Origin of the sequence: Acidianus manzaensis (assembly GCF_002116695.1) — an archaeon.
Taxonomy (GTDB): domain Archaea; phylum Thermoproteota; class Thermoprotei_A; order Sulfolobales; family Sulfolobaceae; genus Acidianus; species Acidianus manzaensis.
Genome location: NZ_CP020477.1, coordinates 607,501 through 1,068,873 on the forward strand (window position 1 = coordinate 607,501; position 461,373 = coordinate 1,068,873).

General features: G+C 30.2%; 449 protein-coding genes, 1 tRNA gene and 4 pseudogenes (2 of these 454 cut by a window edge). 225 read left to right on the plus strand and 229 right to left on the minus strand.

Annotation, left to right across the window (positions count from 1 at the left end):
• Positions 1-88, minus strand: the start of a protein-coding gene (gene sul7d, locus B6F84_RS02800; protein ID WP_148690819.1) for a Sul7d family chromatin protein. 101 nt of this gene lie to the left of the window's left edge; only the first 88 of its 189 coding nucleotides appear in the window; its start codon is at positions 86-88; its stop codon lies beyond the left edge, outside the window.
• A gap of 220 nt (positions 89-308) precedes the next feature.
• Here sul7d and B6F84_RS02805 point away from each other — a divergent pair, with 220 nt between their 5' ends.
• Positions 309-1,889: a B12-binding domain-containing radical SAM protein gene (locus tag B6F84_RS02805; RefSeq protein WP_148690820.1), complete on the plus strand. Its 1,581-nt coding sequence runs from the start codon at positions 309-311 to the stop codon at positions 1,887-1,889.
• On the opposite strand, the gene B6F84_RS02810 is transcribed toward B6F84_RS02805, so the two are convergent.
• From B6F84_RS02810 to B6F84_RS02820, 3 genes are read right to left on the minus strand one after another with little or no spacing between them, the layout of a single operon-like run.
• Positions 1,890-2,507, minus strand: a complete 618-nt coding sequence (locus tag B6F84_RS02810) for an HAD family hydrolase (protein ID WP_148690821.1) — start codon at positions 2,505-2,507, stop codon at positions 1,890-1,892. It lies immediately after the preceding gene.
• Between the two features lie 17 nt (positions 2,508-2,524).
• Positions 2,525-3,976, minus strand: a complete 1,452-nt coding sequence (bax1, locus tag B6F84_RS02815) for an endonuclease Bax1 (RefSeq protein WP_148690822.1) — start codon at positions 3,974-3,976, stop codon at positions 2,525-2,527.
• Complete coding sequence (locus tag B6F84_RS02820) at positions 3,963-5,297, minus strand: DEAD/DEAH box helicase (protein ID WP_148690823.1); 1,335 nt, start codon at positions 5,295-5,297, stop codon at positions 3,963-3,965. The genes bax1 and B6F84_RS02820 overlap by 14 nt, the downstream gene beginning before the upstream one ends.
• Positions 5,298-5,444: 147 nt before the next feature.
• Here B6F84_RS02820 and B6F84_RS02825 point away from each other — a divergent pair, with 147 nt between their 5' ends.
• Positions 5,445-6,371, plus strand: a complete 927-nt coding sequence (locus tag B6F84_RS02825; protein WP_148690824.1) for an MBL fold metallo-hydrolase — start codon at positions 5,445-5,447, stop codon at positions 6,369-6,371.
• Here B6F84_RS02825 and B6F84_RS02830 read toward each other — a convergent pair.
• The 3 genes from B6F84_RS02830 to B6F84_RS02840 form a co-directional block, all read right to left on the minus strand.
• Positions 6,352-7,089, minus strand: a complete 738-nt coding sequence (locus tag B6F84_RS02830) for a VIT1/CCC1 transporter family protein (protein ID WP_148690825.1) — start codon at positions 7,087-7,089, stop codon at positions 6,352-6,354. The two genes, B6F84_RS02825 and B6F84_RS02830, sit on opposite strands and share 20 nt — an antisense overlap.
• A gap of 70 nt (positions 7,090-7,159) precedes the next feature.
• Complete coding sequence (locus tag B6F84_RS02835; protein ID WP_148690826.1) at positions 7,160-7,639, minus strand: AAA-associated domain-containing protein; 480 nt, start codon at positions 7,637-7,639, stop codon at positions 7,160-7,162.
• A gap of 231 nt (positions 7,640-7,870) precedes the next feature.
• Positions 7,871-8,242: a hypothetical protein gene (locus B6F84_RS02840; RefSeq protein WP_148690827.1), complete on the minus strand. Its 372-nt coding sequence runs from the start codon at positions 8,240-8,242 to the stop codon at positions 7,871-7,873.
• Between the two features lie 86 nt (positions 8,243-8,328).
• Between B6F84_RS02840 and B6F84_RS02845 the strand changes: the two genes are divergently transcribed.
• From B6F84_RS02845 to B6F84_RS02855, 3 genes are read left to right on the plus strand one after another with little or no spacing between them, the layout of a single operon-like run.
• The gene (locus tag B6F84_RS02845; protein WP_148690828.1) at positions 8,329-8,571 is read left to right on the plus strand and encodes a hypothetical protein; all 243 of its coding nucleotides are present in this window, start codon (positions 8,329-8,331) and stop codon (positions 8,569-8,571) included.
• Positions 8,572-8,593: 22 nt separating this feature from the next.
• Positions 8,594-9,901: an APC family permease gene (locus tag B6F84_RS02850; RefSeq protein WP_148690829.1), complete on the plus strand. Its 1,308-nt coding sequence runs from the start codon at positions 8,594-8,596 to the stop codon at positions 9,899-9,901.
• A gap of 13 nt (positions 9,902-9,914) precedes the next feature.
• Positions 9,915-10,343, plus strand: coding sequence for a hypothetical protein (locus tag B6F84_RS02855; RefSeq protein ID WP_236749026.1), 429 nt, complete (start codon positions 9,915-9,917; stop codon positions 10,341-10,343).
• Here B6F84_RS02855 and B6F84_RS13810 read toward each other — a convergent pair.
• From B6F84_RS13810 to B6F84_RS02865, 3 genes are all read right to left on the minus strand, one after another.
• Complete coding sequence (locus B6F84_RS13810; protein WP_187152738.1) at positions 10,337-10,495, minus strand: hypothetical protein; 159 nt, start codon at positions 10,493-10,495, stop codon at positions 10,337-10,339. The two genes, B6F84_RS02855 and B6F84_RS13810, sit on opposite strands and share 7 nt — an antisense overlap.
• Before the next feature lie 27 nt (positions 10,496-10,522).
• Positions 10,523-12,430, minus strand: a complete 1,908-nt coding sequence (locus B6F84_RS02860; protein WP_148690831.1) for a COG1361 S-layer family protein — start codon at positions 12,428-12,430, stop codon at positions 10,523-10,525.
• A 111-nt stretch (positions 12,431-12,541) separates the two neighbouring features.
• Complete coding sequence (locus B6F84_RS02865) at positions 12,542-13,438, minus strand: mechanosensitive ion channel domain-containing protein (RefSeq protein ID WP_187152739.1); 897 nt, start codon at positions 13,436-13,438, stop codon at positions 12,542-12,544.
• Between the two features lie 144 nt (positions 13,439-13,582).
• On the opposite strand from B6F84_RS02865, the gene B6F84_RS02870 reads away from it, so the two are divergent.
• Positions 13,583-14,173, plus strand: a complete 591-nt coding sequence (locus tag B6F84_RS02870; RefSeq protein WP_148690832.1) for a hypothetical protein — start codon at positions 13,583-13,585, stop codon at positions 14,171-14,173.
• Here the strand turns inward: B6F84_RS02870 and B6F84_RS02875 are convergent.
• Positions 14,120-15,331 (minus strand): MFS transporter, encoded by a 1,212-nt coding sequence (locus B6F84_RS02875; RefSeq protein WP_148690833.1) that lies wholly within the window; start codon positions 15,329-15,331, stop codon positions 14,120-14,122. The genes B6F84_RS02870 and B6F84_RS02875 overlap by 54 nt on opposite strands.
• 90 nt (positions 15,332-15,421) lie before the next feature.
• Between B6F84_RS02875 and B6F84_RS02880 the strand changes: the two genes are divergently transcribed.
• Complete coding sequence (locus tag B6F84_RS02880) at positions 15,422-16,069, plus strand: DUF3834 domain-containing protein (protein ID WP_148690834.1); 648 nt, start codon at positions 15,422-15,424, stop codon at positions 16,067-16,069.
• Here B6F84_RS02880 and B6F84_RS02885 read toward each other — a convergent pair.
• Positions 16,066-16,791, minus strand: coding sequence for a molybdate ABC transporter substrate-binding protein (locus B6F84_RS02885; protein WP_148690835.1), 726 nt, complete (start codon positions 16,789-16,791; stop codon positions 16,066-16,068). The genes B6F84_RS02880 and B6F84_RS02885 overlap by 4 nt on opposite strands.
• Before the next feature lie 214 nt (positions 16,792-17,005).
• Here B6F84_RS02885 and B6F84_RS02890 point away from each other — a divergent pair, with 214 nt between their 5' ends.
• Together B6F84_RS02890 and B6F84_RS02895 are read left to right on the plus strand one after the other, a co-directional pair.
• On the plus strand, positions 17,006-18,442 hold the full coding sequence (locus B6F84_RS02890) for an L-aspartate oxidase (RefSeq protein ID WP_148690836.1): 1,437 nt from the start codon (positions 17,006-17,008) through the stop codon (positions 18,440-18,442).
• Between the two features lie 6 nt (positions 18,443-18,448).
• On the plus strand, positions 18,449-18,910 hold the full coding sequence (locus B6F84_RS02895; RefSeq protein ID WP_148690837.1) for an NUDIX hydrolase: 462 nt from the start codon (positions 18,449-18,451) through the stop codon (positions 18,908-18,910).
• Here the strand turns inward: B6F84_RS02895 and B6F84_RS02900 are convergent.
• On the minus strand, positions 18,902-20,254 hold the full coding sequence (locus B6F84_RS02900; protein ID WP_148690838.1) for a RuvB-like helicase: 1,353 nt from the start codon (positions 20,252-20,254) through the stop codon (positions 18,902-18,904). The two genes, B6F84_RS02895 and B6F84_RS02900, sit on opposite strands and share 9 nt — an antisense overlap.
• A gap of 160 nt (positions 20,255-20,414) precedes the next feature.
• Between B6F84_RS02900 and B6F84_RS02905 the strand changes: the two genes are divergently transcribed.
• Positions 20,415-21,263 (plus strand): PfkB family carbohydrate kinase, encoded by an 849-nt coding sequence (locus B6F84_RS02905; RefSeq protein WP_148690839.1) that lies wholly within the window; start codon positions 20,415-20,417, stop codon positions 21,261-21,263.
• On the plus strand, positions 21,260-22,321 hold the full coding sequence (locus B6F84_RS02910; protein WP_148690840.1) for a Y-family DNA polymerase: 1,062 nt from the start codon (positions 21,260-21,262) through the stop codon (positions 22,319-22,321). Before B6F84_RS02905 ends, B6F84_RS02910 begins: the two co-directional genes overlap by 4 nt.
• On the opposite strand, the gene B6F84_RS02915 is transcribed toward B6F84_RS02910, so the two are convergent.
• Complete coding sequence (locus B6F84_RS02915; protein WP_148690841.1) at positions 22,298-22,735, minus strand: hypothetical protein; 438 nt, start codon at positions 22,733-22,735, stop codon at positions 22,298-22,300. The genes B6F84_RS02910 and B6F84_RS02915 overlap by 24 nt on opposite strands.
• Before the next feature lie 16 nt (positions 22,736-22,751).
• Here B6F84_RS02915 and rtcA point away from each other — a divergent pair, with 16 nt between their 5' ends.
• Positions 22,752-23,762: an RNA 3'-terminal phosphate cyclase gene (gene rtcA, locus B6F84_RS02920; protein WP_148690842.1), complete on the plus strand. Its 1,011-nt coding sequence runs from the start codon at positions 22,752-22,754 to the stop codon at positions 23,760-23,762.
• On the opposite strand, the gene B6F84_RS02925 is transcribed toward rtcA, so the two are convergent.
• From B6F84_RS02925 to B6F84_RS02945, 5 genes are read right to left on the minus strand one after another with little or no spacing between them, the layout of a single operon-like run.
• Entirely contained in the window at positions 23,752-24,750 is a 999-nt protein-coding gene (locus B6F84_RS02925; RefSeq protein WP_148690843.1) for an alcohol dehydrogenase catalytic domain-containing protein, read from the minus strand. The genes rtcA and B6F84_RS02925 overlap by 11 nt on opposite strands.
• The gene (locus B6F84_RS02930; RefSeq protein ID WP_148690844.1) at positions 24,750-26,036 is read right to left on the minus strand and encodes a glutamine synthetase family protein; all 1,287 of its coding nucleotides are present in this window, start codon (positions 26,034-26,036) and stop codon (positions 24,750-24,752) included. The genes B6F84_RS02925 and B6F84_RS02930 overlap by 1 nt, the downstream gene beginning before the upstream one ends.
• 39 nt (positions 26,037-26,075) lie before the next feature.
• A complete protein-coding gene (locus B6F84_RS02935; protein WP_148690845.1) occupies positions 26,076-26,300 on the minus strand; it encodes a hypothetical protein in 225 nt (74 codons plus the stop codon).
• Positions 26,301-26,325: 25 nt separating this feature from the next.
• Positions 26,326-27,087 (minus strand): tRNA 4-demethylwyosine(37)-methyltransferase Taw21, encoded by a 762-nt coding sequence (gene taw21, locus B6F84_RS02940; RefSeq protein ID WP_148690846.1) that lies wholly within the window; start codon positions 27,085-27,087, stop codon positions 26,326-26,328.
• A complete protein-coding gene (locus tag B6F84_RS02945; protein WP_148690847.1) occupies positions 27,059-28,192 on the minus strand; it encodes an amidohydrolase family protein in 1,134 nt (377 codons plus the stop codon). The genes taw21 and B6F84_RS02945 overlap by 29 nt, the downstream gene beginning before the upstream one ends.
• A gap of 74 nt (positions 28,193-28,266) precedes the next feature.
• Between B6F84_RS02945 and B6F84_RS02950 the strand changes: the two genes are divergently transcribed.
• The 7 genes from B6F84_RS02950 to cutC all read left to right on the plus strand — a co-directional run bounded on the left by B6F84_RS02950 (position 28,267) and on the right by cutC (position 32,333).
• Positions 28,267-29,070, plus strand: a complete 804-nt coding sequence (locus tag B6F84_RS02950) for an SIS domain-containing protein (RefSeq protein WP_148692816.1) — start codon at positions 28,267-28,269, stop codon at positions 29,068-29,070.
• Positions 29,070-29,309: a hypothetical protein gene (locus B6F84_RS02955; RefSeq protein ID WP_148690848.1), complete on the plus strand. Its 240-nt coding sequence runs from the start codon at positions 29,070-29,072 to the stop codon at positions 29,307-29,309. Before B6F84_RS02950 ends, B6F84_RS02955 begins: the two co-directional genes overlap by 1 nt.
• A 3-nt stretch (positions 29,310-29,312) precedes the next feature.
• Positions 29,313-29,900: a DUF1404 family protein gene (locus B6F84_RS02960; RefSeq protein WP_148690849.1), complete on the plus strand. Its 588-nt coding sequence runs from the start codon at positions 29,313-29,315 to the stop codon at positions 29,898-29,900.
• 21 nt (positions 29,901-29,921) lie between these two features.
• Entirely contained in the window at positions 29,922-30,644 is a 723-nt protein-coding gene (cobA, locus tag B6F84_RS02965; RefSeq protein ID WP_148690850.1) for a uroporphyrinogen-III C-methyltransferase, read from the plus strand.
• A 9-nt stretch (positions 30,645-30,653) separates the two neighbouring features.
• Positions 30,654-30,791, plus strand: a complete 138-nt coding sequence (locus B6F84_RS02970) for a YHS domain-containing protein (protein WP_148690851.1) — start codon at positions 30,654-30,656, stop codon at positions 30,789-30,791.
• Positions 30,792-30,987: 196 nt separating this feature from the next.
• On the plus strand, positions 30,988-31,824 hold the full coding sequence (cutB, locus tag B6F84_RS02975) for a glyceraldehyde dehydrogenase subunit beta (protein WP_148690852.1): 837 nt from the start codon (positions 30,988-30,990) through the stop codon (positions 31,822-31,824).
• 5 nt (positions 31,825-31,829) lie between these two features.
• Positions 31,830-32,333 (plus strand): glyceraldehyde dehydrogenase subunit gamma, encoded by a 504-nt coding sequence (gene cutC / locus B6F84_RS02980; RefSeq protein ID WP_148690853.1) that lies wholly within the window; start codon positions 31,830-31,832, stop codon positions 32,331-32,333.
• Here the strand turns inward: cutC and B6F84_RS02985 are convergent.
• A complete protein-coding gene (locus B6F84_RS02985; protein WP_148690854.1) occupies positions 32,314-32,901 on the minus strand; it encodes a nucleotidyltransferase family protein in 588 nt (195 codons plus the stop codon). The genes cutC and B6F84_RS02985 overlap by 20 nt on opposite strands.
• Before the next feature lie 37 nt (positions 32,902-32,938).
• Between B6F84_RS02985 and B6F84_RS02990 the strand changes: the two genes are divergently transcribed.
• Together B6F84_RS02990 and B6F84_RS02995 are read left to right on the plus strand one after the other, a co-directional pair.
• Complete coding sequence (locus B6F84_RS02990; RefSeq protein ID WP_148690855.1) at positions 32,939-33,361, plus strand: SRPBCC domain-containing protein; 423 nt, start codon at positions 32,939-32,941, stop codon at positions 33,359-33,361.
• Positions 33,358-33,777, plus strand: a complete 420-nt coding sequence (locus B6F84_RS02995) for an SRPBCC domain-containing protein (protein WP_148690856.1) — start codon at positions 33,358-33,360, stop codon at positions 33,775-33,777. Before B6F84_RS02990 ends, B6F84_RS02995 begins: the two co-directional genes overlap by 4 nt.
• Here B6F84_RS02995 and B6F84_RS03000 read toward each other — a convergent pair.
• Entirely contained in the window at positions 33,748-35,316 is a 1,569-nt protein-coding gene (locus tag B6F84_RS03000; RefSeq protein WP_148690857.1) for a GTPBP1 family GTP-binding protein, read from the minus strand. The genes B6F84_RS02995 and B6F84_RS03000 overlap by 30 nt on opposite strands.
• Positions 35,317-35,376: 60 nt before the next feature.
• Between B6F84_RS03000 and B6F84_RS03005 the strand changes: the two genes are divergently transcribed.
• Complete coding sequence (locus tag B6F84_RS03005) at positions 35,377-35,889, plus strand: ZPR1 zinc finger domain-containing protein (protein WP_148690858.1); 513 nt, start codon at positions 35,377-35,379, stop codon at positions 35,887-35,889.
• Here the strand turns inward: B6F84_RS03005 and hsp20 are convergent.
• Positions 35,858-36,376 carry an archaeal heat shock protein Hsp20 gene (gene hsp20 / locus B6F84_RS03010; protein ID WP_148690859.1) on the minus strand — a complete coding sequence of 173 codons (519 nt, stop codon included), beginning with the start codon at positions 36,374-36,376 and terminating at the stop codon, positions 35,858-35,860. The genes B6F84_RS03005 and hsp20 overlap by 32 nt on opposite strands.
• Before the next feature lie 50 nt (positions 36,377-36,426).
• A complete protein-coding gene (gene mce / locus B6F84_RS03015; protein ID WP_148690860.1) occupies positions 36,427-36,849 on the minus strand; it encodes a methylmalonyl-CoA epimerase in 423 nt (140 codons plus the stop codon).
• A gap of 87 nt (positions 36,850-36,936) precedes the next feature.
• Here mce and B6F84_RS03020 point away from each other — a divergent pair, with 87 nt between their 5' ends.
• The gene (locus tag B6F84_RS03020) at positions 36,937-38,595 is read left to right on the plus strand and encodes an acyl-CoA mutase large subunit family protein (RefSeq protein ID WP_148690861.1); all 1,659 of its coding nucleotides are present in this window, start codon (positions 36,937-36,939) and stop codon (positions 38,593-38,595) included.
• Here B6F84_RS03020 and B6F84_RS03025 read toward each other — a convergent pair.
• Together B6F84_RS03025 and B6F84_RS03030 are read right to left on the minus strand one after the other, a co-directional pair.
• Entirely contained in the window at positions 38,585-39,109 is a 525-nt protein-coding gene (locus B6F84_RS03025) for a phosphoribosyltransferase (RefSeq protein ID WP_148690862.1), read from the minus strand. The two genes, B6F84_RS03020 and B6F84_RS03025, sit on opposite strands and share 11 nt — an antisense overlap.
• Positions 39,102-40,193 carry an alkaline phosphatase family protein gene (locus B6F84_RS03030; RefSeq protein ID WP_148690863.1) on the minus strand — a complete coding sequence of 364 codons (1,092 nt, stop codon included), beginning with the start codon at positions 40,191-40,193 and terminating at the stop codon, positions 39,102-39,104. Before B6F84_RS03030 ends, B6F84_RS03025 begins: the two co-directional genes overlap by 8 nt.
• A 147-nt stretch (positions 40,194-40,340) precedes the next feature.
• On the opposite strand from B6F84_RS03030, the gene B6F84_RS03035 reads away from it, so the two are divergent.
• Together B6F84_RS03035 and B6F84_RS03040 are read left to right on the plus strand one after the other, a co-directional pair.
• A complete protein-coding gene (locus tag B6F84_RS03035) occupies positions 40,341-41,900 on the plus strand; it encodes a phytoene desaturase family protein (protein ID WP_148690864.1) in 1,560 nt (519 codons plus the stop codon).
• 54 nt (positions 41,901-41,954) lie between these two features.
• Complete coding sequence (locus B6F84_RS03040; protein ID WP_148692817.1) at positions 41,955-43,754, plus strand: AAA family ATPase; 1,800 nt, start codon at positions 41,955-41,957, stop codon at positions 43,752-43,754.
• Here B6F84_RS03040 and B6F84_RS03045 read toward each other — a convergent pair.
• On the minus strand, positions 43,751-44,527 hold the full coding sequence (locus B6F84_RS03045) for an inositol monophosphatase family protein (protein WP_148690865.1): 777 nt from the start codon (positions 44,525-44,527) through the stop codon (positions 43,751-43,753). The genes B6F84_RS03040 and B6F84_RS03045 overlap by 4 nt on opposite strands.
• Position 44,528: 1 nt before the next feature.
• A complete protein-coding gene (trxB, locus tag B6F84_RS03050) occupies positions 44,529-45,500 on the minus strand; it encodes a thioredoxin-disulfide reductase (protein WP_148690866.1) in 972 nt (323 codons plus the stop codon).
• A gap of 60 nt (positions 45,501-45,560) precedes the next feature.
• Between trxB and B6F84_RS03055 the strand changes: the two genes are divergently transcribed.
• Positions 45,561-47,063 (plus strand): dihydropteroate synthase-like protein, encoded by a 1,503-nt coding sequence (locus tag B6F84_RS03055; RefSeq protein WP_148690867.1) that lies wholly within the window; start codon positions 45,561-45,563, stop codon positions 47,061-47,063.
• Positions 47,044-47,445, plus strand: a complete 402-nt coding sequence (locus tag B6F84_RS03060) for a hypothetical protein (RefSeq protein ID WP_148690868.1) — start codon at positions 47,044-47,046, stop codon at positions 47,443-47,445. Before B6F84_RS03055 ends, B6F84_RS03060 begins: the two co-directional genes overlap by 20 nt.
• Here the strand turns inward: B6F84_RS03060 and B6F84_RS03065 are convergent.
• Positions 47,442-47,852 carry a 6-pyruvoyl trahydropterin synthase family protein gene (locus B6F84_RS03065; protein WP_148690869.1) on the minus strand — a complete coding sequence of 137 codons (411 nt, stop codon included), beginning with the start codon at positions 47,850-47,852 and terminating at the stop codon, positions 47,442-47,444. The two genes, B6F84_RS03060 and B6F84_RS03065, sit on opposite strands and share 4 nt — an antisense overlap.
• Positions 47,842-48,333, minus strand: a complete 492-nt coding sequence (locus B6F84_RS03070; RefSeq protein ID WP_148690870.1) for a hypothetical protein — start codon at positions 48,331-48,333, stop codon at positions 47,842-47,844. The genes B6F84_RS03065 and B6F84_RS03070 overlap by 11 nt, the downstream gene beginning before the upstream one ends.
• Positions 48,334-48,370: 37 nt before the next feature.
• Between B6F84_RS03070 and B6F84_RS03075 the strand changes: the two genes are divergently transcribed.
• From B6F84_RS03075 to B6F84_RS03100, 6 genes and pseudogenes are all read left to right on the plus strand, one after another.
• Positions 48,371-48,820, plus strand: coding sequence for a hypothetical protein (locus B6F84_RS03075; protein ID WP_236749028.1), 450 nt, complete (start codon positions 48,371-48,373; stop codon positions 48,818-48,820).
• Complete coding sequence (locus tag B6F84_RS03080; protein WP_148690871.1) at positions 48,817-49,233, plus strand: hypothetical protein; 417 nt, start codon at positions 48,817-48,819, stop codon at positions 49,231-49,233. The genes B6F84_RS03075 and B6F84_RS03080 overlap by 4 nt, the downstream gene beginning before the upstream one ends.
• Positions 49,217-49,405, plus strand: a complete 189-nt coding sequence (locus B6F84_RS03085) for a hypothetical protein (protein ID WP_148690872.1) — start codon at positions 49,217-49,219, stop codon at positions 49,403-49,405. Before B6F84_RS03080 ends, B6F84_RS03085 begins: the two co-directional genes overlap by 17 nt.
• A 5-nt stretch (positions 49,406-49,410) precedes the next feature.
• Positions 49,411-50,036: pseudogene (locus tag B6F84_RS03090) on the plus strand (6-hydroxymethylpterin diphosphokinase MptE-like protein).
• A 75-nt stretch (positions 50,037-50,111) separates the two neighbouring features.
• On the plus strand, positions 50,112-51,221 hold the full coding sequence (locus tag B6F84_RS03095; RefSeq protein WP_148690873.1) for an isopropylmalate synthase: 1,110 nt from the start codon (positions 50,112-50,114) through the stop codon (positions 51,219-51,221).
• A 14-nt stretch (positions 51,222-51,235) separates the two neighbouring features.
• Positions 51,236-51,856: an MBL fold metallo-hydrolase gene (locus tag B6F84_RS03100; protein WP_148690874.1), complete on the plus strand. Its 621-nt coding sequence runs from the start codon at positions 51,236-51,238 to the stop codon at positions 51,854-51,856.
• On the opposite strand, the gene B6F84_RS03105 is transcribed toward B6F84_RS03100, so the two are convergent.
• Positions 51,846-52,022, minus strand: coding sequence for an aCcr1 family cell cycle regulator (locus tag B6F84_RS03105; protein ID WP_148690875.1), 177 nt, complete (start codon positions 52,020-52,022; stop codon positions 51,846-51,848). The genes B6F84_RS03100 and B6F84_RS03105 overlap by 11 nt on opposite strands.
• 143 nt (positions 52,023-52,165) lie before the next feature.
• Here B6F84_RS03105 and B6F84_RS03110 point away from each other — a divergent pair, with 143 nt between their 5' ends.
• Entirely contained in the window at positions 52,166-52,462 is a 297-nt protein-coding gene (locus tag B6F84_RS03110) for a hypothetical protein (RefSeq protein ID WP_148690876.1), read from the plus strand.
• Between the two features lie 133 nt (positions 52,463-52,595).
• Here the strand turns inward: B6F84_RS03110 and B6F84_RS03115 are convergent, their stop codons facing one another.
• Genes B6F84_RS03115 through B6F84_RS03125 form a run of 3 tightly spaced genes read right to left on the minus strand, consistent with a single transcriptional unit; the run spans position 52,596 to position 54,764 of the window.
• Positions 52,596-52,826, minus strand: coding sequence for an Lrp/AsnC ligand binding domain-containing protein (locus tag B6F84_RS03115; protein ID WP_148690877.1), 231 nt, complete (start codon positions 52,824-52,826; stop codon positions 52,596-52,598).
• Between the two features lie 31 nt (positions 52,827-52,857).
• On the minus strand, positions 52,858-54,033 hold the full coding sequence (locus tag B6F84_RS03120; RefSeq protein ID WP_148690878.1) for an ABC transporter permease: 1,176 nt from the start codon (positions 54,031-54,033) through the stop codon (positions 52,858-52,860).
• Positions 54,030-54,764: an ABC transporter ATP-binding protein gene (locus B6F84_RS03125; protein ID WP_148690879.1), complete on the minus strand. Its 735-nt coding sequence runs from the start codon at positions 54,762-54,764 to the stop codon at positions 54,030-54,032. Before B6F84_RS03125 ends, B6F84_RS03120 begins: the two co-directional genes overlap by 4 nt.
• Before the next feature lie 53 nt (positions 54,765-54,817).
• Between B6F84_RS03125 and B6F84_RS03130 the strand changes: the two genes are divergently transcribed.
• Complete coding sequence (locus B6F84_RS03130; RefSeq protein WP_148690880.1) at positions 54,818-55,483, plus strand: hypothetical protein; 666 nt, start codon at positions 54,818-54,820, stop codon at positions 55,481-55,483.
• Complete coding sequence (panB, locus tag B6F84_RS03135) at positions 55,383-56,174, plus strand: 3-methyl-2-oxobutanoate hydroxymethyltransferase (protein WP_148690881.1); 792 nt, start codon at positions 55,383-55,385, stop codon at positions 56,172-56,174. The genes B6F84_RS03130 and panB overlap by 101 nt, the downstream gene beginning before the upstream one ends.
• Here panB and B6F84_RS03140 read toward each other — a convergent pair.
• Together B6F84_RS03140 and B6F84_RS03145 are read right to left on the minus strand one after the other, a co-directional pair.
• Positions 56,150-56,947, minus strand: coding sequence for a 4-phosphopantoate--beta-alanine ligase (locus B6F84_RS03140; RefSeq protein WP_148690882.1), 798 nt, complete (start codon positions 56,945-56,947; stop codon positions 56,150-56,152). The genes panB and B6F84_RS03140 overlap by 25 nt on opposite strands.
• Positions 56,902-57,636 carry a pantoate kinase gene (locus tag B6F84_RS03145; RefSeq protein WP_187152769.1) on the minus strand — a complete coding sequence of 245 codons (735 nt, stop codon included), beginning with the start codon at positions 57,634-57,636 and terminating at the stop codon, positions 56,902-56,904. Before B6F84_RS03145 ends, B6F84_RS03140 begins: the two co-directional genes overlap by 46 nt.
• A gap of 53 nt (positions 57,637-57,689) precedes the next feature.
• Here B6F84_RS03145 and B6F84_RS03150 point away from each other — a divergent pair, with 53 nt between their 5' ends.
• Positions 57,690-59,969, plus strand: a complete 2,280-nt coding sequence (locus tag B6F84_RS03150) for an FAD-binding protein (protein WP_148692819.1) — start codon at positions 57,690-57,692, stop codon at positions 59,967-59,969.
• Here the strand turns inward: B6F84_RS03150 and B6F84_RS03155 are convergent.
• Positions 59,962-60,393, minus strand: coding sequence for a hypothetical protein (locus tag B6F84_RS03155; protein WP_148690884.1), 432 nt, complete (start codon positions 60,391-60,393; stop codon positions 59,962-59,964). The two genes, B6F84_RS03150 and B6F84_RS03155, sit on opposite strands and share 8 nt — an antisense overlap.
• Positions 60,394-60,429: 36 nt before the next feature.
• Here B6F84_RS03155 and B6F84_RS03160 point away from each other — a divergent pair, with 36 nt between their 5' ends.
• The 5 genes from B6F84_RS03160 to B6F84_RS03180 are packed head-to-tail and all read left to right on the plus strand — an operon-like array spanning position 60,430 to position 64,822.
• A complete protein-coding gene (locus B6F84_RS03160; RefSeq protein WP_148690885.1) occupies positions 60,430-61,119 on the plus strand; it encodes a MoaD family protein in 690 nt (229 codons plus the stop codon).
• Positions 61,116-62,453, plus strand: a complete 1,338-nt coding sequence (gene thiD, locus B6F84_RS03165; protein ID WP_148690886.1) for a bifunctional hydroxymethylpyrimidine kinase/phosphomethylpyrimidine kinase — start codon at positions 61,116-61,118, stop codon at positions 62,451-62,453. Before B6F84_RS03160 ends, thiD begins: the two co-directional genes overlap by 4 nt.
• Positions 62,454-62,455: 2 nt before the next feature.
• Entirely contained in the window at positions 62,456-62,992 is a 537-nt protein-coding gene (locus tag B6F84_RS03170; protein WP_148690887.1) for an HD domain-containing protein, read from the plus strand.
• 22 nt (positions 62,993-63,014) lie between these two features.
• Positions 63,015-63,530 (plus strand): inorganic diphosphatase, encoded by a 516-nt coding sequence (gene ppa, locus B6F84_RS03175; RefSeq protein ID WP_148690888.1) that lies wholly within the window; start codon positions 63,015-63,017, stop codon positions 63,528-63,530.
• A gap of 32 nt (positions 63,531-63,562) precedes the next feature.
• The gene (locus B6F84_RS03180) at positions 63,563-64,822 is read left to right on the plus strand and encodes a glycosyltransferase family 2 protein (RefSeq protein ID WP_187152740.1); all 1,260 of its coding nucleotides are present in this window, start codon (positions 63,563-63,565) and stop codon (positions 64,820-64,822) included.
• 23 nt (positions 64,823-64,845) lie between these two features.
• Here B6F84_RS03180 and B6F84_RS03185 read toward each other — a convergent pair whose 3' ends face one another.
• The 7 genes from B6F84_RS03185 to B6F84_RS03215 all read right to left on the minus strand — a co-directional run bounded on the left by B6F84_RS03185 (position 64,846) and on the right by B6F84_RS03215 (position 72,046).
• Positions 64,846-66,594 carry a type II/IV secretion system ATPase subunit gene (locus B6F84_RS03185; protein WP_148690890.1) on the minus strand — a complete coding sequence of 583 codons (1,749 nt, stop codon included), beginning with the start codon at positions 66,592-66,594 and terminating at the stop codon, positions 64,846-64,848.
• A 52-nt stretch (positions 66,595-66,646) separates the two neighbouring features.
• A complete protein-coding gene (locus tag B6F84_RS03190) occupies positions 66,647-68,542 on the minus strand; it encodes a type II secretion system F family protein (protein WP_148690891.1) in 1,896 nt (631 codons plus the stop codon).
• A gap of 386 nt (positions 68,543-68,928) precedes the next feature.
• The gene (locus B6F84_RS03195) at positions 68,929-69,996 is read right to left on the minus strand and encodes a TGS domain-containing protein (protein ID WP_148690892.1); all 1,068 of its coding nucleotides are present in this window, start codon (positions 69,994-69,996) and stop codon (positions 68,929-68,931) included.
• Positions 69,986-70,624, minus strand: coding sequence for a ribonuclease HII (gene rnhB, locus B6F84_RS03200; protein WP_148690893.1), 639 nt, complete (start codon positions 70,622-70,624; stop codon positions 69,986-69,988). The genes B6F84_RS03195 and rnhB overlap by 11 nt, the downstream gene beginning before the upstream one ends.
• On the minus strand, positions 70,621-71,325 hold the full coding sequence (locus B6F84_RS03205; RefSeq protein WP_148690894.1) for a 60S ribosomal export protein NMD3: 705 nt from the start codon (positions 71,323-71,325) through the stop codon (positions 70,621-70,623). Before B6F84_RS03205 ends, rnhB begins: the two co-directional genes overlap by 4 nt.
• 5 nt (positions 71,326-71,330) lie before the next feature.
• The gene (locus B6F84_RS03210; RefSeq protein WP_148690895.1) at positions 71,331-71,627 is read right to left on the minus strand and encodes a DUF424 domain-containing protein; all 297 of its coding nucleotides are present in this window, start codon (positions 71,625-71,627) and stop codon (positions 71,331-71,333) included.
• 5 nt (positions 71,628-71,632) lie between these two features.
• Entirely contained in the window at positions 71,633-72,046 is a 414-nt protein-coding gene (locus B6F84_RS03215; protein WP_148690896.1) for a translation initiation factor IF-2 subunit beta, read from the minus strand.
• 48 nt (positions 72,047-72,094) lie between these two features.
• Here B6F84_RS03215 and B6F84_RS03220 point away from each other — a divergent pair, with 48 nt between their 5' ends.
• The 5 genes from B6F84_RS03220 to B6F84_RS03240 are packed head-to-tail and all read left to right on the plus strand — an operon-like array spanning position 72,095 to position 76,238.
• The gene (locus tag B6F84_RS03220) at positions 72,095-73,351 is read left to right on the plus strand and encodes a tRNA (N(6)-L-threonylcarbamoyladenosine(37)-C(2))-methylthiotransferase (RefSeq protein WP_148690897.1); all 1,257 of its coding nucleotides are present in this window, start codon (positions 72,095-72,097) and stop codon (positions 73,349-73,351) included.
• Between the two features lie 34 nt (positions 73,352-73,385).
• Complete coding sequence (locus tag B6F84_RS03225) at positions 73,386-74,573, plus strand: thiolase family protein (protein WP_148690898.1); 1,188 nt, start codon at positions 73,386-73,388, stop codon at positions 74,571-74,573.
• Positions 74,574-74,616: 43 nt separating this feature from the next.
• Positions 74,617-74,940: a translation initiation factor aIF-1A gene (locus B6F84_RS03230; protein WP_148690899.1), complete on the plus strand. Its 324-nt coding sequence runs from the start codon at positions 74,617-74,619 to the stop codon at positions 74,938-74,940.
• A 2-nt stretch (positions 74,941-74,942) separates the two neighbouring features.
• Positions 74,943-75,695 carry a serine protein kinase RIO gene (locus B6F84_RS03235; RefSeq protein ID WP_148690900.1) on the plus strand — a complete coding sequence of 251 codons (753 nt, stop codon included), beginning with the start codon at positions 74,943-74,945 and terminating at the stop codon, positions 75,693-75,695.
• Between the two features lie 6 nt (positions 75,696-75,701).
• Positions 75,702-76,238 carry an RNA-processing protein gene (locus tag B6F84_RS03240; protein ID WP_148690901.1) on the plus strand — a complete coding sequence of 179 codons (537 nt, stop codon included), beginning with the start codon at positions 75,702-75,704 and terminating at the stop codon, positions 76,236-76,238.
• On the opposite strand, the gene B6F84_RS03245 is transcribed toward B6F84_RS03240, so the two are convergent.
• Both B6F84_RS03245 and B6F84_RS03250 read right to left on the minus strand, forming a co-directional pair.
• Complete coding sequence (locus B6F84_RS03245; protein ID WP_148690902.1) at positions 76,209-76,748, minus strand: hypothetical protein; 540 nt, start codon at positions 76,746-76,748, stop codon at positions 76,209-76,211. The two genes, B6F84_RS03240 and B6F84_RS03245, sit on opposite strands and share 30 nt — an antisense overlap.
• Before the next feature lie 19 nt (positions 76,749-76,767).
• Entirely contained in the window at positions 76,768-77,760 is a 993-nt protein-coding gene (locus B6F84_RS03250; protein ID WP_148690903.1) for a DUF1152 domain-containing protein, read from the minus strand.
• Between the two features lie 140 nt (positions 77,761-77,900).
• Here B6F84_RS03250 and B6F84_RS03255 point away from each other — a divergent pair, with 140 nt between their 5' ends.
• Complete coding sequence (locus B6F84_RS03255; protein ID WP_236749031.1) at positions 77,901-78,416, plus strand: hypothetical protein; 516 nt, start codon at positions 77,901-77,903, stop codon at positions 78,414-78,416.
• The gene (locus B6F84_RS03260; RefSeq protein ID WP_148690904.1) at positions 78,395-78,709 is read left to right on the plus strand and encodes a hypothetical protein; all 315 of its coding nucleotides are present in this window, start codon (positions 78,395-78,397) and stop codon (positions 78,707-78,709) included. The genes B6F84_RS03255 and B6F84_RS03260 overlap by 22 nt, the downstream gene beginning before the upstream one ends.
• Here the strand turns inward: B6F84_RS03260 and B6F84_RS03265 are convergent, their stop codons facing one another.
• Genes B6F84_RS03265 through B6F84_RS03285 form a run of 5 tightly spaced genes read right to left on the minus strand, consistent with a single transcriptional unit; the run spans position 78,710 to position 83,165 of the window.
• The gene (locus B6F84_RS03265) at positions 78,710-79,840 is read right to left on the minus strand and encodes an aminotransferase class I/II-fold pyridoxal phosphate-dependent enzyme (RefSeq protein ID WP_148690905.1); all 1,131 of its coding nucleotides are present in this window, start codon (positions 79,838-79,840) and stop codon (positions 78,710-78,712) included.
• On the minus strand, positions 79,824-80,750 hold the full coding sequence (locus B6F84_RS03270; protein WP_148690906.1) for a homoserine kinase: 927 nt from the start codon (positions 80,748-80,750) through the stop codon (positions 79,824-79,826). The genes B6F84_RS03265 and B6F84_RS03270 overlap by 17 nt, the downstream gene beginning before the upstream one ends.
• A gap of 50 nt (positions 80,751-80,800) precedes the next feature.
• Entirely contained in the window at positions 80,801-82,411 is a 1,611-nt protein-coding gene (locus B6F84_RS03275; RefSeq protein WP_148690907.1) for a molybdopterin-binding protein, read from the minus strand.
• Positions 82,412-82,434: 23 nt separating this feature from the next.
• Entirely contained in the window at positions 82,435-82,716 is a 282-nt protein-coding gene (locus B6F84_RS03280; protein WP_148690908.1) for a PqqD family protein, read from the minus strand.
• The gene (locus tag B6F84_RS03285) at positions 82,713-83,165 is read right to left on the minus strand and encodes an OB-fold nucleic acid binding domain-containing protein (RefSeq protein ID WP_148690909.1); all 453 of its coding nucleotides are present in this window, start codon (positions 83,163-83,165) and stop codon (positions 82,713-82,715) included. Before B6F84_RS03285 ends, B6F84_RS03280 begins: the two co-directional genes overlap by 4 nt.
• 294 nt (positions 83,166-83,459) lie before the next feature.
• On the opposite strand from B6F84_RS03285, the gene B6F84_RS03290 reads away from it, so the two are divergent.
• Entirely contained in the window at positions 83,460-84,617 is a 1,158-nt protein-coding gene (locus B6F84_RS03290; protein WP_148690910.1) for an AAA family ATPase, read from the plus strand.
• Positions 84,614-85,975, plus strand: coding sequence for a vWA domain-containing protein (locus tag B6F84_RS03295; protein ID WP_148690911.1), 1,362 nt, complete (start codon positions 84,614-84,616; stop codon positions 85,973-85,975). The genes B6F84_RS03290 and B6F84_RS03295 overlap by 4 nt, the downstream gene beginning before the upstream one ends.
• 55 nt (positions 85,976-86,030) lie before the next feature.
• Here the strand turns inward: B6F84_RS03295 and B6F84_RS03300 are convergent, their stop codons facing one another.
• Genes B6F84_RS03300 through B6F84_RS03325 form a run of 6 tightly spaced genes read right to left on the minus strand, consistent with a single transcriptional unit; the run spans position 86,031 to position 90,983 of the window.
• Entirely contained in the window at positions 86,031-86,375 is a 345-nt protein-coding gene (locus B6F84_RS03300) for a succinate dehydrogenase (RefSeq protein ID WP_148690912.1), read from the minus strand.
• Positions 86,372-87,244 (minus strand): CoB--CoM heterodisulfide reductase iron-sulfur subunit B family protein, encoded by an 873-nt coding sequence (locus B6F84_RS03305; protein WP_148690913.1) that lies wholly within the window; start codon positions 87,242-87,244, stop codon positions 86,372-86,374. Before B6F84_RS03305 ends, B6F84_RS03300 begins: the two co-directional genes overlap by 4 nt.
• Entirely contained in the window at positions 87,241-88,197 is a 957-nt protein-coding gene (locus tag B6F84_RS03310; protein ID WP_148690914.1) for a succinate dehydrogenase/fumarate reductase iron-sulfur subunit, read from the minus strand. The genes B6F84_RS03305 and B6F84_RS03310 overlap by 4 nt, the downstream gene beginning before the upstream one ends.
• 1 nt (position 88,198) lies before the next feature.
• Entirely contained in the window at positions 88,199-89,899 is a 1,701-nt protein-coding gene (locus B6F84_RS03315) for a succinate dehydrogenase flavoprotein subunit (RefSeq protein WP_148690915.1), read from the minus strand.
• Between the two features lie 39 nt (positions 89,900-89,938).
• Positions 89,939-90,724: an HAD-IIA family hydrolase gene (locus tag B6F84_RS03320; protein ID WP_148690916.1), complete on the minus strand. Its 786-nt coding sequence runs from the start codon at positions 90,722-90,724 to the stop codon at positions 89,939-89,941.
• On the minus strand, positions 90,711-90,983 hold the full coding sequence (locus tag B6F84_RS03325) for a hypothetical protein (RefSeq protein ID WP_187152741.1): 273 nt from the start codon (positions 90,981-90,983) through the stop codon (positions 90,711-90,713). The genes B6F84_RS03320 and B6F84_RS03325 overlap by 14 nt, the downstream gene beginning before the upstream one ends.
• A gap of 29 nt (positions 90,984-91,012) precedes the next feature.
• On the opposite strand from B6F84_RS03325, the gene B6F84_RS03330 reads away from it, so the two are divergent.
• The gene (locus B6F84_RS03330) at positions 91,013-92,605 is read left to right on the plus strand and encodes a DUF2070 family protein (RefSeq protein ID WP_187152742.1); all 1,593 of its coding nucleotides are present in this window, start codon (positions 91,013-91,015) and stop codon (positions 92,603-92,605) included.
• On the opposite strand, the gene B6F84_RS03335 is transcribed toward B6F84_RS03330, so the two are convergent.
• The 4 genes from B6F84_RS03335 to B6F84_RS03350 form a co-directional block, all read right to left on the minus strand.
• Positions 92,576-93,937, minus strand: coding sequence for a digeranylgeranylglycerophospholipid reductase (locus B6F84_RS03335; protein ID WP_148690919.1), 1,362 nt, complete (start codon positions 93,935-93,937; stop codon positions 92,576-92,578). The two genes, B6F84_RS03330 and B6F84_RS03335, sit on opposite strands and share 30 nt — an antisense overlap.
• A gap of 37 nt (positions 93,938-93,974) precedes the next feature.
• Entirely contained in the window at positions 93,975-94,358 is a 384-nt protein-coding gene (locus B6F84_RS03340; RefSeq protein ID WP_148690920.1) for a DUF5751 family protein, read from the minus strand.
• Positions 94,359-94,627: 269 nt separating this feature from the next.
• Complete coding sequence (locus B6F84_RS03345; RefSeq protein ID WP_148690921.1) at positions 94,628-95,167, minus strand: metallophosphoesterase family protein; 540 nt, start codon at positions 95,165-95,167, stop codon at positions 94,628-94,630.
• Positions 95,167-95,982, minus strand: a complete 816-nt coding sequence (locus B6F84_RS03350) for an isoaspartyl peptidase/L-asparaginase (protein ID WP_148690922.1) — start codon at positions 95,980-95,982, stop codon at positions 95,167-95,169. The genes B6F84_RS03345 and B6F84_RS03350 overlap by 1 nt, the downstream gene beginning before the upstream one ends.
• 57 nt (positions 95,983-96,039) lie before the next feature.
• Between B6F84_RS03350 and B6F84_RS03355 the strand changes: the two genes are divergently transcribed.
• From B6F84_RS03355 to B6F84_RS03365, 3 genes are read left to right on the plus strand one after another with little or no spacing between them, the layout of a single operon-like run.
• Entirely contained in the window at positions 96,040-96,540 is a 501-nt protein-coding gene (locus B6F84_RS03355; protein WP_148690923.1) for a hypothetical protein, read from the plus strand.
• Between the two features lie 8 nt (positions 96,541-96,548).
• On the plus strand, positions 96,549-97,568 hold the full coding sequence (locus tag B6F84_RS03360; protein WP_148690924.1) for an NAD(P)/FAD-dependent oxidoreductase: 1,020 nt from the start codon (positions 96,549-96,551) through the stop codon (positions 97,566-97,568).
• Positions 97,565-98,044 carry an Lrp/AsnC family transcriptional regulator gene (locus tag B6F84_RS03365; RefSeq protein ID WP_148690925.1) on the plus strand — a complete coding sequence of 160 codons (480 nt, stop codon included), beginning with the start codon at positions 97,565-97,567 and terminating at the stop codon, positions 98,042-98,044. Before B6F84_RS03360 ends, B6F84_RS03365 begins: the two co-directional genes overlap by 4 nt.
• Before the next feature lie 21 nt (positions 98,045-98,065).
• Here B6F84_RS03365 and B6F84_RS03370 read toward each other — a convergent pair whose 3' ends face one another.
• Genes B6F84_RS03370 through B6F84_RS03385 form a run of 4 tightly spaced genes read right to left on the minus strand, consistent with a single transcriptional unit; the run spans position 98,066 to position 101,358 of the window.
• Positions 98,066-98,947 (minus strand): RimK family alpha-L-glutamate ligase, encoded by an 882-nt coding sequence (locus tag B6F84_RS03370; RefSeq protein ID WP_148690926.1) that lies wholly within the window; start codon positions 98,945-98,947, stop codon positions 98,066-98,068.
• 25 nt (positions 98,948-98,972) lie between these two features.
• On the minus strand, positions 98,973-99,821 hold the full coding sequence (gene gdS-2 / locus B6F84_RS03375) for a hexaprenyl pyrophosphate synthase (RefSeq protein WP_148690927.1): 849 nt from the start codon (positions 99,819-99,821) through the stop codon (positions 98,973-98,975).
• Between the two features lie 5 nt (positions 99,822-99,826).
• On the minus strand, positions 99,827-100,582 hold the full coding sequence (locus B6F84_RS03380; RefSeq protein ID WP_148690928.1) for a hypothetical protein: 756 nt from the start codon (positions 100,580-100,582) through the stop codon (positions 99,827-99,829).
• Positions 100,552-101,358, minus strand: coding sequence for an S-methyl-5'-thioadenosine phosphorylase (locus B6F84_RS03385; protein WP_148690929.1), 807 nt, complete (start codon positions 101,356-101,358; stop codon positions 100,552-100,554). Before B6F84_RS03385 ends, B6F84_RS03380 begins: the two co-directional genes overlap by 31 nt.
• Positions 101,359-101,441: 83 nt before the next feature.
• On the opposite strand from B6F84_RS03385, the gene B6F84_RS03390 reads away from it, so the two are divergent.
• A complete protein-coding gene (locus tag B6F84_RS03390) occupies positions 101,442-102,062 on the plus strand; it encodes a phosphoribosyltransferase (protein WP_148690930.1) in 621 nt (206 codons plus the stop codon).
• A 9-nt stretch (positions 102,063-102,071) separates the two neighbouring features.
• Here the strand turns inward: B6F84_RS03390 and prf1 are convergent, their stop codons facing one another.
• From prf1 to B6F84_RS03410, 4 genes are all read right to left on the minus strand, one after another.
• Positions 102,072-103,148, minus strand: a complete 1,077-nt coding sequence (gene prf1 / locus B6F84_RS03395; RefSeq protein ID WP_148690931.1) for a peptide chain release factor aRF-1 — start codon at positions 103,146-103,148, stop codon at positions 102,072-102,074.
• A 256-nt stretch (positions 103,149-103,404) separates the two neighbouring features.
• A tRNA-Leu gene (locus tag B6F84_RS03400) sits at positions 103,405-103,489 on the minus strand.
• A 247-nt stretch (positions 103,490-103,736) separates the two neighbouring features.
• Positions 103,737-104,279: a hypothetical protein gene (locus tag B6F84_RS03405; RefSeq protein WP_148690932.1), complete on the minus strand. Its 543-nt coding sequence runs from the start codon at positions 104,277-104,279 to the stop codon at positions 103,737-103,739.
• A 92-nt stretch (positions 104,280-104,371) separates the two neighbouring features.
• On the minus strand, positions 104,372-104,848 hold the full coding sequence (locus B6F84_RS03410; protein WP_148690933.1) for a dCTP deaminase: 477 nt from the start codon (positions 104,846-104,848) through the stop codon (positions 104,372-104,374).
• An 83-nt stretch (positions 104,849-104,931) separates the two neighbouring features.
• Between B6F84_RS03410 and B6F84_RS03415 the strand changes: the two genes are divergently transcribed.
• The 6 genes from B6F84_RS03415 (at position 104,932) to B6F84_RS03440 (ending at position 115,261) form a co-directional block, all read left to right on the plus strand.
• A complete protein-coding gene (locus B6F84_RS03415) occupies positions 104,932-105,840 on the plus strand; it encodes a tetratricopeptide repeat protein (protein ID WP_236749036.1) in 909 nt (302 codons plus the stop codon).
• Between the two features lie 39 nt (positions 105,841-105,879).
• Entirely contained in the window at positions 105,880-108,267 is a 2,388-nt protein-coding gene (locus tag B6F84_RS03420; RefSeq protein ID WP_148690934.1) for a plasma-membrane proton-efflux P-type ATPase, read from the plus strand.
• 294 nt (positions 108,268-108,561) lie between these two features.
• The gene (locus tag B6F84_RS03425) at positions 108,562-111,417 is read left to right on the plus strand and encodes a hypothetical protein (protein WP_148690935.1); all 2,856 of its coding nucleotides are present in this window, start codon (positions 108,562-108,564) and stop codon (positions 111,415-111,417) included.
• 53 nt (positions 111,418-111,470) lie between these two features.
• On the plus strand, positions 111,471-113,006 hold the full coding sequence (locus B6F84_RS03430) for a carboxypeptidase-like regulatory domain-containing protein (protein WP_148690936.1): 1,536 nt from the start codon (positions 111,471-111,473) through the stop codon (positions 113,004-113,006).
• Between the two features lie 54 nt (positions 113,007-113,060).
• Positions 113,061-114,680, plus strand: coding sequence for a hypothetical protein (locus B6F84_RS03435; protein WP_148690937.1), 1,620 nt, complete (start codon positions 113,061-113,063; stop codon positions 114,678-114,680).
• Positions 114,677-115,261, plus strand: a complete 585-nt coding sequence (locus tag B6F84_RS03440; protein ID WP_148690938.1) for a hypothetical protein — start codon at positions 114,677-114,679, stop codon at positions 115,259-115,261. Before B6F84_RS03435 ends, B6F84_RS03440 begins: the two co-directional genes overlap by 4 nt.
• A 245-nt stretch (positions 115,262-115,506) precedes the next feature.
• On the opposite strand, the gene B6F84_RS03445 is transcribed toward B6F84_RS03440, so the two are convergent.
• The 3 genes from B6F84_RS03445 to B6F84_RS03455 form a co-directional block, all read right to left on the minus strand.
• Complete coding sequence (locus B6F84_RS03445; RefSeq protein WP_148690939.1) at positions 115,507-116,307, minus strand: ParA family protein; 801 nt, start codon at positions 116,305-116,307, stop codon at positions 115,507-115,509.
• Positions 116,308-116,411: 104 nt separating this feature from the next.
• Positions 116,412-117,224, minus strand: a complete 813-nt coding sequence (locus B6F84_RS03450; protein ID WP_148690940.1) for an ABC transporter permease — start codon at positions 117,222-117,224, stop codon at positions 116,412-116,414.
• A complete protein-coding gene (locus B6F84_RS03455) occupies positions 117,206-118,123 on the minus strand; it encodes an ABC transporter ATP-binding protein (protein WP_148690941.1) in 918 nt (305 codons plus the stop codon). The genes B6F84_RS03450 and B6F84_RS03455 overlap by 19 nt, the downstream gene beginning before the upstream one ends.
• Before the next feature lie 76 nt (positions 118,124-118,199).
• On the opposite strand from B6F84_RS03455, the gene B6F84_RS03460 reads away from it, so the two are divergent.
• Positions 118,200-118,583 (plus strand): transferase, encoded by a 384-nt coding sequence (locus tag B6F84_RS03460; RefSeq protein ID WP_148690942.1) that lies wholly within the window; start codon positions 118,200-118,202, stop codon positions 118,581-118,583.
• Positions 118,584-119,066: 483 nt separating this feature from the next.
• Positions 119,067-120,656, plus strand: a complete 1,590-nt coding sequence (locus B6F84_RS03465) for an APC family permease (protein WP_148690943.1) — start codon at positions 119,067-119,069, stop codon at positions 120,654-120,656.
• 2 nt (positions 120,657-120,658) lie between these two features.
• Here B6F84_RS03465 and B6F84_RS03470 read toward each other — a convergent pair whose 3' ends face one another.
• The 5 genes and pseudogenes from B6F84_RS03470 to B6F84_RS03490 form a co-directional block, all read right to left on the minus strand.
• Positions 120,659-121,861, minus strand: a complete 1,203-nt coding sequence (locus tag B6F84_RS03470; RefSeq protein WP_148690944.1) for a glycosyltransferase family 39 protein — start codon at positions 121,859-121,861, stop codon at positions 120,659-120,661.
• A 526-nt stretch (positions 121,862-122,387) separates the two neighbouring features.
• Complete coding sequence (locus B6F84_RS03475; RefSeq protein ID WP_187152743.1) at positions 122,388-123,146, minus strand: ParA family protein; 759 nt, start codon at positions 123,144-123,146, stop codon at positions 122,388-122,390.
• Positions 123,147-123,257: 111 nt separating this feature from the next.
• A complete protein-coding gene (locus B6F84_RS03480; protein WP_148690946.1) occupies positions 123,258-126,704 on the minus strand; it encodes an MMPL family transporter in 3,447 nt (1,148 codons plus the stop codon).
• A gap of 45 nt (positions 126,705-126,749) precedes the next feature.
• Positions 126,750-127,586: an ABC transporter permease gene (locus B6F84_RS03485; RefSeq protein ID WP_420807171.1), complete on the minus strand. Its 837-nt coding sequence runs from the start codon at positions 127,584-127,586 to the stop codon at positions 126,750-126,752.
• Positions 127,586-128,489 (minus strand): annotated as a pseudogene (locus tag B6F84_RS03490) (ABC transporter ATP-binding protein). The gene B6F84_RS03485 and the pseudogene B6F84_RS03490 overlap by 1 nt, the downstream one beginning before the upstream one ends.
• A gap of 119 nt (positions 128,490-128,608) precedes the next feature.
• Between B6F84_RS03490 and B6F84_RS03495 the strand changes: the two are divergent.
• Positions 128,609-129,352: an ion channel gene (locus tag B6F84_RS03495; protein ID WP_148690948.1), complete on the plus strand. Its 744-nt coding sequence runs from the start codon at positions 128,609-128,611 to the stop codon at positions 129,350-129,352.
• On the opposite strand, the gene B6F84_RS03500 is transcribed toward B6F84_RS03495, so the two are convergent.
• Together B6F84_RS03500 and B6F84_RS03505 are read right to left on the minus strand one after the other, a co-directional pair.
• Entirely contained in the window at positions 129,349-130,071 is a 723-nt protein-coding gene (locus B6F84_RS03500) for an ABC transporter permease (protein ID WP_148690949.1), read from the minus strand. The genes B6F84_RS03495 and B6F84_RS03500 overlap by 4 nt on opposite strands.
• Positions 130,061-130,888: an ABC transporter ATP-binding protein gene (locus tag B6F84_RS03505; RefSeq protein ID WP_148690950.1), complete on the minus strand. Its 828-nt coding sequence runs from the start codon at positions 130,886-130,888 to the stop codon at positions 130,061-130,063. Before B6F84_RS03505 ends, B6F84_RS03500 begins: the two co-directional genes overlap by 11 nt.
• A 184-nt stretch (positions 130,889-131,072) precedes the next feature.
• Here B6F84_RS03505 and B6F84_RS03510 point away from each other — a divergent pair, with 184 nt between their 5' ends.
• Positions 131,073-131,672, plus strand: coding sequence for a sulfite oxidase-like oxidoreductase (locus B6F84_RS03510; protein ID WP_148690951.1), 600 nt, complete (start codon positions 131,073-131,075; stop codon positions 131,670-131,672).
• On the opposite strand, the gene B6F84_RS03515 is transcribed toward B6F84_RS03510, so the two are convergent.
• Positions 131,669-131,914, minus strand: a complete 246-nt coding sequence (locus B6F84_RS03515; RefSeq protein WP_148690952.1) for a hypothetical protein — start codon at positions 131,912-131,914, stop codon at positions 131,669-131,671. The two genes, B6F84_RS03510 and B6F84_RS03515, sit on opposite strands and share 4 nt — an antisense overlap.
• 53 nt (positions 131,915-131,967) lie before the next feature.
• On the opposite strand from B6F84_RS03515, the gene B6F84_RS03520 reads away from it, so the two are divergent.
• Positions 131,968-132,588 (plus strand): hypothetical protein, encoded by a 621-nt coding sequence (locus B6F84_RS03520; RefSeq protein WP_148690953.1) that lies wholly within the window; start codon positions 131,968-131,970, stop codon positions 132,586-132,588.
• Between the two features lie 221 nt (positions 132,589-132,809).
• Complete coding sequence (locus tag B6F84_RS03525) at positions 132,810-134,192, plus strand: ATP-binding protein (protein WP_148690954.1); 1,383 nt, start codon at positions 132,810-132,812, stop codon at positions 134,190-134,192.
• Here the strand turns inward: B6F84_RS03525 and merA are convergent.
• On the minus strand, positions 134,167-135,501 hold the full coding sequence (gene merA / locus B6F84_RS03530; RefSeq protein ID WP_148690955.1) for a mercury(II) reductase: 1,335 nt from the start codon (positions 135,499-135,501) through the stop codon (positions 134,167-134,169). The genes B6F84_RS03525 and merA overlap by 26 nt on opposite strands.
• Positions 135,498-135,662: a ferritin family protein gene (locus B6F84_RS03535; RefSeq protein ID WP_148690956.1), complete on the minus strand. Its 165-nt coding sequence runs from the start codon at positions 135,660-135,662 to the stop codon at positions 135,498-135,500. Before B6F84_RS03535 ends, merA begins: the two co-directional genes overlap by 4 nt.
• 167 nt (positions 135,663-135,829) lie before the next feature.
• Between B6F84_RS03535 and B6F84_RS03540 the strand changes: the two genes are divergently transcribed.
• Positions 135,830-136,162: an ArsR/SmtB family transcription factor gene (locus B6F84_RS03540; protein ID WP_148692822.1), complete on the plus strand. Its 333-nt coding sequence runs from the start codon at positions 135,830-135,832 to the stop codon at positions 136,160-136,162.
• On the opposite strand, the gene B6F84_RS03545 is transcribed toward B6F84_RS03540, so the two are convergent.
• From B6F84_RS03545 to B6F84_RS03560, 4 genes are read right to left on the minus strand one after another with little or no spacing between them, the layout of a single operon-like run.
• A complete protein-coding gene (locus B6F84_RS03545) occupies positions 136,159-136,611 on the minus strand; it encodes an Lrp/AsnC family transcriptional regulator (protein ID WP_148690957.1) in 453 nt (150 codons plus the stop codon). The two genes, B6F84_RS03540 and B6F84_RS03545, sit on opposite strands and share 4 nt — an antisense overlap.
• Positions 136,612-136,666: 55 nt before the next feature.
• Entirely contained in the window at positions 136,667-137,068 is a 402-nt protein-coding gene (locus B6F84_RS03550) for an alpha-E domain-containing protein (RefSeq protein WP_148690958.1), read from the minus strand.
• Positions 137,065-137,862, minus strand: coding sequence for a transglutaminase family protein (locus B6F84_RS03555; protein ID WP_148690959.1), 798 nt, complete (start codon positions 137,860-137,862; stop codon positions 137,065-137,067). The genes B6F84_RS03550 and B6F84_RS03555 overlap by 4 nt, the downstream gene beginning before the upstream one ends.
• Positions 137,850-139,160 (minus strand): circularly permuted type 2 ATP-grasp protein, encoded by a 1,311-nt coding sequence (locus B6F84_RS03560; RefSeq protein WP_148690960.1) that lies wholly within the window; start codon positions 139,158-139,160, stop codon positions 137,850-137,852. Before B6F84_RS03560 ends, B6F84_RS03555 begins: the two co-directional genes overlap by 13 nt.
• 311 nt (positions 139,161-139,471) lie before the next feature.
• On the opposite strand from B6F84_RS03560, the gene treH1 reads away from it, so the two are divergent.
• Entirely contained in the window at positions 139,472-141,217 is a 1,746-nt protein-coding gene (gene treH1 / locus B6F84_RS03565; RefSeq protein ID WP_148690961.1) for an alpha,alpha-trehalase TreH1, read from the plus strand.
• 11 nt (positions 141,218-141,228) lie between these two features.
• On the opposite strand, the gene B6F84_RS03570 is transcribed toward treH1, so the two are convergent.
• The gene (locus B6F84_RS03570; RefSeq protein ID WP_148690962.1) at positions 141,229-142,281 is read right to left on the minus strand and encodes an encapsulin; all 1,053 of its coding nucleotides are present in this window, start codon (positions 142,279-142,281) and stop codon (positions 141,229-141,231) included.
• Positions 142,282-142,622: 341 nt separating this feature from the next.
• Between B6F84_RS03570 and B6F84_RS03575 the strand changes: the two genes are divergently transcribed.
• Positions 142,623-143,771: a family 1 glycosylhydrolase gene (locus B6F84_RS03575; RefSeq protein WP_148690963.1), complete on the plus strand. Its 1,149-nt coding sequence runs from the start codon at positions 142,623-142,625 to the stop codon at positions 143,769-143,771.
• Here the strand turns inward: B6F84_RS03575 and B6F84_RS03580 are convergent.
• Together B6F84_RS03580 and B6F84_RS03585 are read right to left on the minus strand one after the other, a co-directional pair.
• On the minus strand, positions 143,746-144,126 hold the full coding sequence (locus tag B6F84_RS03580; RefSeq protein ID WP_148690964.1) for a hypothetical protein: 381 nt from the start codon (positions 144,124-144,126) through the stop codon (positions 143,746-143,748). The two genes, B6F84_RS03575 and B6F84_RS03580, sit on opposite strands and share 26 nt — an antisense overlap.
• 62 nt (positions 144,127-144,188) lie before the next feature.
• Positions 144,189-144,914 carry a hypothetical protein gene (locus B6F84_RS03585; RefSeq protein WP_148690965.1) on the minus strand — a complete coding sequence of 242 codons (726 nt, stop codon included), beginning with the start codon at positions 144,912-144,914 and terminating at the stop codon, positions 144,189-144,191.
• Between the two features lie 257 nt (positions 144,915-145,171).
• Here B6F84_RS03585 and B6F84_RS03590 point away from each other — a divergent pair, with 257 nt between their 5' ends.
• Positions 145,172-146,284, plus strand: a complete 1,113-nt coding sequence (locus B6F84_RS03590; RefSeq protein ID WP_148690966.1) for an MFS transporter — start codon at positions 145,172-145,174, stop codon at positions 146,282-146,284.
• Positions 146,285-146,313: 29 nt separating this feature from the next.
• Here the strand turns inward: B6F84_RS03590 and B6F84_RS03595 are convergent, their stop codons facing one another.
• Together B6F84_RS03595 and B6F84_RS03600 are read right to left on the minus strand one after the other, a co-directional pair.
• The gene (locus B6F84_RS03595; RefSeq protein WP_148690967.1) at positions 146,314-147,411 is read right to left on the minus strand and encodes an ArgE/DapE family deacylase; all 1,098 of its coding nucleotides are present in this window, start codon (positions 147,409-147,411) and stop codon (positions 146,314-146,316) included.
• Positions 147,412-147,491: 80 nt separating this feature from the next.
• Positions 147,492-148,205 carry a hypothetical protein gene (locus B6F84_RS03600; protein ID WP_148690968.1) on the minus strand — a complete coding sequence of 238 codons (714 nt, stop codon included), beginning with the start codon at positions 148,203-148,205 and terminating at the stop codon, positions 147,492-147,494.
• A gap of 382 nt (positions 148,206-148,587) precedes the next feature.
• On the opposite strand from B6F84_RS03600, the gene B6F84_RS14250 reads away from it, so the two are divergent.
• The 3 genes and pseudogenes from B6F84_RS14250 (at position 148,588) to B6F84_RS03615 (ending at position 151,951) form a co-directional block, all read left to right on the plus strand.
• On the plus strand, positions 148,588-148,803 hold the full coding sequence (locus B6F84_RS14250) for a transposase (protein ID WP_236749037.1): 216 nt from the start codon (positions 148,588-148,590) through the stop codon (positions 148,801-148,803).
• Between the two features lie 67 nt (positions 148,804-148,870).
• A pseudogene (locus B6F84_RS03610) lies at positions 148,871-150,090 on the plus strand (RNA-guided endonuclease InsQ/TnpB family protein).
• Between the two features lie 346 nt (positions 150,091-150,436).
• A complete protein-coding gene (locus tag B6F84_RS03615; RefSeq protein WP_148690969.1) occupies positions 150,437-151,951 on the plus strand; it encodes an amino acid permease in 1,515 nt (504 codons plus the stop codon).
• Positions 151,952-151,988: 37 nt separating this feature from the next.
• On the opposite strand, the gene B6F84_RS03620 is transcribed toward B6F84_RS03615, so the two are convergent.
• A complete protein-coding gene (locus tag B6F84_RS03620) occupies positions 151,989-153,614 on the minus strand; it encodes a serine protease (protein WP_236749040.1) in 1,626 nt (541 codons plus the stop codon).
• Between the two features lie 242 nt (positions 153,615-153,856).
• On the opposite strand from B6F84_RS03620, the gene B6F84_RS03625 reads away from it, so the two are divergent.
• The 4 genes from B6F84_RS03625 (at position 153,857) to B6F84_RS03640 (ending at position 158,217) form a co-directional block, all read left to right on the plus strand.
• Positions 153,857-155,215 carry an APC family permease gene (locus B6F84_RS03625; RefSeq protein WP_148690970.1) on the plus strand — a complete coding sequence of 453 codons (1,359 nt, stop codon included), beginning with the start codon at positions 153,857-153,859 and terminating at the stop codon, positions 155,213-155,215.
• Between the two features lie 150 nt (positions 155,216-155,365).
• Positions 155,366-156,376: a potassium channel family protein gene (locus tag B6F84_RS03630; RefSeq protein ID WP_148690971.1), complete on the plus strand. Its 1,011-nt coding sequence runs from the start codon at positions 155,366-155,368 to the stop codon at positions 156,374-156,376.
• Complete coding sequence (locus tag B6F84_RS03635; RefSeq protein WP_148690972.1) at positions 156,373-157,317, plus strand: NAD-dependent epimerase/dehydratase family protein; 945 nt, start codon at positions 156,373-156,375, stop codon at positions 157,315-157,317. Before B6F84_RS03630 ends, B6F84_RS03635 begins: the two co-directional genes overlap by 4 nt.
• Positions 157,318-157,527: 210 nt before the next feature.
• Complete coding sequence (locus B6F84_RS03640) at positions 157,528-158,217, plus strand: stage II sporulation protein M (RefSeq protein WP_148690973.1); 690 nt, start codon at positions 157,528-157,530, stop codon at positions 158,215-158,217.
• On the opposite strand, the gene B6F84_RS03645 is transcribed toward B6F84_RS03640, so the two are convergent.
• Complete coding sequence (locus tag B6F84_RS03645; protein WP_148690974.1) at positions 158,212-159,672, minus strand: M61 family metallopeptidase; 1,461 nt, start codon at positions 159,670-159,672, stop codon at positions 158,212-158,214. The two genes, B6F84_RS03640 and B6F84_RS03645, sit on opposite strands and share 6 nt — an antisense overlap.
• 46 nt (positions 159,673-159,718) lie before the next feature.
• A complete protein-coding gene (locus B6F84_RS03650; protein ID WP_236749044.1) occupies positions 159,719-160,765 on the minus strand; it encodes an MFS transporter in 1,047 nt (348 codons plus the stop codon).
• Positions 160,766-160,977: 212 nt separating this feature from the next.
• Between B6F84_RS03650 and B6F84_RS03655 the strand changes: the two genes are divergently transcribed.
• The 3 genes from B6F84_RS03655 (at position 160,978) to doxA (ending at position 163,528) form a co-directional block, all read left to right on the plus strand.
• Positions 160,978-162,192 (plus strand): MFS transporter, encoded by a 1,215-nt coding sequence (locus B6F84_RS03655; RefSeq protein WP_148690975.1) that lies wholly within the window; start codon positions 160,978-160,980, stop codon positions 162,190-162,192.
• Positions 162,193-162,461: 269 nt separating this feature from the next.
• Positions 162,462-163,016: a thiosulfate:quinone oxidoreductase large subunit gene (gene doxD / locus B6F84_RS03660; protein WP_148690976.1), complete on the plus strand. Its 555-nt coding sequence runs from the start codon at positions 162,462-162,464 to the stop codon at positions 163,014-163,016.
• 5 nt (positions 163,017-163,021) lie between these two features.
• The gene (gene doxA, locus B6F84_RS03665; RefSeq protein ID WP_187152744.1) at positions 163,022-163,528 is read left to right on the plus strand and encodes a thiosulfate:quinone oxidoreductase small subunit; all 507 of its coding nucleotides are present in this window, start codon (positions 163,022-163,024) and stop codon (positions 163,526-163,528) included.
• Positions 163,529-163,555: 27 nt separating this feature from the next.
• Here doxA and B6F84_RS03670 read toward each other — a convergent pair whose 3' ends face one another.
• Positions 163,556-164,665 carry an MFS transporter gene (locus B6F84_RS03670; protein WP_148690977.1) on the minus strand — a complete coding sequence of 370 codons (1,110 nt, stop codon included), beginning with the start codon at positions 164,663-164,665 and terminating at the stop codon, positions 163,556-163,558.
• Between the two features lie 234 nt (positions 164,666-164,899).
• On the opposite strand from B6F84_RS03670, the gene B6F84_RS03675 reads away from it, so the two are divergent.
• From B6F84_RS03675 to B6F84_RS03695, 5 genes are all read left to right on the plus strand, one after another.
• Entirely contained in the window at positions 164,900-165,208 is a 309-nt protein-coding gene (locus B6F84_RS03675) for a hypothetical protein (RefSeq protein WP_148690978.1), read from the plus strand.
• A gap of 45 nt (positions 165,209-165,253) precedes the next feature.
• Complete coding sequence (locus B6F84_RS03680; protein ID WP_148690979.1) at positions 165,254-165,634, plus strand: OsmC family peroxiredoxin; 381 nt, start codon at positions 165,254-165,256, stop codon at positions 165,632-165,634.
• Between the two features lie 422 nt (positions 165,635-166,056).
• Positions 166,057-167,022, plus strand: coding sequence for an ABC transporter substrate-binding protein (locus tag B6F84_RS03685; RefSeq protein WP_236749046.1), 966 nt, complete (start codon positions 166,057-166,059; stop codon positions 167,020-167,022).
• Entirely contained in the window at positions 167,023-168,003 is a 981-nt protein-coding gene (locus tag B6F84_RS03690; RefSeq protein ID WP_148690981.1) for a FecCD family ABC transporter permease, read from the plus strand. It begins immediately after the preceding gene.
• Positions 167,984-168,664: an ABC transporter ATP-binding protein gene (locus B6F84_RS03695; protein ID WP_148690982.1), complete on the plus strand. Its 681-nt coding sequence runs from the start codon at positions 167,984-167,986 to the stop codon at positions 168,662-168,664. The genes B6F84_RS03690 and B6F84_RS03695 overlap by 20 nt, the downstream gene beginning before the upstream one ends.
• A gap of 30 nt (positions 168,665-168,694) precedes the next feature.
• Here B6F84_RS03695 and B6F84_RS03700 read toward each other — a convergent pair whose 3' ends face one another.
• Both B6F84_RS03700 and B6F84_RS03705 read right to left on the minus strand, forming a co-directional pair.
• Positions 168,695-169,657 carry a hypothetical protein gene (locus B6F84_RS03700; protein ID WP_148690983.1) on the minus strand — a complete coding sequence of 321 codons (963 nt, stop codon included), beginning with the start codon at positions 169,655-169,657 and terminating at the stop codon, positions 168,695-168,697.
• A gap of 135 nt (positions 169,658-169,792) precedes the next feature.
• Positions 169,793-170,407 (minus strand): type 1 glutamine amidotransferase, encoded by a 615-nt coding sequence (locus B6F84_RS03705; protein WP_148690984.1) that lies wholly within the window; start codon positions 170,405-170,407, stop codon positions 169,793-169,795.
• An 88-nt stretch (positions 170,408-170,495) separates the two neighbouring features.
• On the opposite strand from B6F84_RS03705, the gene B6F84_RS03710 reads away from it, so the two are divergent.
• Together B6F84_RS03710 and B6F84_RS03715 are read left to right on the plus strand one after the other, a co-directional pair.
• Positions 170,496-170,918, plus strand: a complete 423-nt coding sequence (locus tag B6F84_RS03710; protein WP_148690985.1) for an SRPBCC family protein — start codon at positions 170,496-170,498, stop codon at positions 170,916-170,918.
• 380 nt (positions 170,919-171,298) lie between these two features.
• Complete coding sequence (locus B6F84_RS03715) at positions 171,299-172,768, plus strand: sugar porter family MFS transporter (protein WP_148690986.1); 1,470 nt, start codon at positions 171,299-171,301, stop codon at positions 172,766-172,768.
• A gap of 13 nt (positions 172,769-172,781) precedes the next feature.
• On the opposite strand, the gene B6F84_RS03720 is transcribed toward B6F84_RS03715, so the two are convergent.
• Positions 172,782-173,294 carry a hypothetical protein gene (locus B6F84_RS03720; RefSeq protein ID WP_148690987.1) on the minus strand — a complete coding sequence of 171 codons (513 nt, stop codon included), beginning with the start codon at positions 173,292-173,294 and terminating at the stop codon, positions 172,782-172,784.
• 96 nt (positions 173,295-173,390) lie between these two features.
• Between B6F84_RS03720 and B6F84_RS03725 the strand changes: the two genes are divergently transcribed.
• The 8 genes from B6F84_RS03725 (at position 173,391) to B6F84_RS03760 (ending at position 181,184) form a co-directional block, all read left to right on the plus strand.
• Positions 173,391-174,365, plus strand: coding sequence for a Gfo/Idh/MocA family protein (locus B6F84_RS03725; protein ID WP_148690988.1), 975 nt, complete (start codon positions 173,391-173,393; stop codon positions 174,363-174,365).
• Positions 174,366-174,398: 33 nt separating this feature from the next.
• On the plus strand, positions 174,399-175,712 hold the full coding sequence (locus B6F84_RS03730; RefSeq protein ID WP_222703216.1) for a hypothetical protein: 1,314 nt from the start codon (positions 174,399-174,401) through the stop codon (positions 175,710-175,712).
• Between the two features lie 127 nt (positions 175,713-175,839).
• Positions 175,840-177,579, plus strand: a complete 1,740-nt coding sequence (locus B6F84_RS03735; protein ID WP_148690989.1) for an APC family permease — start codon at positions 175,840-175,842, stop codon at positions 177,577-177,579.
• Between the two features lie 105 nt (positions 177,580-177,684).
• Entirely contained in the window at positions 177,685-178,410 is a 726-nt protein-coding gene (locus B6F84_RS03740) for a zinc ribbon domain-containing protein (RefSeq protein ID WP_148690990.1), read from the plus strand.
• Positions 178,411-178,546: 136 nt separating this feature from the next.
• Positions 178,547-179,404, plus strand: a complete 858-nt coding sequence (locus B6F84_RS03745) for a sulfite exporter TauE/SafE family protein (RefSeq protein ID WP_148690991.1) — start codon at positions 178,547-178,549, stop codon at positions 179,402-179,404.
• A 14-nt stretch (positions 179,405-179,418) separates the two neighbouring features.
• Positions 179,419-179,745: a DUF1634 domain-containing protein gene (locus B6F84_RS03750; RefSeq protein WP_257788614.1), complete on the plus strand. Its 327-nt coding sequence runs from the start codon at positions 179,419-179,421 to the stop codon at positions 179,743-179,745.
• 205 nt (positions 179,746-179,950) lie between these two features.
• Positions 179,951-180,811: a sulfite exporter TauE/SafE family protein gene (locus B6F84_RS03755; protein ID WP_148690993.1), complete on the plus strand. Its 861-nt coding sequence runs from the start codon at positions 179,951-179,953 to the stop codon at positions 180,809-180,811.
• Positions 180,801-181,184 (plus strand): DUF1634 domain-containing protein, encoded by a 384-nt coding sequence (locus B6F84_RS03760; protein WP_148690994.1) that lies wholly within the window; start codon positions 180,801-180,803, stop codon positions 181,182-181,184. Before B6F84_RS03755 ends, B6F84_RS03760 begins: the two co-directional genes overlap by 11 nt.
• Before the next feature lie 263 nt (positions 181,185-181,447).
• Here B6F84_RS03760 and cobB read toward each other — a convergent pair whose 3' ends face one another.
• The gene (gene cobB, locus B6F84_RS03765; protein WP_148690995.1) at positions 181,448-182,194 is read right to left on the minus strand and encodes an NAD-dependent protein deacetylase; all 747 of its coding nucleotides are present in this window, start codon (positions 182,192-182,194) and stop codon (positions 181,448-181,450) included.
• 208 nt (positions 182,195-182,402) lie between these two features.
• On the opposite strand from cobB, the gene B6F84_RS03770 reads away from it, so the two are divergent.
• Positions 182,403-184,250 carry a DEAD/DEAH box helicase gene (locus B6F84_RS03770; RefSeq protein WP_148690996.1) on the plus strand — a complete coding sequence of 616 codons (1,848 nt, stop codon included), beginning with the start codon at positions 182,403-182,405 and terminating at the stop codon, positions 184,248-184,250.
• Positions 184,251-184,335: 85 nt separating this feature from the next.
• Here B6F84_RS03770 and B6F84_RS03775 read toward each other — a convergent pair whose 3' ends face one another.
• The gene (locus tag B6F84_RS03775; protein WP_148690997.1) at positions 184,336-184,683 is read right to left on the minus strand and encodes a DsrE family protein; all 348 of its coding nucleotides are present in this window, start codon (positions 184,681-184,683) and stop codon (positions 184,336-184,338) included.
• Positions 184,684-185,008: 325 nt separating this feature from the next.
• Here B6F84_RS03775 and B6F84_RS03780 point away from each other — a divergent pair, with 325 nt between their 5' ends.
• A complete protein-coding gene (locus B6F84_RS03780; protein WP_148690998.1) occupies positions 185,009-186,238 on the plus strand; it encodes an NAD(P)/FAD-dependent oxidoreductase in 1,230 nt (409 codons plus the stop codon).
• Positions 186,239-186,319: 81 nt separating this feature from the next.
• Here the strand turns inward: B6F84_RS03780 and B6F84_RS03785 are convergent, their stop codons facing one another.
• The gene (locus B6F84_RS03785) at positions 186,320-187,855 is read right to left on the minus strand and encodes an ABC transporter permease subunit (RefSeq protein ID WP_148690999.1); all 1,536 of its coding nucleotides are present in this window, start codon (positions 187,853-187,855) and stop codon (positions 186,320-186,322) included.
• 170 nt (positions 187,856-188,025) lie between these two features.
• Between B6F84_RS03785 and B6F84_RS03790 the strand changes: the two genes are divergently transcribed.
• Positions 188,026-188,946, plus strand: coding sequence for an ABC transporter ATP-binding protein (locus B6F84_RS03790; protein ID WP_148691000.1), 921 nt, complete (start codon positions 188,026-188,028; stop codon positions 188,944-188,946).
• 407 nt (positions 188,947-189,353) lie between these two features.
• Positions 189,354-189,641, plus strand: a complete 288-nt coding sequence (locus B6F84_RS14255; RefSeq protein ID WP_148691001.1) for an IS1 family transposase — start codon at positions 189,354-189,356, stop codon at positions 189,639-189,641.
• Between the two features lie 38 nt (positions 189,642-189,679).
• Here B6F84_RS14255 and B6F84_RS03800 read toward each other — a convergent pair whose 3' ends face one another.
• Positions 189,680-189,919 carry a hypothetical protein gene (locus B6F84_RS03800; RefSeq protein ID WP_148691002.1) on the minus strand — a complete coding sequence of 80 codons (240 nt, stop codon included), beginning with the start codon at positions 189,917-189,919 and terminating at the stop codon, positions 189,680-189,682.
• A 390-nt stretch (positions 189,920-190,309) separates the two neighbouring features.
• Here B6F84_RS03800 and B6F84_RS03805 point away from each other — a divergent pair, with 390 nt between their 5' ends.
• The 3 genes from B6F84_RS03805 to B6F84_RS03815 all read left to right on the plus strand — a co-directional run bounded on the left by B6F84_RS03805 (position 190,310) and on the right by B6F84_RS03815 (position 192,421).
• Positions 190,310-191,200 (plus strand): 2-hydroxyacid dehydrogenase, encoded by an 891-nt coding sequence (locus B6F84_RS03805; protein WP_148691003.1) that lies wholly within the window; start codon positions 190,310-190,312, stop codon positions 191,198-191,200.
• Between the two features lie 247 nt (positions 191,201-191,447).
• A complete protein-coding gene (locus tag B6F84_RS03810; protein ID WP_148691004.1) occupies positions 191,448-191,888 on the plus strand; it encodes a hypothetical protein in 441 nt (146 codons plus the stop codon).
• Between the two features lie 86 nt (positions 191,889-191,974).
• Positions 191,975-192,421, plus strand: a complete 447-nt coding sequence (locus B6F84_RS03815; protein WP_148691005.1) for a hypothetical protein — start codon at positions 191,975-191,977, stop codon at positions 192,419-192,421.
• Between the two features lie 210 nt (positions 192,422-192,631).
• Here B6F84_RS03815 and B6F84_RS14260 read toward each other — a convergent pair.
• From B6F84_RS14260 to B6F84_RS03825, 3 genes and pseudogenes are all read right to left on the minus strand, one after another.
• A pseudogene (locus tag B6F84_RS14260) lies at positions 192,632-192,826 on the minus strand (DUF4143 domain-containing protein); the annotation flags it as partial.
• Between the two features lie 20 nt (positions 192,827-192,846).
• Positions 192,847-193,062: a DUF4143 domain-containing protein gene (locus B6F84_RS13815; RefSeq protein ID WP_187152745.1), complete on the minus strand. Its 216-nt coding sequence runs from the start codon at positions 193,060-193,062 to the stop codon at positions 192,847-192,849.
• Between the two features lie 364 nt (positions 193,063-193,426).
• The gene (locus B6F84_RS03825) at positions 193,427-194,470 is read right to left on the minus strand and encodes an AAA family ATPase (RefSeq protein ID WP_148691006.1); all 1,044 of its coding nucleotides are present in this window, start codon (positions 194,468-194,470) and stop codon (positions 193,427-193,429) included.
• Positions 194,471-194,681: 211 nt separating this feature from the next.
• On the opposite strand from B6F84_RS03825, the gene B6F84_RS14050 reads away from it, so the two are divergent.
• The 3 genes from B6F84_RS14050 to B6F84_RS03840 all read left to right on the plus strand — a co-directional run bounded on the left by B6F84_RS14050 (position 194,682) and on the right by B6F84_RS03840 (position 197,209).
• Complete coding sequence (locus B6F84_RS14050) at positions 194,682-194,909, plus strand: transposase (protein WP_236749048.1); 228 nt, start codon at positions 194,682-194,684, stop codon at positions 194,907-194,909.
• A 67-nt stretch (positions 194,910-194,976) separates the two neighbouring features.
• On the plus strand, positions 194,977-196,197 hold the full coding sequence (locus B6F84_RS03835; RefSeq protein ID WP_148691007.1) for an RNA-guided endonuclease InsQ/TnpB family protein: 1,221 nt from the start codon (positions 194,977-194,979) through the stop codon (positions 196,195-196,197).
• A gap of 592 nt (positions 196,198-196,789) precedes the next feature.
• The gene (locus B6F84_RS03840) at positions 196,790-197,209 is read left to right on the plus strand and encodes a universal stress protein (protein WP_148691008.1); all 420 of its coding nucleotides are present in this window, start codon (positions 196,790-196,792) and stop codon (positions 197,207-197,209) included.
• 255 nt (positions 197,210-197,464) lie between these two features.
• On the opposite strand, the gene B6F84_RS03845 is transcribed toward B6F84_RS03840, so the two are convergent.
• The 4 genes from B6F84_RS03845 to B6F84_RS03860 form a co-directional block, all read right to left on the minus strand.
• Positions 197,465-198,553 carry an MFS transporter gene (locus B6F84_RS03845; protein ID WP_148691009.1) on the minus strand — a complete coding sequence of 363 codons (1,089 nt, stop codon included), beginning with the start codon at positions 198,551-198,553 and terminating at the stop codon, positions 197,465-197,467.
• Positions 198,554-198,671: 118 nt separating this feature from the next.
• The gene (locus B6F84_RS03850) at positions 198,672-199,247 is read right to left on the minus strand and encodes a hypothetical protein (RefSeq protein WP_148691010.1); all 576 of its coding nucleotides are present in this window, start codon (positions 199,245-199,247) and stop codon (positions 198,672-198,674) included.
• A complete protein-coding gene (locus tag B6F84_RS03855; protein WP_148691011.1) occupies positions 199,241-200,905 on the minus strand; it encodes a DNA polymerase domain-containing protein in 1,665 nt (554 codons plus the stop codon). Before B6F84_RS03855 ends, B6F84_RS03850 begins: the two co-directional genes overlap by 7 nt.
• Entirely contained in the window at positions 200,851-201,132 is a 282-nt protein-coding gene (locus tag B6F84_RS03860) for a DNA polymerase II (protein ID WP_236749050.1), read from the minus strand. The genes B6F84_RS03855 and B6F84_RS03860 overlap by 55 nt, the downstream gene beginning before the upstream one ends.
• A 365-nt stretch (positions 201,133-201,497) precedes the next feature.
• Between B6F84_RS03860 and B6F84_RS03865 the strand changes: the two genes are divergently transcribed.
• A complete protein-coding gene (locus B6F84_RS03865; RefSeq protein ID WP_148691012.1) occupies positions 201,498-202,331 on the plus strand; it encodes an MBL fold metallo-hydrolase in 834 nt (277 codons plus the stop codon).
• 293 nt (positions 202,332-202,624) lie between these two features.
• On the opposite strand, the gene B6F84_RS03870 is transcribed toward B6F84_RS03865, so the two are convergent.
• Positions 202,625-203,317, minus strand: coding sequence for a protein-L-isoaspartate O-methyltransferase family protein (locus B6F84_RS03870; RefSeq protein ID WP_148691013.1), 693 nt, complete (start codon positions 203,315-203,317; stop codon positions 202,625-202,627).
• Positions 203,318-203,400: 83 nt separating this feature from the next.
• On the opposite strand from B6F84_RS03870, the gene B6F84_RS03875 reads away from it, so the two are divergent.
• On the plus strand, positions 203,401-204,696 hold the full coding sequence (locus B6F84_RS03875) for an ATP-binding protein (protein WP_148691014.1): 1,296 nt from the start codon (positions 203,401-203,403) through the stop codon (positions 204,694-204,696).
• Between the two features lie 3 nt (positions 204,697-204,699).
• Here B6F84_RS03875 and B6F84_RS03880 read toward each other — a convergent pair whose 3' ends face one another.
• The gene (locus tag B6F84_RS03880) at positions 204,700-205,608 is read right to left on the minus strand and encodes an alpha/beta hydrolase (protein WP_148691015.1); all 909 of its coding nucleotides are present in this window, start codon (positions 205,606-205,608) and stop codon (positions 204,700-204,702) included.
• A gap of 346 nt (positions 205,609-205,954) precedes the next feature.
• On the opposite strand from B6F84_RS03880, the gene B6F84_RS03885 reads away from it, so the two are divergent.
• Positions 205,955-207,829: a 2-oxoacid:ferredoxin oxidoreductase subunit alpha gene (locus B6F84_RS03885; protein WP_148692829.1), complete on the plus strand. Its 1,875-nt coding sequence runs from the start codon at positions 205,955-205,957 to the stop codon at positions 207,827-207,829.
• The gene (locus B6F84_RS03890) at positions 207,816-208,730 is read left to right on the plus strand and encodes a 2-oxoacid:ferredoxin oxidoreductase subunit beta (RefSeq protein ID WP_148691016.1); all 915 of its coding nucleotides are present in this window, start codon (positions 207,816-207,818) and stop codon (positions 208,728-208,730) included. The genes B6F84_RS03885 and B6F84_RS03890 overlap by 14 nt, the downstream gene beginning before the upstream one ends.
• A gap of 99 nt (positions 208,731-208,829) precedes the next feature.
• Here B6F84_RS03890 and B6F84_RS03895 read toward each other — a convergent pair whose 3' ends face one another.
• Positions 208,830-209,747 carry a sulfurtransferase TusA family protein gene (locus B6F84_RS03895; RefSeq protein ID WP_148691017.1) on the minus strand — a complete coding sequence of 306 codons (918 nt, stop codon included), beginning with the start codon at positions 209,745-209,747 and terminating at the stop codon, positions 208,830-208,832.
• Between the two features lie 147 nt (positions 209,748-209,894).
• Between B6F84_RS03895 and B6F84_RS03900 the strand changes: the two genes are divergently transcribed.
• The 3 genes from B6F84_RS03900 (at position 209,895) to B6F84_RS03910 (ending at position 212,374) form a co-directional block, all read left to right on the plus strand.
• Positions 209,895-211,532 carry an outer membrane protein assembly factor BamB family protein gene (locus tag B6F84_RS03900; protein WP_236749051.1) on the plus strand — a complete coding sequence of 546 codons (1,638 nt, stop codon included), beginning with the start codon at positions 209,895-209,897 and terminating at the stop codon, positions 211,530-211,532.
• A 127-nt stretch (positions 211,533-211,659) separates the two neighbouring features.
• Entirely contained in the window at positions 211,660-211,953 is a 294-nt protein-coding gene (locus B6F84_RS03905) for a hypothetical protein (protein WP_148691018.1), read from the plus strand.
• A gap of 91 nt (positions 211,954-212,044) precedes the next feature.
• Complete coding sequence (locus tag B6F84_RS03910) at positions 212,045-212,374, plus strand: winged helix-turn-helix transcriptional regulator (protein WP_148691019.1); 330 nt, start codon at positions 212,045-212,047, stop codon at positions 212,372-212,374.
• Here the strand turns inward: B6F84_RS03910 and B6F84_RS03915 are convergent.
• From B6F84_RS03915 to B6F84_RS03930, 4 genes are all read right to left on the minus strand, one after another.
• Positions 212,371-213,972: a B12-binding domain-containing radical SAM protein gene (locus tag B6F84_RS03915; protein ID WP_148691020.1), complete on the minus strand. Its 1,602-nt coding sequence runs from the start codon at positions 213,970-213,972 to the stop codon at positions 212,371-212,373. The genes B6F84_RS03910 and B6F84_RS03915 overlap by 4 nt on opposite strands.
• 99 nt (positions 213,973-214,071) lie before the next feature.
• A complete protein-coding gene (locus B6F84_RS03920; protein ID WP_148691021.1) occupies positions 214,072-214,479 on the minus strand; it encodes a hypothetical protein in 408 nt (135 codons plus the stop codon).
• Positions 214,476-215,096: a hypothetical protein gene (locus tag B6F84_RS03925; protein ID WP_148691022.1), complete on the minus strand. Its 621-nt coding sequence runs from the start codon at positions 215,094-215,096 to the stop codon at positions 214,476-214,478. Before B6F84_RS03925 ends, B6F84_RS03920 begins: the two co-directional genes overlap by 4 nt.
• Positions 215,087-215,962, minus strand: a complete 876-nt coding sequence (locus B6F84_RS03930; RefSeq protein ID WP_148692831.1) for an ABC transporter ATP-binding protein — start codon at positions 215,960-215,962, stop codon at positions 215,087-215,089. The genes B6F84_RS03925 and B6F84_RS03930 overlap by 10 nt, the downstream gene beginning before the upstream one ends.
• Positions 215,963-216,049: 87 nt before the next feature.
• Between B6F84_RS03930 and B6F84_RS03935 the strand changes: the two genes are divergently transcribed.
• The 3 genes from B6F84_RS03935 (at position 216,050) to B6F84_RS03945 (ending at position 219,196) form a co-directional block, all read left to right on the plus strand.
• The gene (locus B6F84_RS03935; RefSeq protein ID WP_148691023.1) at positions 216,050-216,808 is read left to right on the plus strand and encodes an ATP-binding cassette domain-containing protein; all 759 of its coding nucleotides are present in this window, start codon (positions 216,050-216,052) and stop codon (positions 216,806-216,808) included.
• The gene (locus B6F84_RS03940) at positions 216,774-217,805 is read left to right on the plus strand and encodes a hypothetical protein (RefSeq protein ID WP_148691024.1); all 1,032 of its coding nucleotides are present in this window, start codon (positions 216,774-216,776) and stop codon (positions 217,803-217,805) included. Before B6F84_RS03935 ends, B6F84_RS03940 begins: the two co-directional genes overlap by 35 nt.
• Before the next feature lie 89 nt (positions 217,806-217,894).
• A complete protein-coding gene (locus tag B6F84_RS03945; RefSeq protein WP_148691025.1) occupies positions 217,895-219,196 on the plus strand; it encodes an APC family permease in 1,302 nt (433 codons plus the stop codon).
• A 24-nt stretch (positions 219,197-219,220) separates the two neighbouring features.
• On the opposite strand, the gene B6F84_RS03950 is transcribed toward B6F84_RS03945, so the two are convergent.
• Positions 219,221-219,793, minus strand: coding sequence for a hypothetical protein (locus tag B6F84_RS03950; protein ID WP_148691026.1), 573 nt, complete (start codon positions 219,791-219,793; stop codon positions 219,221-219,223).
• Positions 219,794-220,120: 327 nt separating this feature from the next.
• On the opposite strand from B6F84_RS03950, the gene fdhF reads away from it, so the two are divergent.
• Genes fdhF through fdhD form a run of 3 tightly spaced genes read left to right on the plus strand, consistent with a single transcriptional unit; the run spans position 220,121 to position 224,126 of the window.
• Complete coding sequence (fdhF, locus tag B6F84_RS03955; RefSeq protein ID WP_148691027.1) at positions 220,121-223,042, plus strand: formate dehydrogenase subunit alpha; 2,922 nt, start codon at positions 220,121-220,123, stop codon at positions 223,040-223,042.
• Positions 223,039-223,359 (plus strand): helical membrane plugin domain-containing protein, encoded by a 321-nt coding sequence (locus B6F84_RS03960; RefSeq protein ID WP_187152746.1) that lies wholly within the window; start codon positions 223,039-223,041, stop codon positions 223,357-223,359. Before fdhF ends, B6F84_RS03960 begins: the two co-directional genes overlap by 4 nt.
• Before the next feature lie 2 nt (positions 223,360-223,361).
• The gene (gene fdhD, locus B6F84_RS03965) at positions 223,362-224,126 is read left to right on the plus strand and encodes a formate dehydrogenase accessory sulfurtransferase FdhD (protein WP_148691029.1); all 765 of its coding nucleotides are present in this window, start codon (positions 223,362-223,364) and stop codon (positions 224,124-224,126) included.
• Positions 224,127-224,570: 444 nt separating this feature from the next.
• On the opposite strand, the gene B6F84_RS03970 is transcribed toward fdhD, so the two are convergent.
• Together B6F84_RS03970 and B6F84_RS03975 are read right to left on the minus strand one after the other, a co-directional pair.
• Positions 224,571-224,990 carry a hypothetical protein gene (locus B6F84_RS03970; protein ID WP_148691030.1) on the minus strand — a complete coding sequence of 140 codons (420 nt, stop codon included), beginning with the start codon at positions 224,988-224,990 and terminating at the stop codon, positions 224,571-224,573.
• 349 nt (positions 224,991-225,339) lie between these two features.
• Positions 225,340-225,531: a hypothetical protein gene (locus B6F84_RS03975; RefSeq protein WP_148691031.1), complete on the minus strand. Its 192-nt coding sequence runs from the start codon at positions 225,529-225,531 to the stop codon at positions 225,340-225,342.
• A 158-nt stretch (positions 225,532-225,689) separates the two neighbouring features.
• Here B6F84_RS03975 and B6F84_RS03980 point away from each other — a divergent pair, with 158 nt between their 5' ends.
• The 4 genes from B6F84_RS03980 (at position 225,690) to B6F84_RS03995 (ending at position 228,706) form a co-directional block, all read left to right on the plus strand.
• A complete protein-coding gene (locus B6F84_RS03980; RefSeq protein ID WP_148691032.1) occupies positions 225,690-226,085 on the plus strand; it encodes a hypothetical protein in 396 nt (131 codons plus the stop codon).
• 10 nt (positions 226,086-226,095) lie between these two features.
• The gene (locus B6F84_RS03985; RefSeq protein ID WP_148691033.1) at positions 226,096-226,437 is read left to right on the plus strand and encodes a hypothetical protein; all 342 of its coding nucleotides are present in this window, start codon (positions 226,096-226,098) and stop codon (positions 226,435-226,437) included.
• Positions 226,427-226,717, plus strand: a complete 291-nt coding sequence (locus B6F84_RS03990; RefSeq protein WP_148691034.1) for a hypothetical protein — start codon at positions 226,427-226,429, stop codon at positions 226,715-226,717. Before B6F84_RS03985 ends, B6F84_RS03990 begins: the two co-directional genes overlap by 11 nt.
• A gap of 429 nt (positions 226,718-227,146) precedes the next feature.
• Positions 227,147-228,706, plus strand: a complete 1,560-nt coding sequence (locus B6F84_RS03995) for an aldehyde dehydrogenase family protein (RefSeq protein WP_148691035.1) — start codon at positions 227,147-227,149, stop codon at positions 228,704-228,706.
• A 397-nt stretch (positions 228,707-229,103) separates the two neighbouring features.
• Here B6F84_RS03995 and B6F84_RS04000 read toward each other — a convergent pair whose 3' ends face one another.
• From B6F84_RS04000 to B6F84_RS04015, 4 genes are all read right to left on the minus strand, one after another.
• Positions 229,104-232,499: a molybdopterin dinucleotide binding domain-containing protein gene (locus B6F84_RS04000; protein ID WP_148691036.1), complete on the minus strand. Its 3,396-nt coding sequence runs from the start codon at positions 232,497-232,499 to the stop codon at positions 229,104-229,106.
• Positions 232,500-232,622: 123 nt separating this feature from the next.
• Positions 232,623-233,396: a hypothetical protein gene (locus B6F84_RS04005; protein WP_148691037.1), complete on the minus strand. Its 774-nt coding sequence runs from the start codon at positions 233,394-233,396 to the stop codon at positions 232,623-232,625.
• Between the two features lie 137 nt (positions 233,397-233,533).
• Positions 233,534-234,196: an arsenate reductase (azurin) small subunit gene (locus B6F84_RS04010; RefSeq protein WP_148691038.1), complete on the minus strand. Its 663-nt coding sequence runs from the start codon at positions 234,194-234,196 to the stop codon at positions 233,534-233,536.
• 217 nt (positions 234,197-234,413) lie between these two features.
• A complete protein-coding gene (locus B6F84_RS04015) occupies positions 234,414-235,055 on the minus strand; it encodes a sulfocyanin (RefSeq protein ID WP_148691039.1) in 642 nt (213 codons plus the stop codon).
• A gap of 399 nt (positions 235,056-235,454) precedes the next feature.
• Between B6F84_RS04015 and B6F84_RS04020 the strand changes: the two genes are divergently transcribed.
• A complete protein-coding gene (locus B6F84_RS04020) occupies positions 235,455-236,315 on the plus strand; it encodes a hypothetical protein (protein WP_148691040.1) in 861 nt (286 codons plus the stop codon).
• A 139-nt stretch (positions 236,316-236,454) separates the two neighbouring features.
• Here B6F84_RS04020 and B6F84_RS04025 read toward each other — a convergent pair whose 3' ends face one another.
• Entirely contained in the window at positions 236,455-237,246 is a 792-nt protein-coding gene (locus tag B6F84_RS04025; RefSeq protein WP_148691041.1) for a hypothetical protein, read from the minus strand.
• 508 nt (positions 237,247-237,754) lie between these two features.
• On the opposite strand from B6F84_RS04025, the gene B6F84_RS04030 reads away from it, so the two are divergent.
• The 9 genes from B6F84_RS04030 (at position 237,755) to B6F84_RS04065 (ending at position 245,369) form a co-directional block, all read left to right on the plus strand.
• Positions 237,755-238,417, plus strand: a complete 663-nt coding sequence (locus B6F84_RS04030) for a sulfocyanin (protein WP_148691042.1) — start codon at positions 237,755-237,757, stop codon at positions 238,415-238,417.
• A 171-nt stretch (positions 238,418-238,588) separates the two neighbouring features.
• Positions 238,589-238,729, plus strand: a complete 141-nt coding sequence (locus B6F84_RS13820) for a hypothetical protein (protein ID WP_187152747.1) — start codon at positions 238,589-238,591, stop codon at positions 238,727-238,729.
• An 88-nt stretch (positions 238,730-238,817) separates the two neighbouring features.
• Positions 238,818-239,357: a proton pump complex quinol oxidase subunit SoxA gene (gene soxA, locus B6F84_RS04035; RefSeq protein WP_236749054.1), complete on the plus strand. Its 540-nt coding sequence runs from the start codon at positions 238,818-238,820 to the stop codon at positions 239,355-239,357.
• 1 nt (position 239,358) lies between these two features.
• A complete protein-coding gene (gene soxB, locus B6F84_RS04040) occupies positions 239,359-240,990 on the plus strand; it encodes a proton pump complex quinol oxidase subunit SoxB (RefSeq protein ID WP_148691043.1) in 1,632 nt (543 codons plus the stop codon).
• A 100-nt stretch (positions 240,991-241,090) separates the two neighbouring features.
• On the plus strand, positions 241,091-241,654 hold the full coding sequence (locus B6F84_RS04045) for a DUF1404 domain-containing protein (RefSeq protein WP_148691044.1): 564 nt from the start codon (positions 241,091-241,093) through the stop codon (positions 241,652-241,654).
• A 574-nt stretch (positions 241,655-242,228) separates the two neighbouring features.
• A complete protein-coding gene (locus B6F84_RS04050) occupies positions 242,229-242,600 on the plus strand; it encodes a hypothetical protein (RefSeq protein ID WP_148691045.1) in 372 nt (123 codons plus the stop codon).
• A complete protein-coding gene (locus B6F84_RS04055) occupies positions 242,597-243,325 on the plus strand; it encodes a Rossmann-like domain-containing protein (protein ID WP_148691046.1) in 729 nt (242 codons plus the stop codon). Before B6F84_RS04050 ends, B6F84_RS04055 begins: the two co-directional genes overlap by 4 nt.
• Positions 243,326-244,210: 885 nt before the next feature.
• Positions 244,211-244,654 carry a hydrogenase maturation nickel metallochaperone HypA/HybF gene (locus tag B6F84_RS04060; RefSeq protein WP_148691047.1) on the plus strand — a complete coding sequence of 148 codons (444 nt, stop codon included), beginning with the start codon at positions 244,211-244,213 and terminating at the stop codon, positions 244,652-244,654.
• Positions 244,629-245,369 carry a P-loop NTPase gene (locus B6F84_RS04065; protein ID WP_187152748.1) on the plus strand — a complete coding sequence of 247 codons (741 nt, stop codon included), beginning with the start codon at positions 244,629-244,631 and terminating at the stop codon, positions 245,367-245,369. Before B6F84_RS04060 ends, B6F84_RS04065 begins: the two co-directional genes overlap by 26 nt.
• Here B6F84_RS04065 and B6F84_RS04070 read toward each other — a convergent pair.
• Entirely contained in the window at positions 245,362-245,598 is a 237-nt protein-coding gene (locus B6F84_RS04070) for a hypothetical protein (RefSeq protein WP_148691048.1), read from the minus strand. The genes B6F84_RS04065 and B6F84_RS04070 overlap by 8 nt on opposite strands.
• A gap of 948 nt (positions 245,599-246,546) precedes the next feature.
• On the opposite strand from B6F84_RS04070, the gene hypF reads away from it, so the two are divergent.
• The gene (gene hypF / locus B6F84_RS04075; protein WP_148691049.1) at positions 246,547-248,778 is read left to right on the plus strand and encodes a carbamoyltransferase HypF; all 2,232 of its coding nucleotides are present in this window, start codon (positions 246,547-246,549) and stop codon (positions 248,776-248,778) included.
• 37 nt (positions 248,779-248,815) lie between these two features.
• Here the strand turns inward: hypF and B6F84_RS04080 are convergent, their stop codons facing one another.
• The 12 genes from B6F84_RS04080 to B6F84_RS04135 are packed head-to-tail and all read right to left on the minus strand — an operon-like array spanning position 248,816 to position 258,830.
• On the minus strand, positions 248,816-249,295 hold the full coding sequence (locus B6F84_RS04080; RefSeq protein ID WP_148691050.1) for a hydrogenase maturation protease: 480 nt from the start codon (positions 249,293-249,295) through the stop codon (positions 248,816-248,818).
• The gene (locus tag B6F84_RS04085; RefSeq protein ID WP_148691051.1) at positions 249,277-249,708 is read right to left on the minus strand and encodes a hypothetical protein; all 432 of its coding nucleotides are present in this window, start codon (positions 249,706-249,708) and stop codon (positions 249,277-249,279) included. The genes B6F84_RS04080 and B6F84_RS04085 overlap by 19 nt, the downstream gene beginning before the upstream one ends.
• On the minus strand, positions 249,705-249,923 hold the full coding sequence (locus B6F84_RS04090; protein WP_148691052.1) for a hypothetical protein: 219 nt from the start codon (positions 249,921-249,923) through the stop codon (positions 249,705-249,707). The genes B6F84_RS04085 and B6F84_RS04090 overlap by 4 nt, the downstream gene beginning before the upstream one ends.
• 10 nt (positions 249,924-249,933) lie before the next feature.
• Positions 249,934-250,950 (minus strand): hydrogenase expression/formation protein HypE, encoded by a 1,017-nt coding sequence (hypE, locus tag B6F84_RS04095; RefSeq protein ID WP_148691053.1) that lies wholly within the window; start codon positions 250,948-250,950, stop codon positions 249,934-249,936.
• A complete protein-coding gene (locus tag B6F84_RS04100; RefSeq protein ID WP_148691054.1) occupies positions 250,940-251,260 on the minus strand; it encodes a HypC/HybG/HupF family hydrogenase formation chaperone in 321 nt (106 codons plus the stop codon). Before B6F84_RS04100 ends, hypE (B6F84_RS04095) begins: the two co-directional genes overlap by 11 nt.
• A gap of 1 nt (position 251,261) precedes the next feature.
• Complete coding sequence (hypD, locus tag B6F84_RS04105; RefSeq protein WP_148691055.1) at positions 251,262-252,446, minus strand: hydrogenase formation protein HypD; 1,185 nt, start codon at positions 252,444-252,446, stop codon at positions 251,262-251,264.
• A gap of 18 nt (positions 252,447-252,464) precedes the next feature.
• On the minus strand, positions 252,465-253,070 hold the full coding sequence (locus tag B6F84_RS04110) for a hypothetical protein (RefSeq protein WP_148691056.1): 606 nt from the start codon (positions 253,068-253,070) through the stop codon (positions 252,465-252,467).
• Positions 253,063-253,395 carry a Rieske (2Fe-2S) protein gene (locus tag B6F84_RS04115; protein ID WP_148691057.1) on the minus strand — a complete coding sequence of 111 codons (333 nt, stop codon included), beginning with the start codon at positions 253,393-253,395 and terminating at the stop codon, positions 253,063-253,065. The genes B6F84_RS04110 and B6F84_RS04115 overlap by 8 nt, the downstream gene beginning before the upstream one ends.
• Positions 253,392-255,314, minus strand: coding sequence for a nickel-dependent hydrogenase large subunit (locus tag B6F84_RS04120; protein WP_148691058.1), 1,923 nt, complete (start codon positions 255,312-255,314; stop codon positions 253,392-253,394). The genes B6F84_RS04115 and B6F84_RS04120 overlap by 4 nt, the downstream gene beginning before the upstream one ends.
• 57 nt (positions 255,315-255,371) lie before the next feature.
• Entirely contained in the window at positions 255,372-256,733 is a 1,362-nt protein-coding gene (locus B6F84_RS04125; RefSeq protein WP_148691059.1) for a (Fe-S)-binding protein, read from the minus strand.
• A 10-nt stretch (positions 256,734-256,743) separates the two neighbouring features.
• Complete coding sequence (locus tag B6F84_RS04130; protein WP_148691060.1) at positions 256,744-257,562, minus strand: hypothetical protein; 819 nt, start codon at positions 257,560-257,562, stop codon at positions 256,744-256,746.
• Positions 257,563-257,567: 5 nt separating this feature from the next.
• Positions 257,568-258,830, minus strand: a complete 1,263-nt coding sequence (locus B6F84_RS04135; RefSeq protein WP_148691061.1) for an NADH-quinone oxidoreductase subunit B family protein — start codon at positions 258,828-258,830, stop codon at positions 257,568-257,570.
• Positions 258,831-259,226: 396 nt separating this feature from the next.
• Here B6F84_RS04135 and B6F84_RS04140 point away from each other — a divergent pair, with 396 nt between their 5' ends.
• Positions 259,227-259,775, plus strand: coding sequence for a tetratricopeptide repeat protein (locus B6F84_RS04140; protein WP_148691062.1), 549 nt, complete (start codon positions 259,227-259,229; stop codon positions 259,773-259,775).
• Here the strand turns inward: B6F84_RS04140 and B6F84_RS04145 are convergent.
• Positions 259,746-260,669, minus strand: coding sequence for a UbiA family prenyltransferase (locus B6F84_RS04145; RefSeq protein ID WP_148691063.1), 924 nt, complete (start codon positions 260,667-260,669; stop codon positions 259,746-259,748). The genes B6F84_RS04140 and B6F84_RS04145 overlap by 30 nt on opposite strands.
• 407 nt (positions 260,670-261,076) lie before the next feature.
• On the opposite strand from B6F84_RS04145, the gene B6F84_RS04150 reads away from it, so the two are divergent.
• From B6F84_RS04150 to tsaA, 3 genes are all read left to right on the plus strand, one after another.
• Positions 261,077-261,820: a DUF364 domain-containing protein gene (locus B6F84_RS04150; protein WP_148691064.1), complete on the plus strand. Its 744-nt coding sequence runs from the start codon at positions 261,077-261,079 to the stop codon at positions 261,818-261,820.
• 366 nt (positions 261,821-262,186) lie between these two features.
• Positions 262,187-263,152 carry a CBS domain-containing protein gene (locus B6F84_RS04155; protein WP_148691065.1) on the plus strand — a complete coding sequence of 322 codons (966 nt, stop codon included), beginning with the start codon at positions 262,187-262,189 and terminating at the stop codon, positions 263,150-263,152.
• A gap of 113 nt (positions 263,153-263,265) precedes the next feature.
• Entirely contained in the window at positions 263,266-263,694 is a 429-nt protein-coding gene (gene tsaA / locus B6F84_RS04160; RefSeq protein WP_148691066.1) for a tRNA (N6-threonylcarbamoyladenosine(37)-N6)-methyltransferase TrmO, read from the plus strand.
• A gap of 10 nt (positions 263,695-263,704) precedes the next feature.
• On the opposite strand, the gene B6F84_RS04165 is transcribed toward tsaA, so the two are convergent.
• On the minus strand, positions 263,705-264,382 hold the full coding sequence (locus tag B6F84_RS04165) for a class I SAM-dependent methyltransferase (RefSeq protein ID WP_148691067.1): 678 nt from the start codon (positions 264,380-264,382) through the stop codon (positions 263,705-263,707).
• Between the two features lie 349 nt (positions 264,383-264,731).
• Between B6F84_RS04165 and B6F84_RS04170 the strand changes: the two genes are divergently transcribed.
• From B6F84_RS04170 to B6F84_RS04195, 6 genes are all read left to right on the plus strand, one after another.
• Positions 264,732-265,094 carry a hypothetical protein gene (locus B6F84_RS04170; protein WP_148691068.1) on the plus strand — a complete coding sequence of 121 codons (363 nt, stop codon included), beginning with the start codon at positions 264,732-264,734 and terminating at the stop codon, positions 265,092-265,094.
• Between the two features lies 1 nt (position 265,095).
• Positions 265,096-265,713 (plus strand): SAM-dependent methyltransferase, encoded by a 618-nt coding sequence (locus tag B6F84_RS04175; RefSeq protein ID WP_148691069.1) that lies wholly within the window; start codon positions 265,096-265,098, stop codon positions 265,711-265,713.
• A gap of 195 nt (positions 265,714-265,908) precedes the next feature.
• Positions 265,909-266,157, plus strand: coding sequence for an AbrB/MazE/SpoVT family DNA-binding domain-containing protein (locus B6F84_RS04180; RefSeq protein WP_148691070.1), 249 nt, complete (start codon positions 265,909-265,911; stop codon positions 266,155-266,157).
• A complete protein-coding gene (locus B6F84_RS04185; RefSeq protein ID WP_236749056.1) occupies positions 266,129-266,527 on the plus strand; it encodes a PIN domain-containing protein in 399 nt (132 codons plus the stop codon). The genes B6F84_RS04180 and B6F84_RS04185 overlap by 29 nt, the downstream gene beginning before the upstream one ends.
• Before the next feature lie 147 nt (positions 266,528-266,674).
• Positions 266,675-267,694 (plus strand): molybdopterin-binding protein, encoded by a 1,020-nt coding sequence (locus tag B6F84_RS04190; RefSeq protein ID WP_148691071.1) that lies wholly within the window; start codon positions 266,675-266,677, stop codon positions 267,692-267,694.
• Positions 267,681-268,433 (plus strand): DUF364 domain-containing protein, encoded by a 753-nt coding sequence (locus B6F84_RS04195; RefSeq protein WP_148691072.1) that lies wholly within the window; start codon positions 267,681-267,683, stop codon positions 268,431-268,433. The genes B6F84_RS04190 and B6F84_RS04195 overlap by 14 nt, the downstream gene beginning before the upstream one ends.
• 34 nt (positions 268,434-268,467) lie before the next feature.
• On the opposite strand, the gene B6F84_RS04200 is transcribed toward B6F84_RS04195, so the two are convergent.
• Genes B6F84_RS04200 through B6F84_RS04210 form a run of 3 tightly spaced genes read right to left on the minus strand, consistent with a single transcriptional unit; the run spans position 268,468 to position 270,406 of the window.
• Positions 268,468-268,998 (minus strand): TetR/AcrR family transcriptional regulator, encoded by a 531-nt coding sequence (locus B6F84_RS04200; protein WP_148691073.1) that lies wholly within the window; start codon positions 268,996-268,998, stop codon positions 268,468-268,470.
• A gap of 32 nt (positions 268,999-269,030) precedes the next feature.
• A complete protein-coding gene (locus tag B6F84_RS04205) occupies positions 269,031-269,783 on the minus strand; it encodes a sulfite exporter TauE/SafE family protein (RefSeq protein WP_148691074.1) in 753 nt (250 codons plus the stop codon).
• The gene (locus tag B6F84_RS04210) at positions 269,780-270,406 is read right to left on the minus strand and encodes an FmdE family protein (RefSeq protein WP_222703217.1); all 627 of its coding nucleotides are present in this window, start codon (positions 270,404-270,406) and stop codon (positions 269,780-269,782) included. Before B6F84_RS04210 ends, B6F84_RS04205 begins: the two co-directional genes overlap by 4 nt.
• Before the next feature lie 77 nt (positions 270,407-270,483).
• Between B6F84_RS04210 and B6F84_RS04215 the strand changes: the two genes are divergently transcribed.
• Positions 270,484-271,446, plus strand: a complete 963-nt coding sequence (locus tag B6F84_RS04215) for a glycosyltransferase (RefSeq protein WP_148691075.1) — start codon at positions 270,484-270,486, stop codon at positions 271,444-271,446.
• A gap of 272 nt (positions 271,447-271,718) precedes the next feature.
• Here the strand turns inward: B6F84_RS04215 and B6F84_RS04220 are convergent, their stop codons facing one another.
• Complete coding sequence (locus tag B6F84_RS04220; protein ID WP_148691076.1) at positions 271,719-271,991, minus strand: hypothetical protein; 273 nt, start codon at positions 271,989-271,991, stop codon at positions 271,719-271,721.
• Between the two features lie 137 nt (positions 271,992-272,128).
• Entirely contained in the window at positions 272,129-272,641 is a 513-nt protein-coding gene (locus tag B6F84_RS04225; protein WP_148691077.1) for a hypothetical protein, read from the minus strand.
• A 177-nt stretch (positions 272,642-272,818) separates the two neighbouring features.
• Here B6F84_RS04225 and B6F84_RS04230 point away from each other — a divergent pair, with 177 nt between their 5' ends.
• The 3 genes from B6F84_RS04230 to B6F84_RS04240 all read left to right on the plus strand — a co-directional run bounded on the left by B6F84_RS04230 (position 272,819) and on the right by B6F84_RS04240 (position 275,221).
• Entirely contained in the window at positions 272,819-273,778 is a 960-nt protein-coding gene (locus tag B6F84_RS04230; protein ID WP_148691078.1) for a hypothetical protein, read from the plus strand.
• Positions 273,779-273,951: 173 nt separating this feature from the next.
• Positions 273,952-274,326: a CBS domain-containing protein gene (locus tag B6F84_RS04235; protein WP_148691079.1), complete on the plus strand. Its 375-nt coding sequence runs from the start codon at positions 273,952-273,954 to the stop codon at positions 274,324-274,326.
• A 139-nt stretch (positions 274,327-274,465) separates the two neighbouring features.
• A complete protein-coding gene (locus tag B6F84_RS04240; RefSeq protein ID WP_148691080.1) occupies positions 274,466-275,221 on the plus strand; it encodes a plastocyanin/azurin family copper-binding protein in 756 nt (251 codons plus the stop codon).
• Between the two features lie 210 nt (positions 275,222-275,431).
• Here the strand turns inward: B6F84_RS04240 and B6F84_RS04245 are convergent, their stop codons facing one another.
• The 6 genes from B6F84_RS04245 to B6F84_RS04270 form a co-directional block, all read right to left on the minus strand.
• Positions 275,432-275,743, minus strand: coding sequence for a hypothetical protein (locus B6F84_RS04245; RefSeq protein WP_148691081.1), 312 nt, complete (start codon positions 275,741-275,743; stop codon positions 275,432-275,434).
• Positions 275,740-276,102 (minus strand): succinate dehydrogenase/fumarate reductase transmembrane subunit, encoded by a 363-nt coding sequence (locus tag B6F84_RS04250; RefSeq protein WP_148691082.1) that lies wholly within the window; start codon positions 276,100-276,102, stop codon positions 275,740-275,742. The genes B6F84_RS04245 and B6F84_RS04250 overlap by 4 nt, the downstream gene beginning before the upstream one ends.
• Positions 276,103-276,804: a succinate dehydrogenase/fumarate reductase iron-sulfur subunit gene (locus tag B6F84_RS04255; RefSeq protein ID WP_148691083.1), complete on the minus strand. Its 702-nt coding sequence runs from the start codon at positions 276,802-276,804 to the stop codon at positions 276,103-276,105.
• A 417-nt stretch (positions 276,805-277,221) separates the two neighbouring features.
• A complete protein-coding gene (locus B6F84_RS04260; RefSeq protein WP_148691084.1) occupies positions 277,222-277,911 on the minus strand; it encodes a class I SAM-dependent methyltransferase in 690 nt (229 codons plus the stop codon).
• A 619-nt stretch (positions 277,912-278,530) separates the two neighbouring features.
• On the minus strand, positions 278,531-279,040 hold the full coding sequence (locus B6F84_RS04265; RefSeq protein ID WP_148691085.1) for a TQO small subunit DoxA domain-containing protein: 510 nt from the start codon (positions 279,038-279,040) through the stop codon (positions 278,531-278,533).
• A 5-nt stretch (positions 279,041-279,045) separates the two neighbouring features.
• Complete coding sequence (locus B6F84_RS04270) at positions 279,046-279,567, minus strand: TQO small subunit DoxD (protein ID WP_148691086.1); 522 nt, start codon at positions 279,565-279,567, stop codon at positions 279,046-279,048.
• 339 nt (positions 279,568-279,906) lie between these two features.
• Here B6F84_RS04270 and B6F84_RS04275 point away from each other — a divergent pair, with 339 nt between their 5' ends.
• The 7 genes from B6F84_RS04275 (at position 279,907) to B6F84_RS04305 (ending at position 289,543) form a co-directional block, all read left to right on the plus strand.
• Positions 279,907-283,023, plus strand: coding sequence for a molybdopterin-dependent oxidoreductase (locus tag B6F84_RS04275; protein ID WP_148691087.1), 3,117 nt, complete (start codon positions 279,907-279,909; stop codon positions 283,021-283,023).
• A gap of 18 nt (positions 283,024-283,041) precedes the next feature.
• Positions 283,042-283,749, plus strand: coding sequence for a 4Fe-4S dicluster domain-containing protein (locus B6F84_RS04280; protein ID WP_148691088.1), 708 nt, complete (start codon positions 283,042-283,044; stop codon positions 283,747-283,749).
• Positions 283,746-285,089, plus strand: coding sequence for an NrfD/PsrC family molybdoenzyme membrane anchor subunit (gene nrfD / locus B6F84_RS04285; protein ID WP_148691089.1), 1,344 nt, complete (start codon positions 283,746-283,748; stop codon positions 285,087-285,089). The genes B6F84_RS04280 and nrfD overlap by 4 nt, the downstream gene beginning before the upstream one ends.
• Positions 285,090-285,094: 5 nt before the next feature.
• Positions 285,095-286,534 carry a 4Fe-4S dicluster domain-containing protein gene (locus B6F84_RS04290; protein ID WP_148691090.1) on the plus strand — a complete coding sequence of 480 codons (1,440 nt, stop codon included), beginning with the start codon at positions 285,095-285,097 and terminating at the stop codon, positions 286,532-286,534.
• Positions 286,535-287,083 carry a TorD/DmsD family molecular chaperone gene (locus B6F84_RS04295; RefSeq protein ID WP_148691091.1) on the plus strand — a complete coding sequence of 183 codons (549 nt, stop codon included), beginning with the start codon at positions 286,535-286,537 and terminating at the stop codon, positions 287,081-287,083.
• A gap of 437 nt (positions 287,084-287,520) precedes the next feature.
• A complete protein-coding gene (locus tag B6F84_RS04300; RefSeq protein WP_148691092.1) occupies positions 287,521-288,012 on the plus strand; it encodes an NADH-quinone oxidoreductase subunit B family protein in 492 nt (163 codons plus the stop codon).
• 1 nt (position 288,013) lies between these two features.
• On the plus strand, positions 288,014-289,543 hold the full coding sequence (locus B6F84_RS04305) for a nickel-dependent hydrogenase large subunit (RefSeq protein WP_236749058.1): 1,530 nt from the start codon (positions 288,014-288,016) through the stop codon (positions 289,541-289,543).
• Between the two features lie 134 nt (positions 289,544-289,677).
• Here B6F84_RS04305 and B6F84_RS04310 read toward each other — a convergent pair whose 3' ends face one another.
• The 6 genes from B6F84_RS04310 to B6F84_RS04335 form a co-directional block, all read right to left on the minus strand.
• A complete protein-coding gene (locus tag B6F84_RS04310; protein WP_148691094.1) occupies positions 289,678-290,193 on the minus strand; it encodes a hypothetical protein in 516 nt (171 codons plus the stop codon).
• Positions 290,171-290,515 carry a hypothetical protein gene (locus tag B6F84_RS04315; RefSeq protein ID WP_148691095.1) on the minus strand — a complete coding sequence of 115 codons (345 nt, stop codon included), beginning with the start codon at positions 290,513-290,515 and terminating at the stop codon, positions 290,171-290,173. Before B6F84_RS04315 ends, B6F84_RS04310 begins: the two co-directional genes overlap by 23 nt.
• A complete protein-coding gene (locus tag B6F84_RS04320; RefSeq protein WP_148691096.1) occupies positions 290,512-291,780 on the minus strand; it encodes a (Fe-S)-binding protein in 1,269 nt (422 codons plus the stop codon). The genes B6F84_RS04315 and B6F84_RS04320 overlap by 4 nt, the downstream gene beginning before the upstream one ends.
• Positions 291,761-292,639: a hypothetical protein gene (locus tag B6F84_RS04325; RefSeq protein ID WP_148691097.1), complete on the minus strand. Its 879-nt coding sequence runs from the start codon at positions 292,637-292,639 to the stop codon at positions 291,761-291,763. Before B6F84_RS04325 ends, B6F84_RS04320 begins: the two co-directional genes overlap by 20 nt.
• A gap of 4 nt (positions 292,640-292,643) precedes the next feature.
• Entirely contained in the window at positions 292,644-293,951 is a 1,308-nt protein-coding gene (locus B6F84_RS04330) for a nickel-dependent hydrogenase large subunit (RefSeq protein ID WP_236749059.1), read from the minus strand.
• Between the two features lie 112 nt (positions 293,952-294,063).
• Positions 294,064-295,233 carry an NRAMP family divalent metal transporter gene (locus B6F84_RS04335; RefSeq protein ID WP_148691098.1) on the minus strand — a complete coding sequence of 390 codons (1,170 nt, stop codon included), beginning with the start codon at positions 295,231-295,233 and terminating at the stop codon, positions 294,064-294,066.
• A gap of 335 nt (positions 295,234-295,568) precedes the next feature.
• Here B6F84_RS04335 and dps point away from each other — a divergent pair, with 335 nt between their 5' ends.
• From dps to B6F84_RS04350, 3 genes are all read left to right on the plus strand, one after another.
• The gene (gene dps, locus B6F84_RS04340) at positions 295,569-296,153 is read left to right on the plus strand and encodes a DNA protection during starvation protein (RefSeq protein WP_148691099.1); all 585 of its coding nucleotides are present in this window, start codon (positions 295,569-295,571) and stop codon (positions 296,151-296,153) included.
• Between the two features lie 16 nt (positions 296,154-296,169).
• Positions 296,170-296,514, plus strand: a complete 345-nt coding sequence (locus tag B6F84_RS04345; RefSeq protein WP_148691100.1) for a Rieske (2Fe-2S) protein — start codon at positions 296,170-296,172, stop codon at positions 296,512-296,514.
• A 314-nt stretch (positions 296,515-296,828) separates the two neighbouring features.
• The gene (locus B6F84_RS04350; RefSeq protein WP_148691101.1) at positions 296,829-297,176 is read left to right on the plus strand and encodes a helix-turn-helix domain-containing protein; all 348 of its coding nucleotides are present in this window, start codon (positions 296,829-296,831) and stop codon (positions 297,174-297,176) included.
• A gap of 1 nt (position 297,177) precedes the next feature.
• Here B6F84_RS04350 and B6F84_RS04355 read toward each other — a convergent pair whose 3' ends face one another.
• From B6F84_RS04355 to B6F84_RS04370, 4 genes are all read right to left on the minus strand, one after another.
• Complete coding sequence (locus B6F84_RS04355) at positions 297,178-298,353, minus strand: hypothetical protein (protein WP_148691102.1); 1,176 nt, start codon at positions 298,351-298,353, stop codon at positions 297,178-297,180.
• Positions 298,354-299,121 (minus strand): hypothetical protein, encoded by a 768-nt coding sequence (locus tag B6F84_RS04360; protein ID WP_148691103.1) that lies wholly within the window; start codon positions 299,119-299,121, stop codon positions 298,354-298,356.
• A gap of 144 nt (positions 299,122-299,265) precedes the next feature.
• Positions 299,266-300,735, minus strand: coding sequence for an APC family permease (locus B6F84_RS04365; RefSeq protein ID WP_148691104.1), 1,470 nt, complete (start codon positions 300,733-300,735; stop codon positions 299,266-299,268).
• A gap of 169 nt (positions 300,736-300,904) precedes the next feature.
• Complete coding sequence (locus B6F84_RS04370) at positions 300,905-301,915, minus strand: hypothetical protein (RefSeq protein ID WP_148691105.1); 1,011 nt, start codon at positions 301,913-301,915, stop codon at positions 300,905-300,907.
• A gap of 195 nt (positions 301,916-302,110) precedes the next feature.
• Here B6F84_RS04370 and hypE (B6F84_RS04375) point away from each other — a divergent pair, with 195 nt between their 5' ends.
• The 8 genes from hypE (B6F84_RS04375) (at position 302,111) to B6F84_RS04410 (ending at position 306,966) form a co-directional block, all read left to right on the plus strand.
• Complete coding sequence (gene hypE, locus B6F84_RS04375) at positions 302,111-303,169, plus strand: hydrogenase expression/formation protein HypE (RefSeq protein ID WP_236749060.1); 1,059 nt, start codon at positions 302,111-302,113, stop codon at positions 303,167-303,169.
• Positions 303,170-303,178: 9 nt separating this feature from the next.
• Positions 303,179-303,436 (plus strand): hypothetical protein, encoded by a 258-nt coding sequence (locus B6F84_RS04380; RefSeq protein WP_236749061.1) that lies wholly within the window; start codon positions 303,179-303,181, stop codon positions 303,434-303,436.
• Complete coding sequence (locus tag B6F84_RS04385; RefSeq protein ID WP_148691106.1) at positions 303,436-303,708, plus strand: HypC/HybG/HupF family hydrogenase formation chaperone; 273 nt, start codon at positions 303,436-303,438, stop codon at positions 303,706-303,708. The genes B6F84_RS04380 and B6F84_RS04385 overlap by 1 nt, the downstream gene beginning before the upstream one ends.
• Positions 303,705-304,835: a hydrogenase formation protein HypD gene (gene hypD / locus B6F84_RS04390; RefSeq protein ID WP_148691107.1), complete on the plus strand. Its 1,131-nt coding sequence runs from the start codon at positions 303,705-303,707 to the stop codon at positions 304,833-304,835. The genes B6F84_RS04385 and hypD (B6F84_RS04390) overlap by 4 nt, the downstream gene beginning before the upstream one ends.
• A gap of 4 nt (positions 304,836-304,839) precedes the next feature.
• Positions 304,840-305,556, plus strand: a complete 717-nt coding sequence (locus tag B6F84_RS04395; RefSeq protein WP_148691108.1) for a class II aldolase/adducin family protein — start codon at positions 304,840-304,842, stop codon at positions 305,554-305,556.
• Positions 305,534-305,794: a hypothetical protein gene (locus B6F84_RS04400; RefSeq protein ID WP_148691109.1), complete on the plus strand. Its 261-nt coding sequence runs from the start codon at positions 305,534-305,536 to the stop codon at positions 305,792-305,794. The genes B6F84_RS04395 and B6F84_RS04400 overlap by 23 nt, the downstream gene beginning before the upstream one ends.
• Positions 305,787-306,095, plus strand: coding sequence for a hypothetical protein (locus tag B6F84_RS04405; RefSeq protein WP_148691110.1), 309 nt, complete (start codon positions 305,787-305,789; stop codon positions 306,093-306,095). The genes B6F84_RS04400 and B6F84_RS04405 overlap by 8 nt, the downstream gene beginning before the upstream one ends.
• Before the next feature lie 544 nt (positions 306,096-306,639).
• Complete coding sequence (locus B6F84_RS04410; RefSeq protein WP_236749062.1) at positions 306,640-306,966, plus strand: winged helix-turn-helix transcriptional regulator; 327 nt, start codon at positions 306,640-306,642, stop codon at positions 306,964-306,966.
• A 33-nt stretch (positions 306,967-306,999) separates the two neighbouring features.
• Here the strand turns inward: B6F84_RS04410 and B6F84_RS04415 are convergent, their stop codons facing one another.
• The gene (locus B6F84_RS04415; protein ID WP_148691112.1) at positions 307,000-307,515 is read right to left on the minus strand and encodes a helical membrane plugin domain-containing protein; all 516 of its coding nucleotides are present in this window, start codon (positions 307,513-307,515) and stop codon (positions 307,000-307,002) included.
• Between the two features lie 147 nt (positions 307,516-307,662).
• On the opposite strand from B6F84_RS04415, the gene B6F84_RS04420 reads away from it, so the two are divergent.
• From B6F84_RS04420 to B6F84_RS04430, 3 genes are all read left to right on the plus strand, one after another.
• Entirely contained in the window at positions 307,663-308,625 is a 963-nt protein-coding gene (locus tag B6F84_RS04420; RefSeq protein WP_148691113.1) for an NADH-quinone oxidoreductase subunit B family protein, read from the plus strand.
• Entirely contained in the window at positions 308,609-310,147 is a 1,539-nt protein-coding gene (locus B6F84_RS04425) for a nickel-dependent hydrogenase large subunit (protein WP_236749064.1), read from the plus strand. The genes B6F84_RS04420 and B6F84_RS04425 overlap by 17 nt, the downstream gene beginning before the upstream one ends.
• Before the next feature lie 136 nt (positions 310,148-310,283).
• Positions 310,284-310,661: a hypothetical protein gene (locus B6F84_RS04430; RefSeq protein WP_148691115.1), complete on the plus strand. Its 378-nt coding sequence runs from the start codon at positions 310,284-310,286 to the stop codon at positions 310,659-310,661.
• Between the two features lie 28 nt (positions 310,662-310,689).
• On the opposite strand, the gene B6F84_RS04435 is transcribed toward B6F84_RS04430, so the two are convergent.
• The gene (locus B6F84_RS04435) at positions 310,690-311,844 is read right to left on the minus strand and encodes a nickel-dependent hydrogenase large subunit (RefSeq protein ID WP_148691116.1); all 1,155 of its coding nucleotides are present in this window, start codon (positions 311,842-311,844) and stop codon (positions 310,690-310,692) included.
• Positions 311,845-311,945: 101 nt separating this feature from the next.
• Between B6F84_RS04435 and B6F84_RS04440 the strand changes: the two genes are divergently transcribed.
• The 5 genes from B6F84_RS04440 to B6F84_RS04460 all read left to right on the plus strand — a co-directional run bounded on the left by B6F84_RS04440 (position 311,946) and on the right by B6F84_RS04460 (position 316,599).
• On the plus strand, positions 311,946-312,179 hold the full coding sequence (locus B6F84_RS04440; protein WP_148691117.1) for a HypC/HybG/HupF family hydrogenase formation chaperone: 234 nt from the start codon (positions 311,946-311,948) through the stop codon (positions 312,177-312,179).
• Positions 312,172-312,402 carry a HypC/HybG/HupF family hydrogenase formation chaperone gene (locus B6F84_RS04445; protein ID WP_148691118.1) on the plus strand — a complete coding sequence of 77 codons (231 nt, stop codon included), beginning with the start codon at positions 312,172-312,174 and terminating at the stop codon, positions 312,400-312,402. The genes B6F84_RS04440 and B6F84_RS04445 overlap by 8 nt, the downstream gene beginning before the upstream one ends.
• Positions 312,403-312,546: 144 nt before the next feature.
• Entirely contained in the window at positions 312,547-313,074 is a 528-nt protein-coding gene (locus B6F84_RS04450; protein WP_148691119.1) for a hydrogenase maturation protease, read from the plus strand.
• Between the two features lie 553 nt (positions 313,075-313,627).
• A complete protein-coding gene (locus B6F84_RS04455) occupies positions 313,628-314,617 on the plus strand; it encodes a metallophosphoesterase family protein (protein WP_148691120.1) in 990 nt (329 codons plus the stop codon).
• 380 nt (positions 314,618-314,997) lie between these two features.
• Entirely contained in the window at positions 314,998-316,599 is a 1,602-nt protein-coding gene (locus B6F84_RS04460; protein WP_148691121.1) for an APC family permease, read from the plus strand.
• Between the two features lie 31 nt (positions 316,600-316,630).
• On the opposite strand, the gene B6F84_RS04465 is transcribed toward B6F84_RS04460, so the two are convergent.
• A complete protein-coding gene (locus tag B6F84_RS04465; protein ID WP_148691122.1) occupies positions 316,631-316,945 on the minus strand; it encodes a 4Fe-4S dicluster domain-containing protein in 315 nt (104 codons plus the stop codon).
• A gap of 336 nt (positions 316,946-317,281) precedes the next feature.
• On the opposite strand from B6F84_RS04465, the gene B6F84_RS04470 reads away from it, so the two are divergent.
• Positions 317,282-317,638 (plus strand): CBS domain-containing protein, encoded by a 357-nt coding sequence (locus tag B6F84_RS04470; RefSeq protein ID WP_148691123.1) that lies wholly within the window; start codon positions 317,282-317,284, stop codon positions 317,636-317,638.
• A gap of 197 nt (positions 317,639-317,835) precedes the next feature.
• Here the strand turns inward: B6F84_RS04470 and B6F84_RS04475 are convergent, their stop codons facing one another.
• Positions 317,836-318,318: a CcdC protein domain-containing protein gene (locus B6F84_RS04475; RefSeq protein ID WP_148691124.1), complete on the minus strand. Its 483-nt coding sequence runs from the start codon at positions 318,316-318,318 to the stop codon at positions 317,836-317,838.
• Positions 318,319-318,820: 502 nt separating this feature from the next.
• Between B6F84_RS04475 and B6F84_RS04480 the strand changes: the two genes are divergently transcribed.
• The 3 genes from B6F84_RS04480 (at position 318,821) to B6F84_RS14055 (ending at position 321,594) form a co-directional block, all read left to right on the plus strand.
• Positions 318,821-319,750, plus strand: coding sequence for a metallophosphoesterase family protein (locus B6F84_RS04480; protein WP_148691125.1), 930 nt, complete (start codon positions 318,821-318,823; stop codon positions 319,748-319,750).
• The gene (locus B6F84_RS04485) at positions 319,751-320,224 is read left to right on the plus strand and encodes a hypothetical protein (RefSeq protein WP_148691126.1); all 474 of its coding nucleotides are present in this window, start codon (positions 319,751-319,753) and stop codon (positions 320,222-320,224) included. It abuts the gene before it with no gap.
• 827 nt (positions 320,225-321,051) lie between these two features.
• Positions 321,052-321,594, plus strand: coding sequence for an ATP-binding protein (locus B6F84_RS14055; protein ID WP_236749065.1), 543 nt, complete (start codon positions 321,052-321,054; stop codon positions 321,592-321,594).
• 184 nt (positions 321,595-321,778) lie between these two features.
• Here the strand turns inward: B6F84_RS14055 and B6F84_RS04495 are convergent, their stop codons facing one another.
• On the minus strand, positions 321,779-322,624 hold the full coding sequence (locus B6F84_RS04495; RefSeq protein ID WP_148691127.1) for a hypothetical protein: 846 nt from the start codon (positions 322,622-322,624) through the stop codon (positions 321,779-321,781).
• 97 nt (positions 322,625-322,721) lie between these two features.
• On the opposite strand from B6F84_RS04495, the gene B6F84_RS04500 reads away from it, so the two are divergent.
• Genes B6F84_RS04500 through B6F84_RS04510 form a run of 3 tightly spaced genes read left to right on the plus strand, consistent with a single transcriptional unit; the run spans position 322,722 to position 324,434 of the window.
• Positions 322,722-323,495, plus strand: coding sequence for an ATP-binding cassette domain-containing protein (locus tag B6F84_RS04500; RefSeq protein ID WP_148691128.1), 774 nt, complete (start codon positions 322,722-322,724; stop codon positions 323,493-323,495).
• Entirely contained in the window at positions 323,495-324,118 is a 624-nt protein-coding gene (locus B6F84_RS04505; protein ID WP_148691129.1) for a hypothetical protein, read from the plus strand. The genes B6F84_RS04500 and B6F84_RS04505 overlap by 1 nt, the downstream gene beginning before the upstream one ends.
• Positions 324,105-324,434 (plus strand): transcriptional regulator, encoded by a 330-nt coding sequence (locus tag B6F84_RS04510; RefSeq protein ID WP_148691130.1) that lies wholly within the window; start codon positions 324,105-324,107, stop codon positions 324,432-324,434. Before B6F84_RS04505 ends, B6F84_RS04510 begins: the two co-directional genes overlap by 14 nt.
• An 827-nt stretch (positions 324,435-325,261) precedes the next feature.
• Here B6F84_RS04510 and B6F84_RS13825 read toward each other — a convergent pair.
• From B6F84_RS13825 to preA, 5 genes are all read right to left on the minus strand, one after another.
• A complete protein-coding gene (locus B6F84_RS13825) occupies positions 325,262-325,417 on the minus strand; it encodes a hypothetical protein (protein WP_187152749.1) in 156 nt (51 codons plus the stop codon).
• A gap of 250 nt (positions 325,418-325,667) precedes the next feature.
• Complete coding sequence (locus B6F84_RS04520; protein ID WP_148691131.1) at positions 325,668-328,172, minus strand: ABC transporter substrate-binding protein; 2,505 nt, start codon at positions 328,170-328,172, stop codon at positions 325,668-325,670.
• An 85-nt stretch (positions 328,173-328,257) separates the two neighbouring features.
• Entirely contained in the window at positions 328,258-329,445 is a 1,188-nt protein-coding gene (locus B6F84_RS04525) for a metal-dependent hydrolase family protein (protein ID WP_148691132.1), read from the minus strand.
• 127 nt (positions 329,446-329,572) lie between these two features.
• Entirely contained in the window at positions 329,573-330,412 is an 840-nt protein-coding gene (locus B6F84_RS04530) for a carbon-nitrogen hydrolase family protein (RefSeq protein ID WP_148691133.1), read from the minus strand.
• Positions 330,405-331,451: an NAD-dependent dihydropyrimidine dehydrogenase subunit PreA gene (gene preA, locus B6F84_RS04535; protein WP_187152750.1), complete on the minus strand. Its 1,047-nt coding sequence runs from the start codon at positions 331,449-331,451 to the stop codon at positions 330,405-330,407. Before preA ends, B6F84_RS04530 begins: the two co-directional genes overlap by 8 nt.
• 206 nt (positions 331,452-331,657) lie before the next feature.
• Here preA and hydA point away from each other — a divergent pair, with 206 nt between their 5' ends.
• Positions 331,658-333,052 carry a dihydropyrimidinase gene (hydA, locus tag B6F84_RS04540; protein ID WP_148691135.1) on the plus strand — a complete coding sequence of 465 codons (1,395 nt, stop codon included), beginning with the start codon at positions 331,658-331,660 and terminating at the stop codon, positions 333,050-333,052.
• A gap of 88 nt (positions 333,053-333,140) precedes the next feature.
• Here hydA and B6F84_RS04545 read toward each other — a convergent pair whose 3' ends face one another.
• Together B6F84_RS04545 and B6F84_RS04550 are read right to left on the minus strand one after the other, a co-directional pair.
• A complete protein-coding gene (locus B6F84_RS04545) occupies positions 333,141-334,361 on the minus strand; it encodes a M20 family metallo-hydrolase (RefSeq protein WP_187152751.1) in 1,221 nt (406 codons plus the stop codon).
• A gap of 253 nt (positions 334,362-334,614) precedes the next feature.
• Entirely contained in the window at positions 334,615-335,481 is an 867-nt protein-coding gene (locus tag B6F84_RS04550) for a polysaccharide deacetylase family protein (RefSeq protein ID WP_187152752.1), read from the minus strand.
• A gap of 311 nt (positions 335,482-335,792) precedes the next feature.
• On the opposite strand from B6F84_RS04550, the gene B6F84_RS04555 reads away from it, so the two are divergent.
• Complete coding sequence (locus B6F84_RS04555) at positions 335,793-337,253, plus strand: cytosine permease (RefSeq protein ID WP_148691138.1); 1,461 nt, start codon at positions 335,793-335,795, stop codon at positions 337,251-337,253.
• Between the two features lie 27 nt (positions 337,254-337,280).
• On the opposite strand, the gene B6F84_RS04560 is transcribed toward B6F84_RS04555, so the two are convergent.
• Positions 337,281-338,066 carry a BtpA family protein gene (locus B6F84_RS04560; RefSeq protein WP_148691139.1) on the minus strand — a complete coding sequence of 262 codons (786 nt, stop codon included), beginning with the start codon at positions 338,064-338,066 and terminating at the stop codon, positions 337,281-337,283.
• Position 338,067: 1 nt separating this feature from the next.
• Positions 338,068-339,447: a purine-cytosine permease family protein gene (locus tag B6F84_RS04565; protein WP_148691140.1), complete on the minus strand. Its 1,380-nt coding sequence runs from the start codon at positions 339,445-339,447 to the stop codon at positions 338,068-338,070.
• A 236-nt stretch (positions 339,448-339,683) separates the two neighbouring features.
• Between B6F84_RS04565 and B6F84_RS14175 the strand changes: the two genes are divergently transcribed.
• From B6F84_RS14175 to B6F84_RS04585, 5 genes are all read left to right on the plus strand, one after another.
• On the plus strand, positions 339,684-339,809 hold the full coding sequence (locus tag B6F84_RS14175; protein WP_257788611.1) for a hypothetical protein: 126 nt from the start codon (positions 339,684-339,686) through the stop codon (positions 339,807-339,809).
• A complete protein-coding gene (locus B6F84_RS04570; protein ID WP_222703218.1) occupies positions 339,790-340,959 on the plus strand; it encodes an MFS transporter in 1,170 nt (389 codons plus the stop codon). Before B6F84_RS14175 ends, B6F84_RS04570 begins: the two co-directional genes overlap by 20 nt.
• Positions 340,960-341,279: 320 nt before the next feature.
• A complete protein-coding gene (locus tag B6F84_RS04575; RefSeq protein ID WP_148691141.1) occupies positions 341,280-342,842 on the plus strand; it encodes an APC family permease in 1,563 nt (520 codons plus the stop codon).
• 89 nt (positions 342,843-342,931) lie between these two features.
• Complete coding sequence (locus B6F84_RS04580) at positions 342,932-344,062, plus strand: arginine deiminase family protein (protein WP_148691142.1); 1,131 nt, start codon at positions 342,932-342,934, stop codon at positions 344,060-344,062.
• A 322-nt stretch (positions 344,063-344,384) separates the two neighbouring features.
• A complete protein-coding gene (locus B6F84_RS04585) occupies positions 344,385-345,083 on the plus strand; it encodes an aspartate racemase/maleate isomerase family protein (RefSeq protein WP_148691143.1) in 699 nt (232 codons plus the stop codon).
• Positions 345,084-345,191: 108 nt separating this feature from the next.
• Here the strand turns inward: B6F84_RS04585 and cynS are convergent, their stop codons facing one another.
• Entirely contained in the window at positions 345,192-345,638 is a 447-nt protein-coding gene (cynS, locus tag B6F84_RS04590) for a cyanase (protein WP_148691144.1), read from the minus strand.
• A 333-nt stretch (positions 345,639-345,971) separates the two neighbouring features.
• Between cynS and B6F84_RS04595 the strand changes: the two genes are divergently transcribed.
• Positions 345,972-347,204, plus strand: a complete 1,233-nt coding sequence (locus B6F84_RS04595; protein ID WP_148691145.1) for an amidohydrolase family protein — start codon at positions 345,972-345,974, stop codon at positions 347,202-347,204.
• A 45-nt stretch (positions 347,205-347,249) separates the two neighbouring features.
• On the opposite strand, the gene B6F84_RS04600 is transcribed toward B6F84_RS04595, so the two are convergent.
• From B6F84_RS04600 to B6F84_RS04615, 4 genes are all read right to left on the minus strand, one after another.
• The gene (locus B6F84_RS04600; RefSeq protein WP_187152753.1) at positions 347,250-348,407 is read right to left on the minus strand and encodes an aminotransferase-like domain-containing protein; all 1,158 of its coding nucleotides are present in this window, start codon (positions 348,405-348,407) and stop codon (positions 347,250-347,252) included.
• Between the two features lie 5 nt (positions 348,408-348,412).
• Entirely contained in the window at positions 348,413-349,207 is a 795-nt protein-coding gene (locus B6F84_RS04605; RefSeq protein ID WP_148691147.1) for a carbon-nitrogen hydrolase family protein, read from the minus strand.
• Between the two features lie 7 nt (positions 349,208-349,214).
• On the minus strand, positions 349,215-350,474 hold the full coding sequence (locus B6F84_RS04610) for an MFS transporter (protein WP_148691148.1): 1,260 nt from the start codon (positions 350,472-350,474) through the stop codon (positions 349,215-349,217).
• Between the two features lie 63 nt (positions 350,475-350,537).
• Positions 350,538-351,152, minus strand: coding sequence for a DUF4286 family protein (locus B6F84_RS04615; protein WP_148691149.1), 615 nt, complete (start codon positions 351,150-351,152; stop codon positions 350,538-350,540).
• Between the two features lie 118 nt (positions 351,153-351,270).
• On the opposite strand from B6F84_RS04615, the gene B6F84_RS04620 reads away from it, so the two are divergent.
• The 4 genes from B6F84_RS04620 to B6F84_RS04635 all read left to right on the plus strand — a co-directional run bounded on the left by B6F84_RS04620 (position 351,271) and on the right by B6F84_RS04635 (position 355,281).
• Positions 351,271-352,665 carry an aromatic ring-hydroxylating oxygenase subunit alpha gene (locus B6F84_RS04620; protein WP_148691150.1) on the plus strand — a complete coding sequence of 465 codons (1,395 nt, stop codon included), beginning with the start codon at positions 351,271-351,273 and terminating at the stop codon, positions 352,663-352,665.
• Between the two features lies 1 nt (position 352,666).
• Positions 352,667-353,191 (plus strand): aromatic-ring-hydroxylating dioxygenase subunit beta, encoded by a 525-nt coding sequence (locus tag B6F84_RS04625; RefSeq protein ID WP_148691151.1) that lies wholly within the window; start codon positions 352,667-352,669, stop codon positions 353,189-353,191.
• A gap of 52 nt (positions 353,192-353,243) precedes the next feature.
• Entirely contained in the window at positions 353,244-354,560 is a 1,317-nt protein-coding gene (locus B6F84_RS04630; RefSeq protein ID WP_148691152.1) for a glutamine synthetase family protein, read from the plus strand.
• Positions 354,561-354,702: 142 nt separating this feature from the next.
• The gene (locus tag B6F84_RS04635) at positions 354,703-355,281 is read left to right on the plus strand and encodes a hypothetical protein (RefSeq protein ID WP_148691153.1); all 579 of its coding nucleotides are present in this window, start codon (positions 354,703-354,705) and stop codon (positions 355,279-355,281) included.
• Between the two features lie 7 nt (positions 355,282-355,288).
• Here B6F84_RS04635 and B6F84_RS04640 read toward each other — a convergent pair whose 3' ends face one another.
• Both B6F84_RS04640 and B6F84_RS04645 read right to left on the minus strand, forming a co-directional pair.
• On the minus strand, positions 355,289-356,332 hold the full coding sequence (locus B6F84_RS04640) for a sn-glycerol-1-phosphate dehydrogenase (protein ID WP_148691154.1): 1,044 nt from the start codon (positions 356,330-356,332) through the stop codon (positions 355,289-355,291).
• Between the two features lie 5 nt (positions 356,333-356,337).
• Complete coding sequence (locus tag B6F84_RS04645) at positions 356,338-357,699, minus strand: aspartate aminotransferase family protein (protein WP_148691155.1); 1,362 nt, start codon at positions 357,697-357,699, stop codon at positions 356,338-356,340.
• 103 nt (positions 357,700-357,802) lie between these two features.
• On the opposite strand from B6F84_RS04645, the gene B6F84_RS04650 reads away from it, so the two are divergent.
• From B6F84_RS04650 to B6F84_RS04670, 5 genes are all read left to right on the plus strand, one after another.
• Positions 357,803-359,287 carry an APC family permease gene (locus B6F84_RS04650; RefSeq protein ID WP_222703219.1) on the plus strand — a complete coding sequence of 495 codons (1,485 nt, stop codon included), beginning with the start codon at positions 357,803-357,805 and terminating at the stop codon, positions 359,285-359,287.
• Positions 359,288-359,512: 225 nt separating this feature from the next.
• The gene (locus B6F84_RS04655; RefSeq protein WP_148691156.1) at positions 359,513-361,126 is read left to right on the plus strand and encodes an APC family permease; all 1,614 of its coding nucleotides are present in this window, start codon (positions 359,513-359,515) and stop codon (positions 361,124-361,126) included.
• Positions 361,127-361,911: 785 nt separating this feature from the next.
• Positions 361,912-363,768: an APC family permease gene (locus B6F84_RS04660; protein WP_148691157.1), complete on the plus strand. Its 1,857-nt coding sequence runs from the start codon at positions 361,912-361,914 to the stop codon at positions 363,766-363,768.
• 110 nt (positions 363,769-363,878) lie between these two features.
• Positions 363,879-364,973, plus strand: a complete 1,095-nt coding sequence (locus B6F84_RS04665; RefSeq protein ID WP_148691158.1) for an aminotransferase-like domain-containing protein — start codon at positions 363,879-363,881, stop codon at positions 364,971-364,973.
• A gap of 254 nt (positions 364,974-365,227) precedes the next feature.
• Entirely contained in the window at positions 365,228-366,541 is a 1,314-nt protein-coding gene (locus B6F84_RS04670; RefSeq protein WP_148691159.1) for a M20/M25/M40 family metallo-hydrolase, read from the plus strand.
• Positions 366,542-366,721: 180 nt separating this feature from the next.
• On the opposite strand, the gene B6F84_RS04675 is transcribed toward B6F84_RS04670, so the two are convergent.
• Positions 366,722-368,686 carry an ABC transporter substrate-binding protein gene (locus B6F84_RS04675; protein ID WP_148691160.1) on the minus strand — a complete coding sequence of 655 codons (1,965 nt, stop codon included), beginning with the start codon at positions 368,684-368,686 and terminating at the stop codon, positions 366,722-366,724.
• A 487-nt stretch (positions 368,687-369,173) separates the two neighbouring features.
• On the opposite strand from B6F84_RS04675, the gene B6F84_RS04680 reads away from it, so the two are divergent.
• The 4 genes from B6F84_RS04680 (at position 369,174) to B6F84_RS04695 (ending at position 374,835) form a co-directional block, all read left to right on the plus strand.
• A complete protein-coding gene (locus B6F84_RS04680) occupies positions 369,174-370,772 on the plus strand; it encodes an APC family permease (protein ID WP_148691161.1) in 1,599 nt (532 codons plus the stop codon).
• Between the two features lie 162 nt (positions 370,773-370,934).
• A complete protein-coding gene (locus B6F84_RS04685) occupies positions 370,935-372,380 on the plus strand; it encodes a cytosine permease (protein WP_148691162.1) in 1,446 nt (481 codons plus the stop codon).
• Positions 372,381-372,384: 4 nt separating this feature from the next.
• Positions 372,385-373,593 (plus strand): amidohydrolase family protein, encoded by a 1,209-nt coding sequence (locus tag B6F84_RS04690; RefSeq protein ID WP_148691163.1) that lies wholly within the window; start codon positions 372,385-372,387, stop codon positions 373,591-373,593.
• Positions 373,594-374,835, plus strand: a complete 1,242-nt coding sequence (locus B6F84_RS04695; RefSeq protein ID WP_148691164.1) for an amidohydrolase family protein — start codon at positions 373,594-373,596, stop codon at positions 374,833-374,835.
• Between the two features lie 156 nt (positions 374,836-374,991).
• Here the strand turns inward: B6F84_RS04695 and B6F84_RS04700 are convergent, their stop codons facing one another.
• The 8 genes from B6F84_RS04700 to B6F84_RS04735 form a co-directional block, all read right to left on the minus strand.
• Positions 374,992-376,083 carry an FAD-binding oxidoreductase gene (locus B6F84_RS04700; protein WP_148691165.1) on the minus strand — a complete coding sequence of 364 codons (1,092 nt, stop codon included), beginning with the start codon at positions 376,081-376,083 and terminating at the stop codon, positions 374,992-374,994.
• Positions 376,080-377,303 carry an FAD-binding oxidoreductase gene (locus B6F84_RS04705; protein WP_148691166.1) on the minus strand — a complete coding sequence of 408 codons (1,224 nt, stop codon included), beginning with the start codon at positions 377,301-377,303 and terminating at the stop codon, positions 376,080-376,082. Before B6F84_RS04705 ends, B6F84_RS04700 begins: the two co-directional genes overlap by 4 nt.
• Before the next feature lie 215 nt (positions 377,304-377,518).
• Positions 377,519-378,802 (minus strand): MFS transporter, encoded by a 1,284-nt coding sequence (locus B6F84_RS04710; RefSeq protein WP_148691167.1) that lies wholly within the window; start codon positions 378,800-378,802, stop codon positions 377,519-377,521.
• A complete protein-coding gene (locus B6F84_RS04715) occupies positions 378,786-380,132 on the minus strand; it encodes a hypothetical protein (RefSeq protein WP_148691168.1) in 1,347 nt (448 codons plus the stop codon). The genes B6F84_RS04710 and B6F84_RS04715 overlap by 17 nt, the downstream gene beginning before the upstream one ends.
• Positions 380,133-380,399: 267 nt before the next feature.
• On the minus strand, positions 380,400-382,349 hold the full coding sequence (locus B6F84_RS04720) for a molybdopterin oxidoreductase family protein (protein WP_338025994.1): 1,950 nt from the start codon (positions 382,347-382,349) through the stop codon (positions 380,400-380,402).
• A 33-nt stretch (positions 382,350-382,382) separates the two neighbouring features.
• The gene (locus tag B6F84_RS04725; protein WP_148691170.1) at positions 382,383-382,820 is read right to left on the minus strand and encodes a globin domain-containing protein; all 438 of its coding nucleotides are present in this window, start codon (positions 382,818-382,820) and stop codon (positions 382,383-382,385) included.
• A gap of 368 nt (positions 382,821-383,188) precedes the next feature.
• Positions 383,189-384,451, minus strand: coding sequence for an amidohydrolase family protein (locus tag B6F84_RS04730; protein WP_148691171.1), 1,263 nt, complete (start codon positions 384,449-384,451; stop codon positions 383,189-383,191).
• Between the two features lie 170 nt (positions 384,452-384,621).
• A complete protein-coding gene (locus B6F84_RS04735) occupies positions 384,622-386,001 on the minus strand; it encodes an RNA-guided endonuclease InsQ/TnpB family protein (RefSeq protein ID WP_148691172.1) in 1,380 nt (459 codons plus the stop codon).
• Positions 386,002-386,199: 198 nt separating this feature from the next.
• On the opposite strand from B6F84_RS04735, the gene B6F84_RS13830 reads away from it, so the two are divergent.
• Positions 386,200-386,376 carry a hypothetical protein gene (locus B6F84_RS13830; RefSeq protein WP_187152754.1) on the plus strand — a complete coding sequence of 59 codons (177 nt, stop codon included), beginning with the start codon at positions 386,200-386,202 and terminating at the stop codon, positions 386,374-386,376.
• Between the two features lie 142 nt (positions 386,377-386,518).
• Here B6F84_RS13830 and B6F84_RS04740 read toward each other — a convergent pair whose 3' ends face one another.
• From B6F84_RS04740 to B6F84_RS04755, 4 genes are all read right to left on the minus strand, one after another.
• Positions 386,519-387,457 carry an aromatic ring-hydroxylating oxygenase subunit alpha gene (locus B6F84_RS04740; protein ID WP_148691173.1) on the minus strand — a complete coding sequence of 313 codons (939 nt, stop codon included), beginning with the start codon at positions 387,455-387,457 and terminating at the stop codon, positions 386,519-386,521.
• A gap of 1 nt (position 387,458) precedes the next feature.
• On the minus strand, positions 387,459-388,658 hold the full coding sequence (locus B6F84_RS04745; protein WP_148691174.1) for an FAD-binding oxidoreductase: 1,200 nt from the start codon (positions 388,656-388,658) through the stop codon (positions 387,459-387,461).
• 365 nt (positions 388,659-389,023) lie between these two features.
• Positions 389,024-390,088, minus strand: a complete 1,065-nt coding sequence (locus tag B6F84_RS04750) for an amidohydrolase family protein (protein WP_257788616.1) — start codon at positions 390,086-390,088, stop codon at positions 389,024-389,026.
• On the minus strand, positions 390,078-391,994 hold the full coding sequence (locus B6F84_RS04755) for a xanthine dehydrogenase family protein molybdopterin-binding subunit (protein ID WP_148691176.1): 1,917 nt from the start codon (positions 391,992-391,994) through the stop codon (positions 390,078-390,080). Before B6F84_RS04755 ends, B6F84_RS04750 begins: the two co-directional genes overlap by 11 nt.
• 134 nt (positions 391,995-392,128) lie before the next feature.
• Between B6F84_RS04755 and B6F84_RS04760 the strand changes: the two genes are divergently transcribed.
• A complete protein-coding gene (locus B6F84_RS04760) occupies positions 392,129-393,433 on the plus strand; it encodes an amidohydrolase family protein (protein WP_148691177.1) in 1,305 nt (434 codons plus the stop codon).
• 204 nt (positions 393,434-393,637) lie between these two features.
• Entirely contained in the window at positions 393,638-394,573 is a 936-nt protein-coding gene (locus B6F84_RS04765; RefSeq protein WP_148692839.1) for a dipeptidase, read from the plus strand.
• Positions 394,574-394,752: 179 nt separating this feature from the next.
• On the opposite strand, the gene B6F84_RS04770 is transcribed toward B6F84_RS04765, so the two are convergent.
• The 7 genes from B6F84_RS04770 to B6F84_RS04800 all read right to left on the minus strand — a co-directional run bounded on the left by B6F84_RS04770 (position 394,753) and on the right by B6F84_RS04800 (position 400,645).
• Positions 394,753-395,145: a UreE family protein gene (locus B6F84_RS04770; RefSeq protein ID WP_148691178.1), complete on the minus strand. Its 393-nt coding sequence runs from the start codon at positions 395,143-395,145 to the stop codon at positions 394,753-394,755.
• On the minus strand, positions 395,142-395,717 hold the full coding sequence (locus B6F84_RS04775) for an urease accessory protein UreD (RefSeq protein WP_148691179.1): 576 nt from the start codon (positions 395,715-395,717) through the stop codon (positions 395,142-395,144). Before B6F84_RS04775 ends, B6F84_RS04770 begins: the two co-directional genes overlap by 4 nt.
• Positions 395,695-396,312 carry an urease accessory protein UreG gene (gene ureG / locus B6F84_RS04780; RefSeq protein ID WP_236749106.1) on the minus strand — a complete coding sequence of 206 codons (618 nt, stop codon included), beginning with the start codon at positions 396,310-396,312 and terminating at the stop codon, positions 395,695-395,697. The genes B6F84_RS04775 and ureG overlap by 23 nt, the downstream gene beginning before the upstream one ends.
• 2 nt (positions 396,313-396,314) lie before the next feature.
• Positions 396,315-396,911 carry an urease accessory protein UreF gene (locus B6F84_RS04785; RefSeq protein ID WP_236749066.1) on the minus strand — a complete coding sequence of 199 codons (597 nt, stop codon included), beginning with the start codon at positions 396,909-396,911 and terminating at the stop codon, positions 396,315-396,317.
• Positions 396,912-396,919: 8 nt separating this feature from the next.
• The gene (ureC, locus tag B6F84_RS04790; protein ID WP_148691181.1) at positions 396,920-398,593 is read right to left on the minus strand and encodes an urease subunit alpha; all 1,674 of its coding nucleotides are present in this window, start codon (positions 398,591-398,593) and stop codon (positions 396,920-396,922) included.
• The gene (locus B6F84_RS04795; protein WP_148691182.1) at positions 398,590-399,249 is read right to left on the minus strand and encodes an urease subunit gamma; all 660 of its coding nucleotides are present in this window, start codon (positions 399,247-399,249) and stop codon (positions 398,590-398,592) included. The genes ureC and B6F84_RS04795 overlap by 4 nt, the downstream gene beginning before the upstream one ends.
• 271 nt (positions 399,250-399,520) lie before the next feature.
• A complete protein-coding gene (locus B6F84_RS04800) occupies positions 399,521-400,645 on the minus strand; it encodes an FAD-binding oxidoreductase (RefSeq protein WP_187152755.1) in 1,125 nt (374 codons plus the stop codon).
• Positions 400,646-400,777: 132 nt separating this feature from the next.
• Between B6F84_RS04800 and B6F84_RS04805 the strand changes: the two genes are divergently transcribed.
• Positions 400,778-402,292 carry an APC family permease gene (locus B6F84_RS04805; protein ID WP_148691184.1) on the plus strand — a complete coding sequence of 505 codons (1,515 nt, stop codon included), beginning with the start codon at positions 400,778-400,780 and terminating at the stop codon, positions 402,290-402,292.
• Between the two features lie 217 nt (positions 402,293-402,509).
• Here the strand turns inward: B6F84_RS04805 and B6F84_RS04810 are convergent, their stop codons facing one another.
• Positions 402,510-403,313 carry a nitrilase-related carbon-nitrogen hydrolase gene (locus tag B6F84_RS04810; RefSeq protein ID WP_148691185.1) on the minus strand — a complete coding sequence of 268 codons (804 nt, stop codon included), beginning with the start codon at positions 403,311-403,313 and terminating at the stop codon, positions 402,510-402,512.
• Positions 403,314-403,803: 490 nt separating this feature from the next.
• Here B6F84_RS04810 and B6F84_RS04815 point away from each other — a divergent pair, with 490 nt between their 5' ends.
• Positions 403,804-405,108, plus strand: a complete 1,305-nt coding sequence (locus B6F84_RS04815; RefSeq protein WP_148691186.1) for an aspartate aminotransferase family protein — start codon at positions 403,804-403,806, stop codon at positions 405,106-405,108.
• A 19-nt stretch (positions 405,109-405,127) separates the two neighbouring features.
• Here B6F84_RS04815 and B6F84_RS04820 read toward each other — a convergent pair whose 3' ends face one another.
• Positions 405,128-406,189, minus strand: coding sequence for a saccharopine dehydrogenase NADP-binding domain-containing protein (locus tag B6F84_RS04820; protein ID WP_148691187.1), 1,062 nt, complete (start codon positions 406,187-406,189; stop codon positions 405,128-405,130).
• A 353-nt stretch (positions 406,190-406,542) separates the two neighbouring features.
• On the opposite strand from B6F84_RS04820, the gene B6F84_RS04825 reads away from it, so the two are divergent.
• The gene (locus B6F84_RS04825; RefSeq protein ID WP_148691188.1) at positions 406,543-407,619 is read left to right on the plus strand and encodes a cupin domain-containing protein; all 1,077 of its coding nucleotides are present in this window, start codon (positions 406,543-406,545) and stop codon (positions 407,617-407,619) included.
• A 366-nt stretch (positions 407,620-407,985) separates the two neighbouring features.
• Positions 407,986-409,452: a cytosine permease gene (locus tag B6F84_RS04830; RefSeq protein WP_148691189.1), complete on the plus strand. Its 1,467-nt coding sequence runs from the start codon at positions 407,986-407,988 to the stop codon at positions 409,450-409,452.
• 187 nt (positions 409,453-409,639) lie between these two features.
• Here B6F84_RS04830 and B6F84_RS04835 read toward each other — a convergent pair whose 3' ends face one another.
• Complete coding sequence (locus B6F84_RS04835; protein ID WP_148691190.1) at positions 409,640-410,953, minus strand: aspartate aminotransferase family protein; 1,314 nt, start codon at positions 410,951-410,953, stop codon at positions 409,640-409,642.
• A 376-nt stretch (positions 410,954-411,329) separates the two neighbouring features.
• Here B6F84_RS04835 and B6F84_RS04840 point away from each other — a divergent pair, with 376 nt between their 5' ends.
• The gene (locus B6F84_RS04840) at positions 411,330-411,965 is read left to right on the plus strand and encodes a phosphorylase family protein (protein ID WP_187152756.1); all 636 of its coding nucleotides are present in this window, start codon (positions 411,330-411,332) and stop codon (positions 411,963-411,965) included.
• Positions 411,966-412,392: 427 nt separating this feature from the next.
• On the opposite strand, the gene B6F84_RS04845 is transcribed toward B6F84_RS04840, so the two are convergent.
• Positions 412,393-413,709, minus strand: a complete 1,317-nt coding sequence (locus tag B6F84_RS04845; RefSeq protein WP_148691192.1) for a class-III pyridoxal-phosphate-dependent aminotransferase — start codon at positions 413,707-413,709, stop codon at positions 412,393-412,395.
• Positions 413,710-413,891: 182 nt separating this feature from the next.
• Between B6F84_RS04845 and speB the strand changes: the two genes are divergently transcribed.
• Positions 413,892-414,803, plus strand: a complete 912-nt coding sequence (gene speB, locus B6F84_RS04850) for an agmatinase (RefSeq protein WP_148691193.1) — start codon at positions 413,892-413,894, stop codon at positions 414,801-414,803.
• A gap of 197 nt (positions 414,804-415,000) precedes the next feature.
• Here speB and B6F84_RS04855 read toward each other — a convergent pair whose 3' ends face one another.
• The 4 genes from B6F84_RS04855 to B6F84_RS04870 all read right to left on the minus strand — a co-directional run bounded on the left by B6F84_RS04855 (position 415,001) and on the right by B6F84_RS04870 (position 417,836).
• On the minus strand, positions 415,001-416,080 hold the full coding sequence (locus B6F84_RS04855) for an MFS transporter (RefSeq protein ID WP_236749068.1): 1,080 nt from the start codon (positions 416,078-416,080) through the stop codon (positions 415,001-415,003).
• A gap of 122 nt (positions 416,081-416,202) precedes the next feature.
• Positions 416,203-416,988 carry a hypothetical protein gene (locus tag B6F84_RS04860; protein ID WP_148691194.1) on the minus strand — a complete coding sequence of 262 codons (786 nt, stop codon included), beginning with the start codon at positions 416,986-416,988 and terminating at the stop codon, positions 416,203-416,205.
• 231 nt (positions 416,989-417,219) lie between these two features.
• Positions 417,220-417,609 (minus strand): type II toxin-antitoxin system VapC family toxin, encoded by a 390-nt coding sequence (locus B6F84_RS04865; RefSeq protein WP_148691195.1) that lies wholly within the window; start codon positions 417,607-417,609, stop codon positions 417,220-417,222.
• Positions 417,606-417,836 (minus strand): CopG family transcriptional regulator, encoded by a 231-nt coding sequence (locus B6F84_RS04870; RefSeq protein ID WP_148691196.1) that lies wholly within the window; start codon positions 417,834-417,836, stop codon positions 417,606-417,608. The genes B6F84_RS04865 and B6F84_RS04870 overlap by 4 nt, the downstream gene beginning before the upstream one ends.
• A 234-nt stretch (positions 417,837-418,070) precedes the next feature.
• Here B6F84_RS04870 and B6F84_RS04875 point away from each other — a divergent pair, with 234 nt between their 5' ends.
• Positions 418,071-419,756 carry an MFS transporter gene (locus B6F84_RS04875; RefSeq protein WP_148691197.1) on the plus strand — a complete coding sequence of 562 codons (1,686 nt, stop codon included), beginning with the start codon at positions 418,071-418,073 and terminating at the stop codon, positions 419,754-419,756.
• Positions 419,757-420,127: 371 nt separating this feature from the next.
• On the plus strand, positions 420,128-420,514 hold the full coding sequence (locus B6F84_RS04880) for a DUF973 family protein (RefSeq protein ID WP_236749069.1): 387 nt from the start codon (positions 420,128-420,130) through the stop codon (positions 420,512-420,514).
• A 21-nt stretch (positions 420,515-420,535) separates the two neighbouring features.
• Here the strand turns inward: B6F84_RS04880 and B6F84_RS04885 are convergent, their stop codons facing one another.
• Genes B6F84_RS04885 through B6F84_RS04905 form a run of 5 tightly spaced genes read right to left on the minus strand, consistent with a single transcriptional unit; the run spans position 420,536 to position 424,922 of the window.
• Positions 420,536-420,937, minus strand: coding sequence for a PH domain-containing protein (locus tag B6F84_RS04885; protein WP_148691198.1), 402 nt, complete (start codon positions 420,935-420,937; stop codon positions 420,536-420,538).
• Entirely contained in the window at positions 420,913-421,872 is a 960-nt protein-coding gene (locus B6F84_RS04890; RefSeq protein WP_148691199.1) for an ABC transporter ATP-binding protein, read from the minus strand. The genes B6F84_RS04885 and B6F84_RS04890 overlap by 25 nt, the downstream gene beginning before the upstream one ends.
• Positions 421,865-422,824 (minus strand): ABC transporter ATP-binding protein, encoded by a 960-nt coding sequence (locus B6F84_RS04895; RefSeq protein WP_148691200.1) that lies wholly within the window; start codon positions 422,822-422,824, stop codon positions 421,865-421,867. Before B6F84_RS04895 ends, B6F84_RS04890 begins: the two co-directional genes overlap by 8 nt.
• Positions 422,821-423,894: an ABC transporter permease gene (locus tag B6F84_RS04900; RefSeq protein ID WP_148691201.1), complete on the minus strand. Its 1,074-nt coding sequence runs from the start codon at positions 423,892-423,894 to the stop codon at positions 422,821-422,823. The genes B6F84_RS04895 and B6F84_RS04900 overlap by 4 nt, the downstream gene beginning before the upstream one ends.
• Positions 423,891-424,922, minus strand: coding sequence for an ABC transporter permease (locus B6F84_RS04905; protein WP_148691202.1), 1,032 nt, complete (start codon positions 424,920-424,922; stop codon positions 423,891-423,893). The genes B6F84_RS04900 and B6F84_RS04905 overlap by 4 nt, the downstream gene beginning before the upstream one ends.
• Positions 424,923-425,079: 157 nt before the next feature.
• On the opposite strand from B6F84_RS04905, the gene B6F84_RS04910 reads away from it, so the two are divergent.
• The 3 genes from B6F84_RS04910 to B6F84_RS04920 all read left to right on the plus strand — a co-directional run bounded on the left by B6F84_RS04910 (position 425,080) and on the right by B6F84_RS04920 (position 429,467).
• Entirely contained in the window at positions 425,080-427,044 is a 1,965-nt protein-coding gene (locus B6F84_RS04910) for an ABC transporter substrate-binding protein (RefSeq protein WP_148691203.1), read from the plus strand.
• A gap of 404 nt (positions 427,045-427,448) precedes the next feature.
• Entirely contained in the window at positions 427,449-428,630 is a 1,182-nt protein-coding gene (locus B6F84_RS04915; protein WP_148691204.1) for a mandelate racemase/muconate lactonizing enzyme family protein, read from the plus strand.
• On the plus strand, positions 428,631-429,467 hold the full coding sequence (locus B6F84_RS04920) for a bifunctional 2-dehydro-3-deoxy-phosphogluconate/2-dehydro-3-deoxy-6-phosphogalactonate aldolase (RefSeq protein ID WP_187152758.1): 837 nt from the start codon (positions 428,631-428,633) through the stop codon (positions 429,465-429,467). It begins immediately after the preceding gene.
• Positions 429,468-429,724: 257 nt separating this feature from the next.
• On the opposite strand, the gene B6F84_RS04925 is transcribed toward B6F84_RS04920, so the two are convergent.
• On the minus strand, positions 429,725-430,681 hold the full coding sequence (locus B6F84_RS04925; protein ID WP_148691205.1) for an acetamidase/formamidase family protein: 957 nt from the start codon (positions 430,679-430,681) through the stop codon (positions 429,725-429,727).
• 314 nt (positions 430,682-430,995) lie between these two features.
• Here B6F84_RS04925 and B6F84_RS04930 point away from each other — a divergent pair, with 314 nt between their 5' ends.
• Positions 430,996-433,008, plus strand: a complete 2,013-nt coding sequence (locus B6F84_RS04930; RefSeq protein ID WP_148691206.1) for a GH116 family glycosyl hydrolase — start codon at positions 430,996-430,998, stop codon at positions 433,006-433,008.
• Positions 433,009-433,084: 76 nt separating this feature from the next.
• Here the strand turns inward: B6F84_RS04930 and B6F84_RS04935 are convergent, their stop codons facing one another.
• The 3 genes from B6F84_RS04935 to B6F84_RS04945 all read right to left on the minus strand — a co-directional run bounded on the left by B6F84_RS04935 (position 433,085) and on the right by B6F84_RS04945 (position 437,462).
• Positions 433,085-434,113 carry a MupG family TIM beta-alpha barrel fold protein gene (locus B6F84_RS04935; protein WP_148691207.1) on the minus strand — a complete coding sequence of 343 codons (1,029 nt, stop codon included), beginning with the start codon at positions 434,111-434,113 and terminating at the stop codon, positions 433,085-433,087.
• 420 nt (positions 434,114-434,533) lie between these two features.
• Positions 434,534-436,417: a Sip1-related alpha-galactosidase gene (locus B6F84_RS04940; protein ID WP_148691208.1), complete on the minus strand. Its 1,884-nt coding sequence runs from the start codon at positions 436,415-436,417 to the stop codon at positions 434,534-434,536.
• Between the two features lie 391 nt (positions 436,418-436,808).
• Positions 436,809-437,462, minus strand: coding sequence for a hypothetical protein (locus B6F84_RS04945; RefSeq protein ID WP_148691209.1), 654 nt, complete (start codon positions 437,460-437,462; stop codon positions 436,809-436,811).
• Positions 437,463-437,834: 372 nt separating this feature from the next.
• On the opposite strand from B6F84_RS04945, the gene B6F84_RS04950 reads away from it, so the two are divergent.
• Positions 437,835-439,442, plus strand: a complete 1,608-nt coding sequence (locus B6F84_RS04950) for an AMP-binding protein (RefSeq protein ID WP_148691210.1) — start codon at positions 437,835-437,837, stop codon at positions 439,440-439,442.
• 93 nt (positions 439,443-439,535) lie between these two features.
• Here the strand turns inward: B6F84_RS04950 and B6F84_RS04955 are convergent, their stop codons facing one another.
• A complete protein-coding gene (locus tag B6F84_RS04955; RefSeq protein ID WP_236749071.1) occupies positions 439,536-440,723 on the minus strand; it encodes a hypothetical protein in 1,188 nt (395 codons plus the stop codon).
• Between the two features lie 379 nt (positions 440,724-441,102).
• A complete protein-coding gene (gene bgaS, locus B6F84_RS04960; protein ID WP_148691211.1) occupies positions 441,103-442,563 on the minus strand; it encodes a beta-galactosidase BgaS in 1,461 nt (486 codons plus the stop codon).
• Between the two features lie 265 nt (positions 442,564-442,828).
• Here bgaS and B6F84_RS04965 point away from each other — a divergent pair, with 265 nt between their 5' ends.
• Complete coding sequence (locus tag B6F84_RS04965) at positions 442,829-445,414, plus strand: ABC transporter transmembrane domain-containing protein (protein ID WP_148691212.1); 2,586 nt, start codon at positions 442,829-442,831, stop codon at positions 445,412-445,414.
• A 76-nt stretch (positions 445,415-445,490) separates the two neighbouring features.
• Here B6F84_RS04965 and dgoD read toward each other — a convergent pair whose 3' ends face one another.
• Together dgoD and B6F84_RS04975 are read right to left on the minus strand one after the other, a co-directional pair.
• Positions 445,491-446,645: a galactonate dehydratase gene (gene dgoD, locus B6F84_RS04970; RefSeq protein WP_148691213.1), complete on the minus strand. Its 1,155-nt coding sequence runs from the start codon at positions 446,643-446,645 to the stop codon at positions 445,491-445,493.
• 6 nt (positions 446,646-446,651) lie between these two features.
• Positions 446,652-448,085: an aldehyde dehydrogenase family protein gene (locus B6F84_RS04975; RefSeq protein ID WP_148691214.1), complete on the minus strand. Its 1,434-nt coding sequence runs from the start codon at positions 448,083-448,085 to the stop codon at positions 446,652-446,654.
• 89 nt (positions 448,086-448,174) lie between these two features.
• On the opposite strand from B6F84_RS04975, the gene B6F84_RS04980 reads away from it, so the two are divergent.
• Entirely contained in the window at positions 448,175-449,026 is an 852-nt protein-coding gene (locus tag B6F84_RS04980) for an SMP-30/gluconolactonase/LRE family protein (RefSeq protein ID WP_148691215.1), read from the plus strand.
• A gap of 31 nt (positions 449,027-449,057) precedes the next feature.
• Positions 449,058-449,807 (plus strand): SDR family NAD(P)-dependent oxidoreductase, encoded by a 750-nt coding sequence (locus B6F84_RS04985; RefSeq protein WP_148691216.1) that lies wholly within the window; start codon positions 449,058-449,060, stop codon positions 449,805-449,807.
• Between the two features lie 83 nt (positions 449,808-449,890).
• On the opposite strand, the gene B6F84_RS04990 is transcribed toward B6F84_RS04985, so the two are convergent.
• The 4 genes from B6F84_RS04990 to B6F84_RS05005 are packed head-to-tail and all read right to left on the minus strand — an operon-like array spanning position 449,891 to position 453,137.
• On the minus strand, positions 449,891-450,538 hold the full coding sequence (locus B6F84_RS04990; RefSeq protein WP_148691217.1) for a GntR family transcriptional regulator: 648 nt from the start codon (positions 450,536-450,538) through the stop codon (positions 449,891-449,893).
• A gap of 18 nt (positions 450,539-450,556) precedes the next feature.
• A complete protein-coding gene (locus B6F84_RS04995) occupies positions 450,557-451,684 on the minus strand; it encodes a mandelate racemase/muconate lactonizing enzyme family protein (RefSeq protein ID WP_148691218.1) in 1,128 nt (375 codons plus the stop codon).
• A gap of 2 nt (positions 451,685-451,686) precedes the next feature.
• A complete protein-coding gene (locus tag B6F84_RS05000) occupies positions 451,687-452,850 on the minus strand; it encodes a UxaA family hydrolase (protein ID WP_148691219.1) in 1,164 nt (387 codons plus the stop codon).
• Positions 452,847-453,137, minus strand: a complete 291-nt coding sequence (locus B6F84_RS05005; RefSeq protein WP_148691220.1) for a UxaA family hydrolase — start codon at positions 453,135-453,137, stop codon at positions 452,847-452,849. Before B6F84_RS05005 ends, B6F84_RS05000 begins: the two co-directional genes overlap by 4 nt.
• A gap of 118 nt (positions 453,138-453,255) precedes the next feature.
• Here B6F84_RS05005 and B6F84_RS05010 point away from each other — a divergent pair, with 118 nt between their 5' ends.
• Together B6F84_RS05010 and B6F84_RS05015 are read left to right on the plus strand one after the other, a co-directional pair.
• Positions 453,256-454,131: a dihydrodipicolinate synthase family protein gene (locus B6F84_RS05010; RefSeq protein WP_148691221.1), complete on the plus strand. Its 876-nt coding sequence runs from the start codon at positions 453,256-453,258 to the stop codon at positions 454,129-454,131.
• Positions 454,132-454,285: 154 nt separating this feature from the next.
• Positions 454,286-455,731 (plus strand): sugar porter family MFS transporter, encoded by a 1,446-nt coding sequence (locus B6F84_RS05015; RefSeq protein ID WP_148691222.1) that lies wholly within the window; start codon positions 454,286-454,288, stop codon positions 455,729-455,731.
• 14 nt (positions 455,732-455,745) lie between these two features.
• Here the strand turns inward: B6F84_RS05015 and B6F84_RS05020 are convergent, their stop codons facing one another.
• The 4 genes from B6F84_RS05020 to B6F84_RS05035 form a co-directional block, all read right to left on the minus strand.
• Positions 455,746-456,828, minus strand: coding sequence for a glucose 1-dehydrogenase (locus B6F84_RS05020; protein ID WP_148691223.1), 1,083 nt, complete (start codon positions 456,826-456,828; stop codon positions 455,746-455,748).
• Positions 456,829-457,760: 932 nt separating this feature from the next.
• Positions 457,761-458,699 (minus strand): ABC transporter ATP-binding protein, encoded by a 939-nt coding sequence (locus tag B6F84_RS05025; protein ID WP_148691224.1) that lies wholly within the window; start codon positions 458,697-458,699, stop codon positions 457,761-457,763.
• Positions 458,674-459,630 carry an ABC transporter ATP-binding protein gene (locus tag B6F84_RS05030; protein ID WP_148691225.1) on the minus strand — a complete coding sequence of 319 codons (957 nt, stop codon included), beginning with the start codon at positions 459,628-459,630 and terminating at the stop codon, positions 458,674-458,676. Before B6F84_RS05030 ends, B6F84_RS05025 begins: the two co-directional genes overlap by 26 nt.
• Positions 459,631-459,636: 6 nt before the next feature.
• Positions 459,637-460,638 (minus strand): ABC transporter permease, encoded by a 1,002-nt coding sequence (locus B6F84_RS05035; protein WP_148691226.1) that lies wholly within the window; start codon positions 460,636-460,638, stop codon positions 459,637-459,639.
• 139 nt (positions 460,639-460,777) lie between these two features.
• On the opposite strand from B6F84_RS05035, the gene B6F84_RS05040 reads away from it, so the two are divergent.
• Positions 460,778-461,373: the 5' end (the start) of an ABC transporter substrate-binding protein gene (locus tag B6F84_RS05040; protein WP_236749072.1), read on the plus strand. The gene runs 1,372 nt beyond the window's last position; only the first 596 of its 1,968 coding nucleotides appear in the window; the start codon lies at positions 460,778-460,780; the stop codon falls past the right edge of the window.

Consider the following 461,373-nt stretch of genomic DNA (forward strand, 5'->3'; position numbering starts at 1 on the left):
TTTTTCCTACTTTCCATACTTTCTTTACTTTTGATAGATCTACTTCTTTTTCTTCTCCTTTGTATTTGAATTTTATTTTAGTAGCCATCAACATCTACTTAGCTTCCCTTTAAATAAACATTACGATAGTATCTCAAGTATGACTTGCGTGAATATCATAATGGTATTATCGAATATAATTTATTGCTTTTATATCAGATAATTTTTACATAGTAAACAATATGTTATTTTAAAAAATCTAGATATATCGGAATATTTGAACATTTTGAAAGGAAGATTTTTATCTTAAAAGTAATAACATAAAATCTATGTACTATGACGTAGTCCTATCATCTGATAGAGGTTCGTTTACGGACTATGGAGGTTCTAGTGTATTAGGCTATGTAGCATGTATGCCATACAGGCTAGTTCCTAGAGTATTTATGGATAAATTCTTTACACCTAAGGTACCTACAGATTCAGAAGGTAAGGCATTATATGCACCTTATGCCTTAAGAAAAATTGAAGCAATATTATCAAATTCTGGTTTCTCTGTAGCGGTAGTTCCACCAGAAAATATACGTAAATTCGCTAATAGAACGAAAATAATAGGAATAACTGCTCATGATCCTTATGGATTAAACCCAGTAAGCGCAAAATTAAGCTTTATATTTGGTGGTGGTCCTACATGGACTGCAGAATTTTTCAGTGAATTTGGTCAAATGCTGAAAAAGCTAAAAACAGAGAACCATGTTAAGATAATAGCTGGAGGACCGGGAGCATGGGAGTTAAGTCTCAATGTTCCTGATTGGATAGATACTGTATTTGTTGGTGAAGCAGAGGCTGATTTACCTAGGATTATAAAAGGGATGCTAGAAAACAATGATATACCTAAGATAGTGCATGGTAAAAATGCAAAATTAGACAGCATTCCTACTATAAAGAATCCTGCTAGATTAGGTGAGGTACAAATAACCAGAGGATGTCCAAGAGGTTGTAAATTCTGTTCTATTACTCCAGAGACATTTAGATCAATTCCAATAGAGGACGTAAAAAAGGAAGTAGAAATTAATATGAAAGGAGGATGGAAAAGAGTAGAATTTATAACAGATGACGTAATGCTTTATGGTTCGTCAAAATTAAGAACTAATCATGACGCCATAGTAAAGTTATTTACAGAAGTAATGAATATGGGCGTTGACGGTATATGGTTTCCTCATATATCTGCGCCAGCAGTTAGAGAAAGCCCTAAAACAGTAAAAGCAATTTCTGAGATTGTGCATTATGATGTAGATAGGGCTGCAGCACCAGTAGTAGGTTTAGAAACAGGTAGTACTAGAATTTTCGAAAAATATATGACAGCTAAGGCTTTTCCATGGACGCCTAAAGATTGGAAAGATATAATTCTAGATTCTACTGCTATTATGAATAATTATTACATTTATCCTTGTTATACAATGACTATAGGATATCCGGAAGAAACGGAAGAAGACGTTGAGCAAAGCATAGATTTAGTTCAGTCAATTATAGATCATAAGTTAACTGCATGGATATTTCCATTACCTGTAATTCCTATAAGTACTACATACATTGCTAAGAATGCTTATCCTAAGCCAGAAAAATTACCTAAAAATTACTGGGATTTGTTATATTTATCTTGGCATTATGATTTACAGATAACAAGAGAATTGATTCCAATACTAACTAATGGAATAAAGAATTCTATAGCTAGAAGAATAGTTAAGATGATGATTGATAAAGTATTTTCTAGTATAGATAATATATTTCTAGAATTAAAGAATACTAAAGGTGAAGTGTCTAAGAATTTCTCTCAGATCAATATAAATAACACAATAGGAGTAATTAAAGCTATATATTGGCTAATTAGAATAGCAGCAAAACCTATGTAATTAGATATAATTTAATAAATAACATAAATTTTTTATTTTTTTAGCACCTAATTTGATTGCCTCTGAGAAATCTATTTTTAAATCGCTTTCAAGAATAAACATTTCTTTAATTCTAGCTTTGCTATATGCTATTATGTCTTGTAATGTGTCTCCAACTCCAAACACTTCTTCAGGTGAGATATTTAGCAAATCAAGTGCCTTTTTTACTGGCTCTGGATCTGGTTTTCCATTATTTACATCATCAGCCGATATTAATATGTCGGGATTAAAATTTATTACACTTAAAGATTTTAGTGCAGACCTCCTTAGTGATGATGTAACTACAGCTATTTTTATATTCTTTTCCCTTAATGTATTTAAAAAATCAATGCAGCAAGTAGTTGGTTTTGCCAATTTTATTACTAAATTGTCAAAATACTCATTCTTCTTTTCATAAAGGTCTTTCCACTTATCTTTTGCTATTATCTTTGCTATATCTGATGTTTTTCTTCCCATTAATGAGTCTAAATTGATTTTGTCGTTTATTCCAAGATCTCTTATAGCTAATTCCCAAGCCTTTCTATGCACGTCTACAGTAGTTACTAAAGTTCCATCTAGATCTAATATTGCTGCTTTCATAAATTATCCCATGGTAACTATTTTGTTACTATTGCATTTGTAATGTTTATCCATTTAAATTTATACCCTAAATATTCTAGAACTTCTGTGATATAATCGCCATAATCATGAATTAGTTCGTCTAATTTTTTATTAGTAAAGTCTTGTTTTGAGAGTTTTTCTATAATGCTTTTTTTAATATAGAAATTTTTTAGAAAAATATAGTCGTTGAAATTTTTTATATTCTTTTTAAGAATAGTTTCATCTATACCTAGTTTTTTTGATAATTCTTTTATAGATACAATATCACCTGAGATCTCATAATTTAGGTCAAGTTTAATTGTATTACTATTTTCCAGATTTTTAAGCCATCTATAAACTAAAGAGATATTTATTTTATTTTTATATTTAATTACATTAAAGTTGCTAAAATCTTCCTTATTTAGATCTTCATTTAATAGTATTAATAGATTTCCATCTTTAAAGTTAGAAATTTTTTCTATTTTTTCTTTAATATATTCTTTTGTCCAAAATCCTACTATTTCTATATATACTTTAAAAGGATTTTTAATTGCAACAAAATCCGGTATAAATAATCTTTGATTTATTACTAAGGTTTCTGGTTCTCTCAATAATTTCCAATCTTTAATAATATTTATAAAATCTTCATAAAATTTTTCCTCTACAGAACTATCAAATCTCTTCTGATCTTCTTCTTTGATATATGAAGTTATTAGATCAAATTTTTCTACTTCTAACTTATACGTTCTCTTAAATTTATTACCTAATACAATGTCTGCTGATATTTTCCAAAAGTTTGAAGCTACAATATAGGGTAGTAGTATAGCCATATTACGTCCGTACTTTTCAGATAATTTAAGTAAAGAAGCAGGTCCTATAATGTCAATTCTTAACGGGCTAGGATAGGCAAAATACATTAAACCTAACCATTTTATTCTCCTAATTATATCTTTCCAATTTCCTTCAATTTGTACGGTTAATTTATAACTCTTGAATAATAGCGTTTGTAACAAAGATAAGTTATATATCTTTATCAAAGTTATAGGGTCTACCTTGTTGACGTGAGTAATCTTTTTTTCTTCATCCATATCGGCAAACATATATTTTTCTACATCTATGCCAAATTTTTTATTAATTTCCGAAATAATGGCTTTTCTTTTTTCATTATCTATTATAGGACCTAAGGAGAATAATTCTCTTCTTAATATCCTGGGGTCTATTGGAGAACTTTCTAGAAATTCGCATTGCTTTAGCATTTCTCTATATAGTCCTCTTATTAATTTAATTTTTGAAGGAATATTATATATTTTTTCCATGATTTTTATATTATCTAAAATTTCTCCTACCTTTCTGTTTTCTTTGAATAAATCTATAATATTTTCAGCTAATTCTTTATCATCAAGCGTTGCAAATAAAGGAATTACTTTATCTCCTTGAATTTTGTATCTAGCTAACTCAGATGGCAGCATGTGATCTCCTCCTACTTAAATTATAGTCTGATGTACCTTTAGTTACAATTTCTATCAATAATGCTTTATTTTTATTTTCTTTTTTTCTAAGAATTCTACCAAGTCTTTGGAGCATTTGCCTTGATGTCCCGTATCCTCCTAATATTATTCCAATAGTTGCATCAGGAACATCTACACCTTCATCAAATACGCTTGAAGTTACTATCACATTGTATTTACTTTCTTTGAATTTTCTTAAAATCTCGTTTCTTTCATCTTTTGGTGTTTTATATGTAACAGCAGGTATTAAAAATTCTTTAGATACTCTATATGCCATTTCTACATCTCTAGTAAATATAATTATTTTTTCATTTTTATATTGATTAAGTAATTCTCTTAATTTTTGTATTTTTGATTCTGAATTTACTGAAATATTTACTGCATTATGCCACGCTAAGAGGGCTTCTCTAGCCCTAGCATTTCTACCTGCTAATCTTAATAATCTATGGAAAGCATATAAGCTATTTAGTCTAATTTTAGCCTTCTCTAAGAAATCACTGAGTTGTTTTCTATACATTAAATACATTTGTTTTTCTTGATCTGTTAGTTCTACATAGATCTTTTTTATTTCAAATTCAGCTAAATATTTGCCTGACAATTCTGATGTAGAAATCCTATATACTACAGGTCCAACTAGTTTAGGTAACAATACATGTTTTCCATCCTGTCTTTCTGGAGTAGCTGTTAATCCTAACCTATATGGTGCTACTAACATTTCAGCAATTTGAGAATAGCCTTCTGAGGGTAAATGATGAGCTTCATCAAAAATAGCAAAGTAAAACTTATTGCCTAATTCTTCAACTCTACTGTAAGCTGAATCATATGTCATTATTGTAATTCCTTTAAGTTCATTATATCCTCCACCAATTCTTCCTGCTTGAAAATTTAAATTAGAAGTTATTGCTGTATACCACTGGTCTATCAAATCAATTGTAGGTACTATTATAACTGTAGAAACTTTAAGCTTCGATATAGCTTTTAAGCCTACTACAGTTTTCCCTGCTCCTGTAGGTAGAACTATTATTCCTCTTTTATATTTTAGCCATGATTTTAAAGCATCTATTTGATATTTTCGTAATTTTATTTCGTCTTGAATGATTGGAAATGGTAATAAGTCTAATACATTATCAATTATTTCTGTATTATTTTCACGAAAATATGACAAAGTATCTCTATATTTATATGCTAATGCTACGTAAGATTTTAGCTCGTCATTCCATTTAAAGCCAGGAGCGTAAAAGTCGCTTAGCAATAGTCCTTTAAAGTATCTTAGATTTACCACATAGACAAATAAGACACTTGAAAATATTAGTTTTAATCTTTAATAATATCTAAGTTATGATAGAAAAATATGAAAATATTTCTTATTAATAAGTAATTAAGCTTGAGTGAAAACTCGTATATAAGTTATAGAAATAAATATTTAATAATGAAAATAGAACCTTTAGCTTTTGAGAGTCTAGGAGTAAGATCACAAGCAACATTTATAGAAACTCCAGATGTAAAAATATTAGTAGATCCAGCTGTATCTTTAGCACCAAGACGATATGGATTGCCTCCGCATCAGAAAGAAGTAGACACATTAGTAGAATTAGCTAAAAAGATAACTCAAAAAGCCAATGAAGCAGATATTATCATTATAACTCATTATCATTATGATCATCATGATCCAGGCTATATAATCCCTAAAGAAATATACAAGGATAAAATAGTATACATAAAGGATCCTAAGGAAAACATTAATCTAAGTCAGAAAAGAGTTAGAGCGCCAAAATTCATAAATTCTATAAGAGGTTTACCTAAAACACTAGAATCAGCAGACGGAAAAGAAGTAACTTTTGGATCTACAAAAATAAAATTCTCTCCTGCAGTTCCTCATGGAGCAGATGAAAGATTAGGATATGTAGTACAAGTAGCTATAACAGATAAAGATCAAACTATACTTATCACTTCTGATATAGAAGGCGCACCTAAAGATATGCATGTAAAATTTACGCAAGAAGTAAAACCTAACTTAATAATAATAGATGGTCCATTAAGCTATTTATTAGGCTATGCTTTAAAAGAAGAGGATCTAAATAATTCGATAAACAACCTAGAGAAGATAGTTAAGGAAGGCTTAGATACAATGATTATAGACCATCACGTGTTAAGAGACTTAAATTATAAAAATGTTCTAAATAATTTGTACGAAATAGCTAGAAGCGTTAACGCAAAAGTAGAGACTGCAGCAGAATATCTACATACTGAACCAAATATATTAGAAGCAAGAAGAAGAGAATTATTTAAAGAAGATAATAAACCAGCAAGAATTCCTAGAAATTTAGCTCAATTACTTACAGCAGGGGGACAGTAATGAAGTGGCTTAATATTAGTCCCGCAGCGTAACTACCTACTAATGCTATTGCTCCAGTACCTATTTGTTCTAATGCTCCTCTAGGTTTACTTAATCCAGTGAACTTTGTTGCTATGCTACCAAACAATCCTAAACTTCCTAGCATTAGTACCATGGATGCTATTAACGCAGAATAAAACGGAATGCTGATAAATAATGAAATTATGAAAGGTAAAAGTGGAATTAAACCTCCTACAATTAGGTATAAGCTCATCAAAAATCCTAATTTTACTGGATTTTCGAACTCTTCTGGAGTGATTTTTAATTCTTCCTTCATCATTTCTTCTAGTGTTATATTTCTATTTCTCATCAAGATTTCTGCAATTTTTTCTGCTTCATCTTTTGGTAGCCCCTTTTTTAAGTAAAACCCAACTAGTTCATCTTTCTCTTTTTCAGGATAATGTTCAATTTCATATTTTTCCTTTTTTATTTCGTTTTGAATTACCTGCATTCTCACTCTAGTAGAAATATACTCTCCTATGCCCATGGAAAAAGCTTGACCAATAGTGGCTATTACTCCAGTTAAAACTACTAATAAGGGTTCTCTTGAAAATCCAGCTGCACCTAAAGCTATGCTTCCTATACCTATTAATCCGTCTTGTACTCCAAATACTTTAGTCCTGAAAGTATCAGCTTCATCTGTATAATGCTTAACTGGTTCATTTATTTGATTTTCCATAAGTAAAATTTTCTTTAAAAATATTATAAGGCTTTCTTGTATTACGATTTATCGTAAAATTTTTTCACAATTACGATTTGTCGTAATTAACTTTGTACAAATCATCTTCATCTCTAGATATAAGTCCAGAATAAACTCCCCATTCTGTTATTGTCATTTGTAAATCATAAATTCCTTCGGGAGAAGCATAAATATATATTCCTTTCTTTTCTAATGCTTCTTTTAAATCGTTCAAACTAAAAGTTTTCAATTCCATGGCCGTAATAAAAGGTTCGGTTTTTCTTAAGCTATCCCTTAATAATTCCTTGCGTTTTCTTATATTTGCATTTAAGAATTCTATTCCTTTATCTGTTATTATTATATCTCCTCCTCCTACAGTGACAAATCCTAGATAATTAGCAGTATATACTATTGGCATTAAATCGTCTAAATCTACTTCCATATCTTTTTCTAACTTATATAGATCTGTTTTTCCTTCATAAGAATTTTGTAATATAGTTAATAAACCGAGAAGATCAGCTATTCTAGCTTGTGGATCTATAATGTTCATACTAAATTGTTATATTTAAAATGAAGTATTTTAAGTTATTGTTATCAACAAATACTGTTAAGTATAATTATAATTAAATTAAATCTGCCATTATACTAATATAGTTATTCTGAGATTATTATAATTCACTTATATAAAATTTTTAATAAATTTGTAATTATAGTCTTAGATACTAATAAAATAGTATAATTATAGTTTATTGAATACCAAATAGTAAAATCCTTAAATAGCTTAACTATTCTTCCTTATAAATTGAGATATCCAAAAATATAAATATATAATTGGAAATAAATAAAAACCTAAAATCATTAATATATCTAGAATAGAAATGTAAGCTGAACTGCCAAATTGTAATAATGCTTGTAAATGGGCTTCAGAAAGACTAGAGGATAATATTGCTAGTATACCTAGAAGTCCTCCTATATGTATTGCGATTTTATATCCTTTCAATATTAGGAATGATAAACTTATAAGAATTACTACTACCACAAAAGTAGAAATTGTTAAAATATATGGAACATGTCCTATTAAAAGAATCCCACCTAAAACTAATGAAATTGATGATAAAATTAATAGTAAAGGATAGATTTTGGGATAAAGCATATCATTATTTAGTTAGCCGTTATATTAAATCTTAATGATGTTTAATTGAAGAAAACTTTTTATTTTATTAAGTTAACAAAATACAAATGGATCTTCTGATACCAGCATTAGTAGGAGGATTTATAATTACTACTGCATTTATTACATTTTATCTTATAAAAAAGCCAGATTTCTCTGATACTCTAATATTTTACGCTATATATGCAGCGTATTATATGGCTTTAATTTTAATATATTTTAATGTAATACCATTAGCTATAATAACTGCATCTTTATTGATAATTGCAGTATTAGCTTGGAAATTTCTTAAAAAGATAAAGATCTTTTAAATACTAATGATTAATTGTTCCTATGCGTTTTAATAAAAATCTAGATCCGAAGAAGGAAACATTACCAAAATATTTAGTTGTTGCCCAGTCACTAAGCTCAATAGCACCATTAGGCTCAGTTTCAGCATATCTTACTTTTGCTTTTCAAGACTCTCTAGCAGGAACATTTATAGCTTCAATATTAGGCGTACTAATATACCTATTTTGGGTTTTAATAGGATATAATTATTCAAAGATTATTGCTACTACTGGAGGAATATACGATTTCGCTAAATTCTCAGCTGGAAATGTTGTAGGTAAGATTGCAGGTTGGCTATATTGGATTAGTTATGCTATATATCTTCCGTCAGTAACTACATATTTAGTAGGTATTGTATTACCAACGTTATTTAATGTTAATTATTATATTTTTGCAATATTAGAAATCTTAATACCTATAATTTTAACTTTATTATTGATTTCTGGTATAAAGCCTCCATTGTTTTATGCATTAATAACATCTAGCATAGAAATAATTCTAATTCTTATTCTAGGAACAAGAATATTGTCCATAACAGGAATACATGCTCCAGAATTTGATATAACGCAATCAGAACTATGGTCTGGAGCATTAGCAGTAGCTTTTACCTTAGCTGGAGGAGGCGCATCTTTTTTCTTAGGTTATGAAGCAAAAGGAAGAGGTAAAACAGTAGGAAGTTCTTATTTACTAGCTTTTTCTATAGCGTCAATAGTAGTTATATTTGCATCATACTTTGAGATAGCTGCAGCAGGATTTACAAATAATGGAATTTCTAATCTTCTTAATATTACATTGTATCCTGGATATTATTTATCTAAAGAATATTTAGGTTCTACTTTTTCATTAATTTTCTTTATTTTCACAATTAATAGTCTATTAGGCTCTGCAATTGCTGCTTATGTAGCATTATCTAGATTAACTTACTCCTTAGTAAATAAATCAATGTTTAAATCTATCTTAATTGTAGCTATTTTCTTTCTGTTTTTTAATATGATAGCTTCTGTTACAGGAAATTATTCAGAATTATATAATTTAACTACCGAAGCCTCTATAACCACTCTATTTTCTTCTCACTTAATCATCTCTGCTGTTTATCCATTATTCGTGAAAAAAGCTTCTATTGGAAAACTTACCATAAATCTTGGGTTAGCTATAGTATCAACTATCCTAATGGCATACGGAATATTTTCAAATATTATACCTTATGAATATCCTGACTCATTTATAGGAATTTTATCAGTTATTGCAGGTATTATTATAGCGTTAATTCAAGGTAATATTTCTAGATTCATCTTTTATAGTAAAACCTAGCAAGTATAAGAATGTGAAAGTATCAGAAGCTATTTTCCAAATAGGTAATGAAATAAGTCCTTCTGAAACCCTAGATGCATTAAAAGATAAAATTAGTAGGAATGATCTAGTAAAAATGAGATTAGAGAATTCCAAATTTTATTATGAGCAAGGATTGAGCTTGATTAACTCTCCTAGTTTAGCCAGCGAGATGTTCTATCAAAGTATTGTAGAAGGAATGAAAAGCTTAAAAGACTATTTTGGAATTCAAAAAGAACTAAGGGATGCGATTCCTGTAATTTCAGATATCTTAGGGGAATGGATAGACGAAAGCTGGAATTTAGCATTAAAATTGCATTATGATGGCTATATATTAGAGATGATAGAAAAAGAAGATTTAGATGTATATGTTTCTAAAATAAAAAGCTTTATTGAAAATTGTGAAATAGCAATAACTTATTGATGCCTATTAATGCTCATTATAAGACTTATTAAGCCTATAAATATAAGAACTACAGTTAAAATTGTAATTAAAAGAGTAGCCAAGCCTATAGCTAATTCTGAATATATTCCTTTTATATATCCTAAGAAAACTGCTATTGCATTTGAAATCATAAAAAATAAGTAGATTTTTGACTTATATTATTTTTTGCCTCTTGCTCTAACTGCTATTATGATAACTGCTATTATAAGCACTATTACTACTATTATGAGCAATAATACAAGTGGATTGGATGTTATATTGCTAGTAAATTGACTTATTGCTGATGGAGATACAGTTATGTTTACAGTCTGGCTTTCCTCAAATGGTATTAGAGAACCAGTTTGATTCCAAACCATTATTAGTGTTGCTGGATAAGTTCCAGGGGAAACTCCACCACTAATATCAACTACATACGTAACATTAATTGATTGGTCTGGTTTTAAATCACCTATATCTTGTTCTGATGCTGTAAGTGCAGCTAACTCATCTGAACTACTTACGTATGGGCTTATAACATTTGATGAACCTAGATATACTACAATGTTCTTTGCTGTAACGTCTCCAATATTTTTTAATACAAAAGTTACTGGGACTTTACTTGCTCCAGGAGTTATACTATTATATATTACTTTTTCTATAATTATATTTGCTTTAGGGTATATTGTTATTACTTCATCTTTTATTATCTTTCCGCCATCATAATTAACTGTAAATTTCAGGGTATAATTTCCTGGAGTTGTTGAGTTTGGTACGTTAATCAGAAATGTTACATTAATTGGAGAACCTATAGGAATAGCACCTATGCTAAAATTACTTGGAGATACTATTTTAAATGGAGACTGTAAGGAAATATTGGCATCTTCCGCAATTCCAGTTCCATAATTGGTTAGTATTGCTTCAATTCTTACATTGTAAAATCCAGGAAATATTTGAGGTGGCAAGGTTATCATATTAATGGAAATTTTTGGTGATGAGATAACTATTGGTACATATTCTAACGAACTTGAATCAAAATAATGTATAATTACTGGTACGTAATACACACCTGGTGTAGCATTAGCATATACATTTGCTGTTATGCTACCTAAATTTTCTTCTCCAGCTGGTATAATTCCTATATAGATGTTATTTTGAGAAGTGCTTATTGGATAATCTTTTACTATAGTTAAACTAACGTTAGTAGCTGTAACATCACCTAGATTTTTAACTATAAAAGTTAGTGGTAACTGGGTACTACCAGGAGAAGCTGTAATTGGTTCAGTGGTAGAGCCCCAAATTGCTGAAATAGAAAAATTCTCATATCCATCTATCGAAACAGGTATAGTTATTTTTTGTATAGAATTATTGAAGTAATGTACGATTATAGGTAAATTATAAACTCCGGTAGTTGCATTAGAGTAGACAGAAGCATAAACTGGTACTTCAACTGGTTCTCCAACTGGTAAATAACCTACAAAGGTACTATTCTGATCAAATTTGATAGGATATTTACTAGTAAAATTGAGACTTACATTACTTGCCATCACGTTTCCATCATTTATAAGTACTAATGTTAATGGAACATTAGTTTCTCCAGGAGAAACGATTTGCGGTGAAGATTCACTTCCCCATATACTTTCTCCAGAAATTTTGACATATCCAAGAACTGGTACTGGAAAGTATTCCTTTTCATTTCCTTCGCTTGAATTAATCATTAATGGTACTTTGTATATTCCATCTTTTGCTGAAGGAAGTACATTATATATAAATGTTACATTAACTTCGCTACCTGATGCTAATTTCGGAATGTTAATTATATCGGATGAATTATAATAATTATACACCTCCAATGGATAGTAATTCAGTGGAGTTATATTTACGTTATATAGAGTCGTACCTAAATTAATTATTGTGAAAGTTATAGGAACTTCAGTTTCTCCAGGTGCTAGTAATTGTGTAGGGTTTGCATATCCAGATATAGTAATTGATGTAGAGTTTGCAAAAGAAATTGATCCAAATGAAAAAATTTCAAGTGCTATTAGAATTGAAAGCAAACCTATAGTTAACTTTCGAACTGTTGATTTCATACATTAAAAAGATATATCTAAATATTTAAGTTCTTCTTTAATTGCTTGGGAATTATTTACAGTTCATTATCAAATTAATATATTTTAAAAAATTATATCAAATAGCGAAAATTATTTTTCGTTTTTAGTATCCCAATATGCCTGGTCAAAAGCTTTATTTATAATATCCAAGATTTTATTTAAGCTATTCATCTCATTAAAATGTATTATAACAGTAAATATATTAGTTCCACCATTTTTTGTCGTAAAATAGACCTCTGGCATTTCAACTTTTACTTTTGATAAATAATCTTTAATATAATTAGTAGCTTTTGTTAATACTTTTTCTGCAGGTACATCAGCATTAACTGTAATTTGATAAGGATAAACTAGTGAATTCTCTCCTTCTAATTTAGTAAAAACAGTATTGCCTAAAAACGCAGAATTGGGTATTCTTATTATATTTCCATTAATTGTCTTAATTTCAGTAAATAAAATTCCAACTTTAGTCGTTTCACCAATAATTGGATTACCCCATATCCAAGATATTAGACTTACATTATCTCCGGGTTTTAATGTCTTTGAACTAGTAACTAACGTACCAGACAATACATTAGATAGTACTGTTTGCGCTGCCAAACCTATAGCTATACCGCCTACTGCTCCTCCAATTGCTGCTCCAGTTAAGTTAACGCCTAATGCAGATAAAATTACTAAGATTAGTATAGCATATAGTCCTATGTCTATGAATAAGCTAATAGTATGAGCCGTACTAGCTTCCATTTTGCCTAATAAATAAACATTTATTATTTTTCTTATAATTGAAATAACGAAATATCCTCCTATACCAACTATGGCTGCATCAATTGCTAAATCTACATAATGTATGTATTCACCCAAAGCTGGAATATATGTAACAATTATTCTAGCTATAGCATGTAGCAATACTGCCACAATAGCCAATACTATAAGTATAATAAGCAGTTTTACCACTTGTGATTTCCAATTAATACTTGGTATCTTTGACATACCAAACTATTTTTAACTCGACACTTTAAAGTTGTTTTGAAAATGATACAAAATTTTTATAAAATACATAATCTAATTTTAAATATATTTATAAGGATTAATAAATATAGGTAGTTTTATAACCTAGTAAAATTGTTTAAGTTGATGCAATTCTTTAAGCCTTTCAAAACAGATAAGGATGTTAACGTAGCTTATGAGATATTCGCTGAATTAGTATCATCTAGATTAGGTTCATACATGGGTTTTCCTTTGCTTGAATTGAAAATTGGAGAAAAAGATGGAAAAAATGGATTTTTTATGGAGTATCTACCAGAAAAAGCAGATGAAAAAGTAAATAATTTAGATGAATTAAAGTCAGCATTAGCGTTTGAAGAAGTTATATTAAATATTGATTTAAAGGAAGAACATGTATTAGCTAAGGACGGTAAAGGTTATATTATTGATCATGGTCATTCCTTTACTGCTTGGAAGCCACTTTACTATATTCAAGAGATAATCGATAAAAAAGTTGCAAGATTTAACCTTTGGGCTGATATAGATTCATTTTTAGTTGGAGTAGAAAAAATAAAATCTATAGATGATAAAGAAATAAAAGAAATCATGAAATATACAGCAGAAGAAGTTCATGAACTAAATTATTGTAAATTATTTACTAAAATGCATAAAGAAGAAACTATCGACTTAAGTTTTAGAATTTTTAACTATAGAAGAGCTATTCTTGATAGGTTTTTCTGATATAACATCATCAACATATTTTACGTACTTACTTAGCATGGCTAGTAAGAGTAGAACTATTGGAATTAATACACCAAATAGATCTTTTAACCCTATTGCATTAGCTACAAATCCAGCTAAGGTAGGCGTTACTACTCCAATAATCATCATAATTGCAAAGAATTGACTATTAGCTGGATTTCTTTCTTCTTGTTTAAATGTCCTACTTATAGATATTATTGATAATGGGTAAGTTAATCCATGAGGAAATCCAAGTATTAGTAGCGCTACAATAAATAGATAAATATTACTAGATAATAATATTAATAATAAACCCAAAACTGTCATTGAAATTGCAGTATAAGCATGAAGTCTTACGCTATTTGGTGGTTTTATCGATAAGTATATTCTTGCTAGAAATGAAGTAACGAAAAACGTTGATAGTAATCCAGTAGCTCCAGCGTAACTTACATGCAAATATTCTACAGCATATATTCCTCCAAAAGCTAAAATCACTGAAAATGGTATATTATAAGCTAAGATGTTAATAACTGCTGTTTTAAAGCCTGGGTTTTCAAATACTTTAATTTTTGTAGCATTTCCTTCTTTTTTCTCTTCTGGAAATTTTATGAAGAATGATAGTATTGCTGCAGCTATTCCCAATGGTGCAAAGAACAGGAAAACAAAAGGTATGGGATAAAAGGATAATATTGCTGTCTCTATTGCAGGTCCTGCTACTAAGCTGGCACTCAAAGCTAAGGTATATATAGATAATAGTCTTTCTCTGGCTTTTCTGTCTTCTAATAATCCTGCTGAGTTTATTATATTTGGCATTATTGCTCCTAATGTAATTCCTGCTAATATAGATACTAGCCATATTGTATCTGAATTCACAAAATAAAATATTGGTAAAATAATTGCATAACCTATAGAAGATGATATGAATAATTTTCTTCTACTATTACTCTTAAGCTTAGAGTTTATTATACCGCTAGATATGAAAGTTCCCAGTGATAGAGCTCCAGATATTATTCCTACTTCTGTTTGTGTAAAATGGAAATAATACTTAGATAATAATGGTATTGTTGTCATTATCATGTTATTAGATGCTCTTATCGCAAAAGTCATTGAAACTATAACTAAAAGAATTTGAATAAATTGTAAGTTTTTTCTGTTCATACATAATAGGTAACAAAATTACCTATTTAAATTTTTCATTATAAAACCTTTTTTGAAAAGAAATAAAAATAATGGGTACTAAAATAACCTATGAAAGCATTAGTCGCACCAGGTCCAGTTTCGTATCCTTTAATAGCATCTACAATAAAAAATAAAGATATACAGATATTTTTTGGAAAAGAAGGAAATGAAAATGTAGACGTTATTTTAGATTCTACTGTATCATTAGTAAAAAGAGGATTAAAGATAGATTACGTGACTATAAAAGGTTTAATGTCAATATATCCTGATATAGGCAAGAAAATAGGTGTATGGAGAAAAGGTAGTGCAGCTGATGTATTAACAAGGGCATTAATAACTCTGAAAAACATAGAGTCAGAAATAGTATATGTTGATGATATGGAAAAGATAATGCAAATGCTTCAACAAAAACAAGTTGATAGTGCAGTAGTATCATCAGCTTTAGGTAAGGGTAAAACATTTGAAGAACTTCTTGGAATTCCAGGAAGTTGTGGGGCTACTGTATATTCTAATGAAGACGATTTCATCAGGGCATATAATGAGGGAATAGAAATTATGAAGGAAGATCCAGAGGGTTCTGCAGAATATGTTTTATCTAAGTTACCAATTAAGGTTAAGAAAGAATTTATAATAGGTAGTATTCAGAATTCTGAAGTAAAAATAGAAAAACCTAAGAATTATAAGGAATTTGAAGATCTAGTAAAAAGATTTTCTTAGGCAATCCATTTAAAAGCAAATTTTTCATAGATCTTTTTTACTTCATTACTCAATAATAATTCAAATACATTTTTTGCTTCATTAGACGAATTTTTTAGTAATGCAAAAGATAATTTTCCTATCTTATTATTTTTAGGCACTGTATGCTTAAAAGTCCAGAATATAGCCTCTGTTCTCCATACTACTCCAGCTTCTATATCGCCTAATTTTAACATATGAGGTATTTCTCTATGATGAATTTTAGTTAAATATACTCCGCCATAATTTAAAAAGTCCTCATAACTTCCGCATTGCTCTTCGTATAATTCTTTAAATAGTTGCCCTATTCCTTCTGTAGTAGGATTAGGTATAGCCACTCTTTTTCCTTTTAAGTCACACCAATCTTTAATCTCAGCTCCTCTATATACTATCACTAGATCATTTTCAACATAATCTACCCTTTTTTCTATGTCTAGACCTTCAATTAAAGAAGGAGGTAAAGATACTATTTCAGGCCTAAATGATATTTCTAAGTTTCCGACTTTAAGAGGATTACCTTCAGCTCTTTTTCTAACTAATCCTGGCGGAATGGTTTCAAGGTATATTTTATGTCCATTTTTATTTAGGAAATTTAGTAGTTCTTTAGCTACAAACCACTGATTTCCAGCAAATGATAATTTTACTCCTGAGATATCTCCCCATAAATCTTCTAGTTCGTCAAAAAGTTGTAATGTTATGTCCATAAAAATAAAGCTCTACTTATAAAATATTAAATTTCCGGTTATTCTAATTTGTGCTTACCATATAAATATTTAATATAAGTTAAATCTGCCTTTTTAGTAGTTATTAGGAATTTCAATCTTTCTCATAAAATATAGATTTATTTTTATAAGCAAATTTATCTCAATATTCTAAAGTTAAAGAAAAGTTTTTAAATGTCGAACACATGTTCGATTTATGATATATGTTATAGGAAATGGCATAGCCGGTTTAAGTGCTGCTGTATCATTAAAGAAAAATGGGTATGATGTTATCATAATAACTAAGAAAATAAATGGTGGTTCAACTTACATAGCGAAAGGAGGGATAGCTGCAGCTATTAGCCAAGAGGATTCGCCAGAAATACATGCTAAAGATACTCTAATAGTTGGTGCAGGTTTATCAGATGAAAGAGCAGTAAATTATGTTACAACAGAAGCTCCTAAGGCTATAAGAACGATGGAAGATTGGGGATTTGAATTCGCTGACGATTTACGATTAGAAGGAGGTCATTCAAAGAGAAGAGTTCTTCATAAAACAGACGAAACCGGAAGAGATGTTTATGATTTCCTAATGGGAAAAGTTAAAGAATTAAATATTCCAATTATAGAGGATAAATTATTATCTATAATAGTAAAAGATAATATATTAAAGGGATTTATTACTAAAAATAGAGGAAATATTGATGCTGAAAAACTAATACTAGCTACAGGAGGATATGCTTATCTTTGGAAGTTTACTTCCAATCAGTCTACAAATACTGGAGATGGTATTGCAATAGCTTTCAGAGCAGGAGCCTTATTAGCAGATATGGAATTTGTTCAATTTCATCCTACTGTAACTTCTTTAGATGGTGAAACGTTTCTTTTAACTGAGACATTACGTGGAGAAGGAGCAATACTATTAAACGATAAAGGAGAAAGATTTGCATTTAAATATCATGAAAAAGGAGAATTAGCTCCAAGAGATATATTATCTAGAGCAATATATTCTGAATATTTAGCTGGAAGGCAAGTATTTATGGATTTAACTAAAATTCAAGATTTTGAAGAAAAGTTTCCAGTATTTAACGCATATCTGAAAAGGCATGGAAAAGATAAGAATTTCAAAGTTCCTGTATTTCCTGGAGCTCATTTTGTAGATGGAGGAATAAGAGTTAACATAAGAGGTGAAACTAATATAAAAGGTCTTTATGCGATAGGCGAGGTAAGTGATACTGGACTTCATGGAGCTAATAGATTAGCAAGTAATTCCTTGGCAGAAGGTTTAGTCTATGGAATAAACATGCCAATGTACATAGATAAATGGGAAGGCTTATATGTAGATGATGGAGATATAATTAATATTAAATTGCATTCTGGAAATTCAAGAAAAATAGAAGAAATACGAAACATTAACTGGGAAAATGTGGGAATAATAAGGGACAAGGATAAGTTAAGTAAGGCTTTGGAAATATACTCAATATCTGATTTTATTTCTAGTAATGAAGAATCAAATGCTGCTTTAGTATCATATTTAACTGCATACGCAGCGCTTACTAGAACAGAGAGTAGAGGCAATCATTATAGAAGCTATTATCCAAATAGAGATGATGCTAATTGGAAGAAAAGAATATATTTTTCTTTACAGAAATGATATTTTATGAATTGTGATGCGGCAGTTGTACTTCTGGTTAATAATGAAAATAAGTTCTTATTAATAAAAAGAGTTGAGAACCCTAATGACCCTTGGAGTGGGAATATGGCATTACCTGGGGGTCATAGGGAAAACAATGAGAGTTGCATGGATACAGCAATTAGAGAATGTATGGAAGAGGTAGGAATAAGACCAGAAATTAAAAAATTTTTAGGAATATATTCACCAAATAATAGACCTTTGAAGGTTGCTGTATTTTTGGGATATACTCAAGAAAGCAAACTGGAAATCAGCAAAGATGAAGTTGAAAAATGCTTTTGGGTGGATTTTAATGAATTAAAAAAAGGAACTAATTGTTTTTACTATAAGGATTATGTAATTTGGGGTATGACGTATAGAATTCTAAGAGATTTCAGCCCGGCAACTGATACTTCATCTTTCCGTTCCGTCGACCAGTCATCATTTTAACATTAAGCTTTCATATTCCTTAACATATTTTATACTTCTCTTTATATCAGCGAAATATTTATTTGCTTCGCTTATGTCCTCTGCCTTTATGACGTTTCTATTATTTCTTAATGCTAAAATATTTGAAGGTTCTAGTAATTGAACAGCATATCTTAAGCTATTTTCTACGCCTATTTTAGTTAGTAATTCTAAAGCTTGCGGATCTAATTCTACATTTATTTCCTCTGCTCTTATTTTTATAATTTCTCTTATTTCATTTTCATTATATGGTCTAGTTGGTATTATAAGTAGTCTATCTAGTAAGTCTAATGGTATTCCATGTGGAGACTCTATATCTGTACCTCTTATTTTTGTTACTCCCCTATTAGTAGCAAGAATTATTATAGGAGATAATTCAGATTCTAAAGCTTTAGTTAAAAATGAGAAAGCTTCTATGTCTAGCATATGTGCATCATCAATAAATAATACGCCAGGAATTAATTCTCCTTCTCCAGAATTTATCATGTCCTTAACTAATTTATCAACTTGTTTTCTTATATCATCGCTAATTTCTCTTTCTGTCCATAAGGAAAATATAGCGTTTATACTAATTGATTGTGCAGCTAGGTTTAGGTCTAGATCGTTAAGCGTGAATGTACTAGTAAGTTCTTTTTCTTTTTTTACTGGTCCACTAGGTGTTTCTACTACTTTTCCACCTCCAATTTCATAATTAGTCTCTTCTTTAGCTCTTCCTTCCTTTACTATTTCGCCAGTTTGTGCGTCAATCCAGATTACATCGCCTTTTCTTATTCCTTTTCTTTGTATTTGTTCAGCTACTGATTCTCCAGCCGTTATTTTTAGTTCATCATCTTTTGTCTTTAAAGTAATTTCAGCCTCTCTAGGTACTTGATAATAAGGATTTATTTTACTCCTAGCTACCTTTATTCTTATTTCCTTTACTACTCCTTCATATACTAATCTTTTTTGTGTTATTCTAACTCCTATTGATTTTCTGATAACTTGAGTTAATAATTCCGTTTTCTTCAATTCTGTTGAATAAAGTTCCGTAGCGTTTATTGCAGTAAATGGCGTACCTTCTCCTAACTCTTTAGCTATTGCGATAGATAGTGCTGTTTTTCCAGTACCTGGTGGGCCTACAAGTAAAATTCCTTTACCTGCCATTTTGCCTTGTTTAACAAGTTGTACAATTAATCCAGCTGCCTCTCTTGCTTCTGTTTGCCCCACCATACCATCTGCAATCAGCTTGGCTTTTCCGTGCTCATCTAGACCTAAACCAGTTATATGACTATGAATGCTAGCTTTTTCAGTCTCTTGAATCTTCTTTATTTCTCTGATCTCTACCATCAAACACAAATATACTAATGGAAATATGAAATTAACTATCTTCAACACTAACTATGATTTTTTGGCAGAGTTGTAGTAAAGATAAATATATGATATTCCATTTAATAAAGATGTGATGATAACCTTTGGGGCAGATGAATGACGAGGTGGCGGCTAACTGATGAGGCCTTTACATTTAGCTATTGGTAAGTTTAATATAGATATAATTGTTAAACTTAGTAAAATTCCAGATATAGATAGTAAAAGTACTACTGATATTTTAGATATATTGCCTGGAGGTTCAGCCACTAATTATTCTATCGCGACAACTAGACTAGGTCATTCAGCTAAACTTCTAGCTAAAGTTGGTAAAAGTCCAATAGTTTCAGCATTGATGAGACCATTAGCAGAAGAAGGCGTAGGATTAGATTTTGTTACAGAATACGATATAAAACCTAATATGGCAATAATATTCTTAAGAGATGATGGTTCAGTTTCAATAGTTAGAAAAACTAATCAGAATTTGTTACCTACTTTAGAAGATGTAAAGAAATTTTCTAATATGTTTGATGTTTTTCATTTTGCATCTGTATCTCCTGAGATTATATACGCAGATCCAGCTGCCAAACTTATCTCTTACGATCCTGGTCCTTATGCTTCTGAATACGAAGGAGAAAAAGTAGATATATTATATGTAAATAAAAAAGAATATGAAACATTAAGATCCAAAGTAAATGCTAAACTAACTGTAATAAAGATGGGCAAGGATGGTGCTATGGTAAAAGGAGATGAAGAGTGTTATTCCTCTGGAGTAAATGTAAATGTTATAGATACTACTGGTGCTGGAGACGTTTTTGATGCTGCTTTTAATGTAAGCGTACTTAATTCTAATAATATTGAAGATAGTCTTAAGTTCGCTATAGTTTCTTCAGCGTTAAAAGTAACTAGGATAGGAGGTATTGGGTCTCCAAAATTAGAAGAAGTGGTAAAAAAGCTAAAAGAAGTTAATATTAATATAAGATGTAAATGATAGTACTTTTTGTTGATTTCGACTATTTCTTTGCACAAGTAGAGGAAATATTAAATCCGAAAATAAAGGGAAAACCAGTAGCAGTTTGTGTATTTTCAGGAAGATTTAAGGATAGTGGAGCTATAGCTACTTCAAATTATGAAGCTAGAAAACTTGGAATAAAAGCAGGAATGCCAATTCCTAAAGCTAAAGAAATAGCTCCTAACGCAATATATTTACCAATAAGAAAAGAAATATATAAAGAAGTTTCGAATAGGATAATGGACGGAATATTAAAGAATTATGGAGATAAAATTGAAATAGCAAGTATAGACGAGGCATATTTAGATATAACTCAAAGGGTAAAAGATTTTAGAGAAGCTTATATTTTGGGAAAAGAAATAAAAGACAAAATCTACGAGAAGGAGAAAATAACGGTAACAGTAGGTATAGCACCCAATAAGATATTAGCTAAAATAGTTGCGGAACTACATAAACCGAATGGTTTAGGTGTTCTTAAACCAGAAGAAGTTGAATCATTTATAAAAACTCTACCGATAGATGAGGTTCCAGGTGTAGGAAATACTATTTTGAATAAATTAAAAGAAAATGGTATATCTTATTTATATGATGTTACAAAAGTAGATTTTGAGAAATTAAAATCTGAAATAGGCAAAGCAAAAGCCTCTTATCTGTACTCTTTAGCTTTGAATACTTACAATGAACCAGTAAAAGAGAGGATAAGAAAACATATTGGAAGATATGTTACAATGAAGAATAATAGTAGGGATTTAGATTTTATATATTCTTATTTAAAGAGAGCTATTGATGAAGCATATTCTAGAGCTAATGGAGGAATTCCTAAAACATTAGCTGTAGTAGCAATAATGGAAGACTTAGATATAGTAAGTAGAGAGAAGACGTATAATTTTGGTATAACTAGAGAAAATGCTTATGACGAGGCAAAGTTACTTTTAGCTGAAATTTTAAAGTCTGACAGAAGAAAATTAAGGAGAGTAGGAGTAAGGTTAGGAAAAATATATAAAGCATCTACATTAGATAAGTTCTTCAATTTCTAACTTTATTTTATCTTTAAGTAATAGAGTATCTATTTCTCCATATCTTGATACGTAGTTTAAATAACCTTGGATACCTCTGCTATATTCGTGATTTTGTATAATCTGAACATTAACAAAAATAGGTAATCTATTAGTTTTTAGAAATTTTTCTATTTTTATATACTGTGCTAATATTTTGTAGTCATCTTCTACTCCTATAGCTTCAACAATTCCTTTATCTCCGCTTATTATTTTTGTTTTATGATCTATTTCTCCATATTTATCTTGAACTATTACAAATCTAGCAGTTCGACCTCCTTCTCTCTCCTCATAAAAATTTAAACCGAGTAAAAATGTATTATTGTACGTAATTGGTATTATGAATAGCTCTTCATGACCTATAATATTTACTAGTGATTTTATTTTGACTTTCATATCATGTATTATATTAATGATAGAAATAGATGGTTCTTTCGGTGAAGGTGGAGGAGAAATATTAAGAACTTCACTTACATTATCAGCAATTACACAAAAACCTTTTAGAATATATAATATCAGAAGTAATAGGAAAAATCCAGGACTGCAAATGCAACATTTAACTGCAGTAAGATTAATGAAAAAATTATGTAATGCAGACACAAAAGGTGATTTTTTAGGATCAAAAGAATTATTATTTATTCCTAGAGAAATTCAAGATAATTTAGAAATAACAGAAAATGTACAAACTGCTGGAAGTACTACTTTAATAGCTGTAGCTTCTATTCCAGTTATTATTAATAAAAATATAAAAATTAAACTAATTGGAGGTACTGATGTTCCTAAATCCCCTACTATCGATTATCTTCGTATGGTTTATTTAGGTATTTTAAATAAAATAGGAATAAACGGAAAAATATCTTTAATAAAGAGAGGCCATTATCCGAAAGGAGGAGGTATAATAGAATTATCTAATTTTGAAGGAGAAGGAGAAAAGTTTGAAATTGATAGTATTAGAAAAATTAATTATGTAAAAGGTATATCGCATGTGTCTTCTTTGCCTTCTCACATAGCAGAGAGACAAGCAAAATCAGCTAAGCAATTTTTATCGTCATTTTTAGGAAACATCGACATAGATATTGATATTGATGTAAGACAAGGAGAAAGCGAAGGATCAGGAATTACTCTTGCTGCTTATGGTGATAGTATATTAGGCTCTGACTCATTAGGTGAAAAAGGTAAAAGAGCAGAAAAGGTTGGAGAAGAAGCAGGGGAAAAGTTAATAGAAGATATACAGAGTAAAGCTGGAGTAGATAGATACATGTCTGATATGTTAATGTTATATGCGTCCTTATATGGTGGTCATTTTACTGGTTCAATGTATACATTACATGCAAAAACTAATGCTGAAGTTATAAAAAAGTTCCTGAATGTAGAAATTAAAATATCTGGTAATAATCCATTTAGTTTTTACGCTAAGGTATAATTACTGCTCTACCTATTATTCTTTCATTTAGAAGATCATCTATTGCCATATTTATTTCGTCTAATTTATAAGGTACTGCCAAAGTTTTTATTTTCTTTTCATTGAAAATTTTTACTAGTTCTTCTAAATCTTTTTTTGTACCATATAATACTCCTTTAATTCTAAGTCCTCTTAATACCATTAGCTGTTCTGGTACTGTAAATTCTCCACCAAATTCTCCTACTATTCTTAATTCTCCCATCCTATCGATCATCCATAATACGTCTTTTAGAGTTTCATTACTTCCAACATAATCTATTATATAATCAAATTTTTCTCTGCCTATTTTTGATGATAAATCTTCAGAATAGTTATTTTTTACTACTATTACTTTATCTGCTCCTAATTCAAGCATTTTACTTAATTTAAAATAATTTCTTCCTACTACAGTAGTTTTGGTATTTTTTAGTTTTAGAATCTGTAATGCTATCATGCTTACTGCTCCAGTACCTAAAAGTGCTACATTACTTCCTTCTTCTATATCTTTTACTGAACTATATGCTGTTAGTCCTGCATCAGCTAAAGGAGCCAAATCTATTGGATTTCCAGATACTTTAACTAAATTATCTTCTGATGGAACCTTTACGTATTCTGCGAATCCGCCATTTTCGTGAACTCCTAAAATTTTTACTTTATCGCAATACTGAGGATATCCACGCTTGCAATATTTGCACTCATTACATCCAAAAGCATTATACACAAGTACATTATCTCCTTTTTTTACGTTCTTTCCATCGTTCATAACTTGGCCTATAATTTCATGACCCAATATTATTGGTGTCTTTACGTCTACGTCAGTTTTCCAATCTCCAAAAATTATATGCAAATCTCCATGACATAATCCAGAAGCTAATACTTTGAGTAATATTTCGCCTTGTTCAATTTCTGGTTCTTTTACATTCTCTATACTCAAAGGTTTTTCAATTTCTTTAAAAATTGCTGCTTTCATTACCATCCTGCCTTTAAATACGCTTTTGTTTCCCAATCCGTTATATATGTTTCATAGCTTTGTAATTCTCTAGTTTTTAGTTCTATAAATGTATTAACCAAATCTTGTCCTAACAAGTATTTCAAGTAATTGTCTTCTTGCAATTTTCTCAATGAGTCTCCTAAACTATTAGGAATATGAGCCATTTCAGTATTTGGTTCTATATCTAGATTTTTTTCTATGCCATCTAATCCTGCAAATATTATAGATGATAAAAGTAAGTAAGAGTTGGTTAAAGGATCAGCTAATCTGAACTCTAAAAATTTAGTCTCTCTAAAATTACTTGGTATTCTTATTATGTAATGCCTTTCAGATCCTATGCCTCCTATATTAGGAGTAATTATTTCTCTATATCTTTTATAAGAATTGATTGTAGGAGAAGCAAAAGCCATTATAGCTCCTAAATGCTCTAATATTCCAGCAAAGAAGTTGTATGTAATCTTGCTTAATCCTATTCCTTTTGGATCATTTAAATCAAGCATTGTTTCTTTTCCATTTCTATCTAATAATTTAATGTAAATATCCATACTGCTTCCTGGATACTTAGAGAAAGGTTTAGGCATAAAAGTAGCCAGCATTTTATATATTCTAGCAGTATCCCTTATTACTTCTCTTCCAGTTAATAATGAGTCTGCAGCTGTTAGCACATCTTTTTGTGAGAAAGTTATTTCATATTGTCCTGGTCCATAATGTTTGTTTATAGTTTCTACCTGGACTCCAACTTCTTCAAGATATTTAATTACGTCTCTTAAGAATGTCTGCTCTTCCATTAATCCTTCTGGAGAATAAGCTTTAGCCTGGTCAGCTGGTAGATTAATATCATTATCTTTAAGTAAGTAAAATGTTGGTTCAAAAGCTACCATCATCTGTAAACTTGATTCTTCTAATTTCTCTAGCGCTTTCTTGAGTATTCCTCTACTGCAATAAGGTGACGGCGTAGAATTATCAGGATAGAAAAGAAAAGACAATACTCTTGCTGTTCTTTCTAAATAAGGTAATGTAATAAAAGTTGAAGGATCTGGAAAAGCTATTACGTCTTCGTATTTGTCTTTAATAGGATTATCTTGATAATCCAGTAACACTAACGATTCAGAATACGGTATTCCTTTTCCATTTATTAATACATCTTCAAATTCTGGTCTTCTTAGTGATCTTCCTCTTACGTTTCCTAGTAAGTCTATGAATTCTACTCTTACATAATCTATTCTTCCTGATTTTAGTGTTTCAAGCACTTCGTCTCTTGACACATTTATCTTAATAGCAAAGTCATTTTTAAAATAAAAATGTTAAAGCAAAGATAACATAATGTTTCCAGCAAATATTACAGCATTAGAATATTCCGTAAATATTCCTTTATTTTTTAACTCATTCTTATAAAATATTTCTACTAAATACATATAATCGTTTTTAGCTATTTTTCTTCTATGAAATTTTATAACATAATTACCTATATTCACATTCTTTTTTTGAGACGCATAGTATCCTAATTCCAAAATTCTAAAGTCTATCATTATACTACTTTTTCTTTTTATATTTTTAAATGTAGATGTCTAAAATGACATGATATTTGTATGGTTTCACACTTCTTACTACTCTAGCAAATTTTGCTTTAGGAAATAATTCTAAAGCCTTTTTTATAGGGTTATCGTTTTCTTTATTTGTCTCTAATTCGATAAAGAGATGGATAATTCCATTAGGTTTTATTTTTTGTAAAGCTATTTCGTAAGCTTCTTTATATTTTTCTGGAAGTGGGGAAATTATTCTATCAGCATTTTCTACTTCATATATTTTTCTAAAGACGTCGCCATAAATCGGTATAACATTATAAGTTTTATTTATGTCTATGTTTACCATCATAAAATAATATGCAAAAGGGTTAATATCAAATGAATAAATTATTTTTGGTTTTCCAATTTTTGCAGATAATATTGAAAAAGGGCCATAGCCAGCAAACATGTTAATTATAGTTTCTCCTTTTTTAACTTGCTTAGCTACTCTTAAATGTTCGTAAGATAATTTAGATGAAAAGAATACTTTAGTTATGTCTAGAAAATATTTACATTCGTATTCTTTATATAAGGTAGAACTTCTTAAGTCTCCATAAATATGATAAAAACTAGATAATCTATAGTCTCCAGAAGTATCTCTATATTGTCCCCATACTGATTTAATATACTTATGTTTGTTTAAAATTTGTTTAGCGTAGTCAACTAAATCTTCTGGTTTTTTGTTGAATGGTATACCAATTATGGCTAAATCTCCAACAATCTCAATCTTTTTCCATTTTTCTTCTTTCATCAAATTCTTTTACCTTTTCATTTGCTTCGGAAATATCTTTTTCTCCGACGTTTAAAGGCACTCCACCATCTAATACTGCTTCTCCATTAACTATTACTGTTTCTAAATTATATGAAGAAAATATTAGGCTCTCAAAAGGCATTTGCATATCTATAGGATAAGAAGGAGGTTCGTCAGCTTCAAATATTACTAAATCCGTAGTATTTCCTATATCTAATGAAGAATTTAAGTTCAATTGATTATATCCCCACTCAATAACTGACTTTACTGATTCTTCTGCAGTTAAGAGTAATCTCGATGTAGATATACTTAGTTCGTTTCTTATATCAAATTTTGGAGTTAAATCTAACGAAATTGAAGGCTTATATGAACCTAATGTGAATTTACACACTTCTAAACTTGGAGTAAATGATAATCTTAACGAATTCTTTTGAATAATTTCTAAGTCTTTTCTACTTCCTCCACCTAGCGCTATTATGTAAGGAGAAAGATCTCCTTTTACGTTAGCAAGGTTAACAGTTCTATCTACTAGAACTGGTAATTTATAATCTCTAGATATACTAAATACTTCTTCTGCTTCTGCTTCATCGCACAATTTTAATATTATACCAGAATTATCTTTAGATTTCCATTTACTATATAGGCTTTCGAAATTTCTTTTCCAGTCTCCTTTACTCCAGATGCAATTTACTTCTGCAGTAATTATTGGTCTTATGCCTACAAGCTTCATTGCTCTAGCTGCATGTTCTACAAAAGGCTCAGTTATTACTGCTGTAGTAACGCCTGATCTTAATAAATGATAAGAAGCTAATAAGGAAAAATAATATGCATCTTTTCCAGTTAGAGAAGATACTATATCGTTAGCATTAGACTTTCCCGAGAATATTCTATATCTAAAGGGATATAATTGTATAAATGTTTGAGTTGTGATAAAACCTGGAGATACTAATCTATTATCTCCACCTATAGATAATTCTGCATCGTAGTATTCTTCTATTTCTTTTTTTGAAATTGCTTCTATTTTACCATCAGACATACCAATGTTAACGTTATTTGTAGGTCCATCCTTGGTAAAAGCTATTCCAGCTTTTATAAGAATCTTCAACTTAAATCAAACATATTTAGCCTAAGGGTTTTATAACTGTTGTCCAATAATATCATGTGAATATAGTAGAGGAAATGGAAAAAGAAATAAATAAAGATTATAAAGTAAATGCAAATTTAAATTTAGATTCTGCCTTTGTTACTGGCGCAGGAGACTCATATGCTGCAGCTTTGGCGATAGAAGGAAAAACAAAAGGTAGATTTAAAGCTATAGATCCTTATGATTCTTTGGAATACGAAAATCTTGATAGACCTCTTATAATAGTTTCAGTTTCAGGTAAGCCTAAATCTAATATTTTATTAGCAAAAAAATTTAAAAATAAGACTAAAATAATTGTAGTTACCGCAAATAAAGATTCAATATTAGCAAAACTAGCTGATTATATTGTAGAATTACCATATAAATCTCCTATAATCTTGCCTGGTACATTATCATTTCTAATGAGCTTAAGTGCCTTATACTCCATTGCTAATGAAGAAGAAGATAAAGGCGAAGATAAAGAGATATTTTTACTAAATCCTTATTTTATAGGGAAAGAAAGTAACTATGGCATAGCATATTTTAGCTATTTGAAGATGGCAGAAATTTTTGGAATTAAAAGTAATTATGAAAGACTAGAACAATTTTGTCATTCTCCTATTTTCTCCTCTAGGAATAGTGAAATAATTATTTTATCAAGTAAAGATAAAAGAGAAGAAGAATTAAAATCATTAATTAATTATACTCAAGTTTATTTAACAAATTGTGAAGGAGCATTTTGTAATGCTAAAACAATTTTAAGGTCAATTATCTATACAATGAAGAAAAATAACTGGAATAAGATCTATTTTCTAGATGATAAAAACATTTTAAGTATAAGTTCAACAATGATATATTGATGAATGAGTTAGATTTAACTAAATCTTCTGGGGGATGTGGTGCAAATTCGCCATCAGTGTCTTTAATGAAATTCTGGTTAGAAGTAGGAGGAAATCAAGAAGTTAAAATAATAGTAACACAAGGAGTTCAAGCTGATCAAGTAGATATGTGGGCTGCCGCAATGCAAGATAAAGGAGTAAAAATATTGAATAAAGAAATTAAGGAGGATAGGGTTATATATACTGTATACCTACCTTAAAATATGGATAAATTTCTTTTAGCTAAATATCTTTCTTTTGTATTATTAGGTATATCTATAGTTATATATGTTATCGGTGACATGTTATATAGGCTAATAGCTTTTCAAGGACCTTTATTTGCTGGTGCATTATTAGGATGGTATACCATTAATTATTATACGCCAAAGGATAAATTTGTAGAATTCGAAGATAGTATGGTTCCAGTTACATCTATAGTTCTACGTAGAAGAAGCTGGATTGGATTTACAACAGCAGTGGCTTTACTAGTTCCTTGGTTAACTCCACCTTTATTTAGATTAGGTTTAATATATCCGGAGGTTTACATTTTAGCCTTTATCTGTGATTTTATTGGTGGATTTATAGCAGGATATTTTATACCTTCGTTAAAATTTATGGAAAAAGTTATTTTGTATAGTTTAGGATTCGCAGCCGATATTTTTTACGTAATGTTGCTCTATATTTATTCGTTATTATATAATATTTCTCAAACGTCTCTTGTTGATCATGTTTTAGTCTATGTATATTCCATAAAATTTCTTGAAGCGATAATATTTGCTGTATACATAATTAAGAAAGTAAATGCTATTTAGCCTATTAAGGGGTATAAATTAGTGGGAAAAGTATATCTTATTGGAGCCGGTCCTGGAGATCCAGAACTTATAACATTAAAAGGATTAAAAATTTTGAAAATAGCTGATGTAATACTTTACGATAGGCTAATTTCAAAAGATCTTCTGAAAGAAAGTAAGGCTGAAGCAGAGAAAATATATGTTGGTAAAGAATTAGGAGAAGCAAACTTACAAGAATGGATAAATAAAACATTAGTAGAGAAAGCTAAAGGAAATAAAATAGTAGTAAGGCTAAAGGGAGGAGATCCATATGTTTTTGGAAGAGGAGAAGAGGAATGCTATTATGTTATATCTAAAGGTATAGAATGCGAAGTTATACCTGGAATATCAAGTGCAATAGCAGTACCAGCTTATGCTGGTATTCCAGTAACTAGTAGATGGTTTTCATCTGGGTTTACTGTAATAACTGGGAATAGAGCTAACGGAAATGAAATTGATGAAGATTATATACCTAAAAAAGGGACATTAGTTATTCTGATGGGGTTATCAAATGTGAAAAAATTGCAAGAAGTTTTATTGAAAACTAGGAGTAAAGACACGCATGTGGCAATAATACAGAACGGTACTTTAGAGTCTCAAAAAGTTTATATTTCAACATTAGAAAATCTTAGTAAAATAGTAGAACAAAACGAAATTAGATCTCCTGCAATAATCGTTATTGGTGAAGTGATAAAGTTAAGAGATAGTTTGTGGAAATTATCATGAGACCAAAAAATGAAAGATCCAGTATGTAAAGATGAAGTAAAAACTACAATGTATAAGTATACATATAAAGGTGTGACATATTATTTTTGTAGCCCTATGTGTATGGCTGAATTCAAGAAAAATCCAGAGAAATATATCAGTAAATAGCTAGTAAATAAATTGAAAATGAATTTTAAATCATTTAACTTTTAAGAATAAAATTTTATAGTAAATAATTTTCATGTAAAATTATACTATATGATATTAACTAAAAATTTGTTGGTAAATATATTAAAGATTTCGAAGATTAAGAACTCAATAAAACTAAGTAAAACATAAAATACTATGTTGTCTATTACATTATATGTACCCGCCAAAGATTGGTTACGTTATACCTGATAGTATAGAAGAAGCTACAGAGTTTTTAGAGAAACATGACGATGCAAAAGTTTTAGCAGGAGGTCATAGCATTATACCAATGTTAAAATTAAGGATAATAAGGCCTTCTTATCTAGTAGAAATAAGAAGATTAAATAATTTGCACAATATCTCTAAATCTGAGGAAGAAATATCTATTGGTGCTATTACAACTCATTATGAAGTTTTTAAATCTAATATACCATTGTTGAGTGAGACTGCTTCAAAAATTGGAGATCCACAAGTTAGAAATATGGGAACAATAGGAGGTAGTATATCACAACTAGATCCATCCGCAGATTATCCAGCAACTCTTATGGCTATGGATGCTAAAGTTAAAATAAAAGGAACTAAGGGTGAAAGAACAGAACTTTTTAAAGATTTTGCAAAAGATATGTTTACTCCAGATTTAAATCAAGGAGAAATAGTTACTGAAATAATAGTTCCCAATTATTCTGATTATAAATATTCATATCAAAAGTTAGAGAGAAAAGCTGGAGATTTTGCTATAGTAGGTGTGGCAGTATTACTAAAGGTAGACGGAGAGATCATTAAAGATGCAAGAATAGGTTTAACAGGAGTAAATAATGTTGCAGTAAGAGCAGTAGATGCGGAAAATATGCTTAAAGATAACAAGATTACTGATGAATTATTGGAAAAGGTATCAAATGAAGTAGTGAAATATGCAAACCCAGTAGAAGACATAAGAGGATCCGTAGAATATAAAAAGAAGGCAACTAAAGTTATGACTAAGAGAGCATTATTAGAAGCTTTAAAGAGGTGAATTAAATGAAAATAATTGAAAATAATGAAAAAACAAAAATTCATCTTAAAATTAACGGAAAAGAATACGAAACTGAAGTAGAACCTAGAAGATTATTAGTTCATGTATTAAGAGACCTAGGATTTACTGGAGTTCATATAGGTTGTGATACAAGTAATTGTGGAGCATGCACTGTGATACTAAATGGCAAATCAGTAAAATCATGTACAATATTAGCTGTAGAAGCAGACAACAGTGAAATTTTAACAATAGAGGGTTTAGCAAAAGATGATAAATTGCATCCAATTCAAGAAGCGTTCTGGGAAAAACATGGATTACAATGTGGATATTGTACTCCAGGTATGATAATGGAAGCTTACTGGTTATTAAATCAAAATCCATCTCCTTCAGAAGAAGAAATTAGAGAAGGCATTTCAGGAAATTTGTGTAGATGCACTGGATATCAAAATATTGTAGAAGCTATTAAATTAGCATCACAAAAAATGAGAATTAGCGCTTTTCAACCATAATTTTTTCTATTTTATTTATATCCTCCTTAGTATCTATATCAAGTGTAACTCCAATACTACACTCTACAGTATAAATATTACTGCTTGATTTTTCTTCTTCTATTTTAAGGATTTGTTTTGCTCCTTGATCTCCTTCCAATGTTAATAATTTTGGAAACAATTTATTTGAAAGCAATACAGGATTTCCCCATAAATTATTATAGGTTGGAATTACAGCTTCACAATTATTATCAAAACGTGAAAGAATTTTTTCTATATCATTCTTAGTAACTAATGGCATATCGCCTAGTACAACTAAAACCCCATCGTAATCTTGAAAGAATCTAATACCTAGCTTTATGCTGCTAGAAACGCCTTTATTCCAAGATGGATTATATATTATAATTTCATTTTTTAAATGATCTATGAGTTCTTTTGCATACCTTCCAGCTATAACTACTCTATCTAAATTATTTATCGACTCTAATGCATATGTTATTATAGATTTTCCTTTTAACGTTGCTAATAGTTTATTTCCTTTAAATCTTTTACCTTCTCCAGCGGCTAGAACTATAGCGCCAATTTTCATTAATAATATATTTTATTATGTAAGATTAAAGTATAGTATGCAATATCAAGGTACAGTAGAAGTAAGTGCAAAAAAAGAAGAGATATTAAATATTCTAAATAATTTAGAAGACGTAGCTAAATGCTTCCCAGGTATAAAAAGTGTTTCAAAAGATGGTGATGAATATAAAGTAACAGGAAGTACTGGTATAGGGTTTATAAAAGGTGATTATAAGGCTACAATAAAATTTGCCAACGTGACTTCTGATGGATTCGAACTTATAGCTAAAGGAAATGGCATGAATAGTAACGTAGATATAAGTGCAAAAGTTAATGTCTCAGATAATAAAATAGAATATTCAGCTGATGTGAAGGTATCTGGTGTTTTAGCTTCAGTTGGGGCTCGATTAATGGATCCGGCAATAAATAAAATGATAGCTCAACTTTTTGAGTGTTTAAAAGCTAAGGTAGAATCGAAATGAATAAAATTTCCGGAGAAGAAAAAATTTCCAGTAAAAAAGATACCCTATCTTTTTTCACTGATTATAAAAATTTATTGAATTGCACTCCTGGAGTAAAAGATATAAATAATGATTCTTTCACTGCTGAGATTAAAATAGGTCCTATAAGAGTAGAAGTTCAAGGTAAAGTCAAAGAACATAAAGTAGTGGATAATAAAGTTATAGATGTTATAGAAGTTAATGGCCCAGGTATAACAGTTTCAATAACGACTAATGTAAATGTAGAAGATTCAAAAATCGTTTGGGATGCTCAGTATGAGATTTCTGGTAGTTTAGCTAATGCCTTACAGAAAACTATTTCTAAACAAGCAGAAGAAATTACTAGAAAGATAATATCTTGTACTATATCAAGACTCAATACTACTAATAATACCTAAACCTCTTGTTCTTCCTTCTCTAAACACAAATATCTGCCCTTTCTCTATATACTCTGGCCTATATAGAAATTCCAGCTCTACTTCAGAAGAGTCTCCAGTTCTTAGTAATCCTTTTTCTATTTTTTCGAATCTAGCTGCTTGCCTTATAGTATATAAATGTATAGTTGCCACATAACCTTCTTTGATTGTAGTAGGATGGTGTAATACAATTATTTTAGCTTTGAAAGATTTTGCAGCTGTAGGTTTAGATTTAGTTATTACCATACCCTTCCTTAATTTTTCTTTATCAATACCTTGTATAGCAAATGTTGCTATACTTCCTTGTTTTACTTCATCTACAAATACTCTATTTACTTGGATACTTTTGACTTTTGCCTCTAAAAATTCTCCATCATCAGAAGGGCCTATAAATATAGTATCATTAGACTTTATCTTACCTCTAATTACTGAACCTAAAACTACTATACCTACACCTGTTACATTATATATTTCATCAATGTAGACCAATGGTTCATTTACTTGTGATATTGCTTTTCTTGGAGGGAGCATGTAGAGGAATTTAGTAAGCAAATCAATATTCTTGCCAGTTACATTAGAAACTTTAAATATTGGTACAACTCTACCTGTTTGCAAGCCTATTATTGATGTTAGGATATCATCCTCGTTCTCTACTTCCATCACTAATCTGTTTATTCCAGGTATTCTAAGTACGTTCTTTATATCGTTAATTATCTCTTTAATTCTTTCTTCTGGGAATTTGTCTATTTTAGTAATAATTATGAAAATAGGATATTTTAAAACTGAAGCTACAGCTAAATGCTCTCTCCCCATTATGCTTAATCCATCATCACTGCCCACTACTAGCATAACATAATCTGTTTCATATCCCATTAAACCCTTTAACGTGGTTCTAAGATATCTTTCATGCCCTCCTAGATCAATAAGTCTTAATATCTTAGAACTTCTTAATGTTACTTCAGCTTCATCAAGAGGATCCCTACAATAAGGATTTATAATTCTTCCTTGATTATCAAAACCAAGTATTCTTAACGTTATTGATGATGTTCGACCGCTAATAACTTCATGAAGATATCGTGCAATAGCAGTTCTAAGCGATCCATTTCCATCATCCAATTTTCCTAAAACTAAGCTACCCGTAATAGTACTTTTTCCTGCATTCACATGGCCCATTACTGCAATATTTACCTGGATCGGCATTTCACTTTTATGTATTCTTATTAGTAGTTCAGCTACGAACTTAGATTTTTTAATCTCTACTATTCTTTTGTGCACTATTTCTGCATTTATTATCTTTGCAATTTTATTTATTTCATTTATACTATTTTCTAGATCTTCTTTGCTTAGACCTATTATTTCCCCGTCATCATCAACTCCTACGATATAGATAGCTTCTCCTCCGCCTTCTTCTATTCTGTACTTCATTTGGGTAGCTAATTCTTGCAATCTATCTTCTGGTACGTCAGATAAGATAAGTTTATATTCTATCTTGCCTATATCATTTTCTCGTGGTAGTTTCATTTCACCACTTTGCTGTGTATAATATTTGTGAATACTACCAAATAAACTTTGGTTGAGATTATGGAACCTAAACTTATTTCAGAACTAAGATTAAAATGCCCAGTATGTGGAAAAGAAACATTAATAGCAAGAGATTATTTATATGAAGCCGAAAATGTAGGAAAATTAATCTTATCCAATTGGACATGTGAGAATTGTAATTATGTATTTAAAGATGTAAAACCTTATGAAACTGCAGAGCCAAAAAAACTAGAGTTCAAAGTAGAAGAAGAATCTGATCTTAATGTGATAGTGTATAGATCTCCATTTGCTTCTCTCTATATTCCAGAATTAGGGATTGAAGTATATCCTCAAAATGCTTCACAAGGTTTAATTTCAACTGTAGAAGGTGTATTAGAAGATATTTTAGAATATCTAGGTACATTATGTGATAACGATAATTGTAAAGATATTTATGATGCAAAAGATGGAAAAATTCCATTTACTTTAATACTAGAAGATCCATCAGGAACTAGTTTTATAAAAAGTGAAAAAGTAAAAATTACTCAACTTTTATCTCTTTCCCAGTATTAGTTTCTTTTTTCTTAAAAACTATTTCTAATACACCATTCTTATAGTTCGCTTTAGCAGAATTTTCGTCAACTTTTGCTGGTAATTCCACTTCTTTGTAGTATTTCTTATCACCCTCTTGGGCAGTTATAGTTAGAGTATTCCCATCTACTTTTACTTTAATGTTATTTTTATCAACACCTGGTACTTCTGCTATAACTCTTACTTCATCTCCTTTTTCTATGACATCTACTAGTGGTTCTCTTTCTTCGCTAATTACTGGCTTACTTCCTAATCTCTTTACATTACCAAATTCTTCAACTATTGGCTTTCCATCTGGGCCCATAGTTACGCTAAATCCATATACATATGGACCAAATGTTTTTACATCTCCTTTTCCAGCATTTTTGAAGAATTCTCTTTCCATATCTTCAAATTCGCTCTCTATCTCTCTGATTAGATCATCAAAATAATCAAATATATCATTAGTTTTCTTCTTTTTGCTTGACATTATGGATCAAATATATTATTTACTTCACTAAATTTAAAATTTGCCTAAGTTTAATGCCTTTCTTGAACTAGCTCCAAAAGTACTCCTAATACACTCTTAGGATGAACAAAGGCTACTAAATGACCTCTAGCACCAGGTCTTGGTTCTTTATCTATTAATTTTAATCCTTTTGTTGATAGGTCATTTAATGAAGTCTTTATGTCTTCAACTTTTACTGCCAGATGATGTAATCCTGGTCCTCTATTTTTAAGGAATTTTGCAATTGTATTATTTTCGTCATCATGATTTATTGGCTCTAATAATTCTATTGCAGTTCCTTCCTTTTCTCCAACTAGGAAAGCAACTTTTAATCCTCTATCTTCTAGGACTTCTTTATCTATTAGTTTCATGCCTAAATTCTTCTCATAGAAATCTATTGCTTTTTCTAGGTCTTCTACTGCTATTCCTATATGATCAATATTTTCTGTTTCCATAAATATAACATAGCATTTTAGCTTATAAATTTGATTAAAAAGCAAAGATTATATACTTTTTAAACAATATATTATCAGGGTTTAGAGTTGGATATAGAAGATAAAGTAAAAGAATGGGAATCGAAGGTTTACGCTTCATGGGTATCCAAAAGAAAAGAAAGGAAATCAAAGTTTATCACACCTTCAGGAATAGAAGTTAAGCCTCTTTACACTCCTTTAGACTTAAAGGGAAATTATAATGATAAAATTGGTTTTCCAGGGGAATATCCTTTTACAAGAGGAATTTATCCAAACATGTACAGAGGAAGAATATGGACAATTAGACAATATGCAGGTTTTGGATCAGCCGAAGATACTAATAATAGATTTAGAAAGTTACTAGAGGCAGGGCAAACTGGATTAAGTATGGCCTTTGATTTACCTACACAGTTAGGTTTAGATCCAGATCAGGAATTGGCATATACAGAAGTAGGAGTAGTAGGAGTATCAATGTTTCATTGGAAAGAAATGGATACTGTAATGTCTGCTATACCGATGGATAAAGTAAGTACTTCAATGACAATTAATGCTACTTCCATAGAATTAGTTTCAATGTATGTAGCTACTGCAGAAAGTAGAGGAATTGACAAAAAAGTATTAGACGGAACTGTACAGAATGATATTTTAAAAGAATATATAGCTAGAAAGAACTTTATTTATCCTCCAGAACAGTCCCTAAGATATGCAATAGATTTAATCGAATATTCATACAAAAATATTCCAAAATGGCATCCAATTAGTATAAGTGGATATCACATTAGAGAAGCAGGTGCAGATGCCCCTTTAGAAGTTGCATTTACATTAGCTGATGGAATAGAGTACGTAAGAAAAACCGTAGAAAGGGGAATCCCAGTAGATGATTTCGCTCCTACATTATCATTCTTCTTTGCTGGATATACAAATATATTCGAAGAAATCGCTAAGTTTAGAGCAGCTAGAAGGATGTGGGCTAAGATAATGAAAGACTGGTTTAACGCTAAAAAAGCCGACTCGATGACGTTAAAATTCCATACACAAACTGGCGGAGCAGAGTTAACTGCACAACAGCCAGAAATAAATATCATCAGGACAACTCTTCAAGCTTTAGCTGCAGTGCTTGGAGGAACTCAAAGTCTTCATGTTAATTCTTTCGATGAAGCTGTATCTTTACCAAGCGAAAAAGCAGCAAAAATTGCTATAAGAGTTCAACAGATTATAGCTTATGAAAGTGGAGCCACTGAAACTGTAGATCCATTAGCAGGTTCATATTATATTGAGTGGTTAACTGATGAAATAGAGGATAGAGCTTGGAAAATCATAGAAAAGATAGAAAGTATGGGAGGTATGATGAAAGCAATTGATAGAGGATATCCGCAAGCAGAAATAGCTGAAAGTTCGTACAGAATACAAAAAAGAATAGAGGATGGAGATTTAACTAAAGTTGGAGTTAATTTTGCTTATGAGCCAGATTGGATAGGAACTACAGAAGTATTTAGAGTAAACCCTGAAATTAGGGAAAAAGTTCTATCTAGATTAAAATCATATAGAGAGAATAGAGACGAGATTAAATGGAGGGACTCTTTAAATAGTTTAAGGAAAGCTGCAGAAAGTCAAGAAAATCTATTTCCTTACATATATAATGCAATAAAAGCTGGAGCTACAGTAGGGGAAACAAGTAAAGTATTAAGAGAAATATGGGGAGAATATAGGGAACCAATCATTTTTTAGTCATTAATTTTAGGAATCTTTCTTTATTTTTAACTGGAGCGTCAGAATTTTCTCTTACCACATCCCATTTATCCCAAGGAAATATGATCCATTTGTCTACACTTTTGCTATAGTAATCTGGAATTCTCTTAGACCATGGTTTTATGTAAATTGTAGCAGTTTTTATTACCTTAGGGTTAAACATTGTTATTATATTAGATACAGCATCTAATGTTTCTCCACTGTCTGCTACGTCATCAACTATTAACACGTTTTTATTTTCTATATCGTTAACGTAAACTGCCTTAATAGTTGGTTTCGAATTAGTTCTTCCTACGCCTCTATAAAATTTTATTTCTATATATCTAATGTTTTTTATTCCTAATAGATCAGAAAATAACTTTGCTGGGATAACTCCACCAGTAAGTATTGCAACTATTACATCAGGATAAAAATTGTCCTTAATTATTTTCTCAGCTATATCAAAAATATTATCTTCTATATCATCCCATGAAGGAATATAGTAATCAACCATTAATAGTCACCAATGGAGTTTCAAATTCTTCATTTAAAAGTCCACCGTGGTGTCCTTTTAGTTTTCCGTATTCTCCATTTTCTTTATAATCAAATATATATGCAGTAGAATCTAAAGGTACAGCAATATAATCTGGTAAATCTATGCTCTGATCTACTCTACCTAATAAAGAAGAAAACTCGCTCTTCTCAAAGATTTTTACATTGTATCTACTATAAAGGTAAGTTTTCATATCGTATCTACTTCTTAAAAATAAAGCTCTTGAATCTCCATATGGAGGAACGTCAAGCATATTTAGAAATTCTGTTTCTTTATTTAAGTCTACGTTATTTCCCACTTCCACATGTCCATGATCAGCAGTAATGATTACAGTATATTCTGGATATTTTTTGGAAATATTATAAATACTCTCAAAAATATATTTTGCTGCAGTTAAAGTAGGCTCAGAATAAGGTCCATATTTATGAGCTAAAGAATCTACTGTTGGGATGTATAAATAAACAAAATCATAATTATTTTGTAATGTTTGAGAATAAGTATATATAGCGTCCCAATCGTCAATATATGTTTTTGTTTCGCTAGTATTTCCGTGAGTTGCTTTACTGAATTCTGTATTATCAATACCTTTAGGAACAATTTCTACTGTTTTCTTATCTTTAACTTCTGAAAGGTAGCTCTTAACATTTGGAAATACATTCTTAAATGGTATTGAAGGTTCTATAGAATCTCTAGAATTTATAGCTGGATGAGTAAATTTTAATGTATTTATTATACCACCTAATCTTTTTACAAAAGTGTTATATCCTAAAATTCCATGTTCTCCTGGTGTTTCTGCAGTAAACAATGTAGTTAAAACTGTGGAAGTAGTAGATGGGAATACGGTTTGAAATTTTTCTGCTTCCTTGACAATTGCATTAGCTTTGTTTAATATATTCCATCCTAAACCATCTAGTAATACTAATGCGAGTCTTTTTCCTGAAATGTTCATTTTATTAATGCAATTTCTTTTTACTCCAAGAAAATCCGCTATTCCACATGCTAGCGTATATATGTTTTTTTCGTAATTTGGTAATAATAGGCTCATACGAATAATCTTTAAATAGTGTTTATAAAGTAGTTTATCTATGACTATCCTAAATGTTCTATACGACTTCGCATATGTTACTATAGCTTTAGTTGCAATAGGAGCAGCATTATCAATATTAACTTGGTTCTATAATAGAAAGAAGTAATGACTTATGACGCAATAATCGTAGGAGGAGGACATAACGGGCTAGTAACAGCTAATTACCTAGCAATGAATGGGCTAAAAGTAGCAGTATTTGAAAGAAGGCAAATAGTAGGAGGAGCATCAGTAACTGAAGAGTTATGGCCTGGTATTAAAGTATCTACTGGAGCTTATGTATTAAGCTTGTTTAGACCTAAAATAATAGAAGATTTAAAACTAAAAAAATATGGATTAAAAGTATATACTAAAGATCCAGGTTTATTTTTACCATTAGAAAATGGTAAGAAACTTTACATATGGTCTGATATAGAGAAAACTCAAAAAGAGATAGAAAAATTCTCAAAAAATGATGCTAAAGCATACGAAAAATGGGTAAAATTCTGGGATCCTCTTTATGAATTAGCAGACTTTTTAATGTTAACTCCACCCATAAGTCTGAACGAATTAGACAACCTAACAAAAATAATAAAAACAGCAAATATAGACGAGGACGTTGCTCTGTCTATTGCAAGGACATTCGTAACAGATGGAAAATCTTTATTAGATGAGTTTTTTGAATCAGACGAAGTAAAATCTGCATTAATAGAAGATGCCGTTGTAGGAACTTTTGCATCTCCTTCAATGCCAGGTACGGCCTACGTTATGGCACATCATGTTATTGGAGAAGTAAATGGAATAAAAGGAGCATGGGGATATGTTGAAGGGGGTATGGGTGGTGTTACGCAAGCGTTAAAAAAATCAGCCGAAGCCTTAGGTGTAGATATTTATGAATCTTCTCCAGTGGATGAAATTATAGTTAAGAATAATAAAGTAAAAGGAATAAAATTGTCTAATGGTAAAGAAATAGATGCGAAAGTAGTAGTATCTAATGCAGATCCTAAAACTACATTTCTAAAATTATTAAGGAATGCAGAAATTGATGATAGAATTATAAAAGGAGTAAAATTACTTAAAACATTAGGAGTATCTTTTAAGATTGTAGGATATTCAACTGAACTTCCAGATTTCGGTAATGGGAAGTCCTTACAACCAGAACATATAGCTTCAGAATTAATTATGCCAAACATGGAATATATAGAGAAATCTTATTCTGATGCAAAAGCCTTTGGTTATTCTAAAGAGCCTTGGTTATCTATTAATATACAATCATCAGTAGATCCCACTGTAGCACCTCCAGGAAAATTCTCTATTTCTATATTTGGTCAATATTTACCTTATAATAAAAATTTAGATGAAATGAAAGAAAAAATAGCTCAAATTACTTTTGATAAAATCAGAGAATTTGCACCTAATTTCAAACTAGAAAAATATGAAGTAATAACACCATTAGATATAGAGAGAAGGTTTGGAATTACAGAAGGTAATATATTTCATGTTGATATGACGCCAGATCAGCTTTACGTGTTTAGACCATTATCAATAATAAATAAATATTCAACACCTATTCAAGGCTTATACTTATGTGGTTCTGGTACACATCCTGGTGGAGGAGTCACTGGAGCACCAGGTTATAACGCAGCTAATAAAATCATAGAAGATTTTAAAAGTGGAAAAATAAAATAAAAGAAGATTAATCTATTCTTATATACGTGCTAGACAATATGTTTATTGATAGTAATGATCACACAAGTTGAATTGATCATCATACTTTTTATATTTCTTTCTGCATTATCTTTCATACTTATGGGACTGTTTAAAAGATTTACTACAAACTTTATGACTAGCGACAAGGCTAATCAAATACAGCTAAAAAATAAGAAGAAGGAAGAAGAAGTAAAGAAAGTAAGCTGGACTGATATTGGAGGATATGAAGACGTAAAAAAAGAAATAATGGATTATGTAGAATTTCCAATGAAGAATAAAACACTTGCAACAAAATATGGCTTAAGACCACCTAAAGGTATATTATTATTTGGCCCACCAGGTTGTGGGAAAACACTAATGATGAGGGCATTAGCAGGAGATGCAAAACTAAATTTCATTTATGTCAATGTAAGCGATATTATGAGTAAATGGTATGGAGAGAGCGAAGCTAGACTTAGGGAATTATTTGCAAATGCTAGGAAGAATTCACCTTGCTTACTTTTCTTTGATGAAATAGATACTATAGGAACAAAAAGAGAAAGTCATACTGGTGATTCAGTAACTCCTAGACTCTTGTCTTTAATGCTATCAGAAATAGATGGATTGCAAAGTGATGATGGAGTTATAGTAGTAGGTTCGACTAATGTCCCACAACTTTTAGATAAAGCTTTGCTTAGAGCAGGACGTTTTGATAAATTAATTTATGTGGGTCCACCTAATAAAGAAGCAAGAAAGGAGATATTAAAGATTCATTGTATGGGAAAGCCATTAGCAGAAGATGTAGACTTTGATAAAATAGCTGATATGACAGAAAGATATAGTGGAGCAGATTTAGCCAACATATGCCAAGAAGTTGCTAGAAAAGCAGCTATAGAAGCTATGTCTTCAGGTAAGGACATAAAAATTACAATGCAAGACTTTATAGATATTATAAAGAAATATAAACCTAGTATAACATTACAGATGTTGGAAGATTTTGAAAAGTTTAGATTAGATTTTGAAAGAAGATCTAGTAAAGGAGAAGATTTAGAATCAGAAATTGCTGATAAGATAACACTAGATGATATAGGTGGATATAATAAAGTAAAAACTGAATTAAAAGAACTTTTAGAGTTACAGCTTAAATATTCGAGTTTAATGCAACAGATGAAAGTTCCTCCAATCAGAGGAATATTGCTATATGGCCCACCAGGAGTGGGAAAGACTATGATGGCTAAAGCGTTAGCTAAAACCTTAGATGTTAAATTAATATCAGTTAGCGTTGCAGAAATAATGTATAAAGGATATGAAGGTGCAGTCTCTATATTGAAAGAAGTATTTAATAGAGCAAGAGAGAATAGACCTTCAATTGTATTGTTAGACGAGTTAGATGCTATTGCGTCTAAAAGATCACAGAAGAATAATGCTGATTCTTCTAAGGTAGTTAATCAATTATTAACAGAAATGGATGGTATAAGGAACTTGAAAGAAGTTGTAGTAATAGGTACAACTAACAGATTAAGAACCATAGATCCAGCATTGTTACGTCCTGGAAGATTTGATATAATTGTTCATATGGGATTACCTAATAAAGAGGAAAGATTAGACATATTAAATAAATATCTCGGAAAAGATGTTTGCGAGAATGTAGGTTGTAATGAAATAGCAGAAAAAACTGAAGGATATACTGGCGCAGATCTAGCAGCTATTGCAAGGGAAGCTAAAATAAGAGTATTAAAGGATATAATAAAGGGAGATAAAAATAGGATATTAACCAAGGAAGATTTAGAATTTGCATTAAAGAAAATTAAGCCATCAACTCATGAAAAAAATGATGGGAACAATAAAAATTAATCATTTATTGATTTCAAGAATTTTTCATCGGAAGTTACTATAACTTCGGGTACTACTGAAACTTCCTTTAAGCTAATTTTTATCTTGTTCCCCCTTAAATCTATAGGTTCTATACCTAATTCTCTACAGAAACCAGATGATGCAGCAATATCTACATTTCTAAGTTTTTCTCTAATGTCAAAATATAAGTAAGCTCTGCCCGTACATACTAAAATCATGTCTAAAGAAGACGAACCTAAGTTTCTTATTTTAAAATTAGTAAGTTTTGAGAAAATTTTTCCCACAATATCTAATTGTGTCTTATTATAATATGGAAGAACAATATTATTTATTGGATTTTTTCTTTCTATCTTTTTCTTATTGATATATGATCCTGTATGATCGTATGAATAGATATTTTTCCCAAAGACCTCAGCTACTACACCTGCATATTGTTCATACTCTTTTCTTTCATTATTTTTCTTAAATACCGCAATAGAAACTGATGACCAAGGTATTCCAGTGATATAATTAGTACTTCCATCTAATGGATCAATTACTGCAATATATTCTGAGTTTTCTTTTATTTTTGGTTCACTTTCTTCCGAAATGAAGGAAAATGAATACCCAGAATGAGATAAAAGATCAAATATATAATCTTCTGATAATTTATCAGCTTTTCTTGTAGTATCTCCTTGATGATATCCTAGTATTTCATCTATGCCTTTTTTATCATGTATTTCAAATAGGTATTTACTAGCTTCTTCTCCTACTTTATTTAAAAAATCTAGCAATTTAATTATTACCTCTCTTTTCGTTTAAATAAGTATATGCGGAATGTGCTGCAACCGCACCTTGGGCAGTAGCAGTTATTATTTGTCTAAATCCAAGCCATAATCCAGTACAATCTCCTGCAGCATAAACTCCAGGTAAATTAGTCCTCATCCATTCGTCTACTTTTATATAGCCATGTGAATCCGTTTCTATATTATTTGCTCTAGCAAAGTCAGCTGGTGGTTCAAATCCAATTTCAACAAATACTCCATTAACTGGTATCTCTTTTATTTCGTTTGTTTTGAGATTTTGAATTACGGCGCTTTTGACTATTTTTTCTCCTTTGATTTCTTTAACTGCAGAATTAAGGATGAATTCAACATTTGGTTTTTCTTTTACTAGTTTTACATAATATGGTTGGGCTTTAAATTCATCTCTTCTATGTACTAAGTATACTTTTGTGGCATATCTTGAAAGTAATTCTGCCCCTTCAAAGGCTGAATCTCCACCACCTACTACAATTACTGTTCTGTTTTTGAATAATGGAGCATCACATATAGAGCAATATGATACTCCTCTTCCTGCAAATTCGTTTTCTCCTGGGACGTTAAGTTTTCTTCTCTTTACGCCAACTGCAACTATTATTGTGCTAGCTCTATATTCTCCTTTTCTTTTAGTTTTTACTATATATTCTTCTCCTTCTTTTCTAAAACTTTCAACGTGATCTAAAATTACTGGTACATTATATTTTTCTATATGGGCATTGAACGTTTTTATCATATCTTGTGCTTGTATTCCAATTAAACCTAGATAATCGTCTACTTCTCCTGCTTCAGTTAATTGTCCACCTGGTTCTTCGCCGATTACCAAAGTTTTAAGCATATATCTTCCTGAATATAATGCTGCACTGTAAGCAGCTGGACCTATTCCTATTATTATAACGTCAAACTTTTCGTTAGGAGATACATTGTAAGATTTAGGAATTAGACTCATGGTTATATATTAAATAAATGCGAATTTAAAGGTTAATGATGTTGATATTAAATGAAAGCAATGAAAGTTTTACTTATTACTGGTGAGTTAGCTTATCCTATAGTTAAAGAATCTATAAAAAACATAAAACATCATACAATTGAAATTAAAGTTTTAAATTATCCAGTGGCAGCATTAATGAGTGTCAGATATATTCTTGAGAGCTTAAAAAATGATAATTTACATGATTATGATGTAATTATATTACCTGGATTAGTTTATGGAGATGCAAAAATTATAGAAGACAAATACGGCGTAAAAACTGTAAAAGGTTCTGAGAATGCATGGGATATTCCATTAGTTATTGAGGCAATTAGTAAAGGAATAAAATTATCCAGTATTTATCCAGCAGATAGAATTTTGGGTAATATGAAAAATATCGAAGTAAATAAAATTCTCCATGCTATAGAGGAAGAACAAAAGGTTGCATTTGAAGAAGGTATAAAAATTCCCTTATATCCTCCTCCTTTTAGAATATTTCTTGAGGTAGATCCTTTATATTCCGATGAGAAAATAATAGAAGAAATTGAAAGAACTAGAAAATTTGTTGATGTATATGTTATTGGGTTTCCAGTAGGACATGATGATGTGAATGAGGTTAGAAGGAGAATAAGAAAAATAGTTGATTTAGGAGTAATTGTAGGTATAGATTCTGATTCTCCTAAAGAGCTTATAGAAGGAGTAAATTCCGGAGCAAAATTCGTATTTAATATTAATGAGATAAATAATGAAAAATTAGATATAATTAAGAAAGACGCATCGTTTATTGTAGCACCATTTAATCCTAATAATAGGACAGAAATTGTAATAAGTTTAGCAAAAAAATTAAGAGATAGAGGATTTGAAAAACTTATTCTTGATCCTGTACTTTCACCTCCTTTGCAGGGTATGGTGGAAAGTCTTTTGAGTTACTATGAAATTAGAAAACAATTACCTGATTTTCCTATGCTCATGGGTGGATTGAACGTTACGGAACTGATAGATGCAGATAGCCATAGTATAAACTCACTATTAACTTCTATTGCTGGAGAATTAGGAATATCTAGTATTTTAACTATGGAAAAAGGAAAAACAAAATGGAGCTCATGGGAATTAAAGGAATCTTCCAAAATGGTAAGTATAGCATTAAAACAAGGTAGAGTGCCTAAGGATATTGGAATAGATCTTTTAATTTTAAAAGATAAAAAAATACTCAATAATATGGAAAAATTTGATAATGTAATAGAAGTTGAGCATAATGAACCAGAAATGGATTCTTCGGGCTATGCAAAAATTCTTACTGATAAAAATAAAGGAAAGATAGATTTGATTTTTTATGGCAAAGAAAACATAGTACTACAAGGAGAGGAAGCTCTATCTTTAGGTAGGGAATTAATAAAGCGGGTTAATGTTAGTACTCAGCATGCACTGTACATTGGTTATGAATTAGCTAAAGCTGAAATAGCGTTAAATTTAGATAAAAACTATATTCAAGATTCGCCATTATTTAAGAGGTTACATAAGAATGAAGATAGCTATTCCTAAAATTATATATGAAAAAAATGCTGAATATACTTTGGCATTTGCGGTTTTGCCTACTACAGACAAAGGTGAAGTTATAGATATTTTAAAAAAGAATATGAGAATTAGTGAATGTAATGATATTATTTTATGCTATCCTAGTATTTTCGGTGGAATATTTATTTTCAAGAATAACATTATAGTTTCTAGAATTGAATATCAAGGATATATATGTAATAATAAAGATCAAAATGCATTGCAGTTCAATATTAATGATTTCTTACAGATAGATGGTAAAGATATTTCGTGTTTTAGGTTTGAAAAAAATAGTTATTGTTTTTCGCATAAAAAAATTAATGAGTCATGTATTCCAATAGATAATATAGGTTTGCGTTTTATAGTTTAAGGATATTCTATGATAACGTAAGAGTCTTTTCCTTCATATATTTTTAAAGTAACTTTCATATTAAGTTTAGAATAGATTTCTTTTGCTATTTCTAAACCTATATATTCAGCAGTAGGAAAAGGATGATCTATTACTTTTATTTCGTTTCTAAATGGGCCAGAAATAGATATTTTTTCAAGATCTCTCTTAGGTACAATAAATTTATGGTCCCATTCTTTTACTATCTCTGTAATTATCTCTCGTATATAGTTAAAATCTAGTATGAATCCATTCTCTTCATTTATATTTCCTTCTATTTCTACATTTAAAATATAAGTATGTCCGTGAATTTGTGAATCTCCTATAGACGATAAAGTATAGTGAGCAGAATCTATTGTAAATCCTTCAATTCCAACTTTAGCTTTCATTTATTATTCGCCTCAAATTTTTATCAAAATGCTCCCATAAGGACTCACTTAAATATCTTATCTCGTCGCAAATGGATTTTATATTCTCGTCTAATTTTGCTTCATCAATCATTTTAGATATTTCATAGTTTTTACTGTAATTATCTGATGCTATTATCCTTTCTTCGAATAACAACTTCTCTCCAATTATCACATTACCTCCGTATTCTATCATCCTATATAATGCATATGCTAAGTTTTCATAATTTACTTTATATTTAGAGAATCTGTATCTTAATTCTTCTAACAAATCATCAATTTTTATATTAATTAAATTTTCAAGATTATCTACTATTTCTAACTCTGATTTAAAAGTTTCATTATTTAATAAGTCCTTGAATTCTGTATTTTTTAAACATTCAGTATCACATGGTATTTCAAGGTCCAAAATTTTAAGCTTCATCGAAGGTCTAGTGCTTAAATACTTGTTTGTGATTTGCATAACTTTATCTATGTATTTCTGTTATTAAAGCATAATAATGATCAATTTAATTGGCTTATTATCAAATGATATTTTACTTTGGTACAATAAACGATTAAAAGGAATTTTATTACTGACAGACTTATCTTCGTCAGACTTACTCATTATTTTAGATGGGGTAGAGAAAATCTCCCTTATAAATAGGGGAGAAATATTTAACTTTTTCTTTAATAGATTAAGAAATACTAAAGAATTCAGAGAATATGTTTTAGAAAATAGGAAATATCCTAAAATAAACGGAATAATCATTTCCCCAATAGAAATTTCATATAACAATCCAAAGGTACTTTATATGATTTTAAATGGATATATACTATACGATCCACAAAATCTTCTCCAAGAAAAGAGAAAGGAAATTAAAGAAAATAAGATAAAAATAGTCAATTATAAACATGATAAACTAATAGACTTAGGAAAAGTTAAGAAAGGAGAGGTAATTGATCTATGAATACGAGCTCATTAGCGTCAGAATTTATTTTGAGAAGTTTAAGAAATTTGAAAGAAGCTAGAGAAGCTTATGATGATGGAGATAAGTATTATACATTAATTAGATTAAATGAATGCTTAAGTAATATAAGCAATGCTATTTTAGCATTATATGGAGTCTATTTAATTGAAGGAGATCCTATATCATCTCTTGGATATTTGATTGAAACAAGAGATCTTGACGAAAAATCAAAATCTTTAATTTTAGAAATTCAAGAACTTGAAAGAAATATTAATGTAATAAATTATTTTGACGAATCATCATTAAAATCTCCATCAGTTTTAGCTAGGGATAAAGATCTTGGATCGTTCTTAGAAAAAGTAACTAAAATATTTGAGATTGTACAGAATATATTTGATGAGTTTCATCCTTGATTTAGACTCTTCAGAGTGCAGTTTTGATCCTATTGAAGCTATAGAATATGTAAAAAAACAAGCAATATTTAAAATTAACAATAACAATCCATACTTCAAAACTATAGAAGAAAAATATAATATACAAATAATACAACAAAAAGGTGATGAGGTATACTTCAAGATACTTTAAGATGGATTTCATTTTACTCTAAAATTCGTGAATGGTTAAGATATTCTGAAATAGATGATTATAAGTCAGCAGCTATATTAAATCAAATGATAAGAGAGGATTATACATTTATTTTGGAAGATATAATTAAAAATAATAAAGTTGCAGTTATAGGAGCAGGCCCTAGTTTAGTTAAGATAGAGAAGAGAGAAGATATAGATGCTGATATTATAATTTCAGCAGATGGAGCAACAAATTATTTATTTAAAAAAAAATAATTCCTGACGTAATAGTAACAGATTTAGACGGAATTACTGTATTTCCTAGAAATAGCGTTTACGTAGTATTAGCACATGGTAATAATATTTGTAAATTATACAAAGTAAAAGAAATGGAAAAAGTTGTAGGGACATCTCAAGTAAAGCCATTCGGGAGATTAAAAATATTTGGTGGATTTACTGATGGAGATAGAGCAGTAGTATTGGCAAAATTTTTTCATGCAAGTAAAATTAAGCTTTATGCTATGGATTTCGACTCAAATTATATTGGAAAGTTTTCTAAACCATGGCTCACACAAGATGTACCTCTTTCAAATATAAAGAGAGAAAAACTAAAAATTGGCAAAAACATAGTCAATTCTATTCTAGAGTAAAATTTATAAAACATAAACAATTTATACTCATGGGAAAAGGGATGAGTATTCTCTGTACCGAATAAAAAAGTTAGAATTTTAGATACCACATTAAGAGATGGAGAACAAGCTCCAGGTATAGATTTTACAATTGAGCAAAAAGTACAGATAGCAAAACAATTAGCTAGGTTAGGAGTAGATGTAATTGAAGCAGGATTTCCAGCATCATCAGAAGGAGAGTTTATTGCGACTAAAAAGATTTTAGAGGAAGTAGGAGATCAAACTGAAGTAATAGGCTTAGCTAGGGCAAATAAGTATGATATAGACAAAGTTATAGAAGCAGGTCTATCAAGTATTCATGTATTTATAGCCACATCAGAAATTCACATGAAATATAAGCTAAAAATGACAAGAGAAGAAGTATTGGAAAGAATATACGATAATGTAAAATATGCAAAATCTCATGGCTTAATAGTAGAATATAGCCCAGAAGATGCTACAAGAACTGATGAAGAATTTTTAATTAAGGCAGTAAAGACTGCGATCGAAGCTGGAGCTGATAGAATAAACATACCAGATACAGTAGGAACTATGACTCCATTTACATTTTATGATAAGATTAAGAAAGTCGTTAGTATAGCAGGAGATAAGATCGTAAGTGTCCATTGTCATAATGATTTTGGTCTAGCTACAGCAAATTCAATAGCAGGTGTTGCAGCTGGAGCTAGGCAAGTTCATGTAACAGTTAATGGAATTGGAGAAAGAGCAGGAAATGCTTCATTAGAAGAAGTTGTTATGGTATTGAAAAAATTAATGGGATATGAAGTAGGAATAAAAACGTGGTTATTATATGAAACTAGTAGACTAGTATCAGAACTAGGCGGAATTCCTATTCCATATTTTAAAGCTATAGTAGGAGAAAACGCATTTGGACATGAAGCTGGAATACATGTTCACGGAGTTATAGAAAATCCAGCTACGTATGAGCCATTATCTCCAGAAGAAGTAGGTAATTTTAGAAGATTAGCATTAGGCAAGCATAGCGGGATTCATGGTTTGAATAAAATTTTAGAAGAACAAGGTATTTATTTGGATACTGAAAAATTAAAGATTGTACTAGCAGAAATTAAGAAAAAAGCTGATGCAGGAGAAAAAATATCACCAGAAGATGCAAAAAATATAGCACTTAAACTTATGAATTCATAGATTGAATTATTTTTATGATAAAATATTTAGGTCATTCAATGTTTGTAATAGATGATAAGATTGTTATTGATCCACATGATGGAGGAAGTATAGGTTTAGAAAAACCTCCTATTCAAAAAGCCGATTTAGTTCTTATTACTCATGATCATTATGATCATAATGCGTATCAACTCTTCAGTTATAATGACTTAAAATTAAAATATTATGGATATATAAATTATCAAGGATATAAAATTACTGGATATAAATCTTATCATGATAAAGAAAATGGAAAGAGAAGAGGAGAAAATGCAGTTTATAAAATAGAAAAGCCAGATGGAAAAATTATAGTCCACTTAGGAGATATAGGAGAAATAAATGATAAACTATTAAAAGAATTAGGAAATCCTGACGTTTTAATGATACCAGTGGGAGGTTTAATTACTATTGATTATAAGGAAGCTATAGAAATTATTAAAGAATTGAAACCTAGTATTGTTTTTCCCATGCATTATTGGGTAAAAGGTTTACTTATGCCATTAGATCCTATAGAAAATTTCTTGGAAGAAATAAAAGGAAAAAATTATTCAATTAAGGAGTATAAAAAAGAAGTTAATGAAAATGAAGAGAAAGAAACTATCTTTTTTAGAGTCTAATCTTTTCAACTTTTGCTACTGGTACAGTATCCTTTGATACTTCATCTTTTACTAATGTTTCTATAGCTTTTCTTATAGCTTCGCTTCTATTTAATCCGTATCTTATTGCGTATCTATCTAATAGTTCTAATAGATCTTCTTCTGCTTTAAATGTAACAACTCTCATCGCGTATCTAATATATATATTCTTAGTACTACGGTTTAAGTATTTTCTGGAGCGATAAGACTCTCTTAGGATTTCAAGAGAAATACTATAAGAGGAAGATTAATATAGTAGTTTTCATATATTTTTATTTAGAGGAAAGTACAGTGCCTACTATACATTTATCTTTGCCAGAATCAATGTATGAGGAGCTTAGAAAGAAAGCTGATGATATGGGAATACAGATAACTGATCTAGTGAAATTCTACATTAGACAAGGAATCGAGGAGAAAGAAAATAATAAAGATAATACTCGTAATAGTGAATATGAAGAGAGCATAGCATTTCTAGAAGCTAAAGTTGCACAATTAGATGCTATGGTTTCTGAATTAGTTAAGAAACTAAAAGATCTTGAAGATGTAGAAGATGAAGAAGTAGAATTGAAAAGGGAAGAAAACGCTTAAAATACTCTTATGTTAATTTATTAATTTGTAGGCCTATGGGATTATGTCCTCGTGTCCCGAGGGCTTTATGAACATAGGTGGGTCCCAAAAAAACGTAATAGTTTTATATTTAATATATTCCATAAGTAGAATTCTACATTGATATTAATGTTACTGTTCTTATTATAGAGGAGTTCTTTCTTACTTGATTTATTATCTTGTTAAGTTCGTCAAGCGATTGAGCTTCTATTTCTATTACTGCATCATACTCTCCGTATACTGGAGTCGCATTTTTTACTCCGTTAACTTTTTTCAAGTCACTTATTACATCTAATTCTTTTCCAATTGACGTTATTAAAAGAACATATGCTTTTACATTCGACATAATTATATTTCTACTCTGTTATATAAAAATCTTATTTTAGTAAAAGCCTTTCTGAATCTAAGAATCTAGATGCTATTAGCAATAACAAGATTGATACTACAAACGTTACTAATATAGAGAATATGGATTCTTGTATTAAACCAAATACATAGAATAGTAGTGAGGCTACTAATTGTACAAAGGGTATTCCTAGAATTAATGAGAAAGGAAATGTTAGATCTCCAAAGTTAATAAAGAGTGACGAAAATGAAGCTATCATACCAAAACTCGTTATTATGAAATTAATTATTTGAACATTTCTTGAAGATCCTCCTAGGAATACAAGAACTAGTATAGTTAAAGAGGCAGTTAAAAGTATCATTATAAGATATACTAATACTACTAGTCCAGTAAATGCAAAACTTAGTTGAAATCCTTGGCCTACTATAAGTGGAGCAAATAAAGAGAACACCACTAGTCCTATTAGATCACCTATAGATGATATTAGGCCTAGAATTAGTGAAATAGTAAGTTTAGAAAATATGAACGAACTAGAGGAAATAGGTGATGCTAATAGAGATTCCAGAGTTTTTCTTTCTTTTTCTCCCATTATACTGTCTGTTACAAAGTATATTACAGGTGTTGCAGCGGGGAAAATTAGAATAGCAATAATTCTAGCTAATTGTGAAAATTCGTCTTGAGATTGGGAAACTGCTTTACCTGATGGTAATTTATATAGCAGTTCTACTTCCAATGGTTCTCTTATTGCTACAGGGGATATATTTATGTTTGCTGTAGTTTCTATTTTATGGATTCTGTTCAGTGAAGTATTATATAGGATTTGATATAAACCATTCTCTACTAGGGATAAAGCTTCTGATCTAGAAGAAATAATATATGAAATATATACTATTGCAGTTCTATTTAATGATGTTATATTTTCATAAAACTGAGGAGGAAAAATTATTTGAATATCAGCTGGCTTAGAAGAGTTAATATAAGTTATTCCACCATTATTTTTTATATAATTTGATAATTCTGTTACATATTTGGTATTATTTACATTCTGATTTACTATATCTACCGTGGGAGGCTGATATACAGTTGCTGCAAATAATATAATTCCAACTAGTGGAAGAAGTATTAACGGTAAAATAATAGATCCTAATAATAATTTTCTATCTCTCTTAATATCTAGCCATTCTTTTTTTATTAAATTTTTGATCAATTATTAACACCACTTGTAGCATGTATAAAAGCTTCTTCTAAATTGCTTACACCATACTTTTCTGAAATTTCTTTAGGAGTACCTTCTGAGATTATTTTTCCATCATTTATAAGAATTATCTCATCACATAAGAATTCTACTTCTAGCATGTTATGGGAAGATAATATTACTGTAGTTTCTTCTTTCATTTGTCTAATTAATTTTCTTATATTTACTGCTGATTCTACATCTAATGCGGACGTAGGTTCATCTAATATGGCAATTTTTGGATTTACCATTAATGTCCTAGCTATCATTAATCTTCTTTTCATTCCTCTACTATATTCCGAGGCCTTATCATCTATTCTATCTCCAAGATTAGCGATTTTTATTCCTTTTTCTAGAAACTCTTCAGCTTCTTTTTTATTTTTAGCATAAATATTAGCATAAAATTCCAAATTTTCCCTCCCAGTTAATCTATCGTATGGGAAGGAATCTTCTGGCATATAAGAAATATAACCTAATTCTTTAGCTTTTTGAGGGGTTAAATCTAATATATTTACTTTTCCCTCGTAATGTCTTATAATTCCTGATAAAACTCTCAGTGTAGTAGTTTTTCCTGCGCCGTTAGGTCCTATGATCCCAAATATTATATTGCTAGCTACACTAAATGTTAAACCTTTTAGAATTTCTTTTTTTGCAAAGTATTTTTTTAGGTCAGTAACACTCAATATAATATCTTTATTGATCATACTATAGAGTCTTTTCTAAAGGAATAATATATTTCTTCCCAATATGTAACAGAATGATTGGAGGAGTTAAGGATAGAACTACTGAGGCTTTGCTTAGATTTGGGGACAGAGCTAAAATAATACTTAAGACTGCGGTAGCTATTGCAGAGGAAAATGATAAGAGAGAATTAGGAGATTTTGATTATAAAACGCTAGTAGAAAAACTCCAAGAAATTGGAGAAGATAAGGATCCTAAAATGATATTAAGAGCTTTAGAAAGAGACTTTGGCATAATAGAATCAAGTTATAAATCCTCCAATCAGCATTGGTGGAAATTTATAGATATAGATTCTGTAAAGTTAGCATTAGATGGAACTGAAGAAGATCCAGAAATTATGATGATAAAGATCCAAGCTAATAGCTTAAATGTAGATGAGATAAGTAGAAGGCTGAAGTTTCTTTTGGAAAAAACATTGATATCAGATGTTGATAGAGCATTTTTCAAAAAATTTGCTTTTGACGATCTTAATTATATAATGGAAGTTTATAAAAAGGCTTCCCAGTATGAGGAAACTATTGAAATAGCTGAAAAAATGAGAAGAGTTTTAATTTTAGCATCTAAAGTCTCTATGAAGATAAATGGCAATAAAGTCAATAAAGGACTTCATGAAGAAGAAAGGAAAAGACAAAATAGTTATGCTAACAGCGTACGATTATACGACAGCGAGGATAATATCTAAAACTAATCTAGATGGAATTTTAGTAGGAGATTCATTAGGCATGGTAATGCTAGGCTATAAATCTACTTTGCAAGTTTCCATGAATGATATAATTAGCCACTTAGATTCTGTAGTTCGTGCAAATCCTCCTCAGTTAATTGTTGCAGATATGCCTTTTATGAGCTATGAGTATTCAAAAAAAGACGCAATACTTAATGCAGGAAAATTATTAAAGCACGGAGCAGATGCGATAAAACTAGAAGGAGGAATAGAAGTAGCATCAAAAGTCTCATCAATGATAAGCGCTGGAATTCCGGTTATGGGGCATATAGGTCTTACACCTCAAAGATATTTAGAAATTGGAGGTTATAAAATAATTAAAGATGAAGAAAAATTAATTAAAGACGCTAAAGCTTTAGAAGAAGCTGGAGCGTTTTCTATAGTTATAGAAAATGTTTATGCTGATATAGCAAAAAAGATAACAGAAACTATTAACATTCCTACAATATGCATTGGTGCTGGACCATATTGTGATGGACAGATTTTAGTGATTCATGATCTCTTAGGATTAGGTGAATTTATTCCTTATTTTGCTAAGCCGTATTTAAACCTAAAGGAAGAGATAGAGAAAACAATAAATCAGTTTTCAGAAGATGTAAAAAAAGGCAAATTTCCAAGTAAAGAAAATTATAGACTTAGAGAAAATTCTTGAAATCTTCCTGAGATAAACTTAAGCGAATCTAAAATTATCTTTTTATTATCATAATTTTCTATTATTTCCCTTAATTGTCCGGTATTATAGTTTTTCAATTCATTCACTTTTTGTATCATTAATGGAATAGCTCTTATTATATTATCCACAATAGTTATATTTGCAGCCTTGGAAGTTCTTGATAAAGGATTTAAATCTATTGCTATAACTTTTTTATTCATTTTTACTAGTGCTTCAGTTCTATCTCCATCTTCTAATGCTAATAACACTACGTCTGCTATAAAGATGCCATTTTTGCTAACTTTTCTTCTTTCACTAAAAAGTTCTGGAATAGTAGTTAATTCATCATCTACTCCTAAAACTTCTTTGGCTCCATTTTTAATTAAGACATTTTTTATTGCTTTTAATCTTTCCTCACTTCTGTAGAAAAGATTAATTTCCAGTTTGGCATTGATTAGATTTGCTAGCTCTATAAGTTCTTTTGGAACTAATGCTGCCATGTTTCCGTTTACTGAAATAACTGGATTTTTAGCTAATAGTAATGTAGCCGATGCTGCTTCTATAGCTTTTTTTGCAAAATCTTGTGTTTTTTCTCCAAATAGATAATCAAAACATTCTCCTCTACCGTGCGCTATTAATCCAGAAGGAGTAAGAACATTATCTTTGAGCGCTTCTACTAATTTTTCTCTAATTAATAAAGATTCTCTTCTAGGGTGATTAATTGGGATTAAATCACGTAAGCTCCCTTCTTTGCTGGATTGTGTGTTATCCATGATTCATTACAATCTTCTAATTTAACTATTAATCCTTTCTTTCGAAAGGATTTTGGATAAGGGGATTTAAATCCTAAACTTTCATTGAATTTTCTAGACAACTCAAAAAAATTTTCAATAGTTCTATTAGATAGAAACGCGTTTATGTAGTCTAATGCTAGAGTTGAATCTTTTATAATACTTTTAGTAGATATAGATTCAATAGGTTTACTACATATCCTTTTCCACTCAATATCAATAATTTCTACTTTTCCTCTATAACCTGGTTCTTTTCTGTATACAAGTCCTCCTCCATAATATTGTGAAATTACATCTCCTAATCCATTTCCATTTATTACTTCACTTTCGTGAGCAATTTTTATAGCTTCGTCTTCATTTTTTCCTAGTAATTCTACACTGCCTAAAGCATAAGCTAAGCTTATACTTCCGCTCATACCATATCCAAATCCTAAAGGTATCTCTGAATTGACTGAAAGTGTAAGGCTTCCTAGTTTTTGCTTTAAATAATCAAGATTTGGGAAATTGATTTTCTTATTATTAAAAACTATTTCTGGCTCCCCTCTCTTGATTTCAAATAGAGTATAAGGTTCGAGAACCATGGTTAGACCAATAGAACCAGAATTTTCAAAATTATTTGAGATCTTTGGGTACCAAATTCCAGAAATACTTATTGGAACAAGAACTTCAATCATAATAACATTTTATAAAGGAAATGTTTTATATTTTATTCTTCATATATAAGGTGAGAGATTTGCTCCTTGATGCATCAATATTCAGCAGAGCTTTAGTTGGTATTGATATTAATAGTATAAAGAAACAAATGGTACAAGAACAAAAGGAGCTAGTAGTAGGAAGACTAACTTCTATGTCTGGAGATATTTTGTCCTATTTAAATCCTAAAATAGTTATTTCTAGAGATAGACTTTCTGATGGATCAATAGTTAAATTCTTAAATCAGAAAAAATTTGGATTAGATTTAGTTGAAGTTCCTACAGGAGTTACTTTTGAAGAATTAATTAATTTCTTGAGTAAAGAGGGATACTTTCCAATAATATTTCCTGTCTATTTAAAAGGAACTATTGGAGGTTTTATTTCTACTAACGGATCTGGTTTTGGTAGTTATAAATATGGATTTGTAAAAAGTAAAACTACATTATATGAAATCAAAGATACGGCTACAGCTACTATTCTTGTAGCTAAATATCCAGAGGTAATAGAATTAGATCAAGAAGTTCCTTATGCTTGGAGTGGAATAATAATTGATGGTAGCTTTAAATATTATTTACCCGCATCTTATTCTTCTATAGTTCATCTTAAAGGACCAAGTATTTCAACTAGTCAAGTTATCGGAGAAATTTCAAAAATTTCAAATGGGATGCTTAAAAGAGATTATATTCCTATATGTTTAAGATCTTCTGATTATAGTTTATTGAGTTCAGCTCCCATAGAAAAGAAAATAGGATATATAATCAATTATAATTCTCCAGCTAGGAATTATGTTATTTGCGGGACTATAAAGGATGATGAAATAAATCAAGTGTTTAATTATCTTAAAAAGAATCCATCAGTACTTCCCTTTCCGGGTTTGCAAGAATATAAAGAGATACACAAAGCCATAATGGAGAAATATAAAAAGGATATAAAAATACCAAAGAATCTAGAAAAATATAAGTCACAATTTATTGATGTTACAAAATGTATAAATTGTAGTATTTGTTTAGATTCTTGTATTGCATATAAATCTTCGAAGAATATTATTTACTCTCCATTAGGTAAATTTAATAGATTAGTAACTGGAGAAACTAAATTCGAATATTGTTTAGGATGCAAGGAAGATGAAGATGTTTGTCCAGTAGGTATAAATATATCAAGTTTGACTACTGAATTCTTACCTAGGATTTCATCTTCTAGAGAAAAATTGTCTATTCAATTAGAAAGTTTACCTAATCGATTTAAAGATCTTGAAAAAGAAATAGACTCAAAATATAGGAATAATCCGTTATATGTACTCTTTGTAGGTTGTTCATATAAATATGATCCTTTAGGGGTAGAAGGCTTTTTAGATTTTCTAATACAAAATGGCGATAAAATAGATAAAAGATTTTCTCCAAGAGTAAAAATAATAGATATGGCGTGCTGTGGGTTTGATAAGTATATTTCTGGTGATATTGACGGAGCAAAGTCAGATGTGAATAAAATAATTGAAATGAAAAATAGGTTAAACGCATCTGGTATATACTTTTTATGTCCTGAAGGACTTTATGTTTATAATACTCTGTCTCAAGATAGAGGTGTATTAGCTTTTGAACTTTTGAAGCCATTTATAAAGGATAAAATTCATTCAGGCTGTTGGGCTAGAAAGCTAGGTATTGAGGGAGATGACAATGAATGTGCTGGTCTTTTCTTGACGTCATATAAAGATTCTGAAATCCCATTAAAGAAAAAATCAGACGTATTGACAATATGTCCATTCTCTACATGGAAATTCTCTTCAAAATCCGTCTACTCCATTTTTCTTAGATCTATTCAATTAAATAGCAAAATAGAAATACCTCAAGTTTCTGATCAGCTATTAATAGATATTATAAAGAAATCGCTAATACAATCAATTTATGATTCTATTGATGAAATAGCTGACAAACTAAGTAATTGGGTTATGGGAGGGTCTAACTATTTTATGCTACTAGTAATACCTATAATTAGGAAAAGAATGGTTAGTATATTAAAGTCAGAGTTTCTAAATAATTCTGAGATATTGAATTATATAAAATTTTTAAATTCTAACAAAGTATTGATGGAAGATAAAATTGATAAAATATCTTCAACGGTTAATTCCATTGATTATACTAATATTGTTATAGATTTAATACCTAAAATTTTGTCATCAAGCAAACTTGAATATGATTCTAGAAAAATTGTTGAGACAGATCATTTTAAGATAGTTATGAATGACGTTATTAAAAAAGCTGTTACAGATAAAGTTTTAGAAGATATAATTATTGAAGTTAGCTATTCTAAATAGTTAATTTATATTCTTTATCTCTAGCATCAAAATATATTAATCCATTTCTTTTTAAAAACAGAAAAAGTGGAAGTAGCCTTTTTGGTATATCGTTTTCTATATCTTCTTTCTTTAAATACTTAAAATACATTAAAAGTAAATCAAGAGTATCCTTAAAAGTTATTAAATATCTATCATTATCTAAGCTTATTCCTATTAAATTCGGATTAGAATTTTTTGAAAAACTTTCCTTTATTATAAATCCTTTGTCTAAAATTTCCTCACAATCCGTTCTTTTTGGTTTTTCGAATTTTCTTAAAATTTTAAGAATTTCGTCTAATTTTTCATCAATTAGTTCATTATCATAGTTTCTATATCTAAAACTTTGGTAATCGTCATTAAGTAGTTGCATTAAAGCTTCTTCTATGTCATTATCAGATTGCATATATATTTTTAGGTAAAAATATACACACAGTGATATCTGAAAATGATCAAAATTAGATACTTTGCTTTCCTTAAGGATATAACAAGTAAAAGTGAAGAAGAAGTAGAGATAAATTGCAAAGATATTAATTGTTTGATTGAATTTCTATCAAAAAAATATGGAAAAAGAATGCAAGATGCTCTAATAAATGGAATAAATGGAATAAAAGTCACTATACTTGTTAATGGTGAGATAAAAAATGAAATTAATCCTGGTGACGAAATAGCTATATTGCCACCTCCTGCAGGTGGAGATGTAATTAAAGGTAAATTCAATTTTTTAGATGAAATAAAAAAATTTAGGCAAGAAGCTCCACCAGAAGCTGGATCTTTAGTAGTTTATTTAGGTTTTGTAAAAGGAATAGTAGAAGGGCATAAAGTTTATGAGTTAGACTACGAGTCCTATGAGGATTACACAGTAAAAAGAATAAGTGAAATAGAATCATCAGTAAAAAGAAAATATAGTGACGTTATAAATATAAAAATTCTTCATGCTATTGACAAAATGAAACCTGGAGATGATGTAATTCTAATAATGTGCATAGGAAAAGGAAGAAAAGATGCTATACATGCTATAGAAGAGGCAATAGAATTAGTAAAACATACTACTGGAATTTGGAAATTGGAAATAAGAGATGATGGTGAATTTTGGGTAGTTGCAGGAAATACTAGGGTGAAAAGAGAATGATAAAAAAAGTGGCTATGAGCATTGCAGGTTTGGATACAGGAAATGGAGCCGGTGCAGAATCAGATCTTAAAGTTATGGAAATCTTAGGAGTACACCCTGTAATTGCAATAACTGCTATAACAGTTCAAAATACATTAGGAATTTCCGCAATACAGCAAGTAGAACCAGATTTCCTAAAAAGAGAAATACTAGCCTTAAAAGAAGATTTTGAAATCTCTTCAATAAAAATAGGTATGATATATAATAAAGAACAATTTAAAGTAGTGAATGAGATTTTAGATGACAATATACCTGTAGTTACAGATCCAGTAATATATGCTAAAGACGGAACACAACTCATAAATGACATAGAAGATTATAAAAAACTAATATTAGCAAAATCTACTGTAATAACTCCAAATGCAGTAGAAGCTTCGATTTTATCTGGAATAAAGATCGAATCAATAAAAGATGGTGAAAATGCAGCTAAAGAACTTTATGAAAAATTTGATATTCCTTATATTATAATAAAGGGAGGACATCTTAGTGGTGAATATAGTTTTGATTTATTGTATGATGGCAAAGATTTCTTTGAAATTGGATATCCAAGGTTAAATAATAGAAATACTCATGGCACAGGCAGTATTTTTGCTTCAATAATATCAGCAGAACTTGCTAAAGGAAATTCTATATACGATGCTTTTCTAACCGCTAAAGAAATTTTACAACACTCAATATATTATGGTTTAAACATAGGTAAAGGCATAGGGCCTATAGATCCAGTATCTTATTTGGAGAAAAAATCTCAAAAATATAGCGTATTAGAAGAAATGAGAATTTTTGGTGATTTTATTGAGAATACAGAAAATTTTTGGAAATTAATACCAGAAGTGCAATCTAATTTTGCTCATAGTATAATACCTAGTTACGTTAGTACATTAGAAGATATTGCTACTTTTAGAGGAAGAATTATAAGAAGATGGGATAAAAAAGTAGTAGTAGGTTATCCAGCAATTTTTGGCAACCCAACACATACTGCAAGATTACTCTTCTCAATTATCTCAATGGGAGAAAATGCTAGAAATTTAATTAATATTAGATATGACGAAAATATACTTAAGGAATTCAAAAAATTAGGATATGAAATTGTGGAAATAAATAGAGATTTGGAGCCACTAGAGCCTGAGGGAAGTACAATGCAGTGGATAGCTAAATATGTAAAAGATAATTTTAGCAAGATTCCTAACGTAATCTATGATAAGGGAATGAAAGGAAAGGAAGCCATGATTAGATTCTGGACTACCGATCTTCAAGAAATGATAGATAGCTTAAAGACTATATGTAATAACATCTAGATATGGAATTAGAAAGATTACTTGTAGGAGCTAAAAATTTAGTAAGAACAGGTTGGATGCAAAAAGGAATACCTCCAGCAGTAGGAGAGACTGTAGCAGAACACTGTTTTGAAGCTGCAATATTAGCTTATGTAATTTCAAGTAAGTTAAAAGAAAAATCTATAAATGTAAACCCAGACCATGCAGCAATAATAGCATTATTTCATGATGTAGGAGAAACAGTATTAGGCGATTTTCCTAAATGGACTTCTCAAAGGTTAGATAAGAGGAATGCTGAAAAAGAAGCCTTCAAATTTTTAGGAGTTGGCGAAGATATTTTTGAAGAATTCAAGTCCCAAAAGAGTTTAGAATCTAAAATAGCCAAATTATCAGACAGATTATCTACATATTTACAAAGTACTAGATATATAAAACAAGGATATGATGTAAAAGAGATAAAAGAATCCTATATTACTGAAATCAAAGAAATTTCATCTTCTTATCCATTTTCTATTATAAAAGATTTTATCTATGAACTATTAGGAGATAAAGATTTTTAGCATATATTTAGACAGTATTAATATGAAAGCTACAGCAGGAAGTAAAGCTCCAGATTTAGTAAATGCTTTTATTGAAATACCAATGGGTTCAAATATAAAATACGAATATGATGAGGAAGAAGAAGTAATAAAGGTAGATAGGATCTTGTATACTTCTATGGTATATCCATTAAATTATGGATTTATTCCAGGTACGCTAAGTGAAGATGGAGATCCATTAGATATCTTAGTTATAAGTAACTATCCTTTTGCTCCAGGTAGTGTAGTAGAAGTAAGGCCAATAGCATTAATTTATATGACTGATGAAGAAGGAGTAGACAAGAAAATATTAGCAGTTCCAAAAGATAAAGTAGATCCTACGTTTTCAAATATAAAAGATGTTACTGACATACCGGACGCATTAAAAAATAAGTTAGTGCACTTCTTTGAGCATTATAAAGAATTAGAGCCAGGAAAATGGGTAAAAATTTCAGGTTGGGGAACTAGTCAAGAAGCAAAAGAAGAGATAAAGAAGGCGATTGAGAGGAAACAAAAATAATGTTTTTTATAACTAAATTATTTTCCATTATTTTGATTTTATCTTCTATAATATCTTCTTCATGGTTACTTTTACAAGTGTACTATTTAAAATCAATAAAAAATGGTTTAGAGATTGAAAAAAAGGAAGAAGACAAAGAACCATTCTTTAGCATAATTGTAGCTATTAAAAATGAAGACCAAAAAATAGTAAAAGAATTAATATCGAATTTAATAGCTTTAGACTATGATAAATATGAAGTAATTATAGTTTCTGATGATCCTAAAGAATACGTTTCTAATATAATTAGTTCAACTGGTGTTTCATGGAATAATATCAAAATAGTAAGAAGAGAAAGACCAATTGGAAGAAAAGCTGGTGCTTTAAATTATGCAACTAAACTAGCTAATGGAGAATATTTTATTTTTTTAGATTCAGAAGCTAGGGTAAATAAAGATTTTCTAAGAAAAATATGCAAATATCTTGATAAAGAACCATTAGCTTTACATGTAGAAATTAGAAACCATGAAAATTTTATAGAAAAAATATATTCAGAAACTACTAATTTTGCAATGAAATCTCTTTTCCTTAGTAGATTCCAGAAAGGACTTTATATTTTTCCAAATGGTTCAGCAATAGTTATTTCAAGAGATACATTATCTAAAATAGGCTTTTGGAAAGAGGGTATAGTTACTGAAGATTTAGAATTAGGAATAAGGGCTGCATTAAAAGGAAAACAATTTACGTATGTTCATGATATTCTAGTAAGTTTATTATCCCCTAGAGCATTATTTGATCTCTACTATCAGATTGAAAGATGGGCATATGGATCAGGAGAATTATTTATATATGGATTAAAATTATTTTCAAAGGGATTTAAAGGCGTAGAAGGTTATATTTATGTCATTCAATGGGGAATTTACTCAGTATTTATTTTTGTCTTAGCTATTGTAGCTTCACTTCAAATGCTATTGCACTTATCTATGTCGACATATATAATATCTATATTAATATTTTCTATTTCTCTATTAATTTATTCATCTTCGTTTAAGATCAGTGAAGATGAAGCTTATTTAGTTAGCATAGCTACAATCTGGGCAGCAATAATTGGATTTACAAAAGGTTTATTTAAATTAAATTTTTCTTGGAAAGTTACACCCAAAATTAGAAGCAATACATCAAAACCTCTTGTATTAAGAGTCTTACAATATATATTTTTCATTATCGCATTAACCAATTTAATATATAATAATATATTTTCAAGTCTTATATTACTTCTACTTTCTATATCTATATTTATTATAGACACATGAAAAACGTTTAAAAACTAAAATTTTTAAACTGAAGTTATTTTTACTGCTGACATTCTGCTTACTTCAGCTAATGCTTGTTCTGGCTTTATACTATATTTTATAATGTACTTTTTAACTAATTTGTAACTTTCTGGATCTTGCACAACACTTTTAGTAGAAGCTAACATTTTTAGATATAATGATCTTCTTTCTATTTCTGCTTTTACTTCAGCTAAATCTCTTCCAGCTTCCTCTATTCTAGCTCTGGTAACTTTTGCTGCATCTAGGTCTAAGTTAAAACTATCAGACTTAGCTTCCCAATTAACTACCCTTCTATAATCATTCCAACTTACTATCTCATCTATGCTTACTGCCCTTCTTCTTAATTCTACCTTATCTCCTATATATACTGGTAATCTTCTAACGTTTACAACTATATTCATCATAGGTATCCATTCTTGTTGAATATTTAGTGGCTCATTCATTAACCTTTTCATGGCTGAATCTGTGTCATATGCGTGGAAAGTTGTAGCACCTCCGTGACCTGTGGATAAAGCCTGGAATAATACATAAGCTTCTGCACCTCTTATTTCACCTACAACAACTAAGTCTGGTCTATATCTTAGAGATAGTTTTAGCAAATCCATTAGGCTAATTTCTTTTCCAGATTGTCCATATGCGCTTCTTGCATACAATTGTACCCAATTATCTTGAGCTAATCTAATTTCTGGAATATCTTCTATTGATACTATTTTCATCGATTCTTTAGCTAAGTTTAAGATAGAAGTTAGCATAGTAGTTTTTCCAGCTCCAGTAACTCCAATTACCATAAAGCTCATTCTCATGTCAATAGCATACCATAAGTAAGCTGCTGCATCTGGTGATAAAACACCAGAATTTATTAAATCTAGAATGGTTATTGGTCTATCATTAAATCTTCTAATCACAAAGGATGATCCTCTTGCGCTTACTTCAGTTCTAAAAGTAGCTGCAATTCTATCTCCTTGAGGTAATATACCATCGCTTATAGGATCTGCTATAGAGATAGTCTTTCCAGATAATGATATTAATCTTAATACTAATTCATCTAATAATTCTTTTCCATCTACCTCTAAGTTTAAGACTTTCATTTTCTCATGCAAAACTATGTTAGTTGGTACATATTCAAACTCTCTGTGGTAGACATAAATTGGCAAATCTAATCCGCTACATGAAATATCTTCAATTTTATAATCATTTAAAACTGGAGTTAATATATTATAGCCAAACATGTTTCTCAATAAGTAATAAATAGCTACTTTTCCTCTAGTACTAAGTAATTTTAATCCTGCTCTTTCTCCTTGTATTATTTGAAGATCTGGCCTTTTAGCAGCAGCATTAATAATAATTTTTCCTAAATCTAAGCCTTCGCTTTTTTCTATTAATGCTCTTTCTATTTCGGAGATCAAGTATAAATAGATATCAAATGCAGATATATCAATTGGTGGCTCTAATAATACATATTTATATATTCCTTTATTTTCATCATACGTTATAAAGATATGCGGATTAGCTATCGATAATTCTATATTAGAGTTATTTAAACTATTTTTCACATATTCTGGGATGGAGTTTAATAAATTTATTTCATAATCAGATATTATTTCAGTTAATTCTTCAGCAGGAGGATATAGGGGAATTAAAGGCGCAGGTAATGATATGGTTTCATTAGATTTTTTATTTTTAGTAATATCATTATTATTACTCTTATTCTTTGACGATCTAAAAGTCAAATTAGGTAATTTGACTGGCATAAAAATATATATATAACTTCTTCTATATAAGGATTCCTATATCTTCTATGTCCTATTTTAGTATATGCAGTAGCTTCATCATTATAAAGAAATTGTATGAAGACGAAGAACTACTACTAAAGTTTAGATGCACATGGATTAATATTATTAGCATTATTGCGGTAATTACTACAAGTATTGCAGAGTGTAAGAATCCATTAGCTATTCTGCCAGTTCCTAATTTCCCAACTAGCAATCCGGCTAAAAATGAGTTAAACAATGATGAAATTGCGGTAATATAGATAGCCTTAGGTAATATTACACTGGCAGTTACTAGAGGACCATACGCTAGACTAGAATGTTGAGAAACTATTAAACCTAAAATTGCAGAGCCCAATATAGTGGAAGCTACTAAAGCTAATACTACGCCTACATAAGGAGTTGCTAATAGTATTTTTATCTTAGAGTCATAGTCTCTTTTTATTCTTATTTGTGTATCTATTTGTTCTGCTATACTTTCTACCGTGTCTGGAGTCATACTGCCTATTTCCATCATATCAGCTAATGCTATTATCGAAATCCTTGAAGTGAAGTCTCTTATTCTTTCTGCTCCTTTTCTAAATGCATCTTTTAGAGGATATCCTAGGGTTATATATGAATGAATTTCATTTAGTACAGTTCCTAGTTTACCCATTTCTTTTGAATCTTTAATGTTTTCAATTACTTTTTCTGGAGGTAATCCTGCTCTTATTCCCTCACTTATTGCTCTTAGAAAGCTTACAACATACGGATCGTATCCAGTTCCTTCTTTTAATTGCTTACCTAAAATTATGTAAGGAGGTACGGTTGCAATCAATAAGCCTATGGTTATAGATAAAACTGTAGGAGTAATATCACTAGTTCCACCACTTAATGTAAAGAAATTTAATAACTGATGAGTAAGAAATAATAATACAAACATAGCCAATAATCCTACTCCAAATGATATATAGAATATATTATAATTTAATTTCTTTTCTGGAAAACGCAGTTGTGTTTGTTCAATAACATATATAAATACTAAATTAACTAATGGTACTACTACAACGCCTAAAACTCCAAACATTCCTAAAGTAGATGCTCCGCTGCCTAAAGGAAATATAGCTTCTAATACCATAGCCAAGAAAATCATAATATAGCCTGAAGAAAGCCATATTACGTATCCTTCGGCTACTCCTGAAAGTTTGTCTGAAGCTAAAGATGCCATTAACTCTAAGTATTTTGACAGATCTTTGGCTTTGGCTTCCATGGTTTGTAAAACTGGCGCTCCTGTTCTTACTGCAGTTATGTAAGTAAGGAAATAATCCTTAAGGATCTTAGACGGAGAAATAGATGCAGCATGGGACATAGCATCTTCTACACCTTCTCCTAGAAATTTCATTCTTTTGTTAACATACAGTGCTACATTGTTAATATATTGAAAAGCAGAAGCCTTAGAGATTTTTTCAAACATTATTCTTGGGCTTAATCCTGATCTTAGGAAAATCAAGAATATTGAGGTAAAAGCAGCCATTTCTGAATCTATTCCTATTCTTTTATTTTCTTTGATTTGTGAAATATTAGCCGTAGAAGCTAAATAAACTACAGGAGGAATTATAATGCCAAATACCCACATCATAAAAGATAGTATCAGATATTTACTTAATCTATATAGTAAATAGAATTTTACGAAAATTAATAACCCAAATACAATCAATACTACTGTTAGAGCTGAAGATAATAATAAATAGAAGAAAATTTTTGAGGCATATAATAAAGGATCTTCAGAAATTCCTGCTTGTAATAAGTTATTTTGTAATGATTTAGCCATTGATTTTACAATTCCTAATCTAACAAACTTAGCATAAATAGGCATAGAAGGTAATGTACTAATTTTTTGCTTAGGCAAATTCTGTGATTCGTTACTTTGTTTCTTAAGTTTAATTGCCATAAAAGAATTTTGCAATACGAATTTTTAAGTTTTGGTATTCTTGCTCAACTTAAGCAGAATAATGATTTAGTTTCATGTTACCCTCTGTCTTTCTGAAGTACTAAATAATAGTTCATAATGAAGATACTATTTAAATTTCTATAGCTAAATCAAAGTTTATATAAAATTATCTCTTAAATATGATTAGATAGAATATATTTTAAATCTACATAATAATATTAAATAAGTAATAATTTTTGAAATTATACTTTATATAATATTTTAATTCCAGGAAATTTAAGATGTTCTTTAATCTTTATGAAAATATTTATGAAGAGATAAATAAATCTAATAAAGTATATTAGAGTACCAGATTAAGCCGTATATTACAGTTACTTTGTTATCTTTTATTTAGCATGTATTTCAACTATATCTTTATCTTCAAGTAGATGATCTTCTCCAACTTTTTGTCCTGGAAATTTAGCTGATTTACCCCAAATTCTAGCATACCTGAAATTTTCTGAGAGTGAAGTATGTAACTTTCTTGCTAAATCCAGTATCGTTGAACCTCTTTTTAGGGTCAAAGGATCTTTAGTGGGATTTTCGCCTGGTTCTTTTGTGTAAACTCTTATGACATCTAAGCTTTCAAATAAGTATTTCTGAATATTCTCATAAGGAGATATTACGTCTACTCCAGGGTATACAAATTTAGTATTAGAAACTACGACTGTAGGCTTATACGTAATTGCTTCAAATAATGATTTTTCTACATCATCTAGAGTAGCTTCACCAAAAATTTTTACTATAGCAGATTTTATGCCAAAATCCATTAAGTATTTTCTTACTTCATTTTCGTTGGTATTAACTAGTTTTCCCATCATTACAATTCTTATTCCTTCTTTTTCACTCCTTAACTTTTCTAAAACTACCTTTCCTTTAGGTTTTCCTAGAATGATATTATTACTTTCTAGAAAATCTTTAAATTTCATAAATTCGTTTTTATCATTGACTACTATTAATAATGAGTCTGCATTCCTAATTAGACCTATTATTTTACTAACTATTAATCTTGAATCTAATATTATAGGAGGAGGATTTACCAATTGTATTCCGACATCTTCATAAAAAGTCATTGCTGGAACCGGAAAATCCCTAGGATCTTGTTTTATATTCGTTAATTTTCTTACAATTTCATTTTTTAATTCTTCTCTTCCTAAAACTAGAACTTGCCCAGCTCCTTCTTTTTCTATAAAGAAAGAATAACCTCCGCCTTTAGATTTCTTTCGTTGCTTTTCTGATTCTTCTCGAAGTTCAGCTAATCGCCTTTTTGCCCAATAGACTAGATTTTCAGTTCCTTTATGTTTAGGTACGTAACTTAAAAAGTCTTGAATAGCTTTGATCTTCTCTTCTGGAGTTTTAGCATCCATTACTTTTATCCACTTAGCTTTAGCTTCAGCAGGTAGATTAGTAACCATCTAAATCCCTCTTACTAATGTAATAATTGGGAGCCAGCTTAAGTAAATTTTTCCATGTCCTCCTAATAATCTTTGGTGGAGGATTTCCACTTTCATATATTTGTTTTATCCAATTTTTAGTTTTTGGATCTGAAGGATAACCACTACCAAAATCTCCATATTCACTTTTTAGAGAATCTATTATTTTATCCCTAATTACTTTAGCTATTATGCTAGCTGCACTAGACTCTACAAAAAGTTCATCAGCTTTATATACTACATTAGGTTTCGCTTTTAATTTATTAATTAAATCTATTACTTCTTGTTCTTTTCCAACTCTATCAACAGTAATTATATTTGGTGAAAAAGTAATTGATGCCATGATTATTTGAATAACCTTTTTATATGTAACCTTATTAAGGTTCTCAGAATCTATTTCATAAGGCATAGCCTTATTTATTATTATTAGTTGAGAAAAATTGAGTATTATATCAAATAGTTTTTCTCTTTCTTTTCTAGTCAATTGCTTACTGTCTTTTACTCCTGCAGTTTTTAGAATCTTCTCTTGATTTTCATCAATTATTACTCCAGCTATAATCATTGGTCCTATAATACATCCTCTTCCAGCTTCATCTATGCCTAATTTTATATTCTTATCGAAATGACAAGTTTTGCATCCCTTTTACCATCTTTTACTCTTTCGTTTTCAAAACTTTCTGTAATTTCGGCCTTAACTAATGATTTAAAGTTAGAGACGAGTTTTTTTGCAGTATATTTATTTATGAAATAATAATCTACACCTTCTTTTCCTTCAATAATATCGGACAATGAATTAATTACATCATTAGAGAAAAACGATTCAAATAAAGCTCTTTTTTCTTCTTCTAACTTTCCTTTTCCTCTAAGTTGTATTATTGCTTCATAATATCTTGCTTTCTTTTTAGCACAAATATCGCAAATTACTTGAGAAACTCTCAACTCTACAGTACGTTCTATATTAAATTTCTTATTACCAACTTTTCCTTGAAAACTTAAATTAACGAATGTTCTTCCATTTCTATCCTTCCATTTATCTCCTAAGTCAATTCTATAATCTTTAACATTAGAATCTATTTTAACTTCTTTACCTAGAAATCTTAGTATTATATCGTTTATTGCATCATTACTATTATCATATAATCTAACCCATTTCCTATCTATCCATTCAGCATTACATATTTTACAAATCTTTCCAGTAACCACTTGAGGTGTCTGTATAAGGTTTTTAGTTTCTATATAACAATCATAGCATAATCTATCAATGAGTTCTACGTCCTCTTTTCCACATCTGACGCAGAATTTTTTAACCATAATGGTCACAAATTATAAACTTGAGCAAATTTCACTCCTTTTACTTCTAATACAGAATTTTTATGAACATATCCTCTTTTTATTGCCTCATCAACTATATTATTTCCTACTATACTTACTACAGTAGCTTCATTAAATAGGGTAAAAGCGTATTCCAGATCTACTTCTTCTCCACCGTAAAATTCCTTATTTATACTTAAAATTGCTTTATCATCTTTAAACTCTTTACCTAATAATTCCTTTTCACATAAATTCACAAAAGTATACTGATTTTCCCTTATTATATTTAGTATAACATTCATGAAAATCACAATGGTTTTACAGAGGTTTTAGCTCCGCATGCTAAGCACTGAATATACCATATTTTTCCTTCTTTTACTAGAACCGTATCATAGCTCTTGCAAGTAGTACATTGTACATATGTTTTAAGGAACCTTTCCATTAATGTATTTATTATCGATGACGAAAATCTACCTTGAATTAGCAATTGTCCATTATCGCTTATTGAACCTGCTGCTCCTAACTCCTTAAGTAAATATCTCATGCATAGTTTATCTTCTCTTCTTATTCTATAGCAATATTCTCCAAAATTCCTAATAATAGTAGTACCTCCAACGTTAAAAATTATTAGTGATGGTAAGTTTTGAATTCCTTCTGCTTGAGTTTTTTTAGGTAATTTCGAGTAAACTCTATCTAAGAGATATTCGTAATCTTCAACCATATTCTCACAAAGATTATAAAAGCATTAGAGGTTTATATTTGTGTTGAGATGAAAGTATACTTTGAAACCTATGGCTGTGCATTAAATAAAGGAGATACTTATATAATGATGACGTTACTGCAAAAAAGAAATCACGAAATAGTATCCGATTTAAATAAAGCCGACGTTATAGTATTGAATACTTGTGACGTAAGGTTAGAAACTGGAGAAAGAATGAAATCAAGAATAAGAGAACTTGAAAAGCTAGGAAAGAAACTAGTTATCGCAGGATGCTTTGCTGGTGCAGAACCTGCAGTAGTTAAAAGTTTAGCTCCAAAAGCGTCAGTAATAGGTCCTCAAGCACTTATTAAAATAGTCGATGCAGTAGAAAGCGCGAATAGTATATTTTATATTTCTCCAGAAAAAATTGAGGAGACACCAAAAATATTTGAAGGAAAAATTTCTATAATTCCTATAGCTGATGGATGTGCAGGAGATTGTAATTTTTGTATTACGAAATTAGCCAGAAAAATTTTGAGAAGTTACTCTATACGTAGCATAGTAAATTCAGTTAAGGAAGCAGTGAATAATGGAGCAGTAGAAATAGAACTAACAGGCCAAGACGCTGCAGCATACGGTTTAGATTTAGGAGGTAAAGTAAAGCTTTCAGATTTGCTTCAAGAAGTTCTTAATGTAGAAGGAGATTTTATGATAAGAATAGGAATGATGACTCCAGAACAATTTGAAAGAGATATAGATGGTATATTAGAAGTTTTAAAAAATAGAAAAATGTATAAATTTCTTCATTTACCAGTACAAAGTGGAGACGATAATGTATTAAAATTAATGAACAGAAAATATACTGTAGACGAATATAAAGATCTGGTAAATGAAGCTAGATCAAAGATACCAAATATTAATATTACTACTGATATTATCATCGGGCATCCTGGAGAAGATGAAGGCGCATTCCAAAATACTCTGAATTTAATGAAGGAATTGAAATTTGAAAAAATTCATTTAGCAATGTACTCATTGAGGCCAAATACTAAAAGTTCATTAATGAAACAAATTCCAGACTCTGTAAAAAAAGATAGAATGAAAATAGCGTATAAGCTGTATGAAGATCTATCTCTTCAATTACATAAAGAATATCTAGGTAAAAGGATGAAGATTTTAGCTACAGAAGAAGGAAAAAATAATACAATTATAGGTAGGACAATGAATTATATTCCAGTAGTAGTAAAGAAGTCAGAATTAGGTAAATGGTACGATGTAGAAATTATAGATTACTCATTTTTCGATCTAAAGGGAGTTTTTGTTTAAAAAATTTAAAAAGGTTTATACATATTATTGTCCTATGACAGAAGTTTACATAGCCTCAGCAGTTAGGACACCCATAGGAAAATTTGGAGGAGTATTTAAAGATATTAGTCCAGTAGATTTAGGAGCAACCGCAATTAAAGAAGCCCTAAGAAGAGCTAACGTCGATCCAAAAAAAGTAGAAATATCAATTATGGGTAATATATTAAGGGCAGCACATGGACAAGATTTAGCTAGACAAGCAGCATATAAGGCTGGTATACCATTCGAAGTAGATGGATATTCCGTAGATATGGTATGTTCATCTGGGATGATGAGTGTTGCTAACGCTTATCAAATGATTAAGAGCGGTGATGCAGATATTGTAGTAGCAGGAGGAATGGAAAGCATGAGCCAAGCATCATTAGCGTTAAAATCTCACGCTAGATGGGGAGTAAAAATGTTAATGGGTAAATCATTAGAATTTATAGATACAATGCTTATGGATGGATTAACTGATCCTTTCAATATGAAACTAATGGGAGAAGAAGCAGATATGGTAGCAAAATCTCATAATTTTACTAGGCAAGAATTAGATGAAGTAGCTTATCAAAGTCATAAGAGAGCAGCAGAGGCAACAGAAAAAGGACTTGTAAAAAGTGAATTAGTCCCTGTAAAAGTAGGTGATACAGAAATAACTAAAGATGAAGGCATAAGAGCAGATACTTCCATAGAAAAATTATCTCAACTCAAGCCAGCATTTAGTAAAGACGGATATCATACTGCTGGAAATTCCTCACAATTGTCTGATGGAGCATCTGCATTAGTTATAGTAAGCGAAAAAGCAGTAAAAGAACTTGGAATAGATCCTATAGCTAAAATTTTAGGATATTCATGGGCAGGAATTGAGAGCTGGAGATTTACTGAAGCTCCAATATTTGCAGTAAAGAAATTATTACAGAAATTAAACACTGATATTTCCAAATTTGATTATTTTGAAAATAATGAAGCATTTGCAGTTAATAGCGTACTAGCAAACAGATATCTTGGTATTCCTTACGATAAACTTAATGTTTTCGGAGGAGCTATAGCATTAGGACATCCTATTGGAGCAAGTGGAGCAAGGATTATAACTACACTTATAAATGTATTATCCAAGATGGATGGCAAAAGAGGAATAGCAAGCATATGCCATGGTACTGGAGGATCAACTGCTATGGCTATAGAACTTTTAAGGCCAATATAGCTTTAATAATTATTTAATAAATATAATCAAGGTGGTCAATTAGTTGCCAAAAAAAGTTTCGCAAGGTCCTTCTCCAAGGGAATTAATGAAACCTGAAGAAGGAGAAGTAATATGTGTAGTTAAGAAAATGTTAGGAGCTGAACATATAGTAGTTCTTTGCACTGATGGAAAGCAGAGAACTGCTAGAATACCTGGTAGGATGAGGAAAAAAGTTTGGATAAAAGAAGGAGATGTAGTACTTGTAGCTCCTTGGGATTTTCAATCAGATAAAGGAGATATAATGTATAGATATATGCACGATGAAATAAGAAAGCTTGTAGAAAATAAAATTGTAGATAGAGAAGTATTAGACCAATTAAGAGGATAAAATTGTCAGAAAAAAAGAAAAAAATAGAGAAAAGACGTAAAGATGCAGATCTTTTTAAAGTCGTAGATTCTACAATTGACCCTAGAACATATCTACTTCTGCAGGATATTGCAAGAAAATTAAGAATTGATTACTACCTAGGAGCTATTTCTTCTGGTAAGGAAGCAAAAGTATATCCTGCAAAAACATATGATGGGAATTTTTATGCAGTAAAAATTTATTATGTTTCGACTTCGGCATCTAAAAAAGCTATACAAAAATACACATTTGGAGATAAAAGATTTGAGAATATAAAAGCTAGTAATACAAAAAAGTTAATTTCTATTTGGGCAAGAAAGGAATTTAAAAACCTTTCTATATTATATGAATCAGGAGTAAATGTTCCCAAACCAATTCTAGTTCAAGAACATATTTTAGTAATGAATTTTATTGGAGAGAACGGTGTAAGAGCTCCATTATTAAAAGAACTTCCTGATGAAGAAATAACCAAAGACATGTATGAAGAAATTTTAAGCCAAATAGATCTTATGGTTAATAAAGCTAAATTAGTTCATGGAGATTTAAGCGAATATAATATTATCGTATACGATAAAATATACATAATTGATGTTAGCCAAAGCATATCTATTGAAAGCGAAAATGCACCAGAATTGTTAAGAAGGGATATAGAAAATATAAACAGATTTTTTGAAAGCAAAGGTATAGAAGTTAATGATACTGAAGAAATTTTAAAGAGATTTAACATAATTACTTGAAAAGCAATGTTTGTTAGCACATCAGATGAGAAAATAAGGATAATACAACAAATTATTCCTAAGCTTAAAGAAATATCAGATGTCGATATTACTTATGACGATAAAACAAAAACATTTAACGTTAATTCGTCTTCAAATCCTTATGATGCTATGAAAGTAGTTTCAATAATTAAAGCAATAGACTATGGATTTAATGTTGATGAAGCATTGAAACTAATGAGTGACGATTATATGTTAGATGTTATAGATTTGAAACAAGCCATAGGTAGTAATCCAGATGCATTAAGAAGAATAAAAGGAAGAATAATTGGAGAAAACGGAAAAGCTAAAAAGATTATTCAAGAATATACTGGAGTATTAATTTCAATAAAAGATCATATTGTAGCTATTATAGGAATTTACGATCAACTAACAATAGCAAAAAAAGCAATAGAATTGCTAATAGAAGGAAAAGAACATTCTACTGTATATAAATTCCTAGATAAAGCAGAAGCTCAACTAATATCTTTAGCTTCAAAGAATAGATCTTACAATTTCAAATGAGTTATTTTTCGGAATTTCTTGAATATAATGGCTAATAACTTTATCGTATGATAACAATATTGTTTTATTATTGTTATCCTCTAAGAATTCCTTTAATTGACTCGAATTTCCGCTAAAGAAGATCTTGAAAAATTCATACAATACTCTTTTTGGTTTACTTAAAATTTCTTCTGTAGGCATAAGATTAGGTTTCGGAATCATAACTAAAGTTAAATGAACTCCATTAAGCTTAGCCATCATAGCTATTTTATAAGCACTATATTCTTTAGTTGGTGATTTCTTGCTTGCCTTAACTTCTATAAAATACTTTACACCATCTTTTTCAGCTTCTATATCATGAGTAGGCAAATCAACAGACTTTATATTTGTAAAATTTAGTTCTTCAAGAACTTTTCTTGCCCTGTATTCCATAGCAAAGCCTAAAATCATACCCTTTGCTCGATCTAACGCAAAATTAAGTTCTTCATCCGTGAATCCGAATTCATCCTTTAAGTCCTGTAACGTATTCACATGTTATATTTTCTAAACGTTAGTTAAAAGTATTTCCATACTTTATTCTTTCAATACCTTTTTTTCTTAAAATCTCAATATCGCTTTTTGTAGTATTACTTGCATTTAATCCAAATTTCTCATATAGATCTTTTTCAAAATCATATTCAGTATAAATTTTATGCTTATGAAACTTTTCATTAGCTTCTTCTAAACTGTTAGAGTCTTTTACAATCTTATATATTCCAGAAATTTCAGCCAACTTTTTAGGATCAACAAAAAACATTATTGATGAGACTGGAGTAACAAACACCTTTCTAGTGCCATTTCTAATTTTAACTTCACCGTATAATCCTTTAAACGCATCTAAAGGTATTTTTGACGCTTCAGTATTTACGATTTTTAAAGCTTTTTCCATTAGATTTGCGGTATCAACATCAATGCCTTTAGAATCTATCAATCCGCCTATTTTTGCAATTTCACTAATTCTTTTTAAAATATAGTTATATTCTAACTCTCCATCACTTCCTGCTCCAATTATACCTAACATCGATTTTTCTATTTTTACTAAACATGAAAGAGATATAGAATCTATTAGTGGACTTCCTAATCCTTCCTCATCTCCATTTGCTAATACATCTCCTCCAGCATCTACACCTACTACTAGGTCAAAATTCTCCTTATTCATTAGGTCAATTAATCCTTTAGCCATTCCTATATCTCCATTTTTATTACAAATAGCATATCCAAAATCATTTATCAAAGATAAAACTCTCATTAATTGAGGAACAATCTTTCTTCCAGAACGTACAGCATAAGATTTATCTGTTACTAGATAAACAGAGTCATTAATTTTTTCAAAATTTCTTAGATCCTCTTCGCATATTGGTCCAGGGAGTGGATCTTCAACGTATCTCTCCCAAATTACGGCTCCAATTTTTACTTCATGTCCTAGTTTTCTGAAATACGTCCAAGGAATAAGAGTAGATAAAGCATCTCCTCCACCACCTATCCCGAAAGCGAGAATTTTCATATACTTAAAATATTTTTTGGCACTTTATACTTTTAGCTATTAAATGCCATTCTAGTTGGATACGCTCTAGACTTGATATGTATTATTTGAGTCTCATCTTTAAACTTCATATTGTTAATTTAAGGATTAAGTGGTTTAGATTGAGCATAGAATCAAAGTTTACTTCATTTACTAATGAAGAAATAAAGGTAGGTGAAGCATTAGCTCATATAGTGTCTGCAGCCTCAATAGTTGAGGCATTAGAAGGTGAATCAAAAGATATAGATGAAATAGTAAGTAAATACGTTGATTTATGGATATTTGAGATGGCACCAATTGAATATTATCCAGGCTTAGCTGAAATGTTAGGCTCAAGAATATCTAGAAAATTAACTCAAATATTTGATGAAATTTCTGAAGACGAATTTGGAACCACATTAGATGATGCATTACAAATGAAAAAATCTATTGATAATGGAGAAATAGTATATAATTATGCTGATTTAGAAGTCAGAATTGAAAGAGTATTACGCGGATTAGGAGTTAATATAAATGATTTTGGTTCTATATTAGAAACAAATGATTACTATTTAAAAATGAAAAGACTATTAGGTTTATTAACAGTGGCAATAGGAATAGCATCAGTGAGAGGAAAATGGATAGCGGAATCTCAATAACAGCAGAAAAATTAATTGATATTACAGCTAAGAAAGCATCGCATATTGCGTTAAAAGAAGATGAAATAACTAAGACAGTAGGATATTCATCAAAACAAATAGCTGAAACAGCAGTAGATAGAGTAGCTTTTTGGTTATCTAACGAAGAAAATCATTTATTATATTGTAAACTATGTAACAAAGGTCCTTTTACAAAAAGAGGATTGTTTCTTCATTTAACGAGGATACATAGACAGGAAATAAAATTAATGTTAGAAGATGAAATAAAAAAGGAAATAAAAGCAATTATCTAATCATTTTATGCTTTGTAATGCTTGATCTAAATCTTCAATTAAATCTTCAACATCTTCTATTCCAACTGAAAGCCTTAATAAAGAATCTGTAACGCCCACTGCTTCTCTTTCTTCTTTAGTTAAGGTTCTGTGACTCATGGTAGCAGGATGAGAAATTAATGAATTCACTCCTCCTAGGCTTTGTGCAGGAATTATAGTCTTCACGTTTTCCATTACTTTTATAGCTTCGTCTTTTCCCCCTCTGACTTCAAAACTAACTACTCCACCAAATCCGTTCAATAATCTTCTAGCTATATTATAATCAGGATGAGATTTTAATCCAGGATAGTATACTTTTTTAACTTTAGGATGATCTTGTAAGAATTCTGCAATTTGCTCTGCATTTCTATTTATTGTATCCATTCTGATTTTTAACGTCTTCAAGCCTCTTATCGTTAAATATGCTGTGAATGGTTCCAAACTAGTCCCTAATGTTCTTCTCATAAGATCAACGTTTTTCAATAAGCTATCATTTCCTGCAGCTAATCCTGCTATAACGTCATTATGTCCAGCGATAAACTTAGATGCACTGTGAATTACTATATTAGCACCTAACTTTAGTGGCTTTTGATTTATTGGCGTAGCAAAGGTTGAATCTACAATAAAGATACTATTATTTTCTTTTGCAATTTTGCCTATCTCTTCTACGTCCATAACTCTTAATATTGGATTTGTTATATTTTCAATAAAAATTACAGAGAATCTTTTAGATTTCAAATTTTCAATAAAGTTATCATTCCCTGGTTTGCTTATTGTTACATTTACTCCCCAGTTTCTTAAGAAATCGGAAGCAAACCTTAGACTCCTTCCGAAAGTATCCATTGGCATAATAATTGAATCTTTAGGTTTAAGTATGCTTAACAAAGTAGTTGTTATTGCTCCCATACCAGAGGAGAAAGCCATGCCAACTTCTGCTTCTTCTAATTCTGCAATCTTATTTCCTAATTCTAATACAGTTGGATTTAATTCTCTAGTATATCTGAACTTTTCTCCTTGAGGGAACGCATATGCTACAGTTTGATAAATAGGTGTAGTTATAGCTCCAGTAAATTCATCAATATCTTCTTTCACTGATTTAGTTGAGTCTTTCATGTTTTGCACCTTCTGCCAATTTTGCTTCTATAAAGTTACATTTGACATCATAAGAAGAACAGACATCATAAGCTTCTTTCTTAATTTTATCTAAATTTGTATCATTATCATATAATATAAGAATGCTTGGTCCAGCACCACTAACGCAACTTCCTACAGCATCGTTTTTTAAAGCTATTTCCTTTATTTTCTTATAATATGGAAATAATGGCTCTCTAGCAACTTCTACTATATCATCATTTAATCCCATTCTAACAAGCTCTTTATCTCCTTTTATAATACCTAGTAGAAAAGAACTAAGATATCTCGAATTATTAACATATTTAGATAAACTTATCTGATTAGGTAACATTTCTCTTGCCTTTTTAGTTTTACCTTCTTTTTGTCCTTCAGGAACTATCAGTAAAATATTAAAATCTAAATTTACAGGAATTTCTACTACTCTAACTGGAGAAACTGAACTTACTGAGACTATGCCTCCGAATATACTTGCTGCAACATTATCAGGATGAGGAGATCCAGAAGAGGCTTGTTCACCTAACATTGCATATTTTACTAAATCGTTCTTACTTAACTTTAAATCAAATAATTCATTTATTCCGAGTACAGAAGCTGCAGCTGAGGCTCCGCTACTTCCTAATCCTAAACCGAAAGGAATTCCTTTCTTTATTTTAATTTTTATTCCTCTATCTATTCCTTTATCTTGAAGCAACATTTTTGCTGCTAATCCTGCTGAATTCTTTTCTATTTGTAAAGGTATTCTATCATTAGACTCTATTTCTATTTTATTTTTTTCTTTATTTTCTTCAATAATAATTTCATCTTTAAACGCAGTATGAGCTAATGATAAAATATCAAATCCAGATCCCAAATTAGCTGATGTTGAATAAGCTATAACTCTTACTGACACAGATTACTTTAAAAAGAACTATATTTAAGATTTCCTAATTTTACGCTATTTTAAAAAATTCCGGAGAAGAATTTATCTTTAATATCCTTATTAAGAATTACTACGTATAATTTTTCTTTTGCGAATTCTTTTCCATCTATATAACCTTCTGGAGCATAAACACGAGCTTTTCCTAAAAAGTTGATAGCAGTATTAGGTGACTTCAATTTAACTGCAGGATTTTTTATCAATTTACTTATGCCTATCCAATCAAAATAACCTACTTCTTCCTGATTTTCATTTCCATTAACTAGTATATTTCTTTCAATCATATAGTCATACTTTTCTGGCGTGCAATATAGAGAACTTACTACTATAACATCTCCAATCCCTTTTTCTAAAGCCTTATATCCTACATATGATCCTAAAAATATTTTTCTAAAAGGTAAATTGTAAAATCTCTTATCTTCTTCTCCTATTATTGTTGGATTATTATTGATATTTTTTACTATAACATCTATGCTTTCATTTTCCTTTATCTTGCTTCCGGGTTCTAAGCCTACAAATCCATCAGCAGAAGAAAAGCTTCCAACCATGTAACTATCAAAAGGAATTGGTATGGCATAACCATTTACTATATAAACTGGAGTGTACGTAAATCTCTTTTTATCTGCAGATAATTCAGTTAATACCTTTAATGTAGCGATAATATCATTAGATTTACTAGGTAAAAGATATTTGGAAACTATTCTATCATATACCATTATCGTAGAGACTATATTTCCAGGTAAACCTATTACAGTCTTTCCTTTGAATTCTCCAAAAAGTGTTGGTTTACCGGGCTTAAATTTAATTCCATGTACTATAATTCTTCCTTTCTCACTAATTATTTGGTGTACGAAATCTTTTTCTCCAGCGCTTGTTCCTCCAGTAGTTATTATCACATCCGCTTTTTCTGCTCCTCTTTCTAAAGCATTTTCAATTTCGTTTTTATCGTCCTTTACAATTTCGTATCCTACTACTTTAATTCCATCTTGAACAAGTCTAGCATATAAGTAGTATAAATTACTCTCATAGATTTTACCTGGTTCCAGTTTTTCTCCTGGATGAACTAATTCATTTCCAGTTATTATTAGGTAAATTTTAGGTAAATCATAAACTTTAATTTTATCAATCCCAGCAGAAGATAAAAACGCAATTTTCTCAGGAGATAGTATTTCACCTTTTTTTATTATTTCAAATCCCTTAGGAATATCGCTTCCAATCCATGCAACATTTTTTCCAAAAGAAATTTTTTCTGGGATTAAAACATAATCTCTTTCTATTTTTGTATCTTCAATTTTAACAACAGCATCAGCTCCTTCTGGTATCATAGCTCCTGTATCTACTTCTATTGCATCATTTCCTTCAATTCTTAAATTAGTGCTTTCTCCAATATTTATTTTTGCTTTGATTTTAAATTTTCCTGGTGTGTAACTAGATTTTATGGCAAAGCCATCAACAGTAGATCGAGAGAATGGGGGCAAATCTATGTTTGAATAAATGTCTTCTGCAGATATTCTATTTAATGCTTCAAAAAGATTTACTTCGCTTATCTTATATGTTAAAGGCTTTTCTTTAATTAAAATAGATAAGGCTTGCTTATATGTTAAAAGGTTATCTTCAGGTAAAATAGCTCTCATAAAAAATAATTGTGAAAAATAACTTATAACGTTATGAGAGAGGCTTGTTGTAATTGATCAAGGACTGCAGATATAGGATCTTTAAGTTGATCAAATTCTATGTTTGCCTCTTTACTTACTTCGTCTACAATTTGATTTACGGTTTTTTCTCCGTCACACATAGCCCAAATATAATAAGCTATTGGAGCAACCTCATATATTTTATCTTCTGATAGTTTTATTATGTAATTTTCTCCATTTTCAGCTTTGTCTAGGAATTCTCCTACTTTTTGTGGTTTTTTATCCTTTATTTCTTCAAAATTCACTCTTCCTCATCTCCACCATAATTAGATCTTTGTGGTCTTCTTCTGTATTGATTTCTTCCGCCTCTGAATCCTCCTCTACCATAATTCCTTCTAGGCTGTGGTGAATGATCCTCTGGCATTGTTTCTGGGATTTCTTCAGCTTGAGGAATTCCTTCTTCCTCTCCTTCAGAAATTTTGGATTTGCTTCCTGCATTTAATTGTACTTGGCCTTTAAAAGCAGTAGTCCAACCGTTTTCAACTTTTATTACTTGTCCTTCTTTTATGGTATCTCCTTGGTTGCCCCATAATGTTAGTTTTACTCTTCCTGTTTCGTCTCCTAATATGATTTCTCTAATGGTTCTTTGGCCATTTCTTGTTTGTACGACTTTTTGTTCTCCAACTTGGAGAACTCTACCACTTATATTTACGTTTTCCATTCCTGCTTTTAGATTACCTATTTTTTGTTCCATGTATCCCGACTCACGAAATTTATTAATATATAATTGAAAAGAGATATATTTAAATCTTCTCCATTGACATATTTAAGTAAAATACTTTTGTAACTATTCTCATAGGAAGTTTTCTATATAAAATATTTTATCAAGAATACATACTGAATTATCGCATAGAGATTTCGATCTTTCATTAATTTTGTAATCAATTAGTTTTATATATATCTATATAATAATTAGCTTCATTATATATTATCTATGTAAGGTTATTTTTTAACCTTTGTTTATAAGCTATAAAATCAAGTAGTAAATATGGGAGAAACAGTGGATAATAAAATTCTCGAGCTTCCAAGAAAGTTCTTAGAAGCTCTATCTAGCCCATTTATTGGTAGAGAAGAAGAGGCAAAAGTAATTACATTAGCTCTTTTAACTAAAGAACATATTGTTTTAATAGGAGAGCCAGGTACAGCAAAATCTGCTTTAGCAAGAAGAGCTGCGGAGCTCTTAAACGCTAAATTCTTTATGTATTTGCTAACAAAGTATACTGAACCTGCAGAATTATTTGGAGCACTAGATATTAATGCATTAAAACAAGGTATTTATAAAAGAATTACTAAGGATAGATTACCAGAAAGCGAAATAGCATTTTTAGATGAAATATTTAATGCAAATAGCGCAATTTTGAACGCGTTATTATCATTATTAAATGAAAGAGTGATATATGATGGTTATAATGTAATAAAAGTTCCTTTAAGAACATTAATAAGTGCTAGCAACAGAGTTCCAGATGAACCAGAATTAGAAGCATTATATGATAGGCTCCTATTAAGGCATTATGCTAAACCAGTAGGCGAAGAAATGTGGAAGAATTTAATAGAATCTGCATGGGAGCTAGAGTTTACTAGTAAGTGGAAAGTAGATTCTCCAATAATGGGTATAGACGATGTAGACAAAATATATAATTACTTAACTGAAGTTGATTTAAGTGCTGTAAAAAGTAAATTATTGAAATTATATGCTATGCTAGAAGAAAAGGGAATTCACTTAAGCGATAGAAGAAAAGGAAAAGTTCTAAAAATTGTCTCTGCTCATTCTATATTAAATGGTAGGTTAAAAGCAACAGAAGAAGACTTGATAGTATTAAAATATATAGCACCCAAAGAAATAGACGATTTTGAAAAAGTTTCTGCGTTACTATCAGAAGAATTAAAGACTCCAATAAAGTATATGAGAGAATTAAATGAAATTTACAATAATATCAAGGAAGCAGGCAAATATGTTGATGCAGCTAATGAATCAGATCCAAGGTTAATAGATTTAATAAGATCATTAAAGGCTACTAGAGATAGAGTAATAGCATTAGGAAAGGAAAGTGGAGACGAAAAAGTAGAAGAATTCTCCAAAGAAGTAAGTTCTGAAATAGATAAACTATTAGAAAAAGTAGCCAAAAAGCTGGGGATATACACATGAGTGGATATTTAGTTGGAGTAGATTATGACGATCCGATTATAAAGTATAGAGGAGATAGAATACTTTATACTTTGAAAAAAGTTACGGGAAAAGAGGCTAACATAGATCAGAACTTTTTAATTGATACATATTATGTACACTATTTACCTTTACCATTACTGAAACCTAAATCTGATTTAGCTCAATCAGATATGATAAAATATTCATTACTTGACATGACCTTATCGTCAGATTTAGTAATTAGAAATAGAAATTATTCAATTGCAAACTCAGCAGTAAGTATGGCGTTATCAGTAAGTTATGTTCAAAATTTGATAGAAGAATTAGAAAGAATTAGACGCACATCACAATCAGCAGAAGAAAGGGAAGCGGCAGAACAGATACTAAATGGATTAATGAAAGGAAATTCATCAAAAGAAGGTTCAGGTGAAAAGCAAGAACAACAAACACAACAAAGCCAAGCTGCAAATAAGTTATTAAAACAAGTTCATGAAAAAGCCTTATCTAAAGCCTCAGAAGACGCTAACTCTGTAAGAAGCATGCAAAGAATAGTAGGAGGTAATGGAGCTGGAACAGGAAGCGTATTGAATTTTGAGGGTGATATACATGAAGTTTTAAGGTTGGCAAGAAATACTGAAATTAAGAAAATCTTAGAATTCTTGAGTGGAATTCCAAAGTTAGGAAGCTTAACTAAGAAGAAAACGACCAAATATGCAAAGGGTGAATTATATGGTTATGAAGAAGGTTCAGATTTAGAAAGATTAGTCCCATCAGAGTTAGCTATGCCAGAAGAATTATTCTATGTTAGACTAGCAGAAAGCCAGTTATTGTTATATCAAAAAGAAATTAAAGAAAGTTTAGGTCCTATATATTTACTCTTAGATAAATCTGGAAGTATGGATGGAGAAAAAATATTATGGGCAAAAGCTGTAGCTTTAGCGTTATATAGCAGAGCTAGGAGAGAAAATAGAGACTTTTATTTGAGATTCTTTGATAATATTCCATATCCTCTTATTAAAGTAGTGAAGAACGCCAAAAGTAAGGATGTAATAAAAATGATCGAATACATAGGAAAAATAAGAGGAGGAGGAGGTACTGATATAAGTAGATCTGTTATATCAGCATGTGAAGATGTTAAAGAAGGTCATGTAAAAGGTGTAAGTGAAGTAGTTATATTAACTGATGGAGAAGATAAAATTGCTGAAACAACAGTAAGAAGATCGTTAAAAGATTCTAACTCAACATTAATTAGCGTTATGATTAGAGGAGATAATGCAGATCTTAGAAGGATTTCAGATACTTACTTAGTAGTATACAAATTAGATCAGAATGATCTACTTAAAGTTGTAGAAGCATAATAATATAGCGTATAATTTATTTTTTAAACAAAAAATTGATATATTACTTTATCCTTTATTTCTTAATTTTTTGTAAATAGTCTTTTATGAATGAAAGATCATTATATAAATCTTCCTTAGTAGTTTTTATCCATAATAATCCTCCAGCAGAATCTTCTATATTTCCTTTAATTTTGAGATCCTTAACTCTGTCCTTCCAATTAAAAGGAATTTTAGAGATTATATGAACATATAAATCTCCATCTAGTCTTAAATGAATTTTGCCCCACATTATATCTCCTAATTTATATTCTAATTCTTTTGCAAATGGCGGTTTTCCAGGTCTTTCGGATACTTCATACCAAGATCCTGTTGTGGCTCCCAATTTCTTTAGTTGAGAAACAATTTCTTCTTCCGTCATATTAATCCCTTAGATCTTAATATTTCTTGAGCCAGTTTACTTATTCCTAATTCGTCTGCAGAAAATCCAAAAGATAATCCTAGTAATTGCGTGATGTAAATAGCTGGAAGAGTCCAATTTAGATTGAATTCTGTTTTAATTTTTAAGTGAGTTACATCTAACTGTAGGTGACATAGACTACATGGATGGACTAATATTTCAGCATCTTTAGATTTTGCCGAATTAATTACGTTATATGCTAGTTTTATTCCAACCTTAGGGTTACTTCCCATCAGTGGAAATCCACAGCAAGCAGTAGCCATAGGAAACTTAACTGGAGTAGCTCCAGTAATTGCTATTAAATCTTCCATACTATGAGGGTTAAATGATGGCTCAAATCCCATTATTTGTTCTGGTCTTAGCATTTGGCAACCATAATAAGCTCCTACCTTTAGTCCAGTTAATTGTTTCTTAACATGTGATTTGATCTTTTCTAAACCTACATCTCTTACTAGTACCCATACTATGTGCTCTGCAGATGCTTTTCCAGAATACTTAACGTTAGCTTCTGCTAGCTTCTTATCTACTTCTTTTCTTAAATCCCTATTTTCCTTGTACTTTGTAGAAGCTAATCTATGGCTCTGTAAGCATACACTACAAGGAGTTACCATCTTATCCATTCCCATTCTTTCTACTGTAGATAAATTCCTTAGATTTAATGCAGCATGTGCTTTTTCATCATATTCATCTAAAAATCCTCCTCCGCAACAATTCCAATCTTCTACTTCTACTAATTCTATTCCTAACACTTCAGCTACTTTTTTCGTTGCTATATCTACATCTTTTGATAATCCATGAGTAGCGCAACCTGGATAATATGCTATTTTCATTTTTCTTCACCTATTATTTTTCTTATTTGATCAATATTCTTAACTTTGGCCTCACTTATTAAGGCATATTTTAATTTTCCATTTTGCATAGCGTAAATCATGTCTTTTATCGTAGTAACTAATCCGTAAGTTGATATATACACTTTTGCTTCTTCTATTTTTCCAGTATCTTCTATGCTTTTTACAATACTTTCTATATGTTTTTCTCCAGTATTAGCTACTGGTGTTTTATTTGTTAGGAATTTAGTATGGGCTCTAGTTTTCTTAATTGTAGTTACTGGCTCAACGTCTCTAGGGCATACGTTAAAGCATTGATAACAGTATGTACACCTCCATGAACTATCAATTAATATCTTGAGTCTTTCTTCGTATATGGTATCTCTAGGATCTGCAAGGAATCTATATCCTTTAGCGTGAGCAGCTGGACCTAAGAAATCTGGGTCATTCCTTACTGATGGGCAAGCTGATACACATAATCCACACCATATGCATTGTTCGAATTTCCATAATTCTCTTTGGTCTTCCGGTTTTAATCTATGTTCTGCTTTTCCTTCTAAAACTTCTTTTGACGGATATAATCTTGGTTTAACTTTGAACATCCTTTCGTAAAAATTATCCCAATCTACTATCAAGTCTTTAATTACTGGGAAATAATCCATTGGCTCTAATGTAATTTCATTTTTTCCATATTTCTTTACCATATCTAGTGCTAACGTTTTGCATGCTAACCTTGGTTCTCCATTTATTTTCATTCCACAGCTTCCGCAAACAGCCATATGGCAAGAAGCTCTATATGCTAGTGTAGGATCTTGCTCAGTCTTTATCCTTCTTAAAACTTCTGTCATCTGCGTAAATCTATCTACTTTTAATTTGTACTCTTGCCACCAATCTCCTTTTTCTTTATTAAATCTTTTTACTTTTACAACTATTTCTTGTTCTTGAAGGTCTGACATCTTAATACACCCTAGGTTCTGGTTTCCATTTAGTCATTCTAACTGGTTTATACGTAATTTCTACAGTATTTCCTTTTAAATATGAGATAGTATGTTTTAGCCAGTTATCGTCATCTCTTTGTGGATAATCAGTTCTAAAATGAGCCCCTCTAGATTCTTTTCTATTTAAGGCTGACTGAGCTATAACAATAGCTAAGTCTAACATATTTCTTAGTTCTAAGGCGTTGAAGAATTCAGTATTATACGTCTTACTTTTATCTGTGACATACATAGTTTTAGACATTTCTCTCAATTGATTTATTTGAGAAATTGCATCTTTCAAATGATCCTCATCTCTATAGATTCCTACTTCGTCCCACATTACATTTCTTAATTTATTCAGAATTTCTCCAAAATGAACTCCAGATTCACTTTTAGTATATTTATAAGCATCGTCTACTATTTTGTCTACTTCGTTATCTAAACTGTTAGAGTCTTCAGTATGTGATTCTAAAAACTTTGCTACAGCTCTACCAGTTTCTCTACCAAATACTAAAGTTTCCAATAAAGAATTGGATCCCAATCTATTTGCTCCATGAACCGATACGCATGCAGCTTCTCCTGCTGCAAATAATCCTATTAAATCTGAATTCATTCCAGTTATATCTACATCAATACCTCCCATGTAATAGTGTTGTGCAGGTCTCACAGGTATAGGTTCTTTTGTAGCGTCGACTCCGGAAAAGCTTAACGCTGCTTCATAAGCTAAAGCTAATCTTTCTTTAATATATTCTTCTCCTAGATGTCTAAGGTCTAATCCTACATATCCTCCAGGAAATCCTCTTCCTTCTCTTATTTCAGTTATTATCGATCTAGAAACTATATCTCTAGGAGCTAAATCTAACTTCTTGGGAGCATAACGTTGCATAAATCTTTCTCCTTTATTGTTAATTAGAATTGCTCCTTCTCCTCTTGCTGCTTCACTTATTAAAATGTCAGAAGGATATAATGCTGTAGGATGGAATTGAACAAATTCTGGATCTTTCAACGCTGCTCCGGCTCTTAAAGCCATTGAATATCCATCACCGGTATTAATATAAGCGTTAGTAGAGTGAGCATAAAGCATACCCATTCCTCCAGTAGCCATTACTATAGCTTTAGCTTTGAAAAATACTGGATTCATTGACTTCATTTCCATTGCTACAACTCCTACAATCCTTTTATCATCTCTTACTAAGTCTAGAGAGAACCACTCATTATAGAAATCTATGTTATCTAATCCAGAAACTCTCTGGAATAATGCATGAAGTAGAGCCATTCCAGTTTTATCTCCCACAAATCTAGTTCTTGGATAAGTCTGTCCTCCAAAATATCTTACTGCTACTCTTCCATCTGGCTGTCTATTGAATAATGTTCCCCAGCTTTCCATTATTCTTACTATTTCTCCTGATCTCATTGAAAGGAGTTCAGCTGCATCTTGATCTACTAAATAATCTCCTCCTTTGATAGTATCATAACTCATATAGTCTGGATTGTCATTTGGATCAGAGTTTTCTTCAATATAAGCTGCTATTCCTCCTTCTGCTGATGACGAGTGAGATCTAGTAGGAAAGACTTTTGATATTACTGCAACTTTGTATCCGTTAACAGCTATTTCGTGCGCAGCCATTAATCCAGCTAGTCCACCGCCTATAACTATTGCGTCATAAGAGAGTTTTTCCATAAACTAAAACTCTTAAAAAAGCTTAAAAATCATTTCATTCTAAATTAAAGATGTTAAATTCTCTACAATGAGTTTAGGTTTTATTCCAGACTTTTCTACATCTTCTTTCTTGGAAATTCCAGTTAATACTAAAATAGTATCTGCTCCAATTTCATTTCCCATCTTTATGTCAGTTTCTAATTGGTCTCCTATTACAAGAACTCTAGAAAGATCTTTTATATTACTTATTTCCATTGCCACTTCAATAATCCATTTATTTGGTTTTCCTGCAATAAAATCAGGTTGTTTATTTAACGCATAGATGATAGAGGAAGCTAGTGCTCCAGCCCCTAATTTCAATCCGTCTTTTGATGGCCATAATCTATCCATATTAGTTACAATAAATTTTGAACCGTTAGCTATGCATCTCATTCCCGCTGATAACTTATCATATGTGCTTAGTCTATCCAAACCTAAAACAACTGCATCTGGATTCTTAGTGTCTATTTCATAGGAAGATAAAATATTGAATTCAAAGTTTTTCATTTCTTCTACTAATCCTTCTTCTCCTATTACGTATACAGTTTTAATTTTGGTCTTTCTCTTCATATATAAGGCTGCTGATAATCCACTAGTAATTATATTGTTTGGATCAATATTTAACCCTAGGTAATTTAATTGTCTTGATAATAGAACTCTACTGAATCCAGAATTATTAGAAACAAGTATAAGTTTTTTTCCTGTTTCTACAAATTTTCTTAACGCATATATATTTTCCCATATCGGTTCTCCTTCTCTTACTATAACGCCATCTACATCTGAAATTATTAAGTCATAATCCAGCATTTTTTAAAGCCTCTATTTTTTTCTTTACTTTCTCAGTTAAATCGTCTCCTTCATATAAGAAACCGAATAAACCAAAAGGATAATATAATGCTTCTTCACAATTCCATTTTCCTGGATATGCCGGCGTTACTTTGAAATATTTATCAAAAACAAAAAGTAAATATGTTTTATTACTATTATCTTCAATTATATATAAAATACAGTCTGACAATTTATTTTCTACTATCTTCTTTGCTGAAAGCTTTTCTTTATCAATCATTTTTTTATCCTCTCTATTATTTAATACTCGTGGATTCAGAAAAACTTACTAGAAAATATTATTCTGACTACTCTAAAGTGCTATCAATACCTAGCCTAAAAGTATTAATATCCATCAATGCTATAGAGACTGCATTAATTTTTCTTAGAGGATTAGAAATAGGCTTATTATTCTTTTATTCGTTCATAATCTACTTTGCATACGTTCTATTAATATTTTGGAAAAGAACAAAAACATCTTTAGTTATGACATTAGTATTTTCAATAATATACTTGATATTTTCTTTCCTTCCGATATCATACATATTTGCCTTTGGTGCATTTATCCCATTAATTAATTATCCGCTACTATTAGATCACGGAGAGAAAGCTTCATTCATTCTTTCATTATTTTCTGGACTTATACCATCAATTGTACTTTTTAGAATAACTTTTCTTGGTGTAATTTATGTTCTTATTATAGGTTTGGTATCATTAATCTACGTTTACGAAATTAATAGAAAAGGAAATAAAATAATAGGCATTCCTTCTTTGAACGTAATAAGGCCATTTTTGAGAGCGGTAAGCTATAAAAAAGATGAAGATTTAGAAAACTTTCTAGAAAAAATATCTGTGCCTACTATAATAAATATAGCTACGTTTAAAATAGGTGACATGTACTTTGTTCTTCCTCAAATTCATTTCGGAATGTATGGAAATATAGGAAGTTCAAAATTTCCATATCAAGTAGAAGAATATTTAAAAAATGCTATAGTATTTCATACTCCAGGTAGTCATGAATTAGATTTGCCATCAAGCAGAGAATCTAGAAGAGTAGTTGAAGAAGTTTTAAAAACAAAATTAGATAAAATCTATTTTACTGGAATAGAAAGTCAAAATATTGGTGATTTTAACATAACATCAATAAGATTTGATAAAGCTTCTATTTCTTTTGTTCAAAGACCAAATAAAGGTATAGATGATTTGCCTGGTGGACTATGGAGAGATATAGCATTAACTAAAAATTTTCTAGTAGATTGTCACAATGAAACATTAACAGACGAAATAGGAAAAAGAGAATACACTCAATTAAGAGACTTTGTTAGAACCACTAAAATAAAACCTAAATCAGACTTACAATTGGGATATTCAGAAACTATAGTTAACTGCGAAGGATTATGCAAAAATTTAGCTAGAGTAGTAACTCTAATAGATAAATCTAGTAGACAAAAATTATCCTTAATTTATATTTATGCAAATAATGCTTGCCATGGATTAAAAGATAAAATTTATGAGAAATTATCTGATTTAGTAGATTATCCCATACTAGTTACGCCTGATGATCATAGCTGTACTGCGAGTAATTTTGGAAATCTATATCAACCGGCAACAGTGTGTGATGATCTAATAGAAAAAGCTAGATCATTAGTTATAGAATCTATAAAGAATGCTAAAGATGTAAGTGATGTAGAGTTCGGAATGATCAAAGTAAAAACTAGAGTTCTAGGAAAAATTATATCTTCAATGGTAGAAGGTTTAGAAAAAGTAGGAAGTTTTACACTAAAAACCTTCTGGATACCAATAATAATACCTTACGTAATTCTTTTTATATTATTACTTGCTGATAGCATTATCAAATTCTGAAACTATAGAATTAACTTTACTTTTCCATTTTTCTAAATCTTCTGGATTACTAGGATAAGACCTGTATAAAGTCTTTATTTCTTTCATGTATTCTGCTACAGTCTTTAATTTCATCAATAGTGAAGGCTTACCAAGTGCAGCTATAACTCTCATAGCTTTTTCTGCCACAGATAATTGCAAGTCTCCTTTTTCGCTAGCTTCTAGTAAGTCTTCTTCTTTAATTACTTTCTTTTTCATTCCGTAATTAATTTCTTCGTTAGATAATTTTTGTAAGAACCTCCTAAACAATTCTAAACTAGCTTGCTTTGCACCATATCTTTCTATATAGCATAAATTAGCATCCCATAGGCTAGACGCGGAAAAATCTCCATTTTCAAATGCTTTTATTACACTTTTAGCAGCACAATATCCAGCAATCATAGCAGACCCTTTACCACCTCCATGTACTGGATTCGCGGTAAAAGCAGAGTCTCCTACAACTATTATACCATTCCATACTAACGTTGATAATGGCCTTCTAGTAGGAACTAACGCACCTCCTTTGACTTCTATTCTTTTCATATCCAGGTCATTTCCATATTCTTTTAGATATTTATTGTAAAATGTATATATACTAGGATATCCCATTCCACCTTGAATTCCAAGTCCTATATTTACTTTATTCTTACCTTTAGGGAAATACCACCAATATCCACCGGGAGACGTCTCTTGATTTACAAAGATCTTTAAATATGTAGGATCTTCAATATCATCTACAGTATAAGCTACTTCTCTATAAGCAATATCAGCGTCTTTATCTTCTAAATTTTCTGTAACTGGAAGATTTTGAGGCAATTTACTTCTGAAGCTCATTGAGTATCCTGTAGCTTCAATAACTACTTTTGCATTAACTTCAATTTGGCTGTTATCTCTTCTATTAAAAAGTACTGCTCCTTTAACAAAACCATCTTCGAATATAGGTTTCATTGCTGTAGTTAAATCTAAAATTTCTACGCCTTTATTTTGAGTCTCTCTTAGGATTCTTTGATTGTATGCAGGCGCATTTATTTCAAAACCTTCTCCTTTTACAGTCCATTCTGTTTTATTATCTGGACTATATAGTTTTATTCCTTCAATTTTTTGTTCTAACTGATTTCCTTCTGGATAAGGCATTCCTAAATCATCAAAATGTGTCTTACTGACTGCATCTCCGCAAGGTTTGTCTCCTATTCTATTCCAAGGTTTACTATCAATCAAGAGAACCTTTAATCCACTGTTAGCTAAGTGCCATGCCGCAGTTGCTCCAGAAAAACCTCCGCCTATAATTAATACATCGTAATTGCTTTTCAACAAAATTCCCACCTTTTCTTCTTCCATATAAGATAAAAAATTATTTGCAATTATCTTTCAATATTTTTGCCTTTAAAGTATTATCTAGTGATTCCATAATTTTTTTCATTTGATATTTATTATCATCATCACAATAAGTAATTATTCCTTTAATTTCTGTATTATGCATTTTTTCTAGAATTTTATTTATTTGATCTGGTTTCCAAGTAAAAATTTCCAAACCTAAATCTAAATTATCTAATAACGCTTCTCTCGAATTAGCAAAAAAATCCCAATATTCTGAATTGCTTATTACATGGGCGATTATCTTCTTTCCACCTTGCATTCTTACATCCCTAAAAATTTTCCTAAAAACTTCGGTTAGTTCTTCATTCTTAACGTAAACAAGAACTACAATAGGATTGTAATCTATTTTTTGCTCCATAAAGATAAGAAAAATGGTATAAGTATTAAAAATTATTTAAGATAAACTCATTCATGATAGTATTTCAAGGGCAAGGAGAAGATTTTTCTAAAACTTTGAATAATTAGTTTAACTACTTAGCTTAAGTAATATTCATAATTTTTTATTTTTATAGAATTTCTAAATTTAAAATTTACTTAAAATATCAATTTGTTTTTTATTTTCAAATTTTTTATAATTACAGCATTTTTTGTGAAAATCATAAGAGAAAATTATAGAAACTGTTTGGTTTAAGAGTTAAGTGAGCGTAAATAATGATTAGAATCAGTTATAACTAGATATCCTCTACTATCTGCAGGGAACTCTCTTGTAATTCCTCCAATATATATTACTCTAGCTAGCTTATCCATTTCAAATCTTTTATATTGACCTACTACTATCCAATCCCAAGGCCCTGCATTAACACTTTTTCTTAGCTGATCAACGTCACCTTGATGACCATGCAAAATATAATATTTTATTGATGAAACATCAGCTATATACATCGTAGTACCTATAATTTCTTCCCTATATCTAGGCTCAGCCATTATGCATTTTACTGCATGTGGATCCATATCGCCTTGAACATAAATTATCTGTGCCCAAGGAGCAATACTTCTTATAACATAGAGTACATCAATAACTCTAGGACATTCATAATCCCAATAGCATTGGGTAGTATCACCATCTAAAACTATAGTTTCTGGTTCCTCCTTTTTAATTATAGTAGATAAAGTACTTTCAATATGTGGTTCTGGAAATCTTATATTACTCATAACTAGGATTTTCATTATATTTCACCTTCGAAAACAAATATTTTCTTTTGATCATTAGATTTAACCCCTCTAGCCATTCCGACAGTATTGAAGTAAGCACTTGCATATCCATTATAATCTATACCTATCATTCCTATATTATTCTTTCCAAAAATATTTGTAACCTTATTTATACTACTTCTTATTGCATCGCATATTGAAAATCCCATAGAAACTAAAATGTCAACTTCTTTTGCTGGTAACATTTTCAAAATTATTTCGCCTATACCAGTACTTGAAACTGCAATTCTAGGAGTAGCATAATATCCAGCTCCAGGTATAGGAGAATCTCCTACCCTACCTGGTAATTTTCCGGAAATTCCTCCAGTGCTAGTACCTGCAACCAGATTATTGTCATTATCTAAAGCTACAGCACCTACGGTATCAGATTCAATTAATGGCTTAAAAGTAGGAAAATCATCTTCAGCCTCTTTGCCAACTAAAAGTACATGTCTTCCATCTTTCATTACTTGTAAAGCCAGTCTTATAGGATTTCTAACTCTTACTGATGCAACTGCACCTACGAGAAATTTATTGCCTAGCATAATTCCTGCATCCATTTCTATTTCTCCTTTAGTATTCTTTACACTACCTTTACCGGCATCAAAAACTCCAGAATCTTCCATATAGCTTATTGCTTCTACTACAGCTTCAATAGAACTTCCTGATTTAAATTCTTTATATCCTGCATCCAATGCATTGCTAATCTCTTTTAATGCTTTATCTGCATCTCTTTCTTTCCAGTTTCCTGCTCCACCGTGAATTAGTAATACGGGTTTTTGGTATCTCACATGTGTATATTACCATTAGATATTTTTATTTTTGTTAACTAATACTCAAAGAGGAAAATGAAAGAACCCAATTCACTATTAATATCAATAATATTAATATTATTGCCAGTAATTCCAGCCTTACTGTTAAATTTCCCTATATTTGTAGGCGCTTCAGTTGTTGGATTTTTAATTTCTGTTTATTATTTCGTAAAATATTTACCTTGGAAAAGTTTGCAAAATAATGTAATTTCATTATACTTTACTGGAATATTTGCTTTTGGTCTAGCATTAGGAGTATTTCTAGCCTTGCCAGCCAAGCCAAGAGAATTTGCTTTAGTATCATTAGTAGAATCAATACCATTCTTTATAAGCTTCATATTACTGGTTAAATCTCTTCTACCAAAACTACTTGATAAATCAATAATAAAATTAGGTAATGGATATTTTGCAATGTTGATAGTAATTATTATAGGAGCTATTATTGGAAGATTCTTACATAACTTCTACGAACTTATATTTTTATATTCAGGATTTATTGCTTTAGGCATAATTGCTTATTTCTACTTTAAAGAATAGGTGAAAAAATGACTAGGATTGCTATAGTAGGAGGAGGACCAGCTGGAATTTCTTTAGCTTATTTTCTTAAAGGAACAAAAATAGATGCCACAGTTTATGAAAGCTTAGATAATGTTGGTTTAAAGCCTTGTGCATGGGGATTAATGAAAGGTATAGAGAACTATATTCCAATACCTAAGGAGTCAATTATAAGTGAAATTAAAGGATTTAAAATATATTTAGACGGCAAATTACTTTATGATGTAAGAAAAAGGGAAAATTTGGGATATATTATTGATAAACCAAAATTTCTTAGAATTCTAGGAGAACAAGTTGATCTGCAATTAAAATCTAAGGTTCAAGAAGTAAACAGAAAAGAGAAAGACGAAGAAAAAAATATAATAAAAATAAACGATAAAGAAGAAGAATTTGATAAAGTAATATATGCTAATGGTCATTACTCACTTTCAAAAGATTATACAATACCAGCAATACAATATATAACTGACTACAAAATAGATCCAGAAATTGTAGAAATGTATTTCTTTTCAGATCTATTAGGTTATGGATGGATATTTCCAGAAGAGAATGGATCAAAAATAGGAATTGGCGGATACGCAACAGTAGATTTTCTAAAAGAGAAATTGAAAAAAATACTCACTGGCAATACTAAAAAATTTGAAGGGGCTAGAGTTACAGATTATGGGATAATAGAAGATAGATTAGAAAATGGAAATTATATAGGCGAAGCTTTAGGCACCGTTTATGCAGTTACTGGAGAAGGCATAAGGCCGTCAATAATATCATCTAAAATAATGGCTGATTCTATTTTAGAAGGAAAAGATTTTTCTAAAGAATTCAAGAAGAGCAATCTGTATTTTTCCATGCAAGTTCACGCTAAAATAATAAAATCTTCTAAAGGGAAAAATAGCATAAAAGGACTAGAAAGAGTATTATTAAAGGCAAATCCAGATTTAGTATTAAAGTTTGCTATGGGCGATTTTACTAAATTAGATTTGTTAAAGTTATTTGGAAGTATGATAATATGAGTGACCACTATTATTTGGATGATGTAGATAAAAAAATAATCACTATATTACAACAAGATTCAAGAATATCATTTTCTAGATTAGCTAAAATGTTAAACTTAAGTGAATCAACAATACACATGAGAATAAAAAGGTTAAGAGAATCTGGAGTAATAAGAAACTTCTGCGTAGACGTTGATTTAGATAGAATAGGAATGAACGTATTAGCCTTTGTTTTATTAAAAGCAGATCCAAAAAAATATGAGAAAGTACTTGATACGTTAAAAGAAATGAAAGAAATTTATGAGATATATGATGTCACAGGTGAATTTTACGCTCTGCTAAAAGTTAGAGTATGTAACAAGGAAGAATTAGCTAAAGTATTAGATAAAATAGGAAATATGGAAGGAGTAACTTCCACTTATACTATGTTCGTTTTAAGGACACTAAAGGAGAAAAAACTTATTTTTGATCAGGGCGAGAGCTCAACATCATAAGTCAGTTGGTTTGACTTATCCTCATTTCTTTATTTTGCTTATTAAATGATCAATAATATACTTTGCGGGATTTAGATTAGTAGCAGTCATAAATCCTTTCCATAGTGGTGCACCATTAACTTCTAATATTTTGTACCCTCCTTCTTCATCTTCAACAATATCAATTCCAGAATATTCTAAACCTAAAACTTCAGTAGCCTTTATAGCCATTTCCTCGACTTCTGCCGTAGGTTTTAGCATTTGTGCCATTGCACCTTGAGCTACATTAGTTTTCCAGTTACTTGGAGAAATTCTATATATAGTACCAAGTAATCTTCCTCCTACTACGAAAGCCCTAATATCCCTATCTGGTTTCTTCACATATTTTTGAACATAAACTGGCTGATTAACTGAAAGAATAGCTTTAGCAACTCTAAATACTATATCTGGGCTAGATGCTTTTACTGCACCTAAGCCTAAACTTCCCATAATAGGTTTTATAACTACTTCTCCCCATTTTTCTGCTAACCTCATAGCTTCAAACGGATCTTCAACTAGAGCAGTTGGAGGAACAGGTATTTTATGTTTACTTAATTTAATTAAACTACCAAATTTGTCTCTAGCTAAAAGCATAGATTTTACTGGATTAATTAAAGTAATACCACTCTTCTCCATTTCCACTAAAATATCTACTCTCTTGGTTAATTGTTCCATAGTTATTAGAAATCCGAAATTTCTTATTATACCTCCATCTAAATTGATCGATTTACCTGAATAGTTAAATTGAATTCCATTATCAATTTCTCCATTAAGCTTAGAAGGCCTAATGTAATAAGCAGTATGTCCCCTATTTTTTATTTCTAGCAACAGTTCTTTAGAAGCTTCTGAAACCTTGGGAGACTCGTGAATAACTGCAATTTTTATAAATCTTCACCAAGATTCACGTAGTTTAAAACAATTTATTTTTTATTCTTGATTCTGCCATTAAACCTAAAGCTAAAAAATCTGGCAAAGCTATAGCTAAATCCTTATATTCATCTTGAAGAGGAATAGAGTAAACTATTTTAATATAAGATTCCTTCAATCTGTCGTAATTTATTTTCACAAAACTATCTACTTTACCATCAGTAAGTTCAAATAATTGTCTCGCACTTCCCACTAGTTCTTCCTTATCCAACTTTACACAATCAATATAATCATCTACTAATTGGTATAAAACACCTAAATACTTTCCAGCTAACATTAAATTATCTAATTGAGCTTCTTGCCTAGAAGAAAATGCTGCAAGCATCATAGGTAATTTAAATAAACTTGCAGTTTTTAATTCAATAGTATTAAAATATTCTTCTTTATTCCCATACATATCCTTTAAAGCTCCCACAGCAGTATCCTTCCATAAATCTACACTAATATCTAAAGCCCTCTTACCATAAGAAGAAATAATATTTAAAGCAGTAGGAATTAGAAAATTGGAGGCAAATATAACTCGCCTATTTGTATATACGGCCCACGCAGACTTCATACCCCTTCGAGTTTCATCATAATCAACTATATCATCTAAAGCTAAAGAAGCAGAATGCAAAATTTCAGTAGCTAGAGCTCCATAATATGCATCTCTCTCTTCTCCACCCAAACCATTATTAAACAGAAAGACTAAAGTACCTCTAAATCTTTTTCCATCCTTCATAATATATTTACTCATTTCTAATATTTCCCAGTCCTTTACTTCATTTACGAACTTAGTCACTAACTCATCAATAGTTTCCTTGCTTTTTTCCCAAAACTCTATTAGATCCAAAGTTCTCATCCTTCCTTTATATAATATGATATTAAAGATAAATAAATAGGTGCAAAAAGAGGTTCAACGTCCAGCATAAACTCTTTAACTTTTTTACCTTCTTTTCTAAGTTCAAAAGAAATCCTCCTCATAATCATAGAATCTACTCCAGTATACATTATTATAGAATCATAAAAATTTATATCATAATATTCTTTAACATCTTTACCTAAATTTTTCTCTATAGAATACTTTGCAGGAGAAAGAACAGGAGAAAGAACAAACTGATTAAAAGACAAGTCAATATCTTTAGATTTCTCTTTTAAGAATTCATCCAAATCTGAGAAATCCATTTCCATAAGAATTCTTTTACTCCTAGGAGAATTAGTAGTCTTAGCTATATAATTAAGCAATGATAATGATAAATTAATTTCACACAAATCATTAGAAAACTTAAAAATTGAAATACTACCCTTAGGCTTTATATCCGAACATGTAATAATTTCACCTTTATTCGCTAAAGCCCAAGAAGTATCTAAAAACTCCTTTGCCTCATTAATATCATTCAAAAAAATTAATACATTATCAATAGAAGAATAAGCATCCTCCAAAAAAATCAATTCATGAAGACTAACAGTTTTAACTATTTCACCTTTTAGATTAATTATACTTCTTTCTAAAGTATACGCAGGTAATTCCATTCCTTTACCATAAGCTATCAGACTAAAATTAGGTAACGAAATATCCTCTTTTATATTAATGCTGTTTTTAGAGAATTGCAACATGAACACTCTCTATCGTCTGGTTTATCTGGTAATCTTTTAATAACTTCATATAAAAGTTTCCTAGACTTTTCAGCATTTTCATTTAAAACCCTAGTTACTTCCTCAGCAGTAACAGGAATATCAGCAAAAACATCATAATCAGTAATAGTACCTATAGTAGCATAACACATCTGCAACTCACAAGCCAAATTTACTTCAGGAACTAAAGTCATGCCAATTATATCAGCCTTAAATACATCCTTCCAAACTCTACTTTCAGCCCTAGTAGAAAATCTAGGCCCTTCAATACAAATATACGTACCAGAATGCGTAGTTATTTTCAAATCATTTGCAGAATCAATAATTACCTTTCTCAAAGCATTACAGAAAGGATCAGCCATAGAAACATGAGCTACTACAGGTCCATCGAAAAACGTATACTGCCTACCCTTAGTCATATCAATAAACTGATCAGGAACAACAAAATCTCCAGGCTTATAATCCATCCTTAAACTACCAACAGCTGACACAGAAATAACCCATTTTACTCCAAGCTCATGAAAAGCCCAAAGATTAGCCCTATAATTTATTTTATGTGGAGGAATTCTATGTCTTCTACCATGTCTTGGAAGAAAAGCAACCTTTTTCCCTTCTACAGTACCTATAGTTATTAAATCACTTGTATCTCCATAAGGAGTATAAACTTTTATCTCCTTTGAATCAGTAAAAATTTTTGGATCGTATAAACCAGAACCACCTATTATTCCAATCGAAACTTTTTCGTATTCAAGCATAAAGAATCTATCACAAACTATCTTATAAATTAAAAACCAAAAATTTGATTAAGTATTACATAAATAACGTATGGGAATAAAATTTGCCAAAAATCCCCGTCAAAGCAGTTAAATGGGAAGAAATAGTAGACTTATCTACAAGATTATCAGAAATTTTAAAAGAAGAATACGTCCCAGACGTAATAATAGCAATAGCTAGAGGAGGATTAGTACCAGCCAGATTAGTAGCAGACGCGTTAGGAATAATGGACGTTCTATCTTTAAAAGTAGAACATTGGGTAATGACTGCCTCCCATACTCCAGAAGCTAAAATAAAATATCCGTACAAAGTAAATCTAGAAGGAAAGAAAGTCCTACTTATAGACGATATAACAGACACCGGGGACAGTCTAATAATAACTTCTAAATACGTAAAAGAAAATTTCAATCCATCAGAAGTTAAATCATCTACATTACAGTACATACTAGGTTCAAAATTCGTGCCAGACTATTACGCTCAAACAGTAAAAGATTGGACATGGTTCATGTATCCATGGAATTATTGGGAAGATGAAATAAATCTAACTAAAAAAATAATAGATGAAACAAAATCAGTAGAATTATCAGATTTAGAAACAAAATTTAAGGAAAATTATGGAATAACTCCACCTATACCATTATCAAAAATATTAGACGAAATGAAAAGAAGAAATATTTTAACTTAAACCCTCTTTTTATATTCTAAATCTTAACTTACCTATAGCTCCACCAAAAGTCTTTCTAACCCATTCAGCTTCAGGTATTTCGTCACTTATAACATAAACCTTAGTACCCATTTTTTCTGCTTCAGTAGATAATTTTTCAGCCTCACTGTCCTCACTAACTACTAAAGAATCTAAAGCGCCAAGACTTATAGCTTTTTCAATCTCTTCCTTACCATAAACTACAAGTCCATCATCCTTAGCTAAATGATATTTAATTTCATCAAGCAAATCCTCCACCTCAATATATTTTTGATTCTTTAGAACATCTTTACTTTTCATTACCATTTCTCTTAAACCAGCCTCTCCTTGATCTCCTAAATCAACTAAAGGTTGAAGTATTAGATTTTTTATCCTATAATCAACATAATCTCCTTCATAGAAATCATTCTTTGCATAACCTGGCCCACCAAGCAGTATTCCTTTCATTTTCTTTTCTTCCACATAAGGTAAAAAGTAAGCATTAACCTTCTCCCCAACCTCTTTCAAAAAGTTCCCATACATTTCCTCAATTATTCTATCAATTCTTCTTTGAGACTGTCCACCCATCATATGTTTACCTGGTACAAAACCTTCAATTTCCTCCAATTCTTGAATTTTTGTACCTCTAAGCAAACCTATAGTAGCTTCATCCCTCTCAACTATAATAAGCCCATAAATCTCATTCTCTTCCACCATATCCTCTAAAAATTCAGTATGAAAAGTTTTATCAGTCCTATAGAAATAAACTGTAATCTTCTCTGGTGGAGAAAACATATAACACTTAAAATCTTCCGTATCAAAATTTTCTCCACAAAATAATGCTAATCCATTATCTGGTACTTTATTTATCGGAGTAAGCCTATCGATAGCAGCACTAATAGCAGTTTCTACTGCATCCCTTGTTCGCTTCAACTTAATATTCTGAGAAATAGAAGCTTCTTGTCGCAGATTATTAAGAACATCTGCAATAGGTCTGCCAGGCGGAATATATAATGAAAGCAAAACAGTAGCTGGCGCAGACCACTTTTTCAATTCTTTTAATAATACCTTTAACTCTTGCTTATTTATTAAATACCTGTCAAAGACTCATCCCTGATCAAATAATAAATTGACTTTCACCTTAAAAAGTTAAGTCAAAAACTATCGTAAGCATTCAGCTAACAGAGTGAGTTAAGACTAGTACATGAAAAATAATCGTTAGTAAAGTAATAATAGGTAACTTTAGTACATAAAAAGTAGTTAGAAGATAAATATAGTCAAACTAAATCTTTAATTTAAAAAATTGTTACAAAATATTACTATAATATAATATATTTTAAATGTATGCGAGGGGTGGGACTTGAACCCACGCAGGCCTACACCAGCGGAGCCTCAGTCCGCCCCCTTTGGCCTAGCTCGGGCACCCCCGCATAACAAACATATTTCCAACAAAAAAATAAAAACGTTTTCTATTGCAAAGCTAGTATCTGAGTTTAAGGTTACTTCTATTTCTAAAGATAAAATATAAGTAATAGGTTAAGTAGCAGGGGTGATACCTAGTATCAGGGGTGAAACTTGCTATTTGAGACTAGCCCAAAAGAATCATTAACAGATCTATTTGATAGAGAAGATGACAAATCCAATAGTCAAATGCACAGTTTTAGAATTTTAAAAACATCATATTCTAAACCTCATTAAATACGCCAATATAGCAGAAACAGGAATAGTTAATATATCAATAACCGGATAAAAAGAAAACAAACAAAGAATATACAACACCAGAAAAGAAATAAAATCCTGACCAATACTCCTACTTATCCAATCAATAGTATTTCCAACATCCATTTTCCCCTTATAAATTGAAGGCAAAAGTAACACAGCAAAAGTTAAAGCCAAAGCATCAAGCAATAACTCCAGAATACCAATCCTCAAAATAGAAAAAACAAGCAAAAACAAACCCAAAATCAAACCAGAAACAGTAGAATAACCCAAATAATCTAAAAAAGCATCAAGCTTCCTAAATAAATAATCACCTAAAGAAGCAGAAGCAGAATACATAATAGTCAAACCAATTATGAAATTAGAAATAAGACTAAATGAAGGAACAAAATGCAACAAAAATATCTCAATAAGATACCCTATAATAGTGATAATAATAACAGGCAAAATAATAGTAATATTAGATACAAACTCCTTAAAAGCATCCTCAATCAAAGACATAGCCATATAATAAAAACAGAATATAAAAAGTAAATCATAAATTGCTGACAGATCCAATTCTAGAAGTAAAGGCTACAAAAAAGAAAACATCATTAAATAATTTTTCCACCAGCATATATTCCCTCATAAACCTTCTCAGTAGGCTCATCAAGCTTAATAAAAATCAAATGAGCAACCCTACTTCCCTTCTTAATCTTATTATGATAAAGAGAAGAAATAGCCAAAGTAATCCTTCCATTATATCCAGCATCAATCACAGTAGGAGGAGCAAAAAACCCATTCCTGGCTAAAGTACTCCTCAAAGTAATCAAGCCAGCCAAATCATTAGGCATTTTCAATTCCTCACAAGATTCAAAAAGATAAGTCCTCCCATTTAACTCAGCATAATCATCAAACCTCCTTTCTACAATATCACTCTTCTTTTCAGGAAGAGAAGAATTACCTTCAACTTCATAATATTTATCACCACAAATTCTTAAATCATAACCATTCTCCCTAACACTATCAACAGAATAATTTAGTATAACACTACCAAGAAGCTTACTTATAGACTGATGACTCAAAATCACATTTTTAAATTATAACCCCAATTTTAAAAATAAATCATTAACTTTCTTCAAACACATAATCTAATTCCAAAGAGGTATTTCAAATGACAATAGATGAAGAAGAAAAAGCTTACAAACTATATGAAGATTACAAAAAAACAAAAAACAAGAAAAACCTAGAAGAAATAATTAAATTATTATCATCAAAAAAAGACATAAACTCATTAAACCTCCTATCCCTAGCTTACATAAACCTAGAAAAATACGATCAAGCAATAGAATTACTTGACGAAGCAATCAAAAAAACAAAAGACGAAGAAGACAAATCAATCCTATTATTCAACAAAGCATTAGCATTAAAATCAAAAGGAAACCTAACAGCATCATACCAAACACTAAAACAAATCTCACCAAAATCATCAATTTACCAACATTCAAGAAGATTCCTAGCACAAATCTGCATATCATTCGGAGATCTTCACTATTTAGAAGAAGCAAAAGAAATCCTAGAAAACTTCGAAATCCCAAACGAAGACTTAATAATCACATACATACTCCTTTCTAGATTAAAATACAAAGAACTATACAAAAAAGCAGTAAAACTAGCAAAAGACCTAAAAAACGAAAAACTACTAGCAGAAGCATTACTCTCATCAGATGATGAAGAAGAACTACAACAAGCACTACAAATCTTCAGAAAACTTAAAGATACAACAGGAGAAGCAAAAGCATTATACAAACTATCACTAAAAAATCCCTCATTACTTTACGAAGCAGTACAAAAATTAGAAGAATCAGGAAACAAAGAAACCAAAGAAACACAAATACTCCTTTACCAACTTTATAAAAACACTGGAATAATAGACTTCTTAAAACAATCAATAAAAATAGCAGAAAAATACGAAGACTACTTATTCCTAGCCAGAAGCTACGTCGAACTCTCTAAAAAAGAAAACGAAATAGAAAATTTAAGAAAAGCAGTAAACTATTACGAAAAATACATCTCCAAATAGAGGGCAAAGAAAAAATACCCTCAGACAATATTCCGTAGTATGAGTAACACATTTGAAAATAAATCAATACAAGATACATTAACAGCCTTTAACACAACCTTAGAAGGACTTACAGAAGAAGAAGCACAACAAAGAATAAAAAAATACGGATACAACGAAGTAAAAGAAAAGAAACAAAGCCCAGTAATAAAATTCCTAAAAAAATTCTGGGCACCAGTACCTTGGATGCTAGAAATAACCACCATCATAACATACATCCTAGGAAAATACCTAGACATGTACATCATCTTATTCCTCCTTATATTTAATTCCGTAATAAGCTTCATACAAGAAAAAAGAGCAGAAAACGCAGTAGAATTATTAAAACAAAAACTAAACGTAAAAACAAGAGTATTAAGAGACAAAAAATGGAAAATAATAGAAGCCAGACTCCTAGTACCTGGAGACATAGTACACATTAGATTAGGAGACATAGTACCCGCAGACATAAAAATAATAGAAGGAGAAGTCCTAGTAGACCAATCAGCCCTAACAGGAGAATCGATGCCAGTAGAAAAAAAGAAACAAAACGTAATTTATTCCGGATCAATAATAAAAAGAGGAGAAGCAACAGGAATAGTAATTGCTACAGGAGAAAAAACATACTTCGGAAAAACAACAGAACTAGTACAAACAGCAAAAGCAGAATCACACCTAGAAAAACTAATCTTCAACATAGTAAAATACCTAGTCATTCTAGATATAGCACTAGTAATAGCCTTATTCATTTTTTCCCTATTAGTAGGAATAAAAATATCAACAATACTACCATTTTCCCTAATAGTCCTTATAGCATCAGTACCAGTAGCATTACCAGCTACATTCACAATAGCAATGGCATTAGGAAGCCAAGAACTAGCAAACCACGGAGTATTAGTAACAAGACTAACAGCATCAGAAGACGCAGCATCAATGGACATTTTAAACCTAGATAAAACAGGAACAATAACAGAAAATAGACTAAGAGTAGGAGATCCAATACCAGCAGAAGGATTTACAAAAGAAGACGTAGTAAGATACGCCTATATAGCCTCAGACGAAGCAAGCCAAGACCCAATAGACACAGCAGTTATTTCTTGTTTTAGAGAAAATAGAATAACCCCAACAAACTTCGAAAAAATAAACTTCACACCATTCGACCCATCAATAAAAAGAACAGAAGCAACAGTAAAACTAAACCAAAAAATCCTAAAAGTAATGAAAGGAGCACCACCAGTAATAGCACAACTCTCAGACACATCAAACATGAAGGACTACAACAAAATCCTTGAAAACCTATCAGAAAGAGGATATAGAACAATATCAGTAGCAATAGCAGAAGAAAACCAAAAACCAAAACTAGTAGGAATACTACCACTTTACGATAGACCAAGAAAAGACAGCAAAGACTTCATAGAAGAAATTAAAAAACTAAACGTAAGCCCAAAAATGGTAACAGGAGATAACGAACTAATAGCAAAAGAAATAGCAAAACAAGTAGACATAGGAGACATAATCTGCAACATAAACGACATCAAAAAAATTCTAGACGAAAACCAACAAATAAAAAAAGTAGAAGAATGTAACGTATTCGCAAACGTATTCCCAGAAGATAAATACTTCATAGTTAAAACACTACAAAAAGGAAAACATTACGTAGGAATGACAGGAGACGGAGTAAACGATGCTCCAGCATTAAAACAAGCAGAAGTAGGAATAGCCGTAGCCAACGCAACAGACGTAGCAAAAGCCTCAGCAAGCATGGTACTAACACATGAAGGACTTACAGACATAGTAGAAGCAATAAAAACAGGAAGAAAAATATACCAAAGAATGCTTACATATACAATAAATAAAATAATAAAAACACTACAAGTAGTCATATTCCTCACACTCTCATTCTTCATAGTAAAATTCTTCGTTACTACAGCATTTGACGTAATCCTCCTACTATTTGCAAACGACTTCGTAACAATGTCAATAGCTACAGACAACGTAAGATACTCAATGAAACCAGAAAGACTAGATGCAGGAAAAATAGTAAAAGCATCCTTAATACTCGCAATACTCATACTAGTAGAATCATTCTTCTCACTTTGGCTAGGAATATTCCTAAAATTAAGCTTAAATCAAATACAAACATTCATCTTTGACATGCTAGTATTTAGCGGACAATTTACAGTATACATGGTAAGAGAAAGAAAAAGCATGTGGTCATCAAAACCAAGCAAATTCCTCCTAACAAGTAGCATAGCAGACATCATATTCATCTCAACAATATCAGCTTTAGGAATACTAGTATATCCAATACCAATACAATACGTAATAATGATCCTAGCAATATCATTCGCATTCACCGTAATCTTCGATCACATAAAAAGCATCTCATTCAAAACAGTAGGAATATAAAACAATCACTTTTTATTAAAGACCAAAATAATTAACTCGAGTAGAGGAAAATAATCCCTAAGATATATAAATTTTCAAAATAAAACTATATGTGCCTTTAGATTTAATCATTAAAAAGATTATTATCAGATTATAAAATAAACGAAAATACTTAATGCCATTTTAAAAACTGTGGTATTAAAATAATATAATTTTATATACTCATAAATAACCAATTAGTTATAGAGTTCATGTATACAGTTGTAGCCAGAATACTTTAATAGTAAGACCAAAGAGATATGGTTTAGATCTAGTATGGATTTATCCTCAAAGAAAAAAATAGCCGCAGGTCTTGTAATTTTATATGCGGTAAGCCTAGCTATATTCCTACCAACTCTATTTCAAGCATCTTCTAATACATTAATAACAAACGTAATCAATCCATTCAATGGCGGAAACTATCTATGGGGAAGAATGTCTGGCATAATAGAATCAAATGGGCCAATAAGCACAGTAAATCTAACATATGTAGTACCATTCAATTTAACATTACCACTATTAGTATATAACGAAGCAATAGCTAACTCAACAGGTACTTATTACTATAATACTACTGGATTTGATTATCTATACAAACATTATAAAATAATGTTACCCGAAAATGGATCAGTGGTAAATGTAACAGCTAAATTCTTTGCAAGAACGACTGAAAATATCATAAATTCTACCTTATCACCCTATAAGACTAATACGACTAAGGGAGTATACTACGAAATGTTCAATACAACCCCACCAACTCCATTCCATTATTCATATGGCACATTTACTGCAGTTAGTGAAACAGTACCTAACGGAATGTATGCAAATGCAAGCGCAGAATTTAGTAACTTCAATTTTGTTGCACAATATTTGCCTTTCAATACTACGCTAAATTTAAGTGTATATGCTACTCCAAACATAATAGGAATTAAGGGACATGTACACTTTATCTTCAAAGTAGAGCTAAGGGCTAACAAAACCGTTTCATCTCCAGTAGAATATATAACATATGCATCTTTCTACTTAAACAATTCTTTCATCTCTAGTTTACAAGCAATAACAACACAAATACCTGGAGCTTCGTCTGCTACATCTCCAGCTACTGTACAATTTACTACAACTTACCAGAATTATATATTGCTGGTAGGCCTAGGATTATGGAGCAATGTAACTACAGTTTATGTGCAAGGTATATCCCCATTAACTAACAATGGAAGCTTTAGAGCCGTAGTGATTCCACCTCAAATGACAATACAAACTCCTCCATTCAGTACAACAAATGATCCATACATGGTAGAAAATGTAACAATATACGCTCCAGACGATATGCTTAATTGGACTTCAGTAATTCCAGCGGCTGGTAAATGGAATCCATATAGTACTATTAATCAACCATATACTAATGGTCCTTGGGACTATTCTGGTAATGGATTAACTGTATCATTAATGGTAGGCGGTGTTACCGTAGCTAGTGAAGTAATGAACGATAGTTTAGCTCTATATGCTGATAGTAATGTTCCATATGGTTATGCATATCATGTATCTATAGAATTTTTACTATCAAGCAACGATATGATAATGAGTAATGGAAACTTAATTTATGTATTTATAAATCCATCCCAGTTAGCTAATGCACAAATTCAATTATTATATAATGATAGCGATTATGCTGTCCAGTACTTATTTAGTCCAGTTCATGGAAACTATGTTGTTAAGACTACTAACATAATGGTGTATACGCCAGAGCTATATATGCCAACTGCTGAACCATTATCTACGTCTTACTTCCAAGGCCAATTAATAGATTATGATTATGGGTATGATTATTTAGTTCCATATGTTAACAATGCTACTGATACAGTTGAATTAATGCATATATCTGGAGATTCAGAATTAGTAATGGGAATAACTTCAACTCATGCTAATGCAACTCTAAGTATATACTATCCAAACACACCAATAGGAAGCTTAGAGACAACTATAGGCACTATACAAAGTGTATACGTAAAGTTTGCTAACGGAACTATGGAGAGAATATACTTAGGTAACTCTAATATAACTACGTTATTCACTGGTGTTACAATGCCACAAATGTCTCCAATGCCACCATTCTGGAACTACTCGTTCGTAGTAAGTATTCCAGGATTAGAGAGTATACTACATATAACTCCAACTCAAGCGCTAAGTGTATTGAATAACTCATACATAATAATAAGTTACTATGATATGGTATCTGGACAAACTGTAACTAATATGACAAAGTTGTACTCATCTACAGTATCACTAACTGTAGGAGTTGCTAATGATCATAACTTCTATTATGCTCCTGCTACACCATTTGAAGATATAGCTGTTCCTGGTGACCAAATATTCTACTTAGTTAATGTGAACAATACATTACCAGTAACTGTAACATTAACAGATGCATCATTAGGTGCAACTTCTCCATCTGCTATATTATCACTAAATACAACTAGTATAGCAATAACATACATTAACGAAACAGGACAGATGGTAAGCGTCACAGTTCCAAATATAACGTTGACTGAAACTGCACCAGGAAGCGGAATCTTTACTGGCATATTCTACATTACCTTAGTCAACTCTAAGGATCAACTAGTACCTACAGGATATCCATTAAACTTCACATATATAGCTGTAAATGGAGTACCAACAAAACTTCCAGTATTCTATATAATGAATACAACCCACCCAAGAATGTATATAAACGTTACTGCAGCTGGAGTATCAGCATTTAACTACTATCAGTTAGGTGAAATTGCAAATGTTATGGAAAATATAACTCCAGTAACATATAATCCAATAGACGGTGAGTTATCTACTACAGTAGGCTCTATGATATCTGGATACTATTATTCTGGATATATAGTACTAACAATATATACTAACCAGAGCGGTCATGCAGTATATACATATGAGCAGTATTTCAACTTAAGCAGTAGTAGTCCAAGGTTTGTTGTAGCATTCGACTTATTACCATTATCAAGCATACTAACTGGTCATACATACTACATTAAGATGGAAGCTATAGTAGTGCCATTATCCTATGAGCCAGATACTACAATAGGAACGCAAGGAATAGTGTTTGAAGGTGAATTCTATTTCGCATAAAGTTTTTAACTTTTTTTATTTCGTATAGAATATGTGTCTGATGGTGATATTTCATGAATAAAATATTTGGTTTGATAGTTATTGTATTAATGTTTTCGATGGTATTTGCTGGTACGTTTTCAATGCTAAATAGTAAAGCATCTACTGGATTTGAAGTAATTTCACCATTTCCCGAAGAACATTTTGCTTTAATTAATGATACAGAGTTAATAACAAACATATCAGTATATGCTCCAGGTCTAGTAGGCGCTACAGTTAATTTAGCTGTTACTGGTCCATATGATATTGAAATGACTTCAGCTGGTATACCAATAGGAAGTATAGGATCAACTGGATACCTTAACTTAACTAATTATGTTCTTCCTACTACTTTATTCGAAGCTAATGGTACTCCATTAACTCACTTTATACCTGGAGAATATAATTTCACGATTTCAGTGGGATTAAATCATGCTACAGTGCCAGTTTACTTTACGTCTCCAAATGAAGTAGAAATGGTAGTAAGTGTATATTCTAATGGTCAACCATTACAAGGTGTTACTGTTGATGTATACAATGAAACCTCAAGTATGTTCTTGGTAAGTAATACTACTGATGCTCAAGGTGTTGCTACTTTAACAGTACCATATGTATATACTATGACAAACACGTATAATGTAACAGCTACAAAGCCTGGCTATAAGGAAGTCTATACTACTGTTACAGTTCCTCCAGATCAAATCTCTGCAGTATCAGTAAAATTAACTACTAGTCCAGTAACTTTTGTTATAACTCCATATTATTTTGAAGATGAAGGAATACAAGAGCCTACTGTTCCAACAGTAATTAATGGAGAGCAAGTTTATGTTGCTTCTGGATTTGAGGGCACTACTTTATCTATGATAATCAATGCTACTGAATCTGGTGTTCCAATAAGTGGAGCTACTATAACTGGTAAGTATAGTTATTTTGTTAATGGCGTTGAAAAGACATCCACATCTACTGCGACATATATTGGAAATGGAATGTATAACTTAAGCATAATGTTGCCAGTCGCTACTAACTATGTGCCATATACTGTAAGTATAGCTGTTACAGGAAGCTATCAATCTAGTACTTACTCTTTCGTAGCTTTAGTAAGTGCTGAGGCAAATTACATAGGAATAATTGAGCAATTAAATAGTACTGTTAATACATTAAGTGCTGAAGTAAGTTTATTGCAATCTGAATTAAGTAGTAATGTGACATTATTAAAGTCTGATATATCTTCATTAAATTCTACCATTATGACGTTAGAAAGTGAGTTATCTTCATTAAATAGTACTGTTAATACATTAAAGTCTGAATTAGCTAGTGTAAATTCGACTCTTACTACTGAGGTTAATTCGTTAGAATCTAAAGTTTCTACATTAAGTTCTGAAGTCTCATCTTTAAATTCTGAAGTATCTTCATTAAATACTACTGTATCATCTGATCATTCATCAATTAGTAGTTTATCTTCAAAAGTAAATTCAATGTCGACATTAGAGTATGCAGCTTTAGGTATAGCTATAGTAGGTTTAATCGTAGCTATAGTTGCTATAGTATTGGTATTTAGGAAAGTAGCATAAAGTTAAACTCTTTTTTTGAATAGTTTTTTATATCATTTTTCCTTTTGCTTTTATATGAAGCGGTTATTTGTAGTATTTTTAGTTTTTGATGTTTCTTTTTATCTAGTAGTTTTTCGTTCTTTATTTTATGTTAATGCTTTCTCTCTTTTAGATACTGAGCCTTCTATGCGTTATTTTAGGGATTATTTATTTTCGTTAAATTCTCCTTCTACTTTTCTTTATAATTTTATGAATTCTATATCATGGAATTCTCCTGAGTTAGTTTTTACTGTGCTTCCGTTTATTTTAGGTACTTTTCTTTTCTATTTGTTTGCTAAGAATCAAGGAGTTGTGGAGTGGAAGGCTTGGCTTTTTTCTTTTATTTATATGTTAAATCCAGGTACTGTGTTGATTTTTGATACTGGAGATGCTCCAAGTATTCTTATGATGTATTCTATTTTTCCTCTAGTTATGTTGCTGGGATTGAGGCTTATAAGGAGTATGTCTTTTTATAATGCGTTGTTACTAGCTGGAAGTATAATTTTGGCTAATTTTTTCTTTTATCAAGCTTTTCTTTTGGTTTGGCCATTTCTTCTGGTTCTTTTGTTGTTGTCAGAAAATAGGATAAAACTATTTGCCTTACTTTTATTAGCTGATGTATTGGCTTTTATGTCTGATGTGAATTTCGACATCATGATTTATGAGACTGTTGTCCCTTCTTTGGCTTTATCGCATGTTGAAGCTATTCCGTTTTTTACTAAGGAGATTTATTATGTTTCTTTTTATTTGGGTTTGTATGCTTTGTTGTTGCTTTTTTCTAAGGTTAAGAAGGAGGCTAAAGCTTTTGTTTCAATGGCTTTAATTATGCTTTTAGTTTGGCCTTTGATTTTTTATCATTTGCCTGATATACCTCTTCTTAATGCTGTTTTTCTTGCTTTTACAACTTTTGAGCCTAAATTTGTTCTTTTGATTAATGGGCTTCTGGTTATGTCTTTTGTCTTTATAAAGAGGTGGTATTTTGTTTTTGTTGTTTTAACTATTATTCTGATGAGTATTGCTGATATTTCTTTTATATCTGTTGGAGTAGAGGAGCAAGCTAGTGCTTATGCTGTTTTAACTTTTAATGCTAAGGATCATCAAGTTGGAAGTGGTTTTTTTGAATTAGAGAAGTTCTTTTATGATCATCCAGGATTTTATTATGTGGGTATACCTAGTTATTATTTTACCTCAGGAAATACTACGTTAAGTTATGAATTGTCTGATTTAATCCCTAATCCTTTGCCTATAAGTAACTATTCTGTTTATAATCTTTCTATGGAAGGTGTAAAATATGTTGTTTCTTTATCTCCTTTTACTTTAAATGGTCTTGTAGAGGTTTATCATGGTGGAGGATTTTATGTTTATGAAAATGAGGAGTTTAAGAGTATTGCATTTTCTCTGTCTGGTAAGCCTTTAAATGTTAGTATTAAGCCAAATGAGGTGATAGTTAGTGGTAATGCTAGTGAGGCTGTAGTTCTAGTTCCTTATAATCATTTTTGGAATGCTAAAGATTATCATGGATATTTAGAAATTCTTATGCATAATGGGGTAGGAAAGGCTGTTTATGAGGGTTATTATATTAATGAGGGTTTGCTTGTAGTTGATTTTATAACTATTTTTAGCGTGTTAGGTTTAATATTGAGGTTAAGGAAATGAATAGGAGTGAGCTATCGAATTATATATATTCGTTGATAATAGGTTTTATTCCTTTTGTTTCGCTTAAGATTGATAATGTTTACTTTATGTTGTTTTCCTTTGTTGTTTCTTTGGTTATTTTGCTGTTGTTTAATTATGATTCTAGAATTTTGGTTTTGTTAGGTATTTTTTCTCTTTTGTTGTCGGCTTTTTTTGATAGAGTAAATTTAGGGAATCTCGCATGGTTTTATTTTGTTTTTGGGGTTTTAGGTATTATAATAGGGGATAAAATTAGTAATAAAATGGAAAATAGTAGGGCAGATATACAAAATAAAATTATAAATAGTATTAAGGATGATGAGGAAAAAAAGGACGAGAAGGTAGGGCGTAAAAGAAAGGGGAAAAGGGGTAGGCAAGTTAATCAGAAGAAGAGTGGTAGTTTTATAAATACATTATCTTGGGTTTTCATAGTTTTATCTTTGCCTTTTATGTTTGATATTTGGTATTATGCTTTTGCTAAAGGAGAGTTGCATTTGGATATAATTTTTATAGGTGCAGGTTTGTTTGCACTAGGTTATATTCTTAATACTATAAAGAGCTAATTTGAAGTTATGCTGGAGTATTTCCTATTAACAGGGATTAATGCTTTGTGAGAACTGGTCAGTTATTCGAATAAGATTTTGGTTCTCATAATTGTAGTATTTAAAATTAAGTTTAAGGGAAATTCCTTGTTATGTTTTAATAGTCACAGGATTTTCCGTAAATTGTTTCATGTAATTATAATCAAAATATTAATTTTCATGTAGGCGTTGAATTTATATTTGGTTATAATTTTATATATTTTGTATCATGCTTTTGTAATTCTTTCTAGAAACTCTTCTGTTAGATCAGTAATTATCTTTTTATTTTTTTCTTTTCTTGCTGAAATAAATATTGGAATTTCTTTTTTTGTGTCACTAAAATTAAGGTTTATTAGTTCTTTTCTTGCTGGTATTGCTGTTTTGAAGTTTATTAGTTTTAAGTTCCCGTCATATGGATAGATTCTTTTTTCAATTTCTTTTTTTTCGTCATCGCTAAGTGATTTTAGTGCGTCGTCTACTATTCTGTAGGCTTCGTATTCTTGTTCGTATGGTTTTCCTTCATAAATTACTATGTTTCCTATATACTTTAGGTTTACGTAGAATTGGTTCATCCAATGGATTAGGATGTTTATTGATTTTCTAAGTTCTCTGTTTTTGCTTGGTGGCAATACTGATATTATGTATTGTGATGATTCTATGGCGTTCATTGCTATCATTGATATTCTAGGGTGGAAGTCTATGAATATGTAGTCGTAGTCTTTTATTTTTATTTTTGCGTAAGATAATGCGTTTTCTACGTAATTAGTGAAGTCTGGTTGTATATCGTCATAGTTATCTAGGTCTGGTTCTATTTTACATGGGTATACTAGAATATCTATGTTTGTGTTTTTTATGTTGAATAATCCTTTTTTTACGTATTTTGGTTTTATAAAAAAGGTCGATGTGTAGCTTTTCTCATCTAAGTCTATTACTAGTGTTCTTTTTCCTTTCCAACTTAGTCCTAGTGATAATAGCGATATTATGTGGGATTTTCCGTAAGTCGGTAATGGTGTAAATGTTATTATCATATGTTATTGATTAATTATTGGTTTATAAATTATCACATGATTCTAAGAAGAATACGGTGTTATAGGTTATATTAATAATACTGAATTTTTATTTATTTGTTTGTTTAGTATTCTCCTAGTGTTCCTTTTTCTCTTGCTTTTTTGAATGCGTATTTGTACGAAAATATTCCTAAAGGTAAAAGTATTGCGTTAAATATTAGGAGTATAATTAATATGTTTGCTTCTTGTATTATTGAATATCCTTGTAGCATTGAGTTTCTTAATCCTTCTAATGCCCATGTTAATGGTAGAGCGTCGCTTAAGTAAGTTATTGGTGTAGGCATTACTGTTATTGGAAATACTACTCCTCCTAATAGTGTTGTGAATGTTGAAAAGAATAGTGATATTGGGTTTCCTTGTTTTATTATCATTGTAAAGGAAGCTGAGAGGAAGGCTAAGCCTAGTGTTGAAGTTATGAGGAGTATAATAATAAGGATTGTTGGAATCCAGTTAATGTTGTATTTTACTCCTAGTCCATCTCCTACTAAAAGTATTATTATTGCGTTTACTGTATTTATTGTAAATCCCCATATTGCTGAATATAGGAGGAATCCTACTACTCCAGATTTTGATAATACGTAGTATTCTATTGTTCCGTAAAGTTGTTCGTTTCTAATTCTTTGGCTTATTGTTGTTATAACTGATGTTACGTATCCTTGAAATGCTAAGCCTACTACGAAGAAGCTTGTGTAATCTGAAACGTCTATTTTTTCTACTAAACTATTTCCTAAGGCTGTTCCTATAAAATAATAAGTGAAGACAGGTAGTGTCCAAGATAGAACTGTCAGGGCTACTTGTGTTCTGTAGCTTGTCCAAACTTTGAATCCTCTAATATAGAGGAATGAATATAATCTGGCTGTTATTCCCTTACTCTCCATGGTCTCACCTTTCCTTTTCCTGGAGTTTCTCTTTCTTCGCCTATGAAATAAACGTAAATGTCGTCTAGGTTTGGTGATGTTTTTTCTATTTCTTTATAATATCTTAATTTTTCTATTTCTTTTTCTGGTATTCTTAAAATATAATAATCATCGTGTACTTCTATTAGGTATTTTTTTAGGTCATCTGTTAGATAGTTAACTTCTACTTCTAGAATGTTTCCTACTTTTTCTTTTAATTCTTCTAATGTTCCTTTTTCTACTATTTTTCCTCTTTTAATTAGAAATATTTCGTTGGCTAATTCTTCTACTTCTCTTAGGTAATGTGATGACATTAGGATTGTCTTGTCTTTTAATGATTTTATTACTCTTCTAAATTCTCTGGCTGAAAGTAAGTCTAATCCTAGTGTTGGTTCGTCCATTAAAATTACTGGTGGGTCTGTTATTAATGCTCTGGCTAATGCTAATCTTTTTTGCATTCCTGTGCTAAATTTCATGTAAGGTATGTTTGCCCAATCTTGTAATCCTACGAATTCTAATAATTCTTTTGCTCTTCTTTTTGCGTCGGATAATGATAGTCCTTGTAAGCTGGAAAAAAATATGAGGTTGTCCATGGCTGTTAGTCTATAGTAAAATGCTCTTTCACTTACTGTTACTAATCCTATATTTTCTCTTACTTTCTTTTCGTCTTTTAAAACGCTATAACCGTTGACTATTGCGTCTCCATAAGTTGGGATAACTAGGGTGGAAAGTATTTTTAATAATGTAGTTTTTCCTGCTCCATTGTGTCCTACTAGTGCACCTAATTGTCCTTTTTCTATGCTGATGTTGACATTGTCTAATGCTTTAATTTTTTTTCTTTTTACTTCAAACTCTTTTGTTAGGTCTATTGTTTGTATCAAAAAAATCACCAATAAATTTTCCGATATCGAACTTTTGTCTTTCGGCTTTTTAAACTTTAGTTATGAAACTTATGGTATGGATGGGAAAATTCCTTTGGAAGGTGAAGTTTACTTAGATGGCGAGAAAGTTGATGCAAGATTGTTTTTGCATGTTAAAGGATATAATAGGGCTAGGGTGACTCATGTAGATATTGAAGGTGAAAAAATCAAGGGATTAATAAAACCTAGGCATTCTGTTTATCCTCTTGTAAATTGGAAGAATAATTCTGTTGAGATAGATATAGGTGAACATAAGCTTAAGGTAATTATTCCTAGTTTACCTCTAGATTTTTCTTCTAATCTTTATGTTGGAGGCAAGGGTAAAGGTTTGTTTATAGGCTTTCACAAGGAGCAATTAAGAGTATTAGAAGATGTAGCTAGAAAGATTGGAGTGGAGCCAATCAGTAGAAGTAAAAAATGATTTAAATTTTTAATTCAACAAAAAGGTTTTTATGATAGCTATTTTGCTTTTTATAGAATCAGGAATAAGCCCATTTCTCTCGGCTTATTATACGTGTTTTCTAATTTAGAGGGCTTTGATTTCTTTCTATAGAACTTAATGAAAGATAATTTCATTATCTAATAAAAAATTATCTATTCATATATGCATCTTTAAATTGAGTACTATATACTATCTATATTTAATTTTTCTTTGTACTTGTTGTGAATATTACTATTAATAAATTTTAGTTATTTCTAAATTGGAATATAATTTTCATAATACGCATTAACATATGTTACACTATATTATGTAGTGTATCTTGAACTATTAAGTGAATATAAGTGATGTCGTGCTATTAAAAATTTTTTAAGGCTACAATTTTTCCATATTTGATTTTTGCCTTAAAATTTAAAACGTTTAGTAGGTTAATTTTAAATTTCCGTGCTTAACTGTAAGTTGAAAATGGCTCAAAGGAAGGGTTTATTCATAAGAGAATCCTCCGGTTTAGTGAGAGAAGTAAGTCCTTGGGCTTCTTTATCAGCTAACTTTGGACTCGTAACCGGAGGTGTTCCTATCTTAATTTTAAGTTGGCTTTTTACTTCACCTGGAGCAAATTGGGTTGCTTCTTTTTTGTTAATGTTGCCTCCTACTTTAGGTATGGCTTTTCTTTTTTATATATCTGGTGTATCTATGCCTAGATCTGGTGGTGATTACGTATTCAACAGTAGGGCTGTTCATCCAGTAGTAGGTTTTCTAAATTATTTTGGATTGTTTGTTGCTTTTGGATTGTCTTTAGGATATTATAGTTATTTAGCTGCTCAATGGTTTGGTTATTTATTTTCTGGTTTAGGTTTGGCATATGGGAATTCGTTTTATCTATCTTTAGGTAATTGGTTTTCTTCTACTGAGGGTAGTGTTATCGTAGGTATAATAGTAGTGTTTTTCTCCATTGTTCTTTCTATAATTCCTAGAGTACAGTGGAGGTTTATATTTTGGGGAGGAGTTATAACGTTAATAACATCTATAATAATGTTTGCGTTTTTGCTTCAGATTCATCCTAGTAGTTTTGCTTCTGCTTTAGATTCGTCTACTGGGATTTCTAATGCTTATAATGAAGTTATAGCAGATGCTCAAAGTAATGGTTTGCATTATTATCCAGTACTTTATGCTACTATTTTAGCTGGTCCAGTAATCTGGTATTATTATTCTTGGTATAATTTGCCTGCATCCTGGGCAGGAGAAATGAAGCAAGTTAGGAGGAATGTGCTGTATTCTATAATTGTAGCTATTCTCATTATATTTGTATATTATTCTATTTTCACTTATTTGAGTTTAAATGCTTTTGGATATAAGTTTATGACTTCTTGGAGTTACATAAGTAATAACAATATTAATGATACAGTATATAATAATCTGTCATCTATAGGAGATTTTACACCTTACTTTGCTTTGATAGTCAATCATAATATCTTAATTTATCTAATAATGTTTATTGCTTTATGGTTACCTAATTTCTATAGTAATCCTCCTTTAGTGACTTCTTTAGTAAGGTATTTGTTCTCGTGGTCTTTCGATAGGATAATCCCAGAGAAATTTGCAGATGTTAATGATAGACTTAGGGCTCCAGTTAAGGCTACGATTGTTGTAGGAGCTATAGGAATTATAGGAGTTTTACTTTATGCTTTGAACACTGTTGTTGCATTAGTTGATGTTACGGTTATTTTCGAAATTGGTTATGCAGTTTTTGCTATATCTACTGCTTTAATGCCTTATCTAAGGAAATCGCTTTATGAAAATACTGTGCCAGTGAAAAGGAAATTATTAGGTATACCAGTGATAAGTTTAATTGGTTTTGCTGTGTTTGCTTTTCTTATATTTATTTTAGCTTATACTTGGGGTAATCCAGTTCTTTTGCCAATAAATTTTGCTACTATAGGTAGTCTAATAGTTATTTATGCTGTTGGTGGCATCATATTTTTGGCCTCAAAATATAATAATAAGAAAAAGGGAATTGATTTAACTCTTTTATTCCAAGAAATTCCACCAGAGTGATTTTAATTTTTTTCTTTTTGTTCGGTTTCGTTATTTTCCTTGACGATTTTAATGTCAGGAATATTCTTACTTTCTATGTTAATATTCTTATTTTTAAGGAGTGTATATCTTGCTATCATAAAAAGTGATATTACTACGTATGAATCTAAGAAAGGAGCAAAGTCTGTTACATAAAAGCTGAATAATGTATGATTACCTAAGAAGTAAACTAGTGTGAATCCTAGCCATTCTGTCCAAGCAAACATTGTAGTCATTATCATTTTTAGGTTTTTCATAATGAATGCTATAGGCGTTAGGCCTAGCCATAAGAACATAATTACTGGATTTACGTTAGCATAGAAGTTATATCCCATGTAAAATGGATGAATATTTAAGAACCATCCCCAAGGAGTTGAGATTTGTGAAACTGCGGTCAATGCTATATGTCCATTTGTTATATCCCATGCTACCATGTGTTGGTATTTTAATATAAACCAGTTAATTATTCCACCATAATAAACCATCAATGGTACGGAGGCAAGTAAGTATATTGATGCTGGAATTCCTAATCCATAAATTACTCTTTTTAATGGTTTCTTTTCTAATTCTCCTAAATAGTACAGAAAAGGAATTACTAATACGAATGATGGTTCTTTAGAGGCGAATGCTAATCCTAAAAATATTGATGCTAATAATATTCTTTTTCTTATCAAGAAGAAAAGCGACATAAAACTAAAGAATGCTACATAGATATCAAGCATTGCTATTCCGTGCAATAGCCATAAGTTTGGATCAGAAACTAAAATTATTGCAGTCATCAAACCAGCTAAATTTCCAATTATATCGTTTCCTACTATATATCTGGCGTAAAAGAATCCTGCAATTACTAAAAGATCTCCTATGATCCAGCTACCTAATCTCCACGCTATTGGTGAATAACCTAAAAATAATATAAATATGTCCATGATATATTTAGCTAATGGTGGATGTGATAGGTTAAGGTATGTTTGTATTCCAGCTTCATTAGAATATGGAAAATACATTGGAGGTGTTATATGGAAAATAAGTTTAAGATAATTGTAAGCAGCTGTAGGATACCATACTTCATCTCCAATATATCCTTGTACTGGGGCAAAAGTTTTTACAGTAAAATAAGTATAAATCACTATTATAATTCCTAAAGCGGTATAAAATATGTAATTAATATTTAATAATTTCTTGTCCATAATATTACTTAAAATGTTATATAATATAAACTTAATCGGAGTATACTCAATAATTAATAATCTAGATTTTTATGGAAAATGAAAATTCAATTTACAAAGTTTATATATTAAATATTCACTTAAATAATTTATGACATATTTTCGTTTTGATTTTTAAAATTAATGGAATAACTGTAGCATATTTCAAATCCAATAGTTATCTTTTGGCAGTAAATTTTATTGTCATTGTTTTCGAAGCTCATAATATATAGATTATATATAGCTCTTATAATCTTTTTTTCATATAAAGATGTTAAATACATTATTAAGTTTTAGTTTTAGTATAAACTTTACAAGTATAATAATGTATTATCCAGTTTACTTTTTAACAGAAATAAAATTATATAAGTTATATAATAGAAATTATCGTGAAGATTTAGAAAATAAATGCTAAAAAGCTAAACTTGATTTTATAATATTTTAGATTTAAGTATAGCATGTTAATAGCTTATTTAAGATCAGATTCCATATAAAAATTTAAGAAAAATTATTTATTTAGACTTGATATATATTCTCCAAGGCTCTTAATTTCTTCTGGAATATTTATTTCAGATATTTCTTTATTAATCATGAATAAATCTTCTTTGAAAGGCAAAACTATCTTAAATTTTTCAAACTGTGAAGCCTTTTGCTTAGCCTTTTCAATATCTTCGGGAAAGGGCGGAACTAGATTAATGATAACAGCAATGTATGTTCCTATATTATTTGCATCTTTTTCTATACTCTCTATATATTTTTTAGTAGTTTGGATTGATGCATCGCTTGAATCAGTGATATATATTCTAAAAATTTTTTCTTGTGGAAGTATTTTTCTAAACATATATAACTCTAGGAATACTTCTTCATCCATATAGCCTACCATTGAAGGATTATCAACTATAAAATAATTGTAGTTTTTTGTTATTATTTTTTTATATTCCATCTCTAATTTGTTTTTTAATTCATCTTTTTTCTTAATGTTTTCATAATCTACGTAAAATCTTGGGCCATCTCCATATAATTTTAATACACCTAATTTTCCTTTAAGATGTAATTCAGTTAATGAACTGGTAACATTATCATCTCTATTTACTATTTTGCTTAATAATCCATTATCTGTAATTCCAGCAATTCTTGATATCCAACCTAAAGGGTCTCTATCAATTATTAATGTATTTTTTCCATTACATGCGAAGAATTTACCTAGTAATAATGAGATTGTAGACTTACCTATACCACCCTTAGCGCTGAGAATTGTTATTCTCATTATATATAGTAGCATTTAGAGAAAAATAAAGTTTTGTATAATATATTTTAAGCATGCCTTATATAAACTTGGTAGAAAATAGAAAAATTATTTATATAAAAATGACAATTTTTATATTATCATTTTTGGTCTTGTTTTGAATTTTTTGAATAGTAATACAAGCAGTGATGGAGCTAAATAATACCAAAGAAGTGAAGTCTCTAAAATTGCTGCAACGGATAATGCAAATCCTATTTCTTGTAATATTGCGGCATTTACTAACATTAATGAACCCATAGTTCCGGCAAATATTAATCCAAGGAATATTATTGTCTTTCCTATACTTTTAACTGTTTTACCTACTGCGATTTCCATATCGTTTCCTTTTTCTAACTCTTCATGAATTCTTGAAATCAGGAATATGTTGTAATCCATTCCTATTCCGATTATTATAGCAACAAGGAATAATGGGACTATAGCAAATATTGAAAATCCTATAGAAGTGAATATTAATTTTTCTAATCCTAAAGTTAATGCTACAGCAGAGAATATTGTAAATATAATAACTCCTGCAATTGAGAAAGATCTAGTTAATATTACTAAAATAATATACATTGTTATGCCTATTAGTAAAACTATTTCGAAGAAATCAGATTCTACGAAGTGAAGGATATTATAAGCGTCTACTGGACCTCCACCTACATATCCAATTTTCATATTTTCAATTTTTTGAACTATATTAAAGGACTGTGGAGAGAATGGTTGATATTTTTGATTAACTAAGAATAGCATATATCCATGAGAAACGTATTCAGTATAATTATATTCTGAAAGGTTATTGTACGAAATTAGTCCTCCATAAGGCGATACTGGTGATTCAACAGAAGTAACTCCAGGTAATGAAGTTAGATTATGATATATATTTACTGCGTATTGGTAATCTTGATAAGTGAAATTTCCTCCGTTAGTTTCATTGACTACAAGGCATATTGGAAATATATTATTACTGGTAAACTGCTGATCCAATAAATTTACAGCTGAAGTAGCTTGAGATGCAGGTAATAATCCTAGAATATTCATACTTAATGGAGTAGTAACTGCTATAAATGCGAATATTATTACTATACTAGTTAATACTACTACTTTAAGTCCAGGTTTTCTAATTGGTTTTGTTTTGTCATTCTTATTTACGTTAAATTTTGCTGGGAAGAATAGTTTATCTCCAGCTTTCCTTAAGATTGAAGTAAATAGAGTTGTTGCTGATAGCCATACTACTATCACTGCTAACATTTCTGAAATAGATGTATCGGAAACTAAGGGCACATTGTAGATGTAGAGGAATAGGAATGATAGCATTACAACTAATGCAGTTAAAGTAACTGCTTTTCCTCCCCATACTATAGCTTCGTTTACTGCTTCATCTTTACTCTTTCCTGCTTTTCTTTCTTCAATATATCTACTTGAAATGAAAACTACATAGTCTGTACCTAAACCTAAAGCTAATAGAAGTACTTGGCTTGGTGTTAAGAAATCTACTGTTATTCCTAGGAGCTTTATTACAACTCCATATATTAATGCTGATGCTGCTAGGAATGCTGAAGCATAGATCCCTAATGGGACTAAAGCTGCAACGAAAGACCTAAAGTAAATACCAGTTAAGAGTATTGCAAGAATTATTCCAACTGGTATTGCAACTGAGAATGCTTTGCTAGCTATTCCTTCAAGCTGGTGACTTACTGGTTTGCTTCCAGTTAAGTAGTTTGTTAAGTTAATTTTTGATGAAATATATGATTGAAATTCTTTGGCTTCATTATAGGTGAAGTTACCAGTCATGACTATTAAGTATAGGTTATGCGTGTATAGCTGGTCTGTTATATTAGATATTGGTTGGACAGGAAATTCGTTTTTAGATATTAAATTTGTAACTAACGTATCTATGCTGGAATTGTAAGTTAGGTCTATTGCATTTATCAGTTGTGTTCTATTGACTGATAGTGTTGCTGGGAATTTAGCGTAATTTACTATTAAAGAAGCTGATAAGTTATATATTCCGTATTTAGAAATATTTTCTAATTGTAAAGCGAAATCTTTAGGAGTAATATGGGAAGCATTAAGTAAAGGATCTAGTTGACCTATCTTAGTCGATATAATATATGCTGTGATGTTGGAGACATTATCCTTGTAGATTAATTCTGAGAATACCCATTGTGGTAAATGAGACTTTTCAGAAGCTTGGGATGAAATATAGTTTACAAATTGAGAATATGAGGTAAAGTTACTTACTTCTTCTACTATGCTCTCGTTTACGTTATACGTTTTACTAATATAATTTACGGCAAAAATATATGGTGATTCAGTTAAGTTATTATATACTTGCGTAATGAAATTGAATTCTGTAGCATTATTTTTAACTTTTTCCGATATTAATTGATATGATAATTTAGTGAAATCTGAAGTAGTATTCAAAACTTCTTGAAGGAAGCTTTGAGGTAATCCAGTCTTGTTAGAGTATAATTGCAAAAGGACATTCTCAGCTGGTATGTTATATAATTCTTGAGATAACTGTAAAGGTACATGATAGGTTTCATTCATGAAATATACAGTAAATTCTTCATAAGGAGTTTCGTTTTCAAAATTAGTTATATTTATGTAATGCAGAAGAGGCTCAGTGAAGGTTGAGTTGAGTATATTTTCTTTAATTAATTCGTTTGCTGAATAGATTACTGCATTTTCTGCTCTTTGAATATAATTAGTTATATTTTGATTTAGCCAATTATCATAAAATAGATTAAAATATTCTTTTATACTATTTTCTGTGATGCTGGAATTTACTAGTTCGTAAGCTTCTTCGCTAGAGTAAGTGAAGTTATGCGTCTCTTCATAGTACTTAGTGAATATTTCTAAAAATTCCGAAGGATAACCGAAAAGGAATAATGATTCGTTTCTTGCTGAGGAATTTACAATTCTTTCTCCTGATGAGATTTTTTCAAATGCAGTGAGATTTTGTTGCATAGAGTAATGTAAGTCTTCTAACTGTTTTGCTGTATCGTTTATCTGATTACTTACGTTTATGAATTTAGATTGAACTTCCTTAGTTCCGTTACTTAACTCTTGAAGTTTAGTTATGCTTTCTGTTAAGTTTGTATATTGTTTGCTTAGATTAAGATTTAGTTTATTCTCGTCAATGCTAATGTTTGTAATACTTTCATTTAATTTATTCGTAGAATTAACTAATGAGTATAATGTACTATTTAAGATTCCCTTTTCTAATGTAAAGAAGCTAGTTATTGTAATATTTCCATATTTAGTTAAATTTGATAAATATAGGGAATAAGGTGTTACATTTCCTTTTAGAATTAGTATTGCCCCTGCTTCGCCTGTATTCCTTAAATGAAAGTAATTTGAAACTATATTTTCTGCCTTAGCTGCTGTACTACCTGGAGTAGTAATAGTAATTTGATAGCTTACTGAGTTAAAAAAGAGTGAAGATAAAGGTGCAGAAACTGCTAAAATTATTATCCAGACTATTATTATCAAGTACCATTTTTTAGATACAAATTTTGCAAACTTGGAATTCATACGACAATTTAGATATATCTAATTTATAAGAGTTTTTCTAGTTTGTTAGCTAACTTTTTTGGGTATATCTCTATGCAAATAGCTTAGAAATCCTATAGCTACTGAAATTCCTGAATAACCTAAAATATAAGCAATTGCAGCTATTGTTGTTCCAGGTACTGCTGGGAAGATTTCTAGTGCTTGAACTATTAGAGATGCATGAGGAATTGATTGAGCTAATAGGAAAGGTAATTCTGTAGCACCCCAAGAAGGTAATGAGATTGCTATGCCTATCAAGAAGAATAATCCAGTCAATTTTGCTACAAATAGGAGCACTGCTCCAATTATCACTGAACCAATGAGTATTGTGCTAGATACTAGAAAAGCTAAGCTACTTCTCCTTAACATTTCTCCGAACATAAAACCTATAGAAAAGAATGTCAAAGTCGAAAATAATATGGAAGATATTATTATCCATAAGTAATTTAATTCTGCTTGATATCCAAAAAATCCTTCTGAAAATATTAAAGCTAAAGCTACCATTAAACCATAGATTGAGGCTACTAGTAAGTAACCTCCTATGAATTTTCCTATCAAAAACTGTAATCTAGTTATAGGTTTAGTCATGAAGAAGTCTACTGTACCTTGTTCGTATTCTTCTGACATAGCTCCAGAAGAAATAGAAATTGATATAAAATGGATTAGTAAACTTTGAGGTAAAAGTACTCCTGCGAGCCAAATTAAGTCTTCAATTGGTTTTAATAATGCTTCAACTCTTGGAGTTCTAAATTCTGCTAGAGCTAAATAAATTCCTATTTCAAAAAGAAAAGTTATTGCAACTAATGTTATTACCTTTTTTCTAGCTATAGCTCTTCTTATTTCGTATAGAATTATTTTTTCTATCATGTATTATTTGCCTCTTTTACTATGTTTATGTAAGCTTCTTCTAATTCATTATCTAAGTAAAATGATCTAACATTAATGTTTGCTAATATTAATTTTCTTAATAGTTCTTCTCTTCTATCTTCAGTTAAAGATAGAATTATTTTATTATCACCTTCTTTAATAAAATCTTTGACAAAATCTATTTTTTTTTATTTCTGTAATTAGATTTTCCATATCATTAGTTTCTATTATAACTCTTATTCCTAAGAATCTTTTTAATAAATCTTCTACAGTTCCTTCGAAATATAGATTACCTTTGAATATGAAATAAACTTTGTCAGCCATTTTCTTTACATCCTCCATCTCATGTGATGTCATTAGGACTGTAACTCCTTCTTTAGCTAGTTTTTTTATCATCATTCTGAAATTGCTTACTAATACTGGATCAGTACCCATATTTGGTTCATCCATAACTATAACTTCAGGATTCCCTAACAATGCTTCTGCTATAGCTATTCTCTGCATCATTCCTTTGCTATATTTAGCTATTTTCTTGTCCGCGTTCTCAGTCATGCCTACTAATTCTAGTAAGTTAGAAATCTCTTCTTTTGATACTCCTTTTATACTAGCTGAAAAATTTAAAAGTTCTCTTCCAGATAAAAATGGAGGTAAATTTGGTAATTCTTGAATATATCCAATTTTTTTAAATATTTTCTTGTCTTTAAATGGATCTTTTCCTAAAATTTTTATATCTCCTTTATCTGGAAAAATCAAACCCATTATTATTCTTATTAATGTAGTTTTTCCAGCTCCATTAGGGCCTAAAATTGCAGTTATTTTACCTTTTTCTGCAGTTAACGAAACTCCTTTCAATGCTTGCTTATTTCCATATCTTTTCTCCACGTTATTGGCAATTATCATTGAGTAAAAATGGCTTTTAGATTTTAAAAAAATATTGAAAATACAGCAGAAAAACTATTTCTTAATGCTGGTTTGCGTTTCTTATCAAGTTTATTACTCTGAAATAGAAAAGAATTTTTATGATACTATCAAGCAGATCTATTGCATCATTGCTTATTCTTTTTGCAGTAGTTTTAGTAGGAGTTATAGGTAATTATATTCTAGGAAATTCAGGACATAATTTTAATCAACCTATGAATTTAATAAATGCAATTTATTTTACGATTATTACTTTATCTACAGTAGGTTATGGTGATATAGTTCCTATAACTCCAATTGCTAAGATTTTTATTGTGGCTCTAATTATAATGGGAATGGGAGCTTTCTTAACAGCATTAAGCAGTATTTCCAGCGATTTGGCAACGAATAATATTCAGTCATTAAGCGAAAAGCTAGAAAAAATAGAAGAGGAATTCACAAGATCTCATATTTTATTAATAGGTTCAGGTCCAGTAAACGTAAATTTAGTGACTTTACTAAAAGATAAAAAAGAAAAATATGTCTTACTAGTTTCAGATAAAGTAGAGTCAGAAAAATTCAAAGAAGAAGGAATTAGAGTTTATGCAATAAATGTAATATCAGAAGAAGAATTGCATAAATTCCATCCAGAAAGAGCTAAATTAATAGTAGTAGATATGAAGAACATTAGCGACATGATATACACTTTAGTTATACTTTCTGAAATCGCTAAAGACACAAAAATAATTGCAATAGTTCACGATAAAGATACTGAAAAAAGGATTCAAACGCTAAAGAAGATAAAAGAAATAGAAATTATTAATCCTAGTGAGATGATAGCCACACAGTTGCTTTCTAATACTTAATTCTCTCTCCACTTCATAACGTATAGAGGAAGACTAAGTAAAATTGCACTTTCTATGATAAAAATTGCGATAGAATATAAGTTCAAATTTTGAAGATTTAGAAATCCTTGAATAAAAACTGATGCTGAAGTAGCTGGAGAAATATATAGTATATCTAATGCCCATTTAGGCAAAACGCTGAAAGGATAATACAGTGGAGGTAGAATTGTAAATAATAATGACATAAAAGTTGAAATGCCCCATGAATGTCTAGTATGCCTTATTAGGCTAGCTAAAGTAATTGATAGTGCAGTAGTAGAAAATAGTAATACAGCTAGTATTACTAAAATAATGATCAACTGGATAATGTTGAATATTTTAAAGATTAATCCTAAAATGATATAAAGTATTAACCCAGGCAAACTGTATATGAAATTGCCTAATGTTAATCCTATTATATAATCTATTGGTCCAATTTCAGTCGCAACTAGCAAATCTTGTAATCTTAATTGTAATCTCATAAAAGTAAAATCTCCTATTAATGAGATAGAATTGGATACTATTACTGAAATTAGTCCTCCTAAAATACCGTAATTTATTAGTTCTCCTTTAGATATTACGTAAATAAAGAAAAGTAAAGATAATGGCAAAGATAAGTAAGCTATAATATATACTGGAGCTCTTTTAATATTTGAATATCCATAAAACCATGTGAAAGCTAATATAAATTTAGTCTTCATAGTATAACCCTTTTAGAATCATAACGTCTTCCAAACTTATTGGTTTTATTACTACTCCTTTGTCAATCAATTCTTTTGCTTTATTAGTATCCACGTAAGATAATTTCATATTTCCTACTCTTATGTCTCCTAAACCTTCTACTCTTACTTTTCCTTTTAAAGGTTCAAGCAATTCTGCAGGGCTTCCATAAGCAACTAATTTTCCCTTATCAATTATTGCTATTTTATCGCATAATTCTTCTGCCTCTTCCATGTAATGTGTAGTCAAAACTATTTTTGAACTCATTGTTTTTATTGTAGACCAAACTTCTAGCCTTGATATAGGATCCAATCCGGTTGTAGGTTCATCTAAGAATACTATATCTGCATCAGAACTTATAGCCATGGCAACGAAAACTTTCCTTTTCATTCCTCCTGAAAGTTCATCAGTAGGTTTATCCATTACTTTATATAATCCTACTTCTTTTAGAGCATTCTTTGCTCTTTGCATAGATTCAGAAATAGAGAATCCTCTTGCAGTTAGATACATTACTAAGTGCTCTAAAGGACTAGCTATTCCCATTGGTGAGGCTTCTTGAGGTATGCTTGAAATTATTTTTCTAACTTTTTTTGCTTCAGAAACTACATCTAATCCATTTATGTAAGCTTTCCCACTTGTAGGTAAAAGTTGAGTAGATAAAATTCTGGTTAAAGTAGTTTTTCCTGCTCCATTTCTACCTAAAATACAGGAAACTTTAGCATCTAAGGTAACTGTTAAATGATCTAATGCAATAGTCTTATCCTTGTATACCTTAGTCAAAGATTCAGTCTGTATCATAGGTTTATGATTTTAATATAGTCTTAAAAAGTTCCCTTTCTTTTTAGAAAAATTTGATTAAATAATTAAAAATCTGTAAATATATATAAGTTGAAAGAATAATACTATGCAGTGTTTTGCTAAATATTTTTTTATAAAAATAACATTAAAGCATGTTTAAATATGTAGACAATAATCTTATCCTATGGAAGAAAAACAAGTGCCACCTCATCAGAAATACATAAAAAAGTTTATCTATTATGCAGAATTAGGTGTTCCTGAAGTTGATATAAATTCATATAGGCTAAAAATTTCTGGATTAGTAGAAAAAAATTTAGAATTTAACTATAATCAATTGTTGGAAATGATAGATACGTCTTATACTAGAGATTTTCACTGTGTAACAGGTTGGAGTGTAAAAGACGTTTATTGGGAAGGAGTAAAAATAAAGAAATTAGCGGATATGGCAAAAGTGAAGAGTGAAGCAAAATGGGTAATGTTCTATTCGTTAGATGGATATACTTCAGTAGTACCTATTGAAGATGCACTCTCTGAAGATTCTATCATTGCATTAAGAATGCAAGGTAAACCTTTAACTAAAGAACAAGGATTTCCAGCTAGGCCATTTATGCCACACTTATATGGATGGAAGAGTGCTAAATGGTTAACTGAAATAGAGTTTCTGTCTGATTACACTGATGGATATTGGGAAGAGAGAGGATATAATGAAAGAGGTAATGTTTGGGAAGAAGAAAGATTTAAAGGAAAATACGGAAAGCATTCTCCTAAGAAACCAATACTTTAGATGCAATCATTTAATTTTTTAACTACAGCCTCTATTTCTTCTACACTTGGTGAAGGTACAAATATTCTCCAACTCTCATCATTTAAGGATGGCGTAGCTAAGATTGCTGATATTAAATCTCTACAAACTTTATCCATAGAATTAATATCTTTATCTTTAACTTTATCCTCAACATAAGATTTTATGAATAACATAGCAGCTAATGGTTTTCCCATTTTTGCTAAATTTATTGCTTCTTCCATGCTTTGTTTTTACTTTGGAAGAGTTTTATTTTTTATGGAGACAATTTAAGTGTATGGTAGAAAAATCAAGAAATGCTAAAATTAAGCTTATTGTTGGAATTATAGGTGTGCTAATAATATTTTCCGTGCTTTTGTATTATTTACCTAACTTAGACATAACGCACAATACTAGCGTAACTTCTAGCCAGAAAGTTGTTGATGCTTCAACAGTAGATAAGTATTTTGGAGGTTCATGGACAGAAAATGAAAGCTTATCTGGTTACGTAAAAGTTAATGCTTCTAATGGTACTGTTTACTTTTTGAATGGAACAGTAGATAAAGTCAGTCTATCAAATTTGGAATTGATAAATAGGAATGTAAGCAATATTATGGCAATAATTGAAACTGATTTAGACACAATTAATTTTACTACTTTCCAATATAGCAATCAGACTCTGACATTGATAATCTTCAATTATACTTCAGCTTATGAGCCTCAATCAGTTTTTGACGAGGCATATCATGGTTTATCCTCGTTAAATCTAACAAATATCACTTCTACTTCCTTTGAAATAAAGTATCAAAGTTTTCAGATTGGATTTGGATATCAAGGGAAAGAAATATATGTTATATTTTACCAAGGAAATTCAAATGAATATACAGCAATAAGCGATTTAATGAAATATTTACTTTAGCTCAAATTCCAAACATTTTTACTATTAGATCACTACTATCCTGGATTCTCTCAAAAATGTTTTCTCTTAAAGATCAATTTATTTCGTTTTAACTCGTTTTTCAATTATTAGATAAACTAGTAATATTTTATTAATTGAATTTTAGGATTCTAAGAAGTAGTTCACTGATAACTAGTGAGTACATAAGATAAACTTTTAGTGGTACCTAGATTATAATATTTGTGGTACCACTATTTGTCGACAGACAAAGGGAGTTAGAGTTCCTAGAAAATAAATATAAAGAAAATAGAGCTCAACTGATTATATTATATGGAAGGAGAAGAATTGGAAAAACTGAGTTAATAAAGAGTTTTATGCAAAACAAGAAGGGAATATATCACCTATGCACAAAAGAAGGAATTAATGATAATATAAAAAGACTACAAGAAAAAATGGCTGAATTAACTGGTAAAAATTACTTCAAATCTCTTAACGTTAGTCTAGATAAATTATTGGAATATTTTGTGGATGAAATTGGAAATGAAAAAGTAGTTTTAGCTCTTGACGAATATCAGTACTTATTAGAAATCGATAAAGGAATAAATTCTATACTTCAATTAGCATGGGATGAGAAATTATCTAAGAGTAATATTTTCCTTATCTTATTAGGGTCTAGTATAGGAATGATGGAAAATGAAATTTTAGGAAGTAAGTCTCCTTTATACGGAAGAAGAACGGCAAGTTGGAAATTAACTGAAATTAACTTTCCATATTTAAAATTTTTTTATCCGAACTGGAAAATAGAGGAGATTATCAAAACCTGGAGTATCTTAGGGGGAATACCATATTATCTAAATCAATTCAATTCTTCGCTTACAGTAGAGGAAAATTTAAGACAAAACGTATTTAGTAAAGGAAGCGTATTATATAATGAACCTTTATTCCTATTGAGAGAAGAATTTAGAGAGCAGAGAGTTTATCTTTCAATTTTGAAAGCAATTTCACAAGGATATAATACTGTGAGTAAAATATCAGATTATACTGGTTTAGATAGAAGTAATTTAACGTCTTACTTAGATAGATTAATAGAAAATGAAATAGTAATTCACGAGATTCCTTATCAAGCTAAAAGAGGATGGTATGAAATAAAGGATAATTTCTTTGATTTCTGGTTTAAGTTCGTTTACACTAATCTAGATTACCTGGAAATAGGGGAAATAAATAAAGTTATTAATCGCATTGATTTAACAGAATATTTTTCATTTAAATTTGAAAAACTTATTAGAGAATTAATTAAATCTGGAATAATAAATCTTCCTTTTAAACCAGATATAATTTCTAGATATATTCACAAAGGAGAAGAAGTTGATATTATTGCTGAAGGGCAAGGAAAGATATTCTTAGGAGAGATCAAATGGAGCGAAAAAGTAGACTATAGACCATTGAAGAAAAAACTTGAACGTATTATGGAAGGAGAAGAAAAATATTATGGGTTTTTTGCAAAATCATTTTCGTATTGTGAAGGATTATGTTATGATATAAAAAAATTAGATAATACAATCTCAGAATTTTTATCAAAGTCGCAAAAGAATAGCTATCCTAAACGCAACAACTCATCTTTTTAACGTCAATGTTAAATGCAAGCGCTACTATTCTTAAAGCTTCTGCCATTGTGGGGAATATATGAACAGTATCTATTATATCATCAACGCTGGCTCTCATCTTTATCGCTAATGCTGCTTCATTTATAACTTCTGCTCCATTTTCCATTACTAAATGGACACCTAGGATTTTCCTATTCTTAGTTATCATCTTAATAAATCCTCTAGTCTCATTAAGAATGTTAGCTTTTGCTATATCTTCCATGTATACTGTTCTAACGTCTGGATTTTCTACTTCTTTTTCTTTCAATCCTACAGAAGCTAAATTTGGTTGAGTAAAAATAACTTGGGGAACGCTAAGTTTATCAATCTTCTTATGCGAATTCGTCAAAGCATTTTCTGTAGCTATTGTACCTTCTTTTCCTGCTAAGGCTTCTAACATTTTATCTCCTATTACATCTCCTGCAGCAAAAATGTTCGGATTAGTAGTTCTTAATTCATCATTTACTAATATTCCACCTTTTTGATTTAGAGAAACTCCAGCCTTATCTAGATTTAAATCAACATTTGGTTTTCTCCCAGTAGCTAATAGTATTTCATCAGCTGTTACTTCACCTACATCAGTTATTACTTTTTTTCCTTTATTGCATTTTTCAATTTCCTTTATTTGTAGATTAGTTGCAACAATTATTCCTTCGTCTTCTAAGATTTTTTTAGCTTCTAAAGATATTTCAGGTTCCCAATCTGGTAATAATCTTTTACTCCTCTGAAGTACTGCTACGTCAACACCTAATCTTTTGTACATTTGTGCAAATTCCAAAGCTTGAGCTCTTCCACCTATAATTATTAAAGAATCTATTTTTCTATCAGGATTTAACGCTTCTACATTTGTCCAAAATCCAGTTTCTTTTATTCCTTTAATGTCGGGAATGTAAGGGGAAGAACCAGTAGCGATTATGAATTTTTCTGCTTCTATTATTTGATTATTTACCTTTATTTCACTAGGAGATATAAAATATGCTTTACCTTGTATGAGTTCTACATCATAAGAAGAAATTACGTCTTCGTATTTGCTCTTTCTTAGTTTTGATACTAATTCCTTCTCTTCCTTAAATATCTCGAAAAAGTCTATTTTACAATTACAATATTTTTCCGATTTATGAAAAATCTCTCCTAAGCTTAAAATTTTCTTTGATGGAACACATCCAAAATTTACGCATGTTCCACCAAGCGGTCCATAACCTATTAGGACTGGTTTAACTCCTAATTCGTTCGCTTTAATTAATGATGCGAATCCTGCTGCGCCATAACCTATTATTACTAGCTTTTTCATTTATTTTCACTATTTTTCCATGCATCAGCGCAGTGAGAACAGCAGAAGTAATGTTTCTCTCCATTTACGTCTAATACATAAGCGTCATCATCTAATGGAGCTCCACAATGCTCGCATTTATCTGGTGTGTTTGATTGGTTTAATTTAAAATTTAATTTCATTTTCTCACTAATTTTAGTTTATAGTAATCCTTAATAAATGTAACTATATATGAACATATATTCATTTGAAATATTACAGAAACACAGTATTTTAATGCCAATTCTTAACTTATACATGAAATTGCTATAGTCTTTAAGTATACTATTCATTATATTTAATTATGGAAATTAATCCTTTAATGACTGAGTTAGAATCGTTATTTTCTGCTTTATCTGATGCAACTAGGCTAAGAATTGTTTTTCTCTTGCTAAGTAAAGATGAAGGATTTACTGTTCAAGAAATTTCTAAGTCTTTGGATAAATCTCAATCTTTAATTTCTCATCATTTAGCATGTCTTAGAAATTGTGGAATAGTGAAAGTAGAAAAGAAAGGTAAATTTTCAGTATATGTTATTAGTGATACGCATGTAAAGAATATTATAAGAAGTGCTATTGAACATTCTAAAGAGTATAGTAATTCTATTTTGTCTTGTGAGATAATAAAAGAAGAGAAAAGCTAAAGGATTTGGAATGGAGTTTCTTTTATGGTTTTTGCTATTACGCTAGTTGAGGTTCTTTCAATTTCTGGCATATTAATTAGTTTTTCTAAGAAATTATTAAGAAATTCTTCTCTATTTTTAAATCTAGCTATAACTATAAAATCGATATCTCCTAAGATGAAATATACTCCCCAAACTCCAGGTAATTGAGCTAATTTTTTACCTAATGTCTCATGATAATTTTGTCCGTATTTTGCTTTTATCATAGTAACTACTAAGTAATCTAAGTTTAATGCTGAAGGATCAATGTGAGTATAATAACCTTTTATTACACCTTCTTTTTCCATTTTCTTTATCCTATAAGCTACTGTAGATTTAGGTAATTTAACTTCCTGTGATATTTTTTCTAATGGATATTTAGCATCGTTTTGTATAATTTTGAGTATTTTTAAATCTACATCGTCTAGCATAGTTATATATACAATGAGTAGATTTTAAGCTTTAAATATTATACAATAAAACGAACTATGAATTGGATTGTGTCTTTATTTCTTCCTGTTTTTTAGGTATATTAACAATATTTTTAGGACTTATCTCATCTTCTATTATCTCGCCTAGAAGTAGAGTAAATCTAAGCACTGAGGCAAAGTATTCTCTAGATTCTTTTGATGAATATACTGCACCTTCTAATGATGCTACTGCGTTCATTACTTTTTCATTTCCGAAAGATCTTATATCTTCTCTCATAATTTCAAAATTTCTTTGAATATATTTTACTATATCCTCATTTATTCCTAAGTATTTCTGAAAGTCCTGTAATGGAAGTCCTTTATCTAATAGTAAAAGGCACGTTCTACTTAAGTTTTCTATCCTTTCCAAATATCTTCCAGCCCAAAATATTTTGTAACTTGTGCTTTTGCTTATCATTCTTTTTCCACCTTAATATTCAATTTTTTTAACCATCCTCTTCCGGAACTAACGAAAGATCCGGTAACAGGAGGTGTATCATAGTAATCTCTTCCTATTGCAAATTTAATATATCCAATTTTGTAAAATCTATTTCTAGTAGGATCTACTGGAATCCAACCAGAGTGAGTTTTGAACTCTACCCATGCATGAGTAGTTTTGGGATTATCGTTAACTACACCCATTACGTATCTTGCTGGAATTCCAGAAGCTCTAAGAAGGCCTATCGTGATCTGAGCTAAATCTTGGCATACTCCATAACCTAATTCAAAACTTTCTTTAGCTGATGTGTTAACCGTGGTTAAACCTTCCTTATATTTAACTCTATCCTTAACAAAGCTAACTATTTGTCTAACTAATTCATCTAAATTTTTAGCTGATTTTATTATTTCTTTTGCAGATTCTTTAAAATAATCTACGTCTATAAGCCTGCTAGAATTTAAGAAAACTGGATCATAGATTTTACAAGGTAATTGGCAATTTTCCATTTCTTGGATATTTATTTCAACTTCACTTTCACTTGCTAAAGTTAACGAATAATGAGGTTCTATAACTTTTATTCGGTATACAGTATTTCCAAAAATATCTTTGAATGAAAAAGAATAACCCTTAGGTTCTGAATATACTTTTTCAGTAATTACTTTTTGATTCTCTCCATTATATGGAGTAATCCTAAGAGTATTGTCATTACTGGTCACTACATCTTCATATTCATATTTTGCCTCATAGAATACTCTGTATCTTAGATTTTCCATACTGGTTTCACCAAACCTCCAGAGGAATTATTTGTAACTCTGCTTCCTATAGGGGCTACTCTGCTCAGTATGGTAGATGAAGTCTCATCTATGTAAACGAAAAATCTTAAATCTGCATAAGTCTGGTAAAACGAATCGTCTATTGCTGAAATTACAGTATCAAAATCTAAAAGTTCTTGAGCCATAAATTCTTCTGGAGTTTTTCTTACTTCATTTATTACTTTAATCTTTTCTTCTTCTGGCATATCATGTAACACAAAAGTGCCTGCTCCTCCATAGCCTTCTCTTCTTTTTATAACCATGTTTTCAATTTTCTTCTCTACATCTTCTTTCGTTGTACCTATTGGAAATGAAAATGGTTGTCTTATTTCTTCATTTATTCCAAATTCTTTCATTATTTGTGGCATGAAACAAAAGGTTAATTTATCATCTGCTATGCCAGTGCCTGGAGCATTTACGATATTTACGTTTCCCCTTAAGTATGTATTCATCAAACCAGGGGTTAGGATATCTAGATCTTCAATTCTCCTATATATTACGTCTACGTGAATTTCTCCCTCTATAGTATCTACTAGAACCTCATTTTCTTTTATTTTTAAGTCAGAAGGTTCTGCAAGTATTAAATTTAGTTTATCTGAAAAATATTTATGTTCGAAATATGCTGAATTAAGTGTTCCATCAGTTAGAATTACTATTACAGGATCTTTCGTATCTGAAGCTTTTTCTAATGTCTTTTTTAATTTTTCTAATCCATCACCTTCATTTCCTTTTATATGATAATAATCTCCTAAAACTCTTTCAGTTAAGTCAGAAGATTTTAATGCATAGCTCATACCTGAAGGAATTCTTACGTTATCTTCTAGAATAAACGGAATTCCATTTACGTTAACTATATCTTCACCAAAAATGTACACATAAATACCTTTAGGAGGATCAAAGTCAATCATTTCTGGTCTAAAGTATGGAGAAGACTCTATCAAAATATCTGGAACTATTACCTTATCCCTATGATAATATTCATAGAGAAATTTATTTATTGCTTCTGCCCTACTTTTTAATCCTTCAGATATTTTCTCAAAAAGAGAAGAATCTATTAACCTTGGTACAGGATCTACTTTTATACTGCGATAAAAATTTTTTGTATAAAAAGTGAATCCTTCCCTATAAGCTAATTGATTAATTAAATTTACGTATTTGAAATAATTATGGATTTCCTCTAGATCATTTTCTAGCGTTTTGTATTTTTCGTCATTAAATTCTAGAAAAGAATTCTCAGAAAAGCGTTTGAACTTTATCATTAATATAAACATAAATTAACGTACTATAAAAAGTATTAAAGGTAAGATAGTGTACATTGTTTATTATTTTACCCTCTTTTTCTGTAAAGTTTCTAATAAATAGATAATAGTATAATCTAAAATATAAATGTTTTACAACAAAAAATAAAACGTAATATTAAGAAAAGATCTAAAATACATTATCATTATTCTTATTTCTTATTCTATAGAATTAGAAAATATTTCCATTAATTGCTAGCCCTTCTTCAAAGTATCTTGATTTTGTTAGAAGGGAAGTCTAAGTTTTTAATTACTAACTCATTCTTTAAAATATGAAACCTTTAGGTTATATTTCTAATCAAAGAACTTCTGCACTAATTGATGGAACATCAATAGTATGGTTTCCAGTACCTAAATTTGATTCTCATTCAATTTTCAATAAATTATTGGATGAAGATGGCGGAGAATTTAAAATCATTCCAGAAAGTGAAATTGTAAAAATAAATCAATATTATGAATATCCTTTAGTCTTATCAACTGAAGTACAAACCAGGGAAGGAAAAATAAAAATTACTGATGTTCTTCCGTTAGGTGAGACAGTAATAATTAGAAAAATTGAAAGTGAAATACCATTTACTGCTTTCTTAAAGCCAGTATTTAATTACGCATTATATAGGCCTATAATTGATGAGAAACTTAATAGATTTATAAATTCTAAAGGTAGAGATTGCATAGCCTTTCTCTATCAATATAAGGGAGACGTAAAAAGAGTTAACTCATTCTCTTGGAATTTTACAAGCGGAGAAGGATATCTAGTAGTTAATTATGCTTCCGATTCAAAACATGGTGTCGCAAGTAAAATTGAAAAGGGATTAGAAGTAGATTTCGAGAGGCCATTCGAAAAAACTGTAAGCTTCTGGAAGTCTTTTGATTTCGAAAATACTAAAATTTTTCCAGATTTATATAAGTCTTCAGTTTATCTTCTTCTTTCTTCAATTTATTCTCCATCTGGCGCATCAGTAGCAGCTCCAACTACTTCCTTACCAGAAGCCGAAGGAGGAAGTAGAAATTGGGATTATCGTTTCGCATGGGTTAGAGATTCTTCTCTAACCGCTGAAGCATTACTAGACGCTGGATATATAGTTGAAGCTAGAAGAATAATCAATTTCTTACTCTCATTAGTGAATTTCTCTACAAAACCTTTCTATTATCCTCTTTATACTATAGAAGGAACAATACCACCACCAGAAAGGGAATTAAAATGGCTTTCAGGATATAAAAATTCTAGACCAGTAAGGATAGGAAACGCTGCATCTACTCAAATACAACTTGATATAGAAGGTTTCTTCTTGTCAGCTTTATACAAATACATCGAAAAAACTAATGATTTAGTAATGTTAAGAGATGTGTACGATAAAGTTGAACATATAGCTGATTGGGTTTCGGAAAACTGGGAATTAAAAGATGCAGGAATATGGGAAGATAGAGGAGATCCACAACACTATACGCACTCAAAAATAATGATGTGGGTAGCGTTAGAGAAAGCAGGAAAATTAGCGGAAAAATTAGGATTTAAAGATAAATGGAAAGATAGTAGAGAAAAACTAAGGTCTTGGATTTACGGAAATTGCGTATATGAAGGATATTTTACTAGATATGCTGGAAGTAAAGATATCGATTCAGCAATATTATCAGCACCTATTTACAATTTTGTTGAGATTAAAGATCCAATATTTTTAAATACTTTGAGTAAGGTAGAAAATGAACTTGTTATTGATAAATATTTTGTAAAAAGATACAAAAGCGATTTCATGGGAGAAGCAAAACATCCATTCCTTTTAACTACATTATGGCTTGCTAGAGTATATATAATGTTAGGTGAAATAGAAAAAGCTAGAGAAATAATTCAAAATATTGATAAGTTAACTGGAAGTTTACATTTAGTTGGAGAGCATATTGATGTAGAAAAAGGAGAATTTACAGGTAATTATCCTCAAGTTTTTGTTCATGCAGAGTTAGTAATGACAATAAAAGAATTAGAAGAAAAGGAAAAAGAAAATAATAATAATAAAAAATGAAAGATTATTACTCATTTCAGTATTACAGCAGCATTTGGATCTATTAGATATGGAGCTATTTTACTTGAAATTAAGTAATCAGAATATATACCTTCTTTACCTAAGAATTCTACACTAGGTTTAGTATTCTCTAATATATAGAATCCTTTTTTAGATACTACTAAAATGTTTGAAACGTAAGGGCATACTGTTATTTTACAACAATCCTTAAGCAATTCTATCTCATAACTTCCTGTTTTATCGTAGACTCTAAATAACTTGGAATACAATGATGGAGATAGTACTACTGAAATATCATTATCTGGAAATCCGCTACTAGAAATAATATCTTTTGCTTTAATAATATCCAAAGCTATATTACCTGGAATCTCATAATCCGATGATTTTTCTTTTCTTCCCCTTTCAATTATTGATAAAGGATGTTTAAAAAGCAAATACGAATCTTCTAGTTGAGAATATTTTAGTCCTGCTTTGTAAATGACATTAATTGCTCTGCTGATTGGAATATCACTTCTAATCTTAAATTGTACACTTAGAAGATCTAACTTATATAAAGAAGAACTTTGTTTTTGAATTATTTCATCTTCTGATTCTTGAATATCGTAAACTGAAATACTTTCATCTGGATATACAAGAAGTGTTCCTATATTTCTTATTTTTCTTGTTAAAAGAGCTTCATTAATAATTTTATCAATACTAATTTCTGTATTATCTTTCTTATCAGATATAACTGCATTTTCATCACTTCTATTTAATGGGATAGGAAATTCAGTATTTTCATTTAATAGTTTTGATGCTTCATTCCATCCTTTTATCATATACTCAAAATCTTCCTTACTAGTATAGTATAATAATCTCAAGAACTCTCCAAAATGCGTTATTTCTTCTTTTGCTATATCATCGTGAACCTTCTTAACGAAATCATCTCCATATAATTTTCCTTGCTGTAAATAGTAATTTATTGCGTCTAACTCTGCCATCAGATCTCCTCTTATAGCTCTAATAATTTCTTCCTTGTCCATCTTTTCTTTTCTGAACGAATTTGAAGGATCAGAAGAAAACATATTCTCAATAGTATATAGTTTGAAAGAATAAAAAAGGCATTTAATAACTTGTCGATTTGCTTACATTTAATAATGTTAAAGATTTTAACGTAATTTTTATCACATAATATTAAATATCTTCAAAATTTGCCATAAAGTGAAATTGATCCAAACTAATAGCAGTTAAAACTAAAAATTAGGCCTTTACTTGGCCTTTTACTGATGTTAGGATTTTAAAACTAATATTAGTGTTAAATTCTAAATAATTTGAAACGTACTTAAAATATAATGAAATAATTATTTTAAAAATTCCAACTATGGCTTCTTAAAAAGCTTATTAATCCAATTTAAACTGTTATTTTATGAAGACTGGTTTTTCTATTTCAGCTTTTCAATATGAAGAATTAAATAAAAATTCTGATTGGTATGCCTGGCTAACTGATGATGTCAATATTTTATCTAGAAAAGTATTAGGAGAATTACCTGACAAAAATTTCTATCTATCTAAATATTCTATCTTACATGATATAGCTAGAAATCTAAATTCTTCCGTATGGAGGCTTAACGTCAGTTGGGGCAGAATAATGAAAGATAAAGATAGCATATCTAACGAAGCAATATCTGAGTATAAGGCTTTGCTTAAGGATCTAAAAGATAAAGGATTTGAAGTAATAATGTGCTTAAATCACTTTGATTTGCCCTTATGGATTCATGATCCTATAGTAGCTAGAGACTCTTTATTAACTCAAGGTAATTTAGGATGGTATTCTGAAAATACTATAAGAGAATTCGTAAATTTTGCCAAAATTGTAAGAGATAATTTTTCGGAATATGTAGACATGTGGTGCACTTTTAATGAACCTAATATTTTAATTAATTTCTCCTATTTATCTGGAATATTTCCTCCAGGAATTTCCAGCAGACAAGCGTATAAAAAGGCTTTGATTAACTTAATAAGAGCTCATCAAGAAGTTTATCGTGAGTTTAAAGGAGAAAAAGTTGGTATTATTTACAATTTTCCAGACATTCAAGGATCAGAAGAGGTGAAAAAACAAAATCTAGAATTTTTGAATAACATAAACTTTGATTGGATAGGAGTAAATTATTACACTAGAATAGTAGTTAAGGATGGCGTTCCTATACCTGGTTATGGTATGTTCTGTCAAGGAGAAAAATCTAATGATGGGCATACCGTTTCTGATTATGGTTGGGAAGTGTATCCTGAAGGTTTAACTAATGTGCTAAGAGAAGTAAAAAAATTTGAGAAACCTATTTTAATAACTGAAAATGGTATTGCTGACGCCTTAGATAGAATTAGACCATACTTCATTTTGTCTCACTTACAAGCTATAAAAGAATCAAAGGTAAACGTTGAGGCTTATCTTTATTGGAGTTTAATTGATAATTTTGAATGGAATTTTGGTTATGAAATGAAATTTGGACTTTACACTTTAGATTTGAAACCAAGACCTAGTGCAATTATTTTTAAAGAACTTCCGAATCTTCTATAAAAAATAGGCCTTTTAGTGAAATTAATATTTTCTTAGCTTTTTCTATATCTCCTGAATTTAATAAATTAAATATTAATTGTATTTTTCTTGAAGCTTCTGGAATAGATGGTGCAATTTCATTATCTACTATTAAAGGAACATTTTCATCATATCTCAAAAATTGATATAAACATTTATCTTCACTAATGTATTTAACAACAAAAACGTTATTATCTATTTTGACTATTTCTAATCCCTCTAAATCTTTTCCTATTATCACTCTATTTTCTGTTCTAATAAAGAAGAATCCTGAGGGTATGATTTTTACTTTCAAATCTTTAGTTATCAAGTCTTTCAAGCTAAGTACTCTTTTCATATATTAGGGTAACCCTAAAGAGATATAAAAACTTTATTGGTAATCTTGCTTCTTTTTATAAGTTAATATAAAAATGAGACTGAAGTACCACCATAAACTCTAATATTGAATTCGCCTTTGAGCTTTACCAATTCTATTTCATTAAATGAGACTTTGTCATCTGAATGTTTTATATATACTCCTCTTAGTTCTTTATTAACGAGTAATAATCTGAAAGTTTCTTCACCTGATCCCCTAATATATAGGACAGGGTAGTTATAGAACCTTAACGTTAGATCTTCTACATATTCCGTAACATCGTTAATATTCTTTTGTTCCTCTAAGAGAATTTTCATGTATGTTGCTAATCTAGTTATAAATGATACTTTACTTAGATTTTCTGATAATTCAAGATTTTTATTATTTCTATTACTAATTTTTTGTTCTAATTCTAATTTATAGGTATTTAATATATTTGTTTTAATGTTATCTATCAAATCATTTATTACCTTTTCCATGTTTTTTTCATTATCTCCCTCGTAAATTATTCTCAGGTCCGCTTCGTCAACTAAAAGAATAATTCTTAAACTACAATTACCTACAAATTTATGTTCAATATATTTGTCTTTATTTACAGTATAAATTTTGAATTTTAATTTTTCTTTTAAAAATCCTTGATCAATCACTATTTCATTTTCATTAGAATTTTTTATATTTGGCATGCATTTTAGTACGTTATCTTTATTTTCAAACCAAAGTTTTAAGAAATTCTCATCGTCTATAGGTAACTTTGTAACTCTACTTAGCATTATAAACATATTAAGTTAAAAAATCTATATAAGACTTTCTATTAATTTGTTTGCTTAACAAAATATTAGTTTCTATTATAAATAAATAATTTCTGATTTAAATTATATATGTTAGTTAGTATTATATTTTACAAAAATAGTCTTTAAGTAAATCGTGAACTACCCTATAAGGGGGCTATTCATCCCCAACTTCTGATGGGGACTTCCGCCCCCTTAACCCCCAGTAATGTTAAAAAAGTTCGATAAGAAACTTTCTTATGAATAATAAACTCGGTCTTTTTAGCGTATTCATTCCATTTTTACTATCAGCATATGTAATGTACTCAATAACATTTATTTTACAAAATATTAGTAAAGCTTTTTCAGTTAGCTTTTCTCTCGTAGTATTGGCTGTAACACTTAGTTGGATAGGAGGAGCTTTTGGTGGATTCGCATTTGGAATTTTAGCAGATAAGATAGGAAGGAAAAAGGCTCTTCTAATTTCAATAGCTTTGTTCTCTATTCTAGGTATTATATCTGGATTTATAAATAATTTAATAGAATTATATGTTTTATGGTTTTTTGTAGGTGTAGGAGTTAATGGAGAAAACGGAATAAGTTATGCGATAGTAGCAGAGCTAAGATTCACTAACTTAAGAGGATTCTCTGGTGGTATAATGCAAGGTCTTTACGCTTTAGGTTCATTGTTAGGAGCTTTAACTGCTACATTTATAGCTCCAATAAATTGGAGGTATATGTTTATTGTTACTGGACTTATTTCTTTAATTTCATTTATTTTCTGGATATGGATACCTGAAGAAAAATTTAAAGGAAATATAAAAATGAAAATATCTGATATTTTCTCTAAAAATCTTTTAAAAATTACTATTATAGGTTCAATAATATCCTTAGCTTCCTTCCTTTACTTGATACCTGTATTTAGTCTAATGCCTACTACATTAGAAGATTTACATGTCTCTAATTATGATATTATTATTGCTATAGCAGACTTAGTTTCCGTATTTGCTTATTCATTTTCCGGATATATGTCAGATATTTATGGAAGAAAAAGGACCGTAGAATATTTTTCTATAGTTGCGATTATTTCTTCATTAATTTTCTTTTTTCTTATTAAAATCACATTTATTCCAGTATTCTTAGTATTTGCGTTCTCGGCGTTCTTTGCTTTCTTCGGAGTTTGGATAAGTGAATTATATCCTATGCAAGTAAGAGCTACTGGAGCTAATTTTACTTTACTAATAGGTAGACTAATTGGAGGTGGATTCGGAACGCTTCTAGTAAGCTTAATTCCTTTACCTTTATATGAAAGCTTAGGAATAGATTTAACGATAACTTCGATAGTCGTATTAATTGGAGCAATAATAATATGATTTCTTGAAAACAAGCTTAATAACAAATTTTATAATTTCAATTTTAATAGATTATTTTTTAATATTTCATAACTCTTTTTTAAATCCTCTATTCTTACAAATTCGTTCCTAGCATGAAGCATATTTAACTCCCCTGGACCATAAACAATTGTCGGAATTCCTTTCAATCTAAAATATCTTCCGTCAGTAGCATAAGCTAAAATTATTTGTTTTTCAAAATGCATACTATCAGGTAAAATTGAATAATTTGCATCTGAAGAATTAATCACTTGCACTTCTCCTTCTACAAGCTCAGAGATTAACTGTTTGACTTCGTCAATAGATATACCAGGAGGTATTCTTATATCTACTTCAGCTTCTGCATAATCTGGAACTACATTAACTTTTATTCCGCCATTAATTCTTCCAGGATTATAAGATATTCTTTTTAAATCATTATAAATAATAGGATTAATATTTCTCATTTCGTTTATAGCATTGATTATTTCTTTAGGTATTTTTATTGGATACTCTTGAATAGTCTCTAGAGAAGCTAAATCGTCAACTAACTTAATTATAGCATTCTCTCCTAAAGATGGTGTACTACCATGGGCTGTTTTCCCTTTTTCTATTATTTTAATTTGAAATAATCCTTTTTCTCCTATATTTACTCTACTCCATCCCGTTGGTTCACCAATTATAACTAATGATGGAGAATACTCTTCCGCTAAATGTTTACTTCCGTGAAATCCACCGGTTTCCTCATCCGAAACTGCTGTAAATATTAAAGAATAATCCAATTTATCTGCCAACTCTATATATAATTGCATAAGCATTGCTAAACCTCCTTTCATATCAGTACTACCTCTTCCGTAAATCTTACCTTCAGCCTCTCTAGGCGTGAATGGATCAAAATCCCAACCTTCACCCGGTGGTACTACATCAAAATGGCCATTAAGAAGTATCTTTTTACTTTCCTTTTTATTCGATTCAGAAATTACTACAGGATATCCACTATCATATTCCTTTATGTTTGCTGAAAATCCGTTCTCTATGAGGAATTCTTTTATAAAAATAGCACAATCTTGTAAATTTTGTTGGTCATATGTTTTAAATGAAATAAGTTTCTTAGTTAATTCTTCTAGCATAACTACTTATTCTAAAGTTAAAAGATAAGATTTGTTCTTATGAAGTTTTTATATAAAATAATTTCTATTTTAAGATTTAATTACTGTTTTTTCCTTGTTGGTTTCTTTTTAGGTTGTTGTTGAAGTAAAGGACTTATAGCTTCTACTAAATCATTGTTTTCATTTAATTTTTGCTTTACTAGACTTAGGAAGCAACATAAAGAGGATAATCTGTCGAAATTTGTGAACTTTATGGAATTTTGAGGTCTTTCAGTTGATATACTGATAAATTTGACTTGTCCTGCTAACGCTTTTAGAGTCAAATTTTCTACTGTAGCTAATTGCGTTGTATTCCATTTTCCTGGTACTACTTCAGGAAGCTTTAGCTCTTCCCATTTTACCTCTTCACAATTCGGATTCACTTCTACTTCTTCCTTTTTACTAAATAGATCATAAATTTCAACTTCTCTAGTACTTTCACTTAGAAATCCTTTCATTAATTCTTTAAGTTGTTCGTTTTGTGATGCACAACAAGACAAAGTAATTAAATTATCTAAACTTTTAATGTCTCTTAAATTTATATTATTAGTTCCTCTTGCAGTAGATACTGATAATAATACTATCGATTTAGGCACAAAAATTAACTCAAACCTATAATAATTACTTTCTGCGATTCTTAAAATATGAGTATTGTTTGAGGAATCAGCTAAAGATTTTATCTCTTTAATTTTAGAGATTAATTCATCTTTATTATTTTCTCCTACTAAAAATTGAAATCCTCTAATTTCCTTCATATCATCTGTAGTACATTTCATATATAAATAGAAAAGATATTAGTTTAAATCGTTATTGCTACGCTATTTTATTCCAATAATATGTTTTTATAAAAATACTGTATTTTAAAAATAAATAAAATCATTTAAAAATTAATTAAGGACTAGGAAAGTAGAAGTAAAAAAATAAAACTATCAACCAGATTAAGAAAGATTAGGATAAATTAACTTTTTAACATTACTGGGGGTTAAGGGGGCTGAAGTCCCCATCAGACGTTGGGGATGAATAGCCCCTTATAGAAAAGTTTCTATTTATAGTTACTATATAATTCACTGAACCATGCGTTATAAACTCTAGGAGATTCACATTCAGTCTACTCACTTTACTATCACTATGTACAAGTAGTAAAAAATATGAAAAACATTGGACAACGATAACATAATAGACTTCCTAAAGAAACTAACATACGAAATTACTGAATCATTTGAAGCAGACGTCATTGAAATTAATGCAGAAAAGGATCATTTCAACATGTTGTTCAAAGCAAAACCAACACTAAACATACTAAGATACATAAACACAATAAAAACAATAACATCAAGAGAAATACAGAAAAACTTTCTGAAAGTAAAACTCTGAAAAGGACACTTATGGGCATCCTCATACTTCCTAGCTGGACAAGTAACACTCTAGGTGCTAAAACAATATGTTCAAAACCAAGGAAAAGAATAAGAATACTATAACCTTATCTTATAAGTATAGAATATATCCAACACTCGAGGTAGAACAAAAACTCGTCAAGACAATGGAAACAGAAGTAAAAGTATACAACTCGTTATTGGATTACATAACAGAAAAGAAAAAACAAGGAACAAAAGTAACACAACTTGACACACAAAAACTACTCAAGAACATGAAAGAAAAACATGACGTATACTCAAAAGCTTTACAAATGATAAACAACATACTCTGGTACAACATCAACCCTTTATCAAAATTGAAGAAGAATGGAAAGAAAATAGGAAAACTAAGACACAAAAAAATATTCAAAATAATCTGGTACAACCAGTCAGGATTCAAACTAACAGGAGATACACTCTATCTGTCAAAAATAGGAGAAATCAAAGTACTCTTGCATAGGCCAATACGCGGAGAAATAAAAGGAGTCATCATAAAGAGAAGCAAAACAGATAAGTGGTATGCAATATTTCAAGTTGAGCAAGAAAAACAACCGCTCGAGAAGACTGGCAAAGTAGTTGGTGTTGATTTGGGCGTAGAGAAATTTGTTACAACGAGTGATGGTGTTGTGATTGAGAATTCTAAACTGTTAGATAAGAGGGAGGAAAGGATTAGATTGTTGCAGAGGAGGTTATCGAGAAGGAAGAGGGGTTCAAGGAATCGCGAAAAGGCTAGGCTGAAGTTAGCTAAGGCTTATGAAAGGCTTGAGAATACTCTTGCTGATTATATTCACAAGGTAACAACGTGGTTAGTGAAAAATTATGATGTGATAGTTGTTGAGGAGTTAAATACGCAAAGGATGGTGTTAGATTCTTTTGGTAGGTTGAGGAAGCATATTCTTTATTCTAAGTTTTCGTCTTTTCTCCACCACTTTTCTACAAGGCTGAAAGAGCTGGTAGGAAGGTGGTGGAGGTAGATCCAGCGTATACGTCACAAACGTGTTCTAGGTGTGGGTACAAAGTGAAACTGAATTTGTCTGATAGGGTATTTTGTTGTCCTAATTGTGGTTTTACGGTTGATCGTGATTATAATGCTTCTTTGAATGTTTTGAAGAATGGGGTTGGGACTGCCCCTCTGCCTGTGGAGGGGGAACCTCTGCTGTATATTGCCTTTTACGAGGTGGTGTATAGTAAGTTTCCCCTGAGAAGCAGGAAATCCTCATCGCGAGGTGGGGATGCTCCGTCGTAATGACGGGGTAGTTCACCCTTATGACGTTAAAGGGATGAAAATCCATAAAGGTTCATCATATCCTAAGATGAAAAAGATAGTTTTTCTTTATCAAAGAAAATAGATCTATTAGTATAATTCAATTATCATGAATAAAATATCAATTATGGGAGAAAGTAATATACTACTAATAAAAGTACTGTACAAAATTTTTATGTGAATTATCTTAAAATGCAGAGAAATGTATCTTGCACTAAAATAAGAGGAAATGGTAGATTTCTCTATATTTTTGATTTTATAGCCTTTTATGAAACCGAACATTAGTTCGATAGTTAATTTTAAAAAATTATTTTAAAACTAACGTATTATGCAATTCGTAAGAAATACTTCTGGCTTAGTAAAAAATGCTTCATTAGCAGACTCTACAATGCTAAACATAGCTAATATGGGAGCAGGATTAGCAATATTTACTGGAATAAGCCCTTATATTACTCAAGGAGCAGTATTATGGATAGCATCTATAATTACATTCCTATTATCTTTGCCCTTAGTCTTGCTTTATACATTCTTTATAATTCAAATACATAGAACTGGTGGAGACTACGTATGGTTATCTAGAAAACTTAATGGTAAGATTGGATCAATAATGGGAATCGCATTAGCTTTTAATATGCCACCATATTTTGCGCTCTCAGCTTTCTTCTCTGTAGCCGCGATAAATACTGTTTTAACGGTAATTGGGATATTGCATAATCAAGCCAGTTTGATAAGTTTAGCTAACTCAGTATTTGTAAATCCTTATGGAGTAGTTACATTACCTCAAGAAATTCTAATTTATGTTTTATCTGCAATAGCTTTTGGAATAATAATAGCAATAAACATTTTCAGACCTAAGTGGGGTTTTAGATTGGTAACTGCTTTAGGCACTTTAGCGATCCTAGGAACAATAGTTGCTATGATAGTTTTAGCAATAAATGTTCCAGATTTTCATACTAAAATATTACCTTTCCTAAATAGTTTTGATTTAAAGCCAAGTCCCTATACTGGACCTACATTTAGTTTACCTGCAACATTTTACATGGTTCCTTACTTTGCATCTTTTGCTTATATTTGGCTATATGCTGGACCTTCAGTTTCTGCAGAAATAAAATCTGAGAAAGGTATCAAATATAATATTATTCTAGGAAGCGTTATGACATTATTACTTATTACTGTACCTTTCTTGTTAATGGACATAGCTGGTGGTTACGGATTCAACTTTTCTTTATATCAAACTGGTACATATAATTTCTGGTCAGTAGCTATTGCGCTGGCTGGAAACGAAGCTTTACAGTGGTTTATAGGAATATCTTTGATAGCTTGGGAATTCTTTGTTATGGCTTTTGGAGTAGTAGTATTTGCTAGATATGTCTTTGCATTCTCTTTTGATAGAGTGTTTCCAGAGGTCTTCTCAAGATTAAATACTAATAATTCTCCAGTTTATGCTCACTTACTTGATTTCATAGTAACGTTAGTATTCTTATCTTTCCCTATAATAAGTCCAGTAGGAGTACAAGCATTATACAGTTATACGCCTTTGGCCATAGCTTATCTCTTTCTAGTAGCTTTAGCAGGAGTTAGATTTGCTAAGCAGATAAGTAATATTCCTATGCTAATTACTGGAATAATATCTGCAATATTTATGATATTTATGGGATATGAAGCTTTTACTAACCCGTACTTTGGCGTTATAACTAGCAGTGGAGCTTTGTATTGGCCTGGAATAGCATACATCCTTAGTTTAGTTGGATTAGGAATAATAATATATTCTATTTCAAAATATGTAAATATGAAAAAAGGGATCAACATTGATTTAAACTATAAAGAAATACCACCAGAATAAAAAAACTTTTTTCTTATTAAAAAATATCTTTTTCTATCTAATCTGCATTATACCATGTTAATTGTTCCATATTCATTGTCATTCTAATATACGGCATTGCTTGATATAATAATCCAATATTATTCTCTATATTGCCATATTGCATCATAATATATCCAACTATTGATGGGCCATCATAATATGCTGCAGCATTTTCTAATACATTATCCTCATTTACCATATACTGATATAATGAATCTTTAACTTCTTGTAATGCTGTACTATTCAATTGCTTAAGATAATAATTACTAAAATTCAACGCTAACTGGGAGTAGTAATTAGCAAAGAATCCGTAATCATATAATAAGTTAGGGTTATTATATACGTTAGTAAGTAACGTTACATTTCCATAAGTATAACCAGTTACTGAATCGTAATATTCTGCTGCATACATATCAATTATATATGAGTTGTATAATCCTTCATAGAATCCTAAAGGAGTTATAGAAGGCCCTACATTTATAGATAGGCTTAAAGCAGCCCATGCGTTAGCATCTATTTTATCACTAATATTTCCTGCTGATAAGTAGGCTGCTTCAGACGCTGTTTCAATTTTCCATAAATTATTATAGCTTGAAGCCTCTAAAATTGCCTTATCTACTTCTGACGTAATATTATAACTCATGTCATGTTCATATAAGAGTTGGATAGCTAAAATTGCTGGATTATTAGGGAAATAGAATGAATAGAAGTCTCCTTCTTTTGCAATACCTTCAGCTTCTGACCAGTACTGTTGGGCTTCGTTTTTGATTGTTTGATTATTAATTTGAGCTGAAAGATTAGCATAGATTTCTGACAAGTATTGATAACCTACAGAGAAGTTAACAGGAAAATCAATATAACCTTGAGGTTCTGCTAAGTATTGTCCAGTAATTAGCTCGTACATTTGTGGAATTGAATTAACAGTTAATAAAACTTCATGATGTTGAATAGCAAAATTTTGAGCCATTTGATAATTATTACCTTCTGCTAAAGCCATCATTTGAGGTACTACTAGATAGTATACTCCTCCTTGATACAATTGAACTATCCTTTGATATACTACTCCAGTAGAATACATATACCCCTCTAATCCTACATCGCCTAAGAAATACATCGATTTATTTAAGCTAGATTGCTGGCCTGTCATAGATGATAAGAACATAACAGTAGCAGAATCAGTCTTTACAGCTCCTCCAACGTTTATTGGCGAAGGAGCAGTTATATAGAGATAATAATCGTAAGAAGTTAAAGGCTGATAAGCTAACATTGAAGATATTACTGCAGCTCCTTTAGCTCCCGATAAATACCCATTTCCAGAGCTATATAGTCCACCTATAAATACTCTACCATTTCCATACGTTACATATGCATATTGGCTAGCTATAGTATGTGCAGGGAATACAGGATTAATTAAATAATCTTGTGAATTTCCTAAACTAGCTGGAGGATCGCTTAAATATATAACTTGTGGATCACTTGTTTGATGTGAATTTAACGTTGAATTATTGGTTTCAACTGCTGTGGAGTTATGAGTCTGAAGAAAGCTTTCGCTTATAAAAATTCCGGTTAATTCAGATAAAACTATCGCAAATACCAATATTGCATAGAATTTTTTTGTTTCCATTTTTATCAAAAAATCCATAAAGCCTACTATTTAAAAACTTTTACCCAGATTTAGAAGAAAATTGAAATTAGATTTTATAAACTATAACTTTTATTTAAAGTTATACGAAAATTTACTGTTTTAAATCTTGGATGTAAATATCTAGGATACTTGATAGTATAATTTAATCTATTCAATTTAGGAAATACAAATTGCTGATATAACTAAAGAAATAGTTAATACTGAAAGCTTTTATAATACCATACAATGTTTAATACTTTATGCCTAAAGGTCTTAAAAAGAATGCAGTAGGATTTAGTGAACTTTTAGGACAATCTATAGCTTTAATTGCACCCTTAGGAGCAGTAGCTGCTACGTTGACTGGAGCTGCAGCTTTTGCATTAGGTTCTTTACCTTTATCTTATTTGATAGGAATTGTTGCAGTATTAGCCTGGATTAATGTCCCATATCAATTTTCTAAAAAGATTGGAAATGCTGGAGGGTTTTATGATTTTGCATCTCAAGGCCTTGGGAAGAAATATGGGATTTATACTGGATACATATATTTATTCTCATATTTCAATGTAATAACAAATTCTATAGTATTTGTAGGAGGAGTCTTTATACCTTCAATGCTTACGGAATTTTTTAATGTTTCTTTACCTTCTTGGATATGGATACCAATATTGATAGTTTTTCTTGGATTAATAACTTTATTAGCTTATAAGGGAATAAGACCATCTCTTCGATATAGTCTAGTAACATCAGTAATTGAAATATCACTGCTTATTATTATGTCTATAATTCTAATAATAAAAGCTGGTCCAAGAAATTCTTTAGAACCTTTTACACCTACTCCAGCTGGAGGTTGGGCACCAGTTTTTGAAGGAATGATATTAGCAGTGTTTTCTATGTCAGGATCTTCTGGAGCAGTATATTTAGCTGAAGAAACTAAAAACCCATTAAAAGATGTTAAAAAAGCAGTTCTTATAAGCTTTCTAATAACTGGAGTAGTATTTGTACTAACTTCATATGCAATGGTAATAAGTTGGGGGATTTCTAATATGTCATCTTTTGCTCCTTCTGGAGTTCCGGGTTTAATATTAGCTGATAAATATATTGGCGTGCCGTTTTTAATAATATTATTAATTTTTATGCTAAATAGTTTCTTTGCTGGCTCATTAGCTCCGTTAAATTCTTCTGCTAGGCTACTCTATGCTTTAGGTAGAGATAAGGTAGCTCCAGAAGCTTTTTCAAATATTCACGAAAAGTATAGTACTCCTTCAACTTCAATTTTAGGATTATCCGTTTTATCATTAATTGTATCATTAATTTCAGGACTAATTTTAGGACCTTACTACGGTTTTCTATTCTTAATAAATCTCTCTGCGGTATCTTTATTTATAGGTCATATGCTGGGAGATGTTGCCCTACCATTCTTTTATAAGAAAATTAAAGAATTCAGTATATTATATCACTTAATAGCGCCAATAATATCGTTCATTATACTAGTATTCGGGATATATTATAGTTTTTATCCTCCTACGTTTCCTATAGACTATTCTATCATAATTACAGTAATATATTCTATAGCTATACTAATTATGATACTAAGTAATAAAATAAGAGTTGTTCAATAATTATTTTATAATATATTTTTTATCTTAATGATTGCTAAAATCTATTAAAAAAGTAAAATCTATAAATAGAGAAATTAATCCCCTAATGCTAATGATTGCTAAAAATTTTTATATTTTTAAAATAGTAGATTGGAAAAGAAAGATTAGAGTATGGATAGAAGATTTTGGAACAGATTTATGATAAGTATAATGGAGAATATAGTAGCTCCTTATTCGGTAATTAGAAAGATTTTCCCTCAATTATTTCTTCTAGGTGTGGCAGTTTACATTAATTCTTTAGTTTTCATGATTTATCAGCACTTAGATTTTATATCTGCAGTATATGCTGGAGTTAACGTAGTAACAACAGTTGGATTATATGCTCCTAATATAAACCAGCTACCTAATACTGAAAAAGTTATTTTGATCATTACAATAATTTTTGCAGTAGGATTATATACTAGCATTCTTCAAGCTATAGTTAGTACAGTAGTAAATAGATCAACATGGATTGATGCTAAAGCTAGATGGAGAGGCTCACATATGAAGGATCATACAGTATTAGTAGGAGAAGGAGAGGTGATAGTTAGCGCAGCAAAAAGATTAGAAAGACTTAAAGTAGATTATATTATTCTTACTACTGACAAAAATATACAAGAGATTTCTCCTGACAAAATAATTATTGCAGATCCTAAGGAAGATAAAAATTTGTTAGAAGCAGGAATACTAAACGCAAAAAATGCTATAGTATGCATGAAAGATGATATGGAAACTCTACTTATTACGCTTAAAATTCAAAAACTAAATCCGCCTCTTCAAGTAATTTCTGTAGTCAAAAATTCTTCCTTAGCTGACGCTTTTAAGACTGCAGGAGCAGACGTAATTATTCCTTATGATGATATAGTTGGTAGAATAACTGCCTCAGCAGCAATTTCAAACCATGTAGCTGGACTTATTTTACAAGATAGATTAAATGAAAATTTAGTAATAGGAGTGTTTGATGTAAAAAAATCAATTAAAATCTCAGATCTTCCAGAAGGAACTATACCATTAATAATTGTAAAACATGATGGAAAATTGGACCCATTTTTCGAAAAAAATTATCAATTAAAAGAGGGAGAAAAGATAATAATTTTAGGAGATCCTAAAATATTCGATAAAATTAAGGAGATGTTAGAATGAAGTACCTTATTTTGGGATTAGGCTTTGTAGGAACTCATATAGCTGAATACTTGTCAGAGCATAATGACGTTACAGTAACATATAAAAGTTTGAATCCTGTAAAAGAATTATATTCAAAAATTCTTAAAGAAAAGAAAGTTAGTCTTATAAAATTAGATCCATTAAATGAGAAAGAGAAACTGGAAAGGGAGATTGAAGATCATGATACAATAGTTAATATGATTGGAGAAATACAAGGTAGTTATAAAGCATTAGAAATAGCTAACGTAACTATTCCTAAATTAATTGCTGAACTCTCTTCAAAAAACAAGAAGATGTTAATTCATTTTAGCGGATTATTAGGCATTATAGGAAATAATGTAAAATCAGAAACTCCTCATTTGGCAGGAATAACGCCTCAAACTGATTTTGAAAAAACCAAACTAGAAGGAGAAAAAGTAGTTTATGATACTTGTAAGAGTAATGATTCCCCAATAGCTATTCTTAGACCTACACTAGTTTATGGTAGATATTCTGCTCATATACAATTTATTACGATGTATAAGTTTGCAAAAAGAGGAATTATCCCAAAGCTTAGCTTTAGTTTCAATACTATTAGTGCAAATTCTATAGCCAAAATGATTGAAGCCTTGTCAGAATCTAAAGAAACAACTTATTTTTACGCTACTGAATGTAATCCAGTAAATGTTTCGAAATTTTTTGAATTAATGGCAAAAGGATTAGGAAGAAATAAGAATATAGAAATACCAATTCCAGAATCCTTAGCTAAAATTGTTCTACCTAGTTACATTAAAAGCTTATTAAAATATACAAGGTCAACATACGATTGCTCTAAATCATCTGAATTAATTGGTGATTTATCTTTTGATGAGAAAGAAATAATAGAGAATGCTTCTTTTCTGCATAATTTAGACGTTAATAATATTTTGATACCAACATAAAAATATCTTTATAAAGATATAATTAAATCATTATATTATTAAAAATATTTTTTATCCATTAAAATAAACTTATGTTTCATATCAATAGTGAAATAATCTCGTATGGGACTTCCGCTTCCTTAATACCATAAATCTATATATGAAGCTTTTTGTCCTAAACTTTGTAATATTTCGAGAAGTTTTTAATATGTTAAAAGCTAAGCATATGTTATGAAAGGGCCTATTAAAGATGAACTAACATTTATTTCTTTAATAATCTTTGCCATTGAATTAGCTCTATTTATAGGTGTTGCAGCAATACCTTATAATAGTCCCGCACTAGCAAATAGTTTTAGTTCACAACGAAATGCAATAGTATCGCAACCATATATACCTGAAGTTTTATCAATTTTCTCACATAATTTTGAAATATCTTTAATTGAATTTATTCCTGGATTTGGAGTTTTAATGTTAGCCGGTTCAATAATTAGTACTGGTTTAGTATTATCTGCATTATATACTATTCATGGCATACCGGGTTGGATACCTGCACTATTATTAATGACATTGCCTCATTCTTGGTTAGAATTACCATCTTATGCTTTTGCAGCTGGAGCAGGAATTTATTTAATATGGAAAAGAAATGTAAAAAGATTCCTCGGTATGATAGGATTCGTAGCAGTAGAATTATTCTTCGCAGCTTCTATAGAGTCAGCTGAAATTATAGCTGAAAATATAAACATAGCATATTCTTATCTATTTTGGTTTCCAGCGATTCCATTATTTTACGCACTATACATATTGTATAAATATATTAGAGATAAAACTGAACCAATAAATCAGCCTGCACAACAATATTCTCCTAGATATACATTCTTGGCAAAAATAAAGGAAAAATTATTATTGTTATTAAAATTATAAAATCTGCGAATCAGATGTAGATTCCACATTTCCTATCTTGATTTTAACTTTATGTCCAGGATTAGGGGATGACTTTATCTTAAATTCTTTTATTCTTCCTTCTCTAGAAACTGTTATTATGCTTTCTCCTTCTTTTACTTCAATTTCTGGAACTCCATTTAATGCTAGAATTTTATCTTTTGGAAATAATCCAGCTTCGTCAGCTGGAGAATAATCTTCTATGAAATTAATTACGTTATCTTCAGATAGTCTTATTCCATAGTAAGGTCTTCCTTTATCTACCAACTCTAGGTTTACTAAATCTTTTATCGCATTAAAAATTTCTATAGCTGGAGAATATACTAAATCTTCTATGTCTATTTCATATTTCTTTAATATACTATTAATATTATCAAATGTGTATTTACTAGGTAATTGCTTAAATAAAGTATCTATTTTTTCTCCTTTTTTATTTAATTCTAGATCAACATAAAACGCTAAACTAAGACCTCCGTCATAATAAGACACTGAAGAATTAAGAAAATTCTCATCTTGCTTATAATATTTTATCCACGTAGTTTTTGAGGCTTCCGCTAAACTAACTCTTTTACTTCCAGGAAACGTTAATGTTGACAGTGAATTGCAAATATGTTTTAAAGCTGTTAATTCGTCTATAACACCAGCTCTTTTAGAAATTTCTACGGCCATATAATCTGTGAATCCTTCTGCGAACCACAATAGTTCAGTATATACTTCGTGCTCGTAATTATGAATTAGATCATATGGAACAATTCTTTTTACGTTCCATCTATGGAAATATTCATGGGCAAAAAGGACTTCTAAGTTTTTTCTATTCCATGGAACTACTATTCCAGTTGAATTCTTATGTTCTATTCCTCCAAAGTTTTGACTGGATCTTCTAAAGTGAAAAACATAATCTCCAGGATTACCTAATATCTTATCTGCTTCTTTTACAATTTTTCTTATCATATCAACGTCTAAATCGTCTACCGTAGAAATTATGTGAGAACTATCAACTTGCAAGATTTTAAGATAAGGAGAAGCTTCTATTGGTGAATCTACAAAATCGTCATAATTATCTGCACAAAAACTGTTATTTCCTTCTTCTCTTAGAGAAGTTACTATTTTCCATGAATCTGGTAAATCTATTTTTACACAATATTTTTCATTTTTCTCTTGAAATGGAAATAATGCTGGAGGATTAATAAAAAGATAGTCATTAGTTGATATTGCTTCTCTTTGATCGAAACTCGCTGTATATACTAAGTAGGTAAATGAATTTTTAACATAAAACCTATTTTTTGACAATCGTCTACCTTCAATTTCTACTATATTCCTTTCAAGTTCTCTTATAACATAAGAGCCTGGGACATAAGTTGGGAATACTATAATGCCTTCTCTTCCTTTTGCTTTAACTTCAATATAACGATTTCTGGGCTTAATTTCAAAAAACATAATAAGAAAAAGATATTTCTATCTTTTAAATTTAGAAGTAGAAAACTTAGCTCGCTACAGTTACAGCGTTTCCTTTCTTTACGCTCATAACTAAAAGTATTATCATTGATATTGCTGTAAATAGTGATGCTATCACTTTAATGTTCAAAGATCCTACTACTGGAACAACTACTCCACCTAATGCGGCAGTATTTAACGCAAATCCCATAGTCCTTGCTGATGCTCCATATGCTGCAGATAATCTAGGGGCTATAGAATTTATTCCTAGTCCAAATGCTGTAAATACTACTAGCATATATGGCGATGCTGTTGTAAAGAAAAGTACTCCGCTTACTGCGGAAATTACCGTATACATTATCGCAGTCTTTGATTCACCTAAAGTATTTGAAATGACTGGAACTAATATATACATGCCTATTGATATTATATAACCTATTATTAGCCATGTAATTCCTCCTTCAGCTTCTACAATAGCAGGAGCTAATTGTAAAGCAAATGCTGGTTCGAAGGAAAAGAAGAAGACTAATATTGATGAAACTGAAGGTATTGAAAACTTTGTAACTTCCACTGAAAATACTTTTACATCTTTATAAAGCAAAGAAAATGGTATTGTAAGTATTCCTGAAATAGCTATTAACCCCCAATCTTGTAAAGATAAATAAGATAATGCTCCTCCAATCCATCCAAATGCCCAACCGCTCATAGTTAATGCCGTTATTATTCTATTTCCACTTCTCACTGCTTGCTCTACAGCTAAAGAAGTAGCTATACCAAAGACAATTCCTACTAATAACCTTAAAGGTATTAGTAGTCCTAGAATATTAATGCTACTACCTAAAGATAAAACCCCTAGTAAAACCATAGATATTAAATAAGTTAATCTAGATCCTAATACTGAAACTATCCTTTGATAAAGGAATGATCCTATTACTCTTCCTCCAAAAGGTATTGAAACTATTAAGAATGCTAACCATTGAGGTAAATTAAATTGGTTGACAGTAAATGCTGGAGCCACCATTACGTAGGTAGCTAAAGCATAAGCTAAAACTGAAGTAATAGCAAATGTTTGTTTGTTTATACTCATTATGGTCATGTATAAGTAGAAGGTAAACGAAATATAAACTTTTCATCTATGTACTTTAAATATACTTTGAATTTTATGTAATGTTAATGGTAAATTTTTTTCTATTATTTATAAGATTTAACATAGTCTCTTTTTAAAAGAGTATAAGTATCAAAAATGATTGTATCTTAAAAATGAATTAAAAGATAATTTTTTAACTTTCTACCTTTCTCATGTACTTTATGAATGAAAAACCTAAGATCAATTATCTTGGTTCTTTCTTTTCCTGGATAATGGATTCGTATGATTTAGGAGCAGTAGTAATAACAGCAACTATCTTAGAAAAACTCTTCTATCCTACACTAGGATTATTGGGAGCTGTACTGCCAATAGTATTTACAGTAATAACTAGACCTCTAGGAGGATTTATTTTTGGATATATAGCTGATGTCAGAGGGAGAAAAGTCGCTTTACTCTTTACAGTATTAGGATATTCATTTTCAATAGGTTTAACAGCTTTAATTCCAACTTATTATCAAATAGGAATACTAGCTCCAATAATAATTTCACTACTTAGACTTTTCCAAGGAGTATTCATAGGAGGAGATGTTTCTTCAAGCTTTACTACAGCAATGGAAAGTATAAGAAAGTTTAGAGGATTTTTTGGTGGATTAGCTCAATCTGGAACTTTAATAGGTTTTGTAATAGTGGATTTATTATTTACCTATTTTAGTGGATTGCCAAATAATTTTATTCTTAACTTAGGCTGGAGATATATTTATGCTATTGGAATAATTCCAGCACTCTTGGCTGTATTTATTAGACTATTGATGACTGAACCAAAAATTTATGCAGAAAGTGAAAAGAAAAATCCAGTAAAGGGATTAGCTCCAATCTGGCAAACAATTATAGTAATGATAGGATTTTGGATGATGATCTACGCTGGTCCGCAATTTGCTCCAGTATTCTTTGGAAGTTTTCTACACTTGAAACCAGAAGTATATGGACAGTTAGCATTTCTAATGAATCTAGTAGGAATACCAGCAATGCTAATATCTGGTCTAATTTCAGACTATCTAGGAAGGAAATATGTAGGAATAGGAACAGTAATAATTTCAATAATTGGAGCTTTTGTATTCTATTTTCAAGGGATATCATTGACCTTGGCTACAATGATATTTGGATTTCTAATAAATTTTCCATCAGCATTAACTCCGGCTTACTTATCTGAAAGATTTAAAACTTTTAGTAGAGCTACTGGAGTAGGATTTTCTTATAACGGAGCCTTTATAGTTGCAGGATTTTCGCAGTTAATGATATCTGGATTATCCTCATTTATACAAACAAATGAAGCAGCATTTACAATCTTAACTATTGGTGGGATAATTTCTATTATAGGACTAGCATTAGGACCAGAAACGCTCAAAACTAGCGAATTACCTATTTCAAGTAAATGATTTTTTTTGCTTGGATTTTCATTATCGGACTTTAACAGTTTTATTAAATAATGTTAAAAGTAGATTATTTATATTGACTTATATTTAATTCTTCACAATAATCTATAATTTACAAGATAGAAATTTATATATGTATACATTTTACCACTTATACATTTTATAGTTTATTTAAAATTTAACATATTATGGTTCAAGTTAAAAAAAGTTTAAACTTTTAAAAGGAAAACTTTTTTAATAAAAATAAACATAAGTGTAAATTTGGTGGTTTAATGTCCAAAGAGCAATCAGCAGAATTCAAAAGAACAGAAAAAATGACAAGAATGGAATATTTATTTCCAGTAAGATTTGCAGTAGGTTGGATGTTCTTAGACGGAGGATTAAGAAAAGCAGTATTAAAACCAGCAAAATTAGATCCTAATTCATCATCTTTTGTAGGAGGTAAACTAGTAAATTTCTTACCTCATGCAGGTCCATTTAAACCACTTCTATTAATGACTTTAGAAAATAGAGCTTTTGATGTAACTTTTCTAACAATATTTAGCTATATAGAAATTATAGCAGGATTATTCATAATTATTGGACTATTAACTAGATTAGCAGGATTAGGCGCTTTAGCGATGTCAGTAGGATTTGCTCCCGCTTATTGGTTAGGATCAACTTGCGAAGATGAGTGGCAGATAGGTGCTTTATTGACTGCTGGATCAGTAATGCTTATTCTAACTGGTGCGGGAAGAGTATGGGGATTAGATTACTTCCTATATAAGAAATTCGGAGACAGAGGAATAGCAAACGTCCCAATACTTAAATGGATTAAATTATGGTGATCAAAATGGAGAGAGTAACAGTTATAGGATTAATATTTGGAATAGCTGTTGTAATATTTATATTAGCTACTGGACAATGGGCATATGGTAATGTTGTAGGACCTTTAGTAAATCATTCTAAGATTCCACAATTAGAAATAAAATATGCATCTGCGATGGAAAATTCTAAAGGAACATACCTAATCCTAAATATAACTGACTGCGATGGACCAGATGCTTATCCAGCTAGTGCACCATTAATGGAGATAAGTAATTCAACATGGCATATATTTCTAAACTCTAGCCAAATAGCTAATGATACTGTTAAAATAATACAAGCACCATGGAATGAAAATAAGAAAGATAGCGTAAATTGGTATAGTGGATTCATAGTAATACTAGGTAGTGAAGCACAATTCCAATTACAGTTACCATTCCATTTATCTCCAGGTACATATAAAATACAATTATATACTCCTGCAGTAAGTGGAAACGTATTAGCTAAACAAACAGCAACTATAACTATAAGTTAAAAACATAATTTTCTTTTTTATTATTTCTTATTTATTTTTACCTTTTATAAGTATAAAAATTGTTAAAACTGAAGCCAAAGAAACTATTGAAGCGAATAAATAAGCATAAGAATAACTTATTGAATAAAGCAAACCCATACTCGTATTTCCAATAAAGTATCCTATTCCTCTTGCAAGGGAGAGTAATCCCATTCCTCTTCCTATGTTTTTCCCTGATACTTTAGATATTATTGAAGGTTCAAAAGTTTCAGCACTAGCGAATGCAACACCTAACAAAAATACTAATGGATATAAGCCTAAAATGCCTGTAGGAAATAAGAATATAAAACCTAAGTTAGCTAAGAAAGCCAAAAAGTAACCAGAAATTAATCCTGTAAAATCTTTTATTTTTATCCAACTAAAAATATATCCAAAAATTGCCGAAGAACCTAAGTATATTCCATAAGTTAATGCTCCTAAATATATTTCTTTTGTTGATTGCGTTACAGTAATTATTGGAAAGCCCGGACTATAAGTAGCTATTCCAAATAATGCAGTTGCTATAAGTATTCCAAGTATAATTTTCACGTTTTCTTTAGGTTTTTGCGTAGGTTTTCCGGATTTAGAAATAACTAGAAGTAAAGTTCCTACAGTTATTGGTATTGCAGTAAATGGCAAAATTAAGGTTAATGGAATCTTATAATAGAGCAAAATTGTCAAATAAACTATAGCCAGAAATCCTCCACCTACATCCAGTGCATGGAGTATGCCGTATGCCTTTTTTCTTTCCTCTTCTTTGGTTATTTCTGCAACCATAGTTCTCCTAGCTGGGCTTCTAAAATTTCGCATAAACCATCCAGATAAAAAGAATGCAATTGCTTGAATAGCGTCTTTTGCTAATCCGGTAAAAGATAAAAGTACTATTAAAGAATTACCGAATACAGCTATTCTTTTACTCCCAACTTTATCTGACAAAAAACCTCCTAAAAATGAAAAAAATAAACCAATTCCGTAACTAAATGATTCTACTATACCGTAAATAAAAATTGGAACGTGAAAATAAAATACTAAAAGTAATGGAAATGATGCTACTACAGCTTGATATCCTAAATCACTGAATCCTGCTGATAACGCTATTTTATATACATCTTTATTCATATTCTCACGATAGAACTCTTAATATTTAAGATCTTTCCTATATTTCTTGTAATCTAAATATAAACACATAAGATTTATATAATTTGCGAATAATTATGTTGAATAATAAGCTATAAATGATACATTATTACATAATTGCTTAATCATTATAAAAATTAATTATAGCTATTTTTTTATTAAATTCTATATAAACTTTTATCAAACTTTATATTTTATGCTATGTAATTATATTTTATGAGAATCTATTCGGAGAAAAATGCATTAGAATTCTGTTTCGAAGGTTCAACCATTAGAATCTACATAGTAAATGACGAAATACACATAGCTGAAGTAGTTACTTATGAAGTTTCTATAGGAGAATATTTATCCAAAATCCAAATTATAATAAAGAATGGCAAAGTATATGTTAGTTCACCATTAGGGGTAGATGAAGTGCAAAATCCAGAAAACACATTAAAAGGATTAAATGAATTAATTAAAGATATGAAAAATTCACATCCAGCATTATACGAGAAAATTCAAAAAATTCTAAGTAAGCAGTAATTAAAAACGTAATCTTTATTAAAATCATTTTCTTTTTTTATATTTATGGAGTTAATAATTACTTTAGAAGGCAGTTCAGAAAATCCTAACATTAAAATAGGAGACCAAACAATTACTGCAAAAGAAGCATATAATAAAGGTCCACTATACGCATTTTATATTTCCATTCCTCATTGTATTTTAATGATAACTAATGAAATATTAAATAGAGAAAATAAAGCCTTTGATTTTAAAATAGTAGCTAAATATAAACTAAAGGAAGATATAGCTTACTTTGGGAATTTTGTAATAGATCATATAGATATTGACATAATATCAAACTATGATAGTGAATATCTAAAAAATTTGATTGAAATAATAAAGAGCCAGTGCCCAATATATCTTAGCCTTTCTGATAAGATAAACATTAACTATTCTTCCACTTAATTATTCATTACTGTGAACTAATCTCTAAGCGATGCTCCCTAAAATTATTTACTTTAAAATAAAAAATCAATAAAAATGATTCCATAATTTTAATAAATCTGATAATAATTCGTTTCATGTCATTTATAAAAGGAAATAATTGTATATGATAATTGATATTGTAAGAGAGCAGGACCTATTAATATTACTGTATTTACTTTCTGTTTTTTCTCTTTTGATTCATATTTTCATTATTGTAAAATAAAATTAAAGGAATATTTTTGTGAATTTGAGGATAAGCCTATAGATTGAAATTTAATCATTTAACCCATTAGGTTAAAAATTATAATAATTACTGTTTAAACGGAATTTCTGCCAAACAGATGTATAGTTTTCTAAGATAGTTTTATAATGTGGATAAGCTATCCATTAATAAGATAAAAATGATACTTCAAGTTATCGCAATAGCTATCGTTATCTTAGTAGCATTGGCTGGATTAATAATATATGAAGGAATAATCAAACCAAAAGTTACTACAGAAATAAGTCCAACTTATAGAATAGTTTCTTTAACTCCTAGTGATACTCAAATTCTTCTTTCATTAGGTTTAGGAAAAAATATTGTAGGAATTGATATTTATTCCTATAATCTAACGAAAATAATAAATCTTACATCTCAAGTACCATCTAACGTTACCATATTTAATCAAATATATCCTGTAAATATTTCTGGATTAGTAGCATTAAATCCTACTGTTATAATTGGAGAAGAAGGAATAATAGGAGAATGTCAGACAAACATGCAGAAGGCAGGACTAAAAGTGTTATTAACTAATGATGATTACGCATCTAACTTTTATGAAATTGAACAGTCAGTAATGCAAGTAGGAAAATATTTCAATCAAACGAGTCAAGCACAAGATGTAATAAACTGGATGAATGAAAAATTACAGAATTTCTCCACTACTGGAAATATTACAGTAGATTATATAGACTGGATATGCCCTAATTATGAATTCTACTCAGCAGGAGGTAATGTATTTATAAACTCTTTGATACAATTGGGTGGAGGAATAAATGGATTAGGAGAATATAGCAATTATGGTCCATTTACAGCAGATGCATTAATTTCATCTAATCCACAAGTGCTGGTAGTTAACGTAATTTATAATTTAACTTATACAGAATATTTGGTTAATCATTTCCCTGGAATACAAAATACTTCAGCTTACAAAAATGATAGAATTTACTATCTGTCTTCTAGTTCATCTTATCTTACTAATGAGCCTGGTCCATTAGCTGTTTATGCGGTATTATTATTTAGAGATATAATAAATGGCACTGCACCTCACGTAATAACTTGGAATTGGATAGAAAATGATATTCATCCAGAACTGCCGGTGTATTAAATGATAAAGATAATAATTTTATTTTTAAGTCTTATAGTTTTTTCATTTTTCCTTTCACTAATGTATGGTCAAGTTTATATTCCTTTAAATGAGATTTTTTCTCCGCATGGATATTATTCTATTATTCTCTTTAAAATAAGAATACCTACTTCTATTGCTGCAATATTGATTGGTGCTTCTTTAGCTGTTTCTGGAGCTATAATGCAAATGTTATTAAGAAATCCATTAATGGATCCTTATATTAGTGGTACAGCTTCTGGAGGGGCTTTTGGAGCTGTTTTATCGTATTTTCTTTTAGCATTTGATTTACCTTTTTCCTGGATAATTTATATTTCTCCTATTATTGCATTCATTTTTGCATTAATTTCTACTTTAGTTACTATTGCAATAGGAAGGAGGACTGGAGTTTATGGAATAATAATAGGAGGTATAGTAATATCTTACGTTTTTTCTTCTTTGATAACTTTTCTAATAACGGAGATGGAGAGTAAATTCCCTCAAGTTCCTCCATTAATTTATTGGTTATTAGGTAGCATTCAAGTAGTAGGATATTCTTATGATTATATTCTTTTGGCTTTAACTTTATTTTTAGTAGTTTTAGGGTACTATGAAGCTAGGAAAATAGATGTAGTAACGATAAGTGATGAATTAGCTCATTCTAAAGGAATAAATCCAAATAATTTCAGAATTTTTTGGGTTCTTTTAATAAGTATAATAGTAGGTTATATTGTATCTCAGGTAGGTATAATAGGTTTTGTAGGAATAATAGTGCCTCATATAGTTAGAAAATTTGCTGGAGGTAGTTCAGTAAATTTGATACCTTTGTCAGCTTTACTTGGTAGTTCAATAATGACTTTAAGCAATATAATAGCTAATGGAGCTTTTGGAATAATTTTTCCTGATACAGCAATTACGTCAATACTAGCTGCACCAATAATAATTTACGTATTGGTGAAGGGCAATGCTAATCAAGAATATTGAAGTAAAAATTGGAAATAAGCAAATTTTAACGCAAATTTCTTTTCAAATAGAGAGAGGTATAAACATAATTTTAGGTCCTAACGGTTCAGGAAAGACTACACTACTTAGAACAATAATAGGTATGATAAAGCCATCTAATGGTGAAATAATCAGAGGAGAAAATGAAAAAATAGCTTACGTTCCTTCTGAATTCTTCTCAGCACAAATGAAAGTAAAGGATGTTCTTTTGTCAGGTAATTCTAGAAAATCAAGAATAGAGGATTATTTAGAATATGCAAAGACTTTGCAAATAACTCAATTCTTAGATAGAGATTTCTCTACATTAAGTAGTGGAGAAAAAAGGCTTACGCTAATATGTAAAGCTTTAGCTGAAGGTAATATAATCATAATGGATGAACCTTTGTCAAACCTAGATATTTCAAATAAACATAAGATTTTAATGCTAATAAGCAAAGAAAAAGAAGAAAAATCATTTTTAATAACTTCGCATGAGCTTGATGTTATAGAATATGCTACTCAATTAATAATTCTTAAAAAGGGAAAAATCGTTTATTTAGGAAGTCCTAAAGATATAAGTGAAGATAATTTAACTCAAGCTTATGATGTTAAAATTCGAAAATATTTTATAGATAATAAACTATTTTTTAAAGCAGAAGAATAGAAAATAAGAAAGAATGATTGAAATAAAAAACTATCTTAGTATTTGAAAGTTTTCTTGAGTTTTCTTTATTATTAAAATGCTAGGTTTGACGAAAATTTTCTTTATCAATCCATTTCTATTTATTTCTATTTCTTGTGGATCTAAGATCAAAATGGTAGCATTCTTGTTATCTAATTTATCTAAAAGTATACCATAAGCTTTTACTTCGCCATTCCAAAGATTTATTTCTCCTTTTTTATTTTTCAAGAAATTTATAAAATCTTCTTTTTTATCTAGAACTTTTTTCATTCTAACCTTTGCTAAGAGAGAATTAACATTTATAGGTTCATGAATTTCTTCTTCTATATGCTCTTCATCTTCAGAAAGATATTCTGAATCATAAAGTTTCTTTGAATCCCCAAAATCTAATTCAACATCATTTTTTCTAGATATTTCAATAAATTTACTTTCAATGTCCCTATAAATATCTTCTAAAGTTTTATTATTTTCAAAGCTTCTATCAAGAATATTTCTTACTTCTAAATAATTTTTTGATAATAATTTTATTTCGTCAATATCCTTATCTTTTAAGTTATCTGCAAATTCAATATAAAGATTCTCAAATTCCATATTCCCTGATAATGAAGCGTAATCCTTAGCCTCAAATTGTTTAATTTCTTCGTTAATTACATAATCATAAGCCTCATTTTCTCCATTAAAAGTCTTAATAATTTTCAATATCATATCAAGTACTCCAATATTTATTCCTTCCTTAAACTCAAAGTTATCCTTATAAAGGTAATCAAATCCTCTACATTTCTCTATCTTATTGAATTTTATGCAATCTTTATCAACTGAAAGTACAAATACTTTTCCTTCATCTTCTCCTATTAAGAAATCCTTATTAGGATCTGTAGTCTCAATGTAAGTAAATTCGCCTACAGTAAATGAAGATTTCTTAATAGCCATTGCAGTCTGATAGCGCAATTGATGATAAAGGTCTAGGAACTCCATTAATTGCTTACTAATCTTTAAGATAATATAACTTTTTACGTTATCTTAAAGCTCATAACTTATATTCAAATTTGTGTTGAACTCAAGAAAAGGAGAGATGGAGATATTGATTTTTTTAAAAAAGATAAACAATTACTATAACCTTTCTATGTAGTCTACAATCATTTTTGAGTATTCTCTCAATTTATTTTCGATCTTTTTTACATCTTCGACTAATTTTTCATCTCCTCCATAAGTTTCAATCCATGTTTTTACAATTTCAGAATCTACTTCTACATGAAATTGTAATCCTAAAATTTTTCCAATTCTAAAAGCTTGAAAATATTTGTTACTATACGCTAAAAGCTTAGCATTACTAGGTAAAGAAAAAGTATCTCCATGCCATTGAAAAACTTCAATTTGATCACCAAGGAACTTAAAATCTGATAAAGTAAATATTTTTGTATTTCCTAATTCTTGTCCAAAACCTCCTTTTATGACATCTCCTCCTAGAGCTTTAGCTATAAGTTGAGATCCAAGACAAATTCCTAGAACTCTTTTATTTTCTTGATATGCTTTCCTTATAAGTTCAATTTCCTTTTTTAAGAATGGATATTTTTCCTCTTCATAAACTCCCATAGGTCCTCCTAGAATAATAAGGAAATCAAAATCCTCATTTCCATCAATCTCATTTGAAAATTTAATTTCCGCCTTAACTGGAAGATTTCCAGGTCCTTCTACAGGATAATTTTGTATAGCTAGTACTTTCATAGCGTGAAAACCAGCTTATCCAGATAATTAACTTTTTTATCAATCTTTCTAAAAAGTATTTATTTGTCAATACGAATATTGATATGAAATGATAGAATTTACTGTGAATAGAACATTTAACTGTGATCAAGATTTAATTTGGAAAATAACTAAAGAAATTAACTCTATCCCAAAATTCTGGAAAGGAACAAGAGAACTAAATGTAAAAGAAACATCAAAAGGAACATACGAGGGAACGATAAGATTTGCATTTCCATCTACAGGAAAAGTAAAAATAATAGTTAATGATAATGATAAAACATTAACCTTTCAGTATATATCTGGACCAATTAAAGGTTTTAATATCGTAAAAGTAGATAAAAATCAAATTTCCTCTAGATGGGAAGTATCAATGTCACTTATATTAAGATTAATGGAAAAAAGAAACGCGGAACACTTCAAGTTAGGTACAGAACATGCATTAGAAAGAATAATAGAAGAATGCCAAACACTAAAACAGCAAGGAATCTAATTAATATTTTTATTATTAAATATTTTGTTTATAAATCTTTATATAATGTTTTTTAGATAATTCAATATTATGAGACATTTCCATATATTATCTTAGATAATAGTAAAATGAATCATTACCATTTCATAGAAAACTCTATACTTAACTTAAATATTATCTATTAATGATTACATTTCAATGATATAATAATATTTTCCTTTATTTAATAGATTAAATATCTCATTTAAAATCAAATAGCCTTCTTATACTTTATATCATCTATCATTATAATTAAATATTCTCATAAAACTCTTTATTCTATCTTTTAAAGTAAAAACGGAATGTATAAGTAAAAGCAACATTTAAAAGTTAATTAACTGTATTATATTATCTATAAAAATATGAGTAATACATCTAGTCTACAACAGATTTTGGATAAAATAGATACTAGAAAAGTAACTAGATTTTACTGGATAATAACTATTTTAGCTGCGATAGGTGGATTCTTATTTGGTTACGATACTGAAGTAATAGGAATTGCTTCAGTTTTCGTTCCATATCATTATACTGGTTTTGTTTATGGCTATGAGATAGCTAGTGCATCCTTAGGAGCCGCAATAGGTGCTATAATAGCTTATTTTTATACAGATAGGTATGGTAGAAAGTCTCTACTGATAGCTGACGCAGCTATTTATACTGTAGCTGCATTAGCTTCAGCATTGTCATTTAACGCAATATGGTTATTAGTATGGAGAACAATCATAGGTGTTGCAATAGGTGCAGACTCAGCGGTTGCTACAGCTTACATAACTGAATACGCTCCTAAAAATAGGAGAGGTACATTAGCTATAATGCAACAATGGATGATCACTATAGGTATTTTAGGATCTTATTTTGTAGGTTCTGCGATATTGTTAATAGCTCCATCTTTAGCTTATACCGTAGACTGGAGGTTAATTTTAGGTTTAGCTGCAGTTCCATCTATAATTGGTTTAATATTTAGATTTATGATGCCTGAATCTCCAAGATGGTTACTCCTATCAGGAAAAATTGATAAGTTTAAGCATGATTTGAAGAGATTTAGCGTAGAAGTTAGCGATACAGAAATTCAAAATGCTGTACAAGAAGTTAAAAAAGAGGCTAAAGCTGTAATAGATACACCAACTAAAAGAGCATTCTTAGTAGTAGCACTATGGATAATATTCCAACAAATAACTGGAATAAATGTTCCTTTCTATTATGGTCCTGAGATTGTACTCAAATTGCATTTATTTAGTAGTACATCAAGCCCAGTATTTAGTGAAATAGATTCCGTATTGGCTGCATCTACACTAGCAGTTATAAATACTGCAGCTACTTACATTGCATTTAGATATATTGATAGAATAGGTAGAAGAAACTTAGCAATTTCGGCTTATGCTGGAATGTTAGCGTTTGATCTAATAGGTGGAATATTAGTAATGAGAGGAATCTTAATAGGTGCTCTAATAGCTTTTGCTGGATTCATAATATTCTTCGCTTATGGTGTAGGAGGTACTGGATGGTTAATACAAGCAGAGTACTTCAAAACACCTATAAGAGGGAGAATGGCAGCTTTAATAGCATTACTAGACTGGATAGCTAATTTTGCAATAACGGAAGTATTTCCTGTAATGTTATCTTCTATTGGATTGGCAGGATCCATGTTCGTATTCACTGCATTAGATTTGATAGCTTTACTCTTAGTTTACTTCTTATTACCAGAAACTAAAGGCTTATCGCTAGAACAAGTAGTTAAGATGTTTGGAGAAACTCCAGTAGCACAATTAAGAAAAGCTAGAGAATTATTTTTAGAAAAGGAGAAGAAAGAAGAAGCAGCTACAGAAAAATAAAACTAACTATTTTTTATTTCACTATTTTTTGATTAGTAGAGAGTAAGCCAATTATTCCAATCATTTTTACTATATCTCCAATTATTGATATAATTCCTAAATTAAACAAAAATAATGGTAATCCAGCAGTAAAAACTATAGCACCTAAAAAGAACATTAGATCATAAATATAGCTAATTTTCCATACAGTTAGAAATATAGAAATGCCTGCTATAGGCTCTAAAATATATCCCAAAAATATTATCTCTATACCAGTAAATTCTCCTAGATGTAAAAAAATTAAACCAAAGAATGTTATAACAATAGCTAAAATAGCACAATAATTCATTAGAAAGCTTTTATTTAGATTTGCCTTATGATAAGAAAGGAAAGAGGGTATTGCTAAAATCCAAATTATCCAGATTATTAATTGAAAGACAGTAGAATACGCGTAATTTATTCCATTTATATATAAAAGAATTAAAGCACTTAAAATAATTAACGAAGCAACTAAACTAACAAAATTTCCAACCTTTAGGAAGTTCATAAATATAGAATGAAATTTAGAAGAAAAAATATTTTCTATAAAAAGGATTTCCAGCTAAAGACCAATTTTTTTATCACGATATTACTAATATATTTTATGAAGATAACTTTAGTAGGATGTAGAGGATTTGGAAGAGTTCATCTTAACGCTTATACAGAGTTGAGAAAAGAAGAAATAGGAAAAGATCTTGAAATTTATGTATTTAGTAGAACGGAAGAATTTGCAAAGGAATGCATGAAAGAATTTGATGCTAACGGATATTTTACTTCTTATGATGACGTATTAAAATCAGATGCAAACATTATAGATCTAGTAGTAAGCCATGATGCTCACGAAACTATGGGAGTTAAAGCAATGCAAGCAGGAAAAAATGTAATGATAGAAAAGCCAATAGCTAGAACTGAAGAAGAAGCTCAAAGTCTGATAAATACATCCATTAAAAAAGGAGTAAAATTTATGGTATTGGAAAATCATTATTTTGACCCTACTGTTTGGAAAGCTAAAGAGCTTATGGCTAGTCTGGGAAAAATATCTTTGATAATAGTTAGAAACACTAGAAGAAATTCTCCCCCAGGATGGAGGAGGGATAAAAGATTGATGGGAGGAGGAGCGTTAATTGATGGAGGAATACATTATATTGATACAATGTTAAACTTAGGAGGAGAATATTCAGAGATTAAGGGATTATGCAAAAATACTTTCTCTGGATTAGAAGGCGAAGATACATCTGGAGGAATATTTAATTTTAAAGGAGGATATTTGGGGATATTCATGTATTCTTGGGCAAGTAAAAGCGAAAATTTTTCTCACTTTGAAATTTATGGAGAAAGAGGAAGCATAAAGGAAGATGGAGTGATATATTCTGGAAAACCTTATGGAAATTTAATTGTAGATATCGAGGGTATAAAAGAAAAAATGATACAAATAGAAAAAATTAATACAGTTAAAGAAGAAATAAAAGGATTTATAAATGCATTAATTCATAATAATGAAGTTCCTATGAATCCTAAAATAGCATTGAGAGATCTAATTGCAGTTAGAGAAATATATAGGCAATGTGGGGAAATTTAGTCTCTTTATATATTTCTACACTATAAAATAATTATGGATAAAGAGGAGGATAAAACTAACATTCTATCTTCTCATTATAATAAGGAAATAGTAAAGAATGAAATATGGAATTTTTCTAAAAACAGATGGGTTGCACTTTATGGAGCTACTATGATTAGATATGATGATAAAAAGCAACCACTTTACTTCTCTTCTCCATCAGAAGTCCCTTACCTTATTTCTAAGTATAAGGCTAGAACAGTTTATGCTACCGCAGGAAAATACAAAGAAATTAATTCAGTAAATACAAAAAATGATAAAATTATAGCTTATACTCCATTTTTCGATATAGATACAAAAATAGAAAAATGGGAATTTGCAATAAGAGCTGCAGAAGTTGTAATTTCAGCATTAGAAAAAGAAAAAATAGAAAAATCAGTTTATTTACTTTGGAGTGGAGAAGGAATTCACGTAAGAATAAACGAAAACTCAATACCAAAAGATTACGATCCATTAACTGCCTCGCATGCTATAGTACAGTATATACTGAATAAGGTTAAGGATCAAATAGAAATTCTTTCTGAGGCTTCGGGAAATGTATTGAAAATTGACGAATTAATTGATACAAAAAGGATATTTACTGCGCCTTTATCTTTTCATAAAGAACTAGATTATGTTGCAATATGCTTTTCTCCAAATAAATTAGATAAATTCACTTTAGATTGGGCTAAACCAGATAATTTCGTTCATGAAGAAAAGATATATGAAAAGTTTGAAGAAAACGAAGCGTCTGAATTACTAACAAAAGCAATACAGGCTTATAAACCAACTCACGAAGGCGTAAAGCCAAAAAGAAAAGAAGAAGAAAATGAAAGAGGAGAAATAGGTAGATTTCAAGTAATGGCATTACTTCAGGCGGCTAGATATTATTTACTTTATAAGGATTTAAATAAAGCGAAGTCATTTGGATTAAATAGAGCAATATTTTATGCCTGGGCAAAATACCATAGAGGATATGAGAAAAAGCCTATGCAAAGAATTACTCCTTCTGCAATAAGGAAAGATAGAATATTAACAACTGTTGCAGGAGAGGAAGTATATGAAGATTTAGAGTCAGGTTACTACGTAATAGGTGATAAAGAACAGACTCCTGAGGATTATGACAAGGAAATAAAGGAAAAAATAGAAGTTATTATACCATACGAAAAAGCTTGGGATTCTGCCGTACAATATCTTTCAACTTTTCCCAAAGAAACTTTAGAAAATCAGAGAGCTTTCTTTCAAAATGCATATTTGCCAGTAAGGGATGAATTTATAGAAAAAGTAGTAAAAAGGAAAAAATCTGGTATAGATGCATATTTTTCATGAGAGAATTAAACTTTTCTCCTAGAATTCAATCCTTACAAAAAAACTTTGAACAGGAAATGGTACTAACTTAAAACCTAGTAAAGATATTCAATCTTATAACTAGAGTACTTAGTATACGTTAATCGTAATGTCGTCAGATAATCTGAAATCAGATGATAGATTGAAAAAAGTGTTAACTAGACGTGAATTAACTTATCTTTCTTTAGGAGGAATTATTGGCTCTGGTTGGTTATTTGCTCCTTTAGCTGCTGCGGCTTACGCTGGTTATTATTCGATTTTTTCTTGGATAATAGGAGGAATTATGATGATATTAATTGCATTATCGTATGCAGAAGTATCTTCTATGTTACCTAAATCCGGAGGAATTATAAGATATCCTCATTATACTCATGGGAGAATAGTAGGATTCTTTATGTTTTGGACATATTTAATCTCAGCTATATCAACAGTATCTATAGAAGCAGTAGCTACGACCACTTACTTATCTCATTTCTTTCCTTCATTATACTCTTCTGGAAATCTAACAATGGAAGGAATTCTAGTTACGTATATTCTGCTGGTATTGTTCTTTTTTGCAAATTACTTTGGAGTAAAAGGATTAGGAAGAATAAGTCATGGAATAGGATGGTGGAAATTAATAATACCTTCATTAACTGCTTTAATACTATTTGCATTCTTCAATTATACTAATTTTTCTCTACCAGTATCTAACGCAATAAATGGAACATTATATGCAATACCAGCATCTGGGATAGTGTTCTCTTATCTAGGTTTTAGGCAAGCTATAGAATATGGAGGAGAAGGAAAGAATCCACAGAAGGATATTCCGTTTGCAATAATCTCATCTCTAGTTATATCAATGATTATATTTACAGTATTAGAAATTGGGTTTATAGGAGCATTAAACTGGTCAGCAATAGGCATACAGCCTGGGAATTGGAATTCGCTAATTACATCCTCAATAAGTAATTCTCCGATACTATCAATATTTAAGATTCATTCATCTTCTTTACTTCTGGCATTAGATATTTGGATTTCAATCTTAGTATTCGATAGCATAATATCTCCTGCAGGAACTGGAATAATATATACTGGAACTTCTGTTAGAACACTTTTTGGATCTTCCAATAATGGATACTTACCAAAAATATTTTCGGAAGTAAATAAAAGAGGAATACCATTTATTTCGCTTATAATTTCAGTTATAGGAGCAGCTATATTTCTTCTTCCAATTCCTTCTTGGTACTCCATAGTTAACATTTCTTCTTCAGCTACAGTATTGACGTATATTATGGGAGGGATAGGGTTACACTCATTTAGAAAAAACTATCCAAATCTGAAAAGAGTTTATTCCTTATCAAATTGGAAAATTATATCTCCTTTATCTACCATAATGGCAGGACTGCTAGTTTATTGGTCTGGATTTTCTACACTATTTTATATTATAGTTATAGGATTCATAGGATTATCTATATACTTGGTATTTTATTCAAAATATCCTATAATGAATGTCATATCAATGTTTGCTATACTGATTTCTTCCATTTTATTTTATAATGCTACATCAAGTTTAAGTATAGGAAATAATCTGGCATTTTTACTTTTTATTCTATTATTTACAGGATTTGCGATATTAGAGTTACTTTTCCTGAAAATAGACAAAAACGAAATTAGAGCAACATATTGGCTAGTTCCATTTCTTTCTTCTATGCTTTTGCTATCTTATCTTGGTCCATTTGGATTAAACGATTTAATACCATTTCCATATGATATACCAATAGTTTCAGTTGTAATCTTGGTATTTCACTATCTTGCAGTAAAAAATTCAATACCAAATCTGATAGAGGAAAAACTTGAAGCTGAATAATAATTAAATATTTTTTATAGATACTATAAAAATTCAAAATACTTCATAATATATAGCGATAACGGTTTCGATAAAACTTAAAAGTAGAGTAGATAAGATAAAATTATGAAGCAGTGTCCTAGATGCGGATATATGAACGACGATATTTCAAAATACTGTATTAACTGCGGTTATCAATTAGATCTTCCAGCTCCAAAGAAACATAATTACAAGAAAATAGCTATTCCTTCAGCTATAGCAATAATAGTTGCGTTGGCATTTGTAATAGCCTTACCAACTGTTTCTGCATTAATGAATTCAGGCTCGTCCGTTATAGTTCTTTCCGCATCAGATGCACATAACATATTTGGAGGAACATGGACTGTAATAGAAAATCAAACATTCTTAAAAGAATATCCAGAAGAAAATATAACAATTCAATATGCTAATGGCACAATAATACAAATACCTTATTATCATAGTATAAAGTCAATAGATCACGAAGTTATGATAGGAAATATCAGCGGTACTCAGACCAAATTAGTTATAAACGTAATTCAGACTACTACTAATACATTCTTCAACAGATTTATGGTCCACAATAGAATGGGATTTGGTCAAATGATTAACATAATGATGTTTGGTCATAACAGATGGCAAGGATGGAATGCACAATTCTCATTTAATGAAACAACTTATGACGGATATACTATATATTATATAGCTTCTAATATCCCATATGCTCATACAAACTTTATAGCAGTAAAGAATAAAACGATAATAGAAATTTCGTTAAATAATTATACTGCTACATTAAGTGAGATGGAGGAAGCATTAAATAATATCGTATAAACAAATCTTTTTAAAATATTTTTTGTTTATATATTATTTAATTTAGTCTAATTAGTTAATTAGATCAATAATTTGTTACTTCGTAGTTCAATAATAGGAAAAACTTATATTGTAAGAGTCATTAGTCTTTTTTGCTATGCTACTAACATTACTTGTTTCATTACTTTTAGCCTCACTAATAGCTGGCCTCTTGGGTTCATTGACTGGTTTAGGTGGAGGAGTAGTTTTAACTCCAATTCTTGTACTCTTTCTAGGAATACCTATAGACTACGCAATAGGAGCTAGTTTAATTTCTACAATAGCTACTTCAGCATCTTCCGGATCTAGATACTTATCAACTGGATTAGCACACATGAGGGTTGCAATATCGTTAGAAATTGCAACTACTACTGGAGCAGTTACTGGATCATTATTGGAATATGTTATAGAAAAAGCTCATCTTTTTACCTTATTAGACATATTATTTGGTGCAATCTTAATTTTCTCAGTTATTCCAAATTTTGTAAGAATGGGAAGTGAAATTCCAGAATATAAAGATGATCCTAAACCAGACTTAGCATATAAATTGAAATTATATGGAACATATTACGATCTAGCTCTGGATAAGCAAGTAAAATACAGAGGAAGAAGATATCCAGTAGGACTTTTCGGAATGTATATTGCAGGTTTAGTCTCAGGTTTACTAGGAATAGGTTCTGGTGCTTTAAAGGTTCTAGCAATGGATTTAGGAATGGGATTGCCATTTAAAATTACTACTGCCACTAGCAGTTTTATGATAGGCGTTACTGCAGCAACTAGTTCAGGAGTATATTGGGCACTAGGAATGATAAGTCCAGTAATAGTAGCAGTTACAATACCTGGAGTCTTTATAGGATCTAATCTAGGTTCAAGATATCTTAATAAGATGCTAAGTAGAAGGCTAAGACAGATTTTCACTTTAGTGTTAATACTTTTAGGTATTCAATTAATTTTGAGAGGTGTTGGAATATTCTAAATGAAAAATCCTTAATATCTAAGACATTAAGATATGGAGTCATAATTGCTGCTGCTCTTGTTGTATTTGGTTTAGTTTATTTTGTGATTCAGAATCCTAACGCTAATATATATCAGTTTAATACAACTGACGTGAGTCTAACAGATTATACTAATCCTTTAACTATATCATTATATGGTGTTATAGTACTTATATCTCTACCGATAATAATAGTTTTTGAGCAAGTTATCCTCTATATGATTGAAAGAGATAAAATATATATAGCTATAAGCTTATTTGTATTTTTAATGCTAGTATTTGCTACCACATTATTACCTAGATTATTGCATGTGATTTTCTAAATGTTATAAAATATTTTTTGCTTGCTACAATCGTATATAGTTTTCATAATAGAAGATTTGACGTTTAAGAACTTGAAAAATTACTTCAATAAATATTTCCATTTTATCTTAAAATAATAGAATATAAATTAATACCCTTAAACAAGCAACATAATATAATTACGTTGACTAATAATTTTAATAACAATCACTGTTAATTACTACTATGTTATCACCAATAGAGTTTTTTGTTGAAATAGTCTTTATTAGCGCATTATCAGGTATATTAGGTGCTTTAACTGGGCTAGGAGGTGCTACATTTCTTGTTCCTATATATACATTGTACTTGAGTGTTCCAATTCAATATGCTTCTGGAGCCAGCTTAATATCAACTATTGCAACTTCAAGTGGTGCTGCTAGTGCTTACGTTAAAGATAAGATAACTAATGTTAGAATTGGAATGGGTTTAGAAATAGCTACTACTAGTGGTTCAATTGTTGGTGCGTTAACTGTAGCTTACATTTATGCTCATCATCTGGAGTTTTTAGTTTATATAATTTTTGGGATTGTATTGCTTTCTCAAGTATATGTGCAGTTAGCTAAATCAAAATTTGAACTTCCAAAACCTATGAAACCAGATTGGACTACTAAAGTATTTCAGCTTTACGGCAAATACTATGATATGGCATTAGATCGAGAAGTAGAATATCAAGGTGTCAGATGGTGGCTCGGAGAAATAATAATGTTTTTTGCAGGATTTATTTCTGGATTACTAGGAATAGGTTCTGGTGCTTTAAAGGTTCTAGGTATGGATTGGGCAATGAATCTTCCTATGAAAGTCAGTACTACTACTAGTAATTTTATGATCGGAGTTACTGCCGCAACAGGTAGTTCGATTTATTGGATATTTGGATATATAGAGCCGTTCTTAGCAGCAGGTACTGCAATAGGCGTTCTAATAGGTGCATTCATAGGTACTAAGATTCTTGTTAGAGTAACTAACAAAACTATAAGATACATTTTTATGATAATTTTAGTGTTCTTAGGAATACAGATGTTATTGAGGGGGTTAGGATTTGGATTTTAACAACCTTATAGGAAATACATTAAGAGTAGGTGTAATAATTAGTGCAATAATAATTTTAGCAGGTGTTATAATGCTATTTGTATTTCATGGTTCGGATGGATATACTATAGTTCAGATATCAGCACCTAATTCTATCGTAAATAGTTCTATCTCTAAGCCATATAAGGTATTTAATGGTCTGTCGAAATTTTATGGATTAGACTATATATATTTAGGCTTGATGGTTTTAATTGCTACGCCAGTAATCAGAGTAGTATTAGGTATAGCACAATTTATATCAGAAAAAAATAAATTATATGCAATTATAACAACAATTGTACTCTTTAATCTATTGTTCGCAATATTTCTTCTACCGCTTATAATAGGTAAATAAACTCTTTTCTTTATCATATCTAAGAATTAGTTTTTATTTTGTAAGCTGTAAGAATAGTAAGTTAATTTACTGACAAAATAGAGATATTATAGGCTGATATTTTATGTTATAATAAGTATTATTGAACTAAACTCTTCTAAGAAAGGTTGATTGTAGATATGAAATTTTATCTAACCTCTGCTATTTTTATTTTATTAAAAACTATATTTTCTTTTTTAAAAGAATGAGTCATAAAAAATGTTATTTATCCTTATGTATTCCTCTTAATTGGTAATCCTTTCCTTTATTTTATTTACTATTTTAGGTAAAACTATTTCTACTGGATCTGATATTATAACGTCAGCTATACTATCTAGAGGAGTTTCTTCATTATTTAAAATAATTAGTTTTCCTCCTCTTTCTTTAACTATTTGAGGAATTAAATTAGCAGGATAAACTGTTAATGACGAGCCTATTGCTAAAACTAAATCTGCTTCCATTGCAATTTTTTCAGCTTCCAGAATCTTAGTTACTGGTTCTCCAAATAATACTACATAAGGTCTTATTATACCTCCGCATTCGCATTTTGGTGGATTTTCTCCTTTATCTATTTTATTAAGAACTTCTTGTGAATCGAATTCCTTATAACATGAGTTACAGTAAGATTTTTTCATTGTACCGTGTAATTCTATTACGTTTTGAGAACCAGCTTTTTGATGTAAACCATCAATATTTTGAGTTATTATAGCTTTTATTAAACCTAGTTTTTCTAACTCAGCTAAAGCAATATGTGCTGGATTGGGGTTAGAATTAAATAAACTTCTCATTCTAGTAGAGTAAAAGTCCCAAAATCCTTTAGGGTCTCTATTAAAATACTCTATTGATGATAACTCTTGAGGATATTTTTTCCATATTCCATTAGGCCCTCTAAAATCTGGTATTCCAGAAGCTGTGCTTATTCCTGCACCTGTAAAAGCTATTCCATAAGTTGAAGTTAGTAATAAATCAACAGCATATTCTACACTTTCCATGTATAAATACTTCTATTAACAATTATTTATATTTTATTATCTTATTTCCTAATTTTTAAAATTATAAATAAGTTTACAATAAAAAAGCCTATCATAAATTATTCTAAAGCTACATAAGATTTATAAATCTAATGGGAGTTACTGTATTTATGAATAATTGAAAGTAGATAATTAACCCTATAAAACATGAATTCAATATATTAAGTAAATGGAATTTGTCAGAATAAACTATGCTGATCTAAATAATTATCAGCCTCTTATGATAATAGCTCCAACAGGCTCTGGGAAAACCTTTGCAATGATAAAATACGCTCTATCAGAGAATAATTATGATAGAATAATCTTTGCATTACCTACTAAAGCTGCAATAAGAGAAGTATTTATTAAAATCAGTAATTTTACCGATAGTGTTGGAAGGGATGATAGTGATGCAAGGTTAGATGATAACTTTGACCCAGAAGAAGTATGGAGTAAAAAGAAAATAATTGTAACAAGTTATGAAAGGCTACTATCATCTCTAATAACTAGACAAGAAGTATTCAATAGATCTCTTTTAATTATAGATGAAGCACATCTTTTACTTTATAATGGAAGAAATTGTATAATTCAAGAAATTTTAGCATATTATAAATTTTTAAGATATGAAAGGAAATTTAAAATAAATATAGTATTGCTCAGTGCAACAATGCCAGAAGTTGATAATTTATCTCTTTATCTAGAAGCTAAAGTAATACAAATGGATAAAAGGCCAATAGAAATTGAGATAAAAAGAGTAAAATTGGAAAATTATAATAAGAAAAGAGTTAAACAGAATAATCTTGACGAGTTTCTATTTTCATCTAATTATTATTTGAGGAAGACAATAGCTTTTATAAATTACGTTAAGAAAGGTGAAATTAATCTATCTGATTATAAACAATTTTTAGTTTATACAAATACTAGAAGATCAGCAGAGGAAATAGCTGAACTATTACAAAAAGAATTGAGAGTTAATACTGCATATCATCACGCAGGATTACCAATTGAAAGAAGAAAACAAATAGAAGACGATATGAGAAAAGGTAAAGGTGAAAATACAACAGAACCATTTTATAAAATTATAGTAGCTACAGATACTTTATCATTAAGCATAAATACAACAGTAGATGCAGTAGTAATTCTTGCATTAAAGAGATTTAATCCAATAAAGACTTATGTAGAACCATCAACAATAGCTCAAATAATTGGAAGAGCTGGAAGACCAGGATATTCAAAAAGAGGAATAGCATTAATATTTGAAGAAAATGATGAGCATAAAGTAGTTGATAAAGCATTAAATAAAGAATTTGGTACAATAAAAGAGCCTTCAGACTATGCTCAAACAGTACTAAGGTGGATATATACTAAGAAAAATTTAGATCTATTATCTAAATATGGATATAATTATTCATTAGGAAAAATAAATGATGCAATAACCTACTTAAAAAATATAAATGCTATAAATAAGAAAAACGGAAAATATGAAGTAACACAATTAGGAGAAATATTTTCTTACGAATTAGTTCCTAAAATAGGAATGAATTTATTAAAATTAATAATAAAATTTGATACTACTGTAAAAAATGAAAATCCATTATCTAGAAGTATACTTTATACGTTCTCATATTCATTCATAGTAGATGAAGAAGGTAAAAATAGGTATACATTAGATGAGAATTCAATATTCTTAAAATATATAGGAGGATTAAAAGGAAAATTAGGAAATTATTCACAACAAAGAATAGGAATAAAAGTAGAGCCACCTGATTGCTTTTACTCAATATTAGAATACCCAGATATTATACCAACAGACAGCTTAGCTGAAAGCCTAAGAAAATCAGCAGAAATAATATTTCAATTATCCAAAAATGGAATGATTGATGCGAAATTACAAAAAACTTCTTTGTTTCTAATGAAAGTTATGAGAGAATACAGAAAATTACTTAGACAAATAGAAAATAAAAAAGAAAAAATACAGATTAGAGATTTTTTAAACCACCTATTCTCCAATGAGAAATTTCTAGAAACTATAGAATAACTAAAAAATTAGATACATATAAAAAATCTAAAATATTTGATAAGAGATTATGACTTAAAGATAAAAAATAAAAATAGAAATTAATTTAGAAGTTAAGTATTTCGTATCCTTTACTTACTAAATCAGCTATTAATGGTCCAACTAAAGTAACAGTTAATCCTTGAGTTTGTTTTAGTTTATCAGTTATTTTTAGACTGTCTCCTACTAATTGGCAAGCATACATTTTTTCTCCGGTTTGATTTATTTGATTTATCATATTTATTATATCTGGATCCTTTTCTGCAATTAATTGTTCACTAGGACCAAAGAAAATTAATTGTAAATCTTCAAATAATCCCTTTTGTTTCCCTACTAATGCTAGTGTTAAGGCAGTCATTATTTTTGGCTTCTGATCTTTTCCAGAATTTATCATTACAACTATTTTTCCTGGCATAATAGTTAATACAATTATAAGATAATAAGTCCATTTTCATAAGTATATTATGAATTATATAGACTAACTTTTTATTCTAATTTTAATATATGATTATTTATTCTTGAATAAAGCCAATTATTTATCTTCCTCTAATTCTTTACTTATATAGAAATTGAGATGATTAATTTCTCTTTAGATTTTATCTTTTAAATTTCTGTATATCACTAAATAAATACGCCAAAGGAAATATTTTCCTTTTCCTTAAAAAAGAAATATCTTTGTTATATAACTTTAGAATAAAAAGGTTTTTAATGATTTAAGAGAATATAATGTTTGATAAAAAATGACAAAAGTCTTAGTATTAGGAGGAAGATTCGGCGCATTAACGCCAGCATATACTCTTAAAAGATTAGTAGGTAGCAAAGCTGAAATAAAACTAATAAATGAAAGTAGATTTAGTTGGTTAAGACTAGATTTACCTCACGTCTCTATAGGAGTCAAAGACGTAGAAGAATTTAGACTTGATCTATCTCAAGCATTACCAGAAAAAGGCATTGCTTTCGAGGAAGGAAAAGTACAAAAAATTGACGCTAAGAGTAATCAAGTAGTATATCAAAAACCAGATGGAACAATAAAAGAAGAAGAATATGATTACGTAATAGTAGGTATAGGAGCACATCTAGCACCAGAATTAATTAAAGGATGGGACCAATACGGTTATAGCGTTTGCGAACCAGAATATGCACTTAAATTAAGAGACAGACTTAAGGACTTTAAAGGAGGAAACGTAACTATAGGTTCTGGATTCTTCTATCAAGGACATAATCCAAAGCCCAAAGTTCCAGAAAACTTAGTTCCACAATCTGATGCAGCCTGCGAAGGACCAGTATTTGAAATGTCATTAATGCTTCACGGATACTTCTTGAAGAAAGGAATGCTAGACAAAGTGAAAACTACAGTATACTCGCCTGGAGAATACTTATCAGATTTATCTTCTGGAGCAAGAAAAGCAGTAGGAGAAATGTACAAGCAATTAGGAGTAACTTTAGTAAATAACTTTAGGATAAAAGAAATCAAAGAACATGAGATTGTAGATGAAAAAGGAAATACAATACCTTCAGATTTAACTGTAGTATTACCACCTTATACTGGAAATCCAGCTTTAAAGAATTCTACACCAGACTTAGTTGACGATGGAGGATTCATACCAACTGACTTAAACATGGTTTCAATAAAATACGATAACGTATATGCTTCTGGTGACGCGAATGCAATGACAGTACCAAAATTAGCTTTCTTAGCTGTTAAGACTGGAAGAATAGCAGCTGAGCATTTAGCTAATAGATTAGGAGTTCCAACTAAAATTGATACATATGTACCTTCAGTAGTATGCATAGCTGATAATCCTTTAGAAGGATATGGCGTAGCAGTTAACGACAATTCATTCTATGGTGGAACAATAGCTAAAGCTATACCATCAGCTACTAATTCATTAAAGAAGGAATTATTCGTTAAGTACTTCATGTGGAGTAAAGGAGATTTAGCCTTGGAAAAGTATATGGGAGAATGGTAAGAAAATTTTTCTCGTCTTTTTAGTTATTGAAATATAATTTGATATCCTACTATAAATTTGAGCAAATAATTACAAAAAATGTTATATATCTATTTTCTTTATTCTCTGCAATCCTATAATTGCAGGTATTATTATCCATAATGCTGATGATAGAATAACTAGAGGTAGATGAATAACTCCGTAAGAATTAGTGAAAGTGTAAGGACTTTCAATGTAATATTCAGCAAAAGTCACAATACCGAAAGGATTAAAGTAATCTAATTCATACGATACTTTAGCTGAATTAGAAGGTCCGCCTATTATTATAGAAAATATATCCCAAATTATTCCAAATAAGAAATAAAGGAATATTGATAATCCTATGTTTGCTCCTGCAGACTTTATGAATGTAGGAAGCATTAATACTAAAGAATAGAAAGCTACTAATTCTATAGCAATACCAGCAAAAGATAAAAGAAGAACGTTAATAGGAACAGATACTCCTGCAACTGAGAAGACTAAATAATCTATAACTCCATAAGTTACAAGCGCATAAGCTAAAGCAGCTACTACACCAGTTAAAGAACCACCTAATAATCTGTTTGTATATATTTCTCTCCTCGTTACTGGTTTAGATAACAAGAATAGCAAAGCTCCAGAATCCCTAGGCTTAGCTAGTATAGTATAAGCTAAATAAAACATTAAAATCGGGAAGAAACTTGCAAATATGCCAGCATTGCTAATAGCAGAAGTAACTATAGAACTAAATGCAGAACTATGAGGATAAAATAAACTAGATACCAAAGGTAATGATGTTAATCCATTTTCTGTTGAATTTTGAACTAATTCAAAATTAATATATTCTGGCTGGCTAGGTACTGAGATTGTGAAAGTCTGTATATAATTAGATATTGCCAATGTCTTTACGTTGCTATTTACTGTACTGTTTTGAGACGACGCAGAAACTATAATACTAGCAGGCTGATAAAGCGGATAATTTGTAAAACTATAACTTAAATTCGCATTTTTTTCCGTGGAAGCTACTATTAAATCAGCTTTTCCATTATGGGCGTTAACTATAATAAAACTATAAACTGCAAAAGAACCTGAAGCATCTGTAAAGGCTGAAGCAAATTCTGTAGTTGAAAAGGAAACACTATTGGATGAACTAGGAGTAACTGCAGAAAGAGAAAAAATATGGTGATGAGTAGTAGTCGAACTATTAACAGTTGTCACTGAAACTGAGGGAGAATAAGTTTCGTTTATTTCTTGAGAATTATAAATAATTCTAATATAACCTGAAGTAGGAAGGCTTTCAATTTTAAAGTATCCCGATGTATTTGTATTCGTAGTTGCAATAATATGCGTAGCATTAGCATTTAATATTTGCACTTTTGCATTTGGAATAGGATTTCCTAAATTATTAAAAACGTAGCCAATAATCTCAGAACTCCCATTATTATTAAAATAAACTGCTACATCATTAATTTTAACGTAAGTTGATTCATTTACACTTATTGTAAAATGAAATACTAAGTAAGATACTCCTATTCCAGCTAGGCTAAATATTATCAAGAAGAAAATTGTAGAAAATCTAAGAAAGGTTCTTTTAAAATCATAAACAAATGGGTTAGGCATAATTCTTCATAATCGAAAAATCATAAATAAAATATTTAAGATTATTCGAATCATAATTTCTAGGAAAGTTTCTATTAGATTGAATTTTTTACTTTAAAAACATCTTTTTTAGATTAGAATAAATAATATAATGAGAAGTTTTATATTTTGTCTTAATATTCTAAGTATATATGATTGACATTCAAAGTATAACTAAAAATTATGGTTCAAATATAGCGATAAAAGATGTTAGTTTTAAAGTTAACAATGGAGAGATCGTAGGCTTTGTAGGATTGAATGGTGCTGGAAAGTCTACTACAATAAATATTTCAGCAGGCGTTTTAAATCCAACTTCAGGAGATGTTTTAATTGATGGGTATAGTATTACTAAGGATAAGAAGAAGGCATCAATGAATGTCGGTTGGGTACCTGAATTACCTATTTTCGAGCAGGATGTAAAAGCATTAGATTATTTTGTTTATATTGCTGGATTTTATGGTATATCTAAGTCAGAAGCAATAAAGAGAGGGAAAGAACTTTTTGAAGAGGTAGGTTTAAAGGGAGTAGAAGATAGAAAGTTGAATCAATATTCTCAAGGTATGAAGAAGAGATTTGCTCTGGCCACGTCCTTAATTTCTGAACCTAAGAATTTCTTATTTGACGAAGTATTAAATGGACTAGATCCTGAAGGAATTTCATTCTTTAGAAATTTAGCTTTAAAGTTCAAGAGTCAAGGTAAGGCGATTCTATTCTCTTCTCATATTTTAACTGAAGTAGAGAGTCTAGTAGATAAAGTGGTTTTCATAAATAAGGGAAGAATAGTAAAAGAAATGACAATGAATGAAATAAGAAATTACGAGATAGGCACTGGATTAAGAATAATCTTAGAAAAAAATGTAGATGAGAAGGTTAAGGAAATCTGTTCTAAGTTTGGAAATATTAGCGTTCAAGGAAATATAGTCATAATACATTCTGACGTCGATATGCTTGAAGTTTTACAAGAGCTATATAATGCTGGATATAAAGTTTCAGATATAGGTAAGATACATACTAATTTAGAAGAACTATTCTTCAAAATAATAGGTATGAATAATCAGCAAGCATTAATCTAATTTCTAACCTTTTAAAGTAAAGTCGTTGAAATTGCAGAACTAATAGAAAATAATTTTAAAATAATTAGTTATTTTTGAAGATAGTCTCAATAAAATTGCAAAAAGTTAATGAGTTCCTCTTGTTTAGGAAAGAGTTATTTTATAAGTTATTTTTACTAGTAATTATAAACTGCAGTAAATATGAAGATGATACATTTTTTGAAGTAATTAAGCTAAAGTACTATGACAGATAGTGCGGTTTGAAATTTCTTTCTATTTGATGCTTACTCATATAGCAGTTGAAATTAATTAAGAATTTTTTAATAAATCTAGAATATCTTTAAATTGAAAAGATTATTTTTAAAACTTAATTGTGTTTTATAAGCATAGATATAAAACTATAAATTTTTGAAAGCTTAGTTATAATTATGAGAAGAGTTATAAGAAATATCACTTGTCCTAATTGCGGTTCAAATTATGTTGTTAAAGTAGGGAAAATTAAAGGAAAACAAGCTTATCTGTGTAGGGATTGCCATAGAAAGTTTATTGAAAATGCTAAACATTGGTATCCTCAATGGCTTAGAGATGAAGCTATTCAGATGTATTTAAAGGGAACAGATCCACATTTAATTTCAGAAATTTTGGAAGTTCCATATCATACTGTAGTAATGTGGATACGAAGATATGTCATATTGAATAAGACTAACAAGCAATAAATGAAAACTAAGCAGAGGAGATTAAAAAATTAAATATATTATAATTTCTTCAATTCGTTAAATATTGATGATACAGAGAATAATATATTCTTTATTTCATCTTTTTCTGTTCCGTCTAATTCTGAAATATTAAAATCTTGTAGTTGGGTTAATAACTCATCTGCTAATAATTCTGCCTTATCACATGACTCACAATCTACGCAGTTTCGACATTTGTTATAAGAGGTTACAAGTTCGTTATATTTGTTTTTAATTTCTAAAAAAGCTTGGTTTGTCATGATTATAATTATAGTTAAACCTATTTATAAGTATAGCTTTAACTAGATGGGGTTAAGGGAGGCGGAAGTCTCCATCCGAAAGGTTGGGATGAATAGCTCCCTTATAGAAAAAGTTTTTGTATCAACGAAACGAAAAATTCATTTGGTTCTACTGGGCTGAAAGAGCTGGCTTATGAGGGATGGACTGCCTGTGGAGGGGAAACCTCTACTATACGCTTACGTATAGCAAGTTTCCCTAAAGAAGCAGGAAATCCTCATCGTGAGGTGGGGATGCTTCGTCGTAAGGGTGGAGTAGTTCACGATGAAAAAGAAAAATAATTGCTTATGATTTTTTGTCCAATTTTAGGTTTATTAGGCAAATAATTTAAGGTAATAAGAAATACTATTCTTATGAAAGTAGTTTCAACTGAAAAATTACCTGAAAAAGCAAAGGAGATTCTTAACGTAAACGACGAAAATATAGAAGATGATCTGAAAGATGCAGAAGGTTTACTAACATGGCCATTTAAGGCAGGACAGTATATCCAAAGAATGCCTAATCTTAAAGTGATACAGACTTTCTCTGCAGGTGTTGATGATTTTCCATTTCATCTACTTCCTCCAGGTGTTAAATTATTTTCGAATGCAGGAGCATATTCATTGCCAGTTGCTGAGCACGCTTTTTCTTTAATTTTGACTTTAGCTAAAGGAATAAATAAGGAAATGAAGAGGATTGAAAGTTATCAGCTTACAGGAAAAACTATCGTAATTTTAGGTGCAGGAGGAATAGGTTCTGAAGTTGCAAGAATAGCTAAGAACGGATTTATGATGAAAACTGTGGGTGTTTCTAGATCTTTCAAGCAAGATGTTTTTGATGAAAAATATAGTATTAGTGAAATTGATAGGGTAATTTCATATGGAGATGTAATAGTTGACTCCCTCCCATTAAATAAGGAAACTAGGGGCATTTTAAATTATGAAAGATTAGCAAAAATGAAAGAAAAATCAATTTTAGTAAATGTTGGAAGAGCAGAGACTATAGTAGAAGAGGATATAATAAGAATACTAAAGGAAAGGCCAGATATTAGATTTGGTACCGATGTATTTTGGAGGAATCAAAAAGAGAATTTCGAATCTCCTCTTTGGAAAATGGAAAATTTTGCTGGAAGCCTACATACGGCCGGTGGTTATGCAAGTAAAGAAGTTCTAGAAAATGCTATGATAAGGGCATGTAGGAATCTAGCTAACTACATAAAAGAAGGAAAAGCTGAAAATGAAGTTAGAATTTCAGATTATATATAAATAAAAAAGGAAATTTATCCTTTATACGAGATAGAATTATAATAACAGTAATAAGATTTATAATTTTTTGATTTATCTCTATATTAGAGAATAGTCAATAACTGTAAACTACATTTTATCTCTATAACATTGCGTTAGTAATCTAAGACCTTAAGCTCCTCTATTATGTCTCTAAAATCATTCTCTTTACTTTAACATAGAAAATTTTTTATATTGGCTTTATAACTTTGAAAAAGGGATTAAAAGTATGGAATTCATAGATCTTACAAAGAAAATCGATATTGAAGATGTAGTAAAAAAACGCCAAGAGTTTAAGGATAGATTGGGTAAAGGACAAAAAGTTGATTTCGAAATGATGGATAGTATTAAAGCTGGCGATTACTCGTTTGCATATGTGAAGACTAAAAATGGGCATGATGGATATGAAGTGATAATAAAAAAGGATAATGAGGAATACCATGTTATCTCTACTCAGACAAAGAACGGCCAAGTGGTAGTATTGAATATTATTAAGGATATTGTTAGAGAAGGTAACAAAAAGATTGCAACAATAGAAAGTTATATGATGAAAGAAAATACTGTAACTAAAGTTGTTTCTGGTAGATATGAAATAAATGGAGACGTAATGCAACATGTTTTAAAGACTTACGAACTTGAAAACATAGAAATTAAAAGAGTGGATAACTAGACCTCTTAAGTTATCGCGTCAGCAGATTTGATAATGCTCATAATCTCATAAGAAAATTTTTTTGTAATAAATTAAGATTAAAAGTTATGTATGATGAAGAAGGAAGATTGCAAGAATTAATAAGCAAATTATCTAGCAAAAACAAGGACGAAAAACATGAAGCCTGGAATAATATTCAAGAAATGATAAAATCAAGCAAAATAAATAAAGAAATAATAAAAGATCTCATGTGTTATGAAGACAAAGGATCTAGATACAGAGTATGGAACTATGTTTCTGAAATGCTTAATCAAGGAATATTAGATAAGAATGACGTTATTGAAAAAGCTAAATGCTTTTATGATTTACTTAAGGATGAAGATGAGACTATAAGAGGACTTTCTTGGTATTCTACCTTACCTCAGCTTATTGATATCTTAGATAAGCAAGAGATACTAAATATTATTTCATTCTGCGAATCTTTATTAAATTCAGATGAGTGGAAAGATTTAATAAAAGAAACTTGTGATGATTTGAATAAAAATATTGATTAGTTTTTCATAAATTTATGACGATAAATAGTCTTCTATATGGAGTAGGAATTTTTTAGCTGGAACTATATTTATTCCATTGATTTCTTTTTCTTCTCCTCTATATACCACCAAGAGAGGATTTGTCACGTTATTAGTTTTTTTCTTTAATTTTTCTATTCCAGCTATTTCTCTTTGCCAAGTTTTTTCGTCAGTTATTTCGTATGAAATCTGAATAGGCTGTATTCTTTCATCTTTTGCTAGAATTAAATCTACTTCGTCATTATCGTACCAATAATATAATTCTAACTTATTTCTAAAAGCAAACCTATAGACGTGTTGTGCTATTAAAGTTTCAAATATTCTTTCTATTAAAATTTTATTATTAAATAATCTAATAAAACCATTATCAGTAACGTAAACTTTTCTTGGAGAATTTTCAACTGCCTTTACTGAGAAGGAAAATTATTCAAAAAGAATAGTAAATATACTTTTTCTAGATAGTTAGAATATCTTTCAACTGTTTTAACTGGAATCTTTAGAAAACGTGAAATGCTATTATACGTAATCCTTGATGCAGTAGCCGAAATATAAAATTTTGATAGTATTCTGAGTTTCTTCTCGTCTCTTACCTTATATCTTCCAAAAATTATATAAGATAACACAAATTTTTAAGTTTGTCATATGTGACAAACTTCAATCGAGATAATTTGTAGCATATAACAAACTACTATTTGTGAAAGGTATATAATTCCCCTTTATCTTTACACTAAATTCTTTATAATATTCTAAAACTATAATCTCGATAATAATATTTTTATTATTACTCTGAGATAGAATAAACAAAATCAGAATTTTCGAATACTAAGGAAAATAAATATACAAAAATTCTTTAGATACTTAACTGGTCAGTTAAGTATCACTTCGTCTTTGTCCATTTTATTTTTGGTAGACTAAATTTTTCTCTAAGACATCTTATAATTTTTAATAAACTATTTTTGAATGATTATTAGAAAAAATCTAAATACTCTACGCAAAAGCTTTCTTAATTACTGGATCTACTATTTCGTAATTACCCTTTCCTGTCTTAACAACATATCCTCTTTTTTGAAGATTTTCTAAATATCTTCCTATTTCAGCATCATAAATTACTCTTTTCCTTTTCTTTTCCATGTAATCTTTTATTTCATTCCATTTAGATAAACCCTTAGCTATCGCCTCAATAACAGTAATGTATTCCTTAGAAAAATGGCTTAGTTCTTCGCTTATCATTTTTTGCGCTAGTTTAAGAATCTCGTCTACGAACTCTTTATTTGCTTCTCTTTTCTCATAGCACATATATCCAAACTCGGTCAACCATCCAACCATTCCGTCTAAATTTTCAACAGCATAATCTATTATTTCATCTGGAGGAGAAAGGTTTATTTGCGAAAATCCCTTCTCAAGGAACTCCTTGGACTTCTTATCGTCAAATCTTTCTAATCTAATTTCCTTAACGTGCCTTCCGAATAAGGATGAAGAAGGATCATCAATTTTTAAAAAGTCGTAAAGAAGCCCAATTTCTGATCCTGTAAGAATGAAAGTTACGTTTTTACAATAGTCGTAACAATGTGATAAAAGAGAAAGAAATTCACTTCCTAACTTTCCTCTTAGATTTTGAGCTTCATCAAATGCTATAACTACTTTTCCACTCTCGTCAATTTTATCAAAGACTTGCTGTAATGATGATTTGTCTTTATTCCATGAAAGAGAAATGTTTAGTCCAACTAGCGATATACCAGAATAGTGTTTTAGAACCTCTGAAATCTTTCCCTTTCTATTAATTTGGGATAAAACAGCTGAGAAAGTTGAGTATAAAGCTTCGTAGGAGTTCAATGGTGATCTGACGTCAATTAAAGCATAAGGTTCGTTAAGCTCATTGAGGAAAACTTTAAGCACTGAGGTTTTCCCAATTCTTCTAATTCCAGTAAGTAGGATTATTGGAAATGATAAGGACGAATGTAATTCTTTTAGTTCTTCTTCTCTATCAAAAAGGTCATTTCTTGTTTCCTTAGGTCTAAAATCAAAGTAAATACTAACACTCTGTTATATAACTAACACCCTGTTAGTTTTAAGCATTACTGGGGTTAAGGGGGCGGAAGTCCCATTCGTAAGGTTAGGGATGAATAGCCCTTATAGAAAGTTTTTATTTATAGTTATTAAAAATTTTATGAAATATGCGTTACAAACTCTAGGAGATTCACATTCAGTCTACTCACTCTACTATAAATACAAGTAGTAAAACATGGAAAAAACATTTGACAACGATAAAACAATAGACTTCCTAAAGAAACTAACATACGAAATTACTGAATCATTTGAAGTTGACGTTACTGAAATCAGTATACATAAAGACCACTTCCATAGGGTATTCAAAGCAAAACCAACACTAAACATACTAAGATACATAAACACAATAAAAACAATAACATCAAGAGAAATACAGAAAAACTTTCTGAAAGTAAAACTCTGAAAAGTACACTTATGGGCATCCTCATACTTCCTAGCTGGACAAGTAACACTCTAGGTGCTAAAACAATATGTTCAAAACCAAGGAAAAGAATAAGAATACGATAACCTTATCTTATAAGTACAGAATATATTCAACACTTGAGGTAGAACAAAAACTCGCCAAGACGATGGAAACAGAAGTAAAAGTATACAACTCGTTATTGGATTACATAACAGAAAAGAAAAAACAAGGAATAAAAGTTACACAACTAGACACACAAAAATTACTCAAGAACATGAAAGAAAAACATGAGGTATACTCAAAAGCTTTACAAATGATAAACAACATACTCTGGTACAACATTAACTCTTTATCAAAATTGAAGAAGAATGGAAAGAAAGTAGGAAAACTAAGACATAAAAAGATATTCAAAATAATCTGGTACAATCAATCAGGATTCAAACTAACAGGAGATACACTCTATCTGTCAAAAATAGGAGAAATTAAAGTCCTCTTGCATAGGCCAATACGCGGAGAAATAAAAGGAGTCATCATAAAGAGAAGTAAAACAGATAAGTGGTATGCAATATTTCAAGTTGAGCAAGAAAAACAACCGCTCGAGAAGACTGGCAAAGTAGTTGGTGTTGATTTGGGCGTAGAGAAATTTGTTACAACTAGTGATGGTGTTGTAATTGAGAATTCTAAACTGTTAGATAAGAGGGAGGAAAGGATTAGATTGTTGCAGAGGAGGTTATCGAGAAGGAAGAGGGGTTCAAGGAATCGCGAAAAGGCTAGGCTGAAGCTTGCTAAGGCTTATGAAAGGCTTGAGAATACTCTTGCTGATTATATTCACAAGGTAACAACGTGGTTAGTGAAAAATTATGATGTGATAGTTGTTGAGGAGTTAAATACGCAAAGGATGGTGTTAGATTCTTTTGGTAGGTTGAGGAAGCATATTCTTTATTCTAAGTTTTCGTCTTTTCTCCACCAACTTTTCTACAAGGCTGTAAGAGCTGGTAGGAAGGTGGTGGAGGTAGATCCAGAGTATACGTCACAAACGTGTTCTAGGTGTGGGTATAAAGTGAAACTTAGTTTATCTGATAGGGTATTTCATTGTCCTAATTGTGATCTTGTAATAGACCGTGATTATAATGCTTCTTTGAATGTTTTGAGGGATGGGGTTGGGACTGCCTTTCTGCCTGTGGAGGGGGAACCTCTGCTGTACGTCACCTTTCATGAGGTGTTGTATAGTAAGTTTCCCCTGAGAAGCAGGAAATCCTCATCGCGAGGTGGGGATGCTTCGTCATAATGGCGGGGTAGTTCACGCATTTCTACAAAAAAGAGTAGAAAAACTTATCTAGATCCTCCTAAATTCATGAAAAATACTATTAGAACTTTATTTAATGATGAAAAATATAAATTAAATTCAAGAAAGAAATTAAGCTACAAAGAGGAAAACATTTATGCGAGCGTATTGTTGAAGATATGATTTTAGGTTTTTCTTATTCTTTCTGCAAGTGAAATACAAAATAAATTTATTAAAATAAGATATATTTTTATAATCTTCATTCAAAGAGATTTTATGAAGTATTGTTAGTGAAGTTTTCTATCTATTTTGTAATATAACATTATATGCGTAAAATTAGAAAGAATAAATATAAACTTTCTATTGTTTACGAGGAATAATAGGAATTTTTCAATGAGCTCTCTCTTTGTAGTCAACGATTGCGTTAAAATATTGTAACTACATTTAAATCTTTTAATCAAAATTTTTCAACTATTCTTACATAAAAGTAGAACAAAATGGCTAATTAATCTATTAAGAGTTAAAAATATCGCTTTAAGTAAAATAATAGAAAAGTTTAAATCTTATGAATCGAAATCTATAACAGTGAACACATTTGTACAAAAAAATATTAGTTGGTTACGATGGCAGTCCTCATTCAACAAAAGCTTTACAGCATGCTCTAAATTTAGCTAAAATGCATTCGGCAAAAGTGGTGGTAGTAGAGGCGATAGAATCTCCATCAGACTACGTAATAGAAGGATATTCAAAAGAAGACCATGTAAAAACCAGAGAGAAAATTGCATTGCATACGGAAGAAATGAAAAGATTATCATCAGAACACGGAGTCCCTATAGAATATAAAGCTGCAAGAGGACCTCCAGCAGAAGTAATCTCAAAATTTGCTGAGATGGAAGATGTAGATATAGTTATACTTGGAAATAGAGGATATAAAGGATTTAAAAAGTTAATATTTGGTAGCGTTAGTTCTGCAGTATCTGAAAGAGTAAAAAAGCCTGTATTGATAATTAAATAGAATTCATTTTTATAATTTATAAGGGAATTTTTTTATCTTTTATTCAAGTAATTCTAATAATTTAATAAATTAAAGTAACTCATGTCCTATAATAGAATAAACAAACCTCGCCTCTCTGGGGTCAGAGTGAGAAGGATTAGTGGTTTTCGTAAGTTCAGTTAAACTCCAAAGAGTAAGAATAATGCGGAATAATGAAATCTAATGAGACCAAAACCTCTTAATATTTTAGTCTATTGGGTCTAATTAGAGATGAGATTACATCATATTAATTAATATTAAAGATATAATTGGACCTAAAGCTAATCCTATAATTGCAAGTGATGGAAAACCTAAGTAGATTAAACCCCCTACAAATAGGGGAGCTAATAATGAACCTATCTGAGATACAGCATTAGCAAAACCCATTGATTTACCAGCATTTTCATTTCCCATTAACTTTACTATTAAAGAATCTGTTGTAGGCCTATAGAGAAAAGATGATATTCCTAGGATTACAGATATAGGGATAAGAAGGTATAACGTTTTGGAAAATGCTACAATAACTGCAGAAATAATAAAAAGTATTAGCGAAATTTTTACCGCATAAGATTCATTTTTACTTTTACTAGCTAATATAATAGAAATAAATTGTCCTAAAGCATAAAAGAAAAACAGTATTTCTGCATCAATTTTGCCTATTCCATCGTATAGAACTAAGAAAGGAAAAAGCCAAGAAGAAGTCCCCCAAGTTCCCCAAAGTTCTCCTGCTCTAATTATTGAAGCTTTTATCATTTTTTTATTTAATATAATTTTTCTAAATCCTTTGTTAGGAGTATGATTAATTTTTAAGTTAAGCGATAGAAAAGAAGTTGAGAGCAAAATTATAATAACAGCAATGTAAAAATAAGTCCAAAAAGTTAAAATCAAGGACGAAATTATGGCTAAAATTAAAAGAACAATAGGTGCAGCACTTTCTAACAAAGCAATATAACTAGTCACTTGATTTCCTATAGAAGATACTATTTTAATTGAAGAAGGAAAAAGTCCAGCAGTAAATACTCCTTCTAAGAGATAAATAACATATAATTGTATAACGTTAGTAATAAATAAAACAGATATTAGTGTTAGCCCAGATAATAATGCAGAAATAAATATTATTTTTTTAGGACCTAAATAATCTATATAAATTCCCCAGAATATAGAACTAGAAATGTAACCAACGTAAAACAAAGATAAAACTGCTCCTATTTCTACTGAATTTAAATGTAAAAGATAAGAGAAAACTACAGCAATAACTCCCCAACTTAGCCTTAGCATTAGCTGAATAAATGTTGCAGTCCAACTCAATGCGAAAACAAATTTCATGAGAAAGTAAAGAGTAGTTTAAGATAAAAATGTTTCATATCTAACTAATTCCATTTTAATTTAGCTTAGTTTATTCAGTAACTATTTCTCTTTTTCCCTTTTTTGTAAATTTCTCCTATTATAACCATTTAACCAAACCTTCGCTTTCCTCAATCTTTCCGTAAAGATTCCATATACTGCTAGGAATTTCCATTTCTTTAGTTGTAATACTCTTTTTTATTATAAATCGAAATCCTCCTTTTTCTCTTTCAATTTTTATTAAACTATGGGTAGAATGCAAACCAAATATAGAACCTTCCTTTTCTCTATCCATAAAACTAAAAATAAACTTTTTAGTTCCTATTTTTAATTTCCTTATTGATGATATAATTTCATTGTAATTTTTTCTATGATGATAGGGATCAATAATAATTAAATCATGTCCATTCATACTTTCTATAGTGGGAGGAACATCTTCAGGCTTAAATGCTCTTCTTAAATAAACTTCTCCATGAGTACTAAAAACGTGTTGGAATCTCTTTATTAAATATGGATCGAGCCCACCTCTTTCAGAAACTATAACTACAAATACTGGAGCAGAGAGAGCTATAACTCTATGATAAAATGGTATTAACACATTAGAAGAAGAATAAAATTCCACTATTTCGTCTTTTGAAATTATTTTATCGATAGAAGCAAAACCAGTCGTTAGCATTGTATCATCTCCATGACATCTTCAAATTCTCTGTTCAAGTACTCCTTATAGTAGAATACGTCCTTTCCGTAGTAACCATGCCTAGCATCGTAAAATCCTTTAATACCTCTAACATAAGGTATACCCTTGATAAAGATAACATAATCTTTTGGTTCTCCGTTAAGTATTCTTTTGTTATAAGCAGAATATAATTCTTTAATTTTTCTTTTAGAATTCCTTACTTCATCACAATTTTTAGCATCTCTCAATATTAATAGAATATCATTTAGAAAATCTTTAATTATGTTTGGCATATTCCTTCTTATGAAACCTTTAGCAATAATTTCTTCATTTGTTTTAGCAATATATCTCATAGGATAAGGAGTTTCATTCTTAGTGGACGTAAAAATTACCCATTGCAATTCCTTATAATCCAATTTAAGGCCAGTCTCATCTTCTATTTTGTCGATTAATCCTTCTATATTACCTCCCTTAACAATTAACGAGTCTATAATTCCATGAAGTACATCAAAACCTAAGCTTTCGGCTATTTCAATACTTTTCCTCAAAGTTTTTCTTGAGAAATAAGTTACCATTTCATAAGCTTCGATTTTACCGAAGCGAGAGTTTCTATAACCTAAGTAACCGAAAGACGCAACTAATATCCATTTTATGGCATTTGATCTTTCTTCATCAATCTTTTTTAGTTCTTCCTTTCTTCTTACTAACCATTCGAGTGCTTCTGGTACTATTCCTTTTTCCTTTAGGCAAATAGAATGTAATTCAGTTTTTATATCGTCACAAACGTCTATAGTTTCGGCTGAAATATTGTATTTAATTATTAAAGAAGGATACATAGATTTAAAATCGATTTGATAAACACTATCGAAACATCCTAATTTAGGAAAAATAACCAATCCGCCCTTATCTGCTATTTCTATGTCTTCCATTTTCCTCAGTTTTTCTACTCTAGGAACAACGTTAGGAACAATAATTTTTCTCTTAAACGCAATCCAGGCTTCGTTAGTAGTTAAAGCTTTTCCTATACTAGCATAAGCTATTTCATGAATAGGCGTTCTAGTAACATAAGACCACTCTACTAAACCCTTAATAGAAACTGGAGAACGTTTTCTTTCTCCTTGAATTTTTACTTGAGCCTTTACATTACAAGGAAAACCGTAGCATTCTACAATATCAGCCTCAATCGAAGCAAGATCATTATAGTAGAGTATATCTTTTTTCTTTTTCCCATTAATCTCTACTTCAAAAATATTTTCAGCCCCATTATACCATCGTAAAAATCTAATAGTTACCAAATTAATTTCAGGAAATTCCTTATCTGAAAAAGAACACGGTATTAATCCTAGCCTGTCTATTGTCTGAGATAAAACTGTAGGTAGTTCATTTACAACTTTCAATCTTTTCCTTAAATAGTAGTATGCGCTAAAGCTTTCAACTTCAAATCGATAAAGTGGAACCTCTTTTCCTTCTATGGTTTTCCATACTTCTTTTTCGTAGTACCTCACTTCAGGATGCTGTAATACTACATCTGGATTGTCAGTTATTACGTAAACGGGAAAAGTTGTTTTTACTATTTTTTCTCTGAAATTATTAAAAAGTAATCTTATCCCTCCTTTGATTGGGACAGCGTCAAGCAAGTATTCTTCCATTTTTCCAATTCCTCCTCAAATGTAATAAGCATAGAAAGAATAACTAAATTGTAAGGATCAAAGAATTCATCATATGACGCGCTCTGTAGATATCTTACTTTCTCTTTACTTTTTTCTATCAATTTTTCAAGGTCGTTAGAATGGAAATGTAAGGCAATCTTTCTTAAAGTTTCTAACTCTTGGTCGACTGCTCTAGTATAAGATGGTTGAGTTCTTCCCATGATATTAGTTTTCATTTTGAGGGAAATAAATAGCGAGAGAGAAAACTGTAACTAATATTTTAATATTTGAATAAAAATATAACGTAAATAATACCAAAAGCAGGTATAATCTATTAAGTAAAATTTAAGAAAAATTTCACTCAAGTCTCTTTATATGTATTAAGGAAATTCGACAGATCCAGTTTCTTTATAACTTGAATATAATTTACAGCTACTGTACTCTTAGAGATTATCAAAAACGAAATACTCTCTTTTCTATCTTCATTCAATAAATGAATGCTAAATTTGTTAAATAAAAATAGTTAACGATTTAGGAAGATTTTTAAGTAAAAATAGAAAAAATATGAAAATTTTATTAACCATTTTATCTAATATATAGTATGGATCAAATAGGAAGTTTAAAAATTACTGTATTAAGTGATAATTTTACAAGTACAATTATTCCTCCATTAATAGGTGAATGGGGATTTTCTGCATTAATAGAAGCAGATGACGTAAAAATACTATTTGATGTAGGAAATTCAGGTTTTCCAGTTCTTTATAATTCTGAAAAACTTAACATAGATTTGAAAAGCATAGATTATATAATTTTAAGTCATGGGCATTCTGATCACACTGGAGGATTAGGAAATGAGAAATTACTTTCTCTTTTGAAAGGTAAAACGCTGATTGCACATCCTGGAATTTTTGAGAAGAAATTCCTTAACTGGAATAATAAGCTTCAATATATAGGATTGCCATTATCTAGAGAAGAATTAGAACGTAATTTTCAAGTAATATTAACTAAAAAACCTTTAGAGTTCGCTAAAGGATTAATTTTTAGTGGAGAGATAAAGAGATATGGTCATCCAGAATTAAATTCTGGATTGTTTAAGGGAGAGGAAGATGGTATTGAAAGCGATCATCTATATGACGATATTGCATTATTTATGAATACAAGTAAAGGAGTAGTGGTATTGACTGGGTGTGGTCATTCTAATGTTTTAAATATAGTAAATTATGCTAAAGAGGTAACCAAAGAGAAAATATACGCAGTCCTAGGTGGATTCCATCTTCTTTCATCTAACCCACAGCAAGTTAATGAAGTAATCAACGAAATTTCTTCTGAAAGCAGTAAAATAGGTCCTTCTCACTGTAGCGGAAATCTAGCAAAGAGTGTTGTTACTAAAGATAAGTTTGTAGATTTCGGTGTCGGTAAAACATTTGAAATTTAAGGAAATAGTTTTAACATTAATGGGGGTTAAGGGGGCGGAAATCCCCATCAGAAGTTGGGATGAATAGCTCCCTTATAGAAAAAGTTTTTGTATCAACGAAACGAAAAATTCATTTGGTTCTACTGGGCTGAAAGAGCTAGCTTATGAGGGATGGACTGCCTGTGGAGGGGAAACCTCTACTATACGCTTACGTATAGCAAGTTTCCCTAAAGAAGCAGGAAATCCTCATCGTGAGGTGGGGATGCTTCGTCGTAAGGCGGAGTAGTTCACGATAATATGAGATACATATTTTTCTATATTTTTTCTTTAAGCATTTCCATTAATTTTTTTATTTGCTTTTCAAGTCTTTCAATTCTATCGTCGTCTTCTTCATCCTCATAAAATCCATATATTCCTTTCATTTTCATGAAAATTACATTTGTGAGTTTTTGGATTTGAGGATTGTTTTCATCTATTTTTATAATTTTGTAAAGAGACTGTACCTTGCCTGTTCCAATTGGTACTATCATTATTCCTCCTTCTTTTAATTGTTCGTAAAGTTTACAAGGTATTGTGGGTGATGCTGCCCAAACTATTATTCTGTCAAACGGTTTTTCTTTTTCTAGTCCTAAAGTTCCATCTGCCTTTATCACTTCTACATTATTATATTTTTTTAACTTTTCTCTAGCATAATTATACATATCATTGTTTATTTCTAATGAAAATACTTTATCTACAATTTCAGCCATTAGCGCTGTGTAATATCCTATTCCAGTACCTATTTCCAAAACTTTTTGTGACTTATGTAAATCTAAATTATCTAACATGTATATCCCTAAACTAAGTGCAGTAGTAGTTATTTCTGGGATTATTTGTAAGGGAGTATCAACGTATTTTTTATCATAAGCGTATTTTTTTAATAAGTCAGGAAGGAAATCTTCTCTATTCACTTTCAAGAATGCTTTATACAATTCTGCATTCTTTATTCTTGATGCTATTTCTTCCATGAGAGTATATTATTTCTAGATATAAAATAGACTTCTAAAATGAAGTACAGACGTGAATAAGGCTTAAAATCATATTCTAAAATATGATATTTATGAATATGATATTTATAGATAGGGAAAGAGAACTTGAAAGCTTAAGGAAAAGGCTTAATTCTTCCAACTTTGAGTTCATAGTAATTTATGGTAGAAGGAGAATAGGGAAAACAACATTAATATTGAAAGCGATACAAGATATGGAAAATAATTCTGTATATTATTTAGCTACAGAAAAAAATAATCTACAGAAATTTAAGGATGTTTGTAAATTAAAATTTCCTGAAATAGAATATATCAAAGAAGATTGGGAAGCGTTATTTCACTTTCTAAAAGATAAGATAATAATTATAGACGAATTCCCATATATGATTGAAGAAGATAAAACAATATTATCTACTTTCCAAAAAATTGTAGATAATATACTTAATACTAAAACAAAATTAATTCTGGTAGGATCTTCAATTTCAGTTATGGAAGATGTAATATCATATAAAAGTCCACTATATGGGAGAAGGACAGCGTCAATGAAAATAAAGGAATTAACTTTTAAGAATTTAAAAAATTATGGATTTGATATAGAAGAAGCAGTTAAAATTTATGGTTTTACAGGAGGAGTTCCACTCTATTTAAATAAAGTTAAACCACCATTTTATGAGTGGATAAATGAAGAGTTGAAGAAAGTAGATTCTTTCGTAAAAGATGAAATGGATTTTCTTTTAAGGTACGAATTTAAGGAAATTTCAACTTATAAAGAAATATTGTTTGCTATCTCTTTAGGTAAAAATAACCTAGGTGAAATAAAGGATTTCGTAAAAGTTAACGGTGATATAAGTTCTTATTTAAAAAAATTAGAGAGAATAGAATTAATATCTAGAGAGATTCCAGTTACTGAAACTAATAGCAAAAGAGGAAAATATGTAATTTTAGATAATTTTACTAATTTCTGGTTTAGATTTATTTATCCGAATTTAAGCTTAATAGAGGAAGGAAAATATGAAATAGATAAAAATGAATACAATCAGTATCTTGGTTTTATATTTGAGAAAATTGCTAAAGAGTACGTTAAATCCAGGTATAGCGTTAAGAAGATAGGTCGTCAATGGTGGAAAGATATAGAAATAGATATTCTTGCATTAGGTAATACTAAAATAGCTGGAGAATGCAAATGGAGCGAAGACGTTAATCCCAGCAAGATATTAGCTAATCTGGAAGATAAATTGAAGAAGTTAAAGATTTCTGTAGATAAATATATTATATTTGCGAAAAGCTTTACCAATTACGAAAAATTGGATAATACAGAATTAGTTGATCTAGAGACTTTAAGGAGATGGTATTTGTCTTAATTTTTACTCTAATCTATTCTTTAGATATCCTGCTATTTGCTCTATTGCAGTTCTTCCTTCATCTAAATACTTATGAAAACTTATGAATCCATGTATTACTCCATTATATCTTACGGAAGTTGATTGGTTTCCATTTATTTTTAGTAAATGAGAATAAGTTTCTCCTTGATCTCTTAATGGATCATACTCTGCAGTTATAACTAGGGAAGGAGGTAAATTTTTCAAATCAGCAAATATAGGTGAAGCATAATGATTTAACCCATCTTTAGGGTTTGAAAAGTACATTGACCCAAACCATCTCATTAGTTGATAAGTTAGAAAATATCCTTCAGAATATTCGAAAGTTGAAGGAGATATGTCTACCATATTTACTGCAGGATATATTAAAACTTGGTATTTTATCATGTTGTCGTTATTATCTCTAGACATAAGACTAACCACTGCAGCTAAGTTACCTCCTGCACTATCTCCTCCTACTGCCAATTTAGAGGAATCTAGCGAATACTTTTCTGCATTATTATACAACCATTTTAATGCATCATAAGAATCGTTTACTGGAATTGGAAATTTATATTCCGGAGATAACCTATAACCAACAGAGGCTACAGCAATTCCTGATTTAGCTATTATGCTACATATACTATCGTGAGTTTCTATACTTCCTAGTACGAAACCTCCTCCATGATAATATACTAGAAATGGATATTCTTTTTTCTTCTCTTTTGGATAATATATTCTAGTCGTTATCTCTCCATCTTTTACTGGAATTTCGATATCTTCTGTATCTATTTCTTTATCTTTCGTTTCTTCAATAAAAAATGAATCGTGAATTCTTCTTATCTCGTTTACTGGAATGCTTAAATTAAGGTTAAATTTTCCTAGAATTTCCTTGATTTTAGGATCTAGAGGCATAATTTAATATAGTTTTTACTGTATTTAAAGCATGTCAGAATATATCTTATATAATTTATAAAATATTAAACAAATATTTTTGCTTTTTATTTCATCATTATAATTTAATTGGGCTTATATTGTTGAAAAGTTGTTAATTTATCCGCGTAACTTATATATAGTACTTCATTATAAGATTAGAAAATTGAATATTAGTTTATAGATTATCTTAATTACAGAGTAATAATTTATCATTATAAATAGAGTATTATCATAGATTTGAAGTAGAATACTTTAATTTTTACAATATACTTTTGTTTGTTTCTAGATATATTTTAAATATTAGGAGAACATAATTATACTTATGATTAGAATTACATGGATGATAGGTGGAGCACAAGGTGCTGGTGTAGATACATCTGCTAATATTTTTGGTAATGCTATAGCGTCAGCTGGTTATTACATATATGGAAATAGAGAATATTACTCTAACATAAAAGGAAGACATAGTTATTTTAACCTAACTATTAGCGATGTAAGAGCTAGAAGTATTGCGAATAAAGTAGATATTTTAGCTTCTTTTGACGCTGAAACCTTATTCCAACACTTTACAGACGTAAATAAAATTGTAATATATAATAAAGGTGTAAAATCAACTCAGCTGAACATGGTACAAAGCATGGAACCAGAAATAGTTGAGAGAGTTTCAAAGATTTTAGATTCTTATGATAAAAATGTAGAAGGTGTTTTGAAGTATCTTAAAGATAGAAATATTAAATTAATAGAAATTGATTATGATGATATACTTAAAAAGGTAGCAACGGAAATGAAAGTTCCTCTTTCTGTTGTAGAGAGAACTAAAAATACTATAGCCATTGCCGTTTCTTATGGTCTCTTAGGATTACCTAAAGAGAACTTATTAGAGGCGTTAAAGAAGGCATTTAAACAAGATACTTTCGTAAAAATGAATTCTATAGCTGTCAACGAAAGCTTAAACTTGGTTAAACCAGAATTTTCTTTAGAAGTTTTAAGTAATAAAAAGAGAAGAGTACAAATAGATGGTAATACTGCTGTTGCAATGGGTAAAATTTATGGAGGAATAGGATTTCAAAGTTATTATCCAATAACTCCAGCTAGCGATGAAAGTACATATATAGAGGCTCATCAAGAAGTTTTATATGAAGATCCATCTACAGGAGATAAGAGAAAAAGAACCATTGTAGTAGTTCAAGCAGAAGACGAATTAGCTGCAGTTAACATGGCTTCTGGAGCTTCATTAACTGGAGTCAGAGCTGCTACAGCAACTTCTGGGCCAGGATTTTCTCTGATGGCTGAAGGAATTGGATGGGCAGGAATGAACGAAGCACCTATAGTCATTACCTACTATATGAGAGGAGGTCCTTCTACTGGACAGCCTACTAGGACTTCTCAAGCTGATCTAAAATTTGCACTAAACGCCGGACATGGAGAATTTCCTAGAATAGTATTAGCTTCTGGAGATCATGTAGAGGCATTTCAAGACGCATTATTAGCCTTTAATTTAGCTGAAAGATATCAAACTCCTGTTATTCATCTAGTAGAGAAAGCTCTAGCAAATGCATATTCGATTTTCGATGTAGAAGAGTTAGAATTTGAAAAACTTAAAATAGATAGGGGCAAACTGGTAGAGCCATCAAATTATTATGAACGTTTCAGTTTTACTGAAGACGGAATATCGCCTAGAGCATTTTTAGGTCAAGGTTTTATGTTCTATACTGGAGATGAACATAATCCATACGGGCATATTTCAGAGGATCCGGAAAATAGAACTAAAATGTATGCAAAAAGAATGAAAAAATTGGAAGTAGCAGATAAGGAAATACCAGAAGAAGATAGACTAAAGGTATTTGGTGAAGACTCCAAGATAGCTATATTAACATGGGGATCTCCTAAAGGTGCTGTGTTAGATGCAGTTGACGAATTATCTAATGAAGTTAAGATTCAAGTTATTCAACTCAGAATGTTTAATCCATTTCCTAAGAATTTAATGAAGAAACTTCTCTCAGATAAGGAAGTGATAATAGACATAGAAGGAGATTATGAAGCACAAGCAGCCCAGGTTCTTAAGGAGAAAACAGGAATAGATGTGACAAACTATATACTAAAATGGAACGGTAGACCTATGGCTAGAGATGAAGTAAAGGATGCTATTCTTGAAACATTAAAAGGAAAGAAGGAGGTGATATTAAATGGCGGAGCTTAAGTTTAAACCAGAATGGAATGATTGGTGCCCTGGATGTGGTAATTTCGGAATCTTGAATGCTGAACAAATGGCTATTAATGAACTAGGATTAGATACTAAGAAGGTAATACTAGTATCTGGAATAGGATGTTCCGGGAAGACTCCTCATTTCTTTAGATATCCTATAACAGGTGTGCATACTCTCCACGGTAGAGCATTAACTTTTGCATCAGGAATTAAATTATCTAATCCTTTACTTCACGTAATTGTTAATGCTGGTGATGGCGATCAATTAGGTATAGGAGTAGGACATTTCGTTAGCATTGGAAGAAGAAACATTAGTTTAACTGTAATAATTCATGATAATCAAGTATATGGTTTAACTAAAGGCCAGGCAGCTCCTACACTTAGGAGGGGAATAAAAACTAAATCCTTGCCTAAACCAAATATAAACGATGCTGTTAATCCAATAGCTTTAGCAATATCAGCTGGCTACACTTTCGTAGCAAGAGGATATGCTTATGATGTAAAGCATTTAAAGGATTTAATGAAAATAGCTTTCTCTAGAAAAGGTTTAAGTTTGATTGACGTCTTGCAACCATGTCCAACATATAATGATATCATGACTAAGGAATATTTAGATAAGAGAGTTTACAAGTTAGGTGCAGATTGGGATCCAGTAGTAAGGAAAGAAGAAGAAAAAGAGGATAAGATGGCTAAAGCAATTATAAAATCAATGGAATGGGGAGATAAAATACCTATAGGAATATTTTATCAGAATGATTTAGTTCCTTCCTTCGAAGATAGAATAGCTGATAGTGCTAAAAGTTATAAAGAGATTATACCATCTTATGTGCCAATTCATAGAGATGGTAAGCCAACAACAATAATAGATGATATACTGAAAGAAAAGGAAGTATGAGCTAAGAATAATTTTTCTTTCTGTTACTCTTTAACAAGGTTTTTTTAATTAACTTATAAAAATCAAAATTATCTTTTTTTGGAATTGTGTAACATATTCTTAATTTAGTGATACTAATCTATAAACTCTGAATTTACCTTTTAATCCATCAATGACGCTAATAGCTGCATCATTAAAAAACGTTAATCCTTCATACTCTAGTCTTATTTCCTTGAGTTTTTCATTACCGTAAGATATTAAGAACCATCCTCTTCCTTCTGGAGATGCTACAGTTATATTATCTTTATCATAATATAATAATTCTTGGCTAAATTTACTATATTCTTCAATTTTTTCTATTTTATTATATTTTAGAATGGATAAAGCAATTCTTTTATAATTTTTAAGACATACTTTAAAGTCGGGTAGCTTAGGATCTTTTATTTTTAAAAATATGAATGAAACATAATCTCCCATATTAAATGCTTGCGATATAAATCCTAGTTCTTTGGCAATTATTGGGAAAATTTTTGTTGAAGCAACACAATCAGATAATACTTCAATTTTTTCTCCAGTTTTCATATTTTCTAGGATTTTAAGTAGTGAAATCTCAGCTAATGGACATGATAAACCTCTTATGTCCTCTAAAACTTCTGCTTCATCTTTAAATATATTTATATTATTCTTTAGCTCTCTTTTTACACTTTTTGAAAAGTATTTTCCATATTTCTCTATCAATATGATGATTTTATTTATTAAAATATTTTTTAAGGACGATATACCATCATAATTTATTTCTATCTTATTGTTATTAATTTTAAATGTTATCTTAAATTTACCATACGGTTCTAAGATCTTTAAACTATTATCCTGTTTTTTTATAAAGCATGTAAATTCTATATTTTTTAAAATTTTTACTGTTCCTTCATAACCCCACTCTAATCTCTTTACATTTTCCAATGAGAGAAGTTTGTACGATCTTTCTAAATCTAAGAGTGTAGATGGATCAAAATCTATGTTTAGTACTTCAGATTCCATAAATATAGTTAGAATTACATTAAAATAAATTTATCTAAACAAATTACCTGATTAAATCTGTTCTTATTAGATACTTTATTAAAGATTATTTAAATAAAAGTCTTAAAAAGTCGGATTACTTAAATATTATAGCAAGAATCTTCACTTATGGATAAAAAATATTTAATTGCAATTCCAATCCTAGGAATTTTATTAGTTTCAATGGTATTTTTTATACAACAAGGAATATTAGCTAACGTAAATCAATACGAATCAAATCAATCATCTTTAAATCAAAATTCAGCTCAAATGCTAAATCCTATAACTACTACTTATACGCAATATAACGGGACATATTTTCCATATAAAGTTATAGTAACTTACTATCCTGGAAATCAAACAAATGAAAATCTAGGATTTCCTTCAGCATGGACAGTTACGAATTTCAATCAAGACCATGAAGCAGTAGTAAATACTATAAATCCATATATCAAAGAAGGATTAAATTATGAAATTCCAGTTTTAGATTATGTAGGAGGTAATGCAATTCCTCTATCTACACCACCATCGCAATTACCATGGGCACAACAAATGGGCGTTAAAGGAGCATTAGTTATGGAAACCCAAATGGCTGGAGAAGCTCTAGGAGTTACACTAGCTGATAATCTTCTGTTCGTAGAAACTGATAGCTTACCAGGAGGTATAGTAGCATTAAATCCATTAACTGGTAATGTAGTTTGGATGGCTACTGGATTAGCAGGCCAAGCTATGAATAATCCAATAGTATATAATGGAATAGTATACGTTTCAGTAGGTGGAGTATGTTTTACATTTTCAGAGTTCGTACATTATGAGCAAGGCCAATACCAAGACATAGTAAGGGCTAGAAACGGAGCATTATATGCGTTCAATGCAAGCAATGGAGAATTACTATGGATGAGATTTACTATGGGTGAAGCAATGCCAGCACCAGCAATATATGATGGAATTCTAGCTTACACTACTGGAGGAGGATGTTTCGTAGGATTAAACGCAACAACTGGTCAAGCATTATGGATGGATAGATTCCCTGGGTTAATGGGTAATATGGCTAGTGTTAATTATTACGTATTACCTAACGGAACGCCATTATTTATTGCTGGATTCACTTACACTGCTCCTCCATATGGATATTTGATAGCAATAAATGGAATAACAGGACAAGAAGCCTGGAATGCTACGATGCCTAAACCATTTATTGGCGCTAATACTGGTCTAGGCGATGTATCTCCAGCAATAGATCAGAAAGCAGGATTAGTTATAGATAACGATATTGCAAACTTTAGCAATGGTGAAGTGGATATGGTAACATTTGCATTAAATGCCACAAACGGTAAACCAGTATGGGCAACTAATCTAGGAAGGGGTCCTATTCCACCAGCATATAAAGGAGGGATGCCGTTAATTGTAGGTAATGTAATATATGATGGCAATCCATCATTAGGCACTGTAAATGCTATTGCAGTTAACAATGGAAGTATACTATGGGAGACTAAATTACCTGATTTACAAACTCCTCCATCATATCCAGGTGGACCAAGAGGAAGTCCAACATATTATCATGGATTATTATGGGTATCAGCTGGAACAAACATCTACGTAATCAATCCGCACGGAGGACAACTATTGACAATGTATAATGTTGGAGGAAGATTTGGAATAGTAAATCCTGTAATTGCTGGCAATACAATGTTCTTGTCTAACTCTTATGGATGGTTAATAGCAATACCGTTAAGCCAAATATATTCAGCATATACTATGTATTAAGGGATTTTTTCTTTAAACATTTTATAAATACTAAATATTTAAGAATTTTTTCTTTATTTAAAATATTTAGATTGAAATTAATTTATTGTAGAAAAAGTTTAAATTTCAATAAGAATATATTATAAGTATGAAGCGTTATACGTTTTATATTAGCAACGATTTAAGAAGACAAATTTACAGTGAAGCGTTAAAATATTTATCTCCGCAACAAATAAGGAGCATAATAGGAGAGCAGAAAAAATCGATGTTTTGGAAAAGTAGGTCAAAAGTATCTGATGAATCTATTGAAAAGCTAATAGAAAATCTACCACTGCAAGTTAAACTAGAAGTTCTTTCAGTAATAGAGAAAGATTTAAAGGAAGCTTTAGATGCTATAGAAAGAGAGAAAAAGCAATATGAAGAAAGTATTAAACAAAAATAATTTGAAATGTCTTTTTAAGCACTAATAATTTCATAAAGTAAAGCAGATGTAAAAAGTAAAGTATATAAGCTTATTTCTTAATATATATGGTATGGCTCAGAATAAAGATGAACAAGTAATTTGTCCAATAGTAGAAGCAATAAATGCTGTAGGCACAGAAGCTAGGCTCTTAGTTTTAAGATATCTTTTTGATGGAGATAAAGGATTTAATGAATTGCTTAGATTGACAAAGTTAAGTTCTAAAACTTTAGCTAGTACATTAAAATATTTAGAAGAAAAGAAAATTATTCAAAGGAATATTATCAGTACTAGACCATTTAAAGTAAGTTATAGTCTTACAGAAAAAGGAAAAGACTTGAAGCCTGTCTTCGATGATTTAAGGAAATGGGGTGAAAAATGGATGGATACTTTGCTCGACTAATCATTAGCCATAAAATATCTATTCTTTTTAACTGCGTTTGTTTCGTCGTAAACTATTATTTGAGAAGAATTAATTAATTCTTCTATTTTTTCTTTACTTAGATCTTCTTTATCCTCTCTATAGAGTTTCCAAGTTCTTAATAGATTCTTTGGCATTCCTATTACTATTTCTTTTGTATAATGCGGAATTTTGTTTATAAAATATTTTTCAGCTTCTCTGAGTAATTTTAATTTCTTTTCAGGAATTTTTTGCCTATATATTTTACTTTTAATCCATTTTCTTACGTAGAAAGTATAATTTCCGTAATATTGTAAAAATTGTACCAAAACAGGATTTGTTTTTATCTTCATTACGGGTAATAAAAGATCATAATAATCCCAATTTAATGTAAATATTTTATTTTCCTTCAATGCTCTTATAAAGGATCTTGTTCCAGGTAAAGGGGTATATATGCTAAATTGTACACTATCTGCTCCAAAATCTGATAATCTATATGCAAATTTTACAGTTTTCCACATTTTTTTGAGAGTATCGTATGGTGATCCTAGAATCAATCCAATTAATATTACTACACCGTTTTCATGTAGAATTTTAACAGCTTTTTCAGCTAGTGAAGTTACAGTACCTTTATGCATGCTCTTTAACGTATCGTCATCACCAGATTCAACTCCTAGAAATGCTATACTTAGTCCTGCATCAGAAGCTTTCTTTATTACTTCTGGTTTTTTAGCTGTTATATCTACTCTCATTTGTGATATGAAATTAAAATTTAGATTTTCATTTATCATATCGTCGAATAATTCCATTCTTTGTTTAATATTTGGATATACAATAAAGATATCATCAGTAAAGAATATCCAGTCATATCCAAGTTTTTTTAGTTCACGTAATTCTTTAATTATTCTCTTGTTCGATTTGCTTCTCCATGTATTTCCCCAAGTTGGAGTTACTGAACAGAATTCGCACGCGTATGGACATCCTCTAGATGTTTCTATGCACGCTACTGCATGGCTATTGCCAAAAACGTCAAATGGATATTTTTCTCTATCTACTAGATCGTATGCAGGCATAGGAAGTTCATCTAGATTTAGTATTAAAGGTCTAGGATGGGTTCTTCTTATTATATTTTCCTTATCCTTATATACAATTCCTTTAATATTTTTGAAGTCTTCATGATTTTCTATAGCTTTGGATAGATCCATTATAGTTTCATCTCCTTCGCCCATGACTACCACATCAAAATAATTTCTTACCATTTCCTCTGGTACAAAAGTTGCGTGATGACCTCCTGCTACTAATACAGTATCAGGAGATTGCTCTTTTACTTCCTTTGCTATATTTATAGCTACATTATGAGCTGCAGTAGCGTGCAAAGTTATGCCTACTAAATCTGGATGAAAATTTACAGTTTCATTAATTACTTTTGAAATATCTGTTTCATCAGCTTCCATATCTATTATTTTTATTTCATTATTTTCGTTAACAGCTCTAATATCACCTGCTAATTGTATTAATCCTAATGGTGATGGTAAAAATCCAAAACTCCTTAGATATGCGCTTCCATTAGGATTAATAGGTCGTATTAAAACTGCTTTCATATGATAGGATGATTCTTTTAATAATAAATATTTTTGTACCATATTGTTGGACATTAAATTAATATCATTAGATGAATAATGTTATAATACAAAGGAAATTTATAATTTATCTCTCTTTAATACATTTAATTTCTTTTTCTTTATTCTATTATATATAATCTGAGCTATTTCTATTTCTATTCCAACTATAATAATAAAAAAGCTAACATATTTATATGTATTAGAATAGAATAGTTTTATATTATCTCCAGTAATTGTTACATTGCCTTCTCCTTGTATGGAAAAAGGTGATGTAAAAAATCCAGAATATCCTTTTGATGCTTGTATTTCAGAATTAGGTGTATATATTGTAAAGTTTCCCGAATTTACAGTTATAGTAACTGAGGTTATCCAGGGTGGTAGAGTAAAATTTCTAGATACAGTGATAGTAGTGTGAAAAGGTAATGGTATAGCTCCTAAAATTAAGATTAAGATCCCTAATGATATTAATGGTATTCCATACCTCATACTGATAACCTCTGAAAGATCTCATAATCAGATATAAACAAAATAAATAGAAATAATGCAAATATGCTATAGTTTATAATATTTTCTATATAGAAACCAATAAAAACGAAAGCTACGAAAATATTTACAAGAAAGCTTCTGAATGGTTTCTTAATTAATAAGGTGACAAATAAATATAAATTACATACTAATAAATATACATCTAAGAATTTAAATATCCATATTACTCCAAAATTAAACGATCCTAAATAGAATATTAGCTCTGTAACTAGAATGAAAGATATTCCAAGTAGCAGAACATCTACAAAATAAATATAGAAAAATAGCTTTTTCCTGCCTTTTAATTGCATAAACGTTATTATAGTTTCATCAAAAATATCTTGCCCAGTACCTAAAGATATGTTTTTTAATGCGATTAAAGATAATATTATTGTAATAAAATATATTATTACATTAAATAGAAATGATTCGCCATATCCATTAATAGATCTTGTACTAGGATAAGCTAAATTATATGATAATGCGGAAGCTATTCCTAGAATAGCACTAAATTCTAAAATAGAAGTTAGTCCATAGTCACCAAGTCTATGCTTAAAAAGAAGACTCATTAACCCCAACCAATTTCACCTAGAATACTCTTATCTAAAATAGAATTTCTTAAATAGAAAATTTTTACATTATTTTCAGTTAAAATTGATACTATTTTCCTTATATCTCCTCTTACTTTAATTTGATTTCCTAAAACTTCTGTCTTAAACGATTTTAAACAATCCAAAGCCTTACCTATGTTATCTACAACAATATAAAATTCCTCTAGTAAATCTTTCCTTATCAGCTTTGATATCTCATTATTATATCTGATTATACCATTATTTATAGCTAATAAATGAGTAGATATTGTAAGTAACTCTGACGCTATATGAGAAGATATAAGTACAGTAACGCCTTGTTTTTCTCTTAATCTTAAAAGTGTATTATAAACTTCAAACCTAGATGCAACATCTAGAGTTGCTGTAGGTTCATCAGCTACAATAATTTCTGGATTTTTTAATAAAGAGAATGCTATCTGTAACTTCTGCCTAGTTCCAGTAGATAGTTCTTTCACCTTGTTCTTTAAGAAAATTGAAAGATTAAGAATGTCTAAAATATTAATAACATCAGAGTAAGAAGTATTAAATTCTGAAATAACTTCTCTAATCACATCTTCTACAGTTAAATATAGAGGCAAATAAGGTCTATCCAAAATTACAGATAATTCTTTAGGCAAATCTTGGCTCTTCCAAGGATCTTCTCCTAAAACCGTTAAATGACCTGAAGTTCTATTAATCAATCCAGCAATAATTTTCAACAAAGTAGATTTTCCTGCCCCATTAGGCCCTACTATTGCCGTTATACTTCTTTTCTCTATTTTGAAAGAAAGGGAGTGCAATGCCTCAAAATCTCCGTACCTTTTCGTGAGCCTATCAGCTTCAATAACCATCAAGAAAAATTTCCCCTTATATCTATTAAGTATTACGTAGTATAATGTATTCATAATGTTTTTAAGTATTATTTCCTTAATTCAACTTGAATGCTGAAAGCTATTAATGTTTATAAGGAGATTAAAGACAACTTAATTTTACAAGATATAAACCTAAATATAGAAAAAGGTGACAAAATCGGATTAGTAGGATTACATAATTCTGGAAAAACAATGCTTCTAGATATTTTATCAGGGAAAACTAGACCTAGTAAAGGTAAAGTAATAATCGAAGGAGAAAAAACTCTCAATAGAAAAAAGATAGCTTATGTTCCTCAAGTTCCTCTTTTAAATTTATCATTAACACCCAGAGATCTTGTAAAATATATTGAAGGAAATGAACATTTTTTGGAAGAATTAGGAATAAATCCTAAAAGTAAGATAAAAAATTTAAGTTTAAACGAAAAGAAGAGGATATTTCTAGCATTATCATTAAACTTCTCTCCGGAATATTTGCTTATAGACGAAATCAATGACGACGAATATTTAAAAAAATTTTTTCTAAATTTTGAAGGAGGCATCATAGTAACTAGCCATAGCCTAAGAAAAATATGGGATCTGATTTCAAAAGTCATAATTTTAAATAAAGGAAAAATAGTATACTCAAGAAATAAAGAAGAATTACTTTACAAGATAATAAAAATTGATAAAAAATATTTCTCCTCTAATCTTAAAAATCATGATTATGATATGGAAGGAGATTATATCGAAATTTGGCTAAAAAGAAATGAAAAAATTGATCAAATAAAAGGAGAAGAAACGTTGGTAGATCCAGATGATGCTATTCTCAGATATTATCTTAGAGATTAAGAAAAATGCGATCTTATTTCTTCTAATCTTATTAATTCTCTTGAGCATACCAGTCTTCCTTTCATCTCTTAACCAACCATTTAACGTAATCGGAATAGTAAAATACAATAAAACTGGAATACAAATATCTGGTTTCATTTTTAATTATTACGGAAAAGGAGTAAAAACACAGATCAATATAATCGTAAATTCCAGTAGAATATTTACATTAACAAATGATAATGGGAATTTTACAATCCTACTTAATAGTACTTTTCTCACAAGCGAAAACATTACTTTATTGATAAGACATTTATTTTATACAGAAAAAATTACATTAGATAAATATAATAGTACTTTTGCATATGCATCAAATAAAATACTTGGATACTACATTTCAAAGACTCTTTCAATCGTTACTGTTTACCATAAATCAGTAATAGCTGTATATCCAAAAAATACGATCTCTATAAATGGAGAAAAATATTCTAGACAAGGAATATTTGAAGTTACTTCTAACAGTTCAGTATATCCTAAGGAAAGTTACTTCGGATACTCTAGAATATACCAAGAAAATAAAATTTATTCCATAGGAATAATTGTATCATCAATAATAGGATTAGAAATTTTAAGTTACTTTAGCTTATCACAATTTCCCAGAAAAGAATTAGATGAGTTAATGAGATTAATTGGTATAAAAACCGTTTATTTTTCTAAATTTACTTCCATCCTACTTTTTGGCATTTTCCTATTTCTTATACCTATCTTATTTTACAATTATTTAGAAAATTTACCATTAAACTTTTTTGTTGTTCAATCAATATTTTCAGCATTGTCATTCTCTTTCGGAATAGTAGGCATTTATTCCTTTTTAGATTCTAAGGAATCAATATTAGCGTCAATAGTATTATCGGACTACATTTTAGATTTAGTTTATTTTAATCTTGGAATATTATCAGTTTTATCATTCATCTTACTAATTTCTGGATATTTAAAAATTAAATTAAGATATTCATAAGCATTTTGCTTATACCTCCTATTGAATAACATATAAAAAATGAAATTTTGCTAGAAAGACTTTTTTTATTATTTATTCTTTTAAATCCTATGGCCAGCGAAGGAGAAGTAAGCTTTGGACAAGCAATAGCTATAGGTTTAGGAGCTATAATAGGAGCAGGAATATTTGTACTTAGTGGCACAGCAATAGCTTTAGCTGGATCTTTATCTCTATTTGCGTTCATCGTAATAGGAATATTAAGTCTTTTAATTTCTATGCAATTGGGAGAACTGTCTACCATATTTCCACACGCTAAAGGCACTACGTATTCTTATGCATATGAAGCTTTTGGGCATGAACTAGGATTTTTAACTGGTATTATGGTTTATTTTAGCTTTGCTACTTCAATAGGTGCTATAGCTGACGGATTCGGAGCTTACATCACTTCTGTTTTAGGAATAAGTAAAGGTTTCTCAATTATTTTCTCAGTAATTCTAATAATTATTCTTACTATACTTAATATTCTTGGAATTCAAAAGGCAGCTGAAGCAGATTTCTATCTAGTTATAATAAAATTATCAGTTTTGTCAGTTTTTATAATATCTGCAATAATTCTATCATTAAGAATATTTTCATTTTCTCATTTTGAATCTAAACCATCACAAATAGGAGTAGTTCCATTCTTTTCTTCCGGAATATCAATATTCTTTGCTTACACTGGCTTTCAAGTAATTACGTCATTTGCAGATAAAGTAAAAGGAGGAGTAAACAAAGCTGCTAAAGCGGTAATTCTTTCAGTAGTAATTAGCATAATTTTTTACGTTCTAGTAGCATTGTCAATGCTATTTCTGGTTCCGGCTAGTAAATTCGTAATTAATGCAGATCCATTATCTTTTGCCTTATCTTATGTTCACGCTCCTTCGTGGTTATACTATCTGATTGATGCTGGAGGAATGATAGCTACTACTTCAGCTAGTTTAGCTATGATCCTCCTTTCTGGTAGAACTTTATATCAAATAGGAAAAGATATGAATTTTCCTTCTTTTTTAATAAAATATGATCAAAATAAGGATGTAGCTCCTAATGCAATTATAATTTCATCGGCAATAGCAATAGTCTCTTTATTTTCTGGAAGCGTGTTCGTAGTAGCTTCGATAAGTAATTTCGGTTTACTATTTTCATTTTTAATTAGTTCGTTAGCAATCTTTCATTTTAGAAGAAAAGGAATTATAGGAAGCTACAAAACTCCTTTTTATCCTTGGTCAGTAATAGTTACTATTATCCTTTTAATTTCACTTCTGATAGGATTTCCAAAAGAAGCATTAATAATAAACCTTGGAGTAATGCTTTCAATTATCATTATTTCATATATTTTAAAGGATATAAGAGAAGAAAAAAGTAAATATAAATAACTTTTTATTATTAAATTAAAGTATTTATAATGGAAGAGACCATCCTAATGCAAATGTAGTAGCTGCAGCGAATGTTAGGTACATTAGCCATACTCCAGTGATTAAGTGAAAAGCTCCTTTAACTCTAGTCCAGCGCTTAGACGCTAATAGACTAGCTGGAATATCTGAAACATAAACCAGCGCTAGTAAAGTGAATAATATCCCTACGGGTGTATTACTTGTTTTATAGAATATGAGTGCACCTATAATTGATATCCATAGAAATGCCACAGCCATATATCCATCAACTCTAGTATCTCCACCGTAGTGCTTATTTAATCCCATAGCAAACCAATGTACTCCATATGCAGTGAAAGCCAACGCAGCCATATATATAGAATTTGCTTCAGTAATATGATAAAATGCTATATACATCCATAGTAAAATACCAGTTATAAATTGCATAAAACCAGGCATCCATATACCCCATTGGCCTAATGACTTATTTAATGCTTCAGAATTATTTGGATAATTACTTACTTCCCATCCTCCATATACAAAATATCCTGTTCCTAAACCAAAAAATCCTACAGCTAACGGTACTAGTGGTAGAGTCATATTTCTTCAAGAAAATAGATAAATTATTAATGATTATAAAGCTATCTAGACTATTATTCATTTATTATGTGATAAGTTGATTATATTGATAAAATAAAAACTTTGGAAACTATCTATTACTTTAACTATTGAAAATCATGTTTAAAAAAACTATCTATTACTTTTATATTCAAACAAATTTTTAAGTATTTTTATATAAATTAAGCAGAAGTAATAGAAAGAAAAGAAAATAAAATCATTTTTATTTTATTCTAGATATTAATAATATAATTTCCTTAATTTTAAGTAAAGAAACATTTTTATAGTAACAAAGTTATCTATTAACACATGATAACGCTAAAGGTTAATGGTGTAGAATACAAAGCTCAAGAAGGACAGACTATTCTACAATTTCTACAGAGTCATGGAATATATATACCTCACGTTTGTTATAATTCATATTTAGGTCCAATAAGGACATGCGATACATGTGTTGTTGAGTATAATGGAAAAATTGTTAGAGCATGTGAAACTAAAATTCAAGAAAATGCAATAATAAATACTGAAAGTGAACGAGTAAAAGAAGCTAGAGAAAAAGCATTCAATGTAATACTTAGAAACCATGATCTATATTGTACTTTATGCGACAACAACGTAGATTGTGAATTACATGAAGCAGTAAGCAAACTCGGAATTTATTCCCAAAAATTTTTACCTAAACCTTACGATGTAGATGATTCTAACCCATTTTATGTTTACGATCCTAAACAATGTATATTATGCGGAAGATGCGTAGAAGCTTGCCAAGATATAGTAGTTAACGAAGTTATAAAAATAGATTGGTCATTAAATCCTCCTAGAGTAGTATGGAGTAATGGAAAGCCTATAGATTACTCTTCATGCGTATCCTGTGGTACGTGCGTTACTGTTTGTCCTGTAAATGCATTAATGGAAAAAACTTTGCTAGGTAAAGCAGGATACTTTACCGGAATAAATCCAGAAGTAAAAGAAAAGCTAATTGAAGCAGCAAAAGCTGGAGAGAAAAACTTCGCTCCATTTATGCTAATAAGTGATATTGATAAAACACTTAGAAAATCATTAATTAAAAAGACTAAAACTGTTTGTCCATTCTGTGGAGTAGGATGTTCATATGAAATATGGACTAGAAATGAGAGAGAAATTTTAAAAGTAGAACCTAAACCAGAGTCTCCAGCAAATGGAATTGCAACCTGCATAAAAGGAAAATTCGGACAAAATTACGTAAACAGTAAAGACAGAATAACCAAACCATTAATTAAAGAAGGAGACCATTTTAGAGAAGCTACCTGGGAAGAAGCAATAAAGCTAGTAGCATCCAAATTAACGCAGATAAAAGAAAAATATGGCCCAGATTCAATAGGAATTATAGCATCGTGTACTTCAACAAATGAAGAAGCATACTTAGCTCAAAAATTCGCAAGACAAGTAATAGGCACAAATAATATAGACAACTGTGCCAGGTACTGCCAATCTCCAGCTACTACTGGTTTAATAAGAACCGTTGGATATGGAGCTGACAGTGGATCTGCAGAAGATTTGGCTTGCGCTGACCTAGTAATATTAATAGGTACTAATACTGCAGAAGCACATCCTGTAATAGCCGGTAAAATTAAAAGATGGCATAAGCTTTACAATAAAAAACTAGTTGTAATAGACGTACGAAAACACGAAATGGCTGAAAGAGCTGACTTATTTATTACACCTAATGTTGGAACTGATATCATTCTGATCAATGGGATAGCAAAATTCATTATAGATAATAATTGGGAAGATAAGAACTTCATCAGAGACAGAACAGTAGGTTTCGATGACTACAAAAAGAGTCTTGAACCATTTACGTTGGACTACGTAGAAAAAGTTACAGGAGTGGACAAGGAAAAAATCATAACCATTGCTAAATGGATTCATGAAAGTAAAGGAGTATCAATTGCCTGGGCAATGGGAATAACTCAGCATCAAGATGGAAGCGAAACTTCCACAGCAATTTCCAATTTACTTTTACTTACTGGTAATTATGGAAAACCATGCTGTGGTGCATTTCCATTAAGAGGGCACGCTAATGTTCAAGGAGCAGGAGACGTAGGAGCTTTATATAATTTCTTACCTGGGTATCAGTCTCTTTCCGACGAAAAAGTAAGAAAGAAATTTGAAGAAGCCTGGAATTGTGAATTACCAAAGAAACCAGGAATATCAAGTACAGATATGGTAGATGCGATATTAGACGGAAGAATTCACGCTATGTACATAATGGGTGAAGATAAAGTATTAGCTGATGCCGATCAAACTAAAACTAGAGATGCTTTTACTAAATTAGATTTCTTAGTTGTTCAAGATATGTTTATGACTGAAACTGCTAAATATGCTGATGTGATATTACCAGCGTCAGCTCCTTTAGAAAAAGAAGGAACTTACGTCAATACTGAAAGGAGAATACAAAGATTATATAAAGTTATGGAACCGCTAGGAGAAAGTAAAAGCGATTGGGAAATTATACAGATGATAGCTAGAGCAATGGGTTATAATTGGAATTATTCTCATCCTTCAGAGATTATGAAGGAAATTTCCTCACTGGCACCGATATTTGAAGGAGTTACTTATGATAGATTAGAAGGATTTAAGAGCTTACAATGGCCAGTTAAAAAAGACGGAACAGATTCTCCTTACTTATATAAGGATAGTTTTCCATTCCCAGATGGAAAAGCTAGATTCTATCCAACTAAGGTTATTGAACCTCAAAATCTTGACGAAAATTACGATTTATATCTAATAAACGGAAGAATGTTAGAGCACTTCCACTGGATGAGAATGACTGGAAAAACAGAAGGAATAAAGTATAAAGTACCGCAGACATTCTTAGAAATGTCTCCAGAGTTAGCTGAAAAGAAAGGATTAAAAACTGGAGATGAAGTAATTATAGAGTCAAGATCAGGAAGAATAAAGACAAAAGTTCTAGTCTCAAATAGAGTCTCAGGAAATAAGGTATTCCTAAGTATTCATGATGATAAAGATATGAACATTAACTGGTTAACATTAGATAATAAAGATCCTACTGCTAGAACTCCAGCATATAAAGAAACTCCAGTAAGAGTAGAAAAAATAGAATCATGCACTACATGTGAACCTCCTTTACCTAGATGGAATCCAAGATATGCAGAAAGAACTCCACAAATAGGCGTTAAAGTAGAAGATAAATGGAAAAGAAAAGACTACATGAAGGTGATAGATCAATGAGTGAAGTAGAAATAGATGAAGTTTTAGATTTACTAAAGGAATTGAAAGAGACAGGAATATTAGATATTATAAATTCTATGCTAAGAAACAGAGAAGATATAATCCTAGAATTCGCGGAGTGGTTAAAGAATAATCAAAACGTAATGAAAAATGCATCTTTATTACTATCAGTGGTAAATAAAATAAATCCTGATGAAGTAAAAAAAGCAAAATCATTAACAGAGGTAATATTAATGCTTAAAGATCCGGACGTTCTAGCAGGCATATCTTATTTCTTAACAATCATGAAAAAATTAGGTGAAAGCATAAAGGGTTAACAATGAGTCAAAAAATTAAAAGCATAAAATATGAAGATAACGAAGCTATTTCATCGGAAGAAGATGTTGTAATAGAATCACCACTTAAATTGACAATACAAGGAGAGTTTAACACTAATACAATTTATATTATGAGAACTCCAGGAGATGATGAAGAATTAGCTTTAGGATTTCTTTTTACTCAAGGAATAATATCCGGAATTGAGGACATAGTTTCTTTAGAAGTTAACGAAAATGAAGTTCACGTAAAAATAGCAAAACCTGTGAAATTTGAAAGAGAAATCTTAGTAAACTCTAGTTGTGGTATATGTGGAAATCCTACTATGTTAAAAATTCTAGAAAATAAAAATACAAATTTCAAAATAAATGCATCACTTATTCTATCTTTACCTGAAAAGATGATTAAAAAACAGAAGCTTTTTCAAGAAACAGGAGGACTCCATGCTGCTGCATTATTTGATAGAGAAGGGAATTTAATAGATATAAAAGAGGACGTAGGAAGACACAATGCAGTAGACAAATTAATTGGAAAAATGATATCTAAAAAATTAGATGGATCATTATACATCCTACAAGTAAGTGGAAGGGCAGGGTACGAGATAGTAGAAAAAGCTATAATAGGTAAAATTCCTATCATATCAGCAATTTCAGCACCTACCACTTCATCGATAGAACTATGTAAGATTACGGGTACTACTCTAATAGGATTCATAAGACAGAATAAATTTAATATATATGCTCATCCAGAAAGAATAATTTTTGATTGAAGATCGAAAGCCATTTAAATTATTTAGCATAATTTTTAGCTTCGTTAGATACATTTTTATCTTAATGCATAATTTAGTAAAAGTTAATGAGAATTCCATTTAATTATATTACGTTAATAACTTAATTCTCTGATTAACTTACACACTTTAAATAGCTTAAAAGATATTCGTTACTCATACATAATTGGAATAATTAAAGTAAAGCGCTAATTTCCGTCGACTATTATTTGAGTATAATTCGTATTAACTTATTCTATTACTTATAAAATATTACTAATCAAAGTCAAGAATTATTTATACTAGTTGGAATAAACCCTATATTTTCGGTCAAAAAATGATAACATAAAATTTGTAATGTCATATAGTAGGAATAATAAAAATCAGGAGAATATATATTCGCATTATCTTAATATATAAAATTACAATTGAATTTATATTCAAAGATTAAAGATCTAACTCTAGAATTTGTCCATTTTCCAGGTGTATATCAGCTGTAGTATTTTGTAATGTATATCCAGTGAGTAGTAATGTAAGATTGTTTACTCCTAAAGGGATAGAAGATCCATAATCCCTATTCCCATTAGCTATAACTGTAACGTTGAATCCTGGTATAGTTGTTCCTCCTTGACTTATATAACAGATTGCAGTGACTTCATTTCCTATTTCCTTAACTGTAATATTTATGTATTCCGATGCATTAATGTGAAACTCGTATTCTAGAGGAATATAAGAATATCCTACTTTTGCGTTACTAACTACGCATACTTCAGAACTATTATACGCGGAAAGATGCACATGCATAATTAGAGGAATCAATCCAATAATTAAAAGGATTATCGGTATAATGAAATATATTTTTTTCATATATTAATTAAAGCTTTTTAAAGTTTAAGAATTTTTTTATTATTTATCCTACATGATAGGTTCAATATACATCTTTTTGTACATTCTTAAAGACTTTTCTCTAAAAAGAGGACTTCTTCAGACTTTTTAACTTTGTTTTACTATTAGATACTGTATATACTTTCCAATTTTATATTATTTTTGAATCTATCAATAAAGTTAAGCATTTACTCTACTGTGTGTCTCATTTGAAAACTAGACGATAATTCTATGAATGATCCTAATAAAGAGAATAACCTCAATTTTCAGATAATCCACAATCTACATTTACTCTTATAAAAAAGAATATTAAAATATTGCCTTATTAAATCTACATTTCTTTTGGTTTTGATGTGTTAATACTCCACGATACTGCAGAAACGCTCAGCAATAATATTCCTAGATAAATAGGAGCATCAGGCGAGTATTTGAAGTATGAGATTCCTCCTATTATTCCTGTTATTAATAGAACTAATCCAACTAATGTAAGTATTGAACATGTACAAATTTGCGTTATTTTCATTTTTTTCTCACTATGTAAATATTAACATACAATCTTTTAAAGCTATCTATATTTATGTACATATATATACATTCATATATTTTGATACTTGTATTAGAAAAGATTATATAGAAAGACTTAATAATTAATTATTTCTTATATATATGTAGGGATTAGAAATGGACGTTAAATCCCTAAATAAAACTGTGCTTGTGCTATCTTCTGTATTATATTCCTTAAATATTATACTTTCAGTCTCGCTTTATACCCTTTTAGAATATGTATCACTTCCTATAAGTAATATAGCCTTAAGAAGTATATTAGTGTCTGTTCCTTTAATATCTGCTTTATTCAACAGCATAATTTTAGCTATGATAACCATGAGTCTAAAATATGCAGAATATTATGGAATTTCTAAGTCTGCTTTGGCAATAGTAATTTATGCAGGTTACTGGCTAGCCTTTAGACCACCATCTTATGTATTAATCTTTATGATAAGCATAATAGCATTATGCATTATTCAAATAGCTGACTTATTCCTTTACGCTAAACTACAAAAAGAAATGTTTGGCTAAGGGAATTCTCATGTTATTTAAATTGAAGCTAAAAGGCAAAGATATTTTTCCCTCTAAAATAACAGCAGAATTAGCTTACAAAAAGAATTTAGTTTTAATAATCAAGAGTAATGGAGGGAGAGCGCTTTACGTTGATTTCATTTCTTCAGATAGTCAATTAGGGTCTTATAAAGTCCCTCCTTTTTTAGAAGGTAAGTTATTCTATTACGAGATTTTAGAAATACCTGAAGAATATTCAATGTATATAAAATGTATTGCAGGTGAAGTCGAGAAAAAAGTTTTCCCATTGTTTAAGAATAAGAAACTTTCATGTAATAATGAAATTACTGTGGTGATTGAAAATGAAGGTTGAGGATTTATTTAATTGTGGTAACGTTAAATGTATGAAAACCGGAGAATTTTGTATCGAAGTAGATAACGTTAGAATAGTTTACTCAATAAATTATGAGTTTGGCCCTATTATAGAGATTAATCTTAAATCTACTAATTTCAAGTCAAATTGTAAAATTCTTTTTGATGTTAGAAAAGAAAAGATAATTGACATCTCCTGCTATGGTTTTAAAGATAATAAAGTAAAGTTAGCACTAGAAGGATGCTTCAAGGAAAAAAATCTTCTTTATAAGTCTATATAAACTTTTAAAATTATTTTATTTTTAAAAACTCAATATCTAATTAAGAAACAAATAAAAATTTACAAAAAGTTAATTGACATCTCTTATTCGTTAGAACATAACAACATATTTTCTAAACAGAGTACAGGTAGCTTTAAACACAGTTAATAAAAACTGATATTTTTATTTGTAGTATATTCAGTATATAATTTGAAAAGCGCCTATAAGTCCCTTATTAATTGATGCTATAATAACTTTAAAGTATTAGTTGTAGGTATTTAGAAATTTACATTCCTCTCCTTATAAGAATTATCCGTAAGCTTACGTTAAGTTTTCAAAAATACACGAAGTATTCAAGCATATTTTATACAATTTTACTCTATCTTTTAATCAATAGTGTGAAATATGTACAAGTGAAAATATTTAAACCTCTAATGCTACATTATTATTATGGCATTCATAAATGAAAAAACGTACCAAAATTACGTTGAAGAAAATAAAGAAGAAGAATTTCATAGAGAATTTGAAAAAGCGTTAAAAAGCGTAGAATTAGGTAAAGAATATCCAATTCTTATAGGTAAAGATCAAATTAAATTAAATTCCAAATTTACAGTTAAAACACCAATAGACACATCGATTACGTTAGGAATATTTCAAAAAGATGACGGGAACAAACTAGATGAAGCAATTAAAATAGCAAAAGAAGCCTTTAGTTACTGGAAAAATTCAGATTGGATAGATAGAGTAGAGTTAGCTCATAAAGCAGTAAATGAAATTAGAAGAAGAAAATTTGAACTTGGAGCAATAATTACCTATGAAAACGGGAAAAATAGGTACGAGGCAATGGGAGAAGTTGATGAAGCAATAGATTACTTCGAATATTACACTAAAATATTAGAAGACAATAGAGGATTCATCAGAGAAATGGAAAGTAGAATAGTAAAAAATGAAAAAGCGTATTCAGTAATGAGACCTTATGGAACCTGGTTAATTATATCACCATTTAACTTTCCATTAGCAATAACAACTACTATGACTTTAGGAGCCTTGCTTACAGGAAATACTGTTGTTGTAAAACCTTCATCAGATACTCCGATTTCAGCTTATATGTTAGTCTCCATTTTACGAAAGGCTGGATTTCCACCAGAAGTCGTAAATTACGTTACAATATCAGGCGAATTAATAGAAAAACACTTAACAATAGATGGCTTTGCATTCACCGGATCAAAAGAGGTCGGACATAGACTTTTAAAAAAATTTATAAATGAAAAACCAAGACCAGCAGTACTCGAACTAGGAGGAAAAAACGCTACAATAATAACAGAAAAAGCAGACTTACAAAAAGCAATAGAAGGAACTTATAGAGGCGCATTCGGTTTTGGAGGACAAAAATGCAGTGCCACATCAAGAATCTTCATCCAATCATCTATTTATGATGAAGCTTTAATAAAACTAAAGGAAAAAATAGAAAATACCAAAATAGGAGATCCAAGAGAAAGAAACACATTTCTTGGCCCAGTAATCAATAAAAACGCTGTAGAAAAATATAAAAATTATCTAAAACAAATACAAAGCGAAGGAGGAAAAATTTTAGTAGGCGGGAAAGTTATTGAGGAAGAAAAAAGCTATTTAGTAGAGCCTACTGTCATAGTCGACTTACCTTATAGTAGTCCATTATGGAAAACTGAATTCTTCGTACCTATAGTTCTAGCAAAGGAATTCAAAAAACTGGAAGAAGCAATAAAAATGGCAAATGATGTAGATTACGGTTTAACAGCGGGAATATTTTCGGAAGACGAAAAAGAAATACAATACTTCTTTGAAAATATAGAAGCAGGAGTAACTTATGCTAACAGAATATACGGATCAACTACGGGAGCAATGCCGGGAGTACAACCATTCGGCGGATGGAAAGACTCGGGCTACACAGGAAAGAACGCTGGCGGGCCTTATTACTTATTATCATTCCTTAGAGAACAAGCTAGAACAACATATTATGAGGAAAAATAATTTTGGATTGCGAAAATCTTAAGTAGAGTCTATCATTTTTACACTTAGAATGCATTTAAACTATGTTTAGCAATTAACTAAATCCCTTAATTATCTTATTCGATAGAAGATAATATAATTCTCTCATCAACTTACGCACTTAAAATATTTTTAGTTATATTTTAAAAAGGCACATGTTTAGTCATATCATATAAACAATTAAACTAAAGCGTTATTTTTTCTTAAACTGCTATATGTTTTTATTTATGAAGACAAGTCATAATTAAAGATTATTTTTAGAAAATCTTTAAATATATTATAAGTTAAAATTTGTATATAGTTTAAATGGCACTTATTAGGATTCAAAATAGATTAGAAAAAAAGAATATTAAATTAGATAAATAAAAAATTGGTATTTTTAACCTCCTCCATAAGAACTACTAGATGATACGTGGAATTGCACTGGAGCAAATGTTATCTTTTGCATTTCTTCTTGGGATAACGTTCCAACTTTCTTAATATTTACCCACGTCCATTTAACCATCTGATTATCTGTGACTGGATCAACAGTTGGAGTAGTAAGCTGATTAGCTCCAGGCTTAACCTCAAATGCCATTGCCACAAATAACTGTCCAGGTGGTACTGTATTTGATATCCATACTACTCCAGTATTAGACCCAAAATCATTATACATCTCTATAATATCACCATTCTGTAATCCCTCATTACTTGCATCTTGAGAATTCATCATTACTATTCCGTACGGTACTCTATTACGAATCTCTGGTATTTGATAATCAATCCATCCACTCTGGAATATTATGTTCCACCTACCATTATTTACCCAGTACTTATACTTCTGCTGTTCCTGAACTGCATATCCGAATATTCCTACGTAAGGTGTTGGGAACGGATTAAATCCATTAATCACATATGGTAACAGATCGTTCCAAGAATATCCAAACATCGACTGTAAGTCATTTATAGAAATATACTGAACTTGTCTAGTTATAAGAGGTAATGAAGTATTTCCTACGGTAACAGCTTGATTAGGATTAATAGTTACAGCTTCAGCCCTTAGCTTTCCAGCAATAGCTGGTTCAGCATAATTTACTAAACCCCATAGTGTAAAACTACCATCTGAATTTGTAGTCTTACCTAAGATTGGTAATTGCACACCTATAGTCCTAGCCATTTGTAAATCTGTTAAGTCAATCTGTGCCCAGCCAGGAGCCCAGTGAGGAACTACATATCCATAAGGCCATGAGCTAAAGTTACTTGGACCATTAGCGACATAATAATTCCATAATCCATTATATATGTTAAACCAATTATAGTCATAATAGTTCTCTGAGAACTCTGATAATTCAGATAGGGATAGTGGAGCACTATTCTGCGTCATATTATTCTTCAATAAAGTCCAGACTTGATTGAACGCGTTATATAATCTTTGGGCTTGTGGAGAATTTCCATTTCCTTCTTCTTGATATAATTGATAAATATAGTAAGATAATAATCCATATATCCACACATCAGGCATTGACATACCTGCTGGGGAATGATATACTTGGTCTAATCTTAGTCTTCTATCATGACCATCCCATCTTATTTCATAAGTTTCTCCATGATTAGATGCAGAAGGTAATAGTATGTGCGCAGCATATTCAAATACTCTGTTTTGACTAAGTATTATGTCATTACCTGCTACAAACATTGCACCTTTTACAGCATTAGATCCACTTAGACAATTAATAACGGCTGTAGCATAATCAGAAGCACTTGGGAACGAAGGTATTCCTTGACTTACTGCAGACACATTATATGTAGAAGATGTAGGTAATGATGAGGACGAAGATGGAATACCTAAATTAGCAGTATTTTCTACACACTCTTGTAGTAAAGTAGCCCTATTGTGTATTACTTGATATAACTCTCCTCCATTCATAGTTTGTTTAGATACATTTGCAGTAAATACCCATAACACTTTTCCGTATCCACTTTGAATTAAGTAATCTATTACAGGATTCTGTTGATATATCTGAGGAACTAGAGTTTTTGTGTAGTTAGCATAGAAGTTCTTTATATAATTAACTATATTAGTTCCATTTACTGTCATCCCTTGTGCTTGAAGCTGTTGCGGAACATATTCATGCATTGCTATGTAGAATTGCCTGCCTTGGCTTAAATTGCTGACCCAAGGTGGAGGTGGAGGTAAAGGAAATGCTGCTCCTCTCTGATGTCCAAATCCAGTAGAAACACCACATCCAGGTCTTCCAGATAAAGCTCCAGATATTATTCCTAAATTAGCTATTGCATATATTGGAGTATAGTTTCCGGACCATATTACTCCTTTTTCAAACTCTATTAGAGTTCTCCTATAGAATGACTGGCCACTACTATTAGTCTTAGGTTGAGCTATTAAATCACCCATAAGTTGTATTATATTTTGAGGGACTCCTGTTATCTGTGATGCTTCAGATAACCATTCATCTAAAGTTTTCGAAGATAAATATTGAGTATAGTAAGTATAAGTATCAGAATTAAATGTAAAACCATTTGCTGAAGCAGATTGGTACATATTTATAAAGTGATTGACTACGTCTGGATAAGTATAATAAATGTAAGCAGCTACAGCATTAGCCAACTCAGCATCAGTACCCACATTAACTTGTACATATAGGACTTGACCACCATTTTGTGGATTTATTGGAGTTCCGCTGCTTGTCTGACCATTCATTGCTTGTTCAATGGTTTGTCCTGCTTTTGCTACTGTAGCGTGGACAGTTTCTGATGGTCTAGCTTCTACTATTATTACATTAGCTGGAGGAGTTGGTTCTCCTGAGTCAAACCATTGAGCTTTTCTTGATTGTGTCGTTCCAGTTAAATTATCAAATATATGCTGAATCAAATTAACCGTAGATGTATCATATTCATTAATTCCCCATAAAACTAGAGTATCAGCAATACTAATGTCTAGCATACTCGCAGTATCTGTTCCATTTCCGTTAGTAGCTTCTTCTAATGCGTCTTGAGTAAATGAGAAAGCTACTTGATAATGGAATCTTACAAAAGGTGTAGCTAAGCCCATGTGAATAAGCAATCCCGGCATTAAATTACTAAAAACTCCTCCTCCTTGTCCTCCTCCGTGGTCTGCTCTTACAGCAAAAACTTGAACTGCTGCAGGACCTACTGGAGATGGATAATTAACAGTTTCGTGATCCATATAATATTTTAATATTTTTCCAACAGCCTCAAAAGCATAGCTCCATCCTATATTTTGTAAACTTCCATTCCATCTTATTAATGGAGTTTTTATTCTACTTTCATATACTGCATATCCTGCTGCATTATCTGAGAATGGACTCCAATTTCTTTGAGCATTTCTACCTCCTCTGGTAGAATAATTACCTTGATTTACTGGACATTCAGGACTAGGAATTTCTAATATATATACTGATTCCCAAGCTTGCGTGTTTGGATTGTATCTTACTGTCTTTGATACCATTCCTTCTCCTATCCAAGGAGTGCCAGTTAATGCGCTCAATGGAGATAAAACTGATGTATAATCAGCTTGATAATTTTGTAGATTTCTGTTAAAAACTTGATCGTTCATGTTATAAACTATTGCATTTTGTCCTTTTGCTGGTCCTCCTACTTGATCTGTAGGAAATACAAAAATATCATATCCGCATCCTACGTTACAGAATCTGCAAGTAGCAAAATATCTTTCTGCTGTGACTGGAGGTAATGGAACTTTACTATTAGCTGGCCCAGTAGATACAGTAGACGAAGACGAACTAGAGGTTGAACTCATACTTTCCACTAAATACAATTGCTTAATTAATGCTTTAAAAACTTTGCTATATATTTTTATTTTAGTTATTTTTAATTTTTTAAGAATAAAAAGATTATAAAAAAATTTCATATAAATATTATTTTATTTTTTCTTAATATTTAAGCTATTAATTCTAAGTTCTTTAGGAGGCTTAGGAGTTAATGCATCGTAATTAAACTTTAATCCTATCGCAGTTAAGGGAGGAAGCAAAATATAAGCTAAGAAAAGAGTGCTATTACCTATGGATGTAAAAAATAATACATTAGCAGTAGGAATAGCAGTAGCTAATAGAATAGGAATGGAAATACAACAACTACCTCCTCCTATTACACCTAGTAAAGGCGCTAAAAGAATAACTTTTGTTTTAGTAATAATTTTTGACAATCTCAATACTCTTAATATGTTTGCAGTTACTAATATAGCTATTATGAAACCCATAAAAATAGCATAAAAAGACAAAGCAATATAATAATTTGGAGGAAATCCAATAGTAATAGTTGGATTAAATAATAAATTCACTAATGTCGCATAAAATCCAGCTGGGTAAAATGGAGTAAAGCTAAAGGACGCAAAAGCAGAATTAACGAAGAAAAGCTTACCATAAATTCCAGTAAGAATTTTTTCTAGCGCTATACTATATACAAAGTAATGCACGGATAAATATCCGAAGAATATTCCCAAAGTAACCTTAGAAACATTCTTGGATATTAAACTAAAACTCCCTTTCAGAAAAGTCTTAAGTAATAGAATTGTTAAAGAAATCCAAAAAATCAAATTACCAACTATAGAGTAAAGGAAGTAATTAACAGAATTTGGAGAAATGTATAGTAAGAATAATCCAGCTAAACAAAGGATAACATAATAGAGATATCTCATAAATTAAAAAAAGTAATTAATACTTAAAAAGTTTTCTTACAATTTATTAAATGTACGATTAGCTATTAAGAGGTGTCACTAACCTTACACTATATAATACTTCTTTTCTTCTAATTAATATATTTATTAAATTATGTTTATGAACTAGAGGAGCTAGACGAAGACACCCCTTGTAATACATTATTATAAGCACCGTACACTAATCTATTGAAACCAATAGCATATATATTTCCAGTACTTTCGTCATACTCTAAATAGACTTGGGCCAAATACTGATTAGGATGGCCTATAACTTGCATGCCACTCCTAGTTAGGTCATACTGAGAGTAATGCTGTGGGCATACCAAACATGCTGTGGTGGGATCATAGAGTAATGGCTGATATCCCATGTGAGCACAAACATTACTAAAGGCAACTACATCATTATTAGGACCTACGCCGTTCATTGACGGCTTCCCCGTTCTTACTACCACTATAGGATAATTCATATATGTAGTAATAACAGGCTTACCAACTGTTAATTGATTATAGTTTGCAACCATGACTTTTGGATATACCTCTGGAACTTCCTTGGTAATAGTCTGGGTAACAGTTTTTGTAACAGGTACTTGAACTTCTTTTACTTCAGGTTGTACTTCAGTGATCTGATGCGTTATAGTCTTTGGAAATAAATTACCTCCTATTACAGTTCCTGCAGCTATACCAGCAATTGCTCCAGCTACACCTACTACAATAGCTCTTCTATTACTATCAATCGGCTCCTTCTTTTTTCCTTCTCCTTTATCAGACATAATAATCATGATAAACATAGATGCAAAGATATATATGCATATGTATATATGCATAGTTATACATAATTAAAATTTATATAAAATTAACTTTTATTAATTTTCAAAAAAATAGAAAAAACTATACAGTGTTTAAACTATAAGGTATAAAAACGGAATAATAAAAGATATAAAAAGAAGATTTTCTAATTTCTTTTTAGACTGAAGAATTTTACTTTGAATGTTTTTATTAGCTTGTTTCGTATGGTGTTGTTATTGATGTTGACGATATTATTACTCCCCACATTCCTGATTCTGCGTGTCCTGCTATTCCACAAGCGAACCAATATATTCCTGCTGGTAGTGATGTAGAGCCTGAGGCTGATGCTCCACTTGATATTCCATTAGTTTCGTATGTTGATGATGTTGTTCCTACTGAGAATATTATTTTTCCATCTGCACCAATATTAGCATTGTTTGGAGTTGTTGTACTATTTTGTACTATGTTGAAGTTGTGCGGTATTGACTCTTGATTAGTATAAGTTACTATTACAGTCCATCCTGCAGGAATATAAATATGTAATTGACCACCTGAAGTACCATTAAAATTGAAAGGATTACCAGTAGAAAGACTAACAATATTCAAGAACACAGTATGATTACTAGCATCATAAGGTAAAGCAACAGCACCAGAAGGTAATCCTGGTGTGGTAGTTGTCGTAGTAGTAGTTGTATGAGTTGTAGAAGTTATAGATATATTGGATAAAAGTGGAGCTGCTTTTGGATAATGTACTGGATTATATACTATAGCAAAATTATATGCTAAGAAACCTATCATAAATGCGGTACCTGCAAATATAAGAACTAATATGGCTAATCCTATTCTACTCATTTATCCTCGTTATTTTTTATAAAAAATCAAGTATATATTTTTAACTAAACATTACTTTAGGAAGTTATATTTTTTAAATAATATTTTTTCTAGTATTTCTATTGAAATAATAATATTATAATGTGTATAATTACCTAAAATTTGGATTCATATTGGGTTGGAACTTGGAATAAACTGAGTCTTCCATCGATATTTAAGTATCATATTTTAGAATAAAGTTATACCTTCTAAACTTTCCATGAATTATATAAGATAATTTTTCATAGTTTATATTTTGAAAATTAAAATTTTTTGATACTAAATAATATTTTTGCTTAAATTAAATAAAATTAAATAAATTGTCAGAAAAATTATGTTGTCACACTAGATTTAATAACGTCTCTATTATATTTTTATTTAATGATTTCAGAAAAGATACTAATATGCATACCAGCAGGGAATTTATCTCTAACTTCTTTTTGGGCTCCTATGATAACCTGGATGTTGAAAGATAGAGACAAGATAGAGTTTGTAAGCTATTATGGTAATAGAGTAGATATCAACAGAAGTAGATGCATAGAATACCAGAAACAGACTAAGCTTGACATGATAATGTTTGATTCTGATGTACTTCCACAATTGTCATTATCTGAAATTTTAAAATATTTAAATGAAGATATTGAAAAATATTCTGCTGACGTAGTAATAGCTCCTCTTTTTTCTCCTATTGGATATATAGGTGATGTGCCACCTTTAGATAAGGACGTATATCCAGTTAATGTTAGTTCATTAGGTTTCGTATTTATTCCTCTAAAGACTACAGAAAGACTAACTCCTGTTTCTCAATATCCGTTAGTAAATAGAATTAAAATACCGCTATACTTTAGATATACTGAGTATACTTCAGAGGATTATGATTTTATACTTAGAGTAAAGACACAAGGTATGAAAGTTCTAGGAGATAAGAGAATAAAAGTAGCACATATAAAATACGTACCATTTGTACCACCAGAATTTAATCAAATTGATATTATTCATAATATGTTTGAGCAAAATGGGATACAAGCAATAATAAATGGGAATGTAGCATACATTCCAGTAGGAATAAATTCGTATATCTTACTTGATGGAATTCAGGTAAAGGATCAAAATAAGTTATTCTTAAGTAGAGTTCAACTAATAAGAGGAAACGACATAACTACTATAGCAAATGATAGAGAATATTCGATAGAAGAAATAAAAAATATGATTTCCAAATATTTAGGCATTGAAGAGAAATAACTGATTAAAATTTTAATTGATTCATTAGGGAGATACTAACTATATACAATCTTTTGAATAACATTAAATTAATACGAAATTACGTTTAGCCTTCATAAAATAGGAATGCTGAATTTACTGTAATTTATGTAAAGTCAAATTATTTTGAATTAATGGATTTAGGTGATAAGTATTTGCATTTACTAATTACTCTGTTCATATCTCTTAAATTATAGTAAAGTAAGAAAACTGAGCCAATAGGTAATCCATAGTATGCTAAAGCAAAATAAACTGGAGAAGCCAAAATACCCAACACTGAATAGACTGCTCCAACTGCTAAAGCACTCATGTAAATTAGAATAGTAGGTAATGATAAGCAGCATGAAGTACCGGATACTATTCCAATAGTAGGAATGGAGACAATTGCCAATGGTAATTTTTTAGTACTTTTTATTATATTATACATTTTTACTAATTTTTCTATATTAGCACCTATTAATAAAGCCAAAATAATTCCGATAAATACAGCAAATGGTGTTCCGTCACTTTCGTAAGGACCAATAAAAAACCAGAACCCTGGACTAGTAGTTTCCCAGTATACATAATAAGGTAATGGAGGAGTAATAGTTGCTCCAACTCCATAAGCAAAATATGGGAAAAATCCTATATATCCTAAAATTAGGGTATAAAAGATTCCGTAAGCTATGATGTGAAATGTAAGATAAGTAATTCCAGAAATCCAATACCCCTTACTTTTCTTAGACTCTGGTAATATAGACTTGTAAAATTTTCCTGGTATTAGTAAAGCTATTGCTAACCAAAAGGAGGTAGCAGAAATAGCAGATAAGTAAAGAAGTTCAGGCATAGTTTTACCTAGGTCTTCCACATAGGATATAATAGAAATGATAAAGAGAATCAAAATGATTACAAGTTTTTTTCTCCTTTTTAGCATGGATTAATTATTTTTATTATTGATAATAAGTTTTTCTAGAACGTTCTTCATACCATAGCCAGTTATAAATTTTATATATTCTGGATTCTTCATGCTAAGATTAGCATAGATTTAAGTTTATGATAACCTTATGGCGTCTAAAAACACAGTTTATGCATGCCTATATGCTGCACTATGGTGCTCTTCATTCTTTTGAACATTAAAGTTAGGAGAATTTGTTAATTGAAGAATATTTAATTTTTATCCTTAAATAATATTTATATTTAGTTTATATCTAATATTCAGAAATAAAATACTATTCTTAGCTATAGATTTGTGAACATATAGCTAATATATTAATAAGGAATAGAGTGCTAATTTTCTATAAATATAGAAAAATTCAAAAGATATTATATGATATTTTACACGGCTTTCTATACTATATTTAGTTAAATCTTTTTTACAAACTTTTATACTTTTAATAATGAAAAATCTTATTAACTAATATTAACGTTATTTTTATCTTGAAATGGCTCAAACAAATACCACAATAGTAGTAGCAGTAGTAATAGCAATAATCCTTGTAGCTGTAGCTGGATATTATATAGCAACTAGACATCCAGTAACTACCACATTACCTACAACAACTACATTGTCAACTACAACAATAAGTGTAGTTACAACTACTACAACTTCTACTACTACTACTACGACTTCTACTACAACAACTACTACTAGTAAGTTGCCTTCTGGTGCTGTTGCTTTACCTTATGATGCTAGTAATCATACTGTGTTCTTGAATATTGTTAGTCTTTCTACTGGTAATCCTTTCAATTTTAATGGTACTTCAGGTGGTCAATTACATATTTATATTCCTGCAGGATGGACTGTAATAGTAACTTATACTAATCAAGAGTCAATACCGCACAACTTCAACATAGTACAAAATAGTACAACAACTCCAAACAATGCTAATATTGGTGCAGATGGAAAAATAATATTCTCAGTAGGAACAACATCATCAACATACGAAACTAATGGAATATCAAGTGGAGCATCAGCCTCAGGCTCTACATCACTACCAGCAGGAATATATTGGTTCGCTTGTGGAATAGCAGGACACGCAGAATCAGGAATGTGGGGAGTAATAATATCATCAACATCAATAACAACACCATACGAAACAAGCTAATAAAAACATTCAAAGTAAAAGATTTTTTAAATACTTTATTATAAGATTTTTTTATTTATAAAAGTATATAAAATAATTTAATATTGTGCTCTTCTAAATAAATCTTTTAATGAAAGAATTTAAGCTAAACTTTAAATAGGATAATTTTGTTAAAATATATTTCGATCAGAAATGTTTATATGGGCTGTTTCAACATATGCATCTCCAGCCAGTATAAGTCTTGAAGATGCTATAGGATTTGGATTAGCAGGAGTAGCAATAGTAGGAGGAATTTTATTTTATCTATTTTTGAGAAGAACTACTTTCGAATAAAAATATTAGATTTTTTTAAAAAATATTTTATAACCTATTATAAGAAAAGCTTTTTAACTAATTAATCCTTTTTTATTTTTGACCAAAATTGAGTAAAGATCTACATAAACGAGATTGGGAAAAAATATGGTTTGTAGTTATGCTAGTTATTGTTGCAATTTTCGTAGGATTTTCATATGCTACTATAATAAGTGGTAATGCAGCAACGTATAGAACTGGATTACCTCTAGGTAGCGCACTTCCGAAGCCTCTACCCAATGGTACTGTAGTAATATATATGCTTGGAGTTCAATGGTCATGGATACCACAAAATGCTACAGAAATAGTTTACATTAATGGTGTTCAACATAATATTAGCGTGAATAATATTATCACTTATATTAATGGATATCCTTACATTAAAATATATCCTAATCAGCCAGTTGTAATGGTATTGTACAGTAATAATGTAGTTCACGCTTTCTATATGAGATTACCTCATGGTCCTCAGAACTGGAATATTGTGCCTGGAATAGATAGTTATGCCTTCTTCTATGCACCTCCAACGCCAGGCAATTACACATTCCATTGCGCAGAATATTGTGGAATAGGTCATTCATACATGTATGGATATTTCTGGGTGATGTGAAATGGCCAAGTTATATCCTAAATCTACTTTAGGTATTAGTTTTTTATATACTGCTGGAGGGTTAGCATGGCTAGCAGCTATGGGATTAGCTGCTATGTGGTTTAGAACTATTTTGTTAAATCCTCATGTTAATCCTAAGTCTGGATATGCTGTAGCTCCTTTATACTACTTCTTAGTTACTTTTCACGGTCAAGCAGGAATGATGATGATAGTAATTGATATTGCTATTGCTGTCGCTGCTTACGGATTCTATAAGGCTGGAATGTCAATAGTTCACAATAAAATCATGACTATTGCGTTTTGGATAATTAATTTACCTATGATTGTGGAATTTGCAGGTGGTCCTACAACTGGATGGTATATGTATCCTCCTTTAGCTTTGCAGGCTGCCACATGGATAATATATGGTGCTATGAAGGATGCAAGTACTATGATTGGACTAGCTTATTTTATGATGTTCTTAAATACTATAGGTGTAATAATTGCTTCCGTTGTGCTATTCTTAGATGGAGTTAAAACAAGACCTAGGGAAGGAAAAATCCCTATATTTGCAGCTTATGGTATGACTTTTGCCGGTCCATTTATTTTCATAACTGAACCAGCTTTATCAGCTGCTACATTATGGTACACTCTATACTTCTGGGCTAAGGTTCCAGTTAATCCATTAACTTGGGTGGTGCTATTCTGGTTCTGGGGTCATCCTATAGTATATTATGCTCCATTTGCTATATTCGGAGGAATTTATTACTTAATACCCAAGTTCTCTGGGAGATCATTGTTTAGTGAAAAGTGGGCTAGATGGAATATTGCTTTACTGTTTACTTTTGGTATGTTAGTCTGGGTTCATCATTTACAGACCTGGCCTTTACCAGTAGTTTTAAGGGCTTTTATAACTCCTACTACGTTAATACTAGCAGCAGGGTCTGGTTTAACTGTGCTTAACTTAGGTTTAACAATATTTACAGGTAACTATAAATGGAAGGATCCTGTTGCCTTTGCCGCTTTAATAGCTTTAATAGGATTTATATTAGCTGGGTTACAAGCTCTATTGCTACCAATTAATCCATTAAACGTTATTGTTCACAATACTTACTATATTGTTGGTCACTTCCACTTAATGATATGGACTATCATTGTAGTAGGATATGTAGCTATTTTGCTAGACGCGTTAAAAACAAAGATGGGCAATGCTGATTTTTCATCCTTAGCTAAGGGAATGATTGGAGGAGGATTAACTATGTGGACTGTCGGTGCTTTAGCTTTAGGTTATACAATGAGTTATGCTGGTTATGAAGGCTTAATTAGAAGATGGGTTGCTTATCCAGTAAAATTCTTACCATTCATGGAAGCAATGACATATTTCGCTATAATGATGGGAGCAAGTTTTGTAATGTACGGTATACCTGTGCTATTTACATTACTTGGAGTAAAGACATCTTTATTCTGGACTACTGGACCAATGGTGAGTGTAGGTGGATTACCCGGACCTGGAAGTGGGCCTATAGCATCTAGTGGTGTAAAAGCTACTGGAGGAAATGAGAAAACAGAGAGCAATGAAATTAAAGCTGAAGATGAAATGAAATCAATTACGAAAGATCTTAATGAAGAGGATTTAGTACATAGGCTTAAATGAATTAATAATTGTTTTTTTAAGTTTTTTATAAAATAGATTAATCTTTTTATACAAAGTTATAGAAGATAAGTTTTTAAGTTATTATAAATAATATTATTTTATGATAAGGTATAATGCTTCATCATTCAGTTGGAAGAGTTTTATCTTTCCTATAGTTCTTGTAGTAGCTTTTGTCAATCCTATTACTGAGTCGTTACAATTTAGTAATCCTATTATTTATATGTTAGATCATTATGCTTTATTTGCTGCTGGAGCTTTAATAGGGTACAAAATTCTGAGGACTTCAATAATAGAATTTCTTATAGGTATAATACCAGCTGTATTTTGGCATATTCCTTATTTCTTTGCTTTAGCTGCTGCTTTTTTACCTTTTAGAGCATTATGTGAGTTTACATTATTTGCTGGTGGATTATTAGTAGGAGCTTATGTTCCAAAAATGTCTTTAAATGTAAAAATTGCTTCTTTAGCTTCTTACATGCTTGCGGATACGATTCTCAGTATATTCTTTATTCTTTCTTATCCTCAATATAGTAATGTAGATTATAGCTTTTTGCAATGGAGTCCAGGAGAATTACCAGCAGTTGGAATATCAATGTTTGTAGTGATGAACTTGATTCTAATATATTCCATTATAAAGATAATGAAAAGTATTAATTTATTTTAAGCGTTTATATTTATTCTATTCTTTTTCGTAAAAATATGATATATTTTAGAAAGATAAATTTATTTTATTTAGTAAAAATCGGATAATAGGTCAAAACATCTTCTTATCTATTATCCTATATTAAATTGTAATTCAACATTAAGAAAATTGAACTCAATATCTACTTTAAGAATCCATGACAATTGTTATTCTGATAATTTAGTCTGTGTATTATTTGGTTACTTAGTTTATTCTACGAAATAATTCTAATTTAGAGAATTGTCTCAATTTTCAGATGCTCTACAAACTACTAATAGTTTATTATAATCCTAAAAATAGTTTGTGTACTATTTAAAAAATTAACAAGCTTAACGTTAAATTCTTATAAAGAGAATAGTATTAATTTACAAAGAATCTATGTATTAACTATAAATAGTTTAAATTAAATGTTAAATATGTATAAGTTTAAATATTTCTAAATGATAATATTAAGTGGTGAAGTTATTTATGAACTGGAAAAGAGCATTATTATTAGCCGAAGGCTTACTTACAATTTACACATTTTTTTTATGCTTATACTATTCATTTTTCGGTTATGTTAAGAGCTGGTTTAGACGTGCTTCATTTATCTCCATTTTATCCAATAACTGCATTTGGAGTTTTAGGAATTGTATTTTTATTAGTTTCTCTGAAACCAAATTTAATTAGTAGTAGATTAATGATACTACTTAGAATACTTAGTGGAATAGCTGGATTTATAGTAATTTTCTTTATTTTAATAAAAGGAGATATAGCTCTTGCATTTACTAATGGGATATTTACAGTAGCATCTTTGCCAGGTTTTCCTTTTGCTGGTGGTTTGCTTATTCATATTATCTTTGAACATGCACTAGGTGGATCCTTGGGGCTTATTCTAGCTATTAAGCCAAGTCTTCTTATCAGAAGTGCTTCTAAGGTGAGACGTTGAAGCTGACTGATTTTCTTGTTTCTTATGCTAAAGAAAAAGATTACGAAGTAAAAAACGTAACTATAGGGCTAAATTGGACTTGCGTCTTATCAAAAAACTGTGGTATTGCATTAACTTATAAATTACCTTTAATTGGAGAAGTTCCTAATGGTGGAAATTTGGAGTCTTTTACTACTGGACAATTAGCTGAACTATTATATTCATGGAATTTGCTTGAGGCTAGTGTTGGATTAGCTTCAATAAATTCTACAATAGATCCAAGTTGGAATTTTAAAGGAAACGGATTAGAATTCGTTTTAGAGATAGCAAAGGGAAAAAGAGTAGTAATGATAGGTAAATTTCCTGGTATAGAAGAATTTAAGAAAATATGTTCTTCTTTTATAGTTTTAGAATTGAATCCTTATCTCATTAATCCTTATGAGAATATTTTGCCGTCAACAGCAAGTGAAAGTGTTATAGAGAATTCTGATATTTTAATAGTGACATCTTCAACGATAATAAATAAATCTATAGATAGATTACTTGAATTGGCTAAAAAAGCATATAAAATTCTTGTAGGTCCAAGCACTCCAATGTCTAAGGAATTACTAGAATATGTAGATGCTTTAGCTGGTATCAAAATAAATAACCCTCATGGAATGATTAAGAAGATAAGTCAAGGATTTGGTATGGTTACACCTAAAAAGCTAAATGGTGATGCCGATTTTATTATTCTCAGTAAATAGAATTTAGAAAAAGAATTATAAATATTGTCTTTACCAAAAATTATGTAGTTTGATTTGCCGATATTTTGTAATTATTTCTTTTGAATGAGAGCTAACTAAGAAATATAATAGATTAGCTCAATCGTATTAACTATAAATAGTATAAAAATTAAAATATAAATTATAATAATAATTTAACTATAGATTATGCAAAAACTCTTATAAATTACTAGATAGTCAGTAATTGAAGTTTTTATGATATAATTTTTAAAGAGTTATCGAATCTATAACTTATGTTTTTATTAATATTTTATTATTATTATATACATAATTTTATGATATAATTTTTACTTTAACGGCTTGATTTTAAAACACTTTTTATCACTAGTATTACTAACGGATAATTTTTAGCGTTTAATCACGATAAAAATTGCGGTTTATGTTTTTACCTTAAAAATTTTATATATTTTTTCGATTTAGATTAGAAAAAATTTAATTCCTAAAAAATTTATTCTGTATTAGATAATGTTTAATTTTAGTCTGTTCTAACTATTCAAGAATTATCGACTTAATTTAATTAAAATTATATTATAAAAAGAAATTAAGTTTAGGAAATTATCTTCAACTTAATTATCTAGTGTTCTATTCACTAAGTTCTGACTAAAACCTGGATAGAAATCAGTAATCATTAGTTTCTGTTCATCTGATATATTTTATACTATAAATCTATAAGTCATAAGAATCTAATTTTCTTAAGATTAAATCTGTCAACTAGAGAAAATCTTGCTTATTTATAATATTCAATTTTCTATATAATATAGAAAAAGGTTATTATTTTAATTATATCATTCAATGTGAGGAATTTTTTTAATTATGCGTATTATATATTATCTTGGGTATAAGATTATGCATGAGTGGTCTGTAGCTGATGCTGTAATTAGAACTGTAATTAATTGGGCAGAAGAGAATCACGTCAAAGAAGTAACTAAAGTAAAGCTAGGAATTCCTTCTTATTCTTTTTTAGAAGTTGATATTTTGAAGGAAGCTTTTGATATGATGAAGAAAGATTCAGTTTTAGATCATGCGGAATTAGAAATTGTGATAAAGGAGCCTACTTTTGTATGTAAAAATTGTGGGTATGAGTTTTCCTCTAATGATGTTAAAGATCAATTAGATACTGTAAGATCAGAGTTTGGAGAAGAATATCCATTACATTTAATGCCTGCTTTAGCTCCTTCTTTTCTGAAATGTCCTAAATGTGGTTCTCATGATATTATAGTTAAAAGTCAAGATATAACTATTGATGGCATAGAGGTGAAGGAAAGTGGAACCGCTGAGACAGTTAGCTAAGGAAAAATTGTCTGGCCGAAAAATTTTTGCTGTAATGTCAGCTAAAGGCGGAGTAGGAAAGAGTATATTTTCAGCTATTTTCTCTTTAGTTTTATCTGAAAAAGAAGATGTTACACTAATTGATATGGATATTCATACTATGGCTTCATCTAAACTCTTTGGCTTTGAAGGGAAATTACATGAAGTGAGTAAGAATGGAATAGAGCCTTTTAACATAGGTAGGCTGAATTTGATAAGTTTAAGCGGGGTAGTTAAGAATAACTACGTAATATTGCCTGGAGGTAACCAATCTTCAGTTATGGAATCTTTAATATCTTTTAGTAACCTTAAGGGGAATGTAGTTTTTGATATGCCACCAGGTTTAGGAGATGAATTGTTAGTTTTAGAGAAATTAGCTAATAACTATTCTCCTTTGGTTGTTACTACTCCATCTAAAGTTTCTATTAAAGTTGTTAAGTATCTTTTAGATTATATAGAAAAAGAGAAGGGTAAAAAGAACGTATCATTAGTTGTCAATATGGCTTATTTCAACTGTGACGATAAGATTGTAAAACCATTCGGTTCTGTTAACTATGACGAATTAAAATACGAAGGATATAGTTTTGATAAGATAGTTGAGATTCCTATAGATCCTAAAATAGAAGATTACATAGGGAGAATTCAAGATTATAGTGGAGAAATAAAGGAAAAAATAAAAAATGATTTTCTTAAATAATTCCTGAAGTAGTGCTCCCTTCTTTTTTAGGTTGTAAAGGTGAACTTTCAATTATAAAGCATGGATCTTCTCCTTTATTTATATGCATTTGTTGATGTTCTAATGCTGTAGAAGCAGGCATAACTTGATTATCTAACTTACATCTTAACATAACGTCTACTACAACAACTACTGGCTGTTCTGATGGTGGAGTAAATTTAGATGTTGATATTTCAGGTTTTGGTTCCATTATTTAATAATTATATTATTCTCTAGTATAAAACCTTTTCTAGATTTAAGATTTGGTATTATTTATTTACTTAAATAATTTGAGAATTTTAGCAAAATATTATTAAATAGTTAAAATAATTAACACGTTAATTTCTTTAATAGTTAAAAAAGTAAGATAGTAGTAGGTATCACATGTTTCACCTCTAACAATCGAACTATTTGTGATAAATCGTAGGAGATTTTATTCAGAATTATAGTATCTATTGAATTATTGGTAGAATAATATTTAAACTAATAAATTTTAAATATATATTGTAACTTGTAAACTATTGCAAATATACTTTCTTCTCTTAATTAAAACTCAGCATTAACGTTAAGTTTTCAGATACGCAAAGCAAGATACTATAACTTAAATTATATGCTAATATATTTGAAAATTGGAAAATAGAATAAGATGCTACTCTTACTGAATAAGATAGGACTCTAAATTTTTCAATAGTGCAAAAATATTAAAATTTAATATTATTTATACTATATTTTGTAAGATATAAAAATATTCATAATTTGTCTAGAAATTTGAGTGCAGTATCAATGGCACGACTAGCCTTTATGCTATCTAAGTATATTTTTATAGGTTTACGTTTTCCTTTGAAATTAACATAAGCTGGATTTTTTGATAATGATCAGCACTGTACGATACAAACGTAATTCTTCTATTTCCGATTGAATCTTTACGTTGTTTCTATGGATGATTCTGATAAGGAGAATAGCCTTATTTTGTAGATAATCCACAAACTAATAGCTAGTAGAGCAAAAATTATTTTCAGTTATAAATATATTTTATAATTAAATATAAAAACTTCTGTTTAAATATAAATTAATAAATATCTAACTAATAATTTGTAATTTAATAAAATATTATCAAATACTTAAAAACACATATAATTTTCTGAGATAATTAGTTCTTGTGAAAGCTTTTAGAATTATAATATCTGGGATAGTTCAAGGAGTAGGATTTAGACCATTTATATATAGAATTGCAGTAAGGAATAATCTCAAAGGATATGTTAGAAATTTAGGTGGTAGTGAAGTTGAAATAAAAATTATTGGGAAAGATGATGATTTAATCGGAAAATTCTTTTCTGAACTATTTTCAAATTTGCCTCCATCAGCAAAAATAGAAAAGATGATCGTTGAGGAAAGTGGCATAGAAGACTTAAGCGAATTCAAAATTTTATCAAGTGGAAATAAAATTCATGAAATTAGTGAGATTCCTCCTGATTTATCCATATGCGACGATTGTTTAAAAGAGGTATTGGATAAAAATAACAAGAGAAGATATTACTACGCTTTTAATAGTTGTGCTTTTTGTGGTCCAAAATTTTCAATTCTATATAAAGTTCCATATGATAGAGAAAATACTTCTATGAGAGATTTTCCATTATGCAAGGATTGTACGAATGAATATTATGATCCTAATAATATAAGGAGATTTGACGCACAAGGAATTAGTTGTTCAATATGTGGTCCAAAGCTATTTTTAGAAACAATTTACGGAGAGAAAATTGATGGAGATCCTATATCGTTAACTGCAAAATTAATTGAAGAAGGAAATATTGTAGCTATAAAAGGTATAGGAGGATTTCATATAGCTGTAGATCCGTTTAATGACGATGTAATAATTAAATTGAGAGAAAGGAAAAAAAGACCTCAACAACCTTTTGCATTAATGGGAATAAGTACTGAAGTGATTAAAAAATACGCTGAAGTAAGTGAAACAGAAGAATATTTACTGAATTCTCCGGAAAGACCTATAGTATTATTAAAAAAGAAAGATAATTCGAGTATTTCAAAATTAATATCTCCAGGATTAGATAGAAATGGATTCTTTCTTTACTATACTGGATTGCACTATTTGCTTCTTAATCAGTTAAAAGATAAAATTTCCATAATGACGAGTGGAAATAAGCATGGAATTCCAATGTGCACTGACGAGGAATGCGTAAGGAGAGAACTAAATGGAATAGTAGATTATGTTTTATATCATAATAGGAAAATTGTAAATAGAGTAGATGATAGCGTTCTTAGAGTATCGAATGGTAGAATAATGATGCTTAGAAGAGGAAGAGGTTACGCTCCTACTTGGATTAGGCTAAATAGAGAAATTAATTATCCAGTTATTGCTGTTGGAGCTGAATTGCAGAATGCTGGAGCTATAGGTTTTAAAGACAAAGTTATCCCTACGCAGTATATTGGAGATACTGACAAGATAGAAACGTTAAATAATTTAGAAAAATATATCAAATATTTTCTGAATGTATATTCATTAACTCCTAAAATAGTGATAGCAGATAAGAATCCCTCATATCAAAGTGTTAAGTTAGCTACAAAATTATCTCAAGAATATTCAGCCGAATTGATTCAAGTTCAACATCATTTTGCTCATGCTTTAAGCGTTGCGTCAGAAAATGGAATTGAGGAGGGAGTAGCGATAACAATTGATGGAATAGGATACGGAGACGATGGTAACGCATGGGGTGGAGAAGTAATAAAATTCGATGGAATTAAGTATTCAAGAGAGTTTCATCTGGAATACGTTCCTTATCCTGGTGGAGATATAAATGCTTTAAAACCTGAAAGAATGTTAGCAATTTTCCTTTCTAGAATATTAACTTTTGACGAAATAAGTAAATTTGTAAAATTAGATAGTAGAGAACTAAGAGTTATAGAACATCAGTTAAAAGAGAAAACGCTTATGACTTCTAGTACAGGCAGATTTTTAGATGCAATATCGGCGTTTTTAGGAGTATGTAATAAAAGAACTTATGAAGGAGAGCCTGCAATAAAGCTTGAAGCATTTAGTAAAGGTAAATTATTAGATTTTGAATTTGACTTGAGAAATGATGAGATTATTACAGAAAAAGCTTTTGAGTGGTTAATTCAGAATAAAGATAAAGATGGTAGAGATTTAGCTTATACTATTCAATACAAATTAGGTAAGGCTTTAGTTAAAACTGCATTAAAATTAAATCCAGAAAAAATTCTAGTTTCTGGTGGCGCATCAGTAAACGAAATTATACTTAAGGGTATTATGGAGAATTCGGAAGGCGTAGAAGTTATTACTCCGAATAAAGTTCCTGCAGGTGATGGAGGAATAGCGCTAGGACAAGTATTTTATTCATCGTTTATTGAAAGTTAATATTTTCTGAAATAGGGCACTTATTGAGTTATAGATTTCAAATCCATGGTTTATCGCTTTTTTCTTTTATACATTGTATAGTCTTATCTATATCTATGATGATTCCGAATTTCTTTAAGAATTCTTCATATTTGTGAAGTGCTAGATCTATTCTATTTAGCACTTCTTTAGATATTCCTGGCCAATCCATTTTTTCAGGTTTAATTCCTAGGATATAAGCTTCTTTTGGTGCGTTCTCAGATTTTATAGCTAAAGACATTATTTGAATAGGGGATAGTCTATGAGGATCCTTTATTTCTATATCTTCTAGATTGTTTATATCAATTTTGAACATGCCAAACTCTTCATTCATCATCATAGCATCAATAAAAATTACTATATCATCTTTTTGAATGAAAGTCAGTGCTTGGAATCCATTAGCTTCTGCATCTAATGCTCCAATACACTCTGCTGTTATTGAGCCTATAGCATCATCTCCATAAAGTCTATTCCCTAGTCCTATAACTTTGACAGCCATTCTATTTTCTCCTCTAATCTCTTATTTAATTCTTTAACCTTTTCTTCGCTATAATCTCCTTTATAGTATATTGCATATATTTTATTAAATTTTCCGAAAATCAATAATCCATAAGCTATGTCTTCAACGTAATACCTTCCATCTAAACCTGGTCTAATAAGTTCTAACATTTCCCAAGGATCATTAGTTTCTAGAACAAATTCTTTTTCTGATATACCTTCTGGAGCATACCTACTGCTTCCTACTAGAAGAACTATGTCTGGAGATAATTTTTTCACTTCTTCTGTAGCAGCAATAGGATCCATTTCAAGATCTAATACGTTATCTTTATTTTTCCATTTATTGTATAATTCTTCTATAACTTGGCCGTCTGGAGTAGAGAAAAATGGAATAAAGCCTATTACTATTTTCACTTTTTCACCATATTTCCTTTAATTTTATTTATTAATTCTAGAAGATCTTTAGCGTTATATTCTTTTAATAACTTGTTAATGTCATATTCATTTGTTGGTGGATTTATTTGATATATTACTTGTAAAAGTTCATCTTTAAATGGCTTTTGAACTTCATTTTTTATTACATCTCTAACAGCTATTATTTCATGAATAATGTCAAGAATGGAACTCATTTGAATCACCTTAGCATATTCTAGGTACTATATCACCTGAAGGCATTTCTAATATCTTAGCTCCACCAATTTCGGTTCTTACTATAACTAACTTTTCGTTATCATGGTTCGTAGGTTGAATTACTTTTCCGATAATTTTAGGTTCGAAGCCTAAATCTTCTAGCTCTTTAACTATTTCTTTGCTAGCACTAGGATTTACTGATAGTACTGCAACTCCTTCGTTTGCTAGAACTAAAGGATCTAATCCAGTTATCTGAGTTACTGATTTTACTTCTTCTGGAATAGGAATTTCTTTCTCTTCTATGACTATCATTTTATTTGATAGTTGAGCCCATTCATTTAGCGTAGCGGCTAATCCTCCTCTAGTTGGATCTCTCGCTGCATGTATATCATTAGGAAAATCATTAAATAATTTTAACAGTTTAGTTAAAGGTTTTACATCACTTTTTAAGGTTGATTCTATTTCGTATTGTAATGAAGCTATAAGAGCTCCATGAACACCTATATTTCCAGTTACTATTATTACATCTCCATCAAGTATATTATCAACTATAGGATTTTTCTCTACTATTCCTAAACCTACAGTATTTATTATTATCCCAGACATGGAATTTGCTGGCATTACTTTGAAGTCTCCTCCAACTAAAGATATGTTATTTTCTTTCAAAACGTTAATTAGATCAGTAGTTATCTTATCTAGGTCATCTAATGGAAATCCCTCACTTACTACTATAGAATCTAGCATTGCTAATGGTTTAGCTCCCATCATTACTACATCATTAATAGTTCCAGAAGCAGCTAGTGTTCCTATACTTCCTCCTGGAAAGAAATAAGGATTAATAGTATGAGAATCAGTAGCTATGACAATTTTACCTTGAACAATAGCACCATCATCTGGATGATCTAATCCTACTCCATTATCAGTTTTTTTAAGATATTCTGGTAATTTTGAGAAAATATATTTATCTAATATGTTTTGAGTATCCTTTCCTCCATTACCATGAGATAAAAGTATTTTATCTACCATTAGATTCACCTTCTAATTCTTTAAGAACTCCGGACATTATGCTCATGTATTCATTTACTGCTTTGTCAGGATCTTCTCCTTCAATTTCTGCTGTCTCTCTTATTTGATCAGCTATGAATTTGATATTTTCAATTACTTCTTCTTTGCTTAACTTAGCAATTATGACTCCTGCATGCACCATAACATAATCTCCTTTGTTTAGATTTTCTACTCCTATAGCAACTTTCTTAAATGTATTACCACCTAAATCTACTGTAGCCATAACGTCAGAATCTATCGAAATAACTTTTGCAGGAACTGCCCAGCACATTTTATTTCACCTCTTTTAATGCATCTAATACTTTTTGTGATGATCCAAACCTAGCCCAAACTGCGCATGCTCCTTCCATAGAAACCATACAAGGACCCCAGGGCCTAGCTGGAGTACAAGCTTTCATAAATAATGGACAATCAGTAGGATACGCAGTTCCTAAAGTTACATCATTGCACTTACATCCGGGAGGCAAATCGTAATCCCAAGGTTTAGTATTAGATATTAATAATCTAGCATTTTTATCCTTTAAATTATCCTTCAAGTCCATTCCACTTTTAGGTATTGCTCCAATACCCCTCCATATTGTATCTACAACATCAAAAACTTCTCTTATTTCTTCTTGAGCATAAGTATTTCCTTGCATTTTTACTACTCTTTTATATTCTAAATTAGTGTATTTTATATTTCCAGTATATAAATCCTTTAATATTGTTAAAATTCCTGTTAAAACATCTATAGGTTCAAATCCTGTTACTACAGCTGGTATATGATATTCTTTTGGGAAGAAATCCCATCCTATTGCACCTATTATCGTTGACACGTGACCTGGTCCAATAACACCCGATACTGGAGTATTTTTACTTGCTTTGTGAATTTTGACTGCATATTCAGCTGCTGGTGCGGTTAATTTTGTAGCAGAATAAAACATTAAATTCTTAGGTACTTTATCCTTAGCAAAAAGTACGGCATAACTTGGAATAGTAGTTTCAAATCCAACTCCAAAGAATATTGATTGCTTATTATCTTTCTTAGCGTCTTCTATAGCATCAGCAAAACTATAAACTATTCTAACGTCTGCTCCTAACGCTTTTGCTTCTGCTAAACTTCCTATTTCTCCTTTTTTGTAATGATTAACAGTGGGTAATTTGAAAACATCACCAAAAGTATAAATCCTATAGCCCTCCATTGCTAATTTAATCATGTTTTCTATATCGCTTGAAGGGGTAACACATACTGGACAGCCTGGACCAGGAATTAGTTCCACTTCAGAAGGCATTAATGCTCTTAAACCATAATGGGTTGTAGTCCACTCGTGTGAACCGCAAAAATTCATGATTTTTATTCTATCTAGATTAGTTTTTTTAGTAACTTTTGGAGCTAATTTGTGAATCTCATCTGAAAGTTTTCCGGCTAATTGAGAATTTTCTCTAAATAATAATTCTATCTCTTTTGGAAGTTCCATTTTTGTCTCACCTTATATTTAGTCAATCTTATTTAAAAAATTTTTTTGATAACTTTGTAAAAATTCTACTGTAGAATCCATTTTATTTCTTAGCATAGATATTAATTTTGCTATATCCTCGTATTCTCCCCTATTATATATAGTTATGACGTATCTAGACAATTCATCATTAACTCTCGTAATTGATATTTGTTCGTAGTTCTTAGAGTTTAATTCATTTCTTGATATAGTGAATCCTCTCAAATCCCAAGAATCATGAGATATTTTTAAAGGTGGTAAAACTCTTTCAAAACTAATACTCAATTCAGCATAATCAATGTTTCCACATCCGCTTTCTTTCATTGCCCTTATCATCTCTCCAGATGCTAACTGAAAATCACCGTACTCTTCTGAAATTACTGTAAAAGTTCTAGGTTGATAATATATTTCTCCTAGATTTTTCTTAGCAAAAGCTCCATTTTCATTTATTGGAATATAAACGTACCCTGTATTTCCGCTTAATTTTATTTGAGGAACCTCATAGCCTAAACCAGCTAATCTTCCAGCAAAAGCATAAAGATCTGGTTCAGAGAAAACTCTTACAGTAAATACTCCAGTAAATCCAGAAGCAGATACTTCAGTCATAAATGATCAACTCCTCTCCATTATCTTCAATTTTATACACTTTTAAATCCCTCTTTGCCGGGCCATCTATAACTTTTCCAGATTTTATATCAAAAACAGAACCATGCCAAGGACAAACAATTTTTCCATCATCAGTTATAAATCCATCTTCTAAAGATAATCCATTATGACTACAAAAAGCTTCTAAGGCAAAAAAATTTCCCTTATAATTAATTATGAGTACAGGTTTTCTTTCCCATGGTTTTTGAGCAGGAAAATAAAATTCGACCATAGAATTCCTAGGTACTTCATTTTTCTTTAACTTTAGAATATTCTCTTTCATCATGAGTTACACACTGGAGTTATAATATGATCTAAGACTTTATTTACTTTACCTTTTATTTCAAAGTGAGCTGCACAAACTAAGCATGGGTCAAAACTTCTTATTGCCCTTAAGAAATCATAGCCAACCCATTGTGATGGAGGAACTTCTTCCATGATTTGTGTATTTATTACTGACATTTCAAAAGGACCTATAGCTTGTCCATTTATACACCAAGGTCCATTACATCTGTCATCTCTTGGACTTACATTTGGAGTAGTAGGAGCTTGATATTGATAATTAGCTATGCTATAATCCTTAACAACCATCCAATGTCTAGATGTTCCCCTTGGAACTTCATATTGCCCTACACCTAAAGAGAATGAAGGTTGCTTCCATTGCCTAGAAGTTTTAGGACTAGTTTGATTCTTCATAAATTCTTGTAATCCAAATTCTAAGTTCTCCCATGCTGCATATACTGCTGCAGCCATATCTACAGCTCTTCCTAGTATTCTACTTAATGTAGTAGAATAATCTGGAGGTTCCCATTCCACTGTCCATTCAGCTTGAGATCCAGAAGGTAACCATGAAGGTATTTCACTAATAGCTGGTAATGTAATTGAAATTTGCCCATTTGATACAATTGGACTATTAGGATGATAATGGGCTACGGCATGTAATCTAGCCCAAGGCCCAGTTTCGTAAGGCCATATAGTACCATCACTCCATATTAGTCTAGGTTCTGCATCCCAACTATATTTATCCATAAAATTCTGAGCTATAGGATTTGGTATTGTAGTCTTATTCCATGGATGATACATGTAATATGGCGTACCATCACTTTCAGATAATCCCCACGCTAATTTATTCCCTGCTGGATCAGTCTCTGTAAATGGAGATGTGATATGAGCCCAGTTATGGTAATAGGATGAATTAACAAATTCAAGTTGAGCTACATTAAGATCTATAAAGCTTTTACTTAGTAACTCTCCGTTTCTTACTATAGTAGCTCTAAATACTGTTTGGGGTCCTTCAGATGCTTTATTTGCTAAAGAATCATAGTTCCCATAAATTGTTGTATAATCATCTCCTAGATTGCTGTAAAGCTCTGGGCTTTCATAACCATAACTTGATATGTATGTAGGTTTACTATAAGTCAAACCTTGATACTGATAATTACAATTATCTATTAGGAAATTTGCTAAATCCATCCATGCCGCAATTACCACTTTAACCCATGCAGTCAAAGTAGTTAACCTATACATATATTGAGTAAATAATGATTCTCCTACTGAAAGATCTGTTCCAATTCCTCCAGGAATGAGCATAGGAGGATGTGAGTGTCTACCATATATTAGTACGCCTGCTTCCCTAGCTAATATTTGAGCCTTTACAGAGTTTACCCAAAGATATCCTTGGAATGGATTAAGAGCAGTCATTATATCAGCTATAGTAGAAAATCCATGAATATCAGAATAAGTTGCTTGAGTTTGCTGTGCCGTCTGCCAGCAAGATGGATAATATGTCTGCATAACTTGAGCAGAAAAATCTGGTCCCTCTAATACGTTTAGAATAATTGAATGATCATATATCATATCAGTCATTGCGTAAGCTAAATTTCTTAATGCTTGACCTAATGGGTACGGAACAGCTCCTAACGCCATATCATTTGATCTAACAGAAGCATTTGCATGCGCTGCTCCACAAACCCCACAGCTTCTTGAAGTTATATGAACTGCATCAGGAGGCTGTCTTCCTCTAAGGAATACCTCGAATCCTCTGAACATTGTAACATAAGTATATGCATTATTATTGACCACTTGTTTCGTAGTTGTATCAACAGTAGCAGTTAAGCCTAAATGGCCTGCAACTCTAGTTATAGGATCTATTACCATATTAATTTGACTTGAATTAGATTGATTATTTTGGTTTGAGTTAGACATATTTTTCACCTTTTATAACTTTTATAAAAGAGAATATATAAAATATAAAAAAACATTTTATCTTTTCACCTGAATTCTATCTGCGAGAAGATCTATTATATGTTTAACTTGAGAGTTTGAATGATAATAATCAATTGAGAAACCTATACTTTCTATACATACTGGGCATCCAGTCAAAACTTGTTTAGCCTTTATCTTATTTATCTCATTAACCTTTATTTTTCCAGCATTGATTAGTGGATCTAATGTACTATCTAGGAATTTCTTATCTTTCTCATCTATTGTAATACCTAATTCTTTTGCCATATTTTCAACCATTGTAGGAACTCCACATCCACCTCCTCCTCTACTACAACAAAAACTATTAACTCCATGACTGGGTAATTCTTTGAATTTCTTTGATAGGGCTTTCATTAGAATTCTTGGAGCTTCAAAAACTCCTCCTCTTCTTCCTAATTGACAAGGATCATGCCATGTTATTATTTCATCTACTGGATTAATAGTAAATTCTCCTTCTTCATACCACTTAGCAAGAAGTTCTGTAACGTGAACCACTTCATATGTAGGTTGAACTTGGAGAGTTTCATGCATCGTATATTTTAATGAAGGATATTCAAAACCGCCTGCAGTTAATAGAACGTATTTTGGAGAAATTTCCCTAAAATAAGAATACACTCTATTCATCACTTCGATTGCTCCTTCCTTATCTCCTATAACTAAGCCTATAGGAGGTCTTATTCCTAAAGGCTTTGACATAAAAGTCCAATCTTTATTTAACATATCTAATATTTTAGCAACTTTTATTATTACTTCAGGATAAGCCATAATTTCATATATGCTAACGTAGAATAGTATTTCGCTACCTTTCTTATCTAGTGGCACATCCTTGCCAATTGCTTCTTTAATTTTACTTATGATAGAATTCCATGCATCCATAAACAGTTTTGTATTTAAGTATTCCCCAGAAATTTCTAAGTTAGCTATGTCTTCGTAAATTTTTGGAACCATTCCTGCTTTAAATGCTATTTGTTTAAGTAAATCTATCATTGCTCCACTATCTATAGCCATTGGACATACGAACATACATGCTCCACAATTAGTGCAATGCCATACATAATCTACCATAGTCTCAGCTTCTTCTAAACTTAAGTACTTTTTACTACCTCCTATTACTCTACCTATAGTCTTTCCCCAAACGCTAAATCTATACCTATATAATTGTCTAGAGATTTCTGCTTTGTTTACTGGTGAATACTTTAATGATGTTGGAACAAATGGACATGCTGCTTCACAGGCTTTACAATTTACGCATGATTGAAAATAATATAGTAATGTAGAATTTAATTCTCCATATATTACTTCATCTATTGCTTTATTTAACGCATCTAAATTTACTTGTTTAGATTCTGAAACTGCCATTGATTCTCACCTATTTTTCGTTTCTCCTATAAGTCATGAAGTACCATTCTCTAACTTTACCTAGATAGAATTCAAACATATGAAATCCTCTAGTATATGGTAAAGTTGCTATTAATATTTCAGCTACTAATATATGCGCTCCTAATAAATTATCATACCATGTTATTGCATTAGGTATATGGGATGTAGCTAGAAATCCTAGAACTATGTCTATATATAATAATAGGAAAAACCACCAGTCTCCAGCTCTTAGAGTCAATCCTTCAGCTAACGCGTGGAATTTGTGCCCTAAGTATATTCCTAATAAGATCATTAGTAAATATGTAATATACTGCCCATTTAATATAACAGTTAAAGGTCCCCATATATCGTGTACAAAAGGATATGACGTAGGCGTGAGTGGAGATAAGCCATAAGTTAATGATAGTAATCCATCAGTAGAACTTTCTGGAATAGCTAATGGAAATAATATTTTATAAGGAGGAATATAATATGCCCAAAACACCATATGTTGAGCCAATAGGAATATGATTACTATTAGCGATAGATGCATCAGTAATCCTACGCCGGTAGTTATAGGTTTTCTTTTCATTCCCACTTTGCTAGAATTGGAAAAAGTATTCACTAATTGTTTAGTTTTTTCAAATGATGATACGTTACCTCTGATAGTTGTAGTATAAACAACATAAGGTTTGTGATATGTAGCAAAATATCTGAATACTCTATACGATGCACCAAAAAAGAATAGAAGAATTGTAGGTATGAATAAATCCAGAGCTAAAGGATATAGAGAATCGCCCAAATTATATGGTCCAAATAACGCGACCATATAGATCACTTTGACCTTAATCCGCCTTTTTTAACCATTTTCTTTTCAGCTAATCCTGCTGCAGCGCCTAGAACTACACCTGCACCTATTAGTCCTGCTGTTGTTAACGTTGACGAAGGTGTTGGTACTTGCAATGGTTTATAAAATGGCTCATAGAGATCAGTAAATCCTGGCATAGTACAGCCGATGCATACTGCGCCCGTTCTAGTTGGTCCTCCGATTCCTCCTACCCATCCATATTTATTCCATGGACAATTAGATACAGGACCTTTACATCCAACTTCAAATAAGCAAGCAGCTGTAGGCTGACCTGGTTGAGTTCTGAATTCTCCTGCTGCGTACCATGCAGCTCTTGGGCATTGTTCGTGAACGGTATATCTAAAGAAATACATAGGTCTCCAGTATTGATCAAGTTCAGGTAATGGCGCTAATCCTCCAGCCCATAAAACTAAATTAGCTAGAGTTCTCATAATTCCGTTACCATTTGCTGGACATCCAGGAACTGCGATAGCAGGTTTTACTGATGCAGAAGGAGCTGGAGTAATATCTAGGTAGGAATTAGGATTTTTAACAAAAGTATAAAACGGTGTTGCGCCAGCTTTTGCATTCAAATAATTATCTTCATAAAATCTACTCAATAATCCCTTATAACCTCTTAATGGATCGTCAAAAAATCCTACAGCACCGGTAGGTGAAGGAGACCATGATGGTGTTATGAATTTTGGTGGTGGCTGATATACTTTATCTCCAATTAAACCTCCATATGATGCACAGTTGCCTACAGATAATACAGCTACAGCATTAGGTAATAACTCAGCTACCCATTGATTAAGGCTTTTAGGTCCTAACATTCCCCAGCTTCCGGGGTTACTTGGATTGTATTGCCTTGCTGTGTTATCGTCAGGAAAACTGCCTTCCAATACTAGGACATAAGGATTATAATTGCCCGCTATTATATTATTTAAAACGTCTATAGCTTGTTCTCCTTGTTGTGGCATTAATGATGGCCAGAAAGATACTTTTACGCTTCCTGGTCCTATTAATGGACTAGCTCCAAAAAGTACTTGAACTACAGTAGGATCAGTAGCTTGGATTATTGCAGTAGTATTTCCTTCACATGCTTGTGCTTCGAACCATACTATATTGACATCTCCATTCTTTATCATACTAGCTGCTTTTCCTATTGCTTTGTCCCATTCTGGAGCAGCTAACATTGTCGCAGTTAATGCTAATTTAAGAAAATCCCTTCTAGAAATTTTGAATGACATTTGCTTATCTCTATTTTTTGGAAGCTAAAATATACGTTTTTATAAAAAATACTATTTTTTATGAGAAACCTTGTTAATGAGAATATTTTTAGTATACTATTCAAATTAAGAACGTGAAATCAGATAAGTTTTCCTAATTATAGAAGCTTTGAGGCTTTCAAGTTATGCATAATTAATATTTTTAAAATGTTAATAATACTTTTGCCTTTAATTCTTTTTTATGTTCTATTTGAAGATAAAATATATTAATACTGTTAAGTTATGAATTGTTTCATTTTAAGAAGGTAAAACTTTAGATTTTTCTTAAATCTTCAGAGGTTATAATAACTTAACATTTGCAGTATATGGTACTATAATAGCAATAAGTATTTATTTTCATTTTTTAAATAATAATTAATGTCAACTTTTGGTTTAGGTAACGTAAAAATTAAGGAGCTTAATGATCTTATTAAGAAAGATCCAAAAGATCCATGGCCTCATTTTATGTTAGCTGAAATATATTCAGATTATGATTATGATAACGCTATTAAAGAGTATGATAGTGCTATATCTTTAGATCCGCATGTAGTCGATTTCCATTATAAGAAAGCATTGCTTCTTTTTAGACTAGGAAAATTTAAAGAAGCCATTGACTGCCTAGAAAATGCTTCTTTAATAGACTATTCTAACTCTTCTATGTATTATTATTTTGAAGGTACTCTTTATGATGAGAATAAAGATTATACTCATGCAATTGAAAAATATATGAAGGCTTTAGATAAAGATAAAGATAATATATGGATTTTTGAAGCAATGATTCTTGATATGATTCAAGTAGGTTTTTTAGATAAAGCAATAGAAGAAATTGATAAAAAGATATTGGAAGACAAAAAAGATGTTAAATTTCTTTCTGACCTTAAGGAAAAGGTAATGAGATTAAAAAGTAATGTTAACAAATCCGCTTAATAATATTAAAATAATATAGAAAATACCAAAGAGCGTTAGAATGTTAGCCGTTTGTGGATCAGAATCTTTAGGCAATTTTCTCGATATAAATAAGGCTTTGTTAATAGCAAACGGCATAGTTATCATAGTTAATATAGCAAGTAGTGGAATATACCTAAGGATGGCAAGTGGTATTAAAATTAAATACGATAAAATAATTAATGATAAATATAGTATATTAGTAAATCTAGGAAATAATATTGCTAATGTCTTTACGTTGCTTTCTTCATCTTTTTCTCTATCTCTCATATTATTAGCAATAAGAATCGATGTTATTAGGAACGCTATAGGTAATCCATCAATAAAAACTATATATGATAATAATCCAGTAGCAATATAATAACTCGCAAAAATTATAAACGAGTATGTTATTGGAATTTCAATTTCTCCTAAAGCTCTATATTTCAAAAGAAACGGCGGTCCATTATACATGTATACGAAAAGTAATCCAATTAAACCAAAAGGTAAAGCGTATAATCTAGATAAGGTTAGATAACTTGCTATTACTAATGCTATTAATGCCAAGATTATTGCATAAATTAGTGTCTGTTTAGTGCTTAATATCTTATGAATAATTGGATGTAATCTATAATTTGCAGTATTACTATTTTCAGTATCTACTTTATATTTGAAGTCAAAATAATCGTTCATTACATCTACAGAAGCATTTAGTAATATAACACCTATTAATGTTAATATGTAAAATACCAAGTTAAATATTTTAAGAAAATAAAAACCTAAAACATAAGATAGGCTAACGCAGATAGTTGGCATAATAAATCCCCAAGGTCTAGTTATTAATATCATATTTTTTATACTACCTAATAGCATCAAATAACAATCTATATTTAGCAAATAATAATCTATCTCAAAAAACTGAAAATAAGGTTAAAATTCATGATTTAATAAAAAATACATACTTTTCCGATTAAATATTAAGTAATGAGTCATTCTTAGTCTCATTAGTTTTATATCATCAAAAGTATTCACGTAAAAATATTTTAGATTAAAATACTAACTATTCTTTATCAATAGTTAGATTTAAGTTAATTTCTTTTAGATATTATATTTTCTTAAATTTCAAATAGTGCGGGTATGATTCTCTATTAACTTAGTTAATTACTATCATGATATTAGTATATACATCTCTTTTTAACATATATTAGTATCTAAATTTCTCTCATAATTGATTACTGAACTATTATGTTTAAGTCTAAATATTTTTAGAAAGACATATATATTCACTCTTTCTACCTTATTTTATGAAGTCTAAAGTTATAGACTACTTGATTTCTTATGCTAAAGAAAATGATTCTAGTATTAACTCTGTAAATATTGGAGTAACATGGACATGTGTATTATCAAAATACTGTGGTGTTGCTATAACTTATCCTATGACTTCATATGATTCAGATGTAAGAGATTTCGGTAGTCTTGAAGAAAAAAGGGTTAGTGAATTAGCTAAGTATCTTGGATCGTGGAATTTACTAGAAGCTAGTGTAGGTTTAGCTGCAATAAATTCGGTAATACAGCCTCATGGTAATGTAGAAGGAAATGGATTAGATATTGCTTTAGAATTAGGTAAAAATAAGAAAATAGTTATGATTGGAAAATTTCCTGGAATTGAAAAGTTCAAAGAAATTAGTAGAGAATTTATTGTTCTCGAATTAAATCCATTTTTATTGGATTATAGAAATAATATACTTCCTTCAACGGCTTCAGAAAGCGTAATATCAAACGCTGATATTGTTATAATTACTGCTAGCGCAATTATCAATAAATCTATAGATAGGCTTCTTCAGCTGGCTAAGATGGCTAACGCTTATACTATTCTTTTAGGTCCAAGTACTCCTATGCTAGATGCTATGTTAGATTTTGGAATAGATATGCTTGCAGGAATGAAAGTTAATAGGCCTCAATCTTTTATAAAGAAAATTAGCCAAGGATGCGGAATGATATCTCCAAATAAATTAAATGGAGACGTAAGCTATATAGTACTAACTTGATAGAATAATATGCAATTTAAGGAAAATAATTTTTTCAAAGATATTTTATTGTAATTAAGTTATAAACTGTGATAATGTTTATAACCAGCCTAATTATACAATCGTAAAAGTAGTTTGTTATCTCAGAATCTTGTCTTTATTAGAGCAATTCATAGAATTAGCATCTACTTTTCAAATGATACACACTATCGTAAAAATAACTATAATATTTAATAATTTACAATTATATGCTTAATAAAAAAGATTATTTTTATTCTGTTTTATATTTTCCTTATTAATATTCTTGTGTTAGAACTACGTTTAACTATAGTTACGTTTAACTTATGTAGAGAAGGTTTAAAATATTAAAATCATTATATTTATGTAATGTTAAGAGAAATCATGAGTAAAAATATTAAAATTCTAGATATAGATTCTACTCTCAGAGATGCAGCTGGAGTTATGGTAGAATCTGGAATAAGAAGAATAGCAGTTAGTGCAGCAGATAATATAATAGGTGTTGTTTCAGCTAGGACGATATTAAGAGAGATTTTGAATAATGAAAAGTGGGGAGAAAAAAGATTAGGGGATGTAGCTAAGCCTGCTATTACTGTTGATGCAGATACTACCAATAAGACTGCTGCTAAATTAATGTTAAAATACTCTATTGGTTCGCTTCTTGTTAAAGGAGAAGGAATAGTTACTGAAAGAGATTTAGCTAAAACTATACCTAGAGTTACCATACCAGCAATATCAGTAGGTAACCAATCTGTATATACGTTAAACGATACTCAAGTTATACAAGAGGCTGCAGATTCAATGATAAAGTTAGGCATATCGCATATACCAATATTGTCTGGTAGTGATATTGTTGGCTTAGTTTCTTTAAGAGATGTATTGAAAGCTTATTATAATGGGAATTCAGCGTTAAGGCTTTATGATATAGGAACAAAGACTATAGTTTCTGCAGATTTAGATGCTACTGTTGGAGAAATTGCGGATTTGATAGTAAGTAAAAATATTGGCTCAGTATTACTTCTTGAAGATAATGAGTCTAAGGCAAGTAATCTTAGAGGAATAGTTACTGAATGGGATTTAGTAAGGACTTATGCGAACATGCAAAAAGCTCATGTTCTGGTTAAAGCAGATCCGTCTAAATTGAGAAATTTAGTTACTTCCTTGTTTAGTCTTCCAAGAGTTTCAAACGTGGCTGTTGTTTATGGTCCTTACGATTTGTTAGTGACCGTTGATGTTGAAGATATAGAAACATTAGGAACGTTTATTGCTAATGGAATTGCGTCATTAAATGGAGTAAAAGAAACTGTTACATTAATTGAAACTACTCAAATATAAATTCTTTAATTTTTTATTGTTTTATATATCAATAAGAGCTGATATCCTTTTTCTTTAACTTATTTGATATGAAATAACGTTAATAATTTTTATTATCAATCGTAGAATATACCATGAATATTGATTTAAGGCAAATAGGGATTGTAAAATCATTGAATGATAAAAGGGAAGGTATAATAGAAATTTTTCCACAATATTTAGAAGGTTTGGAAGGAATAGAAAATTTTTCTCATATAATTCTTTTAGCATGGTTACATAAGGTATCTGAAGAACAAAGGAATACTCTTAAAGTCAAACCGATGAGAATTCAAGATTTACCAAACGTTGGAGTGTTTTGTACTCATTCTCCTCACAGACCTAATCCTATAGCGCTAAGTATAGTAAGGCTTACTGAAAGAAAAAATAATTTATTATATGTGCAGAATTTGGATCTTTTTGAAGAAACTCCCATATTGGATATCAAAACAGTTTCTCCTTCGTTCTGCCCTAAAGACATTAAAGTGCCCGAATGGAATAAGGAATTAGAGAAGTATAAAAAATAGTTTTTATTGTCTAATTAATTCTTTTAATTCCAATAAAAATATAAATAGACCCTAACGCTTTTTCCTTGAAAACTTTTATATCAAAATATTTGTCTAGTATAGTTTTTAATTCACTATTCGTAGGAATCTTATTGTATATGTCTATAAGATATCTGTAATATGAGACTTTTCCTCCTACTAAAGGTACTAGATATGGTTGAACATATTTGATGTAAATGCCAAGAAATTCTCTTAGTGCAAGATTATCTGGTTTTCCTATAGCTGTAATAGCTACTGCTCTTTTAGTTACTCTTGAGATTTCTTTTATTACTTTTTCCATATCATCTGCAGCATGAATAGAGTAACCGCTTATAACAGCATCAAAGGAATTAGCCTTAAAAGGTAAATTATAGAAGGAAGCTAAGATTTTATTTTCTCTTATTACTGAATTTTTTAGCATATTCTCTGAATAATCAAGTTGAATGATATTTGTTTTGAAAAATTTTGACGCAATGTATGTCAATTCTCCTTTACCACTTCCTACATCTAGTATAATTTTTGGTTTTTTACAATATTTTGATAATAAATTTATTAATTCTATTCGCCATTTCATATCATTTCCAAGTGTGATTATACTATTTGCTTTATCATATGACTTGACAAGTTGGTCATATATTTGTCTGAGATTCTCATTGCTCGCTTTGCTCATTGAAAATAAAAATAGTGATAAGATAAATTAAGCTTATGGAATATGATAAGTTAATATTATTTAATAATAAATAATTCATAATTTTTTAATAAAATTATTAACTGTATTATTAATTTGTATAAATAACTAATTAGAACATTTTAAATACAAAAATCTTATAGTTACTTATTAATAATGTAAATAATAGGTTTCATCTAAATATGAAAAGGTATAAATATTTCTATTAGGTAATATCTATGATGATAATTTAATGAAAAAGGTAATTAGAATCTTTCTGTTTTTAGAAGGAACTCTATTATTATACTCTTTTTTTGTAGGATATTTATTTCATTTTTCTTTTTTAATAGAATTGAAGACTCCACTAATGGGAATAACGTTATTTGGAGTTATGGGTGCTTTTCTATACACTATAGTAATTAAACCGGATTTAGTTTATAGTAAATATGTAAGAATACTAGGTTTTTTAGGTGCTATCTTATTACTAATTCAAATAGTTTATGCTAATATAGTATTTGATCATACATTATTTTCGTTGTCAGACTTATGGGGGTCTTCATTACTTTCTGGTGCAGGAATACCAGGATTAACATTTACAGGAGGATTGTTTGTTCATATATATTTTGAACATTATGTTGCTAGTGCAATTGGATTTATTGTAGCTCTAAAACCAAAACTATTACATAAAATTAAACAAATGATTCAAGGTGAATAATATGGAAAAAATATATGTTGTTGGTATTTCTCCTTCTCTTAATTTAATAACAAAAGAAGCTTTAGACCTCATATCAAGAGCTCCAGTAGTATTTATTTATAATAACGATTTTCCATTTAAACTTGATGGAATATTAGAAAATAAGAAAATTGTAAAATTAACTCCAGCATTTAATGAAAACAGGCATGAAATTATCAAGAGAAATATTGAACTTATAACTTCTTGTAAAGAAAAATGGGGAGTGTTTCTCGAAATAGGTGACTCGTCTATAAGGAATCCTCTTTTCTATCATATTTTGGGGAATAATAATATAATAGAAATTGAACAAATACCTGCAGTATCTTCTGTGACTGCAGTATTTAGTAGGTTAAAAATGAACGTTAAGCATTTCTGTGTAGTTGGTTCAGAAGAATTTGACTTAATATCTAAATTAGCTGGAGTTTGTGATACTTTTGTAATATTAAATATTCATCGTGAGAATATTAACGTATTCGGTTTTCTCAAAGAGAAAGGTTACGATATAACATTCGTTAAGAATTGTTGCAATCCAAATGAAGAGATATCTAAAGAATATACTGGTGATACTTATTGGATTATAGCAGTAGCAAAACTCAAGTGAAAATGTACTGTGTATATAGTTACTAAATTAACGTTATCTTTCTATATAATACCCGAACGTAATTTATCTTCTTTTTTCCTTTTATATTTCTAAATATTACATGATAATTCTTATGAACTAATAAAATGTTAAACAATTATCTTGATTATAACTACTAGAAGTTAAACTTTTATTATTGTTTAACCATTATTAGTTATGGAAGTAAAGGTATATAAGAAAGGGATTATAGTTTTGCCTTCAGAAGTGAGAAAAAAGCTTAATATTACTGAAGGTAGTGTGTTAAACATTGAAGTTAAGGATGATACGATTATACTGAAAAAAGAGTTGAGTTTACTAGATGCCTGGGGAATTTTTGAAGGAAAGGCAGATGCTACTGAGGCTCTAAAAATCTTAGAGGAAGAGAGGAGAAAAGATATTGAAAAAGAAAGAAAAGGTAATTATTGATACCGGAGTTTTAGTCAATTATTTCCTTAAAAAAGAAGAAAAATACCGAAAAATTATCAATGAAATTTACTCTGAAAAAGAAGGTCTAACTTTGTATCTAAACTTAACAGAACTCTATTACGTTTTGGGTAGAATTATAGGAAAAGAAGCTTCCAGTACTGTTTTGTCTTTAATTAAAAAGTCACCCATTAAAATACTAAGTATCAATGAAAATCTAAGTATTAGAGCAGGAGAATTAAAGTTGTCTTACGATTTTCTTTCCATCGTTGATTCGTATTTAGTTGCATTGGCTGAAAGGGAAAAAGCTAAAATCTTAACTACAGATTCTAGTATTGCAAAGGCTTTTAAAGATACTGATTTATTGAACTAAATTATTAACCTAAAAATGCAAGCTTTAACTCAAATGGAGTTTGGGGAGAAGTCCTCATTCGAAAGGGTGAGGATAAACAGTTCCCTTATTGGTAATGGCTAATCTCAAGTGAAAATATATATATATTACTATGTTCACATATTTTTTATGAGATATATTTCTGTTAAAGAAGCAATTAATAAGAAATTAGGTTATGATACTACAATAGTTACGCCAAATGGGGCAACAACACTTTTACCTAGAGGGCATATTATAACTGCAGATGATATACCTAGGTTAATGGATTCTGGAGTATATTACATCTGGATTGATGAAGGAGAAAATGAAAAAGGGTTAATGTATGAATGGGAAATAACACCATATGTAGCTTCTAAAATATGCGGAGATAATGTTCAAATTATGCCAGGAAAACAAGGTATAACTTTACTTTACTCTAAATTACCTGGAATCCTCTATTTAGATACAGATAATATGATAAATTTTAATATGAATCAGAAAATTCTTCTTATAACTAAAAATAAATTTGAAGCGTTTGGAACTAACGAATTAATAGGAAGCGTAGAAGTTATACCATTTTCAATGACTAAGGAAGAAGTAGAGAGTATTGCCTTAAATAAAAAGTTAATTGACGTGATTCCTTTTAAGTACAAGAAACTTGGAGTTGTAATAACGGGCACCGAAATTTATGAAGGAAGAAAGAAGGATGCTTACTTACCGGTTATTGAAGAAAAAGCTAAAAAATATGGTTGGGAGATAGTAAGTAGTGAAATTGTTCCTGATGACGAAGATAAAATTACTAAAGCTATTTTATCCTCTAAAGATAAGGGAGCTGAAGGAATAATAGTCACGGGAGGAACTTCAGTAGATCCTACGGACAAAACAATAAAAGGTATAACTAAAGCAGGAGCAAAAATTATCTCTTATGGAATTCCTATGAAACCTACTACAATGACAATAGTAGCTATCAAAGATTCAACACCAATATTTGGCGTTTCTGCAGGTGGAATTTATTATAGAGACTATAATTCTATTGACAAGCTTTTTACAAGACTTATGGCTGGGATAATACCTACGCCAAAGGATATTGCTGAAATCGGTATTGGAGGCATTTCTTGGAACTTTAATCCAAAAATGAAACTGATAAGTGGAAGTAATGAGAATCGTTGAATACTTGGTTAATTACGCTAAAGAAAGAGATGAGAAAATAAAAGATATCTACATTGGAACTACATGGACATGTGTGCTTTCAAAATTTTGTGGAACAGCATCTACAGATCCATTATCAAGTCACGTAAATGTAAGAGGATTTGGTCATCTTCACGAAAAAAACATTTCAGAATTAAGCGAATATTTATTTTCATTTAACTTATTAGAGGCTAGTGTAGGATTAGCATCAATAAATTCCATAATTACTCCAACTTATAATACTAATTATAATGGTTTAGATCTTGCTCTTGAGTTATCAACAAATAAAAATGTTGTCATGGTTGGATATTTTGGATATTATCCAAAATTAAACGAATTCAATAAGATAGCTAAAGAATTTACAATTTTAGAACTAAATCCTTTTTTAGTAGATCCTACGAGAAGAATATTTCCCTCTACTGCTGCAGAAAGTATAATTCCTAAAGCAGATATAGTAATTATGACTGGCATGACTATAATAAATAAGTCTATTGACAGACTAATTGAGTTAGCTAAGAAAAATGGGAACGCTTATACAATGATTGTAGGACCTAGCGTTCCAATGTTAAAAGATCTTCTTGATTTAGGAATTGATATATTATCTGGAATACAAGTTGTAAATCCAAACGGATTTATTAGAAAAATTACTCAAGGATGTGGAATAATAAGTCCAGAAAAATTAGAATACGATGTAAGATACATCACCTTAACTAGAATTTAGAAATTTATTCAGTTATCTAAATAAATATTATATACTACTTAAATATAGTAGTAATTAAAGATTCTATATATTTTTCCTTGCTTATATCTAAAGGATTTATAACATTGCATATTAGACCGCCCATAAATGACCTTATTTTTATTATGTTTTCATAATTATCATTCTTAAATATTTTTACACTAATTTTTCTTACAGTAGTATCACAGATTTTTCTTATTTCTTCTCCTATTTCAAGGTAAACACTCATTGCAGAAATCGTATGTAAAAATAGTTTTCTCATATTATCATCTTTGTATTTTTCTAGGAAATCATTACCAATGCATTGTAAGACATTATCTTCCTTAGATAAGCAATTTTCCATTATATCTAAGGGAAGACTTCTTTTAGCTATTTCAAGAATTAGATTATCTTTAGATTTGAAGTGCCAGAACACAATTCCTTTAGAAACACCTGCCCTTTTGCATATTTCATCTATTGAGGCCTTAAAAAAATCTTCTTCTGCAAACACTTGTAAAGCAGCATTTATTATCTTTTCTTTTGTGCTTTCGCTTTTTTCGTCTTTCATATATATCTTTCCTCGCTATATTATTTAAGAATTTAAATCAAAGAAACCAGTACTTTTAGCATCACAAACGCTATTATAATTATGATAGTATCTTTTACATAAACTGTTTTCATTTTATTCATCAGATATGAACCAGTGAAGCCTCCTAATATTCCGCCTATTGATATTATTATCCATAATACATAACTAATACCTCTTAATAAGAATAGATAACTAGTAAATCCACTTGCAGAAGAGAATAACGCAATGTATCCAGCTGTAGCTGAAACTTTCTTATAATCAGTTTCAATTAAAGCTAATACTGGAAGAATAATCATTCCTCCTCCAACTCCCAATAGACCTCCTAAAAACCCCGCTATTGCTCCTACTATTACACCTAGAGAATATCCTTTAACACCAGCAAACTTATTTGATTCCTCCTTAGCTTTTCCTCTTATTAGATTATATAAAGTATATGCTAAAAAAGCCACAAAGATCCATAATAGTATTTTCCTAGGCGTATGAATACCTATATATGCGCCTAATGGCGCCATAGCTACGGCTGGTATTAGAAATATAGTTCCTAACTTCCAAAGTACTCTTTGTCTCTTTGCATTATTAGTTGTAGCTGAAGATAATGAAAAAACATTCAATAGAAGTCCGGCTGCTGCAGCTATAGAGAATGGAATTCCTAAGGAATAGTAAATTGGTATTAATGTATTAGCTGCACCAACTCCTGCTACAGCAAATAAAGCTGAAATAATCCATGTTAGAAGGAATATTATTATGGAAAAGAAAAAATTCATTTCCTTCTACCTCTTTCAATTTCATAGCAACGAGGACAAAGCTTTTTTCCATTAAAAATTTTGATGTAATTTTCGTATGTAGGTTCACCACAATCATCGCATTTAATCCTTAACATAGTCTTCTTCTCAGGAGAAAATTCGAAATTCTTTACAAATTCGTAAGTAAATAATTCCTCAAAATCTTTAGATAATACATATCCTATTACTTCATCTGCTACTTCTCTAGGAACTTGTGAAGCAGGAATACCAGATTTTCTATATTTAAAGAATTCAAACGTACTGCATGAATCTAATATCTCTGGTTTAGGTTTTACTCTTACAGCGCCTTTTCCAGGTTTATAAAGTACTATAGCAATTTTACCATATTGTAAACGTTTGTAATTCCCTTTACCATATGTACATCCAGTAGCTATTTGAACTCCGTCATCAAAACAGCCTTGATGATGTTCATCTCCGGTTTCAGAAAAAACAAACGTATTAGTATCTTTCTCTTTTTCAACTCCTAATAGTTGCATTGCATACATTCCTGCTAAATAACCTAAGGGCATTGCAGGACATCTATGTCCGTGAAATTCAAATGCCCATTCGGGTATTTCATGGTTTTTCTTATTCATTTTTATCATAATTATTGACTGACTAGTCAATTAATAAATTTATCTTAGAAAAAGTTTAAAGTGAGTATTAAGTAACAAATTTTATAATGACAAAAATATCAGTCATAGTTACAGCTTATAATAGAGAAAAATATCTTTCTGACGCTTTAAATTCCATTAAAATACAAACAATAGACAAAGATAAAATAGAAGTAATTCTAGTAAAAAATTTTCCGTTTATTTTTGATTTGGATAATTTAATAGCTATAGAGGATAACTCAGAATATGTGGGAGAAAAAATATATAAAGGATTAATAAATTCTAGCGGAGATATAATATGCTTTCTAGACGATGATGATACTTATGACAAAGAAAAGCTTGAAAGAGTATATGAATTATTTAATTTCTTTGATCCAATTTACTATCATAATAATTTTAAGACTATAGATAAAGACAAAAATCCTATAGAAATAGAAAGTGATTATCTAAAAATTCCTCCATATGGTAAATTCAATTTAAACCAAACTACACTTATTGTTGATGAAATAATTACGAAGAAGATTAAATATTATCTCAAAAATAATGCGAATTTCAATTCCAGCTCTATATGCATAAAGAGGGAAGTCTTAGAAAACTACATCGATATCTTAAGGAAGATAAAAGTGTTAATAGATTCATTTTTATTTTATATAGCAATGCTTTCACCAGGGAAAATAGTTTTAGATCCTCTAAAGTTAACTAGTTATAGAATTCATTCAATACAAACAAGTTCTGGATCTCTACAAGATTTAGAAACTTATAGGAATTCTTTTATCAAACTACTAGAAAAGGTTATTCATGACATAGAGGTTATAAATAGTTTGTACATGGAAAAATCTATAAACATTAATTTAAATGATGTAATACTGTATAAATTACTTTATGGTATTTTTAGCAATACAAAAGTTGAAACACAATTAAGATTTGATAAAAATCTTATATTATATTATTTGCTATATTTATCTCCTAAATTTTTTAAAGATATATTTATAAATCAACAGTTTAAGAAAAATGTAAAGGAACGCAAGTAAAGAACTATTTTATATTTCATTACCTTTTTATCTAAGGACAAATTTGTATAATAGAACTACATAGATCATAAATAGAGAAATTAATTGATAGCCCAATCTAAATCCGTAATTTATTATCTTAATCAGTAAAACTATATAAAATAATTAATATCTAAGTGTGAAAATTCATGTATTAGATAATTTTTCAATTACTACATGACATTTATTAGCTCGCTTTATAATAAAACTTTAAAAAAGAATATCGAATATTAATTTAAATAAATAGGAAAAAATTATAATATCTTATGTTCATATAATACTTTCGGAGTCATTGGAGTTACTTTCCAAGTTATGTTAAATTGTTTTGCTGTATTCATTAATGTGTCCATACTATCAACATCCCATTCACAAACTGCAGTTTTAGCTTCTTCTGATACGCTTACTTTATCTAATTTCATACCTTTTGGTAATTTCTTTTCTTTTGCCATAGATACTACTTGGTTTATTAATTTCATTGCATCATCTTTTTGATTGTCTTCCCATTGATGTACGACTAATACTTTCATAAGAATAAATAGTAAAATCATGTATTAATTCTTATTGGTAACAGATATTCACTGTTGTATATTAAAAAGTGGTTTAACTAAAGATTATATAAAAAATATAAGTATCTTTAAGGTAAGATTTTATTTTTTCTTTTTTATTACAATCTGTTCTTTAATAAAACTCTTTTTAATGCTGAAAAAATTTTAGGTTTAATACCCAATGTAAGTCCAAGTATTCCTCCTAGCCAATGCTCAAAAAACACGTGAACAAAAAGTCCTCCAGGAAAGATTAGACCGGGTGCAGTAGCAATAGCCATGAAATTAACTTTTCCATCAATTATAAATTGAATTTCTAAAATCATAGGATTAATCATTACAATAGCTGAAAATATGGCTAATATTCTTAAAATTAAAGAATAAACAGATGTCTTATTTAAGAATAACGTAAAATTAGGATAAATTCCTATTATAGTTAATAGTAAACCGTTAAATAAAAATGCAAATATCATTGTAGAGAAAGGTAATGGTAATAATGGCTTTACTTTAGCTAACATCATCATATACTTTATCTCTGCACCGCTTGACATTGCAAGTGAAATCCCAGAGTATATAAGTAATACTCCAACTATTAACAATATTATTCTAAAAATTATTTTAGTATATTCATTCATATTTCCAGCTAGTTATATTTAATATAAAAACCTTTCTTGATCCTTTATAGTTTGTATTTTGCAATAAATATTATCTGAGAATAGTAGAGTTTTTACACCTACAACATAATAAACTATATTTAACATTTATAGAATAAAGCTTAAATATTAGGGTATCCCAAATTATATTGTGATATTATGATTGACTGGTTAGTCATAAATTTATGGAATCCACAAAACGTTGATATTGCCAGTGCTTTAGTTATTGCATATTTGCTCGGAATAGTACATGGAGTTACGCCAGATGAACATACATGGCCAATAACATTCTCGTATTCTGTTGGAACTTTCAGCAGTAAAGGAGGAGCTAAGACTGGATTAGTATTTTCTTCTGGCTTTACTTTACAAAGATCTATTTTATCAGAATTAGCTTATTTAGCATTAGCAGGAGTATTTATGACTACTACAGCATTTGGTGTAACATATATATTTGTTGGATTAGCTATGGCTTTAGCAGGAATTTATATAGCTAAAAAAGGGGGATATCCTCATTGGCATTATTTAGAGAAAAAATTAGGAGAAGCAACTGGTATACATAAAAAGGATAGTGAATATCAAGAAGAAGAGTTACAGCACAAAATAAATCCAGCTTACGTAAACGAAAAAGACTTAACTAAACCAGTACCAGTAAAATTAGCTTTAATTCATGGATTTATTGCTGGTTTTGGTTTTGGTGCATTTGCATTAATAGTATACACTGTTTTAGCACCAACAATGCCTAATGCATATTTAGGATGGTTACCTGGAGCATTATTTGGTTTAGGTACTATGACAGCTCAAGTAATGTTTGGTACTTTATTCGCTACATGGTTAACTAGAATGAAGAATTTAACATATCAAGGAATAGCAGTTGTTGGAAAAACAATAACTAAAACTGTATTAGAGTACGGTGGTTTAGCATTTATAGTAGGAGGTACAGCTATCTTATTATATCCTCCATTATTAACTTATAACATAATAACGCCAATACATGTGCATAATCTTCATAGTCTTGGAATAGGATTTTTCCTTGTTATAATCTCTGTTGTAATATTTGGTATATATGGATATAAGGAAGGAGTAAAAACAGCTATGAGATTAAATTATGTTAACAAATAACTTTTTATAAACCGAAGATAGCATTTCATTCTTCTTTTTATTTAAATGTTTCTATAATGAGGTAATAGTAGTCCTTTATAAAGAAAATATTTGATACATAAATTATCTTACATTATTTTTCTTTTAAAAAATTAGGTGAAATATTTTTTAAGAATTATACTAACAATATCTTGATGTCATCAGAAGTTAAGATCAAGAATTACGTCATAATAAATGAAAGAGCTACTGTAGAAGATGCGTTAAATGTAATGGAAAGAAATGATTATAATTCGTTAGTAGTTATAGATGATAATGAAAGGCCAGTGGGTATTATAACTTATGAAAAAGCTGTGAAATATAGAAATAGTAAAAATATAACAATAGATAAACTTATGGATAAAACTATAGTAACAATATCAGGAAAAGAAGATCCGTTAGATTTGTTTATTATGATGATGCGAAATAAGATAAATATAGTAGTAGAAACGGATAAGCATGGAAGAGTAAAAAAGATAATCACATTAAGAGATATATTTAATATCATTCAGAAAAAAGCAGAGAAAATATAACGTATATTTCTAGTTTATTTTAATTAATCCGTAGATATTGAGCTATTGTATAAGATATTTATTTAAATGCAGTAAAGGGATAATCCATAGTAATTATATGAGATAATATTTAATACTATATTGTTTATTATATTTACTTATGAAACACTTTATATTTCTTATAGCAATTTTAGGAGTACTTATAGCAGGAGTAATAGCTTATTCTTACTTTAATGTATATTTGCCTAGAGAGTATTCTCAAGAATCTGATAATTACTATAACGAGCAATTAAGTCAATTTGGATACTATAATTCTGGATATCATGGTGGAATGATGGGATATGGAGGAGGGATGTATCATATGATGGGATACTATAATGGATATGAAACAATATATCAACAACAGATTTCTGTGAATCAAGCAATTTCAGAAATGAGAAGTCCTCCATCTTACGCTAAAGTGTTTCCTAATAATGATAGTATAGTATTTAATTCTACAAATATTAATATTATTGTACTATCTATGGGTCATAATAGAGCAGTTAATTTAACTGGAATGAGTCCTCCATCTTACGCTTCTCATAATGTCTATGTTATATATGGTCTGATTAATCCTACATTAATAATACCTGCAGGTGCAACAGTAACTTTTACTCAAATTAATCTAGACGCTGGAGATTATCATAATTTAGCAATAACACCAGTAAGTCCTCCTTATTCTTACTATGTAATGATGCAGATTAGAATGGATGTACTTGGCATGTCTCCAATGTTACCACCAGCAAATTATCAATCTGGAATGGCTTATGAATTTTCATTTACTGTTCATTTTATTAACACGGGAGACTACTATTACTTGTGTGAATATCCAGGTCATGCAGAAATGGGAATGTACGGAAAGATAATAATTGCATAAATTTTTTAATAATTGATTTTGATATATATTTTTGATCAATATAGTTTCAATTTTATATCTTTATCTCTCAAACTTGATTAAAAATTTTTCATATTAATGTATTTTAGTCAGCTTATTAGTTGAATATTATTTCATATTCTCTGTTTTACATTGTATAATATAAAAACTAGATCAAATTAAAATAAAATATTTTAAATATAAAGTGTAATATCAAGATATAATTATAATATATATTAAAACTAAAAGAGATATCCAAAGCAAAGTTATAATATATTTTGAGAATTTAGTGCTATGTAATGTTCTTCTTAATCCTAGTGTAGCATGAGAATAGCTAAATACTAATAGAAGTAATAATGATGTGACATACCATTTATTTACTAACTCATTGTTTATCACTCTTGTAGATGTTCTAGTAGTAAAATTCATCGGAGTTATAAATAGCATAGATAAGTGTATTGCTAAGAATATACTTGCTAGTATTCCAAATATGTAAAATATAAGCCTAATTTTTGCCTCATTCATTTGAATATCGCCATATAAGATATTAGTAAAGAGACCAGTAAAAGAATCATAAGTATAATTTTGTACTGATTATGTGATCTATAATTAAGCCAATAACTTTCACCATGGTTTTTTGGTATTAAAAATCCTGTTTCTATAAGCAATATCCTGATTCCATTAGTTATATGAAAAGTTAGAATTGCACCAAAGATAACTAATACTGGCATTAAGAAAGAATCATTTATTTCCATTCCCCTAGCTAATTCGTAGACAAAAATAACGTGAAATATTAGATATCCAAAGATTATCCAACCTGTTGCCATTTGTAAAAGTGCTAAATACCTTTCTATATTCCATCCAAATTCTATCCACTGTTTCATTCATATCACCATTGCTTTTAATTTTTGAATTGCTAGCGATGGATCTACGTTTCTTGGACATACTATAGAACAACTGCCTGCTACTCTACAATCCCATATGCCATCCAAACTATTTATAACTTTAATTCTTTTTTCCTTTTCAGTATCTCTAGGATCTGCAATAAACACATATGCTTTGGCTAAGGCTGCAGGACCTAAAAAATTCTTATTACTTCTCGTTATAGGACATGCAGAATAACATAAACCACACCAAATGCATTGGGCAAACTGCCATAACTCTCTTTGATCTTCTGGCTTTAGTCTTTGTTCGTAATTTCCTTTTAAAACCTCTTCATGAGGTCTTATTCTAGGGTCTATCTTTTCCATTTTATCATAAAAATCAGTCATATCTACGATAAGATCTTTTATAACTTTCATATCTAATGGTTCTATAGTTATTTCATTATTTTTATTTATTTCATGTAAAACTAGTGTTTTACAAGCCAGTTTAGGCTTGCCTTGTATTTTCATCCCACAGCTTCCACAAACAGCCATATGACATGAAGCTCTAAAAGAAAGTGTAGGATCAAGGTTTTCTTTAATATATCGCAAAACTTGAACTACGCTGGTGAATCTGTCAACTTCTACCTCATAATTTTGCCACCAGCTTTTCCCTTCTTTATATCTTTTTATCTTGAAACGCACTTTTGAAACATTATCCATATTATATCGTTTTATTAAATCTCCTAAAAAATATTATCATTAATTTCTATATAAATGATTAAAATAATTTTTTAAAAAATAATAACTTTTTTTCCTTTGTCTAAATTATTAAGCTCTGAGAAATTATAGAACTACTTTCATAATAGCATTAGCAATTTTAACATCTTTAGTTTATGGAGTATCAAAATTAAGGTTATTCTCTTAATTAGGTTATTCGTAGAATTAGTGTTAAGTGCTCAAATGCTACACATACTAGTTATGTTTTATAATAAATGTGATAATTAAGTTCTATTCAAATACGCTACTTGATTCTTTTTTAATGTCAGAATAGATTTCATTATAATTAGTAATAAATTAATTTTAGTCTTTCTTTGATTATAAATGAAAATACTAAATGAATAGATTAACTATATTTTATTAACTTTTTTGTTTTTTAAAACCTACCACGAAATAGAAGAGATTTAACGCTTTCTCTTCATAAACCTTAACGTCTAAATATTTGTAAAATATGTTTTTATAATAATTATTTGTAAACAGTCTCCTATAGATATAATAAATATATTTGTAATCTTTTGGCTTACCACCAGCAAAAATCGGTATATAAGGCATTATAAATCTTAAGTATATACTTAGATAAATTCTTTTTATCCTATTTTCTGGCTTACCCATAGCTATTATTCCTACGATCTTTTTAGACACTCTATTCATTTCTTTTACTACAGTTTCTACATTGTTCGCTGCGTGTAAAGCAAAACTACTCATTACTACATCAAAAGCGTTATCTCTAAAAGGTAAAGCTTCGAAAGACGCTAAAACTTTATCATCTTTAATTATAGCCATTTTTAACATATTTACTGCATAATCACTTAAAATAATCTCAGTCTTTTTGCCATATATTTTATTAAACACATAAGATAATTCACCTTTTCCACCAGCTACATCTAAAATCAGTAGTGGAGAACTACAATATTTTAAAATAGTTTTAACTAAATTTGCTCTCCATCTCACATCTTGATTAAAAGATATATATCTATTAGCTCCATCATAAGATTTAGGTATATTCTCATAAACCTCTCTTAGCTCCTCATTAGTAGCCTCAACTGACACAAATAAATAATTATTGAGAACAATAAAAAATTACTCTTAATTGAAATCAATTAATTATCGTCTTTTCATATCATACAGTGCAGAAACTAATTCAATAGTTGTATAAACATTTGTAATCCTAGAGAATCCTTTAATAATGATAACTGTATGCGTTAACTATATTCTTCAAATTCTTCTCAGAATTAGTATCTTAAATATGAAGCAATAAAAGTCTACTTAGTATAAATTCTCAGAGATATCTTTCAAGCTGATATTCTTTCATACTTTTGTTTAAATTTGTGTTCATAAAAACAGTTTATACTTACTTCATAAAAATAAGATAAAAAATATTTATAAAATATATAACTAAGATCTACTTTCCATACTTTTTAGAGAAAATATATAATTATAGACTCTAATTCATTTAAATATTTGAATTATAGGAACTATCAGTTTATACTTCAAGATAGTTCTTATTGTATCTTCAATCTATTATGTTAGAAACTTTCTAGACTTAATTTCTATACTTGACAACGAATTTACTCTTTTATATATAAAGAGAAATAACCAGATCTATTATCTAGTGTCAATTAACTTAAAAATTATAGTTTCTCAAAAAAATTATTAAAAAATTATCTTATTAAGATACTTGAACTTCTATTTGGAATTTCATACCATAAGCTGAGTCTTGACCATCAGCATCCCATACTCTGATTATATAATTTCCAGGCTGAAGAGGATGCGTTTGCAATATTATTGTAGAGTTCTGACCTAATGGTATTTCAATTCCTACTCCGTAATTGCCTATCTTAATAGCTTTTGATGGATGTAATGAGAATTCGTTTTTTATGTCATTTGTCGGTATGTGACCAAGTTGTTGTCCAGTCCATTGATAATATATTGTCCCATTAGGATATAATATTTGAACTAGAACTATAAATCCTCCATAAGTATCTGGTCCATCTACACGTGAAATTTGCAGGAATAATGTACCATTTTGATAGAGCCTAGTACCAGATAATGAATATCCTGGAGTTTTAGAATAGTTAGTTAAATGAGTAAATCCTTGAAAATTTATCTGATAAAGTCCAAAAGTGACTCCAGTAGCAATAAGCATTGCAAGAATTGCAACTAATACTTTTTCATTCATTTTTATCACCATAATGGAATATAATATTTCCAGATCTTAATACCTTTGGAATTCTTGAAAATTAACTGATCAATCGAAAGCCATTTGCTTCCTGTAAAGATAAACATAAATGCAGCTGCTCCTTCCACTGCAGCTATTTGCCATTCGTCAACACATGTAGTACCTAACCAACCCCCACCAGCTCCTATACCCCATGCTAAACCTGCTAAAACTAATCCAGATAATCTAGTTAAGAAACCTAATATCATAAATAATCCAAATATTGCTTCTAAAGCCGTAAACACAATCAAAAAATCATATAGTAAACTAGGATTTTCTAAAACAGTCACTAATACTCCTTTAACGGGACTCCATGCATGAGGTAAGAAAGTTATTAGTTTTCCTCCTACATATGCAGAACTGCTAGGATTAAGTTTAGCTGGAACGTTAACTGTTCTTCTCAAAAATGCAGAGAAGAACATCCAACCTAAAGTTACTCTTATTATTGGTAAGAATTTTTGAGTTTCGTCTATTGTAGTTTGAGCCATAGTCTATCATGACTAATTCTTTTTATTATTAAATAAAGTTTTCTCTTGTAAAATAGATTGTATTCAATTATTTAACTAAGTACAAAATATTTAAAAGATTAAATATATTATTTTATGATAGAAGCAATAAATTAATTAGTTATGATAGAGACTCTACCTTAATAACTAATATTCAAAAAGTTAATTAAACTTAATATTGTTAAAAAGTGTTTATCCTATTAGACTGAAAATCTTCTTATTTTCGTCAAGTCTTAATTAACTAACTTAAACGTTCACTAAGGAAAGCCTATTGATTTTAAATATAATAATAATGAAAGATATAAAAACATGTGAAAGTATATGAAGAACGAATTTAGGCTATCCCGTAGAGGTTTTCTGAAATTAACTGGAACAGTAGCTGTTGCTGCAGGAGTAGCGTATTTAGTTAATAAATATAATTTTGCCATATTCTCTCAAGCTGATCCTGTTGATGATGAACAACTTCAACCAGGTTGGCAATACTCTTATATACCTAACGTATGCGCGTTTTGTTCATCAACATGCGATATACTAGTTTCGACAGAATATAAAAATGGGTATATTAGAGCAACTGAAATTGATGGTAATCCTCTATCTCCTCTTAATAAAGGAAAAATATGTCCTAGAGGAAGATCTGGAATTTTTAGAACATATAATGTAGATAGATTAAAAGTTCCATTAATTAGAACTGGACCTAAAGGAACGTGGTCATTTAAAGAAGCTACGTGGGAAGAAGCGTTTAATTATATTCAGCAAAAAATGAAAGAACTAAATGTCCAACCCTACGAATTTCTTCTAATTGGAGGAGCACTTCCTTGTGCAAACTATAAGAGGCAATTTATTCCTTTTACATTAGGTACACAAATGCCCAATATAAATGGTACGCCAATGCAATCTTGTATGTTCTCATTACAGCAACCAGTTGGATTCGTAATAGGTGGATTTGATCTTCATGCTACTGATGTAATGGATGACATGACTAATTCTTCATTGATTATCGCATGGGGATCAAGCTCTTTTCCTGTTGGCATATTCGTAAATAGAGCTGTAAGATTTGGTGAAGGAATAGCAAATGGCGCTTATGTTATTTCTATAGATCCTAGAATGGGAGAAGCTGCATCTAAGGCAAATTTATGGATACCGGCTAAGCCTGGTTCTGATATCTATATTGCAATGGCTATAATTAATTATTTAATACAAAATAATTACTATGATGCTGACTTCGTAAGATATTATACTGATTCTCCGTTTTTAGCTTATGAAGAGAATGGAGTGGTTAAACTTTTAGAAGATGATTATTCTGATGGCACTGTAAAAGCTTATTACGTTTACGATGAAATTAGTGGTCAAATAGTCGAAGTTCCACCGTTTAGTAATTCCAACAAAACTGATATAAATGGAAATTTGATTAAACCTGCGTTAAATGCCCCTCAAAATTTAACATTTAATGGGCAACAAGTCCAAACAGTTTTCCAGTTCTTAGCCCAGGATGTTAGTAGTTATACTTTAGAATATGCATCTCAAGTAGCTGATGTTCCATTAAGCCAATTACAAGAATTAGCATTTAGAATAGGTACTATGAAACCAATGACTATAATTACTGGACTAAAAGGATTCTGGTCAGATCAAGCACCACAATTTAGAAAAGCCATAGCAATTATAATGACTTTAACAGGAAATATTGATATAAGAGGGGGATGGGTATACTCAGGAGCTTATAGGGAAGGAGTAATTAGTACAGTGAACGCTTATAATGAGGCTATTCAAAACGGAGAATCGAAACCGGGAATTTTATTACAGAGGCCAGAAATATTATCAAAAGTACCTTTACTAGATTTACCTGGAGAACTATTAACAATATATGCTATAATTTATGCATATAATAATCCAAGCTTCTGGAGCACTGGATATCCATCACTTTGGTATGCGTATAATCAGACTTTAAAACAACAAGGAAAGAAGCCAGCTGCAGCATTTGCACTATTTGTAGATACTGGAGCTTATGAAGCCTATAAAGGACAAGTATTATGGAACGGACAGCAATACAAACCAAAAGTAGCTATGTCATGGGGAGGGTCTCCATTTAATTTCAAATGGGATCAATATAAGCAGATTTTGGAAAATACATTCTATATTATGATAGATATTCTTCCTACAGAAGCAAGTCTATATGCAGATGTAATCTTACCGGACGTATCTTATTTAGAAAGAGATGAAGATTTTAGATATGACGGACCAGCAATGGACTACGCAATAAGAGGTAGATGGCAGGCTATTCCAATTGTATGGCCTAATACTGCAAATGGATTAGATTTGTTCGTAATGTTTGCATACATGCTCGGACAACAAGCAGGTAACTCTTATGTTGAGTGGATGGCTAATTCTCACAATATAGATAAAGAAGTTTTTAAACAAGTTATTCAAGAAGAAATGCCAAAATATCAGCAGTATCTAATGCAAAATAACGGATATCCTCCTTGGGGAAGTTTTACTGCAGACGCATGGAGAAGTGCCGAAGTATCATATCTTTCTCAGCAATTAGATATACCAGAAGATCAGATCCTTAAAATATTAAGAAATAACGGAGTATTTATAATAAATACTGTTGATGAGTTCTTTAACAATAATCAACGTATTCCATGGAATTTACCAGCAGCAACACCTACAGGAAGAATAGAAGTGTATTCAACTGTTCTTTATTATTATGTTATACAAAACTACGGTTATGATCCAATATTTGATCCTATAATTGCCGAAGTACCTCCGAATTGGAATAGCGGTTATGCTGTACAGCCTGGAGTATATGTTACACCACAAGCACCTTATAATGATCCAACTTTTAAACCTACACCACCAGAAATGTTTTACATAGAATATAAGGTACCACAATTCGCCTATACATCAAGTACAGATAATCCTTTACTGATGTCTATTGCATCTGACAGTTATCATAAGGATATTCTACAAAGAGCATGGATTCATCCAAATACTGCATCACAATTAGGAATTCAAGAAGGAGATTGGATTGCTATAGAAAGATGGAAATTACCTAATCAAGACGGTACAATTCCTAAACTTGTTATGAAGGCTCATATAACTTCGTGGATAAGACCAGATACTATAGGAGTACCAGAACCATATGGGCAGAGAAATCCTGCATTAACTACATCAATAAAAGCTGTTTCAGAAGCTGGTAATAAACCAGTATCAGAATTATGGCCACCAAGTTATAATCCATTAGGTGGATTTAGACAATCAGAACAATTTACTGTTTACGTTAGAAAAGCTACTCAAGATGAAATTAATGAGGCTACACAGTTAGCATCTGTACAGACTGAAGATACCACGCCAGCACAAACTTCAGTTTCACAAAATACATCAGAATCTCAAAGTCAATGGAATACATTTACAACTCAAGGTAATTTTTCTTCATTATAAATTGAAGAGGTGATATTTATGTCCTCAAATAATTCAAATATATTAGATAAAAATCAAATTGTAAATCCATATACGCAATTTGGTAATTCAAAGCAGTGTGAAAAGTGGGGATTCGTAGTAAGAGTAGATCAATGTCTAGGATGTGACGCATGTGTAGCAGCTTGCACATTAGAAAATCAAACACCGTTTTGGGAAGACTTATTTAGGACTCATGTCGAGGACTTAGAGCTAGGAGAATATCCTAATGTTCAAAGAATGTTTGTACCAAGACTATGTATGCAATGTGAAAATCCGCCATGCTATTATGTGTGTCCAACTGGTGCTACTCAGATAGTTCAAGGAGGTATTGTAGTTGTAGATGAGTACAAATGTATGGGATGTTTATATTGTGTAGAAGCTTGTCCTTATGGAGCTAGATACTTCTACACTTATGAAGATATACAAAAAGCTAAAGAATATTACGGAGATAATACAATTCATGTTGTTCCTCATGTAGATAAATGTACATTCTGTTATGGTACTGCTCCAGATGGTACTAATACGCCAGCATGCGTAAGAACATGTCCTGGAGGAGCTAGAGTTTTTGGATGCTTAGATGATCCTAATAGTGAAGTGAGTGTTTTAGTTAATACTGGACAAGCTGTAGTGTTAAATCCAGAATTGAATGTACAACCTAAAGTATTTTACGTTTTTAATAGACAACTAGGTAGGGGTGGAAATTCATGAATAAAATTTTACTAGCTTGGACTATAGTATTTATCCTAATAGGTGGGGGTATATTATTTTATGGAATGAGTTTTAATCCTATAGGTTGGTTTAATGGAAAAGTGACGTTTACTGAGCCAAATAACGCTCCTATACCATGGGGATTACTAGTAATTGGCTATATGTTCTTTGGAATTATAGGAACTGGTGTAAGTTCATATAATTCATTATATGAGATATTTAATAAAAATCATAAAGAGGATAATCCATTTCATAAGATATCTTTAAGAAATGAATGGCTAGCGTTAGCTGTCCTTATACCTGGTTGGATAATGGTGTTTGCATCTACATATAAGCCAGGTGAGGCTATGTATATTTACCTATCATTTAGGGATACTTCCAGGATAGCTTGGAACGGCGTCTTATATGCTTTAGTTGGAATAGGAATAATTGCAGAGATTCTTGCATTAATAGGAGAGAAAATAAAATTAGAAAACAAAAAAGATCCATTAAGTAGATTTTTAGGCTGGCTTTCAAGTGAGTTGAAGATAGAAATTCCTGGAATGCTAAAAATAGTTGTAAGTATTATTGCAGTGATTGTAGGCTATGCTATAGTAGCTGAAGTAATATTAGACGCTAATTTAGGCTCTGTTTTTGGTTACTTATCGACATGGGTTGATGAATTTGGCCCATTTATGTCAATCTTGTTAGTTATATTATCATTTTATGCTGGCATTTCAATGATTTCGTTTGTGAGTGTAATTTACGGTAAAATGTCTAAAAAAGAGAAAGTTGAAGCAAAAGACCCTCCTGAAAATATGTATAAGGTTTTAGGAAGAGATGGAGTTCTAGCTACTATAGCAATAGGTTTTCTAATGCTATGGTGGATTTGGTTAACTGCAACTAATCAAGAAACGTCTCCATGGGCTAGCTTACTATTAACTGGAGTTTATTCTATACCATTCTGGATAGGTATAGTTTTATCGGGCATTATAATTCCTTTAGCATTATATAGTATAGCTTATGCGAAGAGAAATGCAAAGGCATTATTTGCTTCTTCAATATTCTCATTACTTGGTATGTTCTCTATAATTACATTAGCAGACATATTGCCTCAATCTATAACATGGTATTATACTATTTCTCCAATATCTCCATCAAACTCTAATTGGGTATATGAATTAAGAAGCGTATTTAATCATGGACCTTTATGGACATTATTGCCTTTTAATATTTCATTCTATGATATAGTATGGTTTACGGGTTCAGTATTATTGCTTTTAGGATTTTATACTTTAGGAGTTTTAATTTTACCATTAGAGGAAGAAGAGAAACCAAAACATATTTGGATATTTAAGTGATATAAATGACTGAATCTTTTTTAAATCCAAACCCTCTGATAAGACTTCAAGTTAAAGTTTTTTCTCCTCCTGATGATATTAATTCTAGTGAATTAGCCAAAGAATTAAAAGAACTATCTTCTAAGGCAATCATAATATTAGGCAAAAATGATGATAAACATTTACAGATATATAAAGAAGCAATAAAAGAGGCAGAGTTAGATCCTATTCTAATAAGAATAGTTGATAAAGACTCAAAAGAAGAGTTGGAATATAATAAAGTTATACTAGAAAATGCGTGGACTTCTGACTTAGCATTAATTGAAGAAAAATCGGAAGCTATCAACAGGAGAGATTTATTTACAGGCAAAATAAAGAAAAGAAAGGAAAAAATAGATAAACCAGTTTACATAAATACTTATTGTAATTGGTTATATAGAGCATGTAATGTTTGTGAAGTATCATGTGCTTATAATGCAATAACTGTAGATAAGAAAACCGGCGTCTTAATAAATTATGATAAATGTACTGCATGTGGATTATGCGTTGCTTCCTGTCCAGTTAGTGCTCTTCAATTTCCTTCAGTTTCACAGCAATCTATTTTTGAATTAGCTAAAATAAAAGGAGACAAAAAAATTACATGTTATAAAAATGATAAGAGTAATGGGATAAAAATACCTTGTTTAGCAATGTTATCAGAAGTAGATATAACGCTTTTAAGAAGCAGTGGAAAATTAACTTTTGAATGTCCTGGATGCGAATTAGAAAAGAATTTAAAGACTTTCACTGAACTAATTACTGAGTTAAATAATAAAATTGGAGGAATAAGTTTTACTTCTCCCTTATTGACAATTGAAAGTAAAGAAATCAAACAATTGAACGTTACCAGCAAGACTTTTTACAATAAAGCTGAAGCTAGAAAAGAGATAATAGAAAAAGAAGAGGACTTACCTTATATTGAGTTTAACGTTGACATTGATAATTCATGCACTATATGTGAAAGTTGCGTAAAGTGGTGCCCTACAAGTGCGTTGAAATTAATACGTGATACTAATACAGAAAAAATTGCCTTTAATCCTACTACATGTATAGGCTGTAACGTTTGTGAAAATGTGTGTCCAGAATCTTGTGCTCAAAAAGCTAATACTTTTAATTCTAATGGCGATAATAAGATTATGAGTATATTAAATCAGAAGGGCAAAATTATCAGAGTAACCAAAAGTAAAGATTTTAGTCGTAATATTAAAACCGTTTTTGAAGACGAGTTAGTTAGATGTAGAGTTTGTGGAGTTCCAGTAGGTTCTAGAAAAAGCCTGAATCATGTTAAAAAGATTATGCAAGAGAAAGGAGGAAATAACTGTGTAGATGATGAATGGTTGGAAAGGTGTCCTAAGCATAGGGCAGAATATTCATTTCAAAAGAAATTTGGATTTGAAGCTAAATTTAAGCCTAAGAAGGTGAGTTAAATGAGCTGGATAGATTATAAAATATATGCATACTTATTTCTAAGTCCAAGATATGTAGACAGAATTAAAGGTTTAGTAGAAGGAATTAGTGATAGAGATTATTATTCTAAAATTAAAAATATTATTGAAATTATAGACAAGGATTATGATAAATTTGCCACAGAATTCACATCATGTTTTATAAATGACTTTAAGCATGTGAAATGTCCTCCATACGAATCTTGGTATATGGAAAAGACAATTTATGGGAAGTCTGCTCAAGAAGTTTTAGAAGAATACTTGAAATATGGAATATATCCTCAGAAGCAATTGCCTGATCATATTGCAACAGAAATGGAATTTGTATCTTATTTATTCTTTATTAAGGAAGAAAAGAAGGCGAATGCGTTCATAATAAATCATATACTGAATTGGACTCCTAAATTAGTTGACGATATAATAAAGCACTCTCATGGAGAATATGCTAAACTAATAGGAGAGAGTCTTAAATCTCTTATAGAATCTGAAAGCAAACGTATATCGTACTCTCAACAAGAAGTCATGCAATAAGAGGTTTTTTAGAAACAATATACATACTATAGAGATTAACAATTTATTTCTTATATTATTAAATTCCATTTTTGTAGTTAGCTAAAGCATTATAAGGTAGTAGATAGTTTTTAGTAAATAGTAACAAATTATTGAAACTGTTTACACTGAAAAAAAACAAAAAAGATAACGGCATAAAAGACCAAAAATAACGTAAAAGACATTATAAAATTAACGTGAATCTCCTATTACTATTTTTTATTTTGATATATTTAACTCATATTAAAAACTTTTTTAATCTATGACGTTTCGTTAACCTAACTAATAAAAATTATTTAGATTTTCTTCTTTAAATAATAATCTTTTTATATATTTTTCCTTTAAATGTCTTTCTAGTAAATAATTTACTAATGAAGATTTCAAATAACTTTTTTTAGTAACTGAAAGTATAATGTTATATGGATTACTGTGAAGCACTTAAAGAAATTCTTAAACATAATATAGTTTGGATAGAAGCTCAGTCGTGTTCTGGAGAAACAGTGATGATTTTAAAATCAGGATGCGAGGGAATAGACGAATTATTTTTCCATTCTTCACCGGTCAAGCTAATTTCTATCATTGCAGAAGAAAAGGCTGGGAAAGAAATGCTTAACGACATTTTGAATTCTGACAATTATATTCTAGTGGTAGAAGGCGCTATTCCTAAAAATGATGAACTTTGTAATTTTGGAGGATTAACGTGTAAGGAATTATTAACTAGATTATCAGAAAAAGCTTTAGCCATAGTTGCTGTAGGTTCTTGTGCTGTTAATGGTGGAATTATAAGGGAAGTAGGAGGCTTAGGAGTTAGTGAAGTATTAAATAAGAAAGTCTATGAAGTTCCTGGATGTCCTGCATCTGATAAAACAATGGTCGCAATGCTTTATTCAGTTCTTCAAAAAGGTGGATGAAATGGATTTATCTTTAGATCCTATAAGCAGAATTGAAGGACATTTAGGTGTTAACGTAAAAGTAGAGGATGGAAAGTACGTTGAGGCAAAAATTGGAGTATCAATGTTTAGAGGATTTGAGAATTTACTAAAAGGAAAGGATCTTCATTTAGCTCCTAATATTACTGCTAAGATCTGTGGAGTATGCGGAGCTACTCATACTTTAGTTTCTACTGAAGCATTAGAAATGGCTACTGGAGTATATCCTTCTGAAAGATCTATTGCTTTCAGAAATGTAGCTTATTCTTTAGCTGATCTCATGTATAATAACGTTACAGTAGCCTTTCTATTTCAAGGAATAGATTATTCTACTGAAATTGTTTCTAAATATACTCCTAAGGAATTTGAGAGAGCTAAAAATACTTCATCAGAATATAAGGACGTTCATGGTTATTCTAAAATTTCAGATATAATGGATAATCTCTATTTTGGAAAAGAAATTTATAAGGAAGCATTCAAGCTTCAAACTTCTCTAAGAGATTTAGCTACTTCAATATGGTTAAGGTACCCTCAACCTCTAAGTATGAAGCCTGGAGGAATAACTATCAGAGATCCTAATGTTATACAGAAAGTAAAGGATTTCATGAAGCAGGATAAGACAATAGAAAAACTGTTATATGTAATGGCAGATTTAAGAGAATTCTACAAAGATATTTACAAAAAAATTGATAATAATTTCGTAACTTATGGATTATTGGAAAGTGGAGAGTATAATGCCGATTATGAAGAAATAGATAATTGGGCTGATAAAAGAGTTTTTCCTCCAGCATTGATAAGAAATGGAGAATTAATAGAATCTAATCTTTCAAAAATCCTCTTAGGAGTTAGAGTTTATGTGAAAGACACTCCATACGATGAATGGAATAAAGATGTGGAAAAAGACGATTTAGGGAATGAGATTGATGTAAGGCATCCATGGAATAAGGAAACTAAAATAAAATCTCTAGTTACTACTAACTTTGTTCCTACAGTTAAACAGTTCTACAAAGACGAATTTATGCCTGCTACAGGGGATATAGCTAGGTTATATTCATATAGATTAAGAAGAGGAAAAATCTCTGCGTTAAACTATTCATGGGAGTATAGAGCTAATGATGTAATAGAGAGAACTTTTGCTAGAGTATTTACAGTAGCTTTTCTAAAAGAATATTTGGAAAATATAGAAATTCCAAACGGATCCTTAGATCCAATAAAAGGTAAAAGAGATTATACTCTTAGTGTAGGTGCTCATGATGCCCCTAGAGGTAGTAATGGTCATTGGCTAATAAAGGATCAAAATAAAATAAAGAGATATCAAATCATAACACCTAGTGATAGGAATTTTAGTCCTTTAGGAGGACCTGTCGAGAATTCCATAATAGATCAAAAAGTTACTGAGGAGAATATAATATCTGGATTAGATGCATTAAGAATAGTTAGAAGTTTCGATCCATGCTCTGCTTGTGCTGTTCACCTAGAATATAAAAACAATAAAATTTTAATTCAAGTATAATAAGTTTGGAATTTTTCTGTTATTAGAATTTAATGACAATTCATAGCTTCAGTAATAAATCTTTCTGTCAAAAATTTTGCATATTCATGACCTATATAAGTGTAGTATAAATTTTACATAAAAGAACGTAAAAATTAGATTAACGTTTCTTTAAGCTTTTTGAACTCATTTATAGTATCGATTAAGCTAATATAAGACTCGTCTCTTTTTATTATTTTAACTGTATTGTCTATTTGTATTATAGTAAATTTTCTCTGATTCATATTGAGATTTTTTGTATTAGAAATAATTATTCCTGTTAGCATTACGTTTCCAATAAGAGGCAATACTGAAGGCAAATGAATTACATTTTTTAGGCTAACTTTATCATCTATTTCACATTCTACTTGATATGCCCATACAAATTCGTTTAACCTTATTTGATTGTTTATCCATCTTAAGAACGAGTCTTGCAAAGATTGGGATTTATCTCCATCAGAAGAGAAGCTTATTGCATTTACGAAATCTTGTGCTTTTTCATTTCTACTGAGTTCCACTTCTACATTGTTGAATACGAAATAATCATCATTATTATTAAAATAGTTAGAGAAAAAATGTTTAGGAATAGATTTAGAAAAAAATATTGAATTAACTGTTTTTATTATTTGCATTTATATCTCCTTTAAAATGCATTGCTATTTGCCATAATACATCTAATGGATTTTCTATATTTAATGGAGTTACGTTTGACGATATGGCTGTGGCTCTCCTTACTTCATCTATAGGTTCTTTAGAATCTTTTATTTCTGCATTTATTCCTAATTGTTTAGCCAAGTTAAGTAATTCTTGCTTAGAATCTACTGGAGCATATCTTTTAGGCATTAGTAACTTAATTATTTCTGGATCTGCTCCTGCTAGATCTCTTAAAGTATCATCTATAATTTCTTGAATTCCTAGTTGTTTGAGTATAAAACCCCTTAGTAAAGAACTCATGATTTAATCGCCTTCGATAGTATGGTAGTATAGTAATATGATTTATCTAGTCCTTGAGAATCTCTTATCGCATTATCCATGGAAAGTTTGCAATTCGGATCTAAAGTCACTACTGACTTAGCCCAGGTCGATAATTGAGAGGAAGCGTATTTCCTCATATCTTTTATTATATCAGCTTTTTCCTTTATTAATTCTAAATGATGACCGCATGTGAATAAGTTATGCGATGAAGGAGAAGGTTTAGGCTCTTTGAAATTTGGAATACTTAACCTCAATATTTCTCTAGGAGGTTTTTCTAATCCACCTAATCTGCTCATAAATTCTGAATCATGTACAGTTATATCATCTTTAAGGTCTGCTTTCTCAATTTTTATTTTTCCTGCCTTATACTCTTCGTAGACTGTTTCAGATAAATGCTCGACTTTTATATCTAACTTATACCTTAAACTTTTTGGACCTTGCCATCTTAGGAAGAAGAATCCAGCTCCATCTGAAGTAACAATTTTCTTTACTCCTAGTTTTTTAGCTTCCTCATAAATTTTCATGAATTGGCTTCTAGCAGTTTCAAAATCTCCTGCAAAATATGCATAATATCCTATGTCATAGATTTCGCTACTAACAGTCCACTTTTCATGCATATTTGACATGATAGTATCTATTTCTGTGATTGTATCCCTATTTACCTCTAATGCACTAGGAACGTACAAAATTTCAGCGTTTATATTTGTTGGCAAATCTTTAGCAATCTCATTCCACTTTTCTTTCTCTATTCCTAGAGCATTACCCACTTTTTTGGTATTCTCTATCCAACTCTCAACCTCAGGTAAATTAGTTCCAGAATAATGTAAGATTCTTCTCAAAAGTAACGCAGTATACCAGTTCGGTATTTCTAAAGGGGAAATATCAGTACATGCTCCACATGCGGTGCAGTTATAAGCTGATTCTCTCCATTGCTTTAATTCTTTTGAAGATATTCTTCTGAGTCTTAAGTATCTAGCTACTATTCCATAACCTGAATAGAACATAGAAAACATTTTATTTATTTCATAAGTTCTCCACGCAGGAATGTCAGTTGATTTTTCAGTAACTAGCCAAAACGGACAAGCAAATCTGCATACTCCACATCTCATGCATTCTTGAACTCCCCATACATCAGCAGGAGACATTTCATCGAATACTCTTGAAACTAATTGTCTTTTTATTTGAATTTTTCCTCCTTTTTCCACTTTGAATCCCCCACAAAAGTCATTCTTTCTTTCTGCCATATGAATATCCTCTAAATCCTTTTCCTAGGTAGTATCCAAACATGTGCCATCCTTTGCTGAAAGGAATGTAAGCTATAAATATTCCAATCATTGCTATGTGAAATCCATACCAATTAGCTTGATTAGGAATTCCTAAGTAAGGTATCGAAAAGTTATACATAGCTCCTAATCCTGTAATTATCACTAAGAGTAATAGTATTAAGAACGTATAGTCTCCTACTGAACTTAATCTCTTGTGTCCAGTAGCATCTTCCACAATTCTTGTCACTAAATATCCTAGAAGTCCAGCTAGTGCCAATAGAGCCATCATTGTTCCATTCACTAAAACTGATAAGAATCCCCATGGATCAAAAGTTGAAGTAGATACTTCAGCAGAGTTCCAAGCTCCTAACGGATTTAAAATCCCACCATGACTATACGCATTACTTCCCAGTAAACCCATTTGATATGCTGACGTAAACTGTTCTGGTGTAGAAATCTTAAACAGAAACCACAGAGGATCTGAAACTCCAAATATCTGTCCGAAGATGTAGTTCCACGCTATTATATGTATACCCACAATGATTATTACTCCTAAGACAAAAATGTGCCACAAGATTGTTTCTATTATAAGGAATGGATCCTTTTTAGTTGCAGTCCTAAAAGGAGTAGGAATAGCTGTAACTGCTTCCTTAAATTCAGTTCCAAATCCTGCAGTAGCATAGGTAATAGCTCTTCTTCCTATAAAATATCTAGAAATCCTATAGATTACGCCGAATATAAAAATTAATAGACTAACAGGAAATATTACATTTAAAGCCCACCAGTATAAGGAATCTGAAGAATATGACGCTCCAATAGCAAAAATCACTGGTATCATTATCTCACCTTAACTGCATAGCATATCTATAGAATACTTTCAATACATTAGATAAATCTACAGGAGCACCTAAAGTTTGGAATCTTACTCTACCACTTGGTGTAACCATATGCACTCCACATACAAAGCATGGGTCAAACGATCTCAGCGTTTGTGCAAATTCGAATCCATCCCATTGCGATTCTGGAATTACAGTTAACCTAGGAGTTCCTTGTATATTATAGTCTGGATTGCCCATAATAGCCTCTTCGAAAGTTCCGGCACCATGAGTTGGAGACGCTGGCTTTATAGTCTGAATTCCATCATCATATGTTAGTTTAACTCTAGGTCCAGCATTTACAGTAGTAGGCTGGATTTGCTGTGGATTAATTGTAGGAACTGTAACTCCTTTACCAGTAGCAAATACTTCTGAATGATACTGAGCTCCTCTAGGCGCTTCTTTCATTCCAACTCCGATAGCTACATTTTGGTTAGTATTCTTTACATAAGTCCAAGAAGAAGGTGGCATTGAACTTACTTGTGTCTTACCCTGTTTTAGCCAATTCATTGCGGAGAACCATGCAATCCACATTCCCATACCATCTAATCCAGCCTCAAAAGCTCTTGCTCTCATTCTCTCAATAGCATTAGTAATAATTTTTCCTCCAGATAGCGCATATGGTGCAATATATTTGAATTCTATTTCTTTTCCTTGAGAGCTAGAGAATTCTGGCGGAACTGATTCTGTTGTAGTACTTACAGAAGGTAAATAGAATTTAACACTCATCTCGTTACTATTGTAATAAGCTCCTAATCCTGCTACAGAATAATAAGATGAATATATTGGAGTAGGTGCTTGAGGCTGAAGAACTTGAGCATACATTACAGCTTGAGGATCAGCTTCTACGTTATAGTATAAATTACTTATAGGCTTATATCCTTGATATGGTACAAATCTAGGAGACATAGCCCATGAATATGGCGTAGGATAGGCCATAGGCACGGATCTAGGCTGAGGTAAAGGCATAGTCCATTTCCTCCAAGGATGATAATAACTTACAGGATTTCCTATAGGATCTTCTGTTATTCCAGAAACTTCAGAAGGAACTTCAGACGCAAAACCATCTTTATACCATGGATTATACCATGAAGATTCTACAAATTCTCTCATTCCTAAGTTTATATCTATTAAATCATTAGTTACTAATTTAGGTGTAGAAGTACCTGGTTCCTGAATTACTAAACCCGGCTTTACAACTCTAGCCCTTCCCCAATCTCCCATATGTTCATACGTAGCATCGTATGGCATTACAGGAGTTGAGGTTGGAGTCACTGATGGAGCTTCAGATACATCACCTTGACCATAAGAGACAAAATTACCCGGCCTATTTCCTTCTTCAGCAAATCCTAAAGTACCATTTATAAACTGAATAAAACCTATTTCGCTATAAGTATAGTAGTCCTATTATACCTCCAATTATTACTAGAGATAACATTATAAAATACAGTATAGATCTAGATTTTGTGTAAGAGAATTCCTTCATTATTTTTTTATTTCTTATTAATATTCCTATAAGTATTGCTGGTATTGCAATAACTAATGGAGACAATGATAATAAAGTTAGAACAAAGTCAAATATTTCAGAAAAATTATTACTTAATAAAGCTATAATAATCATAGCTGGTATTGATTCAATAATATATATTTTTATAACATTATTATAATTATTTTTATCTAAAGCTTCTAATACTCCCCAAGCACTACTTAAAGATACTACTATGAGTGTTAAAAATCCTGAGCTTATTAGTATTATGCCGAATATATAATGAAATTGATTAAGAGCATTTACTAACTGTTGAGCATTTGTTGGATCTATATTAAGAATTCCAGTCCCTATTATTTCAGAGAATACTATTACGAGTTCCGTTACTAGTGACCCAGCTAATGTTTCTAAATTAACCCATCTTACTTTTTTAGATTTATTTATGCTTAATTCTGAATATTTAAGTGCCGTAGCTGAACTCTGGTATATTAACATACAGGGAGGTGTAACAACAGCACCTATGTTTACAGCTAAAAAGAAAAGGAAATTTTTAGAGGTTGAAAAATAGAATATATCTTTAGTAAAATATAATTTAGGTTCTATTATAATCAAGGACGATATAATCATGGTCAGAGAGATTAATATTAGTATTTTCTCCGTAATTTCATAATTTTTTGACAATATTATCATTATATGTAATGTGAAAAATAATAAAAGGCCTATAAGCGGATTAATTCCTATCAAGTAACATCCAATGGAAATTCCAGAATATTCACTTAAATATGTAAAAAAATCAACAAAAAATATTGGTACTGTAGATAAAAGAGATACTCTCTTAGAGTAGTATTGTCTAACAAGCTTACTTACTCCAGAGTTAGTTACTGCACCTAATCGTCCAACAGCTTCTTGGATAACGAATAAAGGAATTGATAAAATCAAAACAAACCATATCAGTTTATATCCATATTCTTCACCGGTAGATACTCCACCTAATATACTAGCTGCATCTGAATCAGCTAGTAGAGCTATCCAGGCTGGGCCAAAAAGCCTTATAGAATCCCTTATACTCAATATCTATCACTTCATATTATTTATAATGTAATATAGAATCATTAATAATGTATTTTTAATAGTAAGAAATAAATTTATTGATATTATATCCAATATAATCATTAGTTATCTTAATAATAATTATCTGACTTACTTATAAATATTTCTATTTAGGATAAGCTCTTATATAGAAGTAATTCTAATTTATTAAGGATATAGATTAACAAGGTTTAAGTTATTAGATAAAAGCATATGCGTTATTATATTTCTTATAAATAAGATAAACTGTTAGAATGATTCTTAATTAGAAAGATTTATAAATTAGTATTTACTATAAATTATTAGGCGAATGAAAAGTGGAGAATAAACCTAAACAAGAAGAACCGAAAGTAGTAGGAGTAGAAATAATAGAAAAATCAGGATTAGATGTAAATAAGTTACTTGAAAAACTTGTTAGAGCAACGGCAGCAGAACTAACTACGTATTATTATTATACAATTTTGAGAATGCATCTAACGGGTATGGAAGGTGAAGGATTAAAGGAAATAACTGAAGACGCAAGACTTGAAGATAGGCTTCATTTCGAATTAATGACACAAAGAATTTATGAATTGGGAGGAGATTTACCAAGAGATATAAGGCAAGTTGCTGACATATCAGCCTGTGCAGATGCGTATTTACCTGAAAATTGGAAAGACCCGAAAGAAATATTAAAAGTATTATTAGAAGCCGAACAATGCGCAGAAAGAACATGGAAAGAAGTATCTGATATGACATATGGAAAAGATCCAAGAACTTATGATCTAGCTCAAAAAATATTACAAGAAGAAATAGAACATGAAGCATGGTTTATAGAGTTACTATATGGAAGGCCTTCAGGACATTTCAGAAGAAGTTATCCAGGAGAAGGTCCATTATCTAGAAAATCAAAATACGAATAATCTTGGTAATTGATGCATGCTTTTTAGAGTTTGCAAAATATCTGAACTTCAAGAAAGAAAACCTATGAAATTTAATTTAGCGGAAAAGAAAATTGAAGTAGTAATAATAAAAATAAATAACAAAGTTTATGCTATTGACGCTTACTGTCCTCATAAAGGAGGAAACATGGAATATGGAGAAATAGTTTATAAAAATGAATATAGAATAAGATGTCATTTGCATAGTTATGAATATAGTCTAGATAATGGAAAGTTAATGTATAATCCTTATGGTAATAAGACTGGGAAGTGGTATTACTCGGGCGACTTAATGACTTATGAAACTAAAATTATAGATAATGATATTTTTATTAACATATAAGAGCTATAAAAAATGTAAAGATATTACAACATGTTCTTTTTTTAGATTTTCTTTTTTAAATATAACATTATAAAGATTATCTTCAATGCAAATTTAGTATTAAAGAGATAGTGTGTGTAGTATTTGATTACTTAACGCTTATTCTACGACAGTCTGATTGGGAGAATTGCATTAATTTTCATATACTTCACGAACTATTAAAGAGATTTCAAATCTTGATATGGTTTGTTTTAAACTATTTTTGATTTTAAAAAATATTTAAGTATGCTATTTATAAGAAAAATATATAAATAGGTAATAAACTAGATTTTTCTGTGGAAGAAAGATTTTTGTCTAAAGAATTTATCACAAAATCAGGGCGAAGAATGAAAATAAATAGATTAGTTTCTGCATTATATGGACTTAGTGAATTTGATTTAAATGTGTATTCAATAATTAGAGAAAAAAGAGAAATAACTCTCAAAGAACTTATAGAAATTACAAACAAGAACAAACCAATTCTAATAAAATCATTAAAAAATCTAGAAAATTTGGATTTAATAACAAAACAAAAAATAAGAAATGGAGAAAAAGGAAGGCCAGTTTACATTTATAAGATAAATTCAATATTAGAGAATATTCTCTTAACTGATTTGAAAGAACTAGTAAATTTTATACATTGAACTATTTTCTTTCTTTGGCTCTCCTAAATATTAGATAAGCTAATAGTATTACACCAATTATTGACGCTAATACTATTTGAATTAAATATAAATGCATTGGATAAACTACATTAATTATTGAGCTAATTAGATTATTTTCTACTACAGATTCTGTTGTATTTGTGCTAGTTTTACTGCAATTAAAACCTATTATTGATATAGTTCCATCAAAGAAGTTACTTACAAATAGAAGTTTACTAAAATTATTATAGACTATCCCAATAGGAGTAATTCCAACTTTTATATAAGATAAGACAGTTGTAGAATTTAAAACTAGAACAAAATCAGGACCATATAGACTATCCGCTGTAGCATAAATATGTCCGTTGTAAATCGCAATTCCTTGAATTTCCTCTCCAGGTATTGAAATATAGCGTATAGAATTGTTATTGAGATTAAGTATAATTATTTCAAAGTCTGATGCAATATAAAGAATGTTGTTTTTATAATATAGTGAATTAGGAAATGTGTTGTTAATTATCATAATTTCAAATAATTTATTATCTTTTATTATATCTAGAAATCCATAGTTTCTGGAAAGATTATATCCAGAGGCGAATAATGTTCCATTAACCGAAAGCATTGAAGTTACTGGACCAGGTGTTAAAGTTATAAATTCAATTTTATTACCTTTAAGTTCTCCAATTCCGTTAGAAGTTCCAATATAAATCTGATTCTTAACCATAGAGACGGATAAAGGAAAAGTATTAAGGATTATAGTTTTAATTATACTAAAATTTTTAGAATTAATCAACGTTAAAGTATAATTAGGTAATGTTCCACTAGCAGCAAGTATTATTCCTTTGTAATAGTAAAGATATTCTGCCCCAGATACAGAAATATTTCGTATAATATTTCCAGAAGAGTTAAGAATATAAATTTCATTTACAGCAGCAACATAGACATTACCTGAACTGTCCATGACAATAGAAGAAGGAGAAATGGGAGAAAAATAATTTAATGAACTTCCCTTGACTGTAGAAAAATTTCCTAGATAAACTGTATATTCTACACAACCATAATTAGGCTCAGAAGTTACAGATAACGAAAGAAAAGAGCTTAGAATAATAGTAAATAAAATGAGAAAAGAAAAATAATAATAATTGCATAAAACAATTTTATGTCTTTTTATTTTCATTCAAAAATCTCTCCAGTATTTTTCATCTTCAGATAATGGTTTCCAACTTTCGCTTTTAGGGTAATTATTTATATATCCATAAAGTTTTAACGATTCTGAAACTACCTTTCTAATTCCATCATTTTTAGGATTGTCTCTTTCTAGCCTAGAAACATATTCTCTGGCTTTATTTAAATTATCAACAGCATCTTTCCAAAATCCCCAATCTGTAGACACAGAGCGTCCAATTTTTTCTTTATTTATTTGATCTCCTTTTAATAGGATAGCAGCTATATCTGCAGCATCTTTATCAGTAGAATAGTGAACTTGCAATTTAGTTAATAGTAAATCAGTTAAATCCATAGAAAAATCTTCATTCCAATTTATTTCTACATCATGATTAAATCTAGCTACATCCATGTAATAGACTTTAATAGTAAATTCATTAAAGAGGAATATACTAGCAATATGTCCCATTGTAATTTCAAGATGATAATAAGGAACAAAATTCATGCTCATTAGTATTTCTTTAAATTTTTCTCTATCTTTTTCTCTTACAATTACGTTAAGATCTTGAGGTCCTTCTTTTCTTACATCCTTTATTAACTTCACAGCTTCTGATAGATCCTTTAATCTGTAGTATAAACCAATGCTACCATAAATTAGTGCTTTAACTCCTTCTTTATTCAGTCTCTTGTTCGCATCACTCCATATTTTAATATATTCTTGACTTATTTGTTCAAATTCTATCTTTTTAGCCTGGAAATTAGGGAGATTAAAATTTGACATAAACTTACATTCTATCCTTAAAATAAATACTTTTCTTTAATTGATATCTAAGATTAATTATGATAAAAAATATTAAGATAGCATGATAGACTTAACAAAAAGTCTAAAGAACTTTAGAAGATTACTAAGAACACTCTTCTTTTCTTATTTCAAATTTCTTTCTTTCACTTTGTTATCTTCCTTTAACCAGTCAGGAATTATAACATTAAATTTCTTAAATAAGAATACAAGACCAATAGATGCCATAGCAAGAAGAGTTATTCCATACTCGGTAGTTGTATATCCAAATGCCGGTCCAGCATCTATTATTCCCATGATTATAGTACCTATCATTCCAAATGCAGTTATAGGAGCAATAACTCTTATTATCCAATCTCTCATGGTTATCGCTTTTTCTCTCCACCACATTATTGTAGCAGTTATAGAGTCTATGCCAAATTCTGCTAATAGAAAAGCTCCTGCAGCAGTTAAAACTAATCCGAAAAATGATTGTATACTAGGTGATGTTAATTCTATAAGTTGAACAATTATCATAGCTAACGTAGAAATTATTGTAGCGAACCAAGGAGACTTAAATTTTTCACTAGTCCAAGCAAATGTTTTTGGCAATAATCCTTCTCTCCCAGCAGAATACCATGCTCTGATTAAAATATACGAAGTAAGCCATAATGATGAGGCAGTTGAGGTAATAACTGCAATGTCAAGTAACCATACATATTGTGGAATAACGTATGAAGCCCATCTAGCTAAAGGATCTACTGATGAAGACAATGCTGAAATCGGTGTTTCAATAGTCATTATAGGCATTGTAATCATGTAAATAATGAATACTGAAATTAAACCTATTATTCCAGATAAACCTGGCCAAAGTTTAGGTTTCTTTGATTCTTCTGCTGCATAACTATCTATTTCCCATCCATCGAGAATTGTAGCTACAATTACCATTGTTGCAGCAAGACCAAAGAAATAAGAAGATGAAGAAAACCATTTTGGCGCAAAAAACCAACTCCAGCTAAAAGAATTTACGATATGAGTAGATAATGAAGTAATTCCAATAACTATGAAAGCAGATAAAATAACTAGTTCTAAGAATAAGAATGCTTCGGTAAATCTAGCTGTAGGTTTTGCTCCTAATAATAATGGTATTGCAGCTATTATGGCCCAAATTATTCCTACAATCGAATCCCAAAATATGCTTAATTCCATAGTTCTAGTTATTAATCCTAGCCTATAAAACATGTCCAAAGTATACTCTCCAGCTGGGATTATTATTGGTGGTAAAGAAAGAAAATAAGCTAATGTAACTATCCAGAACTGAAATCCACCGTATTTTTTACCTATAAATCTAGTACCCCAATGGTATGATGCTCCACAATGTGGAGCCTTCTTATTTAATTGCCTAAAAATTATAGCTGCAAAAAGGAAGAATGGAAATGACGTAACAACACCCATTATTGCATAAGGTCCCATTAGTGCGACCATACTTCCGTAAGCTGCTGCTATGCTAAATGTTGGTGCTACGCTAGATGTTGATAAAGGAACTAAGTCTAAGATATGTAATGTCTCTTTTTTTAGCCATCCTACTTCAGTACTTAATAATTTACTTTTTCTCATTTTATCACCCTTTAAACTCTAACAGAAAAAATATTTCTAAAATCGGTATGAATACTATCCATCTCTATTACTACCATAATATTTCTTTATTTTAGCAAATATATAAACTTTGCTTTTCTTTAACGGCATTTCTATAAAAGATAGTTTAAACTAGAATTAGGAAAAAGTATTAACTCATAATTTTAGTTAGTCTCGAAATTACATATAAAATGCTCAAGAATGATATTCCAATTCCAAGTCCTATAGGATAAGAAAGGAATGTTTCATAATAAAATTCAGAAATGGAGATTCCCCATAATACTTGAGGTATTAATGATAATGGAAATAAAGATAAGATGTAATACGTTTTTCCTCTAATGTCAATTTTATTTTTGATGTCAATATTCAGAAATGAGAAAGCTATAGCTAATAATGTAGCTATTCCGTAAGGTATTTCGTTTATAGTTATTGAATAATATAATGAACTACAACTTAATAATATATCAAAGATGATAAAAGTAAGAAAATGTCCAATTGTAATTTGATTTCGTAATAATTTATAAAATAGATATATCGTTAACGAAAATGATAAGATTGAGACTAATATTGATGCTTGACTGATTGGATCATAAGGTAAAGATAGTATAGAATGAGTCATTTCTGAGGCAATATTTGGTCCAGCTAGTCCTAATATTGCAAGTAGTATTGGATAAGAATTTTTAGTTTTAAAGGAGAAATATATTATTTCAGGAATAATCATTAGAAAGAACATGAATGAATTAGATAATTCAATTAATGCGTAGAATACTTGTATAGGTGAAGAAATGAGAGTAGTAGGGATATCAGTACCATAAAAGTCCAGTGCTGTTATTGAATTGGAGAATCCTCTTAGAATTACATAGTATAATAAGCTCATTATTATTTCATTAAATATTAATAAAGTAATCAGAGAAGGTTTATAAAAACCTAGATTTCTAATTGTTATTGGAATTACGAGAAGCAATATACATGTTGAGATTAAAATTATGTAATTATTTAGTGAAAAAAGGATTAGAAATATCATAGTATTTACGAAAGTGATAATCATTATTAAAAATGCAAGTTGATTATTTTTGTTTAATCCTTGTTCTATGCTCCAAGCTAGGAGTGGAGTCATAATAATTACGTAAATTACGTAGGCTAGAACTAATGGGGACAGCATTTCTACTCTTATTATTAAATAGAAGGAAAATTTTTAATCTTTGTTTACTAAAGATAAGTAGGTATATTGTAGTATATTTGTTTGCTAATGATTATGGTATGAACCGTAAAATTTGGTCTATTATATTATTTTTATTTTGATTCATGTTTATCAAAAATAATATAAGTTTATTAACTATAAAATTCTATGATTATAATGATAAGCATGAGTAGTAAAGACATAATAACGCTTTTACATGGAGCCGGAGGATCGTATATGCATAATTTAATAAAGCAAATTTTTATGACTTTAGACGATAATTTTGGAGATATTGGATTACAAATGTTAGATGATGGAGCAGTAATAAACAATGTAGTATTTACAACTGACTCATTTATTGTTAGGCCAATTTTCTTTAAAGGAGGTGATATAGGTAGATTAAGCGTAAGCGGAACTGTGAACGATATAGCTATGATGGGGGGAGATCCGGTAGCTTTAAGTCTAGGAGTAGTCATTGAAGAAGGCTTTCCAATTCATGATTTAGAAAAAATAGTCAATAGTATAAAGAATACTGCATTAGAAGCTGGAGTTCATATAGTTACTGGAGATACAAAGGTTATGGAAAAAGGTAGTTTAGATAAAATTATAATAAATACTTCAGGAATTGGATTTAGATCAAAGCAATTGGATCATGATATTGAAACTCTTAGAAAAACTAGAGAGCCAAAAGAATGGTTAGTTCCACTCAACTTAAGACCTGGAGATAAGATAATAGTGTCAGGAACAATAGGAGATCATGCAATTGCCATTTTATCCTCTAGGGAGGGAATAGGGTTTGAGGCAAACGTAAGTTCCGATGTAGCTCCTTTAAATAAACTAATAAATGGAATTCTAGAAATAGGAGGAGTAGCAGACGCGAAAGATCCAACTAGAGGAGGTTTAGCAGATTTATTAAACGATTGGTCAGAAAAATCCAAACTCGGAATATATATTAGAGAAGAAGATATTCCAGTAAAAGACGAAGTTAGGGCAGCATCAGAGTTTATGGGAATGGATATTCTAGAGCTAGGAAATGAAGGTAAAGCTGTAATTGCAGTATCTCCGGAATACGTTAAAGATGTATTAAACGAATTATGGTCAATACCACAAGGTAAGGATGCTTCAGTAATAGGAGAAGTAAGAAAGGACATAGAAGGAGTTATATTAGAGACGTCAATAGGAGGTAAAAGGTATGTTGGTAGGCCATTAGGTGATCCAGTCCCGAGAATTTGTTAGGTGAGAAAAATGGCTAAATTAGTATGTATGATTTGTAAACATGAAGAAAAAATTCCAATTCATTGTGAGGAAGAAATGAAATATAAGCAGAAAGGTAATTTTAGGAAAATTGATGTATTAGTATGTGAAAACTGTAAAGAAGAAATTCCTATGCCTAAACATTGCGGTGTACCTATGCTTTACGTAGACGAGGACTATTATCCTGTATACGATTTAAATGAAAACGAGATTTTAGAAATGAAAAAAGCTTATGAGGGTGAAAGCTAATGTGCGTGGCTTTTCCAGGTAAAGTCATAGAGATTGACGGAGAATATGGTAAAGTTGATTTTGGAAATGGAACAATAAGAGATAATATACTTCTTTCTTTAGTAGATGCCAAGATAGGTGATTACGTTTTAGTTCATGCTGGATACGCTATTCAAATAGTTGATGAAGTTGAAGCAAGAAAATCAATAGAAATATGGAACGAGATGACAAATCAATTACCAGAAGAGAAGAAAAAACAAGATTTTAATGAAATTGTAGGTGGTGAAAGTTGAATACAGAATATCTTTCTCTATTAAAATACTATAGAGATCCTAGATTAGCTAAAGCATTAAAAGCAAAAATTGATGAACTAGCTAAAAAAATAGAAGAAAATATAATGATAATGCATGTTTGCGGTAGTCATGAGTGGACGATAACACACTATGGAATAAGAACATTATTACCAGAAAACGTTGAAGTTAGAGCTGGACCAGGATGTCCAGTATGCATAACTCCAGCTACAGATATAGACGATGCAGTAAAATTAGCTTTGGACGGCGTTACAATAACTACTTATGGAGATATGAGCAGAGCAAGAGGGAATAGAATGTCATTAGAAGAAGCTAAGGCATTAGGAGGAGATGTAAGAGTAATTTATGGAGTTCAAGATGCAGTAAAAATGGCCAAAAGAGAGCCTAATAAACAATTCGTATTTTTCGCAGTAGGTATGGACACTACAGCACCAGCAACAGCGTTTGAAATCCTAAAAGAAACTCCGGAAAATCTTAGCTTCCTAGTTTCTTATAGATATACTCCAGCAATACAAGGCTCAGTCATGGAATCTAATGTTCTCGGTATTGACGCTTTTATATCAGCTGGACATTCAGTAACCATAACAGGATTAAAGCCTTATTACGAATATTTTCTAAGATCTAAAAAACCTATGGTAGCAACAGGATTCGAACCAATTGACGTCTTAATGGCAATTTATATGTTATTAAAACAAATAGATGAAGGAAAGCCTAAAATAGAAAATGAATATACTAGATCTGTAAGCTGGGAAGGGAATATAAAAGCCCAAAAAGTGATGGATAAAGTTTTCGACTTAGAAGATGGATATGTTAGAGGTGTAGCTATATTTCCTAAGGCAGGATTTAGACTAAAGGATGATTTTAGAAAAATAGACGCAAGAGAGCAGTATGGACTAAAAGATAGAAGCAAGACAAAAGACGAATATATAGCTGGAGCACGGTGTGGAGAAGTAGTAATGGGATTAATTGATCCTCCAGAATGTCCTCTTTATATGAAAACATGCAAACCAGAAGATCCTAAAGGTGCTCCAATGGTATCTCAAGAAGGAACTTGCTGGATATGGGCTATGCACAGAATAGTAAATGTATCTCCAAGATGTAAAAGGTGATAAAATGGTTTATATGATAGGAAATACGTACTGTAAGCTTTGTCAATCAGATGAAAATCAGCTTAAAAAAGAGCTAGTTAATAGTGTAAAAACACTTTATTGGAAAGGAATGATAAGTAATGCTGGAGGCAATCAGAGTGCTAGATTACCTGGATCTGAAAAAATATGGATAACTCCTTCTGGATATCCAAGAGTTAGCCTAGAACCTGAAGACTTAATTGCGGTAGATCTGGAAGGTAACGTTATTGAAGGAGATTTAAAGCCTTCAATAGAAACTAAAATGCATCTGGAAGTTTATAAGGTTAGACCAGATGTTAATGCAGTTATCCATGCTCATTCACCATATACAATGGGATTAGCCATATCTGGATTTTTTGACATAACTCATGGAGAAGCAGCAGCAATACTAGGAGAAATAAAGATAGTAAAATATTCACATCCAGGAACAATAGAATTAGCTAAAAATGTAGGCGAAGCATTAAAAGGTGAAGGAGCTAAGGTTCCTAGAATAGCAATTTTGATGAATCACGGCATAATATCTGTTGGTGCATGTATTCATGAAGCTAGAGCATTCGCTGAGATAATGGAAGAATGGGCAAGATTTAACGTAGCAGCTAAAGCTATAGGAAATATAAAATATAAACTAAATAAAGATGAATTGAAAAAACCTGGAGCCAGATATATAAGGGCGGTAAAATTTGGAGGAAGGCAGATTACTTGATATAATAGAACCAGAAACTCAAGTTCCAGCTATGACTTTAGGCCTAATTCGACAAGAAAAAAGAGATGGAAAAAACGTAATTTATTATAGACCTATTTCTCCTTTTACTCCACCTATTCTAGTAATAGCTTTTGGCTTAATGATCAAGACAAAAACTAATGCAGATGAAGTAATATTAGAGAATTATTATCTTTCAAATGAAATTAACGAAATATTAGAGGAGATTAAAAATGACTGAACATTTGCAATTATCAAAAGCATACTTATATCTTGCTAAGAACTCTAGTGATGCTGTTATTTCATTATCATTTTTATTGAAAAGCATAGAAGAATTAGCACTAGAAAAGATGCAAAATAATAGTTACTCATCAGATACTACGAATAAAATGATGGAATATATTAGGAATTCTCCTTCCTTATATAAAGAATATAGGAAAATTCTTAATGAAATGACTAATTATCTTCTTAACGGCAACTCTAACGTAAAAGAGTTGATAGACAACGTAGAGAAATACATTCTAACTATTACTAACAATTAATATAATTCTACTGTTTACATAACGTCTGAAAAAACAGTCTATGATTTTTTTTATTTTTCTTAGCTTATCTCATATTGGTAAATCTAATCGTAGTTTATGTAGATCTGAAATAAGTTCTTCTCCGATTATCCCGTTGCAGAATCGTAAAGTATTCAAATGCTAATACTAATTACTAGTAATATCATTGATTTTACAATTACAAGATAATCAGATTTTATATTTTGGCTCAATTAACTTGAGTTATCTAACGTCTGAGGAATATTTAATAATTTATTGTGTGCGCAATCATAATTTATGAGTTAAATAATTTTTAAAATATACGCAAGTTAAATGAATAGTTTATAGGTATCTCTAATTAGTAATTATAAATTCCCTATAAATATTCCAAAAAATTAAGGATGACTCTAACATGATAAAAATTGTAAAGAATATTCATTTCTTATAATAAGAGATTTTAAATGTTTATTAATAACTACAGTAATATTATATATTGATATCATTATTAGGTTACATAATTTTATAAAGACTTAATACTATATAAATTGTGGATTGCGTTCTAAAAGAAGATCAAGAACTTTGCATGAGTTATAATCCAAGAATATTTCAATTATTGACCAGAAAATATACTTTTTCTGTTTTAGTATTATTAGATAAGTATGGAGCTTTAAGATTTAACGAAATACTAAAGAAAATAGATGGAATGACTCAAAGAGCCTTGTCTATAAGATTAAAAGAAATGGAGGAAGCCAATTTAATTTCACGAAATGTTAAAAATGAAAGGCCTGTAACAGTATATTATAATATTACTACTCAAGGTAAAGCAGTCAAAAATGCAATGCTTATGATTTTACAACTTACTACCTTAATTTAAAATAATGAAAAAGATTTCTTTGCATAAGATATTCTACTCATCTTTATTGTTATTTCTCTCGTCTATTATTGGCTCCGTAGCCTTACCTAATTCCTTTAGCATAAATCTCAAGTAAGCTAAAGTTTTTTTAACATCAGGATCATCAAAAGAGGCTAATAATTCTACAATGTTAGATTCATTACCATCTTTTACCATTGCTTCTGCAGCTTTTGACAAACCTGAAGTCATAACATCTAGAACTCCATGACTATCTAATACTGAAAGAATTTTACCTATTTTATCCAAATGTTTTGCTATAGCTAATGTTCCACGAATAAAATCATCAGAACTTACTTCACCATTATCTATCATCTCTTTTAAATCACCTAGCATTTCTATAATTGCTCTAAAGCTCTTTGATTTTATTATTGACATCATTTTTTTGTCATCTTTCACAAAATCTAATAAACTATCTAGAACTCCACTAGAATTCAAGTATGCTACAATTTCTTTTATCTTATTAACTCCTTCAATATAATCTTCATCATTATCTATTCCCATACTTATCATGTATAACAATTTTTTGTAATCGTATATATAAGATTTTTCCACAAAATATGTTCTATTTATTTTTATCGCTTTTTAACTTTATTGATAACCTAAGATAATACATTTATAAATTAAAATTAAAAATCTTTTAATGAGATAATATATTATATGAGAACATTACTTTGGTTACAAGGAGGAGCATGCGGAGGAAACTCATTATCATTACTTAATGCTTCTGATCCAGATTTACTATTATTTTTTGAGCAACATAAGATAAAATTATTGTGGCACCCATCATTATCTTTAGAAAATAATATAGAAAAAATTTTGAATGATATAAGAAATGGCAAAATTACTCTAGATATATTAGTTTTTGAAGGTACTATAATACGTGGTCCAAATAATACCGGAACATTTAATTTATTTGCAGGCAAACCTATGAAAGACTGGATTTCTGAGATATCACCTTTAGCTAATTACATTATAGCAGTAGGTGATTGTGCATCATTTGGAGGAATCCCTGCTTCAGATCCAAATCCTACACAATCTACTGGATTACAATTTCATAAAAAAGAGAAAGGAGGATTTTTAGGTCAAAAATTCAGAAGTAAATCAGGATTTCCTGTTATAAACATTTCTGGATGTCCTGCACATCCTACGTGGATTTTAACTACAATATCAATGATAGTAGAAGGAAAACTAACAGAAGATCTTCTAGACGAATACAATAGGCCAAAAATATTCTATTCCACTACAACACAATTTGGATGTCCGCGCCAACCGTATTTTACATATAAAATTGCATCTAACGAATTAGGACATAGAGAAGGATGTTTATACTTCGAATTAGGCTGTAGAGGCCCAATGACCAGAAGTCCATGCAATAATATTTTATGGAATAATCAAAGCAGTAAAACTAGAGTAGGAACTCCATGTATGGGATGCACTGAGTTCGATTTTCCAACATTTAACTTCTTTAAAACAGAAAAAAACAGATCAGGATTACCTAAAAATTTACCTATAGGTATGAGTAGAGGTAGTTACATAACATTTTCAGCAATAGCAAGAGGATCAGCACCCCAATTCCTAACAAAGCCATTAATTAAAAAGAGAGGTGATTGGATTGAATGAAAAAATTATAAGCCCATTAAATAGGGTTGAGGGAGATCTAGATTTAAAAGTAGAATTGAAAGGAAATAAAGTAGTTAAAGCATATCCAATGTCAAGATTATTTAGAGGAATAGAAATAATATTAAAAAATAAATCTCCAATGGATTCTTTGGTAATAACTCCTAGAGTATGTGGAATATGTGGAGGATCACATTTGTATTCTACTGTAAGAGCTTTAGATATGGCTTACAAGGCTGAAGTGCCACCAAATGGTGTACTCATTAGAAATATAATGTCATTAGCAGAAATGGGACAGAATGATGTAAGGCATACGTACTTAATGTTCTTAATTGATAGTGTAAATAAAAAATACGAAAGCTTCCCATTTTACAAGGACATGGTGTTAAGATGGGCTCCATTCTATGGATCATCGTACAAAGAAGCAGTAAAGTGGTCAAAAAAATATACAGAAATATACGCTATATTTGGTGGACAATGGCCACATGGATCTTCAATGGTTCCTGGAGGAGTTACAGCAGAACCATATCCTGACGATATAATGAAAGCTAAAGCTATAATAAAGGAAATTTCCTCTGAACTAGTAGAAAAAGTAATGATTGGAGGACCAACAGAACAATTCCTTTCCGTAAAGAGTATGAAGGATCTGAATCAATGGTGTGAAGACTATCCAAATGGAGATATATGTAAAATTTGGATTTATGGAAAAGAAATGAAATGGGATAAGTTAGGAAAAGGATCAGATTATCTAATGTCTTTTGGGCATGTCCCATTAGACGAAAAATACAATCAAGAAAATCCAGAATTAATGTTCAAAAGCGGAATTTTAAATCTTAACAATTTCGAAACATTGCAACTTAATCAAGAAAATTTTCTGGAATTTGTATCTAAATCATACTACACTTATTCTTCCGGAGATATTGGATTACATCCATTTCAAGGAGAAACAAATCCCATACCACCAATTAGTAAAGATAAGTATACTTTTACTAAAGCATTTAGATATAAATTGAAAGACAAATTAATAGCCCCAGAAGTAGGAGCACTGTCAATGTTAGCAGTAGGAGGAAATGATCTAATTTTAGATTTACTAAAGCATTTAGGTACTAATGTATTATTAAGAGAAATTGCCAGATTTATAAGAATAGTATTAATAAATAAGATAATAGAGGAACAATTAGAAAAATATAAATTTGGAGAACCAACTTATAAAAAACCTGATGAAGTAAAAGATTCTCAAGGTTATGGTTTAATAGAAGCATCAAGAGGTTCATTAGGACATTGGATAGTTATCAAAGATGGAAAAATACAAAATTATCAAATAATAACACCAACACAAATAAATATGGGACCAGAAGATCCTTATGGTAATTTAAGCCACATGAGTTTAGCGTTAGTAGGCACAGAAGTAGAAAACATAGATAATCCAATAGAAGTAGCACACATAGTACGTTCGCATGATGCTTGCATGGTATGTAATGTTCATTTCTTTGATAATAAAGAAAAAATGGTATTAAAACTTTAAAAATCTATGCTATAAAATCAGTTAATTAACCACTAATAGCAGAAAACTCTATTGAAAGAGAAAATTAGTAAAGGGATTATTACTATTTAGACGAAAGATATAAAAAAGTGAAAAAAAGAAATAAACAAGGAGAATATTGCTTAGTGAATTGATTGCTTTAGAAGAAATACAAATTTCTCCTAAGAAAATTGATGAAATAAAAATAAAAGAAATAGATGTGCAAAAACTCATGTCAAAAGGTTACATTAAAGAAGAAAACGGATTCCTATATATTACAGAGGAGGGAATAAAAAGACTCTCAGAACTATATGGTCTACTTGATACGCTTCAAAGGATATATATAGATCTTTCATATGGTAATAAAATAAAAATTACAGATTTTGACGTTAAGGAGATAGAAAAACTTAAAAATGAAGGATTAATAGAAATTAAAAATGAAGATATAGTTATAACATTTGAAGGAATAAAAACTGTTGCACAAAGAATAGCCGAAAAAATGGCTAGAGGACATTAAACTTAACATAACAAAACGATTCAAAAAATTAACAAAAACCTCCTATCCTTTTCTTAAGAATCATTTTATCCTTTTCATAAACCTTTACCTCAGTTACAAAACAAGAATCTAAAGAACTAACAGCTAAAGACAATTCCCAAGGATTTTTAGGATCTATTGGAATACCTTCTACAGCCTTCTCTAAAGCTCCACCGGGAGAAGCATTAAAAGTAGTAGGTTGTATTATGCTATAATTACTAACTTTATAATCTTCGTCAATAGAAACCTTATGAATTAATGAACCCCTTATTGATTCAACAATACCGATTCCTGTACCTTTATTTACTTTAAATTCATCTGAATAATAATCTAAGTCAGAAAACATTTTCAAAAGATATGCTATTACTCTAATTCTACTTAGTTCTCTCAATAGAGGAGAAGGGCCATATTTATTATGTAAATTCTTAACCATTTTATCGAAAGTTAAGGCTTGAGCTAATGGGCCTACTTCAACATAAGTTCCATTATACAGCACATAAGTTCCAAAATCTGATAAATATTCTAGGTTAAAATTGCCTAAAAAAGGAAAGCCTATCACTAAATAATTATCTATCCCAGCTCGTCTTAAAGGTACATCTTTCAATAACTTTAGATCACCTTTCAACTCACTAATTTCAGTCAAATTTAGAAAACTATCCAAATCCATTCCTATAACTTCTTTTTCAAATCCAGAAATTATACTTAATATCTCATCTTTCCTTATTGAAATTTTTTTATTAGACAAATAGTCAATTGATGGCCATTTTCCTCCAATCTTTTCCATTAATCCCTTTATTTCTCTTGATAATTTTGAAATTCTTGCAAATTTTTGTCCAGACGGAAATTGATACTCTACACCACCTAAGTAAGGAAACCAATAAACATAAGGATGTCTTAAATGACTTTCTATAATTTCCAGCATTACCATATATTTTGATGCTTCAAGATTAGTTGAACTAACTGCATTAGCGTAAGCATAAACGTGAGATTGTGCACAAGTAGCTAATACTCTAGGTATTATATTATAAAGACTCCTAGCATCTTTGTTCAAAAACATTTTTTCATAATTTCTTAATTTATTTCCAGAAGATTTAGCATTTATTACCTTACCTCCTTCCACATAAACTTCTAAATCTATAACTTCCAAATCTAACGGATTTAACACAATTAAAATTACTTCTTATAGTTTTTAACTTTATTCTTTATGATTAATTTATTACCCTACTTTAGAAAAGCTTATAATATTAAACAAAAAATAGGATATTGATGTGCTTAAGCTTTCCTGCAAAGGTAGTTGATATACAAGACTTAATAGTATTCGTAGACTATGGAAATAATACAATAGAGCCAGTAATAAATAATATGGTAGATGACTTAAATCCTGGAGACTATGTAGTAATAAGTTATGGCATGATAATACAAAAAATATCTAAAGAAGAATATGATGAAATGATAAAATACGAAACAGAAATGGCAAAGGTGCTAGCTAATAATGAGTGAATACGATCCTTATGATATGGCATTAATAGGAAAAATTATTAAAATAGAAAAAAATACTGCTCTAGTAGATTTTAACGGAATAAAAAGAGATATAGAATTAGGACTAGTTGAAGCTAAAGAAGGAGATTATATACTAGTACATGCAGGATACGCAATAAAAGTAATAGATGAGAAAGACATGACTGATAATATTAGAAAAATCATTAATAAGCTAAATGAATAATATACATCCATTCTAACAGTAAAAATTAATTTATAAACAATACTTTTCTCTATCATAATAATAGTTAAATACAATATATAACTTAGTTAAATAAAGATAAATTTGAATATAAAATTTAAATGCGATAACTACTAGTTAAAAATTATGAGAATATTAATAGCAGGAATAGGAAACATATTTTCTAAAGATGATGGATGTGGAAGTTATGTTGCACAAGCATTACAAGGATGCATTAATGGAGTTGACATTATAGATTTCGGTACAGGAGGATTACAAATAATTGATAAAATGCTAGAATACGATTTTATAATCTTCATAGATGCAGGAGATATAGAAAAAGATGTTCAAATGCTTGAAATAAACGAAAATGCATTAGACTCCGATGAATTAGTACAAACAGTGTTAACAATGTCACTTGGAAGCTCGCATGGAATAACATTAGATGATATACTAACAATATTTAAAATTAGAAAATTTTCTGGTAAAATTATATTCATTTTATGCAAGCCTTATTCATTAGATCTAGGATTAGGATTAACAGAACAGTGTAAAGAAAATGCGATAAAAACAATAAGAGAACTAAATAAATTTCTCAGAGAAAATTTTGAAATTGCAATAGATACAAATAAGGCAGAAAAAAACTTAGAAAAAATTCTGGAAAAAATAACATAATACACTAGATATTGCTTTTCTCATACTATATTTTCAAAAATTTGTATTTTACTTTAGTATAATTATATGGATAATTTCTATTTTATTATAGTAAGAGTCGGTAATTACTACAATTTACTCTAACTAGAAGAATTCGTAAGAGATTCGAGTTAGAAATACTTCATAGTGTAGAGTCCTTGAACTCTTTTTATAGTATTAAGAATATCCATTTCTATTACATAGAAAAGAGGAAATCACTATGGGAATAGTGTGCAGTTTCGTTAGCAGTATTATCTAAAAAGTTTCAAATTTACGAAAAAAGGAATCTAGACTTTCCTTATTTTCTGTTTTTAATTCTAGCAGTCTTCATTAGATTATTTTTAGCTAATATAAAAACATTGAAGTACATCTTTATTTTTAATATAAATATCATTTTAGCATAAGCCTTATTTATAATTATATTTTAATGATATCATATATTTACTTTTTAAGCGTTTCAAATTAAACGAATTTATACAATCTTCCGTTTATTCTTAAATTATATTTATATTAGCTAGGTATATGTGAAAATAGTATGGGATTATTTAGAAGAAAAACTCCTGATGGCGTAGACAATAAAAGTCAATTAAGAATTTTATTCACTAGTGATTTGCACGCATCAGACATAGCTTTTAGGAAATTTTTGAATGCAGGTAAAATGTATAAGGCAGATATATTAATAATAGGAGGAGATTTAGCTGGTAAATCTCTAATTCCTATAATTGATTTAGGTGGTAGATATGAAGTAGAAGGAATGGAAGTAGGGAAAGAGGGATTAAATGAAGTGATACAAAATATAAGAGCTTCAGGAAATTACTATATTATTACTGACAAGAAAGGTTATGATGAACTAAGTAATGACAAAAAGAAAGTCGATGAAGCATTCAAAACTGCAATTCAAGAACGATTGAAAGAATGGATACAGATAGCAGAAGAAAAATATAAGGATTACAAAAGCCCTTACGGAACAGTCCCTTTATACTTCAACCTAGGGAATGACGATCCTATGTATATGTTCGATGTAGTTACTGAAGATGCATTATTTAAACGTACTGAAGACTTCATAATACCAATAGGCAATTTTGAAATGGTTTCATATGGTTATGTAAATCCTACTCCTTGGAATACCTATAGAGAAAAAGGCGAAGAAGAAATTTACAAAGAATTAAAAACTGTTATGAATAAAGTTAAGGATCCTTCTAAAGTAATTTTAAACACTCATGCACCTCCATACGAAAGTAATTTAGATAACGCTCCTTTACTTGATAAAGACTTAAAACCAGTAGTCAAAGGAGGAGATATTGTTATGACTCATGTAGGATCAAAAAGTGTAAGGAAAATTATCGAAGAATACAAGCCTGCACTAGGTATTCATGGACACATTCACGAATCTAAAGCATTTGATAAAGTAGCAGGTACGCTAGTAATAAATCCAGGTAGCGAATACTCTTCTGGTATATTCCATGGAGTTTATATTGTCCTAGAAGGAGATAAGGTAAAAACACATCAATTTATTACAGGATAATTAAGAAATTTTTCCTAAAGTAGATTAAATTATAGATTAGCATATAAGATCTGTTAAAATATTAGTATCTGATATTTTTGTTATTACAACTTTTATATGAGTTTATCAGTAAATTTAGATAATCAACTATAAATAATAGATAATACCTTTTTCTAAATACACGTTAAAGTTTATGGTTAAATTAACTGTAATGAAAAATTATATAAAGAAAAGAAACGAGTTTTAATGAATACTGTTTATATATTTAAATTAAAACAAAGGTTATAACTTAAAATAGGTTAAATTCTAGATACAATTAAACGTAATTTTCAAGAGATTAAATACTATTTAAGTTAAAGAATCAGTTATGTTTTTAAACTGTTCATTTACTATTTTTCCAAATGGCTTCTAAAAAACTAGCTCCAAACGTATTCTTAAGGCAATCTTCAGGACTAGTTAGAGATGTAAGCCCTTGGCCATCACTATTAGCTACGTGGGCTCTGGTTACGGGAGGAGTACCAATATTAATTTTAGAATGGTTATGGTTAGGTCCAGGTGCTAATTGGCCATTAGCTTATACTATGACTTTAGTTCCTACGTTAGGAATGGCATTCCTATTTTATTTAGCCGGAGCCTCCATGCCTAGATCTGGAGGAGATTACGTATTTAACAGTAGGGCAACCCATCCTGCATTAGGATTTGCAAACTATTGGGCTCTCTTTATAGCTTTCGTATTATCTCAAGGATATTATTCCTATCTGGGAGCTTCTTGGTTAGGATATTTATTTACTGGTCTAGGAATATATTATCATAATTCCTTGTTTTTAAGTATAGGAGGATTTTTTGGATTAAAATTAGGAAGAATTCTGTGGGGAATAATAGTAGGTACTATAATAACTAGCTTAATAGCTATACCCGTAAGATTTCATTGGAAATTCATAGCAATAGCAGGAGCAATTAGTGTAATTACTACTATAGTAATGTTTGCTGCATTATTAATGATAAATCCTTCTTCCTTCTCTTCTTCACTAGCTTCTTTTACTGGAATCAAAGATGCTTACACAGAAGTAATTTCAAATGCATCATCAAACGGATTAACATTTGTAGGACCATTTTATGGTGCTTTATTGGCTATTCCAGCAATTTGGTATTATTACACATGGTATAATTTACCAGCATCTTGGGCAGGAGAAATGAAAAAAGTAAGATTTAACGTATTTCTTTCAATAATAGTTGGAGTAATAATGATTGCAGTATATTACATTTTATATACACAAGTAAATATAATGGCGTTCGGAGAGAAATTTCTAACATCGTACTCGTACATTTACTGCAATGGATACTCAGATCCAGTTGTTAATTCTTTATCTTCATTAGGAACTTTTACGCCTTTTTACGCGCTCCTTGTTTTAGGAAATCCAATAATATACATATTAATGTTCATAGCAATATGGTTACCAAACTACTACAGCGGACCACCTTTAGTTCTTGGATTATCTAGATACTTATTCTCTTGGTCATTTGATAGAATAATGCCTTCCTGGATGGCAGATGTTGACAGTAGACTAAATGCGCCTATCAAAGCTATCCTACTTATTATGGCGCTTTCTGGTATAGGAGTAGTTCTTTATGCTTACTTGCCAGTATTATCTTTAGTTGACGTAACTGTAGCCTTCGAAATAAGTTATGCCATATTTGCTATATCAGCAGCACTAATGCCTTATATAAGGAAAGACGTTTATGAAACTACAATGATAATCAAAAAGAAAATACTAGGAATACCATTAGTTACTTTAGTAGGAGTACCCACGTTTGCATTTTTAGTATTTGCTACGTATATTACCTGGGGAAATCCAATAATATTACCAATAAACATACCTACTATCTTGTCATTAGTCGGGATGTACGCTTCAGGATTCATAATATATTATGCAGCAAGAGCATATAATAAAAGAAAAGGAGTAGAAATTGACTTAGCATTCAAAGAAATTCCACCAGATTAAAACATTTTTTCTTTTTCTCATTTCTCTTTTATCATGGTGGTTTTACGTCTATTGCTGCTACTGGACATACGTTAACGCAGGCCATACAGAATATACAAGCTTGTTCATTAACTGGATCAGCCTTTTTCTCTGATGCTGGATGTCCTGGAGTATCAGTCCAATGAAATACATCGACAGGACAAGCTGTTATGCATGAACCATCAGCAATGCATAAGTCAAAATCTACTCCAACAATAGTACCGTGAATTCCGAGTATTTTTGGCGGATCTATTGGACCATATACTTTTACACCATTTTCTTGTTTGACTACTGGTCTATTTGTCCTATAATTAGGATCTATTCCCATAAATAGATATTTGGGTTACCCTAAAAAACTTTTCTCTTGAAATCAAGGATACACGAATTATATCATCTCATGCTGAGCTAATTAGTTTAAATCTATGCTGTTGATCTTCTTTTACTGATATAAAAATATAGTTTCAAATTATTGCTAAAAAATTTTTCGTTATTATGAAGTATTGATTACATTACTTTCGAAACTTTTTATAAACGCTTTTTATTTTATTAGGGAAGATGTATAGTTAATTTATAATTAATAGCTTATCGAATCTGTTTAATAAATGATCAATTGTTAATCGTTATTAGGAGAAAGATATTTAAATGATAATGTAGAGAATAGATTATGGTTTCAAAAAAATCTATAAACTCATACTTAATATACCCAAATTCTTCTATTCAAGATATTATAGAAAAGATGAAAGAAAATGAAATATTAATTTTAGTGGATAAATTTAAAAAACCCTTAGGTTTCATAACTAAAGATTATCTAAAAAAATTAGATTATAATGACATTGATCTAGAAAAAATTGCATACAAGACTATAGTAACTATAAAAGGAGACGAAGATCCTATAGATTTATTAAACTTAATGGTAAGAAATAAACTAAAATTTTTAGTTAAAACAGATAATGGTAAAATAAAAGATATAATAACAGCAAGGGATGTATTAAGGCAAATAGAGAAAGAAATAGATTTTTAAAATGTTCAATTTTCTGATTATAAATTTCATTGTGATATAGTTTTTGGTTGAAATACCCTTGGATCATATTTATACCTATTGTAAATAAGAAAAATTATTTCATAAAACTTTAAGTCGCCAATACGTAGTTTTAATTATTGATTTTCAATATAAAATATCTTTATAATTGAATCTTCTTGTAAAAAATTTGAGAATCCTTAAATTTCATATTTTTTCATTTTTCTTACAAAAGTAATTACTTGGTATGATTCTCCAATCAAGAGACCAGCAGAAAGCATAAGCATTGAATCAAGGATTACCAATTCTAGATCATTTACTGAACCTAAAATTTCTATAGAAATTCTCCCTAAGAATAGGATTAACCAAATGATATAAGTTACTAAACTTCTTTTATAATATAATTCCGAATTTTTATAGAATACTGTGGCTTTCCCTAATTTCAATCCAATAAGTACTCCAAAAATTATAGAAAAAATAAGAAACAATAAGAAGATATAAATAGGAAAAAGAAATAAATCAGAAAAAGCTAAAAAAGCACCAAGTAATAAATATAAGATTGGTCTTAAAAATAATTTGCCTAGCTTATATTTTCTTCCTCTAATACTCCTTAGTGAACTAAGAAAAATTATTACTGCAAATACAGCTAAATAAATGTCTGTTAATTGAGTAGAATTTATCATAACAAAAAATGAGGAAAGAAAGTTAAAAATGAAAAAGAAAGTTCATAAATTGAACTCTTTGAATAATCATATAATGTGCATAACTTAGCAAATATATCAAGTGTTCTATAATTTAGTGAGCATATATTCCTCTACTTTTAATGGGAAGTTTTATATGATTATTGATTCGATATGACACTTTTACTTTTTTACAAAAGTCGATTTATTTTAAAAATATCTTTTATCTACTAAAATATCAACTATTATAGATATATCTATTAGGAAAATATTCTTTAATTTTGAAATAAAATAGTATAATTGAAGAATTGGACCTGAAAAACGAGGTATATTTACTATTTATCGTAAAAAAAGTATAAATCTGATGATTTATGTTATCATATTTAATTACTATTCCAAAAAATATATTAAAGTACAAGTATAAATAAACATATTTATTCATACTTAAATGTTCTTATCTTATTTAATAAAAAAAGATTATATAGACATTTTTTGTTTTGATTTTATGGGACTTCAAACAAAAATTCTTTTCGTTTCTGATATTCATGGTTCTGAAGTGGTATTCAAGAAGGCTTTGAATGCTTCTAAAATGTTTTCTACAAATTATCTTATATTTGGAGGAGACATATTCTCTAAAGATTTCATTCTAATTCTTAAAAAAGGGAATATACTGCTTACTGATGATAAAGAAGTATCATTAAATGAATTAGAAGAAAATTATAAGACTAAAGGAATAGCTCCTCTCTTCTTTGAGTCAAAGGACGAGATAGATGAATTTATAAAAAATCAAAATTTTAGGAAAGAAAAGATCTTGGATTTTGTAAAAGGACAAGCGGATGATTGGATAAAAATTTACGAAGAAAAAACTCGTAATTCAGACGTAAAAGTAATCTGGAATTTAGGTAACGATGATCCTTTGGAATTAGATGATTATCTTAAAGAACATGGAATTGATATATCAGAAGATAAAATTTTAGAAATTGGCAACGATTATCTTTTAGTCAGTTGTGGTTACGTTAATCCTACTCCTTGGAACACTTACAGAGAATTACCTGATACTACATTATATAATAAGATAAAGGATAAGTTGAAAAAAGTTGAAAATCCAGAATATGCAATATTTAATTTTCATGCACCACCATTCAATACAAAACTAGATTTAGCTGAAATTAATAACAAAAGAGTTCACGTAGGTTCACAAACCGTAAGAAAAATAATAGAAGAATATAATCCATTATTAGGTTTACACGGGCATATTCATGAATCTTCTGCTACTGACAAAATAGGGAATACAAAAATAGTCAATCCTGGTAGTTCTTATAAAGATGGAATATTAAACTATTCCATAATTTTATTGGAAAAAGAAAGTAAAGGATTTGGTAGAGTATTTTTCAAAAAATCTGAAGTAAAAGGAATATCATTAGGTAGAGGATAAATGGAAATATATGAAATCTCTACAGAAAAAATGGATAAAGATATAGTAAACATGCTATCAAATCCATACATATTTTCTGGCATAACTGGACATATATGTATCACTAGAGTATTTGATAAATCTAGTAAATCATTCAAATTATATTCAGAAGCAGAAAACCCAGATTTAACAAAATTTCAAGCTATTTTCATTTTTGATCATGATTCTGAAGATATTACGAGAGGAATACTAAAATATAATATATCAATTCGCCAAGTCTCATACGAAATTGATACTTTCGATAAATCTTTATCAGGAAATTTCGATATAATCTTCAGTCAAAGAGATCTTAGATTTATAGATAATCTTGATGTAAAGAAAGGATTATTTTCAGCAAAGAAGACAAGACAAGAATTTATAAAACATATTATAAATGATCACATTAAGCCGTTTCTATTATCATATGGAATAAAAATAGTTAACACGAATATTTAGCACAGGAAAAAAGAAGCTAAATGTTAGTGTGTGGGGTATTTCAAAATTGAAGTTTTTCTCTCAATCAGAACCTTTTGTAAAATTAACGTAAAGTATTCGGATAGTACACACACTAACTGAATGTTTTCTAAATTGTTTTGATTACTCTTATATTACAAAATCTATGAAGGAGATCTTTTATTAGAACTAAATTTTAATAGTATGGGTACCCATGATTCACGGGTACCCATGAAATTTATTTTTGGAAAGCCAACAGACGAACCTTTTGATCGAGATGAAGAAATCAGAAATTTAGAACAATTAATAAATAGAAAACAACCAACTTTAATTATTGGAGTTAGAAGAATAGGAAAAAACCTCAATTATTTTAAAAACATTTAAGCGAATTAATTCTCCTAAGATATATATTTCTACAGAAGATTTCGTAGAAGGTAAAAGCTTTAATCTAGAATCATTTTTATCCTTATATTCATCACAAATACTTATAGAATTAATAAATAAAATAGACACTAAAAGAAAATTATCTTTAATTACCAAAATTAAAGGAGAAGAATTAATAAACAAGTTAAGAGAGTTAATAGGTTACGTTAAGATCCGTTTTGATTTACCTTTAGTAGAGATAGAAATGCTCCTAAATAAAAAGGAAAACTTAAAAGAAGTAGTACCACAAATCCTTGATTTGCCTGAAGTTCTTGGTGAGAAATTTAATTTAGATTTTACCATATTTATAGATGAATTTCAATATTTAAGATTAGCATCTCAAAATTATTCTGGCATACTTCATTTGATAAGAAGCAAAGTGGCAATTTCACAAAAGAGTAGAATATGTGATCTCTGGATCGTCAGTAGGATTATTAGAAAGGATGTACTCCGAAAAAGAAGAACCATTTTTTCAATTTTTCTTTCCACTTTACGTAAAGCAATTTAATCAAGAAATTTCTGCTAAATTTTTGAAAGAAGGATTTAAAGATGAAGGAAAAGAATATGAAGAAGAAGCAATAATTGAAGCTGTAAAAGAATTAGACGGAATACCGGCATGGTTAAATTATTTTGGATTAAAGAGCTTAACCTGTAATAAAGTCGATTTACAATGCGTAAATACAGTTCTAAACGAGATATATCAAGATCCAGTAATTAAAAGCATAATAGATAATGAATACAAAAAACTAGGTAAGAATGCTAAAGAAATTTTAAAGTTTCTTGCTAAAAAAGGAGGAAAAGGAAACTTAAGAGGAATAAATCTAAGTAAATCTAGCATAAATGAAGGATTAAAAAGTTTATTAAATGATGGATATATAGTTAGAAAAGAAAGAGGAACCTACGAAATTATAGATCCAATAATTTCTAAAATACTCCCGAATATAAGTTAAAAAATTATAAAAATGCTATTAATATAATTATATACTTATAATTTGATATCTAAAGCATATAATAGCTAAAAGTTCTCAATAAGTACACTTATCTAAAAAATATACATATTAGCCAATTTATTACTAAGTATTGCAAATCTACCTTATTTAAGAAAAAAGTTTTTTTTGAGAATATAACTCATGTTTACATTATTTTTGCCTCTTCTATTGGTTCATAATTTATCTTCCTCAGAAGCACTGTATCAATCAAAAATAATCCTATTGTCCATAAGGTTAGAAATAATGCAGACCATTCCACTGATACTGTAGGTGCATTAATTCCAGATGCGCCAGTAACTGGAGGTTTATTACCAGAATAACCGTAAAACAGTAGAGATATAATATTTAGATATGGCGATGCATACGTAACCCACTCAGGATAAGACGAAGCAAAATTGTACAACGAATAAAATATAAATCCTAGAATTAAAGGAATATAGTTTACTAATTGTTGGTACTTTACTCCTCCAAATTTCATTGAAATTAAGACCAGAAAGAATGAAAGCGAGATCAAGAAAAGAAACGATAAAATGACTACAGGGAAAACCACATAAGGTTTAGTCGGCATCACAGTGTAGCCTACACCATTGGTAGAGAACATGCCGGAAATTGCATAAGTCAGTATTAAGGAGAGAACTATTCCTGCAATCGTACCACCTGAGAACATTGACATCAAATATTTACTAGGAGTTAATTTACTATATTTGAATAGATAGGGAAGGGCACCACTCTGAAAATAAACTAGAAATGTCAAACTTACACCTATAGCACTCAAGAAAAGTATCATCAGAACAGCATACCAGGCAGAAACTATATCAGTGTATACTGATGACTTCACAATAGATAAACTTTCGGGTAAAGTATTCATTTCCCCGGGTGTACTAACATATGCTCCTATAACTCCCCAAAAGAGTATAAATAAAACTCCCCAACCTATAAGATTAGGATTTTTCAATATCGATTTTATAATGTACGATAAAGTTTTTCTCATATATTAAGATAAAGAATAGATATTTAAATAGGACCGAGAAAGTTCAAAAATTGAACTATACACCTTATTTATAATGTAGTAGAGCAATAGAATATTCATGATAAATTATAATGATCTCACAATAAAATTTTCAGATGTAACGATCTTTAAAGAATTAAATTTACACATTAATCAGCATTCAATAGTTATTGGACCAAATGGTTCAGGAAAAACTACATTAATTAAAGCAACATGCGGACTTATACCTTATAGAGGAAAGATCTTAGTTGATGGACAAGGAGTAAAGAAAATTAAAAATTACTTGAATCTTTCTACAAATATTCCAGAAGTCTATACAATAGGAAGAGAAGTAAAAGATATAGCAGAAATATATTCAGAAATAAAAGACCTTGAATTAGATGTCTTTCGAGATTTATTAAAAGAGCTAAGAATTTATGACGAAGTTATAAATAAGAAGATTTTTAAATTATCTGCAGGTCAAAGCGTAATAGTTAGAACAGTACTAGCTTTATCTTCTCCAAGTAAGAATTTGCTAATTGATGAACCATTTGAGAATGTAGATCCATCAAAAAGATTAATAATAGCAAGATTCTTGAAAGAAAACGTAAAAGATGGATTCATTACTACTCATGAACTAGATTTATTGAAACAATTTAATTCTTGGCCTCTCTATATAATTCTGAACGGAAAAGTATATGGTCCTATAATAACTGAAGATTTTCTAAATTCTACAATTGTTGAAGGTGAAGCTCCTAATGCCATCTTAACGTTAGATCTAGATGATAAGAAAATTTCAATTGTGAAAGATAATGGATCTGGCATTAAATTACTTACCTTAGGGAATATTAATAGATTGTATGGTGTACTATAATGGAGGATTATAAAAAGGTCATTGAAGAAGGAAATAAGCTTGGAGACTTAATAATATCGAAAAAAATGAGAAAAACTCTTGGAATCTATTATGCCGTTTGGGTAATTTATTTTTTATTACTTAATTTAATTGATTATGTTGAGAGCTTATTTACTTCTAATAATCTTGTTTTCATTGCAACAGATATTGGAATAATTACTCCATTCATTATATATTCTGTTTATTTATTTGGAAAAATAATACGATTGCATCTACTTAGATATGGATATAGTAATAAATACAAAGTAAGACAAAGAATATTTATTGCATTATATTATGTAGTTCTATCATCATTATTTATACTTACATTTAATCAATGGTACAGCGCCATTTTTATTCTCCTTTTTACTGCTGGAATTACCTATAGCATGTGGAAAATCCTATTCTCCAAATATAGGATTACTAAAGGAAAATATTATGATATACTAGCTATTGTTAGTTTTCAATTTTATCCAATATATGCGGTAATGTCAATGACTACATTTAGCAAATTTGATCCTATATATGTATTTATATTCCTTATATCATGGGCTTACGCATCAATAAAATCGTTCCTAGAGTTGATAGATAATGGAGAACAGTAAAGACGCAGAGAATAAGGATAACGTAAAAGAACTTTTGGAATTCCTTTCTAATAATAAAGCCTTGAATAATTCCGTTAGACTAGGTATATTAATCGCATTATCAAATTTCGAAAAATTGTCATTTTCTGAATTACTTGAATATACTAAAATACAAAAAAGTTCCTTGCTAATGCATCTTCAAGTTTTAGAAGAAGAAGGGTTAATTATAATAAAAAAGCAATTTACATTATCAGGACCGAGAACTTTTGCCAACATAACCACTAAGGGAAAAGACACAGTAAAGAAATATTTCGAATTAATAAATAAATTAAAATAATATAGTTATCTATTAAAAAATAAACATTTTCAAGTTTTTCATCTAAGTAAAAACATTCTGTTTTATCTACAAAATAACTTCTATCGTAGTTCACAATAATTCGTTTGATTTCATTAATCTTAAACCATGCTTACATAATTTTCTAAAATGTCTTATATTATTGGTTATTAAAATAAGATTATTAGATATACATATACTTCCTATAATTAAATCATGATCTTCTATTAATTCTCCTTTCTTCTTCAATTCCGCATAAATCTTTGAACTTATCCTAAGCGAATTATTATCTCAATACAAACTACTCTAAAATTTGATTCAAGATCTTTTTTATAATCTTCCACACTTTTTCCTAGATAAGCAATTCCTCTTAAAAATTCGAACATGGTAATACAAAAATGTAGCACCCGTTGAATTTATCTACAATATTCTTGTTATACGCTAAAATTAGAGCGTCAGTATCTAAGCATTTCTCCTCCAAGATTTTCTACCTTCTTTAGTTAAGCGTAAGAGTATCTTTGCTTCCTCATCACTAATTTTTAAATCTTCTTTATTTTTGTCCATTCTCTTATTTTTTATAAGTAATTCTTTAAAAAATCATCCCAACTTAATGATCTTCCTTTTTCATTCTCTATTTATCTCTTTAGCTTTTCTAATTTAGCTTTTGTCTCTTCACTAACAGTTATTGTAGTATAGATCAATTAAAGGAGTTTTTAATCTAGGATTAACATAAGCTAATTTTTCTGGCAATAACCTATCAAAAGACATTGCTTTAGATACGTCATAAAAACTGGTAATGCAATAATTGCCGAAATCACTATTCCTAAAGTCTAATCTGCACCAGGTAAAGCTGGAGAATATACTAAAGTATAATATGCTGAAATTGGGACTATCAAAGCTAAAACTTTAGCAAATGCGTGCCTGGAACTCATTTGCCTAACTAAACCTGAAGATTCTCTTATAAAGACTTTTTTATTATTACTCATAAATGATAATTATACGAACATCTTTTAAATATTTTGAATAAATACAATAAAAAATAAATAGATTAAAAAGGAGTAAGAAAAAAACTTTTTAAAAACTAAAAACGCTTAATCTAGAAAAATATTCTAACTTTTAACATTTTTTACTAAAAAAAGTCGAAATATATAAAACTAAAGCATATCATAAAAGTGATCTAGATCAAATAAATAATTCTTATAATTAAGAAATTATAAAAAGAGAAAAAATTAACTTTTATTTAAATTTCAATACTACTACTACTCCTATTAAACTTAAAATTACAGTTATTGCGATCATTGAAATATCTAGAGTAGAAGCATTGCTAGGAACTACTGCACTGGGTGGAACAACCTTAGTCACGTTAGTAGTTACTGGAGCAGGAGCAGACGGGAATGACACTTCCTTTAAAGGTTGAGTAGCATTAATAACTTTCACTGGGATAACAGTAGGTGAGTAAGGATATATTGAGTACCACCTATAGAAGTACCTTGTAGTCATCATAGTATGCGTTCCTCCAGTCGATAAAGCAGAACCATTAATAGTTATAGGAGCTGAATAAGTAGCATTAACAAATATAGTATAAGGAGTATTAGGAGACAACCCAGAAGTCGATATTGTAGCTTGATAAATACTACCACTCACATGAGTTAAAGGAATAGTCTCAATAACCTTACTACTACCATAAGGCATAATCTCAATAACACCAGAAGCATTACTTATAGGAACCTCATAAGGACCAGTAGGCTTACCATTATACAAGTAAGGAGCAGAAACAATCTGAGTCATATTAACAGTCAAAGTATAACTACTACCAGCAGAAACATTAATCAAATTAGCTAAAGGATTAAACTGGAAATACCCAGCATAAGTCCTTAAAGTAATACCAGTACTAGCATTATAAGAATAAGGATAGAACGGGAACCCACCAGGCACTTCACCCAACTCAGTAATATGATAAGTATACTGACCATCAACAGGAGCTAACTCTAAAGGATTAATATTAACAAACAAGTAAGGCGGCAAAACAACTTCATCAGTATCGCATAATGTAAAGTAGCTTGTTGTGTTGAAGTATATTTGTATTTGGTATGGATTATTAGAAGGAACTATTGTAGTAACTAAATTAGGCATAGCATCGAACCATATTGGTGATGGGTCTGATGCTTCTGCCGTGTAGTTTATGTATACTGGTTCTCCGCAGTAGTCTCCTATGAATACTGTGTCTTGTGATGGGTTGTATGGGTTGCTAGAGAATCCTCCCATATCTAAGTACCATATTGTGAAGTTGTAGTCTAATGCTGTTACTGGCATTCCATTTAGCCAAGTAGCATTGTGTACAAAATTGTATACTATTTCAGTTCCATTAATTATCAGATGACCATTTACAGTAGCATTTGGAATATGAATTACAGTATAATTAGCAATATAAGGAGTGTTAAATAAAGTAGGATTAGATGGTAACGAAGTTAGTGTAGAAGGATACCAATAGACTTCCCATATTAGTTCTGAAGAGTAGAAATTCTCGAAATATATGTTGAAGTTTGGTGGTGCGAAGTCATATGTTCCTATTACGTAGTTTAGAGTTCCGTTAGATGTGAATCCTTCGTGAACGTCTTGGAAGTTAGTTATTCCGTCTCCTAATGAGCTTACGTATCCATAATAGTTGTTAGTGTATACTGGTTCTGGACACGTATTCCATCCTAATATTACGTATGGTTCAGTGTACTGTAATTCTACTAAAGCATTTTGGAAGTTGTTTACTACTTGTGAAAATGTTGGGTCCGCAGTATATGCTTGAGTTAGTTGAGCATTAATTGTAGAATTAACAAAATCATTAAAAGAATTATAGGGTGCTCCTGGACCGAATATAAAGTAATACTCTGGAACAATAAAAGTGATTCCTTCCCATCCGTAGTTTATTATGTCGTAAGTTTGTTCTTGTAATATTGTTTCTAGTTGTGACGCTGCGTATGGTATGAATTGTATGTTGTTTTGTAGTCCTACTTGTTGTGCTCCTGCTTCTATTATTGATTCCCATGCTGGGCAGTTGTAGAATCCTTCTTGTATGTATATTGTTATTTTGAGTGGTGTTCCGTTTGAGTATGTCCATTCTCCTAGGCTTGGGTTGTATACTAGTCCTGCGTCTTGTAAGTATGTTTTTGCTCTTTGTATGTTGTATGATTCGTGGGCGTTATAGATGTTGGATAGCTCTGTTAGTGTTGTTGAGTTTATGTATGATGGGTATACTGATGGGTTTATGTAGAATGGTATTGTTGCTCCTAGTAGTCCTCCTTCTAGTATTTGTGATTCTACTGATGATGGGTTTAATATGTCTGATATTGCCCATCTGAAGTATGTGTTGTTTTCTGGGTAGTATTTGAAGTTGAATTGTAGGAATATGAAGCTGAATGTTTGGCTATCGTATAGGTATAGGTTTGGGTTGTTTTTGAGGCTTGCTATTTGTGATTGTGATAGTTGTGTTGTTGGTAGGCTGTTGAGTACTTGTACTTGTCCGTTTAGTAGTGCTTCGTACATTGGTAGTGTTGTTGTGTATTGCCATAAGTAGTTTAGGTTTTGTATGTATGGTCCGTATAGTGTGTAGTATGTTGCTGGTAGTACGTGTAGTGTTGAGTGTGGTGCTATTAGTACTCCGCTTGCTTGTGTTGTTATGTCTGTTACTAAGCCTACTACAATAAGTAGCATAGATACTACTAATATGGTTTTTAATAGTGTATGCATATGTTATTTTTTAGGTTTTCATTTATAAACTTTTTATATTAGTAGCTATTATTTTTAAAAATAAAGAATAATAATGTAAGTTCTGTCATGTCTGATAATTCCCATATCCTCTGAATATTTTTCCATCTTTAATTACATACATTATATGGTTAGGGGAGAGATCTTCTATATTTTTAGAAGGATCACCTTTGATAACTACTATATCGGCTTTGTATCCTTCTTTTAAATAACCAGCCTTAACATCAATGCATTCAGCAGAATTTGCAGTAGAAGCTTTAAGTACCTCTAGATTACTCATGTACTTAGATAGTAATACTGCTTCTCTATAATTTTGACCATGAGATCTCTTTTTAGACCCGACATAGTCTGTACCAGTAGCTATTTTAAGCCCATAATTTACCGCAATTTTCATGTCATCAGAAAAATGTTTTCTAACTAATTCTTCTCTATAAGGTTTTACTTCTGGAGAAACCTCAAAAGGAATTTCATACGTCGCTAATGTAGGGATATAACAAATTCCTTTTTCTTTAATTAACTCAGCAGTTTCTTCATCTAAGCCTAAACCATGTTCTATAGTGTCTACACCTGCTAATATAGAATTCATAATAGCTTCTTTTCCATAAGCATGAGAAGCTACTTTTAACCCAAATCTATGAGATTCTTCCACTATAGCTTTTAATTCGTCTAATGCAAAGCCTGGCATTATTTTACCGCCTTGAGAAAACGCTCCAGAAGAATAGACTTTTATAACTCTAGCTCCTTGTCTTATAGCCATTCTAACTGCTTTTCTACATTCGTATGGAGAATCGCAATAGAAAGAATAAGAAAGTCTTTGAGCAATGTCTATTGGAAGATCCTTAGGATCGTCATTACCTCCAGTAATTGCTAATGAGTAACCAGATGCTATTACTGTAGGACCTATTATTTCTCCATTTCTCTGAAGCTTATCTAACCTTACTGCTACTTTACTTCCTAAGTCTCTAACTGTAGTGAAACCAGAACGAAGAAGTCTTTCCATATCTCTAGTACTTCTTATTGCAACATCAATTTCGTCAACTACATTCCAAGCTAGAAGATTATCTTCCTCAACTCCAAAAAAATGTAAGTGTGCATCTATTAAACCTGGCATTATAAAATCTCCTTCAATTACATTTTCTTCTCTCTTTTCAATTCCTTCTTCAATTCTAGAAATGCTGTTGTCTTCTACTAAAACCGTACCTCTATCAATTATTTTTTCTCCATCAAATATTTTTCCTATAATAGCTAGCTTCATAGTATAAAGTAAAGGAAATAAAATAAAAGGGTAACTATATTCATTAATTTTTAGAAAAATAATATATAAAAAATGATACAAATACCGTATATTTCATTTGTACTTAGTAAATTAAAAATATTTTAATTTATGTTAAACTTTCTATATAAATACTAGATATTTCTGTATAGTTTTCTGGTTTTCTATCCCTGAGAAATGGCGCTTTTTTGCGTCTTTCTCTAATTAGATTTAGGTCTATATCTACGATTTCGTACCCTTCTGTACTATCCATTTCTTTTACTATTCTTCCAATTGGATCCGCTACTAGGCTTTTTCCGAAATATGATATTTCTTTTCCTTGAAATACTTCTGGTGTTCTGTTTACTCCTACAACGTAAACTGTATTAAATGCTGCATGAGCTCTTAATTCTAATTCCCATGTTTCTGGATAAAAGTTTGTGGTCGTAGGTATTGTTATTATGTCTGCTCCTTTTAATGTAAGTATTCTTACTCCTTCAGGAAAATGTCTATCGTAACATATTACTCCTCCTACTTTGTATTCTCCAAAATCGAATACTGGATACTCTTTTCCGGGTTTAAAGTAGAATTTTTCATAATAACCAGGCACTTGCGGTATTTGTGTTTTCCTGTATTTTCCTAATACTGTTCCATCTTTTATGAATATTGACGTATCGTAGTATAATCCTCTAAGTTTTTTGTCTTCTTCAAATATTGTTATAACCATTCCTATTTTATACTGTTTTGAAAATTCTTGGAATGTTTTTACTGTTGGTCCATCATCATACTCTGCTAAATCGAAGAATTTTGGATCTTCTACTGCAGCAAAGTACTGCGTAGTGAATAATTCATTGTACACTATAAGTTCTGCTCCATCTTTTACTGCACTTTTTGCATAGTCTAATGCTTTCTTTATATTAGCTTCTTTCGATTCTAATCCTCCCATTTGTATCATTGCTACTTTAACCATAGATCTCACCTCTTACATTATTTATTTCTTCATCTACTGATGTTCTTCTTTTCGTAACTTTTTCCAAGAATTCGTATGTTTTTATTTTATTTGATGCTATTCCTATCATATCTTCTAAGGTGTATTGCTTTCTTTTCATAAATTCTTCCAATTCTTTTTTCCACTCGGATATGAATTCAAATCCTCTTATCATCGTATATGTGACAGATTGAACTGTTTTTGCTCCCATCATGAAATATTCTACTGCATCTGTCCAATCAAATATACCTCCTACTCCACTTATTTGTAATTTTGTTGATTTATAAATTTTTGAAACTGAAGCTAATCCTATTGGTTTTACTGCTGGTCCAGATATTCCACCATACGTAGAATATCCATTTACGTCTGGCAATGGTTGAGCTTTTTCTATATCTACTCCTATTATCCCGTTTACAGTATTTATTGCTGTTACTGCTTTTGCTCCAGCATTTTCTGCTGCTTTTGCAATCTCTGAAATGTCTGTTACGTTAGGTGTTAATTTAACTATTACTGGAATTCCTACTGACGACACTACTTCTTTTGTGTATTCGTAAACTAAATCAGCATGTTGTCCTATAAATGCTCCAGTTTTTCTTTCTGGTTCTCCATGAGGACATCCGAAGTTTAGTTCTATCATTGATGCTCCTCTATCCTCTACCCATTTCGCTAACTTTATCCATTCTGTATGATCTGATCCTCCCATTATGCTTGCAATTATTGGAATTTTTATTTCTTCTTCTTTAATTATTTTTAGATATTTATCCCAAACTTCTAATGGATCTTCTGTTATTAATTCTAGGTTTTCGAATGCTAATAGCTCTTTGTTTTTTCTCATTGCTCCATACATTGGTCTTACTGATTTTCTTACTATGCTATCTCCTATTGTTTTTAGTACTACTCCTCCCCATCCGCTTCTATACGCCGATATAATTTTTTGTGGATTTCCTGAAGTTGGACCTGAGCCAACCAAAAACGGATTTGGAAATTTTACGTCCGCGAAGTCTATTGTTAAGTCTATCATAGAGTATAAGATTGTTGAACGGAATATATAACTTATCATCAATTATTATAAACATTTTCCAAATGTATAATTTAAAATCTATATAGCTAGCATCTTATTGTCTCTAATTTTTAAGGAAGAATCGTAGAATGTTTTCCTAAAAATTAAAAAGTTTTTATAACTATTGACGGAATTATTTATTAAATGAATATTATGAGTAGAAGCTTATGCCTCTAGATTTAGTCTTAAAAAACGTTAAATTATTTACTATTGCTGGACCTTTTGAAGGAGATATAGGAATAAAAGATGGTAAAATATCTAAGATTCAAGGCGATATTCAAGAACAAGCTGATAAAGTGATTGATTTATCAGGAAAGTACGTTGTACCAGGTTTAATTGATGGCCATACTCATATGGAGTTTCCTTTTATGGGTGAAATTACTGCAGACGATTTTTATTATGGTACTAAAGCTTCTATTGCTGGAGGAGTAACTACTATAGTTGATTTTGTAACTCCTGCTCCCGGTCAGGATTTGGTTTCTGCCTATCAGAAATGGAGAAGTAACGCTGATCCTAAGGTAGTATCTGATTTTGGTTTACACATGATAATTAGGCAAGTTAACTCTAAGATTTTGGAGCAAATTCCTGATGTAATAAATAAAGGCGTTGTTAGTTTTAAACTTTTTATGGCTTATAAGAATGAACTAATGTTACCAGATGGTGAACTGTATAAACTTATAAAGAGAATTAGTGATTTTGGAGGAGTCACTGGCATTCATGCTGAGAATGGTGAGATAATAAATGAGTTAATCCAAGATTTTCTAAAAGAAGGTAAAGTTGATCCGGTTTATCATTATTATTCTAGACCAGATATTTTAGAGATTGAGGCTACTAATCGTATTTCTTCTATTGCTAGCATGTTAGGAAAAGATGTTAAGATGTACATAGTCCATACTTCTACTGGTGAGGCAACTGATATTATTTCGTCATATAGAAAGAATGGATTTAGATTTTATAATGAGACTGCTCCTCATTATTTAATGTTAAACACTGAATTTTTAAAGAGATCTGATGGATTCCGCTACGTTATGAGCCCACCTTTAAGGAGTGATGAACAAAGAACTAAATTATGGATGAGGCTAGCATCTGGAGATATTTTCACTATAGGTAGTGATCATTGTGTTTACTCTGATGCTCAAAAGAAAAGATATAAAGAGGAAGTTCCTCCTTTCCACGAAATTCCTAATGGTGTTCCAGGTACTGAAACTATTCTTCCTTTATTATTTTACTTTGGAGTTAAGAAGGGAATAATAACAATGGAGAGATTTGTTGAGACTACTTCATATAATCCTGCCAGATTATTTGGCTTGTATCCTAAGAAAGGAGTTATAATGCCCGGAGCTGATGCTGATTTCGCTGTTATCGATCCAAACAAGAAAGTTAGAATTAGCGCTGATGTACTTCATAGTAATATTGATTATACAATATATGATGGAATTGAAGTTGAAGGATGGAATACAATGACTATTAGAAGAGGAGAAATAGCTTATGAGGATGGACAAGTAATAGCTAAGAAAGGTAGTGGTAAGTACACACCGGGTAAGACTCCAATTTTATTATAAGTTTTTTTCTCTTTTTAGAATCTTATTTTGCGTTATCCTCAAATCAATTTCTATTATAAATCAAATTATTAAAAGTTAAGTTATTTTGCTATAATTTATTATTTTTAGCCTCAGTTATTATTTTCAATGTATTATAAAGTACATTTACTCCTTTATAAATATAATTCCAATCCGTCCATTCGTCAGGAGCATGGCTTATTCCATTTTTACTAGGTACAAAAATCATACCTATTTTAGTTATCCTGGACATAATTTGAGAATCATGAACAGCTCTACTTGGCATCTTGATATAAGAATATCCTAACTCATTCACTGACTTTTCTATTGTTTTAATATTTTCTTCTGCACATAAAACTGGATCCTCTATATAACTAGATATGTTTGCTTTCACTTTTTCTTTTTCAGATTCGTCTTCAATATATTTTGATATTTGTTTTTCTAACTCTTCCAATTCAGTTTTATCTAGTGATCTAATATCTATTCCTAGTTTTATGCTTCCAGGAATAACATTAACTACATTTGGAAATACGTTAATGTATGAAAGTGTACCTACTATATCTTTTTTAGCTATCTCTCTTACTTTTAATATTGTCTTAGCTAGAGGTATTGATGGATCACTTCGCATATTCATCGGTGTTGTTCCTGCATGGCTTTGCTTCCCTTCTAGATTTGCCCAAATCCTTAGAACTCCTACAATACCTAAGACAATTCCTATATCTTTTCCTTCTTTCTCTAATATTGGTCCTTGTTCGACATGTAACTCAAAATGATTTTTAATACTATACGGAAACTTTTCTATAACTTTTGCTTTACTTTTTTCAAAAAACCTTTTGAGAGCATCTCCAAACTTAATATTTTCATATTTGCCTTCAATAGTATGTAATTCGTCTTTTTTAAGTAATCCTGCAAAATATTTACTGCCTGCGAAAGGTGTAAAGGAATTTCCTTCTTCGTCAGTAAAAACAATAAGAGCTATAGGAAATTTATTTTTAATTTTATTTTCGTTAATCAGTCTTATAGTTTCTAAACCTCCTACAACTCCAACTACACCGTCAAATATTCCCCCATTTAATACTGTATCTATATGAGAACCTGTAGTAATAAATGGCTCATTTATTTCTCCTTCTTTTATACCTATTATATTGCCTCCTTGGTCTACATACACTTTTAGTCCAGCTTCTTCCATTTCTCTCATAACGTACATTCTAGCTTCAATATCTGCTTCAGAAAGTGCTGGCCTAGAAACTCCACCGTTAGGATCTTTTCCTATTTTTCCTATATTTTCTATATCTTTTCTTACTCTATCCATGCAGTATGGATAATTTTGAATGTATTTAAGCATTAATACTATTAGTTTGTACATTATTCAATGCGTAGTTTGTGGAGCGTCCAGAAATAAATCTTATATAAGTATCTGAGAATTAAGGTCATTCTCTTTATTAGAACTATACATAGAATTATCGTCTAGTTTTAAAATGGTACACATAATATATCTAAATAAAGGAATATGCAAATTCTGTATTAAAAAGTATTTTTTAGTTTAATTATATATTAAATAAAAACTAAATTTCTCCATCTTTAAAAAGTTCTACAGCTTCTTCTAGTGTTACCATCTTGACTCCAGGTTTTGATTTTATATAAACTAATAATTCTTTTAATCTCTTCAATCCTTGGACTCTTCCACTTACGTCTGGGTGAACTGTAAGAGTAAGTAAACCTCTTTTTTCTACTTCATATAAATAGTCAAAATGTTCTCTGAATAGAACACCGTAAACTATATCGGGATTCGTCCATCCATAATTGTAATACGGATGCTTCATAAATAATTGAGGAGGTAAATCGTCAAGATACCACGAAACTGGAAATTCAATTATTTTAGTAGGTTTTCCAAATTCATATGGCTTCATCCAATAATCTGGATCTTTTGAATAATCTATTATATACCAATTATCTCCCTTACGTAAATAGTAAGGATGAAACTCGTCTCCCATTAGGCTACTATCATATATAAATCCTAATTCTTCTAAGTTTTCTATTGTCCATGGAGCTAAATCCCACCACGGTTGTCTATTTCCTATCGGTTCTTTTCCAGAGATTTCCTTTATTAATCTTATATTACGCAAAAATATTTTCTTTTCTTTTTCCTTATTCAATTTTAAGGGATTTTCATGTGAATAACCGTGCGTACCAATTTCATGCTCCTCATTCACAACTTCAATTATCTCGTTCTTAAATGTTTCAATACTATGACCTGGTATAAACCAAGTAGCTTTTATTTTAGTTTCTCTAAATAATTCCAATAATCGCTTGACTCCAATTTTTCCCGCAAATTCTCCTCTAGATAGATCGCACAATGAATTTTCTCCGCCATAACTTCCTATCCATCCTGCTATAGCATCTACATCCACGGTTAAACTTACATATATCATAAAATCAATAATTTTTAGACGATATTTAAATATACTTTATCAAGTAATTAGATGTCGTACAAGGGGGATATTAATTAATAACTCAAATACTTTTGGAAATAAAATTTTTGCGGATTTTCCTTATAGAAAAATATCTAGTCATAAATAATCTTATTAGACAAAGTATATTAAGAAGAATTTAATATATATCGAAATTTCTAGATAAAGTATCGTATTGAAGAAAATCGATCTTTTATAAGTTTATACTTTTAAACAATTTACAAATGAATAATGAGTAATGCTTATATACGATTTAACTTCTTCTCTTCCTAATGGAGAAAACTAAATTACCTGATATAAAATTAGACGTATCAGACTATAATCAAGGTACACACGTAATACCAGAATCATATTATAATCCAAATATTGCACCATTACCTAAAGGAGTAAAAACATGGAACTGGATAAACTATACCACAATATGGGCAGGGATGTCACATAACGTTGTAGCTTTCGAATTAGCTGGATTATTAACTTTTGAATTCGGTGCTCCCTTAGCTTTATTTATAGTAGCTTTTGCATATGGCAGCTTACTAATAGCATTATATCTAAATGGACATATTGGAGCAAAGTGGGGAATACCATATCCAACTGCAGTTAGGCCTATGTTTGGTATAAAAGGGGCTAGAATTCCAGTAATTATGCGTGCCATAGTTGCTTTATTTTGGTTCTCACTCCAAACTTACGTTGGTGCTACACTAATTAATGCAGTAATAGGCATATTCTATCCAGCGTGGAACTCTTTAACAGCAAATATCATAGGTATGCCAGAAAACGTAGCAATCTCTTTACTTATATTTTGGGGATTTAACGTTTTAGTACTATTTAGAGGAATGTCAGAAGTTAAAAATTTCGAATTAATAGCAGGTCCATTAATAGTAGCTACTTTAGGTGGGTTATTTGCTTATGGTATATCTTTAGCTCATGGATTTGGTCCATTATTCACAGTCAAAGGATATGAAACTTCTTCATTCTCCAATGTTATGTTAGCAGTATCTTCAATGGCTGGCGTCTGGGCTACTTTAGCTTTGAACATACCAGATTTCACTAGATTTTCAAAATCTCAGAAAGATCAATTAATAGGCCAAGCTATTGGATTGCCTATAATTGTTACTTTATTCTCTTTTATTGCAGTAGGAATAATATCTACAATGATATATTTATATCACATCCCAGCATCTCAAGCCATAAATTACGTTAATCCAGTAAACATAATGTTTCTATTTACGCATAATCCTTACCTAGCTCTTTTAGTAGGATTAAGTTTAGTCATTGCTACCATATCTGTTAACGTTGCAGCCAATATCGTATCGCCAGTATACGACTTCATAAGTTTGTTCCCTAAGAAATTATCTACATGGGAAAAAGCTTCTGTTACTGCAGCGTTAGTAAGTTTCGCTTACGTGCCTTGGTTATGGTACAATTCTGCTGGAACTATAGAAAACATCTTAGGAATAATAGGATCAGGATTAGGCTCCATAGCAGGAGTTATGATTGCTAATTACTGGATACTGAGAAAAACTGAAGTAAGCTTAGTTGATCTATTCATGCCTGGAGGAAAATATTGGTATGCAGGAGGATATTCAGTGAAAGCTTTAATATCAATGGCTATTGGATTTCTAATACCAGTAATAGGATTTATTATACCTGCAGTAGGATTCTTGTACGACTATGGATGGTATTTAGCAGTATTCATTAGTTTAGGACTATATATAATTTTAGTGAAAAAATAAACAAAAAGCTATTTTTATTTTTTTCTTTTATCTTTCTATTTTTGTGCATTCTTCAACTAAATATTTATATGCTTCAAATTTACTAGGACCACCAATCTCTCCATTTTCTTTAAAATCTTTTTCACCTATTATTAAACCATCTGCAATCTTACAAAAATCTCTAAAATTTTCTAATGAAATTCCACTTCCTATTACTACAGGAAGGTTAATAGACTCTTTCACTTTCTTTACATTTTCTATTGACGGTGGAAGAGAACTTCTAGGTCCAGAGACTATGACAGCATCTGCACCTCCTCTTTCAGCTAAATCTTGAGCAGCTAATTCTATTGGCAAATTATATAAAGGATATGCATGCTTTACGTGAATATCAGCAAATATTTTAACGTTAGAGTTTAAACTTCTCTTTAATCTTAGAAGTTCTGCTGCTTTTCCTTCAATTATACCTTGGTCTGTGACGTAAGCTCCTATTAAGATATTGCATCTTATAAATTGAGAATTTGTCACATGTGCAATAGAAAACGCATCAATACATCCATTTCGTAATACGTTGACTCCAACATCGAAATTGAAGCTTTTCCTAACTTCCTTAACTATTATGCTCATTGATGCTATTGTAATAGGAGGAATATTATCTTTGAAAAATGGATAGTCTCCAAGATTTTCAACTATTACTCCATCAACTCCAGCTTTTTCTAGTTTTTCTCCCTCTGATTTAGCATAGTTTATAATTTCTTCAAGAGAAAGCGTATTTTTAGGTGATCCAGGTAATGGAGGAAGATGAATCATTCCAATTATAAAAGGTCTATTTTTCATATTACTTCATCAGCCTTAATTTAATAAATATGAAGTATAATAATGCGCCTATTAATGATCCAAATAACTCTTGCGGAAAATAATTATACAACACAGATAATGAAGGTATTGTAATTACGTTTAGAATTGTTCCTATAATTGTTGCTAGAAGAGAATAGACGTTAATATTATCTTTAATACTTTTTGGAAGATTATAAAAGTCTTTTACCATTATTTTTTCTGTTATCATCTGAGGTCTTAGTCTAAGATACCAATCTAATAGTACTATAAAAGTATACGGAAATATTATATCTCCAACGAAGTTTAAGAAAGTAGACGCATTCTGTAATATTCCGAGTACTGCTGCGATAGCTCCAGCTATCCCTATTACTATTGTTGATATGGGTTGAGAGATATCTTCTATCTTATTATTTTTAAAGGCTGGCTGTACCGCAGTAAGAAAATCAGCAACAGCTGGATATAAATTCATGGCATTAGTATGAAGTATCGCTAATGCTGCTCCAATAGATGCAATACCTACTATTATTGCTAGCGCGCTACTTACAGGAAAAGCTACTGCTGGTAAGTTCCAATCTCCTGCAGCTTTCTGTGAAACGAAACCTAGAATACCCATTAGATAGACAGGAACCATTATTCCAAGTGGAGCCGAAATAAAATAGAATTTACGCCCTGTTTCTTCATAAGGCTTTGCAAATCTTGTAGCTGTAGATATCTTATATGTCCATGATAGTATAGAAAAAGAAAGTACGAGACCTATTGATGCTCCCCAGTCAATATTTGAGGAGTATAAAAGTTCATGTACATTTATTGGAAAATATTTAAATAAAAAATAAGTCAGAATTCCATAACATATTATAAGTATTATAGCAGTATATCTATAGAAATATTCTAGAATTTTTGCTCCATAAAGTACTAGAATAACTTGGATTATGCCAAAAACAATATACCATATTATAGGATTACTATGAAGTAAAGAAGCAACTATTAAACCTCCAGTAGAATCATTTAGACCAAACCAACCAATATTTACCACAGTATAAAGAGCTGAAAATGCGTTAGAAGTCAAATATCCATAAGTTTTTCTCGAAACAACTAACGAAGGAACAGGAAATTGTCTACCCATTTCTGAGAACAGTCCAGCAGGAATTATACCTATTAGCAAAGAAATAGTAAAAACAAGTAGAAGATTTAGAATCCCTAAATTCTCTAATAAATAACCTATTAAAGGAGTCGTTGCAGATGCGCTAGCCATTGCCCAAAAAATAAATATCTTGGAAGGAGTCATATATCTAGAACTTTTAGGTATTGGCCTGACACCAATAACTTCAAAACCAGTCTTTTTCATGTATACTTCTTCACTCTTTCTATTTTCTTCACCCATTTTAATCGCCATAACTAATTGAAACTATTAGCATTTAAGCTTAATTCGGAATTTATTGTAAAATATATAATGATTAGTTTATAGCATAAGTTATGAAAATTGAATAGATATTTTAGTTTATTTTGATCAAATATTTAGTAGTTTACTAATATATCTATATATTATATACTTCTATATATCGAGTATACATATTTTTTCACCAAAAAATAATTAAGGCAATCTTCTCATATAATATTATGAAAGACAAAATATTTAAGTCATTGGAGTACGCTAAATGGTCTCCTATTCATACTTGGTCTTTTATTTCATTCTCTATTGGAATGGCTTTAGAGTCTTACATTTTTGGTATCTATAGCAACTAGTTGGGTAACTATACCTAAAATTCTTGAGAGTCTCCTTTTAGCCTGGGCTCCTCTATGGTTAATAATAGGTATTATTTTTTCAGGTCCTCTTTCCGATAAATTAGGAAGGAAAAAGATGTTTTACGTCACTATGAGCCTTTACGCTGTAGGTGCGGTAGGAATAGTTTTCTCTTATACTTATTATTTGGTACTTTTCTTCTTAGCAATGTTACTTTTTGCTGCTGGAGGAGAAATGAACACCATTTTAGTTCTTAATCATGAGATAATGCCTAGCAAACATAGGAGTAAAACTATGTTCTTTGAAATAAATTTCATAAACTTCGGTGGATTGCTTTTAGCTGCAGTAGCATTACTGACAGTTTATTCTAGCGTCACTTTCCAAAGAGTTATGATAGGCGTAACAGCATTAATAATTTTAGGGTTATTGGCTTATGTTAGAAGTAGAATTCCTGAGTCAATCAGATGGCTAGCTAAAAAAGGTGAACTTGAAAAGGCTGAAAGTGAAATGAATAAACTTGTTAAGGATGTTGAAATTAAAGATGATCCTCCTATTGAAAAAGTAATTCTTCCTTCTATTCCCCTTACATTTATAGTTTTAGTTTTGTTAGCAGCAGCTAATACTATAGGCTACGGACTAATGACATATGTTTTAGGTCCTTATTTCTTTCCTAGTCTGATTGCAATGATATTACTAGTAGCAAATTTGTCTGAATTCTTAACCGGACTAGGAATTTCGCCATTTGCTGATAAGCTTTCACGTAAACTTCTGATTCTGATTTCGTTTGCAGGAACTGTTTTCTCCACATTTTTAATTTATTTACTAATTCCTTACTGGACTAAAGATTTAATATTATTCTGGATATTGCTTGTTGTCCTTAATGTTTTTACTGGAATAACTTATTTGACTACTGATACTATGAAAGGAGAAGTTTGGCCAACAATTAAAAGAGGAACTTATACTGCTTTAGTTAGATTTGTAGCTATTGGTTCATATATACCTACAATATTCTTAACAGCTAGTTTTACCATTTACGAGTATACTATGTTTAATATCTTTATTTGGAGTTTAGGACTTATTGCTGGAATAGTATGGTATTTAAAAGGTGTTGAAACTGGCAAAGGAAGAGATTTAAGCGAATTCAGTGATTAATCTCAATAAAGACTGTTTATGTTTTTTATTTATTTCCATTTATAAAATATATAGTCAGAGTATAGTTTGTGTAGTCTAATGTTTATATTATAATTAGAAATATATTTTCAGAAGTAAATAAACCAGAAAATGATTTTTTAGTTGTTTACGTTCTATTTATTATCTATCATTAATATTTTTATGTTAAACTCTGTTTAAGAATTATATATCTATACAATGGAAATTCCGTGAAGATGTTTAGAGTATTGTTTAAGAAAATAAAAATAGTTTCTATGAATTATGATAAATATTTATATACTGTTTATCTCTCAGTAGAGTATATGTCTAGAGAAGATAAGATTCAAAATAAAGAGAACAAAAAGTTATTTGCAAGAGAATCTTCAGGTTTAGTTAGAGAAATAAGTTGGACAACTGCCATGTTTATATCAATGGGTTTTATAGCATTTTACGTATTACCAGTATCCTTTTTATCCGGGCTTTATGTATCTCCTAATGGTATACCTCTACTAGCTGCTGCACTAAGTTGGATAGTGCTATTACCTCATTCTTTTTTATGGACTAAAATTAGTCAAACTTATCAAAGAACTGCTGCCGATTATGTATTTGCTAGTAGAGCTTTACATCCTGCTATTGGTGTAGGTGTTGGCTTAGTTTTTGGAATTTCTCAGATGATTTTTGATGCTGCTATAGTTTACGATGGTGTTGGACAATTACAGGTTGGGTTTGACGCTTTAGGATATAAGTATGGTCAACCTTACGCTGGAATAGCCGGATTTCTAAGTTCTCCTTTAAATATTTTGCTAATTGGTGCAGTGACTTTTTCTATAGTTATTTTAATAAATATATTCTTACCTAAATTAACTAATCATATAATGGGAGCTGTAACGATAATAGCCTTAGCTAGTTTCTTATTAACTGGAGTTTTAATGTATACCGTATCTACTTCCGCTTTATCTACTGCTGGATATTCGTATTCTGCTATAGTTTCTGCTTCTTCTAAGGCAACTCCTTTATTTTCTAATGTTGGATTAGCGACTATAGGTTTAATGGTATTTACGGCTAGTTTTCTACCCTTCGTTAATGGTGCTACGTCTGTAGCTGGAGAAGTAAAGGGAGGTAGTAAGGCATTTAGTAGAGGTGTATTATTGGCTTTAATAGTTGCTGGGCTTCTGATAACGTTTTTCATCTTTACTAGCTTAAGATTAGGTAGTGATTTCTATATAGGTGCTGGAGTATTAGGATATTCTAATGTTATAAATCCTATATTTGATGTTGTATTATCTTCTAATAGTTTGCCATTAGATCTATTTCTAATTATAGGATCTTATTTCTGGTATATTGCAATAATGTTTGCAGTAGCTTTATTTGTTTCTAGATATTTTATGGCTGTTGCTTTTGATAAGGCTTTGCCTACAGTAGTTTCTTATGTTAGTGAAAGATATCATTCTCCGGTTGTAGCCCATTTAATTGATGAAGCAATAACTATAGGTAGTTTAGTTGCTATTACTATTACTCCATTAAGCACTGCATTTTTCTACGGTATGGATACTGCTGATGCTATGGCTTTACTATTTGGATTTATAATAGTTATAATAGCTTCTATTGTATCTTCCATTTTAAAGAAAGGAACTGAATTAAAAGGTAACAACAAATTAATTCTAGGAATTTCAGTAGTTGATCTAATAGTAATGAGCACTTACGCATATTATTGGTTTGGGTATTCTACTACTTATCTAGGAATAACTATGAATCCATTAACGTGGAGTATAATAGCATCTCCTTTCATAGCTGGCGTAATAATCTATTATGTTATGAGAGAGTACAGAAAAAGGAAGGAAGGAGTGGATATTTCTATGACTTTTAAAGAAATTCCTCCAGAATAAACAATATATAAATAAGTCAAATATTTTTTGATATCTTTTTATATCTCTTTATAGAAAGATATATAAGCTTCTTTTTCATTATATTATATATGGTACTATTAGAAGCGGAATTCTCTCCGCTCAAAAAAGTAGTTGTATCCACTCCGGGTAAAGAAAAAGAAAGGCTAACACCAAAGAATTTAAATGAATTACAATATGCAGAAATTCCAGATCCAGTAGAGTTAAAAGTTGAACACGATGAATTTAAGGAAAAACTAAGAAATGCTGGAGCAGAAGTTCTAGATGTAAGAGAACTAATAAATAACTTAAGCAAAGATGAACTTATAGACTTACTAAAAATATCCTCTGATTGCGAATTAGACTTTAGTTCTTTAGATAATAAAGAGCTAGGAGATATATTGATTTCTGGCTTAACTATAGTAGAAGCTAAGCAGAAGAAAATTTTAAAGAAATACATTTTAGGTGATGAAGAGGATTTGTGCATTAAGCCTTTAGTAAATATTATGTTTACTAGAGATCCAGGTATGGTAATGGGAGACGTTTATATTCAAAGTAAAATGAGATGGGAATCTAGGAGGAGAGAACCAGAAATTTTATCTAAAATTGTGAAACCTGAAAAAATAATTAAGGCGGAAAAAGGCTACTTTGAAGGAGGCGATTTTATGCCTATAGGATATGGAAAGTTATTAATGGGATTTGGGACTAGATCCAGTGCTTTAGGTTTAAATGACGTTTTACCAAAACTAACTTCAGAAGGAGTTATGGATGAAGCAGTTCTTGTTAGACTAGAAACTCCAGAATTACATCCTAATAAGGGTATAGGACATCTAGATACTGTAATGGGAGTACCTTCAAAAGATGTTATTATCTACTATTCTTACTTAGATAAAATGAAAGTGTATAAATATAAAAATGGAGAAATAACTAGAGATCAAAGACCTCTTAAAGAAGTTTTAAAAGATTATTTAGGTGATCTAAGAGTAGTAACAATCGGAAACGGAGAGTACTACACTGAAGAAAGAGAACATTGGTTATTAGCTAGTAATATAATAGTTGTAGATAAAAATACAATAGTAGCTTATGAACATAATAGAATTACAAATAAACTATTAACAGAAGTTGGAATAAAGATAATAACATTTAAGGGAAACGAAATAATAAAGGAAGGAGGAGAAAGAAGTGGTCCAAGATGCATGACACTTCCCATACTGAAAGTCTAAAAACAATGACCTAAATACTAAAGATTAACTCCACAATAATGCTCCTTATTATCCACCTTTTTATAAATCGTAGCAAGTATTTGTTTATAAACTAAGATAAGTTTAACTTAAAAAGAAATTTCAAAGAGTTGATAATATTCAATCTACAAAAAATGTAGAATAAATCATGAATTTAAAGAAAAATACCATAATCTAACTCGTTAAGATACTTTACAATAAAGAGACTAATTAATTTGAAGTTTGGAGAAAATCTAAGAATATAAGCATTAAATTTTTCTACTATTATTCGTTATATAATTAATAGTTTATTTTGGTGAATTAGATGAAAAGGATAGGCCTAATAGTAGTAGATAATAATGGTGGAAGTGAATACGACTTTTGGAAAATGTCTCCTAAAGGAGTTGGAATTTTTACAACTAGAATGAAAATGAGAGAAAGCATTTCCCCATTTCTTCATGAACCTAAAGATATTGAAGAATTTAAGAAAGAACTCTATGAAGAAGCATCAAAGATTGCTGATTTAGTTGATGTAATAGTTTACCAACGAACTTTTGGAACTCATAAAAATATTCAGATAATAAGAGATATTCTTTCTAGTTTTAACAAGCCTTATGTAATAGCTGAAGAATCTGCGATTAAAATTTTCAAGGAGTTAGAAATAAATAAAATATGGATATTCACACCATATGGTTTAGAAAGAACTTTAGAAGAAGTAGATTATTTTAAAGATAATGGGTTTGACGTTACAGGATACACCTATCTTGGATTAAAAAATGGATTAGAATACAGTAATGTAGATTACAGAACTATTTTTCTTTCCTTGTTAAAAAGTAAAGTAAGTAAAGAAAGCGAAGCTATTTACTTACATTGTACAAATATAGTAACTTATAATGCAATAAAGAGCTTATCTAGAACTTACGGAATTCCTATTTTATCAGAGAATTCTGCTAGCCTTATTTTAGCTTTAAGAGAATTAGAACTAAAAGAAGAAAAAAGGAAAAGTATACAAGATATAAGATAAAAATACTTTTGTTTTTATTACCATTTAGTATGTGTACTATTGAATACTTTACGTTTGTTCTACGAATTTTTCTATTCGAGAAAGAACCTTGATTTTCAGATACTTCAATTACCATTTACTATAATACAGCCATTTACCATTAAACGTTAAAATCATTCTAGGATAATTATTTTCTATTACCTTATCTAAATTAATTCTAACATCTATCATGCTCATTATTCCGTCTCCAAACATTTCATGCGCCACATCCTTAATTGCTGGGCCATATAGCATAACTCCTTCGTAAAGTCTATAAATAAATGGGTCAGTAGGAGGCCAAGGTTGTGCAAGTGTTCTTAATGGCGCATCCATTAATATCTCTTTATAGTCTTTCGATAAGTCAAATAACTTAATAACATTATCAGCTTCTTCTTCGTTAGCTTGAGCATAACCATACAGTAACATTGCAGAATACACCTTATCTCTACCTAAATATTTTCCAATTTCTTCCCATGTTAGTCCCTTTTCTCTTTTCTTTTTTAATAATATATTTCTTAATTCAGATTTATCAATCATATAAATGATGTCTAATAATCAGAATAAAAGGATTTCTACCAAAATTTTAAATAATTTTTAGTTTTATGATCAGTAATGTTCTCAATTTCTAAACAATAATGAAGAAACGCACTAATCCTAATTTTATTATATACATAATCTTTGGAACTCTATTAGCATGTATCATTTGAATACTTTACGCTAGTTCTACGATTGTTCTGATTAAGAGAATAGCCTCAATTTTTGATACACCAAAAACTAGAACTCTATGTAAATTACATGAACTAGTCTTTAACGAAAAAATCAGGAATTATAAGAGTCTAATTTTTTATTTAAATTCTACCTCTTTTCTCTATGCTAATAAAAAACGCTAAAGTCAACGAAAAAATAGTTTCCATATGTATTGAAAATGGGAAAATTTCATGTTTAAACTGCGAATGTCCAACTGACGAAGTCATAGATGCTGAAAATCATTTAGTTATACCACCTTATTTTAATATGCACTTTCATTTAGATAGCGTATTTTTGCCTATATCAAATAAGTCAGGGACATTATGGGAAGGAATACAAATATGGAAAGAAGTTAAAGGAAAGCTGTCAGAAGAAGACGTAATTAAAAGAGCATTAACTGCCGTAAAATTAATGGTATCTCAAGGCACTTTATGGATAAAAACTCACGTAGATGTAACAGAAAAATCCTTAACTTTATTGAAAGCTTTATTGAAAGTAAAAGAAATGACAAAAGACATAGTTGAAATACAGATTACTGCATTCCCACAAGACGGAATATATACTGAAAAAGGTAATGATGAGTTACTTAGAAAAGCTATAGAACAAGGAGCAGATAATGTAGGATTAATACCTCATAATGAAATAACTAGAGAAGATGGAGTTAAATCAATAAAATTTGCGTTTGATTTAGCAAAAGAATATAACAAAGATATAGATGGACACATTGATGAGACTGATGATCCTAATTCTAGATTTTTAGAAGTTTTAGCTAAATACTCCCTAGAATATAATTGGAATAGAGTCACTGCTGGACATGTAACTGCTATGCATAGTTGGGATTCAGCTTACAGATTCAGAATTCTTCCTATTGTTGCTAAAGCTGGAATTACTGTAGTTCCTAATCCTCTAATAAATGCTATGCTTCAGGGAAGGTTCGATAACTATCCTAAAAGGAGAGGAATGGCTCCAATTAAGGAAATGATTAAATTTGGAGTTAATGTGGCTTTAGGTCATGATTGTATTATGGATCCTTGGTATCCTTTAGGAATTGGAAGTATGCCTCAAGTCCTTTTCATGGCTATCCATTTAGATCAAATGAGCACTCTAGAAGATTTACAAAATTCTATAAATTTAATAACTTATAATTCAGCAAAAGCCTGGAGGGTTAAAAATTATGGTATAAAAGAAGGATATCCTGCAAACTTACTCATAACTAATGATGACGATATAATAGATTTGCTAAGATTTTTAGATCCTCCAGCTTACGTAATAAGAAATGGTAAAATAATAGCCAAAGATGGTAAGGAAATATTATTTAATGGCAAATGGGAAAAAGTTAAGAGAAAGCCAGAGTAATTTTTTCTTATATATACTGAATTAAGATTACTAAAAAATAAAAAATCAAGATATTATTTCACCTAGTCTTTTTATCCCCTCTATTATTTCATTTTCTCTTGGATAGCTATAGCTTAATCTTATAGTATTATATCCAGATAGATCATGATAAAAATATTTGCCTGGTAGATATGCAACATTATTTTTTATTGCTTTCTCTAATAATTTTTCTGTATCAAGATTTTTAGTCCATAAGAAGAAAAACATTCCTCCCGTAGGAGAAATAAAATCTACTTTATCCCCTAAGTTTTTAATAATTTCGTTTTTCATTAAATTGCTTTTCATTTTATATAAAGATTTAGTATATGCTATATTTTTATCTATAATTCCTGTCCTTATAGCTTCTGCTGTTATTAATTGGTTTAATGTAGGTGAATGCGCGTTAATATTTTGTTTTAGTGCTTCTATTTTTTCTATAACTTTCTCATTAGCTATTATCCATCCGATTCTAAGGCCTGAAGAAAATACTTTGCTCATACTTCCTACGTAAATTACTTTATCTTCGTCGTCTAGGGCTTTTATTGCTGGAACATAATCATCAAATAAGAGAAAACCATATGTGTCATCTTCTATTATGATAGTATTATTTTCATGAGCTATTTCTATTATTTTTTTACGCTCATTTATGTTTAGCGTGTATCCAGATGGATTTTGTGCTGATGGAACTGTATAGAGAAGTTTAGCATTACTTTTTCTTAGGTCATCTATTTCATACCCTTTAGGTGTAATGTTTATTCCATTGAAGTTTGGATTTAGTGTTCTTAAAGTTTCTAATGCAGATATATATGTTGGGTTTTCAATTGCTATATTATCTCCTGGATTTATAAAAATGGAAAAGAGCATATAAAGTGCTTCTTGACTTCCTACTGTTATACAAATGTTATTTTCACTTATGTCATATATTCCTCTATTTTTTACAAATTCTAAGATTTGATCTTTTAATTCTTTTATGCCACACGTAATACTATATTGGAACGCTCTAACTGAATATTCCTTTATGATCTGATTTGTAATTTCAGTTATTTCATTAATTGGTACTGTTCTAGGGTCTGGTAATCCATTGACAAAGTTTATTATATTGGGATTCTTAGAAATAATTTTAAAATATCGTAATAATTCAGATAACTTAAGATTATCAGCATATTTAGAGAATAAATTATACAAAAGTATCACCTAAAGTACAAGTCTTCTCTTCTTTGGTATAGTACTGGAAGAGTAGCTCTAACTTCTTTTATTCTTTCTTTATCTATTTCTGCTGTTATTATACCTTCCTTTTCTGTAGATCTTGAAATCGGTATTCCTAGCGGATCTATTATCATACTATATCCGGTAAATATATTTCCTATCTGAGAAGATAATGCTAAATAGCTAGTATTTTCTAATGCTCTAGCCTTAGCAAGTGTCAATAAATGGTCCTCTTTTAAATATCCTTTTACCCAGGCAGCAGGGACAATTAATAAATCCGCGCCTTTTAACGCATATGTCCTAGCTATTTCTGGGAATCTTAGTTCATAACATAAAAGTATTCCAATGTTAAACTCATTAATTGTTATTGGAGTATAGTAATCTTTACCTGGTTCTATTCTTTCTGATTCCATAAAGTTAAAAGCGTCATATAAGTGAGTTTTTCTATATGCGTATTTTATCTCTCCTTCCTTATCTATAAGAACAGCAGTTAAATATACTTTTTTATTATCACTTTTCTCATAAATACCTAAGATAACATTTATTTCATTTTCTTTAGCAGTTTTTTTGATTTGAGTTAACCACGGACCATTCAGATCTTCTGCTTTTTTATATAATACTTCTCTTGATTCTTCTGGAGGAGAAAAAAACATACTTGCTTCTGGAAATATTACAATATCTGAATTAGCAGTCTTAGCTTTTTCTATGTATTGTTGTATTTTTCTTAAATTTTCATCTTTATTTACGCTTGTTGTTAATTGAACTGTTGATAAGATCATTTTTATTCTACCTCTCTGATTCAAGATACTTTGCTAGATTATATTTATATATTATCATAGAAACTGCTATTGAAAATGCACATAATAAAATTTGGTATATTGGATAAAGCAAATAGTTAAATGTACTTAACCATGTAATTACATATGGTTCTATTCCTCCTAAAAAAGCACCAGCAAATTGATACGATGCAGAAATTCCACTGTATCTCACATTTGTGGGAAATAGTTTAACTAAGATCACAGCTACTGGAGAATACATTATACCATGAGAAATACCTAATAATGCTTGAAATAAAAAATAATCTGAAGGAGATTTTAATAAAAATGCTGGATAAAGAACTAATATACCAATTATATTGCCTAGAATGGTTAATGTTATTATCCTTTTCCAGGTTAAAGAAAAAATGCCACCAATAAAAACGAACAATATATCAATTATTCCAAAAATCATTATACCATAAAAATATTCAGAAGCTGAGACTATTTTATCGAACTCGTAGATATTTGGAATGCTTACTGAACCTATAAAATATATAGCCAAACCACCTACAATTAAGATTCCAAGAATTACGCTTTTAAAATGATTTTTAAACAAGTTAAATCCTGGTTTTTGTAATATTTCCTTTTTTTCTTCTATTCTCTTAAACATTTCAGTTTCTCCTACCTTTAATCTTATTATTAAACCTATAACTAAAAGTAAGAATGATATTAGAAAGGCTATTCTCCATCCAAAAACATACATTTCAGATTGTGGAAGTATGGCTTCTAGTGCAAAAAACACTAAAGACCCTATTATTAAACCTATACTTACAGATGATTGAAAAAAGGAGATATAAAATGGATTCTTATGCTGAATATTTTCTGCTATAAGTAGTAGTCCTCCTCCCCATTCTCCCCCTAAACCTATGCCTAGTAATATTCTTAAAATTGATAATAATATTAAAGATATAAATCCAAAATCTAAGTAAGTAGGCAATACTCCTACTAGTCCGCTTGAGGCTCCAGTCAAAGATAAAGTTACTATTAGCATTCTCTTTCGACCTAATTTGTCACCAAAGTTGCCGAATATGAATGCTCCTAGGGGTCTAGTAATAAATCCTAGAGCTAAAATAAGAAAAACATCTAGTAGTGCTATTGTAGGAGTTATTTTGGAAGGTAAAAAAGCCTTAGCTATATATAAAGCTCCTGTCGAGAATATAAAAACATCGTACCATTCTATTATATTACCTATCATAGAGCTTAAAACAATAGTTCTTAAATTAGTCATAAATTATATTTTAAAAAGGAGATATTATACATTACGAGTATTAGATTGTACTACATTGTATTTTTAGTATAAGGTATCATTATAAGTTATCTTATAATATGAGATTATAGGTTCATAGAATCCTAAACCTTTTATTCCATCTATATTCTTTAGCATTTCAAGAATTTTATTCTCATTTTTATCTTTAGTATCACAAAGCAATATATATTTTGGAAGATCTTCTGGTTCCTTATCGAAGACATTAAGTTTAATACATCTTTCTAATTTTTCTGAATTTGATAATATAATATTTAGAATACTCTTTAATATCTTATTATCTTCATAAGAGACAAATATCTTATTACTATCCGAAATTTTATCGTCTCCTGTAATAATTTCTTCTACTGTTGTGTAATATCTCTCACCTTTGGATAATTTGCCATTCCAACGCTTTATAGTATCTGATCTTACGTATTTCATTTCTTCACTATTCTTACCTTCTATTAGTTTTTCTTTGTCTGGAAATTCATATAATGATAGATACTTAGGAATACTAGTAGTGCTGAAGAATCTTCTAGAAGTTTCTAAATATTTTATCTTCATTAAGTCTGGTAAATGAACATAGCTATACCATTTATTGAAATTATTTTCTATATTATTATCTAATACGTCTACCCTAACTACGTAAATTCCTTTCATAGTTCTCTATTTTTAAAAACGTTTATTTTAACTTATTCGATACTACATTGTAATACTTTGAAATACCCATTATCAATAAAACTAGAAGATCATAAATTTCTAATAAAGGTAATATTATATGATAGAAAAAAACGATATAAGTAAAAACAAGTATGAAAAAGAAAAACTCATTGATGAATTGGTGAAGGTAAGAGAAGACCTAGATGAAAATCATGAATTGCAGTTATGGTGGATAGCTGATGAAAGAGTTTTTGATTTGGAAAAGGAAAGATTATGGCCAAATATATGGCATTTTATAGTTCACGAATCTGAAATTCCGAAGCCAGGGGATTTTACGATAAGATCTGTAGGTCCTACAGATGAAGTTCTTGCAATCAGAGGACAAGATAATAGAATTAGAGTCTTTCTCAATATATGCCCTCATAGAGGACTTCAAATAGTTAAAGCAGAAAAAGGAAATTCCAAATTTATAACTTGTCCATATCATGGATGGACATTTAATTCTAACGGCAAACTTATAGGAGTTTCATTAGAGGCCTTAGCATATGGAGAACTAGACAAAGAAAGATATGGTTTATTAGAACTAAAGACTGAGAACTATGCTGGTTTTATCTTTTCTACACTTAACGAAAATCCAGAGTCATTAGAGAATTATTTAGGAGAAATAAAATGGTATATGGATATTTTATTCAAGAGGAATTCAAGTGGATATCAATTTTTCCCTGCTGAAAGGAGGATAATAAAATTTAACTGGAAGATAGGAGCTGACAGTTTTGTTCATGATGTATATCATTTTATAATAACTCATAAATCCGCGTCATCTCTATATTCATTTGAATATATTAAAAATATAATATCTGGATATCAAATAGCTTCGAAGAAAGGACATAATATAAGATTTTTAGGTAAGGATGGTAAAGGAAGAGGATTTCCTGCTGAGTTTTTCCCTATTTTATATCCTGTATGGACACCAAATGTAGTAGAAGAGGCTAAAAAATTATTAGATCCTAAGCAATTTGAATTATTCAGTCTTTCTTATCATTTGAGTGGATTAGTATTTCCTAATCTAGGATTCTTTAACGGTATAAGAAAAATACCTGATATAGATTTAGAATACCCTAAATCTGTTGGAATACCACATATTAGCTTTAGGTTATTACGTCCTATAAGTACTGATACTACTGAATATTATAATTGGTTTGTAGTTGAAAAAGATGCAAGCGAAGAATTCAAGGAGTTATCATATAGAACGTTTATGAATGGTTTTGGTGCTGGTGGAGTAGTAGAAACTGATGATATAGAACATTGGACATATATAACAAAGGCATCTAGATACTCAGTGAATTACATGAGAAAAATTAAAGTTCCTTATAAAGTTGGTGATTATGTAACTTCTTTAAAAGACTTTATGGGTCCACATGGAGAAGATTTAGATATAATACCTACTGGACTTACGGAGAAATCTGCAAGATACATGTGGAGAAGAATATTAGATTATCTAATAGGTGATTAAAATGCAGAGTTTAACAAATATCAATATATATCTTAATTATGATAAGAATGAAGTTAATGAAAACGAATATATCAAAATTGTCAGATTTTTGAACAAAGAAGCTGAGCTTTTAGAATATCGTAAATACTTAGAATGGCTAGATTTTCTACATCCTGATGTAGAATATATAGTTTTAGTTAGAGAAATAAAAGATAAAAAGGATAATTCGATATCAAATGGATTATTGATATATGATAAGAAAGATACAATAAAAATCAAAATAGATAGGTTGACATCTAATTATGCTTGGAGCGACAATCCTCCATCAGTATCAAAGTATATGATTACCAATATTTTAGCTTATAATTTCATGGACTATTATTTAGCTAGATCTAATGTACTATTTATAAAGTATAGATCATCAGATTTAATGTATCTAACATATAAAAGAGCTGATATTATTTCTAAAGATATGAAAATATTAAAGAGAATAGTATTGCCTGACGTTCATTCAATTAACATGCAAGATCTTACATATTTCTTGTAATACAATGAAATACATTTAATTTTTATTAACAAGAAATCCTCTTTATTTATTAATGGAATATGAAGATGTTTTAAAAAAATTAAAATCAAGTGGAATAGATACTCTAAAGATTGATTTTGTTGATTACGGAGGTTTTATCAGAAGCAAAGAGGAAGACATTGATGAGTTAGAAGATATTCTAGAAAACGGAACCAATACCGCAAAAGCTATTATGAACTATACGCCTTCTGGTACTTTAGCCAGAATCGGAAGCTTAGGCGTAAATTCTGACGACTTTACATTGGTTCCTGATATTGACACTTTATCATTAATACCACCATTTGCTATAACTATTGGAAAAATGTATGATAAGACTGGTAAACCTTGGGAATATGACTTAAGATGGCAACTATCTAATCTTCTTTCTAAAATAAAAAGAGAATTTAACATTGATTTTATTTCTGCATTCGAATATGAATTTTATGTTACTAAGGAAAACAAACCTATTAATGATGTATCATGTTATGAAATAGGAGGATATTACGGTTCGTTAATAGATAAATTTCTTATCGAGTTAAAAAATACATTAAAAAGTATAGGAATAGGCGTAATGAAAACATTAAAAGAATGTGGTCCATCACAGTATGAATTCAATATAAAGCATTCTGATCCAATTAAAACTTCAGATTCTTTAGTATTTTTTAAAGATGTATCCAAAATGATTGGAGCTAAATACAATTATGAGATAAACTTTATGCCCAAACCTTTCAAAGAATATCCAGGTTCTGGTCTTCACCTAAATTTAAGTGCATGGAGTAAAGGAAATAACGTTTTTTATGACGAAAAAGATGATCTAAAAATAAGCGAAACTGGATATTCTTTTATAGCCGGAATACTTGAACATGCTAAAGCACTAACTGCTATTGCAGCACCTACCGTAAATTCTTATAAAAGACTAGTAAGAATTCCTGATATGTGGGCTCCAGTAAAGATAGGCTATGGACCTAATAATAGATCTACCATATTAAGAATTCCTACTCCAAGATTTAGTTCTATATCAAGAGATTTAAGATTAGAGTATAGAGTCCCTGATGCAGCTTCAAATCCTTATTTACTATTTATAGCTTTTATATCTGCTGGCCTTGATGGTATAGAAAGAGGTCTCAAATCTCCTAAACCAGTAAACGATAATGCATATGAAAATAAAGAACTAGAAGAGATTCCTAGAGACCTTAATGAGGCTTTAAACGAGCTTAAAAAAGATACTGTGCTAATTAACTTAATAGGAGATAAAATAATAAATGAATTTATTGCAGTTAAAAAGCAAGAATTGGAAGAATATAATACTATAGTTACAAATTGGGAATTCAATATATATAAAAATCTATAATTTTTAATATAGCAAACATACCTAATTTGTACTTTATAATCTTATAACATTTATTCATTACTATTTTATTTAACGAATACTTTTATACTAAAAAATACTTAAATAGTGTAAAAGGTATTAACATACTAGCGGGGATAGATAATTGAGCCAAGTAGAAAGTAAGAATAATTCTAAAATTACAGTTCTAAAAACTATAAGGATACCAAAATATATTGCTAATAAATTAGAAGAAATAGCATATGAAAAAGATTTGAAGTTTAACTCTATAGTTTCAGAAGAATTGGAAAAATATGTATATTATACATATAGAATTGAAAAAGTTAGTCAGGATAATATAATTACTATATCTTATAGATTCTTTAAACTAATTATTGATAGCATAGGTAAATCAGAAAATGAGATTATTTATCTATCAAATTCAGCTGGAAAAGATTGGGGAAGAGAGTACATAATGCTATGGTCTGAAATTTGTAAAAATTGTGATAAAATAGATTTATTTGTTATTTTACTTAAGTATATTTCTAAATATTCCGGATTATATAATATGACAGTTCTTAGTGAGAATGAAAAGAAAAACTATATAATAATACTTCATCATACACTAAACAAGATGTATTCCTTAATTTTAGCTCACTATTATAGAGGGATTTTAGAATCTTTAAATTTAAAAGTAAATTTAGAAATAAAGGAAAATAGCATTATAATGAATATTTATAAATAATTAAAAATTATTCAATTACACCAGTGTATTTTGCCAATCTTTCAGCTTGTGCTTCTGTTAAACCATCTTTACCTAATATAGTATACCAGTTTCTCATTTTGTGAGAAATAGTTAACGCCTTTATTATTATTTCCTTACTGATTCCTAATTCCCTAGTTGTTATAGGAAATTGAATTTTTTCAAATATTTTTTTCGCTCTATGAGATCCAGTTTGTAGAAAATACATCATAATTGTCCCTAATCCACATAATTCTCCATGCAATAGATTTGAGCCAAGAGATTCCATAGCAAAGGAAAAAAGATGCTCACTGCCTGCAGCTACTCTAGTAGTATCTGCAAGTTCCATAAGATATCCATCTGTAACCTCCGCAAGGAATAGGGTTTCTATACCTATATAATCAGCGTTTAAAATATGATATAATCTTTCTATGATTAACTTCGTAATATATGATGCTAATTTATACGCAAAATCATTATATTTCTCTTTTGCAAGCCAAAAACTTAATCTCCAATCGTAAAGAGCCGAAAGTTTAGAGAGCATATCTCCTATACCTGCCTTTATAAACCTTTTATCTTCATTTTTAAGTAACTGATAGTCTCCAATTACTAAAGATGGAGCTACAGTTTTTATTGCTATGCTAGATCCTTTTCTCCACAATACGGAAAAACTAGTAGCTATTGCATCAGTTGAAAGAGATGTAGGAATAGATATTAATGGAGAATTAGTTTCAGATGCAATATATTTTCCTATATCAAGAACTGAACCACTCCCTACAGATATTATTGTATATTTTTTATCTTTTGAAAACTTAGAGATATAATTATCTACTATATCCTTATCCTTTCTTATACCTATAATATTCTCTACAACACGAAGATCGTTTGCTTGAATTTTATTTAGTATTTTTTCTCCAATTAACTTAAATGTTTTTTCACCAGAAATAAAAATAATTTCCTTAGAAAAACGCTTAGATTCTATTTCATTAGGAATAGAAGATATTACATTGTTTCCAAAAATAACATTTGAGGAAAAATTTATCAATTTGAGCATAATATTCACACTTTTTCTAACTCTTTGATACTATTTTCAAAAATTTCCAATCCCTTATCTATAAGATCGTCTTCAATTGTTAATGGAGCCATAAATCTCATAACATTGCCAAAATGACCACAAGTATGCATTAATAAACCTTTTTCGAATAGATTTTTCTTTAATTTAACTGCAAACTCCGTAGCAGGATCTTTATTTTTCTTGTCTTTAACTAACTCAACACCTATCATGAACCCTTTTCCTCTCACTTCACCTATATAATTTGAAACATAGCTCATTTCATTAAATCTTTCCATTATATATTTGCCTTTTTCTTGAACTCTATTGAGTATATCTGAATTTTTTAAGTAATTTAGTATTACATTTCCTGCTGCTAATGCTAATGGATTCCCTCTATAAGTCCCTAGATGAAAAGCTGGAGGTAATAAATCATCATACTCTTTCTTATATGCTATCATTGATGCTGGTATTCCACCACCAATACTTTTAGATATACACATAATATCCGGTGTTACTGACCAATGTTCACTAGCCCAAATCTTACCAGTTCTCCCAACCCCACTCTGAACTTCATCCATAATTAGAGGAACAGAATATTTCTCAGTAACTTCCCTTAACATTGGTAAGAAATCGTCGGGCGGAACTATATATCCTCCTTCACCTTGAATAGGCTCAACTAAAACTCCTCCTATAGGCCCTACTCCAGAATAAGAATCTTTTAGAATATTCTCTAACATATCTATTACAATTTTACTTATATCTTCTTCTTTTACATTTATTGGAAATCTATACTTATAAGGATATGGCAAATGATAAATATTATGATAATCAAGATTCTCTAATTCTCTATAGTGATAATTAGCTGTAGCACTAGCTATTTCTCCTGCTATCCCATGGTATGATCCACTAAATGCAATTATTACTTTCTTCTTTGTTATATATCTTGCCAGACTTACTGCTGCTTCGCATGCATCTCCTCCAGTTACTGTAAACATGATCTTTGCATTGTTCCTCAAATCACCAGGTAGCGTAGATTCAAGAGTCTTTAAAAATTGAATCCTAGATTCTGTTGGCACTTCGTTTATATGATCTATTTTATTAAGCTGATTTTGAATAGCATCGATAACTATTGGATTTGAATGACCCAAATTCAAAACGCTAATTCCAGAAAACCAGTCAATGTAAATATTTCCATCAACGTCTCTAATGGTAGAACCTCTAGCGTCATCAATAGCCATTTTAAAGATTTGTGTATATATTCTCGATTTAGTCTCATAAGCATCTTGAATTTCTAAATATTCTCTTGATTTTGGTCCTGGTGGTTTAACTAATATTCTAGGTGCGTTTTCATAGCTTAATCTATTCATAGCCTATTATTGTTTTATTTAATTTAAAAATTTTAGATGTAATACAATGTAACACTACTGATTACAAAATATAAATATAATAAACAATATCAATCTAAAAAATATGGAAGAAAATAGTTCTCCGAATATGAAAAAACAGATACAAGAATATAAGCTAAAACACAATGCGGTAGGTTTAATGCATGGAATTTTCCAATCTATATCTCATGTATCTCCAGCCGGCGATGTAGCTATACTATTAACTGGGACAGTAGCGTATGCTGGAGCATACAGTGCATTAGCTGTGCTAATTGCATGGCTAATTTATGGTATGTGGATGAATACTCCCTATCAATTTTCTAAACTAAGAAGTAATGCTGGAGGTTACTATGCCTATGCATCTTTGGGATCTAAAATACTCTCCATACCCACATTTTTATCTTATACAGAAAACGAAATGCTTGGAGGTCCAGCATTCGGAATATTAGGATTTGCTAGTTTCTTCTATTTAATTTCTCCTTCTATTACTGCTATACCTTATATATGGATAGCATTTGCTAGTTTTGTGGCTGCTTATGGCTTTATAATATCTTATCTAGGTATAAAAGAGTCCTTATCTTATGCATTTTATACAGGGATAGCAGAAGTCCTATTTTTAGGATTAGCATCGATAGCAATAATATTCAGACTTGGCTCTTTAAATACGTTTACAGTATTTTCTCCTCCAACATATATATTACCACTAGTATTCTTAGGTATGGTATTTTCAATTCTTGATTTTACTGGTTTAGGCACTGTAATAACAGTATCAGAAGAAATAAAGGAGCCTAAAAAGAATATAGGAAGATCAATTATTTATGCATTCTTATTAACTGGATTTGCCCTAATATTACCAGCGTATGCATTAACAGTAGGTTGGGGATTAGGAAATATATCTACATTTGCTACATCTCCAGATCCAGGACTAATAATATTTGGAAAATATCTAGGAATAATTGGATTTATTTTATTAACAATATTTGTTGCAAACAGTTATTTATCATTCATAATAGCAAATTCTAATGTTGTAAGTAGGATAGCTTTTTCTGCTTCTAGAGACGGAGTATTATTGCCTAAATGGTTCTACTATACTCATCCAAAAAGGAAAACTCCAGTAAGAACACTAATGTTATGGTTAGGCGTAGGTTTTGGATCTACTCTGATTTCAGGTTTAGTATTAGGTCCGTTTAATGGAGCATTATTACTTTTAACTATCTCTGGTATTGGAGTGATATTTGAGCATATTTTTGCCAACATAGGTCTTACAATTTTTGCTAAGAAACAGGATCAATTTGATGTGTTTAAGCATGGATTTGTGCCTATAGTGTCTAGCATTTTAGGAGTAGTCGTATTATATTATAGTATGCAGGGTCTAATAAGCACAGCCATATCTTCACCTTCACTGTTAAATTATGCACTCTTAGGTGCGGGAATATTCGCAATTTTATGGCCTTTAGCAGTAGGCTTCTCTTTATCAGTATACTACATGAAGAAACATCCTGAAAAATTAGCTAAAGCAGGAGAATACGACATAGAGATGGAACTAAAGCCACAATCTAAAGAGTATTAATAGAAATTAAGAATTTTTATTCGAGTATAGAATTTTTTCCTCTATTTCTATTCTAATTCCTAATTATATTTTGTATGATTAATAATATTTTAGTTATAATTTGTTTCTTATTAAGGATTTATCTTCAGCATATTAGATATAAAAATGATATATTAGTTTAAAGATTCATGAAAGTATAAAATTTTTTATATAAAAAAGTTTATATAGTGTTAACTTTCATACTTAATGACTAGAATGAGTAGTAAAAATAAAAATAATGAGAATAAAATATTCATAAGGGAATCTAGTGGGTTAGTAAAACAATTTAGTAGTCTAGATATGTTAACATTAGTTCTTTCATTTTCTATAGGTTCTGGAATATTATTTTTTACTGTAGGCATCACATATGAATATCCAGGTAGTTTTCCGCTATTATCATTAATTATTGATGCAATACCACTTTTTGCTTCTGCATCTGTAATATATTTTTTAGGTCTTGTAATGCCTAAGATTGGAGGTCAATATGTTTGGATTAGTAGAATTCTTTCGCCAAGTTTAGGATACTTCATAAATATATTTACATGGTTAGGGTATTGCATAATAATTGGCGATGTAGCTTACATTGGAGCATCTTTTCTATCTGACTCTCTAACAATTGCTGGATTAGTAACTCATTCTCCTAGCATAACTGATGTAGGTAAATACTTTACTTCACCCATTCATATAGTTATTATAGCAATAATCATTACAATATTGTTTACATTATTAGATTCTTTCAGTATAAAATTATCAAAATTCTCAATTTTTGTAGCTTTTTATATTCCTTTAGCTCTTCTGTTAATTCTTGACTTCACAATGCTATTAGAGAGTCCTTCTACTGCACCATCACTATGGAACAACGTTTTCGGTCCTTCCTCTTATCAAAATATAATATCTCTTAGTACTCAAAAAGGTTGGTCTTCATCATTAATATCATTCAGCTTAGCATCTACCTTATTGGCAGTAATACCTCTGAATTCTTCGTGGAGTGGATTTAGTCATTTTAGTGGATGGTTAACTGGAGATGCAAAGTCTCCAAGAAAAAGTTTGTTTTTCGCCACTATAGGAGCAGGGATAGTAGCATTCTTCCTAATGGCATTAACAATATATTCCTATCAACATCTTTTTGGTGCAGAATTCATTTCTAGATTAGGGTATGTTTCGTCATCTGTAGGTATAACTCCTTCAATTCCCCTTCTAGGAGCAGTCGCATTAAGCACTTTTCCAGTTTTAGCTATAGCTGTAGGTTTTATAATGTTTTTATTTCCTATAAAGGATATATTGCCCTCAGTTATTGCTCAGTCAAGACAAATATTTGCAGCCTCATTTGATAGGTTATTGCCAGAAAAATTAACTTATGTATCTAAAAACGGAATTCCAATAATAAGTTATGCTATAACTGCAACTGTTATAGTTATTTCTATATTGATGGTAAGTCCGCTATTTCCTCTAGGACTATACGTTGCTACAGATCTCTTTAGTATAGCATTAGGTTTCTTGCAAATATTTACAGCTATAACTGCAATACAGTTTCCTATATCTAAACATGAATTATATACCAGTGCTCCTTCTCCAGTAAATAAAGAAATCTTTGGAATACCTCTAATTTCCATTTTAGGAGCTATCTCATTAATAGGATGGATATTTATTCTTGCAGACTCTTTTTATGGAGTAATGAGTTCTAAAGTAGGATTTGAAGTAATGTTAATAATATCTATTATCGTAGGTGCAATATTTCTCTTATATAGCTATTTTAATTCAAAGCTATCAAAAGAAGGTATTAACGTAGAACTAGTAGGAAAGGAAATTCCTCCTGACTAATTTTAAAAACCAAGATAATAAGGATTTTTTCTTCGTTCCTATCATAGTTTTTTAATTAGGGCACAAATGTTACATTTTAATTTTTATTTATCATTTTAGATTATGACAGTAAAAACTTCCGATAAAAAAGGGATTGCTTGACATGTAAAGTCTGAAAGATTTATAAAATATCCTTAAGTACAGTTAATATTTTTTAGATTATCTCTATTATCTATAAAAAGATTTTTTCATTAAATACGATTTTGAATAAAATATAATGAGTCTTATACTGATACCTATTATACTATTTTTACTGTTTTATGCATATAGCGTAAGAAATAGCATCAGGCATCTCCTGCTATCTTTCTTATGGAATAAACTGTTTTTGGGAATCAAAATGTTTTTAGTAAAAAATGACAATTCAGATTCAATTTTATTTTTATGTTTACCTTATTTATGATGATAAAATACTCAGAGAATCTTAACAATTTCTATTGGACATAGCCTCTAGTATATAATTTTAAGCATATACTAGATTCTAGTAGTATGTGCAGTGTTTAATTACTTAACACTTATTCTACGAATAGTTCTGATTAAGAGAAGAATCTTAATTTTCAGATGTTCCACAAACTATTTATAACTGATAGAATACCATTTTATCTATTTATATATACTAATACACTAATAATAATCAAATCATGAGTTCATATAATTTAAAAATATCTATTTTAATTTTTAAACTTTAAATATTCTCTTTGTGAGATTAGAATAATTTACATTTAAATAGTTTTTAAATAACTCTTAGTATGGGAGAAAGTAAATTAAAGTTAAGAGATTTAGGGACAGTCAGTGATAAGAATTTAAAGAAAAGTTTGAATAAATTAGAATTACTTTTTGTATCGTTAGAGGGAGTTATTGGTTCAGGTTGGCTATTTGCATCATTATATACGGCATCCTACGTTGGAGGTGCAGCCATAATTTCGTGGATAATAGGTGGAGTTCTATTAATGACTATAGCCTTAACTTACTCTGAAATAGCTTCGTTAATTCCTAAATCTGGTGGTATTGTTAGATATCCTCATTATACTCACGGTGGAATAGCTGGATATATAATTTCATGGTCTTACTTTGCAGCAGGTGCTACAGTACCAGCAATAGAGGCTACAGCTATAATAACATACCTTTCTAGCTTAATTCCATCTCTAACTGTTAATGGATTCTTAACTACTGAAGGATTAGTGTTTGCTTATGGTCTTCTAGTTCTTTTCTTCTTTATAAATTATCTAGGAGTTAACATCTTAGGAAAAGTATCTCATGGTATTGGATGGTGGAAGTTAATTATACCTAGTTTAGCCGTGATTTTACTTATGGTATTTTACTTTCATCCATCTAATTTTTCCGCTAACGGTTTCTTTCCTTCATCAACTTATTTAGCTTCTCCATACTCTGGATGGGGTGCAGTATTATATGCTATACCAACTACTGGAATAATATTTGCTTATACAGGATTTAGAAATGCAATAGAATACGGTAGTGAAGCTAAAAATCCTCAAAGGGATATTCCATTTGCTGTTGTAGGTTCTTTAGCAATTTCTATTTTCTTGTATGTTCTTTTGCAAGTAGCTTTCATTGGAGGAATAAACTGGAATGCTATAGGCGTTAGTTTTGGCAATTGGAAAGGATTAGAGAATTCTATCTTGTCATCTGGGCCTTTCTATGAAATTTTCAAGTATTCTAGTGTTGGTGGGTCCATACTATTATTATTTGAAGCTTTTGCGATATTACTGTTAGTAGATTCTGCAGTAAGTCCAGCTGGAACAACAGTTGTAGGTATGGGAAGTGGTACTAGAGTTCTTTATGGTTTAGCTGCAAATGGATATTTTCCAGAAATATTTCTTAGATTAGGTAAAACTAAAGTACCAATAGTATCATTAATTACGGTAACAGTTATAGGAGGAATTTTCTTACTTCCATTTCCAGCGTGGATAGCATTAGTTGGAATTGTATCTTCAGCCGCAGTGTTCACTTACATAATGGGAGGAATTGCTCTAGAAGTTTTAAGATATAAGGCTCCAGAGGTTAAAAGATCATTTAAACTACCTCTTTATAGACTAATAGCGCCAATTTCTACTATTGTTTCTCTTTTAATAGTTTATTGGTCAGGTTTTGCAACAATATTCGAGGTAATGACAATAATTTTTGCTGGATTACCAATTTTATTTGGATATTATGCAAGAAAGAACTGGGATATTAACTTAAAATTAGCTATATCTTTAGGAGTTATAGATGGAGCAGTAATAGGATTAATAGACTATTATTTTATAGAAGAAACTAAAATTTTAAGCGTAGCAAATAATATAGCATTACTTATTTACGAAATAGTTATGATTTCGTTAATTTCTAGTAACTTATTTGTGATTTATCGTTTTTATGATAAATCAAGAAAAGAAATTAAAATGGGAATATGGTTAATAGGAGTTATATTATCTATTTTACCATTATCATATTTTGGTAGTTTTGGTTTATATCAAATTATACCGTTTCCAGAAGATTTAATAGGAGTTATAGCTTTAGGATTAATAGCACATTATGTTGGAATAAGAAGTGGAATGATAAACGATGCTATAGAAGATATTATCAAAAATACATCTGGATTCATTTAAATAAATATTTTTTAATAGAAATATAATAAAAATTTTATAAACTAATTTTTTATATTCTGTTTAGCCTAATTCATGAAAAGAAATTTATAGTCAAAATATCAATAAATGATATGCAAATAAATTTGGGTGGAGGTCTTCCAGACCCTATAACTTTTCCATGGGAGCAAATCACTGATATAGTAAGTTACTTATTAAAGACAAAACAAGATAAAGCATTACAGTATGCCTCAAGCCAAGGAATTGAAGAAGTTAGGCATGAAATATCTAATTTTGTAAGAAAAAGAGGTTTTTCCATAAGTGAAGACCAAATACTAATAACAGGAGGTGCAAAGGAAGCAATATTTTTACTCTCTGAACTTTTCTCTAACATAGCATCTGAAGAACCAACTTTTCAAGGATTCATTAGCACTATGAAGTTTAAACACATTAATGTTTATCCTATTCCTTGGGACGACAAAGGACCTATACTCGATATCTTAGAAAAGAAGATTAAAGAAGTTGGATCAATAAATCAAATTAAATATTTTTATGTAATTCCAATCCATAACCCTACTGGCAGAGTTATGACATTACAAAGACGAAAACAACTTCTTGAGCTTGCAAGCGATTTTGATTTTAAAATTATAGAAGACGATATTTATGGTTTTTACACTTATGACTTTCCTCCTTTACCAGCTTTAAAGTCATTAGACAAGGAAGGAAGAGTAATATACATTTCAAGTTTTAGTAAGATTATTTCCCCAGGTCTGAGAATTGGTTTTATAGCTTATGAAGGAAAGGAAATTGAAATGCTAAACAATATTAAAGCGGAAATAAATCATCAAGTCTCATCTTTAGATCAGTTAATAGTAGGAGAAATACTTAAAAGAAATATAATTGATTCTATCATAGATAATTCCTTGCTCTTATATAAGAAGAAAAGAGATGTAATAGTTAAATCAATAAAAGAATATTTTCCAACCGATACAGAATGTAGCTATCCAGAAGGAGGATTCTTCGTACTATGTAAAAACGATAAATTAGATTCGTCAGTTCTGCTTAAGGAAGCGATAAAAAGAGATGTAAAGTTCATACCTGGAGAAAAATTCTTCTATTCAGAAGGAAAAAACTCATTTAGATTAAGTTTTAGTTATGCAAAAGAAAATGAAATAACAGAAGGAATTAAGATATTGGGCGAATTAATAAAACAGATAAAAGAATATTGAAAATTATTACCAGAAATCATACTTCACATAATCTACTACTAATATATTATATGAAACCATTACAGCCGTTATCTTATCTCCTGTTTTCTTTATTATTGCAACTAGCTTTAGTGGGGGATCAAGCGAAATAGATGACTGCTAAGTAATCTTAGGTAAGCTATATCATTTTTTACCTATAATAACAAAAACTAATTTATAATATCATGAAGAAGTCACTAGAAAAATATTAATAACAGTTATAGAGTGAAACTATTATGGATGAACAGCTTCATACTTTAATAGAATTTTTAAAGAAACCATCTGTTTCAGCAACTAGTGAAGGAATAGAAGAAACTGCAAACTACCTTAAAGAAACCATAGAGAAACTTTTAGGAGTTAAAGCATATATAGAGAAGACAAAAGGGCATCCTATAGTATACGCTGAAGTTAATGTTAGAGCTAAGAAAACACTAATTATATATAATCACTATGACGTACAACCAGTTGATCCAATAAATGAATGGAAATATCCACCCTTTTCAGCAGTAATAGAAAATGAAAGAATATACGCTAGAGGTGCATCAGATAATAAGGGAACTTTAATTGCTAGATTATTTGCTATTAAACATTTACTAGATAAGAAAGAACTAAATGTCAATATAAAATTATTATACGAAGGAGAAGAGGAAATAGGAAGTATAAATTTAGAAGATTATATAGAGAAAAATTCGAATAAATTAAAAGCAGACGCTATAATAATGGAGGGAGCAGGATTAGATGTTAAAGGTAGACCACAGATAGTATTAGGAGTCAAAGGATTACTTTACATAGAGTTAGTTTTAGACTATGGAATTAAAGACTTACATTCTTCTAATGCACCATTAGTTAGAAACCCATGCATCGATTTAGCCAGAATAATATCAACATTAGTAGATCAAGACGGAAAAGTACTAATCGAGGGATTTTATGATGATATAAGACAATTAACCAATGAAGAAAAAGAACTATTAAAAATGTACGATATTAATGTCGAAGAACTTAAAAAAGCTCTTGGATTTAATGAATTTAGATATAATGATAAAGATAAAATTGTAGAAGCACTACTAACTTATCCTACTTGTAATGTTGTAGGATTTGAATGCGGATACACTGGAAAAGGTAGCAAAACTATTGTACCACACAAAGCTTTTGCTAAACTAGACTTTAGATTAGTTCCAGATCAAAATCCATATAAAATATTTGAACTATTAAAGATACATCTTCAGAAAGTAAACTTCAAAGGTAGCATTATAACTCACGGTTTCGAATATCCAGTTAGAACTTCGGCTAATTCTCCAGTAGTCAAAGCAATGATAGAATCAGCCAAAATAGTGTATACTACTGAACCACAAATATTACCAAATGCAGCTGGAACTCAGCCAATGGGATTATTCGTATATAAATTAGGAATAAAAGATGCAGTAAGTGCAATAGGTGCAGGAGGATACTATTCGAATGCTCATGCACCTAACGAGAATATCAAAATCGAAGATTATTATAAAGCAATAAGACATACTGAAGAATTCCTAAAAATATACTCTAATATGTAATAATTATTTATGAATCATTCCATTATACTTTGAGTTTTTTGTTGATATTATATTTCTTTAGTATATCTTAATTTATTCAAAATTATTAATTTATATAAATAGAACTATATTAGAACTTTACTAATATAAATCTATTATTAGATAAAAAAATAAAATAACTTCTAATACAATTTTACATCATTACGTAGTATACGTGTATGTACTATAATACATCATATTATAGTAATAGCCAGTGAAAGGATCATAAACAAACCCATGAACATACGGTTGAACAAAATAGTAAGTCGAAGGAACCGGCAACCATATATAAGGAGCCATATGATACAAAATACTATAAGCTTGTCCAACTAATTCCTCCTGCTCAGTAGTATTAGTAATAAACGGCAACGTACTATACATATTCTGCAACGTAGGATTATCAACCCAAGCGAAATCACCAGAAATACCACCAAACTGCACATCAGACATTGGAATTAACTGCTGAAATACAGGATCAGGCCAATCTGGGAACCATCCTAGATTTGCAAGGTCAGGAGTACCAGAAGGAGTATTCCAGCCATCAACAACACTAGGCAATACTAACTTAACACTAGTAGATATTCCAATTTGCTGCAAATCTTGAGATATTATAGTCAACTCATCCTCCTCCAACGCATTCTCAGGAGCTAAAGCATAAATATCCATAGTAGACAACTCAGTCCCACTAGTATCACCAAGCGTAGTACCATTAGGCAACACAACATAGAAATGACCCTCATAACCAGCCTCATTCAAATACTTCATAGCCAAACCCAAATTAGTAGAATACATACTCAAATTATCAGGATTATAATACCCAGGAAACTGAGGAGATATAGGACCCAAAAACTCAGAAGCCAACGTAACACCCTTATACTGAAACATCTCCAACAAAGCAGTATAATTAATAGCATACTCTAAAGCCAACCTAAAATCAGTAATATTAGTAGGAAACTCCTGAGTATTCATACTAATAAACAACACTCCTGGTTGTGAACCTAGATTTACTAATGAAGCATTTATAGGTAATTTAGAATATGGTGATGCTCCAAGTATTTGTGACAAGTATGGTACTGAAATGTATGATAATTGAGCTTTATTAGTTATGAAGTCTTCTACTCTATCCTCGTGAGATAATCCATATTGTATTACTACTTCTTTTATGTGTGCTGGTTCTGCTACTGCTGGCACGCTATGTCCTGAAGCCCAGTAGTTTGGATTCGCTTCTAAGTCTATTGTGCTTAATCCTGTAGATACGTATGTTATCACGTATGGTCCTGTTCCGTTCATTCCGTGTTCGTCTAAGTAAGTGTTTGGTGTGTTGGGTTGTACTCCTCCGTGTTCGTCAACTACTACTGGGTTGACTATTGCTCCCCACCATGCTGCTATATCATATAGGAAGAATTTGTATGGTATTAGTGTGTTTATTTCTACTTCGTATGGTCCTTTTACTACTATTGCTTGGTTTGGATATTCCATTATTTTTTGTATTGTTGCATTATTTGCGTTGAAGTTTGATAGTATTGATGCTAGTATTTTTGCTGTTAGGTTGTAGTTGTTTGCTGTTGGTAGTCCTGTTGCGTTTTGTATTGCGTTGTTTACTCCCCATGGTATTGCGTATCCTGTGTTTGCGTATACTGTTGCGTTGAATAGTAGTTCTATGTAGTTTGATACTCCTGGTCCTTGTCCCATTAGTATTGTTCTATAGAGCGAGAACCATACTGTTGATGCGTTTACTTGTACTCCGTCTGGGAAGTGTATGTAGTTTCTTAGGTAGAAGTAGTAGTTTTGGTAGTTTGGTGTTGTCCAGTTTTGTGCTATTACTGGTACTAGTTGGTGGTAGTTGCTTCCGTTAAATTCTACTAATTCTTGGAATACAGCTGTGAATAGTGGTCCGTCTTGAATACCGAATCCTGTTGCTGGGTCTAGTGCGTCTGGTGCTGCTGTTTGTGCTACGTCGCATAGTACGTTTGAGTTGGGTGTTGCTAGTGTGATTGTTGATACTGATACGGATGGGTGGTGTGTTGTTATTAAGTATGCTGCTGCTCCTGCTATTACTATTACGACTATTATGATTATTGCTACTGCTGCTTTGGATATTCCATAAAGTGTTTTTTTATTGACCATTTATCATCAATTAAGCTTGATGTTATTATAATATAAATTTTTATGAAATAAGGTTTTAGCGTTAATAATTAGGAGAATAATTTAGAAGAATTATATAAATTTATTTATCTTATTAAATTGCAATAATATCATTATAATGTATTAATACAATATTATATTAACTAAATTTTTAAGATTTATGTATATATCTAAAATATCCTTATTTTGCTCCTATATCTGATAGTACAAAATTTCATTCTCACCTTTCATAGATCAATAAATATAGTATTACTAATCTAGTGAGTTTTGTTAGTATATATTACATGTGTTTCCTCCTTTCAAGACGCCGTTATATAGTATCATAAAAAGTTTATTATTTTAGTTCTAATTGTATTTTTTGAGTATTGATTTGAGAAAGGATCTTTAAAATATATAAGTAAGTAAACTAGGTTTTCTTTAATCTTTAAATTTAAGATTTTTATATTAAAAAAGAGTAAGTGTATGCAGTATGAGTCAAGAGAATAAAGTATTCGCTAGGCAAAGTTCTGGATTAACTAGAACTTTATCAGCTAGAGATACGTTTTTGCTGAATTTTATGTATTTAGCTCCTGCAGCTAGTATAGCGTATCCTTTAACTTTTGCTTTCTTTTTTCCTGGATCTAATTGGATTTTAGCTACAATCATAGGAGCTTTGATGGCTTTACCTACTGCATTCATGTATTATTATATAGGAATGTTAACTCCTAAGACTGCAGCTGATTACGTTTACGTTAGTAGGTATTTGGGTCCAATATTTGGACTGATGCAGGCTTTAGTAAATATTTTTGCTTATGGTATAGGTTTAGATGTTCAGACTGAGCAATCTTTAGTTATAGTTCCTTTTATTCAAAGTCTTGGGCTTTCATTTCATAATTCTGGCCTTATTTCTCTAGCGAATGCTATTTCTTCTAGTCAATTGGATTTCTTTATTTTCACGACAATAATGATATTAATTGTTGGTGGAATTCTTATATTAAGTACTAAATGGATTGCTAGAATTGTATCTTCTTTAACGATACTGCAAATTATAGGTACTATAGTTATTATAGTATTGCTTTTTGATTTAGGTAGAGCTGGTTTTATCTCTTCTTTTAATTCGTTATCTACTTCGTTGGGTGGTAATACTTATCAAAGTATTGTTAGTAGTTATAAATTGCCTATAAGTTTTGATGCATTAGGCACTTTTTTGCTAGGTATAATGATTATGGGTAATTTGTTTATTTATAATAATGCTCCAGTATGGGTTGGAGGAGAGGTAAAGAAGGGAGAGAAGACTATTAAGGCTGGGATAATTTATTCTTATCTTTTTGCAGTGCTTATATCGATTATTTTAGTGGTTAGTATAGTTTATACTATAGGAGAAAAATTCTTTATTGAAACTTCTGAATTCGGATGGGCTACAAGTAGTGGTGGAATACCGGTAGCTCCTTATTCGCTTTTAGCTTACGTAATTATACCTGTATATAATAATTTGCCTATTTTGCTTATAATTTTGATTTCGTCTTTAACTTGGTATATTTCCTATGCTATTATTGGAGGTTTAACTGGAACTAGAGCTATGGTTGCCGCTTCTATGGATAGGCTTTTACCAGAAAAATTCGTAGATATTAGTCCTAAATTGAAGTCTCCTTATTTTGCTGTTCTGGTATTCTTAGGTATAGCTCTTCTGTTTAATTATTTAGAAATTTATCAAGGATTTTCTTTAACGTTAATGTTTGGTGTTCTTTCGTACATGATATTTCAATATTTGATTGCATCTCTTTCGGCTTTTAAGATTTCTAAATCAAAGGAAATTCCATCTAAAATAAAGGGTAAGCTTCTTATTTCTAGTATATTATCTGCAATAAGTATAGTAGTTGCTGTAGGTTCTCTGATAATTTATGGAGGTTTAACTTATACTTCTTCTGGATTTGGTTATCAATTATTTTCAGGTAATTTTATACCTTCAGCATTATTGCTTGCTGGTATAGTTATAGCAGCTATATTATGGTATGTAATAGCTAAAGTTGTTAGGAAGAAGAAAGGAGTAAACGTTGATATGGTATTTACTCAAATACCTCCAGACTAATCTTTTTTAAAGTTTGTTTTTTGATTTTCTAGAAAGTCTAGGATTTTTGATTTAATGAGAGTTTATTTAATTATTTTAATGATTGAGCTCATTATTTGAACTAAAAATTTTTAATACTATTTTTAGTAACATTTATAAATTGGTCAATGATTTAGTCTTTGTATGAAAAATACGGATGATATTTTAAGTAATGAGGAAATTCTACCTTTATCTAAGAATCTAAAAAATTGGAATGCTTTAGATTATACAATGGTATGGATAACTATGACTGTTGGTGCTTTAGCTTGGGAATATCCTTGGTTTGGAGTATTTTTAGGAATACCTTGGTATTTATCTGTTTTTCTAGTTTTTTCCGGTAATTTAATTACTTTAATTCCTATGATTATTCAATCTCATGCTGGGGCTAAATATGGAATAGCTGAACCTCAAATAACTAGAAGCAGATGGGGAGTATGGGGAGCATTTTTTCCTTCTGCTGTTAGAGCAATAATAGGTGCAGGTTGGTGGGGAATTAATGCTTTTATAATTTCAGAAGTTATTGTTGGTCTTTATTTGAAATTTTCTGGACAGTTACAGATGGTAATAGCTCCTCTTCTATCTTCTGGCTCTGCTAATTCTTTTACAATATCTCTAGCAGTTCCACGATTATTTTGGTCAGTTTTCATTATAACTATAATTGCTGAATTAATATTGCTTTATTTTTCACCTATTCTTAAGGGTCAAGAACCATTGAGAAAAATGAGTAAAATAGTAGGACCTATAGTGTTGTTTTCAATGGTTCTATTATTTATTTTTGAAGGAATAAGCAATGGATGGGATTTTAGTGAGTTAAGCAAGATTTCAGTATCTTCTGCTGATGTTTTAGTTTTGATCGTTTTTATGGCCGGAAATATGTCTAGCTGGTTAACTATGGCTATTTCTATGCCAGATTTGACTCGTTTTGCTAAGTCTCAAAAATCTCAAGTTTTAGGCCAAGTAATACTTCCATTTATCTATTCTTTCATAGGATTATTGGGAATCTTGGGAAGCGCTATGGCTATAAATACTGTTCATGCTACAGTTATTGATCCTGTTCTTTTAACTTTGCTTACTGCTCCATCTTATCTTTCAATAATTATTTTAATTCCAATACTTATGGAGACTTTTGCTGTTAATACTTTAGCTAATCTTTTACCTCCAGGATACGATATAAGCAATTTTTATCCTAAGAAGATAAACTGGTTTACTGGAGTTATTATAGCTGTAATTATAGGTTTAGCTATTGGAGCTTGGAGTTTTCTTGGTGATGCGTATGGATTTATGGTTAATTGGTTAAATACTTATGGTATCGCTTTAGGAGGAATTGTGGGAATTAACGTAGCTGACTACGTTTTTATAAGAAAGTTTAACATTGAAATAGATTCTTTATATTCCAGGCAAGGAGTATACAGATATTTTAAGGGAATAAATCCGATGTCTGTCATAGCATTTGTTATTTCAATTATTCCTGGCTATACTTATTTACTTGGAATAAAATCAATGTATCCGTTCTATTCTTTAGGTCCATTACTGAGCCTTTCATTATCTTTATTATTGTATATTATACTAATGAAAATAAAACACTGGTGATAACATGATCTTAAAGAATTTAACTACAGTTGAAGGTAAAAATATAAGTATTGAAATAAATGGAGATAAAATTGCAAAAATATATGAAGGGATAGCACCAGTAGGAGAAAATATGGAAGGGAGTTTAGTAACTCCTTCTTTAATTGATGCTCACGCTCATTTAGATAGTAATTTTTTACTTGACGTATGCAAAGAGGCTGAAACTCCAAAATTTATTGAAGCTTTGCAAGCTTTATTAGAATGTAAGGAAAAATTAAGGCCTGAAGATATTTATTCTCTAGCTAAGAAATCTATTTACTATTACCTAAGTCATGGATCTTTGTACGTAAGGACTCACGTTATGATTGACGATAATATAGATCGTTTAAAATATATAGCTAAACTAAAAGAAGAATTTAAAGATATGATAAATATTCAGATAATTGGTTTTATACAAAGTTATTCCTATTTTAATGAAGAGGTAGAAGAAAATATGTATAAAGCTTTAGAATACGCTGATGGAATAGGAGGACAGCCTCACCTTCAACCTTCTAGAGAAGATGGAATAATGATGATTAAGAAAATATTTGATGCGGTTGAAGGAAAAAATAAGCTTTTAGACTTTCATGCGGACTTTGCAGATGATTCAGAGACAAAATTTAGTGAGGTAATAATTTCTGAAGCTTTGAAGAGAAAAATGTACGGTAAAGTTTCTTTAAGTCACGTTACTGCAATGCACTCTTATAATGAAGATTATTTTAGGAGGTATTTAAAATGGTTAAGAGAAAGCGAAGCTAGCGTAATTGTAGCTCCAATAACTGCGTTAGAAGAATCTGGAGCTTTTGAACAATATCCAAAAAGGAGAGGGATAGCTAGAGTCTTAGATTTATTATCTGCAGGAGTTAATGTAGCACTAGGTCATGATGATATTCAAAATCATTTAAATCCTTATGGTGTAGGGGATATGTTGCAAGCAGGTTTTGTGTTGGCAATTTCTTCTTATATGTATTTTTCTCCATATGCTAGGACAATATTTGATTTAATGACTTATAATGGCGCAAAAGCATTACATTTGTCGAATTATGGTTTGCAAGTAGGTAATGATGCAGACTTAGTTATTTATAATGCAAAATCTCCATTAGAGGCTTTAAGAGATGTAAAACCTAGGAAAATGGTTATAAGTAAAGGAAAAATAATTTATGAAAGTAAAATTGAAGAAAAAACGGTGTGGTAGATGTTAGTAAAGAATGTTAGGTTTTATAGTGATAATAAGTTACATGACATTTACGTTGAAGAAGGAATAATACAATGTATTGATTGTAAAGGTAAAAAGGACGATTTGGTTTTTGAAGGAAGAGGAAGGCTATTATTACCTCCTTTTGTTAATCCTCATTCTCATTTAGGCTATGCTTTAACTTTGAATTATGGGAGAAAAAATAGAAGCGGTACATTACAAGAAGGAGCTATGATAACTCGGAACGAAATATCTCCAAAAATAAGTGAAGATGATGTAGTATCAAGGCTTAAAAAATTGGAAAAATTGTTCTTTATAAATGGAGTCCTTTACGTTAGAACTCATGAGATTTTATCTTTAGTATTAAAAGTTATTAAAGCTAGAAAAGAAATTAGTCTAATAAATTTACAAATAGTAGCTTTTCCTTCTCCAGGATTTTTCTACTCTGACAATTCAATAGATTTAACTGAGATAGCGTTAAATGAAGGAGCAGAAGTTGTAGGATTAATTCCTAATTGGGAACCTACAAAAGATTTAGGAGCAGAATCAGTAAAAATAGCATTTGATTTGGCAGAAAAATATGGTAAAATGATAGATGGTCATATTGACGAAAATGATGATCCAGCTTCTAGATTTGTAGAATACGTTGCTTATGAGGCTTTAAAGAGAAATTTAGGAGATAGAACTACGATAAGTCATATGACTGCTTCTCACTCCTATTCATCTGATTATTTTTACAAACTTGTAAATTTAATGAATCTAGCAAAAGTTAACGTTATTTCAAATCCTGTCGTAAGTACTCATTTACAAGGTAGATATGACTCTTACCCAAAAAGAAGAGGTTTAGCTAGAATAAAGGAAATGATGAGTAGAGGAATAAACGTAGGTCTAGGTACTGATAATATCGGAGATCCTATTTATCCGTTGGGTGATGGTAATATGTTAAGAGTACTTCAAGAAGCTTTCCTAATAGATCATTTTACAAGCGAAGATATAGAAGGAATGTTAAAGTTAATTACTTATAATTCCGCCAAAATAATGAAATTAAAGGATTATGGAATAAAGGAAAATAAGAAAGCCGAATTTGTAGTTTTAAATGCTAAAAGCGAATATGAAGCCTTAAGAAACATTTTACCTCCTGCTCTAGTAGTTTCTGGAAAGAATTTTGCTCAAAATGAAATAGAATTCAGAATAAATGATAAAGATGTTACTGATGAAGTAGAAAATTTAATAGAATATTAATCTTATACAAATAAAAGTATTCCTTTCTTAAATTTCATAAATAGTTAATATATAAAAAATAGTGCTAGTATTTGATTGCTTAACGTAATTCAACGAATTATTCTGATTGAGAGAAGAGCTTAATTTTCAGATAATCTACAAACTAATAAAAAAGTACTAAAACTGTAACTTACCAGGATTAAATAAGTCTTCCTTATCATACATTTTCTTATACTGAATAATTTTCCTTATATGCTCTTTACTTAGCCTAGAATTTATGTAAATGTCTTCTACATCAAAACTCGATTTGCCAAAAGACTTTTTTATGTTGTCTAATTCTTCTTTACTAAAAGTCATAAAATCCACATGGGCTTTATTGTCATTAGCAAATTCTACTTCAGTTATTCCTTTTAATATTTTAGGATCAAGAGGAAAATCAAAATGATAGGTAGTATAGTACGCTTTTGAAAAATTCTCATAAAATACTCCTGCAAAGAATTTATCTCTATTCTCCCAGATTTGAGAAGCGTCGACTCCATCCTTAAATTCTTCATCCTCCTCATATGCTACTATTAAATGCCATTTATCTGGACCAATACTTAACTTAGCTATTTCTGGAGATCTCAAAACCATATGATAAAGAGGATAATTATTTTCATAAATTTTTTCAGAATACTGAATAGCTTCAGAAACTGAGTTAAACACAATCATTTTAGCATGTATCTCCTTATTTAATTTTAACATTCTAAGCCTAGTTACTATACCAGTTGTTCCTTCCGCGTGAGCTGCAATTTTAGTATCACCTCCTCTTAGCTTTACTAATTTCCCTCTAGGATTAACCATTGTCACTTCAATCACTTGATCCCAATTTGGACCATATTTGTATGATCCTATTCCCCATGACCCTCCACAAAAATTTCCTCCTACTGTAGAGTACTTCCATAAGGTAGGATAAACCCTTGGATTATGAAAATGGCTTCCAGCTTCTAAAGTTATCGTATTATCATCTTCTTCTATTTTTCTATTCATACTAGTCATATCAATTATTATTCCTCCTTTTAATGGAAGTAAGCCTTTAGCACTACTCATTCCTCCTCCTTTAGGTATTAAAGGAATATGCTCTTCTATGCAATGCTCTACTAACTCTAATATTTCGTCTTCATTTTTAGGATATGCTACTGCATCTGGTAATAGACTAGGCACGTCTTTATCTAAACTTTTCACTGCCTTTATTCTATCTTCTAGTTTAGAAGAAAGAATGACTTTCATTGAAAATCTACTTTACCAGGATTAAATAAGTCTTCCTTATCATACATTTTCTTATACTGAATAATTTTCCTTATATGCTCTGGTTTTAATCTAGAATTAATTTTTATACTGTTTAAGTCAAAATTTGTTCCACCTAAAATTTTGTATATTTCTTCATATTGTTCTTCACTTTCAGTCAAAATGAAAGGGTGAGCAATTAAAGCTACATCAAATTCTACGTCAGCAATAATTCCTAAGTTTTTCACTTTTTCTAATTTTTCTTCAATTTCGTCTAGAGGAATATCTTTCACAATATAATACAATCTTTTCTTTAATATTCCCATTGCTGTAGTTATTGTACCGCCAAAGAATAGAAATCTTTTTGACCAAACTAATTCTCCTGCTTTTCTATTCCCAATATTTTCTTCGTCTTCAGTCACCACTAAAACGTTCCACTTTTCGCTACTTACTCCAGTAATATTCTCAGATAATTTTGACATAGTTGGAGATCTTAAGGTTACATGATAAACATTAGTCATATCGTAAAGACTTTCAACAAATTTTAAAGCATCATGAAGAGAATCAAATTCAATTAAATATGGATATTCTTTTTTTCTTCCTTCTTCTCTTTTTTGTACTCTTAATCTAGTTACTATACCAGTTGTTCCTTCTGCATGAGCTGCAATCTTAACATCTCCACCAATTAAAGTAGTTATTTTTCCTTTTGGATTTACCATTCTAATTTCAGTTACGTAATCCCAGTTTCGTCCGTATTTGAATTCTCCTATTCCTCCAGAGCCTCCTGAAAAGAATCCTCCTACTGTTGCTCCTTCATCATAAGTTGAAGGATATACTCTTGGAGAAAATGTCATTCTTCCATTAAAAAAGGGTAAACTGTATTCACAATAAATTTCTTCATCATCTTCATTCAATATTTTATTCATTTTTGTCATATCAATTATTATTCCTCCTTTAAGTGGTATTATACCACCTACGTTGTTTTTTCCTCCTGCTCTTGGAACTAAGGGCACATGATTTTCTAAAGCTATCTCAACAACCTTAATTACTTCTTCCTCGTTTTTTGGGTATACTACTAATGATCCTCTGTATTTTTTTAGAAGATTAACCAGAAATGGGGACGTATGGCTAAAATCTCTAGATTTTTCTTCTACGATTTTCTGATTATCAGTAACTTCTATTTCCTCCTTTAGCAAAAGATTCTTCACTGATGTTAAATCCATAAAACTAATACGTTTCTTAAGTTTTAAGCTTTTATTTATCTTATTATTCTACTTTGTTTTAATTTTTAGTTCTTGGAGTAACTTAAGTATTACTCAATAGTAGACATGTACATAGACTGGACAGAAATACAATATATGACAATAAACAGAAGGAGTAGAAAGGAAAGAAGCATGGAGAAATACATAACAACAAAATATAGAGAAAAACTTCATCACTATTTTAAATTAGGGAAACAGTTTTTACATCTAAGATTCTTATTTAAGATCTCAGCAATTAGAATAGAGATTAAACCAAGTATTATGAATAATGTAAAGCCGTATGCATAGCCATCATATCCGTATAAATTAACTATGGAAGCCATGATTGGTGGTATTATTATACCTCCAACACTTCCTAAACCACCTACTAGACCTGATGCACCACCTACACTATTAGAAGCATATTTAGGAACCATCTTATACACAGCACCATTTGCTATTCCCATTCCAATAGCTAAACTTATCTCTCCCAGTAGGGAAGTATTAATTTTAAAGCTTGTAATCATTATTATAGAACCTAATACTATTATAGAATATGATATAAGTGATACTTTTTCTCCTCCAATTCTATCACTTAGAAATCCTCCAAGAACTCTTATAAGAGCAGTAAGTAATGAAAATAATATGCCAACTAAAAATCCAGCCTCAACAATACTAATATGTAAGAAATTCTGCCAATACGTAGGAAGCCAGACTGTTAAAGCCTCAAAACCTCCAAATGAAGTTAAATACATAATTGTAAGAAGCCAAACTTTTGGTTCTTTAGCAGAATTAATTATAGATTTTGAGGCATTTGAAGAAGGAAATATTTCTTCTCCATAAGTTTTTGCCTCATTTATAGCCTTATCCCCTATTTCTTTTCTCAGCCTAAAATAAATTACATCTTGACCGAAGAAGAAGAAAATTATGATACCAAATAGGACTATTAAGCTCCATATTAGATAGACATTAGTTAAACCAAAACTTAATAGATAAGGTAATATAACTGTAAATATTCCAGGAGATGTATTTCCAATTCCAGCAAAAGTGCCTAAAGCAAAACCTTGGTTACGTTGAGGGAACCAATACGAAACATAGGCTATTCCAGATGAAAATGTCGAAATTCCAGTTCCAGCTATTGCACCAGAAATTAATAGTAGTAAATAGGAAACATCGTTTAGAAATAAAATTATTACTATAGAGAGCATCCCAATAAAGGCTATTATAAGTTGTGTTAAAATTACTTTTTTACCACCATATTTTTCAACTAACGCACCAAAAGGTATTCTAAGCAAAGAACCAGTAAGCAAGGGTATAGCTATTAGCCAACCTATTTCTTCAATGGAAAGATGAAGAATAGATGAAAACTTATGAACAGTTACACTAAAAAGAGAAACTGCTGTAAATCCTATGAAGAATGCTAATGTTCCAGTAATTAAAGCAAGTTTTGGGGAACCTTTTATTTTACTTCTTTTCGTCACCTAGATTCACCTCTCTAAAAGATTTTACTTCCCTTATTTTATCCTCTAGATTTCCAGTCTCTGTAACTTTCTGAATTAGTTCGACATAATCTTCTGCATCAATCTCTCCTAAGAATTTTCCTATCCTAAAATTATCTCCTTTTACGTAGACTTTGAACACTTTTTTGCCATTCCTCACAGCAGCCCCTAATCCAATATCTGCAATTTGGTGTCTTCCACAAGAGTGAGAGCAACCACTTATATAGACTCTCAAATTTGATCCTTTTTCTTTAAGAATTTTATTTATATTTTCCGCTACTGTTGTAGTTGAAAGGATTGCCGGGGGACAGTAGTCATCTCCTATGCAGGATTCTACAAGTCTTGAAGAAATAGGATAACTATCTGATATTTCGTAATCTAATCCGCTTATTTCAGTATCTCTTTTAACTGGAATAAATATGGATTGAGCATTAAATAATATGACAAAATCGAAGTTATCTTTCGCTAATTTGATTACTTCCTTTACTTTTTCTGTAGTTAGCCAGCCTCCTGCAGTCCTTACCATAATTATCTTTTTGTGAGGTATCATAAAAGGAGAGGAAGTTTCTATTTTTGTCACATACTTCTTTTTATCGTTTATAATATCTTTAGTCTTTTCTTTATATTTAGCTAAAATCCACTTAAATCCTCTTTTCTCATTTTCTTGTTTAAGTAAATCTGCTACAGCTATAGATATTGCTAAAGTGTCATCAGATGTAACATTTTCAAACATTTTTATTGATTGAAATTCTTGATCACCTATTCCACCACCAAGATAGATATCAAATCTGTTCTCATCCTTAGCAACAATTCCTATGTCCATTATACCTGGAGTTGCACATCCTCTTTCACATGCAGAGATTGTTATTTTAACTCTTTTAGGGAGTTTTGGGTATTCATAGTCTGGGTTATGGCGGAAATATGAGGCTATTTGCATAGCGATCTTAACAGAGTCAGTTTTTGCAAATGGACATAAATATGATGGACATGGTAACACATTCCTTACTGAAGCTCCACAAGAGTCTTGTGGATCTAAATCTGCGTTTTTAAGTTCTTCAATTACTTTATCTAAATCATTAAGGTTTACTCCATAAAGCTCTACGTCACCTCTAGTTGTGAAATGAATCTTATTATTTCCATAATTTGATGCTATTTCAATCAATGCCTCTAATTGATAAGTATACCATTTTAATGGATCCCTTAAGTTACCTTGTCTTATCCTAACTGATACTAAATCGTTATCCCCTCTGCTTGTATATATTCCTTTATATCTTGATGGATAATATAACTTAAATTTCTCAGAATATTTCATTTTACTCGTATAACTGCTATTTTTATCATATTTACATGTTATGATAATTACAACTAAAAAATATTTAATTGTAATGACAGATAGTAAGAATGAGATGCAGAATTATCTTCATGGAAATTAGGATATAATATTCTCAGAATTGAATCAGGAATTCTTAGTTTGTAAAAGAGAATTTAACTTATTTACTTTATTTTATTTTACTACCATCTTCTTTTAAATTTTTTATATTTTTTTAGTGATTAGATTCTAGTACCATCTTAAAAATTACTATGATAGTGGAAGTATCCTAGCCTTTAAATGTTTAAATGCAGGCTCTTTACTTATTGGATCAATTTTCCAATCCATTATTTTATTAGCGTGACCCCAGTGAAAAGGCATGAATGCAATATTACCTTTTATCCAGTTTACGCATTTAACTATTGAGTCTGTGTATCCTTCATTAGTCATTATCCTAACTTTACTACCATTTTTTACACCTAATTTCTCACAATAATCATTTCCTAAGAGGATAAAATCATCATCACTAATCAGAGCTAAGGACCAGCTTCTTGATGATCTAGTTCTGGTATTCCAGTGCCCCATTGTTCTCCCAGTTATAATTATTATTTCATTATCGTCAATCACTAGATCTTCTTTATCTAAATCCACTCCTTTAGTCTTATATATTTTAGGCTTAATTGTAGATATTTTAAAAGGCCATCTATATCCTCCTATTAAATCATTATAACTAAGGCTAGAGATATCATCAGTTCTTCCTTTAGTTAGTCCTTTGAATTCAGTGAATATTTCATCAACACTTTTGTAATTGAACTCAAAACCTAAATAATTTGCAATTCTTTGAAATATTAACCAATCTGGTAAAGCGTCAGTCTTTAAATCAATAATTTTTGATAAATATCCCACAGTTCTATCACCAGAAGTATGTATTCCCTCTCTTTCACCCCATGATGAAGCTGGAAAAACAACATCAGCGTATTTTGCAGTTTCAGTGAAATAAGCATCTTGTACTATTAATATATCTAAATATGATAAGAGGTCAGCGAATTTCCTCGATTGAGGTAAAGAAACTATTGGATTTGTTCCAATAATGTATAAGGCACTTATTTTTCTTTCCTCAATTAGTCTATACATTTCAGTTATTGTGTAATAGTGTCTAGGGATAGAATATCTAGGTAAACTCCAGTAGTCCTCAACTTCCCTAACCTCATCTTCATTGCTAATATACCTTAACCCAGGCAACATTCCAGCTAAGGCTCCAGCTTCTCTAGCCCCCATAGAATTATGCTGACCAGTTAGAGGTAATACTCCTGAACCTTCTACCCCAACATTTCCAGATAACATAGCTAAGGTTGCTATTAAAATTCCAGTATCAACACCATGTATTGTCTGATTAACTCCCATACCCCACATAAATATTGTCTTAGTTTTATAAATTCTTAAAGCAATATCATAGATTACACTAATATCTAGTCCTAATAAATTAGCTACTCTCTCAAGTGGATATTTCATTGCAACATTCTTAAATTCCTCAAACCCTTCTGGTTCAATTTTAACTCCTTTTTCTATTAAAACATATGCTATAGAATTAAGTAATATAATATCTTTACCTGGTGGGATTCTTATGAATATATCTGATTGCTGTGCAGTATCAGTAAATATTGGATCAATAACTATCATTTTTGCCTTATTTCTTTTTCTATTCATTAACATTCTATTCCATAACACTGGATAACTTGAGGCAGGATTAACCCCAACAAGAAAATAAGTTTCTGCTTTACTTAGATCATCGTATGAAACAGTAGGTGAAGGGTCATTAAATGCATATTTTAACGCATATGCTGCACTAGCCATACATAATCTTACATTGGAATCAAACGAGGCAGTACCAATAAGACCCTTTCCCAGCTTTACAGCTAAATATTGGTCCTCTGTGGGTATTTGTGCACCAATATAAATTCCTAGCGAATCCTTATTTTTTCTTATTATTCTTCTAATTTTATTAACAGAATATTCTAATGCTTTTCCCCAGTCAACTTCCTTTCCATTTATCATTGGACTAGTTAAACGGCCTGATTCTATGGTTTCTAACAGTGTAGCACCTTTAACGCATTGCATTCCCTTATTCGTAATGTAATTTTCAGGGTAAATTATCTTTTTATGAATATCAACCCGTAATTTACAACCTACTCCGCAATAAGGGCAAATAGTACTACTTATTTTTCATCACCTTTGAATAAATAAAAAATTACTTTATAACTTCTTATATAACTCAGATTCTCTAGAGATTAAAAGATTTGCCAGAAACCAGTAGGCTTTCTCCCAGCTTTTTATAATTTCTTCATTTTTAGTTACTCCTAATTCAGCTAATTCCTCTACTATAGAATCTCTTAAGCATTCCCATACAAGTTTATAATGTTCTGACTTAACTCTCCTATTAACATGACTTCTTACTATTGATTCTAATGCTGGTTTTATTTTTTCTAAATTTTCAATATTTTCTGCATAAACTAAGAGAGCCATAGCAAGGCCTTTAGAAACATCTTTAGTAAACATAGGTTTAGTGTATGGATATCTCTCAAATAGTAATTGGTACATCCTTGAAGTTATTTCTACTCCATATTCTTTAAGTACAGGTATTCTTGACTTTACGATCTCTATATCTTTAGAGTCTAACTCTACCGAAATCATTTCTTTTCATAACGTAGTTACTTGAAAAGTTAATAAAGATACCCTTCTTTTGTGTTAAAAATTATTAAACTGTAATGTTAAAATTCTAGTTTGTTTGGGAAGATGTATGTTTTTAAAATCTTCTATTCCCGTTAGTTATGGACTAGTAGGCAGAATATAGTTAGCAAAGTAGAGTTAGCAGTTTACGGAAATTAACGTTTAAGCTTAATTGTTTAGCTTATTATAAGCCAAACATATGTCTTTATTAATTATATAGGCTAAATATATTAAAGTAATACGTAACTTTATGTAGAGAATTTATGTTATCAAATGAGAGAATTAAGGATATTTTCAGTTAACTACTATAGAGTGTCCCAAACAGTATTCGTTTATTTATCTTGATTTTGATTAACCAGTAATTCACCTTTAAACGAATCGTTGATTAGCTCTTCGTTTTCTATTACTATTTCGCCGTTAATTATCACTGTTTTAGGTTTTCCTATAACTTCATATCCTTCATAAGGTGTCCAGTCAGCCATGTGAGTGTTATCTGCTGAAATTTTCCATTTCTTATTTAAGTCATAAATTACTAAGTCTGCTCTATAATTTTCTTGTATTTTTCCAGTATCCAGTCCATTTAGTTTTGCTGGATTCTCAGATAATAATTTTATTGCTAAATCTAATGGTAATCCTCTTTTTATAAATTCTGAAATTATTATCTCCATTCTTAATTCTACTCCAGGTAAACCTGGGACTAAATCTGGAAATTCTCTATGTTCCCCTTTTACTTCCTTATTAAACCAATTATGATCAGTGGCAATAATATGAACTTTATTAATTCTTTTCCATATTTCTTCTGGATTTCTAACTGGAGGAGATGTTACATAAAGATAAGCATCTTTTCTATCGTAAACGCTTTTGTCTAACATTAAATGATGTAATGTAGTTTCCGCTAATATACCTTCTTTTGCTAAGTCTAATGTTTTTCCACAACTTACATGGGCTATTAAACCTTTATCTACTAACGCATTTACTCTTAAAACAGCTGATAATTCAGTTTCTTCTGGTCTAGTTAAAAGATGCAGTTTTGGTTCTCCTTTTCTACCATCCTTTAAAGTATTAATTAACTCTTCATCTTCTGCATGAACCATGATGTATCCATTATTAGCTTTAGCGAATTCGTTTAGTTCCTTTAATCCTTTTAAGTTTCCAGTTTCTCCAGAATATTCTATCATCATAAATTTTATCGAACGGAATCCTCGTTCAAAGTCTTTCTTTAAATTTTCAGAAACTTTATTTGCAAAAATGTGAAAAGAATAATTTGTAAATGATTCGTTAAATTGTGATATTCTTTCATCTAAGTTTGGACTTTTATCTGAAAATGCAAAGTCAATTACTGTAGTTGTTCCGCCAAAGGCTGATGCTATTGTGCTTTTCCTTACTGTATCTGAAGTAGGAACTTTTAGATACCTTTTAAATATATGAACGTGATTGTCTACTCCTCCAGGTAATAGTAAATTACCTTGCCCATCTAAAATTTTATCTTGCGATAAGATTGATTTTCCTATCTTTTTTATCTTACTACCTTCTATTTCTACTTCTGCCTCTGTTATTTGTCCGTCCTTTACCACTTTAACATTCTTTATAATCATAAAGAAAAATATGGATAGTAGATTTTATATTTAGCATTTCTTCTCTTATCTAACTTAAAAGTAAATAATTTAACTAGAATATATAACAACAAGCTAGAACTTAAACAGACAATATACTTCTAAGATAGTGTTTTACGTTTACAAGGACGTTTTAAAAATCAATAATACTCTTATATTTTTGACCCACTCCACGCCCTAAAGGCGAGGATTCCGCTAGGGTCTAAAGCGTTACTCCCCTTTATAGGAGCTACTCCATTATGGAATACGTAAAATGAAAGCGGTCTCTTAATCTTTGCTGGAATCCCTTTCACCACCCTCTTCATAATATTTAAAGCTCCATTTAGATCAGAATGAAGCTTATGACCTAAACTACACGTTATTGTACCTCTCGGCTTCCTCACAACCTCTACACCATGATAAGCACAGTAACGCGAAGTATTATACTCAATCACTTTATACACTCTCATACCATACTCAATAAGCTTTTGAGAAAGAATATCTATTAGTTTACCATAACTCCACATGTTTACCGTAAACTTATTCCCCTTATCTTGAGCAATATCGTAAGGATAGCCAACATACACTTCTGAAACACCGAGTTCGTATAATGTCCTAGCTAAATGAGATGCCAACGTTCTGTATAAGTGTAATAAACGAGAATACAGTTTCTTAAATAACCTTCTCTTTTCTCTATTTAATTCCTCATAAGCTTCAGCCTCACCAATATTCTTAGTTTTGTCTGCCAGTGATTGCACTTCAGCAATCTTCTTTTGAAAATAGAAGTAATCCTCTTTCGCCCTAGTACCGCGATATAATAACCAAGTGCCATCATCAACTACAACACTAGCTAACATGTTAATTCCGAGGTCAATTGATGCTTTCTTGTTACTTTTAGGCGTTGCTATGATTATTTTATCTCTCTTTCCTTTTACAATGTACTTTGATGGTTTACCAGTTCTTGCTACATAAACGCCAACTTCTACTGGTATATTTGCGTACCACGTGTTTTTCACTTCATCATAAATTATCTCTAATCTTCCTTGTTTTCCACTCCAGTTAAGTTTACCAGCAAACTCGACCTCCATGGCAAAATCTCTGAGGATTATTTTATTTTCACGTACTTCGTATCTGTCTTGTCTAATTATTAGTATTTCTTTTCTTTTTCCGTCACTCTTCCAATAGCCTGGTGGTGTTGCTTTTTCACCTTGTTTTAACAACGAAAAGAAGGATGACCATGCTTCATTGTTTTTCTGAATGATTGCTTGTGCGTTAACTTTGAGAATGATCTTGTATTTTTCGTAGTATTTCTTGTATGTTTCTTTGAAGTTTACTTTCTTTTCTTTAAAGTATTGTTGTCTTCTTTCGTAAGTTAGTTCGTTCCATAGTTTTGCTGAAGTGTTAGCTAGCTTGTGTAATTTTCTGTTTTGAAAACCGTTTACTAAAAGCCTGATAACGTTTGTTTTTATGTTGGGTACTTCTACTGGTATTGCAGGAGTGAGTGTTGGCTCCTGCCCCTCATCCGTCCTAAGTTGACCAGTAGAGTTACCCATTAAGAAAAGAGGGGATTTTTTGGTTTAAAAACCTTTTTTTACCCTGCCCTAAAAAGGCGAGGTTTGTCCTCTTATATTTATCAATAAAAGCTACTAAGAAAAAGTTCAAACTGAAAATACTATTAATAAAATAGAATTTTGTTTATACATAAAGCATTCTAAATAAGTTTATTAACTAATTAGCTAATAATAATATTTATGAAGAGCATTAAAGGAAGTATAAAATTACCAGAGAAGTTTGCTAATGCAAATGATATAGTAATTATTGATGATAAAACTTTCTTTATTATCCCTAAAGATTTCTCGCCAAATCTTTCCAAGACAATTCAATATGATCTGAAAATAAGAAGAGAAAAGAGAATGATAAATAAGTAAGAAGAAGAAAGAAGAAGAAAAAATAGGCATTTATTTTTATCTAAAAATAAAGATTACAATAAAAAGCTTCTTCTTTTTATTTTATGTAAGCATGACTATCATAAATTTGTTAAGTTATCTCTTATATATATCATCTTCTTTTTTATATTAATCCTAATTCTTCAAATTGTCCTACTCTCTTTTTTAAATATTGTTTATAAAGTACTGAACCTAAGTCTGCTTTTACGTGGATTTCTTTTGATGGATCCAAGTAGTATTCGTACGGTTGTGTTTCAAGTATTTCTTTGTCTTGCATTATAATTTCATCTTCAAATTTTCTTATTTTTTCTTCTGGAGTATCATAAGCATAATTCATTAATATCCATGCATAAACTATACTCTTATCTTTAGCTTCAGGCTTAATTGTGAATATCATTGAGAAGATTTCTCCTCTTTCGTTTATTTTGCTGAAGTATAGTAATAATGGCCTTAAAACTTTGTAAGTGTAATTAAAATATTTTCCTTGAGATAAACCATCAGGATTAGGTTGATATACGTTTACGTTTTCCATTATGACTCCCTCGTCATTCAATTTAGCATCATATTCTGGTATTGATGGAAATTTTGGATCGCCTAAATATCCTTCATGAATAAAAGGAAAATGAGAAACGTCCATTAAGTTCTCTAGAACTCTAAATGGATTTGCTTTAATATAATACGGCCCACATTTTATTTTTCTAAATCCTGTCCAGTCTGATATTTCTGGTAAATCTTCTTTAGGTTCTTTTATAGATACCCAAATTATTCCATATTTTTCTTTTACAAAATATTTCTCAAGTTTTACATTCATGCTTTTTCCTAAAGAAGGTATGTAAGTTAATTTTCCTTCTAAATTATATCTCCATCCATGATATGGACATTGAATCTCGTTATCTAAAAATTTCCCGTGAGAAAGTTTAGCTAACCTATGAGGACATCTATTTGAAAATGCATAAATTTTTTCTTCTCTTCTCAGTAATAAAATATCTTTATTTAATAATTGTACTTCTAACTTATCTTTAAGTTCGTCTGAGAAAGCTACGGGTAAATATTCATTATACATATTATACTTTTATTTTACCAGGATTAAATAAATCTTCTTTATCATACATTTTCTTATACATTAGTATCCTCTGTAAATGAGCTTTATCTAATCTATTGTTTATATATAGAGAATGTAAATTAAATGTAGTAGCACCCAGTATCTCTTGAACTTTAAAAAACGCTGGTTCATTATAAACCATAAAGTATGTATGCCCTTTTCTGTCATTAGCAAATTCTGACTCTATAATGACATCTTGTGATTCTCTTACCTTCTTTATCATTTCTTCTAATTTATCTATTTCAATATGATACTGAGTATAATAGATTTCTCTTTTCTCCTTTAATACGAGATTAGTATAAACGCCCGCGAAAAATACATTCCTCTTACTCCACAATGGCGAACCGTCAATGTAACCTTCTATTATATCTTTACTAACTACTAATACTGCCCACTTATTAGTATCAAAGCCCGTGATATCTTTAGTTAAATGAGTTATTTCTGGAGACCTTAATGTAATATGATAAATCAAAGGAAGATCTTCGTATAGTTTTTCAATAAATTTTATCGCATCATGTAACCTATCAAATAGGAAAAGTTGAGGAATGTAGTCATTTTCAGTGAACTTTAATACTTTTAGCCTAGTTACGATTCCAGTTGTTCCTTCTGCGTGAGCTGCAATTTTAGTATCACCTCCTTTTAGCTTTACTAATTTCCCTCTAGGATTAACCATTGTCACTTCAGTTACTTGATCCCAATTTGGACCAAACATAAAAGACCCTATTCCCCAGGATCCTCCACAAAAGTATCCTCCAATTGAAGCTTTTTGATAGATTGTCGGATAAACTCTAGGGTTAAATAAGAATCCTTTATCGTAAAATGGAGTACCAGCATAGACTGTTATTTCTTCCTCGTCTTCTTCTACAACACTTGAAAGTTTACTCATATCTAGAATTATTCCTCCTTTTATTGGTATTAATCCTCCTACTGTTCCATAACCGCTTCCTCTTGGAATTATTGGTATATGTTCTTCTATTGCATATTCTACTATTTTAATTACTTCGTCTTCATCCTTAGGAAATACTACTATATCTGCTATTTTTTCTTTACTAATTTTACTTAAAATAGGTGATGTAAAGCTCCAATCCTTAGATTTTTCTATAACTATTTTCTTATCTATAGAATAGTCAATTTTTTCCTGATCAAAATATCTTGTATTCATTATCTTATTTATATTTAGAATAGATATTAAGCTTTAAATGCTTATAATTTCGCAGTTAATAGCTTCGATAAGTATAATATTTTTTGTATTTATTCTTACATTAATTTTATCCAAGCTTTCTAAAAGAAAAAAGAGAAGGAAGAATTAGTTTTCATTAATTAAATTATGTTAACTCTTAAGTAATATGTGCACTATTTGATTACTTAACGCTTATTCTACGAATGGCTTGATTGAGAGAAAAATCTCAATTTTCAAATCTCCAACATTAACTCTTAAGAAAAATTATTATAATAATAATTTACAAATTAGAGTTTTACCTTTATGTATACGGTAATTCTATTTATAAAGAGATGAAAGATCGTCTTTCAGAGCTGATGAAAGTTAGATAATTTTCTCATAATTTCAAATGGATTTAAATCTAAAACTTTAGTTTCTTGTGAACTTTTCGCTACTACTTTTCCGTTTCTAATTACTTCTCTTCTTGAAGGAAGAGTGAACATTACTTCTTCTAAATTTTCAGCATCAAAAATTATGTAATCAGTATTTTTGTTTCCAAATTCTTTTTCTGCATTTACTGTTATTAATTCTATCATCTTTGGAGAGAATTCTTTTTCAATATTCATGGCTATCCAAAGAACTTGAAGCATATCTCCATTTCCTGCTGGATAAAATGGATTTTGAATATCGTCATGTCCTAAAGAAACGTTTATACCAGAATTTATAAGATATTTAATTCTAGTAACTCCTCTATACATTGGATAAGAATTTCCTCCATTTAAATAAAATGCAGTTAATGGAGAACTTATTACACTAGCATTTTTCTCTTTAATTAGTGAAATTAATTCTTTTGCTTCCTCTTCAGAATAATAGTGTAAAGCTGTGAGATGACTCAACGCTACCTTAGTTTTGGCTATTTTCAAAATAAATTCTGAGTCTTTACTTTTATCATCGTGTTGATCAATGTGCACGTCAATCCTTTTATTTAGCTTATAAGCTATGTCAGATATTAATCTCATGTGCTTTTCCCTGTCTTCATCAGCTTCTGGTTTTCCTCCTATAATGTCAGCAATTTTACATGCTTCCTTGAATTCTTCTTCAGAGCAGTTAAATATTCCCTGTTCTGGAAATGCTACGATTTGTAAATCTACATATTCTTTCAATTCTTCTTTAGCTAAAATTGAAGCCTTAACGCTCTTTAAATTCTTGGAGCAAGTATCAGCATGTACTCTTATGTGAGTAGTTCCGTAAAATAATTCTATCAACGCTGCTTTAATTATTCTTTCTTTTAATTCTTGAAGTGATAAAGAATCTCGAATTTTACTCCATTTTTCTACAGCTTCTTCTAACGTATTACTTTCATTTTCAATTTTAATAAATGCATTTTCTAAATGAGAATGCATATCATAAAAAGCTGGTAACTTAAGCGTTATATTTCACCCTAATTTCATAAACTGGGAAGAAGTCTGATATTGCATTAGCTATTGAAGCGTAAGCTCCAGATATACTATTTTCTCCTATGCCCCTATATCCGCCAGGAGTTTCAGATGGAGTGTTAAGCAATTCTACGCTAACTTTAGGAGCTTCAACTGCAGTAGGTAAAAGATAGTCAAAAGGACTGTTAACATCTTCATAAAGTAATCCTCCTAAAGACTGAACTATTCCGCCTATTATTTGACCTTTTACTTCTTCTTCATCACCTGCTATCCCTACATCTACTATTGTATAATTTTCTAATGCTTTAATTCTAAGCCCATCAAAATTTACTACGCTTATTTGGCCGCTTATTGCTCCTACCATATCTTGAGGTTCGTAACATTTTATACTGTAAAATTCTTTATCGTCTATATCCCAAGGAGAATTATTTAGTTTATCTAATACTCTTTCAATTCCTCCTAGTTTATCTATTTTCTCTTTTAAGTCTTTAGCTGCGAGTAGAGCAGCATTGCCAGCCGTAATAGTGCTTCTGCTAGCCCAGCTTCCATAGCCATTTACGTCTTGGGATCCTATTATTACGTTGACTTTGTCGTAGTTTAACGTTTCGGATACTATTTTCTTTAATACTTTTGATATTCCTTGACCCATATCAACTACGGTAGTTTTTACTTCTACTTTACCGTCAGTTTTGAGTCTGATTGACACGCACTCGTATCCTCCTACGAATGATTTTTCTTCTCCTATTAAAACTTTTGAAGTAGGAGATGCATAATGAACGTAAAGCGAAACTCCTATACCTTTTCCATATTTTTCTTTGTATTCTTTATATTTATTTTTCATTTTGTTTAGAACTTGAGTAACGTTACCTATTTCAAGGTCTTTATTTAAGTTAATTTCTCTTAATTCAATTGGATTAATATTAAGTTTTCTACTTACTTCGTCCATTATTCTTTCAATAATAAAGAAAGCTTCTGGCCTTCCGAAACCTCTAAATGCGCCTTGGGGAGGATTATTCGTCCCTATAACCCTCACATTATTCCTTATACTTATATTATAAACACTTTTCATGCTCATTAGAGTAACGTAAAGAGGAGATATCCCTGACCAAGGTAATGGAAACGCACCCATATCGTAGTCTAGGTTATCAATTATTCCTGTTATTTTACCATTATTATTAAAATAAACTTTTATCTCATGGCTTTGTCCTCTACCTTGTGATGTCATTATATGCTCTGATTTAGTTTCAATCCATTTTAGATTCTTTCCAGTATAGAAAGATAACGCTATTACAGCTAATTCTTCCATTACTATGTCTTGTTTTGCTCCAAATCCTCCACCGACTCTTGGTACTGTTATTTCAATTTTATCCTCATCAAGGCTAAGCATTTTAGAAACTATTTTTCTCACAACTGTTGGTGCTTGGTTAGAAATTCTAATCAAAAGTTTTCCATCTTCATGTCTTACTGCTATAGCCCTACCTTCTAAAGGTGCTGGAGATTGTCTATTAAATTTTAATTTTAAATTTAATTCATTTTCTCCTAATTCATAATTTCCTTTAGAAAAAGATAATATAACATTGTCTGGAGGATATAAAGGTTGATTTATTTCTTCATATTCTACTTCTATCTCTTCTTTTTTGTCTTCAGCTTCGTAAGGATCTTTTCCTATAACCATTCCTAAAGGTTGACCTACGTATAATGCTACGCCTTTTGCTAATAGTGGAATTTCTATATCTTTAAGTTTTCCTTCTGGTTCGAAGACTTTCGGAATTTTATAATCCTTTAAATCTTCCCAAGTAAAGGCATTACCACTTAGTGTAAATTTAGCATAAGATTTGCTAGATCTTATAAACGCTACACTTTCATAGTCTCCTTTAACATCGTCTACATATGAATAAAACATATATATTCTTAAAATCGCAGGTATTATATTATCTTTTCTTTTCTATGTCATGTAAAAATTTTAATTAGAATCATTTTTAGTTTTTCCTTGATTAAGTAAAAAATAGTTTTAAGGTAGATAAGCTATTAAGATATATGATATTTAAAAACGCTAGAGTTATAACTAAGAATGGAATAACTGAAACAGATTTTAAAGTAGAAAATGGAAAAATAACTGAAATAAAGAAGAATATAGTAGGAGATGATACTGTAGATCTTTCTGGATATTTAGTGTTGCCAAGCGTAATTGACGCTCATACTCATTTTAATTCTAGATATCTAGGAGCTAGAGAAATAATACCTACTGCAGATGATTATAAGTCAGGTAGTGAAGTGGCATTAGCTGGAGGAATAACTTCACTAATAAATTTTATAGATCCTCTAGGTAGGCCAATTATTGAGGCTGTGAAGGAAGAGATAGATAAAGCGAGTTCTACATCTAAAATGGATTTTTCTTTTCATTTAATAGTTAAGAAGAAGGAAGATATTGAATATTTAGATGAAGTATTCAAAATGGGAGTAAAAAGCATAAAGATGTTCATGGCATATAAGGGAAGCATGCAAGTTGATGATGAAACAATGATGATGGCTATGCAGAAGGTAAGGAAATTAAATGGAACAGTTGCGATACATGCAGAGCATGGAGATGTGATTGATTTTTTGCAGGAAGAATATAAGGATGAAAAGCCTGCAATTTACCATGCAATAACTAGACCACCAGAAGTTGAAGAAGAAGCAGTGTATAGAGCATCCATGTTAGCTTATTTAACTAGAGCTAAAACTTATATTGTTCACGTTTCAGATCCTAATTCTTTAGATATTGTTAATTCTTGGAAAAATAAAGGTGCAATAATATACGCTGAAACGTGCCCTCATTATCTTTTATTTGACGAAAGTTATTATGAAAGACCAGACGGTAAAAGATTCATAATGTCGCCTCCTTTAAGAAGTAAAGAATTGAGGGATAATTTACTTAGAAAATTAGATAAAGTACATACTCTAGGTAGTGATTATTCTGGTTATATGTCGGTATATAAGGATAAAGCATTAAGCTATTTAGAAGTTCCTAATGGCGTAGCTTCTACAGAATTTCTAGTGCCTACAATAGTCAGTTTAATGTTTAAAAATTACATACCTCCGGAAAAAGTAGCAGAAATAACTTCTGAAAATCAAATTAATCTCTACAATATAAAAGAAAAAGGCTTCAGAGTAGGTGCAGATGCAGATTTTGCTTTAATAAGTAGAAAAGAATGGACTGTAAAGGAATGGCATGGTAAGATGGATCATTCTATTTACGAAGGAATGAAGTTTGATGCGAAAGTAGAAAAAACTTACTTAAGAGGAGAATTAGTATTTGATGAAGATTTGAAGGGTGGTAAAGGATTAATACTGAAAAGATAATTGATAAAATTTCAAAAGAAAACATTTCCTATTCTATTGACCCTTCAGTCATTGAAGAAAAGTCTATGGATCTTACTTTTATGTCTCCATTTATATGATTAAGGTTAATCCATTTTGCATCGTTTTTCCTAATTATAAATTAACCTATAATTTTTATAGAGTTATAATTATAAATATTCCTACTTAGATTCTTTAGAGATGAAAATGAAATTAATTGATCTGCATGAAGATCTGGCGTATTCAAATCAACAAGGAATTGATGTAATTAATGGCAATATACAGTCTAGTATAATGATGCTTAAAGAATACGATTCACTAATCTTCGCCTCGATTTTTCCTCATGTAAATACCTGGGATGAGAGAAGTGATGAACTAACTGCTCTTTATGGAACTCCTACAAGATCAACTAATTTCTCTTTAGAACTATTCTTAGACCAAGTTAAATTTTATTATTACCTAGATAGGAAAAATTTAGCTAAAATTGTTAGGAATTTAAATGATGTTAACGCTAATGGTGTTAAGTTACTATTATCTCTAGAAGGAGCAGACGTACTAAGGGATTATAATGACCTGTATATCTTGAAAGAATTGCATGTATATAATTTAGGATTAACGTGGAATTACGACAATAAGTTTGCTTCTTCATGTATGTCAAAAAGGGATTATGGGTTAACTGGAGAAGGCGAAGAATTAGTTAAATTGAGTAACAAATTAGGTATAATAATTGATTTAGCTCATGCAGGGAAAAGAACGGTTTTAGATGTTGCATCAATTTCTAAGAAACCAATAATAGCATCTCATACTAATGTGATTAAGCTAAAGAACCATAAAAGAAATTTAGATGATGAAGAAATTGAAGCTATAGTTAAAACAAAAGGAGTTATTGGGATTACTGCAATAGTCTCAACACTAAAGGAGCCAACAATAAATGGATTAATTGAAAGTATAAAATACATAGGTGAATCTTTCGGCTGGGAGTATGTAGCTTTAGGAACTGACTTTTTAGGAATAGAAGAAACTCCAAAGGAATTTGAGAACATCCTAAAAGTAAAGGAATTAGCTAAGGCAATAGAAGGGCATGAAGATGAAGTTTTATGGAATAATGCATATAGAGTTATAAAAGAGAATTTATTAAACTAGACTTTTTTTCTTTTTAATTTCTTGAAAGAACTATACATTATTTGTTTATAATAAAAAAGATAGAACATAGTCAGGATTAATTTGAATAATGTTTGCAAAATTTAGAGACTTCTTTGCTTTTATGCTTAGTTCTTCAATTAGTATATTCTTTTTATATAAAGAAATAGAATCTTAAAAAATTACTTAAAATCAATAATTACTGATATTGGTAATTCTACATTTGGTTTAAATTTTATTTTTTCTACTTTAGGGTTATATTGCTTAAATTTATCTAACCAATAATCTAATCCTAACTCTACTGGAATGTAAACTGTTTTATTCTCTCTATCAAACATTATTTTTAGATGATAATTCCCTATAATATAACCTAGAACCAAGTCTTCTTCTGTATTTGATAATCTTATTGATAATACTGTTTCTTCTTTTTGAACTATTCTTATTTTTTCTCCATCTATTTCTAAAATATCTCCATCTTTTACTCCTTTAACTACATGATACTTCCCATTAACTAGGATTTTACATCTTCCTCTTTCTATGCAAAGTCTATCGACTTCTACATCTATGTTAATCACCTAACTTTTAACCATTCTTCTTCTACATCTTCTGAATTAACTGGAATTTTTTCTATATTAATTTCTTTTCCATCAATTTCATAAGTAGTTATTAATCCAGAAGATCCAACAGTTTTCATATAGCTTTTATCTTCTATCCTAAGAACATCAAAAACTAGCAATTCTCCATCGCTTGAATAAATTTTAGTTATAGCTTTTATTTTTCCTTTTTCAAACTTTTCTCCATGTCCTTCTCTACCTAAAGCATAAGCTTCTATAATTTTAGCTTTTTGATTTACTATAAATGTAGTATCAATTTTTGCTCTTGCATTATTATAAAAGAGAATTGGGTGAGGTATAAATAAGAAATTTCCTTTAATTTCATAAGTAATTCTTACGTTTGAATTCGAGAGTATTTTTGTAAAAGCTTGATCAGTTATTATTCCATTCGATGTAATTGAAATTTTTATTTCATCTTCATGAGCTAAGACTTCCGAGGGATTAACGATCATAAGCGTATCTCCTAAGAAAAGCGCGTTTAAGCTTCCTGTTCTTTCAATCAAAGAATTTTCAACTTTTAATAATGCCTTCATATTTTAATTCCTCTTCAATAATGTTAAAAAGATCTTTTAATCCTTCTCCAGATTTTAGACTTATCATAACGAAAGGCTTTCCATTTCTTATTCTTAAACTATCTTTTTTCATTTTTTCTAAGTCAGCATTTACGTAAGGAGCTAAATCTATTTTATTTATTACAAGCAAATCACTTTCTACTATTCCTAATCCTCCTTTTCCAGGATATTTATCTCCTGCTGAAGTATCTAATACAAATATAGTATAGTCTGCTAACAAAGGACTAAAAGTTGACATTACATTATCTCCACCACTTTCTATGAAAATTACGTCAAAATCTTCTCTTTTTTCTAAGATTTCTAAAGCCCTTAAGTTTACTGAAGGATCTTCCCTAATTGCTGTATGAGGGCATCCTCCAGTAACTATTCCTAGAATATTTTCTTTTGGTATGATACTTTTTTCCTCTACTAAAGTCTTATACATTGTTAACGCATCAAAATTTGATACTACGTCATTAGTTATTATCCCTATTTTTAATCCTCTTTTACTTAAATATTCAGTTAATTTTATTATTAAACTAGTTTTACCTGATCCTACTGGACCTAAAACGCCCACTTTCAAGATTCAAACACCTTTACTTCTCTCTTTTCATGATTTTTAGATAGAATATCAATTAAAGGATAAGAAGGCTCATACTCGTTATAATATCTAAATTGATTAAGAAGGTTTGAAAGAAGTTTTTGTCCAGACTTAAAATCGATACCACCTAACCTAACTGCAGAAAACACTAATTGAGCAGTTTCCGAATATACTAATCCTTTAACGCAAACGTCTTTATCAATCCCTAAGCATTTGCAAGTTTGAGCTAATACTACTGGATAAGTCCCTTTATATTTTCCTTCTTTTACTCCGGATAAATACTCATTATTACATAAATCAAGACTTGCCAGAGATTTTCCTAAAAATGTAGATGATTTTTTAAGTTCTTTTGTTAATTTTGAAGAGTAAACTAGTTTATCAGTCTCTACAGGATTTTCAAATGCTAATCTTACAGCTACTGCATCACCCCTTAGGATAACTTCATTATAATAGTATGTTATAACTTCTTGAATATTCATTTTTCTGTAAAATGCTTCTTCTATACCATTAGAGAAATTAAAAGAACCTATTGGTAATGCACTATCAAAAATTTGGAATATTATTGGTGTAATCATTTTTATCACTAAAACATGAAATATAGCTGTGTTAAAGGTAGAGTTTCCGACGGAGGTACTTTAGGAGTTTTCCCATCTATTTTTACTTCGTAAGTATCAGGATTAACTTCTATTTTAGGTAAAGCGTCATTCCTAACCATATCTTTCTTGCCTAATTTTCTAGTATTCTTTATTGGTAATACTTTTCTCTTTACTATCTTCTCTACTTCTTTAACCCCTTCCATGGAAGTAAATACGAAAGAAGTTATATGAGGTGCATAATATCCAAACATTGGTTTATAAAGTACTGGCTGAGCGTAAGCTATTGAAGCATTAGTCTCTCCCATCATTGCCCATGTTATTGCTCCTCCTTTAATTACCATGTACGGTTTTGCCGGAAAGAATCTTGGATCCCACAATACTATATCAGCTATTTTACCTGGAGATATTGAACCTACATAATCTGAGATCCCGTGAGCAATTGCTGGATTTATCGTTATTTTAGATAAGTACCTTAAAACTCTGGAATTATCGTCCATCTGTAGTAAAGATAAACTCTTCATTTTATGAGCTAATTGGAAAGTCCTTATCCCAGTTTCACCTACTCTTCCCATAGCTTGAGAATCAGAAGACATCATACTTATTCCTCCTAAGTCGTGTAAGTAATCCTCTGCAGCCATTGTCTCTTCTCTAATTCTAGATTCAGCGTAAGCAATATCTTCTGGAACTTTAGGATTCAAATGATGTACTGCCATGAGCATTTCTAAGTGTTCCTCGTAAGTATGAACTGTAAAGGGTTTAGTAGGATTAGTTGATGATGGTAAAACATTTGGCTCACTGCTTATTTTTATTATATCTGGAGCATGGCCTCCTCCTGCTCCTTCAACGTGATATGCATGAATTGTTCTACCTCCTATTGCGTTTAAAGTATCTTCTAAATATCCGCTTTCGTTTGAAGTGTCAGTATGTATTGTAACTTGAACGTCATATTCGTCTGCTACTGTTAAAGTTTCATCTATTACTCTTGGCATTGCTCCCCAATCTTCGTGAATTTTAAATCCTCCTGCTCCAGCTTTTAGATCTTCTTCCATTGGAATTCTTGAGGATGAAGCTTTTGCAGTTATAGCATAGTTAATTGGAAAATTATCTAATGCTGATATTACTGTCTTTAAATTCCATTTACCTGGAGTAGCAGTTACTGCTTTAGTACCTTCAGCTGGCCCAGTTCCTCCGCCAATTATTGTAGTGAATCCAGCAGAAATTGCATCATAAACTTGTTGTACTGCGACCCAATGAACATGAGAATCAATAAATCCTGGAGTAGCTATTAATCCTTCTCCAGAAATAACTTCTGTACCAGAGCCTAAAACGAAATCTACTCCGTTCATAGTGAAAGGATTACCACCATGACCTATTCCTACAATTATTCCATCTTTAATTCCTATATCAGCTTTTACTATACCAAGCAATGGGTCAACGATTACTACGTTAGTAATTATTGTATCCATAGTATCTTCTTCTTTAGCGTTTGGCAGTAATCCTAATCCGTCTCTAGCAGTTTTTCCTGCTCCGAATACTAATTCATCTCCGTGGGTAATCAAATCTTTTTCAACTGTGATGTATAAATTAGTATTTCCTAGTCTTATTTTATCTCCTACTGTTGGACCGTAAAGTTCGAAATATCTTTCTTTGCTTATTTTCATGCGAATCCCTTCTCTTTAGCTTTTTCTAATGCTTCTTTTTTGTTATAATCTAAGGATCCTTCAGTTAATCCATTTAATCCAGTAACTCTTCTATTCCCTTTTATTTTAGTTAATGATATTATCTTTTTCTCTCCAGGCTCAAATCTTATTGAAGTTCCAGCTGGTATGTTTAATCTCATTCCGAATGCTTTTTCTCTATCAAACTTTAGATTTTTATTAACTTCAAAGAAATGAAAATGAGAACTTACTTGAATTGGCCTATCTCCAGAATTAACTACTTCTAACTTTACTTCGTCTTCATTTAATTCTACTTCTCCAGGCTGTATAATGAACGTGTTTAATGCCTTTTTGTTACTTTTTATTGGATTTCTCACTGTTACTAATTTAGTCCCATCTGGGAATGTTGCTTCTACTTGAACTATATCTAACATTTCTGGAACTTCATCCATTACGTCTTCTTCCTTCAGTAACTGTTGTGCCCCTGTTATTATTTCACTCATTCGTTTTCCTTCTCTTGCACTTTCAATTATATAATCAGTTATAATAGCTAATGCTTCTTCATAATTTAGTTTTAATCCTTTTGCTTTTCTTCTTCTAGCTAATTCTGCTGCCCAGGATAATAGTAATTTTTCTTGCTCTCTTGGAGTGAATAGCATGTTTAATCATTAAATTCTCTATGTTAGATTTAATAAACTTTGTTAGGCAGAAATTATGTACTTTATTAATAGTATGTATCATTTGAAAAATGGACGATAATTCTAATAAACGATTCTAATAAAGAGAAGGACTTCAATTTTCAGATGCTCTGCAAACTACTTTATTAAATAAATTATAGCATTCGTAAAAAGTAATAGCAGATTTAATCTTTATGATTCTCTATAAAAATAATTTTAACTTGGTAAGCTAATTAGAACGTTACTTAGTAGGTTAGTATTCTATTTTTCCAGGATTTATATAATCTTCTGGATCTACGACTTTCTTGAAATCTATTATCTTCTTTAATCTGTCTTCTTCTACTCTATCATTTATCTTATATGAGTGTAAATTGAATACTTTTTCATTTTGTAGAGGTATTTCGCTAAATCCTAAGAAATATGTGTGTGAGAATAATTTACCTTGAGATCTAGCTAATTCGCAGTCAATCATACCTTTTATTTTATCCAGTTTTTCTAAGTCTTCAATTTTAACATCAACAGAGTAATAGCTTACTTTTTTCTTATTAACTACGGTAAAATAAGCTCCAGCAAAAGTTGTTATGATATCAGCTGAAGTTACTGGTTTACCGTCTTCACCCGGGAAACCTACTATTAAATTCCAATTATCCCAATTTTCATTTGAAATATTATAAGCCATTTCTTTACTTCTTATACTTATAAATTCAGCTTCATCAATCAAATCCAAAGCTTTATTTATTGCATCTCCAACCTTTTTGAATTTATAATTTTTTACAACGATTTTATCTCTTTTAATTAGTCTAAATCCTATCTTAGTTATAATTCCTACAGTTCCAGCAGATTGAACAACTTTCTTCACATCATTATCATAAAATGTATATTCTCCTTTTTGATTAACTACTTTTATCATATTCACATTGTCCCATACTGCACCATACTTTAATGAGCCTATTCCTAATGATCCGCCAGCTACGAAACCTCCAATAGTTGCCATATTAAAACTGGTTGGGTAAACTGGTAAAGATGAAACGTCTAAATCATTAAACTCTACAGACGGATCTGAAATTAATTTTCCGTTTAATACTTCAAATTTCTTCATTTCTGGTATAACTATGACAGATTTCTCTTTTATTGGCATTGCACCTCCTAAAGTGTTTGTTCCATTTCCTCTTTCAACAATATAAAAATGATAATCTTGCTGAATTTTAAAGAACTCTTTTATTTCTTCTTCACTATATAACCAAACTACTGCGTCAGCTATTTTCCTAAATTTTGATAATTTAGGAGATATAAACCCATAATCCTTAGAATATCTTTCTCTTGTTTCTAAATCTGTAGCTACCTTAAATCTCTTTTTCAATTCTTTTATGTAATCCACTATAAAAACTACGTTAAATTACTTAAAAACTTTATGTATAATTACCTTGAATACTGTTTAACTATTTTACTCTTTATCAGCTTATAATAAAAATCAAAAATCTTAAATATGTATCTCATAGACGAAACTATTGTGAGCGGTAAAAATTTATTTGTAAGAGAAAGTTCTGGGTTAGTAAAACAAGTCAATGCTACGGATTCTATAATGCTAAACTTAGGAAATATGTCAGCAGGAATAGCATTATTCACTTCAATATCGCCTTACATTACTGGAGGAGGAATAATATGGATAGCAGCAATAATAGGGTTAATATTGACATTGCCCCAAGCTTATATTTACATGTTTTTATCTGGTAAAATACCAAGAACTGGAGGAGATTACGTATGGTTATCTAGACTTACTCATGGATCCGTTGGAATGACTATGGGATTTGCATTAATGATAGAATCTACGGCATTTTTTGCATTAGTTGCATATTTCTTTTCATCTGCTGTTGGTACTGTTTTATCAACAATAGGAAGTTTAGATGGAATACCATCTTTAGTATCATTATCATCTACCTTATCTACACCTTTGTATTCCTATTTACTAGGTGCGGTAATATTTGCGATAATAATAGGCTTTAACATATTTAAAGCAAAATGGGGATATAAATTAGTTACAGTAAGTGTAATTATTTCTATAATAACTACTATAATAGCGATGGGTATTATAGCAGTAAATATTCCTGATTTCCATACGGCTATAACTCCATTTCTAAAAGCTATGAGTATTACTCCTCCAAGCAATTACGCTTCTTCGGTTTCTCCCTTTAGCATTATAGCTACTATAGGAATACTTCCCTTATTAGCCATATTTACTTATCCTTGGATGCAAGCTACTCCCGCTATTGCTGCAGAAGCTAAAAATGTTAATTACGTAAAGTTAGGAATTATTGTACCATTATTGTTAACTGGAGCATTTGTTACTATAGGTTTTGGATTGCTCTATTTAGCAGGAGGTTATGCATTTACGAACTACGAATTCATAAACAATGGTTTTGTTTATACTTTCTGGACAGTAGCTATGGGATTAACGTCTAACGCCATTTTACAATGGATAATAGGAATTGGATTAATGATTTGGGAATTCTCAGTACTAGCTTATGGAGTTATAGTTTTCTCTAGATATATTTTTGCTATGGGTTTTGATAGATTATTACCAGAAATATTTACTAGATTAAACAAAGCAGGTTCTCCAGTATATACTCACATCTTCGATTTAGCTCTAACATTATTATTCCTAGTACTGCCCGTAATATCAATATCTGGAGCTACGGCACTGTATGGAGCAATAGTAATAGGAATGATATATTTCTTTACTGTGAGCATAGCAGCAGCAAAATATGGAATTCAAAACAAATATTGGCCTGTAGTAGCTTCTGGAATATTTGAAGCTGGATATTTTATTTTCCTAACTTATGAGGCAGTTACAAATCCAGTATTTGGTTTTGCTGAACCTAATGGAGCGCCAAATCCAATAACTTTAGGTTTCGTAATAGGAGCTTTTGTAGCTGGATTAGCAATATACCTAGTTGCAAAATACTATCACAAGACTAAAGAAGGACTTAATGTGGATGTATTATTTAAAGAAATTCCACCAGAATAAAGAGAATTTTTTATTTCTTTTCTTCTATTTATTTTCCTCTTACTTATTATAATGCTTTAAATGATAGTATGTGGAGAATGAATAAGCTCTTCTCCAATTAGAATCATTCAATCAGCGCATTCAAGGTCAAATATTAACACTACAGCATATATGAACTCTTTAGTTGAATATATAACTAACATTAGGAGAAAAGATACACTATCAAACAAAAATAAGTTCATAGTCCATAAGAAGGAAGTCTCTTTTTTAGGAATGGTCTGTTTATTCTAGCTCTAATTATATTTTCTTCGCTAATATCAGCAAAAACTATTTCTTCAGTCTTTCCTGCTTTAGAAATTACTTCTCCCGTAGGTGAAACAACCATTGATTCTCCAAAATATTCTTCTTTTTGCTCTTTGTATTCTATACCTATTCTATTAATTCCAGCTATGTAAATAGTATTAAAGACCGCATGAGCTTTCAATTCTAATTCCCAAATTTCTTTGAAGTATGCTACTGAGGGAGCAAAAACTATCCACGCTCCTTTTATAGTCTCAGCTCTAACGGTTTCTGGAAAATGCCTATCATGGCAAATGATTGTACCTACTTTAATTCCAGCTAAATCGAAAACTGGAAATCCTAAATTTCCTATTTTAAAATAATAGTATTCATTAAAGTAATTATCTTGAGGAACATGAGTCTTCCTATATTTTCCTTTAATTTCTCCATTAGAATCGATAATAAAAGCAGTATTATAAAAATCAAAACCATCTCTCTCAAAAATTGGCAGTATAATATTTATTTTTCTCTCTTTTGCTAACTCCTTAAATTGTGAAATAGTTTTACCTCTTTCATCCTCCGCTAAAGAGAAATATTTAGGATCTTGTTCAAAGGCAAAATATATAGTATTAGAGAGCTCATCTAACACCACTATTTTAGCATGATTATCAGCTGCTTTATTCACTAATTCAATTTGTCTTTTTATATTATCGTCTTTATCTTTACTCATATACGTTTGAATTAATCCAATTCTAACATCCATATCTTCTATCTTCCTTATCCTTTTAATATATTTATTCGCTAACACTATTGAACAATGTTTAGACTAAAACAACATCATTTTTCAAATTCGCATTATGATAAAAACTAAATTAGTTTTAAAACTATTATGCCTATTACCTTAGCTGTTAATAAATTAAAAATTCTCACCTTTTTAGATTAAACAATAAAGGAATTCACAATTATAAAACTTCCTAAAAAAGTGAACAAATTAAAACGGTGCAAACATTTAATCTACTATTGCTCTTACATGAAAGCTTTAGCGTCAAATCTTCCTTCTTTTGGAAAATGTATAATTTGTGGATTAGCAAAGTATATATACCGTTAATTATAAATACTACTAATAGGTGAGTTATTGAAACATCGGAAGCGAATTGTTAAAAATTATTTAAGATATTTATTTTTAAGAAATATACAAATAACACTAATTCTACTTAATAGAGAAGATATTACTATAACAAATAGTGATAACCATGCTTTCTGATTATAAAAAACTAACATTAAACTCCTTAACATTATATAATATTGCCTCTAGAATTATGCCATACGGAGTTTCTAGCAATTACAGATATTTTGAACCTTATCCCCTATATTTAAGTCGAGGAAAAGGAAGTAGGGTATGGGACGTAGACGGTAACGAATACATAGACTTTAACATGGCTTATGGAGCATTAGGAATAGGTCATTCTAATCCAAAATTAGTAAAAATCTTGAAAGAAAAGTTAGAAAATGGTACAATACTCGGATTTGAATTTGCTGATACACTTAAGTTAGCAAAGATTATAAAGAGTAGGTTTAATGTTGATATGGTTAGGTTTTCGTCAACTGGTACTGAAGCTACTATGCATTCTATTAGGATAGCTAGAGCTTATACTAGGAAGAAGAAAATTATAAAATTTGAAGGGCATTATCACGGATCACATGACCAACTACTAGTTAATGTTAGTCCAGAAAAGAATGAAGTTATGAAAAAGTCTATCTCCTCATATGGAATACCTTATGATGTAGTTAAAAATACGCTAATTGCAGAGTGGAATAATTATGAATCTGTAGAGAAATTAGTTAAGAAAGAAGATGTTGCTGCAATCATAATGGAACCTATAGCAATGAATATGGGTTTAATAAAGCCTGATGTGTCCTTTCTTAAAGGAATCTTTAGTCTTGCTAAAGAATATGGATTCCTTATAATATTTGATGAAGTAAAGACTGGAGGTAAGTTCTATTCTGGAGCGTCTGGATATTATGGTTTAAAGCCTGACTTAATTACTCTCAGTAAAGCCATAGCTGGCGGTTTACCGTTATCAGTTATTGCTGGAAAAAAGGAAGTGATGAGGGTAGTTGGACCAAATAAGACCGCTCATGGTGGAACGTTTAGTGCAAATCCTTTATCTGTAACTGCTTCGATAGTTACATTAACTCAGATTTTAACTGAAAATAGTTTGTACGAAGCGTATAAGCTAAATTCTATGTTGAGTAAAGGTTATCAAGATTTTGCTGATGATTTAGACTTAGACTTAACTGTGTCTATGTGGGGAACTAGCGGTAGTATATTTTTCTCTAAAGTTTTACCGAAAAATTACAGAGAATTTTCGGAAATTGATCAAAGACCTTGGTATAAGTATTTTTGGCTTATGTTATCTAATGGCATAATTCCTATGGCTGATTACGATGAACAATGGACTATTTCAACTCAACATACAAAAGAAGATATTATGAAGCATTTAGAAATAGCTGAAAATATTTTGAAAAAAGTAAAAGAAGAATTCAAATATAGGTAAAATCTAGTATGTGAATAATTTACTTTATCTCTTCACATCTAATTATTGTTTTAAATCCTCTTTTCTTTAATTCTTTAAAGAATACATTAGGTTCAACGACTTTTTCTGGAGGTAGTACTCCACTGCCTTTTACTTTCATCTGTACAGCTATGCTTGACGGTATTCCTGCTCCATATTGTGTACCATCAAAATTATCTTTTGGTGGAATTAATATTTCTATTTCTGCAGTTTTGTCTTCATATTCAAAAATGATTTTTGCTGATTCCCACTCATCTCCTTCTGAACCTATAAAATTCTTTACTTTTAATAGTTCTTTTAAATAATCTCTACTTTTTATTCCTAAAATTTCGATATTATCACCAAATATTTTTCCTATACTGATAACTGACTCAAATCCATCACCTCCTTCCATCCAGTCTACGTATTCGGCGTTAAAAGATGATGGAAAAGTGGCTAATTCACTATTTATAGTCAAGTAAGTTTTAATTTTTCCTACTGGTTGTGAAAATTCTATTTCTTCACTTAAACTTAATGCTTTATAATATTTGTATTTTCCATTTTCCCAAACTGGAGCATCCATTGTCATTTCATCCATTTGTGTATCAACACTCCAATTGAATTTAAACTCTGAGCCTAATGATTTCCATCCATTTCTTATTTTTATTTTCTTTGGATTCCCGTATAATTGCGATAATAATTTTGCTCCCATATTAGTTATTCCAGGCTCTGCACCCATGCCTATGAGTGCTAGTATTCCTTCTTTCTCAAATTCTTTATTTTTCTCTAATTGTTTTACTGTTATCCAAAATAATCCGCCTAAATCAATATAATTAACTCCTGCCTTTAAAGAAGCATCCATTGCTTTTAGATTAAAATAATACTGTGCAGTATTTATTACATAATCACAATCCTTTATTTTATTTGCAATATCTTCAATATTATTTAAATTTCCTTCTACATATTCTACATTATATTTAGGTCGTCGAATATCTATTACTCTTACGTCTATATTATTTTCTATCAAATCTTTTACGGTAGCTGAACCTACTAGTCCAGCACCGCCAATAACACAAACTTTCATGCTCTCATTTATTAATTAAATACTCTAGATAAGAGCTTTTCTGTCCATCAGCATTTAGCCATTTATTAATTTAATATATGCTAAATTATATATTTGTGTATGCAATTCCATAATATAATCTGACAAATTATTTATAATGATACGTAAAAATTATATTATATATCGTTTTTTATACTATATTTATTTAATTATGAGATATCATTATTAATCTGTTTTTACTATATAATTATTCTAACAATTGTATAAAAATTTATTATGAGACTATTATACTCATTAAAATCGTTATAAGATCATAAAATAAACTTTTTTCGAAAAGTTTATTAGCCTAATATAAAATAGAATATGGGATTACCGTGGAATCTAGAGAGGAAAAACTTAAACAATTATTAGATGATTTAAAAGATAGAAATCTAGGCACTTATATGACTGCATTTGATGCAAGATATTCAAACTATCCTGTTTTCTATCCTGAACCTACACCTTTTATGACAATATCTATGTGGAGATACGAAGATATAAAAAAGTTACTTTTCAAACTTAGAGAAGTCATAGATCCATCAATGACTGACAGAGTAAATATTCATCTAGAAAATTCTGGTATAAAAAAGTTAGCTCCAGAGTTTCCAGCCCCTGCAACACCTACTATGCATGCAGGAGTTCAAATCATTGGACCTAAGGACAGACCTCCAGCTCATAGACACTTAACTAATGGTTTAAGAGTAGGATTAGAATTTCCACCAGAAGGAGGATATACTACTGTAAACGGAATTAGAATAAGAATGGAAAAAGGGGACGTAGCACTAACTCCAGCATTTACATGGCATGATCATGGAAATTTAGGTAATGACTATACATTCTGGTATGATGCTGATGATGCTCCTATGACTTTCTGGCTTGGAGTAGAATGGTATGAGACACTTAAAGATACTGAAGGTAAGTTAATACAAGATGTTAAAGGCTATGAAAGCGATATTGAAGTGAAGTACTCTTATAATTACTTGCCTTTATCAGAACCTAGGCAAGAGGTTAATCCAGTCTGGTATTATCCATATAAGAAAACTAGGGAAGCTTTAATAAAAATGAGTGAGAAGAATGACTTTGGTTCTGCTATAGAATTGATTAATCCACAAAATGGCGGATCTGCACTACCAACTATAAGTTTACAGTATTATTTAGTTAAACCTGGTGCAGAAACCAGACCAGTTAGAAAAACTGAAAGCATAATAATGTTTCCACTAGAAGGAGAAGCTACATTTATTATAGGCGATAATGAGAGAGAATACAAATTAAAACAATACGACTTTATAACTTTGCCTCCTTGGACCAAATATAAAATATACAATGAAGGGAAAGAGCCTGCTATCATATTTAAACAATCAGATGCCCCAATTTATAAAAAATTAGAAAAATATAGAGAAAAAATATATTAATAATTGTATAATTTATGAACTATTTGTAAGTTAACTTTCTCTTTTTCATAAAGGTTTAACGTTAAGCTCAAGTTAAGTTCCCAAATGGCACAAAAACTAATAATTGCATAATCAAATTGTATATTTTTCCTTTAATTAGGAGAAATTTAATTAATATCATCTTGTTTAATGTATTAGTTTCCTAATCTATAATGATGATTTATAATTGCAATAATTGTATACAGCATAACGATGTAAAATTTTAAAATTTTAGCTGTAATCTAAAGCAATGATATTAAAAGTATTTAAAAAGTAGTTTAAATTTTTAAAAACTATATATATAAATAATGAGAAAAACTTTAATATAGGTAGTTAAAAGTACAATCAATGAAAGAAATTAAAATATCTAGCATAAATTTAGATATATCAGACTATAATCAAGGTAAACATGTAATACCAGAATCATATTATAATCCAAATATTGCACCATTACCTAAAGGAGTAAAAACATGGAACTGGATAAATTTTACAACAATATGGGCTGGAATGGTTCATAATGTAGTACAATTTGAGTTAGCAGGATTATTAACCTTCGAATTAGGTGCGCCATTAGCTTTAACTATAATAGCTATAGCTTATGGTACATTGCTAATAGCATTATATCTAAATGGACATATTGGAGCGAAGTGGGGAATACCATATCCAACCGCAGTTAGACCTATGTTTGGTATAAAAGGAGCTAGAATTCCAGTAATAATAAGAGCTATTAGTGCATTATTTTGGTTTGCGCTACAGACGTATATAGGCGGTACAATAATAAATGCAGTATTAGGAATATTCTTTCCTGCGTGGAACTCTCTAACAACTAACGTTATCGGCATGCCTGAAAATATAGCAATCTCAATGCTTATCTTTTGGAGTCTAAACGTGTTAGTTCTATTTAGAGGAATGAATGAGATAAAAGATTTTGAATTAATCATAGGACCAATAATTATGATAACGATAGGTGGATTATTTGTTTATTCTCTTTCTCTTTCTCATGGTTTAGGACCATTATTTGCAGTAAAAGGTTATGAGGCTCCGACTATATCAAACATATTATTAGCTGTTTCTTCATTTGCAGCAGCTTATTCTACTCTAGCATTGAATATACCGGACTTTACTAGATTTTCAAAATCTCAAAAAGACCAATTTATAGGACAAGCTATTGGATTACCAGTTCTTTTAACATTATGGTCATTCATTGCTATAGGCTTATCTTCAACCATGATATATTTATACCATGTACCTATGTCTGAGGCTATAAATTATGTTAATCCAGTATATATAATGTTCTTATTGACTAAAAATTCCATTCTTTCATTAATTGTTGGTATAAGCTTCATTATTGCTACAATATCAGTTAATATAGCTGCAAATATGGTATCTCCAGTTTATGATTTAATAAGTCTATTCCCTAAGAAAATATCTACGTGGGGTAAAGCATCTATCCTAGCTGCATTGGTCAGTTTCCTTTATGCCCCATGGCTATGGTATAATAATGCAGGTACTGTGGAAAATATTCTAGGGTTAATTGGTTCTGGATTAGGTGCAGTAGCTGGAATAATGATTGCTGACTATTGGATATTAAGTAAAAAACACATAAGCCTAGTGGATTTGTTTATGCCAACTGGAAAATATTGGTACTTGAAAGGTTATAATATAAAAGCGCTATTATCTATGTCTATTGGTTTCTTAGTACCTGTAATAGGATTTATAATTCCACAGCTTAATTTCCTTTATGACTATGGTTGGTATATGGCAGTATTACTAAGTTTGTCAATATATATTATACTCATAAAGAAAGTAAAATGATTTTATAATTAAATCTCTAATAGAAACATTACAAGATAATTATTTTTATTCTCAAATTTTTCTTCTCATGATAATATAGAGACTAAATGTTTTACATAAAATAACTATTCAAAAAAGTTTAAGTTGAAGATCATAAAATTTTAGATAGAATTCAAAAATGAAAACAAAGAAAATATTATATGAGTATTTACCATGCTTCTTCTAATTTTAAATCTGTTTTCTTCTCTTTGGCTAACCTTAATGATTTCTCAGCTTTCTCTAGGTGAATCTGTATATCTTCCTTAGTATGAGCTATTGAAGTAGTCCATTCTTCATTAAATCCACCCATTGGAATTACACCTTGAGATAGCATTGAATAGAAGTATGTATTCCACCTCTGAATATCAGTACTTATGAAATCTTTATAATTACTAGGCATCTTGTCACTGAAAAATACACTACCGCTAGGTCCCCATCTACTTACTTTCAAATCAATATCTAAATCTTCAGCTAAATCATTATAGCCTTTTTCCAATTCCTTACTTAATGAGATAATATAATTTATAGAATTCTGAGTCAATATTTCTTTTAATGTTAAAATTGAAACTCTAACCGATATAGGATTAGAATTGAAAGTTCCTCCATGTGCAGTCTTACCTGGACCAATAACACTCATTACTTCTCTTTTACCTCCAATAACTGATAAAGGAAATCCACCAGCAACTGCCTTACCTAAAATAATTAAATCTGGACGTACATTAAAATATCCTGAAGCTCCAGAATACATTTTACCACCAGTTTTAGTCTCATCAAAAATCGTTAGAAATCCATATTCTTTAGATAACTCAAATACTCCTTTCAAAAATTCCACATTAGTAGGAATTAACCCCATATTCATAGCAACTGGTTCCATAATAACTCCTGCAATATCATTAGAAGATTTGACTATCTTTTCAAAATTCTCTAAATTATTCCATTCACATACAATAGTATTAGATAAAGACTCTTCAGTAACTCCTAAACTCGCTGGAACTATACCATCTCTTAAAGGATTTACATTAACTAGTAATTGATCGTGTGAACCGTGATAATGCCCTTCAAATTTTATAATTTTCTTCTTCCTAGTATAAGCTCTAGCTATCCTAATAGAATGCATAGTAGCTTCAGTACCAGTTGACGAAAACCTAACCATATCAACATTAAACCTACTCTTTATAATCTTTGCCAATTCTATGCTTTTAGAATATTCAAATCCTAATATGCTACTTTCACTTATAGCATTTTTAACTTCTTCAATAATCTTTTCGTTCGCGTGACCTACTTCTAAAACACCAAAACCTAAATTGAAGTCTATGTATTCGTTACCGTCTACGTCCCATACTCTACTTCCTTTTCCTCGACTTAAGTATAGGGGATAAGGATCAAAATATCTGTAATTGCTAGAAACTCCGTAAGGTAAGTGATTTTTTGCCTCTTCATAGAGAATCTTAGATTTAGCAGTCTTAGCGATATAGTTTTCCATAAAAATCACCAACAAAAAGTTTCAATATTGTTTAGGCTTGAGAAGAAGGAGATAATACATGAGAGAATTAAAAATATGGACTTTGAATTCGATCTGTCGTTTTAATCCCATCAATTCTTTTCACCTATCTATCTATAGCAAATTACCATATATATATTTTCATGAAAAACGTATAGATGATAAATAATTTAAGCTAATTGCGAATAATAAATCAAAAATTTTGCAGTAATGTGCTTAAACATTAATCTAAATGATTATTTGATTTATAGCTTTACTTGAATTTCCAGATGTTAGAGATTATCCCTCCAGAATGTGGCATAAAAATAAGAAAATTCAAAAAGAAAAATATTTAGTAAAAAGACGAAGATACTTTCATATGTTAATAATTAATGAGCGATTGCCGGAGAATGCTATAATAGTAGAAGAGCCTGAAATTGCTGATCTTCTTTCTCATTTTTTAAAAATAGAAAAAGTAATTAATAAAAGAGGATATAAAATTTACATTTCATCTGATGTTTTGGTTTCTACTCATGGAGTTGGAGGACCTTCTACTGCACTAATTTTAGAAGAATTAATAGAAAATGGAGTAAGAAAAATTATAAGATACGGAACAGCTGGTACGAAAAATGAAAAAGTCAAGTTAGGTAGTTACTTCATTCCAACAGGTGTTTCGAGATATATTTCTAATTCAATGTACCAAAGAACAAGGAATGATATGATATATTCGTTATACCCAGATCTGGAGTTGGCTTTTAGTATTTATGAAAAATTGAAAGAAAATAATATAGATGTGAGTTATGGTGAAGTGTTTCAGAGTGATGACTTTTATGCTGAAGAAGAAATTAACGAAATAGTAGATATGGAGACTGGAACATTGTTTTTAATATCTAAATTAAAAAATGTAAAGAGCGCATCAGTATTAATTATAGCAAATTATAGAGGAAAATGGATTAATTATGAAGAAATATACAAAAGAGATTTTCCAATAATTCTAAATGCAATTCTAACTTGAGCAATCAACACTTGGATATACTTTGTTTGTTATGAGAGCTCCTTCATAGAAGTTTTAGTTAATAAATATCTCTCTATATTCAAAATTTTGCCGTTTTTAGGTGTTAATTCTCGAAGATTAAGTATATGATTTCGATTAATTTATAATATACTATTAACCAAGAACATATATAAAGTATTTAGTCATTTAACTTATATAATTAAACAGATTTCTAGTTTATTCTTTCTTTATTAGGATTATTTTTAATCAGTTTTTATCATTAAAAGTAGAAATGTTTAATATATGGATAATAGAAAAAAGTATTTGATAAAGATGGTGAAGAAAAAGAAAAAAGTAGATTCATCATCTCCATCAGAACCTAAAAAATGATTACATGATAAAAATTAGAAAAAAGTTAAAAAATAATAAATTTTCTTTTTCTTCTATTTCAGCTTTTATAATTGTTGTCTGCTTCTTTTAATACTTCATCTAATTTTTCTATTCCTTCATCAATTTCGCTTTGAGAAATTATTAATGGTGGTGATATTACTAGCCATGAAGGACCATTATATACATACATACCCTTATCTAAGAGTTTCTTTGCTAAATAATCTGTGAAAGTTGGAATTCCTTGATATTTCTCTTCATAACCACCTAATGGAGTATTCTTATCGTCTTTTACTAATTCTAAAGCCCAGAATAATCCTACTCCTCTAACGTCTCCAATACTTTTATGCCTTTCTTTTAATTCTTGTAATCTTTTTCCTAAATATTCTCCGACTATTTTAACATGAGAAAGTAAATTTAGCCTTTTATATTCCTCTACTACAGCAGGAATTGGAGCTAAAGATATTGGATGAGCTTCAAAAGTGTGACCATGAGCAAATATATGATCTTCATAATAGTCTGATATTTCTTTATTTACGCCAGTTACTCCTATCGGTATATAAGAAGCTGATGCTCCTTTAGCAGTAGTTAAAAGATCAGGTTCTATTCCCCATAAGTTCATCGCAAACCATTCTCCAGTTCTACCCCAACCAGTCATAACTTCATCAGCTATGAATAGAGTATCATTCTCTTTTGCTATTTTTCTCAAAGTAGGCATGTACTCTTTTGGTGGAACTATTACACCGTTTGTCCCCGTTATTGGTTCTACGATAATTCCTGCTACGTTTTTCTCTTGTTTAATAATATAATCTACGTAATTTGCGCAAGCAATTCCGCAGTCTGGATATTTTAATTTTAAAGGACATCTAAAGCAATAAGGTTCTGGATATCTTACAACTCCTGGCATAGTATTTGGCTCTACAAACCATCTTCTATAATCTCCAGTTAAGGAAATTGATCCTTCAGTAGCACCATGGTATGATCTATACCTAGCTAAGATCTTATAAGATGGATTCTTAACTTGTCTTACAATTTTTATTGCGGCTTCATTAGCTTCTGTTCCAGAAGTTGAAAAGAAGAATTTTACAATGTTTTTAGGCATAACTTCTAAAAGGGCTTGAGTTGCTTTTGCTCTTATTTCAGCTCCAAAAGATGGATTAATGTACTGTAATTTGTCCAATTGATATTTTATAGCGTTTATCACATTCTCATTTCCATATCCTAAATTTACGTTAACGAATTGAGATGAAAAGTCTAAATACTTTTTTCCCGAATTATCATAAAAATAAACTCCTTTAGCATGATCTACAATTATTGGATTCCAACCTTTTTGCTTACTCCAAGTTTTGAATGTATGATCCTTTATTATATCGTCCATAAGATTATTTTTAATTGTATATAATATAAACTTACGTTCTGTTACTATTGTAAAAAATTTAATACTAACAAAATTTCCATGTATAATAGTTAATCTCTACCTAGAAAATTTAGGATTTGAAATCACAATTTTTTAACATTAGTAGAACAAAATATATAAATAATGAAAGAGAGAAAGTATTTATGAGACAAATAGATCCTTCGAAATCTCCTAGATTCGCTCAAATCTCAACGTTCGCTAGATTACCTATATGTAAGGAAGAAGATGTAAGAGCAGTATTCGTTGGTGTTCCTTTTGACGATGCCACTACTTTTAGACCTGGAGCTAGATTTGGTCCCTCTGGAATAAGGCAAGGATCTAGGTTACTAAGAGAGTATAATCAATTTTTAGATACTTACCCTTTTGAAAAGTTAAACATGTGCGATCAAGGTGACATTAATGCAATTCCAGGATTTCTAGACGATACTATGAAGATAATAGAAAATGGAATTTATGAAATAATTTCTAAAAATCGAGTACCATTTATTGCTGGAGGAGATCATTCAATAACCCTTCCAGTATTAAGGGCAATGAGAAAAAAATATGGTAAGGTTAATCTAATCCATTTAGACTCTCACTACGATTTTTGGGACACCTACTGGGGAAATAAGAAGTATACCCATGGAACATGGTTAAGAAGAGCTTTAGAAGAGGGATTACTAAACGAAGTTGTTCAAGCAGGAATAAGAGCATCTACTTATTCTAAAGATGACTTAGAGGATAAGAAAAAATTAGGGATTAAAAGTTTTACAATAAATGAAATGAAAGAAAAAATAGAGGAAATAATTTCGATCATAAATTCCTTAAATGGTAATACTTACATTTCAATAGACATTGATGTAGTAGATCCTGCATTTGCTCCAGGTACAGGTACTCCAGAAGTTGGAGGATTAACTAGTTATGAAATAATAAATTTTATAAGAAAATTAAAGACTAAAATTATTGGATTTGATGTAGTAGAAGTTTCTCCACCTTATGATGTTTCAGAACTAACTTCAATGTTAGCGGCTAATATAATATATGAAGGAGCGAGCGTTCTTTCTCTTCAATTATAGTCTAACTGAATAAATTAGAATTTACTAATTTCTATTATTCAGTATTAAATGACGATAAAATACATAAAATTTACATATCGAAAATTTTTTATTAGATGTTATAGTAGATGAAAGATTTTAATTGTTATTCAATCTTTATTTTTCTCTTATCCTTAATTTATCGAGCTGAAAATTTTAAGAATCTAGAAATTTTTTAGTTAAATATTTTCCTTTCTAAAAAGTATAAAGAATAAAATTGTAGAGAAGGAATAGAGTCCACCAGTTATAAGAAATGGCAAAAATAAATTTCCTAAGTCAAAGAAATATCCTCCTATACTAGGACCTATAGCTCTTGGTATTGCTTCCATGAAGTTTATTATTCCATTTGCTCTACTTCTTTCGTTTTCTGGAATTAATCTAAGTATTAATCCTTCAAAAACTGGTGAAGTCATATTCATTAATACGTTTCTTGAGATAAAGATTATCGAAGCCATCATAAAACTTATGGAAAATGGTAAGATAAAAAGTAAAAATATTGCAACAGAATGAAAGTACACAATAGTCTTTATTTCTCCTAATTTTTCTGATATTCTAACAGATAGATAACTTGATATTGATAAAGTTAATTCAGAAATAGCAAATATTGGACTCATTTGAGAACTTGATACTCCAAATTTCAAATAAAACCATAATGACATTAAAGGAATTACCAGGCCAGCTCCCAATCCTATTATTGCCTCAGTAGAGAATTTAGTAACTGTTATTAAACTACTTAGCTTAGCATTTTTACTCCCTTTATATTTTTCTTTTACTGGAATAAGGAGAATTAAAGCTGTAATATTTACTAGAACCTCTAATAATAATATCTCTCTATAACTCATAAAAATAGGTAAAAGAGATCCAAATACTGAAAATAATATAGATAAACTAGATCTTAATCCCAAAAGTCTCTTAAAATCCTTATATTCAGCTAAAAGAGAAAAAAGTAAAGAACCCGAACCCCAACCTGAGGAAAATATATATGCTAAAGGATATCCTAGAAAGAGAAAAAATATAGCTATAGTAGAAATTACCCTACTAAATATAGCGTACCTTTTTCTACCTTGCCTATCTCCAAGAAATGAAAATATAACAGAAATAGTTGAACCAACTAATATTCCAAGAGAAAGCAATTCACCAATTTCTAAAGAAGATAAGCCTAAAGAAAGCAAATAGAGAGAAATAATTATAGAATTTGCACCCATAGAAATTCCAAAAATAGACGAAGAAAACAATAACAATATCTTCTGCAATTCCATGAAGATAGTTATACCGTGTTAGTTAAATAACTAACTAAAAAATATTATACCAAACAATATATAATATATCCTAATTTTTATCATAAACTCCGAATACTCCTTCTTGGCTTTGCTTAAAGTAATTATGCAAATTGAGATATTATAGCATCTTCCAAATTAACTTCATAAGCTATTATTTTTCCTTTTCCTGTAGAAAATAGAAGAGCAGTCAGAGCTTCAGTATCAGTCTTTATATCTTTTCCACTTCTGCAAATAGACCTCTTCATATTATTATTAATTATTCCAAATGAGCAATTTAAATTCTCACTATAGACTTCTATTATGCCATTGTTCATAGTTCTAGCTACTTCTTTGAATTTAGTTATAATATAATTCATATCTCCTTCATCTTGAAGAATAATTCTTTTTCCGATCTTTACTTCACTTGACTTATGAGAGTCAAAATAAAACTTGATATAAGGCATAAAATGTCCTTCAATAATGTGCTTAGCCATATCAAAACTTCCTCTTCCTAGCATTTTATCTAAGAAAGATCCCTCAAATTTAAATTCTGAATTCATATAAATCCTTGTTTCCGATGCCAAGTTTTTCAGAATAAAAGATAACGTAAACTTAATCTTACCATCATCAGTGTATCCAGAGTATTCTATTGCATCAACAGAAATTTTAGGTCCTTCGAAAATGCCTGAAAATACCTTATAATCCGGTGGTACGCCATAGATGTAAGCTACTTTAAAACTATTTTCTGGCTTTTCTAGATACTCAGGAGTTACGAAATCTCCTTTTACTTTATCTTTTACTCTTAGTATTGCTACATGACCAAAAACTCCTGCAACTATAAAAGGATCTCTTACAAATTCTAGTACTAACGATCTAGGTGCTTCTACTTCAATTTCTGAACTATACATGAATAAAGCTAACAGTCAGTCTATAAAAAATAATGTTAAAGAATTTTTAACACTGTTGACTTCATCATTTTATTTAGTTCTATCTTCTGAATTCTATTTACTTAATCTCATATTATAACTATATAATTCTTTTGATTATGATGAGAAATACCAATAAATTAGTTTATTTTATAAATTCTCTGTCAGTAGAACTTTATTGGAACTTGTATAGATTAAATTAATAGAATTTTACTATAAAATGTTGTCAAGAGATAAAGTTTCTATTTCTCCATCTATTTTATTTTTTAATTTTTCATCTTCTGAAACTAATGGAATATTTAATTCTTTAGCTAACCATAGGTAAGACGCATCATAGAACGTTATCCCCTTTAAGATGGCTAGTTTTTCCGCTTCAATTATGTTTACTTGTTTAAAGCACATTGTATCTAAAATGTTTACAATTAAATTTAATAATGATATTCCTTCGTTTTGTAATATCTTTTTTCGCAAAAACACTTCTTTCCAGATAATATTTCCTAATTCAAATTTTGCTAGTGATATAGTATAGTTTCCTCCTAAAACATTTGCTTTCTTTTCTATTATAGCTTTATAAATTGAAGATGAGTCTATAACATAACTCATCTATTTTCCCTGTCTTCTCTTATTGATTTTATACCATCTTCGACTGATAATTTACGTAAAATATTATCCATGTTTTTTAAGTCTTTATTTAATTCTTCAGCTTTAGCTTTTTTAACTTCCATTATTAACGCTCTTCTAATTACTTCTGTCTCGTCTATATTATACTTCTCTAAATCTCTTTTTAACTCCTCTGGAATTCTAACAGACAATATTACTGTTTTACCCATAATAGAAATTTAGGACTTGAGAAAAATAAAGTTTACACTAAGTAAACTATAAGTAAACAGAAAGACCTTCTACGAACTTTTCCTAGTGATAATTTACATAATTTTTCAAGATTTTTCTAGGATAAGGAAATTTTTCATTAATTTCTGAGATAGTCAATGATTTTCTTGAAGGTTAAACGTAAGATAGTTAAATATGAAAAGATTTATTATCTAACTTTTTACTACTTAATAACTATGGTCCAATATAAGTGGATTGCGCTTTCGAATACTACTCTAGGAGTTTTGATGGCATCAATAAATGGAACTATAATACTAATTTCGTTACCGGCTATTTTTAGAGGTATTTCAATAAATCCTATTGATCCTTCCACATTCCAATACTTACTTTGGATTTTAATGGGATATAATGTAGTTACAGCAGCATTTCTAGTAACTTTTGGAAGGCTTTCAGACATTTTTGGAAGAGTAAGACTATACAACCTAGGATTTGCAGTATTTACTCTGGGATCTATTTTATTATTTATAACTCCAAATACTGGAAATTTAGGAGCATTAGAGTTAATAATATTTAGACTAATTCAAGGAGTAGGAGCAGCTTTTCTCTTTTCTAATAGTACTGCAATAATCACTGACGCATTTCCTCCTTACGAAAGAGGTAAAGCGTTAGGAATAAATCAAATAGCTGCATTAGCAGGATCTCTCATTGGATTAATTTTAGGAGGAATTCTAGCTAGTCTTTACTGGAAATACATTTTCCTAGTTAGCGTTCCTGTAGGTTTACTTGGCACAGTGTGGAGCTATTTAAAATTAAAAGAAACAGGTGGAGGTTCTAGAGGAGAAGGAATAGATATAGCAGGAAATCTAGTATTTGCAGGAGGTTTGATATTTCTTTTGCTAGGAGTTACTTATGGATTAATGCCTTATGGATCTTCACAAATGGGATGGGGAGATCCATATGTAATAGCTTCGCTAATAGCTGGAGCAGGATTACTCGTAGGATTCGTATTTGTAGAGAAGAAAGTAAAATATCCAATGTTTAGATTAGAATTATTCAAGATTAGATCATTTTTAGCAGGAGGATTATCCCAGTTACTTTTCGGCTTCGGATTTGGAGGAATAATGATTATGCTAATAATTCTTCTACAAGGAATATGGTTACCATTACATGGGTATAGTTATTCTTCTACTCCATTTTGGGCTGGAGTATATATGATTCCTATGATGTTAGGATTTGTAGCAATGGGACCTATTAGTGGTGCCCTATCAGACAGATATGGAGCCAGAACTTTAGCTACTTTAGGATTAGTAATAGTTGGAGTATCTTTCCTAGTACTAAGTACTTTACCATATAATTTCAACTACATTGAATTTGCGCTTATAATTTTCGTAATGGGTTTAGGAAGCGGTATGTTTGGTGCTCCAAATACTACAGCTATAATGAATAGTGTGCCAAGAAAATATAGAGGGGCAGCTTCAGGAATGAGAACTACATTACAGAATTCTGCACAAACTGCTAGCTTAGCTATATTCTTTACAATAATAATAGTTTCATTATCTTATTCATTACCTTCTGCACTATCGTCTGCAGTAATAAATGCTGGAGCTCCTGCTCAAGTAGGATATGCTCTAAGCAAGATTCCAGTAACTAGTGCATTATTTTCAGCATTTTTAGGATATAATCCTATAGGAACAATACTTTCGACTACACATCTTTCTTCTTATATTAGTCCATCAGTATTAGCTACATTAACTAGTAAATATTGGTTCCCAGAGACCATTGCTCCACCTTTTATGAGTGCATTAAGATTATCATTTTACATAGGCGCAGTAATGTCATTTTTAGGAGCTTTAGTCTCAGCATTAAGAGGCAGAAGAGTAATAGCTGATGAAGAGTTATCCTCTCCACCTCAAAGAAGTTAAGCGATTTTTTTATTTATTTAAAACAATATTTTTTAATATATTACGAAAAGAATAAGCAACCCCTTATAGAAAATTTTTATTTATTTTGTCCCACTTGACTGTAAGTGCTGGTAGGGCTGATAAGGGTTGGGACTGCCTGATTGCCTGTGGAGGGGAAACCTCTACTATACGTTTATGCGTATAGTAAGTTTCCCCAGAGAAGCAGGAAATCCTCACCAGAGGTGGGAATGCTCCGTCGTAAGGCGGAGTAGTTCACATAGTTAAGACCTACTTTTTCCACTTATGGAATAAAAAGAAATTTTACCTAGTATACTATGGCTAAACTATATGCTTATAGAAAGATTTATATAGAAAATAACCAAAATGAATTTGTGAAAGGAATATTTAACGCAGTATCTGCAATAATTCTTGTCATAGCCTCTGTCATAGCTACTTTAGTGGTAGTTGGATTTGCGTTTGGTTTATTGCCTATTGGGAATAAGCCCGAGATTCAACAAGTTGGAACTGGAGAAATCTTCACTAATGGTACAGCAGTTTTTTCCTTAGAAAGTAGTTCTTCGTGTACTTTAATTTCGGCTTGGATTGAAGGAACTAATTATACTTTATCTTTAAATGAGCCTGTTCAGTCTGGAATTCATACGTATTATCTAACATTTGATACAGGTTCATATATTCATCCTTATAATACATATGAGATAGAATTAACTTTTAGAGACGGAATTGTAGTTTTAGTTGATGTTTATGCTCCTAATAGCTAAAATTAATCAGAAAAGCATTTACTAGTTGTTTTTATTTGTAATAAATTTTGTGATTTCTTCTTCTATTTTTTCAGGATTTGGTATGTCTTTTAGTATTTCTACTTTATTATTTTTAAGTATTAAATATATAGAACCACAATTAAATTTTTTTGCTAAAAATCCTACTGAAGTAAAATAATCCTCTATTGAGTTATATGGGATAATTTTTTTCTCAAAAGGAGATTTTATTTTTATATTGTTATCATCTATCTCATAAGTATAAATCTTTTTATATAGAGCATAAGCTAATAATAGCGAGAACGATAATCCCAAAAAAATTAGGAAATCTATTACTTTACTTACTTCTAAAAATATAGAAAAAATTAGAATTAAAATTGCTCCTTTCAAAATCGTCTTTTTTATTGTTGATTTAATAACCAGCATGCTACTTTTCTCCCATTTACATCAAACAATGGTGGTTCTTTCTTACTACAAATGTCCATCGCAAATGGACATCTAGGATGGAATCTACATCCTGTAGGTGGATTTATCAGTGACGGTACTTCTCCTTTAGGTGGATTAAGTTCTCTTCTAGTTAATGAAGGAATTGAATTTATTAAACTTTGAGTGTAAGGATGCTTAGGCGAAGATATAATATCTTCTGCGTTACCTATTTCGGTTAGTTTTCCAGCATACAATACTCCTATTCTATCTGAAATATATCTAGCTACATTTATATTGTGAGTTATAAACATATAGGTTAATTCTTTTTCCTTTTGAATTTTTACTAATAAATTTAATATTTGAGCTTGAACTGAAACGTCTAAGGCTGAAGTAGGCTCGTCTAAAACTAAAAATATAGGTTCAGTAATTATTGCTCTAGCTATAGCAATTCTTTGTAATTGTCCTCCAGATAATTCTCTAGGGTATTTATTACTTACATAATCATAATCTAATCCTACATCTTCTAGAACCTTTTTTACCCTTTCTCTTTTTTCTGTTTCGTTCACTTTCCGTAGTGGCTCTGCTACTATATCAAAAATCCTCATTCTAGGATCTATACTACTTGAAGGATTTTGAAAAACCATTTGTACTTGTTTTCTAATTTTATCTATATTTTTTTGAGTGATTTTTTCTCCTTCAAAATAAATTTCTCCCTCAGTAGGATTTTCTAACGTAGCTAATACTCTACCTAAAGTAGTTTTACCTGATCCAGACTCCCCCACCATTCCTAATACTTCATTATGATAAATTTCTAAGTCTATTCCATCCAATGCTTTAACAATTACAGGTTTTTCTCTAAATAATTTTTCGAAAACTCCATATTTACCTCCCAAAAAATACTTTTTTAATCCTACCACTCTAAATAATTCATCCATATAACCAACACCTTACCTTTCTTCCTTTAACTTCAGATATCTTTGGTTCTTCTTTTTTACATATGTCCATTACTCTAGGGCACCTTGGATTAAATTTACAACCTGCTGGAAGAATTAAGAAAGATGGAGGGCTCCCTTCAATAGCTTTTAATTCTCCATTTCTTTTAGAAATTGTAGGTATGCTAGAAATTAATCCTTGAGTATATGGATGTAAAGGAGATTTAATTGTATCTTCAATATTTCCATCTTCCATTATTCTTCCAGCATACATTACAACTAGCCTATCAGCTATAGCATAAACTAACGAAATATCGTGAGTAATAAATATTATGCTCATTTTTTCGTTTTCTCTTAATTCCTTAAATAGTTTTACTATTTGAGCTTGAATTGTAACATCCAAAGCCGAAGTAGGCTCATCAGCAATCAGTATTTTTGGTTTTAAAATTAAAGCCATAGATATAACAACTCTTTGAATCTGACCTCCAGAAAGTTGATGAGGATATTTCATGATAATTTCTTTAGGGTCAGGAAGTCTAACGTCTTTTATTACATCAAGCATTATCTCATTAGCTTTATCTTCATCAATTTTACCGTACTTTACTTTTATAGCTTCTAAAAGTTGATCTCTTATATTCTTTACAGGATTTAAACTATTTAATGGATTTTGAAATATCATAAAAATTCCTTTACCTCTTACATCAGTCATTTCATTCTCTTTGAGAGATATAATATTTTTTCCATTAAAGAGAATCTCACCACCATCATAATACGAATTAGGGGGCAATAACTTAATGATAGCTTGACCTAAAGTAGATTTGCCTGAACCAGACTCTCCTACTACTCCTATAATTTCTCCTTCCTCAATATTTAGATTTACATCATCTAGTACTCTAAATTTACCTATTAAACTCTTATATCCTACTTTTAAGTTTTTAATTTCAAGAACGTTCAATATACTATCCTCCCCGCTATAACATCTTGCAATCTATCTCCTAAAATAACAAAACTAGAAACCACTAATAATATTACTATAGACGGAAACAGAGGATACCACCAAGCTTCTGGAATATAATTTAATCCATCTGAAACCATTGAACCCCAGGTCGGAAAATTAGGACCTTGCATGCCTATTCCTAAAAAAGTCAACGTCGAATAAGTCAATATAACGTTTCCAAAATCAAGCGCAGAATACGCTATAACTGGATCAACCACATTATGAGCAACATGTTTTATAATAATTCTAAGATTTCTATATCCCATAAGCTTTGACGCATCTATATAATTCATTGATTTTACTACTAAAGTCTGACTTCTAAAAAGCCTAGCATAAGTAGCCCACCAAGGAACCATTAACCCTATCATTGCACTAGTAAAACTTGGCTTCAAGACTACAGCAATCGCAATAACCAAAATTAATCCTGGAACAGCTAAGAAAACATCAGTAATTCTCATTAATATCTCATCTAAAATTCCACCATAATATCCAGCTAAAATACCTACTATACCTCCTACTATTATAGCGAAAAATACTACTACTGTAGATATCTCAGCGTCTGCAGGTGCAGCATAAAGCACTCTAGCTAAAATATCTTCGCCTAAAAAATTAGTTCCAAAAGGATGGCTTAATGATGGAGGAAGTAAAGAATCGCTAAATACTTGCCTGAACGGATCATAAGGTAAGAACATATATGAAATCTTGGAGTAATTTAACTGAGAAGCTGAATACTGAAGGAGACCTTCAAATATAGACCATGCATAATAAATAACTATTAACACAAAAGCTCCAAATGCTACCTTACTCTTTAGAGTATTTCTTATTGTACTATTTCTATATGCATATCTTATAAGTAAAAATAATGAACTTCCAGTTATGCTAAAAGAAATAAATAGAATTTCTGGCAATATAACTTGAGGATGATAATGTAATGACTTTAATTCTGCTTTACTACTTAAGAAAGCATAAGCTATTATATTAGCAATTAAATAAACCAAAAGGATTAGAGTTAATTTAGAGATCTTCATTCTAACTTCACCCTAGGATCTAAATATGCATAAAGGATATCCGCTATGAAATTAGCTATTATTACAGCTATTCCTACTATAATAGTAAAATCTAAAATTGCAGGATAATCAAAATCCTCTATAGCTTGAACAGTAAAATAGCCTATTCCAAAATAATGATAAATATCTTCTACTATTACTGCACCAGCCACAGAATATCCAAAAAATAGAGCTACTAACGTAATTACAGGAATTAGACTATTCCTTAAAGCTACTCTATATACTACGTAACTTCTAGGTAGTCCTTTAGCTAATGATAACTTAGTAAAATCCGATTCCATAGAATCCAGCATAGAAGCTCTAGTAATCCTAGTAAAAAGACCAAAAGTAATAACAGCTATCGATAAAGTAGGCAATACTGCATGTCTAACAGCAGAAACAAAATACGCCCAATCACCAGCCAATAAAGCATTAAGAATAGGAAAAGGAGTATATGAAGGAGGAGATGCTAATAAAGTATTTACAGTACCCGTAGCAGGAAGCAAGCCTAAATAATAAGCAATTACTAATTGCAATATAAAAGCAACCAAAAACGGAGGAGAAGACCAAGTAGTCAAATATAGTACTTTTATAGTTTTATCCTTCATTTTTGCTCTATTCGAAGCTGCAATAGCACCACTTAAAATACCTAGAACAGCAGCTAAAATATCACCAGGTATTACGATTTGTAAACTAATAGGTAAGAAATGGAAAAGAAGAGACGATTCTGGTACTTTATAAATTGGATCCAAACCCCAATGCCCAGTAAATATGTCTATAATATAAGTGATAAATTGAACATATAATGGCTTATTTAAGCCATATTTTACTATTATCTCATTTATTTCAGATGGAGGAGCATGAGGATTACCAGCATAGATCCTAGCTAACGCTGCTGGATTTGGAGCAGCTACGTGTATCAAAATAAAAACAAAAAGTATTAATAACAGAAGAGTAATTATACCATTTATAGCTCTTCTAATTGCAAATTTTAGTATAGTACCCTTCATTATATTTATAGCTTATTGTAATCCCAATATAAACTTATCTCAAATACTTAAAAACAATTCAGTATTTCATGAGAAATAAATGATATACACATTACTAATTACGTCTTATCTACATAAAATTTATATTGTAATAATAGTAAAGCTTAATTGATGATAAATGGTCAATAAAAAAACACTTTATGGAATATCCAAAGCAGCAGTAGCAATAATCATAATAGTCGTAATAGTAATAGCAGGAGCAGCAGCATACTTAGTAACAACACACCACCCATCCGTATCAGTATCAACAATCACACTAGCAGCACCCAACTCAAACGTACTATGCGACGTAGCACAAACAGCAGCACCAGACGCACTAGACCCAGCAACAGGATTCTACACACAAGACGGACCACTATTTACAGCAGTATTCCAAGAACTAGTAGAATTTAACGGAAGCAACTACCACCAACTAGTACCAGTAATAGCACAAAACTGGACAACACCAAACTACCAAAACTACTACTTCTACCTAAGAAACTACATACACTTCCCAGACGGAGTACAAGTAAACGCATCAACAGTATGGTTCTCACTCTATAGAACAATACTAATGGGACAAGGACCAGGAGTATCAAACTACATAGAACTACTATTCAACGCAACAGTATACTCAAACACAGGATATGCAATACCATGGGGAGTAAACAACGCAATACAAAACGCAACAGGACTACCAACAGCAAACAACTACAACCTAACAGCAAAAATACTAGCATCAATACTATCAAACTTCAACGCAAATAATGCGACAATACAAAAAATAATGGAATATCCAAACCAAGCAGTAGTAGTAAAAGGACCATACGAAGTAGAAATAAACACACTAATACCATACAAATTCTTCCTATATGATATAGCAGCATGGTGGGGAGCAATAGTCAACCCAGTAGTAGTTGACGAACACGGAGGAGTACAACCCAACACACCAAACACTTACTTAGACGAACACGGAATGAACGGAACAGGACCATACGTGATAACATACGTATCTACAGGATTAAGCACAATAGACTTAGAAGCAAATCCAAACTACTGGGCTTCAGGACATAGCGTGCCAGCAGTAGCAGAACCAGCACACATAAAAGAAGTAGTAATACAATATGGATTATCTCACGAGGATAGAGTAGAAGACTTCATAACTAATAAAGCTCAATTATCATACATTTCAGTACCATACTTGTCACAAATACTTGGAGCATCACCATATTCTAAATTACCTATAAATGCTTCACTAGTAAATCTAGGTTCACAACCAGAAGTGTTGTATATTAGTATGAATACTCAGGAGTTTCCTACTAATATTACTGATTTTAGGTTGGCTTTAGAGTATGCTATTAATTATACTGCTTTGTTGCAGATATTTGAGTATAAGGGTGTTACGTTGGCTTCTGAGTTTTTGGGTCCTATATCTCCTCAGTTTCCTGGGTATTATAATCCTGATAATTTGAGTATGTATTCTACTAATTTGGGTTTGGCTATGAAGTATTTGAATGAGGCTGGTTATGAGGGTCATTTCTATGTTGTGTTGCCTAATGGTACTACGCTTGGTGATACTAGTGGGACTGAGTTGTCTACTATGGATATTTATGCTTTAGCTCCTGAGAATGCGTTGGAGGAGGATGAGTTGACTATAATATCTCAAGATTTGCAGCAAATTGGAATATCTACTAGTGTTAAGTTAGTGTTAGCTAGTGTTACTGATGGTTGGACTACTCCTTCTGGTACTCCTAATCTTGTAGATCTAGGATGGGTACCTAATTGGCCTGATCCTGTATTTCAGCAGTTAATTCCATTATCTGATGTACAAGATGGTGGTATTTCTGGTAATTTAGCTTGGGTTGATAATCCTACGTTGCAGAATATGTATAGTACGTTGCCGTTTATTACTAATACTACTGAGCAGGAGGAGTTGGTTGGGCAGGCTTATAGTATTTTGTATCATATGGCTCCTTATATATGGTTGCCGGTTCCTTCGACTTACTATTTTGTTCAACCGTATGTTCATGGATTTGTCTATGATCCTTTCACTGGCTATTACTATAATATGATGTATTATAGTACATACACGTATACTACGTAATGATGTAAAATTGTATTAGAAGTTATTTTCTTTTTTTATCTCTAATATTATATGAAACTTTAATTTTCATTTAAAATACTTTAGGATATTACCTATTATTAAAAATTATTTAGTTTATTATTTCATAACTTGATTTATATTTATCATTAGCTTGTTATTTATGCGTATCATAATAAATAATGTATATAAAATGATCATAAGTAATAGATAGTTTTAAACAATATGAATAAAATAACTATCAAAAAATTTTATTTTCGATCTGATTAGATAGAAATTCTAGTTATACTTAAAACATATAAGATATCTTCTAGATTTTGTATATCGATTTTATTAGTCCTAATTCTGTAACTTAAATTAATTAACAATATGGAAAAGTTTAAGATATAACTAACGCAATATTAAATATGAAAATCCAAGAAATTGAGCCAATAGTTCTTACTTCTACGGAAAAAGGAGGTTCTACATGGGCATCTTCGATGATAGTAGTGAAAGTTACTACTTCGAATGGAATGGTAGGATATGGTGAGGCTGTTCCTACATTAAGAATAATATCAGTTTATAACGCTATTAAGCAAGTATCGAAAGCTTTCATAGGAAAGGAAGTTGAAGATGTAGAAAAGAATTATCATGAGTGGTATAAGCAAGATTTTTATCTCGCTAGATCTTTTGAGTCAGCTACGGCTACTTCAGCTATTGACATTGCATCATGGGATATTTTAGGCAAAGAATTAGGTGCTCCAATACATAAACTAACGGGTGGTAAATTTAGGGATAAGGTTTTAGTTTACGCTAACGGATGGTATAATGATTGTGTAACTCCAGATGATTTCGCTGAAAAAGCTAAGGATATAGTAAAGAGAGGATATAAAGGATTAAAATTCGATCCGTTTGGCGAGTATTACGATTGGATTGATGAAAAAGGATTACAACAAGCTGAAGAAAGAGTAAAGGCAGTGAGGGAAGCTGTAGGAGATGAAGTTCATATAATGATTGAACATCACGGTAGATTTAACGCTAATTCAGCGATTAAAATTGCACACCGTATAGAAAAATATAATCCTTTATTTATGGAAGAACCAGTACATCATGAGGACATTGAGGGATATAAGAAATATAGATCTTCTACTAAAGTAACTGTTGCTTTAGGAGAAAGGCTAGTGAGTTTAAAGGAAGCTATGTTTTATATAGATAACAGATTAGCTGACATCTTACAGCCTGACATTACAAACATAGGAGGTGTGACGATAGCTAGAAAAGTTACTGCATTGGCTGAAGCAAATGATATAGAAATAGCTTTTCATAATGCCTTTGGATCAATACAGAATGCTGTGTCAGTTCAATTAAGCGCTTCAATACCTAATCTCGTAATTTTAGAAAACTTTTACGATTGGTTTCCACAGTGGAAAAGAGACTTAGTTTATAATGGGACTCCAGTAGAAGATGGTTACGTTAAAGTTTCGGATAAGCCTGGAATTGGAGTTGACGTTAATGAGAAACTTTTAGATGAATTAAAAGCTGAACCAGTACCTCTTGACGTTAAGGAAGAACCTGTTTGGGTAGTTAAAAATACATGGAAGGGATTTTAAATGATGGATATAGTAGTTCCTATACTTACTCCTTTCAATAATGGAAAAATTGATAAAGAGGCTGTTAAAACTCACGTGGGGAATTTGCTGAAGAAAGGCGTTGATATAATTTTTGTTAACGGTACTACTGGTTTAGGACCAGCTTTATCTAAAGATGAAAAGAAGGAAATGCTTGATGCTGTCCTAGACGTTACAAATAAAGTAATATTTCAAGTTGGTTCTCTCAATATGAATGAAGTTATCGAATTAGTAAGGTATGCAAACGACAAAGACGTTTTAGCTGTAGCTTCATATCCCCCATATTATTTTACTCTACCAGAGGAATTTATTATACTATATTTCAAGGATATCTGTGAAGAAAGTAAGCATGACGTATATCTTTACAATTATCCTGGAGCTACTGGTAAGGATGTAAATGTGGAAATGGTTAAAAAGATTGGATGTTTGACAGGAGTTAAAGATACTAATCCAGATTTTCAGCACACGATAAAATACAGAGAAGTTGAAGGAATGAAAGTTTATAATGGTTTAGAAGGACTAGCTATAGCTTCAATGTCAGTCCTAGACGGTACTGTTGTTGGAGCAGGCAATTATGCTCCAGAGTTATTCTCTCAACTTAGGGAATATTTAAAGGATGGAGATATGAAAAAGGCTATGGAAGTTCAACTTCTAATAAATAAATTAGTAGGACTAACTCAGAAATATGGTCAGTTTTCTGCTGTTTACGAACTAACTAAAGCGTTTCAAGGATATGACGTAGGATCTCCAAGACCGCCAATATATTCGTTAGAATCCAAAAACCTAATTGATGAAGCTAAAAAGATTTGGAATAAATAATGAGTTCAGTTCTAGTTTTCATCTAACTTTTTTAAAAAAATGATACCTTTTTTAAGTTTATATCTTTTAATTTAATCTATCTATTTTTATATTTCTTAGGTAGAAAATTTATACATTACGCTATTTTTGTTATATAATTAAAAAGACATGAGTTACTCATTATCATACATTAAATAATTAAGCTATGTTAATTTCCGTAAACTGCTATAAGTAAAATCATGTATCAATTTGAATGATCTAGATAAATTAAGTTTTAATTAAAAAATTTCTATTTCTTTTCCTAATATGTCTTTTGGTAGGTAAGCTGTTACTATCCAGTTAGGAACGTCAACAACTTCGCTCACTTTTAGATTTACAGCAACACTAGCTAACATATAAGCTTCAACTGGAGTCATATATTTTGAAAGAATGGAAATAATTCCCTTAATGGCTTTTTTACTAGCTATCCATAAATTAGAATCTATTCCAGGATAAGCAATGTATTCATTAAACTCCATCTCCTTAACTTTACCGGTTACAAAAATTGGTTGAGTTAATCCAATATTCTTGACAACATTAATCTTCATAGTAACTTCTAAAGGAGCTTCAATAGCTGTACCACAAACTTCACCATCGCCTTGAGCTAAATGAGTATCGCCTATTGATAATAACGCTCCTTTAACGAAAACTGGCAAGTAAAGCTTAGTACCAACTGTCAAATGTTTAATATCTAAATTTCCTCCGTTTTCTCTAGGAGGAATTGTACTGTATTTTCCACGATAAGGTAGTGCAGTCCCGATAACGCCTGGAAATGGATAAATTGGAATTTTTACGTCTAATTCTCCAAACTTAGCTTGTGCATATTTTTCGTCGATTTGCCAAATCTTTAATGCTGGCCCTTGTAAATCTATTGGTGAAGTATATTGTTCATCTACTAAAAATCCAAATCCAGGTATTACTCCAGTCCATCCCCAACCTTTATTCTTGAACTCAAGAAATTCTATTTCTATTGCATCTCCGGGTTCTGTTCCTTTTACTTCTATCGGTCCAGTTAATGGATGAATTCTTGAAAAATCTAATGTTCGTAAATCTTTTTCTGATGATGAAGGACTTATTTGTCCGTCTGAAGCTTCTTTAGTTTCAACTGTTATTATATCGCCGTTACTTATGCTCATTATTGGTTGTAGAGAATTATCCCATTTGCTATGAGTAATTGCGTGGATTGTATGGTTCATGGATTAATTTTATAGAACTAGAATAAAAATATAGCTTTTTGTTTTTAGATCAGAATTTAGTAATTAATAATTAATTTAAAGATTATCTAAATTTTTCAGAAAATTTCATATCATAAAATATTAATTATCATAATATTTGACTCTTTTTAAGATGAGGGGATAGAAAATATTAATTTCTTCAATAATTCTTATATATAAAATGAAAAATTTTACTCATAAAGTTAGATAGGCAAATATAACTAAAATATAATTGCATTCTTATTAGTAATGCATACATATAATAATTTTATATCCTATTAAGCAAAATACTTGCTATGGTGAGATTTTCATATACAGATAGCCTTAAATCAGGTGTACCTTTGGGCGGAATAGGAACTGGTAAATTAGAAATTAATAATAAAGGAAAACTAATAAATGTTACTATTTTAGGAAATTTTTCTAATCCTATAAAAACAACGAGAGGATTTCATATATTTGTAATTCCTGATGAGTCTACTTCTTTCTTTTTAGAGAAAGAGTTAAAAGTTTACAATATGCAGAATTATGAGATTGACGATTTAATATATGAAGGAGTTTATCCTTTTATTTTTTTGAAGGGAAATAAGAACGGAATAGAGGTTAATTTAACTGCTTTTTCATCTATTATACCTAATAATATTAAAGATTCAAATATCCCTGCTGTAGGTATGGAAATAGAAGTTAAGGGAAGTAAAAGTGGAAAAATTGCATTATCTTTTCCTAATATTGTAGGAACTTCTCCTATAGGTAGAAGAGATAGAAGAGTTGGGAGTGGTATTATTTTCGAAAATCCAAAAAGTATAGATTTAGATCCTAGAAAAGGAGAAGTATATATTACGGGAGATAATGTATCTAAAACTATTTCACAATATAATATTAACGTAGATGCTGTAGAAGCTTTTAGTAGCTTTATTTATAAGGACTTGTACGAGCAGAACAGAGTGTGGAATTTATTGGAAAAATATGAATCGGATGAGCATGAAGTCACTGGCTTTTGGGATGATCCTGCCGGTATAATAATAAGCGATTATAAAGAAAATAGAGTGAGATTCGTAATAAGTTGGTACTCCAGAGGGAAAAGCTTCCAATACCCTTATGGATATTTCTATCATAATAATTTCTCAAACGCAATAGAAGTTGCTAATTATTTTTTAGATAATTTTGATAGGTTAAAAGAAGAATCAATGAAATGGCATGACATAGATGCTGAACCATGGCTAAAGGACGCAATAATTAACTCGGCATATATCCTTTCGAGTAGTACTATACTAGATGAGAAGGGAAGATTTGGCATATTTGAAGGACCAGAAAATTTTCCAGTTATAAATACTATAGCAGGATTATGTTATGAAGGTGCATTGCCTATACTTTTCTTATTTCCAGCTTTAGAGAAAAGTGTAATTAGAGAATTCGCTTATGCTATGAGGGAAGATGGATATGTTCCTCATGATTTGGGATTATACTCTTTAGACTTACCAATAGATGGAACTACTTCTCCTCCAAAATGGAAAGACCTGAATCCTACATTTATTTTATTAATTTATAGATATTTTAAATTTACTGGAGACAAAGAATTTTTAAGAGAATTATATCCTTTTGCAATTAAGGCTTTAAAATGGGAGTTAAAACAAGATAAGGATAATGATGGAGTTCCAGAACTAGAAGGATCCGGAGATAGTGGATTTGATGTTACTAGAATAAAGGGTATAGATAGTTATACCACATCCGTGTATATAGCGTCCTTAATAGCTCTAAGAGAAATGGCAATTATACTTAATGATAAAGAAAACAAAGATTTTATAAATGAATTATTAGAAAAAGCACGAAAAGTTTACTCTTCATTATTTAATGGCAAATACTTTATTCCATGGACTGATATTGAAGAAAAGTTTGTCTTTTCTGCTCAGATTCTAGGAGAATGGTGGGTTGAACTACTTGATTTAGAAAAAATAATAGATGAAGAAAAGATATCTTTTGCATTAAATTATATCTTAGAAATAAATGGAAAAGTTTCTCCTTATTGCACGCCAAATATGGTAAAAGAAAATGGAGAAGTAGTAGAAAAATGGACTCAAGCATACTCTTCATGGCCAAGATTAGTTTTTGCAATAAGCTGGCTAGGATATAAGAGAAATAAAGAAAAATGGTTAGAGATATTGAAGAAAGAATGGGATAATTTAATTTCTAAAGGTATAGTATGGAATCAACCATCGAGAATTAATAGCAGAGATGGAAATCCAGAACCTTTAGATGGATATTTAGATCACTATATAGGGAACGCATCTATATGGTCATTTGTAAAAAAGTAATTTTTATCTTTATTTTCCTTTAGCAAATTTTTGTTTTTCCTCTACTGTATATTAAGACTAAATACGCAAATATCTTTTACTCCATATATTTTGGAATAAGCTGTACGCTAATTCTTTCTCCTATATAATCTAACATGTCCATATCTTCTGGATCGACTTCACCTATTACATTAAATCTATCATCGGCTTCTACATCTTTTTTGAATATCCATACTTCTACTACATCACTTCTTCCATTCATAACACTAACACATCCTTTAAATCTTCTTACTATATTTCTTTTAGTTATTTTATTTTCTTTTAGTATATTTAGAGCTAATGCATATTCTTTTACTCTTACATCATTAAAAGTACTGAAAATTTTCTTTTCTTCATCCGTAATGCCAGGGTAAACAATAACATGTAGTTTAGTCTTATCTTTAGCTTCATATACTTCGATTAATTCTTCATCAGTAGGAAATGGATCTCCTAAAATTATTCTATCTATATAATTAGTGTTAAATAAAATAGATGCTCCTTTTCCAGGAGGTTTTCCTCTAATAGTTTCAGTAGTAGTTCTCCCTTCTCCTCTAGGTGTAGGCACGAAAGCTGCTACTTCTATTCCTCTGCTCTTAAATTCTTTAGATTTACTAATTGTTGATTCTAGTGATAAAGCCGTATACTTTATCGGATAAAAATCATGACTAGCCTTAAGATTTTCTATATCTTTAACTTGTTTGATTAAATGATCTAATCTATCTACTGGAAATATACTTGCGTTCAAATCAATTTTTAATCCTAAGTCGTTATTAGCCATTTTTATTAATTCATCCTCAGAAAATCCATAATCAGCTCTAAGGCCTCCTACGTTAAGCTCTTTAAAAATCCTTAAATCTGATGGAGATGCATTAAAAGATTTCAATATATCTGGATTAATATCTACAAAAAAATACATATCATACTTCATAGCTATACTAGATATTTCTTTTATGCCTTCAATATAATTTGCATTTATTCCAGACCAAATCTCTTTATATCCTATTTTACCAGCCTTTTCAGCTACTTCTTTTAGTTCATTTATTTTGTCTCTTCTCCAAGCCTGGCTTAAAATACCTACTTTTCGCATACATTATAGTATATCACCACCATATTAAGGTATACTCTCTATATCAAGGTATACCATCATCCGAGAATATGTACATAGTATTGAATCACTAATAACTACTTTAGGATATATGTAACTTATTTTTGTAGGAATTTGTTGAAAGTTTCTTTAGTTACTTAAACGCTTTACATAAGGGATAAAATAAATTGGCGTTACACAATTTCTATAGAGCAATAAATGAATAAATATAGTTAGTATTGAAAATAAAATTATAATATTTGTTTTTAATGTGTTCAAGTAGAATTATGGTAATTTTTCTTCAGTAAGAATTGCGTTAGTTTAATAATAAGGCTAATTATGTGTACCTTGCTAGTATTTTCATTTAATGCATTTATGATATTTATATTAACTGAAAGGCTTATTGCAATCAAAAAAGGATAGTTATAAATTTACTTGTACTTCTTTAATTGGATCGTCTAGTATTATTAGAGTACCTGAAGTTAATGGAGTCTCATCTTTCATTGTAGCAGGAGGTAATAAGAACTCTTTTAATCCGATCTTTGTTCCTTTTTTAGCTAGAATTACGATTTCAGCTTGATTTTCATCTAATTCTACCTTTAGATCGCTAAAATTTCCATATTCTTCCGCAATTACTTTATAATACATTAATGATTCTTCGCTTACATGATAAGGTAGATCTTTTAGCGTTATTGTGTCTTTAATCTTTTTGCTATCTTTATTAACATTAAAGAAAGCTATAACAGGGATGTTATTGGCTTTTGATGCTAATTTTAGAAGAACGTCTTCCTCGTAAGGGTTTTTGAAAATTAAATCTTTAGTTATGATAGCGGGATAATCTACTGTAGTAATACTATCTTTAATAATTATCTTCTTTAGTAAACTTATATTTGTTCTTTCCGGATCTCTATCTGTTATGTAAACTGGTCCTCCACTAAATATACGGGAGACTAAATGAGGTAATGCGTCAATATCATAAGAAGAAAACATATCGTAGTCCGGATAAACAATGTTATTAAAGAAGAGTGAGTTGTATGCATTAAATAGGATATGTAATTTAGTTCCTGTCTTAGAATTTGGTAAATAATCATTTGAAGTTCTCATAATATTGCTGTAAAAATAATTAGTATAGCATTCTGGTGTCATTGACATACAGCTTAAGACTTCTAGGTCTTCTAAATATGCTGAAAGTTGAACTGCTAATATTACATTTTCTGGATAAGAGTAAAATTTTCTTACACTCCATTGGTTATCTACTTTTATGAATGATAATGTTTTAGCTACTTTTTTCAAATTTCTATGGAATGTATTGAAGGCTTTTAATCCTTTCTCTAAATCTTCTGGAGGAACATAAGTATTACCTGTTTTTAATCCTTCTTTTAATTCCTTTTTAAATTCTTCCGTGTATCCATTCCAGTAAATGTTTATAGTATGCCATATTCCTAGTTCATTAAATTCTGGAAATCCGGAAGGAAACTTTGCAGGATCAAATATAGATGAAAGGGCTTTATTTTCATCTAATTTCTGATATCCATCGTCTATTATTATAAAACCGAATCTAATTCCTTTCTCTTCTATTTTTCTAACTGTATTAGTTACTTTTTCCGAGTCTAATGTTGTAAGGAAGGCATTCCAAGAACACCAACCGAGTTTTCCAATTATTCTAGGCTTTCTTTTGGTTTCTCTTAATTTTACCGGCAATTTACTAGCCATACTCTCAAAGGAGTTTCTTATTGAAGCGTATGGATCATCAGATTCACCTATAAATAATACCCAAGCAATTTTATCTGGATTATATTTTCCTTCTAGAACTAAAGTTAGATTATCTTTCAATGAAGCTAATACTCCATTATTACTAGCTACTAGATAAGTATAATATTTATCTTCTCTTTTGGTTAACAATGCTGTAGTGTAATAAGCTACATTTTTAGAATCTTTGGAAGTATAAGGATACGCCCAACAAGGATATAACGAATTAAGTTCATTTAAATCCTTAACGTTTCTAAAAAATGGGTATTTAATATTAGGTTCATTGACATCACTTCTATCAAAAGCATACATTTGTGGAAAATACGTATAAGCTTTATCGTAATTCACTATAGGAAGTATAGTTAAACCTAGAAAAGTTTCATATGGTTCAAGTTTGATCTCAGCTTTAGTAAAAGAAGCTTCTGAAGAAATACCTATTCCGTGATCTATATAGATTCTAGTATTAAATACATCATATTCTTGGTAATTCTTAGTGGAATACATTAGTTTTGGAATGATATCATTTTTTACAAAAATTTTATCTAATAATATATTCATAATAACGAATAATTATAAGAATATAAAAAGTCTTTTTCCTTAAATAATAAGTAATACTTACTGATTAGGTTATTGATATCTTCACTACATTAAGATTATTTATTTTTTCCTTTTTTTAATATCTTGAAACATTAAATGTAAGAAGGTTAACTATTGAATAATTTACAGTCATAATTAATTAATAAATATCTATATCCTTGTTTATATTAAGTAGAGCACGATATGTTAAGTGATAACTGCATCCATTACTTGTACTAACACTCTTATTTCTGCTTGAAAATAATTTTTATTCTGTATATATTTGTTCTCTCAATAATTATAATTTGCCATGGGCTTCAAATTAATCTCTAATTATGCTATATATTTTATAACATGAATTATTTGAAACTTACTACGTATATATGGAATAAAATTCCTTCCTAGTAATTTCTTTACCTGCATTATATATCTTTCCTTGTTTAATAATAAAATTGTCAATTTTTACTGATCCATCGTTATTAATTTCGCATATCTTACACTGTTCTAATATCTTGGAATTTCTTATTCCATTTGCTTTTAATCCTATTTCACATAATACATTCTCAGTTGATAAATAACCTAAATTTAAAGGAGGAAATAACGCTTTAATTTTACGAAAGTCTCTAGCTAATGCTTTCAATATTTCTATTTTATTTATCTTACATCTGTATCCTTCTATGTAACATATTATAGTATTATTATTTAAAACATGAAACTCTGAAGATGCAGGAAAATTAAGATTATTCAAAAATTTTATAATATTTTCGTCTGGTTTCACATTATCAAATTCTATAAAGTATTTAGAGTCAGAAACATATGAAATAATAGACTCAGCACTATTGATTGTTAACCCTTGAATAGATAGAAATACGTTATTGGAAATCTTAATTCTTATAGAAATTTTACCGTTCAAATAGCTTAGTTTATAATTATACGCTGATACGTTGTACTTTGTTAGGAAATTCAATAGATTAGTTAAGTCTTTAGTATCAGTAGTTATCACGTATTTACCTATAACCTCTTTCATAAAAGAAAAATTATTTGGTCAAATTAATAGTTGATTATATACTTCCTCTCTTTTTTAAAAACATAAAATATATGCTTTTCATGTAGCAAATATTATTAGTTATATAACTTATTTTCAATTTTAATTATAGATAAAAACTATATGTCTTTAACTATATAGATCAAATCAGCAGAAACTTTATTCTACAATGTCTTCTAATACTTTATATGTATCTTTTGAACTCTAATTTAATTAAAAACGTTTTTACTATAATAGCTAATAAAGATTCTAATTATTTATTATTGCTATATTAAAGATTTTATTGTTTTATTTTTTATAAAAAATATTAAAAAGAGAAAGAGTTAAAAACAATCATTACAATATACCTTAATTATGATCAAGAGTAAAAATAAATTTGATATAAGAGTATTTGGTAGCACATATGAGGAAATAAGAAAAAATTTTGTTTGGCCTCAAAAATTCAACTTCATTGAAAGTGTTGATGAAAATAGTGGTATAGCTCTAATAGAAGATAGCAAAGAAATAAAATATCAAGAAATTAAAGAAAGGAGTAATGGTGTTTCAAAATTTCTCAAAGAATTAGGAGTTAAAAAAGGAGATATAGTAGCTGGAATGTTACCTCAAGGCTTCAATTTGCTTTCTGCATTGCTAGGATCTTATAAGAATGGTAGTATTTATCTATCTATGAGTATATTATTTGGAACTGATGCAATAAAGTTTAGATTAAATCATAGTAAAGCATCAGTAGTTTTCACTACGTCAGAGTACGTAAAGAAAATTAAAGAAGTTTATAATACAATAATAGTAAGCGATGATGGAGGAGATTATAATTATGATGATATAGAAAAAGTAAGTATCATAGAATATAATGAGGTTAAAGAGAATGAACCAATACATTTATTCTATACATCAGGAACTACTGGAGAGCCAAAAGGAGTCTTACTGCCTAAAAGCTGGATTCTAGGGCATTTACCAGCATGGCAGATTTCATTAGATTTCCCAAAAGAAAAAGAAATATTTATAACGCCAGCTGAATGGGCATGGATAGGAGGTTTAGGTGATTTAGTACTTCCAGCCTTATATTACGGCAATACTGTAATTACATATAAAAGACAAGGTAAATTTGATCCTATAGATTTTTTAGATGTGTTAGAGAACTATAAAGTGAATGGAACATTCATGGTTCCTACTGCAATTAGAATGCTTAAAAACCATGAAAATGAAGTTAAAAAATATAATTTAGAATTAAAAGCTATAATAAGTGGTGGAGAAGTAGTTAATCCAGATTTGATAACTTGGACAAAAAATAATATGAATACAGATTTAAACCAAATTTATGGACAAACAGAAGCTAATTTGGTAATATGTAATTCTCCATTAATAATGAAAGTAAAGCCAGAATATACAGGTCCAGAATGTCCAGGCCATAAAGTATTAATCTTAGATGAAGAAGGAAAAGAAGTAACTAATACTATAGGAGAAATAGCGATAAAACTCCCAGATCCTAGTGCAATGATTGAATATTATAAGAATCCAGATGCTACTAAATTGAAGATAAAAAATAATATCCTATTCACTGGAGATATGGGATATATAGATAATGAAGGTTATATTAAATTTGTAGGAAGAAAAGACGATATAGTAAAAGTATCTGGTTACAGACTTAGTGCACTGGAGATAGAAAACGAAATAAGTAAGCATCCATCAGTTGCTTCTTGTGCTGTAGTCGATATCCAAGATAAAATAAGAGGATCGATAATTGTGGCTTTTATCGTACCTAAAGAAGGATATAAGCCTGATATTAATCTCGAAAATGAGATAAAAACTTTTGTAAAGAATAAGCTAGCTACATACGCTTATCCTAGATTCATATTCTTTGTTGACGATTTACCAAAGACAGTGACAGGAAAATTAAGAAGAGTAGAACTAAGAAAATTAGCAGAAAAAATGATAGAAGATAGAGAGCGTAGTTCCTCTTGAATATAAGTTATTGTAAACCAGTAAAATAAGAATCATAACACAAAAAATTTCTGAAAAAAGAAAAAGTGAAATTATTTTTTAAAATATACTAGATTAAAAAACTGCTTTAATAATTGCATCTATCTCGTTTTGGGAAGAGATCTTAACCCAGTTTACTGGATTTTCTATAGTATTTATACCTTTTTTAATTTCTAAACTTTCTGTATTTTTGTCATCAAATGCTGTTTTAAGGATAAGTTTTGCATCATTATTTATAGAAATGAACAGCTTACGTACGTTAGGTAGATAAAACCACCTACTCTCTGTCCCTTTAAATTTACCCCTCAATTCATTGTAACTTTTTGGATCAAATATAGTATTATCGACATACTCCATCCATATTTCATGAGTATACCCTTCCTTTCCAGTATCAGGTCTAGAACTATACGTATCTCTAAATGATGCAAAAAGAAGTTTAGGTTTCCCATCTGGCTCAGTAGTATAATGCGGATGTCCTACTTGAGTAAACGAATCATCTAATCCTAAGAGAGGCATAAGAGACCCTTGAAGAAAACTTACATTTTTAAATGCATCTATTGATGAAATATTATCAGAAAATACTTCATCCATACTAGGGCCTACATAAGTTTGTAAAAGCCATTTTGACATAGGAGTAGCCTCAACAAATATTTGAAATCTTGGAATTAATGTAAAATCTAATACATCATTAGACTTACCCCAGGATGCTCCTATTTTTCCCCAGTCTTCAATATTTAGTTTTTCAAAATCATCTACATTTCTAATTACATATAATTCTAAACTAGAGAATTCATTGGAAGGACTTACTGCTATAGCATCTTTTATGTTAAGATAAGCTCCAGTTGGCCTTATAGCTAAACCAGAATCTTTATTAAAGTCATTAATAAGGTTCTTATATCCTTTTAATTTCCAGTTACTATCAAAAACTAGAAAATATAAGTTCTTTCCATGGCTCGAAGTAATATAAAACTCATCTTTAGCTTCATTATAAAATCCTCTTACTGCATTATTACTATAATTTACATTTTCTGGAAAATCTGACGGTAATATTTTTATTAAAGCACTAAGATCAACATTCATGGAATCATCTATGGGTGCAACAAAACCTTCTCTTTTAAGTCCAATTGGATCATTCCATCCTGTGAATAATAGCCAATGCTTATCTCTCTTGACATCATAAATTATATATGGTGTTCCTACGCCACCTTTAATTTCATTATTTTGTATTTTTTGAGGAAGTAGTATTGGTTTAATTATAGTCATTATATATAATTAACTTATCTTATATATATATTCTTACTTTACTCAAAATATGAAATTCCTAATAATGTTAAATCAGCAAATGCAGAAATTATGTTTACGCTAAAGAAGTACAGTTATTTAATGTGCCTTTGAACGAGGAATTTAAAGAATACTAAGAATTTAGATAAAAACTATCTAGTTAATTATCTAATACGAAATTCTTAATATGATAAGAACTTAAGAGCATAAAAATTATATTTTCAGCTAGTTTTATATTATTAGTCACTAAATTGTCAAGAAACATTGGATACATTTATTGTCGATCTCAGAATAGTTGACATCATATTATTTGATATTGCGTTTTAATTAAATATTTATCGTATTTAAGTAGAAGAATTTGCTATAGTTCCTTCTTACAACGACATAATTGAACTGGAGGTATTCTGTTCAAAAATTCTAATTCGTCTGTTATTCCGTTATTTTTGGCTATTTCTCTATAGACGAACGCTGATGGCCTCCAATATAATTTTTTAGTAGGAAAATCAACTTTCAATAAACCAAATTTCATTGAGAAACCTACTCCCCACTCATAGTTATCTGAGATAGACCAATGCATATATCCCCTAACATCAGCTCCTTCATTTATGGCTCTATTCGTTTGATAGATATGAGAAACTAAAGAGTAAGGTCTCAAATAATCCATATCGTCAGCAATACCATTTTCTGTAACATACATGTGAATATGATATCTATTCCAATATTTAACGAGCACATCGTACAATCCTTCTGGTGCTACTTCCCATCCGTTGTCACTACACGGAAATCCTGAGGGACTTACAGAGTTAGGTCCACAACTATGACCATAACCGTTTACTCTCGTATACCCGTCTTCAATCTTTTTTACAACAGTTCTTGTGTAATAATTTACTCCTATCCAATCTACTTTGTTTTTTAAATCTTCTCTAATTATTTTTTCTTGTTTTTTAATTTCGCCCCTTATTATAGCATCAAAGTACATCCATCTATTTTCATACTCTGCAATTTCTACAGCCTCAATATCATTTTCACTTGCAGGCTGAAATGAGGTATTAGCATAAACTATTCCCACAGATTTCTTTGAAATATTTTTTATCGCATCATAAGCTCTAGCGTGCGCCTGGACAAGATTATAGAAAGCCTTTTTTCTCAATTCCAAGTTTGCCTTTATTGAAGGAATAAATGAATTACCCCAAACCACATTAGGCTCATTAATTGTAACGTATAAGTCTACTAAATCATCGAATTTCCATGCTACGTATGCAGAGAATCTTGCAAATTCGTAAACTGTACGAGTACTTAACCATCCCATAGGTCCAGTAAGATCTCCATTTCTTATTCTAATTGGATCATGTAGCCAGAGTGGTAGAGGCCAGTGATATAAATTCAATATAAGATGGATTTCTCTATTCTTAATATCTTTAAATATCTCTCTATAATGAGTTATTGCATCCTTATTAGCATAGTGATCTATTTCTCTTAATATATTTTCATTTATTTCAACTTCTGTTATGTCTTCCTCATTTTCCTTAAAATCCTTAGGTTTTGGTAGGGGTTTAGGAAATATTCTTGACCATTCAATACCTAATCTAGCTATTTTTAAATGCATTCTTTCAGCGTTATCATGAAAAATTCTATAATTCTCCCAATAATTAGCACCATCTTCTGGAAAATCCCCACTAACTATTCTAGACATTATATTTTCTTTATCATGAACCCAAACGTACCAATCAGTATTAGGATCTTCAGAATTTGAACTACCCATCTCAAATTGAAATCCAGATTGTGACCAACCAAACTTAAAATTGTTAGGAAATCCTATCATTTTATTTACCTTATATCTTTCTCTAGGGCGAATATTTAAGCATTATAAATATAAGGCACTTAACTTAGTTGTGTTTCTTTTTTATAGAAAGAATAAGGACAAATTATTATAAATAATATTTTATCTAAACAAATAATTATTAACCAAATAAATTAACTAAAATAACTTTACGAATTGTCTATGGTGAATTCGTTGGGATAGGCCCTTTTTTAAGATTCTAGTTGTTAGGAAATCCTTTTATTTTTCTTCTCTAGACCATGTTGATATGAAAAAAGCTACGGAGGCTATCAAGTTCAACATTAAAGTTAAAACTGACGTAGATAGAAATCTAAACTTAAAAGAAGAAACAATTGAGATAAATAGAAATGAGATAAACGTTTACGAAGACAATAATCTTGTTTCCCACTATAATAATATAGTTAAATTATCATTAGAATCAGGCATAACAATAGATAAGTTAATAGGTATATCTTCTGATAACAAAATTTTCGAAATAGCATATTTTACTAAGAAAAAAGAAGAGTTATTTAAGAAGGTAATAGATGGTTTTAACAAAAATGAGCAAATAGAAATTAGCGATAAAGATGACGAAAATTCTAAAGCTAGCATGAGTACAATAAAATGGCTTTGGAATATTGCTTCTAAATATAGGAAGACGTTAATAATAGGTGCTATACTTTCTTTAATAACTACTGGATTAAATTTAGTTCCTCCTTATTTACTTAAAATTTTAATAGATAGTGTATTGCTTTCACCTAAGTATTCTACAAGTTTGTACATAAACATAATAGTCTTCTTAACTTTATCATATTCCTTTTTAGCATTAATAACTTCAATACAAAATAGAACTTTAAATAATTTGGGTTCTAAAATAATAAACGATTTAAGGGACAAATTATATGCTCATTCAATTAAACATGATTATTCTTTTATAGAAAGAATTTCGCCTAGTAGAATTTTATCTAGGTTAACTACAGATGCTGGAAATACTAACTGGTTACTAGTTTGGGGATTGCCTACATTACTTACTAACTTATTTACTATAATAGGAATTGGTGTAATACTCTTTACTTTAGATGCTACTTTAGCTATGTTTATACTCATACCTATTCCAATTATTATCTATATGATAATAATATATAGGAAAAAATCTCATAGATTGTATCATAGAAATTGGAGAAGAAGCGCTGATATTACATCAAAAATAAACGATACTATTCCATACTTTATAGTTGTAAGATCGTTTTCAAAAGAGGAATACGAATCCAAAAAACTAAGAGAAATGTTAGATAAATTATACGAATCTAATGTTACAATAAATAAAATGAATGCAACGTATTGGCCACTGATGGGTTTTATAGTTAATATTTCTACTATATTAATATGGTGGATAGGAGGTCATGAGGTAATATCTGGAATAATCCAACTCGGTGTAATAACTGCGTTTATAGCATATATTTCACAATTTTATGGACCTATTAATAATTTAAGTAATGTTTTACCATTTATTCAACAATCCCTAACTTCGGCAGAAAGAATAAGAGAAGTTTTAGAAACTAAACCCCAAATAACTAATCCGGAAAATCCTAAAAAACCAGAAATGCCTGCTGAAATTGTATTAGAAAACGTATCATTTGGCTATGATCCTCATTTTCCTGTTATAAAAGACGTAAACATGGTAATAAAACCTAAAGAGAAAGTTGCAATAGTAGGCAAAAGTGGTTCAGGAAAAAGTACAATAGCTAAATTACTTTTAAGATTTTATGATGTAAACCAAGGAAAAATACTTATTGGAGGAGTAGATATTAGAGAAATAGATTTAGATTATCTTAGGAGAAAAATAGCTTACGTTCCTCAAGACGTAGTACTTTTTGATACTACTGTTGGTTATAATGTAGCGTATGGAAGTGACGATATCAATGAGGTAGAAATAATTAAAGCATGCAAAATAGCTAAAATTCACGATGAGATCTTAAAATTACCATTTATGTATGATACTATATTGGGAGAAAGGGGTACTTATTTGTCTGGAGGACAAAGACAGAGATTAAGTATTGCAAGAGCTATTATAAAAAATCCAGATGTTCTAATTTTCGATGAAGCTACATCTAGTTTAGATATAATAAGTGAAAGAGAAGTTTACAAAGCTATGATGAACGTATCAAAGAATAAGACAGTAATACTAGTTACCCATAATGTACATGAAGTAATGAATTCAGATAAAATATTCGTATTAAGTAATGGAAAAATAGTGGAAGAAGGAAAACCAAATGATCTATTAAATAAAAAAGATGGAGCTTTCTACTCCATGTTTAAAGAACAAATTAATGAAGAAAATATTTCTACGGAAAGAAATATTGAATATGATGACGAGAAAATTAATCTGATAGATGATGTAAGAGACATAAAAATAGAACCATCAAACAGAAGAAGTGCAGTAAATGTAAGGTATAACGGAATATTTTATGAAAACCTAATACCTAAAATGTTATTCCCTATAACTAACTCAAAATTTATAGGCTTTTATGATCAAGAAAATCATGAAATATTTCTAATGAGAGATTATACAAAACTAGATATTAATTCACGTAAAAATCTTGAAACTGCTATAGCTTATAATAATTTAATATTCCAAGTAGAGAAAATTAATGAAATTAATATAAAAGGAGACCAATTAGAATGGAATATAACTACTAATAAAGGAAAAATAAAAACATATACTTCTGGAAGAAGAAATATAGTAGTATTAGATTCAAAAATTATTTTAATTGATAAAAATGATAACTTATATGAAATACAATTAGATAGACTAGACAAAAGAAGTTTTAAACTATTAATGGAAACTATATAACTTTTTTAATATTAATTTCTAAAGTTAAACGATAAAAACTCTGTATAACATATAATCGAAATATTCCTTGATAATCTTAAGAAACATTAGGATTTATATCTCCATAATATTTATAATCCTTACTGAAATACTCTAAGTGCAGTTTCTTGTATGGATATCTGCTAAGTGCTTCTTCATTTACCTCTATACCTAATCCTGGCTTATCACTAGGGTGAATATAGGAATTTTTAACGTTAAAGTATTCCTTAATTAATGATCTTCTAACAGTTTCTGCATCAATCCAGTATTCCATAATTAACGAATTGTTTAAAATTAACATAAGATTTAATGTTGCTGCAGTTGCTATTGGACCGTTAGGATTATGAGGTGCTACAGATATATAATAAGTTTCTGCCATATTACCTACTTCTTTTAATGCTTCTATTCCACCTACATGGCAAACATCAGGTTGAATTATGTCAACTGCTCTCTTTTCTAAAAATTCCCTATACCTATATTTGTTTACAATTCTTTCCCCACTAGCTATAGTTATAGGAGATTTATCTTTTACGTTCTTTAACGCTTCTATATCCTCCTCTGGTACAGGCTCTTCTACCCAATAAGGCTCATATTTTGATATTTCATTTATCATCTTAACTGCTGATGCAGTATTAAATCTTCCATGTGCATCTAGCATAACATCAATATTATATCCTACTGCATCCCTTATTGCCTTAAGTCTACTTTTAGCTTTTTCTATATCATCTCTGCTAGCTTGTGGTCCAGAAGATCCAAAAGGATCCAATTTTACTGCATTAAATCCTTGATCTACGACTTTTCTTACTGCATTTGCAAATTCTTCTGGACTCCTATCACCAGAGATAAATCCATTAGCATATACTCTAACAGAATCTTTCGTTTTACCTCCAAGCAGTTCATAAACGGGTTTATTAACACTTTTACCTAAAATATCCCATAATGCTTGTTCTATGGCACTTATAGCTGACATGAGTATTGGACCACCTCTCCAGAAGAAATGCCTATATAAGAAGTTGTATATTTCGTTTGGATTTACTTCTCTTCCAATTAAGAACGGTTTAAAGTCATAAACTGCTGCTTCTATAGTTTTTTCAAAATCACCCATAGTTCCTTCTCCATAACCTGATATTCCATCATCAGTATCTATTTTTACAATTGTAAAATTTCTCCATACAGCATTAACTAAATAGACTTTTACATCAGTTATTTTCATATTTATTCACCTAGAATAGACAACTAACTTCTGTTCAGTCATTTCTAACATAGTATTTATAATACTTTCTCTTCCTATACCACTTTTCATAACTCCACCAAATGGTAAATTATCCCATCTAAGCCTAGTAGTGTCATTAATTATTACTGTTCCTGCTTTTAATTTACTGGCTATATCGTATGCTCTACTAAAATTAGAAGTAAATACTGATGCATCTAAGCCATATTCAGTAGAGTTAGCTACTTTTACTGCTTCATCGTCACTATCTACAGATACTATAGGTAATATTGGCCCAAATACTTCTTCCTTTAATATCCTTGCATTAGAATCTTTAGATAATTTAATTACTGTAGGAGGAAAGTAATATCCTATAGATGGTACTGTGCCTTTGAAAATAACTTGACCTCCTTCCTTTTCTGCATTCTGTAAAAACTCTTTCATTCTCATCACTGCTTGATTTGAAATTAAAGGAGGAATATCAACGTCTTCAGATAATGGATCTCCGGATTTTAACTTTCTCACTGCTTCGACTAGCTTATTACTAAACTCTTTTTCAATTTCTTTTCTTACTATTATTCTTTTGGTAGCGTTGCAGAATTGTCCTGCAAAATCAAATCTTCCAACCAAAGCAGATTTAACAGCTTTATTTAGATCTGCATCTTCTAATATAATCATCGCGTCACTACCTCCTAATTCCATAATTACTCTTTTTCCTTCTTTTATTGCTTGACTAGCTAAAGCCAAGCCTACTTCTACTGAACCAGTAAATGTAATTAACGAAATTTTCCTATTTTTTACAAACTCATTACCTATCATTTCTGAATTTCCAGTTACTATATTTACGCTTTTAGGGATAATCTGATTAACTATCTCTGCTAATTTAATTTGAGTTAATGGAGTGAGGGAGGACGGTTTAAATACTACAGTATTGCCTACGGCTATAGCTGGGGCTACTTTATGTGCAAAACTGGCTGCAGGAAAGTTGAAAGGAGTTATAGCACCTACAACTCCAATTGGTTCTCTCTTTATAAATGCTATTCTATTTTCATTACCTGGAGGAGTATCGTATAGATCTAATGGTATAAATTGTCCTTCTAATGCTCTCCTAAGTTCAGATGATGCCAGTTCAAAAATTTTTGCAGTTCTTTCGATTTCAGCTCTAGAACTTTTTATTGGCCTACCAGTCTCTAATGTCATAGTTTTTGAAAGATCTTCTACATTTTCTCTAATCTTTGAAGCTATATTATTGAGTAAATTACTTCTTTTAGCAGGAGTTATTTTATTTATTTTTTCAAACTCTTCATAAGCTAAATCGATAGCTTTTCTGACATCTTCTAGCGACAGAGAAGGAACGTAATCTATAATTTCACCAGTAGCAGGATTTCTAACTTCAATTTTATCTTTAGAATCAATTTTTTCTCCTCCTATTAAGGTATACATGTATACAATATCGTATATTCTAAATTTAAGGTTTTCTTTCAAACGAAGAATTAGAAAAATAAAATAATTATATAATATTAGTATAATCTATGATAAATGTATTTAGTAAATACAAGGCAAAATTAGCCGAAGGCCCAGTATATGATTTAGAATTAAATAAACTTTTTTGGGTAGATATAGACGGAAAGAAAATAGTAATAAAAGACCTTGAGAACAAAGAAGAAAAAGAAATTACTACAAGTGATTTAGTTTCTTCATTGTGTGTAATAAATAATACTGAAGTCATAGCTACAATCAGACATGACTTTTATATAATAAATATAGATTCAGGCAATATTTTAAGTAAAATTGATGGACAAGAAAACGATCTAGAGAATAATAGATTTAATGATGGAAAATGTGATAAGTTAGGAAGATATTGGGCAGGAACAATGAATATGTTAAAAGATAAACCTTCAGGAAACTTATATAAATTAGAAGGAAATAAAATAGAAAAAATGCTGAGTCAATTGACAGTTTCTAATGGTTTAGGATGGAATCCTGAGAATAATATTATGTATTTGATAGATAGTCCGATAAGAAAAGTATATTCTTTTGATTACGATCTAAATAAGGGAGAGATTTTTAATAGAAAAGTATTAATAGATTTCAAAGATGAAGTAGGTAATCCAGATGGAATGACAGTTGATGAAGAAGGATATTTATGGATAGCTCATTGGAATGGAGGAAAAATAAGCAGATGGAGTCCAAATGGAAAGAAAGTTTTTGAAATTAAACTCCCTGTAACTTACGTGTCGTCAGTCACATTTGGAGGAAAAGAAATGAACGAATTATTCATTACTACGGCTTATAAAGAAGATGAACCATTAAGTGGAAAAGTATTTACATATAAAACTGATACTAGAGGCCTTCCAAACAATAGATTCAACAGGAGTACATAGAAGTTAAATATTTTAAATGAGCTTTATTTTTATGGAAATTTCGTTAAAAGGTAAAACATGTTTAATTACTGGAGGGACTCATGGAATAGGCCTAGTTACGTCAAAATTTTTTTCAGAACTTGGTGCTAGAGTAATAGCTACTGGAAGACATATACCAGAGGATGATAAAATTAAGTTTGTTAGAGTAGACTTAACTTCTAGAGAAGACCTATTAAACTTTATAGAATGGTACAAAAAAGAAATAGGTAAGATAGATTGTTTAATAAATAATGCATCTGTTAATTCTAGATACTCAATACTTAATGTAACATTAGAAGAATGGGATAAAATGCTAGCATTAGAACTTACTGCTCCAATGTTACTCTCTAAAATGGCTGCAGAAATAATGATAAAAAATGGAGTTAAAGGTAAAATAATAAATATAGCTGCGATTCAAGCAAAATATCCATTACCTGAATCATTACCTTATGTTACTGTTAAAGGTGGTCTGATTTCTATGACTAGAAGTTTGGCTGTAGATTTAGGTAAATATGGAATTCAAGTAATAACAGTAGTTCCGGGCCCAATATATACTAGAGGTGAAGAAGTACCTGAAAAATTGGATAAAAATGCTGCTACATTATTGGGAAGAATGGGAAGACCTCAGGAAGTTGCAAATCTGCTAGCATTTTTAGCTTCTGATTATAATACATTTATAACTGGCAGTGAAATTTTAATTGATGGAGGAAGACTCATAAGCAGAAAACCTGATCCTAACGAAATAACTTCAGGAGAAGTATAGTAAGTAGTTTATTATATTTTAATCCTAAAAAGTTTATTTTCGTATTTAATCAATTTCTAAAATGAAAATTAAGCAAAAATTAGTTAGGAGAACATAAATATTCTTTGCTTAATATACTTAAGAACGTTATTTTCATGATCTTCCATTAATTTTTTAGCCTCTTCACTATTTCTGCTTTTTATTGCTTCAAATATATCATTATGCTCTTCATATTCTTCTTTTCTTCTTTCATAACTGCTAAAAAGGGTAACTCTAATTATTTTCAATTTTACTCTAATATCATTCAGACATTCTTGAAGATATTTATTCTTACTCGCTACGGCAATGGTATTATGAAAATTACCATTTAAATTTGATAGTGTCAATGGATCAGGATCAGATTTTTCAGTCTCTATCTTTATTTCTTGTAGAAGATCGTCCATTTTTTTTAAATCTTCTTCTGTAGCCCTTTCAGAAGCTAGGTATGCTGCAGTAGCTTCTAATGGTAATCTAATTTCGTATAACATTAAAACTTCATCAGATGAGAGCGAAACTATAGAATAAGATTTATTTTCCTTTTTTATAATGCCCTCAGAAATTAGCATCTTCAAAGCTTCCCTAACTGGAGTTCTGCTCATATTCAAATCTTTACACAACTGCTCTTCAGTAATTCGTTGGCCTTGTTTGTATTTGCCTTTCAATATCATGTTTAATACATCGTTATATGCCTTTTCACTAAGATTAACAGTCATTATAACTAATTATTCATCTTACTTACTTATTAACTTTTTTTCCAAATCACTAAAATAAAGGATTCTAAATTTATTACTATATTTATATTTGTTCATATTTGTTTCAATAATATTTACATTATCTGGAGGAACAGCATATCCGTTTTTAGTTATAGGTAAGGAATAAAACAAATCATTCGGAAAGTCCGCAATAGAATACTCTACCATTTCTATCTCACTTTTAGATAAACCTAGATTTAAAGCATATATTAAAGACAACGGAGAAGCATCAGGCCTATCATGAGGAGCTATTTTCACTTTATATTTAGAGGCTAAATCTAATATTTCTAAGAACTTACTAATACCTCCTATTTTAGCTATATCGGGCTGAAGATATGTAATACCTGATTCGAGTAATTTTTTAAATCCATATAGAGAATATTCATTTTCACCAGCAGCAATTGGTATAGGCGAAATTTCAGCAAGTTTTGAAAGAGTTTCATAATCGTTTGGAGGCCACAATGGTTCTTCTATCCATTCAATTTCATACTTATGAATACTATTAACAAAATCTTGAGCTTTAGCTAAATCAAAAGGAGAATTTAAATCGATAGCAATTTTTACATCCTTATACTTTTCCCTTATAGTTTTTATACTTTCTATGACGTTTGAAGGAGGCTGATGAACTTTAATTAACTCAAAACCTTTTGTTATTGAATTTTCTACTGCACTTAATACATCTTTTACACTATTGAATCTAGGAAAGCTAGCATAGATCTTAACTGAATCTCTAATCTTACCTCCAAACAATTCACTTAAACTTTGATTATTTTTTCTAGCCATGAGACCCCAAAGGGCCATCTCTACAGAACTTATTGCACCAGATATTACTCCGCAGTTTCCAGCGCTAAAAAGTATTTTTTCTAAAAGAATTCTAGCATCATAAGGAGATTCAAAATCTTGCCTTTCCAAAACTTGTGATATAACATCAGTTATCACTGATGAATATGCACCTATTATACCACTGCCTGCAACTAAAGTTTCTCCCCAACCATAAAATTCATTGTTTTCTACTTTAACATAAAGTTGAACATCCCATGTATCCTTCCAATCTGATATTGGAGAAGTAATAAATGGAATAGACAAAGGAAAAATTTTTACTTTCATTTTTAAGCACTTATATACAATTTTATAGGAGAGAATTCATCGTGCTGTAATACTTCTGCTTTAGTTAATCTTCCGCTCATAACCCTTAACATATATTGATAAATTCTCTCTCCAGCCTCTTCAAGCGATATTTTTAGATCAAGTAAATCTGAAACATCAACATCAATATGTTCAGTCATTTGAGATGAAGTTTTAGGATTTGCTGTTATTTTTATTACAGGAATTATAGGATTTCCTACAATATTTCCTTGCCCAGTAGTGAACAAATGAACAACTGATCCTTTAGCGGCAAATAAAGTTACAGCTTCAGCAGCTGCTGAAGAAGTATTTACAAAACATAAAGTACCTCCATCCTTAGCTTTTTCTAAAGGATCTAAATAGTCTAATACGCAATTGACCTTTCTATGTCCTAGTTTTTGTATATTACCTAGAGCTTTCTCCTCTATTGTAGATAATCCTCCTTTTATATTTCCTTGAGTTGGTTGGGAGCCTAGTAAATCAACTCCTTCTCTTTCTATAATACTATCATATTCTTTAAATATATTCATGAACTTTTCCTTTAATTTGTCATTAGCCATCTTATCAGCTACTATGTCTTCTGCCCCAGTTAGTTCTGAAGTTTCTCCAAACATTACAGTAGCTCCATGATCAATCATTCTGTCTACTACTACACCTACTGCAGGATTAGAAGCTAATCCAGAAGTTGTATCTGATTCTCCACATTTAATGCTCATTACTATAGAAGATATATCTACTTCAGTCCTATGTTTTTCGCTTGCATCTTGAACCATTCCTAATGCTTTTCTTGAAGCTTTTTCTATAGTTTTTAAATCTCCATTTCCCTCTATAGGAAATACTTCTACATGCTTGCCAGTCTTTACTATTTCATCTGCTACTTTATTAGCCCAATTCTCTTCTATCCCTATTACAATTACACTGTCAACGTTAGGATTTGAGCCTATACCGGAAAGTATGTGAAAAAATAAATCTAAATCACGACCAAATTGTAATCTTCCATAAGGATGAGGAATAACAGTAGTCCCTCTAACTAATTTTGATACCCCTATAGAAGCCGAATTGGAAAGATCGTCTAAAGGCAAAATTAGCACATGATTTCTTATTCCTACTGAACCATTCTCTCTAACATAACCCTTAATTGTGCTCATTTTTTGCTCCACCTCATAGACTTTATATTATGAACATGAACATGGTTTCCAGCAAAAATGTCTTTAGTTGCTATTCCTATAGGTCTTCCATACTTAATTACTTTTTCTCCAGATTTAATATCGCTTAAAGCAATTTTATGACCTAAAGGAATATCTTCACTACTTTTTATAATAACATATTCAGATGGATTCTCTAAGTAAGCGCAAATTACTTCTTCTCCTTTCTTTACATCATTAGTTAGGATACATACATTATCATTTTTGGAATGAATTAACCCCTTTGGCATAGATATAGTTACTGTATCCTAGTTTATATTTTTTTATTATATAATTTAATGTATACATGATTATATACATCAATTCTTAGACTCAAGACTTAAATATTGAGTATATGCAGTGTATATTATGAAAGGAGTATTAACAGCATTAACGATTCCTTTTAGAGAAAATAAATTAGCTGAAGACGATTTAATAAATCACGTTAATTCTCTAATTAAAGCAGAAGTTAATGGATTTTTCCTATTAGGTTCAGTAGGTCAAGGTACTTTACTTACTGCTGAGGAAAGAACTAGAGTTCTCGATATCGTGAAAGAAAACATAGATAATGAGAAATATATAGTAGTGCAGATTGGTGGGACCGATTGGAATACAATACTTACTACAATAAAAGAAGCTGAGAAGCATGAAGCAACAGCATTAGCAACTATTCCTCCTATTTATTATAAACCAGACTATGAAACTCTTAGACGATATCTAGAAAAAATTACCAATTTAACTTCGTTACCAATTTATATATATAATATTCCAAGAAATGTGGGATTTGACGTTACACCAGAAATAACGGCTAGATTACTTCATAATGGAATAAAAATTTCAGGTATTAAGGATACAACTCAAGATATCACAGAAATTATAGGTCATATAAGTTTAGGAATTGATGTTTTCAATGGAATTGATGCTATGATACTTCCATCACTTATAGTAGGAGGAAAAGGATGCGTCTCAGGATTGTCCAACGCTATACCAGAACTTATTGTCAGTATATATAAAAATACAATTAAAGGAAATATAGAAGAAGCAAGAAAAATTCAATTACAAGTTTATAAACTATTCCAAATAGTAGGAAAATATCCTTCTCCATCCATACACTATGAATTAGTAAAACTCCTTAGATACGATTTTGGTAACGTTAAAGAGCCATTAATAAGAGGATTAACCGAAGATGAAGAAAAAGAACTTAAACTTCAGTTAGATTCTTTAGGATTTAAGACTATTCTGTAATATAGAAAAGTAAGCCCTTTTTATTTATATAAAACTTGATATATATACTTTTGAAGATTAATTAAAAAACATCAATATTGATTTATATAATAATCTGTTTACCTAGAAAACAAACTATATATTATATTGTATACAAGAAAGTATATGAAGATTTATGAACATAACTTACGAAGAAGCAGTAAAAAGACTAGATAACGTTAATGTAAGGCCTATTCATATAATAGCTGCTATCATAGCTGCATTGGGAGGATTCTTATTCGGATATGATACTGGCATAATAGGTAGTACACTAGTATATGTTACTCCATTCTTCCATTTAACTCCATTAGATGTAGCCATACTAACGTCAGGTACATCTATATTTGCCGGAATAGGAGCTTTAGCAGCGGGACCAATAACAGATAAGTATGGAAGGAAATCATTACTAATAATTGATGGTATTATGTATGCAGTATTTGCTTTGTTATCTGCATTAGCATTTAATTCTATTTCATTAATAGTATGGAGAAGTTTAGTTGGATTTGCTGTTGGGGCTGATACTGCAATAGCAACTGCTTACATAGCTGAGTTTTCTCCGAAAAAATGGAGAGGAAGCTTAGCCATAACCCAGCAATTAATGATCTTTTCTGGAATAACTGCATCTTACTGGGCTGGATATATTTTGTCTTTTTCAGAAAATTGGAGACTTATGTTAGGCCTAGGAGTTATTCCAGCTATTATTTTAGTAGGACTAAGATTTCTTCTTCCTGAAAGTCCTAGATGGCTTCTACTTAATAATAAAGAAAATATCGCAAAAAAAGTTTTTAATAAATTTGGTGCATTAATACGAGACGATGAAATTGTTATGGCACCAGCTAAAGAACCATCATTTAAAGAGATGTTCAGAAACAAGGCTGTCACAACTGCAATTATTATAGTGGGAATATGGTTAGCTTTTCAACAAATTACTGGTGTAAATGTAATTTTATATTATGGTCCAGAAATATATAAATACCTTGGAATAGTGGGTTCAACTGCTATATTATACACTGCAATATCCGAATCTTTAGGAGCTATTGAATACGCTATTTCATTCTATCTCATAGATAGATGGGGAAGAAGAAAGCTAGGAATTTTAGGATATGCAGGTTTAGTAGTATCTTGGATCATTATGCTAATTGGATTGAGATATTTCTTCAGCGGAATACTATTCATAGGTGTTTCTCTAGTCTTTTCTGCTATGACGCTTTTCTTACTATTTTTCCATGTAGGAGTAGGAGGAGTTGGATGGGTATTACAAGGAGAAACAATACCAACTGAAGTTCGTGGTAGAGGTGCTGGTATTTTAGCAGCAATAGATTGGTTTGCTAATGCTGCAATAATATTTCTTTTCCCTATATGGGAGACTGCATTAGGAGTATATTCTTTCTTCGGATTTGAATTATTACTATCAATTATAGCAATAATTATAGTATATCTATTCTTACCAGAGACTAAAGGAATATCTCTTGAACAAATGAGCAAAGCCTTCGAAAAAGGACTTACAATTCAGCATTCTAAATCGGAAGATACAACACTTCCTAAATCTGAAAATATAAATATAAACAAGAAGAAAAATTAAAAATTGATTTTCTATTACCAAGCTATTCTAATTTTTATTTCTTTTTCTTGTTTTTCTCTTAATACATTTATTACTTGATTTTCGTCTGTAATAGGTACAGTTCTAGTTATTAATAGAGTTGAAGTTTTAGGATAAAGCGTCTTCCATGATGCTAAATGAGTTACAGCTTGTTGATAATGTGGTTTTTGTCCATTTACTAATCCTATAATTACCTTATTGCTTAGGACCATTTCTTGAATTGATCTAAAATCAACTCCGAAACTTCCAGAAATAGGAAATCCAAATAATCCTAGAACGCCATTTCTTTTTAATAATGGAAATACCTTATCTAATATGCTTGCATCCGCACCTGTAGCATCTATTATAACGTCAAATTTTTGATTAATTTTTTCCATACCAGATGATGAGTTGAAGAAATTTGATTCAGTTTCTTCAATAACTGTCTGTTCGATTTCGTTAGGTTCTCTTCTGTTACTTATCCAAACTTCAAATCCTATAGTTCTAAATATTAAAGAAAATAACATGCCTACTGGCCCTGATCCTAATATTAGCACTTTTCTGCAATTGTATGTTCCATCATCACATGTCCAAGATGGAACTCTTTTTTGAGTATTTATAATTTCTTCTACTGATTTTTCTATATCTGCTAGTGGTTGAGCTAATATCCCAATATCTTCTATCTGTTTAGGAATCTTAACTAGATATCTGGAATCGTCGAACCAATATTCTCTCATAAAGCCGTCCATTCCATTAATTCCTGCTTCTACAAATTCTCCTGTTTCACAAAAATCTGGTCTTCCCAATAAGCAATTCAAACATTTACCACATCCTCTCCTATTTATTGGCATCACTAGATCTCCTTCTTTAAAATTTCCATATCCCTCTTCAACAACTCCTATTGCTTCGTGACCTAACACTAAAAAATTTTTATTAGATAAAGAAAACGTTATTTTACCGTTTACTATTTCTCTATCAGTACCGCAAATACCATTATAAAGCGTTCTTATTTTTATTTTTCCAAAATTTTGTACTTCTTCTTGTTTCACATCTTTTATTTCTACTCCTTCTTTCGGTGGCCTTACTAATATTGCTTTCATTACCATGACGTAATTTAAGTTGCTTATAAATTTTGCTTATATCGTATCTAAAAACTTTAAACTTTTCGATCATATCTTCAAACATTAATATAATTACCATGATAGATATACGCCAATATAATCTATATTAAAATATTTAGTTTTTATTCTTATTAATTAAATCTTTTTCTAGTATAGTTTACTGATTGTTTCACAAATGAACTCTGTTCTTAGGATTGAGCTTTCTACCCTTACGGATGTGGACTTACGTCTTCTTAACCCTAATGAGTATATCTAATCAGTATTTCTAGCAACTGGTAAATAACGTAAAGTTATCTATAGTTTTAGATAGTATACAAACTTCTAATAATATAGTAAAAAGAAATAAAAATTTGAATTAACGTCTTATTTTAATATTCCTTAAATTAAACATAATTTTAACTGATTGTATTGGAAGTAGGGACTTATACTTTTCTATGTTTAATAGTTATTCTACGCAATAATTTTAAAAAGTATAAATTTTAGAATATTTTATAGTATACAAAGTGGAATACTATATATAATGCATTGAGAATAGATAATTTGACATTTTTATAGTATATCTATAATCTTTATATAATTTATGACATAAAAAATGATAATATATCTCTGATATTTTGGTAATTATGATCCTATTCAGAATTAGTTATCATATATAATATTTTGACTATAGAATTAGTTAAATCTTTTTATACTTGCAGGAATTATAATTATGACTTTTTTTCTCTATATAGAAAGTTTACTATCTTTTCTTAGGTCAAAATAAAAATTTAGATAATTTATTAGACTATCTACTAAACAATTTATATCTTCCCAATTTTATCTAATATAATGTAAAATTGAGACCTTCAAATTAACTAGTATAAAATATAATAGAGAAAATAAGTTATGATTAAATTAAGAAAAGATTTTTATCAATATAGATAACAATATACTTTACGTTGTCCATTTTCTTTCAGATCAGGAAATGATTGTTTACAAATATCTTTTCTATATTCGCAATATGGATAAAATGGGCATCCACTTATCTGCATTTTTTCGTTTTCAGTTAACTCTATTTTATCGGTTTCTTTAGGTACAGAATTTATATCTATTGTATTTTGTACAAGATATTGAGTGTATGGATGGAGAGGTTTCTCTAAAATTTCGTTCATAATTCCGTCTTCTACTAATCTTCCCTTATATAGAATTAAGGAGTTTACTCCTCCCAATTTATAATCAAAATATCTTGCTAAAGCTAAATCATGAGTTATCATTATTATCGTTAGACCTTTCATAGCTAAGTCTATGAGTAAATTTAATATGCTTAATCTGTAAGAGGCATCTAACATTGAAGTTGGTTCATCTGCAACGATTACTTTAGGATGTGTAGCTAATGACCTACCTATATTAGCCCTTTGGAGTTGACCTCCTGACATTTGATGAGGATATTTATAGTATTCATTTTCTGTCAGTCCTACTGACTTTAATAACGATATAGTATTTTCCTTAACGTCTTTTCTCCCCATATATTTCTTAACTACATATCCTATAGATTCTCCTATAGTTTTATTTGGATTAAAAGCTGAAATTGGATCTTGCATTACGTACTGTATTTCTTTTCTTACGATTTTCAATCCTTTTCTTTTATTTTTCCATATATTTATATTATTATATTCGTATGTACCACTGGTTATTTTTTGTAATCCAACTATAACTCTGCCCAAAGTAGTCTTACCAGCCCCACTTTCTCCAATTATTACAGTATGTCCATTTATTTCTGTAGTTATGTCTCTGAGAGCGTAAAATCCTTTACTTCTAGATAAAAAGCCTCCACCAAACTTTACGTTAATTTTTTCCATTTTTATTTGCATAGTTTATGCACCTTACAACTCTTCTATCATAAGTATAACTTTCTGGAGTCCAAACTTTACACATATCCGTAGCATATTCACATCTATTACTAAATGGACAACCAGATAGAGATATTTCTCCTTCTCTTATTGGTTTTAACTGTGAAATATCACCACGTAAAGATGGTATAGATTTAAGTAAAAATGTAGTATATGGATGATATGGATTAGTCATGATTTCTTCTGTTTTTCCTACTTCCATTACTTCTCCTCCATACATTATAACTAATTTCTGTGTCAAGTATTTTGCTAATGCTATATCATGAGTAATGAAAATTATCGCTATATTTAATTCTTTATTTAATTTTCTAACATTGTCCAAGATATGCTTCTGCGTAACAACATCTAGCGCACTTACTGGTTCATCCATTATTACTAATTGTGGATTTAAGAGCAAACTTAACGCTATGAGAACTCTTTGTTTCATTCCTCCACTAAGTTCATGTGGGTACATTTCTAGTACTTTACTGTCTAAATTAACCATTTTTAATAATTCTTTAGCTCTTTCTATTATCTCTGTTGGATCTTCCATGCCGTGAGACATTGCAGTATCATAAAAATGATCTATGATTTTCATTGTTCCATTCAGAGAATTCTGGCTAGCTTGAGGAACATAACTTATCTCTCTCCATAAAATTTGATTTTTAAATTCCCTATAATTCATTTTAAGTATATCTTCTCCATCAAATAATATCTCGCCTTTCGTTATTTTCCCTGGTGGCCTTATAGCCCTTATAATAGCTTTAGCTAAAGTTGTTTTCCCTGAACCACTTTCTCCTATAACGCCTAGTATCTCTCCATTATCTTGTGAAAAACTAACATCATCTAATGCAGATATTCTTTTTTTCTCGACGTAATACTCTACGCTTAGGTTTCTTACTTCTAGTAACAATTTAAATCACTCCTGCCTTACTCTTGGATCTAATAAGGAATAAGTTAAATCTGCTAAAAGTACTCCTATAACTACTGCTAATACTATTATAACGAATACTCCCATTTCCACCGGATAATCATTAGCTGTTACCGAGTTATACAGTAGTAATCCGACTCCAGCATAGCTAAATATTTCTTCTACAAATACTGATCCACCAAACGAAAAGCCTATTGATAAAATTAAACTAGTATACAGAGGAAGTATTGAATTCCTACCTACATATTTAGTTTCTATTTTATTATCTGAAACACCTCTAATTTCTGCAAAAGTAACGTAATCTTCTCCTAAAGTGTAAATAGTATTTGCTCTCATATGCAATGCCCAGCCCACTAAATTTACTAACGTTAATGTTGCTATTGGTAATATCGCATGATATAATACACTCACTATAAATGGAATATTAAAACCTGGTGTTACCGACGGAGAGTATGTACCGCCAGTTGGAAATATTCCCAATTCATATCCTAGGAAGAATAATAAGAATATACCTAAAATGTATATAGGAATAGAACGTAATATAGTAAAGAACATGGTTAGTGTTGAATCTGTTTTAGTGCCTCTCTTATAACCCATCTTTTCTCCTATTCTTATACCTATGAAGAAACTAATCAGAATTGAAGTAGAAACAATAAATAATGTCCAAGGTAAAGCTTGCGCTATTAATTTAGTTACTGGTTCTTCATAAACTATACTTATACCTAAATTTCCATGAAGGAAATTCCATAAATAACTTAAGCCTTCTACAAATGGATTTCCATGAGGTCTAAGTGTATTTAAATAATTCTCTAAGCTAAGATACTCCGCTTCTGCTCTTGGACCTCCCATAAATGCTGAAGGAGCAATCCTATTAATTAACACGTTTGCTGGACTCTCTGGCGAGTACTCTAGCAAAAGCCAACTAATTATTATAGTAACTAATACAGTCATTACTGCCATCGTTGCCCTACGGATAAAATACGCTTTCATATTTCTATGTTATGTATATTCACTTTATTAAAGCTTAATTATATAGTGAAACTTATACTTAAACGTATACTACATTATGAATCTTTACTAGATTTTTATTTTATGATAAAGTTTATATATCATTAAATGTAAATACAATATGATTAGTAATATGGCTAAACAAATTTATGTTCGAATCATAAGTATAATAACCGTTTTAGTATCTATATCAATGCTATTAGCTCCATCAATGATAGCATCTTCTCAATCTTCCTCTTCATCTACTTTAACTATAGGTTGGGTTACTTCATCTCCATACACAAGCCTTTCTACATATAATCCTAATATATTCTCTCAAGGCTTAGGAGGAGCATTCTATGGATTAGTATACGCATATTCTGCCGTACTTAATGTATCTAATAATCAAATGATTCCTGGAATAATAGAGAACTGGTCATTTTCTCCATCAAATTGGGTTCAAGAATATAATAATATTTCAACCGTAAACGTAACTATGCACTTAAATCCAGAATATCACTGGGCAAATGGACAACCGGTAACAGCATACGACATATTAGCTACATGTTTAATTTTAGATGCCTATGGAGCTCCACCATATCCAAATTATACAGTAATTAATAATTATACAATAACAATATCCTATCCCAAAACATATGTGTCACCATATTTACCACCTTTCACATTACTTGATACAGTAGGCTTAGGAGAAGTTGCAGTAATTATAAACTATAATTT

What these genes read in the sequence shown, in the direction of transcription:
- B6F84_RS02805 (WP_148690820.1), top strand. Translation starts at nt 309, where the DNA reads ATGTACTATGACGTAGTCCTATCATCTGATAGAGGTTCGTTTACGGAC.
- B6F84_RS02810 (WP_148690821.1), bottom strand. Translation starts at nt 2,507, where the DNA reads ATGAAAGCAGCAATATTAGATCTAGATGGAACTTTAGTAACTACTGTA.
- bax1 (WP_148690822.1), bottom strand. Translation starts at nt 3,976, where the DNA reads ATGCTGCCATCTGAGTTAGCTAGATACAAAATTCAAGGAGATAAAGTA.
- B6F84_RS02825 (WP_148690824.1), top strand. Translation starts at nt 5,445, where the DNA reads ATGAAAATAGAACCTTTAGCTTTTGAGAGTCTAGGAGTAAGATCACAA.
- B6F84_RS02830 (WP_148690825.1), bottom strand. Translation starts at nt 7,089, where the DNA reads ATGGAAAATCAAATAAATGAACCAGTTAAGCATTATACAGATGAAGCT.
- B6F84_RS02835 (WP_148690826.1), bottom strand. Translation starts at nt 7,639, where the DNA reads ATGAACATTATAGATCCACAAGCTAGAATAGCTGATCTTCTCGGTTTA.
- B6F84_RS02840 (WP_148690827.1), bottom strand. Translation starts at nt 8,242, where the DNA reads ATGCTTTATCCCAAAATCTATCCTTTACTATTAATTTTATCATCAATT.
- B6F84_RS02845 (WP_148690828.1), top strand. Translation starts at nt 8,329, where the DNA reads ATGGATCTTCTGATACCAGCATTAGTAGGAGGATTTATAATTACTACT.
- B6F84_RS02850 (WP_148690829.1), top strand. Translation starts at nt 8,594, where the DNA reads ATGCGTTTTAATAAAAATCTAGATCCGAAGAAGGAAACATTACCAAAA.
- B6F84_RS13810 (WP_187152738.1), bottom strand. Translation starts at nt 10,495, where the DNA reads ATGATTTCAAATGCAATAGCAGTTTTCTTAGGATATATAAAAGGAATA.
- B6F84_RS02860 (WP_148690831.1), bottom strand. Translation starts at nt 12,430, where the DNA reads ATGAAATCAACAGTTCGAAAGTTAACTATAGGTTTGCTTTCAATTCTA.
- B6F84_RS02865 (WP_187152739.1), bottom strand. Translation starts at nt 13,438, where the DNA reads ATGTCAAAGATACCAAGTATTAATTGGAAATCACAAGTGGTAAAACTG.
- B6F84_RS02870 (WP_148690832.1), top strand. Translation starts at nt 13,583, where the DNA reads ATGCAATTCTTTAAGCCTTTCAAAACAGATAAGGATGTTAACGTAGCT.
- B6F84_RS02875 (WP_148690833.1), bottom strand. Translation starts at nt 15,331, where the DNA reads ATGAACAGAAAAAACTTACAATTTATTCAAATTCTTTTAGTTATAGTT.
- B6F84_RS02880 (WP_148690834.1), top strand. Translation starts at nt 15,422, where the DNA reads ATGAAAGCATTAGTCGCACCAGGTCCAGTTTCGTATCCTTTAATAGCA.
- B6F84_RS02885 (WP_148690835.1), bottom strand. Translation starts at nt 16,791, where the DNA reads ATGGACATAACATTACAACTTTTTGACGAACTAGAAGATTTATGGGGA.
- B6F84_RS02890 (WP_148690836.1), top strand. Translation starts at nt 17,006, where the DNA reads ATGATATATGTTATAGGAAATGGCATAGCCGGTTTAAGTGCTGCTGTA.
- B6F84_RS02895 (WP_148690837.1), top strand. Translation starts at nt 18,449, where the DNA reads ATGAATTGTGATGCGGCAGTTGTACTTCTGGTTAATAATGAAAATAAG.
- B6F84_RS02900 (WP_148690838.1), bottom strand. Translation starts at nt 20,254, where the DNA reads ATGGTAGAGATCAGAGAAATAAAGAAGATTCAAGAGACTGAAAAAGCT.
- B6F84_RS02905 (WP_148690839.1), top strand. Translation starts at nt 20,415, where the DNA reads ATGAGGCCTTTACATTTAGCTATTGGTAAGTTTAATATAGATATAATT.
- B6F84_RS02910 (WP_148690840.1), top strand. Translation starts at nt 21,260, where the DNA reads ATGATAGTACTTTTTGTTGATTTCGACTATTTCTTTGCACAAGTAGAG.
- B6F84_RS02915 (WP_148690841.1), bottom strand. Translation starts at nt 22,735, where the DNA reads ATGAAAGTCAAAATAAAATCACTAGTAAATATTATAGGTCATGAAGAG.
- rtcA (WP_148690842.1), top strand. Translation starts at nt 22,752, where the DNA reads ATGATAGAAATAGATGGTTCTTTCGGTGAAGGTGGAGGAGAAATATTA.
- B6F84_RS02925 (WP_148690843.1), bottom strand. Translation starts at nt 24,750, where the DNA reads ATGAAAGCAGCAATTTTTAAAGAAATTGAAAAACCTTTGAGTATAGAG.
- B6F84_RS02935 (WP_148690845.1), bottom strand. Translation starts at nt 26,300, where the DNA reads ATGATAGACTTTAGAATTTTGGAATTAGGATACTATGCGTCTCAAAAA.
- taw21 (WP_148690846.1), bottom strand. Translation starts at nt 27,087, where the DNA reads ATGAAAGAAGAAAAATGGAAAAAGATTGAGATTGTTGGAGATTTAGCC.
- B6F84_RS02950 (WP_148692816.1), top strand. Translation starts at nt 28,267, where the DNA reads ATGGAAAAAGAAATAAATAAAGATTATAAAGTAAATGCAAATTTAAAT.
- B6F84_RS02955 (WP_148690848.1), top strand. Translation starts at nt 29,070, where the DNA reads ATGAATGAGTTAGATTTAACTAAATCTTCTGGGGGATGTGGTGCAAAT.
- B6F84_RS02960 (WP_148690849.1), top strand. Translation starts at nt 29,313, where the DNA reads ATGGATAAATTTCTTTTAGCTAAATATCTTTCTTTTGTATTATTAGGT.
- B6F84_RS02970 (WP_148690851.1), top strand. Translation starts at nt 30,654, where the DNA reads ATGAAAGATCCAGTATGTAAAGATGAAGTAAAAACTACAATGTATAAG.
- cutB (WP_148690852.1), top strand. Translation starts at nt 30,988, where the DNA reads ATGTACCCGCCAAAGATTGGTTACGTTATACCTGATAGTATAGAAGAA.
- cutC (WP_148690853.1), top strand. Translation starts at nt 31,830, where the DNA reads ATGAAAATAATTGAAAATAATGAAAAAACAAAAATTCATCTTAAAATT.
- B6F84_RS02985 (WP_148690854.1), bottom strand. Translation starts at nt 32,901, where the DNA reads ATGAAAATTGGCGCTATAGTTCTAGCCGCTGGAGAAGGTAAAAGATTT.
- B6F84_RS02990 (WP_148690855.1), top strand. Translation starts at nt 32,939, where the DNA reads ATGCAATATCAAGGTACAGTAGAAGTAAGTGCAAAAAAAGAAGAGATA.
- B6F84_RS02995 (WP_148690856.1), top strand. Translation starts at nt 33,358, where the DNA reads ATGAATAAAATTTCCGGAGAAGAAAAAATTTCCAGTAAAAAAGATACC.
- B6F84_RS03000 (WP_148690857.1), bottom strand. Translation starts at nt 35,316, where the DNA reads ATGAAACTACCACGAGAAAATGATATAGGCAAGATAGAATATAAACTT.
- B6F84_RS03005 (WP_148690858.1), top strand. Translation starts at nt 35,377, where the DNA reads ATGGAACCTAAACTTATTTCAGAACTAAGATTAAAATGCCCAGTATGT.
- hsp20 (WP_148690859.1), bottom strand. Translation starts at nt 36,376, where the DNA reads ATGTCAAGCAAAAAGAAGAAAACTAATGATATATTTGATTATTTTGAT.
- mce (WP_148690860.1), bottom strand. Translation starts at nt 36,849, where the DNA reads ATGGAAACAGAAAATATTGATCATATAGGAATAGCAGTAGAAGACCTA.
- B6F84_RS03025 (WP_148690862.1), bottom strand. Translation starts at nt 39,109, where the DNA reads ATGGTTGATTACTATATTCCTTCATGGGATGATATAGAAGATAATATT.
- B6F84_RS03030 (WP_148690863.1), bottom strand. Translation starts at nt 40,193, where the DNA reads ATGAGCCTATTATTACCAAATTACGAAAAAAACATATATACGCTAGCA.
- B6F84_RS03035 (WP_148690864.1), top strand. Translation starts at nt 40,341, where the DNA reads ATGACTTATGACGCAATAATCGTAGGAGGAGGACATAACGGGCTAGTA.
- B6F84_RS03040 (WP_148692817.1), top strand. Translation starts at nt 41,955, where the DNA reads ATGATCACACAAGTTGAATTGATCATCATACTTTTTATATTTCTTTCT.
- trxB (WP_148690866.1), bottom strand. Translation starts at nt 45,500, where the DNA reads ATGAGTCTAATTCCTAAATCTTACAATGTATCTCCTAACGAAAAGTTT.
- B6F84_RS03055 (WP_148690867.1), top strand. Translation starts at nt 45,561, where the DNA reads ATGAAAGTTTTACTTATTACTGGTGAGTTAGCTTATCCTATAGTTAAA.
- B6F84_RS03060 (WP_148690868.1), top strand. Translation starts at nt 47,044, where the DNA reads ATGAAGATAGCTATTCCTAAAATTATATATGAAAAAAATGCTGAATAT.
- B6F84_RS03065 (WP_148690869.1), bottom strand. Translation starts at nt 47,852, where the DNA reads ATGAAAGCTAAAGTTGGAATTGAAGGATTTACAATAGATTCTGCTCAC.
- B6F84_RS03070 (WP_148690870.1), bottom strand. Translation starts at nt 48,333, where the DNA reads ATGCAAATCACAAACAAGTATTTAAGCACTAGACCTTCGATGAAGCTT.
- B6F84_RS03075 (WP_236749028.1), top strand. Translation starts at nt 48,371, where the DNA reads ATGATCAATTTAATTGGCTTATTATCAAATGATATTTTACTTTGGTAC.
- B6F84_RS03080 (WP_148690871.1), top strand. Translation starts at nt 48,817, where the DNA reads ATGAATACGAGCTCATTAGCGTCAGAATTTATTTTGAGAAGTTTAAGA.
- B6F84_RS03085 (WP_148690872.1), top strand. Translation starts at nt 49,217, where the DNA reads ATGAGTTTCATCCTTGATTTAGACTCTTCAGAGTGCAGTTTTGATCCT.
- B6F84_RS03100 (WP_148690874.1), top strand. Translation starts at nt 51,236, where the DNA reads ATGATAAAATATTTAGGTCATTCAATGTTTGTAATAGATGATAAGATT.
- B6F84_RS03105 (WP_148690875.1), bottom strand. Translation starts at nt 52,022, where the DNA reads ATGAGAGTTGTTACATTTAAAGCAGAAGAAGATCTATTAGAACTATTA.
- B6F84_RS03115 (WP_148690877.1), bottom strand. Translation starts at nt 52,826, where the DNA reads ATGTCGAATGTAAAAGCATATGTTCTTTTAATAACGTCAATTGGAAAA.
- B6F84_RS03125 (WP_148690879.1), bottom strand. Translation starts at nt 54,764, where the DNA reads ATGATCAATAAAGATATTATATTGAGTGTTACTGACCTAAAAAAATAC.
- B6F84_RS03130 (WP_148690880.1), top strand. Translation starts at nt 54,818, where the DNA reads ATGATTGGAGGAGTTAAGGATAGAACTACTGAGGCTTTGCTTAGATTT.
- panB (WP_148690881.1), top strand. Translation starts at nt 55,383, where the DNA reads ATGGCAATAAAGTCAATAAAGGACTTCATGAAGAAGAAAGGAAAAGAC.
- B6F84_RS03140 (WP_148690882.1), bottom strand. Translation starts at nt 56,947, where the DNA reads ATGGATAACACACAATCCAGCAAAGAAGGGAGCTTACGTGATTTAATC.
- B6F84_RS03155 (WP_148690884.1), bottom strand. Translation starts at nt 60,393, where the DNA reads ATGCAATCTGATAATGACATAGAAGAAGCTTTAATGCAACTACTTAAT.
- thiD (WP_148690886.1), top strand. Translation starts at nt 61,116, where the DNA reads ATGATAAAAAAAGTGGCTATGAGCATTGCAGGTTTGGATACAGGAAAT.
- B6F84_RS03170 (WP_148690887.1), top strand. Translation starts at nt 62,456, where the DNA reads ATGGAATTAGAAAGATTACTTGTAGGAGCTAAAAATTTAGTAAGAACA.
- ppa (WP_148690888.1), top strand. Translation starts at nt 63,015, where the DNA reads ATGAAAGCTACAGCAGGAAGTAAAGCTCCAGATTTAGTAAATGCTTTT.
- B6F84_RS03185 (WP_148690890.1), bottom strand. Translation starts at nt 66,594, where the DNA reads ATGCCAGTCAAATTACCTAATTTGACTTTTAGATCGTCAAAGAATAAG.
- B6F84_RS03190 (WP_148690891.1), bottom strand. Translation starts at nt 68,542, where the DNA reads ATGGCAATTAAACTTAAGAAACAAAGTAACGAATCACAGAATTTGCCT.
- B6F84_RS03195 (WP_148690892.1), bottom strand. Translation starts at nt 69,996, where the DNA reads ATGGTTACTAATCTACCTGCTGAAGCTAAAGCTAAGTGGATAAAAGTA.
- B6F84_RS03205 (WP_148690894.1), bottom strand. Translation starts at nt 71,325, where the DNA reads ATGGTTAAAAAATTCTGCGTCAGATGTGGAAAAGAGGACGTAGAACTC.
- B6F84_RS03210 (WP_148690895.1), bottom strand. Translation starts at nt 71,627, where the DNA reads ATGAATGTTATACTAAATATAATAAGGGAAAATCAGTATACTTTTGTG.
- B6F84_RS03215 (WP_148690896.1), bottom strand. Translation starts at nt 72,046, where the DNA reads ATGGTTGAAGATTACGAATATCTCTTAGATAGAGTTTACTCGAAATTA.
- B6F84_RS03220 (WP_148690897.1), top strand. Translation starts at nt 72,095, where the DNA reads ATGAAAGTATACTTTGAAACCTATGGCTGTGCATTAAATAAAGGAGAT.
- B6F84_RS03225 (WP_148690898.1), top strand. Translation starts at nt 73,386, where the DNA reads ATGACAGAAGTTTACATAGCCTCAGCAGTTAGGACACCCATAGGAAAA.
- B6F84_RS03240 (WP_148690901.1), top strand. Translation starts at nt 75,702, where the DNA reads ATGTTTGTTAGCACATCAGATGAGAAAATAAGGATAATACAACAAATT.
- B6F84_RS03250 (WP_148690903.1), bottom strand. Translation starts at nt 77,760, where the DNA reads ATGAAAATTCTCGCTTTCGGGATAGGTGGTGGAGGAGATGCTTTATCT.
- B6F84_RS03260 (WP_148690904.1), top strand. Translation starts at nt 78,395, where the DNA reads ATGGATAGCGGAATCTCAATAACAGCAGAAAAATTAATTGATATTACA.
- B6F84_RS03265 (WP_148690905.1), bottom strand. Translation starts at nt 79,840, where the DNA reads ATGAAAGACTCAACTAAATCAGTGAAAGAAGATATTGATGAATTTACT.
- B6F84_RS03275 (WP_148690907.1), bottom strand. Translation starts at nt 82,411, where the DNA reads ATGAGAGCTATTTTACCTGAAGATAACCTTTTAACATATAAGCAAGCC.
- B6F84_RS03285 (WP_148690909.1), bottom strand. Translation starts at nt 83,165, where the DNA reads ATGGAACAAAAAATAGGTAATCTAAAAGCAGGAATGGAAAACGTAAAT.
- B6F84_RS03290 (WP_148690910.1), top strand. Translation starts at nt 83,460, where the DNA reads ATGGGAGAAACAGTGGATAATAAAATTCTCGAGCTTCCAAGAAAGTTC.
- B6F84_RS03295 (WP_148690911.1), top strand. Translation starts at nt 84,614, where the DNA reads ATGAGTGGATATTTAGTTGGAGTAGATTATGACGATCCGATTATAAAG.
- B6F84_RS03300 (WP_148690912.1), bottom strand. Translation starts at nt 86,375, where the DNA reads ATGACGGAAGAAGAAATTGTTTCTCAACTAAAGAAATTGGGAGCCACA.
- B6F84_RS03305 (WP_148690913.1), bottom strand. Translation starts at nt 87,244, where the DNA reads ATGAAAATAGCATATTATCCAGGTTGCGCTACTCATGGATTATCAAAA.
- B6F84_RS03310 (WP_148690914.1), bottom strand. Translation starts at nt 88,197, where the DNA reads ATGTCAGACCTTCAAGAACAAGAAATAGTTGTAAAAGTAAAAAGATTT.
- B6F84_RS03315 (WP_148690915.1), bottom strand. Translation starts at nt 89,899, where the DNA reads ATGGAAAAACTCTCTTATGACGCAATAGTTATAGGCGGTGGACTAGCT.
- B6F84_RS03320 (WP_148690916.1), bottom strand. Translation starts at nt 90,724, where the DNA reads ATGCTGGATTATGACTTAATAATTTCAGATGTAGATGGCGTTATAGTA.
- B6F84_RS03325 (WP_187152741.1), bottom strand. Translation starts at nt 90,983, where the DNA reads ATGATTGATAAAGAAAAGCTTTCAGCAAAGAAGATAGTAGAAAATAAA.
- B6F84_RS03340 (WP_148690920.1), bottom strand. Translation starts at nt 94,358, where the DNA reads ATGGAGCAAAAAATAGATTACAATCCTATTGTAGTTCTTGTTTACGTT.
- B6F84_RS03345 (WP_148690921.1), bottom strand. Translation starts at nt 95,167, where the DNA reads ATGAAAATCCTAGTTATGAGTAATATAAGATTTCCAGAACCACATATT.
- B6F84_RS03355 (WP_148690923.1), top strand. Translation starts at nt 96,040, where the DNA reads ATGAAAGAACCCAATTCACTATTAATATCAATAATATTAATATTATTG.
- B6F84_RS03360 (WP_148690924.1), top strand. Translation starts at nt 96,549, where the DNA reads ATGACTAGGATTGCTATAGTAGGAGGAGGACCAGCTGGAATTTCTTTA.
- B6F84_RS03365 (WP_148690925.1), top strand. Translation starts at nt 97,565, where the DNA reads ATGAGTGACCACTATTATTTGGATGATGTAGATAAAAAAATAATCACT.
- B6F84_RS03385 (WP_148690929.1), bottom strand. Translation starts at nt 101,358, where the DNA reads ATGCTTGAATACGAAAAAGTTTCGATTGGAATAATAGGTGGTTCTGGT.
- B6F84_RS03405 (WP_148690932.1), bottom strand. Translation starts at nt 104,279, where the DNA reads ATGTCTTTGATTGAGGATGCTTTTAAGGAGTTTGTATCTAATATTACT.
- B6F84_RS03415 (WP_236749036.1), top strand. Translation starts at nt 104,932, where the DNA reads ATGACAATAGATGAAGAAGAAAAAGCTTACAAACTATATGAAGATTAC.
- B6F84_RS03420 (WP_148690934.1), top strand. Translation starts at nt 105,880, where the DNA reads ATGAGTAACACATTTGAAAATAAATCAATACAAGATACATTAACAGCC.
- B6F84_RS03425 (WP_148690935.1), top strand. Translation starts at nt 108,562, where the DNA reads ATGGATTTATCCTCAAAGAAAAAAATAGCCGCAGGTCTTGTAATTTTA.
- B6F84_RS03430 (WP_148690936.1), top strand. Translation starts at nt 111,471, where the DNA reads ATGAATAAAATATTTGGTTTGATAGTTATTGTATTAATGTTTTCGATG.
- B6F84_RS03435 (WP_148690937.1), top strand. Translation starts at nt 113,061, where the DNA reads ATGAAGCGGTTATTTGTAGTATTTTTAGTTTTTGATGTTTCTTTTTAT.
- B6F84_RS03440 (WP_148690938.1), top strand. Translation starts at nt 114,677, where the DNA reads ATGAATAGGAGTGAGCTATCGAATTATATATATTCGTTGATAATAGGT.
- B6F84_RS03445 (WP_148690939.1), bottom strand. Translation starts at nt 116,307, where the DNA reads ATGATAATAACATTTACACCATTACCGACTTACGGAAAATCCCACATA.
- B6F84_RS03450 (WP_148690940.1), bottom strand. Translation starts at nt 117,224, where the DNA reads ATGGAGAGTAAGGGAATAACAGCCAGATTATATTCATTCCTCTATATT.
- B6F84_RS03460 (WP_148690942.1), top strand. Translation starts at nt 118,200, where the DNA reads ATGGATGGGAAAATTCCTTTGGAAGGTGAAGTTTACTTAGATGGCGAG.
- B6F84_RS03465 (WP_148690943.1), top strand. Translation starts at nt 119,067, where the DNA reads ATGGCTCAAAGGAAGGGTTTATTCATAAGAGAATCCTCCGGTTTAGTG.
- B6F84_RS03470 (WP_148690944.1), bottom strand. Translation starts at nt 121,861, where the DNA reads ATGGACAAGAAATTATTAAATATTAATTACATATTTTATACCGCTTTA.
- B6F84_RS03475 (WP_187152743.1), bottom strand. Translation starts at nt 123,146, where the DNA reads ATGAGAATAACAATTCTCAGCGCTAAGGGTGGTATAGGTAAGTCTACA.
- B6F84_RS03480 (WP_148690946.1), bottom strand. Translation starts at nt 126,704, where the DNA reads ATGAATTCCAAGTTTGCAAAATTTGTATCTAAAAAATGGTACTTGATA.
- B6F84_RS03495 (WP_148690948.1), top strand. Translation starts at nt 128,609, where the DNA reads ATGATACTATCAAGCAGATCTATTGCATCATTGCTTATTCTTTTTGCA.
- B6F84_RS03500 (WP_148690949.1), bottom strand. Translation starts at nt 130,071, where the DNA reads ATGAAGACTAAATTTATATTAGCTTTCACATGGTTTTATGGATATTCA.
- B6F84_RS03505 (WP_148690950.1), bottom strand. Translation starts at nt 130,888, where the DNA reads ATGATACAGACTGAATCTTTGACTAAGGTATACAAGGATAAGACTATT.
- B6F84_RS03510 (WP_148690951.1), top strand. Translation starts at nt 131,073, where the DNA reads ATGGAAGAAAAACAAGTGCCACCTCATCAGAAATACATAAAAAAGTTT.
- B6F84_RS03515 (WP_148690952.1), bottom strand. Translation starts at nt 131,914, where the DNA reads ATGGAAGAAGCAATAAATTTAGCAAAAATGGGAAAACCATTAGCTGCT.
- B6F84_RS03520 (WP_148690953.1), top strand. Translation starts at nt 131,968, where the DNA reads ATGGTAGAAAAATCAAGAAATGCTAAAATTAAGCTTATTGTTGGAATT.
- merA (WP_148690955.1), bottom strand. Translation starts at nt 135,501, where the DNA reads ATGAAAAAGCTAGTAATAATAGGTTATGGCGCAGCAGGATTCGCATCA.
- B6F84_RS03535 (WP_148690956.1), bottom strand. Translation starts at nt 135,662, where the DNA reads ATGAAATTAAATTTTAAATTAAACCAATCAAACACACCAGATAAATGC.
- B6F84_RS03545 (WP_148690957.1), bottom strand. Translation starts at nt 136,611, where the DNA reads ATGCTAGACGATGTAGATTTAAAAATACTCAAAATTATACAAAACGAT.
- B6F84_RS03550 (WP_148690958.1), bottom strand. Translation starts at nt 137,068, where the DNA reads ATGATAAGCAAAAGCACAAGTTACAAAATATTTTGGGCTGGAAGATAT.
- B6F84_RS03555 (WP_148690959.1), bottom strand. Translation starts at nt 137,862, where the DNA reads ATGGAAAATCTAAGATACAGAGTATTCTATGAGGCAAAATATGAATAT.
- B6F84_RS03560 (WP_148690960.1), bottom strand. Translation starts at nt 139,160, where the DNA reads ATGATAAAGTTCAAACGCTTTTCTGAGAATTCTTTTCTAGAATTTAAT.
- treH1 (WP_148690961.1), top strand. Translation starts at nt 139,472, where the DNA reads ATGAAACCTTTAGGTTATATTTCTAATCAAAGAACTTCTGCACTAATT.
- B6F84_RS03570 (WP_148690962.1), bottom strand. Translation starts at nt 142,281, where the DNA reads ATGTTTTCTTCTGATCCTTCAAATTCGTTCAGAAAAGAAAAGATGGAC.
- B6F84_RS03575 (WP_148690963.1), top strand. Translation starts at nt 142,623, where the DNA reads ATGAAGACTGGTTTTTCTATTTCAGCTTTTCAATATGAAGAATTAAAT.
- B6F84_RS03580 (WP_148690964.1), bottom strand. Translation starts at nt 144,126, where the DNA reads ATGAAAAGAGTACTTAGCTTGAAAGACTTGATAACTAAAGATTTGAAA.
- B6F84_RS03585 (WP_148690965.1), bottom strand. Translation starts at nt 144,914, where the DNA reads ATGCTAAGTAGAGTTACAAAGTTACCTATAGACGATGAGAATTTCTTA.
- B6F84_RS03590 (WP_148690966.1), top strand. Translation starts at nt 145,172, where the DNA reads ATGAATAATAAACTCGGTCTTTTTAGCGTATTCATTCCATTTTTACTA.
- B6F84_RS03595 (WP_148690967.1), bottom strand. Translation starts at nt 147,411, where the DNA reads ATGCTAGAAGAATTAACTAAGAAACTTATTTCATTTAAAACATATGAC.
- B6F84_RS03600 (WP_148690968.1), bottom strand. Translation starts at nt 148,205, where the DNA reads ATGAAATGTACTACAGATGATATGAAGGAAATTAGAGGATTTCAATTT.
- B6F84_RS03615 (WP_148690969.1), top strand. Translation starts at nt 150,437, where the DNA reads ATGCAATTCGTAAGAAATACTTCTGGCTTAGTAAAAAATGCTTCATTA.
- B6F84_RS03620 (WP_236749040.1), bottom strand. Translation starts at nt 153,614, where the DNA reads ATGGATTTTTTGATAAAAATGGAAACAAAAAAATTCTATGCAATATTG.
- B6F84_RS03625 (WP_148690970.1), top strand. Translation starts at nt 153,857, where the DNA reads ATGCCTAAAGGTCTTAAAAAGAATGCAGTAGGATTTAGTGAACTTTTA.
- B6F84_RS03630 (WP_148690971.1), top strand. Translation starts at nt 155,366, where the DNA reads ATGGATAGAAGATTTTGGAACAGATTTATGATAAGTATAATGGAGAAT.
- B6F84_RS03635 (WP_148690972.1), top strand. Translation starts at nt 156,373, where the DNA reads ATGAAGTACCTTATTTTGGGATTAGGCTTTGTAGGAACTCATATAGCT.
- B6F84_RS03640 (WP_148690973.1), top strand. Translation starts at nt 157,528, where the DNA reads ATGAAAGGGCCTATTAAAGATGAACTAACATTTATTTCTTTAATAATC.
- B6F84_RS03645 (WP_148690974.1), bottom strand. Translation starts at nt 159,672, where the DNA reads ATGTTTTTTGAAATTAAGCCCAGAAATCGTTATATTGAAGTTAAAGCA.
- B6F84_RS03650 (WP_236749044.1), bottom strand. Translation starts at nt 160,765, where the DNA reads ATGACCATAATGAGTATAAACAAACAAACATTTGCTATTACTTCAGTT.
- B6F84_RS03655 (WP_148690975.1), top strand. Translation starts at nt 160,978, where the DNA reads ATGAATGAAAAACCTAAGATCAATTATCTTGGTTCTTTCTTTTCCTGG.
- doxD (WP_148690976.1), top strand. Translation starts at nt 162,462, where the DNA reads ATGTCCAAAGAGCAATCAGCAGAATTCAAAAGAACAGAAAAAATGACA.
- doxA (WP_187152744.1), top strand. Translation starts at nt 163,022, where the DNA reads ATGGAGAGAGTAACAGTTATAGGATTAATATTTGGAATAGCTGTTGTA.
- B6F84_RS03670 (WP_148690977.1), bottom strand. Translation starts at nt 164,665, where the DNA reads ATGAATAAAGATGTATATAAAATAGCGTTATCAGCAGGATTCAGTGAT.
- B6F84_RS03675 (WP_148690978.1), top strand. Translation starts at nt 164,900, where the DNA reads ATGAGAATCTATTCGGAGAAAAATGCATTAGAATTCTGTTTCGAAGGT.
- B6F84_RS03680 (WP_148690979.1), top strand. Translation starts at nt 165,254, where the DNA reads ATGGAGTTAATAATTACTTTAGAAGGCAGTTCAGAAAATCCTAACATT.
- B6F84_RS03685 (WP_236749046.1), top strand. Translation starts at nt 166,057, where the DNA reads ATGATACTTCAAGTTATCGCAATAGCTATCGTTATCTTAGTAGCATTG.
- B6F84_RS03690 (WP_148690981.1), top strand. Translation starts at nt 167,023, where the DNA reads ATGATAAAGATAATAATTTTATTTTTAAGTCTTATAGTTTTTTCATTT.
- B6F84_RS03695 (WP_148690982.1), top strand. Translation starts at nt 167,984, where the DNA reads ATGCTAATCAAGAATATTGAAGTAAAAATTGGAAATAAGCAAATTTTA.
- B6F84_RS03700 (WP_148690983.1), bottom strand. Translation starts at nt 169,657, where the DNA reads ATGGAGTTCCTAGACCTTTATCATCAATTGCGCTATCAGACTGCAATG.
- B6F84_RS03705 (WP_148690984.1), bottom strand. Translation starts at nt 170,407, where the DNA reads ATGAAAGTACTAGCTATACAAAATTATCCTGTAGAAGGACCTGGAAAT.
- B6F84_RS03710 (WP_148690985.1), top strand. Translation starts at nt 170,496, where the DNA reads ATGATAGAATTTACTGTGAATAGAACATTTAACTGTGATCAAGATTTA.
- B6F84_RS03715 (WP_148690986.1), top strand. Translation starts at nt 171,299, where the DNA reads ATGAGTAATACATCTAGTCTACAACAGATTTTGGATAAAATAGATACT.
- B6F84_RS03720 (WP_148690987.1), bottom strand. Translation starts at nt 173,294, where the DNA reads ATGAACTTCCTAAAGGTTGGAAATTTTGTTAGTTTAGTTGCTTCGTTA.
- B6F84_RS03725 (WP_148690988.1), top strand. Translation starts at nt 173,391, where the DNA reads ATGAAGATAACTTTAGTAGGATGTAGAGGATTTGGAAGAGTTCATCTT.
- B6F84_RS03730 (WP_222703216.1), top strand. Translation starts at nt 174,399, where the DNA reads ATGGATAAAGAGGAGGATAAAACTAACATTCTATCTTCTCATTATAAT.
- B6F84_RS03735 (WP_148690989.1), top strand. Translation starts at nt 175,840, where the DNA reads ATGTCGTCAGATAATCTGAAATCAGATGATAGATTGAAAAAAGTGTTA.
- B6F84_RS03740 (WP_148690990.1), top strand. Translation starts at nt 177,685, where the DNA reads ATGAAGCAGTGTCCTAGATGCGGATATATGAACGACGATATTTCAAAA.
- B6F84_RS03745 (WP_148690991.1), top strand. Translation starts at nt 178,547, where the DNA reads ATGCTACTAACATTACTTGTTTCATTACTTTTAGCCTCACTAATAGCT.
- B6F84_RS03755 (WP_148690993.1), top strand. Translation starts at nt 179,951, where the DNA reads ATGTTATCACCAATAGAGTTTTTTGTTGAAATAGTCTTTATTAGCGCA.
- cobB (WP_148690995.1), bottom strand. Translation starts at nt 182,194, where the DNA reads ATGGAAAGTGTAGAATATGCTGTTGATTTATTACTAACTTCAACTTAT.
- B6F84_RS03770 (WP_148690996.1), top strand. Translation starts at nt 182,403, where the DNA reads ATGGAATTTGTCAGAATAAACTATGCTGATCTAAATAATTATCAGCCT.
- B6F84_RS03775 (WP_148690997.1), bottom strand. Translation starts at nt 184,683, where the DNA reads ATGCCAGGAAAAATAGTTGTAATGATAAATTCTGGAAAAGATCAGAAG.
- B6F84_RS03780 (WP_148690998.1), top strand. Translation starts at nt 185,009, where the DNA reads ATGACAAAAGTCTTAGTATTAGGAGGAAGATTCGGCGCATTAACGCCA.
- B6F84_RS03785 (WP_148690999.1), bottom strand. Translation starts at nt 187,855, where the DNA reads ATGCCTAACCCATTTGTTTATGATTTTAAAAGAACCTTTCTTAGATTT.
- B6F84_RS03790 (WP_148691000.1), top strand. Translation starts at nt 188,026, where the DNA reads ATGATTGACATTCAAAGTATAACTAAAAATTATGGTTCAAATATAGCG.
- B6F84_RS14255 (WP_148691001.1), top strand. Translation starts at nt 189,354, where the DNA reads ATGAGAAGAGTTATAAGAAATATCACTTGTCCTAATTGCGGTTCAAAT.
- B6F84_RS03800 (WP_148691002.1), bottom strand. Translation starts at nt 189,919, where the DNA reads ATGACAAACCAAGCTTTTTTAGAAATTAAAAACAAATATAACGAACTT.
- B6F84_RS03805 (WP_148691003.1), top strand. Translation starts at nt 190,310, where the DNA reads ATGAAAGTAGTTTCAACTGAAAAATTACCTGAAAAAGCAAAGGAGATT.
- B6F84_RS03810 (WP_148691004.1), top strand. Translation starts at nt 191,448, where the DNA reads ATGGAATTCATAGATCTTACAAAGAAAATCGATATTGAAGATGTAGTA.
- B6F84_RS03815 (WP_148691005.1), top strand. Translation starts at nt 191,975, where the DNA reads ATGTATGATGAAGAAGGAAGATTGCAAGAATTAATAAGCAAATTATCT.
- B6F84_RS14050 (WP_236749048.1), top strand. Translation starts at nt 194,682, where the DNA reads ATGGAAAAAACATTTGACAACGATAAAACAATAGACTTCCTAAAGAAA.
- B6F84_RS03835 (WP_148691007.1), top strand. Translation starts at nt 194,977, where the DNA reads ATGTTCAAAACCAAGGAAAAGAATAAGAATACGATAACCTTATCTTAT.
- B6F84_RS03845 (WP_148691009.1), bottom strand. Translation starts at nt 198,553, where the DNA reads ATGAAATTTGTTTTCGCATTGAGTTGGACTGCAACATTTATTCAGCTA.
- B6F84_RS03850 (WP_148691010.1), bottom strand. Translation starts at nt 199,247, where the DNA reads ATGCTAACGACTGGTTTTGCTTCTATCGATAAAATAATTTCAAAAGAC.
- B6F84_RS03860 (WP_236749050.1), bottom strand. Translation starts at nt 201,132, where the DNA reads ATGAAAACTAATATCATGGGAAGAACTCAACCATCTTATACTAGAGCA.
- B6F84_RS03865 (WP_148691012.1), top strand. Translation starts at nt 201,498, where the DNA reads ATGGATCAAATAGGAAGTTTAAAAATTACTGTATTAAGTGATAATTTT.
- B6F84_RS03870 (WP_148691013.1), bottom strand. Translation starts at nt 203,317, where the DNA reads ATGGAAGAAATAGCATCAAGAATAAAGAATGCAGAATTGTATAAAGCA.
- B6F84_RS03875 (WP_148691014.1), top strand. Translation starts at nt 203,401, where the DNA reads ATGATATTTATGAATATGATATTTATAGATAGGGAAAGAGAACTTGAA.
- B6F84_RS03880 (WP_148691015.1), bottom strand. Translation starts at nt 205,608, where the DNA reads ATGCCTCTAGATCCTAAAATCAAGGAAATTCTAGGAAAATTTAACCTT.
- B6F84_RS03890 (WP_148691016.1), top strand. Translation starts at nt 207,816, where the DNA reads ATGGCGGAGCTTAAGTTTAAACCAGAATGGAATGATTGGTGCCCTGGA.
- B6F84_RS03895 (WP_148691017.1), bottom strand. Translation starts at nt 209,747, where the DNA reads ATGGAATCTGAAGTACTAAACATAGATTTTGATCCATCTACACTCTTA.
- B6F84_RS03900 (WP_236749051.1), top strand. Translation starts at nt 209,895, where the DNA reads ATGGATAAAAAATATTTAATTGCAATTCCAATCCTAGGAATTTTATTA.
- B6F84_RS03905 (WP_148691018.1), top strand. Translation starts at nt 211,660, where the DNA reads ATGAAGCGTTATACGTTTTATATTAGCAACGATTTAAGAAGACAAATT.
- B6F84_RS03910 (WP_148691019.1), top strand. Translation starts at nt 212,045, where the DNA reads ATGGCTCAGAATAAAGATGAACAAGTAATTTGTCCAATAGTAGAAGCA.
- B6F84_RS03915 (WP_148691020.1), bottom strand. Translation starts at nt 213,972, where the DNA reads ATGAAAGCAGTTTTAATACGACCTATTAATCCTAATGGAAGCGCATAT.
- B6F84_RS03920 (WP_148691021.1), bottom strand. Translation starts at nt 214,479, where the DNA reads ATGAGGTATGGAATACCATTAATATCATTAGGGATCTTAATCTTAATT.
- B6F84_RS03935 (WP_148691023.1), top strand. Translation starts at nt 216,050, where the DNA reads ATGCTGAAAGCTATTAATGTTTATAAGGAGATTAAAGACAACTTAATT.
- B6F84_RS03940 (WP_148691024.1), top strand. Translation starts at nt 216,774, where the DNA reads ATGATGCTATTCTCAGATATTATCTTAGAGATTAAGAAAAATGCGATC.
- B6F84_RS03945 (WP_148691025.1), top strand. Translation starts at nt 217,895, where the DNA reads ATGGCCAGCGAAGGAGAAGTAAGCTTTGGACAAGCAATAGCTATAGGT.
- B6F84_RS03950 (WP_148691026.1), bottom strand. Translation starts at nt 219,793, where the DNA reads ATGACTCTACCACTAGTACCGTTAGCTGTAGGATTTTTTGGTTTAGGA.
- fdhF (WP_148691027.1), top strand. Translation starts at nt 220,121, where the DNA reads ATGATAACGCTAAAGGTTAATGGTGTAGAATACAAAGCTCAAGAAGGA.
- B6F84_RS03960 (WP_187152746.1), top strand. Translation starts at nt 223,039, where the DNA reads ATGAGTGAAGTAGAAATAGATGAAGTTTTAGATTTACTAAAGGAATTG.
- fdhD (WP_148691029.1), top strand. Translation starts at nt 223,362, where the DNA reads ATGAGTCAAAAAATTAAAAGCATAAAATATGAAGATAACGAAGCTATT.
- B6F84_RS03970 (WP_148691030.1), bottom strand. Translation starts at nt 224,990, where the DNA reads ATGAAAAAAATATATTTCATTATACCGATAATCCTTTTAATTATTGGA.
- B6F84_RS03975 (WP_148691031.1), bottom strand. Translation starts at nt 225,531, where the DNA reads ATGAAAATAACGCAAATTTGTACATGTTCAATACTTACATTAGTTGGA.
- B6F84_RS03980 (WP_148691032.1), top strand. Translation starts at nt 225,690, where the DNA reads ATGGACGTTAAATCCCTAAATAAAACTGTGCTTGTGCTATCTTCTGTA.
- B6F84_RS03985 (WP_148691033.1), top strand. Translation starts at nt 226,096, where the DNA reads ATGTTATTTAAATTGAAGCTAAAAGGCAAAGATATTTTTCCCTCTAAA.
- B6F84_RS03990 (WP_148691034.1), top strand. Translation starts at nt 226,427, where the DNA reads ATGAAGGTTGAGGATTTATTTAATTGTGGTAACGTTAAATGTATGAAA.
- B6F84_RS03995 (WP_148691035.1), top strand. Translation starts at nt 227,147, where the DNA reads ATGGCATTCATAAATGAAAAAACGTACCAAAATTACGTTGAAGAAAAT.
- B6F84_RS04000 (WP_148691036.1), bottom strand. Translation starts at nt 232,499, where the DNA reads ATGAGTTCAACCTCTAGTTCGTCTTCGTCTACTGTATCTACTGGGCCA.
- B6F84_RS04005 (WP_148691037.1), bottom strand. Translation starts at nt 233,396, where the DNA reads ATGAGATATCTCTATTATGTTATCCTTTGTTTAGCTGGATTATTCTTA.
- B6F84_RS04010 (WP_148691038.1), bottom strand. Translation starts at nt 234,196, where the DNA reads ATGATTATTATGTCTGATAAAGGAGAAGGAAAAAAGAAGGAGCCGATT.
- B6F84_RS04015 (WP_148691039.1), bottom strand. Translation starts at nt 235,055, where the DNA reads ATGAGTAGAATAGGATTAGCCATATTAGTTCTTATATTTGCAGGTACC.
- B6F84_RS04020 (WP_148691040.1), top strand. Translation starts at nt 235,455, where the DNA reads ATGATTTCAGAAAAGATACTAATATGCATACCAGCAGGGAATTTATCT.
- B6F84_RS04025 (WP_148691041.1), bottom strand. Translation starts at nt 237,246, where the DNA reads ATGCTAAAAAGGAGAAAAAAACTTGTAATCATTTTGATTCTCTTTATC.
- B6F84_RS04030 (WP_148691042.1), top strand. Translation starts at nt 237,755, where the DNA reads ATGGCTCAAACAAATACCACAATAGTAGTAGCAGTAGTAATAGCAATA.
- B6F84_RS13820 (WP_187152747.1), top strand. Translation starts at nt 238,589, where the DNA reads ATGTTTATATGGGCTGTTTCAACATATGCATCTCCAGCCAGTATAAGT.
- soxB (WP_148691043.1), top strand. Translation starts at nt 239,359, where the DNA reads ATGGCCAAGTTATATCCTAAATCTACTTTAGGTATTAGTTTTTTATAT.
- B6F84_RS04045 (WP_148691044.1), top strand. Translation starts at nt 241,091, where the DNA reads ATGATAAGGTATAATGCTTCATCATTCAGTTGGAAGAGTTTTATCTTT.
- B6F84_RS04050 (WP_148691045.1), top strand. Translation starts at nt 242,229, where the DNA reads ATGTTAAGAGCTGGTTTAGACGTGCTTCATTTATCTCCATTTTATCCA.
- B6F84_RS04060 (WP_148691047.1), top strand. Translation starts at nt 244,211, where the DNA reads ATGCATGAGTGGTCTGTAGCTGATGCTGTAATTAGAACTGTAATTAAT.
- B6F84_RS04070 (WP_148691048.1), bottom strand. Translation starts at nt 245,598, where the DNA reads ATGGAACCAAAACCTGAAATATCAACATCTAAATTTACTCCACCATCA.
- B6F84_RS04080 (WP_148691050.1), bottom strand. Translation starts at nt 249,295, where the DNA reads ATGGCTGTCAAAGTTATAGGACTAGGGAATAGACTTTATGGAGATGAT.
- B6F84_RS04090 (WP_148691052.1), bottom strand. Translation starts at nt 249,923, where the DNA reads ATGAGTTCCATTCTTGACATTATTCATGAAATAATAGCTGTTAGAGAT.
- hypE (WP_148691053.1), bottom strand. Translation starts at nt 250,950, where the DNA reads ATGGTAGATAAAATACTTTTATCTCATGGTAATGGAGGAAAGGATACT.
- B6F84_RS04100 (WP_148691054.1), bottom strand. Translation starts at nt 251,260, where the DNA reads ATGTGCTGGGCAGTTCCTGCAAAAGTTATTTCGATAGATTCTGACGTT.
- hypD (WP_148691055.1), bottom strand. Translation starts at nt 252,446, where the DNA reads ATGGAACTTCCAAAAGAGATAGAATTATTATTTAGAGAAAATTCTCAA.
- B6F84_RS04110 (WP_148691056.1), bottom strand. Translation starts at nt 253,070, where the DNA reads ATGACTGAAGTATCTGCTTCTGGATTTACTGGAGTATTTACTGTAAGA.
- B6F84_RS04115 (WP_148691057.1), bottom strand. Translation starts at nt 253,395, where the DNA reads ATGATGAAAGAGAATATTCTAAAGTTAAAGAAAAATGAAGTACCTAGG.
- B6F84_RS04120 (WP_148691058.1), bottom strand. Translation starts at nt 255,314, where the DNA reads ATGTCTAACTCAAACCAAAATAATCAATCTAATTCAAGTCAAATTAAT.
- B6F84_RS04125 (WP_148691059.1), bottom strand. Translation starts at nt 256,733, where the DNA reads ATGGCAGTTTCAGAATCTAAACAAGTAAATTTAGATGCGTTAAATAAA.
- B6F84_RS04130 (WP_148691060.1), bottom strand. Translation starts at nt 257,562, where the DNA reads ATGGTCGCGTTATTTGGACCATATAATTTGGGCGATTCTCTATATCCT.
- B6F84_RS04135 (WP_148691061.1), bottom strand. Translation starts at nt 258,830, where the DNA reads ATGTCATTCAAAATTTCTAGAAGGGATTTTCTTAAATTAGCATTAACT.
- B6F84_RS04140 (WP_148691062.1), top strand. Translation starts at nt 259,227, where the DNA reads ATGTCAACTTTTGGTTTAGGTAACGTAAAAATTAAGGAGCTTAATGAT.
- B6F84_RS04150 (WP_148691064.1), top strand. Translation starts at nt 261,077, where the DNA reads ATGAAGTCTAAAGTTATAGACTACTTGATTTCTTATGCTAAAGAAAAT.
- B6F84_RS04155 (WP_148691065.1), top strand. Translation starts at nt 262,187, where the DNA reads ATGTTAAGAGAAATCATGAGTAAAAATATTAAAATTCTAGATATAGAT.
- tsaA (WP_148691066.1), top strand. Translation starts at nt 263,266, where the DNA reads ATGAATATTGATTTAAGGCAAATAGGGATTGTAAAATCATTGAATGAT.
- B6F84_RS04165 (WP_148691067.1), bottom strand. Translation starts at nt 264,382, where the DNA reads ATGAGCAAAGCGAGCAATGAGAATCTCAGACAAATATATGACCAACTT.
- B6F84_RS04175 (WP_148691069.1), top strand. Translation starts at nt 265,096, where the DNA reads ATGGAAAAAATATATGTTGTTGGTATTTCTCCTTCTCTTAATTTAATA.
- B6F84_RS04180 (WP_148691070.1), top strand. Translation starts at nt 265,909, where the DNA reads ATGGAAGTAAAGGTATATAAGAAAGGGATTATAGTTTTGCCTTCAGAA.
- B6F84_RS04190 (WP_148691071.1), top strand. Translation starts at nt 266,675, where the DNA reads ATGAGATATATTTCTGTTAAAGAAGCAATTAATAAGAAATTAGGTTAT.
- B6F84_RS04195 (WP_148691072.1), top strand. Translation starts at nt 267,681, where the DNA reads ATGAGAATCGTTGAATACTTGGTTAATTACGCTAAAGAAAGAGATGAG.
- B6F84_RS04200 (WP_148691073.1), bottom strand. Translation starts at nt 268,998, where the DNA reads ATGAAAGACGAAAAAAGCGAAAGCACAAAAGAAAAGATAATAAATGCT.
- B6F84_RS04205 (WP_148691074.1), bottom strand. Translation starts at nt 269,783, where the DNA reads ATGAATTTTTTCTTTTCCATAATAATATTCCTTCTAACATGGATTATT.
- B6F84_RS04210 (WP_222703217.1), bottom strand. Translation starts at nt 270,406, where the DNA reads ATGATAAAAATGAATAAGAAAAACCATGAAATACCCGAATGGGCATTT.
- B6F84_RS04215 (WP_148691075.1), top strand. Translation starts at nt 270,484, where the DNA reads ATGACAAAAATATCAGTCATAGTTACAGCTTATAATAGAGAAAAATAT.
- B6F84_RS04220 (WP_148691076.1), bottom strand. Translation starts at nt 271,991, where the DNA reads ATGAAAGTATTAGTCGTACATCAATGGGAAGACAATCAAAAAGATGAT.
- B6F84_RS04225 (WP_148691077.1), bottom strand. Translation starts at nt 272,641, where the DNA reads ATGAATGAATATACTAAAATAATTTTTAGAATAATATTGTTAATAGTT.
- B6F84_RS04230 (WP_148691078.1), top strand. Translation starts at nt 272,819, where the DNA reads ATGATTGACTGGTTAGTCATAAATTTATGGAATCCACAAAACGTTGAT.
- B6F84_RS04235 (WP_148691079.1), top strand. Translation starts at nt 273,952, where the DNA reads ATGTCATCAGAAGTTAAGATCAAGAATTACGTCATAATAAATGAAAGA.
- B6F84_RS04240 (WP_148691080.1), top strand. Translation starts at nt 274,466, where the DNA reads ATGAAACACTTTATATTTCTTATAGCAATTTTAGGAGTACTTATAGCA.
- B6F84_RS04245 (WP_148691081.1), bottom strand. Translation starts at nt 275,743, where the DNA reads ATGAATGAGGCAAAAATTAGGCTTATATTTTACATATTTGGAATACTA.
- B6F84_RS04250 (WP_148691082.1), bottom strand. Translation starts at nt 276,102, where the DNA reads ATGAAACAGTGGATAGAATTTGGATGGAATATAGAAAGGTATTTAGCA.
- B6F84_RS04255 (WP_148691083.1), bottom strand. Translation starts at nt 276,804, where the DNA reads ATGGATAATGTTTCAAAAGTGCGTTTCAAGATAAAAAGATATAAAGAA.
- B6F84_RS04265 (WP_148691085.1), bottom strand. Translation starts at nt 279,040, where the DNA reads ATGAATGAAAAAGTATTAGTTGCAATTCTTGCAATGCTTATTGCTACT.
- B6F84_RS04270 (WP_148691086.1), bottom strand. Translation starts at nt 279,567, where the DNA reads ATGGCTCAAACTACAATAGACGAAACTCAAAAATTCTTACCAATAATA.
- B6F84_RS04275 (WP_148691087.1), top strand. Translation starts at nt 279,907, where the DNA reads ATGAAGAACGAATTTAGGCTATCCCGTAGAGGTTTTCTGAAATTAACT.
- B6F84_RS04280 (WP_148691088.1), top strand. Translation starts at nt 283,042, where the DNA reads ATGTCCTCAAATAATTCAAATATATTAGATAAAAATCAAATTGTAAAT.
- nrfD (WP_148691089.1), top strand. Translation starts at nt 283,746, where the DNA reads ATGAATAAAATTTTACTAGCTTGGACTATAGTATTTATCCTAATAGGT.
- B6F84_RS04290 (WP_148691090.1), top strand. Translation starts at nt 285,095, where the DNA reads ATGACTGAATCTTTTTTAAATCCAAACCCTCTGATAAGACTTCAAGTT.
- B6F84_RS04295 (WP_148691091.1), top strand. Translation starts at nt 286,535, where the DNA reads ATGAGCTGGATAGATTATAAAATATATGCATACTTATTTCTAAGTCCA.
- B6F84_RS04300 (WP_148691092.1), top strand. Translation starts at nt 287,521, where the DNA reads ATGGATTACTGTGAAGCACTTAAAGAAATTCTTAAACATAATATAGTT.
- B6F84_RS04305 (WP_236749058.1), top strand. Translation starts at nt 288,014, where the DNA reads ATGGATTTATCTTTAGATCCTATAAGCAGAATTGAAGGACATTTAGGT.
- B6F84_RS04310 (WP_148691094.1), bottom strand. Translation starts at nt 290,193, where the DNA reads ATGCAAATAATAAAAACAGTTAATTCAATATTTTTTTCTAAATCTATT.
- B6F84_RS04315 (WP_148691095.1), bottom strand. Translation starts at nt 290,515, where the DNA reads ATGAGTTCTTTACTAAGGGGTTTTATACTCAAACAACTAGGAATTCAA.
- B6F84_RS04320 (WP_148691096.1), bottom strand. Translation starts at nt 291,780, where the DNA reads ATGGCAGAAAGAAAGAATGACTTTTGTGGGGGATTCAAAGTGGAAAAA.
- B6F84_RS04325 (WP_148691097.1), bottom strand. Translation starts at nt 292,639, where the DNA reads ATGATACCAGTGATTTTTGCTATTGGAGCGTCATATTCTTCAGATTCC.
- B6F84_RS04345 (WP_148691100.1), top strand. Translation starts at nt 296,170, where the DNA reads ATGCTTTTTAGAGTTTGCAAAATATCTGAACTTCAAGAAAGAAAACCT.
- B6F84_RS04355 (WP_148691102.1), bottom strand. Translation starts at nt 298,353, where the DNA reads ATGAAAATAAAAAGACATAAAATTGTTTTATGCAATTATTATTATTTT.
- B6F84_RS04360 (WP_148691103.1), bottom strand. Translation starts at nt 299,121, where the DNA reads ATGTCAAATTTTAATCTCCCTAATTTCCAGGCTAAAAAGATAGAATTT.
- B6F84_RS04365 (WP_148691104.1), bottom strand. Translation starts at nt 300,735, where the DNA reads ATGAGAAAAAGTAAATTATTAAGTACTGAAGTAGGATGGCTAAAAAAA.
- B6F84_RS04370 (WP_148691105.1), bottom strand. Translation starts at nt 301,915, where the DNA reads ATGCTGTCCCCATTAGTTCTAGCCTACGTAATTTACGTAATTATTATG.
- hypE (WP_236749060.1), top strand. Translation starts at nt 302,111, where the DNA reads ATGATAAGCATGAGTAGTAAAGACATAATAACGCTTTTACATGGAGCC.
- B6F84_RS04380 (WP_236749061.1), top strand. Translation starts at nt 303,179, where the DNA reads ATGGCTAAATTAGTATGTATGATTTGTAAACATGAAGAAAAAATTCCA.
- B6F84_RS04385 (WP_148691106.1), top strand. Translation starts at nt 303,436, where the DNA reads ATGTGCGTGGCTTTTCCAGGTAAAGTCATAGAGATTGACGGAGAATAT.
- B6F84_RS04395 (WP_148691108.1), top strand. Translation starts at nt 304,840, where the DNA reads ATGGTTTATATGATAGGAAATACGTACTGTAAGCTTTGTCAATCAGAT.
- B6F84_RS04405 (WP_148691110.1), top strand. Translation starts at nt 305,787, where the DNA reads ATGACTGAACATTTGCAATTATCAAAAGCATACTTATATCTTGCTAAG.
- B6F84_RS04415 (WP_148691112.1), bottom strand. Translation starts at nt 307,515, where the DNA reads ATGATAAGTATGGGAATAGATAATGATGAAGATTATATTGAAGGAGTT.
- B6F84_RS04420 (WP_148691113.1), top strand. Translation starts at nt 307,663, where the DNA reads ATGAGAACATTACTTTGGTTACAAGGAGGAGCATGCGGAGGAAACTCA.
- B6F84_RS04440 (WP_148691117.1), top strand. Translation starts at nt 311,946, where the DNA reads ATGTGCTTAAGCTTTCCTGCAAAGGTAGTTGATATACAAGACTTAATA.
- B6F84_RS04445 (WP_148691118.1), top strand. Translation starts at nt 312,172, where the DNA reads ATGAGTGAATACGATCCTTATGATATGGCATTAATAGGAAAAATTATT.
- B6F84_RS04450 (WP_148691119.1), top strand. Translation starts at nt 312,547, where the DNA reads ATGAGAATATTAATAGCAGGAATAGGAAACATATTTTCTAAAGATGAT.
- B6F84_RS04455 (WP_148691120.1), top strand. Translation starts at nt 313,628, where the DNA reads ATGGGATTATTTAGAAGAAAAACTCCTGATGGCGTAGACAATAAAAGT.
- B6F84_RS04460 (WP_148691121.1), top strand. Translation starts at nt 314,998, where the DNA reads ATGGCTTCTAAAAAACTAGCTCCAAACGTATTCTTAAGGCAATCTTCA.
- B6F84_RS04465 (WP_148691122.1), bottom strand. Translation starts at nt 316,945, where the DNA reads ATGGGAATAGATCCTAATTATAGGACAAATAGACCAGTAGTCAAACAA.
- B6F84_RS04470 (WP_148691123.1), top strand. Translation starts at nt 317,282, where the DNA reads ATGGTTTCAAAAAAATCTATAAACTCATACTTAATATACCCAAATTCT.
- B6F84_RS04475 (WP_148691124.1), bottom strand. Translation starts at nt 318,318, where the DNA reads ATGATAAATTCTACTCAATTAACAGACATTTATTTAGCTGTATTTGCA.
- B6F84_RS04480 (WP_148691125.1), top strand. Translation starts at nt 318,821, where the DNA reads ATGGGACTTCAAACAAAAATTCTTTTCGTTTCTGATATTCATGGTTCT.
- B6F84_RS04485 (WP_148691126.1), top strand. Translation starts at nt 319,751, where the DNA reads ATGGAAATATATGAAATCTCTACAGAAAAAATGGATAAAGATATAGTA.
- B6F84_RS04495 (WP_148691127.1), bottom strand. Translation starts at nt 322,624, where the DNA reads ATGAGAAAAACTTTATCGTACATTATAAAATCGATATTGAAAAATCCT.
- B6F84_RS04500 (WP_148691128.1), top strand. Translation starts at nt 322,722, where the DNA reads ATGATAAATTATAATGATCTCACAATAAAATTTTCAGATGTAACGATC.
- B6F84_RS04505 (WP_148691129.1), top strand. Translation starts at nt 323,495, where the DNA reads ATGGAGGATTATAAAAAGGTCATTGAAGAAGGAAATAAGCTTGGAGAC.
- B6F84_RS04510 (WP_148691130.1), top strand. Translation starts at nt 324,105, where the DNA reads ATGGAGAACAGTAAAGACGCAGAGAATAAGGATAACGTAAAAGAACTT.
- B6F84_RS13825 (WP_187152749.1), bottom strand. Translation starts at nt 325,417, where the DNA reads ATGAGTAATAATAAAAAAGTCTTTATAAGAGAATCTTCAGGTTTAGTT.
- B6F84_RS04520 (WP_148691131.1), bottom strand. Translation starts at nt 328,172, where the DNA reads ATGCATACACTATTAAAAACCATATTAGTAGTATCTATGCTACTTATT.
- B6F84_RS04525 (WP_148691132.1), bottom strand. Translation starts at nt 329,445, where the DNA reads ATGAAGCTAGCTATTATAGGAAAAATATTTGATGGAGAAAAAATAATT.
- B6F84_RS04530 (WP_148691133.1), bottom strand. Translation starts at nt 330,412, where the DNA reads ATGGTTAAAGTAGCAATGATACAAATGGGAGGATTAGAATCGAAAGAA.
- preA (WP_187152750.1), bottom strand. Translation starts at nt 331,451, where the DNA reads ATGATAGACTTAACAATAGACTTCGCGGACGTAAAATTTCCAAATCCG.
- hydA (WP_148691135.1), top strand. Translation starts at nt 331,658, where the DNA reads ATGCCTCTAGATTTAGTCTTAAAAAACGTTAAATTATTTACTATTGCT.
- B6F84_RS04545 (WP_187152751.1), bottom strand. Translation starts at nt 334,361, where the DNA reads ATGGATAGAGTAAGAAAAGATATAGAAAATATAGGAAAAATAGGAAAA.
- B6F84_RS04550 (WP_187152752.1), bottom strand. Translation starts at nt 335,481, where the DNA reads ATGATATATGTAAGTTTAACCGTGGATGTAGATGCTATAGCAGGATGG.
- B6F84_RS04555 (WP_148691138.1), top strand. Translation starts at nt 335,793, where the DNA reads ATGGAGAAAACTAAATTACCTGATATAAAATTAGACGTATCAGACTAT.
- B6F84_RS04560 (WP_148691139.1), bottom strand. Translation starts at nt 338,066, where the DNA reads ATGAAAAATAGACCTTTTATAATTGGAATGATTCATCTTCCTCCATTA.
- B6F84_RS04565 (WP_148691140.1), bottom strand. Translation starts at nt 339,447, where the DNA reads ATGGGTGAAGAAAATAGAAAGAGTGAAGAAGTATACATGAAAAAGACT.
- B6F84_RS14175 (WP_257788611.1), top strand. Translation starts at nt 339,684, where the DNA reads ATGAAAGACAAAATATTTAAGTCATTGGAGTACGCTAAATGGTCTCCT.
- B6F84_RS04575 (WP_148691141.1), top strand. Translation starts at nt 341,280, where the DNA reads ATGTCTAGAGAAGATAAGATTCAAAATAAAGAGAACAAAAAGTTATTT.
- B6F84_RS04580 (WP_148691142.1), top strand. Translation starts at nt 342,932, where the DNA reads ATGGTACTATTAGAAGCGGAATTCTCTCCGCTCAAAAAAGTAGTTGTA.
- B6F84_RS04585 (WP_148691143.1), top strand. Translation starts at nt 344,385, where the DNA reads ATGAAAAGGATAGGCCTAATAGTAGTAGATAATAATGGTGGAAGTGAA.
- cynS (WP_148691144.1), bottom strand. Translation starts at nt 345,638, where the DNA reads ATGATTGATAAATCTGAATTAAGAAATATATTATTAAAAAAGAAAAGA.
- B6F84_RS04595 (WP_148691145.1), top strand. Translation starts at nt 345,972, where the DNA reads ATGCTAATAAAAAACGCTAAAGTCAACGAAAAAATAGTTTCCATATGT.
- B6F84_RS04605 (WP_148691147.1), bottom strand. Translation starts at nt 349,207, where the DNA reads ATGATCTTATCAACAGTTCAATTAACAACAAGCGTAAATAAAGATGAA.
- B6F84_RS04610 (WP_148691148.1), bottom strand. Translation starts at nt 350,474, where the DNA reads ATGACTAATTTAAGAACTATTGTTTTAAGCTCTATGATAGGTAATATA.
- B6F84_RS04615 (WP_148691149.1), bottom strand. Translation starts at nt 351,152, where the DNA reads ATGAAAGGAATTTACGTAGTTAGGGTAGACGTATTAGATAATAATATA.
- B6F84_RS04620 (WP_148691150.1), top strand. Translation starts at nt 351,271, where the DNA reads ATGATAGAAAAAAACGATATAAGTAAAAACAAGTATGAAAAAGAAAAA.
- B6F84_RS04625 (WP_148691151.1), top strand. Translation starts at nt 352,667, where the DNA reads ATGCAGAGTTTAACAAATATCAATATATATCTTAATTATGATAAGAAT.
- B6F84_RS04630 (WP_148691152.1), top strand. Translation starts at nt 353,244, where the DNA reads ATGGAATATGAAGATGTTTTAAAAAAATTAAAATCAAGTGGAATAGAT.
- B6F84_RS04640 (WP_148691154.1), bottom strand. Translation starts at nt 356,332, where the DNA reads ATGCTCAAATTGATAAATTTTTCCTCAAATGTTATTTTTGGAAACAAT.
- B6F84_RS04645 (WP_148691155.1), bottom strand. Translation starts at nt 357,699, where the DNA reads ATGAATAGATTAAGCTATGAAAACGCACCTAGAATATTAGTTAAACCA.
- B6F84_RS04650 (WP_222703219.1), top strand. Translation starts at nt 357,803, where the DNA reads ATGGAAGAAAATAGTTCTCCGAATATGAAAAAACAGATACAAGAATAT.
- B6F84_RS04655 (WP_148691156.1), top strand. Translation starts at nt 359,513, where the DNA reads ATGACTAGAATGAGTAGTAAAAATAAAAATAATGAGAATAAAATATTC.
- B6F84_RS04660 (WP_148691157.1), top strand. Translation starts at nt 361,912, where the DNA reads ATGGGAGAAAGTAAATTAAAGTTAAGAGATTTAGGGACAGTCAGTGAT.
- B6F84_RS04665 (WP_148691158.1), top strand. Translation starts at nt 363,879, where the DNA reads ATGCAAATAAATTTGGGTGGAGGTCTTCCAGACCCTATAACTTTTCCA.
- B6F84_RS04670 (WP_148691159.1), top strand. Translation starts at nt 365,228, where the DNA reads ATGGATGAACAGCTTCATACTTTAATAGAATTTTTAAAGAAACCATCT.
- B6F84_RS04675 (WP_148691160.1), bottom strand. Translation starts at nt 368,686, where the DNA reads ATGGTCAATAAAAAAACACTTTATGGAATATCCAAAGCAGCAGTAGCA.
- B6F84_RS04680 (WP_148691161.1), top strand. Translation starts at nt 369,174, where the DNA reads ATGAGTCAAGAGAATAAAGTATTCGCTAGGCAAAGTTCTGGATTAACT.
- B6F84_RS04685 (WP_148691162.1), top strand. Translation starts at nt 370,935, where the DNA reads ATGAAAAATACGGATGATATTTTAAGTAATGAGGAAATTCTACCTTTA.
- B6F84_RS04690 (WP_148691163.1), top strand. Translation starts at nt 372,385, where the DNA reads ATGATCTTAAAGAATTTAACTACAGTTGAAGGTAAAAATATAAGTATT.
- B6F84_RS04695 (WP_148691164.1), top strand. Translation starts at nt 373,594, where the DNA reads ATGTTAGTAAAGAATGTTAGGTTTTATAGTGATAATAAGTTACATGAC.
- B6F84_RS04700 (WP_148691165.1), bottom strand. Translation starts at nt 376,083, where the DNA reads ATGAAAGTCATTCTTTCTTCTAAACTAGAAGATAGAATAAAGGCAGTG.
- B6F84_RS04705 (WP_148691166.1), bottom strand. Translation starts at nt 377,303, where the DNA reads ATGGATTTAACATCAGTGAAGAATCTTTTGCTAAAGGAGGAAATAGAA.
- B6F84_RS04715 (WP_148691168.1), bottom strand. Translation starts at nt 380,132, where the DNA reads ATGAAATATTCTGAGAAATTTAAGTTATATTATCCATCAAGATATAAA.
- B6F84_RS04725 (WP_148691170.1), bottom strand. Translation starts at nt 382,820, where the DNA reads ATGATTTCGGTAGAGTTAGACTCTAAAGATATAGAGATCGTAAAGTCA.
- B6F84_RS04730 (WP_148691171.1), bottom strand. Translation starts at nt 384,451, where the DNA reads ATGATTATAAAGAATGTTAAAGTGGTAAAGGACGGACAAATAACAGAG.
- B6F84_RS04735 (WP_148691172.1), bottom strand. Translation starts at nt 386,001, where the DNA reads ATGGGTAACTCTACTGGTCAACTTAGGACGGATGAGGGGCAGGAGCCA.
- B6F84_RS13830 (WP_187152754.1), top strand. Translation starts at nt 386,200, where the DNA reads ATGAAGAGCATTAAAGGAAGTATAAAATTACCAGAGAAGTTTGCTAAT.
- B6F84_RS04740 (WP_148691173.1), bottom strand. Translation starts at nt 387,457, where the DNA reads ATGTATAATGAATATTTACCCGTAGCTTTCTCAGACGAACTTAAAGAT.
- B6F84_RS04745 (WP_148691174.1), bottom strand. Translation starts at nt 388,658, where the DNA reads ATGAATACAAGATATTTTGATCAGGAAAAAATTGACTATTCTATAGAT.
- B6F84_RS04755 (WP_148691176.1), bottom strand. Translation starts at nt 391,994, where the DNA reads ATGTTTTATTCATATGTAGACGATGTTAAAGGAGACTATGAAAGTGTA.
- B6F84_RS04760 (WP_148691177.1), top strand. Translation starts at nt 392,129, where the DNA reads ATGATATTTAAAAACGCTAGAGTTATAACTAAGAATGGAATAACTGAA.
- B6F84_RS04765 (WP_148692839.1), top strand. Translation starts at nt 393,638, where the DNA reads ATGAAATTAATTGATCTGCATGAAGATCTGGCGTATTCAAATCAACAA.
- B6F84_RS04775 (WP_148691179.1), bottom strand. Translation starts at nt 395,717, where the DNA reads ATGAAGGCATTATTAAAAGTTGAAAATTCTTTGATTGAAAGAACAGGA.
- B6F84_RS04785 (WP_236749066.1), bottom strand. Translation starts at nt 396,911, where the DNA reads ATGATTACACCAATAATATTCCAAATTTTTGATAGTGCATTACCAATA.
- ureC (WP_148691181.1), bottom strand. Translation starts at nt 398,593, where the DNA reads ATGAAAATAAGCAAAGAAAGATATTTCGAACTTTACGGTCCAACAGTA.
- B6F84_RS04795 (WP_148691182.1), bottom strand. Translation starts at nt 399,249, where the DNA reads ATGCTATTCACTCCAAGAGAGCAAGAAAAATTACTATTATCCTGGGCA.
- B6F84_RS04810 (WP_148691185.1), bottom strand. Translation starts at nt 403,313, where the DNA reads ATGGATGTTAGAATTGGATTAATTCAAACGTATATGAGTAAAGATAAA.
- B6F84_RS04815 (WP_148691186.1), top strand. Translation starts at nt 403,804, where the DNA reads ATGCTTTCTGATTATAAAAAACTAACATTAAACTCCTTAACATTATAT.
- B6F84_RS04820 (WP_148691187.1), bottom strand. Translation starts at nt 406,189, where the DNA reads ATGAAAGTTTGTGTTATTGGCGGTGCTGGACTAGTAGGTTCAGCTACC.
- B6F84_RS04830 (WP_148691189.1), top strand. Translation starts at nt 407,986, where the DNA reads ATGAAAGAAATTAAAATATCTAGCATAAATTTAGATATATCAGACTAT.
- B6F84_RS04835 (WP_148691190.1), bottom strand. Translation starts at nt 410,953, where the DNA reads ATGGAAAACTATATCGCTAAGACTGCTAAATCTAAGATTCTCTATGAA.
- B6F84_RS04840 (WP_187152756.1), top strand. Translation starts at nt 411,330, where the DNA reads ATGTTAATAATTAATGAGCGATTGCCGGAGAATGCTATAATAGTAGAA.
- B6F84_RS04845 (WP_148691192.1), bottom strand. Translation starts at nt 413,709, where the DNA reads ATGGACGATATAATAAAGGATCATACATTCAAAACTTGGAGTAAGCAA.
- speB (WP_148691193.1), top strand. Translation starts at nt 413,892, where the DNA reads ATGAGACAAATAGATCCTTCGAAATCTCCTAGATTCGCTCAAATCTCA.
- B6F84_RS04855 (WP_236749068.1), bottom strand. Translation starts at nt 416,080, where the DNA reads ATGGAATTGCAGAAGATATTGTTATTGTTTTCTTCGTCTATTTTTGGA.
- B6F84_RS04860 (WP_148691194.1), bottom strand. Translation starts at nt 416,988, where the DNA reads ATGTATAGTTCAGAAATTGAAGTAGAAGCACCTAGATCGTTAGTACTA.
- B6F84_RS04865 (WP_148691195.1), bottom strand. Translation starts at nt 417,609, where the DNA reads ATGAGTTATGTTATAGACTCATCTTCAATTTATAAAGCTATAATAGAA.
- B6F84_RS04870 (WP_148691196.1), bottom strand. Translation starts at nt 417,836, where the DNA reads ATGGGTAAAACAGTAATATTGTCTGTTAGAATTCCAGAGGAGTTAAAA.
- B6F84_RS04875 (WP_148691197.1), top strand. Translation starts at nt 418,071, where the DNA reads ATGGTCCAATATAAGTGGATTGCGCTTTCGAATACTACTCTAGGAGTT.
- B6F84_RS04885 (WP_148691198.1), bottom strand. Translation starts at nt 420,937, where the DNA reads ATGCTGGTTATTAAATCAACAATAAAAAAGACGATTTTGAAAGGAGCA.
- B6F84_RS04890 (WP_148691199.1), bottom strand. Translation starts at nt 421,872, where the DNA reads ATGGATGAATTATTTAGAGTGGTAGGATTAAAAAAGTATTTTTTGGGA.
- B6F84_RS04900 (WP_148691201.1), bottom strand. Translation starts at nt 423,894, where the DNA reads ATGAAGATCTCTAAATTAACTCTAATCCTTTTGGTTTATTTAATTGCT.
- B6F84_RS04905 (WP_148691202.1), bottom strand. Translation starts at nt 424,922, where the DNA reads ATGAAGGGTACTATACTAAAATTTGCAATTAGAAGAGCTATAAATGGT.
- B6F84_RS04910 (WP_148691203.1), top strand. Translation starts at nt 425,080, where the DNA reads ATGGTCAATAAAAAAACACTTTATGGAATATCCAAAGCAGCAGTAGCA.
- B6F84_RS04915 (WP_148691204.1), top strand. Translation starts at nt 427,449, where the DNA reads ATGAAAATCCAAGAAATTGAGCCAATAGTTCTTACTTCTACGGAAAAA.
- B6F84_RS04920 (WP_187152758.1), top strand. Translation starts at nt 428,631, where the DNA reads ATGATGGATATAGTAGTTCCTATACTTACTCCTTTCAATAATGGAAAA.
- B6F84_RS04925 (WP_148691205.1), bottom strand. Translation starts at nt 430,681, where the DNA reads ATGAACCATACAATCCACGCAATTACTCATAGCAAATGGGATAATTCT.
- B6F84_RS04930 (WP_148691206.1), top strand. Translation starts at nt 430,996, where the DNA reads ATGGTGAGATTTTCATATACAGATAGCCTTAAATCAGGTGTACCTTTG.
- B6F84_RS04935 (WP_148691207.1), bottom strand. Translation starts at nt 434,113, where the DNA reads ATGCGAAAAGTAGGTATTTTAAGCCAGGCTTGGAGAAGAGACAAAATA.
- B6F84_RS04940 (WP_148691208.1), bottom strand. Translation starts at nt 436,417, where the DNA reads ATGAATATATTATTAGATAAAATTTTTGTAAAAAATGATATCATTCCA.
- B6F84_RS04945 (WP_148691209.1), bottom strand. Translation starts at nt 437,462, where the DNA reads ATGAAAGAGGTTATAGGTAAATACGTGATAACTACTGATACTAAAGAC.
- B6F84_RS04950 (WP_148691210.1), top strand. Translation starts at nt 437,835, where the DNA reads ATGATCAAGAGTAAAAATAAATTTGATATAAGAGTATTTGGTAGCACA.
- B6F84_RS04955 (WP_236749071.1), bottom strand. Translation starts at nt 440,723, where the DNA reads ATGACTATAATTAAACCAATACTACTTCCTCAAAAAATACAAAATAAT.
- bgaS (WP_148691211.1), bottom strand. Translation starts at nt 442,563, where the DNA reads ATGATAGGATTTCCTAACAATTTTAAGTTTGGTTGGTCACAATCTGGA.
- B6F84_RS04965 (WP_148691212.1), top strand. Translation starts at nt 442,829, where the DNA reads ATGAAAAAAGCTACGGAGGCTATCAAGTTCAACATTAAAGTTAAAACT.
- dgoD (WP_148691213.1), bottom strand. Translation starts at nt 446,645, where the DNA reads ATGAAAATAACTGATGTAAAAGTCTATTTAGTTAATGCTGTATGGAGA.
- B6F84_RS04975 (WP_148691214.1), bottom strand. Translation starts at nt 448,085, where the DNA reads ATGTATACCTTAATAGGAGGAGAAAAAATTGATTCTAAAGATAAAATT.
- B6F84_RS04980 (WP_148691215.1), top strand. Translation starts at nt 448,175, where the DNA reads ATGATAAATGTATTTAGTAAATACAAGGCAAAATTAGCCGAAGGCCCA.
- B6F84_RS04985 (WP_148691216.1), top strand. Translation starts at nt 449,058, where the DNA reads ATGGAAATTTCGTTAAAAGGTAAAACATGTTTAATTACTGGAGGGACT.
- B6F84_RS04990 (WP_148691217.1), bottom strand. Translation starts at nt 450,538, where the DNA reads ATGACTGTTAATCTTAGTGAAAAGGCATATAACGATGTATTAAACATG.
- B6F84_RS04995 (WP_148691218.1), bottom strand. Translation starts at nt 451,684, where the DNA reads ATGAAAGTAAAAATTTTTCCTTTGTCTATTCCATTTATTACTTCTCCA.
- B6F84_RS05000 (WP_148691219.1), bottom strand. Translation starts at nt 452,850, where the DNA reads ATGAGCACAATTAAGGGTTATGTTAGAGAGAATGGTTCAGTAGGAATA.
- B6F84_RS05005 (WP_148691220.1), bottom strand. Translation starts at nt 453,137, where the DNA reads ATGCCAAAGGGGTTAATTCATTCCAAAAATGATAATGTATGTATCCTA.
- B6F84_RS05010 (WP_148691221.1), top strand. Translation starts at nt 453,256, where the DNA reads ATGAAAGGAGTATTAACAGCATTAACGATTCCTTTTAGAGAAAATAAA.
- B6F84_RS05015 (WP_148691222.1), top strand. Translation starts at nt 454,286, where the DNA reads ATGAACATAACTTACGAAGAAGCAGTAAAAAGACTAGATAACGTTAAT.
- B6F84_RS05020 (WP_148691223.1), bottom strand. Translation starts at nt 456,828, where the DNA reads ATGAAAGCAATATTAGTAAGGCCACCGAAAGAAGGAGTAGAAATAAAA.
- B6F84_RS05025 (WP_148691224.1), bottom strand. Translation starts at nt 458,699, where the DNA reads ATGCAAATAAAAATGGAAAAAATTAACGTAAAGTTTGGTGGAGGCTTT.
- B6F84_RS05035 (WP_148691226.1), bottom strand. Translation starts at nt 460,638, where the DNA reads ATGAAAGCGTATTTTATCCGTAGGGCAACGATGGCAGTAATGACTGTA.